The sequence below is a fragment of the Pseudarthrobacter xylosi genome, from assembly GCF_055412765.1.
In genome coordinates this window covers 171690-521932 of record NZ_JBVAYT010000003.1, presented here as the reverse complement: position 1 = coordinate 521932, position 350243 = coordinate 171690, and the positions used below count along the sequence as shown (strand labels likewise).

The 350243-nt window shown below is 64.7% G+C and carries 331 protein-coding genes, 6 tRNA genes, 2 pseudogenes and 1 riboswitch (1 of these 340 only partly in view); of the genes and pseudogenes, 200 read left to right on the top strand and 139 right to left on the bottom strand.

Features of this window, described 5'->3' with window-relative positions; genetic code table 11:
* Positions 1–329: 329 nt before the first annotated feature.
* The 4 genes from ACZY1F_RS10005 to ACZY1F_RS09990 form a co-directional block, all read right to left on the bottom strand.
* On the bottom strand, positions 330–1013 hold the full coding sequence (locus ACZY1F_RS10005) for a hypothetical protein (protein ID WP_463941552.1): 684 nt from the start codon (positions 1011–1013) through the stop codon (positions 330–332).
* Between the two features lie 34 nt (positions 1014–1047).
* Positions 1048–1281: a helix-turn-helix domain-containing protein gene (locus tag ACZY1F_RS10000; RefSeq protein ID WP_463941551.1), complete on the bottom strand. Its 234-nt coding sequence runs from the start codon at positions 1279–1281 to the stop codon at positions 1048–1050.
* A 9-nt stretch (positions 1282–1290) separates the two neighbouring features.
* Positions 1291–2355 carry a phage minor head protein gene (locus ACZY1F_RS09995; RefSeq protein WP_463941550.1) on the bottom strand — a complete coding sequence of 355 codons (1065 nt, stop codon included), beginning with the start codon at positions 2353–2355 and terminating at the stop codon, positions 1291–1293.
* A 420-nt stretch (positions 2356–2775) separates the two neighbouring features.
* A complete protein-coding gene (locus tag ACZY1F_RS09990) occupies positions 2776–3219 on the bottom strand; it encodes a hypothetical protein (protein ID WP_463941549.1) in 444 nt (147 codons plus the stop codon).
* Positions 3220–3509: 290 nt separating this feature from the next.
* Here ACZY1F_RS09990 and ACZY1F_RS09985 point away from each other — a divergent pair, with 290 nt between their 5' ends.
* A complete protein-coding gene (locus ACZY1F_RS09985) occupies positions 3510–3881 on the top strand; it encodes a hypothetical protein (protein WP_463941548.1) in 372 nt (123 codons plus the stop codon).
* 55 nt (positions 3882–3936) lie between these two features.
* Here ACZY1F_RS09985 and ACZY1F_RS09980 read toward each other — a convergent pair whose 3' ends face one another.
* On the bottom strand, positions 3937–4107 hold the full coding sequence (locus ACZY1F_RS09980; protein ID WP_463941547.1) for a hypothetical protein: 171 nt from the start codon (positions 4105–4107) through the stop codon (positions 3937–3939).
* Positions 4108–4925: 818 nt separating this feature from the next.
* Here ACZY1F_RS09980 and ACZY1F_RS09975 point away from each other — a divergent pair.
* The 3 genes from ACZY1F_RS09975 (at position 4926) to ACZY1F_RS09965 (ending at position 6540) form a co-directional block, all read left to right on the top strand.
* Positions 4926–5708 carry a DUF3800 domain-containing protein gene (locus tag ACZY1F_RS09975; protein WP_463941546.1) on the top strand — a complete coding sequence of 261 codons (783 nt, stop codon included), beginning with the start codon at positions 4926–4928 and terminating at the stop codon, positions 5706–5708.
* A 201-nt stretch (positions 5709–5909) separates the two neighbouring features.
* The gene (locus tag ACZY1F_RS09970; protein ID WP_463941545.1) at positions 5910–6038 is read left to right on the top strand and encodes a hypothetical protein; all 129 of its coding nucleotides are present in this window, start codon (positions 5910–5912) and stop codon (positions 6036–6038) included.
* Positions 6039–6336: 298 nt separating this feature from the next.
* Complete coding sequence (locus ACZY1F_RS09965; RefSeq protein ID WP_463941544.1) at positions 6337–6540, top strand: hypothetical protein; 204 nt, start codon at positions 6337–6339, stop codon at positions 6538–6540.
* A 63-nt stretch (positions 6541–6603) separates the two neighbouring features.
* On the opposite strand, the gene ACZY1F_RS09960 is transcribed toward ACZY1F_RS09965, so the two are convergent.
* The 3 genes from ACZY1F_RS09960 to ACZY1F_RS09950 form a co-directional block, all read right to left on the bottom strand.
* Positions 6604–7167 (bottom strand): hypothetical protein, encoded by a 564-nt coding sequence (locus ACZY1F_RS09960; protein WP_463941543.1) that lies wholly within the window; start codon positions 7165–7167, stop codon positions 6604–6606.
* A 503-nt stretch (positions 7168–7670) separates the two neighbouring features.
* Complete coding sequence (locus tag ACZY1F_RS09955) at positions 7671–7907, bottom strand: hypothetical protein (RefSeq protein WP_463941542.1); 237 nt, start codon at positions 7905–7907, stop codon at positions 7671–7673.
* Entirely contained in the window at positions 7870–8391 is a 522-nt protein-coding gene (locus ACZY1F_RS09950; protein ID WP_463941541.1) for a hypothetical protein, read from the bottom strand. Before ACZY1F_RS09950 ends, ACZY1F_RS09955 begins: the two co-directional genes overlap by 38 nt.
* Between ACZY1F_RS09950 and ACZY1F_RS09945 the strand changes: the two genes are divergently transcribed.
* Positions 8374–8553, top strand: a complete 180-nt coding sequence (locus tag ACZY1F_RS09945) for a hypothetical protein (protein ID WP_463941540.1) — start codon at positions 8374–8376, stop codon at positions 8551–8553. The genes ACZY1F_RS09950 and ACZY1F_RS09945 overlap by 18 nt on opposite strands.
* Before the next feature lie 732 nt (positions 8554–9285).
* On the opposite strand, the gene ACZY1F_RS09940 is transcribed toward ACZY1F_RS09945, so the two are convergent.
* Positions 9286–9358, bottom strand: a tRNA-Arg gene (locus ACZY1F_RS09940).
* Positions 9359–9572: 214 nt separating this feature from the next.
* Between ACZY1F_RS09940 and ACZY1F_RS09935 the strand changes: the two genes are divergently transcribed.
* The 3 genes from ACZY1F_RS09935 to ettA all read left to right on the top strand — a co-directional run bounded on the left by ACZY1F_RS09935 (position 9573) and on the right by ettA (position 12573).
* Positions 9573–10154 carry a single-stranded DNA-binding protein gene (locus tag ACZY1F_RS09935; protein WP_463941539.1) on the top strand — a complete coding sequence of 194 codons (582 nt, stop codon included), beginning with the start codon at positions 9573–9575 and terminating at the stop codon, positions 10152–10154.
* 117 nt (positions 10155–10271) lie between these two features.
* Positions 10272–10844 carry a DUF6993 domain-containing protein gene (locus ACZY1F_RS09930; protein ID WP_463941538.1) on the top strand — a complete coding sequence of 191 codons (573 nt, stop codon included), beginning with the start codon at positions 10272–10274 and terminating at the stop codon, positions 10842–10844.
* A gap of 46 nt (positions 10845–10890) precedes the next feature.
* Positions 10891–12573 carry an energy-dependent translational throttle protein EttA gene (gene ettA, locus ACZY1F_RS09925; protein ID WP_058932192.1) on the top strand — a complete coding sequence of 561 codons (1683 nt, stop codon included), beginning with the start codon at positions 10891–10893 and terminating at the stop codon, positions 12571–12573.
* Between the two features lie 158 nt (positions 12574–12731).
* Here ettA and ACZY1F_RS09920 read toward each other — a convergent pair whose 3' ends face one another.
* Positions 12732–13670, bottom strand: coding sequence for an acyl-CoA thioesterase (locus tag ACZY1F_RS09920; protein ID WP_463941537.1), 939 nt, complete (start codon positions 13668–13670; stop codon positions 12732–12734).
* Between the two features lie 63 nt (positions 13671–13733).
* Between ACZY1F_RS09920 and ACZY1F_RS09915 the strand changes: the two genes are divergently transcribed.
* Positions 13734–14390 (top strand): DUF8185 domain-containing protein, encoded by a 657-nt coding sequence (locus tag ACZY1F_RS09915; protein ID WP_463941536.1) that lies wholly within the window; start codon positions 13734–13736, stop codon positions 14388–14390.
* A gap of 57 nt (positions 14391–14447) precedes the next feature.
* On the opposite strand, the gene ACZY1F_RS09910 is transcribed toward ACZY1F_RS09915, so the two are convergent.
* Together ACZY1F_RS09910 and ACZY1F_RS09905 are read right to left on the bottom strand one after the other, a co-directional pair.
* The gene (locus tag ACZY1F_RS09910) at positions 14448–14900 is read right to left on the bottom strand and encodes a globin (RefSeq protein WP_463941535.1); all 453 of its coding nucleotides are present in this window, start codon (positions 14898–14900) and stop codon (positions 14448–14450) included.
* 4 nt (positions 14901–14904) lie between these two features.
* Entirely contained in the window at positions 14905–15606 is a 702-nt protein-coding gene (locus ACZY1F_RS09905) for a mechanosensitive ion channel family protein (protein ID WP_463941534.1), read from the bottom strand.
* Positions 15607–15728: 122 nt separating this feature from the next.
* Between ACZY1F_RS09905 and ACZY1F_RS09900 the strand changes: the two genes are divergently transcribed.
* Positions 15729–16772, top strand: a complete 1044-nt coding sequence (locus ACZY1F_RS09900; protein ID WP_463941533.1) for an NAD-dependent epimerase/dehydratase family protein — start codon at positions 15729–15731, stop codon at positions 16770–16772.
* Here ACZY1F_RS09900 and ACZY1F_RS09895 read toward each other — a convergent pair.
* Positions 16745–17218, bottom strand: a complete 474-nt coding sequence (locus ACZY1F_RS09895; RefSeq protein ID WP_463941532.1) for an OsmC family protein — start codon at positions 17216–17218, stop codon at positions 16745–16747. The genes ACZY1F_RS09900 and ACZY1F_RS09895 overlap by 28 nt on opposite strands.
* Before the next feature lie 9 nt (positions 17219–17227).
* On the bottom strand, positions 17228–19795 hold the full coding sequence (gene pepN / locus ACZY1F_RS09890; protein WP_463941531.1) for an aminopeptidase N: 2568 nt from the start codon (positions 19793–19795) through the stop codon (positions 17228–17230).
* A 110-nt stretch (positions 19796–19905) separates the two neighbouring features.
* Between pepN (ACZY1F_RS09890) and ACZY1F_RS09885 the strand changes: the two genes are divergently transcribed.
* From ACZY1F_RS09885 to ACZY1F_RS09875, 3 genes are all read left to right on the top strand, one after another.
* Entirely contained in the window at positions 19906–20922 is a 1017-nt protein-coding gene (locus ACZY1F_RS09885) for a hypothetical protein (protein ID WP_463941530.1), read from the top strand.
* Between the two features lie 77 nt (positions 20923–20999).
* Positions 21000–21494, top strand: a complete 495-nt coding sequence (locus tag ACZY1F_RS09880; RefSeq protein ID WP_463941529.1) for a ribose-5-phosphate isomerase — start codon at positions 21000–21002, stop codon at positions 21492–21494.
* The gene (locus tag ACZY1F_RS09875) at positions 21494–22447 is read left to right on the top strand and encodes an Fpg/Nei family DNA glycosylase (RefSeq protein WP_463941528.1); all 954 of its coding nucleotides are present in this window, start codon (positions 21494–21496) and stop codon (positions 22445–22447) included. Before ACZY1F_RS09880 ends, ACZY1F_RS09875 begins: the two co-directional genes overlap by 1 nt.
* Positions 22448–22526: 79 nt before the next feature.
* On the opposite strand, the gene ACZY1F_RS09870 is transcribed toward ACZY1F_RS09875, so the two are convergent.
* Positions 22527–22600, bottom strand: a tRNA-Gly gene (locus ACZY1F_RS09870).
* 146 nt (positions 22601–22746) lie between these two features.
* Between ACZY1F_RS09870 and ACZY1F_RS09865 the strand changes: the two genes are divergently transcribed.
* From ACZY1F_RS09865 to ACZY1F_RS09840, 6 genes are all read left to right on the top strand, one after another.
* Positions 22747–22821: transfer RNA gene (locus ACZY1F_RS09865), tRNA-Pro, on the top strand.
* Positions 22822–22907: 86 nt separating this feature from the next.
* Positions 22908–24299 (top strand): trigger factor, encoded by a 1392-nt coding sequence (gene tig / locus ACZY1F_RS09860; RefSeq protein ID WP_463941527.1) that lies wholly within the window; start codon positions 22908–22910, stop codon positions 24297–24299.
* A gap of 224 nt (positions 24300–24523) precedes the next feature.
* Positions 24524–25147, top strand: coding sequence for an ATP-dependent Clp protease proteolytic subunit (locus tag ACZY1F_RS09855; RefSeq protein WP_463916244.1), 624 nt, complete (start codon positions 24524–24526; stop codon positions 25145–25147).
* A gap of 36 nt (positions 25148–25183) precedes the next feature.
* Entirely contained in the window at positions 25184–25843 is a 660-nt protein-coding gene (locus ACZY1F_RS09850) for an ATP-dependent Clp protease proteolytic subunit (protein WP_185260774.1), read from the top strand.
* Positions 25844–26023: 180 nt separating this feature from the next.
* Positions 26024–27304 carry an ATP-dependent Clp protease ATP-binding subunit ClpX gene (gene clpX, locus ACZY1F_RS09845; protein WP_185260773.1) on the top strand — a complete coding sequence of 427 codons (1281 nt, stop codon included), beginning with the start codon at positions 26024–26026 and terminating at the stop codon, positions 27302–27304.
* A 69-nt stretch (positions 27305–27373) separates the two neighbouring features.
* Positions 27374–27988, top strand: a complete 615-nt coding sequence (locus tag ACZY1F_RS09840; RefSeq protein WP_463941526.1) for a mycothiol-dependent nitroreductase Rv2466c family protein — start codon at positions 27374–27376, stop codon at positions 27986–27988.
* A 385-nt stretch (positions 27989–28373) separates the two neighbouring features.
* Here ACZY1F_RS09840 and valS read toward each other — a convergent pair whose 3' ends face one another.
* Positions 28374–30992: a valine--tRNA ligase gene (gene valS, locus ACZY1F_RS09835; RefSeq protein WP_463941525.1), complete on the bottom strand. Its 2619-nt coding sequence runs from the start codon at positions 30990–30992 to the stop codon at positions 28374–28376.
* Between the two features lie 52 nt (positions 30993–31044).
* Here valS and ACZY1F_RS09830 point away from each other — a divergent pair, with 52 nt between their 5' ends.
* Positions 31045–31272, top strand: coding sequence for a DUF488 domain-containing protein (locus ACZY1F_RS09830; protein ID WP_463941524.1), 228 nt, complete (start codon positions 31045–31047; stop codon positions 31270–31272).
* A 9-nt stretch (positions 31273–31281) separates the two neighbouring features.
* Complete coding sequence (locus ACZY1F_RS09825; protein ID WP_463941523.1) at positions 31282–32094, top strand: SDR family oxidoreductase; 813 nt, start codon at positions 31282–31284, stop codon at positions 32092–32094.
* Here ACZY1F_RS09825 and ACZY1F_RS09820 read toward each other — a convergent pair.
* Positions 32091–33101, bottom strand: a complete 1011-nt coding sequence (locus tag ACZY1F_RS09820; protein WP_463941522.1) for an endonuclease/exonuclease/phosphatase family protein — start codon at positions 33099–33101, stop codon at positions 32091–32093. The two genes, ACZY1F_RS09825 and ACZY1F_RS09820, sit on opposite strands and share 4 nt — an antisense overlap.
* Positions 33102–33152: 51 nt before the next feature.
* Entirely contained in the window at positions 33153–34205 is a 1053-nt protein-coding gene (locus ACZY1F_RS09815) for an endonuclease/exonuclease/phosphatase family protein (protein WP_463941521.1), read from the bottom strand.
* Positions 34206–34646: 441 nt separating this feature from the next.
* On the opposite strand from ACZY1F_RS09815, the gene ileS reads away from it, so the two are divergent.
* Genes ileS through ndk form a run of 4 tightly spaced genes read left to right on the top strand, consistent with a single transcriptional unit; the run spans position 34647 to position 40278 of the window.
* Complete coding sequence (ileS, locus tag ACZY1F_RS09810) at positions 34647–38009, top strand: isoleucine--tRNA ligase (RefSeq protein WP_463941520.1); 3363 nt, start codon at positions 34647–34649, stop codon at positions 38007–38009.
* 3 nt (positions 38010–38012) lie between these two features.
* On the top strand, positions 38013–39371 hold the full coding sequence (locus tag ACZY1F_RS09805; protein WP_463941519.1) for a bifunctional folylpolyglutamate synthase/dihydrofolate synthase: 1359 nt from the start codon (positions 38013–38015) through the stop codon (positions 39369–39371).
* Between the two features lie 2 nt (positions 39372–39373).
* Positions 39374–39820, top strand: a complete 447-nt coding sequence (locus ACZY1F_RS09800; RefSeq protein WP_463941518.1) for a DUF4233 domain-containing protein — start codon at positions 39374–39376, stop codon at positions 39818–39820.
* Between the two features lie 38 nt (positions 39821–39858).
* A complete protein-coding gene (gene ndk / locus ACZY1F_RS09795; RefSeq protein WP_463941517.1) occupies positions 39859–40278 on the top strand; it encodes a nucleoside-diphosphate kinase in 420 nt (139 codons plus the stop codon).
* 114 nt (positions 40279–40392) lie between these two features.
* On the opposite strand, the gene ACZY1F_RS09790 is transcribed toward ndk, so the two are convergent.
* On the bottom strand, positions 40393–41067 hold the full coding sequence (locus ACZY1F_RS09790) for a vitamin K epoxide reductase family protein (RefSeq protein WP_463941516.1): 675 nt from the start codon (positions 41065–41067) through the stop codon (positions 40393–40395).
* Positions 41068–41521: 454 nt separating this feature from the next.
* Here ACZY1F_RS09790 and ACZY1F_RS09785 point away from each other — a divergent pair, with 454 nt between their 5' ends.
* From ACZY1F_RS09785 to ACZY1F_RS09725, 13 genes are all read left to right on the top strand, one after another.
* Positions 41522–44809 carry an Rne/Rng family ribonuclease gene (locus tag ACZY1F_RS09785; RefSeq protein ID WP_463941515.1) on the top strand — a complete coding sequence of 1096 codons (3288 nt, stop codon included), beginning with the start codon at positions 41522–41524 and terminating at the stop codon, positions 44807–44809.
* 100 nt (positions 44810–44909) lie between these two features.
* A riboswitch (TPP riboswitch) is annotated at positions 44910–45007 on the top strand.
* Positions 44990–46588, top strand: a complete 1599-nt coding sequence (gene thiD, locus ACZY1F_RS09780) for a bifunctional hydroxymethylpyrimidine kinase/phosphomethylpyrimidine kinase (RefSeq protein ID WP_463941514.1) — start codon at positions 44990–44992, stop codon at positions 46586–46588. Its footprint overlaps the riboswitch before it by 18 nt.
* Before the next feature lie 272 nt (positions 46589–46860).
* The gene (gene rplU, locus ACZY1F_RS09775; RefSeq protein WP_018773353.1) at positions 46861–47169 is read left to right on the top strand and encodes a 50S ribosomal protein L21; all 309 of its coding nucleotides are present in this window, start codon (positions 46861–46863) and stop codon (positions 47167–47169) included.
* A gap of 61 nt (positions 47170–47230) precedes the next feature.
* Positions 47231–47494 (top strand): 50S ribosomal protein L27, encoded by a 264-nt coding sequence (gene rpmA, locus ACZY1F_RS09770; RefSeq protein ID WP_056340543.1) that lies wholly within the window; start codon positions 47231–47233, stop codon positions 47492–47494.
* Positions 47495–47610: 116 nt separating this feature from the next.
* Positions 47611–49200, top strand: a complete 1590-nt coding sequence (gene obgE, locus ACZY1F_RS09765; RefSeq protein WP_354154924.1) for a GTPase ObgE — start codon at positions 47611–47613, stop codon at positions 49198–49200.
* A 10-nt stretch (positions 49201–49210) separates the two neighbouring features.
* Positions 49211–50359 carry a glutamate 5-kinase gene (gene proB / locus ACZY1F_RS09760; protein WP_463941513.1) on the top strand — a complete coding sequence of 383 codons (1149 nt, stop codon included), beginning with the start codon at positions 49211–49213 and terminating at the stop codon, positions 50357–50359.
* A gap of 26 nt (positions 50360–50385) precedes the next feature.
* A complete protein-coding gene (locus tag ACZY1F_RS09755) occupies positions 50386–51738 on the top strand; it encodes a glutamate-5-semialdehyde dehydrogenase (RefSeq protein WP_463941512.1) in 1353 nt (450 codons plus the stop codon).
* A gap of 75 nt (positions 51739–51813) precedes the next feature.
* The gene (locus tag ACZY1F_RS09750; protein ID WP_463941511.1) at positions 51814–52044 is read left to right on the top strand and encodes a hypothetical protein; all 231 of its coding nucleotides are present in this window, start codon (positions 51814–51816) and stop codon (positions 52042–52044) included.
* Position 52045: 1 nt separating this feature from the next.
* Positions 52046–52714 carry a nicotinate-nucleotide adenylyltransferase gene (gene nadD / locus ACZY1F_RS09745; RefSeq protein ID WP_463941575.1) on the top strand — a complete coding sequence of 223 codons (669 nt, stop codon included), beginning with the start codon at positions 52046–52048 and terminating at the stop codon, positions 52712–52714.
* A 7-nt stretch (positions 52715–52721) separates the two neighbouring features.
* On the top strand, positions 52722–54017 hold the full coding sequence (locus ACZY1F_RS09740) for a hypothetical protein (RefSeq protein ID WP_463941510.1): 1296 nt from the start codon (positions 52722–52724) through the stop codon (positions 54015–54017).
* A gap of 47 nt (positions 54018–54064) precedes the next feature.
* On the top strand, positions 54065–54466 hold the full coding sequence (gene rsfS / locus ACZY1F_RS09735; RefSeq protein WP_463941509.1) for a ribosome silencing factor: 402 nt from the start codon (positions 54065–54067) through the stop codon (positions 54464–54466).
* A gap of 100 nt (positions 54467–54566) precedes the next feature.
* Positions 54567–54639: transfer RNA gene (locus tag ACZY1F_RS09730), tRNA-Ala, on the top strand.
* A gap of 143 nt (positions 54640–54782) precedes the next feature.
* Positions 54783–54858 (top strand) — tRNA-Ala (locus ACZY1F_RS09725).
* Positions 54859–54956: 98 nt separating this feature from the next.
* On the opposite strand, the gene ACZY1F_RS09720 is transcribed toward ACZY1F_RS09725, so the two are convergent.
* On the bottom strand, positions 54957–56273 hold the full coding sequence (locus ACZY1F_RS09720) for a class I SAM-dependent methyltransferase (protein WP_463941508.1): 1317 nt from the start codon (positions 56271–56273) through the stop codon (positions 54957–54959).
* Positions 56274–56357: 84 nt separating this feature from the next.
* Between ACZY1F_RS09720 and ACZY1F_RS09715 the strand changes: the two genes are divergently transcribed.
* The 7 genes from ACZY1F_RS09715 (at position 56358) to ACZY1F_RS09685 (ending at position 63636) form a co-directional block, all read left to right on the top strand.
* Complete coding sequence (locus ACZY1F_RS09715; protein WP_463941507.1) at positions 56358–56711, top strand: zinc ribbon domain-containing protein YjdM; 354 nt, start codon at positions 56358–56360, stop codon at positions 56709–56711.
* 17 nt (positions 56712–56728) lie between these two features.
* A complete protein-coding gene (locus ACZY1F_RS09710; RefSeq protein ID WP_463941506.1) occupies positions 56729–57808 on the top strand; it encodes an FAD-dependent oxidoreductase in 1080 nt (359 codons plus the stop codon).
* Between the two features lie 17 nt (positions 57809–57825).
* Positions 57826–58983 (top strand): class I SAM-dependent methyltransferase, encoded by a 1158-nt coding sequence (locus tag ACZY1F_RS09705; protein WP_463941505.1) that lies wholly within the window; start codon positions 57826–57828, stop codon positions 58981–58983.
* A gap of 179 nt (positions 58984–59162) precedes the next feature.
* Complete coding sequence (locus ACZY1F_RS09700) at positions 59163–60365, top strand: ROK family transcriptional regulator (RefSeq protein WP_463941504.1); 1203 nt, start codon at positions 59163–59165, stop codon at positions 60363–60365.
* 119 nt (positions 60366–60484) lie between these two features.
* The gene (locus ACZY1F_RS09695) at positions 60485–61834 is read left to right on the top strand and encodes an extracellular solute-binding protein (protein WP_463941574.1); all 1350 of its coding nucleotides are present in this window, start codon (positions 60485–60487) and stop codon (positions 61832–61834) included.
* A gap of 6 nt (positions 61835–61840) precedes the next feature.
* Positions 61841–62755 (top strand): carbohydrate ABC transporter permease, encoded by a 915-nt coding sequence (locus ACZY1F_RS09690; RefSeq protein ID WP_463941503.1) that lies wholly within the window; start codon positions 61841–61843, stop codon positions 62753–62755.
* Positions 62752–63636 carry a carbohydrate ABC transporter permease gene (locus tag ACZY1F_RS09685; protein WP_463941502.1) on the top strand — a complete coding sequence of 295 codons (885 nt, stop codon included), beginning with the start codon at positions 62752–62754 and terminating at the stop codon, positions 63634–63636. Before ACZY1F_RS09690 ends, ACZY1F_RS09685 begins: the two co-directional genes overlap by 4 nt.
* An 8-nt stretch (positions 63637–63644) precedes the next feature.
* Here ACZY1F_RS09685 and ACZY1F_RS09680 read toward each other — a convergent pair whose 3' ends face one another.
* Positions 63645–63842 carry a hypothetical protein gene (locus ACZY1F_RS09680; RefSeq protein ID WP_463941501.1) on the bottom strand — a complete coding sequence of 66 codons (198 nt, stop codon included), beginning with the start codon at positions 63840–63842 and terminating at the stop codon, positions 63645–63647.
* 153 nt (positions 63843–63995) lie between these two features.
* On the opposite strand from ACZY1F_RS09680, the gene ACZY1F_RS09675 reads away from it, so the two are divergent.
* The 8 genes from ACZY1F_RS09675 to metE all read left to right on the top strand — a co-directional run bounded on the left by ACZY1F_RS09675 (position 63996) and on the right by metE (position 72936).
* Complete coding sequence (locus ACZY1F_RS09675; RefSeq protein ID WP_463941500.1) at positions 63996–65003, top strand: AAA family ATPase; 1008 nt, start codon at positions 63996–63998, stop codon at positions 65001–65003.
* A gap of 7 nt (positions 65004–65010) precedes the next feature.
* The gene (locus tag ACZY1F_RS09670) at positions 65011–65895 is read left to right on the top strand and encodes a DUF58 domain-containing protein (protein ID WP_463941499.1); all 885 of its coding nucleotides are present in this window, start codon (positions 65011–65013) and stop codon (positions 65893–65895) included.
* A complete protein-coding gene (locus ACZY1F_RS09665) occupies positions 65885–66355 on the top strand; it encodes a hypothetical protein (RefSeq protein ID WP_463941498.1) in 471 nt (156 codons plus the stop codon). Before ACZY1F_RS09670 ends, ACZY1F_RS09665 begins: the two co-directional genes overlap by 11 nt.
* Positions 66346–67359: a vWA domain-containing protein gene (locus ACZY1F_RS09660; protein ID WP_463941497.1), complete on the top strand. Its 1014-nt coding sequence runs from the start codon at positions 66346–66348 to the stop codon at positions 67357–67359. The genes ACZY1F_RS09665 and ACZY1F_RS09660 overlap by 10 nt, the downstream gene beginning before the upstream one ends.
* Positions 67356–68381: a VWA domain-containing protein gene (locus tag ACZY1F_RS09655; RefSeq protein WP_463941496.1), complete on the top strand. Its 1026-nt coding sequence runs from the start codon at positions 67356–67358 to the stop codon at positions 68379–68381. The genes ACZY1F_RS09660 and ACZY1F_RS09655 overlap by 4 nt, the downstream gene beginning before the upstream one ends.
* Positions 68378–69178 (top strand): hypothetical protein, encoded by an 801-nt coding sequence (locus ACZY1F_RS09650; protein ID WP_463941495.1) that lies wholly within the window; start codon positions 68378–68380, stop codon positions 69176–69178. Before ACZY1F_RS09655 ends, ACZY1F_RS09650 begins: the two co-directional genes overlap by 4 nt.
* Before the next feature lie 375 nt (positions 69179–69553).
* A complete protein-coding gene (locus ACZY1F_RS09645; protein WP_463941494.1) occupies positions 69554–70537 on the top strand; it encodes a methylenetetrahydrofolate reductase in 984 nt (327 codons plus the stop codon).
* A 56-nt stretch (positions 70538–70593) separates the two neighbouring features.
* On the top strand, positions 70594–72936 hold the full coding sequence (metE, locus tag ACZY1F_RS09640) for a 5-methyltetrahydropteroyltriglutamate--homocysteine S-methyltransferase (RefSeq protein ID WP_463941493.1): 2343 nt from the start codon (positions 70594–70596) through the stop codon (positions 72934–72936).
* 80 nt (positions 72937–73016) lie between these two features.
* Here the strand turns inward: metE and ACZY1F_RS09635 are convergent, their stop codons facing one another.
* Both ACZY1F_RS09635 and ACZY1F_RS09630 read right to left on the bottom strand, forming a co-directional pair.
* A complete protein-coding gene (locus ACZY1F_RS09635) occupies positions 73017–73523 on the bottom strand; it encodes a DUF2004 domain-containing protein (protein WP_463941492.1) in 507 nt (168 codons plus the stop codon).
* 45 nt (positions 73524–73568) lie between these two features.
* On the bottom strand, positions 73569–74486 hold the full coding sequence (locus tag ACZY1F_RS09630; protein WP_463941491.1) for a LysR family transcriptional regulator: 918 nt from the start codon (positions 74484–74486) through the stop codon (positions 73569–73571).
* A gap of 180 nt (positions 74487–74666) precedes the next feature.
* On the opposite strand from ACZY1F_RS09630, the gene ACZY1F_RS09625 reads away from it, so the two are divergent.
* The 7 genes from ACZY1F_RS09625 (at position 74667) to nrdF (ending at position 82530) form a co-directional block, all read left to right on the top strand.
* Positions 74667–76049 (top strand): NAD(P)/FAD-dependent oxidoreductase, encoded by a 1383-nt coding sequence (locus ACZY1F_RS09625; protein WP_463941490.1) that lies wholly within the window; start codon positions 74667–74669, stop codon positions 76047–76049.
* Positions 76046–76777 carry a DUF1365 domain-containing protein gene (locus ACZY1F_RS09620; RefSeq protein ID WP_463941489.1) on the top strand — a complete coding sequence of 244 codons (732 nt, stop codon included), beginning with the start codon at positions 76046–76048 and terminating at the stop codon, positions 76775–76777. Before ACZY1F_RS09625 ends, ACZY1F_RS09620 begins: the two co-directional genes overlap by 4 nt.
* On the top strand, positions 76774–78147 hold the full coding sequence (locus ACZY1F_RS09615) for a class I SAM-dependent methyltransferase (RefSeq protein WP_463941488.1): 1374 nt from the start codon (positions 76774–76776) through the stop codon (positions 78145–78147). Before ACZY1F_RS09620 ends, ACZY1F_RS09615 begins: the two co-directional genes overlap by 4 nt.
* Positions 78148–78501: 354 nt before the next feature.
* Positions 78502–78747, top strand: coding sequence for a glutaredoxin-like protein NrdH (gene nrdH / locus ACZY1F_RS09610; protein WP_013601222.1), 246 nt, complete (start codon positions 78502–78504; stop codon positions 78745–78747).
* Between the two features lie 57 nt (positions 78748–78804).
* Entirely contained in the window at positions 78805–79278 is a 474-nt protein-coding gene (nrdI, locus tag ACZY1F_RS09605) for a class Ib ribonucleoside-diphosphate reductase assembly flavoprotein NrdI (RefSeq protein ID WP_463941487.1), read from the top strand.
* Positions 79279–79343: 65 nt separating this feature from the next.
* Complete coding sequence (gene nrdE, locus ACZY1F_RS09600; RefSeq protein ID WP_463941573.1) at positions 79344–81464, top strand: class 1b ribonucleoside-diphosphate reductase subunit alpha; 2121 nt, start codon at positions 79344–79346, stop codon at positions 81462–81464.
* A gap of 91 nt (positions 81465–81555) precedes the next feature.
* Positions 81556–82530 (top strand): class 1b ribonucleoside-diphosphate reductase subunit beta, encoded by a 975-nt coding sequence (gene nrdF / locus ACZY1F_RS09595; RefSeq protein WP_024368367.1) that lies wholly within the window; start codon positions 81556–81558, stop codon positions 82528–82530.
* A 194-nt stretch (positions 82531–82724) separates the two neighbouring features.
* Here nrdF and ACZY1F_RS09590 read toward each other — a convergent pair whose 3' ends face one another.
* Genes ACZY1F_RS09590 through ACZY1F_RS09580 form a run of 3 tightly spaced genes read right to left on the bottom strand, consistent with a single transcriptional unit; the run spans position 82725 to position 84763 of the window.
* Positions 82725–83492: an SCO1664 family protein gene (locus tag ACZY1F_RS09590; RefSeq protein ID WP_463941486.1), complete on the bottom strand. Its 768-nt coding sequence runs from the start codon at positions 83490–83492 to the stop codon at positions 82725–82727.
* Positions 83492–84046, bottom strand: coding sequence for a DUF3090 domain-containing protein (locus tag ACZY1F_RS09585; protein ID WP_463941485.1), 555 nt, complete (start codon positions 84044–84046; stop codon positions 83492–83494). Before ACZY1F_RS09585 ends, ACZY1F_RS09590 begins: the two co-directional genes overlap by 1 nt.
* Before the next feature lie 24 nt (positions 84047–84070).
* Positions 84071–84763: an MSMEG_4193 family putative phosphomutase gene (locus tag ACZY1F_RS09580; RefSeq protein WP_463941484.1), complete on the bottom strand. Its 693-nt coding sequence runs from the start codon at positions 84761–84763 to the stop codon at positions 84071–84073.
* Between the two features lie 287 nt (positions 84764–85050).
* Here ACZY1F_RS09580 and ACZY1F_RS09575 point away from each other — a divergent pair, with 287 nt between their 5' ends.
* Together ACZY1F_RS09575 and ACZY1F_RS09570 are read left to right on the top strand one after the other, a co-directional pair.
* Positions 85051–85872 (top strand): MBL fold metallo-hydrolase, encoded by an 822-nt coding sequence (locus ACZY1F_RS09575; protein WP_463941483.1) that lies wholly within the window; start codon positions 85051–85053, stop codon positions 85870–85872.
* A gap of 57 nt (positions 85873–85929) precedes the next feature.
* On the top strand, positions 85930–86667 hold the full coding sequence (locus ACZY1F_RS09570) for a VOC family protein (protein WP_463941482.1): 738 nt from the start codon (positions 85930–85932) through the stop codon (positions 86665–86667).
* Between the two features lie 54 nt (positions 86668–86721).
* Here the strand turns inward: ACZY1F_RS09570 and ACZY1F_RS09565 are convergent, their stop codons facing one another.
* Positions 86722–87852 carry a PDDEXK nuclease domain-containing protein gene (locus ACZY1F_RS09565; protein WP_463941481.1) on the bottom strand — a complete coding sequence of 377 codons (1131 nt, stop codon included), beginning with the start codon at positions 87850–87852 and terminating at the stop codon, positions 86722–86724.
* Between the two features lie 198 nt (positions 87853–88050).
* Between ACZY1F_RS09565 and ACZY1F_RS09560 the strand changes: the two genes are divergently transcribed.
* The 3 genes from ACZY1F_RS09560 to ACZY1F_RS09550 all read left to right on the top strand — a co-directional run bounded on the left by ACZY1F_RS09560 (position 88051) and on the right by ACZY1F_RS09550 (position 90604).
* Entirely contained in the window at positions 88051–88869 is an 819-nt protein-coding gene (locus ACZY1F_RS09560) for a CPBP family glutamic-type intramembrane protease (RefSeq protein ID WP_463941480.1), read from the top strand.
* Between the two features lie 80 nt (positions 88870–88949).
* Complete coding sequence (locus ACZY1F_RS09555; protein ID WP_463941479.1) at positions 88950–89999, top strand: saccharopine dehydrogenase family protein; 1050 nt, start codon at positions 88950–88952, stop codon at positions 89997–89999.
* Positions 89996–90604: a TetR/AcrR family transcriptional regulator gene (locus ACZY1F_RS09550; protein WP_463941478.1), complete on the top strand. Its 609-nt coding sequence runs from the start codon at positions 89996–89998 to the stop codon at positions 90602–90604. Before ACZY1F_RS09555 ends, ACZY1F_RS09550 begins: the two co-directional genes overlap by 4 nt.
* 52 nt (positions 90605–90656) lie before the next feature.
* Here the strand turns inward: ACZY1F_RS09550 and ppk2 are convergent, their stop codons facing one another.
* The 4 genes from ppk2 to ACZY1F_RS09530 all read right to left on the bottom strand — a co-directional run bounded on the left by ppk2 (position 90657) and on the right by ACZY1F_RS09530 (position 94639).
* Positions 90657–91574, bottom strand: a complete 918-nt coding sequence (ppk2, locus tag ACZY1F_RS09545; RefSeq protein WP_463941477.1) for a polyphosphate kinase 2 — start codon at positions 91572–91574, stop codon at positions 90657–90659.
* Positions 91575–91686: 112 nt separating this feature from the next.
* Entirely contained in the window at positions 91687–92571 is an 885-nt protein-coding gene (locus ACZY1F_RS09540) for an SDR family NAD(P)-dependent oxidoreductase (RefSeq protein ID WP_463941572.1), read from the bottom strand.
* Between the two features lie 139 nt (positions 92572–92710).
* Positions 92711–93607 (bottom strand): diacylglycerol kinase catalytic domain-containing protein, encoded by an 897-nt coding sequence (locus ACZY1F_RS09535; RefSeq protein WP_463941476.1) that lies wholly within the window; start codon positions 93605–93607, stop codon positions 92711–92713.
* A gap of 9 nt (positions 93608–93616) precedes the next feature.
* A complete protein-coding gene (locus ACZY1F_RS09530; RefSeq protein WP_463941475.1) occupies positions 93617–94639 on the bottom strand; it encodes an SPFH domain-containing protein in 1023 nt (340 codons plus the stop codon).
* A 105-nt stretch (positions 94640–94744) separates the two neighbouring features.
* Between ACZY1F_RS09530 and ACZY1F_RS09525 the strand changes: the two genes are divergently transcribed.
* The gene (locus ACZY1F_RS09525) at positions 94745–95479 is read left to right on the top strand and encodes an NUDIX hydrolase (protein ID WP_463941474.1); all 735 of its coding nucleotides are present in this window, start codon (positions 94745–94747) and stop codon (positions 95477–95479) included.
* Between the two features lie 6 nt (positions 95480–95485).
* Here ACZY1F_RS09525 and ACZY1F_RS09520 read toward each other — a convergent pair whose 3' ends face one another.
* Positions 95486–96550: an FAD-dependent oxidoreductase gene (locus ACZY1F_RS09520; RefSeq protein WP_463941473.1), complete on the bottom strand. Its 1065-nt coding sequence runs from the start codon at positions 96548–96550 to the stop codon at positions 95486–95488.
* Between the two features lie 63 nt (positions 96551–96613).
* The gene (locus tag ACZY1F_RS09515; RefSeq protein ID WP_463941472.1) at positions 96614–97120 is read right to left on the bottom strand and encodes a MarR family winged helix-turn-helix transcriptional regulator; all 507 of its coding nucleotides are present in this window, start codon (positions 97118–97120) and stop codon (positions 96614–96616) included.
* A gap of 128 nt (positions 97121–97248) precedes the next feature.
* Here ACZY1F_RS09515 and ribA point away from each other — a divergent pair, with 128 nt between their 5' ends.
* Together ribA and ACZY1F_RS09505 are read left to right on the top strand one after the other, a co-directional pair.
* The gene (gene ribA, locus ACZY1F_RS09510) at positions 97249–99132 is read left to right on the top strand and encodes a GTP cyclohydrolase II RibA (RefSeq protein WP_463941471.1); all 1884 of its coding nucleotides are present in this window, start codon (positions 97249–97251) and stop codon (positions 99130–99132) included.
* 88 nt (positions 99133–99220) lie between these two features.
* A complete protein-coding gene (locus ACZY1F_RS09505; protein WP_463941470.1) occupies positions 99221–100699 on the top strand; it encodes a protein adenylyltransferase SelO in 1479 nt (492 codons plus the stop codon).
* A 119-nt stretch (positions 100700–100818) separates the two neighbouring features.
* On the opposite strand, the gene ACZY1F_RS09500 is transcribed toward ACZY1F_RS09505, so the two are convergent.
* Positions 100819–101403 carry a helix-turn-helix domain-containing protein gene (locus ACZY1F_RS09500; RefSeq protein ID WP_463941469.1) on the bottom strand — a complete coding sequence of 195 codons (585 nt, stop codon included), beginning with the start codon at positions 101401–101403 and terminating at the stop codon, positions 100819–100821.
* Between the two features lie 123 nt (positions 101404–101526).
* Between ACZY1F_RS09500 and ACZY1F_RS09495 the strand changes: the two genes are divergently transcribed.
* Positions 101527–102561 carry an NAD(P)/FAD-dependent oxidoreductase gene (locus ACZY1F_RS09495; protein WP_463941468.1) on the top strand — a complete coding sequence of 345 codons (1035 nt, stop codon included), beginning with the start codon at positions 101527–101529 and terminating at the stop codon, positions 102559–102561.
* 88 nt (positions 102562–102649) lie between these two features.
* Positions 102650–103948 (top strand): aggregation-promoting factor C-terminal-like domain-containing protein, encoded by a 1299-nt coding sequence (locus ACZY1F_RS09490; protein WP_463941467.1) that lies wholly within the window; start codon positions 102650–102652, stop codon positions 103946–103948.
* 23 nt (positions 103949–103971) lie between these two features.
* On the opposite strand, the gene ACZY1F_RS09485 is transcribed toward ACZY1F_RS09490, so the two are convergent.
* Positions 103972–104352 carry a cupin domain-containing protein gene (locus tag ACZY1F_RS09485; RefSeq protein WP_463914733.1) on the bottom strand — a complete coding sequence of 127 codons (381 nt, stop codon included), beginning with the start codon at positions 104350–104352 and terminating at the stop codon, positions 103972–103974.
* 140 nt (positions 104353–104492) lie between these two features.
* Between ACZY1F_RS09485 and ACZY1F_RS09480 the strand changes: the two genes are divergently transcribed.
* The 7 genes from ACZY1F_RS09480 (at position 104493) to ACZY1F_RS09450 (ending at position 107920) form a co-directional block, all read left to right on the top strand.
* Positions 104493–104855, top strand: a complete 363-nt coding sequence (locus ACZY1F_RS09480) for a TraR/DksA family transcriptional regulator (protein ID WP_463914730.1) — start codon at positions 104493–104495, stop codon at positions 104853–104855.
* A gap of 4 nt (positions 104856–104859) precedes the next feature.
* The gene (locus ACZY1F_RS09475) at positions 104860–105420 is read left to right on the top strand and encodes a DNA alkylation repair protein (RefSeq protein WP_463941466.1); all 561 of its coding nucleotides are present in this window, start codon (positions 104860–104862) and stop codon (positions 105418–105420) included.
* Between the two features lie 53 nt (positions 105421–105473).
* The gene (locus ACZY1F_RS09470; RefSeq protein WP_463941465.1) at positions 105474–105674 is read left to right on the top strand and encodes a DUF1918 domain-containing protein; all 201 of its coding nucleotides are present in this window, start codon (positions 105474–105476) and stop codon (positions 105672–105674) included.
* Positions 105675–105726: 52 nt separating this feature from the next.
* Positions 105727–106263, top strand: coding sequence for an NUDIX domain-containing protein (locus tag ACZY1F_RS09465; protein ID WP_463941464.1), 537 nt, complete (start codon positions 105727–105729; stop codon positions 106261–106263).
* A gap of 132 nt (positions 106264–106395) precedes the next feature.
* Entirely contained in the window at positions 106396–106569 is a 174-nt protein-coding gene (locus tag ACZY1F_RS09460) for a biliverdin-producing heme oxygenase (RefSeq protein WP_463941463.1), read from the top strand.
* 3 nt (positions 106570–106572) lie between these two features.
* The gene (locus tag ACZY1F_RS09455) at positions 106573–107085 is read left to right on the top strand and encodes a DedA family protein (RefSeq protein ID WP_463941462.1); all 513 of its coding nucleotides are present in this window, start codon (positions 106573–106575) and stop codon (positions 107083–107085) included.
* A 31-nt stretch (positions 107086–107116) separates the two neighbouring features.
* Positions 107117–107920, top strand: a complete 804-nt coding sequence (locus tag ACZY1F_RS09450; RefSeq protein ID WP_463941571.1) for a thioesterase family protein — start codon at positions 107117–107119, stop codon at positions 107918–107920.
* Positions 107921–107954: 34 nt separating this feature from the next.
* Here the strand turns inward: ACZY1F_RS09450 and ACZY1F_RS09445 are convergent, their stop codons facing one another.
* From ACZY1F_RS09445 to ACZY1F_RS09435, 3 genes are all read right to left on the bottom strand, one after another.
* Positions 107955–109649 (bottom strand): SulP family inorganic anion transporter, encoded by a 1695-nt coding sequence (locus ACZY1F_RS09445; RefSeq protein WP_463941461.1) that lies wholly within the window; start codon positions 109647–109649, stop codon positions 107955–107957.
* Positions 109650–109671: 22 nt separating this feature from the next.
* A complete protein-coding gene (locus tag ACZY1F_RS09440; RefSeq protein ID WP_463916236.1) occupies positions 109672–110376 on the bottom strand; it encodes an endonuclease/exonuclease/phosphatase family protein in 705 nt (234 codons plus the stop codon).
* A 93-nt stretch (positions 110377–110469) separates the two neighbouring features.
* On the bottom strand, positions 110470–110859 hold the full coding sequence (locus ACZY1F_RS09435) for a DUF2177 family protein (protein WP_463914709.1): 390 nt from the start codon (positions 110857–110859) through the stop codon (positions 110470–110472).
* Between the two features lie 16 nt (positions 110860–110875).
* Here ACZY1F_RS09435 and ACZY1F_RS09430 point away from each other — a divergent pair, with 16 nt between their 5' ends.
* Positions 110876–111643 carry a lipoate--protein ligase family protein gene (locus tag ACZY1F_RS09430; RefSeq protein ID WP_463941570.1) on the top strand — a complete coding sequence of 256 codons (768 nt, stop codon included), beginning with the start codon at positions 110876–110878 and terminating at the stop codon, positions 111641–111643.
* Positions 111644–111673: 30 nt separating this feature from the next.
* Here ACZY1F_RS09430 and ACZY1F_RS09425 read toward each other — a convergent pair whose 3' ends face one another.
* From ACZY1F_RS09425 to ACZY1F_RS09415, 3 genes are all read right to left on the bottom strand, one after another.
* Positions 111674–112315, bottom strand: coding sequence for an MBL fold metallo-hydrolase (locus tag ACZY1F_RS09425; protein WP_463941460.1), 642 nt, complete (start codon positions 112313–112315; stop codon positions 111674–111676).
* Complete coding sequence (locus ACZY1F_RS09420; protein ID WP_463941459.1) at positions 112312–113397, bottom strand: S-(hydroxymethyl)mycothiol dehydrogenase; 1086 nt, start codon at positions 113395–113397, stop codon at positions 112312–112314. Before ACZY1F_RS09420 ends, ACZY1F_RS09425 begins: the two co-directional genes overlap by 4 nt.
* Before the next feature lie 82 nt (positions 113398–113479).
* A complete protein-coding gene (locus ACZY1F_RS09415; protein WP_056340387.1) occupies positions 113480–113737 on the bottom strand; it encodes a mycoredoxin in 258 nt (85 codons plus the stop codon).
* 147 nt (positions 113738–113884) lie between these two features.
* Here ACZY1F_RS09415 and ACZY1F_RS09410 point away from each other — a divergent pair, with 147 nt between their 5' ends.
* Positions 113885–114616 carry an SOS response-associated peptidase gene (locus ACZY1F_RS09410; protein WP_463941569.1) on the top strand — a complete coding sequence of 244 codons (732 nt, stop codon included), beginning with the start codon at positions 113885–113887 and terminating at the stop codon, positions 114614–114616.
* Between the two features lie 23 nt (positions 114617–114639).
* Here ACZY1F_RS09410 and ACZY1F_RS09405 read toward each other — a convergent pair.
* Positions 114640–115063 (bottom strand): annotated as a pseudogene (locus ACZY1F_RS09405) (VOC family protein).
* A 19-nt stretch (positions 115064–115082) separates the two neighbouring features.
* On the opposite strand from ACZY1F_RS09405, the gene ACZY1F_RS09400 reads away from it, so the two are divergent.
* The gene (locus tag ACZY1F_RS09400; protein ID WP_463941458.1) at positions 115083–115403 is read left to right on the top strand and encodes a chorismate mutase; all 321 of its coding nucleotides are present in this window, start codon (positions 115083–115085) and stop codon (positions 115401–115403) included.
* 68 nt (positions 115404–115471) lie between these two features.
* Here ACZY1F_RS09400 and ACZY1F_RS09395 read toward each other — a convergent pair whose 3' ends face one another.
* On the bottom strand, positions 115472–115861 hold the full coding sequence (locus ACZY1F_RS09395) for a hypothetical protein (protein WP_463941457.1): 390 nt from the start codon (positions 115859–115861) through the stop codon (positions 115472–115474).
* Positions 115862–116015: 154 nt separating this feature from the next.
* Between ACZY1F_RS09395 and ACZY1F_RS09390 the strand changes: the two genes are divergently transcribed.
* From ACZY1F_RS09390 to pdxS, 6 genes are all read left to right on the top strand, one after another.
* Positions 116016–116351, top strand: coding sequence for a DUF6504 family protein (locus ACZY1F_RS09390; RefSeq protein ID WP_463941456.1), 336 nt, complete (start codon positions 116016–116018; stop codon positions 116349–116351).
* A complete protein-coding gene (locus ACZY1F_RS09385) occupies positions 116348–119836 on the top strand; it encodes a DNA polymerase III subunit alpha (RefSeq protein ID WP_463941455.1) in 3489 nt (1162 codons plus the stop codon). The genes ACZY1F_RS09390 and ACZY1F_RS09385 overlap by 4 nt, the downstream gene beginning before the upstream one ends.
* A gap of 116 nt (positions 119837–119952) precedes the next feature.
* The gene (gene thrS / locus ACZY1F_RS09380) at positions 119953–121962 is read left to right on the top strand and encodes a threonine--tRNA ligase (RefSeq protein ID WP_463941454.1); all 2010 of its coding nucleotides are present in this window, start codon (positions 119953–119955) and stop codon (positions 121960–121962) included.
* A 20-nt stretch (positions 121963–121982) separates the two neighbouring features.
* Positions 121983–122570, top strand: coding sequence for an HIT family protein (locus ACZY1F_RS09375; RefSeq protein ID WP_463941453.1), 588 nt, complete (start codon positions 121983–121985; stop codon positions 122568–122570).
* Complete coding sequence (gene pgsA, locus ACZY1F_RS09370; protein WP_463941452.1) at positions 122560–123183, top strand: phosphatidylinositol phosphate synthase; 624 nt, start codon at positions 122560–122562, stop codon at positions 123181–123183. Before ACZY1F_RS09375 ends, pgsA begins: the two co-directional genes overlap by 11 nt.
* 141 nt (positions 123184–123324) lie before the next feature.
* Positions 123325–124251: a pyridoxal 5'-phosphate synthase lyase subunit PdxS gene (gene pdxS / locus ACZY1F_RS09365; protein ID WP_463914684.1), complete on the top strand. Its 927-nt coding sequence runs from the start codon at positions 123325–123327 to the stop codon at positions 124249–124251.
* Between the two features lie 87 nt (positions 124252–124338).
* Here the strand turns inward: pdxS and ACZY1F_RS09360 are convergent, their stop codons facing one another.
* Entirely contained in the window at positions 124339–126351 is a 2013-nt protein-coding gene (locus ACZY1F_RS09360; RefSeq protein ID WP_463941451.1) for a M3 family metallopeptidase, read from the bottom strand.
* A gap of 84 nt (positions 126352–126435) precedes the next feature.
* Between ACZY1F_RS09360 and ACZY1F_RS09355 the strand changes: the two genes are divergently transcribed.
* Positions 126436–127707, top strand: a complete 1272-nt coding sequence (locus tag ACZY1F_RS09355; protein ID WP_463941450.1) for a CapA family protein — start codon at positions 126436–126438, stop codon at positions 127705–127707.
* 66 nt (positions 127708–127773) lie between these two features.
* Here the strand turns inward: ACZY1F_RS09355 and ACZY1F_RS09350 are convergent, their stop codons facing one another.
* The gene (locus tag ACZY1F_RS09350; protein WP_463941449.1) at positions 127774–128541 is read right to left on the bottom strand and encodes a type 1 glutamine amidotransferase; all 768 of its coding nucleotides are present in this window, start codon (positions 128539–128541) and stop codon (positions 127774–127776) included.
* A complete protein-coding gene (locus ACZY1F_RS09345; protein WP_463941448.1) occupies positions 128538–129830 on the bottom strand; it encodes a MurT ligase domain-containing protein in 1293 nt (430 codons plus the stop codon). Before ACZY1F_RS09345 ends, ACZY1F_RS09350 begins: the two co-directional genes overlap by 4 nt.
* 91 nt (positions 129831–129921) lie before the next feature.
* Here ACZY1F_RS09345 and pdxT point away from each other — a divergent pair, with 91 nt between their 5' ends.
* From pdxT to ACZY1F_RS09300, 9 genes are all read left to right on the top strand, one after another.
* On the top strand, positions 129922–130632 hold the full coding sequence (gene pdxT, locus ACZY1F_RS09340) for a pyridoxal 5'-phosphate synthase glutaminase subunit PdxT (RefSeq protein ID WP_463941447.1): 711 nt from the start codon (positions 129922–129924) through the stop codon (positions 130630–130632).
* Between the two features lie 3 nt (positions 130633–130635).
* Positions 130636–131391 (top strand): YebC/PmpR family DNA-binding transcriptional regulator, encoded by a 756-nt coding sequence (locus ACZY1F_RS09335; RefSeq protein WP_463941446.1) that lies wholly within the window; start codon positions 130636–130638, stop codon positions 131389–131391.
* 35 nt (positions 131392–131426) lie between these two features.
* Entirely contained in the window at positions 131427–132005 is a 579-nt protein-coding gene (gene ruvC, locus ACZY1F_RS09330; protein ID WP_463941445.1) for a crossover junction endodeoxyribonuclease RuvC, read from the top strand.
* A gap of 90 nt (positions 132006–132095) precedes the next feature.
* Positions 132096–132740: a Holliday junction branch migration protein RuvA gene (gene ruvA / locus ACZY1F_RS09325; RefSeq protein WP_463941444.1), complete on the top strand. Its 645-nt coding sequence runs from the start codon at positions 132096–132098 to the stop codon at positions 132738–132740.
* Entirely contained in the window at positions 132733–133827 is a 1095-nt protein-coding gene (gene ruvB / locus ACZY1F_RS09320; RefSeq protein ID WP_463941443.1) for a Holliday junction branch migration DNA helicase RuvB, read from the top strand. Before ruvA ends, ruvB begins: the two co-directional genes overlap by 8 nt.
* A gap of 181 nt (positions 133828–134008) precedes the next feature.
* Positions 134009–134398 carry a preprotein translocase subunit YajC gene (gene yajC / locus ACZY1F_RS09315; protein ID WP_463941442.1) on the top strand — a complete coding sequence of 130 codons (390 nt, stop codon included), beginning with the start codon at positions 134009–134011 and terminating at the stop codon, positions 134396–134398.
* Between the two features lie 109 nt (positions 134399–134507).
* Entirely contained in the window at positions 134508–136265 is a 1758-nt protein-coding gene (gene secD / locus ACZY1F_RS09310) for a protein translocase subunit SecD (RefSeq protein ID WP_463941441.1), read from the top strand.
* Entirely contained in the window at positions 136265–137287 is a 1023-nt protein-coding gene (gene secF, locus ACZY1F_RS09305; RefSeq protein ID WP_463941440.1) for a protein translocase subunit SecF, read from the top strand. Before secD ends, secF begins: the two co-directional genes overlap by 1 nt.
* Positions 137288–137424: 137 nt before the next feature.
* Complete coding sequence (locus ACZY1F_RS09300) at positions 137425–139818, top strand: RelA/SpoT family protein (RefSeq protein WP_463941439.1); 2394 nt, start codon at positions 137425–137427, stop codon at positions 139816–139818.
* A 108-nt stretch (positions 139819–139926) separates the two neighbouring features.
* On the opposite strand, the pseudogene ACZY1F_RS21255 reads toward ACZY1F_RS09300, so the two are convergent.
* The 3 genes and pseudogenes from ACZY1F_RS21255 to ACZY1F_RS09290 all read right to left on the bottom strand — a co-directional run.
* Positions 139927–140166: pseudogene (locus ACZY1F_RS21255) on the bottom strand (type IV toxin-antitoxin system AbiEi family antitoxin); the annotation flags it as partial.
* A 342-nt stretch (positions 140167–140508) separates the two neighbouring features.
* Entirely contained in the window at positions 140509–142155 is a 1647-nt protein-coding gene (locus tag ACZY1F_RS09295; RefSeq protein WP_463941438.1) for a DUF349 domain-containing protein, read from the bottom strand.
* 66 nt (positions 142156–142221) lie between these two features.
* Complete coding sequence (locus ACZY1F_RS09290) at positions 142222–143022, bottom strand: peptidylprolyl isomerase (protein WP_463941437.1); 801 nt, start codon at positions 143020–143022, stop codon at positions 142222–142224.
* A 235-nt stretch (positions 143023–143257) separates the two neighbouring features.
* On the opposite strand from ACZY1F_RS09290, the gene hisS reads away from it, so the two are divergent.
* The gene (gene hisS, locus ACZY1F_RS09285; protein WP_463941436.1) at positions 143258–144640 is read left to right on the top strand and encodes a histidine--tRNA ligase; all 1383 of its coding nucleotides are present in this window, start codon (positions 143258–143260) and stop codon (positions 144638–144640) included.
* A 21-nt stretch (positions 144641–144661) separates the two neighbouring features.
* Here hisS and ACZY1F_RS09280 read toward each other — a convergent pair whose 3' ends face one another.
* On the bottom strand, positions 144662–145933 hold the full coding sequence (locus tag ACZY1F_RS09280; protein WP_463941435.1) for an APC family permease: 1272 nt from the start codon (positions 145931–145933) through the stop codon (positions 144662–144664).
* A gap of 110 nt (positions 145934–146043) precedes the next feature.
* Between ACZY1F_RS09280 and aspS the strand changes: the two genes are divergently transcribed.
* From aspS to ACZY1F_RS09265, 3 genes are all read left to right on the top strand, one after another.
* Complete coding sequence (gene aspS / locus ACZY1F_RS09275; protein WP_463941434.1) at positions 146044–147831, top strand: aspartate--tRNA ligase; 1788 nt, start codon at positions 146044–146046, stop codon at positions 147829–147831.
* A gap of 69 nt (positions 147832–147900) precedes the next feature.
* Positions 147901–148707, top strand: coding sequence for a GNAT family N-acetyltransferase (locus tag ACZY1F_RS09270; protein WP_463941433.1), 807 nt, complete (start codon positions 147901–147903; stop codon positions 148705–148707).
* A 263-nt stretch (positions 148708–148970) separates the two neighbouring features.
* Positions 148971–149570, top strand: coding sequence for a hypothetical protein (locus tag ACZY1F_RS09265; protein WP_463941432.1), 600 nt, complete (start codon positions 148971–148973; stop codon positions 149568–149570).
* A 43-nt stretch (positions 149571–149613) separates the two neighbouring features.
* On the opposite strand, the gene ACZY1F_RS09260 is transcribed toward ACZY1F_RS09265, so the two are convergent.
* Entirely contained in the window at positions 149614–150285 is a 672-nt protein-coding gene (locus ACZY1F_RS09260; protein ID WP_463941431.1) for an acVLRF1 family peptidyl-tRNA hydrolase, read from the bottom strand.
* A gap of 75 nt (positions 150286–150360) precedes the next feature.
* Between ACZY1F_RS09260 and ACZY1F_RS09255 the strand changes: the two genes are divergently transcribed.
* The 14 genes from ACZY1F_RS09255 (at position 150361) to nusB (ending at position 163879) form a co-directional block, all read left to right on the top strand.
* Positions 150361–151776 carry a replication-associated recombination protein A gene (locus tag ACZY1F_RS09255; protein WP_463941430.1) on the top strand — a complete coding sequence of 472 codons (1416 nt, stop codon included), beginning with the start codon at positions 150361–150363 and terminating at the stop codon, positions 151774–151776.
* 290 nt (positions 151777–152066) lie between these two features.
* Positions 152067–152693 carry a 30S ribosomal protein S4 gene (gene rpsD / locus ACZY1F_RS09250; RefSeq protein ID WP_058932352.1) on the top strand — a complete coding sequence of 209 codons (627 nt, stop codon included), beginning with the start codon at positions 152067–152069 and terminating at the stop codon, positions 152691–152693.
* Between the two features lie 145 nt (positions 152694–152838).
* Positions 152839–153213, top strand: a complete 375-nt coding sequence (locus ACZY1F_RS09245; protein WP_111907697.1) for a DUF948 domain-containing protein — start codon at positions 152839–152841, stop codon at positions 153211–153213.
* Between the two features lie 17 nt (positions 153214–153230).
* Positions 153231–153476: a DUF6167 family protein gene (locus ACZY1F_RS09240; protein WP_463941429.1), complete on the top strand. Its 246-nt coding sequence runs from the start codon at positions 153231–153233 to the stop codon at positions 153474–153476.
* 117 nt (positions 153477–153593) lie between these two features.
* Positions 153594–156272 (top strand): alanine--tRNA ligase, encoded by a 2679-nt coding sequence (gene alaS, locus ACZY1F_RS09235; RefSeq protein WP_463941428.1) that lies wholly within the window; start codon positions 153594–153596, stop codon positions 156270–156272.
* A 7-nt stretch (positions 156273–156279) separates the two neighbouring features.
* On the top strand, positions 156280–156891 hold the full coding sequence (gene ruvX / locus ACZY1F_RS09230) for a Holliday junction resolvase RuvX (RefSeq protein WP_463941427.1): 612 nt from the start codon (positions 156280–156282) through the stop codon (positions 156889–156891).
* On the top strand, positions 156875–158470 hold the full coding sequence (mltG, locus tag ACZY1F_RS09225; protein ID WP_463941426.1) for an endolytic transglycosylase MltG: 1596 nt from the start codon (positions 156875–156877) through the stop codon (positions 158468–158470). Before ruvX ends, mltG begins: the two co-directional genes overlap by 17 nt.
* Complete coding sequence (locus tag ACZY1F_RS09220; protein ID WP_463941425.1) at positions 158467–159327, top strand: shikimate dehydrogenase; 861 nt, start codon at positions 158467–158469, stop codon at positions 159325–159327. The genes mltG and ACZY1F_RS09220 overlap by 4 nt, the downstream gene beginning before the upstream one ends.
* A gap of 26 nt (positions 159328–159353) precedes the next feature.
* Positions 159354–160553, top strand: a complete 1200-nt coding sequence (gene aroC / locus ACZY1F_RS09215) for a chorismate synthase (RefSeq protein ID WP_463941424.1) — start codon at positions 159354–159356, stop codon at positions 160551–160553.
* Between the two features lie 23 nt (positions 160554–160576).
* A complete protein-coding gene (locus tag ACZY1F_RS09210; RefSeq protein ID WP_463941423.1) occupies positions 160577–161122 on the top strand; it encodes a shikimate kinase in 546 nt (181 codons plus the stop codon).
* Entirely contained in the window at positions 161119–162210 is a 1092-nt protein-coding gene (gene aroB / locus ACZY1F_RS09205) for a 3-dehydroquinate synthase (protein WP_463941422.1), read from the top strand. The genes ACZY1F_RS09210 and aroB overlap by 4 nt, the downstream gene beginning before the upstream one ends.
* On the top strand, positions 162210–162728 hold the full coding sequence (locus ACZY1F_RS09200) for a tetratricopeptide repeat protein (RefSeq protein ID WP_463941421.1): 519 nt from the start codon (positions 162210–162212) through the stop codon (positions 162726–162728). The genes aroB and ACZY1F_RS09200 overlap by 1 nt, the downstream gene beginning before the upstream one ends.
* Positions 162729–162905: 177 nt before the next feature.
* Positions 162906–163469 (top strand): elongation factor P, encoded by a 564-nt coding sequence (gene efp / locus ACZY1F_RS09195; RefSeq protein WP_056340266.1) that lies wholly within the window; start codon positions 162906–162908, stop codon positions 163467–163469.
* Positions 163469–163879: a transcription antitermination factor NusB gene (gene nusB, locus ACZY1F_RS09190; protein WP_463941420.1), complete on the top strand. Its 411-nt coding sequence runs from the start codon at positions 163469–163471 to the stop codon at positions 163877–163879. The genes efp and nusB overlap by 1 nt, the downstream gene beginning before the upstream one ends.
* Positions 163880–163957: 78 nt before the next feature.
* Here the strand turns inward: nusB and ACZY1F_RS09185 are convergent, their stop codons facing one another.
* Positions 163958–165220 carry a PrsW family intramembrane metalloprotease gene (locus ACZY1F_RS09185; protein ID WP_463941419.1) on the bottom strand — a complete coding sequence of 421 codons (1263 nt, stop codon included), beginning with the start codon at positions 165218–165220 and terminating at the stop codon, positions 163958–163960.
* 100 nt (positions 165221–165320) lie between these two features.
* On the opposite strand from ACZY1F_RS09185, the gene pyrR reads away from it, so the two are divergent.
* The 13 genes from pyrR to ACZY1F_RS09120 all read left to right on the top strand — a co-directional run bounded on the left by pyrR (position 165321) and on the right by ACZY1F_RS09120 (position 180430).
* On the top strand, positions 165321–165908 hold the full coding sequence (pyrR, locus tag ACZY1F_RS09180) for a bifunctional pyr operon transcriptional regulator/uracil phosphoribosyltransferase PyrR (RefSeq protein WP_056340241.1): 588 nt from the start codon (positions 165321–165323) through the stop codon (positions 165906–165908).
* The gene (locus ACZY1F_RS09175) at positions 165905–166975 is read left to right on the top strand and encodes an aspartate carbamoyltransferase catalytic subunit (protein ID WP_463941418.1); all 1071 of its coding nucleotides are present in this window, start codon (positions 165905–165907) and stop codon (positions 166973–166975) included. The genes pyrR and ACZY1F_RS09175 overlap by 4 nt, the downstream gene beginning before the upstream one ends.
* Positions 166975–168321, top strand: a complete 1347-nt coding sequence (locus ACZY1F_RS09170) for a dihydroorotase (protein WP_463941417.1) — start codon at positions 166975–166977, stop codon at positions 168319–168321. The genes ACZY1F_RS09175 and ACZY1F_RS09170 overlap by 1 nt, the downstream gene beginning before the upstream one ends.
* Positions 168321–168851 carry a PH-like domain-containing protein gene (locus tag ACZY1F_RS09165; RefSeq protein ID WP_463941416.1) on the top strand — a complete coding sequence of 177 codons (531 nt, stop codon included), beginning with the start codon at positions 168321–168323 and terminating at the stop codon, positions 168849–168851. The genes ACZY1F_RS09170 and ACZY1F_RS09165 overlap by 1 nt, the downstream gene beginning before the upstream one ends.
* Positions 168832–170112, top strand: coding sequence for a glutamine-hydrolyzing carbamoyl-phosphate synthase small subunit (gene carA / locus ACZY1F_RS09160; protein WP_463941568.1), 1281 nt, complete (start codon positions 168832–168834; stop codon positions 170110–170112). Before ACZY1F_RS09165 ends, carA begins: the two co-directional genes overlap by 20 nt.
* Entirely contained in the window at positions 170112–173456 is a 3345-nt protein-coding gene (carB, locus tag ACZY1F_RS09155) for a carbamoyl-phosphate synthase large subunit (RefSeq protein WP_463941415.1), read from the top strand. Before carA ends, carB begins: the two co-directional genes overlap by 1 nt.
* Entirely contained in the window at positions 173449–174321 is an 873-nt protein-coding gene (gene pyrF / locus ACZY1F_RS09150) for an orotidine-5'-phosphate decarboxylase (RefSeq protein ID WP_463941414.1), read from the top strand. The genes carB and pyrF overlap by 8 nt, the downstream gene beginning before the upstream one ends.
* A 109-nt stretch (positions 174322–174430) precedes the next feature.
* Positions 174431–174748 (top strand): integration host factor, actinobacterial type, encoded by a 318-nt coding sequence (mihF, locus tag ACZY1F_RS09145; protein ID WP_463941413.1) that lies wholly within the window; start codon positions 174431–174433, stop codon positions 174746–174748.
* Positions 174749–174795: 47 nt separating this feature from the next.
* Positions 174796–175368: a guanylate kinase gene (gmk, locus tag ACZY1F_RS09140; RefSeq protein ID WP_463914563.1), complete on the top strand. Its 573-nt coding sequence runs from the start codon at positions 174796–174798 to the stop codon at positions 175366–175368.
* A gap of 39 nt (positions 175369–175407) precedes the next feature.
* On the top strand, positions 175408–175668 hold the full coding sequence (gene rpoZ, locus ACZY1F_RS09135) for a DNA-directed RNA polymerase subunit omega (RefSeq protein WP_003800778.1): 261 nt from the start codon (positions 175408–175410) through the stop codon (positions 175666–175668).
* Positions 175669–175697: 29 nt separating this feature from the next.
* On the top strand, positions 175698–176948 hold the full coding sequence (gene coaBC, locus ACZY1F_RS09130; protein ID WP_463941412.1) for a bifunctional phosphopantothenoylcysteine decarboxylase/phosphopantothenate--cysteine ligase CoaBC: 1251 nt from the start codon (positions 175698–175700) through the stop codon (positions 176946–176948).
* A 78-nt stretch (positions 176949–177026) separates the two neighbouring features.
* Positions 177027–178262 (top strand): methionine adenosyltransferase, encoded by a 1236-nt coding sequence (gene metK / locus ACZY1F_RS09125; protein ID WP_463914557.1) that lies wholly within the window; start codon positions 177027–177029, stop codon positions 178260–178262.
* 11 nt (positions 178263–178273) lie between these two features.
* Positions 178274–180430 (top strand): primosomal protein N', encoded by a 2157-nt coding sequence (locus tag ACZY1F_RS09120; protein ID WP_463941411.1) that lies wholly within the window; start codon positions 178274–178276, stop codon positions 180428–180430.
* A gap of 13 nt (positions 180431–180443) precedes the next feature.
* Here ACZY1F_RS09120 and ACZY1F_RS09115 read toward each other — a convergent pair whose 3' ends face one another.
* The 4 genes from ACZY1F_RS09115 to ACZY1F_RS09100 are packed head-to-tail and all read right to left on the bottom strand — an operon-like array spanning position 180444 to position 184312.
* A complete protein-coding gene (locus tag ACZY1F_RS09115; RefSeq protein WP_463941410.1) occupies positions 180444–181520 on the bottom strand; it encodes a glycosyltransferase family 4 protein in 1077 nt (358 codons plus the stop codon).
* Positions 181517–182446, bottom strand: coding sequence for an alpha/beta fold hydrolase (locus ACZY1F_RS09110; protein WP_463941409.1), 930 nt, complete (start codon positions 182444–182446; stop codon positions 181517–181519). The genes ACZY1F_RS09115 and ACZY1F_RS09110 overlap by 4 nt, the downstream gene beginning before the upstream one ends.
* An 11-nt stretch (positions 182447–182457) precedes the next feature.
* On the bottom strand, positions 182458–183327 hold the full coding sequence (locus tag ACZY1F_RS09105; RefSeq protein ID WP_463941408.1) for an aldo/keto reductase: 870 nt from the start codon (positions 183325–183327) through the stop codon (positions 182458–182460).
* 10 nt (positions 183328–183337) lie between these two features.
* A complete protein-coding gene (locus tag ACZY1F_RS09100; RefSeq protein WP_160671132.1) occupies positions 183338–184312 on the bottom strand; it encodes a sugar-binding transcriptional regulator in 975 nt (324 codons plus the stop codon).
* 178 nt (positions 184313–184490) lie between these two features.
* Here ACZY1F_RS09100 and ACZY1F_RS09095 point away from each other — a divergent pair, with 178 nt between their 5' ends.
* From ACZY1F_RS09095 to ACZY1F_RS09070, 6 genes are all read left to right on the top strand, one after another.
* On the top strand, positions 184491–186248 hold the full coding sequence (locus tag ACZY1F_RS09095) for a glycerol-3-phosphate dehydrogenase/oxidase (protein ID WP_463941407.1): 1758 nt from the start codon (positions 184491–184493) through the stop codon (positions 186246–186248).
* Between the two features lie 94 nt (positions 186249–186342).
* The gene (locus tag ACZY1F_RS09090) at positions 186343–187095 is read left to right on the top strand and encodes an MIP/aquaporin family protein (protein ID WP_463941406.1); all 753 of its coding nucleotides are present in this window, start codon (positions 186343–186345) and stop codon (positions 187093–187095) included.
* Between the two features lie 46 nt (positions 187096–187141).
* Positions 187142–188656 (top strand): glycerol kinase GlpK, encoded by a 1515-nt coding sequence (gene glpK / locus ACZY1F_RS09085; protein WP_463941405.1) that lies wholly within the window; start codon positions 187142–187144, stop codon positions 188654–188656.
* Between the two features lie 336 nt (positions 188657–188992).
* On the top strand, positions 188993–191524 hold the full coding sequence (leuS, locus tag ACZY1F_RS09080; RefSeq protein WP_463941404.1) for a leucine--tRNA ligase: 2532 nt from the start codon (positions 188993–188995) through the stop codon (positions 191522–191524).
* Between the two features lie 57 nt (positions 191525–191581).
* Positions 191582–192607 (top strand): DegV family protein, encoded by a 1026-nt coding sequence (locus ACZY1F_RS09075; protein ID WP_463941403.1) that lies wholly within the window; start codon positions 191582–191584, stop codon positions 192605–192607.
* A gap of 63 nt (positions 192608–192670) precedes the next feature.
* On the top strand, positions 192671–193570 hold the full coding sequence (locus ACZY1F_RS09070) for a ComEA family DNA-binding protein (RefSeq protein WP_463941402.1): 900 nt from the start codon (positions 192671–192673) through the stop codon (positions 193568–193570).
* A 126-nt stretch (positions 193571–193696) separates the two neighbouring features.
* Here the strand turns inward: ACZY1F_RS09070 and ACZY1F_RS09065 are convergent, their stop codons facing one another.
* Positions 193697–193945 carry a hypothetical protein gene (locus tag ACZY1F_RS09065; protein ID WP_463941401.1) on the bottom strand — a complete coding sequence of 83 codons (249 nt, stop codon included), beginning with the start codon at positions 193943–193945 and terminating at the stop codon, positions 193697–193699.
* 61 nt (positions 193946–194006) lie between these two features.
* On the opposite strand from ACZY1F_RS09065, the gene ACZY1F_RS09060 reads away from it, so the two are divergent.
* Positions 194007–195608, top strand: a complete 1602-nt coding sequence (locus ACZY1F_RS09060; RefSeq protein ID WP_463941400.1) for a ComEC/Rec2 family competence protein — start codon at positions 194007–194009, stop codon at positions 195606–195608.
* Positions 195542–196558 carry a DNA polymerase III subunit delta gene (gene holA, locus ACZY1F_RS09055; RefSeq protein WP_463941399.1) on the top strand — a complete coding sequence of 339 codons (1017 nt, stop codon included), beginning with the start codon at positions 195542–195544 and terminating at the stop codon, positions 196556–196558. The genes ACZY1F_RS09060 and holA overlap by 67 nt, the downstream gene beginning before the upstream one ends.
* A 118-nt stretch (positions 196559–196676) precedes the next feature.
* On the opposite strand, the gene rpsT is transcribed toward holA, so the two are convergent.
* The gene (rpsT, locus tag ACZY1F_RS09050; RefSeq protein ID WP_056340153.1) at positions 196677–196937 is read right to left on the bottom strand and encodes a 30S ribosomal protein S20; all 261 of its coding nucleotides are present in this window, start codon (positions 196935–196937) and stop codon (positions 196677–196679) included.
* A gap of 168 nt (positions 196938–197105) precedes the next feature.
* Complete coding sequence (locus tag ACZY1F_RS09045) at positions 197106–197654, bottom strand: type II toxin-antitoxin system PemK/MazF family toxin (protein WP_463941398.1); 549 nt, start codon at positions 197652–197654, stop codon at positions 197106–197108.
* Between the two features lie 163 nt (positions 197655–197817).
* On the opposite strand from ACZY1F_RS09045, the gene lepA reads away from it, so the two are divergent.
* Positions 197818–199671: a translation elongation factor 4 gene (lepA, locus tag ACZY1F_RS09040; RefSeq protein WP_463914516.1), complete on the top strand. Its 1854-nt coding sequence runs from the start codon at positions 197818–197820 to the stop codon at positions 199669–199671.
* 36 nt (positions 199672–199707) lie between these two features.
* Positions 199708–200937 (top strand): radical SAM family heme chaperone HemW, encoded by a 1230-nt coding sequence (gene hemW, locus ACZY1F_RS09035; RefSeq protein WP_463941397.1) that lies wholly within the window; start codon positions 199708–199710, stop codon positions 200935–200937.
* A 38-nt stretch (positions 200938–200975) separates the two neighbouring features.
* Here hemW and ACZY1F_RS09030 read toward each other — a convergent pair whose 3' ends face one another.
* Positions 200976–201395, bottom strand: a complete 420-nt coding sequence (locus ACZY1F_RS09030) for a DUF4870 domain-containing protein (RefSeq protein ID WP_185260611.1) — start codon at positions 201393–201395, stop codon at positions 200976–200978.
* 127 nt (positions 201396–201522) lie between these two features.
* The gene (locus ACZY1F_RS09025; RefSeq protein WP_463941396.1) at positions 201523–202371 is read right to left on the bottom strand and encodes a DUF3097 domain-containing protein; all 849 of its coding nucleotides are present in this window, start codon (positions 202369–202371) and stop codon (positions 201523–201525) included.
* A gap of 164 nt (positions 202372–202535) precedes the next feature.
* Here ACZY1F_RS09025 and hrcA point away from each other — a divergent pair, with 164 nt between their 5' ends.
* From hrcA to ACZY1F_RS09010, 3 genes are all read left to right on the top strand, one after another.
* Complete coding sequence (gene hrcA, locus ACZY1F_RS09020; protein WP_463941395.1) at positions 202536–203549, top strand: heat-inducible transcriptional repressor HrcA; 1014 nt, start codon at positions 202536–202538, stop codon at positions 203547–203549.
* 77 nt (positions 203550–203626) lie between these two features.
* On the top strand, positions 203627–204754 hold the full coding sequence (gene dnaJ / locus ACZY1F_RS09015) for a molecular chaperone DnaJ (protein WP_463941394.1): 1128 nt from the start codon (positions 203627–203629) through the stop codon (positions 204752–204754).
* A 2-nt stretch (positions 204755–204756) separates the two neighbouring features.
* Positions 204757–205539 carry a 16S rRNA (uracil(1498)-N(3))-methyltransferase gene (locus ACZY1F_RS09010; RefSeq protein WP_463941393.1) on the top strand — a complete coding sequence of 261 codons (783 nt, stop codon included), beginning with the start codon at positions 204757–204759 and terminating at the stop codon, positions 205537–205539.
* 9 nt (positions 205540–205548) lie between these two features.
* On the opposite strand, the gene ACZY1F_RS09005 is transcribed toward ACZY1F_RS09010, so the two are convergent.
* The gene (locus tag ACZY1F_RS09005; protein WP_463941392.1) at positions 205549–206466 is read right to left on the bottom strand and encodes a GerMN domain-containing protein; all 918 of its coding nucleotides are present in this window, start codon (positions 206464–206466) and stop codon (positions 205549–205551) included.
* A gap of 417 nt (positions 206467–206883) precedes the next feature.
* On the opposite strand from ACZY1F_RS09005, the gene ACZY1F_RS09000 reads away from it, so the two are divergent.
* From ACZY1F_RS09000 to ACZY1F_RS08980, 5 genes are all read left to right on the top strand, one after another.
* Positions 206884–207969: a PhoH family protein gene (locus ACZY1F_RS09000; protein ID WP_463941567.1), complete on the top strand. Its 1086-nt coding sequence runs from the start codon at positions 206884–206886 to the stop codon at positions 207967–207969.
* On the top strand, positions 207966–208439 hold the full coding sequence (gene ybeY, locus ACZY1F_RS08995) for an rRNA maturation RNase YbeY (protein WP_463941391.1): 474 nt from the start codon (positions 207966–207968) through the stop codon (positions 208437–208439). Before ACZY1F_RS09000 ends, ybeY begins: the two co-directional genes overlap by 4 nt.
* Positions 208436–209767 (top strand): hemolysin family protein, encoded by a 1332-nt coding sequence (locus tag ACZY1F_RS08990; protein ID WP_463941390.1) that lies wholly within the window; start codon positions 208436–208438, stop codon positions 209765–209767. Before ybeY ends, ACZY1F_RS08990 begins: the two co-directional genes overlap by 4 nt.
* Positions 209751–210725: a GTPase Era gene (gene era, locus ACZY1F_RS08985; RefSeq protein ID WP_463941389.1), complete on the top strand. Its 975-nt coding sequence runs from the start codon at positions 209751–209753 to the stop codon at positions 210723–210725. The genes ACZY1F_RS08990 and era overlap by 17 nt, the downstream gene beginning before the upstream one ends.
* 102 nt (positions 210726–210827) lie before the next feature.
* A complete protein-coding gene (locus ACZY1F_RS08980; RefSeq protein WP_463941388.1) occupies positions 210828–212402 on the top strand; it encodes an LCP family protein in 1575 nt (524 codons plus the stop codon).
* A gap of 71 nt (positions 212403–212473) precedes the next feature.
* Here the strand turns inward: ACZY1F_RS08980 and ACZY1F_RS08975 are convergent, their stop codons facing one another.
* Entirely contained in the window at positions 212474–214426 is a 1953-nt protein-coding gene (locus tag ACZY1F_RS08975) for a M13 family metallopeptidase (RefSeq protein WP_463941387.1), read from the bottom strand.
* Positions 214427–214681: 255 nt separating this feature from the next.
* Here ACZY1F_RS08975 and leuA point away from each other — a divergent pair, with 255 nt between their 5' ends.
* The 3 genes from leuA (at position 214682) to ACZY1F_RS08960 (ending at position 218091) form a co-directional block, all read left to right on the top strand.
* Entirely contained in the window at positions 214682–216421 is a 1740-nt protein-coding gene (gene leuA / locus ACZY1F_RS08970) for a 2-isopropylmalate synthase (protein ID WP_463941386.1), read from the top strand.
* Positions 216422–216505: 84 nt separating this feature from the next.
* Positions 216506–217258, top strand: a complete 753-nt coding sequence (gene recO / locus ACZY1F_RS08965; RefSeq protein WP_463941385.1) for a DNA repair protein RecO — start codon at positions 216506–216508, stop codon at positions 217256–217258.
* 2 nt (positions 217259–217260) lie between these two features.
* Positions 217261–218091, top strand: a complete 831-nt coding sequence (locus tag ACZY1F_RS08960; RefSeq protein WP_463941384.1) for an isoprenyl transferase — start codon at positions 217261–217263, stop codon at positions 218089–218091.
* Here the strand turns inward: ACZY1F_RS08960 and ACZY1F_RS08955 are convergent.
* Positions 218046–219056 (bottom strand): alpha/beta hydrolase, encoded by a 1011-nt coding sequence (locus tag ACZY1F_RS08955; RefSeq protein WP_463941383.1) that lies wholly within the window; start codon positions 219054–219056, stop codon positions 218046–218048. The genes ACZY1F_RS08960 and ACZY1F_RS08955 overlap by 46 nt on opposite strands.
* Before the next feature lie 75 nt (positions 219057–219131).
* Between ACZY1F_RS08955 and ACZY1F_RS08950 the strand changes: the two genes are divergently transcribed.
* Positions 219132–220205: a quinone-dependent dihydroorotate dehydrogenase gene (locus tag ACZY1F_RS08950; protein ID WP_463941382.1), complete on the top strand. Its 1074-nt coding sequence runs from the start codon at positions 219132–219134 to the stop codon at positions 220203–220205.
* An 87-nt stretch (positions 220206–220292) separates the two neighbouring features.
* Here the strand turns inward: ACZY1F_RS08950 and ACZY1F_RS08945 are convergent, their stop codons facing one another.
* Positions 220293–220895, bottom strand: a complete 603-nt coding sequence (locus tag ACZY1F_RS08945) for a DUF3043 domain-containing protein (RefSeq protein ID WP_463941381.1) — start codon at positions 220893–220895, stop codon at positions 220293–220295.
* A 54-nt stretch (positions 220896–220949) separates the two neighbouring features.
* Between ACZY1F_RS08945 and ACZY1F_RS08940 the strand changes: the two genes are divergently transcribed.
* The 5 genes from ACZY1F_RS08940 (at position 220950) to ACZY1F_RS08920 (ending at position 226165) form a co-directional block, all read left to right on the top strand.
* On the top strand, positions 220950–222395 hold the full coding sequence (locus tag ACZY1F_RS08940) for a dipeptidase (RefSeq protein ID WP_463941380.1): 1446 nt from the start codon (positions 220950–220952) through the stop codon (positions 222393–222395).
* A gap of 184 nt (positions 222396–222579) precedes the next feature.
* A complete protein-coding gene (locus ACZY1F_RS08935) occupies positions 222580–222969 on the top strand; it encodes a HesB/IscA family protein (RefSeq protein WP_056340087.1) in 390 nt (129 codons plus the stop codon).
* A 187-nt stretch (positions 222970–223156) separates the two neighbouring features.
* Entirely contained in the window at positions 223157–224029 is an 873-nt protein-coding gene (gene ctaC, locus ACZY1F_RS08930; RefSeq protein WP_463941379.1) for an aa3-type cytochrome oxidase subunit II, read from the top strand.
* Positions 224030–224039: 10 nt separating this feature from the next.
* Complete coding sequence (gene ctaD, locus ACZY1F_RS08925; protein ID WP_463941378.1) at positions 224040–225767, top strand: aa3-type cytochrome oxidase subunit I; 1728 nt, start codon at positions 224040–224042, stop codon at positions 225765–225767.
* Positions 225764–226165, top strand: coding sequence for a cytochrome c oxidase subunit 4 (locus tag ACZY1F_RS08920; RefSeq protein ID WP_463941377.1), 402 nt, complete (start codon positions 225764–225766; stop codon positions 226163–226165). The genes ctaD and ACZY1F_RS08920 overlap by 4 nt, the downstream gene beginning before the upstream one ends.
* 130 nt (positions 226166–226295) lie before the next feature.
* Here ACZY1F_RS08920 and ACZY1F_RS08915 read toward each other — a convergent pair whose 3' ends face one another.
* Positions 226296–226589 carry an HPr family phosphocarrier protein gene (locus ACZY1F_RS08915; protein ID WP_463941376.1) on the bottom strand — a complete coding sequence of 98 codons (294 nt, stop codon included), beginning with the start codon at positions 226587–226589 and terminating at the stop codon, positions 226296–226298.
* Between the two features lie 185 nt (positions 226590–226774).
* Here ACZY1F_RS08915 and ACZY1F_RS08910 point away from each other — a divergent pair, with 185 nt between their 5' ends.
* Positions 226775–227563 carry a GntR family transcriptional regulator gene (locus ACZY1F_RS08910; protein WP_463941375.1) on the top strand — a complete coding sequence of 263 codons (789 nt, stop codon included), beginning with the start codon at positions 226775–226777 and terminating at the stop codon, positions 227561–227563.
* Between the two features lie 92 nt (positions 227564–227655).
* Here the strand turns inward: ACZY1F_RS08910 and qcrB are convergent, their stop codons facing one another.
* The 4 genes from qcrB to ctaE all read right to left on the bottom strand — a co-directional run bounded on the left by qcrB (position 227656) and on the right by ctaE (position 231991).
* Positions 227656–229329: a cytochrome bc1 complex cytochrome b subunit gene (qcrB, locus tag ACZY1F_RS08905; RefSeq protein WP_463914442.1), complete on the bottom strand. Its 1674-nt coding sequence runs from the start codon at positions 229327–229329 to the stop codon at positions 227656–227658.
* Complete coding sequence (gene qcrA, locus ACZY1F_RS08900; RefSeq protein ID WP_282331366.1) at positions 229307–230377, bottom strand: cytochrome bc1 complex Rieske iron-sulfur subunit; 1071 nt, start codon at positions 230375–230377, stop codon at positions 229307–229309. Before qcrA ends, qcrB begins: the two co-directional genes overlap by 23 nt.
* Positions 230378–230476: 99 nt before the next feature.
* On the bottom strand, positions 230477–231265 hold the full coding sequence (gene qcrC, locus ACZY1F_RS08895; protein WP_463914439.1) for a cytochrome bc1 complex diheme cytochrome c subunit: 789 nt from the start codon (positions 231263–231265) through the stop codon (positions 230477–230479).
* An 87-nt stretch (positions 231266–231352) separates the two neighbouring features.
* Positions 231353–231991, bottom strand: coding sequence for an aa3-type cytochrome oxidase subunit III (ctaE, locus tag ACZY1F_RS08890; RefSeq protein ID WP_205630599.1), 639 nt, complete (start codon positions 231989–231991; stop codon positions 231353–231355).
* Between the two features lie 147 nt (positions 231992–232138).
* Here ctaE and trpD point away from each other — a divergent pair, with 147 nt between their 5' ends.
* Positions 232139–233197 carry an anthranilate phosphoribosyltransferase gene (gene trpD / locus ACZY1F_RS08885; RefSeq protein ID WP_463941374.1) on the top strand — a complete coding sequence of 353 codons (1059 nt, stop codon included), beginning with the start codon at positions 232139–232141 and terminating at the stop codon, positions 233195–233197.
* A gap of 64 nt (positions 233198–233261) precedes the next feature.
* On the opposite strand, the gene ACZY1F_RS08880 is transcribed toward trpD, so the two are convergent.
* The gene (locus ACZY1F_RS08880) at positions 233262–233543 is read right to left on the bottom strand and encodes an Lrp/AsnC family transcriptional regulator (protein ID WP_056340053.1); all 282 of its coding nucleotides are present in this window, start codon (positions 233541–233543) and stop codon (positions 233262–233264) included.
* 120 nt (positions 233544–233663) lie between these two features.
* Positions 233664–234059, bottom strand: a complete 396-nt coding sequence (locus ACZY1F_RS08875; protein ID WP_463941373.1) for a DUF3054 domain-containing protein — start codon at positions 234057–234059, stop codon at positions 233664–233666.
* Positions 234060–234170: 111 nt separating this feature from the next.
* On the opposite strand from ACZY1F_RS08875, the gene ACZY1F_RS08870 reads away from it, so the two are divergent.
* Together ACZY1F_RS08870 and ACZY1F_RS08865 are read left to right on the top strand one after the other, a co-directional pair.
* Positions 234171–234566, top strand: coding sequence for a VOC family protein (locus ACZY1F_RS08870; RefSeq protein WP_463941372.1), 396 nt, complete (start codon positions 234171–234173; stop codon positions 234564–234566).
* A 23-nt stretch (positions 234567–234589) separates the two neighbouring features.
* Positions 234590–235060 (top strand): VOC family protein, encoded by a 471-nt coding sequence (locus tag ACZY1F_RS08865; RefSeq protein WP_463941371.1) that lies wholly within the window; start codon positions 234590–234592, stop codon positions 235058–235060.
* Between the two features lie 22 nt (positions 235061–235082).
* Here ACZY1F_RS08865 and ACZY1F_RS08860 read toward each other — a convergent pair whose 3' ends face one another.
* From ACZY1F_RS08860 to ACZY1F_RS08845, 4 genes are all read right to left on the bottom strand, one after another.
* Entirely contained in the window at positions 235083–235679 is a 597-nt protein-coding gene (locus ACZY1F_RS08860) for a hypothetical protein (protein ID WP_463941370.1), read from the bottom strand.
* 60 nt (positions 235680–235739) lie between these two features.
* A complete protein-coding gene (locus ACZY1F_RS08855) occupies positions 235740–236792 on the bottom strand; it encodes a chitinase (RefSeq protein ID WP_463941369.1) in 1053 nt (350 codons plus the stop codon).
* Positions 236793–236903: 111 nt separating this feature from the next.
* Positions 236904–239072: a bifunctional polysaccharide deacetylase/glycosyltransferase family 2 protein gene (locus ACZY1F_RS08850; protein WP_463941368.1), complete on the bottom strand. Its 2169-nt coding sequence runs from the start codon at positions 239070–239072 to the stop codon at positions 236904–236906.
* A 441-nt stretch (positions 239073–239513) separates the two neighbouring features.
* Positions 239514–239738, bottom strand: a complete 225-nt coding sequence (locus tag ACZY1F_RS08845; protein ID WP_463941367.1) for a hypothetical protein — start codon at positions 239736–239738, stop codon at positions 239514–239516.
* Between the two features lie 952 nt (positions 239739–240690).
* Here ACZY1F_RS08845 and ACZY1F_RS08840 point away from each other — a divergent pair.
* From ACZY1F_RS08840 to ACZY1F_RS08825, 4 genes are all read left to right on the top strand, one after another.
* Complete coding sequence (locus ACZY1F_RS08840; RefSeq protein ID WP_463941366.1) at positions 240691–241593, top strand: hypothetical protein; 903 nt, start codon at positions 240691–240693, stop codon at positions 241591–241593.
* A gap of 163 nt (positions 241594–241756) precedes the next feature.
* Positions 241757–242938 carry a type III polyketide synthase gene (locus ACZY1F_RS08835; protein WP_463941365.1) on the top strand — a complete coding sequence of 394 codons (1182 nt, stop codon included), beginning with the start codon at positions 241757–241759 and terminating at the stop codon, positions 242936–242938.
* Between the two features lie 12 nt (positions 242939–242950).
* Complete coding sequence (locus tag ACZY1F_RS08830) at positions 242951–243643, top strand: class I SAM-dependent methyltransferase (RefSeq protein ID WP_463941364.1); 693 nt, start codon at positions 242951–242953, stop codon at positions 243641–243643.
* Positions 243636–244778 carry an FAD-dependent oxidoreductase gene (locus ACZY1F_RS08825; protein ID WP_463941363.1) on the top strand — a complete coding sequence of 381 codons (1143 nt, stop codon included), beginning with the start codon at positions 243636–243638 and terminating at the stop codon, positions 244776–244778. The genes ACZY1F_RS08830 and ACZY1F_RS08825 overlap by 8 nt, the downstream gene beginning before the upstream one ends.
* Positions 244779–244805: 27 nt before the next feature.
* On the opposite strand, the gene ACZY1F_RS08820 is transcribed toward ACZY1F_RS08825, so the two are convergent.
* On the bottom strand, positions 244806–245225 hold the full coding sequence (locus ACZY1F_RS08820) for a nuclear transport factor 2 family protein (RefSeq protein ID WP_463941362.1): 420 nt from the start codon (positions 245223–245225) through the stop codon (positions 244806–244808).
* 59 nt (positions 245226–245284) lie between these two features.
* On the opposite strand from ACZY1F_RS08820, the gene ACZY1F_RS08815 reads away from it, so the two are divergent.
* Positions 245285–245950 carry a peptide deformylase gene (locus ACZY1F_RS08815; RefSeq protein WP_463941361.1) on the top strand — a complete coding sequence of 222 codons (666 nt, stop codon included), beginning with the start codon at positions 245285–245287 and terminating at the stop codon, positions 245948–245950.
* 20 nt (positions 245951–245970) lie between these two features.
* Here ACZY1F_RS08815 and ACZY1F_RS08810 read toward each other — a convergent pair whose 3' ends face one another.
* A complete protein-coding gene (locus ACZY1F_RS08810) occupies positions 245971–247968 on the bottom strand; it encodes a S9 family peptidase (protein ID WP_463941360.1) in 1998 nt (665 codons plus the stop codon).
* Positions 247969–248065: 97 nt separating this feature from the next.
* On the opposite strand from ACZY1F_RS08810, the gene ACZY1F_RS08805 reads away from it, so the two are divergent.
* From ACZY1F_RS08805 to ACZY1F_RS08790, 4 genes are all read left to right on the top strand, one after another.
* Complete coding sequence (locus ACZY1F_RS08805; protein ID WP_463941359.1) at positions 248066–248953, top strand: putative RNA methyltransferase; 888 nt, start codon at positions 248066–248068, stop codon at positions 248951–248953.
* Positions 248954–249055: 102 nt separating this feature from the next.
* Positions 249056–249520 (top strand): NfeD family protein, encoded by a 465-nt coding sequence (locus ACZY1F_RS08800; RefSeq protein WP_463914393.1) that lies wholly within the window; start codon positions 249056–249058, stop codon positions 249518–249520.
* A 32-nt stretch (positions 249521–249552) separates the two neighbouring features.
* Complete coding sequence (locus ACZY1F_RS08795; protein ID WP_463941358.1) at positions 249553–250503, top strand: SPFH domain-containing protein; 951 nt, start codon at positions 249553–249555, stop codon at positions 250501–250503.
* A 247-nt stretch (positions 250504–250750) separates the two neighbouring features.
* Positions 250751–251098, top strand: a complete 348-nt coding sequence (locus ACZY1F_RS08790; protein ID WP_056627246.1) for an RNA polymerase-binding protein RbpA — start codon at positions 250751–250753, stop codon at positions 251096–251098.
* A gap of 126 nt (positions 251099–251224) precedes the next feature.
* On the opposite strand, the gene ACZY1F_RS08785 is transcribed toward ACZY1F_RS08790, so the two are convergent.
* The 18 genes from ACZY1F_RS08785 to ACZY1F_RS08700 all read right to left on the bottom strand — a co-directional run bounded on the left by ACZY1F_RS08785 (position 251225) and on the right by ACZY1F_RS08700 (position 271724).
* Positions 251225–251968 carry a polyprenol monophosphomannose synthase gene (locus ACZY1F_RS08785; RefSeq protein WP_463941357.1) on the bottom strand — a complete coding sequence of 248 codons (744 nt, stop codon included), beginning with the start codon at positions 251966–251968 and terminating at the stop codon, positions 251225–251227.
* Positions 251969–252085: 117 nt separating this feature from the next.
* On the bottom strand, positions 252086–253741 hold the full coding sequence (locus tag ACZY1F_RS08780) for an amidohydrolase (RefSeq protein WP_463941356.1): 1656 nt from the start codon (positions 253739–253741) through the stop codon (positions 252086–252088).
* Positions 253742–253804: 63 nt separating this feature from the next.
* Positions 253805–256714, bottom strand: coding sequence for a DEAD/DEAH box helicase (locus ACZY1F_RS08775; RefSeq protein ID WP_463941355.1), 2910 nt, complete (start codon positions 256712–256714; stop codon positions 253805–253807).
* 24 nt (positions 256715–256738) lie between these two features.
* On the bottom strand, positions 256739–257533 hold the full coding sequence (tatC, locus tag ACZY1F_RS08770; protein WP_463914383.1) for a twin-arginine translocase subunit TatC: 795 nt from the start codon (positions 257531–257533) through the stop codon (positions 256739–256741).
* Between the two features lie 48 nt (positions 257534–257581).
* On the bottom strand, positions 257582–257857 hold the full coding sequence (tatA, locus tag ACZY1F_RS08765) for a Sec-independent protein translocase subunit TatA (protein ID WP_056340008.1): 276 nt from the start codon (positions 257855–257857) through the stop codon (positions 257582–257584).
* A 32-nt stretch (positions 257858–257889) separates the two neighbouring features.
* Positions 257890–258243 carry a hypothetical protein gene (locus ACZY1F_RS08760; RefSeq protein ID WP_463941354.1) on the bottom strand — a complete coding sequence of 118 codons (354 nt, stop codon included), beginning with the start codon at positions 258241–258243 and terminating at the stop codon, positions 257890–257892.
* Positions 258244–258253: 10 nt separating this feature from the next.
* Entirely contained in the window at positions 258254–260239 is a 1986-nt protein-coding gene (locus ACZY1F_RS08755) for a helix-turn-helix transcriptional regulator (RefSeq protein WP_463941353.1), read from the bottom strand.
* A 105-nt stretch (positions 260240–260344) separates the two neighbouring features.
* Positions 260345–260740 carry an FKBP-type peptidyl-prolyl cis-trans isomerase gene (locus ACZY1F_RS08750; protein ID WP_056340002.1) on the bottom strand — a complete coding sequence of 132 codons (396 nt, stop codon included), beginning with the start codon at positions 260738–260740 and terminating at the stop codon, positions 260345–260347.
* Between the two features lie 39 nt (positions 260741–260779).
* A complete protein-coding gene (locus ACZY1F_RS08745) occupies positions 260780–261721 on the bottom strand; it encodes an FKBP-type peptidyl-prolyl cis-trans isomerase (protein ID WP_463941352.1) in 942 nt (313 codons plus the stop codon).
* A 110-nt stretch (positions 261722–261831) separates the two neighbouring features.
* Positions 261832–263196 (bottom strand): Pup--protein ligase, encoded by a 1365-nt coding sequence (gene pafA / locus ACZY1F_RS08740; protein ID WP_463941351.1) that lies wholly within the window; start codon positions 263194–263196, stop codon positions 261832–261834.
* 1 nt (position 263197) lies between these two features.
* Positions 263198–263941: a proteasome subunit alpha gene (prcA, locus tag ACZY1F_RS08735; RefSeq protein WP_463941350.1), complete on the bottom strand. Its 744-nt coding sequence runs from the start codon at positions 263939–263941 to the stop codon at positions 263198–263200.
* 1 nt (position 263942) lies between these two features.
* On the bottom strand, positions 263943–264761 hold the full coding sequence (gene prcB / locus ACZY1F_RS08730; RefSeq protein ID WP_463941349.1) for a proteasome subunit beta: 819 nt from the start codon (positions 264759–264761) through the stop codon (positions 263943–263945).
* Positions 264762–264843: 82 nt separating this feature from the next.
* Positions 264844–265047 carry a ubiquitin-like protein Pup gene (locus ACZY1F_RS08725; RefSeq protein ID WP_056339984.1) on the bottom strand — a complete coding sequence of 68 codons (204 nt, stop codon included), beginning with the start codon at positions 265045–265047 and terminating at the stop codon, positions 264844–264846.
* Positions 265048–265131: 84 nt separating this feature from the next.
* A complete protein-coding gene (gene dop, locus ACZY1F_RS08720; RefSeq protein ID WP_463941348.1) occupies positions 265132–266805 on the bottom strand; it encodes a depupylase/deamidase Dop in 1674 nt (557 codons plus the stop codon).
* Positions 266802–268553 carry a proteasome ATPase gene (gene arc / locus ACZY1F_RS08715; RefSeq protein WP_463941347.1) on the bottom strand — a complete coding sequence of 584 codons (1752 nt, stop codon included), beginning with the start codon at positions 268551–268553 and terminating at the stop codon, positions 266802–266804. The genes dop and arc overlap by 4 nt, the downstream gene beginning before the upstream one ends.
* Before the next feature lie 83 nt (positions 268554–268636).
* A complete protein-coding gene (locus ACZY1F_RS08710) occupies positions 268637–269710 on the bottom strand; it encodes a tRNA (adenine-N1)-methyltransferase (protein WP_463941346.1) in 1074 nt (357 codons plus the stop codon).
* 113 nt (positions 269711–269823) lie between these two features.
* Positions 269824–270990: a site-2 protease family protein gene (locus tag ACZY1F_RS08705; protein WP_463941345.1), complete on the bottom strand. Its 1167-nt coding sequence runs from the start codon at positions 270988–270990 to the stop codon at positions 269824–269826.
* Complete coding sequence (locus ACZY1F_RS08700) at positions 270987–271724, bottom strand: HAD family hydrolase (RefSeq protein WP_463941344.1); 738 nt, start codon at positions 271722–271724, stop codon at positions 270987–270989. Before ACZY1F_RS08700 ends, ACZY1F_RS08705 begins: the two co-directional genes overlap by 4 nt.
* Positions 271725–271874: 150 nt before the next feature.
* Between ACZY1F_RS08700 and ACZY1F_RS08695 the strand changes: the two genes are divergently transcribed.
* A complete protein-coding gene (locus tag ACZY1F_RS08695; protein WP_056339966.1) occupies positions 271875–272780 on the top strand; it encodes a PAC2 family protein in 906 nt (301 codons plus the stop codon).
* Here ACZY1F_RS08695 and mshC read toward each other — a convergent pair.
* Positions 272777–274054, bottom strand: coding sequence for a cysteine--1-D-myo-inosityl 2-amino-2-deoxy-alpha-D-glucopyranoside ligase (gene mshC, locus ACZY1F_RS08690; protein ID WP_463941343.1), 1278 nt, complete (start codon positions 274052–274054; stop codon positions 272777–272779). The two genes, ACZY1F_RS08695 and mshC, sit on opposite strands and share 4 nt — an antisense overlap.
* Before the next feature lie 15 nt (positions 274055–274069).
* On the bottom strand, positions 274070–274903 hold the full coding sequence (locus tag ACZY1F_RS08685; RefSeq protein ID WP_463941342.1) for an undecaprenyl-diphosphate phosphatase: 834 nt from the start codon (positions 274901–274903) through the stop codon (positions 274070–274072).
* 50 nt (positions 274904–274953) lie between these two features.
* Here ACZY1F_RS08685 and ACZY1F_RS08680 point away from each other — a divergent pair, with 50 nt between their 5' ends.
* Positions 274954–275889 (top strand): aldo/keto reductase, encoded by a 936-nt coding sequence (locus tag ACZY1F_RS08680; RefSeq protein WP_463941341.1) that lies wholly within the window; start codon positions 274954–274956, stop codon positions 275887–275889.
* 55 nt (positions 275890–275944) lie between these two features.
* Here ACZY1F_RS08680 and ACZY1F_RS08675 read toward each other — a convergent pair whose 3' ends face one another.
* Positions 275945–276211, bottom strand: coding sequence for a hypothetical protein (locus ACZY1F_RS08675; protein WP_463941340.1), 267 nt, complete (start codon positions 276209–276211; stop codon positions 275945–275947).
* A gap of 39 nt (positions 276212–276250) precedes the next feature.
* Between ACZY1F_RS08675 and ACZY1F_RS08670 the strand changes: the two genes are divergently transcribed.
* Entirely contained in the window at positions 276251–276484 is a 234-nt protein-coding gene (locus ACZY1F_RS08670) for a DUF5703 family protein (protein ID WP_056339951.1), read from the top strand.
* A gap of 38 nt (positions 276485–276522) precedes the next feature.
* Here the strand turns inward: ACZY1F_RS08670 and ACZY1F_RS08665 are convergent, their stop codons facing one another.
* Both ACZY1F_RS08665 and ACZY1F_RS08660 read right to left on the bottom strand, forming a co-directional pair.
* Entirely contained in the window at positions 276523–277683 is a 1161-nt protein-coding gene (locus ACZY1F_RS08665) for an acyl-CoA dehydrogenase family protein (protein WP_463941339.1), read from the bottom strand.
* A 12-nt stretch (positions 277684–277695) separates the two neighbouring features.
* A complete protein-coding gene (locus ACZY1F_RS08660) occupies positions 277696–279000 on the bottom strand; it encodes a M20/M25/M40 family metallo-hydrolase (RefSeq protein ID WP_463914337.1) in 1305 nt (434 codons plus the stop codon).
* 174 nt (positions 279001–279174) lie between these two features.
* Here ACZY1F_RS08660 and ACZY1F_RS08655 point away from each other — a divergent pair.
* Positions 279175–279257, top strand: a tRNA-Leu gene (locus ACZY1F_RS08655).
* Positions 279258–279717: 460 nt separating this feature from the next.
* Positions 279718–280020: a DUF4193 domain-containing protein gene (locus tag ACZY1F_RS08650; protein ID WP_056339942.1), complete on the top strand. Its 303-nt coding sequence runs from the start codon at positions 279718–279720 to the stop codon at positions 280018–280020.
* Between the two features lie 112 nt (positions 280021–280132).
* Here ACZY1F_RS08650 and ACZY1F_RS08645 read toward each other — a convergent pair whose 3' ends face one another.
* The gene (locus ACZY1F_RS08645; RefSeq protein WP_463941338.1) at positions 280133–280597 is read right to left on the bottom strand and encodes a GatB/YqeY domain-containing protein; all 465 of its coding nucleotides are present in this window, start codon (positions 280595–280597) and stop codon (positions 280133–280135) included.
* A gap of 124 nt (positions 280598–280721) precedes the next feature.
* Between ACZY1F_RS08645 and ACZY1F_RS08640 the strand changes: the two genes are divergently transcribed.
* Genes ACZY1F_RS08640 through ACZY1F_RS08625 form a run of 4 tightly spaced genes read left to right on the top strand, consistent with a single transcriptional unit; the run spans position 280722 to position 284870 of the window.
* Positions 280722–281459, top strand: coding sequence for a M50 family metallopeptidase (locus ACZY1F_RS08640; RefSeq protein WP_463941337.1), 738 nt, complete (start codon positions 280722–280724; stop codon positions 281457–281459).
* Positions 281460–281469: 10 nt separating this feature from the next.
* Positions 281470–282597: a glutathione S-transferase family protein gene (locus ACZY1F_RS08635; RefSeq protein WP_463941336.1), complete on the top strand. Its 1128-nt coding sequence runs from the start codon at positions 281470–281472 to the stop codon at positions 282595–282597.
* A gap of 17 nt (positions 282598–282614) precedes the next feature.
* Complete coding sequence (locus tag ACZY1F_RS08630) at positions 282615–283724, top strand: serine hydrolase domain-containing protein (RefSeq protein WP_463941335.1); 1110 nt, start codon at positions 282615–282617, stop codon at positions 283722–283724.
* Between the two features lie 27 nt (positions 283725–283751).
* Complete coding sequence (locus tag ACZY1F_RS08625; RefSeq protein WP_463941334.1) at positions 283752–284870, top strand: FUSC family protein; 1119 nt, start codon at positions 283752–283754, stop codon at positions 284868–284870.
* On the opposite strand, the gene ACZY1F_RS08620 is transcribed toward ACZY1F_RS08625, so the two are convergent.
* Genes ACZY1F_RS08620 through ACZY1F_RS08610 form a run of 3 tightly spaced genes read right to left on the bottom strand, consistent with a single transcriptional unit; the run spans position 284867 to position 288492 of the window.
* Positions 284867–285778 carry a MaoC family dehydratase gene (locus ACZY1F_RS08620; protein WP_463941333.1) on the bottom strand — a complete coding sequence of 304 codons (912 nt, stop codon included), beginning with the start codon at positions 285776–285778 and terminating at the stop codon, positions 284867–284869. The genes ACZY1F_RS08625 and ACZY1F_RS08620 overlap by 4 nt on opposite strands.
* Positions 285775–287115, bottom strand: coding sequence for a 3-oxoacyl-ACP reductase (locus ACZY1F_RS08615; protein WP_463941332.1), 1341 nt, complete (start codon positions 287113–287115; stop codon positions 285775–285777). Before ACZY1F_RS08615 ends, ACZY1F_RS08620 begins: the two co-directional genes overlap by 4 nt.
* Positions 287116–287124: 9 nt before the next feature.
* On the bottom strand, positions 287125–288492 hold the full coding sequence (locus ACZY1F_RS08610; RefSeq protein WP_463941331.1) for an acetyl-CoA C-acetyltransferase: 1368 nt from the start codon (positions 288490–288492) through the stop codon (positions 287125–287127).
* Here ACZY1F_RS08610 and ACZY1F_RS08605 point away from each other — a divergent pair.
* The gene (locus ACZY1F_RS08605; protein WP_463941330.1) at positions 288491–289246 is read left to right on the top strand and encodes a TetR/AcrR family transcriptional regulator; all 756 of its coding nucleotides are present in this window, start codon (positions 288491–288493) and stop codon (positions 289244–289246) included. The genes ACZY1F_RS08610 and ACZY1F_RS08605 overlap by 2 nt on opposite strands.
* A gap of 53 nt (positions 289247–289299) precedes the next feature.
* Positions 289300–291414: an acyl-CoA dehydrogenase family protein gene (locus ACZY1F_RS08600; RefSeq protein WP_463941329.1), complete on the top strand. Its 2115-nt coding sequence runs from the start codon at positions 289300–289302 to the stop codon at positions 291412–291414.
* 96 nt (positions 291415–291510) lie between these two features.
* On the opposite strand, the gene glgA is transcribed toward ACZY1F_RS08600, so the two are convergent.
* The gene (gene glgA, locus ACZY1F_RS08595; protein ID WP_463941328.1) at positions 291511–292719 is read right to left on the bottom strand and encodes a glycogen synthase; all 1209 of its coding nucleotides are present in this window, start codon (positions 292717–292719) and stop codon (positions 291511–291513) included.
* A 101-nt stretch (positions 292720–292820) separates the two neighbouring features.
* Here glgA and glgC point away from each other — a divergent pair, with 101 nt between their 5' ends.
* From glgC to ACZY1F_RS08580, 3 genes are all read left to right on the top strand, one after another.
* Positions 292821–294230, top strand: coding sequence for a glucose-1-phosphate adenylyltransferase (gene glgC, locus ACZY1F_RS08590; RefSeq protein WP_463941327.1), 1410 nt, complete (start codon positions 292821–292823; stop codon positions 294228–294230).
* Between the two features lie 82 nt (positions 294231–294312).
* Positions 294313–295764 carry an SDR family NAD(P)-dependent oxidoreductase gene (locus ACZY1F_RS08585; RefSeq protein ID WP_463941326.1) on the top strand — a complete coding sequence of 484 codons (1452 nt, stop codon included), beginning with the start codon at positions 294313–294315 and terminating at the stop codon, positions 295762–295764.
* Positions 295765–295809: 45 nt separating this feature from the next.
* A complete protein-coding gene (locus ACZY1F_RS08580) occupies positions 295810–296322 on the top strand; it encodes a pyridoxamine 5'-phosphate oxidase family protein (RefSeq protein ID WP_463941325.1) in 513 nt (170 codons plus the stop codon).
* 35 nt (positions 296323–296357) lie between these two features.
* Here the strand turns inward: ACZY1F_RS08580 and ACZY1F_RS08575 are convergent, their stop codons facing one another.
* The 3 genes from ACZY1F_RS08575 to ACZY1F_RS08565 all read right to left on the bottom strand — a co-directional run bounded on the left by ACZY1F_RS08575 (position 296358) and on the right by ACZY1F_RS08565 (position 299764).
* Positions 296358–297209: a transglutaminase family protein gene (locus ACZY1F_RS08575; RefSeq protein ID WP_463941324.1), complete on the bottom strand. Its 852-nt coding sequence runs from the start codon at positions 297207–297209 to the stop codon at positions 296358–296360.
* Positions 297206–298132, bottom strand: coding sequence for an alpha-E domain-containing protein (locus ACZY1F_RS08570; RefSeq protein WP_056339904.1), 927 nt, complete (start codon positions 298130–298132; stop codon positions 297206–297208). Before ACZY1F_RS08570 ends, ACZY1F_RS08575 begins: the two co-directional genes overlap by 4 nt.
* A 75-nt stretch (positions 298133–298207) precedes the next feature.
* Complete coding sequence (locus tag ACZY1F_RS08565; RefSeq protein WP_463941323.1) at positions 298208–299764, bottom strand: circularly permuted type 2 ATP-grasp protein; 1557 nt, start codon at positions 299762–299764, stop codon at positions 298208–298210.
* A 203-nt stretch (positions 299765–299967) separates the two neighbouring features.
* Here ACZY1F_RS08565 and ACZY1F_RS08560 point away from each other — a divergent pair, with 203 nt between their 5' ends.
* Positions 299968–300957 carry a YeiH family protein gene (locus tag ACZY1F_RS08560; protein WP_463941566.1) on the top strand — a complete coding sequence of 330 codons (990 nt, stop codon included), beginning with the start codon at positions 299968–299970 and terminating at the stop codon, positions 300955–300957.
* A 53-nt stretch (positions 300958–301010) separates the two neighbouring features.
* The gene (gene pepN / locus ACZY1F_RS08555; protein WP_463941322.1) at positions 301011–303632 is read left to right on the top strand and encodes an aminopeptidase N; all 2622 of its coding nucleotides are present in this window, start codon (positions 301011–301013) and stop codon (positions 303630–303632) included.
* 11 nt (positions 303633–303643) lie between these two features.
* On the opposite strand, the gene lplAB is transcribed toward pepN (ACZY1F_RS08555), so the two are convergent.
* From lplAB to ACZY1F_RS08530, 5 genes are all read right to left on the bottom strand, one after another.
* Positions 303644–304735 carry a lipoate-protein ligase LplAB gene (lplAB, locus tag ACZY1F_RS08550; RefSeq protein WP_463941321.1) on the bottom strand — a complete coding sequence of 364 codons (1092 nt, stop codon included), beginning with the start codon at positions 304733–304735 and terminating at the stop codon, positions 303644–303646.
* Between the two features lie 115 nt (positions 304736–304850).
* Positions 304851–305108, bottom strand: coding sequence for a type B 50S ribosomal protein L31 (locus ACZY1F_RS08545; RefSeq protein WP_463914288.1), 258 nt, complete (start codon positions 305106–305108; stop codon positions 304851–304853).
* A 122-nt stretch (positions 305109–305230) separates the two neighbouring features.
* Entirely contained in the window at positions 305231–306055 is an 825-nt protein-coding gene (locus ACZY1F_RS08540) for a TrmH family RNA methyltransferase (RefSeq protein WP_463941320.1), read from the bottom strand.
* A 7-nt stretch (positions 306056–306062) separates the two neighbouring features.
* Positions 306063–306848, bottom strand: a complete 786-nt coding sequence (locus ACZY1F_RS08535) for a sulfite exporter TauE/SafE family protein (RefSeq protein WP_463941319.1) — start codon at positions 306846–306848, stop codon at positions 306063–306065.
* 18 nt (positions 306849–306866) lie between these two features.
* Complete coding sequence (locus ACZY1F_RS08530) at positions 306867–307652, bottom strand: ABC transporter ATP-binding protein (RefSeq protein WP_463941318.1); 786 nt, start codon at positions 307650–307652, stop codon at positions 306867–306869.
* A gap of 171 nt (positions 307653–307823) precedes the next feature.
* On the opposite strand from ACZY1F_RS08530, the gene serB reads away from it, so the two are divergent.
* On the top strand, positions 307824–308717 hold the full coding sequence (gene serB / locus ACZY1F_RS08525; protein WP_463941317.1) for a phosphoserine phosphatase SerB: 894 nt from the start codon (positions 307824–307826) through the stop codon (positions 308715–308717).
* A gap of 74 nt (positions 308718–308791) precedes the next feature.
* Here serB and ACZY1F_RS08520 read toward each other — a convergent pair whose 3' ends face one another.
* From ACZY1F_RS08520 to fabG, 3 genes are all read right to left on the bottom strand, one after another.
* Complete coding sequence (locus ACZY1F_RS08520; RefSeq protein WP_463941565.1) at positions 308792–309547, bottom strand: VOC family protein; 756 nt, start codon at positions 309545–309547, stop codon at positions 308792–308794.
* 284 nt (positions 309548–309831) lie between these two features.
* Positions 309832–310584: an SDR family oxidoreductase gene (locus ACZY1F_RS08515; RefSeq protein ID WP_463941316.1), complete on the bottom strand. Its 753-nt coding sequence runs from the start codon at positions 310582–310584 to the stop codon at positions 309832–309834.
* A 381-nt stretch (positions 310585–310965) separates the two neighbouring features.
* Positions 310966–311691: a 3-oxoacyl-ACP reductase FabG gene (fabG, locus tag ACZY1F_RS08510; RefSeq protein WP_463941315.1), complete on the bottom strand. Its 726-nt coding sequence runs from the start codon at positions 311689–311691 to the stop codon at positions 310966–310968.
* A gap of 143 nt (positions 311692–311834) precedes the next feature.
* Between fabG and ACZY1F_RS08505 the strand changes: the two genes are divergently transcribed.
* Genes ACZY1F_RS08505 through ACZY1F_RS08495 form a run of 3 tightly spaced genes read left to right on the top strand, consistent with a single transcriptional unit; the run spans position 311835 to position 313435 of the window.
* Positions 311835–312269: a DUF3099 domain-containing protein gene (locus tag ACZY1F_RS08505; protein ID WP_463941314.1), complete on the top strand. Its 435-nt coding sequence runs from the start codon at positions 311835–311837 to the stop codon at positions 312267–312269.
* The gene (locus ACZY1F_RS08500) at positions 312266–312541 is read left to right on the top strand and encodes a hypothetical protein (protein ID WP_463941313.1); all 276 of its coding nucleotides are present in this window, start codon (positions 312266–312268) and stop codon (positions 312539–312541) included. Before ACZY1F_RS08505 ends, ACZY1F_RS08500 begins: the two co-directional genes overlap by 4 nt.
* Positions 312542–313435 carry an SURF1 family cytochrome oxidase biogenesis protein gene (locus ACZY1F_RS08495; protein ID WP_463941312.1) on the top strand — a complete coding sequence of 298 codons (894 nt, stop codon included), beginning with the start codon at positions 312542–312544 and terminating at the stop codon, positions 313433–313435.
* A gap of 156 nt (positions 313436–313591) precedes the next feature.
* Here ACZY1F_RS08495 and ACZY1F_RS08490 read toward each other — a convergent pair whose 3' ends face one another.
* Positions 313592–315190, bottom strand: coding sequence for an ABC-F family ATP-binding cassette domain-containing protein (locus tag ACZY1F_RS08490; RefSeq protein ID WP_463941311.1), 1599 nt, complete (start codon positions 315188–315190; stop codon positions 313592–313594).
* Between the two features lie 282 nt (positions 315191–315472).
* On the opposite strand from ACZY1F_RS08490, the gene ACZY1F_RS08485 reads away from it, so the two are divergent.
* From ACZY1F_RS08485 to ACZY1F_RS08475, 3 genes are read left to right on the top strand one after another with little or no spacing between them, the layout of a single operon-like run.
* Positions 315473–316102, top strand: coding sequence for a biotin transporter BioY (locus ACZY1F_RS08485; RefSeq protein WP_463941310.1), 630 nt, complete (start codon positions 315473–315475; stop codon positions 316100–316102).
* 7 nt (positions 316103–316109) lie between these two features.
* Entirely contained in the window at positions 316110–316826 is a 717-nt protein-coding gene (locus tag ACZY1F_RS08480) for an energy-coupling factor ABC transporter ATP-binding protein (protein WP_463941309.1), read from the top strand.
* On the top strand, positions 316823–317446 hold the full coding sequence (locus ACZY1F_RS08475) for an energy-coupling factor transporter transmembrane component T family protein (protein WP_463941308.1): 624 nt from the start codon (positions 316823–316825) through the stop codon (positions 317444–317446). The genes ACZY1F_RS08480 and ACZY1F_RS08475 overlap by 4 nt, the downstream gene beginning before the upstream one ends.
* 23 nt (positions 317447–317469) lie before the next feature.
* Here ACZY1F_RS08475 and ACZY1F_RS08470 read toward each other — a convergent pair whose 3' ends face one another.
* Entirely contained in the window at positions 317470–318672 is a 1203-nt protein-coding gene (locus ACZY1F_RS08470) for a thiolase family protein (RefSeq protein WP_463941564.1), read from the bottom strand.
* Between the two features lie 16 nt (positions 318673–318688).
* Positions 318689–320095, bottom strand: a complete 1407-nt coding sequence (locus ACZY1F_RS08465; RefSeq protein WP_463941307.1) for a class I adenylate-forming enzyme family protein — start codon at positions 320093–320095, stop codon at positions 318689–318691.
* Between the two features lie 61 nt (positions 320096–320156).
* On the opposite strand from ACZY1F_RS08465, the gene ypfJ reads away from it, so the two are divergent.
* On the top strand, positions 320157–321038 hold the full coding sequence (gene ypfJ, locus ACZY1F_RS08460) for a KPN_02809 family neutral zinc metallopeptidase (RefSeq protein WP_463941306.1): 882 nt from the start codon (positions 320157–320159) through the stop codon (positions 321036–321038).
* Between the two features lie 92 nt (positions 321039–321130).
* Here ypfJ and ACZY1F_RS08455 read toward each other — a convergent pair whose 3' ends face one another.
* The 6 genes from ACZY1F_RS08455 to ACZY1F_RS08430 all read right to left on the bottom strand — a co-directional run bounded on the left by ACZY1F_RS08455 (position 321131) and on the right by ACZY1F_RS08430 (position 326348).
* Positions 321131–321463: a metal-sulfur cluster assembly factor gene (locus ACZY1F_RS08455; protein WP_111908059.1), complete on the bottom strand. Its 333-nt coding sequence runs from the start codon at positions 321461–321463 to the stop codon at positions 321131–321133.
* 12 nt (positions 321464–321475) lie between these two features.
* Positions 321476–322264 carry a Fe-S cluster assembly ATPase SufC gene (sufC, locus tag ACZY1F_RS08450; RefSeq protein ID WP_463941305.1) on the bottom strand — a complete coding sequence of 263 codons (789 nt, stop codon included), beginning with the start codon at positions 322262–322264 and terminating at the stop codon, positions 321476–321478.
* Positions 322265–322377: 113 nt separating this feature from the next.
* Positions 322378–322737: a non-heme iron oxygenase ferredoxin subunit gene (locus tag ACZY1F_RS08445; protein ID WP_463941304.1), complete on the bottom strand. Its 360-nt coding sequence runs from the start codon at positions 322735–322737 to the stop codon at positions 322378–322380.
* A 16-nt stretch (positions 322738–322753) separates the two neighbouring features.
* A complete protein-coding gene (gene sufD / locus ACZY1F_RS08440) occupies positions 322754–324040 on the bottom strand; it encodes a Fe-S cluster assembly protein SufD (protein ID WP_463941303.1) in 1287 nt (428 codons plus the stop codon).
* Positions 324041–324042: 2 nt separating this feature from the next.
* On the bottom strand, positions 324043–325506 hold the full coding sequence (gene sufB, locus ACZY1F_RS08435; protein ID WP_141140584.1) for a Fe-S cluster assembly protein SufB: 1464 nt from the start codon (positions 325504–325506) through the stop codon (positions 324043–324045).
* Positions 325506–326348, bottom strand: a complete 843-nt coding sequence (locus tag ACZY1F_RS08430) for a helix-turn-helix transcriptional regulator (protein WP_463941302.1) — start codon at positions 326346–326348, stop codon at positions 325506–325508. Before ACZY1F_RS08430 ends, sufB begins: the two co-directional genes overlap by 1 nt.
* Before the next feature lie 106 nt (positions 326349–326454).
* Between ACZY1F_RS08430 and ACZY1F_RS08425 the strand changes: the two genes are divergently transcribed.
* The 3 genes from ACZY1F_RS08425 to ACZY1F_RS08415 are packed head-to-tail and all read left to right on the top strand — an operon-like array spanning position 326455 to position 329142.
* Positions 326455–327423 (top strand): ABC transporter ATP-binding protein, encoded by a 969-nt coding sequence (locus ACZY1F_RS08425; RefSeq protein WP_463941301.1) that lies wholly within the window; start codon positions 326455–326457, stop codon positions 327421–327423.
* Positions 327420–328190: an ABC transporter permease gene (locus ACZY1F_RS08420; RefSeq protein ID WP_463941300.1), complete on the top strand. Its 771-nt coding sequence runs from the start codon at positions 327420–327422 to the stop codon at positions 328188–328190. Before ACZY1F_RS08425 ends, ACZY1F_RS08420 begins: the two co-directional genes overlap by 4 nt.
* Positions 328191–328197: 7 nt before the next feature.
* Entirely contained in the window at positions 328198–329142 is a 945-nt protein-coding gene (locus ACZY1F_RS08415; protein WP_463941299.1) for a COX15/CtaA family protein, read from the top strand.
* 108 nt (positions 329143–329250) lie between these two features.
* On the opposite strand, the gene ACZY1F_RS08410 is transcribed toward ACZY1F_RS08415, so the two are convergent.
* Positions 329251–330213, bottom strand: coding sequence for a heme o synthase (locus tag ACZY1F_RS08410; protein ID WP_463941298.1), 963 nt, complete (start codon positions 330211–330213; stop codon positions 329251–329253).
* A gap of 512 nt (positions 330214–330725) precedes the next feature.
* Between ACZY1F_RS08410 and tkt the strand changes: the two genes are divergently transcribed.
* Genes tkt through pgl form a run of 6 tightly spaced genes read left to right on the top strand, consistent with a single transcriptional unit; the run spans position 330726 to position 338956 of the window.
* Entirely contained in the window at positions 330726–332843 is a 2118-nt protein-coding gene (tkt, locus tag ACZY1F_RS08405; RefSeq protein ID WP_463941563.1) for a transketolase, read from the top strand.
* A 23-nt stretch (positions 332844–332866) separates the two neighbouring features.
* Complete coding sequence (gene tal / locus ACZY1F_RS08400; protein ID WP_463941297.1) at positions 332867–333982, top strand: transaldolase; 1116 nt, start codon at positions 332867–332869, stop codon at positions 333980–333982.
* A 6-nt stretch (positions 333983–333988) separates the two neighbouring features.
* A complete protein-coding gene (locus tag ACZY1F_RS08395; RefSeq protein WP_463941296.1) occupies positions 333989–335623 on the top strand; it encodes a phosphoglucose isomerase-related protein in 1635 nt (544 codons plus the stop codon).
* A 15-nt stretch (positions 335624–335638) separates the two neighbouring features.
* Positions 335639–337210 (top strand): glucose-6-phosphate dehydrogenase, encoded by a 1572-nt coding sequence (gene zwf / locus ACZY1F_RS08390; protein WP_463941295.1) that lies wholly within the window; start codon positions 335639–335641, stop codon positions 337208–337210.
* Positions 337207–338148: a glucose-6-phosphate dehydrogenase assembly protein OpcA gene (locus ACZY1F_RS08385; RefSeq protein ID WP_463914224.1), complete on the top strand. Its 942-nt coding sequence runs from the start codon at positions 337207–337209 to the stop codon at positions 338146–338148. Before zwf ends, ACZY1F_RS08385 begins: the two co-directional genes overlap by 4 nt.
* A gap of 37 nt (positions 338149–338185) precedes the next feature.
* Positions 338186–338956, top strand: a complete 771-nt coding sequence (gene pgl / locus ACZY1F_RS08380; RefSeq protein ID WP_463941562.1) for a 6-phosphogluconolactonase — start codon at positions 338186–338188, stop codon at positions 338954–338956.
* Here the strand turns inward: pgl and ACZY1F_RS08375 are convergent.
* The 12 genes from ACZY1F_RS08375 to ACZY1F_RS08320 form a co-directional block, all read right to left on the bottom strand.
* Positions 338909–339304: an RNA polymerase-binding protein RbpA gene (locus ACZY1F_RS08375; protein ID WP_463941294.1), complete on the bottom strand. Its 396-nt coding sequence runs from the start codon at positions 339302–339304 to the stop codon at positions 338909–338911. The genes pgl and ACZY1F_RS08375 overlap by 48 nt on opposite strands.
* A gap of 111 nt (positions 339305–339415) precedes the next feature.
* Positions 339416–339673 (bottom strand): preprotein translocase subunit SecG, encoded by a 258-nt coding sequence (gene secG / locus ACZY1F_RS08370; protein ID WP_160670806.1) that lies wholly within the window; start codon positions 339671–339673, stop codon positions 339416–339418.
* A gap of 51 nt (positions 339674–339724) precedes the next feature.
* On the bottom strand, positions 339725–340540 hold the full coding sequence (gene tpiA, locus ACZY1F_RS08365) for a triose-phosphate isomerase (RefSeq protein ID WP_463941293.1): 816 nt from the start codon (positions 340538–340540) through the stop codon (positions 339725–339727).
* Positions 340541–340626: 86 nt separating this feature from the next.
* A complete protein-coding gene (locus ACZY1F_RS08360; protein ID WP_463941292.1) occupies positions 340627–341853 on the bottom strand; it encodes a phosphoglycerate kinase in 1227 nt (408 codons plus the stop codon).
* Between the two features lie 10 nt (positions 341854–341863).
* Positions 341864–342874: a type I glyceraldehyde-3-phosphate dehydrogenase gene (gene gap, locus ACZY1F_RS08355; RefSeq protein WP_185263579.1), complete on the bottom strand. Its 1011-nt coding sequence runs from the start codon at positions 342872–342874 to the stop codon at positions 341864–341866.
* 264 nt (positions 342875–343138) lie between these two features.
* Complete coding sequence (locus ACZY1F_RS08350; protein WP_056339769.1) at positions 343139–343765, bottom strand: superoxide dismutase; 627 nt, start codon at positions 343763–343765, stop codon at positions 343139–343141.
* Positions 343766–343876: 111 nt separating this feature from the next.
* Positions 343877–344857 carry a DNA-binding protein WhiA gene (gene whiA / locus ACZY1F_RS08345; RefSeq protein WP_056339766.1) on the bottom strand — a complete coding sequence of 327 codons (981 nt, stop codon included), beginning with the start codon at positions 344855–344857 and terminating at the stop codon, positions 343877–343879.
* A gap of 9 nt (positions 344858–344866) precedes the next feature.
* Positions 344867–345886: a gluconeogenesis factor YvcK family protein gene (locus tag ACZY1F_RS08340; RefSeq protein WP_463941291.1), complete on the bottom strand. Its 1020-nt coding sequence runs from the start codon at positions 345884–345886 to the stop codon at positions 344867–344869.
* The gene (gene rapZ, locus ACZY1F_RS08335; protein ID WP_463941290.1) at positions 345886–346809 is read right to left on the bottom strand and encodes an RNase adapter RapZ; all 924 of its coding nucleotides are present in this window, start codon (positions 346807–346809) and stop codon (positions 345886–345888) included. Before rapZ ends, ACZY1F_RS08340 begins: the two co-directional genes overlap by 1 nt.
* 72 nt (positions 346810–346881) lie before the next feature.
* Positions 346882–348888 (bottom strand): excinuclease ABC subunit UvrC, encoded by a 2007-nt coding sequence (gene uvrC, locus ACZY1F_RS08330; protein ID WP_463941289.1) that lies wholly within the window; start codon positions 348886–348888, stop codon positions 346882–346884.
* A gap of 12 nt (positions 348889–348900) precedes the next feature.
* Entirely contained in the window at positions 348901–349569 is a 669-nt protein-coding gene (locus ACZY1F_RS08325) for a lysophospholipid acyltransferase family protein (RefSeq protein WP_463941288.1), read from the bottom strand.
* On the bottom strand, positions 349556–350243 hold the 3' portion of the coding sequence (locus ACZY1F_RS08320; protein WP_463941287.1) for an HAD hydrolase-like protein. 26 nt of this gene lie beyond the right edge of the window; 688 of the gene's 714 nt are visible here — the last part of the coding sequence; its start codon lies beyond the right edge, outside the window; it ends in the stop codon at positions 349556–349558. The genes ACZY1F_RS08325 and ACZY1F_RS08320 overlap by 14 nt, the downstream gene beginning before the upstream one ends.

Below are 350243 nucleotides of genomic sequence, written 5' to 3'. Positions count from 1 at the left end.
ACCCAGAGAATCCGGACAAAGAAAAACACCCCGGTCCGAAGACCGGGGTGTAACCGATGACTCGACTCATCCGTGAAGGATGTCTCGACTCACCACATTTGTGCCCCAGGAGGGAATCGAACCCCCGACCGGCGGATTAGCGGATGCTGGTTTTCGTCGTTATTCGGTGGTGGTCATCCGTCCCTACATTTCATTAAGAACTGGCCCTTTTGCGCTTTAGTCTTCGCATCCTTTTTCACAACTTTTCGTTGTTTCCGGTGGGTAAACGGTGGGCGACTAGTACGATGCCTTGGCTACCCGGCCGGAAGATACGCATCAGCAACGACCAGTTACGCGGCCTGAACATCTGTTTGAGTCCAAGATGGCACCGCATCTTCGGATTCGATGCCGCGGAGTTCCTCGAACCTGGCAAGCAACTTCGTCCGCTCAGTCGCGGAAGCGTTCTGCCAGAGGATAACTAGGGGCCACACCTCTGCGAGAACCAACGACCGCACGCGACGGGCCTTGGAACGGCTCTCCAAGGTCAGCTCACTGATCTTGTCCAGGAGCTTGATCTCGTCTGCATTCTTGGCAAGCAGGCGCGTCGACGCTATCTGGGCAAGGAGGCGAATGTCTGAAGGATCCCTGGCTAGGTCGTCGGCGGGTATGTACTGGCTCAGATTCTTCGCGTGCTCCAACAGTGCGGCATGTTGTTGCAGATCATTAGCTAGACGCGCCAGTGCCCCGAAGACTTCTATGAACGCAGCGTGCATGCGGCCCTCATACTCCCGGTCGACTCGGTCCGTTTCAGCAGCGACTCGGGATATTTCGGACGCCTCAGCCAGCGTCTTGGCTCGGTTGGCTATGACAACCGAGACCACCGCTACTGCCGTGGAAGCTAGAGCTGCGAAGATTGGCACCACCAGCGTTGCGATTACGGTGAAGGTGGACGGTCCGTCCGAGAATGCTCGAGCAACTTCGAGGATTGCACATGTGACGGAATCACCAGGGGTGCATGAGGGTGGAAGGGCCATCGGAAAAGCATATCCAGTCTGTGGCAGGGCGCTGTCACCGGTTGCTCCTCGTCTCCTGGTAGTGATCAATTGCTTTCGGTGGGATCCGCCACGGGCTCGTCCGGCCGCCGGTCTTGTATGCCCCGCGGAGAGCCTGTGTCTGGCAGTGCGTCCGGATGGTGCTCACTGGTTCGTGGAGCATCTCGGCGACTTCCTCCAGCGTGTATGCCCGGCGCGGTAGGCGAGAGGATGTAAGTGCGTCATTCGAGGGCGAGGATGAAGGTGTCATCTGTGCACGTTAGCCCGCGAGGGCCGCCGCTGCTCTCAAATCCTTGACGGGGGTTACAGTCGTTGAGTCCCGCCATTGGCCGTTCGTGGTCCGTGTGGTCATGTCGGACCACTGGATCTTTCCGTCTTGGAGCAGCGCCAGGCGTTCCTTGCCCATTATCTGCAGCTGGGTCTCTGACGTCAGATTGTCGAACCACTCCCGAGCATCAGGGAGAGCGTCGGCAGGCTCTTTCAGTCCCGGGAATCCGAGTTCGGCCCAGGACTTTGCAAGCGGGATCCGGGCGCAGCGGCCCTGATGGTGATCTATCGAGCCGTCCTCACTGATGGGGTGCACTGTGGCGTGGTTCGCCAAGCAGGACGGGCACGTGCGGGCGTTCAGTGAGGCGCCCCAGCGCCAGCCGGCCACAACGTCCGCGCTGTGCTCCTCCGATACCTTTACGGCGGCCCTGTGGCTGTCCAAGACCTCGTTCCGGACGATCACCATGGCCCGGGTCAATCCGCCATTGAAGCGGGACTCAGTCTGTTTGACGATACGGGCAGCTGTACGCCGCGGGTTGTCGCCCACCGCGAGGCCACGGATCAGCTCACGCTTCATCACGCGCACGACGTCGTCAGCCAGCGGCCGTGAGTCCTTGTGGATTTGCTCCAGCGACCTCTTGACGATGTGGTCCAGCGCTTCCGCCGCGGAGTGATCGGGGGTCGCACTGACCGTGGCTATGGCCGGCGGTAGCTGGGAGCCGATGGCAGCGGCCTGTGAGGCGTACGCCTGTGCCGTCACTTCGGGGAGTTCCGCGCTCACTATTGGCTCGATACCGTCTGCAAGTTCCACAATGCGGTCCCTGGCGAGCTCCAGCGTTGCAGCGAGCCGCCGGTTCTTGGCGGCCGCGGTTCGGGACACGTAGCCGTCCTTAGCGTCGATCATCAGGTCAACGAGTGACGCTTCAAACTCGGGCTTGAGGTCATCCCAGACGGCAACCCATGCCCCGACTAGCTGCCGGGTGTGCTCGTCTGTGATGCGCTGCAGGCCCTGCTTGGCCTCGTTGATGATGCGGAGGGTTTCGGGGGTGATGGCCATCGGCCGCTACATTAACCAAGGCGCGGGCAAGGGAGATTACGTCCTTGAGGGCACCTTCAGTGATGACTGCCTGAGTTACCGCGGGGTTAGAAAGGACGTCAACTCCATCGATACTTCCGATGGTCTGCGCCAGCTTCCGCTGCACTTCCGTCATTCGCATGAACATGATGCTCACCGGCGGCCCGGGCGTGTGCTCCTTGACGGGAATGCCGGCGGCCGATAGAACCTTCAGCAGTTCCAGGTACTCGGGGCTTACGGGCTCCGCGTCTGCGTTGAGGGAGTCAAGGCTTGCGGTTACTTGTTCAAGTACGGACTGGATCTTGTGCAAAGCCTCTTCGGGGTGCTGCCACAGCATCGAATCGGTCTTCACGCGTTCGCCCGGGTGGATCAGGTCAGGGTTTTCCGGGTCTGCGGGTACGGTCAGGGATGGTTCGACGTCTCCCGCCAGCCTCTTGTACATGTGGACGAAAACGTCGCGCTGTAGGGGCGCGCCTTGATGTAGGCATCCCAGTTCGGGTATTTGAGTCCCTCCTGCAGTTCGCGGTACACCATGCCCGTAATGCCGGCGCATTCCTTGCGGCCCTTTAGGTCCGTCGGCTCCTGATAACCCAGCCGCTGAGTCTCTTCCGTGTAGCCTGTCAGGTCCGGCAGGTCGAACATGTGGCACCCAAGGAATCGGCCCTCCTTGGCGACTCCACGCCATACCCACTCAAAGTTGGTTTGGTCGTACCAACCCTGAGGAGACGGGGTGTCCGCCATCTTCTTGGTGAACGGGCACTCGATGCAGGGCTGTTTAGCAGACTTGTACTGGACGCAGCCGTTGGTGACCGGCAGTTCAGCCTCACTCTTGTCAGCCGGGGTCATGGAAATGTGTTAACGCCAACCGAAAATAGGGCCATTAGTGCCAATTGAAAACGGGGCCACGGGGTTGTGGTTTTCAGTTGGCGTTCCTGGCCCTATTTTCGGCTGGCGTTAACAAAATGTCTGCCTGAGTCTGTTGGTCTGTCATGCCCTCAGTTTGCGGCGGTGGCCCAGCTCGGATTTTCCGAATTTCCGGGCGCGGAAACTGGCCCATTCCGCGGTGAATCCCCAAGCCATAGACTCAGGGAAACCGCGACGCCAACACGGCGTCAGTCACTTCTTGGGGGGACAAATTGAAGAAACTACTCACGCCCATCGGAATTGCTGCCGCGCTGCTCATGTCCGGTTGCAGCGGGCCGGCCACGGACGCAGAGTACAAGACCATCAATGACCTGGGTACGGCCTATGAGCAGGCGGTTGGTGACGGCATGACGTGTTCTGAAACGAAGAACGAGATCCACGATCACGACTGGGTGCAGACAGGATGCGGCCCCACCGGGATTCTGATGATGTTCACCTCTGACGCGAAGCGTGAGGAGATCAAGAGGAAGAACCCCCTTGAGTCCGGCCGGCTTTGGATTCAGGGCAAGAACTGGCTGATCGAGGGCGATCAGTACGAGATCGAGAAAGCACACGGCAAACTGGGCGGCGAGCTCATCAAGTAGACCTGAAACGCTAGACCCCGCTTTGGTGCACCTTGGCGGGGCCCAGCATTACTGGCTAATTTTGGTCTGCTGATTCCGCCCGAACGATGCGAACAACGCCAGCCTCCACCGCGAACACCTGCTGGCCGTCTGAGTGGAAGTGGAAGAAACCGTCGCCCAGCGTGTACCCGTCGGCTTCGACGTCCCACTCCGGATTTCCCTTACTTTCGATCTTGTACTTAGCCATTGGCCGATTCCCTTCGTCAGAGTGCCCAGTCGCACTGGTCATGAGCGTGCCACACGGCACCGACATTTCTTGGGAGATCACAGTGACTGTGGACATGGGAAGCTGCGGCCCGCATGTTAGACCTGGCAGCCCTTGGGCAGGAGCGAAAAGCCCGTCTGCTAACAGAGGGTTCGCAGGTCCGGTGGATCCCTACGGCCGGAGTCGCAGGCCTTCTGACACTTCACCGGATGCTGACGTTGGTTATATCCACCGGTTACCCACCTGTAACTGCGACCCCAGATCCACTGCCGGACAGGTTTGGTTGTCATCTAGGCAGTGCAGTGGGAAATACAAGCAGAATCCCTGGATCCCAGCCAGCAGTAGGGCGCGCAGGGACTTGACGATACAAGCTAACAACCTCGGCGGACGTATATCCGTTTACGCGACACGCCCGTGCCTAAGATTTCTTTCGACCCTTTTCCGGCGCAGATGGGGGGAACGCTAGGGAAAGTGCATGAACAACTTGCGTTCCCATATGGCCCACGAAATGTCCGTATGGATACTTTTCTTGCCCATACGGATCATTAAGTTGCCCACATGGACATTCCTTCTTGTGCTCCAAATGTTGGCGGGAAATACCGGCCCCGCCCTTGCTTGGGAATCCTCCAGATCCACTCCCTGGAGCGGTAAGGCAAGATAGTTAGGTGCCTGATTATTTTGGAAGCCCCAGCCCTGCCAGTTCCTTTTGGGTATCTCCCACACCCGCCCCAGGGCTGGCGGCAACGCTGAAATTCCAGACTCCTAATCGAAAGAAGCAACTGCCCAAGCTTCACGTTTTCGTGGACGAGTATGGCGATAGGAACTTCAAGGCCAACCGGGAGTCTGACTGGTTCACAATGACGGCATTCATCGTGGAGCAGGAACACCTGGATCACATGCGAGCTGCAATCTCCGGGATGAGATCGGTCTACAAGATCCCGGAAAGCGGCAAACTTCACTGGGTGGAGCACTTCCGGAAGCGGCAACCAGTTCGGCGTATAACGGCCTTGAACCTTCTGGCCAGTATCCCAAACGTGGAAATTGTGAACGTCCTCCTCCACAAGCCCTCTATCGGCGAAGGGGCGAAACTGCGGCAGGACCATGCGAGGACCTACAACATGGTCACGGGATACCTGTTGGAACGCGTTGCACGGGCGGCCCGGGACTGGCCAGGCGGCGAACGTATAGCCAAACTGTATCTAGGCATCGTGGGCGGCGTGGACCATAGGGAAACAATGTCCTTCATGAATGCCGAAGCGCTCGCTGGTGATTATCGGGTGCCCTACGGAAACCTCTTATGGCCCTTCCGTTGGTGCAATTCTGCGGACTGGGATGGCCTCCAGGCTGCCGATATATTTTCGGGTTTCCTGACATCGGGCGTTGTGGACGGGGACTCGAGCTACTTCCGCCATATCCTGCAGCTCGTCTGCAAGGACCGCTACGGCCATCACTTTGGGGAAGGGATGAAGGTCTTCCCAAATGAAGCGGTGAGTTTGATCAGCGGTGAAGAATGGTGGCGGGTGTCGCCGGGCGCCCGTTGGTGGGCAGATGGAGCCGCGCACGTTAATCCTCAGACGAGCTAAGGCCCGTAGGCGGGGCTCGGGAGGCGTTTCTCGAACTCTGTCGAGTGATCCGGTGTCCCGGCTCCAGCCTTATCCTCGCAGCCCCGTCTACGGGTCTTAGATAACTACAACCTACCGGAGTTTGCTCTAACGGTGCAAGCAAACCTTCGAACTGCCACCCGGAGAAGTTGACGGAGATTTTGGCCCCCTAGGATGGGTGCCATGACATCCGATGATGAGAAGGATCCTCCCGTGCCGGCAGATCTGGAAGGCGCGGCGAAGCGCATCCACCGCGTTCAGGTTGAAAAAGACAAGGAACATGAGCTGCCTGCCGACGAGCCGAACGATTAGGCGGAGCTCCGGCTCCTCCAGCAGATACACGCGCCCAGTAGCGTTCTACTGGGCTGCTAACCGTTGGTTCTGAGGGCTTTCGGGACAGTGGGCGCACGGATCAAGGGCGCCAGTGCGGCGCAGCGTGGTTCCGCTTTGCATATCCACCGCTTACCCACCGCTAAGTCAGGGAGCGGACCACTCCACGGGCCTCGTGAGAAGCAGCGGCCTGGGCGTGTCGCGTAGGCTCCATAACTTTGGTTCGGCCCAACACTGGAACTGTGGCCACATACAGTGGCCCATTTCCAAAGGAGCCACAATGGCACTGCACCCAACCAAGTACAAGCAGGGCGACGAGTTCACATGCCTCGCATGCGGATCGTTCACGATCGACGAAGCGCTTCCCGTCGTCACCAACACCGGGCTGTCGTACACCAACTATGCCGCCAGCCGGTGCAGCAATGAGCGGTGCCAGAACAGATGGCCGGAACATCCGAGGGGCTGGTACGAGGCGGTCAACTGAACGCTGAAGTGCCCCACCCTCAAGGCTGAGGGCGGGGCACTCAGTTAGTGAAGAAAACCGGTCTTATTGGCCCATCGCTTGCTTCATGCCTGGCCCAAGGAGAACACCCCGGGGGCCGCCCGATGACATGAGCCAAATAAGGTGCTGTTCCACCTGATCCGGCACTGGGCAGGCGAGGTTGTATACGTGGCGGAAAGGCCAGAGAGGAGTCACCCCAGCATCTGCAGCAACCTTCTCCATGTCAGCCTGAATCTCTCGGGCGACGTAGCTTCCATCGTGCCTGAGAAGAACGAACGCAACCTTCCCGTAGGCAAGAGTAGAGACCATGACTCTGGTCTTATCCTTGCTCTTCCCGGAGAAGGTCAGCATCCGGTCAAAGACTTTGGTGTAGTCCGGCGTGGCCGCCATCCATAGGAGGGCTACATCGTCGCTAGCGGAATCAGTCCGGATGCCGTTGCGCATCTGCTGAGTGAAGTAAGGAAGGCTCTGCATCTGCAGCTCGTGGCATGCGGCGTATTTGGTTGCCCAGCGTACAAGCTGCCGGCGCTGTTCCACGTCGTATTCACGATCTTGGCCGGCGGCCAGCGCCGCGACGTCCAGCTCAAAGGAAACATCGAGATCGTTCATCCACCCGTTATTGCACGGGGCGCAGATGTTGCTCACTGTCTGCGCAAGGAACGGGGACTTCGCTATCGTCCAGGACCTGAAGCCCTCCGGAGTGCTCTGATTTCGCACCAAAACCGGGTCATGCGGTAGCCGGGGCCCGAGGCTCTTCTTCAAGAAGTGCTCTTTCGTCGGCTTGAAATCAGTGGCGTCACAGAAGTAGCAGGACTTATTCGCGTCANGGGGGGGGCGGAGGCGGCAGTGACGAAGCCACCCGCACTGAGATGGGCTCCGTCACCTGCCTCCAGTTACTAGGCCTCCATCGATTGAGTGTTCTGTCGTCACGACGGAGCAAGGCCGGCCACCGTCGAAGCTTGCTTCCTGCTGGTCCGCTAAGTCGGAATTCTCAGGCCGCCCGGCGTCTAGCCGTTGACGCGCAAGGCTTTCAGCGACCTCCATGGCCGGTTCGCGTGCAGCGTCCACCGGATACCCACCACATACGGTTCCCGCGGGCGTCTTCCTGGAGGTCACGTCGTTACTCCAGAGAAGTTCAGGCCGGCGTCACGGGCGGCGTAGATGGAGGCGGGGAGGTAGTCCTTTTCCTGGATGCTTCGGGCAAAGCCGTTGAACGTCGTGCCGACTACGTCGTTGATCTCATAGAAGTCGTTGGGCGCCTTGCCCTTCGCGAGGAAGTAGCGGATTGCTGCCGCCCGGATGGCGTGCCGCTCATGCTGGAACCGCAAACCCTCCAGAGAGTCCAGCATGATGCCCGTAGGTTTCGCCGGTGACTGCGTCAGTGAGGGGGCCTCTTACCCATGGGCATTCGTCGAGCTTTTCGAGTTCCCCCATCAACGCGGCAACCTTGGCTTCGTGGGCATCGGCCTTCTTGAGGATTGCTGCGGCTACTTTGTCTTCGTCGCGGGCCTCTGCTTCGAGGGCTTCCTTCTGGGCTGCCAGGAGCTTGCTCCGGGCTTCTCCTGCCGCTTGATCGTAGGCGCGGGCCTTGCGCTCCCATGACTGGATGTTCAGGGTGATCCGTTCCGCCGAGGATTCATCTTCCAGGATGGCGGCGCCTGATTCAATGATCTCCTCGACGTCGTGGATGACATGCTCGCCACCGGCGCCCGAATCGGCGAAGCCCTGGCGCTGCGCTGGAAGGACGTTGACCTGACATCGGAGCGGCCGACGCTGACCGTAACCGGAACGGTCATATACGTGCAGGGGCAGGGGATGACCATTCAGGAGCACCCCAAGTCCACAAACTCACGGCAGCGCTACTACCTGCCACCGTTCGCCGTGGAGATGCTCCTGCGGCGCCAAGTGCAGCAGTTGATGGCCAACCCGTGGGACGTAGTCTTCGCGTCGTCCACGGGCACGCTCAGGGATCCTGGCAACTACCGGAAGCAGTGACGCTCCGCTCGGGAGGACATCGGCTTCCAATGGGTCACGCCGCACACGTTCCGCAAGTCTGTGGGGACGCTCCAGGCTAAGGCTAAGGCTAAGGCTGAGGGCATGGCGTCCGCATCCGCCTAGCTAGGCCACTCGAGCGAGCAGATCACCAGCCGGCACTACGTACAGAAGACGCATGAGGCGCCGGACATGTCGGCGCTGCTTCAGGCTTTTGGGGGTCATGAGTCTTGAGCGCGAAGCCGGGATACGTCAGTTCGTGGCCCAGTTCCGTGAGGCTGCACTTCGCCCGGAAATGAAGCGTCACGCCGGCTTCTACTCGTTTCCCCACGGCTCCTGTACATGGGCCTCGTACGCGCTCGGCCACCTCCTTGCCGAACGGGAACCAGACGCTGACTGGCACGTCATCAACGCGGAGGGCCCTTCTTCCCTTCAAGGCCATGACTGGCTGGAGAGTGGGGGATTGGGAGTCGATGTGACCGCGGATCAGTTCCGGGGATTCGCTCCCTACACAGGCGCGATTCCCGTGCCGCTTCCCCCTGAATACAGGCCGAAGCAGCGAATTGAGTTAGCCGAACACCCAGCCCACTCCGACGCGCTGCTGACACTTCGGGAACTCATGTGGCCGAGTGGGAAACAGCAAAGCGGTGGGTAAGCGGTGGATACGCCCTAACCCGGGCAAAATGAAAGAGGCTCTGATTCTGCGTTTCCGCAGGTCAGAGCCTCTTTTTTGTGTGCCCCAGGAGGGAATCGAACCCCCGACCGGCGGATTAGAAGGCCGCTGCTCTATCCCCTGAGCTACTGGGGCACGTGGCGCCAGGACCAGAGATCCGGCGCATCAAAAGTTTACATGGCCCCACGGTGCGGACGCGTCACCTGGGCGCACTGCTGGAACTTCTCCTCAACAGGGCAGTTTCGGAAAGGGTTGTGCACATACGCGAACTTGTCTCTCGCGGCCCGGTGCTGTCCGCGCGAAGCTGGTTCTGCCGCTAAGGCGCCACCTTTCGAGACAGGACAAGATGATGACTGACTACCAAACATTCCGGGGCTTCGTGGCTACGGATATCAAGACCTCCACAACTCCGGGCGGCGTTGGCACAGCCTCGTTCCGCCTCGGTTCAACGGCGCGGCGTTTTGACCGCGCTACCAGTACCTGGGTGGATAGCCACACCAACTGGTTCAACGTCCAGGGCTACCGTCAGCTTGCCGGGAACATGGCCTGCAGCATCAAAAAGGGCCAGTGCGTCATCGTTGTTGGCCGGCTCAAGCTGCGCAGCTGGGAGAAAGACGGCCGGGTCTACCATTCGGCCGAAATTGATGCCGATTCAGTGGGGCACGACCTCAAGCGTGGTTCGGCCAACTACATCAGGACCAGCGACACCGGAGTACACCTTGTCTCAGACAACGGTGCAGCAGGGCAGGATGCCGCAGCGGATGCCAGCGGCATCGGCTCCGCTGATCCTGAGGACGACGGTGGCGACCCGGAGGAAGGGGAGCACGCGGACGACGACGCTGCAGCATTGGGAGTCTTCCACGAGGACGCAGACGGCAACCACATTCCGGTGGACTCTGAAACAGGCGAGCTCGCCGGAGCCGCTGTCTGAAAGTGCGGGCGTTGGACACCGCACGGGACACGGGGCGGAACCGGTGCCGGCAGTCGGCCGGGTGCCGGGTGCCGGGCCGGTTCCGTCCCACGCGTGGCCGCGTGGCAGAATGGCGGCATGAATCGCGCGACAGACACCCGGCAGGCAACCTCTATCACCAGCCGGACCACCTGTTCCCGGCGGGTTGGGTCGCGTGCCGGACGCGCGCCCTTGGCGCTCGCCGGAAGCCTTCTGATGGTCGTGGCACTCGCAGCCTGCACCGGCAGCTCCGTTGTAGGGGCCGGTCCAACAGGGGCCGGTCAGGGCGCTGCCATCCCCAGCGAAGTAGCAACTCCCTCTGCGCCGGCCACCACCGGAACAACACAGCCGGCCGCCGCATCCCCGGCGGAGGATCCGGCCATCGCGGCCATGAAACAGACAGTAACGGATGCGCTGGGCAGGCTGGCGGCGGGGACACCAAAGCCAGCCACAGCCCAGGTGACCGATGCCCTCGCCGGCGCCGGGATTGCCCCCGCGGCCCTTGAAGTGTCGGCCAGCCGGACGCCTACCGGCCTGGAAGCTGATGCTATTGAAGCCGCGGTGTTACAGGGCACCAAATGCGTGGTGGGACAGGTCCGTGACGGCAGCGTCACCGTCATTGTTCTGCCGGTCCTGGCCAGCGGCAGGTGCTTCGTGGGTGCCGCTGCTTGACGCCTCGAATGTGAGTTAAGCCCGCCAACCCACTAGATTTGGAACCATGGCGGAATTTATCTACACAATGACCAATGCCCGCAAGGCAGTTGGCGAAAAACTCATTCTTGACAACGTAAGCATGTCGTTCTTCCCGGGCGCCAAAATCGGTGTTGTTGGCCCGAACGGTGCCGGTAAGTCCACCATCCTGAAGATCATGGCCGGACTGGACATCCCCTCCAACGGTGAGGCCCGGCTCAGCCCCGGCTACACCGTGGGCATCCTGTTGCAGGAACCCCCTCTGAACGAGGAAAAGACTGTCCTGGGCAATGTCCAGGAAGGTGTTGGCGAGATCTACGGCAAGATCCAGCGCTTCAACGAGATCTCCGAGGAAATGGCCAGCCCCGACGCTGACTTCGACGTGCTGCTCGAGGAAATGGGTCAGCTGCAGGAGGCCATTGACGCCGCGGAGGCTTGGGATCTCGATTCCCAGCTTGAGCAGGCCATGGACGCCCTCCGCTGCCCGCCTGCGGACGCGGACGTGACACTGCTCTCCGGCGGCGAGCGTCGCCGTGTGGCGCTCTGCAAGCTCCTGCTGCAGAAGCCTGACCTCCTGCTCCTTGACGAGCCCACCAACCACCTGGACGCCGAGAGCGTGCTTTGGCTGGAACAGCACCTCTCCAGCTACGCCGGAGCAGTCCTGGCCGTCACCCACGACCGGTACTTCCTTGACCACGTCGCCGAATGGATCGCCGAGGTTGACCGCGGCCACCTGTACCCCTATGAAGGCAACTACTCCACGTACCTGGAGAAGAAGCGGGCCCGCCTGGAAGTCCAGGGCAAGAAGGACGCCAAGCAGGCCAAGCGCCTCACCGAGGAACTCGAATGGGTACGCTCCAACGCCAAGGGCCGCCAGACCAAGTCCAAAGCCCGTCTGGCCCGCTACGAGGAGATGGCAGCCGAGGCTGACCGGACCCGCAAGCTTGACTTCGAAGAGATCCAGATTCCGCCGGGCCCGCGCCTGGGCGGGCTGGTCCTGGAGGCAAGGAACCTGCAGAAGGGCTTCGACGACCGCACCCTGATCGACGGCCTGTCCTTCACGCTTCCCCGCAACGGCATCGTCGGCGTCATCGGCCCCAACGGCGTGGGCAAGTCCACGCTGTTCAAAACCATCATTGGCCTGGAACCGCTCGACGGCGGCGAGCTGAAGATCGGCGATTCGGTCAAGATCTCCTACGCGGACCAGAGCCGCGGCGGCATCGACCCGAACAAGACCCTGTGGGAAGTTGTTTCCGACGGCCTCGATTACATCCAGGTGGGCCAGGTTGAAATGCCGTCCCGTGCCTACGTTGCCGCTTTCGGCTTCAAGGGCCCGGACCAGCAGAAGAAGGCCGGGGTGCTCTCCGGTGGTGAGCGCAACCGCCTCAACCTTGCGCTGACCCTCAAGCAGGGCGGTAACCTGCTGCTCCTTGACGAACCCACTAACGACCTCGACGTCGAGACCCTCAGCAGCCTTGAAAACGCGCTGCTGGAGTTCCCCGGCTGCGCCGTGGTGGTATCGCACGACCGCTGGTTCCTGGACCGGGTGGCCACGCATATCCTGGCCTACGAAGGCGACGAGGAAAACCCCGCCAAGTGGTACTGGTTCGAGGGTAACTTCGAATCCTACGAGGAGAACAAGGTAGAGCGGCTCGGACCCGATGCGGCCAAGCCGCACCGCGTGACGCACCGCCGCCTCACCCGCGACTGATCGCAAAGAAAGGCCGGCACCCCGTCAAGGGTGCCGGCCTTTCGGTTGCCCGCCTGCAGCCAGTCAGCCGCCAAACCGGTCAGCACACGGAACCCCGCTCGGAAATATTTCCGGGCGGGGTTTCGTGCATCAGGGGTGCATGCTGAGGGACCGACCAGTCAGGCCTGTGCCGTGTTCCTGCCCTGCAGCCCTTCGGGCACCCGCAGCATGCCTTCCTGCGCCACCGTGGCGACGTGCACGCCGCTGCGGTCGAAGATCTTACCCGTGGCCAGCCCGCGTGCGCCCTGGGCGCTCGGCGATTCCTGCACATACAGCAGCCAGTCATCAACCCTGACGGGACGGTGCCACCACATGGCGTGGTCCAGGCTGGCCACGCTCATGCCCGGCGTCATCCAGGACAGGCCGTGCTTGCGAAGGATGGGCTCCAGCAGGGTGTAGTCGCTGGCGTAGGCCAGTGCCGCCCGGTGCAGATTGGGGTCATCGGGCAGCGGTCCTATGGTCTTCATCCACACGGCGTTCGTGGCCACCTTCTCCTCGGGGGCAGAGACGTACAGGGCGGGGTCGATGTGCCGGACATCGAACGGCCGCTCGGACGACATATGGCGGGCCAGGGGGTGGTCAAAGCGGGCGAGCAGATCGGCCGTGCTGGGCAGCGACTCCGGATCCGGCATACCCGCCGGCATGGTGGACTGATGGTCCAGGCCGTCGTCCCCTAGCTGGAAGGAGGCGATCATTGACAGGATCGGGACTCCGTCCTGGTACGCGTGGACGCGGCGGGCTGAAAATGAGCGGCCGTCGCGCAGCCGCTCCACCCCGAAAGTGATGGGCTTGTTGGCGTCGCCGGCCCGGAGGAAGTAGCCGTGCATCGAATGGGCCACTCGGTCCGCTTCCACGGTCCTCATGCCGGCCATCATTGACTGGGCCAGCACCTGGCCGCCGAAGACACGGTGCCGTGGCTGCCTCTGGGAGGGCCCGAGAAAAATGTCTTCATCCGTCCGGGCGCCGTCAAGGCTGCCCAGATCGAGCAATCCGATCAGGGTATCCATGGGGTCATCGATGGCGGCCTCTTCGTCAAGGCCGATGTACGCGTCAGTCATGGTTTGACTCTAGACGCCGCCCTGCCGCTGCTCAACCAAGCCTCAGCCGGTAGTGTTCTAAATGTGTCTGACCTACTTACGAAGTCCTTCCGGTTCGCCGACCCGCGTGATCTCGCCGATCTGCGCACGTTCACTACCCGTGCCAAGACGGTCGACGACGGCGCCATCCGGCTTCAGGCCGCAGGTTCCGTTCTCGCAGCCTACGTGTGCGTGCTGCGGCCCCGCCTGCTGGGCGAATCCACCCCCACCATCCTGGGCCTGCGCACCATGGCGCTGGCGGAACCGTCAGCGATTGACGTGACGGTGCCGCTCTCAGCCGTCCTGGACCGGCTTGCCAGGGCAGGAGAGGACGACGTCGAGCTGTCGGTTCCGCCGTCCACCGTCACCGAATCGTGGACGGGCGTCGGCGCACCGCGCACCGGCTGGGAGCTGGTGGGTGTGTTGTCGGATGCCGAACTCCGGCGCGCGGCTGAAGCCGGCATCACTGAAGTGGCGGGCATCATGCCCGCCCAGCCGGGGGCGCTGATCGTCAACAACGCACGCGCCGCCGTGTGGGGCCGGGCCCTTGATGACTCCGGCCTCCCGGCAGGAGCCGCCTTCGCCGCCCTCACCCTGGGTTTCCTCGCAGACGGGGACCAGAAGCTGTACCGGGCGGGCCGTTGGTTCCGCCTCAGCGGTCCGCGCGGCCACGTCCTGGCTCGGACCGGCAACGGCCTCTAGTACCCGGCCCGCCGTCGTCGTACGCGCCGGGACTCCAGCCCCGCAGGCGGGGCATGGTCAGGCGTCCGAGGGGCTGTTCACCATGGACAGCGCGGCACGTTCCATGTAGTCCCAGAGCGTTCCCTCGTACAAGGGCGGCAGTTCCAGGGAATCGATGGCCGTCCGCATGTGGAACAGCCAGCGGTCCTTGGCCTCGGGGGTGACCCGGAACGGCATGTGGCGCATCCTTAGGCGCGGGTGTCCGCGCTCCTCACCGTAGGTGGTGGGGCCGCCCCAGTACTGCTCCAGGAACATCAGGAACCGACGCTTGGCCGGCTCAAGGTCCTCTTCCGGGTACATCGGGCGCAACAGCGGGTCCGTGGCGACGCCGTCGTAAAAGACATCAATCAGCTTGGCGAACGTTGTGTGTCCGCCCACGGCATCGTAGAAGTTCTCCGTGTAGCCGGGTTGGCTGAAGGGATCGTTCTGCATGAGCTGGCGTGGCTGCTGCGGCTCGGCGGGTATGGTCATGTCTCTATTCTCCGGCCTTTTGCTCAGTCTTTTTCGCCTCGGTTGCAGGCGCACTCAGGGCGGCGTCCTGCCCAGCGACCGCCAAGTCCGGCACCGGAACGTCCGGCACCGGCACGTAGTTGCCCTGCGAACGGTTGCCAACGCGAAGGATCTCGCCGTTGCGGAGGTACCAGACGGCGCCGTCCTCCGAGCGGACCCGGGTGATGCGCAGCCCCATGGATTCCACCACGCCCACCACTTCACTGGTTTCGATGACGTCGCCGATCCCGTACTGGTCCTCAATGGTGATGAAGATGCCCGCGAGGAAGTCGCGGATCAGCTGCTGGGCGCCAAAACCGATGGCGATACCCAGGATTCCCACGCTGGTCAGCAGCGGGGCGATGTTGATGTCCAGGTTCTGCAGCACATACATGGTGGTGATCACGGCCACCAGGACTCCCACGATGCTGTTGAGCAGGGAACCGATAGTTTCCGCCCGCTGCACGCGGCGCTCATGATCCAGGGCGCGGAGGGCGGGGGCAACCCACTTGAAGTGCGGTTTCTTGAAGAAGTTGGTACCGGACGCCACGCGCTTGCTGATCCGGGAAATTACGAAGGTGGCCACGAGCCATATCGCGATTCCGACGCCAAGGCTGATCACAATGCCCGTGACGCTGACGCCGTTGGGCTGCGACGTGAGGGGTGTAATCGACATCGTGCTGAACATAGAGGCAAAACTCCTTGTGGGGGTCACCGGCGGCGGCCGGGGGATGACGTCGGCCCATGCACAGGTTCGCCCGCGGCATAAGGCCCTATTCTCTTTCAACCCTAGCGCCGTAGCGTGGCCCCATGCGCATCCTCATTCTGGGCGGAACCGCCTTTGTCTCGTCTGAAATCGCCCGGCAGGCCGTTTCCGCAGGTCACGCGGTCACGTGCCTGGCCCGCGGATCCGCGACGGAACCGCCAGACGGTGCCCGGTGGGTAAGAGCGGACCGTTCACTCGGCGCGAACAGCTATGCACAAGTGGCACGGGAGTGGGATGCGGTCATTGACGTGGCCCGGGATCCTGTCCTGGCCAAGGGGGCGCTGGGGGCCCTGGCCCACCGGACCGCCCACTGGACGTTTGTGTCCAGCTGCTCCGTCTACGCAGACCCTTCGACGCCGGGAGCGGCTGAGGACGCTGACCTGCTGGCACCGCTGCCCGCCGGCACGGAATCCACCCCGGCGAATTATGGGGAATCCAAGTCGGCGATTGAACAGGCCACCCTGGAGGCCGCGGGGGACAGGGCCCACCTCTGCCGTGCCGGCCTGATCAGCGGCCCCGGCGATGGAACGGACCGTTACGGCTACTGGCCTGCAAGGTTTGCCCGGGACAACGCCCCGGCTGTGGTCCCGGCCATCGCCGGCCACGCCACGCAAGTGATTGATGTGCGGGACCTCTCAGCCTGGGTCCTCGCTGCTGCCCACCGTGGGGTGACGGGGCCGCTGAACGCGGTAGGGGAGCAGGTGCCCTTTGGCGAGTACCTCGAGGCGGCCAAAAGAATGGCCGGGTACCAAGGCGAGGTCCTGAAGGCCTCGGAAGACTGGCTGCTGGATCATGGGATCGACCACTGGGCAGGACCGGATTCCCTCCCGCTGTGGCTGCCGCCCGGCCACGAAGGGTTCTGCACCCGCAGCAACCACGCCGCCAGGGCCGCCGGCCTGGCAATGAGGCCCTGGCAGGAAACGCTGGCGGCCACACTGGAGGACGAGCGCCGCCGCGGCCTGGACCGCCCCCGCAAGGCAGGGCTCACCCCCGCCACCGAAACCCGGCTGGCCCAGGAACTACTGGCTGGTGGGGGTGCTGACCGGCCGGTGAACTCCTCTCAGGCCACCACAGTCACCGGTGAGTGATGCACGGGGAAGTTGACGCTCCGGGCGATGAAACAGATTGCGTTCGCTTCGCGGTGCAGCTGTTCGGCCAGATCCACATGTGCCGCGTCCACCACGGTGACCCGCGGGTGCAGCATGACTGACTCAAACTGTCCGCTGCCGTCGCGGTTCAGGCGCATTACGCCGGTGGCGTCGTCCTGGTAGTCGGTCACCACCACCCCGTGCTTCACCGCCACGTGCAGGAAGGACAGCATGTGGCACTGCGCCAGCGCCGCCAGGAGCAGTTGCTCCGGGTTGTAGCGGTCACGGTCCCCATGGAACGTCGGATCGGCCGAACCGGGCAGGACCGGCAGACCGGGGATCCGGATGTCGTGGTCCCGTGAGTAGCCACGGTACGACGACGTGCCGTCTCCCAGGTTGCCGGTCCACTGCACCGTTAGGGAATAGTGGTGCTCGCCCAGGCTCATGGCGCCGGCCTAGGCTTCGCCCGGCAGCACGTCCGCCGCGCGTGCCCGCAGGGCCCGGGCTACGCCGTCGCGGTTTTCCAGCATCATGCGGCGCAGGGCGGCGCTGTCTGCGGGAAGGTCGGCGAGGAAAGCATCCGTCCGGTGCACTGTTGCCGGCGTGGTCAGCAGCGCCGGGTAAAGCCCGACGACGATCTGCTGGGCGAGGGCGTGCGTGCGGTTTGCCACGATCCCGGGAACAGCCTTGAAGTACTTCTCTGAGTAGGGTTCAAGCAGCGAACGGTCCAGCACCCGCATGAAGCCGTTGACGGCTGAACCCTGGAGCGCATTGGAAAGTTCTCCCGTGACCACGATCGAGTCCCAGGCGGCGGCCTTGGCTTCGGCGGTGGGGATGGCAGCCGTGGCCAGGGCCGCGGCGTTCTGTCCGCTCGCGGTGTTGTCGCGTTCGAGTTCGGCGCCGATCTCGGCCTGGCCCAGCCGGCCGCCGGCCACCAGCGACGCCAGCAGCTCCCAGCGAAGGTCCTGATCCACGGCCAGCCCGTCCAGGGTCATTGTGCCGTCCAGCAGCCCGGCGACGGTGTCCAGCTGGCCTGAGCTGCGGGCCAGCAGGGCAAACGACTTCACAAACTGCAGCTGGGCATCGGAACCGCCAAGTGCAGCGCAGGCAAGATCCCACAGGGTGTCCACGGCGGTGACAGCAGTGGCCTCGCGGTGTTCCTCGGCGACGTAGAAGTTCAGGGTGGTGGACAGCTGGCGCAGCTGGACCAGGATCACCGACGAATCCGATTCCGCGGCCACGTTGGCCAGGATCAGCTCCACGTACCGGCGCGCCGGGGACTCTCCGTCGCGCGCAGCGTCCCAGGCGGAGTTCCACACCAAGGTGCGTGGCAGGCTCTCGCTGAAGTCCTTCAGGTGCGCCGTTGCCGTGGCGAGGGACTTCTCGTCCAGCCGAACCTTGGCGTAGGCGAGGTCGTCGTCGTTGACCAGGATCAGGTCTGGCTGGGCAAGGCCCGCCAGGGCCGGCACCTCCGTACGCTCGCCGTCGACGTCTAGCTCCTCACGGTGCACGCGCTCCAGCTTTCCAGCGCTGTTCAGGTTGTAGAAGCCGACGGCGAGCCGGTGCGGACGGATGGTGGGCCACTCCTCGACAGCTGACTGCACGATGGTGAAGGATGTCAGCGTCCCGGCTTCATCCACGGCGAGCTCCGGCTTGAGCGTATTGACGCCGGCAGTCTCCAGCCAAAGGCGGCCCCACTGGTCCAGGTCGCGGCCGCTGGCCTTCTCCAGCTCCACCATGAGGTCGCTGAGCTCGGTGTTCTGCCACGCGTGCTTGGCGAAGTACTCCCGGACCCCGGCCATGAACTGCTCCGGCCCCACCCAGGCCACCAGCTGGCGCAGAACAGAGGCGCCCTTGGCGTACGTGATGCCGTCGAAGTTGACCTCCACGTCCTGCAGGTCGCTGATGTCGGCGAAGATCGGGTGCGTGGTGGGCAACTGGTCCTGGCGGTAGGCCCAGGACTTCTCCACCGAGGCGAAAGTGGTCCACGCACTGGTGAAGGACGTGTTTTCCACTGCCGCGAGGTGGGACATGTATTCGGCGAACGATTCGTTGAGCCAGAGGTCATTCCACCAGCGCATGGTCACCAGGTCGCCGAACCACATGTGCGCGAGTTCGTGCAGCACGGTGATGGCCCGGCGCTCGATCTGCGCCCCGGTCACTTTGCTCCGGAAGACGTAGCCTTCGAGGATGGTCACCGCGCCGGCATTCTCCATGGCGCCCGCGTTGAACTCCGGCACGAACAGCTGGTCGTACTTCTCGAATGGGTACGGGAAGCCGAACTGCGCCTCGAAGAATTCGAAGCCCTGGCGGGTCAGGTCAAAGATGTTGTCCGCGTCGAGGTACTGCATCAGGGATTTCCGGGCAAAAACACCCAGCGGGATCACGCGGCCGTCGGAGCTGGTGACCTCGGACCGGACAGCCTGGTACGGGCCGGCGATCAGGGCGGTGACATAGGAAGACAGCCGCGGTGTGGGCGTGAAAGCCCAGACCGAGCGGGCGCCGCCGTCGTCCCCTGGGGTGGCTTCCACGGGGGCCGGGGTGGGGGAGTTGGAGATGACATCCCAGTGCGAGGGCGCCGTGACCGTGAACCTGAACGTGCCCTTGAGGTCGGGCTGCTCAAACACCGCGAACATGCGGCGCGAATCGGGAACCTCGAACTGCGTGTACAGGTACGCCTCGTTGTCCACCGGATCCACGAAGCGGTGCAGGCCTTCGCCGGTGTTCATGTACGGCGCGTCGGCCACCACCGTGAGCTCGTTGGCCGCGGCCAACTCGGGGAGCTGGATCCGGATGCCGTCGGACACTACGGCAGGGTCAAGGGCGCGCCCGTTGAGCGTGACGCTGTGCACGGCGTCGGTGACGGCATCGATGAACGTGGCGGATCCGGGCACTGCCGTGAACTTCACCGTGGTGGTGGTCCCGAAAACTTTCTCGCCCCTGGTCAGGTCCAGAATGATGTCGTAGGAGTCAACGTTGATGACTTCGGCGCGCTCGCGGGCTTCGGCGCGAGTCAAGTTCATGCCTGGCAAGTGGGGCCTCCAGAAGGGGTTGCGGTTGCCGGCGGGCGGTGGCCTGCACCGGCACAGTGAAGTCATTCTGTCACGGCCTCCGGCGGGAGTAGCGTTAATGCATGGGAAAGTTCCGGGATTCGGTGGATACCAAGGCACTGCGCTTCGTGGTGGGCTTTCCCGTGGTCCTGGCCGCGGCTTTTGTCTTCTGCGCGTTTTTGCTGCGGCCCGATCTTCCGGACCCCGTAGCGGTCAGCTGGACGGCCGACGGCGGCGCCGCCTTTGCCCCGTTCGGCGCCTATGCGGCCGGTGGCGCTCTCCTCATCCTCGCCTCAGGCTGGCTGGTGCTGTCCCAGGCGGTACAGCTGTCCCGGCCCGCTGTGATGCGCCGGATCATGATGGGCACGGGACTGTTCCTGAGCCTGTTCATCACCAGCGTCCTGGCGGCCGGGCTGGTGGGCCAGGCCGGCCTCGCCGACGCCCGGGAGTCCCGGGTGGATCTCACGGTCCTCGCCCTCGGGAGCGGGGCGGCGTTGTCGCTGGGCGTCATCATGGGGTTCGTCTTCAAAGCCGACGCGCGGTGGTCGCCCGAGGATGACCGGGCCCTGGAACTGGCTCTCGTCCGCGAACTTGACCCGGAGCTCGCCGGAGACACTTTCCGGATGTGGGTGCACGCCCGCAGCTCCGTGTTTGTGATGATCGCGGTGGCCAGCCTGTTCCCCGCCGCCCTGATCGCCGTGGCACTGCCGTGGCTCGGGGCCCTGATGGCTGCCCTCGCTGTGGTGGCCGCTGCTTTCCTCTGCGCCCGCGTCAAGGCCGACCGCCGCGGCCTGCGCGTCCTGGTGGCCGGCGTACTGCCGGTGATGGCCGTGCCGGCAGCCGCGATCTCCACGGCCAGCGCCGCGGACGTCCGCGCCGCCGACTACGGCGGGTGGGGCTACCGCAACCACAGCGGTACCGCCGCGATGCTGGTCAGCAGCGGCCCCGCCGTCGTCGTACATCAAACAGATGGGCGCAACCTTGCGGTCAGCGGCGGCAGCCCGGCGTCCGCGGCCCGGCTGGCAGAAGTCCTGACCCGGGTGGCTGCCCGGGCACGCGGGGGTACCCCCGGCGAACGTGCCACAGAGTCTGAGTCCTAGTAACCTTGTCCGTGATGATCTGACCCTGGCCTGAACCAGCACTGCTGGCCCCGGCGCCGAAACGAACGGATACTGCTGTGACTCCTTCCCCTGCCTTCCCGCGGGTACACATCGCCACCGACCACGCCGGCATGGAACTCAGCGCCCACCTGGTCAGCCACCTCACGGCCAAGGGCTACGACGTGGTGGACCACGGCCCCAAAGAATACGACGCCCTGGACGACTACCCGTCCTTCTGCATCAACGCAGCGCTCGCCGTGGTTGCTGACCAGCAGGCAGGTATCCATGCCCTGGGCATTGTCCTGGGCGGCTCGGGCAACGGGGAACAGATTGCGGCCAACAAGGTCAAGGGGGTCCGCGCGGCCCTCGCCTGGAACCGTTCCACCGCCACCCTGGCACGTGAACACAACGACGCCAACGTGGTGGCCGTGGGGGGCCGCCAGCACACGGTTGAGGAAGCAACTGAACTGATCGAGGCCTTCCTGGCTGAGCCCTTCAGCAACGACGAACGGCACGTCCGCCGCATCGGCAAGATCGCGGCTTACGAAACCACCGGCGAGGTCATCGAGTAGTGCCCGAAGGGCATTCAGTCCGCCGCCTGGCGCAACAGTTCGGGGACGTATTTACCGGTGAGGCCCTGGCCGTCAGCAGTCCGCAGGGCCGGTTCGTTGCCGGCGCAGCCCTGCTGGACGGCCAAGTCCTGACGGATTCGCGCGCCCACGGCAAGCATCTCTTCCTGCACTTTGACCACGCCGTAGTGCTGCACGTCCACCTGGGGCTCTACGGTGCCTGGGACTTCGGCGGCGACGCGACCTTCAGCGGGGCCTCCAGCATCGGCGCGCCGCGGAAGATCGGGGAGCGCGAGGTCTTCGACGACGCCGAAATTTTCGACGACGCCGGGACCGATGAGTACGCAGGCCCGCCGGAGCCCCGGGGCGCCGTGCGCGTCCGGCTGGTCAGCCGCCATGGCTGGGCAGACCTGCGCGGTGCCACCACCTGCGCGGCCATCACCGAGGCCGAAGCACAGGCCGTCCTGGCTCGGCTGGGGCCGGATCCGCTGCACAACCGTCCCGCGGACAGGACTCGCTTTGTGACGGGCCTTTTGTCCCGCAAGACGCCTATCGCAGCGCAGTTGATGGACCAGAAGGTGATTGCCGGCGTTGGGAATGTCTACCGTGCCGAGGTGCTGTTCCGCCAGCGGCTGGATCCATGGCTGCCGGGCACTGCCCTTTCCAGCAGCGCCGCCGGTCTGTTGTGGGATGACACGGCCGCCGTAATGGCCGACGGCGTACGCGACGGGCGGATCATCACCACACCGCAGGTGTATTGGGAGCACGTGTCTTGGGAGCCGGATCGCCCGGAGCCAGATCACCGGGAGCCAGGGGCGGTCCTGCCCTCGGGCGGCGACGCCCACTTCGTGTACAAGCGCGAAGGGCAGCCCTGCCGGGTCTGTGCCGTGCCGGTGGCCATCACGGAAATGGTGGGCCGCAAGCTGTACTGGTGCCCCCGCTGCCAGCAGCGGTAGCCAACAAACGGCGGCCGACACCTAAGTTAAGTCAGCCAACAAAAATGCAGGGCCCCTCAGCGAGGGGCCCTGCATTATGTGGAGGGGACGACGGGAATCGAACCCGCATCATCAGTTTGGAAGACTGAGGCTTTACCACTAAGCTACGTCCCCGGAAAAACACCTCAGCTACTGAATCAGGCTGTACTGCGTTTCTTCGGGCTGGCTGTTGAAGCCGGATACAACTAAACCTAATTCATGGCCCACGTGTCAAATGTGCAAAGAACGCCCGGATGAACGTAGACTTGCCTGTGCACTTACGGGGTGTAGCTCAGCTTGGCTAGAGCACCTGCTTTGGGAGCAGGAAGTCGCAGGTTCAAATCCTGTCACCCCGACTCTGCGGCTCGGGCCGTGCATACGGTCCGAGCAAGAAAACTGCGTTTGCAGAAACCCATCCCACAAACCCAGGAGTACTTAGACCGTGAAGAGCGCTGTCGAGAACCTCACCCCCACGCGGGTCAAGCTCAATGTTGAGGTCCCTTTTGAGGAATTGAAGCCCAGCATCGACGAGGCATACAAGACTGTTGCTTCGCAGATCCAGGTCCCTGGCTTCCGTAAGGGCAAGGTCCCGTCCAAGCTGATCGATCAGCGCGTTGGCCGCGGCTACGTGCTGGAGACGGCCATCAACGAAGGCCTCAACGGCTGGTACCAGGCTGCAGTCCAGGAATCCGGCATCCGGCCCCTGAGCCGTCCCGAGGTTGAAATCACCGAAGTTCCGGACCCCAGCTCCACGGACGGGGAACTGAAGTTCCACGCCGAGGTTGATATCCGTCCCGAGATCGAACTCCCGGACTACGCCGGCATCAAGGTCGAGGTCGCCGCAGCGGAATCCTCCGACGAAGACGTTGACAAGGCCCTGGATGAACTGCGCGGCCGCTTCGGCACGCTGAAGTCCGTGGACCGCCCGGCCGCCGATGGCGACTTCCTGACCATCGACATCACCGCCACCATTGACGGTGCCGACGTTGATTCCGCGTCCGGCCTGTCCTACCAGGTGGGCACCGAAACCATGCTCGAGGGCCTGGACGAGGCCGTCACCGGCCTCAGCGTTGACGAAGACGCCATCTTCGAAACCACCCTGGTGGGCGGTGACCACGCCGGCGAGTCCGCCCAGGTGAAGGTTGTTGTCAAGGCCGTCAAGGAGCGCGAGCTTCCGGAAGCCAACGACGACTTCGCCCAGCTGGCATCCGAGTTCGACACCCTGGCCGAACTCCGCGAGGACCTGGCCAAGCAGGCCGCCGACTCCAAGGTTGTTGAGCAGGGCGTAGAGGCCCGCGACAAGGTCCTGGATAAGCTCGTTGAACTCGTCCAGGTTCCGGTTCCGGACTCCGTGGTCGAAGAGCAGGTCGAAGCCCACTTCAAGGAGGGCAACGGCCACGGTGAAGGCGAGCACGACACCGAGGAGCACCGCGAAGAGGTCAAGGCCAACACCGCCCGCGCCTTCCAGAACGAAGTCATCCTCGACGCCATCGCCGAAAAGGAAGAAGTCAACGTCAGCCAGGCTGAGCTGATCGACTACATCGTCAGCGCCGCCAGCCAGTACGGCATGGACCCGAACCAGTTCGCCCAGATCATCGATCAGAGCGGCCAGGTTCCCATGATGGTTTCCGAGGTCCGCCGCCGGAAGGCCCTGGCCGTAGTCCTGGGCCAGGCCACGGTAACCGACACGGACGGCAAGTCTGTTGACCTCAGCGACTTCGTCCGCCCCGGCGGCGAAGACGAGGCTCCCGCCGTTGAGGCTGAGGCTGCTGATGACACAGCCGCCGAGACCGAGGCCACCCCGAGTGACGACCCGGCAGCAGTGAAGTTCTAGCACGCCCCTGGCAGTGCGACTGAAGGCAGCCCCCGGACCTGACGGTCCGGGGGCTGCCTTGGTTAACGGGCAGTTGCAGGGATCGTGCGCCGTCAGCGAACAGCGCGATTCCGGCGAACAAATCGGCCACTAAACCGGTTAGTGTCCAAGTAGTGAAGTTCAGTGATGTCACCGTCACCAGCGAGAGGTAAGTACACATGTCACAGCACGCAGAGGCCCCCCGGATGGCGACTGTAGATCCGGCCGGCCAGGACAACTACATCTACAACCGCCTCCTCAAAGAGCGCATCATCTGGCTGGGCTCCGAGGTGCGTGACGACAACGCCAACGCCATCTGCTCGCAGCTGCTGCTCCTGTCCGCCGAGAATCCGGAAAAGGACATCTACCTCTACATCAACTCTCCCGGCGGCTCCGTGACTGCAGGCATGGCCATCTATGACACCATGCAGTTCATCCCGAACGACGTCGTCACCGTCGCCACCGGCCTGGCAGCCTCCATGGGTCAGTTCCTGCTCTCCTCCGGCACTAAGGGCAAGCGCTACGCCACCCCCAACGCCCGCGTCCTGATGCACCAGCCCTCCGGCGGCATCGGCGGCACAGCCTCGGACATCAAGATCCAGGCCGAGCTCATCCTGCACATGAAGAAGGTCATGGCTGAACTGACCGCGGATCAGACCGGACAGTCGGTGGAAACCATCCTCAAGGACAACGACCGCGACAAGTGGTTCACCGCCACAGAAGCCCTCGAATACGGCTTCTTCGACAAGATCGCTGCCCACGCCGGCACCGTGGCCGGCGGCGGCGGAACCGCCAACGGCCCCTCCGGCGAGTCGGCATCCGAGAAGTAACCCGGCACTAGAACCTTTAGATCAGGAGCAACAAAAATGACTTACAACTTCGGATCGACTGCCGGTAACCTTCCGACCAGCCGCTACGTCCTTCCCCAGTTCGAAGAGCGCACGCCTTATGGCTTCAAGCGCCAGGACCCCTACACCAAACTGTTCGAGGACCGCATCATTTTCCTCGGCGTCCAGGTGGATGACGCCTCGGCCGATGACGTCATGGCCCAGCTGCTGGTCCTCGAGTCCACCGACCCGGACCGTGACATCACCCTGTACATCAACTCCCCGGGTGGCTCGTTCACCGCCATGACGGCGATCTACGACACCATGCAGTACATCCGGCCTGAAATCCAGACCGTCTGCCTCGGCCAGGCGGCCAGTGCCGCCGCGGTTCTGCTCGCTGCAGGCACCCCCGGCAAGCGTTTGGCACTGCCCAATGCCCGTGTCCTGATTCACCAGCCGGCACTGTCCGGCGGCCAGGGTGGCCAGGCTTCGGACCTCGAGATCCAGGCCGCGGAAGTTATGCGGATGCGCTCCTGGCTCGAGGACACCCTCGCACACCACTCCGGCCGCACCTCTGAGCAGGTCAACAACGACATCGAGCGCGACAAGATCCTGACCGCGGCCGACGCCCTGGAGTACGGCCTTATCGACCAGGTCCTTGATTCCCGCAAGATCAAGCCACAGGCAATTACCAGGTAGTACGGCTCTTCGGCGGCCGGTGCGGTCCCAGTTATTTGGGCCGCACCGGCCTTCGCTTTCCACCCTTGGGCGCAATTGTGACCTAGAGTGGAAGATGTCACGGCCGGTCCTCCCAGGCCCGCTACGATTCCAGCAACGGTGCACAGCTGCCTGGCAGCAAGATACTAAAGGGGTTCACATATGGCTCGGATTGGCGAGAGCACGGATCTGCTGAAGTGTTCTTTCTGCGGAAAGAGCCAGAAGCAGGTACGCAAGCTCATTGCCGGGCCCGGTGTCTACATCTGCGACGAATGCATTGAACTCTGCAACGAGATCATTGAAGAAGAACTCGCGGAAGTCGCCGATCTGGGCAGCTTTGAACTGCCCAAGCCCCGCGAGATCTTTGACTTCCTGCAGGAATACGTCATCGGCCAGGAACCTGCCAAACGTTCCCTCGCCGTCGCCGTCTACAACCACTACAAACGGATCCAGGCCGGCCACGCCCCTAAGAGCGGCAGCCTCGCCGAGGGCGGGCACCACGACGACGTCGAAATCGCCAAGTCCAACATCCTTCTGATCGGCCCGACCGGCTGCGGCAAAACCTATCTTGCCCAGACACTGGCGCGGCGCCTGAATGTTCCGTTTGCCGTTGCCGACGCCACCGCGCTCACCGAAGCCGGCTATGTGGGTGAGGACGTGGAGAACATTCTCCTCAAGCTCATTCAGTCAGCGGACTACGACGTCAAGAAGGCCGAACAGGGCATCATCTACATTGACGAAATCGACAAGATTTCGCGTAAGAGCGAGAACCCCTCCATCACCCGGGACGTCTCCGGTGAGGGCGTGCAGCAGGCCCTCCTGAAGATCCTCGAAGGAACCGTGGCCTCGGTTCCGCCGCAGGGCGGACGGAAACACCCTCACCAGGAATTCATCCAGATCGACACCACGAATGTGCTCTTCATCGTGGCGGGCGCCTTTGCCGGGCTGGAAGAGATCATCGGTTCGCGCTCCGGGCGCAAGGGCATCGGCTTCGGTGCCCCGCTCAACGACGCCAGCAACAAGGTGGACTCCTACGGCGAAGTGATGCCCGAGGACCTGCTGAAATTCGGCCTCATACCGGAATTCATCGGCCGCCTGCCCGTAATCACCACGGTCTCCAGCCTCGACCGTGACGCCCTCATCCAGATCCTCTCCACGCCGAAGAACGCGCTGGTCAAGCAGTACCAGAAGATGTTCCAGATTGACGGCGTGGAACTCGTCTTTGATGAGGACGCCCTCAACGCCATCGCCGACCAGGCCCTTGAGCGTGGCACCGGTGCCCGCGGCCTCCGCGCCATCATGGAGGAAGTGCTGCTCCCGGTCATGTTCGACCTCCCCAGCCGCGAGGACGTGGCCAGCGTGGTCATCACCGCTGACGTTGTCCTCAGCAAGGCTGAGCCCACCCTGATTCCGCACGTGACCAAGCGACGCAAGTCCGCCTGACGCGTCCGGCACCTCGCCAGCCCCTTCCACCGTCCATCCCCGCACGCCCAGGAACCCGAGGACTCACGCATGACTGAAACAACCATCAACCAGGCCGACTTCTGGTTCGATCCGCTCTGCCCCTTCGCCTGGATCACCTCACGCTGGATCGGCGAAGTTGAGGCCGTCCGCGACATTGAGACCGTGTGGCATGTGATGAGCCTGGCCGTCCTCAACGAGGGGCGCGAACTGGACGCCGGCTACCGCGAGCTCATGGACAAGGCCTGGGGCCCGGTCCGGGTCATCATCGCGGCCCAGGAGCAGCACGGCGACCACGTGGTGAAGCCGCTCTACGACGCCATGGGCACACTGATCCACCTTGGCGGAGAAAAGGACTACGGCGTTGTCATCAGCAAGGCACTGGCCGAGTGCGGACTCCCGGCCGGCCTGGCAGACGTTGCCACGACGGACGCCTTTGACACCCAGCTGAGGGCCAGCCACGAGGAAGGCATTTCGTTGGTGGGACAGGACGTTGGCACGCCGGTTGTTGCCTTCAACGGAACGGCCTTCTTTGGGCCGGTGCTGACCCGCATCCCGCGCGGCGAGCAGGCTGGCCAGTTGTGGGACGCCACCGTCACGCTGGCTTCCTACCCGCACTTCTTCGAGATTAAGCGCAGCCGCAGCGAACGCCCCGAATTCGACTGACGCCAGGCTGACGCAGACAGCAAAGAGCCCCGGACGAATTACTCTGATGTAGTTCGTCCGGGGCTCTTGCGCATCCAAACCGTCGGGACAACAATGGTTCTTACCCACTTCGAAAGAAGTGAGACGCAGGAACCAAAGATTCAGTGATATGTATCCGACGCAGCCATCGGCAAAGTCAGATACAAGCTACCAGTGACGAGGTAGGAAGACCTGAAGATCCAAGGATCCTGCCAGACCATCAAAGACGTCACGAGGATGGCCGAAAAGTCGAAGCCCCACCAACGGCAAAACGCTGATGGGGCTTCCCCTTTGCCCAAAAACAGCCGGCCCAAAAACGGCCGGCCCTAGAACAGGGCTGCTGCCCCGGAACGGGACCTAAATCCGGTCAGGCTTTGGGCTGTTCCTCCGGCGCGGCCAGCACCACGTCGCTGACGGTCAGTTCGCCGTCGCCCGCCACGAGGGTCAGCTCGCGGGCGTTCGAGGCGGCCTTCAAGTCGCCAAGTCCGGCCTTCAGCTGCGTGGTTAGGGATTCCGAGGCCGTGATGGTCGCGGAAAGAACTTCGGTCCGCTGCTTGACCTTGGCTTCGGACTTCGCCTTGCGGACACCGCTCAGGGCCGTGCCAACGGTGGCAAGCAGGGTGGTGTCGCCGTCCACATCCACTGCGGTGGGCCACTGGGCAACGTGTACGGAGCCGTTGCGCCACCAGCCCCAGACCTCTTCTGTGGCGAAGGGCAGGAACGGGGCGAACAGGCGGAGCAGTGTGTCCAAGCTGGTGGCAAGTGCTGCCAGGACGGAGGCCTGCTCAGCCTCGCCGGCGGCACCGTAGGCGCGGTCCTTGATGAGCTCCACGTAATCGTCCGTGAACTGCCAGAAGAAGCTCTCGGTGATCTGCAGGGCGCGGGCGTAGTCGTAGTTCTCGAACGCCTTGGTGGACTGACGCACCACCTCGGCCAGCTGGGCCAGCACCGCGCGGTCCAAGGGATTCGTGAGGACCGAAAGATCGGTGGAGACCACTGAATTCTCCGTGGCGCCCAGGTTCAGGACGAACTTTGACGCGTTCAGCAGCTTGATGGCCAGGCGGCGGCCGATCTTCATCTGCGCGATTTCGTAGGCTGTGTCCGCGCCGAGCTTGGCGGACGTGGCCCAGTATCGGACAGCGTCGGAGCCGAATTCTTCCAGCACATCGGTGGGAACCACCACGTTGCCCTTGGACTTGGACATCTTCTTACGGTCCGGATCCAGGATCCAGCCAGAGATGGCGGCGTGCTTCCACGGCGCGGCGTGCTGCAGCGCATCAGCCTGGACCACCGAGGAGAACAGCCAGGTACGGATGATGTCGTGGCCCTGGGGGCGCAGGTCAAACGGGAACACCTTCGCGAACAGGTCTTCGTCCCGGCTCCAGCCGCCCACAATCTGCGGCGTCAGCGAAGACGTGGCCCACGTATCCAGAATGTCGGCGTCACCGGCGAAGCCACCGGGAACACCGCGCTGGGCTTCGTCGTAACCCGGTGCGGCATCGGCCGCGGGGTCAACGGGCAGCTGTTCATCCTGAGGCACGATCGGAGCGTCGTACTGCGGGTTGCCTTCGGCATCCAGCGGGTACCAGACGGGGATGGGCACACCAAAGAAGCGTTGGCGGGAGACGAGCCAGTCGCCGTTCAGCCCCGAGATCCAGTTCTCGTAGCGGGACCGCATAAAGGCGGGGTGGAAGTCGATCTCGTGGCCGCGCGCGATCAGGCGTGCGCGGCGCTCTTCGTCGCGGCCGCCGTTGCGGTAGTACCACTGGCGTGAGGTGACAACTTCAAGGGGCTTGTCGCCCTTTTCGTAGAAGTTCACGGGGTGCATGATCTTCTTCGGTTCGCCGTCGATCAGATCTTCGGCGGCCAGGAGCTCCACCACGGCTTCCTTGGCGCTGAATACGGTCTTGCCTGCGATGGCTTCGTAGGCGGTGCGGCCTGCGTCGGTGGTGATCCAGTCCGGGGTTTCGCCGATGATCCGTCCGTCCCGGCCAACTATGGCGCGGGTGGGCAGCTGCAGTTCCCGCCACCAGGTGACGTCGGTGAGGTCACCGAAGGTGCACACCATGGCGATGCCGGAGCCTTTGTCCGCCTTGGCTAGCGCATGGGCCTTGACCTCAACCTCAACACCAAAGACCGGGGACGTGACCTTCTTGCCGAACAGCGGCTGGTACCGCTCGTCGTCGGGGTTTGCCACCAGCGCCGCACAGGCTGCCAGCAGTTCGGGACGCGTGGTCTCGACGTAGATCTTTTCGCCGTCTTCGGTGAAGAACGGGTAGCGGTAGTACGCCCCGGCGACTTCGCGGTCTTCGAGTTCCGCCTGGGCCACGGCCGTGCGGAAGGTGATGTCCCACAGGGTTGGCGCCTCGGCCATGTAGGCGTCGCCGGCTGCCAGGTTGGCCAGGAAGGCGCGCTGGGAGACTTCGCGGGAGGCATCGTCGATGGTCCTGTACGTCAGTTGCCAGTCCACGGAGAGGCCAAGCTGCTGGAACAGGCTTTCGAAGACCTTCTCGTCCTCCACAGCCAGCTCTTCACACAGTTCGATGAAGTTCCGGCGGGAAACGACGTCGAAATCTCGCTGGTTCTTGGCTGGCTCGGCCGGAGCGCGGTAGCCGGCGTCGTACGGGATGGCCGGATCGCAGCGCACGCCGTAGTAGTTCTGCACGCGGCGCTCGGTGGGCAGGCCGTTGTCATCCCAACCCATTGGGTAGAACACGTTCTTGCCGATCATGCGCTGGTAGCGGGCCAGCACGTCCGTCTGCGTAAATGAGAACATGTGCCCCACATGCAGGGAGCCGGACGCAGTGGGCGGGGGAGTGTCGATCGAGTAGACCTGCTCCCGGGTGGTGTCCGGGTTGAACTTGTAGGTCCCTTCGGCAAGCCAGCGCTGCGTGAGGGCAGCTTCGAGCCCCTCAAGGGCGGGCTTGTCCGGAACGTTGATAGGGGCGGTGGAGGGCGTGTCTGTACCCTGAGTGTCTTCAGCCATCTGGCAATTGTTTCATGGTCTGTAGATCCCGCGGCACGGAGCCTGCCATGGTATGCGGGAGATGGGCACAACCGCGGAAACTTTTGGGATTAGGCGCGTCTATGACGCACCGGGGGACGACGACGGCTGCCGGGTTCTGGTGGACAGGCTTTGGCCCCGCGGGGTCAGCAAAGTCGATGCCCGGGTGGACCTCCTTTACGGGGCGCGGGATCCTGAGGTGAACCACGGCGGGGTGTTACTCGAGTTCATAGTCAAGCGCCGGTGGCGGAGCTGCCGTTAGGGTGGTGCCATGACTGAGGATTCACGCAACGCGACAGCATCAGGCCAGGCTTCACCAAGCGATTCACTCCAGAACAGGGCGGCCGTTGTTACCGGCGCCAGCACCGGCATCGGCGAGGCCACCGTGCGGGCATTGCGGGCGGAAGGCTGGACTGTGTTCGCTGTGGCGCGCCGCGCCGAACGGCTGGCCGCGCTGGAAGCTGAAACAGGCGCCGTCGGGATTCCTGCTGACATCGCCGAGGACGACGACGTCGCCCGGCTGCTTGCCCGCGTCACTGAGGCGGGCGGTGTGGGGACGCTCATCAACATCGCCGGCGGGGCTCGCGGCGCTGACCTGGTGGGCGCTGCCAACACCGAGGACTGGGAATGGATGTTCCGGGTCAACGTCATCGGCACCATGAAGCTCACCCGGGCGTTCCTGCCGATGCTTCGCGCCAACGGCGAGGGAACTGTCCTGAACCTGACGTCGACCGCCGGACTCGTGGCCTACGAGGGCGGCGGCGGCTACAACGCCGCCAAGTTTGCCCAACACGCGGTGACCGGCGCCCTCCGGCTGGAAGAGGCGGAGCACAACATCCGCGTCATCGAGGTAGCCCCCGGACTGGTTCGCACCGACGAGTTCGCGCTCAACCGGCTGGGCGACAAGGGCGCTGCTGAGAAGATCTACCAAGGCGTGGAGAAGCCCCTGACTGCGGAAGACGTGGCAGACGTGGTGCGCTACGCCGTCAGCGCGCCGCACCACGTCAACCTGGACCAGATTGTAATCCGGCCGGTTGCCCAGGCCGCCACCCACAAGCTGATCCGGAAGGGGACGGTCGCTTAGCCTGCAGGGATGGCGAGCGTGGCCAGGACAGCCGCGTGGTCCGTGCCCGGCACCCGCTGGACCTGGTATCCGGTGCTCCCCACCTGCGGCGTGGTCACCAGGTGGTCGATGGCGATCCCGGGCAGCCGCGGGCCCTCCATCGGCCAGGTGGGCACCAGCCGGGATCCTGACGCCATCCCCACGTCAACCAGTTCCGCACCGTCGGGGGCCGCGGCAAGCAGCGCCCGGAACTCGGCGTGGTCATAGGTGGCGTTGAAGTCGCCGATCAACAGCCTGTTGCCGGGACGTTCCGCCAGCCGACCCACGGCCGCTAGGTCGCTGCGCCACTGGTCAACCCTGACATCAACCGGCGGCAGCGCATGGACGTTCGTGACTTCCAGGACAGCTGCAGATCCGCCGGTGGTGGCTGTAAGCCGCACGGTTGGCATCCGGAACGGCGTGTCCGGGAGGATGCCCACCAGTTCGAGGGGATAACTGGAGTACACCGCGCTGCCGGCACCGTCATCCGTGGGATCACTGATCCGGTGGGGCAGGAGCCTGTCCAGGCCCTCGGTGCTCAGCCGGTCCTCCAAGGCCTGTGAATGCTCCTGCACCGTCAGCAGGCCTACGCGGTTGTCCTTGACCAGTTGCACGATGCGGGCCGCGTCCGCCTCGCCGAACTCCGAGTTGATGTTCATCGCCGTTAGTTCCACCGTGGCTCCAGCGCTGACCGCGGCGCCAGCAGCGGCTGCAGGGCGCGCCGCATCGAACGGGAAGAGCCAGAAGATCTGGCACAGCAGAAGGGCTCCGGCGGACGCCTGTTGCCACCTGCTCCCTCCCATAATGGCCAGGATTGTGGCCAGCGCAGCGGGCACAGCCAGCCACGGGGTGAAGGACAGCAGCTGGACCGCGAGCACCGGCCAGTCGGCCGGAATCGCCCGGAACACGGACAGTACCAGGACAGGCAGGACAGCCAAGAACGCCAGCCAGCGGCAGGCAATGCTGAGAAAGCCGTGGGCAGAGGTCATGGTTCCGAGTCTAGGCACAGCCGTGCCTGTTTGGCGGGAGCTAGGCAGTTATCAGGGAACCGCGAGCTCTGCAACGACGGCGGAGTGGTCGGTGCCGGGAACAGTGATGGTCGCAAAGGCCCTGACCTCGATGTTGGGGGTTACGAGGACATGGTCCAGCGCTACGAACGGCGGGATGCTGGATTCGGACGGCCAAGTTGGTGCCAAGCCCTTTCCGGCCGCTTGGGCTGCATCCTTAAGCCCGGTGGCCAGAAGCTCCCGGAACTCGCGGTGGTCGTGGCCGGCATTGAAATCGCCCAGCAGGATGGCCGGCGAACCGGGCAGCGCCCGCTGGAGATCTCCCAGCTGCCGGAGTTCTTTCCGCCAAAACGGTGTATGCCCCGGCCGGGGCGAGTCTATGTGGACGGCCGTCACGTGGATGCCACCGGATGTCCCGGGAATGGCCGCCTCGGCCCTGCTTTGGTAAAAACTGCTTTCCGGTACCCGTGCGGAGGAGTCCAGCGGAAACCGGGAAAGGATTGCACTGCCTGTGCCTGCCCAGTCGACGTCCAGCGAACGGTACGGGAAGTGTGCGGCCAGCCCAGCAGCCTCGAGGGCTTCCAGCCCTGGCGGGGCAAGCTCCGGCAGGGCCAGGATGTCGATGTTCCTGGCGCGGGCCAGCGAAAGCAGCGCGACGGCATCAACTCCCATTGAGCCCACATTGAGGGCCATCACCGTCACCGTCCGGCCGGTGCCGGGGGAGTCAGCCGGCGCTGTAGCCTGAAGATCCGTCGTTGCTCCTCCGGCTGACATAACGCGCGGCGCGACCACCATCAGCTGCAGCAGCAGTACCGCTGTCACAAGTGCGGCGAGGATAGTCCGGGTGGGCCGGGGATCCAGGCACACGGCAACGATTGCTATCCCACATGCTGTCGCTGTGGGCAGCACGCTGGCGGGAAACAGGGACAGCAGCTGGATCCACGGAGTGCCAACGTCCCACGGGATCCAACGCAGGACTACCAGCGCAGTGCCCGGCAGGCACAGGATTGCCGCAGCAGCCCAGCAGAACCATGCGCTTACGCGCCGGAACCCTTTGTCCTGCCCGCGCATACCGGCCGTCTGCATATGGGTCATTATTCGGGGAAGGCACGCATCGTCCAATGACTTGGCGCCCGAAATCTGCCGCGAGTCCTCAACTTGGTCCCCAAATTGGTTCCGGCGCCGGGGTCGGGCGCGCGTGTGAGGGAATGGCGGTAGACGGGCAGGCGATAGTAGACTCAATATGGCTACGACCCGGCGATCACCGGTGAGCTTCCGGAAGAACGCACTGACCACCAGGGATCTGGCAGCCGGTGTTACTAGAACCGGACGGGTAAGCCCGTCACAGCAGTAATGAGCGGCCGGCGCAACATTAGCTCCCCACGGAGCGTGGTGGGGTGCCGGTAAGTGAGGTGGTACCGCGGTCAGCGTGCAGTCCCAGGACAGCGCACCAGCCGTCCTCGCATCCTGAACGGAACCAGTCAGCAGTGGCTGAATGGTTCACCAGCTCAACCCAGGATGTCGAGAATGACGTATTACCCCAAAGCCTCAGCCTCCCCTTCGGCTGCCGTTTCGAGCGGCGCTGCCACCGGTGTCTCCCACTCCGTGAAGTTCCCGGAGATCGAGGAGCGCATCCTGAAGTACTGGGACCAGGACGGCACCTTCCAGGCCAGCATCGACCAGCGCAGCGCCGACGCCCCCGGCGGGCAGCCCGGCAGCAACGAATTCGTCTTCTATGACGGTCCTCCCTTCGCCAACGGCCTGCCGCACTACGGCCACCTCCTAACCGGGTACGCCAAGGACCTCGTGGGCCGCTACCAGACCCAGCGCGGCCGCCGGGTGGAACGCCGCTTCGGCTGGGACACCCACGGCCTGCCGGCTGAGCTGGAAGCCATGAAGCAGCTGGGCATGACGGACAAGACCCAGATCGAGACCATGGGCATCGACAAGTTCAACGACGCCTGCCGTGCCTCCGTGATGAAGTACGCCGATGAGTGGAAGAGCTACGTCACCCGCCAGGCCCGCTGGGTGGACTTCGATAACGACTACAAGACGCTCAACGTCGAATACATGGAATCGGTCCTGTGGGCGTTCAAGCAGCTGCACGAAAAAGGCCTGACCTACAACGGCTACCGCGTGCTGCCGTACTGCTGGAAGGACGAAACGCCGCTGTCCAACCATGAACTGCGCATGGACGACGACGTCTACAAGAACCGGCAGGACCAGACTGTCACGGTGACGTTCCCCATCACGGCAGGGGAGTCGGAGCTGTCGAAGCAGCTCGCCGGCGTGCAGGCGCTCGCGTGGACCACCACGCCCTGGACACTGCCCACCAACCTGGCGCTCGCCGTCGGGCCCTCCATCACGTACGCTGTGCTCCCCGCCGGACCCAACGGAGTCAAGGCTGCTTCGCCGGACGCCCCGGTTACCGGAAGCTTCCTGCTGGCCGTCGACCTGCTGGCGGCGTACGCCAAGGACCTGGGCTATGAGGATGTGGATTCCGCTGAAGCCGCCGTGACGGCAACCCACACCGGCGCTGAACTTGCCGGCCTGTCCTACGAGCCGCTGTGGAACGACTTCCGCGACGACGAAAAATATGGGACACAGAACGCCTGGCGCTTCCTCGTGGCCGACTACGTCACCACCACCGACGGCACTGGCATCGTCCACCAGGCGCCGGCCTACGGTGAGGACGACCAGAAGGTCTGTGAAGAGGCCGGTATCCCGGTAGTTCTGTCCGTGGATGAAGGTGCCAAGTTCTTGCCGCTGTTCAGCCACGGCGACCTGCACGACATCGTGGGCCTTCAGGTGTTTGAGGCCAACAAACCCATCACCCAGGTGCTGCGCGCGCAGGGCCGGCTGGTCCGCCAGGCCAGCTATGAGCACAGCTATCCGCACTGCTGGCGTTGCCGCAACCCCCTGATCTACCGCGCCGTGTCTTCCTGGTACGTGGAAGTCACCAAGTTCAAGGACCGGATGTCCGAACTGAACCAGGAGATCAACTGGATCCCCGGGAACGTCAAGGACGGCCAGTTCGGCAAATGGTTGGCCAACGCCCGCGACTGGTCCATCAGCCGCAACCGCTACTGGGGCAGCCCCATCCCGGTGTGGCAGTCCAGCGACCCCGAGTACCCGCGCACCGACGTCTACGGCTCCCTGGCCGAAATCGAGGCCGACTTCGGCCGCCTGCCGCTGAACAAGGCCGGCCAGGTTGACCTGCACCGGCCGTTCATCGACGAACTGACCCGCCCCAACCCGGACGACCCCAGGACCCCCGAAGAGGGCCAGTCCGTGATGCGCCGGGTGGAGGACGTCCTGGACGTCTGGTTCGACTCCGGCTCCATGCCGTACGGCCAGGTGCACTACCCGTTCCAGAACGAAGCCTGGTTCGACACACACAACCCGGCGGACTTCATCGTGGAGTACATCGGCCAGACCCGCGGCTGGTTCTACATGCTGCACATCCTGTCCACCGCACTGTTTGACCGGCCGGCCTTCCGGAACGTCATCAGCCACGGCATCGTGCTCGGCTCGGACGGGCAGAAGATGTCCAAGAGCCTCCGCAACTACCCGGACGTCTCCGAAGTCCTGGACCGCGACGGCTCCGACGCCATGCGCTGGTTCCTGATGTCCAGCCCCATCCTGCGCGGCGGCAACCTGGTGGTCACCGAACAGGGAATCCGCGACGGCGTCCGCCAGGTCATTCTGCCGCTGTGGAACGTGTACAGCTTCTTCACGCTGTACACAAACGCTTCCAACGTAGTTGGAGGGCAAGCGAAGGGCTACGACGCGAAGCTCCGCTACGACGGGTACGCCGACACCTTGGACCAGTACCTGCTGGCCAACACCGGCGACCTGGTCCGGAACATGACCGCCCAGCTGGACAGCTACGACATCTCCGGGGCCTGCGACGAACTGCGCAGCTACCTGGACATGCTCACGAACTGGTATGTCCGACGCAGCCGCCAGCGTTTCTTTGATGAAAGCGCTGACGCGTTCGATGCGCTCTACACGGCACTGGAGACCGTGTCCCGCGTGGCCGCCTCGCTGCTGCCGCTGGTCTCCGAGGAGATCTGGCGCGGCCTCACCGGCGGCCGCTCCGTGCACCTGGCCGACTGGCCGGACGCGGACCTGTTCCCGGCCAACGCTTCGCTGGTGGAAGCGATGGACCGTGTGCAGCAGATCTGCTCCACGGGGTCCTCGCTGCGCAAGGCCGCCAACCTGCGCGTCCGGCTGCCGCTGCAGGAACTGACCGTTGTGGCACCCGGCGCGGATGCGCTGGGAGGCTTCGCCGCCGTCGTCGCCGATGAACTGAACCTGCGCTCCGTGCGCCTGCTCGACGCCGAGAGCGCCTCCCCGGAGGAGTTCGGCATCGAGCAGAAGCTCGTGGTCAACGCCCGTGCCGCGGGACCGCGCCTGGGCAAAAACGTCCAGCAGGCCATCAAGGGCTCCAAGTCCGGTGACTGGTCAGTCCAAACAATCGACGGTGTCGACGGAGTCGTTGTTGCGGGCGGGCTGGAGCTGGAGCCGCAGGAGTACACGCTGGAGACGGTGGTGGCCGGGGCAGAGGGCGGTACTGCTGTTGCAAGAAAAGCAGTAGCTGTCCTTCCGGGCGGCGGCTTCGTGGTCCTGAACACCGAGGTCACGCCCGAACTTGAGGCCGAAGGCACTGCACGCGACATGGTCCGCGCGATCCAGCAGGCACGCAAGGACGCCGGACTGAACGTGAGCGACCGGATCCGGACCACCGTTACGGCCGTTCCCACCGTGCTCGATGCCCTGTTGGCCAACGCCGAGCTGGTCAAAACCGAAACGCTGACCCTGGAGCTGGCCACAGTTCCGGCCGAGTCAGGCGAACCACGCATCACCGTCGAAAAAGCAGAGGCCTGAGCCATGACTGACGAATTCTCCGTGGAAAGTGTCTACGCCGAGCTGCTGGGGCGTGCACCGGAAAACAAGATGGAGCCACGTCTCGCACCGCTGTTCCGGGCGATGGATGTACTGGGGGAGCCCAACAAGGCGTTCCCGATCATCCATGTGACCGGCACCAACGGCAAGACCTCCACCGCCCGGATGATTGAGGCCGGGCTGCGCGCCCACGGGCTGAGCACCGGCCGCTACACCAGCCCGCATCTGTCCAAGGTCACCGAACGGATCAGCATCGACGGCCACCCCGTCTCTGACGCAACGTTCGTCCGGATTTGGGACGAGATCCGCCCGTATCTGCAGATCGTCGACGACGAACTTACCGCCGCGGGGGAGCCCCGGCTGACGTACTTCGAGTGCCTGACCATCCTGGGCTTCGCGATCTTCGCGGACCAGCCCGTCAACGTGGCCGTGATCGAGGTGGGTCTGGGCGGCATCACCGATGCCACCAACGTGGGCGACGGCCTGGTTTCGGTGGTCACCCCCATCTCCCTGGACCACACCGACCTGCTGGGCGATACCACCGAGGAGATTGCCTACGAGAAGGCCGGCATCATCAAGCCCGGCGGCTACCTCATCAGCGCCTCGCAGCCCGTGGATGCCGCGCAGGTGCTGCTGGAGAAAGCCAAAGAAGTGGCAGTCCCGTTCCGGTTTGAAGGCGTGGAGTTCGGCGTCGAATCCCGGACGGTTGCCGTGGGTGGCCAGGTGGTGAGCATCCAGGGCATCGCCGGCCGGTACCCGGAACTGCTGCTGCCGCTGCACGGCGCCCATCAGGCCCAGAACGCGGCCGTAGCGGTGGCAGCCCTCGAAGCGTTCTTCGGCGGCGAAAAGGAACTTGACTTCGAGGTGCTCCAGGAAGCCTTCGCATCCGTCACGTCCCCGGGCCGCCTTGAAGTTGTCCGCACGGCGCCCACCATCATCGTGGACGCGGCGCACAACCCGGACGGCATCAGGGTCTCGGCCGAGGCCATCCAGGAGGCCTTCAGCTTCACCCGGCTGGTGCCGGTAGTGGGAGTCCTGAAGGAGAAGGACGCCGAAGAGATCCTGCGCCAGCTCAAGGAATCCTTGGGCGAGATCGCCCAGGAATACTGCTTCACCCAGTCCAACTCGCCGAGGGCAGTGCCCGCGGCCGAACTGGCCGAACTGGCCGTCGAAATGGGCTTCGGAGAAGACAACATCCACGTTGCTGAGAAGCTCGACGACGCCCTCGAATGGGCCGTGGAACGCGCTGAAGCCAACGACGACCTCTCCGGCGGCGTCCTGGTCACGGGTTCCATTACCCTGGTGGCCGAAGCCCGGATCCTGCTCGGAAAGACGGAGGCCTAGCCGTGGCCAAGTTGACCAAGGCGCAGCGCGAATGGCGCCCGGGAATGCCCAAGAAGCGCCGGTCCACCAAGGTGATGTTTGCCTCGACCGTCCTGCTGCTTGAAGCTTTTGTCGTCTTTTTCGCCACGTTGGCCGTCTTTGGCCTGAAGCGCGGCGAGTTTCCGCCAGCGCTGATCCTGGGTGTTGGTATCGCGCTGAGCGCAGTGATGATCTTGGCCTGCGCGGTGCTGTCCAAGCCCTGGGGTGTGGGACTGGGCTGGATCCTGCAGATTGTGCTGATCCTGACGGGCATCGTTGAACCCATGATGTTCCTGGTTGGCGCGCTGTTCGGCCTGGCCTGGTGGTACGGAATCCGCACCGGCATCAGGATCGATTCCGAGGCCGCAAAGCGCGAACGCGAACAGGCCGAGTGGACGGCTTCGCACGGGGACGCCCCGGAAGCCTCGTAGAATTGTCCCGAAACCACCCATTACGCATTGGAGCAGCTATGACCATTGAGCGCACCCTGGTACTGATCAAGCCCGACGGCGTTGCCCGCAACCTCAGCGGCGTCATCCTGGGCCGCATTGAGGCCAAGGGCTATACCCTGGCTGAACTGAAGAAGGTCGACGCCAGCCGGGAACTGTTGGAGCAGCACTACGAAGAGCACGTGGGCAAGCCGTTCTACGAGCCCCTTGTTGAATTTATGCTCAGTGGGCCGGTTGTGGCCGCGATCTTCGAAGGCCACCGCGTCATTGAAGGCTTCCGTTCCCTGGCCGGCACCACCGATCCCACAACTGCGGCTCCGGGCACCATCCGTGGCGACTTCGGCCGCGACTGGGGCCTGAAGGTCCAGCAGAACCTTGTGCACGGCTCCGACTCCGTGGACTCGGCCGAGCGCGAAATCAAGATCTGGTTCCAGGACTAAGTCCCGCACCACCACCCTTATGGCGCGAACGTACAGTTGAGGCCCTGGTTTCCGCGGAAACCAGGGCCTCAACTGTACGTTCGCGCTGTTTGGTGGGTGCGCTGAGGGTCCGCGTTAGAAGCCCGAGGTTCCGGCAAACACCTGGATGAAGGCGAAAAAGATCGTGGCGATGACTGCCACGTACAGCAACGCCGTGATGATCCAGCCTGATTCGCCCAGCACGCGTGCTGCACCTGACGGGACGGGGATGATGCCGTGGACGACGTTGCGGATGGTTACCCAGACGAAGAGCGGGATCATCGCGGCCCAGACGATCATGCAGAACGGGCACAGAATGTGGATGTCGTAAAGGGCCTGGGACCAGAGCCACACCACAAAAGCGAAGCCGAGCGTGACGCCGGCCTGGAGTCCTGCCCAGTACCAGCGGGCGAACGTGGCGCCGGACAACAGGGCCATGCCCACAGTGATGATGATGGCGAACGCCACGATGCCGATGAACATGTTGGGGAACCCGAACGCCGAGCTCTGCCAGGTCTGCATGACCTGGCCGCAGGAGATCCAAGGATTAACGTCGCAGGCCGTGACATGATTCGGGTCCTCGAGGACCGCGAGCTTTTCCAGGACCAGCGTTCCCGAGGCCAGCCAGCCGATGGCGCCGGTGATGACCATCAGCCAGCCGAACGGCCGGTTTCGTACCATCGGCGGGACAGTCCCTGGCGTGGCGGGCAACGGCTCCGCCGCAGTGGAGGCAGCCGGCGTGTCAGTGCCGTGGGAGGAAATGCTGGGCATGGTGTGTGGCGTCCTTTGCTTCGGGTGCTCCTTGCCCCGATTGTAACGCCGGTGGCTGGAAGCAGCACCCAGCCGGGCCCTCACATACTGATCCGTTTGCCCTTGCTTCCGCCGTCTTTGAGCCCGGGTGTGAGAGAATGAACATGGCTGGAGGCCGACCCACATTCGGACTCCGGTCCGGTGGCTTGTTTCAAGACCGCCAATGATGAGCAGGGCAGGCTTCGGATTCTCTGATCCGGCTTCCCGCAATTCCATTGGTCGGCACCTGGTTGTGGCGTGTAGAACAACGGGTTTCAGGACACAGCCGACGGCTCCCACGGGCTGCCGCACCCCTCTGTCGGTGCGAACCTGGGAGTATCCACTTGACTTCTGTCAACGCCCGCGGGTTTTGACAATATGGGCCCCAATGGGTGCCGGATGTGGCGGTACGTCAGGGGCAGGAGTGTTGCCACATATGGAAAACGAACAAGCACCAGCCGTTAATGATGAAGCCGTCGTGGCTGCGGAAGCGCCCAAGAAGGTTACCCGGACTCGTCGGAAGGCAGCGCCAAAGGCTGCGGAGGCCACGCCGCTGAATGACGCCGCCGAGGCTGAGCCTGCGACAGACGCGGCGCCCGAGCCCAAGGCGCCGGTTCGCCGGACCCGCGCACGCAAGAAGGTGGACACCGCCGAGCCGTTACCGGCTTTCGCTGCTGAAGTACAGGAAGCACCTGCCGCTGGCGTTACAGAGACCGTCGTGGAGCCTGCCGTCATCGAACCTGCGGCCGAAGCGGCAGCCCCTGAGGCTGCAGCGGAGACCAAACCTGTCCGACGCCGCCGCGTGGCCACGCGCAAAACCTCGGCCCCCGACGTCGCCCCCGCGGCCGCAGAACAATCAGCTGCTGAGGAGCAGGCAGCCCCCGAAGCTGCAGCAACGCCGGCCCCGGAGGCAGGGGAAGCCGCAGCTGAGGCCACCGCGCCAGCAACGGCCGCCGCCCCCGCCAAGGCTGCTGCCGTCAACGTTGCCGCCACACCGGCTGAAGCGCCGGCCGCTACTGAGCCTGCCAGCCCGTTCAGTTCCCTGTTCCTTGAGCCGACGTCCACCACGTCGGTGCTTTTCCAGGCTCCTGACCTCAGCACAGTGGTCCGCCCCGCACCGGTTGCAGCCGTGGTTGAAGAGCCGGAGGAGGACGACGCCGAAGACGGCGAAGCGGATGACGCCAACGGCCGCCGCAGGCGCCGCAGCCGTGGTCGCCGCGGACGTAGCCGCACCGGCGAAAATGATGCTGACGGCGATAGCGAAGGTGACGACGGCGCAGCCGAAGAAACCGATGACGAATCCGCCGGGCAGGCCGAAGAAGGCGTGACATCCCGTCGTCGTCGCCGTCGCCGCCGTGGCGACCAGGATCTGGAACTGACCGGAGGGGAAGGCGACGACCCGCCCAACACGGTGACCCGCGTCCGCGCACCGCGCGCCGCCGCCGAAGCGCCGGTCAACAACCGCGTCACGTCCGTCAAGGGCTCCACCCGCCTCGAAGCCAAGAAGCAGCGCCGCCGCGAATCCCGCGACACCGGCCGCCGCCGCACTGTCATCACCGAGGCCGAGTTCCTCGCCCGCCGTGAATCAGTTGACCGGCAGATGATCGTCCGCCAGCGCGACGACAGAATCCAGATCGGCGTCCTCGAAGACGGCGTCCTGGCCGAGCACTTTGTCTCCAAGACCCAGCAGGACTCCCTGATCGGCAACGTCTACCTTGGCAAGGTTCAGAACGTCCTGCCGTCCATGGAAGCGGCGTTTGTTGACATCGGACGCGGCCGCAACGCCGTTCTGTACGCCGGTGAAGTGAACTGGGAAGCCGTTAACCTCGAAGGCAAGCAGCGCCGGATCGAAAACGCGCTCAAGTCCGGAGACACCGTCCTGGTCCAGGTCACCAAGGACCCCGTGGGCCACAAGGGTGCACGCCTGACCAGCCAGATCTCGCTGCCCGGCCGCTACCTCGTGTATGTGCCCGGCGGTTCCATGACCGGCATTTCCCGCAAACTGCCCGACGTCGAACGCAACCGCCTCAAGCGCATCCTCAAGGACCGACTCCCCGAGCACGCCGGAGTCATCGTCCGCACCGCTGCCGAAGGCGCCTCGGAAGAGGAGCTCACGCACGACATCAACCGGCTGCGCGCGCAATGGGAGGGCATCGAAAGCCAGTCCACGTCCACCAAGATCCTCGCCCCGGAGCTGCTCTACGGCGAACCTGACCTCACCATCAAGGTGGTCCGTGACGTCTTCAACGAAGACTTCTCCAAGCTGATCGTCTCCGGTGAAGAGGCCTGGGACACCATCGAGGCCTATGTCACCTACGTTGCCCCGGACCTCGTGGGCCGCCTGGAAAAGTGGACCAAGGACACGGACATCTTCGCGGCGTGGCGGATCGACGAGCAGATCCACAAAGCCCTGGAACGCAAGGTCTTCCTGCCCTCGGGCGGCTCGCTGGTCATCGACCGCACCGAAGCCATGACCGTGGTGGACGTCAACACCGGCAAGTTCACCGGCAGCGGCGGCAACCTCGAAGAAACCGTCACGAAGAACAACCTTGAGGCAGCTGAAGAGGTTGTCCGGCAGCTCCGGCTCCGCGACATCGGCGGCATCATCGTCATCGACTTCATCGATATGGTCCTCGAATCCAACCGCGACCTGGTTCTCCGCCGTATGGTGGAATGCTTGGGCCGCGACCGGACGAAGCACCAGGTTGCCGAAGTGACCTCGCTGGGACTCGTGCAGATGACGCGAAAGCGTATGGGCACCGGTCTCCTGGAAGTCTTCGGGGAGCAGTGTGAAACCTGTGCAGGCCGCGGAATCGTCACCCACGACGACCCCGTGGAACACCGCCGCGCCAACATCGTAGCCGCTGAGCACCACGTGCAGCGGGTGGACAGCCGGCAGGAACCCCGCATCAACGATCAGCGCACCGACGGCATGCGCACGGACAGCCAGCGCCCGGACAGCCAGCCGGGTGGCCGCAATGACCGGAAGCGCCGCCGCGGACGTGGCGGCCAGCCGCTGGAAACGGCGCCGGCAGCTCCGGTGCAGATCCACACGGTCCACCCGGAACCCAATGATGCCGAGCGCCATGCGAAGGCTGAGGCCACGCGGGCCGCGCTTGCGAACATTGCGGCCGCAGCCCATGCTGCGCACCTGCACGACGACGAAGTTGCTCACGCATCAGCAGCAGCGGGACAGACTCCCGCTGCGCCGGTGCCGGCTGAGCGGCCCGAGACGGACTCCAACGGCCGCCCGGCCGCTGTGCTGACGTTCGGCGGCGAGCAGGTGGTACTGCCGTTCGTGGCGCATCACGAGGACCAGCCGCACGCACCTGCTTTGACGCTTGACCGCCTCGCGGAGGCCTTCGCCCACCTTGGCGAGCCGGCCCCCGTAGCGGAAAGCACGCCATCGGCGGCCCTGTCAACTGAAAGCCAGCCGGCCGAACCAGTCCGTCAGCAGCAGCCAGCCGTTGCGGAGAAGGATTACTCGGACCACACCGAGGAGCCCCGCGCCCGCCGTCCCCGGCGGAACCGGAGTGCCAGCCGTGCCCAGGGTGCAGCCAACGCGACGTCCGTGGAGCATCACGAAGCCGGTCCGGCGGCTGCCGCCGGACGCACCCATGCCGCCAAGGCCCCGGAGCCCGTCAAGGCTGCTGTGGCCGACAAACCAGCGGCCACGAACGCGCCCATCATCCTGGGTGTAGGGGTTCCGGCCTCGGAGCTCTGACAAACAGCAGGGCAAGCCACCACAACGGCGCCCGGACGCACCCGTGAATTACGGGCTGCGTCCGGGCGTCCGGCGTTAAGTCCTGAGGAACGCTAGGCTGGTGACCGACACGGGGTGCCGCGCAGAGTGCCGGCTGAGATCCACACCCGTTGAACCTGTCCGGTTAGCACCGGCGAAGGGATGTCTCTTTTGGCTTCAACTTCTGTCCTTCCTCCTGCACCACCCGCGGCCGCTCTGTCGAAATTCTCAGCCAACCAGGTTGAGGTCCAGCCGGCGCCAGGCCTGTCTGCCAACGTCCCCGTGCTCCGTGTCGTCCCGCGGGTGCTGTCCATTGCCGGATCAGACCCGTCAGGTGGCGCGGGGATCCAGGCTGATCTGAAGAGCATTGCCGCCCTTGGCGGCTATGGCATGGCGGCCATCACCGCCCTGACAGTCCAAAACACGCAGGGGGTCCGGGCGGTTCACGTCCCCCCGGCATCCTTCCTGGGCCAGCAGCTAGGCGCCATCAGCGACGACATCACCATCGACGCGGTCAAGATCGGCATGCTGGGCGACGCCGCCGTGATTGGCGTGGTCCGTGACTGGCTGGAAAGGGTGCGTCCCGCCGTCGTCGTTCTTGATCCGGTGATGGTGGCCACCAGCGGAGACCGGCTGCTGCAGGAGTCTGCCGAGGCAGCCCTGCGGGAGCTGCTCCCGCTCGCGGACCTGATCACCCCCAACCTGGCCGAATTGGCCATCCTGGTGGGGGAGCCGCAGGCACGGGACTGGCCTGTTGCGCTCGGACAGGGGCAGCGGTTGTCCGCCGCGACCGGTGCCACTGTCCTGGTCAAGGGCGGCCATCTCGACGGCGGTGCCTGCCCGGATGCCTTGGTCAACGCCGTCGGGCTGCTCGGCCACGAGGTAGTGGAAGTGAGCGGGGACAGGATCCCCACGCGCAACAGCCACGGCACCGGCTGCTCGCTGTCGTCGGCCATGGCCACAGTCCAGGCCAGACTGGGAGACTGGGAAGCCACACTCCGGCAAGTGAAGCCTTGGCTGGTCGGGGCGCTGCAGGGGGCTGACCAACTCGAGGTGGGCACGGGCAACGGCCCCATCAACCACTTCCACCACATGCAACAGGTTCCGGCAGCCGGCGAATTCGCACAGACGCTGCGGCGGGCGGCGGAGCCGGAACTTGAGGCTATCTACGGGCTGGATTTCATCCGCGACCTGGCGGCCGGCACGCTGGCTGAGGAACAGTTCGCCTATTACCTCGCCCAGGACGCCATCTACCTCAACGGTTATTCGCGGGTCCTTGCCCGGGCCAGTGCGCTGGCGCCCACGGAAGCCGCCCAGGTGTTCTGGGCAAAATCTGCCCGGCAATGCCTTGAAGTCGAATCCGAACTGCACCGCACATGGCTGAGCACCAGGACAGTGGACTCCGTCCTTGGACCTGTCACCAAGTCCTATGTGGACCACCTGCTGGCTGCCTCAACCTCCGGCAGCTACGCGGTCCTCGTGGCTGCGGTGCTGCCGTGCTTCTGGCTGTACGCCGAGGTGGGACAGTCCCTCCACAAGGAGTTCCTGGCGGCCGGTGCACCAGCGGCGCATCCCTATGCTGACTGGCTACGTGCCTATGCTGACGAGGACTTCGCACATGCCACCCGCGAGGCGATCACCTTGGCCGACGACGCCGGCCGAAGTGCCTCCGACGATGAACGTGCAGCGATGCTCGTGTCATTCAGGCAGTCGTGCCGGTTCGAGGTGGAATTTTTCGACGCGCCGCGAATTCATTCCTGACAGTCTGGGGCCCGCGTGGCCTGTACGATAGTCAGGCACGGTTTTGGATTGTCAGTGCAGTACCTGCTTGTGGGTCCTATCACAGACAACCGACCGTAACCAGCCTCATTTGCGGCCGAAGGCAAAATTAGCGTATTCTAGATCTTCGGTGCTTACGCCAACACTTGGGTTACGACCCCACGGCGTTGAGGCACAGCGAGAACCCAGCCAAATATGGAATCGGGTTCAGCACGCAAATTTAGTAATAAACGTCGAGAGAAGTGAGTTCCCAAGTGGTGTACGCGATTGTCCGCGCAGGCGGCCGCCAAGAGAAGGTTTCCGTTGGAGACTTCGTTACCCTGAACCGCGTCCCCGGTGGAGCCGGCAGCACTTTTGAGTTGCCCGCACTGCTCCTGGTAGACGGTGACAAAGTCACCTCTGCTGCTGCGGACCTGGCCAAGGTAACGGTTACGGCTGAGATCCTCGAAGACCTCCGTGGTCCGAAGATCGTCATCCAGAAGTTCAAGAACAAGACCGGTTACAAGAAGCGCCAGGGTCACCGTCAGGAATTGACCAAGGTCAAGATCACGGGTATCAAGTAACTCTTCGTTACTGTTCAGGTTCTTCAGCAGATTCCCCAGAATTTAAAGGCAGGCATTTCAAATGGCACATAAAAAAGGCGCGAGTTCCACTCGCAACGGTCGTGACTCCAACGCCCAGTACCTCGGCGTCAAGCGCTTCGGCGGCCAGGTAGTTTCCGCAGGCGAGATCATCGTCCGCCAGCGTGGCACCCACTTCCACCCGGGCGCCGGCGTTGGACGTGGCGGCGACGACACACTGTTCGCACTGGCCCCGGGAGCCGTTCAGTTCGGCACCCGCCGCGGTCGCCGCGTTGTCAACATCGTTGCTGCTGCAGCTGCAGAGTAACAAATAGTTCTGAAGCGGTGGAGCGGACCATTTGGTCCGCTCCACTGTTCTTTTAACCGCATTACAATCGTCTTGGCGCCTTTGGGCGTCCAGGAAACAGCACTGAGGAGATCCACGTGGCGAGCTTTGTAGACCGGGTAGTACTGCACGTATCCGGCGGTACCGGCGGCCACGGCTGTGTCTCTGTCCACCGTGAGAAGTTCAAGCCCCTGGGCGGTCCCGACGGCGGCAACGGCGGCGACGGCGGCGACGTCATCCTGCGTGTTGATCACCAGACCACCACGCTGCTTGACTACCACCACGCCCCGCACCGCCACGCCACCAACGGTGGCCCCGGTATGGGTGACTGGCGCGGCGGCAAGAGCGGCGAGACCCTCATCCTGCCGGTGCCGGACGGCACTGTGGTCAAGGCCAAGGACGGCACCGTCCTTGCGGACCTCGTCGGCGAAGGCGCCGAATATGTGGCGGCCGCAGGCGGCCTGGGCGGCCTGGGCAATGCCTCGCTGTCCTCGCAGAAGCGCCGTGCCCCGGGCTTCGCCCTGCTGGGTATCGAGGGTGACGCCCGTGACATTGTGCTGGAACTGAAGTCCATCGCCGATATTGCGCTGGTGGGTTTCCCCTCTGCCGGAAAATCCAGCCTGATCGCAGCCATGTCCGCCGCGCGGCCCAAGATCGCCGATTACCCGTTCACCACGCTGATCCCGAACCTGGGTGTTGTCCAGTCCGGCGATGTCCGCTTCACCATTGCCGACGTGCCGGGCCTCATCGAGGGCGCCAGCGAAGGCAAGGGCCTTGGCCATCACTTCCTGCGCCACGTGGAGCGCTGCGCGGCCCTGGTGCACGTGCTGGACTGCGGCACGCTTGAATCGGACCGCGACCCGTTGGCAGACCTGGCCATCATCGAGGCCGAGCTGGAAAAATACTCTGTAGACATGAGCTTCGCGGGTGCCGACGGCGAAGTGGTTCCGCTGAACCACCGTCCGCGCCTGGTCGCCTTGAACAAGGTAGACCTGCCGGACGGCAAGGACATGGCTGAATTTGTCCGCCCGGAACTCGAGTCACGCGGCTACCGGGTCTTCGAAATCTCGGCTACCAGCCACGAGGGTCTCCGCCAGCTGGGCTTCGCCATGGCGGAAATCGTCCAGGCCGCCCGTGCCGCCCTCGCGGCCGCCCCGCCCAAGGTCCAGCCGCCCATCCTCCGGCCCCGTGCCGTCAACGAATCCGGCTTCAAGATCCGCCGTGAGGAAAAGAACCTCGAGCCGCTCTTCCGCGTATTGGGCGACAAGCCCGTCCGCTGGGTTAAGCAGACCGACTTCACCAACGAGGAAGCCATCGGCTACCTCGCGGACCGTCTGGCCAAGCTCGGCGTCGAAAACGAACTGTTCAAGCAGGGCGCCACTCCGGGCGACACCGTGGTGATCGGTGAGGACGACGGCGTCGTCTTCGACTGGGAACCCACCATGATGGCCGGCGCAGAACTGCTGGCCGCCCCGCGTGGCACCGACGTCCGGTTCGCCGACATCGGCGACCGGCCTACCCGCGGACAGAAGCGGGACGAGCAGGTGGAACGCCGGGAGGCCAAGGCTGCCGCCCGTGCCGAGCTCGAGGCCGAGCGCAAGGCCGGGATCTGGACCGAATCGGTCAGCGGCCGCCGCGCTGCCAAGCCGGTCACTGAAAGTGGACTGGGCGTGGAAGATGACGAGTGAGGCCACTGAAATGACCGAAAGTTCCGCAGTAATCATCGAGGAACCCAAAGACGACCGCAGGGTGCTCGCCCGGGCCCGCCGGATCGTTGTCAAAGTAGGGTCGTCGTCGCTGACCAGCATCAAGGGCGGCATCTCGGAAGAGTCCCTGACCGCCCTCTCAGATGTCCTGGCCGCCAAACATAACGCCGGCACCGAAATTATCCTGGTTTCCTCGGGAGCTATCTCCGCAGGGCTTGCGCCCCTCGGCCTGGTCAAGCGTCCTCGTGACCTCGCGACCCAGCAGGCTGCCGCCAGCGTGGGCCAGGGCCTGCTGATGGCGCGCTACACGCACGCATTCGGCGCCCACGGCGTCACCGTCAGCCAGGTGCTGCTAACGGCAGATGACCTCATGCGTCGCAGCCACCACGCGAACGCGTTCCGTGCACTGAACCGCCTCCTCAACCTCGGCGTGGTGCCGGTGGTCAACGAAAACGACACGGTCGCCACGCACAAGATCCGGTTCGGCGACAACGACAGGCTCTCAGCGCTCGTGGCCCATCTGGTCCGCGCTGACGCCCTGTTGCTGCTGTCCGACGTCGACTCGATATACGACGGCCCGCCAGCCAAGGGCGCCAAGCGCATCTCCCAGGTGGACGGCCCCGAAGATCTTGAGGCAGTGACCATCGGGAAGCCCGGCAAGGCAGGCGTAGGCACCGGCGGAATGCAGACTAAAGTCGAGGCTGCCATCATGGCCGCCGATTCCGGCATTCCGGCGCTGGTCACCTCCACCGCCAACGCCGCAGCCGCCCTGGCCGGCGAGGACGTGGGCACCTGGTTCACCGTCAACAGCGGCCGGAAGTCCGTGCGGATGATGTGGCTGGCCCACCTGGCGCATGTCCAGGGCCGGCTCTTTCTTGACGACGGCGCCGTGCATGCTGTGCGGGACAACCGCTACTCGCTGCTCCCTGCCGGGATTTCATCGGTGGACGGCACCTTCGAAGCCGGCGACGCCGTCGAGATGGTGGCCGGCGACGGTACCGTCATCGCACGCGGCTTGGTTAATTACTCTTCCGAAGAGCTTCCCCAGATGCTGGGGCGCTCCACAGTGGAACTGGGCGAGTCCCTGGGCCGCGGATTCGACCGTGAGGTTGTCCATATCGACGACCTGGTTCTGGTCTGAGCGGTCCGCTCGCTTAGACTTGAAGGATGACTGAGGCACTGATTTCCCAAGCCCCTGGCACTTCCAACGATTCGAATGCGGTTCCGTCCAGGCCGGAACAGGCGAGTACCCCCACTCCGGCGGAGGTTGAGGCAGCCGTCCACGCCATCGCTGACCGCTCACGGCAGGCTGCCCGCCAGATGGCCGGGGCCAACCGCGCCTTGAAGGACAGTGGCCTGCGGGCAATCGGTGCTGCACTGCTGGACCGGAAGGACTTCATCCTGTCCGCCAACGCCAAGGACGTGACGGCCGGCAAAGCCAACGGCACGTCGGCGGCCCTGCTGGACCGCCTCACCCTGACCGAAAGCCGGATCGACGGACTCGTGGCTTCCCTGGAGAACCTGGCCAGCCTGCCGGATCCGGTAGGAAACGTGGTCCGGGGCCAGACGCTACCCAATGGGCTGCGCCTGCGCCAGATCAACGTTCCCATGGGAGTGGTGGCGGCCATTTACGAGGCCCGTCCCAACGTCACGGTGGACATAGCCGGCCTTGGCCTTAAGAGCGGGAACGCCGTCATCCTCCGCGGCGGTACGGCTGCCGCCTTCACCAACGAAGCGCTGGTCCAGATTCTCCGTGAAGCCCTGGACTCCGTCGAGCTGCCGGCGGACGCCGTTCAGACTGTGGACCAGTACGGCCGTGAAGGCGCGAATGCTCTGATGCGGGCGCGCGGTCGCGTCGATGTCCTGATTCCGCGCGGCGGCCGGGACCTGATCCAGTCCGTGGTGCTGAACGCTGCCGTGCCGGTCATCGAGACCGGTGAGGGCAACGTGCATATCTTCATCGACGAATCCGCCAGCGAGGAAATGGCGGTAGAGATCCTGCTCAACGCCAAGACCCAGCGGCCCAGTGTTTGCAACACCGTGGAGACTCTGCTGGTCCACTCGCGGTCCACCGTGCTGCCCGCCGTCGCCGCCGCGCTGCGTGGAGCCGGCGTCACGCTCCATGCCGACGAGCGCATCCGCGCAGCCCTGCCGCCTTCCATCGAGTCCGAACCGGCAACGGATGAGGACTGGGGAACCGAGTACATGGACCTGGACCTGGCCGTGGCCATGGTGGACAGCCTGGATGAGGCCGTCAAGCACATCCGGACCTGGACTACCGGCCACACCGAAGCCATCCTCACCAACAATCTCGCCAACGCGGAGCGGTTTATCGCCGAGATCGATTCGGCGGCGGTCATAGTCAACGCCTCCACGCGGTTTACCGACGGCGGCGAACTGGGCCTGGGTGCCGAAGTCGGCATCTCCACGCAGAAGCTGCACGCCCGCGGTCCCATGGGACTGACTGAGCTCACCACCACTAAATGGATTGTTCAGGGCGAGGGCCAGGTCCGCGTGTAGCAACGCGGTAATATAGACACAAGTCCGGAACGGCGGGACAATCCGCTGCCACATCCTTGAACCTTAGGGGAGAAAATGCTGCTCCAGCAGATTGCCATGACCGTTGCCGAAGGCGGGGAACACGCGCCCGCTCCGATCTGGGCTGAGCCGTGGGTCTTCGGCGTATCCATTTTCTCCATCTTGCTGGTGTTGATGTTTGTCACGCTGTCCTACTCCAACCTGGGCAACCGTCACACGGTCACGGAAGAGCACGCTGATCCGCACCGCCAGCACCCCAACAAGCACGACCACGGCCAAGGCCACTGACATTTCGCGTGTTCTGCACCGTGATGGTGCGCAGGGGCGGCTGCGGCTGGGCGTGATGGGCGGGACGTTTGATCCCATCCACCACGGCCACCTTGTTGCAGCCAGTGAGGTGGCCGCCAAGTTCGGCCTGGATGAAGTGGTCTTTGTCCCCACGGGACAGCCGTGGCAGAAGTCGCACAAGCAGGTCAGCGAGCCTGAGCACCGCTACCTTATGACGGTGATCGCCACGGCATCGAACCCCCGCTTCACCGTCAGTAGAGTGGATGTTGACCGGCCCGGTCCCACGTATACCATTGATACCTTGCGGGATCTCCGGACCCAGCGTCCGGATGCTGATCTGTTCTTCATCACCGGTGCGGATGCGCTGGCACAGATCCTGTCGTGGAAGGACATCGATGAGCTGTGGTCCCTGGCCCATTTTGTCGGAGTGACACGGCCGGGACACGTGCTTGATGGCATGGGCCGCAAAGACGTCAGCCTCCTCGAAGTGCCCGCCATGGCCATCTCGTCCACGGACTGCCGTGTGCGTGTAGCCGGGAACAACCCCGTCTGGTACCTCGTGCCTGACGGAGTGGTCCAATACATTGCCAAATATGGTCTGTACGCCGAGGGAGCAGATCCCCAAGTCGTCCGAACTACCGAACCAGACGAGCCAGCCAGTACTGAATGAGCCCCCAATGAGTCAGGAACAGCCCCCCGTCCGCAGCCGCCGCGAACTGCGGCAGGCCAGAGATGAGAACACGGCTCCCGGGTCTAACAGCCCGGGCCAGGTTTCGCCTGCCTCAAAACAACGGCGCGCGGCTGACGCCCCCGTCGACTCCGTCCCCGAGCAGTCCCAGGCGGAGCGGTCCTCACAGATCCGGGCCCGCGATCGCGCGGCCCTTCGTGCCATCAAGGAACTTGAGGAGAAAGAGGGCCAGCTTTCTGCTGGCGGCCCTCCCACCCGCAGGCAGCTGAGGCTCCAGCAACTGAAGGAACAGGCCGTCACATCGGCCCATCCCATCATTCCCGCTCCGATGGGGCAGCCACTGCCAAGCCAACCGGCGCCGAGCCAACCCAAGCAAGGGCAAGCCAAACCGGGTCAGGCCACGCCAGGGCCACCGAAGCCGGGTCACGGCACTGCTGTATCCGCCGAAAAAGTCGGGCCCGCCGCGCCGACCAAGGGTGCAGGCGTTCCGGCTGGCATGAGCGTGGAGCAGGCCCTCGCGGCCCGCACACTCATCGCCGAGCAGGCCAAGAACCAACTGGCCAAGATGGAACACATCGCCTCGCTGGACCCCGAAGCGGTGGATCCGGACATCCTCGCGGAACAGATCGCCTTGGCCGAGCGTGCGGCGATACTCAACCGCCGGGCGATGGCCAAGCAGAAGCTGGCCGAGCAGGCCGCTCCGGCGCAGCCAGTGTCAGCGCGCGCGCAGGCAGCCTCTACGGTCGAGGCCACCCAATCCGTTCCCCAGACTGGTCCGGCCACCGCCGACAACCTGGCCATGGTGACGCCGCTGGAATTCGTGCAGGTACCCGGCGTCGACCGTCCTGTGATGAAACCCCCGGCGACCTCCTACGTGCCGCTGATGACCCAGCCCGGACCGAAGGTCCGGCCAGGCGGGAAGGGCCGCCGGCCGTCCACGACGTCAAAGGCGGCGGCCGCTGATTCTGCACAGGCAGCCGCTTCGGGCCGTTCAAGGGTGATCGCCCGTGCGGAAGCTGCTGCCAGAGCGGCCGCGGCACCGAAGCGCGTCGTCCCCGTCCAGCCTGTCGAAGCCGATCTGCGAGTGGGGGAGCCGGAAGACCTGTTCGATGACCTGCCGCGCATCCCGGCCCGGTCAGCCCATGGGCTGGAGCCGCTGGATGCGGCAACAGCAGGCCTGGCCCGCGCGAAGCGGCTTAGGCTAATGCAGGTCCTGGTCCTGGCCTTTGGGATTGTGGCCCTTATTTCCGGCGTCATCCTGATCGTCAGCGGCATCTCCAGCTGACCAGGCAACGCCCCTTTACGAAGCTTTAGAAAACTACAAGGAGTCCCATGACTGCAACAGATTCATCCATCGCCATTGCCCGCCAAGCCGCCAGGGCAGCCGCGGACAAGATTGCCCACGACATCGTGGCCCTCGATGTCAGCGAACGCCTGGCACTGGCCGACATCTTCCTCATCGCATCCGCGCCGAGCGAGCGCCAGGTCAACGCCATCGTTGACGGCATCGAAGAAGAACTTTCAAAGCAGGACCTCCGTCCGGTACGCCGCGAAGGCCGCTCCGGCGGGCGCTGGGTACTGCTGGATTACTCGGACATCGTCATCCACGTCCAGCATGAAGAGGACCGCGTTTTCTACGCCCTGGAGCGTCTGTGGAAAGACTGCCCCGTCGTTGACCTGCAGTTGGGCGAAGACACTTCAGCCAAGGCGACGGCGGCATCCGACTCCGAATAGCAGGCCTTGCCGGCCCGAATATGCCCGATTTGGAATTTTCGGAAAAGCTGGTCTAAGATATTTAAGTTGCTCCGGGGAGACCGCGGAGTAACGAAGGTCCGGGGCTGTGGCGCAGCTGGTAGCGCACCTGCATGGCATGCAGGGGGTCAGGGGTTCGAGTCCCCTCAGCTCCACCGGATAATCCGCCGGAATCGAAAGATTCCGGCGGATTTTTTTATGGCAGGAAAACGCACTTCCCGATTGGCGCCGGGCGAAGATTTCTATTAAGCTGATCAGGTTGCTTCGGGCGTTCTGAACCGCGGAGGGACACAAGTTTGGGGCTGTGGCGCAGCTGGTAGCGCACCTGCATGGCATGCAGGGGGTCAGGGGTTCGAGTCCCCTCAGCTCCACCAAACAGGACCTTGGTCCGCAAAAAAGAGCCACCCGGCCGGGTGGCTCTTTTTTGTTTGAGCACGGAGCCCGGTTCGGCGGGCGCTCGAATAGTGTGCGCTCAGATCCACTCCGTCCGACGCAGCGGCGGCCCGTCCCCGCCGGCACGCTGAACCAGTACCTGGTTGACGCCCGTGATGCCGGTTTCAAAGCCAATGGCACTGGAAGCCATATAGAGGCGCCACACCCGCGCCCGGCCCAGGCTCGTGAGCCGGACGGCTTCGTCCCAGTTCTCCTCGAGCCTGCGCACCCACGCCCGCAGGGTCAGCGCATAGTGCTGGCGCAGGGCCTCCACGTCCAGCACTTCGAACCCGCCGTTCTCCAGCGCGCTGACCATCTCGCCGAGGCTGATCATCTCGCCGTCCGGAAAGACGTAGCGCGGAATGAAGGAATCCGGATCCGGCTTGGTGGGGCCGGCATTCCAGGAGATGGCGTGGTTGAGCAGCCGGCCGCCGGGACGGAGCAGGCCGTGCAGCACCTCCACGTAGTGGGGTGTCTGTTCCCGGCCCACATGTTCGGACATGCCGATGGAGCTGATGGCGTCGAACGGCCCGTCGGAGATATCCCGGTAATCCTGTACCCGAATATCGATGTTTTCAGTCAGGCCGGCGTGGGCGGCACGTTTGCGCGCGAGCACAGCCTGCTCCATGGAGAGCGTCACCCCCACCACCGTGACGCCGTAGTGCTGCGCCGCGTGCAACGCGAAGCTGCCCCAGCCGCAGCCCACGTCCAGTACCCTCATCCCCGGCCTAAGCCCCAGCTTCCGGCAGACAAGGTCCAGCTTGGCCTGTTGTGCCTCGTCCAGTCCGGCCGGGAGGCCGCGGCCTCCGGGGACGCCGCCGTCGGCTCCATCCGCCCACACCGCGCAGGAGTAGACCATTGATGGTCCCAGCACGAGGGCGTAAAAGTCGTTGCCGACGTCGTAATGGTGCGAGATGGCCGCGGCGTCGCGCCGCCTGGTGTGGAGCCTACCCTTCCGCGTGACCCGTGATTCTTCAGGAGGCGGTGCAGGGTTGGGACCCAGCGCGCGCAGCCGGACGGCCGTGCTGACCAGCGTGGCCAGTTCACGCGGTGTCAGGGGCCGGAAAGGCCCTGGCTCGGAAAACTTGCCCACGGAGCTGAGCGCCGTGAAGGCAGCAAAGATGTCGCCGGGGGCGTCGATGTCTCCGGCGACGTAGGCGCGGCTGAGCCCGAGCTGCCCCGGTGACCACAGGATCCGGCGCAGGGCGCGGCGTGACCTGAATTCGAGGACGGGGGCGTCGGGCGGCCCCGCCTCGGAACCGTCCCACGCCCGGAGGCGCAAGGGTATTTCCGCCGTGCCCAGGACGATGCCCAGTGCGTTAGCCAGCAGCGACGCTGCCCCTTTTTCTGTTCCCATGGTCCACGCCTTTCGTCTGCCTAGGGCCAACAGTACGACGACGGCGCGCGCCTGTCAGCGCAGCGGCGCGATTATCATGGGGGAGTGAATGAGACGTTGCCGCCATGCCCCGAATGTTCCAGTGCCTACACCTACGAGATGGGTGCGCTCCTGGTCTGCCCGGAATGCGGCCACGAGTGGTCCGCCGAGGCAGCGGAGGCCACGGCGGGGGCCGGGCCACGGGTCATCAAGGATGCGGTGGGCAACATCCTCGCCGACGGCGACACTGTCACGGTGGTCAAGGACCTGAAAATCAAGGGCAGCTCCGGTGTCATCAAGGTAGGCACCAAAGTCCGCGGGATTCGGCTGATGGACGGCGTGGGCGATCACGACATCGACTGCAAAGTGGACGGTGTAGGACCGATGCAGCTCAAATCCTCCGTGGTGAAGAAGGTCTAGCAGAAACCGGCAAGAGCATGGACAACGGAACCACCGACGTTGCGGTCATCGGCGCGGGCCAGGCGGGACTCTCCGCCGCCTACCACCTGCAGCGTCGGGGGATTGACTACAAGGTCCTGGACGCCGAGGAAGGCCCAGGCGGCGCCTGGCGCCACCGCTGGAAGAGCCTGGTCATGGCCACGGTCAACGGCATCAGCGACCTTCCCGGCATCGCGAAGCCTGACGTGGATCCCACGGAACCGAGCTCAGAGTTCCTGAGCCGGTACTTCGCCGGGTACGAGCGCGACCTCGGGATTGAGGTCGCGCGCCCCGTCAAGGTCACCTCGGTCGCCAGGGAAGACGCTGATCCAGCAGGACGCCTGCGGATCAGCACCGACAGTGGCCACTGGTCAGCGAAGGCTCTCATCAACGCAACCGGTACGTGGACCCGGCCGTTCTGGCCCATCTATCCGGGCCGCGCCACGTTCAGGGGCCGGCAACTGCATGTGGCCGATTACGTCTCCGCCGAGGAGTTCCGCGGCCTGCACGTCATCGTGGTGGGTGGCGGAATTTCCGCTGTCGGGCTGCTGGATGAGGTCTCGCAGGTCACCAGCACGAGCTGGTTCACCCGGCGGGAACCGGACTGGCGCGACGCCGCGTTCGATGCCCAGGCCGGCCACAACGCCGTCGCCCTTGTGGAGGAACGCGTGCGGCAGGGTCTGCCGCCGCAAAGCGTGGTGGCCGTGACCGGCCTCATCTGGACGCCGGCTCTGAGGGCGGCAGCACACCGCGGGGCGTTGGACCGCCAGCCTATGTTCACCGCCATAGAGCCCGACGGCGTCCGGCTCACCGATGGGAGCCTGCTCCGTGCCGACGTCATCCTGTGGGCCACCGGGTTCCGTGCCGAGCTCGAACACCTGGCGCCGCTGCACCTCCGGGGACCCGGCGGCGGCATCGCCATGGAAGGGACCCAGGTGGCAATTGAGCCGCGCGTCCACCTGGTGGGTTACGGGCCGTCGTCGTCCACCATCGGCGCCAACAGGGCGGGCCGGGCCGCCGTCACGGCGATCCTCAAACTGCCCGCCCTTGCACCACCCGCATCAACCACCCGCACATGACCAGATGGCAGGAATCTGTGGCACAGAACAATCTCGAGGACATCTTCGGCACGCTCCGGCGCCACCCGGATGTCGAGGCCCCCAACCTCCAGGCCTGGGACGCCACGGACCGGCTGCTGCTGGAAGCCGCCGCTGCGCGCACGGAACCGGGGACGCGGCTGACTGTAATCGGCGACCGTTACGGCGCCCTCACCCTCGGTGCGTTGGCCACTCTGGGGGTCCGGCGGGTCCGTGTGCACGAGGACCTCATCACGGGGGAGCGCGCCCTCCGGCACAACGCCGCGGCCACGGGGCTCGCACCGGCGGATCCCGTAGTTGTTGACGCGGGGTTCGAACAGTTGGCGTTGGGGGAGGAGCTGCTGTCCGACGCGGAGCTGGTGCTGCTCCAACTGCCGCGGACCCTGGCGGAGCTTGAAGAAATCGCCGCCGCCGTGGCGCGTTATGCCGCCCCTGGCGTGGTGCTGCTCGCCGGCGGGCGGATCAAACACATGTCCCTGGGAATGAACGCGGTCCTGGAACGCCACTTCGAGACGCTCCAGCCCCAGTTGGCGCGGCAGAAGTCCCGGATCATCCTGGCCACCGGCGCCCGGCAAACCGATGCGCACGAGTGGAGTCCCGCCGTCGAACGCCTTACCGAGCTGGACCTGGATGTTGCTGCGCACGGTGCCGTCTTTGCTGGAACGAAACTGGACATCGGGACCAGGTTCCTCCTGACGTTCCTGCTGGAAATGCCGCAGGCCGGGCACGCCATTGATCTGGGCTGTGGCACCGGCATCCTCGCTGCCATGTACGCCCGCCAGAACCCCGCGTCAAGGGTCACGGCCACGGACCGGTCCGCAGCCGCCGTCGCCTCCGCCCGGGCCACCGCGCGGGCCAACGGCCTCGAGGACCGGATTACCGCCCTCCAGGATGACGCGATGAGCACCTTCCCTGCCGGAAGCGCCGAGCTGGTCCTGTTGAATCCGCCCTTCCACCTGGGCGCCAGTGTGCATGCCGGTGCGGGCATCAAACTGTTCGAGGCGGCGGCCAGGGTCCTGGCCCCGGGCGGTGAGCTGTGGACGGTCTTCAACCGGCACCTGCAGTACCTCCCGGCGCTGGAGCGGCTGGTAGGTCCCACCACCGTGAGGGGCGGCAACCCAAAGTTTATGGTGGCGGTCAGCACCAGGCGGCCATAGGCGCGTCAGCAGGGCAACTGGCGCCCCGGCCGCGTCACGGCCCAACCTCCGGCTCTGGGCGTTGATCAGGGGGTAACGTACGATTCAGACAATATGAGTACGCGGCCGAAAACCTAGGGGAGACCGTGCCAGAAATTCGCCAGTCCTCGGCGCCACGGCGCGGGACCAATCTTCCGCGCATGGGGGACTTTAACCTCACGGTCATCCTGGATGCCATCCGCCGGTCATCCGGCGGACTGAGCCGCGTGGAGCTCGCCCAGATTGTGGGCCTCTCGCCGCAGACTATCTCCAACATCTCCCGCCGCCTGCTTGACCAGCACCTGATCGTCGAAGCCGGCAAAGAAGGCAGCGGCCCCGGCAAGCCGCGCACCATGCTTCGCCTCAACCCGGGCGGTATGTACGCCATTGGCGTGCACCTGGACCCTGCCGTCACCACGTTCGTGGTCCTCGATCTCGTGGGCGCCGTTGTTCAGCATTCCCGGATCAAAACACCCGGCGGAAATGATCCTGCCGCCGTAATTTCCACTATGGCCACCGAGATTGAACAGCTGGTTGCCGAGTCCGGCGTGGACAAAAGCCGGATCGCCGGCCTGGGCCTGGCCGCTCCGGGACCCATCGACCTGGACAATGGCACCGTGGTGGATCCGCCGCTGCTGCCGGGCTGGGACCGGGTGGAACTCCGGGACGCCCTGGCCAAGGCCACCGGCTACTCCGTCCTGGTGGATAAGGACGTCACCAGTGCCGCCGTCGCCGAAACATGGGCCGGCGGGCCCAGCGGCTCGGGCAGTTTCATCTTTATGTACATGGGCACCGGTATCGGCTGCGGCATCGTCCTGAACGATGAAGTAGTCCGCGGAACATCAGGAAATGCCGGCGAAATCGGCCACATCGTGGTGGATCCCGACGGCCCGCCCTGCGATTGCGGCCTGCGCGGCTGTGTGAAGTCCTCGGCCATCCCGCAGGTACTCGTAGCGGAGGCCGTCGCCGCGGGCATCCTGAACGGCTCCGGAAAGCACACCAGCGGAGCCGAAGTGCAGCAGAGCTTTGCGCAGCTGTGCGATCTCGCCGACGCCGGCGACGACAAGGCCCTGGCCATCATCGACAAGTCGGCCGTGCTCGTGGCCCGGGCCGTCTCCGTGGTCACCAACACGCTGGACGTGGAGCGGGTAGTGTTCGGCGGGCCCTTCTGGAGCAGGATCGCTGACCGCTACCTGGAGAAGATTCCTGCCCTGGTGGACGCCAACAGTGCGGCCCGCCTGATCCACACCATCGAAGTTGTCGGCACGGGAGTCGGTGAGGACGTGGGCGCCATTGGAGCTGCCTGCCTGGTCCTGGAGCATACACTGGCGCCCCGGGCGCAGCGGCTTCTCCTGGAAGTCTGAAACGGACGTCTGACCGGGGCCTCCTTGCCAGTGGCAGGAGCCCCATCTAGCATGTGGATATCGCCGCGGCTGGGGCCCGCAGATACAGGGGACGGCAGCCATTGACTGAATGGAGCACCATGCGCCGGGCCCTCAAAATCACCTCACTCGTCGCTGCTGCGGGATTTGTGCTGGCGGCGTGTTCCCCTGCCGCCCCCGAAGCGGAGACAAAAACGCTGAAGGTGGTCTACCAAAAGACTGATTCCTTCACTGCCCTGGACACGCTCTTCCAGGCGGCCAAACAGGAGTTTGAGGCCGCCAACCAGGGCGTCACGGTTGCCCTTGAACCCATCCAGGCGAACGACGACGACTACGGCACCAAGCTTGCCCTCGCGCTCCGTTCGCCCTCCACCGCCCCGGACGTCTTCTATGAGGACACCTTCAAGGTGCGCTCCGACGTCGACGCCGGGTACCTCCTGAAGCTGGACAGCCACCTTGACGGGTGGGAGGACTGGGATACCTTTGATGACGGCGCCAAGGCGGCCGGCCTGGGGGACGACGGCGGCACGTACGCGGTCCCGCTGGGCACGGACACCCGCGGTATCTGGTACAACAAAAAGGTGCTCACGGCCGCGGGCATCAGCGTCCCGTGGGAGCCCCGCACCTGGCAGGACATCCTGGACACCGCCCGGAAAATCAAGGCAAGTGATCCCAGCGTTATACCGTTCAACCTGTACGCCGGCAAGGCCACCGGTGAAGGCACTGTGATGCAGGGCTTCTACGAACTGCTTTATGGAACCGATTCCGAACTGTACGACGCCGACGCCAAGAAATGGGTGGTGGGTTCCCCGGGGTTCACCGATTCGCTGGGGTTCCTCAAGACCCTCTACGACGAAAAACTGGCAGTTTCCCCGGCGGAGGCCCTCGACGCGAATGTGTGGAAGAAAGTCTTTGGCGAATGGCTGCCGCAGGGCAAGATGGGCGCCACGGTGGAGGGTTCCTACGCGCCGTCGTTCTGGCAGAAGGACGGCAGCTATGAATGGGCAGCGTATGGGCAGGACATGGGCGTCACGGCGTTCCCCACCCAGGATGGCCAGGTGCCCGGCGGCGTCAGCATGTCCGGCGGCTGGACCCTGGCGGTAGGGGCGGAGACCAAAAACCCCGACCTCGCGTTTGAGTTCCTCGCCACGGCCCTGAACCAAAAGAACTCCTTGGCCTTCAACATCGCCAGCTCCCAGATCGCCGTGCGGAAGGACGTCGCCGCAGATGCCGGCTACCAGGCGGCCAATCCATTTGTGAAGGACGTGTCCGAGCTGGTGGCCGTTACACACTACCGCCCCGCAACCGCTGATTACCCGCGGATCTCCGCGGCCGTCCAGGAGGCCACCGAAGCCGTGATCACCGGGGCGAAATCCCCGGAGCAGGCGGCCGCTGACTATGACACGGCGGTGAAAGGCATCGTGGGTGAGGCCAAGACCGTCGCGAAGTAACCTGTGGTGGTTTCCCTAAGGCACCACCGGGCGGGCCACCGGCGGCGTCGCACCGGACTTCGGCGCAACGCGCGGCTGCTCCCGGTTCTCCCGGCCGTGCTCCTGCTGCTCGTGTTTTTGGCCGGCCCAGTGCTGTGGGCCTTCCACGCGTCATTCACCAACGCTGCCCTGACCGGCCGCAACGCCCGCAATCCCGGGTGGATCGGGTTCGACAATTACGCCAGGCTCCTGTCCGATCCGATCCTGCCGCTCTCGCTGGGCCTGACCGTCCTGTTTGTGGGCGGCTCGGCCATCCTGGGCCAGAACCTGCTGGGCCTCACCCTCGCGGTGCTGATGCGGCGGGCCCGCCGCCCGGTGGCTGCCGTCGTCGGTACTGCAGTGGTGGCTGCATGGGTGCTGCCCGAGATCGTGGCCGCCTTCGCCGCTTACGCCTATTTCAGCCGGGACGGGACCCTGAACCAGTTGCTCGGCGGATTAGGGTTTGGACGGACCGACTGGCTGTATTCGTTCCCGATGATTGCGATCCTGCTAGCCAACATCTGGCGGGGCACGGCGTTCTCCATGCTGGTCTACCGGGCCGCCCTCAATGACATCCCCGGCGAGGTCACGGAGGCCGCGCTGATGGACGGTGCCGGTGGCTGGCAGCGGCTGGCCTTCATCACCATCCCCATGATCCGCGGCAGCATCGCCACCAACCTCATGCTCATCACCCTGCAGACACTGGCGGTGTTCACCCTCATTTGGGTCATGACAGCGGGCGGCCCCGCCAACGCCAGCACCACGCTGCCGGTGCTGGCGTACCTGCAGGCCTTCAAGTTCGGCGACATCGGGTACGGTACCGCGGTGGCGTCAGTGCTCATCCTCATTGGCGTGGCGTTCGGTGCCGCCTACGTCCGGCTCCTGCGGGAGAGCAAACCATGAGCACGACGGCGGGGACCTCCGCCCGGGGCCAGCTGCGGTCCGGTACTGGTGCAGTTTCCCGTGCCCAACAGCGTGCCCGGATGCCGGCGGACGTGGCGCTGATCCTGATCGGCGCCTGCTTTGTCCTGCCGCTGCTGTGGCTGGCGTTCGCGTCCCTTGATGCCTCCGCCGGGCATGAGACGCAACTCCCGGCTCAAGTCTCCCTGGACAACTTTGCCGCCATCGTGACGCCGGGGCTGCTGTTCCAGCCGCTCTGGAACAGCATGGTGCTGTCCGCCGGCACGGCCGCCGTGAACCTCGTGGCAGCAGTGCTCGCCGCCTATCCAATGTCCCGCTACCAGTCAAGGTTCAACAGGCCGTTTATGTACACCATCCTGTTTGGAACCTGCCTTCCCATCACGGCCATCATGGTGCCCGTCTACGGGTTGTTTGTGCAGCTTCATCTGCTGGATTCGATGCCCGCCACGATCTTTTTTATGGCAACCACCACGTTGCCCATGGCTATCTGGATGACCAAGAACTTCATGGACGGCGTCCCGGTGTCGCTGGAGGAAGCAGCCTGGGTGGACGGGGCGTCGGGGCTGACGGCGCTGAGGACCATCGTCCTGCCGTTGATGCGTCAGGGGCTGGGCGTGGTGTTCATCTTTGTGTTCATCCAGGCCTGGGGGAATTTCTTTGTCCCGTTTGTCCTCCTGCTGTCCGAGGCCCGGCAGCCGGCGGCAGTGTCGATCTTCAGCTTCTTCGGACAGCACGGCGCAGTGGCGTACGGCCAGCTAGCGGCTTTTTCTATCCTGTATTCAGTCCCGGTGCTGGCCCTGTACGTCATCGTGGCCAAGGGCGCGGGCAGCTCCTTCGCGCTATCGGGTGCGGTGAAGGGCTGACGCCGGCTTCAGTCGATGTCCTCGATGACAATCCCAAATGGGATGGAATCGTCCAGATGTGCCTGATGTCCGTGAGGCAGGTTGAGCACCCGCACACCGTGAGCCTGATCCGCCGCCGACTGCATCAGGATGGGCCGAACGGTGTTGATGAAACTTTCGCTTTTTCCTGCGAGGTACTCCTGATAACTGGCTGGTAGCTGGCTCATTCCACCAGAATAGACCCGCCGACCCGCGATGGGGAGGGGTCCCCATTGCGGCCTGACCTGCAGGTGGCTTGGATAGGATGGCGGGCGGAGTGCAGCCGCCCGGCAGCAAACGGCCTACCAGCCGTCCACCACCATCCATCAGGGGGAAATCCATTGCTTCAGACCAGTGCGCCCGCACGAATTGACCCGGCGGAACTGGCCCGGGCGCAGCAGGTGGTGGCGAACATTTCCCGCAGTTTCGAGGCCAAGGTGGTGGGCCAGGCAAGGCTGCGTGAATCCCTGATGGTGGGCCTGATGACCGGCGGGCACATCCTGCTGGAAAGCGTTCCGGGACTGGCGAAGACCACCGCCGCGCAGACCGTGGCCGAAGCGGTGAGCGCAGAGTTCCGCCGGATCCAGTGCACGCCGGACCTGCTGCCCAGCGACATCGTGGGCACCCAGATCTACGACGCCGCCAAGGGCACCTTCATCACCCAGCTGGGGCCGGTGCACGCCAACATCGTCCTGCTGGACGAGATCAACCGCTCCAGCGCCAAGACCCAGAGCGCCATGCTGGAGGCCATGCAGGAGCGGCAGACCTCCATCGGGGGCGAGGAATACCGGCTGCCTTCCCCGTTTATGGTGCTGGCCACCCAGAACCCCATCGAGCAGGAAGGCACGTACCAGCTGCCGGAGGCGCAGATGGACCGCTTTATGCTCAAGGACGTGCTGGACTACCCCACGCCGGCCGAGGAAACGGAAATCATCCGCCGGATTGACGCCGGGGTCTTCAGTGCGGAGCAGAAGCCGGCGGCCGCCGCCTCGCTGGATGCCGTCATCGGCGTGCAGGAGCTGGTGAAGCGGATCTATATTGACCCGGCCATCATCAACTACATCGTGGGGCTGGTGTTCGTCACCCGGAACGCCGGGCAGTACATCGACCAGCGGCTCGCCGGCTTCATCGAATTCGGCGCCAGCCCGCGCGCCAGCATCGCCTTCAGCCAGGCCGCCCGGGCCGTGGCCCTGCTCAACGGCCGGGACCACGTGATCCCGGAGGACGTGAAATCCCTCGCCCACCGCGTGCTGCGGCACCGCCTCATCCTGGGGTTCGACGCCGTTGCGGAGCAGGTGCCGGTGGAGAGCATCATCGATGCGGTCGTAGCCTCCGTCCAGACTCCCTGAGGCTGCGGTGACCAGCCTGCTGCATCGCGTGAAGTCGAAGATGGCCATCTTCGCCCACCGGAAAGCCCGTGGCATGCTCGACGGCGAATACGGTTCCGTCTTCCGCGGCCGCAGCCTCGACTTTGATGACCTGCGCGCCTATATCCCCGGGGACGACGTCCGCGACATCGACTGGAAGGCTTCCGCCCGGTTCGGCTCGCCGCTCATCAAACGGTACGTCGCCGTGCGGCGCCAGACCGTCCTGCTGATTGCCGATACCGGCCGGGGCATGGCTGCCGAGTCCCGCGACGGCGAAACCAAAAAGGACATCGCGGTGATGGCACTCGGTGTGGTGGGCTACCTGGCGCACCGGCACGGCGACGTGGTGGGCCTGGTCTGCGGGGATCGCAACGGGACACGCTCCGTTCCCGCCAAAGCCGGCGAGCCGCATCTGGAACGGCTCCTGCGCGAGGTTGACTCGTCCACCAGCCTGGACTCCGGCCCCAGCAGGATCGAGGACCAGCTGGAATACGTGGCCCGCAACGTCAAGGGCCGGTTCCTGCTGTTTGTGGTCTCCGACGAACAATCTGCCAATCCCGGCACCGAACAGCTACTCCGCAGGCTCCGTGCCCAGCACGAGATCCTCTGGCTCACCATCAGGGACGCTGACCTGGCCGGGGACGGGCAGTCCGGCCAGGACGCCTTCAGCGTGGCAGACTCCTCGGTGCTGCCAGCACACCTGGCAGCATCCCCGGCCATCGCGGCGGCCTACGCCAAGGCAACCGGGGAGCGGGACGCAGCCAGGCACGCCATGTTCCGCCGCACCGGCATCACCCAAGGCCACGTGGCCGGAAGCAGTGCGGTCATGACGGAACTCTTCGCCCTCCTGGAAAGGCACCGGCGTGCAGGCTGACCCGGGCATTTACGCACCCCTCCAGTACAGCCAGGCGTGGCTGTGGACCGGGCTCGCACTTCTGGCCGTTGTCCTGGGCTGGTACGCGTTCGTTTTCCTGGGCACGCGCAAACCGAAGGTGCCGGAGCAGGCGCCCCGGTTCACGCCGCCGTCGGACCTTCCCGGCCTCAAAGAGGCCTACCTGCAAAGGATCGACGCCGTCACAGCCAACGCCGCCGCCGGGCTGCTGACCGCACGGGAATCGCACCAGGAACTGAGCCTGCTGGTCCGCCGGTTCGCCCGCGATGTCACCGGGATTGACGCGCCCCGGATGACCCTGGCGGAGCTGCACGGGCACCCGCTGCCGCCAGCGGCCGAGGCCGTCCGCAGGATCTACCCGGGCGAGTTCGGCCTGGAGCCGCTGCCGCCGGTGGCTCAATCGGCCGAGATTGCCCGCCAGGCGGTGTGGCAATGGAATTGATCTTCTGGTGGCTGATCCCGGCGGCACTGGTCATGGCGGCCCTAGCTGGCTGGCGCGCCTTCCGCCCGGACCGCCAAGCCAATGTACGACGGCGGCCGGTCGCCAATGCTGACCGCCTCACCGCCCTGCCCGAATACCAGAGGGCCCTCCGCAGGCACCGCCGCTGGCTGGCGGTGGCCGCGCTCGCGGCCATAACCCTGGTGGTCTCTGCGATCGCAGCGGCAGCGCGCCCGGCTGAGCTGACCACCACCGCGCCGGAGCAGCGGAACCGGGACATCATGCTGTGCTTGGACACGTCGGGATCGATGAGCAGCGCCGACGCGGCTGTGGTGAAGGTATTTGCCGAACTGGCCAAGGAGTTCGACGGCGAACGGATCGGACTCACCGTCTTCGACAGCAGCGCCGTCCAGGTCTTCCCACTCACCGACGACTACGCATATGTCCAGGAGCAGCTCACGCTGGCCCAAGACGCGTTCGACGGAAACCCCGGCAGCGCCGGATTCCTGGACGGCACCTGGAACGGTCGCGGATCGTCGCTGATTGGCGACGGCCTGGCGTCGTGCGTCAACGGATTCCCGGACACGGGCGCCGCTGAGGCGAGGGAAGCAGCAGACGGTCAGCGGCGCTCGCGGTCCATTGTCCTGGCAACAGACAACTACCTGTCCGGCGATCCCATCTTCACCCTCGAGCAGTCGGCCGCCCTCGCGAAGGAGCGTGAAGTGCCCGTGTATGCCCTGAACCCCGGCGACTTCGACTATGGGCCTGGCCCCGGCCAGCCCGGAGCCATGCTGCGGACAGCGGCAGAATCCAGCGGCGGAGCATACTTCCGGCTGGACAGCCCGGAAGCCGTGGCGGCCATCGTCCGGTCCGTGCAGGAAACCGAAGCCACGGCCATGAAGGGTGCACCCCAGGCAGTGGTCTCGGACCGGCCCGAGCTGCCCCTGACGCTGGCACTCCTGTCCGGCCTGGTGCTGGCTGGCGCTTCGTGGAGGCTCCGGCCGTGACCCTGCAACCGATCCTGCCCTGGTGGGTTATGGCCCCGCTCATCGCCGCGACCTTTCTGTTTCTGGCTTGGCGTCTCGTCCAGGCGTCGCGGGCGCGCTCTGCCGGTACACGCCGCGACTGGCTGTTCAGGGGCGCCCTGGTGCTGCTGCTCCTGGCTGCGGCACTCCGGCCGGGTGTTCCCGGTGGGAGTTCCCAAGCCGCGACGGCGGATGTCAACGTTTTCTTTGTGGTGGACACCAGCAGCAGCATCGTTGCCGAAGACTACGGCGACAGCTCTCCCCGGCTGGAGGGGGTGCGGCAGGACATTATGGCCATCGCGGCTGAACTGGCCGGAGCCCGGTTTTCGCTCCTGACCTTCGACAGCAATGCCGTGGTCAGGATGCCCCTGACCACCGACACCACCGCCCTGGACACGAGTGTGTCCGTCCTGCAGCCCCAGGTCACCGCATTCTCCAAAGGCAGCAGTGTCACGGCTGCCGGAACCTTGCTGGCGGAGCGGCTGCGCGCCGCGCGGGACAGCCATCCCGAACGGCCACGCCTGGTCTACTACCTGGGCGACGGTGAACAGACCAGCGCCAAGGCACCGGAGCCACTTCGGCTCGACGGTGGCCTGGTGGACGGCGGCGCGGTGCTCGGCTATGGCACGGCGGACGGCGGCCGGATGAAGGAAAACACAGGGCAGGGTTCGGGGCAGGACATAGGTGCCGGCTATATCCAGGACCGGTCGTCCGGAACCGGCAAGGATGCTTTATCGGTTCTCGACGAAGGCCGGCTGCAGGGGATTGCCGGTCAGTTGGGTGTTCCCTATGTCCACCGTTCGTCCGGAGACCCGGTGGCGCCGATGATGCAGGCCGCTGATCCCGGGGAATTGCAGCAGGCACCGGCGGACGGCGACGTTGCCGGCCGGATTGAGCTGTACTGGCTTCTCGCTGCCGGAGCGTTCCTCCTTGCCCTCCGCGAAACTTTCTTGGTGCTGCGACAGTGGCGGCAGCTCCGTCCCGGACAGGGAGCTCGAACATGATGCGGGCAGCACCCACACCGTTACGCCGGGAACCGGTATCTCAGAAACCGGCAGCGCTGGCGACGTTTCAGGACCGTCGGGAGCGCCGCCGTCGGCTGTTGTGGTGGTCTGCACTGCCCGCACTCCTGGTCCTCTGCCTGTCCGCCAAGCTTCTGAGCGTGGGCATTCTCGCTGACACTGCGGCCCGGTCCTTCGCGGCCGCGGACTCCAGGGCCGTGGCGGATGCCGCGGCCGGGCTGCGAATGGCCAACTTCGTCGAACCGCACAAGGCGCCGTTCGCCGAGGGTGACGGGCTGTTCCTCGCCGGGGACTTCGCTGCGGCGCGCCAGCGATTTGAGGAGGCACTGCCCCTGGCGGGCACAGCCGACGAGTGCGTCGTCCGGGTCAACCTCGCCCTCACCATCGAACGCCTCGGTGACGCCCAGGCCAAAGCGGAAGATCCGACGGCGGCGGCCCGGCTCTTTGCCGAAGGCGTTGCCGTGGCGGAGGCTGCTCCGGAAGGCTGCTTCGACGCGGGCGCGGATTCAGGAGCGGAAGCCGGCGCAGGGGAGAAGCTGGAACAGGCGGCGGAACGGCTGCAGCAAAAGGCCGATGCCGCTGCAGCGGACAAGGACAGCCTGCAACCGTCGGAACAGCCTGGGCAGGACGAGGTTCCGGCGGATCCGGGCCAGCAGAGCCAGCTCGAGCAGCTCAAGGACAGTGCCAAGGAGGCCCAAAGCGAGCGGAATTCCGGGCAGGAGCGGGACGAGTACCTCCGGGACGATGACTTCGGGCCCGGCGTGGACCGGCCCTGGTAACGGGCTAATGCAGCCGGACTCCGCAGTACGCCTCGATGATTCCTTTGACCAAAACGGCGAACAAAATTCTGCACCTGCACGAAACACACCGTAAAACTGCGTCTTAATTCGGTGGCTGACTTGAAGGGTGCCCCGCCGGCTCCTAGAGTTCTATACAAGTTACCAAGGTAACGTGTCAGCGATCCTCCGATTGTGGAGGGTGTGGGTGCCCCCATGTGGGCCTGACATTTGCTCACGGACAACTTCATTACAGGCGTAACAGTCGCGGCTGCGTCCCTGTGGAGTTTTCCGTGTTCCCAAACTCAAATTCATTCCCGGCACTACCGTCACATCTGCTGACCGGTATCCGGCAATGGCCCAAAGCCAAGGACGCAAATGTCACCGCCAAGTCTTATCGAAACGCATCCGAATCTCTCCGAGACCGCCCCCGTGGCGCTCTCGTACGAGCTCTTCCCGCCCCGCTCGCCGGCTGCGGCCGAGTCACTCTGGACCACCATCCGGGAACTGGAAACCACTGAGCCGGACTACGTCTCCGTCACGTATGGTGCCAGTGGCTCGAACCGGGACACCGCCGTCGAACTCATCAACCGGCTCCTGCTGGAAACCACGCTCCGGCCGCTGGCCCACCTCACCTGCGTTGGCAACACGCCGGAGGAGCTGGCGGAGATCATCGGCGACCTCCTGGACACCGGGGTCCGGGGCATCCTGGCCCTCCGGGGCGACCAGCCCAAGGGCGGTGCGCCGCTCGCCGCAGGGTCACTGCGGTATGCGCAGGACCTGATCGAACTTATCCGGCGGGTTGAACAGCGGCGGTCGGCCCTGCTGTGTGCGGGCAAGATCGCCGTGGGCGTCGCCGCCTACCCCACCCGGCACCCGGAATCACCCAGTGAAGCCCACGACGTCGAGGTGCTGCTCGCGAAGCAGCGTTCCGGCGCCGACTTTGCCATCACCCAGGTCTTCTTCCATACCGAGCAGTACGCGGACCTCATCAGCCGCGCACGCCGGGCCGGGGTCACCATCCCCATCATCCCGGGCGTTATGCCGCTCACCAGCCTGCGCCGGGTCACACGGCTCGGCGAACTGACAGGCGTTGAGCCGGCACCGGAACTCCTCGCCCGGCTCGCCGCCGCGGACACTGATTCCGAACGCCTCCGGATCGGTGTCCGGGCCACGGTGGACCTGGCCAACGCGGCCCTTCAGGCCGGAGCGCCGGGCATCCACATCTACACGTTCAACGAACACCAGAGCGCTCTGGAGGTGCTGGACAAACTGGCACTTCCGCGCCAGTCCCGTTCAGCTGGCCGCCGCAGCGCCGCTGTCCGTGCCAATGCCTCAGCCCAGCGCCAGCTCGCCAGCTGACCTTCGAACATCCGCCAGACCATTCACACTTTCCACAAACACTCAAGGAATCTCCCATGCCTGAACAGAACACCCCTGCCACTCCGTTTCCGGCCGCATCCCTGCTCGGCTACCCGCGCATCGGCCGCCGCCGCGAGCTCAAGAAGGCCATCGAAGCCTACTGGGCCGGCAAGATCGACGCCGCTGCACTGGACGCTGCCGCCAAGGGCATCCAGCTGACCATCGCCAAGCGCCTGCAGCAACTGGGCCTCACCGAAGCCGCCGCCGTTCCGGGCACCTTCTCCTACTACGACCAGGTCCTGGACGCCACCGCCCACCTCGGCGCTGTCCCGGCCCGCTTCGGCAAGCTCCTCAACGCCGAGGGCCAGCTCGACATCGACGGCTACTTCAGCCTGGCCCGTGGTACCAAGGACCAGCAGCCGCTGGAGATGACCAAGTGGTTCGACACGAACTACCATTACCTCGTTCCGGAGATCGGCCCGGAGACCGGGTTCACCCTCGCCTCCAACCGCATTGTTGAGGAATTCGAGTTCGCCCTAGCCAACGGCATCGAGACCCGCCCGTACATCGTCGGCCCGGTCACCTACCTGCTGCTCTCGAAGGCTTCGGATGAGGCCCCCGCTGGCTTTGCCCCGCTGTCCCGCCTCGAAGACGTCCTGCCGGTCTACGTTCAGCTGCTCGAGAAGCTCGCCGCCGCAGGCGCCAGCTGGATCCAGCTGGACGAGCCCGCACTCGTGGTGGACCAGGACACCCCGGCCGCAGAAATCGAAGCGGCCGTTGCCCGCGCCTACGAGGTCCTCTCCGGTGCAGCCACACGTCCCCAGATCCTCGTCTCCACCCCGTACGGTGCCCTCGACGGCCAGCTGGGCACACTTGCCGCCACCAACATCGACGCCCTGCACATCGACGCCTTCAAGGGTGCGGTCCCGTCCGCAGCAGCACTGGCCGGCCTTGGCAACAAGACCCTGGTTGCCGGCGTCGTTGACGGCCACAACATCTGGCGCAACGACCTCGCCGTCTCCGCTGCCAAGCTGGACGAACTGAAGGCTGCAGCCGGCCGGGTCGCCGTCAGCACTTCAACCTCCACCCAGCACGTCCCGCACGACGTCACAGAAGAAGGCCAGCTCTCCGAAGAGCTGCGCAGCTGGCTCGCGTTCGCAGACCAGAAGGCCGTAGAGGTCAAGACCCTCGCGTCCTACCTGGCCGACCCCGCCTCCGCCAAGGGAGCCATCGACGAAGCATCAGCCATCATCGCAGCCCGGGCCACCGCCGAAGGCGTCCGCCGCGACGACGTCCGTGCCCGCACCGAGGCCCTGACCGCAGCGGACTTCAGCCGTTCTGCCTACGCAGTCCGCGAAGCGGCCCAGGAAGAGGCCCTGCACCTGCCGCCGCTGCCCACCACCACCATCGGCTCCTTCCCGCAGACGTCCGAGATCCGCTCTGCGCGTGCCCGGAACAACAAAGGCGACCTCACCAACGAGCAGTACGAGCAGCTTATGAAGGACGAAATCAAGCGCGTTGTTGAGCTGCAGGAAGAGCTGGGCTACGACGTCCTGGTGCACGGCGAGCCCGAGCGCAACGACATGGTCCAGTACTTCGCCGAGAACCTCGAAGGCTTTGATGTCACGGTCCACGGCTGGGTCCAGTCCTACGGCTCACGCTGCACCCGTCCGTCCATCCTCTGGGGCGACGTCACCCGCAGCGCCCCCATCACGGTGGCCTGGGCCGAGTACGCCCAGTCGCTGACCGAAAAGCCGATGAAGGGCATGCTCACGGGTCCGGTCACCATCCTGGCCTGGTCCTTCGTCCGCGATGACCAGCCCCTGGGCGAGACCGCCAACCAGGTTGGCCTGGCCCTGCGCGACGAAATCGCGGACCTCGAGGCCGCCGGCATCAAGGTCATCCAGGTGGACGAGCCTGCACTGCGCGAACTGCTGCCGCTGCGCAAGGCCGACCACGCTGCCTACCTGCAGTGGTCAGTGGATTCCTTCCGCCTCTCCACCGCCGGTGCAGCCGACGCCACGCAGATCCACACCCACCTCTGCTACTCGGAGTTTGGTGTAATCATCGACGCGATCGACGGCCTCGACGCCGACGTCACCTCCATCGAAGCTGCACGGTCCCGCATGGAGGTTGTCCACGACCTTGAGTCCCACGGCTTCGGCCGCGGCGTGGGTCCGGGCGTCTACGACATCCACTCGCCGCGTGTTCCTGGCGAGGCCGAGGTCACTGAGCTCCTGGCCACCGCCGTCAAGCACGTCCCGTCCCGCCAGCTCTGGGTCAACCCGGACTGCGGCCTGAAGACCCGCGGCTACGCCGAGACCGAAGAGTCCCTGCGCAACCTGGTCAAGGCCACCAAGACGGTCCGCGCCGGCCTGCTGCAGGCAGCACAGCAGTAGCAGCCAAATAACCCACCGCATTGACGCCGTCGGCGGCCGGTCACCTCAGGTGACCGGCCGCCGACGTGCGTTAAGGGCGTTCAGGACTCCCAGAGGATTTCGTCGTCCACCACGCCGTCTTCGTCGGCCGCGACCACCAGCACCTCGTCCGTAAAGTGTGAGCCGAGGGTGAAGTCCATAACAAAGTAGCGCTCTGGCTGGCCGGGGAAGATGCCCACATGGCCAAGTTTGAGGGCTTTCAGGAAGACGTCGTTGGTGAGCTGGCTGCGTTCCTCCACACCGAAGACTTTCTGCAGGTGCTCGTCCTTGAGGGCGCTGCAGTGGAAGTGGAGGTATTCCTGGGGGCTGGTGCCTTCCTGCTCCAGCTCGTCGGCGATCATCTGCCGCACCTCGTCCACGAGTTCGGGGAGGAACCGCAACCGGTAGTCCACCTTGTGCATGGCCGCTTCGTCAAAGTGGTCGTGTGCGTCGATGTTCAGGTCGAGTTCCAGTACCTGGCCACCCAGCTCATGTTGGGCGGCGATGTTGTGATCCCTGCCGTGGTTGAGCTCGATTTCTCCAAAGTGCTGGCTCGCTACCCTGTTCATACCTTCAACATAGACCCCAAGTGCTGCGCTTTTCCAGCATTCCGGCTAATTGCCTGAGGACCCCGCAGCGGCCATGGTTTCGGCGAGCAGGTCCACAAACAGCTGCACCCGGGCAGTCTTCTTCTCATTGATGAGCAGGGCAAACACGTTCCGCGCCAGCCGGATCTCGGGAACGTCAAGCACCACAACGCCGGCCGGCCGGTTCCTCAATGCGAGCTCAGGCACCAGTGCAGCGCCCAGTCCGGCGGCAGCCATTTCGAGGCTTGCATGGAAATCGTCGCTGTGGGCCACCACGCGCGGATACAGGTTGCAGCTGGCAAAGAGCCGTTCGATCACTACGGCGTCAGGGCTCCCGGGATGGTGCATGATCCAGGGCAGTTCGGACAGATGGTCCGCCGCCACCTTGGCGTCAGTGCGGAACCCCCAGCCCGCGGGCAGCACCACGCGGAAGTTGTCGTCGCCGATCCACTGCCGGTTGATTGTGTGCGGCCAGGCAAGCCCGGACTGGCCCACCTGGAAAACGAGCGCCACATCCAACTCTCCGCCCGTACGTAGCCCCTGGATGGTCTGGGCCGGCTCGGCCACGGACACTTTGAGGTCAATGCCCAGGTCTTTCCACGCCGGATCCTTCAGGATGCGCGGGAGGACGTAGGTGGCCAGGCTGGGGAAGATTCCCAGCCGCAGCTCCTGGCTTGTGCTGCTGTGTGTCTTGGAGGCCGCCGCCATCAGGGCTTCGATGTCCGTCAGGACCTTCGCGGCGTGCCTGGTTATCACCACCGCTGCTTCCGTGGGGACCACGCTGCGGGCCGAACGCTGAAACAAGACCACGCCTGTCTCGCGTTCCAGGGCGGACATCTGCTGGGAGACAGCCGACGCTGTGTACCCCAGGCGTGCCGCTGCGGCCGCAAACGAGCCCAGCCGGGTAACTTCAAGGAGAGTCTTCAAATGAACGGGATTTACCAACGCAGTCCTTCGGTCAGGGCCGCCTAAGCACCGCGTTGTGCCGGTTCCGGGGGGCCCGCTTCATTCTGGCACAAAGAATAACTTCAAACTCAGTCATCCACCGGCCCCACGGCGTCGAACTGCCCCTAGAGAGTTTGCACCGAGCAAGCGAACATGCAGTCCGAGCAGGGGAGCAGAACAGTGTCTTTGGCAGGGAACTCGACCTTCAAGCCGCAGGGACGGCGCATCGCCGTTGTGGGCAGCGGAGTGGCCGGCCTGACGGCCGCGTACGTCCTGAACCGGCACGACAACGTCACCCTTTTTGAGGCGGACAGCAGGCTGGGCGGCCACGCCCACACCCACAATGTCGCACAGCCGGACGGGTCAACGCTCGGCATCGACACCGGCTTCATCGTCCACAACGAGCGGACCTATCCCACCCTGCTGCGGCTGTTCGCCGAGCTGGGCGTGGAGACGCAGGACTCCGAAATGAGTATGTCTGTCCGCTGCGATGGCTGCGGCCTGGAGTACGCCGGGGCCCGTGGGGGCGGCCGCGGCATCATCGCCGGCCCGTCCAGCCTGCTGCGCGGACGCTACCTGCTGATGCTGCTGGAGGTCATGCGCTTCTACCGCAAGGCCCGCGCTCTGGTGGAGTCAGCTCCAGCGTCCGGCACCGGCCCTGGTGCGGGCGACGCGGAGCTGACCCTCGGTGACTTCCTGGCCAAGGAACGCTTCAGCAAGTACTTCATCTCCCATTTCATGACTCCGGTGGTCAGTGCGGTCTGGTCGTGCGATCCCACCACGGCACTGTCCTACCCGGCGCGCTACCTCTTCACGTTTTTGGGCCACCACGGCATGCTGGGCGTCAAGGGTTCGCCGCAGTGGCGGACCGTCACCGGCGGTTCGGGGCAGTACGTGGAGAAGTTGGCCGCCACGCTCCCGGACATCAGGCTTAGCAGTCCGGTCACCGCTATTCGGCGCCACGCCCTCGGCGTGGAAGTTGACACCGATCACGGTGTGGAGGATTTCGAGGCCGTGGTCATTGCCACGCACCCGGCCCAGGCCCTGAGCTTCCTCGCGGACGCCACGCCGGCAGAAAAGGAAGCCCTGGGGCAGATGCCGTACTCCGTCAACCACACCGTTTTCCACCGGGACCCGGCCGTCCTGCCCGCCGCGGACAATGCCAGGGCGTCCTGGAACTACCGTCTCCCGGACTGCGAAGCCCGCCCGGACAAGGTCCTGGTCAGCTACGACCTCACCCGGCTGCAGCGACTGGAGCCGGCGGATGGCCAGCCGTACCTGGTGAGCTTGGGGGAGTCCGAGCTCATCGCGGAGGACCGGGTGCTGGAACATTTGGTCTACGAACACCCCCAGTACACCCCCGAATCTTTGCGGGCACAGCAGCGCATTGCGGCCCTGAGTGATGACCGCATCGCATACGCCGGCGCCTACCTGGGCTGGGGGTTCCATGAGGACGGCGCCCTGGCCGGGGTCCGTGCCGCCGCGAGCCTGGGACGAACTTGGGATACGCCCGCGACTCAGGCATCCGAGCCCGAACTGCTCTCTGCCTCGGAGGGCGCATGAGCTCAACGGCAGCCATCTACCGCACGTCCATTTCCCACGTGCGCCAGAGTCCGCTGAAGAACGCGTTCACGTACCGGAGCTACAGCTGGTTTGTGGACGTGGACCGGCTCCCCGTCCTGCCCTGGATCATGCGGCCGCTGGCCGTCTTCCGGGCCGACGACCACCTGGGCGATCCCGGAGCCACCATCCGCAGCAACGTGGAACGGTTCCTGCGGACCCGGGGGATGGAGCCCGACGGCGGGGCCATCCGGATGCTGACCAGCGCCCGGGTCTTCGGGCACGTCTTCAACCCACTCACCCTCTTCTGGTGCTACCGGATGTCCGGCGAGCTGCAGTGCGTGATCGCCGAAGTCCACAACACCTACGGCGAACGCCACTGCTACCTCCTGGAAACGGATCCTTCCGGCCGGGCCAGCGTGCCCAAGGCCTTCTACGTTTCACCGTTCAATGACGTTGACGGGCAGTACCGGATGAAGCTGCCCGCACCGGAGCAGCGGCTGTCCGTCTCCATCGTCCTGGAGCGGGAAGGGCACCGGCCGTTCGCCGCAACCATGGACGGGCACCGGCGCCCGGCCACCGTCAGGAACATCCTGGCAGCCGCCATTGCCGTCCCCGCCGCGCCGCTGCTGGTATCGGCGCTGATCCGCATTCAGGGCATTAAACTCTGGGCAAAACGCCTGCCAGTCATCAAAAAACCACATCACCCCTCACAGGAGGCAGTCCAATGACCATGACCGATGAAAACGGAACAGCTGCAACTGCGGAGGTTTCCGCCGCGAAGTCAGCCGCACGGCACCCGGTGACGGCGCATACTGCGGCCGGGGTACCGGCGTCGCCGGCCACGATCGATCCGGACGTGTGGCCCGGTGTTGCCCACGCGCCGTCGGGCACTAAAGCACTGGTGGCGGGCAAGGCCGCAGGCCTTCTGTTCAAGGCGGCCGTGCGGCGGCTACCAATGCGCGTTGCCTACCCGGACGGTTCGGTCCTGGGCGCCGGCGGCCTGGAGGCGCCGGTGATGACCATGCTCAGGCCGGCAGCGTTCGAAGCGCGCATCGGTGACAACGGCCTGATCGGGCTGGGCGAGTCGTTTATGGCGGGGGACTGGGAAGCGTCAGACCTCGCCGGGGTGCTGGAGGTCTTCGCCGCGTCCGTGGACACGCTGATCCCCGCACCGCTGCAGAAGCTCCGGACCCTGTACCTGCCACGGACGCCCCGGCAGGAGCGCAATGAAGAGCACAACACCCGCAGCAACATCTCGCGGCACTATGACCTGTCCAACGAGCTCTTCTCCAACTTCCTGGACACCACCATGAGTTACTCCTCGGCGCTTTTCCCGCTGAGTGACGGTGCGCTGGACTCGGTCCCGTGGGACGCGTTGGCGGAGGCCCAGCAGGCCAAGATTGACAGGCTGCTGGACAAGGCCGGCGTCGGATCGGGCACGCGGCTGTTGGAGATCGGAACCGGCTGGGGTGAGCTTGCCCTCCGGGCAGCAGCCCGCGGTGCCACGGTCTACAGCGTGACGCTCTCCAGTGAGCAGCGTGCGCTGGCGCAGGAACGGATTGCGGCCGCCGGCTTTGCAGAGCAGGTGACCGTGGCGTTGCAGGACTACCGCGCCGTGGAAGGCGAGTTCGACGCGATTGTGTCAGTGGAAATGATCGAGGCGGTTGGCTATGAGTACTGGCCCATCTACTTCCAGACCATCGACCGCGTGTTGGCCCCGGGCGGGAAGGTGGCCATCCAGGCCATCACCATGCCGCACGGCCGTATGCTGGCCACGCGCAACGCCTACACCTGGGTGCACAAGTACATCTTCCCCGGCGGCTTCCTGCCGTCCGTGCGGGCCATCGAAAGCGTGACCCAGCAGCACACCACACTCCGGGTGCGGGAGCGGATGGGGCTGGGCGATCACTACGCCGCGACCCTCCGCCTCTGGGAGGAGCAGTTCATGGCGCGCTCACAGGAGGTGGGCGAACTGGGGTTCGACGCCGTTTTCCAGCGGATGTGGCTGTTCTACCTCTGCTACTCACGGGCGGGATTCCAGTCCGGCTACCTGGACGTGCAGCAGATTGTCCTGGACCGCCGGGAGGCTCAGCTGTAGCTGGTTAGGTTCATCACGTCGCAGGGGTCCGGAAGGTATCTTCAGGGCCCCTTTTGCGTGCCCGGCACTAGATGTAGTGGTCCGCATACTAAGCGCGACACGCCGCCCAGCACGCGACACGCGGGGGGTTAATTGTGGCTAAGTACTCCACAGGGTGTGGATTTCGTCCGCAAAAACGGCGGGATTCCGGCCATTTTGAGAGGGCTTGCCTGTGGATTAAAAGTGCATTAAATGACATACTTGTAATACATCATCTTGGGGTTCCGAAGAGCCGTCTGCACTACATGTAGTATCGACGTACAGCTTGGGCAGGACTAAGACGAGCGAAGATTTCGATAAAAGGGGACAGGGACAATGACCGTTACGGTTTACACCAAACCTGCGTGTGTACAGTGCAACGCAACCTACCGTGCGCTGGACAAAAAGGGCATCACTTACCAGAGCGTTGACATCTCCCAGGACGCCGAGGCCCTCGAGCGCCTGAAGGCGCTGGGCTACATGCAGGCACCTGTTGTAGTCACGGACCAGGACCACTGGTCAGGCTTCCGCCCGGACAAGATCGAGGAACTGGCACTGTCTGCCGTTTCCTCCGTGGCCTAAGGCCTTACACTTTTCGCCAGCCGGCATCTTTCAATCCGCACACATGAGGTGACTCCCGTGTCAGCACCGGCAGTAGTCAGGGCCCAGGTGGCCCCGTTGCCGCCTGACCCCACACGGAGCCAGCTCATCTACTTTTCCTCCACCTCCGAGAACACCAGCCGATTTGTCGCGAAGCTCGGACGTGAGCTGGCACGGATCCCGCTCCAGGCAAAGGATGCACCCCTTCTCGCCACCCGGCCGTACGTGCTGGTAGTGCCGACCTATGGGGGCACCGGGGGAGAGGGCTCCGTGCCCAAGCAGGTAATCCGCTTTCTGAACGACCCGCAGAACAGGCAACTGATCCGTGGGGTTATCGGTGCAGGCAACACAAACTTCGGGGACAACTTCTGCATGGCAGCGGACATTATTGCAGCCAAGTGCGATGTCCCCCGGCTTTACAGATTTGAACTTATGGGCACGCCAGAAGACGTCGCCCGCGTACACAATGGATTGGACACGTTTTGGACACGACTGTCGCAGACACAGAAGTAACCAGGGCCGCAGGCCAGGGCACCGCCGCTGCCGAAAAGCGGAGTGCCGCCGTCGAAAAGCCCGAGATGCCGGCCGCCTATAAGGGGCTGGGCTATCACGAGCTCAACGCCATGCTGAACCTGTACGGCCCCAACGGAGAGATCCAGTTCGAGGCCGACCGCGAAGCTGCACACCAGTACTTCCTGCAGCACGTGAACAACAACACCGTCTTTTTCCATGACCTGGAAGAGAAGCTCGACTACCTGGTCAAGAACCAGTACTACGAGCGCGAAACCCTCGACCAGTACACGATGAACTTCATCCGCGAGCTCTACAACCGCGCGTACAAGAAGAAGTTCCGCTTCGAAACCTTCCTGGGCGCGTTCAAGTTCTACACGTCCTACACGCTGAAGACGTTCGACGGCAACCGCTTCCTGGAGCGCTATGAGGACCGCGTCTGCATGGTGGCCCTGCACCTGGCCCGCGGCGACGAAAAGCTCGCGCTGCAGATGGTGGACGAGATCATCGAAGGCCGCTTCCAGCCGGCCACCCCCACCTTCCTGAACGCCGGCAAGCGCCAGCGCGGCGAGCTGGTTTCCTGCTTCCTGCTCCGCATCGAAGACAACATGGAGTCGATCGGCCGGTCCATCAACTCTGCGTTGCAGCTGTCCAAGCGCGGCGGCGGTGTGGCGTTCGCGCTGACCAACATCCGTGAAGTCGGCGCCCCGATCAAGCAGATCGAGAACCAGTCCTCCGGCGTTATCCCCGTGATGAAGCTCCTCGAGGACAGCTTCTCCTACGCCAACCAGCTCGGTGCCCGCCAGGGTGCCGGCGCCGTGTACCTGCACGCGCACCACCCGGACATTTACCGCTTCCTGGACACCAAGCGCGAGAACGCGGATGAGAAGATCCGCATCAAGACCCTCTCGCTGGGCGTTGTCATCCCGGACATCACGTTCGAGCTGGCCAAGAAGGACGAGGACATGTACCTGTTCTCCCCGTATGACGTCGAACGCGTCTACGGCATGCCGTTCTCCGATGTCTCGGTCACCGAGAAGTACTACGAGATGGTGGACGATTCCCGGATCAAGAAGACCAAGATCAAGGCGCGCGAGTTCTTCCAGACCCTCGCCGAGATCCAGTTCGAATCCGGCTACCCGTACATCATGTTCGAGGACACCGTGAACCGGGAAAACCCGATCGACGGCAAGATCATCATGTCCAACCTGTGCTCGGAGATCCTCCAGGTTTCCCAGCCCACCACGTACCACGATGACCTGTCCTACGACCAGACCGGCAAGGACATTTCCTGCAACCTGGGTTCGCTGAACATCGCCAAGGCCATGGACAGCCCGGACTTCGGCCTGACCATCGAAACGGCCGTCCGGTCCCTCTCGGCAGTCTCGGACATGTCCAACATCACCTCCGTGCCGTCCATCGCCCGAGGCAACGACCAGTCCCACGCCATCGGCCTGGGCCAGATGAACCTGCACGGCTACCTGGCCCGCGAGCGGGTCCACTACGGCTCCGAAGAGGGCCTGGACTTCACCAACATCTACTTCTACTCGGTGGTGTACCACGCGGTCCGCGCCTCCAATCTGCTGTCCATCCAGACCGGGCAGACCTTCGGCGGCTTCGAGAAGTCCAAGTACGCCTCGGGCGAGTTCTTCGACAAGTACACGGAGCAGGAGTGGGTGCCGCAGACCGAGAAGGTAGCGGAGCTGTTCAAGAACATCCACATCCCCACCCAGGATGACTGGCGCGCGCTGAAGGCTTCGGTCATGGAGCACGGCATCTACAACCAGAACCTGCAGGCTGTCCCGCCGACGGGCTCGATCTCCTACATCAACAACTCCACCTCCTCGATCCACCCGGTGGCGTCCAAGATCGAGATCCGCAAGGAAGGCAAGCTGGGCCGCGTGTACTACCCGGCGCCGTACCTGACGAACGACAACCTGGAGTACTACCAGGACGCGTACGAGCTCGGCTACGAGAAGGTCATCGACACCTACGCCGCCGCCACCCAGCACGTGGACCAGGGCCTGTCCCTGACGCTGTTCTTCAAGGACACCGCCACCACGCGCGACATCAACCGGGCCCAGATCTATGCCTGGAAGAAGGGCATCAAGACCATCTACTACATCCGTCTCCGCCAGCTCGCGCTGGAGGGAACTGAGGTGGACGGCTGCGTCAGCTGCATGCTTTAATCTTCAACTAAATCTGGACGGTACGACGGCGGGCGCCCGCCCGCCGTCGTACGCTTAACTTCAAAGAACAACCCAACTTTTAGGGGATGACATGACCGAGAAGGTCAAGCTGCTTAGCCACGTCGAAGCGATCAACTGGAACCGCATCCAGGACGATAAGGACGTAGACGTCTGGAACCGCCTGGTCAACAACTTCTGGCTGCCGGAGAAGATCCCGCTGTCCAACGACGTTCAGTCGTGGGCCACGCTGACCCCGGACGAGCAGCAGCTCACCATGCGCGTGTTCACCGGCCTGACCCTGCTGGATACCATCCAGGGCACCGTGGGCGCCGTTTCTTTGATTCCCGACGCCATCACCCCGCACGAGGAAGCCGTCTACACGAACATTGCGTTCATGGAGTCCGTGCATGCCAAGAGCTACTCCTCGATCTTCTCCACGCTGGCCTCCACCAAGGAGATCGACGAGGCATTCCGCTGGTCCACCGAGAACGTGAACCTTCAGAAGAAGGCCCAGATCGTCATGGACTATTACCAGGGCGACGATCCCCTAAAGCGCAAGGTTGCTTCCACGCTGCTGGAATCCTTCCTGTTCTACTCGGGCTTCTACCTGCCCATGTACTGGTCCTCACGGGCCAAGCTGACGAACACGGCCGACCTGATCCGCCTGATCATCCGCGACGAAGCCGTGCACGGCTACTACATCGGCTACAAGTTCCAGAAGGGCCTGGAGGGCCTCTCCGAGGAGCGCAAGCAGGAGATCAAGGACTACACGTTCGAGCTGCTGTTCGAACTCTACGAAAACGAAGTCCAGTACACGCACGACCTCTACGACTCCGTTGGCCTGGCCGAGGACGTCAAGAAGTTCCTGCACTACAACGCCAACAAGGCACTGATGAACCTGGGCTACGAGGCCATGTTCCCGGCTTCCGTCACCGACGTAAACCCGGCCATCCTCTCGGCCCTGTCCCCGAATGCTGACGAAAACCACGACTTCTTCTCGGGGTCAGGTTCGTCGTATGTCATCGGCAAGGCTGTCAACACTGAGGACGACGACTGGGATTTCTAGTCACACACACGCGTCGATCGAGACCGCCGAGATCCGGAACTGGGCGATACGGAAACGGCCTCACACGTATTATGTGTGGGGCCGTTTTGCGGTTTGCCAGCTAGCTCGTTCGCGTCCTTGGGCAACGAATCCACGTACGCCCTCGACGGGGTCCGGCCTTGCAGCAGCGTTTTCACGATGAAGTCGCGATTCCCTTAGAACAGTGGCCAGGGCACCGCCGACATCTCACCGCTCGGAGCCGGGAACCGACGCGCCAAGCGCAACCGGGCGCAGCGCGCGGCGACCGACGCAATTTCTTCGGCGCTGAGCAGGTCCGCCAGGTTGCGGCCCAGCTCACCGTCCAGTCCTTCGCTGACACGATCGATGCCCGCAAGTTCCTCGCCGGTCAGAGCGTCTCCCAGCCACCCCCATAGCACCGTGCGCAGCTTGTGGTCACGGTGAAAGGTAAGCCCGTGGTCCACGCCGTGCCGGTGTCCGTCCGTGATGGCAAGGATGTGATCGCCTTTGCGGTCGGCGTTGTTCACGACGACGTCGAACACCGCCATGCGCCTGAGCGCCGGAGAGTCCTCGTGAATGAGGGCGACCATCCGTCCATTCTCATCCTGACCCTCGAGGACGTGTTTCCAGCCGATCTCCGGTACGTCGTCCGACGCAACGAGGTCTACCGCGTTCTGGTCGGGGTCTGTCTCCTGCCACAGCTGCACCATCCCCTCTCCGAACGGACCTTCGCGCAGCCAGGTGCGTGGCACCACGTTCCAGCCGAGGACCTCTGAAACCAGGTAGGCGGCAACCTCCCGGTAGCCAAGGAAGCCGTCGGGAAAATCCCACAGCGGTTTTTCCCCGGCTATCGGCTTATAGACGACTTTCGTGTCCCCGATGCTGCCCAGGAAGGTGGCGTTCGACGCCGTCGTTATGCGCCCAGTCAGCGTCAGCTCGGCCGTAAACAGGTTGGGCGCCGGCATCAGACCTCGGGCCGAGTGCAGACGTGCCCGTCGGCGTCTACGGGATAACCGCAGAGCGGGCACGCGGGACGCCCGGCGCCCACAACCTCACGCGTGCGCTTAGCGAATGCGCGGGCGGTGCCAACCGGCATCCGCACCAGCAGCATTTCGGCCACGTCAGAGTCGTCCTCATCAAGCGATTCACTGTTGTTATCAGCTTCGACATCGGTGATCGGATAGGCCTCTATCACGACCTGCGCCGTCGTTGGGTCCCAACCTAAACTCATGGCGCCGGTCCGAAACTGCTCCTGAACGGCTTCGAGATGGTCATTGTCAACCAATTCAATGGGGGTACTGGTGGGAACGCTGTGGGGGTTGCCCTCGACGGTGAGAAGGTGGTCCAGAATTTCGTCGACTTTATCGGCGAGCAGCGCCGACTGCTGCTTCTCCATGGCGATACTTACGATCTGAGTCCCTGCACGCACCTGCAGGTAGAACGTGCGTGCCCCCGGAAGGCCAGTGGTGCCAACGACGACCCGATCAGGCCAGACAAACTCATGAACACGTGTAGGCATATAAGCATTTTAGGCCTATGAGCTTCATGGTGCCCTATGCCCTGCGCCGCCGCCCACCGGCGCGTCGCCAGAGTAAACGCCGTTCGACAGCCACGAAAGATCCCCCGCGTCGGTGTTGGTCGCGTAGACGCTCGGCCGGCTGGGTCCGTAGCGCACGATCGATACGGAGGCAGGGCCCACGTTAATGCGTTGGAACAGGTCGAGGTGCATGCCAAGAGCGTCAGCGACAATTGATTTGATAACGTCACCGTGACTCACCGCCACCCATACGGCTCCTGGCCCGTACTCGGCTTCGAAGGCTGCATCGTGGCGTCGAATTGCTGCTACCGCCCGCGCCTGCATCGCGGCCATGGATTCCCCGCCGGGAAAGATGACAGCGGACGGCTGCGATTGCACAGCCGACCACAGATCTTCGGTTGCGAGATCACTGAGCGTGCGGCCCTGCCACTGGCCGTAATCGCACTCGGTAAGATCGGTTTCCAACGGCGCGTGCGGAGTGCCAGCCTGGCGATCAAGGATGAGTTGAGCGGTCTGCTGACAACGCTCGAGAGGGCTCGATACCACCGCAACTACGGGCACGGCTGCGAGCCGCTCTCCGGTCAGAGCCGCCTGGTCGCGCCCGATCTGGTCCAGGCTGACACCGGCGGCCCGACCGGCCAGCAGTCCCGTGGCATTGGCTGTGGTGCGGCCGTGCCGCACGAGGATAACTGTCGCCATCCACCCAGCTTAACCATCCGCTCGACGGCTGTGTTTACCCACCAGGCGTCAGTGCGGTTGGTTCTGGGTCCACGGCTACCGGTGGATGCGCTCTCGCCAGCCTGCCGGTACCTTGTCTGCCGGTGCAGGTGCCGGCTGCTCCGGTGGTCTGGACTGCCTTGACCGCTGCGTCCATTGGGGCACCCCGACCGCGGCTCTCCCGCTTCTGCCCATAGTGCTTGCCATGTACTACCGCCTGCTAATACCGTCTCGACGAGGGGTTGCAAACCACAAGCGGAAGGCATCTCATGCTGAAGGAAGTCGCTGAGGAAGTTCTCGTTCACGAGAGCGAGTTCATCCAGAGTAATTCCGTTGTTGTGCAGGGCAGGGCCGGTGTCTTGCTGATCGACCCCGGGATAACGGTCGGCGAGATGTCGGCCCTCGCGGATGACCTTCGCGTGTTGGGCCAGCCCGTAGTGGCCGGTTTCTCGACCCATCCTCACTGGGACCACGTGCTCTGGCACCCGGACTTCGGTGACCCACCCCGGTACGGCACAGCCCGCTGCGCGGCATCCATTCAGGGTGTGCTCTCGCGCTCGAACTGGCGTGACCTCGTCGCCGAGGGGCTGCCGCCCGAGTACGCCGAGGACATCCCGATGGAACTGCTCGGGCTCATTAGTGGCCTGCCCGCCGAAGCTGCGCAGGTCCCTTGGGATGGCCCGGCGGTCCGGATCCTTGCGCACCAGGGCCATGCCCCAGGCCATGCGGGTTTGCTCATCGAGGAGCGCGGCGTCCTGGTTGCCGGAGACATGCTTTCTGACATCCTGATTCCGTTCCTCGACCTTGAGGCCGCGAATCCGATCGAGGACTACCTCGCCGGGTTGCGGCTGTTCGAAAGCGTGGCGGATGACGTCAGTGTCGTCGTCCCAGGGCACGGCTCAATTGGCGGGGCCGATCAGCTGCGAGCACGCATTGAACAGGATCGCGCGTACGTGGAGGACCTGCGGGACGGTCGGGTTAGCGACGATCCGAGGGTCGGTCCAACGGCGCCGTTGGATTGGCTGGCCGACGTGCATCAGTGGCAAGTCCAGCGGCTTGCCGCAAAGGAGCAGAACGAGACGCCCGAATAGTCCCAACAGTACGGGCTCCTCTCATATCGCTGGCTCTTCGGTATAGGGTCGGGTGGTATGGCGCTACGACTTGTTCAGGTGAATTTCAAGGCTCGTGATGACTCAGCTCTCGGCCGGTTCTGGGCGGAGGCGCTCGGCTGGGGTGTCTCCAGTGAAGGACCCGGAGTGACCAATGTTGAACCCGTAGGCTTCGCCTGGCCGGACCCCAGCGCCGTGTGCGTTGATGTCGTCACCGTCCCGGACCCTGAGTCAGTGAAGTACCGCGCGCACCTCGATCTCGCCACCACCTCTACTGCCCATAAGGCGGAGCTGGTCGCGCGCCTGTTGGAGCTCGGTGCGACGCCCGCCGACGTAGGCCAGGGTGATGTGCCGTGGACAGTCCTGGCTGACCCGGAGGGCAACGTGTTCTGTGTTCTGGAGCCGCGACCGATCTACCGGGACACCGGGCCGATCGCCACAGTGGTGGTTAATTGCGCGAATCCAAGGGCAATGGCCCGGTTCTGGGGCGAGGCTACGGACTGGACCCTGCACGAGGTGAACGACGATCATGCGAGGCTGCGTTCGGCCGCGGGTGTCGGGCCGTATCTGGAGTTCCTTGGCAAGTCCGGACCGGAGACCGTGTGGAACCGGGTCCACCTCGACCTGATGCCGTATCCCGGTGAGGATCAAGCGGCAGAGGTGGCCAGGCTGCGGGCCCTCGGCGCCACCGAGGCCGACGTCGGCCAGGGCGATGTGTCCTGGGTGTGCCTCGCCGACCCGGAAGGCAACGAGTTCTGCGTCCTCACCCCGGGCTGACGCAGAGTCTCGGCTAGCTACCCAAGAGCATAGGACAGGCTATTTCACTAGATCTCACTGTGAAAAGTCTTGCGAAAGCTCGGCTTCGATGTCGCTGATGCTGGGCAGAGTGGATGCGAATTCCTCGGGGAGCGACTCCACGATTTCGGTTTTCCACTCGGAGACACCAATGGGCATTTGCGTCGTGCGGAGAGCGTACTCGGCCACGAGATTGTCCTTGGACTTGCACAGCAGGAGACCAATAGTGGGTTTGTCATCGGTGTGGGCCAGTAGGTCATCCACTGCCGCCATGTACATGCCAAGCTGGCCAAGGTATCCGGGTTTGAATTCGGTAGCCTTCAGTTCGATCACCACAAAGCAACGAAGTTTGAAATTGTAGAAAAGCAGGTCCGCAAAGAACTCCTGGGCGTTGATCTGCAGTTTCACCTGCCGGCCCACGAATGCAAATCCTTGGCCGAGTTCCAGCAGGAACTTTTGAATGTGGTCGACCAGCTGATTCTCGAGTTCGCGCTCATTGCGCCTGTCCGTCATGGCGACGAAATCGAAGACGTAAGGATCCTTGAACGACTGCTGCGCCAGGTCGGAATCCTCGCGTGGCAAAATCGCCGTGAAATTCGTGACGGCCTTTCCCGTGCGCTCCATGCGCTTGGACTCAATGTGATGCACCAGGACATTCCTGGACCAGCCATGCTCGACGGCGGCTGCCGCGTACCAGAGGCGGGCTTCGGTATCGCTCCCCTTGTCGAGCAGCACCATCTGGTGGCCCCACGGCAATTGTGCAGCAGGCTGCTGCACAATTTCGTCCTTCGACCAGGCGGCTGCGAACGCCCGCATGTACTTTAGGCTGCGAGGGGAAAACCCTTTCGCTTCAGGAAACTGCTGGCGCAGATCGGCGGACAAACGGTCAATGACCTTGGATCCCCATCCTTCGGACTCCTGGCGATCGAGAATGTCCCTGCCGATGGCCCAATACGTTTGGATGAGTTGCTGGTTCACGGCAGCAAGCGATCGACGCCGGCCCGCTGCGACATGCCCGGAAACCGACGAAAGCAAGGCCGGATACCACTCCGGCATAGTTCTCGTTGCTGGGATCCCTGGGAACGACGCGCCATCGGAATGCTTTCGCGTTCCGGGACCCAGGCCCATCTTGCTTGAACCAGTGTTCTGGTTAGTTGGCGTCGACATGAGTGGCCCCTTCCATAGTCGGTCTACTTGCCTCGAAGCTACCCAGGGGGTCCGACAGTATGGCCCTACGAGCAGGGCGGGCATTTTCCGTTCGCTCAATTTGATGCTCGACTCAGGCCCCACGTGCGACGACTACAAGAAGTACACGTCTTCGGCCGGATAGTTTCGCGCCACGGCCGTCGCTGGCATGCTGATGGGGTGACATCGATATTGACCGAATCAGCCCGCACCGCACTCAGCTGGAAGCTGATGCCTGCGGTGCTGCTCTCGGCGTCCGGGGTGTTCCTCTTCGGCGTCGAGAATGAATACGTCGGCTACGGCATGCTGGCTGTGAGCCTGGTTTTGGCAGCACTGATCGACCGCGAACTCCTGCGGCACCTGGCGCTCATTGCGGCGGGAATGGTGATCATCAGCCTGGTTCCGTTGAACGCTGATTTGAGCATCACGCACATGACGCTCATGGGTAGCGCTCTCGCGTTGGCTGTGCTGGTGCCGTGGCTGGTGTCCCGGTTCATCTACCGCGAGAGGATCATCAGGTTCCCGGTGAACACGGGACGCAAATGGCCGGTGAGCGCAAGGCTGTATCTGATCGCTGTTGTGGCACTCGGTTACCTCATTCTGCCGGTGTACCTGATCCGCACGAACGTGTATCAGAACTGGCCCGACGCGTCGGACCCCACCATTTTCTGGCGCCTTTTTTTCGGCGTGAACGCTGTTGGAATCTGGGACGAGCTGTTCTTCATCTGCACCACGTTCACGCTGCTCCGGCGGCACTTCCCGGACTGGCTCGCCAACATTCTGCAGGCCGTGGTCTTCTCGTCGTTCCTGTGGGAGATCGGCTACATGGCCTGGGGACCGCTGCTGACGTTCCCGTTTGCGCTGCTGCAGGGATACACCTTCAAGCTGACAAAGTCCTTCACCTACGTCGTGACCGTCCACCTGGTCTTTGACTTCGTGCTATTCCTCGCGCTGGTGCACGCGCACAACCGCGACTGGCTGCTGATTTTCTTGTACTGAGCACTGAGCACTGAGCACTGTGAGGACGTTCCAAGTAACCCACGATTAGACTTTTAGGTCATATGACCTAAACTTGCTTTATGACCGATTTACTTGAACACCAACCTGCCGGTCCAGTCCTGATCGTGGGCGGATACGGCACCGTTGGAACGGCCCTTACCGGGCTCGCCGCCCCTCTCTGGCCTCTTGTCCTGACCGGCAGAAATCCTGCGGACGGAGCCGCTCTGGCGGAAGCGCACAACGTGACTGTGCGGAAGTGGGACCTCGACGATCCGGCGCCTTTCGCCGCCCAGGCGCGGGCCGTCATCAGCGTTGTCAACGATCCCGATGACCGTGTTCTGCGCGCCGCCGTCAGCGCAGGAATCCCCTATGTGGACATCACCCGTTGGACGAGCCGCCTCACCAAGGCTGCCACGCAGGCAACGCTGCTCAGCCCGACTGCGCCGGTACTTCTGTCCTCCGGATGGATGGGCGGGGTCATTAGCCTCGTTACAGGAATGTTGGCCGAAGATGCGGGAGGTGCACAACAGGTCGACGTTGCCATCCGCTACGACACCAAAGACCGGGCAGGCGCGGACTCCGTGGACTTTATCGACCGGCTTGGGCACGACTTCGAGGTCCGGAAAGATGGCAAGCCCATGATCATCAGCCCCTTGAGCGACACCCGCTGGGTGGATATTGCCGGACACCGCACAAAAGTTGCGCGGCTGGACACTCCCGAACAGTTCACCCTCCCCATGACCCTCGGAACCGGGACAGCCGCCACCCGCATCGGCTTCAGCTCCAACGCATCGACGGGGGCCCTCCTGGCGGCGAAGACGGTGGGACTCTTCCGCTGGGGTCGGGGGAGTCGTTGGACGTCCGTCCGGCGCTCACTCCTGTACTCGCCGGGCAAGGGCGGCATCGCTCATGTCCGAGTCGATGTGCAGGGACGGAAAGGAATCCGAACCGCCATGATTTCGGACCCACTCGGGCAAGCCCACCTCACCGCGCTGGGCGGGCTGCTCGGCCTCCGCCATGTCCTGCATGAGGACTCACGGCCTGGCATCAGCTTCCCGGAGAGTACTCCCCGCCTGGCCGAAATGGTCGCCGAACTGGAGCTGCGCGGTGTGACAATATTGAGATCATGACCGGAACCAAGGGCGCCCTCAGACAGGCGGCCATCCTTGATGCCGCTGAAGAAGTACTGGTCGCCAAGGGCAACGCCGGTTCCGCGATGAGGGACTTTGCAGCCGCGGCCGGGGTCCGCGTGGGTCACCTGCAGCACTATTTTCCGACCAGGGCAGACCTGATCAGTGCCGTTCTTGATCGCTCGCTCAAGCGCTCACTTCAACGGCTGAAGCAAATGTCCGGGATCGGCGTCGGAGACGGTCCGGGCGAAGGCGAGCTGTTGACGCGGCAGCACTCGGAGAGGTTGTTTGCCGCCCTCCTGGCTGAACACTCGGATCCGGCCGGAGTCGGCATGCACGTCGAGCTCTGGGCCATTGCCGCGGCAGACGAGCAGATTGCCGCGGCGGTCAGGGCCTTCTACGCCCAGTACGCCGAGCATGTAGCTGACCTTGTGGAGCGCGCCAGGCCGGAACTCGGGGAACTACAGCGCAACGCAGTAGCCAGCACCGTCGTTAGTCTCTTCGAAGGTGCGGCCGTGACGCGTTCGGTCATTGGTGGTCTCCGAGCGGAGGGTTCCGATGCCGAACTGATCCGCACAGCACAGTGGCTCGTCCACGGATTGTGAAACCGCTCCGAGGGCCGAAGGGCAGGGAGTTTACCTCTGCCCACCACACTTCTCAGACAGCGTTCCCGCGCAGCTGCGAGAAGCCCTGGGTATTCTCGCCGTCCTCGAAAATGCGCGAGGCGGAGCCGACGATGAGGCTGTCAGGTTCATTGACGAGGTCGGTGTCCTTGTCCTCGTAGTCGAACATGTGCAGGACGTGGCGCATGGCTTCGACCCTGGCCCGCTTCTTGTCGTTGCTCTTGACCACCGTCCACGGCGCCCAGTCCGTGTCAGTTGCCAGGAACATGGACTCCTTGGCTGCGGTGTAGGAGTCCCACTTGTCCAGTGATGCCAGGTCCATGGGGGAGAGCTTCCATTGCCGGACGGGGTCCACTTGACGGATCGCGAACCGGGTCAGCTGTTCGGTGCGGGACACGGAGAACCAGAACTTCACGACGTCGATGCCATCGTTGGTGAGGACCTGTTCGAAGGCAGGGGCTTGGCTGAGGAAGCTGTGGTACTGATCGTCCGTGCAGAATCCCATAACGCGTTCGACGCCGGAGCGGTTGTACCAGGAGCGGTCGTACATGGTGATTTCGCCTGCGGCCGGCAGGTGGGCAACGTAGCGCTGGAAATACCACTGGGACTGTTCACGCTCGCTGGGCTTTTCCAGTGCCACAACGTGTGCTCCGCGCGGATTGAGGTGTTCGGTGAAGCGTTTGATGGTTCCGCCTTTGCCGGCCGCGTCCCGGCCCTCGAAGACCATAACAAGGCGGCGGCCGGTGGATTTAATCCATTTTTGGAGTTTGAGCAGCTCGATCTGCAGCAGCCGCTTCTCCATTTCGTACTGATCCCGGGTCATTCTCTCGGCATAGGGATAACCCTCGCGCCACGTGTCAACCGGAGTGCCGTCGGGAGAGACGAGGACGGGATCGTCGTCGTCAGTATCGAGCACAGTAAAGCCATGGCGGGACAGATCGAGTACGTTCACGACGCCGAGGCTACGTCCCGGGGATGAATGGACGGTTAACAACCCGCTGAGAGGGTTTGGAGGCAGACAATTTCCAGTCCTGCAGTGCCCATCCACACCAACAGGCGCTCCGTCACGGCATCCCGGCCAAGCGCGCGCACTCGTCCCACAGGCGCTTGCGGGCATTGGCATCCGATCCCATTCCAGGCGTAGGAAGCTCCTTTCGCTTGGCCCATAACTTTCCGGAGACTCCCGCTGTTTCGCGTGACGTGGCGAGCCATAGCGGGGTATCCGCCGCCTTCTCTGCCGGTGCTCCAAACGTGTTCGTGATCCAGCGGAATGGGCCCCCGACGTCCTGAAGCAGCGTCGTGTTCTTGACCAGTCCCGGATGGACGGCATTAGCGACCACGCCTGAGCCGCGCAGACGCTCAGCGAACTCCTGCGTGAGCAGAACCCGGGCCAGCATTGTGGGCGGCGTCGAGCGAAGGTAGCTGTACTTGCCGCCTGCAGTTTGGAGGTCGTCGAAGTTCAGCCTGGCATTGCCGTATCTGGACGCAATATTGACAATGCGGGATACCCTCGGCGAAGCGTCAGGACGGTCCGCACTTCCGGCGTTACCTGCTGTCGCGGTCGCTCGCGCGAGCGCGTCCAGCAGAAGGTTGGTGAGCAGGAAGTAGGCCATGACGTTGGTGGCGAAGGTCAGTTCGAGCCCATCGGTGGTTACGTGGCGCTCTTTTCGGAACACGCCCGCCGCGTTGACCAGCACGTCGAGCCTGTCATGGCGGGACCGGAACTCAGCGGCCGCGGCATGGATCGAGGACTGGTCTGACAGGTCACAATCCAACGGCTCGAGTTTGGCGCCCGGCACAAGCCGGCGGATACCCACCATCGCCTCGTTCGCCCGGGTTGTTGAGCGCCCCACCACGACCACCACGGCACCTTCGCGTGCAAGGCCGGAGGCGACAGCACTTCCCAAGCCTCCGGCCGCGCCCGTCACCAGTGCCACGGTTCCGTCCATGGATGCCATCGCCTTGCCTCCTGCCGCGTTGCCAGCGTGTCGTAACGATGAGGCCGCCGTGCAGCCGGGGTTTTCCGGCGCTATTCATCGACTAGTCAAGATCACAACACACGCGAGCCGGATTGACCAGACACCGTGCTTACACCACCAGCCGCAAGGGCCTTTCGCCCAACCGCACCGTGATTTCCTGGCCCCAGGATGCGGTCAGGCGGTCTGATTCCATGCCGTCGCCGAACACCACCAGCTGGTCGGATGCCACGGTGATCCGGAGTAAATCGCCCGCCTCCAGCACTCCCTCCGTCAGGGAGGCTCCGGTGATGGGGGAGGGCCAGGCCTCGCGGACGAACCACGCGAGCTGGGGGTCCGCCGGCGCCGGCAGGGCGCGCCCTCCACGCTCCAGGGCGATGGAAGCGCACCAGCCCGTGGCGCCGGTGCCGGTGGAGACGATCAGCCCGGACGAGGACTGCCGTTCGCTCTGGCCGTCCGGGCTGGTGAGCTGGTACCGGGCCGACTGGTGCGAAGTGTGCCCGATGAAGATTTCGTTAAGCCCCGAGATTTCCTGACCGTCGTCGAGGCGTGCCGTCACCGTGGCCAGCTCCTCGCGTTTCAGCCGATCGGGCCCGGCCACGGCAGCTGCCTGGAGCAGCTTTGCTGCCTCGTTGGCCGTGTGCCGGACCAGGACGCCGGGATTCGCTCCCGGCTCCGGATCGATCCCGATGACCGGCTGGCCGGTGAGGTACTTGGCCGCGTTGGCCACCAGCCCGTCCTGGCCCACAACGGCCACGACGTCCTCCGGCGTCAGCAGAAAACGACTGAGGTCCGTGCGCTCCACCTCGGCGTGGCGCCACTCGGCAGGAACTGCGGCCCGGACCGTTTCCAGGGCGGCGGTGATCCTGTCGTGGTGCTTTTGCACGTCCTGGATGTTGCGTCCGCGTGTGCGGAGGAAGAATTCGGCTTGGCCGCGGGTGGCATGCCGGTCCAGGAGTTCCTGGAGTTCGGTCCGTCGGTGGACGATGACCAGGCAGGGATTTGCCATGCCGGGATCCTACTTCCCGGCGTTGCCGGTGGTGCCGGCAGGTTCCCGGAGCAGCCCGGCGAGGGCCCCGCTCAGCATGTCCGGGGTGATGGTGAGGTTCCCGATGTTCGGCAGCGAGCCGGCTGCCTCGCGGAGGGCCAAGCCAAGAAGCGTGGCCTGGTCCACGTCCTGGTAGACCTCCATGGTGGCGGCCTCGCGTGCCGCAGAAGCCTCTCCCAGCAGCCGGATCTGGTTCGCTTCGGCGTCGGCGCTGATGCCCTGGCGTTCCGCTGAAGCGTGTGCGTCGATCAGTCCCGCGGCCGCCTTTTCCTCGGCCGCGCGCCGCGCGTTGGCGCCTTCCTGGGCCACCAGGTGTTCGCGGCGGGTGGCCAGTTCGATCTGGCTCGCCATTTCGTTCTCGGAAATGGTTCGTTCGCGTTCGACGGCGACGGCCCGGCGTTCGTAGACGGCGCGGTCTGCTTCGGCCTGGAGCTGTTCGCGGACCGGAGTCTGGAGGGCTCTTTCGACGTCCGACTCCGGCCGGACGGCCAGGACCTGCACGCCGAGGATCTCGATGCCGGTGGACAGGAGCCGGGCGTCCGAGCGCAACGCGTCGGTAAGGACTGTGCGGAGCTGGCTGACGGCGCGTTCCAGGGCTTCGGCCAGCGTGGTGGTGGCGATCTGGTCAATGGCGTGGCTTTGGCACAGCTGGCCGATGATCGTAGCAACTTGGTCCCTGCCGGTCGCGGGACCTGCGCCGGCCGGTTGGAGACCGAAGTCGAGGCGACTGGAGACGGCCACAGGGTCGATGAAGCGGTAGGTCACGTTTGCCTGGATGCTTACGTCCTGGTGGTCGCGCGTTATGGCGTGAAAGAGAGTGGGCAGTTCCTGGTCATCAACGGGAACCTCGCTGAGCACGGAGACCGCTGGACGGTACCAGAACGCCTGGCCCACTCCTTCGTGGCGGACCGAACCCTTTTGGAGGTGGACGACGTAGCCGGTGGGGCTGCCCAGGAAGTGGCTGATCCAGGGGTAGTTCTTGATGCTGGCCATGGGATTCTCCTCAACGGTCTTCTTGTCGTCACTTTGACGATAATCAAACCCTAGGCCGCACCGGAACTTATTGTCAAGGTGACGATAAGTTCCTAAGATGGGGACATGCCTGAATCCCACCCGGAGCCCCCGCGCTTCCCGGTGACGGTCGACGTCGTCGCCCTCACCGTGGCCGACGACGCCCTGAACGTCCTGCTTATCAGCCGGCTCATCGAGCCTTTCCGCGGCGCACTGGCCCTGCCGGGCGGTTTTGTGCTTGCCGGTGAGGACCTGGTCACCGCCGCGGCGCGTGAACTCGGTGAGGAGGCCGGCGTCGAGCATGTCCCTGGCTACCTGGAGCAGCTGGGGAGCTATGGCCCGAAGGGGCGCGATCCCCGCGGTGACGTGCTCACCGTGGCTCACTTACTGCTTGCTCCAAACTTCCCGGTGCTGTCCGCCGGGAGCGACGCCGAGCATGCCGGCTGGTATCCGGTCAGCAAAGTCCTGGCGGGTGAACTGCTGCTCGCCTTCGACCATGAGCGGATCCTCGCCGATGCCCTGGAGCGGGCGAAATCAAAGCTCGAATACTCGCCGCTGGCGGCGGCATTCTGTGGTGAGGAATTTACCGTCGCCGAGCTCCGGGCCGTTTACGAGGCCGTCTGGGGCACCCGCCTCGATCCCAGGAACTTCCACCGGAAGGCCACCGGAACCCCTGGTTTTCTGGAGAGCACCGGACGGATGACTGCTGGCGAAGCCGGCCGCCCCGCGGCTCTCTTCAGGCTCGCCGAAACGGCCCGGCCCACAGCAGGCCAGCCAACGCATGCCGTGCTCAATCCGCCGCTTATGCGCCCGCGTGACTGACGCGTCCTAGGGGCGGGGGAGCGTGGGACCCTGCCGCGGCCTGGGCTTCACCAGCCGGCCGGCGGTACCGACCGCAGCGTTGCGGATTCCTGAGCCCGTATCCATCATGGCGAATTGACCCATGAGGCGGGAGGCGAGCACCAGCCGCTGGCTTCGCGCCCGGCGTTCCTTATTGAACACGGCCAGAGCCGCCTCGACACTGGAGGCCTGAGCCACGGACCGCCCCAGCGTGGCTCCGTCAACGATGGCCTCGCAGGCACCACGTCCAAGGAAGGGCGCCATTGCGTGGGCGGCGTCGCCCACCAGCGCCGTGTTCCCGGTGACGAACGACGGCACCTTCGGTGCTTCGAAGAGCCCATGATGCAGGATGGCGCTTTCGTCGATCCTGCCGATCAGCTCCCGCACGCCGGGGTGCCAGGACCCGAAATGGTCCAGCATGTGGGGCAGGTGCGGTCCGTCAAACGTGTGATCGGCGCGGATGCAGGCATACCAGTTGGTCGCATCAGGCCCTGCCGGCGTGATGCCGAACAAGGCCCCGGGGGCCCAGGTCTCGCCGTATTCGGCTACGGGCCCTCTGACGGTGCCCCGCCATGCTACGGCTCCAAGGGAACGGGCGCGGAATCGGTCACCGAATGTCCGCTGCCGGGTGCGGCTGAACGTGCCGTCTGCTCCGACGACCAGCGCGGCATCGCCTATCTGGTCCGGGTCGACGATCTGCGTGTTGAAGCCGACGTCGATGTCCCGGGCAAGCGCGGCGAGCAATGCGGGCCGTGAGACCAGGTTCAGGTCGGCGCCGCCGGGGGCTGTCAGCAACGTCCGCCCGGACGGCGTCCAGAGCCGGGTTCCTGCGCCGGCGGCAATGTGCGCCCAGCCATCGGTGCGGCGGGAGGCGTCAATGCCAATTTCGTCGAGGGCCTTGATCGCGGCCGGCCACATGCCCAGCATGGTGCCTGACGTCGGCAGAGCCGCGGCCTGCTCCAAAACTCTCACTGACCAGCCGTGACGCTGCAAGGCCTGTGCCGCGCTCAGGCCGCCGATTCCCGCGCCGATGATGACCGCTGAATGTCCCACGCCTCAAGGGTACAGACTCCACCCAGCCGGTCATTTCTTGCGTTCGCGTGGCTCTTCCGGGCATCACGTTTCTCTGAGCGGGGGGCTTTCACGCAGGCAGCGGTCCTCCGGGTCGATGACGCCCATGATGCGTTTGCCGATGCTCCCCAGCTGGCGTGCCTGTGCCTTCGTGAGGGGATCGAACACGAGTGCACGCACGGCTTCCACATGCCCGGGGGCGGTTTGGGTGATCTTCGTCCAGCCCTCCTCGGTGAGGGTCGCCAATGTGATGCGTCCGTCGGAAGGATCCGTCGAGCGGTGAACCCAGCCTCGCTTTTCCAGCCGGCTGACCACCTGGGACAGGCGGGGAAGCCCGGACTCGGTAAAGCCAGCCAGGTCACTCATCCGGCGGGTCCGTTCCGGAGCTTCAGACAGGCCGGCCAGGACCATGTACTCAAAGTGGCTTATCCCGGCATCCTGCTGCAGTTGGGAGTCCAGGGCGGCGGGGAGCTTCATCATCACGCCCACGAGGGTCAGCCACACGTCGCGTTCATCGGGGCTCAGCCAGCGCGGCTCCACGGGATTTTCCATAGGGTGAGTCTACGGCATTTACTTCATGAATGAAGTTTTGTGTCCGGCAAATCACTTGCATCGTGAACTAATGGTCAGTATTGTTTACTTCAATATTCAAGTACTTCCAGACTTCCTGAGGAGCCCAGATGACCGTCATGTCCGAGACCGTCGCGCGGCCATTCGAACAACCGGCCGCCGTCCGCAGCCAGGTCACCGTCCCGCTGCGCTTCCCTGATGGCTTCGGGGCCACCGCCGAGATCATGACGTTCCATGGACTGGCCGACGGTAAGGAGCACCTGCTGCTTGCCCTCGGCGCGTGGGAACAGACACTGCTGGACCCGGGCCCGGAAGGTACGGGGCCGCTGGTCCGGCTGCACAGCGAGTGCCTCACGGGCGATGTGTTCGGCAGCGAGCGCTGTGACTGCGGGCCCCAGCTGCGCGAGGCAGTCGAGGAGATTGCCGCCGTCGGGGGCTTCCTGCTGTACCTCCGGCAGGAGGGGCGCGGCATCGGCCTGTACTCCAAGCTCGACGCGTACGCCCTGCAGGACACCGGCCTGGATACCTACGAAGCCAATGTGGCACTGGGCCGCGGCGAGGACGAGCGGGACTATAGTGCGGCTGCCCAGATGCTCGGCGCGCTTGGCGCCGGCCGGATCCGCCTCCTCACCAACAACCCGGACAAAGTAGCGCAGCTGACCGCCCTCGGCGTTAACGTCTCGGAGCAGGTCCCCACCGGGGTGCACCTCTCGGCGGCTAACCACCGGTACCTGGCCGCGAAGCGCACCCATACGGCGCACACCATCGAGCTGCCCGCGGAAGCCCTGCCCGCGGAAGTCAAGACAGCGAAGATCCTTCCGGCCGTGGTCATTCCTTCCCATGGCGAGCTGCTGGCCCGGGTGGATGCCCTCATTCCGCGGCTGCGGGAGCGCGCCGCGGAAGCCGAGGAGATCCGCCGTATCCCGGAAGCCACCATGGCTGAACTGAAGGCCGCAGGCGTGTTCCGGATGCTCGCACCGAAAGCTGTGGGCGGCTTCGGCATGGGCCTGGAAACCTACGTGGAGGTGGTTCGCCGCCTCGCCCAGGGATGTGTCTCCACGGCCTGGACAGTGGGGCACCTGGTGGAGCATGTCTGGATGCTGGCCCGCTGGCCGCAGGAAGCCCAGAATGAAGTCTTCGCCAACGGACCGGCGCCCTTGGCCGCCGCCACCGGCGCCCCTCCAGGAAAGGCGGAGAAGGTTCCCGGCGGCTTCACCATCTCCGGCCGCTGGAGCTTCGCCTCCGGGGTTATGCACTCCGAATGGGCGTTGCTGGCCGTGCAGCTTGGTAAAGTCCGCCTGCAGTGCCTGGTCCCGGTGTCCGATCTCGAACTGCTGGATGTGTGGCACACGGCCGGCCTGCGGGGGACGGGCAGCAACGACCTCCGGGCGGAAAACCTGTTTGTCCCGGCGCACCGCGCCCTCGAGTGGAACCTCCTGTCCGCGGTGCACAATCCCGGCAGCCGCATCCACCCGGATCCGAACATCCACATCCCCATGGCCACGTTCCTGAACATGGTTGCCCCGGCCGCTGCTTTGGGTGCCGCTGAGCATGCCCTTGAGGTGTTCCAGGACCTGATGATGGTGCGCAAGGTCAAGCAGACAACGCAGGCGCGGCAAGCGGATTCACCGCTCGCGCAGGCCCGGTTCTCCCAGGCCTACGGGCAGGTGGCCACTGCGCGGCTGCACTGGCAGGAAGCTGTGCGGGTGGTGGCCGCTTCCTACGAACGGCGGCCTGTCGCCTTCACCGATGAGGAGCGGGCGCGGTACCGGCTTTCCCTCGGCCTCAGTGGCGGCGCGTCGGCCGAGGCTGTCCGCCTGATCCTGACGGGCTCCGGCGGGAGTGTGCACCGGCTGACGCACCCGCTCCAGCGGATCCAGCGCGATGTCAATGTCCTGCTCAACCACGCCTCGCTGACCATGGACCCGATCCTGGAGCAGGCAGGCCGCGGGCTCCTGGACCTCGGATTTTCCATTCCGGCGGAGCAGTTCTAGCCAGGGGTGCGGGACCCACTGCAGGGCGGCCGGCTTCGGCTCTGGTCTGCTGCAGTATGGCCGGGCCCGCCGCGGGTAGTCTTGAATGATGAGCACCGCAATCCCATCAACGCTCACCTTCGACAGGCGGTTCGCCCGCGAACTCGGGGAGCTGGCGGTTCCGTGGCAGGCGGAAGAAGCACCTGATCCGCAGCTGCTGGTCCTGAACGAGGCGTTGGCCAGCGAGCTGGGTCTGGACCCATCCTTGCTGCGGTCGGATGAGGGGACGCTGCTGCTGATCGGCAACCTGGTCCCTGACGGTGCCACGCCGGTGGCCCAGGCCTACGCCGGACACCAATTCGGCGGCTACTCACCCCGGCTCGGCGACGGGAGAGCCCTCCTGCTGGGTGAGGTCACGGACGTCCACGGGCAGCTCCGGGACATCCACCTCAAGGGCTCCGGCCGGACACCGTTCGCCCGCGCAGGTGACGGTCTCGCCGTCGTCGGTCCCATGCTGCGCGAGTACATCGTCAGCGAAGCCATGCACGCCATGGGCATCCCCACCACAAGGTCCCTCGCCGTGGTGGCCACGGGCCGGCCCGTCCGCCGCGAAACGATACTGCCCGGGGCGGTGCTTACCCGGGTGGCGAGCAGCCACCTGCGCGTCGGCAGCTTCCAGTTTGCCCGCGTCAACGGCGACACGGACCTCCTCCGCCGCCTGGCCGATCATGCCATCAGCCGCCACTACCCGGACGCGGCGCTCGCCGACAAGCCCTATCTCGCGTTCTTCGATGCGGTCATAGCGGCCCAGGCGTCCCTGGTGGCGCGATGGATGCTGGTGGGTTTCGTCCATGGCGTGATGAACACCGACAACATGACCATCTCCGGCGAGACCATCGACTACGGTCCGTGTGCATTTATGGACGGCTTCAACCCCGGCGCGGTCTACAGCTCCATTGACGCGGACGGACGCTACGCCTATGGCAACCAGCCGCTCATTGCCGAATGGAACCTCACCCGGCTCGCCGAGGCACTCCTGCCCCTGCTCCATGAAGACCAGGACCAGGCCGTGGCGCTCGCCGTGGAGTCCCTCGGTGCCTTCCGCGCGTTGTACAGTGCGGCCTGGTCAGCCGGCATGAAATCCAAGCTGGGGTTGCGGGCGGACACGCCCGACGACGTCGCGTCGCCGCTCGTGGACGGCCTCCTGGGCCTGCTCCAGGAGGGCCAGGTGGATTACACCTCCTTCTTCCGGAGCCTCAGCTTGGCGGCCCGCGGCACCCCGGAACGCCGTACCACCGAAACTGCCCGGGCCATGTTTGTGGACCCCGATGCCTTCGACGCGTGGGCGGCTCGATGGCTGGCGCTGGCGCCGGATGCGGACCTGATGGACCGCGTCAACCCCGCCTATATCCCCAGGAACCACCTCGTTGAAGAAGCCCTCGACGCTGCTATTGCAGGCGACCTGGACCCCTTCAACCGCCTGATGGCCGTCGTGGCTGAGCCGTACACCCAGCGCCCCGGCCTGGAACGCTACGCTGGCCCCGCCCCTGATGACTTCGGAAACTACCGGACCTTCTGCGGGACCTGAGCGAACGCAAGGGATGGACGACGGCGGTGCGCGGCTGGGTGCCGCCCGCCGCCGTCGGGCATGCTCGGATCACGCGACGCGGGACGCTCCGGCGAGCCAGCTGATGGAGTGGACTTCGGTTATGCGGGCTTGGGGCGTGCCCGTACGTGCATCCGCTCGCCCTGCTGTCCAAACAGGCTGATCAACTCCACGGGTTTGCCGTCGGCGCTGGCGAACCAGTGCGGTGTGTGGGTATCGAATTCTGCGGCTTCCCCGGGGCGAAGTTCGAAGTCCTTGTCGCCCAGCACCAGACGCAGCCGCCCGCTGAGGATGTACAGCCATTCATAGCCTTCGTGAACGCGCGGCTCAGGCTCCGCCCCGCGGGCGTCACCGGCGAGGACCATCTTGAAGGCCTGCAAACCGCCTGGGCGGCGCGTCAGCGGAACGGCGGTCATACCGGCGTGGGTGATGGGCCGCAGGTGGATTCTTGGATCCCCGGTGGGCGGCGCGCCCACCAGATCATCGAGGGGAACACCGTACAACCTCGCGAGAGGCAGCAGGATTTCGAGGTTTGGCCTGCGTTGGCCGGATTCCAGGCGGGACAGGGTGCTGACCGACACGCCGGAGGCGGAGGACACGTCGCCAAGGGTGAAGTTCCGTTCGGTACGGAGTGCACGGAGCCGGGGGCCCACCGCCCCGAGAACGTCATCAAGTTCGTTTGCCATTCCTCGAGTTTGCCATACCGGCAACAAGTCTTGCCAATATTCTTCGAGGCGGTGGAAGCTGAAGTAACCGCCGCAAGGGACGCTTGCGGCGAACTTGCAGGACACGACGAAGGGCAAATCAGCATGGACAGAACACGGCATGACGTTGTGATTGTTGGCGGCGGTGCGGCGGGACTCAGCGCGGCCACAACGCTGGGCCGGGCGCTCCGCTCGGTACTGGTCATCGATTCCGGAACTCCACGCAACGCACCCGCAGCGGGTGTGCACGGGTATCTTTCGAGGGACGGTATGAGCCCCGGAGAACTCCTTTCCATCGGACGCAGCGAAGTGCTCTCCTACGGCGGAACAGTCATTGACGGAGAAGCCGTTGCGGCACGGCGAACCCACGATGGATTCGACGTGATGCTCGGTGATGGCCGCCGGTTCGCCGGCAGGCGCCTCCTTGTCACCACCGGCCTGTCGGATGAACTGCCTGCCATCGATGGGCTGCGGGAGCAATGGGGGAAGGGCGTTGTGCACTGTCCCTATTGCCATGGCTGGGAAATCCGCGGGCAACGGATCGGAGTGCTGGGCACAGGCCCGCTGTCCGTCCACCAGGCCCTGCTGTTCAGGCAGTGGTCCGGGGATATCACCCTTTTCCTCAACGACACCGTGCAGCCCACCGAGGAGGAGTGGGAAAAGCTCGCAGCCCGGTCCGTCAGTGTCGTTGAGGGCGCGGTGGCTTCTGTCGACGCCGTCGAGGGTGTCCTTGCGGGGATCACGCTCCGCCAGGGCCGCTCATTCGACCTGCAGGCTTTGGCTGTCGGAGCCCGGATGGAGGCCAGATCCGCTCTGCTGGAATCCCTCGGGCTAAGTTCCCAGGTGCACCCGTCGGGGGCCGGGCGCTTTATCGAGACCGACGCCATGGGGGCCACGGCCGTCCCGGGCGTGTATGCGGCGGGCAATGTCTCCAACCTGATGGCCCAGGTGATCACCGCTGCGGCCGAGGGTGTCATGGCCGGTGCACGGATTAACGCCGACCTCATCGAGGAGGAAACGCGATGGGCTGTTGAAGGGCATTTCGGCCCCTTCTCCGCCGCCTCGGAAGGAGCGGTTGCCGAGCTGGTGGCGGGTCACCGGCGCCATGGCCTTGATGGTGAGCGCTTATCTGCTCCTTGATCTCGGCGTACCAGGAGCAGTACTGAGACGGTAACGATGTCGCACGGCAACCCCTGTAATCCGGATATGCCCGGTAAGCTCACCAACTATGTCCCGGATTGTTCAAAGAATGCGGCTGCCCGCCCTTGCTGGCATGCTGGCGGTTGCCCTGGTGGGGTCGGCTGCGCTGCTTCCGTCACATGCCGCCGACGACGCGCCGCCGGGCGGCTATCCCTCGTGGCAGGACGTGCAGAACGCCAAGCAAAGTGAGGCCGGCAAGGCGGCAGAGGTTACAAGGATCAACACGCTGCTGGGCGGGCTCCAGACCGAAGCGGAGGCACTGGGCAATGCGGCCGTAACGTCCGCCGCGGAGTACGCGTTGGCCGAAGCGGCGCTTCAGGCCGCCACCTCCACCGTGGACGCGCTGGCCGCCCAGACCGCACGCGCCACAGCCGAACTGGGGCAGTACAAAAAGGAAATCGGTGCCCTGGCGGCCCAGTCGTACAAGACCGGTGGAACCAACATGGGTTTCTTCGTTGCCCTCGATGCCGTGCAGAACAACAGCATCCAAGGGCTGAACATCGTCCAGATCGTCAGTGACAAGACCGCTGCCCTGGTGAATAAATCCGCGGCCGCAGAACGCATTTCCCGCGCCCTGGCCGATCAGGAGCAGGCAGCCAGGACCGAACGCGAGCGCCTGTCCGGGGAGGCCAAAACCAAACTCGACGCCGCCCAGTCAGCCCAGCAGGCCATGTCCCGGCAGATCGCGGAGCAGCAGGAACATGGCCAGGAACTGACCGCGCAGCTGGCATCACTCAAGGGCACCACCGCTGCGGTGGAGGGTGAGTTCCGGCAGGGCCAGGTGGCTTTGGCCGCGTACGAAACGGCCCAGGCCGCCAAGCGTGCCGCAGCGCAGGAACAGGCACGCCAACAGGCGGAGGCGGCAGCCAAAGCGGCTGCCCTGGCCGCTGCGCAGAAACCGGCTCCGGCCCCGCCTGCCGTACCGGGAGTGCCCGCCCCCGCCCCCGCCCCTGTCCCGAGCCCGACGCCGGTCCCGCCGCCCGTCGTCGTCGTGCCTTCCGTGCCGGGCGGCGCCGTGAACGACCCCGCCGGCGCCAAGAGCTATGCGGCCGGGCAGTTGGCAGCGTTCGGGTGGGGCCAGGACCAGTTCCAGTGCCTGGCGTCACTGTGGACCAAGGAGTCCAACTGGCTGACCACTGCGACCAATCCTTACTCGGGCGCATACGGGATCGCCCAGGCGCTGCCGGCCAGTAAGTACGGGACGGCCGGCAGCAACTGGCTCACCAGTTACCGGACCCAGGTCAATTGGGGACTGTCCTACATTGCGGACCGCTACGGGTCACCGTGCGGTGCGTGGAACCATTCCGTGGCCAACAACTGGTACTGACCCTCCGGGAGACAGCAGCCGGGTCACGTCCCCGGGGCTTTGGCGAATTCCGCGGCGCTAAGGAATTCAATGCCGACGAAGGCATCATCGCCATCCACCCAGGCGTCATGCCCGGGTGGAATGGTGTAGGAATCGCCGGCGCTGATGTTAATCCGGTTGCCATCGGTGGTCTCGACGCTGAGGGCCCCGGAAACGCAGTATCCCACGTGGTTATTCTGGCAGGACTCGGTCTGGACTACTGGCTTGATGCAGTCCGACCATCGCCAGCCGGGACTGAACGTCATCCGGCCAACCGCGAAGTCACCCAGGTTGACGACGTCCACCTCGGTCTTGTCCGGACGGCGCTTCTCATCCGGCGTGTTGTGGGACTTGACTGCCAGCTCGGTGACGATGTTTGTAGGCATGGCACGCAGACTTTCTTTGTGGAGTTTGTGTCCATCAGCTGTCTGTCCCTGGCCGCCAGACGGCATCTGAGGCGCTTACGATTGCCAGCATCCTCCCGCCGACGGCGCTTGTCGAGACCCAGAACCACTAGGCTTTTGCCATGCCCGATTTTGACCGGTTCCGGGTCCTGCTGGAGGAAGAGCGCGCCCGGAAACTCGCACTCCTCCCCGCCCTCAGTGCGGATATCTCCTCGGCCAAGGCCGCCCGCCAGGACTCCAACGTGGACGACGAACACGACCCCGAAGGCGCCACCATTGCGTTCGAGCTGTCGCAAGCATCGGTGCTCCTGCAGCAGAGCAGCTCTGGACTTGAGCAGGTGGAGGCGGCGCTGGCGCGGATTGCGGCCGGCACCTACGGGACGTGCGCCGTGTGCGGGGATCCCATCACGGAGGGACGGCTCGAAGCCCGCCCGTCGACGCCGTTTTGCATAGTCCACGCTGCGGCCGGCCGGCAGGGACGGTAGCGCCGTGTACGGGCGCGTGCAGGAGGCAGCCGGCTTCATCGACGCCACCCTGCAGAACGAGGGCGCCTGGTACCGGGCCGAAGACGTGGAGTCCAGGGTGGGCGGGTTGCTGGGGTCCTATGGATCGTCGGTGGGAGCCGTCCGCGGCACTGTCCGCGACGCCGGCACGAAGTTCAAGGACCTTGGCCATGACGAAGTGACCGCTTTGGCATCGCTCCTCTGGGGCCGGACCGGTCCAGGCAGGCTGCCGATCTATGAGCGGCGGCTCGCGGTCGTTGTGTTGCTGCAGTCCCGGGTTTCCCTCCTCCGCCACTCTGACCTGACCCGGCTGGAGGGCTTCATCAGAACCGCGCAGACCGCTGAGCTGGTGGACCCCCTGATTACCGACGTTGTGGTTCCCTTGCTGCAGGGTCTGGGCGGAAGCGACCGCCAACGCGCCGACGTCGTCATCACCCGCTGGCACCTGGACGCCGACGACGCACTCCGCCACGCTGCCGGGCTCATCGCATCCCAGGGAACTGACCTGCCGTCCGCTTCCGGGAGCCACGACCAGGGACGTGGCTGACCCCTGTTGCCCGGTCCCCGTCAGTCGTACTCTGGGCCTTGGAGGTGATTGCCATGGAGGCAGCGCAGGGTGACAGGATCATTGTCCGGGGGAGGACCGTCGGATCGTCGGACCGGCACGGGGTAGTCGTTGAAGTCCGCGGCCAGGAAGGTCATCCGCCCTACTTGGTCCGGTTTGACGACGGACACGAAACGGTTATGTACCCCGGCGGTGATTTCGCCGTCGTACGCGGTCACGGGGGACAAGCAGGCTGACGCGCCGCCGGGCTGCGCGGCAGGGCCAGCGGGCACCTGTCAGACTGGTGGAATGGATCACTCCTTGGCTGCCACGTCCCCTGATGCGAACCTCACGTTTCCGCCGGTCCGGACCGGTCCGCGGGACCCGGGTGACGCCTGGGTGGAGGGCAGTCGCGGCAAGTTCTGGGGCAGGTTCGGGGCCGCCGGCGTCCTGGCCTATGACCCCGACAAGGGAGTCCTGCTGCAGCACCGCGCGCTGTGGAGCCACAACGGCGGTACCTGGGGACTGCCCGGCGGAGCATTGCACGAGGGCGAGGATGCTGTCACCGGGGCCCTCCGCGAGGCGCACGAGGAAGCTGCGGTGCCAGCCGGGGATGTGAGCGTCCTGTTCACGTCCGTGCTGGACTTTAGCTACTGGTCTTACACCACCGTTGTTGTGGTGGTGACCGCGCCTTTTGAGCCCGTGATCAGCGATCCGGAAAGTCTGGAACTCCAGTGGGTTCCGGTGGATGCGGTGGACCTGAAGGAGCTCCATCCCGGTTTCGCAGCGTCGTGGCCAGACCTGCGGACGCGCATGCTGGAGCTTTCTGCCCAGCGGGGCCAGTAGGCCCGATCCGTACGTCTGCGCCTTACCGCATTACTGAATTTTGCCGGCAGACCACCAGTATATTAGGTTAGTCTTACCTAATTTGGTGCGCCATGATGGCGTTCCAGCCCCCTGCTGCGCGTGAGGAAGTACATGACCACCCCGCTCTCCGTGCTGCTCAGACAGTCCACCAGCGCAGCCCATGAAGAGGCGGAGTCGTCCGCGTTTATGCGCGACCTGCTGGAGGGCAGGCTGGACGCAGCTGCCGTTGCTTCCCTCACCACGCAGCTGTACACCCTGTACGGCGCCATGGAGCCGGCAGCCTGACCCATGGACCAGTTCCTGGATCTGCCCTTCGGCGTGGCGGCGGCCAGCCTCTTCGCCATTGTTATGCTGCGCGTCAACGCGACGTACTGGATCGGCCGGGGAGCCGCCGCAGGCGTGGAGCACACGCGGTTCGCGTCCTCCTGGAACGGCCGGCGCGCCAGCCAGGCGAAACAACTCGTCCGCCGCTGGGGTCCGTTCGCCGTGACGCTGTCGTTCCTGACCATCGGCCTGCAGACGGCCGTCAACCTGGCCGCCGGTGCTGCGAAGATGCCGTTGCGGCGCTACCTTCCTGCCGCCGTCGCCGGGTCCATCCTCTGGGCACTGATCTACGCCACCATCGGGCTCGCCGCCGTCGAAGCGTGGCTGGCGTTGGCGGCCGGCTCCCCGTGGGGGATGGTCTGGCTGGCCGCCGCGGCGGCCGGACTTATCGCATGGCTGCTGGTACGACGGCGGCGCAGGTCGCGGGGGAGCGCTGCCGAGCAGGCAGCGGCAGGCAATGCCGATAAGGTGGGCTGAGCCCCACAAGGACAAAGCGAAAGGGTCAATGTTGACTGCTGCACTCCCGGAACTGGCCGATGGCGATTTCTACTACCAGGCGCAGGGCGGCGGCCGATTCCGCTCCACCATCCACGCCCAGGGGGCCTGGAACGAGCACGAACAGCACATGGCGCCGGCCTCAGGCCTGATGGCGGACAGCCTGGAGCGCCACGAACCCCGCGACGACATGCGCATGGCCCGGCTGAGCTACGAGATCCTGGGCCTGATCCCCGGTGGCGGCTTCCACATCGCAACCACCACCCTGCGCCCCGGCCGGACCATCGAGCTCCTGCAGGCCGAACTGGTTGCCAACGGCCGCGTGGCTATCCGTGCCACCGCATGGCGGATGATCACCAGTGACACAGCCGTGGTTGCCGCCGTCGAGGACACCGCCATTCCTGCGCCCGACGAATGCAAGCCGCTCGACGGACCTGCCATCTGGCCTGGCGGCTACATCCGGTCCTTGGAGATGCGCGTGGCAGAGGGCCACCGGCCCGGAGCGGGCATCGTCTGGCTCCGCACCCGGCACCCATTGACGGATAAAGAGGACAGCGGCGACCTGGCCCGCCTGGTGGGCCTCGTTGACACAGCCAACGGGATCGCAGCCAGGGTCCCCCCGGGCAAAGACAGCTATGCCTTCCCCAACCTGGACCTGCAGATCCACATGTACCGTGCGCCCGAGGGCGAATGGCTGGGCCTGGACAACGCTGTCTCCTTCGGAACCGACGGGATTGGCCTCACGTCCACCGTCCTGCACGATCTCCAGGGGCCCTTCGGCCGCGCCGAACAGATCCTGACGCTTCGCCGGACCTGATGGCCTTCGGCCTGTGGCTACTCGACAACTGTGACTATTTGGTGCCGGTGACACTTTTGTAGCTTCGCACCGCATTGCCCAGGGTGGGGAAGAAATGGTCAGCAGTGAACCGTGCGCTCGCCCCGAACCGGATCAGGCGGTCCTTGATGGGTCCCTTCATTTCCGCGAAGACCAAGCTGACGCCCTCCTGCGCCAGTTCATCGTCGAGCTGGACGAGCTCATCCAGCGCCGTTGTATCAAGGCCCGTGATCGGCTCGGCCGCCACAATGACCCACTTCACCGGCCAAGGCGCAGCGTCCACCAGGCTGCGGATGTGCTCGGCGAAAACTTCGCCGTTGGCAAAGAATAGCGGTGCATCGAAACGGGCAATCACCAGTCCCTCCACCCGCCGGCCTTCGGGATGCCGGTCCAGGTCATGGAAGCCCGGAACGTCGGCAAGACTCGCCAGCTCGGTGCGGTACGGATCCCAGGCGCGCCGGACAAACGCCAGAAGAGACAGTCCAATGGCCACGGCGATGCCCGGCAGGACCCCTACAAAAGCGACGCCGAGGAACGTGACCACCAGCAGGACGGTCTCCATCCGGCTCATCCTGACCAGGCGCACCAGCGTACTTACATCAACCAGCGACGACGCCGCCACCATCACCACGGCGGCGAGGGTGGCGGTGGGAAGGAAGGCCGTTACCCCCGGTGCTGCGACCATAAAAAGGACCACGATCAAGGCCGCGACCACACCACTGAGCTGCGTTTTCGCCCCGGCGTCGAGCACTATCGGTGTCCGGGAGGAACTTCCACTCACCGGAAAGCCGCCCAGCACCCCCGTGGCGACGTTGGCGATACCCAATGCCCCCATTTCCTCATTGCCGTTCACCCTCAGTCCACGGCGCGCTGCGAGACTCTTGGACAATGTGGAGGTGTCCGCGAAAGCGATCAGCGCGATGCCGGCCGCCGGCCCCACAAGCGAGAGGACCTCTTCCATGCCGACGCCGCCCAGCCCAAGGGCCGGGAGTCCCTGCGGCAGTGCACCGACCATGGGCAGCTGCCCGGTCAGGCCCAGCGCGGCCACGACGGCGATGGAGCCCGCCACGGCAAACAACACGCTGGGTACCTTCCACGGAAGAAAACGGCCGGCGACAATGACGGCCACGCTGCCTGCACCCACAGCCAGGGCAACGGGATTGATGCCGCCGCTAAAGACGGCTCCGGCCAGGGACGCGAGGCGTTCAAAGAGGCCGTCTGCAGAGACCTCGATCCCCAGCAGCCGCGGAAGCTGGCTGACCGTGACGGCCAACGCGATGCCGTTGAGGTATCCAACGCGAATAGGCCGGGACAGCAATCCCGTCACAAACCCCAGCTTTAAGATCCGGCCCGCGATCAGGAAAAGGCCGATCAGGACGGCCAGCACCCCAGCCATGGGGACCGCCTTCTCCGGATCCTGCCCGGCCAGCGGAAGGATAGCGGCCGCGATCATAGGAGCCAGCGCCGAGTCCGGCCCCACGATGACCACCCGGGATGGTCCGAACACGGCATAGACGATCATCGGAATCACGGAGGCATATAGCCCGTTCACTGCGGGAAGCCCGCTGGCCTCGGCGTACGCCATCCCTGCGGGCACCAGCGCTGCACTCAGGGCTGCCCCGGCCACCAGGTCCGGCTTCAGCCAAGACCGTTTGTAGCCCCGGGCAACACCAACGCCAGGTAGCGCTTTGCTGATCCAGCCGTTCCGCACTCGGGCCTCCAAATAGGTGAAGTCAGGACGCCGGGGGCTCCTGAAGTGGCGTCGAGTCCTGGCCGTATTCGGCGGTCACCAGAATGGGCAGGTGGTCGGAGGCACCTCGGGGCAAGGTTTCCACGTTCTCGATGTTCAGGCCCAGGGACGTGGCGAAGTCGAAGTGGCCCTTGAATACTTTGTAGCGCGTGTAGGTCCGCCGGTCACTGAGGGAGAGCTCGTAGCCGGTGTTCTTCATGTGTTCGTTGAGGTTCTTCGTGAAGAAGGGGTAGTTGAAGTCGCCCACCATCAACGTCATGAGGCCGGTTCCCATACCCAGGAGCTCTGCGTGGGCCGCGTGGATCTGGTTGCGCCGCAGCGAGTTGGTGGCGGTCAGCGGTGCAGCGTGAAAGGAGGCGATGACCAGTTCATGATCGGTCTCGTTGTCCCGCACGCGCGTGCCGATGAGGCGCTCATGGGCAGGCGCCAGGACCATGTCGTGCAGGGACTTCTTGAGCGCGAAGGTCTTGGTGCCGTGGGCCGTGAACCGGTCAGGCCGGTAGTAGATGGCCAGCCCCAGCCGGTTGCCCTGGGTGGAGTCGGCGAGCTTCAGTGGTCCCAGCGTGTCCGGCAGGTCCGAGGTGTCACACTCCTGGAGGCACAGGGCATCGACGCCGAAGTTCTGGGCAAGATCGACCAATTCCCCGCTGGCGTGGTGCTTACGGAGATTGTAGCTAATGACGCGTATCAGTGGATTACCTCTTCTGAGGAGTAGCGGGTGGACCCAGTTCCTGAGTGTAGTCACCCGACGGGGGACGGTGCAGTATTACTCCGCTGGATGTCAGGTGGAGCGGAACACCAGCCAGCCGGCGAGCGTGGACAGGCCCGTCAGGGCGGCTCCCCACAGGATGTCCACGACAATAAGCTGCAGCGGCCACGTCTTGAGCGTGGCGGCATTCGTGAGGTCGTACGTCGCGTAGGCGAAGGCGCCCAAGGCGGCCCCATAGCCGACGGCGGTCAGCCAGCTGCCGCCGTCGAGCGCCGGCCGCAGCGCAAAGAAGAGGATCCCCGCTATGTACATGACATAGAAAGCCACGGCGTAACCTAAGTGTGGCTTGTCTGCGAGCAGCTCACCGATGTGGCTGCGGTAGAACGGGTTCATGAGCTTGAGCCAGACGGCGTCGATGACCGCGAACGCAGCCGCGACGACAAGGAATTGCAATATGACCATAAGGGAGCTTAGCAACATGCAGGACGCCGACGCGGGACTCCGGACGCTCACCGTGGTGCGGCAGGATCGTTCCCTCGGCGCCGCACGTGACCTGGAATTCGGCCTCGAACTGCTGACCCAGGCGAAGACCGGCAGGATCGGCCCCACGCTCCGGCTGTACCGGCCCGCGCCCACTGTTGCCTTCGGCCAGCGGGATACGCGGCTGCCCGGCTTCGACGCGGCCGCCCAGGCGTGCCGGGAACACGAATTTGAACCCCTGGTGCGCAAGGCCGGGGGCCGGGCCGCCGCGTACCACGAGGGCACCCTTGTGGTGGATCATGTGATGCCCCATGCCGATGCCATTGCCGGCTCCAAGGACCGGTTCGGCTTCTTTGGTGAGCTGCTGGCGCAATCATTGCGGAACGTCGGGGTGCAGGCCGCCGTCGGCGAAATTCCAGGGGAGTACTGCCCGGGCGAGTTCAGCGTTCACGGAACCGACCCAGCCGATCCGGCGCGCCGGATCAAACTCGTCGGAACGGCGCAGCGCGTGGTGAGCGGCGGGTGGCTGTTCAGTTCCGTGATCGTGGTGGAAAATTCCGCCCCCATCCGCAGCGTCCTAACGGACAGCTATGCCGCCCTGGGCCTGGACTGGGACCCGGCCACCGCGGGCGCGGCCAACGACCTGGTGCCCGGGCTCACGGTCCAGGATGTCCAGGACGCCGTAATTGCCGCGTACGCAGGCCACGCCTCCCTCCGGCACGCCGACTTCAGCAGCTATGCAGGTTTGGACACTCGGGAGGCGTAGGCCGCGCTTGCGGGCCGGCTGGCCGGGACCTTAGTGGCCCCGGGCGATCCACTCGTCCAGGTGCGCGGCTTCGGCTCCGATGGTGGTGCTGTCGCCGTGCCCGGTCCGGACTACTGTTTCCGCCGGCAGCGGCAGCAGCCACGTCCGGATCGACTCGATGATGGTGGGGAAGTCGCTGTACGACCTTCCCGTGGCGCCGGGGCCACCCTGGAACAAGGTGTCGCCGCTGAAAAGCGAACCCTCGCCGTCGGGTCCGTCAACCAGGTGGAAGGACACGGAGCCCGGCGAGTGACCCGGGGTGTGCAGGGCCGTCAGGCTGGCCCCCGCCACCTCAATCACGTCTCCGTGCTTGATGGCGACGTCCGGTTCCACCTCCGGGTAGACGTTCCGCCACAGCATCCAGTCCTCCTGGTGAAGGTGGATCGGTGCCTGGACGAGGTCCCAGAAGTCAGCCACCGACCGGATGTGGTCGTCGTGGCCGTGGGTCAGCAGGATCGCCTTGAGCTTCCGGCCACCGACGGCGGCGGCTACGGCCTTGGCATCGTGTGCGGGATCGATGACCACGCATTCCTCATCGTTGCCCACAATCCAGACGTTGTTGTCCACATCCCAGGTACCGCCGTCGAGGGAGAACGTTCCGGACGTGACGAGGTGCTCGATCCGGACGCTCACAGTTCCACCACCGAACGCAGCACGGAACCGGAGTGCATCTTCTCGAACGCTTCCTCCACCTGGTCGATGGTGATCCGCTCGGTCACGAAGGCATCCAGGTCCAGCTTGCCCTGCTTGTAGAGGCTGATCAGCATGGGGAAGTCCCGGGACGGCAGGCAGTCGCCGTACCATGAGGACTTCAGCGATCCGCCACGGCCAAAAACGTCCAGGAGCGGCAGCTCCAGGGTCATCTCCGGCGTCGGGACGCCCACCAGCACCACGGTGCCGGCGAGATCGCGAGCGTAGAACGCCTGCTTGTACGTTTCGGGACGGCCGACGGCGTCAATCACCACATCAGCGCCGAAGCCGCCGGTGAGTTCGCGGATTTTCTCCACCGGATCGGAATCCGAGGAATCCACGGTGTGGGTGGCACCGAGTTCCTTGGCACGCTCCAGCTTTTTCGCGTCGATGTCGACGGCGATGACGGTGGTGGCGTCGGCGAGCGCCGCGCCGGCGATGGCAGCCACGCCCACACCGCCGCAGCCGATGACGGCGACGGTGTCACCGCGCTTGACGCCGCCGGTGTTGATTGCGGCGCCCAGCCCGGCCATCACGCCGCAGCCGAGCAGCCCGATGGCGGCAGCATCGGCGTCGGGATCCACCTTGGTGCACTGGCCGGCAGCGACGAGGGTCTTTTCGATGAACGCTCCGATGCCCAGGGCGGCGGACAGTTCTGTGCCGTCCTCGAGCGTCATCTTCTGGGTGGCGTTGTGGGTGTTGAAGCAGTACTGGGCCTGGCCGCGGTTGCACGCACGGCAGTTGCCGCAGACTGCCCGCCAGTTGAGCACCACGCGGTCGCCCGGGGCGACGTTTGTGACGTCCGGGCCTACCGCGCTGACCACTCCGGTTGCTTCGTGGCCCAGAAGAAAGGGGAAGTCATCGCTGATGCCGCCCAGTTTGTAGTGCAGGTCGGTATGGCAGACACCGCTGGTGAGGATGTCCACCAGGGCCTCGCCCGGACCCGGATCCGGAACCAGGATGGTCTCCAGAGTGACCGGGGCGCCCTTGGAGCGGGCTACGACACCTTTGACTTTATGGACCACGAAAGGCTCCCTCATGCAGATAGACAGAACGGGACCAACACGGATATTGGTCCCGTTCTGTCTACCACATGAGCTGGCGCGGTCAGGCTGCGAGGCGGCTCTTTACCTCGGCGGCGGAAGGGTTGGTGGCCGCGGTGCCGTCCGGGAAAAGCACGGTGGGGACGGTGCGGTTGCCGCCGTTGAGCTTCTCCACGAGGTCGGCTGTGCCCTCCACCTCTTCGATGTTGATTTCCGTGTAGCCGATGCCCTGCGCGTCCAGCTGCTTCTTCAGCCGGTTGCAGTAGCCGCACCAGGTGGTGGAAAACATGGTGATGGTGCCGTTCTCGGGGGTAAAGTCCACGGAGCTCTCCTGAAATCGTTGAGGGGGTTCGTTCCCGTCAACGGTAACCCGGTGCGGGCTATTCCCTGAGCCGGCCCGGCGGATGCGGTGCCGGATGACAGTAGATAACGCTGATGGCATGCTGGAGCCATGTGTGGACGCTATGTGATGGCACGGGCCGTGGGCGATTTGCTGGCCGACTTTGATGCCCAGCTGGAAGAGGAAGTGCACCTTCCCCCGTCATGGAACGTGGCGCCAACCGACGCTGTCCCGATCGTCCTGGAACGGCTGATCGATGACGGCCCCGTGCGGCAGCTGCATGTGGCCCGCTGGGGCCTGGTGCCGTCCTGGGCGAAGGATCCGGGAATCGGCCCCAAGATGATCAACGCGCGGAGCGAGACTGTGCTGGAGAAGCCGGCCTTCCGCAAGGCCGTGAAGTCACGGCGCTGCGCTGTCCCGGCGGACGGGTACTACGAATGGAAGCAGGGCACCGGCAAAGCCAAGCAGCCCTACTACGTCCATCCGGGCAAAGGCAACGGGCTGGTGTTCGCGGGCCTCTATGAATGGTGGAAGGATCCGTCCAAGGCAGAGGGCGATCCCGGCCGGTGGATGCTCTCCACATCCATCCTGACGGCAGACACGCCGCCGCCCGGAGCTGAGTCCACAGTTTTCGGCAAGCTCACGGCCCTGCACGACCGGGTGCCGCTGCCCATGGACCGGGCCACGATGGCGTCGTGGCTTGACCCGCAGATCGATGACGCCGCCTTCCTCGTGGACCTCGTCCGTGCCCACGTGAAGGAAGTCGCGGCAGGCTGGCACGTGGATTCCGTCGGCACCGAGGTGGGCAACGTCCGCAACAACTCCCCGGAACTCATCCGGCCGGTGGAGGCGCTGTTCTGAGGCGGCACTCCGGGTGACGTGCCCTAGACGGTGACCTGGCCGCCGTCGTCCACTGTCCAGGTGGGGTTATAGGCAATTTCCCGGCGGAAACCGTCCGGATCGGCGAAATAGCCGCTGTACCCGCCCCAGGGCTGGGTGACGGGCGCGGCGACGATGGTGGCCCCGGCCGATGCCGCCTCCGCCATGACCCGGTCCACCGCCTCGGTGCTGGGCAGGTTGTGGCTGAGCGTGATGCAAGGGGACCGGGCCGGGCGCAGCTACCCCCGCCTCGGCGTGCATCTGCGCGGCGTCCCACAGGGAAAGGATCAGTCCGTGGTTGACCTGGATGAACACCACATCGCCGGGAAACTCCCGGTGGACAGGCCAGCCGAGGCCTTCCGCGTAGAACCGGCGGGAGGCGTCAACACTGCGAACGCCTAGCGAAATGAAGTCGACTCTGGGCTGCATGCTTCGATACTGTCAGAAGATGGCAACAATTCAAGGAAACGATCGGGATGCTTTGGCCGACAAGGAACAGCTCGCAGCCGTTCGGATTGCGGTCGACGAAGTTGATGAGCAGATTGTCACGCTCATTGCGCGGCGTGAACGCCTGATCCGGATCGCCGGAACCCTGAAGGGGGACGACGCTGAAGTCCGCGCCCCCGGCCGGGTGGAACGGGTGATTGAGCATGTCCGGTCCGCCGCGGAAAAGAAGGACATTGATCCGGACATCGTGGAATCAACCTACCGGGCCATGATCTCGGGGTTCATCGAACTCGAAATGAAGGTCCACAAAAAAAGCAGCTGACGCCGCCCCAGGTGCTGCCCGGATAAGGTTCCGGCAGCACCTGCCCCGGTGTTTGCTATTAGCGTCTCCTAGAGCGCTTCGTCGACGGCGACGCCCGACTGGAACTCCCGGCCGTCAGCCTCGCTGAAGGCGGACATAACGTGTCCCTTGCCCAGACCATGGACGGCTGCCACGGGGAAGTTGCCCGTGATGGTGTTGCCCGAGTGCGTCACGCCGGCAAGATCATAGTTTTCCTCGGCGCTCTGGTCATGGCTGAACGAGTAGAAGGCAATGGCCTCCCCGTTCATGAACTCAATGCCCAGGCGTCTTTGTGATGAGTAATCAGGGCTCGCCGCCACCAGTCCCACTACGTACGCACCTGCCCCCGGTATGTTGCCGTCGATATCGAAGGTTGCCACGAGCTTTTCGTCCTGGGCCTTGATGCTTACGTGCTTGAGGAGTGCGTCATTGGTACTCATGCCACAATCCTGCCCTCCTGCTGCCCGTCCGTCCACCCCTGTCTAGGTTTTGTCGGAGCGCCGTCGTAGACTGAATTTATTCGAATATGTGTTCGAATACCGTGCTTTTTGCGTCAGCATTTTGCATCAGATCCGTTCAGTTCGGGAGGCGCCCATGGGTATGTTCAGCGAGTCCGTGGACGTCGTCTGCACCCCTGCGGGCCAGCCGCTGAAACTCCAGTGGGCCGGGCGGCACTACACGGTGTGCGCCGAGCCTGTCCGGTGGTACGAACGCCGGCAGTGGTGGGCCGAGGAACGCCGGGCGCCCCTCGGCAGCGGGCCGGGGCTGGTGGACCATGAAATCTGGCGCGTCCAAGTACAGACGGACCCGCAGAGTGCCGGCCCTCGGGATGCAGGAGAGCCGCTCACCCTGGACTTGAGTAGGCATGTCGGCAGCGGCCGCTGGAGGATCCTGCGGATCCACGACGCACTCCGGCCCCAAACGGCATGAGCTTCTCCCACCTTCACGTTTCCACGGCCTTCAGCGCACACTATGGCGTGGCCTGGCCCGATGAACTGGCCCAGGTTGCCGCCGCGGACGGCGCAACCGCGCTCGCCTGCACGGACCGGGACGGCCTGTACGGCACCGTCAAACACCTCAAAGCCTGCATGGCTGCCGGCATTGACCCCATTGTGGGTGTGGACCTTGCGGTCTTCGACGACGACGGCGACCACCGCACCCAGCTCGCCGGCAGGGTGGTGGTGCTCGCCCGTGGCAACAATAACGGAGCTGGCTACCGCGCCCTGTGCCGGCTGGTGTCCGATGCCCATGCCCGCACCTCCGGCAAAGCCGGGGGAGCGGTGCCGGTGGCGGTCACCCGCGCCGAACTCGCCTCCCGCACGCTCGACCCCAAAACCCTGAAGCCCGTCCTGACGGTACTGATCGGCCCGGATTCCGACGTCGGACGGGCCATGGGCGGCCGGCGCTACCTCCGTCCGCGCACCCTTTTCAAAGGCTGGCTGGACGCCATGCCCCCAAAAACGCTGGTGGCGGAAGTCGTTTCCCAGCTCACTGCCCCCGGGGCGCTCCTGAGCACCGCCCATGCGGTACGTATGCTCAAGCTCGCGGAAGAACACCACGTACCGGCCGTGCTCACCAACGCGGTCCGCTACTGCGCAGAGGACGGAGCCGCCACGGCGGACGTGCTCGACTCCGCCCGGACGCTGAAGTCCCTCCCCGAACTCGCGGCCGAACCGCTGCTCCAGCCCAACGGGCAGGCCTGGCTCAAATCCTCTGCGCAGATGCTTCAGCTCGGCAAGGAAATCATCCGCGCTGCAGGGTATGGTGCAGCGGACCTCAAGCAGCTGATGGCACAGACCGAGGCGCTCGCCGACTTCTGCCGGATTGACCCGGTGACTGACATGGGCTGGAAGCGGCCGGTAGTCCCGGAGGCATCGGTCATAGGCATCAGCCAGGACCCGCACGATGAACTGGTGCAGCGCTGTGAGGCCGGGATCAGCAGGCGGTTCCCCGGAATATCAGGCTCAGCCCACAAGGACATGCGCTCGCGGCTGGAGCACGAGCTGGGGATCATCAGGAACCTCGGGTTTTCCTCCTACTTCCTCACCGTCGCGGAGGTCTCCCGGATGATCCAGGACATGGGGGTCAGGGCAGCGGCCCGCGGTTCCGGGGCTTCCAGCCTGGTCAACTACCTGATTGATGTCAGCCAGGTGGACCCCCTGCAACACGACCTGATCTTCGAACGCTTCCTGTCCCGGGACCGGGCCACGTTGCCGGACATCGACATCGACGTCGAAAGCGCCGAACGGCACAACGTGTACCGGCGGATCTTTGACCGCTTCGGTTCCGAGCGCGTCACGCTGATGAGCATGCAGAACGGGTACCGCGCCCGCGGTGCCGTCCGCGACGCCGGGATGGCCCTGGGCATGGACGGTGACGACGTCGGCGAGATCGCCAAGCAGCTGTGGCGCTTTTCGGCCCGGAAATTCCGTGAGGCACTGGTTGAAAAACCTGAGCTGCGGGAGTTCGCCGGACGTGTGGAACAACGGGACTTCGCCGAAAACCAGCAGCTTGACCTGCTGGTGGACCTCACCGAACGGCTGGACCGGCTGCCCCGCCATATTTCGATGCATCCGTGCGGGGTGATCCTGGGCGATGCCACGCTGCTTGACCGGACCCCGGTGCAGCCCAGCGGGCTGGGGCTGCCCATGAGCCAGTTCGATAAACACGACATGGATCCCATGGGCATGCTCAAGCTTGATGTCCTGGGGGTGAGGATGCAGAGCGCCATGGCGTTTGCCGTCCGGGAAGTCATCCGGATCCATCCTTCCAAGGCGGAAGTGGTGGCCGCAGGGGCCCACCCTGCAGGTCCTGACGGGACCGGGCCGGACTACATCGCCGAGAACGGACACATCGACCTCAACGCTGTGCCGTTGGATGATGAACCAACCTACGAACTGATCCGCAGCACCCACACCTTGGGCTGTTTCCAGATCGAGTCGCCCGGACAGCGGGAGCTGATCGGCAAGCTGGCGCCGCGTGAGTTCAATGACCTCATCATCGACATTTCGCTGTTCCGGCCGGGCCCGATGAAATCGGACATGGTGCGGCCTTTCCTGGAGCACAGGCACGGCTTCGCGCCGGAGGTCTACCCGCACCCTGACCTGAAACCCGTGCTGCAGGAAACGCATGGGGTCACTGTCTTCCATGAACAGATCCTGAAAACCTTTGACGTGATGACCCGCTGCGGCCTGGCGCGTGCGGATGAATTCCGCCGGGCCCTTGGGAACGAGGTTCTCGAGCTGAAGGTAGAAGAGTTCTTCCGCAAGGAAGCCCGGATCAAGGGGTACGCCCCGGAGGTGGTGGACAAGGTCTGGGGGACCCTGAAAGCCTTTGGCAGCTTCGGCTTCTGTAAGGCGCACGGTGCGGCATTTGCTGTTCCCACCTACCAGTCCGCCTGGCTCAAGACACACCATCCCGAGGCTTTCCTCGCCGGGCTGTGGGAACACGATCCCGGGATGTACCCCAAACGGCTGCTGGTGGCCGAGGCCCGCAGGCTGGGCATCCCCATCCTGCCGCTGGACATCAACCGCAGCCAGGCCGAGTACCGGGTGGAACGGGTCCCGGACGGGCCGGATGCCGGGAAGCTGGGGATCAGGCTGAGCCTTAACGGCATATATGGCCTGTCCGGGACCGAGCTTAAACGGATTGTCGCCGGCCAGCCCTACGACTCCCTGGCTGACCTCCGGGCACGGTCCAGGCTGAGCAAGCCAAGCATCAAAAGGCTCGCCCAGCTGGGTGCCTTTGATTCCCTGCACCGGGAGTCGGGCGGCGCAGCCAACCGTGCAGACCTCGTCCAGCACCTGCAAAAGCTCCAGGCCGCGGGCGGGACCAGGAAGGGCGTCGACATCATGGAAGGGCAGCTGTCCCTGCCGCTGGGGGATGTGGAACTGCGGAACGTCAAACCAGGGCTTCCCGCACCCACCCTGGTGGAAAACGTCCGCGCCGAACTGGACCTGATGGCCATAGACGTCAGCGGGCACCTGATGGACAGCCACCGGCCCATGCTGGACCGGCTGGGAGTCACCACTGCAGACAAGCTGTTGAGCCTGCGCAACAACACCGAGGTACTGGTGGCCGGGGTGCGCATCGCCACCCAGACCCCGCCCATGCGTGGCGGCCGGCGGGTGGTGTTCATCAGCATCGATGACGGCACCGGCTGCGTCGACTCCGTGTTCTTCCACGAAGCCCAGGAGCAGGCGGGGCTGTTGCTGTTCGGCACCAGGCTGCTGCTGATCCGGGGCACCACGCGGCGGACAGGTCCCCGCGGAATCAGCCTGAGCGCCAGCATGGCTTGGGACCTGAGCCGGGTGGAATCCCTGCCGTTCGCGGCGGACCGCGTGGAGAGCAGCGATGTGCCGCATCCCCTGGACGGGATCAGCCGAAGCCTTGCGATTACCGGAATGGGCGGCTGAGGGGCCGCGGGTCCCGTTGGTCGGCCTCCCGGGAAACCGATAGCATTGACGATGGCTGGCTGTGGTCCCCGTATGCCACAAGCTATGAAGCCTAAAACTTTGAATAGGAGACACCCGTGTCAGATGCCCAGCAGATCACCCTCATCGTCGATGGCGAAGAGACCAAGGTGACTACCGGGACAACCGGTGCGGAACTCTTCTTTGAGCGCCGCGATGTTGTTGTTGCCCGCGTCAACGGCGAGCTGAAGGACCTGGACCAGGAGCTGCCCGAGGGCGCCGAGATCGAGGCCGTCACCATCGATTCCCCTGACGGCCTGGATGTCCTGCGCCACTCCACTGCCCACGTGATGGCCCAGGCAGTGCAGCAGCTGCGCCCCGACGCCAAGCTGGGCATCGGCCCGTACATCACCGACGGCTTCTACTTCGACTTCGACGTCGCCGAGCCGTTCACCCCCGAGGACCTCAAGACCCTCGAGAAGATGATGCTCAAGATCGTCAACCAGAACCAGAAGTTCGTCCGCCGCGTGGTCAGCGAGGACGAGGCCCGCGAGGCCATGAAGAACGAGCCCTACAAGCTCGAACTCCTGGGCAAGAAGAACAACGCCGCCGAAGCCGGCGAGGGCGTCAACGTCGAGGTAGGCGCCGGCGACATCACCATCTACGACAATGTCGAGCGCAAAGAGGGCACCACTGTCTGGTGCGACCTCTGCCGCGGCCCGCACCTGCCCAACACCAAGCTCATCTCCAACGCCTTCGCCCTGACCCGGTCCTCCTCCGCGTACTGGCTGGGCGACCAGAAGAACCAGCAGCTGCAGCGCATCTACGGCACCGCCTGGCCCACCAAGGACGCGCTGAAGGCATACCAGGAGCGCATCGCGGAAGCTGAGCGGCGCGACCACCGCAAGCTCGGCGTCGAACTTGACCTGTTCTCCTTCCCGGACGAGCTGGGCTCCGGCCTGCCGGTGTTCCACCCCAAGGGCGGCATCATCCGCAAGGAGATGGAGGACTACTCCCGCCAGCGCCACGTCGACGCCGGCTACGAGTTCGTCTACACCCCCCACATCACCAAGGGCCACCTGTACGAAGTTTCGGGCCACCTGGACTGGTACAAGGAAGGCATGTTCCCGCCCATGCGCGTGGATGAGGAACTTAACGCGGACGGTACAGTCCGCAAGCCTGCCCAGGACTACTACCTCAAGCCGATGAACTGCCCCATGCACAACCTGATCTTCCGCTCGCGTGGACGGTCCTACCGCGAATTGCCCCTCCGTCTTTTCGAATTCGGTTCGGTGTACCGCTACGAGAAGTCCGGCGTGGTCCACGGCCTGACCCGGGTCCGTGGCATGACTCAGGACGACGCCCACATCTACTGCACCCGCGAGCAGATGAAGGACGAACTCACCAAGACCCTGAAGTTCGTGCTCGACCTGCTCAAGGACTACGGCCTCAACGACTTCTACCTGGAGCTGTCCACCAAGGACCCGGAGAAGTACGTCGGCGAGGACGCAGCGTGGGAAGAAGCCACCCGGACACTCGCCGAGGTGGCTGAGGAATCCGGCCTGGAACTGGTCGCGGATCCAGGCGGCGCAGCCTTCTACGGCCCGAAGATCTCCGTCCAGGCCAAGGACGCACTGGGCCGCACCTGGCAGATGTCCACCATCCAGCTGGACTTCAACCTCCCGGAACGCTTCGAGCTGGAATTCCAGGCAGCCGACGGCACACGCCAGCGTCCGGTGATGATCCACCGTGCGCTCTTCGGTTCCATCGAGCGGTTCATGGGTGTGCTCACCGAGCACTATGCCGGTGCGTTCCCGGCGTGGCTTTCCCCTGTCCAGGTGGTGGGTATCCCGGTGGCCGAAACATTCAACGAATACATGTTCGACGTCGTTGACCAGCTCAAGGCGGCGGGCATCCGCGCCGAGGTGGATACGTCGTCGGACAGGTTCCCCAAGAAGATCCGCACCGCCAGCAAGGACAAGATCCCGTTTGTCCTGATCGCCGGCGGCGACGACGCCGAGGCCGGCGCGGTGTCCTTCCGCTTCCGTGACGGGAGCCAGGACAACGGCGTGCCGGTGGCAGAGGCCGTCAAGCGGATCACAGAAGCCGTCCGTAACCGGACCAGCTAGCGGAAACGGACAGGAACACCGTGCAGGAGAACACAGGCGCAGGCTATCCAGGGGATGCCGGCGTGACAGATGACTTTGATCTCGCGGGCGTGCCGGATGCTTTCCAGCGCCTGTGGACTCCGCACCGGATGGCCTACATCAAAGGGGGCCAGCACCAGTTCAAGAACGAGAACGACTGCCCCTTCTGCGTGGGGCCGGGCAGGACCGACGAGGAAGCCCTGATCGTCTACCGCGGAAAGACCTGTTACGTGGTCTTGAACCTGTTTCCCTACAATCCTGGCCACCTCCTGGTCTGCCCCTACCGGCATGTCCCGGACTACACCGACCTCACGGCGGAAGAGACCGCAGAATTTGCGGAGATCACCCAGACAGCCATGCGGGTCCTGCGTAAGGTGGCGAACCCGGGCGGGTTCAACCTTGGCATGAACCAGGGCGTGGTGGGCGGGGCAGGAATCGCCGCGCACCTGCACCAGCACATTGTGCCGCGCTGGGGCGGGGACGGTAACTTCTTCCCCATCATTGCCCAGACTAAGGCCATTACGCAGACCCTGGATGAAGTCCGCCAGCAAGTTGCCGAGGCCTGGCCCGGGGAGACGGATGCTGAATAGGCATGCGCGCGGGTTTTTCACCGCGCTGTTCACTCCGCTTGCGCGTTGGCTCCTGAAAATCGGTGTTTCCCCTGATGCCGTGACGGTCATCGGAACCGCCGGCGTGGTGGTCGGGGCGTTGTTCTTCTACCCCCTCGGGCAACTCTGGTGGGGGACCCTGTTCATTACCGCCTTCATCTTTTCGGACGTGCTCGACGGCATTATGGCCCGGCTGCGCGACACCGGCGGCCGCTGGGGAAACTTCCTGGACTCCACCTTGGACAGGATCGCTGACGGCGCACTGTTCGCGGGGGTGGCCATCTGGTTCTTCACCGGGGGCGCCGATTACGCCATCGCCGTCGCAGCCATGCTCTGCCTGGTTTTGGGCATGGTGGTGTCCTATGCGCGGTCCAAGGCCGAATCCCTCGGCTTCACAGCGAATGTGGGCATCGCCGAGCGGGCCGAGAGGCTGGTTTCGGTGCTGGTGGTCACCGGATTCACCGGTTTGGGGCTGCCTCCGGTGGTCCTTCTGGTGACCCTTGGACTCCTGGCCCTGGCCAGCCTCATCACCATCATCCAACGCGTCGCCACGGTCCACCGCCAGGCCTTTGCGGAGTCCGCGGCTTCGGATTAAGGCTGATTAAGCCCGCCGCCTGCCGTGGGACTAGTATTGTGACTGCCCGGTCAATGGATCCGGCAACCCGGTGCGTGTACTTTCGGCTTCTTGCCGCCCTCACGCCCGGCGAAGATCATCTATCTACCCATAGGGGTTTTTGTGTCTACACCAGATGTAAGCAGCGAAGCCGGTTCGTCCGCGAACAGCGTCACGGGCAGCAACCGCGTCAAGCGCGGCATGGCTGAGATGCTCAAAGGCGGCGTCATCATGGACGTCGTCAACGTTGAACAGGCCCGCATCGCCGAAGACGCCGGTGCCGTTGCAGTGATGGCGCTGGAACGCGTTCCGGCCGATATCCGTGCCCAGGGCGGCGTGTCCCGCATGTCCGATCCGGACATGATCGACAAGATCATCGACGCCGTCTCCGTGCCGGTCATGGCCAAGGCCCGGATCGGCCACTTCGTGGAGGCCCAGGTCCTGCAGTCGTTGGGCGTGGACTACATTGACGAGTCCGAGGTCCTGACCCCGGCCGACTACGTCCACCACATCGACAAGTGGAACTTCAAGGTTCCCTTCGTCTGTGGCGCCACCAACCTTGGTGAGGCGCTGCGCCGCATCAACGAAGGCGCGGCGATGATCCGTTCCAAGGGTGAGGCCGGCACCGGTGACGTCTCCAACGCGACCGGGCACATGCGCCAGATCCGCGCCGAGATCGCCAAGCTCGCGGCCCTGGCCGAGGACGAGCTCTACGTCGCGGCCAAGGAACTGCAGGCCCCGTACGAACTGGTCAAGGAAGTTGCCGCCGCCGGCAAGCTCCCCGTGGTGCTGTTCACCGCGGGCGGCATTGCCACCCCGGCCGACGCTGCGATGATGATGCAGCTCGGCGCTGACGGCGTGTTCGTCGGCTCCGGTATCTTCAAGTCCGGCAACCCGGCCCAGCGTGCCGCAGCCGTCGTGAAGGCCACCACGTTCTTCGATGACCCCGACGTGATCGCCAAGGCCTCTCGCGGCCTGGGCGAAGCCATGGTGGGCATCAACGTCGACGAAATCCCGCAGCCGCACCGCCTCTCCGAGCGCGGCTGGTAACAGCTCCAAGCAGTACGACGGCGGCGGGTCACCTTTGGAAGGTGGCCCGCCGCCGTCGTCGGTGGTTGAGCGTGTCGAAACCCGGTGCTACTCGAGGCCCCGGCGTTTCAGTAGGGGCTCTAGCTTGGCTTCGCGGCCGCGGAGTGCGTGGAAGGATTCCAACGGGTCCCTGCTGTTGCCGCGGGACAGCAGCTCCTGGCGGAAGCGTTCGCCATTGGCGCGCGTTATGCCGCCATTCTCGTTGAACCAGTCCACCGTTTCGGCATCCAGCACCTCACTCCAGATGTACGAGTAATAACCGGCCGCATAGCCGGCTCCGGCGAAGATGTGCTGGAAATAGCCGGTGCGGTATCGCGGCGGGATGAGGGCATGAGCGACGCCCGCGGCGGCGAGGGACTTCGCCTCAAACGCCAGGACGTCATCGGGGATTCCGGTTTCGTCCAGCACATGCCAGGCCAGATCCAGCAACGCAGCACCGAGGTATTCCGTGGTCCCGAAGCCTTCGCCCCAGAGCAGTGAATCGTTCAGTTTGTCCACAACCTGCTGCGGAAGCGGTTCGCCGGTGACATGGTGCCGGGCATAATTTGCAACCACCTCCGGCCACAGAATCCACATCTCGTTGACCTGCGATGGGTATTCCACAAAGTCGCGGGGGACAGAGGTCCCGGCGAACCGCGGATACGTCACGTTCGACAACAAGCCGTGGAGCGCGTGTCCGAACTCGTGGAAAGTGGTGCGCAGTTCGTCCAGCGTCAGGAGCGCGGGCTCGCCTGCCGGGGGCTTGGAGATATTGAGGTTGTTGATCACCACTGGCCGGGTGCCGAGCAGGACGGACTGTTCCACCAGCGAATTCATCCAGGCGCCGCCCCTCTTGGATTCGCGGGTGTAGTAGTCGCCCAGGAACAACCCCAGCCCGCTCCCGTCCTGGTCCCGGACTTCCCAGACGCGGACGTCCGGGTGGTAGCCTGCGAGGTCCAGCCGTTCGTGGAAGGTGATGCCGTAGAGGGACGTGGCGGCGAAGAAGACGCCGTCCCGGAGGACGCGGTCCAGCTCAAAATAGGGGCGGAGTGCCTGCTCGTCCACCGCGTACCTATCCCGCCGCACCTTGGCCGAGTAAAACGCCCAGTCCCAGGCCTCCAGCGGATGCCCTGCCGCCTCGGACAGGGCCGCAGCCTCGGCGTCGGCATTGCGTACCGCGGCCGGGGCCAGCCTGTTCAGCATGGACTGGACCGCCTCAAAATCGCTGGCCGTCTGGCGGTCCACCACGAGCTCGGCATAGTTGGCGAAACCCAGGAGGGCTGCCTTTTCAGCGCGCAGGCCGGCTGTTGACCTAGCCAGTTCCAGGACGTCCAGGCCGCCGCCGTCACTGCCCCGGCCGATGGAGGCTTCAAACAGCCGACGGCGGACGTCCCGGTTTTCGAGGGCAGCCAGGGCGGGCTGGTTGCTGGGCTGGATCAGCGTCAGCAGGAATTTTCCGTTGTGGCCAACGGCGCGGGCCGCCTCAGCGGCACTGGCGACATCGTCGGCTGGCAAACCGGCCAACTCTGCTGCCGTGTCCAGCAGCAGTGCGGCCGATTTCATGGATTCCTTGACCCGCTGGCCAAACTCCGTGCCCAGTTTGGACAGCTCCGCGTTGATTTCCTTTAGCCGTTCCTGGCCCGGCTTGTCGAGCTGGATCCCGGACTGGCGGAACTCCTTTACATACTCCTCCACGAGCCGGACGGACTCAGGGTCGAACCCGGAGGTGTCAATCGCCGCGAACCTGTCGAACAGGGCGCGATTGAGGTAGATCTCGTCCTGATGGGCCGAAATGCGGGGTGAGAGTTCGGTCTCCAGGTCACGGATCTCCTCTGTTGCATCGGCTGAGGCAAGGGTGAAAAAGGATGCCGTGGCCCGTTCGAGCAGTTGTCCGGCCCTCTCCATGGCCACGGCCGTGTTCTCGAAGTTCGCCGGCGCCGGGTTGTCCACGACCGCCTGGATTTCCACCAGATGTTCCGCCAGGCCAGCTTCGATAGCCTCGGCGTAATCGGATGGTCTGATCCGGGCAAAAGGCGGCAACCCATAAGGCAGGGTGCTGGCATTAAGGAGGGGATTCGTCATCTCGCTAACCTTTCATACTGCCGCAGGCTTCTCAACGCGCGGCTTTGCGGAATTTGCGCGACGGCCAGACCTACAATGGCGCCTATGGGGAAAAGGTTGGGCGCTGGTTCGGTGCGCGCTGGTGCTGTTCGTTCCGCCGCTGCCGTGTCCGCCGGCATGCTGGCGGTGACGCTGCTGGCTGGCTGTGGCCTGATCGCCGAACAGACCGCTCCTTCCGCCGGTGCCGCCGCGAGTACCGGTGGCGGGACCGCACAGACGAGCCCGACGGCGACCCCCACTCCGGCGCCCACTCCCACCCCTGGTGCGGGGCCGGCGTGTCCCACGCTGCGCTGCACGTCCGTGCTGGTGACCGGCGACATGCTGGTCCATGCCCAGCTCTGGCAACAGGCCCGCGACGATGCTGCGGCAGCAGGCAAAACAGGCATGGACTTCACCCCACTCCTCGAGGGCCAGCGCAAGTACATCCAAGCCAGCGACCTCGCCATCTGCCATCAGGAAACCCCTGTGGCCGGGCCCGACGGACCTTTCTCGGCGTACCCGTCGTTCAACGTCCCGCCCCAGATCATCACGGCATCCAAAACGGTGGGGTACCAGGCGTGCACCACCGCGAGCAACCACACGATCGACCGGAGCACGGACGGAGTTCTGCGCACCTTGGACGCCCTGGATGCGGCGGGGCTGAAGCACACCGGTTCCTATCGCACTGAAACCGAGTCCCAGGGAATCCTGATCCTGCAGACCAAGGCAGCCAAGATTGCCATCATCCAGGGAACCTACGGGCTCAACGGCCAATACCCTGAATACGCGTGGCAGGTGGACATGCTGGATGCGCCCACCATGATCGCCAAAGCCGTCAAAGCACGGGCCCTCGGTGCGGACATTGTGCTCGGTGCCATGCACGCTGGCGACGAGTATGCCAGCGAAGCCAACGCCCAGCAGCAGGAGGTGGCCCATGCGCTGGTGGACAGCGGCCAGTTCACCATGATCTACGGCCACCACACCCACTCGGTGCTGCCCATCGAAAACTACAAGGGCACCTGGATTGTCTACGGGCTGGGCAACGGGGTCACGGAACTGTCGCCCTGGTATGTGGTGAACAACGAGGGCCTGCTGGTGCGGGCGCAATTCAGCCAGGACGCGGCCGGCAAGTGGACGGCGTCGGACCTCGCCTGGGCTCCGTCGGTGATTGTCCGCGATCCGTACCGCTGGTGTTCCGTGGCAGCCGACGCACCGCAGGGTGTCTGTGCAACACCTGAGGCCGACGCAGCGACGAGGTTGAGGACCGTCACTGTGGTGGACTCGATGGGCGCGGCCGCTGCGGGTGCGCACGAACTGCTGATCACCAAGGACCCCTGAGGCACGTCGCCGGGGGAACCGCCAGCACGGGGCCATTCAGTACGGCGCAACCCAGCGCATTACCACTCAGCGCGGACGTCGGGCCGCGTGTTCCCTGGCCAGCACGGCGTAGCGGTCATCAGGGCTGCCGGCAACAAACGCCCCGAACTTGCGTTCGGCGGCGGTCCTGATGAGGAAGTCGGCGATGGCGGGGTTCTTGGGCAGCAGCGAACCGTGCAGGTAGCTGGCCACCACATTCTTGTAGCGCGCCCCCTCGTGGCCGTCGCTGCTGTTGTTGCCGGTGCCCTTGGCCACGGTGCCGAGCGGCCGGACGCCGGCACCCAGGGTGGTCTGCCCGCTGTGGTTCTCGTAGCCCAGGACCTCGCCGAACTCGGGGGTGGCCACCTTGACGTTGCCGATCAGGCGTTCGTCGGTGCCGTGTGTTTCCACGTCCAGGACGCCGATCCCCGGGATGACCGTACCCAAGCGGGTCTTGAAGAAGCGTCCGAACAGCTGATACAGCCCGCAGATCACCAGCATCGGCGCGCCATCCTCCGCCAGCCCGGTCAGGACGCCGGAGCGTGAGTGCAGGTCATCCTGGATGACCAGCTGGCCGCTGTCCTGCCCGCCGCCGCCCACGATGAGGTCCACATCGGCGGGAAATTCGTCGCCGACGTTGTACTCCAGCAGCTCCGGGGTGTAGCCGTGCCAGCTGATCCGCTGCTTGATCACCAGGGCATTGCCCCAGTCCCCGTAAATGTTCATGTCCCGCGGGTAGAGCTGCAGGACGCGGATGGTGCCCTTGGAATTCTGTTCGACGCCGTCCGGCGCAATGCCGGTTGATTCAGCGGTCATGAGACCACCTCCACTGTGGTGATTTTGGACAGCTCGCGGCGGATGGCCAGCATGGCTGTGTAGGTGCAGAAGATCCGCTTCGGTTTGCCCTTGGCCTCACGGATGAACGCGGCCAGTGCGGGCGCGATGTCCGGCTGGACGCCGCCGATCCGGACGTCGTCATATTGCAGCCGCAGCGCCATGTCGTAGGCCCGGGACCCGGTCAGCTGGTCCACGCCGCCGTCGCGGAGCGAATCGAATTCCACGTCCCACAGCCAGGACATGTCCCGGCCGTCGGCGTAGTTGTCATTGATGGCGATCATGGTGGCGTAGCCGACCGCGGGGAAGGACTTCAGTCCCAGCCGGAAACCGCTCGGGTTTTTGACCAGCACGAGGTCCAGCGGCTGGCCGTCCACCGTGAGGCTTTCGCCGCGGCCGAACGCCGGCTCCACCTGGGACAGCGCGGTGAGCAGGGTGGCGTGGTCGGCGGTGGCGGCACCGCTGCCACAGATGCTGCGGGCCAGCGTCAGTGCCGCTGCCGCATTAAAGATGTTGTAGACGCCGCGGAGCTTCATCCCGGTGGTGACCGTGGCGCCGTCGTACTCAAAATCGGCGGTGTCCGGCCCCACTTTGCGGAGAACGACGTCGGCCGCTGGCTTATGGGGGAGCGCTGCGGGGGCGGGGCTGCCGGGCGCTGCCCGCATGTCGTCGTCGTTGGGAAAGGTGCTGAGGAGCGAATCGTCCAGGCCAAAGTACTGGACGTCCTGGCCGGTGAGGGTTTCCGCGATGCGGGCAACCCTCGGATCCTCCCGGTTGAGGACTACTGTTCCGGTGGTTTTGTCGGCGATGTGCTGCAGCAGCTGGGCCGTTTTGTCGATCTCGCCGAACCGGTCCAACTGGTCGCGCAGGACGTTGAGCAGGAGGCTGTACCGGGGCGGAACACGGTTCACAAAATGCACGGCGTGGGCTTCGTCGAGCTCCAGGACGGCGACATCGGCCGTGAGCCTGCCGCGCCAGTCCACCTCGCCCAACAGGGCGGCCGCCACACCGCGGGTGAAATTGCTGCCGGTGCGGTTGGTGAAGACCTTCAGGCCCTGGCTCTCCAGCAGTTCCACCACCATTTTTGTGGTGGTGGTTTTGCCGTTGGTTCCGCTCACCACAGCAACGCCGTGGGGGAGCGTGGCGAGCGTCCGCTGTATAAAGCCGGGATCGATTTTCTCGACCACCAGCCCAGGCAGGGCGGACCCCCCGCCCCTGAGCCGGGAGACCCGGCGGACCAGCTTGCCGAGCGGAACACTGATGTAAAGCATGCTCTGTAATATATCCCAGCAACGGCATAGAACCCTTCCCGGGAAGCGCTTCCGGCGCCGCCTCGGGCGCCGCGCACATTATGCTGATTGGATGACAAACCCCCTTTCGGTTGCTTCTGCACGCGTGGGCTCGGGTCTGCGGATCGGCGTCCTGGCACTTCAGGGCGACTTCCGCGAACACCTCCGGGCAGTGGAAACTGCCGGCGCCATCGGCGTCGGAATCCGCCGGCCTTCCGAACTGGCTGGCCTGGACGGCCTCATCATTCCTGGCGGCGAATCCACGGCGATCGACAAGTTGGCCCGCGCTTTTGACTTGGCCGGACCGTTGAAGGACCGGATCCGAGACGGACTGCCGGTCTACGGTTCCTGCGCCGGCATGATCCTGCTCGCTGAAGAGATCGCCGACCCGGCCACGGACCTGGCCGGCAACCCGCAGCAGACCTTCGGTGGCCTGGACATCACCGTGCGGCGCAACGCCTTCGGCCGCCAGCGAGAGTCGTTCGAAACGGACCTTGACTTCAAGGGCCTGGACTTCAGCGCCACGGAATCCGGCGTTGCCCCCGTGCATGCGGTGTTCATCCGCGGACCTTGGGTGGAACGCGTCGGAGCCGGCGTGGAGATCTTGGCCCAGGTTGAGCCCGCCGACCCGGAGCACGCCTCCCATGCGGCCAGCCTGCCGGGGACAGCTAGAATTGTTGCAGTGCGTTCCGGCCACCTGCTGGCCACCTCCTTCCACCCGGAAGTGACTGGGGAGAAACGCGTACATGAACTTTTTATCCGCATGATCAGAGGAGACGCGTAAAGCATGTCTGGACACTCCAAATGGGCAACAACGAAGCACAAGAAGGCCATTCTTGATAGCCGCCGTGCCAAGTCGTTTGCCAAGCTGATCAAAAAACTCGAAGTTGCCGCCCGCATGGGTGGACCGGACCTCCAAGGCAACCCGGGCCTGGAACTCGCAGTCACCAAGGCCAAGAAGACCTCGGTGCCCGCCGACAACATCGACCGTGCCATCAAGCGTGGCGCCGGCCTCACCGGTGAAGTGGTTGACTACACCGAGATCATGTACGAATGCCGCGGCCCGCAGGGTTCGGCGCTGCTGATCGAGTGCCTGACGGACAACAAGAACCGCGCAGCCTCCGAGGTCCGCCTGGCCATTTCCCGCAACGGCGGCACCATCGCCGATCCGGGTTCGGTCAGCTACCTCTTCAGCCGCAAGGGCGTCGTCTCGCTGCCGAAGAACGGCCTGAGCGAGGACGACGTCCTGATGGCAGTCCTCGACGCCGGAGCCGAGGAAGTCAAGGACAACGGCGACAGCTTCGAGATCCACTCCGAGCCAACCGACCTCCAGGCCATCCGGGATGCCCTCAAGGAAGCCGGGATGGAGTACGAGACCGATGAAGCCGAGTTTGTGCCGTCCATGCAGGTGCCGCTGGACCTCGATGCCGCCAAGAAATTCATGAAGCTCGTGGACGCCCTGGAAGAGCTCGACGACGTCCAGAACGTCTACAGCAATGCCGACCTCAGCGACGAAGTCCAGGCCGCCCTGGAAGCTGAATGACCTTCCGCTTTGTGGCCTAGGGCGGATGTCTCAGGGTGACCCTGCGCGTATTGGGCGTTGACCCGGGCCTCACCCGCTGCGGCATCGGAGTGGTCGACGTCGAACGGAACCGGCGGGCCACCATGGTGGCAGTCGGGGTGGTGGGTACCTCTCCCGAGGAGACCCTGGATCAGCGCCTGCTGGTGATTGCCTTGGCCATCGACGAGTGGCTGGACCGCTACGAACCGCACGTGCTCGCCGTCGAACGCGTATTCTCCCAGCTCAACGTCAGCACGGTGATGGGGGTGGCGCAGGCCTCCGGAGTGGTGATTGCTGCCGCCGCACGGCGCGGGATCCCGGTGGCACTGCATACGCCGTCGGAAGTGAAAGCGGCCGTGACCGGCAGCGGCACGTCCAACAAGGAAGCCGTGACCAAACTCGTCACGAAAATCCTCCGGCTGGACGCGCCACCGCGGCCGGCGGATGCTGCAGACGCCCTGGCACTTGCCATCACGCATGCCTGGCGGGCCGGCAGCGGCGCTGCCGTGGCCACCACCGGCCCCGGCAGCCTGTCGCTGACGCCGGCCCAAAGCGCGTGGGCCGACGCCGAGGCGAAAGCGCGCCGCGGACGCTGAATGTCTGCTGCGCTTGCTAGGGTATTCGTAGATATGTTCGGATAGCCGGTCCTGCTCCCAGGAGCCCGGCAGTACACCAGGAGCCCGGCTTTGATCAGTTTCCTTCGCGGAACCGTTGCGCACGTTGGCCTTTCCACCGCCGTCATCGACCTCAACGGGGCGGGCATGAGCGTCAACGCCACGCCGCAGACCCTCAGCCGCCTCCGCACCGGCGAGGAAGGCAAGCTCTTCACCTCGCTGATCGTGCGCGAGGATTCGCTCACCCTGTTCGGTTTTGCCTCCGACGATGAACGCGAAGTTTTTGACGTCCTGTTGAGTGTCAGCGGCGTAGGCCCGCGGCTCGCATTGGCGGTGCTCGCCGTACACGAGCCTGAAGCGATCCGGGTTGCTGCCCACACAAGTGACAGCAAAACGTTCACAAAGGTACCAGGCATCGGCCCCAAGGTGGCCGGGCGGATAGTGCTGGAACTGGCCGGCAAGCTGGTGCCGCACGGTACGGCAGGTGTCGCCGGCGCGTCCACCCCGGCCGAAGCAGCCTGGAAGCCCCAGGTGGTGGCGGCCATGACCAGCCTCGGCTGGTCGGAAAAGGATGCCGCTGCGAGCATCGAGAAGGCTCTTGCGGACGATCCCGAGGTGGAATTCCGTGGCAATGTGGCCGAAATCCTTCGGACCACGCTGCGCTGGCTGGGCCAGGACGGCGCGAGGGCCGGCAACCGCGTAGGCAGCCGTGGCTGAGCCTTCAGTGGTGGCGGCGGGGGAGGAACCCGAGGAACGGGTGATCGAAGCCGCCCTCCGGCCGAAGAACCTGGATGACTTCGTGGGCCAGCACCGGGTCCGCAGGCAGCTCTCCCTGGTCCTGCAGGCCTCCCGGATGCGGGGACGCAGCGCGGACCACGTACTGTTCTCCGGCCCTCCAGGCTTGGGCAAAACCACCCTTGCCATGATCGTGGCTGCTGAAATGAACGCGCCACTGCGGATCAGCAGCGGTCCGGCCATCCAGCACGCCGGCGACCTCGCCGCGATCCTCTCCTCGCTTTCCGAAGGGGAGGTCCTGTTCCTGGACGAGATCCACCGGATGTCACGGCCGGCAGAGGAAATGCTCTACATGGCCATGGAGGATTTCCGTGTGGACATCGTGGTGGGCAAAGGCGCAGGGGCCACCGCCATCCCGTTGGAGCTTCCGCCCTTCACCCTGGTAGGCGCCACCACACGCGCCGGTCTGCTGCCCGGCCCGCTCAGGGACAGGTTCGGGTTCACCGGGCACCTGGAGTTTTACAGTGTGGCCGAGCTGGAACTGGTGCTCAGGCGCTCCGCCGGCCTGCTGGACCTCAAGGTCAATTCCGCGGGTTTCAGCGAGATTGCCGGCCGGTCCCGGGGTACCCCGCGTATCGCCAACCGCCTGCTCCGCCGCGTCCGCGACTGGGCGCTCGTGCATGGGATTGAGCAGATTGACGCCCGCGCCGCTTCCGCTGCCCTGGACATGTACGAAGTGGACAAGCGCGGCCTTGACCGGCTGGACCGGGCAGTCCTGGAAGCACTCATAACGAAGTTCGGCGGGGGACCCGTAGGACTTTCCACCCTTGCCATTGCGGTGGGGGAAGAGACCGAGACTGTGGAAACGGTGGCGGAGCCGTTCCTGGTGCGCGAAGGCCTGCTGGGCCGGACGCCCCGGGGCCGCATTGCCATGGCTCCGGCCTGGACCCACTTGGGCTTCGCCATACCTGCCGGGGTTTTCGGGCAGGAGCCGCTGGATCTGTTCGAAGCGGACCCGGACCCGGACAGCGCGGAGTCCGCGGCCGAATGGGCGCCGAACGGTCAATAGCACTGTCCTCCCAGCTTTTCCCTTTAGACTGGTATGACACCCGGCACGTTCGGGTCTGTGTTCCCGCCACGGCTCCGAGAAGCCGTGGCCTGCCAGGCATGATTTCTGCAACGGGGAACGACGCGGACGCTGCCGAACACCCGATACGCCAGTACAGAACGGAATCTTCCCTGTGGATCCAATGAACATCGTCTTGTTCGCAATGCTCGGAATCTTTATCTTCATGATGTTCCGCCGCAACAAGAAGACCAAGGAGCAGCAGGCAACGCTGCAGTCCCAGTTCGAGCCCGGTGTTGAGGTCATGACGAGCTTCGGACTCTTTGGCCGGATTGTCTCCATGGACGACGCCGAGAACAAGGTTGTCCTGGAACTCTCGCCCGGAAACCTGGCCACCGTCCACCGGCAGGCCGTGACCAAGATTGTGGAGCCGCCCGTCGAAGCCGAAGCTCCGGCCGTACCGGATGACGCTTCCTCCCTGACCGCTGAAGAAGCGGGCACCCCGGCAGCATCCGCCGAAACCCCGGATGAGACCCTGAAGCGCCTCAACGACGAGGGCAAGAAGGACAACTAGTCCGCCGCACGGCAGCCCGCGTTACAACACCTCTACGGCTGGGGACAACCGCCGGTGGGACTGATAGCTCCCGCCGGTGGTTCCTCCGTAAATAAGAGAAAGATTTACAATGGCACGAACTGGCCCCAACAACTCAGGCCTGAGGGTACTGGTGTGGCTCGGAGTAGTCCTCGCCGTGCTGACCGCCGTCCTGGCCGGCGGCAGCCTTGCCGGACAGGCAAGCTGGGCACCCAAACTGGCACTGGACCTCGAGGGTGGCACCCAGATGATCCTGGCGCCCAAGGTTGAGGGCGGTTCGGACATCAATGAAGAGCAGCTCAACCAGGCCGTAGCGATCATCCGCCAGCGTGTGGATGGTTCAGGTGTTGCCGAAGCGGAGATCAGCACGCAGTCCGGCCGCAACGTAGTGGTCAGCCTTCCGGGAACGCCCACGAAGGAAACCCGCGACCTGATCCAGGCCTCCGCGGACATGAACTTCCGCCCGGTGCTGCTCAACGGAGACGGCGCGCCCGTCCCCACGGAATCCCTCACGCCCGAGGACCAGCTTCCGAAGCCCACGGCAGAACCCGCCAACGGCAGCGACATCAACTGGATCACCGCGGACATCTACCGCCAGTTCGAAACCATGGACTGCAACAATCCTGCGCCGGAGAGCCCCGAAGCCTCCGATCCCGCCAAGCCCCTCGTTACCTGTGAACCGGCAACTGAGACCACGCCTGCCATCAAATACATCCTGGGACCGGTAGAGGTCAAGGGCGGCAACATCGTCACGTCCTCCTTCCAGCTGCAGCAGGGTGCGCAGGGCGCTGTGACCAATGACTGGGCCGTCAACATCCAGTTCGACGACGAAGGTACCGCTAAGTTCAAGACGGTCACCGAGCGCCTGAACCAGTTCTACGTGGCAGCAGGCGGCGAGACCGGCAGCGACCCCAAGGCGCAGTTCGCCATCGTCCTTGACGACCAGGTCATTTCCGCGCCGCGTTCGCAGGCAGTCATCACCGACGGACGTCCGCAGATCACCGGCGGGTTTACCGAGCAGTCAGCGAAGGCACTCTCAGATCAGCTCCGCTTCGGCGCGCTCCCCATCAGCTTCGAGATCCAGAGCGACCAGCAGATCTCCGCAACCCTGGGTGGCGAACAGCTGCGTATGGGCCTCCTCGCGGGCATCATTGGCTTGCTCCTCGTGGTGGTGTACTCACTCTTCCAGTACCGGGCCTTGGGCCTGGTGACCATTGCGTCGCTAGTGGTGGCCGGCGCCCTCACCTATCTGGCCATTGCCCTGTTGGGCTGGACTGAAAACTACCGGCTTTCCCTTGCCGGCGTGGCCGGCCTCATCGTCGCCATCGGCCAGACAGCGGACTCGTTCATCGTTTACTTTGAACGTATCCGCGATGAACTCCGCGAAGGCCGTGGGCTTGTCTCCGCGGTGGAGAACGGCTGGAAGCGGGCCAAGCGCACTGTCCTGGCATCCAAGGCCGTGAACCTGCTGGCGGCCCTGGTGCTCTACTTTGTGGCCGTCGGCAACGTCCGCGGGTTCGCATTCACGCTGGGTCTGACGGCCATTGCCGACCTCATCGTGGTCTTTATGTTCACGCACCCCACCCTGCAGCTCCTGGCGCGAACCAAGTTCTTCGGGGAGGGCCACCGGCTCTCCGGCCTTGACCCCAAGCGGCTCGGTGTTTTGCCGCTCTACCGCGGCGCCGGACGCCTGCGCACGCCTGAGGACAAGCCTTCCGTAGTCCGGGCCAAGAACACCGGAGCGGCCGCCGAGGCTGAACGACGCATGACCATCGCAGAACGCCGCCTCGCGGAAAAGCAGGAGCAGCTCACCAGCTCCTCCAAGAGCGCAGCCAAGGAGAACAAGTAATGTCCAGCAGCTTCGCCAATTTCGGCAACGAGCTCTACACCGGGAAGCGCTCCTACAACTTCGTCAGTGCCAAGAAACTGTGGTTCATCATCGCGGCGGTGGCGGTGGCACTGTCAATCCTCATCCCGGTTGCCAAGGGCGGCTTCAACCTTGGCATCGAATTCCGCGGCGGATCGGAGTTCACCGTTTCCAACGTGCAGAGCACCGACTCGGCCCTTGGTGAAAAGGTTGTTGAAGACGTTGTGGCCGGCAGCGTTCCGCGGGTGGCCAACGTCGCCGGCACCACCATGCGGATCCAGACGGACAAGCTCACGGACGACGAGACCCTCAGGATCAAGGAGGGCCTCACATCGGCCTACGGCGTCACTGACAACGAGGTGACCTCAACTTTTATCGGGCCCACCTGGGGTGCGGATGTCACGAAGCAGGCCCTGATCGGCCTGGTCGTCTTTGTGGCGCTGGCCGCAGTGCTGATGGCGCTGTACTTCCGGACCTGGAAGATGTCGCTGTCCGCGATGGCTGGAATGCTGGTGACGATGTTCATCACAGCGGGCGTGTATGCCCTCAGCGACTTCGAGGTGACGCCGTCTGCCATCATCGGGTTCCTGACGGTGCTCAGCTACTCGCTGTATGACACGGTGGTTGTCTTCGACAAAATCCGTGAAAACACTGCTGATATTGATGGGTCCACCCGCCGCACTTTCGGTGAGGAAGTAAACCTCGCCGTCAACCAGACCCTGGTGCGCTCCATCAACACCATGATGGTGGCCATCCTGCCGGTCGGCGCCATTCTGTTCATCGGTGCCGGCCTTCTGGGGGCGGGCACCTTGCGGGACCTGTCGCTGGCCCTGTTCGTCGGAATCCTGATCGGCACGGCTGCGACCATATTTATCGCCGCCCCGATGTATGCCTGGCTGCGCCAGACCGAACCTGAACTGGTGAAGCAGGCCAAACGCGTGGAACAACGCAGGTCCGCGAACAACGCCAAGACCGAAGAATCGGCTGCGCCCGCAGGAGCCTGACCCATCACACCACAGCGGGCCGGGCGGCGTCGGAATTCCGGCGTCGCCCGGCCCGTTTCGCATTTAGGCGCCGGTTACATAAGTGAACTGGCGGGGGAATAGACTGAGGTAATTAAACAGTCGTGAGGGGTGCTTCATTGGAAGAACGTTCGGCGTCGGTGCCAACGGCAGGCGGGGATAACAGCCCGGGCCACGGAGTTCAGACCGGGCTGACCGCTTCCGCACGTCCGGCGCCGGTTGTTCCAGTAGACAATTCGGGCGCCCGCCCTACATTTCCCGGCCGACGCGAGCGGACGCGCTCCCGGCTGGCGCGGCTGACCGGGCGCGGCACGGCAACCTATTCGCCCATTCTTGAGCCGCTGCTGCGTACCGTCCGCGCGAACAACCCTAAAGAAGACTTTGACCTCATCCAGCGCGCCTTTGAGGTGGCCGAGGAGAGCCACCGCGGGCAGAAGCGCAAGAGCGGTGATCCATACATCACCCACCCAGTGGCAGTAGCCACCATCCTTGCTGAGCTGGGCCTTAGCGGAACCACCTTGGCCGCGGCCCTGCTGCACGACACAGTCGAGGACACTCCCTACACCCTTGCGGACCTCAAAAGAGACTTCGGTCCTGAGGTTGCCATGCTGGTGGATGGCGTCACCAAGCTGGACAAAGTCAGCTTTGGTGAAGCCGCGCAGTCCGAGACCGTCCGCAAGATGGTTGTGGCCATGGCCAAGGACATTCGCGTCCTCATGATCAAGCTCGCGGACAGGCTCCACAACGCCCGGACCTGGCGGTTCGTCTCCGCAGAGTCCTCGGCACGAAAAGCCCGTGAAACCCTGGAAATATTCGCGCCACTGGCCCACCGCCTGGGTATGAATACCATCAAGTGGGAGTTGGAGGACCTGTCCTTCGCGGCCCTCTACCCGAAGGTCTATGAGGAAATCGTCCGGATGGTGGGCGACCGTACCCCGGAACGGGAGAAGAGCCTCGGCGTCATCCGGGACCAGATCACCGACGACCTCCGGACCGCCCGGATCAAAGCCACCATTACGGGCAGGCCGAAACACTACTACTCGATTTACCAGAAGATGATCGTTCGGGACAAGGATTTCGACGACATCAACGACCTCATGGGTGTCCGCGTGCTCGTCGATTCGGTCCGGGACTGCTACGCCGCCCTTGGCACCATGCATTCGCGCTGGAACCCGTTGCCGGGCCGTTTCAAAGACTACATTGCCATGCCCAAGTTCAACATGTACCAGTCACTGCACACCACGGTGATCGGCCCCGGCGGCAAGCCCGTTGAGATCCAGATCAGGACCCACGAAATGCACCGCCGGGCTGAATACGGTGTGGCCGCCCACTGGAAGTACAAGGATCAGCCCAACCGTACCGCAGTGGGGCCGGGCAGCCCCCGCGACGGCGATATGGGTTGGCTGAGGTCCCTGGTTGACTGGCAGCAGGAGACGTCCGACCCGGGGGAGTTCCTGGACTCGCTGCGGTTTGAGATCAACGCCCGCGAAGTCTTCGTCTTTACCCCCAAGGGCGAGGTCATGGCCCTGCCTGCCGGATCGACTCCGGTGGATTTTGCGTACTCGGTCCACACAGAAGTGGGGCACCGTACCATCGGCGCGCGGGTCAACGGCAAGCTCGTTCCCTTGAATAGCGAGCTGAACCACGGCGACTGGGTGGAGATCTTCACCTCTAAGGCCGAAGGCGCCGGTCCCAGCCAGGACTGGCAGCACTTCGTCAAGAGTGCCCGCGCGCGGAACAAGATCCGTCAGTGGTTCAGCAAGGAACGGCGCGAAGAAGCAATCGACCGCGGTAAGGAACTGCTGACCCGGGCCATGCGGAAGCAGAACCTGCCCCTGCAGCGACTGATGACGCACGAGGCGCTTGCGGCGGTGGCCGCGGAGTTCAAGTACCTTGACATCTCCGGCCTCTACGCCGGCGTAGGCGACGGCCATACGTCAGCGCAGTCGGTCATGGAGAAACTCGTTGAAAGCCTGGGCGGCAACGAGAGCACTGACGACGACATCACTGAAGTCAGCATTCCTACGCAGGTGGCCAAAACCAAGTTCTCCGATTCCGGCGTAGTAGTGCGCGGCGTTGGCGATGTCTGGGTGAAGCTCGCGCGCTGTTGCACGCCCGTTCCGCCGGACCCGATTCTGGGCTTTGTCACCCGTGGCTCCGGTGTTTCGGTGCACCGTACGGACTGCACCAACATTTCGGATCTCAGGGACCAGCCCGACAGGATCGTCGAAGTGGACTGGGCACCCACCCAGTCAAGTGTTTTCCTGGTGGAGATCCAGGTTGAGGCGCTGGACCGGAAGTCCCTGCTCTCGGACGTCACCCGCGTCCTGTCCGAGAACCACGTCAACATTCTGGCGGCCAGCGTTAACACCTCCACCGATAGGGTGGCCATCTCCAGGTTCGCCTTCGAGATGGGCGACCCCAAGTACCTCAGCCACGTCCTCAGTGCCGTGCGGCGCATCGACGGCGTGTTTGACGTCTACCGGACCACCGGCAACAAGCGCCGGAGCTAGCAGAGCCAGCTTTTCCAGTGCAGCCCGTTTGTGCGGGACCCTGGGGCTGGCTTCGATGGCCAGGATCAGCAGGCGCAGCCGCACGTCCCGCTCCGGGCGGGCCAGCAACCCCGCCAGCGCCGGCAAGGCCCGGTGGGCGTCGACGTGCAGCGCAATATCCACGGCGGTACGCAGCGGACTGGACACCATCAACCCGCCCATGCTGACCACGTCGAACGGACCCAGCCGGACTTCATGGAGCGTGCACCCTCGGGTGTTGCGGAGGCTCGAAATCCGCCGCTTCGCATCCACAAGTAATGCGAGGCGGTCCGGTTCAGCAGCACAGCCGTAGATCCACGCCGCCGTCATCCGCCCGGCCACCACGCGTTGCCTGACCGCCGCAGGCACCGCACTGGCCACCGTTCTGGCCCGAATCTGGGGTGACGCGGAACTATCCGGCAACGTGAATCCGTGCTGATGGAACTGCGCCAGGACGCCGTCTGCTGCCAGCGACTGGAGTTCCGGCCACGCGAAAGGCTTCCCTGGCGAATACAGGTCCGGGTATTGGGGCGGTGAGGAGGTGGCCATCCTTCCATCCTGCCGCGTCTTCCCTTAACGCCACAGGCCCGGTTCCGGATATGTGGATAACCGGGACCGGGCCTTTGCGTCCTGCGACAGGCGCCTTATGAAAGGCGCCCTATAAACTACTGGCTAGGAAAGCTCGCTGGCCGAGCGCTGGATCTGGTCCAACCAGGCCTGCCTCGCCTCGAGGGCCTCGCGGGCCCCCTTGATCTTGCGCTGGTCGCCGGCTTTCTCGGCCTTGGCAAGATCGTCCTGGAGGCCGGAAATGGCTGCTTCCAACTGAGACAGGGCGCTGTTGGTGCGCGCCTTCGTCTCGGGGTTGGAGCGCTGCCAGTTTTCCTCTTCGGCGTGGCGGACAGCGTCCTCCACCTTGCGGAGGCCGGCTTCGATGCGTCCCATGTCGGCACGGGGGACCTTGCCGGCTTCTTCCCAGCGGTCGCGGACAGACTGAAGCGCCTTCTTGGCAGCGGCCAGGTCCTTGACCGGCAGGATGGTGTTCGCTTCGACGAGGAGCGCTTCCTTTACGGTGAGGTTGGCGGCGTATTCCTGGTCGATCTCCTCGTTGGCTGCCTGCCGGTGTGTGAAGAACACGTCCTGGGCGGCACGGAACCGGGCCCAGAGGGCGTCGTCGTCCTTGCGGCTGGCACGAGGTGAGGCTTTCCAGTCATCCATGAGACGGCGGTATTCGCCCGCGGCGAAGCCCCAGTCGGTGGACGAGGACAGGGCCTCGGCTTCGGAGATGAGCTTTTCCTTGGCCGATTTGGCGGCCGAGTTGGTGCTGTCCAGCTGGGAGAAGTAGGCGCGGCGGTGACGGTCGAAGACGGTGCGGGCGGCGCGGAACCGCTTCCACAAGGCGTCCTCGTTGCTGCGGCCAAGCCTGATGCCGCCCTTCTGGGCCGTCTTCCAGCTTTCAAAAAGATCGTTCATGCGGGCGCTGGAAGTCTTCCACTGGATCTGTGCGGGATCCTGCCCCGAGATCTCTTCGGCTTCGGCCACGATGGCCTCACGGGCCGCGAGCTCTGCGGAGCGGATGGCATCGTGTTCCGCCTTCTCTGCCTTTTCGAGTTCGGCGATCTGCACGGAAACAGCGTCCAGCCGGGCTTCGGTGGAACGGAGGTCTCCCACCATGTTCCGCTCCGCCAACTGCTCTCGCAGGTGCGTGACGGTCTTCTGCATATCAGTGCTGGGCGCCTTGGAGCTGATGCGCTGCTCCAGAAGCAGGACCTGCGCAACAATGTCGTCATGCTTCCGTGCGAAGTAGGCAAGGGCTTCGTCATTGCTGACATCGGGGTACTGGCCCACCGGGTGCTCTTCGCCGTCGATCGTCAGGAATACGTGGCCGTCACCCTCGACACGGCCCCACTTGGCGGCTTCCGCCAGCGAGGTCGCGGAGGCGACGGGTGCAGGTGCCGCCACAGGTGCGGCTGCTGCCGGCTTGGGCCGGGCGGCGAAGGCTGCCGGTGACGGGGCGGGTCGGGCTGCCGGAGCAGGCACCGGTGCCGGTGCCTGGGCTTCCTCAGCCGCAGCCTCAACGGCTGCGCTGTCCTCAACGGCTGCGCTGCCCTCCGCGGGCGCAGGCTCTTCAACGGGGGCCGTGGCGGCCTCGGCATCTTCAACAGGGGCGGCCACGTCCTCTTGTTCCACGTCCGCTGGAGCCTCGGTTTCAACCGTGGCCTGATCGGCGGTTGCCTGGACAGCGTCTGCCTGGTCAGCCACGGGGGCCGTTACCTCGGTCAGGTCTGCTGCTGTTTCGTCGGATTTCTGACTGTCTGTCACCGCTAAAAGTCTTTCGCTTGGAGGGAAATACTCACGTACTGCACCGCGGCCCTAAGGCCTGGCTTCCTACTTCAGAGAAACCGAGTCTATCGTGACTGGTTGCACAGGTGCGCCGTCTGATGCGCTGGAGCCGGGGGTGATGCCCGCGGCGGCAATGGCGTTCACTGCTTCCAGTCCAGAGGTCACCTTGCCCACCACCGTATAGCCCCCGGCCGAGTCGGCGGGAATCACTGTGTCTTTGTAGACCACAAAGAACTGTTTGCCGTTGCCGTAGGCGTTGTCGCCGGACCGGGCTATGGCAATCGTGCCAGCAGGGTAGGTGTTGTCTGCCGGGGTGTTTTCGAGGGGTCCCCAGGTGTACCCGGGATCGGCGGCAGCGGTGGCGCCACCGCACTGCAGGAGTCCGAAGGTTTCACCCGTGGTCAAACGGTGGCACGCGCTGCCGTTGTAGAAGCCCTCGTCCGTCAGTGCTTTGAAGACCGCGGCAGCCTGGGGCGCCTTGGTGCCGTCGATTTCGACGCCGAGCACGTTCCCGTTCAGTGCCATTTCACCAGTGAACACCTTGCCGGCGGCGGTGTCCGCTGCCGGGATGTTGGCCCCGTTCGTGGCCGGTGCGGAAGGCGCGGGGGAGTCCGTTGGGCTGGTCAGGCCGGCCTCCGCGGCGGCGAATTCGTCCTCCGTGGGGTTGCCGGCAAAGGCAGTCAGTTGGAGCACGACGGCGAGCAGGACGGCGGCGGCACCGGCGCCGGCGGCGATGATGTTGTCGCGCTTGCGCCGTTTTTCCTGATTCCGCCGCAGCTCGCGCTTTGCCTCCATCTGCTGGATGCGCCGTTTGGCTTCGCGGGCGCTGCGTGAACTGGCCGCCAATGGTCCTCCTGTATGTCGGGCCGCGTCCGGTCAATACTGAATCCGAAGGCGGGTGTCTGCTGGCAGGCTTCTGCGCTGCCGGCCGCCGTATTAGAGATGCCGGCGGATGACGCATAAACTGACTGCCGCACATAGTTTATGCATGAGTTGCCGGACTGCCGCCGTTCCCCGCCCGTTTCGGGTGGAATGCCGGGCAAAGTCCCAGGCACCCTTCATCAAGAGGAGAACATCCACCATGGCACGCACCGCCTCCCTGTCCGGATTCCCCGAGTGGCTTCCCGAGGAGCGGCTGGTGGAGCTGCACGTGCTGGACACCCTGCGCAAGGTCTTTGAGCTGCACGGCTTTTCGTCCATCGAGACCCGCGCCGTGGAAACCGTCGGCCAGCTCCTGCGCAAGGGTGAGATTGATAAGGAGGTTTATGGCCTCAGCCGCCTTCAGGACGACGACGCCGAGACCTCCGATTCAGGCAAGGCCGGCAAAGCCGACCCCAACGCCCTCGCACTCCACTTCGACCTCACGGTGCCTTTTGCGCGGTACGTCGTAGAGAACGCCGGGTACCTCGCGTTCCCGTTCCGGCGCTACCAGATCCAGAAAGTCTGGCGCGGGGAACGCCCGCAGGAAGGCCGCGCCCGCGAATTCACCCAGGCAGACATCGATGTTGTGGGTGACGGCGAGCTGCCGTTCCGCTATGACGTGGAGATTGCCCTGGTCATCGCCGAAGCCTTGAGCGCCCTGCCGATTCCGGACTTCCGCCTGCGGATCAACAACCGCAAGCTTGCCGAGGGCTTCTACCGCGGCATCGGCCTGGACGACACCGCCGGTGTGCTCCGCAGCATCGACAAGCTCGAAAAGATCGGCGCAATCAAGGTCGCCGAGCTGCTCAAGACCGAACTGGGTGCCTCCGATGAGCAGGCGCAGGCAGCGCTGAAGCTGGCAGGAATCCGCACCGAGGACACCTCGTTTGTGGCCCAGGTCCGCGCGCTCGGCGTGACGAACCACCTCCTCGAGGAGGGTCTGAATGAACTGGAACAGGTGATCGCAGCCGCCGTGCAGCGCGCGCCGGGCAAGGTCATTGCCGACCTCAGCATCGCCCGCGGCCTGGACTACTACACCGGCACGGTGGTGGAGACGGTCCTGGTGGGCCACGAACAGCTCGGTTCCATCTGCTCCGGCGGCCGCTACGACGCGTTGGCGAGCAAGGGCAACCGCAAGTTCCCCGGCGTCGGCCTCTCCATCGGTGTGACCCGGCTGGTGTCGCGCATCCTGAGCCAGGACCTGGCCAAGGCCTCACGGTCGGTCCCCACCGCCGTGCTGGTGGCTCTCACCACTGACGAGAGCTGGGGTGCCGCGCAGGACGTCGCTGCCCAGCTCCGCAGCCGGGGCATCGCCACCGAAGTGGCTGCCAAGGCGGAGAAGTTCGGCAAGCAGATCAAATTCGCGGACCGACGCGGCATCCCGTTTGTCTGGTTCACCGACGACGACGGCAAGCACCAGGTCAAGGACATTCGGACCGGCCAGCAGGCCGACGCCGATCCCGCAACCTGGGCGCCGCCGTCGGAAGACCTCAAGGTCCAGGTCACCACCGTCCAGGTACCAGCGGCAGCCCAGCCGGCCTGAACGGCCCGGTCCGACGCGGCGCTAGCGGCGCAGCCGAAGGACCACGACCCGGCCGGCCGCTCCAGCGGCCAGGACCGCGGCCATCCCCAGCACCGAGGCAGGCGGCAGCGTGAAAGCCAGCACCAGGCAACTGATGAAGCCGGCCACGTTGAGCCACCGCGGGCCGTGGGCCGGGTGCTCGTCCAGGGTGTACGCCGCGGCGTTCGTCACCGCGTAATAGATAAGAACACCGAAGCTGGAGAACCCCACCACCGTCATCACGTCAGTGGTCAGGATCAGGAGAATCACGACGGCGGCCACCGCCAGTTCTGCCGCGAACGGCACCGTGTGACTGCCGCCCACCCGTGCCAGGGGCGCCGGCAGATCGCGTTCCCGAGCCATGGCCAGGGTGGTGCGGCCCACTCCGGTGATGAGCGCCAGCAACGCGCCCAGGCAGGCCGCGGCCGCGCCAGCCTGGACGATTGGCGTGCCGGTGGCCAGTTGCGAAGCAACCACAGCATCCAGCAACGGCGCCGTGGAGGCGGCCAGCCGGCCATCGGCCAAGTGGTTTTGGAGCAGCAGCGCCAGCGCCAGGTAGATGGCGAAGGCGCCGGCGAGGGCAGCCATGATCGCACGCGGAATGATCCTGGCGGGATCCTTGACTTCCTCACCCAGGGTGGCGATGCGCGCATAGCCGGCGAAGGCGAAGAACATCAGGCCGGCGGCCGGCAACACCCCGCCCAGGTCGGCGAGAACACTGCCAGCGGCAGCTCCGCCGTCGGCCGTCCCGCCTGCCGAGAAGCCGGACGGATGCGGCCCCACGATCGCGGCAACGGCAACAAACACCAGCGTGGCCAGGACAACGCACAGCAGGATCCTGGTCAGCAGCGCTGTGCGGGTAATCCCGAACAGGTTCACGGCGGTCAGCGCCACCACCGCAGCGATGGCAACCGGCACTGCGTAGCCGGGGGAGACGTAGTGGCCGAACGTCAGGGCCATAGCGGCGCAGGAGGCCGTCTTGCCGCTGACAAATCCCCAGCCGGCCAGGAAACCAGGCCATTCCCCCAAGCGTTTCCGGCCGTATACGTACGTTCCGCCGCTGGCCGGATACCGAGCGGCCAGCTCTGCGGAGGCCACCGCGTTGCAGTACGCCACGGCCCCCGCGATCAGGACCGAGAGGACAAGGAACTGTCCGGCCAGTCCCGCGGCCGGGGCGAAGACCACAAAAACGCCGGCCCCGAGCATGGAGCCGAGGCCGATGGACGTGGCGTCAAACACGCCCAGCCTCCGTTGCAGCTGCTGGTGTTCGGACATGGGGGAGGCCGGCCTTTCCAGCGGGTAAACTCAGACGGGATTGTTCCCGGAACGATCCTATGCAGTTTTTATCTTTTGTTTTCCTGCTGTCGTCTTCAGAAAGGCGTGCTGTGCTGCGCACACATGACCTCGGATCCCTTCGCTCCGAGCACATTGGACAAACCGTAACCCTGGCCGGCTGGGTGGGCCGCCGTCGTGATCACGGTGGTGTTGCCTTCGTGGATCTGCGCGATGCGTCCGGCGTGGCCCAGGTCGTGGTCCGTGAGGAAGAAGTCTTCCACGGCCTGCGCAACGAGTACGTCCTGCAGATCACCGGCACCGTTTCCAAGCGCCCTGAAGGCAACGAGAACCCCGCCCTGGCCACGGGTGCCATCGAGGTCATGGCTGACAAGGTGGTTATCCTCAACACCTCTGATCCGCTGCCGTTCCAGATCGATGAGCATGTGGAAGTCGGTGAGGAAGCCCGCCTGAAGCACCGCTACCTTGACCTGCGCCGCCCCGGTCCCGCCCGCAACCTCCGGCTGCGCTCCGAAGCCAACCGGATTGCCCGCGAACTGCTCCATCAGGACGGTTATGTTGAGATCGAAACCCCCACGCTGACGCGTTCGACGCCGGAAGGCGCCCGCGACTTCGTGGTCCCCGCCCGCCTCGCGCCGGGTTCCTGGTACGCGCTGCCGCAGTCCCCGCAGCTTTTCAAGCAGCTCCTGCAGGTGGGCGGCTTCGAGAAGTACTACCAGATCGCGCGCTGCTACCGCGACGAGGACTTCCGCGCCGACCGCCAGCCCGAATTCACCCAACTGGACATCGAAGCCAGCTTCGTGGACCAGGACGACATCATTGCCCTGGGCGAAAACATCGTCAAGGCGCTGTGGAAGCTGATCGACGTCGAGATCCCGACGCCCATCCAGCGCATCACCTACGCAGACGCCATGGCGCGCTATGGCTCGGACAAGCCCGATCTCCGTTTCAGTGTGGAGCTGACTGAGCTCACCGAATTCTTCAAGGACACCGGCTTTGGTGTCTTCAAGGCTCCGTATGTGGGCGCAGTAGTGATGCCCGGCGGTGCTTCCCAGCCGCGACGCACCCTGGACGGCTGGCAGGAATTCGCCAAGCAGCGCGGCCACAAGGGCCTGGCGTACGTCCTCTTCAAGGAAGACGGCGAACTGGCCGGCCCGGTAGCCAAGAACCTGAACGAAACCGAGCGTGCAGGCCTCGCCGACGCCGTGGGCGCCAAGCCGGGCGACTGCATCTTCTTCGCCGCCGGTGAGAAGTCCGCGGCCCGCGCTCTCCTGGGTGCTGCCCGCGTGGAGATCGGCCACCGCACCGGCCTGATCGACCCCAGCGCCTGGGCCTTCTGCTGGGTTGTTGACGCTCCCATGTTCGAACCGGCCGCAGCAGCGGTGGCATCCGGCGATGTGGCGGTTGGCGGCGGAAAGTGGACGGCCGTCCACCACGCCTTTACCTCGCCCAAGCCCGAGTTCATGGACACGTTCGACAAGGACCCGGAGTCGGCCCTGTCCTACGCCTACGACATCGTCTGTAACGGCAACGAAATCGGCGGCGGCTCCATCCGTATCCACGAGCGCGACGTTCAGGAACGTGTGTTTGAACTGATGGGCCTGGACCGTGAAGACGCCCAGACCAAGTTCGGGTTCCTGCTGGAGGGCTTCAAGTACGGCGCACCGCCGCACGGCGGCATCGCCTTCGGCTGGGACCGTGTGGTGGCACTGCTGGCGGGCGTTGAGTCCATCCGCGACGTCATTGCCTTCCCGAAGACGGGCAACGGCTACGACCCCCTGACCCAGGCTCCGGCGCCCATCACGGCGCAGCAGCGCAAGGAAGCCGGCGTGGACTTCAAAGCCCAGACGAAATCGGAAGAGCCCAAAAAGGCCGAGTAATCTGAACGCCGCAGTCGAGGGGCTCCCCGGGAAACCGGGGGGCCTTTCGCCTTGGAAGGGTGGTACGCCATGACAGTTTCACGTGCTGCACCGGCCCTTGCCCTGCCCGGGCTGGAGGCGCTGATGGACGCCGCCTGGCCGGCCCCGGACCGCGAGGAATCCGGCGGCTGGGTGCTCCGGGCAGCCGCCGGCGTGACCCAGAGGGCCAACTCCGTGTGGCCCCGGGAACCCGGCGCCGATCCACACGCTCAGCTCGCTGCTCTCCGTGGGGCACGTCTGTGGTACCGGAACCGCCGGCTTCCGCTGATCTGCCAGGTCTTCGATGACCCTCGCTACGCGCAGCTCAATGCCGTACTGGATGAGGAAGGGTTTACCCGGCAGTCTGCAACGCTGGTGATGGTCCGGGACGGGGGCACGGATTCCCCGGGGGCTGACTTCGGCGTCGAAGTTTCAGCTGAGCCCTCCACGGAGTGGCTGCGGCTATGGTGGAGCGTGGACGGCCGCGGCGACGGAACTGCCCTCGCCGTCGCCCGCGGGATCCTTGAGCGCTGCCCCTCGCTGTACGCCCTCGCACGGGACGAGCACGGCCAGCCCGCCGCCGTCGGACGCCTTGCCGTCCCTGCCGGCGAGGCAGGCGGCCCGGGCGGCCTGTACTGCATGGCGACACGCCGGGATGTCCGGCGGCGCGGTCATGCCAACCGGATCCTGCAGACCCTGCTGCGTGCGGGCGGTGACCGGGGCCTCGGCAGCTACTGGCTGCTCGTGATGGCCTCAAATGATGGTGCCCGGGGACTGTACGCCGGTGCCGGGTTCCAGACAGCGGGACGGTACCTCTATCGGCAGGAACGGCCGAAGCGGCACCTGACGGGCTGCTGACGGAACCCCTCAGATGGCCTCGGGGGCCCGCTATTTCCCATCCCTCATTGGCGACACCGTAGACTCTATTTATCCATTTGGTTGATAAAAGGAGTGTTAATGGTGCGCAAGATGAAAGCATTACTGGCACTTCACCTACGTCCTTCGCGGATACATGTGAGGCGGTTTAGCGTATCGCAGTGGCCCGCGGGCCCCCAGGGTAACCAGTCGCGGAAGCCAGTGCGGCGTGCATAGGCGTCGTAATCCAAGCGCGGGGGAAAGAGTTGCAGAATAAGAACTCAGCGGGGCGGACGCCGCGGACGCCGACGCGGCAGGCGGCACCCGCTCACGTCCGTCGCCGCACCGGAACGTACCGGTTCAGCGACAGCTTTATCAGGACGACCACCACTGTCCTCATCACCGTAATGCTGGTATCGATTATCGCCGGGTTCATTCTCGGACCGCTCAGCGACAATGTCGCCGGGGAGGCAGGAGATGTTCTGGGTCTCGCGGCCGCCGTGCTCATTATCGGCGGACTCGCGCTCCCTCTTTTGCTGGCTGCCGTTCTCGGTGGCGAGGCGATCCGGGCCGGCGCCGGTGTCATCGGCTTCTTCCTCATAGTAGGTATGTTCGCCACGGCGGCCGGAACCACTGAGTTGGGCCGGGAACTGCTGGGGCCCGTCTGGACTCCGTGGGCACATTGGGGCGGCATTGCGCTCATGGTCCTCGCCGGCGGGAACTTCTGGATCGTTGGCTGGATCGCGAGGGTGCCGATGTGGATACAGGCTCCGTTCTTCGGCTCGCCGCGCGTGGTTGTGCGCGGATCAAGTGAAAACCCCGTCGACGTTGTGCTTCCAAACGAGCTGGACGAACCGCGCCGGTAAGGCGCGGGCGGCAAACACCCCGGGGACGGATCGGCGGCCGCTCCTACGCTGGCGGATCCGTCACCTGGATCCTGACGGCGCAGACATCCGCGGCGGCCTTCCTCACTACCGAGCCTTTGGGATCGGGCCCATCCAGGAAGTCCAGCCGCGGGACTGAGGCATAGGGCCCCAGCGCCGGGTGGTCAAGGACCAGCCCGGCAAGGGTCCTGTCCCCGCCGGGAGCAACGTATTCGAGTGGCTGGCCGCTGAAAACCGCTGCTGCATGCGCCGCCACCTTTTCCACCAGCTCATCCGCCTGGTTGGCCCGGCGGCGTGCGAACCGCTGCTGGGACTGGCCACCGGCAGCGGTCCGGGACTGCACGTAGCGGGAGCCCGTCTTGGACGCAAGGAGGATGCCTTCCCTGGCCACGGCCGCCGCGTAGCCGCCGCGCCGCACCAGCACCAGTCCGGCCGTCCGTGGCTGGGCGGCGACTGAGGCAAGGCGCTCCAGTGGATCGGCGCCCCGTCCCGGCCGTCCGTCCGGTGGCCACGGCGCCTGAAGCAAGACGGTGGTGCCATCGTCCGCCAGCAGCCGCACGCCGTCGTCGTCATCGCTGATCCGGAAGCCGCCGTGCGCGGCCCCGAAACGCTCCACCCATCCGGCCAGGCGTTCGCCGGACACAAACGCGGTCCTGACGGACCCCGGACGGCCGGCGGGGGTGCTGCGTGCGCTCATGGCGGGATCCCTTGGATGGCGGGCGGGAAATGGAAGGCGGAAGTGGGGCAGTGAACTAATGAGTAGCCTATCTATGTGGATGATCTCTTCGCCCAAGGGCATGGCAATGACGACGATGACAGTGACGAACCGTCGTCGGCCGACCGCGCCGTGGCCAGCCGCAGCGCGGCGCAGCGCAGTCCCTTGGCTGTCCGGATGCGGCCACGCACCCTGGACGACGTGGTGGGCCAGCAGCACCTGCTGGGGCAGGGATCGCCGTTGCGGCAGTTGGCGGCCGGCACCGACGCCCTGGGTCCGGCGGGCCCCAGCTCCCTGATCCTCTGGGGACCTCCCGGGACCGGAAAGACTACGCTCGCCCACGTGATCGCCAAGGGCAAGGGGCGGAAGTTCGTGGAGCTGTCGGCCATCACCGCGGGCGTCAAGGACGTTCGGCGGGTCATGGACGAAGCCCTTACGGCACGGGATCTCTACAAGACCACCACCGTGCTTTTCCTTGACGAGATCCACCGCTTCAACAAGGCGCAGCAGGATGCCCTGCTGCCCGGCGTGGAGAACCGCTGGGTGGTGCTCGTGGCGGCCACCACCGAAAACCCGTCCTTTTCCGTGGTCTCCCCACTGCTGTCCCGTTCCCTCCTGCTCACCCTGAAACCGCTGACAGAGGCGGACATTGAAGGGCTCCTGCAGCGCGCAGTCTCTGACGATCGTGGCTTGAACGGGAAAGTGGAGCTCAGTGCTGAGGCACTGGCCCACCTCGTCAGGCTCGCCGGCGGCGACGCTCGCCGCGCACTGACAGCCCTCGAAGCGGCGGCGGGCGTGGCCTTCGGCGATGCGGACGACGCCGATGCCGACTCGCTGGTCACCGTGGAGCTTAAGCACACCGAACGTGCCCTGGATGTTGCCGCCGTGCGCTATGACCGCGCAGGCGACCAGCACTACGACGTCGTCAGTGCCTTCATCAAATCGGTCCGAGGGTCCGACGTGGACGCCGCACTGCACTACCTCGCCAGAATGCTGGAAGCTGGCGAGGACCCGAAGTTTATTGCCCGGCGGATTGTGATTTCTGCAGCGGAGGACGTGGGAATGGCGGACCCTACTGCGCTGCAGACGGCGGTTGCCGCCGCCCAGGCGGTACAGCTGATCGGCATGCCCGAAGGGCGGATCGTGCTGGCCGAGGCCGTGGTGCATTTGGCCACCGCGCCGAAATCCAATGCCGCGTACATGGGACTCAACAAGGCCGTGGCGGATATCCGTACCGGCCGGGGCAACGGGATCCCGGCGCACCTGCGCGATGCGCACTACCCGGGGTCCAAGCAGCTGGGCCACGGGCTCGGCTACAAATACGCCCACGATGCCCCCCATTCCGTGGCCAGCCAGCAGTACCCGCCGGATGACCTCGTGGGTCGGGACTACTACGAGCCCACCAGCAACGGCGCGGAACGGGACATCGCCGTGCGCCTCGAACGGCTGCGGAAAATCATCCGCGGCAACTGACCGGCGTCGGCGATCGGGTGACCCGGGGAGTGACGCAGGGAAGTGACGCGGGGAAGTGACGCGGGGAAGTGACGCGGGGGAGCGGCGGCCGGAGTGTGGGATTGCAGGCGAATCCTGCTAAGATTGTTCGTTGTCTGGCAAGGCGCGGACGCAATCTCCCCATCCTTCAGTATTTTGTGCTGTTTCGTTGGGGTAGCCCTGTGCCCAGTAGCAAAAGGCAGCGGTTGGCCGATGCTCTCCATTATGGAGGCCAGTAACACTGACACACCGCAGATATTGGAAGGACACAAGTGGCTAACAACACTCGTGCTCGCCGTACAGCACGCCTCTCGCGTGCACTCGGCATTGCTCTGACCCCTAAGGCCGCCAAGTACATGGAGCGCCGTCCGTACGGCCCCGGTGAGCATGGCCGTGCCCGCAAAAAGCAGGACTCCGACTACGCCGTACGTCTGCGCGAAAAGCAGCGTCTGCGCGCCCAGTACGGCATCCGCGAAGCCCAGATGACCCGCGCCTTCGAAGAAGCCCGCCGCACCAAGGGCCTGACCGGTGAAAACCTGATCGAACTGCTCGAAATGCGTCTTGACGCCCTCGTGCTGCGTGCCGGCTTCGCCCGCACCATCGCCCAGGCCCGCCAGCTCGTTGTGCACCGCCACATCATGGTTGACGGCATCCGCGTTGACCGCCCGTCCTTCCGCGTCAGCGAAGGCCAGCTTGTCCACGTCCACACCCGCAGCGAAACCATGGTTCCGCTCCAGGTTGCAGCAGCAGGCGCACACCGCGACGTCCTGCCCCAGGTTCCGGCCTACCTGGACGTCAAGCTTGACGCCCTGCAGGCCCGCCTGGTCCGTCGTCCGAAGCGCTCCGAGGTTCCCGTAACCTGCGAAGAGCAGCTCGTCGTCGAATTCTACGCACGCTAAATCCAAGCAGCGTATCCAAAGAAGCCCGTGGCAAGCGCCACGGGCTTCTTTGTATGTAAGGTACTTGGGGGACATCTGCGGAACGCATCAAGGCAGCGTACGCGGAGGTAAAAAATCCACGTCAGTTTCAAGGAGTTGAACGTCTATGTCTGGTGGCGATATTGCCGGCCTGATCGCGGCCGGGGTGTTCGCACTCCTGGTGCTGCTGCTCGCCGTGCCCATCCTGAAGCTCGGTAGTGTGCTCGAAGAAATACGGACTTCCATCCGATCCCTCAGCGACGGCGCCACGCCCCTGATGGACGAAGTCACGGCGACTGTCTCCACCACCAACCAGCAGCTCAAAAAAGTGGATGGCATCGCCTCCAACGTTTCAGATGCGTCGGCAAACCTTTCGGCGCTTTCATCACTCGTTGCAGCGACCGTCGGTTCGCCGCTGATCAAGGTGGCGGCCTTCAGCTACGGCGTGCGCTCGGCCCTCGCCAACCGCAAGAAGCCCGCACCCGGCCGCCGTAGCCGCTAAGCCACCGGAGAACTGAAATGAAACGATTTGTCTGGATGGGAATCGGCGTGGCTATCGGTGTCATCGCTTTCCGCAAGATCAGCGAAGCCCACTCCAACCTGGGGCCTGAGGGCCTGAACCGCGCCGTGGGCCGGCTGGCCGACGGTGTCTATGACTTCGCGGACGCCGTGCGGGCCGGAATGCATGAGCGCGAGACAGACCTCCGGGCCGCCCTCGGGATCGACTCCCCGGCCGTCCCCTCGCGGGATCTCAGCCACCGCTGAACCCGCGGAAAACGCGCGAGAATTAAACCAGCAGCCGCCGATTGCCGGGACTGCCGTCTGAATCAATAAGTCATGCGTGGCACAACGCGTGAACCGAGAAGGGTATGTAATCAGCTCATGAAGTCGCAGGAGATCACAAAGCGCTGGGTGGACTTTTTTGTCAGCAAGGGGCACACCGCGGTTCCCTCCGCCTCGCTGGTATCCAGCGACCCCTCCCTCCTGTTCACCGTGGCCGGCATGGTCCCGTTCATCCCTTACCTGACTGCCCGTGAAGAGGCCCCTTTCGACCGGGCCACCAGTGTTCAGAAGTGCATCCGCACGGGTGACATCGAAGAGGTGGGCAAAACCGCCCGCCACGGCACCTTCTTCCAGATGTGTGGCAACTTCTCCTTCGGCGATTACTTCAAGGAAGACGCCATCAAGTTCGCCTGGGAGCTGCTCACCAAGAGCGTAGACGACGGCGGCTACGGCCTTCCGCCGGAACTGCTGTGGGTGACGGTCTACGAAGAGGACGACGAAGCCAAGGAGCTGTGGCTGACAAACACCGGCGTTCCGTCCGAGCGCATCCAGCGCATGGGCAAGGCAGACAACTACTGGCACACCGGCCAGCCGGGCCCCGCAGGCCCCTGCTCGGAAATCTACTACGACCGGGGTCCTGCCTACGGCGTCGAGGGCGGTCCCATTGCGGACGAAAACCGCTACGTCGAAATCTGGAACCTGGTGTTTATGCAGTACCAGATCGACAATGTCCGCTCGAAGGACGACTTCGATGTGGTCGGCGAGCTGCCCAAAAAGAACATCGACACCGGCCTCGGCATGGAGCGCCTCGCGATGATCCTGCAGGGCGTCGAGAACATGTACGAAACAGACCAGGTCCGGCCTGTGATCGACAAGGCTGCCGAGCTGTCTGGCCGCGAGTACACCTCGGCCGAAACACCCGAGGATCCGCATCACACGGACGACGTCCGCATGCGCGTTGTGGGTGACCACATCCGTTCGGCCCTTATGCTGATCGCCGACGGCGTGACCCCGTCCAACGAGGGCCGCGGCTACGTCCTGCGCCGCCTGATCCGCCGCGCCGTGCGTTCCATGCGCCTGCTCGGCGTCGAAAAGGCCTGCCTGCCGGACCTGCTCCCCGCCTCACGCGATGCCATGAAGGGCGTGTACCCCATCGTGGCGACCGACTTTGACCGCATCAGCCGGATCGCCTATGCCGAAGAGCGGGCCTTCCTGCGCACCATCGCTTCCGGTACTGCCCGCCTCGAAGATGCCGTGACGGAGTCCAAGGCCGCCGGCACGCCGCTTTCCGGTGCCGATGCCTTCGCCCTGCACGACACGTACGGTTTCCCGATCGACCTCACCCTGGAGATGGCGGAAGAAGCCGGCCTCAACGTCGACGAGCCGGAATTCCGCCGCCTGATGCTGGAGCAGCGCCAGCGTGCCCGGGCTGATGCCAAGGGCAAGAAGGGCGGCCACGCCGATCTCAGCGCCTTCCAGGAGCTGCTGGCGCAGGGCGAGACTGTCTTCACCGGTTACACGGAGCTGGATGGTGAATCCCGGGTCCGGGGCATTCTCAGCCGCGGACAGAACGTGGGACACGCCGCCACCGGCGACGAGATTGAACTCGTCCTGGCGGAGACCCCGTTTTACGCTGAGGCCGGCGGACAGTCGGCTGACACGGGCCTCATCACCGGTGACGGATTCGTCGTCGAGGTCCTGGACGTCCAACGCCCCGTCAAGGGCCTGAGCGTCCACAAGGCAATCGTCCGCGAGGGCGAGATCGGCTCCGACTCGCTGGTACGCGCAGCCGTGGACCGCGAGCGGCGCCACGCCGCCGAGCAGGCCCACACCGGCACGCACATTGTGCACGCCGCCCTGCACCAGATTCTCGGCCCCGAAGCCACCCAGCGCGGTTCCTACAACAAGGCCGGCTACCTGCGGTTCGACTTCGCCTGGGGCGAAGGCCTCAGCACCGCCACGCGTTCGGAAATAGAGGAAGTCTCCAACCTCGCCATCCGCAACAACTTCCGCGTGGACACCAAGGTCATGGGCCTGGCAGAGGCCAAGGCCCTGGGTGCCATGGCGCTCTTCGGCGAAAACTACGGCAGCGAAGTCCGTGTTGTGGAGATCGACGGCGCGTGGTCCCGGGAACTCTGCGGCGGCACGCACGTGGCGAACACGTCCCTGATCGGCAGCCTGTCGCTGCTCGGCGAGCAATCGGTCGGTTCAGGCAACCGCCGGGTGGAGGCTTTCGTGGGCATGGATGCTTTCCGCCATCTGGCCGCCGAGCGCGCCCTGGTGACTGAACTGACGGAGATGCTCAAAGTGCCCTCCGGCCAGCTTGCCGACAGAATCGCCAGCACCCTGAACAAGCTCAAGGCCACGGAGAAGGAACTCGACCGCCTGCGCAAGGAACAGATCGCCGCGGCGGCAGGAAACCTCGTGGGTACAGCCCGGGATGCAGCCGGCGTCCAGGTCATCGCACACGATGCCGGCCAGATCGGCGGCGCAGACGACATCCGCAACCTTGCCCTCGACCTGCGCAACCGCCTCGGTTCGGGAGCATCCACGGTGGCAGTGGCCGGTGTCAGCAATGACCGGCCCATGATTCTCGTGGCCACCAACGAGGCAGCCCGGGAAGCTGGCGTGAAGGCTGGCGCCCTGGTCCGGCTCGCGGCCGGAATCCTCGGCGGCGGCGGCGGTGGCAAGGACGACGTCGCCCAAGGTGGCGGCACGGACGCCGCCAAGGTCGCACCGGCGCTGGCCGCCGTTGTGGACGCCATCACCCGGCGCTAGGGAACCCGTGACAGAATCCGCTGGCGCCGCCGTTTACCCCCAGGGCATCAAACTGGGGGTAGACGTCGGCACCGTCCGCGTGGGCGTCGCCATCTGCGACCGCGACGAAATCCTCGCCACTCCGCACAAGACCCTGGACCGCAACGTCAAGAAAAATTCCGACGTTCGTATCATCGCGTCACTCGCCGGGGAACTGGGCGCCGTCCAGGTCTTCGTAGGCCTGCCACGCACCATGAAGGGCGAGGAACACGCCTCTGCCAGGATGGCTAGCGCCTACGCCGAACTGCTGGTTGCGGAGTTTGTTGCCCGGGAAATGGACGTTCCCGTCAACCTGGTGGACGAGCGCCTGAGCAGTGTTACGGCGCACCGTAACCTGCACGAAGCTGGCATGAGCAGCCGCAACCACCGTAAAGTGGTGGATCAGGTCGCGGCGGCAGGCATCCTCCAGCACGCCATCGACATGCAAAAAGCCAGGGGAACGGACGTTGGCAGCCGCGTGACTGCGCCGCCCCGTACTCGGCCATCCGGAGCAGGTTCGGCAGTTCAGCCCGAGCATGCGGCCCCGGAAGGCACGTCCCGATCTCAGAACACGGAAGGCTACAGTGAGCCCGTCCAATAACGACGACGCCTCAGGCGCCACGAGCAACGATGGCGCCAGGCCGCTGACCCGCAAAGAGCTCCGCGCACTGGAGAAGCACACGGGAAGCAGCGATGTGGTTCCCGAACAGGCCTACGAGACGGGGCAGGATGCGACTGCACCTGCCACGGCTCCTGTTCCCGAAGCTGCGACCGCTCCGGAGCCTGCCCCCGAGCCGGCGGCCCAGCCGGAACCGGTCCACGCCCCCGAGCCCGAGCCGCGGCCGGCTGTTCCTACAGCGCCGGATACGCCGCCTTCCATCCATGACGCCGGTCCGATCGCAGACCATCCCCAAGACGAGCACTTTCATGAAGCGCACGACGCCGGGCACCACTACCCTGACGAGGCGCTCCATGACGCCGGGCACCACTACCCTGGCGAAGAACACCACGATGTAGGCCACAGTGATGATCACCATGTCGATGACCACTATCCAGATGATCACCATGCCGACTCCGGCCTGTTCGCCGGCGCCGCCGCGGGTTCCGTGGTGGCAAAGCCCTCCAAGAAGGTGCGGCGCCGCCGTCGCCTCTTGGCACTGTTCCTGACACTCGTCGTTTTCGTGGCGGCGATCGCCGTGGGCGCGCAGTTCCTGAAACCCCTCCTTGGAAACGATAAAGCGGCCGATTACCCCGGCCCCGGTTCGGGCGAAGTCGTAGTTTCGGTCCAGCCAGGTGAAGGTACGCGCTCCGTGGCCAGCAAACTGGAAAGCGGTAAAGTCGTGGCCAACGCTGACACTTTCCTGCAGGCATTTACTTCTTCCGGCGGAACGCTGGCGCCGGGGGACTACACGTTCAAGATGGAAATGAAGAACGCCGACGCCGTCAGCGTCCTGCTCGGCACCGACAAGAGCAAAGTCATCTACTTCGCATTGAGTGCCGGTCTCAGGGTGGGCGAGTCGCTGCAGGCCATCTCGGAGGGCTCCGGCGTGTCGCTGCAGCAACTGAAGGAGCTCAGCAACGCTCCCGCGCAGTTTGGGCTCCCGGCCAAGGCGAAAAACCTTGAGGGCTTCCTCGCCCCGGGGGAGTACCGCTTCCCGCTCGGCACACCGGCCAAGGACATCCTGCAGTCGCTGGTGAAGGTGACCACGGACGAACTTGTGGCACAGGGCATCACCGATCCGGCGAAGCAGTATGAAGCTGTGATCGTGGCGAGCATTGTCCAGGCCGAAGGCGGACAGGCTGAGTACGGGGACGTTGCCGGGGCCATCTACAACCGCCTCAAGCCGAATGACCAGACGTACGGCTTCCTGCAAGTGGATTCCGCCGTGACGTATGGACTGGGCACCAAGAGCTTCAATTTCACCGATGAAGAGCGCAAGGACAAGTCCAACCTGTACAACACGTACGCCAACCCAGGGCTGCCGCCAGGCCCCATCGGCTCACCGGGCAAAACCGCCATCGATGCGGCGGCCAAGCCCAAAACGAACGACTACCTGTACTGGGTAACCATCAACCTGGACACTAAGGAGACAAAGTTCTCCAAGACACTCGACGAACATAACGTCTACGTCAACCAGTACAACACCTGGTGCCAGGCCAACGTGGGCCGCTGCACATGAGCCTCCGGGCCGCCGTCCTGGGCCATCCGATCAGCCACTCCAAGTCACCGGCCCTGCACCTGGCGGCTTACCGCAAACTCGGGATGGACATCGGCTACACGGCCCTGGACCTGACCGAGCAGGCGCTGCCCGCGTTTATGGAACAGGTCAGGACGCAGCAGGGCTGGCGTGGACTCTCAGTGACCATGCCCCTGAAATCAGGCATGGTTGCCGAAGTGGACGAAGTCCGCGGCGTGGCACTCACACTGGGCGTGGTCAACACAGTCGCCTTCGAGGAAGACCTCGGCTCCGTCAGGCGCATCGGCTACAACACCGACGTCGCCGGCATCGTCAACGCTGTCCGAAACGCCGGAGTGCCGGCCAGCCCCGCCGCGGTCGTCCTGGGCGGTGGCGGTACCGCCGCAGCAGCGGTGGCCGCGCTGAAGGATCTTGGCACGCAGCACGCGCAGGTGTTCGTCCGGGATACGTCCCGGGCCGAGGAAGCACGGGCCGCCGCGGCCGGCGTTGGCCTTTCCCTTGTTGTCCGGCCGCTGACCGAAGCGGCAGTGCCCACGGCAAGTGCCGACGTCGTAATTTCCACGCTCCCGCCGCGCGCTGCGGACGGGCTGGCGGCCGAGATCGCCGCGTTGGGAACCGGGACGCCCGGTGTCCTCCTTGACGTGGCCTACGATCCGTGGCCAAGCCGGATCGCCTCAGTGTGGCAGTCCGGCGGCGGCGCCGTGGTGCCCGGACTCGAAATGTTGTTGTACCAGGCAGTGGAGCAGGTACGCCTGTTCACCGGCTGCGGTGACGACGTTAATGCGTCTGTCATAGATGTGATGTGCGACTCAGTCGGCCTTCCCCGACGGGCGTTCTGACCGCCATACGTGGCAGGATGGAAATTATGTTGCGTTGGTTGACTGCCGGTGAATCCCATGGTCCGGCCCTGATGGGAATTATTGAAGGCGTCCCCGCCGGTGTTGAACTCACCAGCGGGCAGATCGCCGATTCATTGGCACGCCGACGCCTTGGCTACGGCCGGGGCGCACGTATGAAATTTGAACAGGACGTCGTGACCATCCTCGGCGGCGTCCGCCACGGCCTGACCCAGGGCGGTCCGGTGGCCATCCAGGTCGCCAACACCGAATGGCCCAAATGGGAGCAGATCATGGCTGCCGATCCGGTGGATCCGGAAATCCTGGCGGACCAGGCCCGCAACGCGCCCCTGACCCGGCCCCGTCCGGGACACGCCGACTTCACCGGCATGCAGAAGTACGGGTTCTCCGAAGCCCGGCCTGTCCTGGAACGCGCCAGCGCCCGGGAGACGGCCACCCGAGTTGCCATGGGCACCGTCGCGTCCCAGTTCCTCAAGGCGCTCGGCATCGAACTGGTCAGCCACACCGTCTCCATCGCCAGCGTGACCGTGCCCGAGGGCCGTCCGCTGCCCGTTCCGGCCAACGTGATTGCGCTCGACGCCGATCCCTTGCGCTGCTTCGACCGCGAGACGTCCGATGCCATGGTCGCCGAAGTAGACGCAGCCCACAAAGAAGGCGAAACCCTCGGCGGCGTGGTGGAAGTGCTCGCCTACGGCCTCCCGCCGGGACTGGGCAGCTACGTCCACTGGGACCGCAGGCTCGACTCCAGGCTGGCCGCCGCCCTTATGGGCATCCAAGCGATCAAGGGCGTGGAAGTCGGCGACGGTTTCCTGACCGCCGCACGCCGCGGCTCCGCAGCGCACGACGAGATCGTCAAGGACGCCGACGGCAAGATCATCCGTACCAGCAACCGGGCCGGCGGCATTGAAGGCGGCATGAGCATCGGCGACGTCCTGCGCGTGCGTGCAGCAATGAAGCCCATCGCCACGGTTCCCCGCGCCCTGCGGACGGTTGACGTCAGCACGGGTGAGCCTGCGAAGGCGCACCACCAGCGCTCGGACGTCTGTGCCGTGCCCGCCGCCGGTGTTGTGGCCGAGGCGATGGTTGCCCTGGTCCTGGCCGAGGCCGTCACCGAAAAGTTTGGCGGTGACTCCGTGGCGGAGACTGCCCGCAACATCAAGGGTTACCTGGACAACATTCCGGCATCCCTGGACTCGATCGGCCACTAGTGCCAGGGAGCCGTAAGGCCGGTGTGCCTGCCAACCGGCCCATTGTCCTCATCGGACCCATGGCGGTGGGAAAGTCCGCGATCGGTCACGAGCTGGCAAAACTGCTGGACGTGCCGTTTGTCGATACGGACAACCTGATCGTGGACGCCCATGGCAGTATCGCTTCCATCTTCGCCGGCCGCGGTGAGCACGCGTTCCGGGAGATTGAGGCCCGGACTGTGGCCAGCGCGGTGGAACATGCAGAAGGCTCGGCCAGGGTGATTTCTTTGGGTGGCGGCGCTGTGCTGGATTCCGGCACGCAGCAGCTACTGGGCCGCTGCACTGTGGTGTACCTCGAATGTGATGAGGAAACCGTGGCCGTCCGTATTGCCCGGAATTCGGGGCGTCCACTGCTCGCCGGCGATGCCATGGCCCGATGGTCCGCACTCTTTGTTACCAGGAAACCCGTTTACGAACGGCTGGCCGACCTCGTGGTGGATGTCCGCCATGGCTCGGTCAGCGAGCTGGGACACCGGCTCGAAGTTGCGCTGCGTGACTACGCGGCCGCCAAACAGGAAGTTGAAAATTGAGCGTTGATTCAACAGTCATCAAGGTCACCGGCGAATCCGCCGGGCAGAATTACGACGTCGTAGTTGGCCGCGGTCTTCTGGGGAACCTTCCGGCGCTGTTGGGGGAGCGGGTCCGGCGGGTGCTGGTGATCCATCCCCGCGCGCTGCGGCTCACGGGTGACACCGTCCGCGACGAACTCGCTGCAGCTGGTTTCACGTCCCTGACCGCGGAAATCCCGGACGCCGAGGAAGGCAAGCACATCCAGGTCGCCGCTTTCTGTTGGCAGGTCCTGGGCCAGAACGACTTCACGCGCTCCGACGCCATCGTGGCAGTGGGCGGCGGGGCCGTCACCGACCTGGCCGGTTTTGTGGCGGCCACCTGGCTCCGCGGCGTCAAGGTCATCCACATGCCCACCAGCCTGCTGGGCATGGTGGATGCGTCCGTGGGTGGGAAGACCGGCATCAACACCGCTGAGGGCAAGAACCTGGTGGGCTCCTTCCACCCGCCGGCCGGTGTGCTGGTGGACCTGGACACGCTGAACACCTTGCCCCGGAACGAAATCATTTCCGGCTTGGCCGAAGTCATTAAGTGCGGTTTCATCGCAGATCCGGCCATTCTTGACCTGATCGAAAAGGACCCGGCGGCGGCCACCGACCCCGGATCGGACGCCCTGCGCGAACTCATTGAACGCGCCATCGCTGTGAAAGCAAAAGTCGTCTCGGAAGACCTCAAGGAATCCGGATTGCGCGAAATCCTGAACTACGGACACACCCTGGCGCACGCCATTGAACTTGTGGAGCGTTACTCTTGGCGCCACGGCGCGGCGGTATCGGTGGGCATGATGTTTGCCGCTGAACTTGCGCGCAGCGTCGGCCGGCTCAGCGACGCCGATGCCGACCGCCACCGCAGCATCCTGGAAACCCTGGGCCTCCCCGTCACATACAGGCGGGACCGCTGGCAGGGCCTGCTGGACGGCATGCGGCGGGACAAGAAATCACGCGGGGACCTCCTGCGCTTTGTGGTTCTGGACGGCATTGCCAAGCCGGGCATCCTGGATGTCCCGGACACGTCACTGCTCTTCGCCGCCTACCAGGAAATCGCCTCCTGATGCAGGGCGACGTGGCAGGCACCAGCGACTGGCCCGAGGCTGGCTTCCCCGGAATTCGGATCAACCCGGAGTCCCTGCTGCCGGAGATCGTCAACGAGGATGCCTGCCGCGAGGCCCTGGCGGCGTCCATCGACCCCTCAGACCAGATCTTCGTCCTGCTCGTGGAGGGCCATGCTGCGGAGGCGGCCGAACTGCTCGCGGAGGCCCGCTTCAAGGACCCTGAGTCCTTCCGCCTCCGCACGTTCGAGGCTGAGGTGCTGCGCGTCTCGCACCGCACGGACCGTGCCCTTGACCTGTTCCGCCAGCTGCTTGCGGAGTTCCACGGAACTGACCGTGAAGCTTTGGTCCTGCAACACCTGGGGAAGACCCAGTACGCCGCTGGACACACGTCCGCCGCAGTGGAAGCCTTTTCCCGTGCGCTGGACCTTCGGGTCGCGCAATCGGCTGATGCCGCACAGATTTACTCGTCCACAGTGGCGCTACAGCGGGCCCGCGAGGTCCTGGATCTTGCCTGCTGACAGGCCTGTCACGTTCCGAGCCGGGTGGTGCGTAAAGCCTGGACACAAGCCGCCCTGGTTTTACCGGTAGAATAGTTCTTGGATTTTTGATAAACACGCGCTGGCGGGCCGTTCGGCATGCTGGCCGGCATAGAACGTCTGACAACTGACCAGACAGATAGAAACCAGAGGATACCAGTGGCAACCACTAACGACATCAAGAACGGAACGGTCCTTAAGCTCGAGGGCCAGCTCTGGAACATCATTGAATTCCAGCACGTCAAGCCCGGCAAGGGTGGCGCGTTTGTGCGGACCAAGATGCGGAACGTGATGTCCGGCAAAGTTGTAGACAAGACGTTCAACGCCGGCCTTAAGATCGAGACCGCCACGGTTGATCGCCGCGACTACCAGTACCTGTACCAGGACGGCGCCGACTTCGTGTTTATGGACACCTCGGACTTCGACCAGCTCACAGTCTCCGGCGCCACTGTTGGCGACGCCACCAACTTCATGCTGGAGAACCAGATGGTGAACATCGCCATCCACGAAGGCAACCCGCTGTACATCGAGCTTCCGCCCAGCGTTGTCCTGGAAATCACTTACACCGAGCCGGGCCTGCAGGGCGACCGCTCTTCCGCAGGCACCAAGCCCGCCACCCTCGAAACGGGCTATGAGATCCAGGTTCCGCTGTTCGTTGAGAACAACACCAAGGTCAAGGTCGACACCCGCGACGGCAGCTACCTTGGCCGGGTCAGCGAGTAGTGAGCGCACGCGGTAAGGCCCGTAACAGGGCACTGGACGTTCTCTTCGAAGCTGAGCAGCGCTCGGTTTCCGCTTTTGATGTACTCAGGTCCCGGCGCGAACTGACGGACCAGATCGTGAACCCGTACACCCTGGAAATCGTGGAGGGCGTCGTCTCGCAGCAGGCCGCCATCGACGAATTCCTCGAGACCTATTCCCAGGGCTGGACCCTGGAACGTATGCCTTCGGTGGACCGCATCATCCTGCGGATCGGCACCTGGGAACTGCTGTACAACGACGACGTTCCCGACGGCGTCGCGGTCAGTGAGGCAGTGGCACTGTCCAAGACGCTCTCAACGGATGAATCGCCGTCGTTCATTAACGGCCTCCTCGGCCGGCTGCAGCAGCTGAAGCCCTCACTGCTCGCCTGAGCGGCACCCGTCTGAACAGCATTTCGTGACGGAGAGGACCGGCATCACCCATACGGGGTGGTACCGGTCCTTTCTGCGTCAGCCCGCGACGGCGCCGCGCAGGTTCAGAATCCGCTGCAGCTGCTGCTGTTCCTCCATCTGGTGAAGCTGGATGTCGCGTCCACTGAGGATGCGCTGCCTGATAAAGGCGAGCTGGGTGGCAGCGTGCAGGAAAGCCTTCATCTGCGGGCGGCGGTCGTAGCCGGCGGCCCACTGCAGCGCGGTACGCCTGCCGCCGGGTGTGGCCAGTAGTTCCACTTCGGCAGGGCTGAACCAGCCAGCCGCGGAATATTCCATTAGCCGTTGGCGCGTGAGCCGGTTTTCTGCGACGCGGAGCAGGATGATTCCCGCAACGGCCAGCACAAAGATGGGCACCTGGATCAGGATGTACTCCGCCAGGAACCCCGCGCCCATGCTGTTCCACCGATTGTGCAGCAGCATGGCCGGAATCAGTCCGATGACAAAGGCCAACACCGAAGCCCCGGCATGCCAGCGGCGGGCTGCGAAACCCATGATGAGTCCGGTGGTTCCGGTGAAGATGGCATGGGCAAATGGGGACATCACCCCACGGAGCAGGAAGACCTGGGCCAGGTCCGTTCCCGGGTTGGCGGATTCGGCGATCGCCCGGCCAAAGTAGAGGATGTTTTCGGTGAACGCGAAGCCGCCGGCGATGGTGAAGGCAAACACCACACCGTCAACCGGCCCGTCGAAGTGTTTGCGCGCCAGCAGCAGGATCAGCAGCAGGCCCAGGGACTTGGCGAACTCCTCCACCACGGGCGCCTGGACGGTGGCCATAAACGTCCGGAAGTCAGCCACGTCGCTGAACTGGAAGGTCAGGGCGAAGAACGGCTGGATCAGCAGTGTGACGGCGATGGACACGGCTGCGCCCCAGGTGAACGCGAAGAACAGGAGCCGCTTGGGTTCCGGTTCCCACCGGTCGATCAGGTAGACGGCCAGGAGCACTGCGGACAACGGAATCAGTGACAGCACAAACCCCACCAGGAACCCGCCCACGCCGGTGTTGGCCAGCAGGAACGGCACCACCAGGAACATGCTGAGGAAGACGAGCGCGGCGCCTCCCACAGTCAGGGCCAGGAGGCCGCTGGCCCGCCTGCCTGCGAGACTCGCCGGCGGAGGCCCCAAAGGCGGCAGGGGAGCTGCGTTGGTTCCGGGCGCCGGGCGGTAGTACTCCGGTTCCACCCGGCCCATCCAACTGGGGTTGGCCTGCCTGGGGAAGGGATCTTGTGGACCGGCAGGCCCGCCGGCCTGGCCGGAACCCGGCTGATGAGGGTGCATGGACATACTGGAAGCCTATGATGCCGCTGCCGATGTGGTAATTTTGAAACGCAAATGATCCTTTTTTAATTCCGTCCCGTGAGGCGGGGAAAGGGGAGACGAGAGTTTGACTTCTGTCACAAACGCACCGGTTCCAGCCAGGGTTGTCCTCAACCAGGCCGACATTGACCGTGCACTCACTCGAATCGCCCACGAGATCCTTGAGGCCAACAAAGGGTCCAAGGACCTGGTCCTGCTGGGCATCCCGCGCCGCGGCTATCCGCTGGCCGTCCGCCTCGCACACAAGATCGCCGCCGCCGATCCCACCGTGGACGCCACCGCCATTGTCGGGCAGCTGGACGTCACTATGTTCCGCGATGACCTTTCCCACCAGCCCACCAGGCCGCCGTACCCCACCCAGCTCCCGCGCACGGGAATCGATAACAAAGTTGTGGTGCTCATCGATGATGTCCTGTACTCCGGCCGCACCATCCGTGCCGCCCTTGACGCCATCATCGACCTCGGCCGTCCACGGATCGTCCGGCTCGCGGTGCTGATCGACCGCGGGCACCGTGAGCTGCCCATCCGGGCGGACCACGTAGGCAAGAACCTGCCTACCTCGTCCGCAGAGAAGGTCCGGGTCCGCCTGGAGGAAACCGACACCGCCGCCGACGGCTCCGTGGTCAACGAAGTGGTTATCGAGGGTGGCGCGTGAAACACCTCCTCTCCACTGAAGACCTCAGCCTGGCCAACGCCATCCGCATCCTCGACACCGCTGAAGAAATGGCTGCCGTCGGGGACCGCGAGGTCAAGAAGCTCCCGGCCCTCCGTGGCCGCACTGTAGTGAACCTCTTCTTCGAAGACTCAACCCGCACTCGGATCTCCTTCGAAGCGGCCGCCAAGAGGCTTTCCGCCGACGTCATCAACTTCGCCGCGAAAGGCTCCTCGGTCTCCAAAGGCGAATCCCTCAAAGACACAGCCCAAACGCTGGCCGCCATGGGCGCGGACGCCGTCGTTATCCGGCACTGGGCCTCGGGCGCGCCGCACCGTCTCGCCGCGACGGACTGGATCGACGCCGCCGTCATCAACGCCGGTGACGGCACCCACGAACACCCCACGCAGGCCCTCCTGGACGCCTTCACTATGCGCCGGCACTGGTCAAAGCTGGCGGGCTCCGCGTCCGCCGGGGCAGACCTCAAAGGCATGCGCGTCGCCATCGCCGGAGATGTCCTGCACTCCCGAGTGGCCCGTTCCAACGTCTGGCTGCTCCGCACGCTCGGCGCTGACGTCACCCTCGTGGCGCCACCCACCCTGCTGCCCATCGGCGTCGAACACTGGCCTTGCAAGGTCAGCTACAACATGGATGACACCCTGGCGCAGGGTGTGGACGCCGTGATGATGCTGCGCGTGCAGGGCGAGCGGATGAACGCCTCGTTCTTCCCCTCCACCCGCGAATATTCGCGTCGCTGGGGCTTTGATGACAACCGGCTCCGGGCCCTGGACAGCCTGGGACTGAAGGACACCATCATCATGCATCCCGGACCCATGAACCGTGGCCTGGAGATTTCTTCCGCCGCCGCCGACTCGCCCCGTTCCACCGTGCTGGCACAGGTGCGCAATGGCGTCTCGGTCCGGATGGCCACCCTCTATCTGCTGCTCTCCGGGGATACCCGCGAACCAGCCGCCACCGCGGGGGCAGCCACCAGCACAGTCCACGCCAACACAGCCCACACCTATGCAGTGCGTTCAAACGCCGCCCATTCCACCAAGGAGAGCAACTGATGGCAGAGAACAACGGCAACTACCTGATCCGCGGTGCATCGATCCTGGGCGCCGGGGCCGAAGACCTGCTCATCAGTGACGGCGTCATCGCCGCCCGGGGTGCAGCCGCCGCCACCCACAAGGACGCGGACGGCGCCACCGTCATCGAAGCCGCCGGCCTGGTGGCACTGCCCGGCATGGTGGACGTGCACACACACCTGCGCGAACCCGGCCGCGAAGATGCCGAAACCGTAGAGACCGGCACCCGCGCCGCCGCCCTGGGCGGCTTCACCGCGGTCCACGCCATGGCCAACAGCAACCCGGTGGCCGATACCGCCGGTGTGGTGGAACAAGTCCACAGCCTGGGCCGCGCTGCCGGCTGGGTGGACGTCCGTCCCGTCGGCGCCGTGACCGTCGGCCTGGCCGGCGAGCAGCTCGCCGAACTCGGTGCGATGGCAGATTCCCGCGCCCAGGTCCGCGTGTTCTCCGACGACGGCATCTGCGTCCACGATCCCGTGCTGATGCGGCGCGCCCTGGAGTACGTCAAAGCGTTCGACGGCGTGGTGGCCCAGCATGCGCAGGAACCCCGCCTGACCGCCGGGGCCCAGATGAACGAGGGAGCCGTCTCCGCCGTCCTGGGGCTCACCGGCTGGCCGGCGGTCGCCGAGGAGAGCATCATCGCCCGTGACGTCCTGCTGGCGCAGCACGTGGACTCCCGGCTGCACGTTTGCCACGTATCCACCGCCGGCTCCGTGGAGATCATCCGCTGGGCCAAGGAACGCGGCATCAACGTCACGGCCGAAGTCACCCCGCACCACCTGCTGCTCACCGACGACCTGGTCCGCAGCTACAACCCGGTCTACAAGGTCAACCCGCCGCTGCGGACGGATGCAGATGTGCAGGCACTGCGCGCCGGCCTGGCGGACGGGACCATCGACGTGGTGGGCACCGACCACGCCCCGCACCCGAGCGAGCACAAGGAATGCGAGTGGGCGCAGGCAGCGATGGGCATGACCGGGCTGGAAACCGCACTGTCCGTGGTCCAGCACACCATGATCGAAACCGGCCTCATGACCTGGGCCGATTTCGCCCGCGTGACCTCCACCGCGGCGGCGCAGATCGGCCGGGTGACGGACCAGGGCCGTCCTCTGGACGCCGGTGAACCCGCCAACATTGTTTTGGTGGACCCGGCTGCCCGTTGGACCGTTGACCCTGCCAAGATGGCAACCATGGGCCGTAACTCCCCGTTCGCCGGGCTGGAGCTGCCGGGCAAGGTGGTGGCTACCTTCTACAAGGGCCACCCCACCGTCCTGGACGGCAAGATCAACACACCGTACCGGGAACCCTCCGCGGCAGGCGCCTCCTGATGGACACCAAACTGCTCACCGGCCTCATCACAACGGTGCTCATCGCCGTCGTCCTGCTGATGATCTGGGTAGGCTGGCGCAACCGACTCAGGCGTCAGGCCGACGTCGGCCGGTTGCCCGACGTGCCCGAGTCGCCCGGGGTGCCGCTCGCCGGGGCCGATGGCCAGTACGTTGCGTCCACCACCGCCGGAGACTGGCTGGACCGGATCGCGGTGCACAGGCTTGGCATCCGGACCAATGCCGTCCTCAGCGTGTATCCGCACGGCGTCCTGTTCGACAGAACCGGCGCCCCGGCGCTCTACATCCCGGCCGGCAGCCTCAGGGCCGTCCGGCAGGAAAGCGGAATGGCCGGCAAATTCGTGGAAAAGGACGGGCTCCTGGTCCTTACCTGGGACCTCGGAACGCACGAATTCGACACGGGCTTCCGGACCCGCCGGGCCGCCGACAAAGACGCCCTCTATGACTCCCTTCAGCAATTGATCGCCGCCGCCCCCCAGGAACATTCCCAGGATCCCCAGAGTGGAAAGTAAGACAGTGACAGAAACAGCAGCAAAAGCAGAGACTGCGGCACCAGCAGCCCTTTCCACCACGGTTCCCACCACAGTTCCCATACCGGCGGCGCTGGTCCTGGAGGACGGCCGCATGTTCCGCGGCACCAGCTACGGCGCGCAGGGCACTGCCCTGGGCGAGGCAGTGTTCGCCACCGGCATGACCGGCTACCAGGAAACCATCACCGATCCTTCGTACGCCCGCCAGTTGGTGGTGCAGACCGCGCCGCACATCGGCAACACCGGTGTGAACAGCGAGGACGCCGAATCCCGGCGCATCTGGGTGGCCGGCTACATCGTCCGCGACGCCGCCCGCCGCCCCTCCAACTGGCGCTCTGAACGCTCCCTGGACGAGGAACTCATCGCGCAGGGGATCGTGGGCATCCAGGGCGTGGATACCCGCGCAATTACCCGGCATCTGCGCGAGCACAAGACCATGCGCGCCGGTATCTTCTCCGGTGAAGCTGCGAAGGTCACGGACAAGGAACTCCTTGACGCGGTCCTGGCCAGCGCCCCGATGGAAGGCGCGCGGCTGGCTGAGGAAGTCAGCGTCGATACGGCCTACGTGGTGGATCCCAAGGACCACGGCTGGGACGGCGAGGCACGCTTCAGCATTGCCGCGATCGACCTCGGCATCAAGGCCATGACCCCCATCCGCTTCGCCGAGCGTGGCGTCCGGGTGCATGTCCTGCCGGCATCCTCCAGCCTCGAGGACGTCAAGGCCGTCAACCCGGACGGCTTCTTTATGTCCAACGGCCCGGGCGACCCCGCCACGGCAGACGCCCAGGTCAAGCTGCTCCGGTCCGTCCTGGACGAGAAGCTGCCGTACTTCGGCATCTGCTTCGGCAACCAGATCCTGGGACGCGCCCTGGGCTTCGGCACCTACAAGCTCCGCTACGGCCACCGCGGTATCAACCAGCCCGTCCTGGACCGTCGTACCGGCAAGGTGGAGATCACCTCGCAGAACCACGGCTTCGCCGTGGACGCACCGCTCGACGGCGCCACGCATGCTCCCGAGGAGCGCTACGGCCGCGTCGAGGTCAGCCACATCAGCCTCAACGACGACGTCGTCGAAGGCCTCGCGTGCCTGGACATCCCCGCCTTCTCGGTGCAGTACCACCCGGAAGCCGCGGCTGGCCCGCACGACGCCGCCTACCTGTTTGACCGTTTCATCGACCTGATGGCCGTCACCAAAACCGGCTCAGGGAACACCACCGACTCCAAGACTGAGGACAAGAAGTAATGCCCAAGAGAACTGACCTTAAGAGCGTCCTGGTCATCGGTTCCGGCCCGATCGTCATCGGCCAGGCCGCGGAGTTCGACTACTCCGGTACCCAGGCGCTGCGTGTCCTCAAGGAGGAGGGCCTGCGGGTCATCCTGGTGAACTCGAACCCGGCCACCATCATGACGGACCCCGAGTTCGCCGATGCCACCTACATCGAGCCCATCACCCCCGAGGTGGTGGAGAAGATCATCGCCAAGGAGCGCCCGGACGCGATCCTGCCCACCCTCGGCGGCCAGACGGCACTGAACACAGCCATTGCGCTGGACAAAAACGGCGTGCTGGCAAAGTACAACGTGGAGCTCATCGGAGCGAACATCGCGGCCATCGAGCTCGGCGAGGACCGCGAAAAGTTCAAGGGCGTGGTGGAGCGCTGCGGCGCCGAATCCGCCCGCAGCCACATCATCCACACCATTGACGAGGCCCTGACCGCGGCCGAAGACCTGGGCTACCCGATGGTGGTCCGGCCCTCCTTCACCATGGGCGGGCTCGGCTCCGGCCTGGCCTACGACGAAAACGACCTCCGCCGCATCGTGGGCCAGGGCCTGCAGTACAGCCCCACCACCGAGGTGCTGCTCGAAGAGAGCATCCTCGGCTGGAAGGAATACGAGCTTGAGATGATGCGCGACAAGAACGACAACGTCGTTGTGGTCTGCTCCATCGAGAACTTCGACCCCGTGGGCGTCCACACCGGCGACTCCATCACCGTGGCACCGGCGCTGACCCTGACCGACCGCGAATACCAGCGGCTGCGCGACATCTCCATCGCCGTCATCCGTGAGGTGGGCGTGGACACCGGCGGCTGCAACATCCAGTTCGCCATCGAGCCGGACACCGGCCGGGTAGTGGTCATCGAGATGAACCCGCGCGTGTCCCGGTCCTCCGCCCTGGCGTCCAAGGCCACGGGCTTCGCTATCGCCAAGATCGCCACCAAGCTCTCCCTCGGCTACACGCTGGACGAAATCCCGAACGACATCACGCAGAAGACCCCGGCGTCCTTCGAACCCACCCTGGACTACGTGGTGGTCAAGGTTCCGCGCTTCGCCTTCGAGAAGTTCCCGGCCGCTGACGACACCCTCACCACCACCATGAAGTCCGTGGGCGAAGCCATGGCCATGGGCCGTAACTTCACCGAGGCCCTGCAGAAGGCGCTGCGCTCCTTGGAGCAGAAGGGCTCGCAGCTGGACTTCACCTCGGTCCCCGAATGGGAAGTCCCGGAGCTGATCGAGAAGGCCAAGCGGCCCACCACGGAACGCCTGCACCAGGTCCAGCGCGCCCTGCTCGGCGGCGCCACCGTGGAACAGCTGTTCGAAGCCACCAAGATCGACCCCTGGTACCTGGACCAGCTCCAGCTGCTCAACGAGATCTCCCACGAGATCCGCCAGGCCGGAGCTTTGACCGTGGAGATGCTCAAGCGCGCCAAGCGCCACGGCTTCTCGGACGAGCAGATCGGTTCGCTCACGCACAACTCCGAAGCCGTGGTCCGCGGTGTCCGGCAGGCCCTCGGGATCCGCCCGGTCTACAAGACTGTGGATACCTGCGCCGCCGAGTTCGCCGCCTACACCCCGTACCACTACTCGTCCTACGACGAGGAGGACGAGATTGCGCTGCACTCCAAGCCGTCCATCCTGATCCTCGGCTCCGGCCCCAACCGCATCGGCCAGGGCATCGAGTTCGACTACTCCTGCGTCCACGCCTCCATGGCACTGCGCAAGGCCGGCTACGAGACCGTGATGGTCAACTGCAACCCGGAGACGGTCTCCACCGACTACGACGTCTCCACCCGCCTGTACTTCGAGCCGCTGACCCTCGAGGACGTCCTTGAGGTCATCGCCGCCGAGGAACGCACCGGCGGCGTGATGGGTGTCTTTGTGCAGCTTGGTGGCCAGACCCCGCTGAAGCTGGCCCAGCAGCTGGCCGACGCCGGCGTCCCCATCCTGGGCACATCCCCGGAGGCGATCGACCTCGCCGAACACCGCGGCGAGTTCTCCCGCGTGCTCGACAACGCCGGGCTGATCGCCCCGAAGAACGGCACCGCGGTGTCCTTCGACGATGCCAAGAAGATCGCCGACGAGATCGGCTACCCCGTCCTGGTCCGCCCGTCCTACGTGCTCGGCGGCCGCGGCATGGAAATCGTCTACGACGAGCCGAACCTCTCCCGGTACATCGCCAACGCCACGGAAATCACCCCGGACCACCCGGTGCTGATCGACCGGTTCCTGGAGGACGCCGTCGAAATCGACGTCGACGCGCTCTTCGACGGCACCGACATGTACCTGGGCGGCATCATGGAACACATCGAGGAGGCCGGCATCCACTCCGGCGACTCCGCGTGTGTCCTGCCTCCGATCACCCTGGGCAACAACGTGATCGAGCGTGTCCGTACGGCTACCCGCGCCATCGCCGAAGGCGTGGGCGTCCGCGGCCTGATCAACATCCAGTTCGCGCTGGCCTCCGATGTTCTCTACGTGCTCGAAGCGAACCCGCGTGCCTCCCGCACCGTGCCGTTCGTCTCCAAGGCCACGGGCGTCCAGATGGCCAAGGCAGCCGCGCTGATCGGCACCGGTGTCACCATCCACCAGCTCCGGACCGCCTACAAGATGCTGCCGGAAACCGGCGACGGCTCCACGCTGCCGCTCGACGCCCCGGTCTCGGTCAAGGAAGCCGTGCTTCCGTTCAGCCGCTTCCGCACCCCGGAAGGCAAGGTAGTGGACTCGCTGCTCGGGCCGGAAATGCGCTCCACCGGCGAAGTCATGGGCATCGACAAGCACTTCGATACCGCCTTCGCCAAGAGCCAGGCAGCCGCCAACAACGCCCTGCCCACTGAAGGCAAGATCTTCGTCTCCGTGGCCAACCGGGACAAGCGTGCGGTCATCATGGCCGTCAAGCGCCTCTCGGACCTCGGCTTTGAGATCGTCTCCACCGGTGGCACCGCCGACGTCCTGCGCCGCAACGGCATCCAGGCCAGCACGGTCCGCAAGGTCGCCGAGGGCAGCAGTGCCGAAGGAGAGGGCACCATCGCGGACCTCGTCATCGCCGGCGAGATCGACATGGTCTTCAACACCCCGTCCGGCGGCGAAGCCCGCAGCGACGGATACGCCCTGCGTGCTGCCGCGACCTCCATCGGCATCCCCTGCATCACCACGGTGGCCGAGTTCAACGCAGCGGTGCAGGCCATTGAGGCAATGCGCACCTATGAGTGGTCAGTGACCAGCCTGCAGGAGCACGCCGCCGCGCTGGTGGCGTCCCAGAAGGCAGCGGCGGAGAACGCGGCAGCCGAGTCCGAGGTTTCGCAGCATGCCTGAGGCCGGTTCCCCCTCATCCAGCCCTGCCGGCCGGGAGTCCTTCGGCTCCCGGCTCGGGGCGGCCATGGCGTCCCGCGGGCCGCTGTGCGTGGGCATTGACCCGCACCCGGCACTCCTGAAGGACTGGGGACTGGCCGACGACGCCGCAGGGCTGCGGCGGTTTTCACTGACGGTCCTGGAGGCCGTCGGTTCCCTCGCTGCCGCGGTGAAGCCGCAGGTGGCGCTCTACGAGCGCCACGGCTCGGCCGGGATGGCAGTCCTTGAAGAGGTCCTGGCCGCGGCAGCACAGGCACAGGTCCTCACTATTGCCGACGCCAAGCGGGGGGACATCGGCTCCACGATGGCTGCCTACGCGGATGCCTGGCTGCGGGACGGCTCGTCCCTGGCGGCCGACTCCGTGACCCTCAGCCCGTACCTGGGGTTTGAGTCGCTCCGTCCCGCTCTTGACCTGGCGGCCGTCAACGGCCGCGGCGTTTTTGTGCTGGCGCTGACCTCAAATCCGGAGGGGGCATCCGTTCAGCATGTGGGCGGAGCCGACTCCGTTGCCCGGCGGATAGTCGAGGCGGCAGCGGCAGAAAACAGCCGTTATGCCGGCACGATGGGGTCCGTTGGACTCGTCGTCGGGGCAACCGTGGGGTCAGCGTTGACTGACCTGCATCTTGACCTTCCGGCCGTCCGCGGACCGATCCTCGCCCCGGGACTGGGCGCGCAGGGTGCCACCCGTGCGGACCTGCGCCGGACCTTCGGGGCCGCGTACCCGCAGGTCCTGGGGACGTCCAGCCGGGATATCCTTGCCGCCGGTCCGGGGGTCCAGGGCCTCCGCAATGCTGCGTTGCGCACGCTTGTCGGGCTACTCGGCGAATAGGTCCCTCATGGCGGCATCCATTGATTCACCGCCCGCCAAGGGGTAGGTTTCAGGACAAGTCCAATGGCGGTCGCCTTGGGCTCTGCCGATGAATCCGGGGGTGTCCTCCATGAGCCTGCGACCCTTATCCGCTTCGGAACGCGCGGCCGCCCTGACCAAGGCGGCCGCCGCCCGGGCCGCCCGGGCGGCCGCAAAAGATCGCCTCAAGAACGGTAAGACATCGGCCGCGGACCTCCTTGATGCCTCCGCAGCGGACGACGCCCTGGCCCGGATGCGGGTGGTGGAGCTGTTGGAGGCCCTGCCTGGCATTGGAAAAGTCAGGGCTGCCGCCATTATGGAGCAGCTGGGCATTGCCGCGTCCCGCCGGCTCCGGGGCCTGGGCATTCACCAGCGCCAGGCGCTGGTAGATTTTATAGACGAGAAATAGGGCGTTCCTAGAGGCGCCCGACCCCAAACTCCGCCGCAAAGGAATACGTGAGCAAGAAACCGGGACTGACAGTCCTCGCTGGTCCGACGGCTGTTGGCAAAGGCACCGTGTCCACCTACATCCGGGATAACTACCCCGAAGTGTGGCTTTCCGTATCGGCCACCACCCGCGCTCCGCGGCCCGGTGAGCAGGATGGCGTCCACTACTTCTTCAAGTCCAAGGAAGAGTTCGAGTCGCTCGTTGCGGCCGGCGAGTTCCTGGAGTGGGCGGTCGTCCACGGACAGAACACCTACGGCACGCTGAAGAGCACCGTAAACGAGGCAATCGCCGCCGGCCGGTCCGTCCTGCTGGAGATCGATCTGCAGGGTGCGCGCCAGGTCAAGGAAGCCGTTCCGGACGCCCAGTTTGTGTTCCTGGCACCGCCCACCTGGGACGAAATGGTCCGCCGCCTGGTGGGCCGCGGCACGGAAACGGAGCAGGAGCAGCAGCAGCGGCTGGAAACAGCTAAACTGGAACTTGCCGCTGAACCGGAGTTTAACCACACCGTCATCAATGATGACGTTCGCCGGGCAGCGGACGAGCTAGTTTCACTCATGGGGCTGACCCCGCACCCGCACTAGCAGCCCGTACCAGTCAGCCCGTTAGAATTTGGAGAATTCGTGTCCACGAACCTTGAAGGCATCATCAACCCGCCGATCGACTCACTGCTTGAGGCAGCTGATTCCAAGTACGGCCTGGTGATCTTCGGTGCCAAGCGTGCACGTCAGATCAACGCTTACTACGCCCAGCTGCACGAGGGCCTGTTCGAGTACGTCGGCCCCCTTGTCGACACCAAGCTGAACGAGAAGTCGCTGTCCATCGCCCTGCGCGAAATCAACGAAGGTAAGCTCGTTTCCACGCCGATCGAAGCCGCAGAGTAAGTTCAGACTGCCCTGTTGACGGAGGTCACGTGCGCATAGTCCTCGGAGTCGGGGGAGGGATTGCGGCCTACAAGGTCGCTTCGCTCCTCCGGCTTTTTACTGAAGCCGGCCACAATGTCACCGTGATTCCCACAGAGGCAGCCACCCGCTTTGTGGGTGTCGCCACGTGGGAGGCCCTGTCCGGGAACCCGGTCAGTAACAGCGTCTTTGACGACGTGCACCAGGTCAACCACGTCAGGCTCGGCCATGAGGCCGACCTCATTGTGGTGGCACCGGCGACGGCGGATCTGCTGGCGCGCGCTGCCACCGGTCAGGCCAACGATCTCCTTACCAACACGCTGCTGATGGCCAGTGGGCCGGTGCTTTTCGCCCCGGCCATGCACACAGAAATGTGGCAGCACGCCGCCACCCGCGCCAACGTTGAAACGCTGCGAAGCAGGGGAGTGGCGGTCCTGGAGCCGGCCAGCGGCCGGCTCACCGGCACGGACTCCGGTCCCGGCCGCCTGCCTGAGCCCGAAGCCATCTTCGACGCCGCTATGGCTCTTGCCCAGGGTCAGTCCGATTACCAGCTTCCTCTGGCCGGTCGGACTGTCACCGTCAGCGCAGGGGGAACCCGGGAACCGCTGGACCCTGTCCGTTTCCTGGGCAACCGGTCCTCCGGAAAGCAGGGTGTGGCGCTGGCCGTTGCTGCCCGCAATGCCGGAGCCACGGTTCGGCTGGTAGCCGCGCATATGGAGGTCCCGGCGCCGGCCGGAGTCGACGTCGTCACGGTTGAGACTGCCTTGGAATTGCGGGAGGCGATGCTGGCAGCGGCGGTGGATTCCGACGTCGTGATTATGGCGGCGGCCGTGGCGGACTTCCGCCCCGCGGAGATCTCCGGCACCAAGATCAAAAAACGTGATGACACCGCTGACCCCGTCATTTCCCTGGTCCGGAATCCGGACATCCTCCAGGAACTGGTCGAACTCCGTGACCATGCTCCCGAACACCAGGCCACCCGCCGTAGCCAGCTGATTGTCGGCTTCGCGGCCGAAACCGGTGACGGCCAGGGCGATGTCCTCTCCTACGCGGAGGCAAAGCTCAGGCGCAAGGGCTGCGATCTCCTGGTGGTCAATCAGGTGGGAGCGGACAAGGTTTTTGGCCAGGACAGCAACTCGGTAGTCATCCTTGCCCGCTCCGGCGCCGAACCACAACTGGCCGCCGGATCCAAAACAGAGGTTTCGGTGGCCGTCATCACGCGGGCCGGCTATGAGCTGAACCACGTTTTGCCACGCGCCTGACCGAAAGGCACGCACTGTTTCCTTAGCACAGGGACACATGCCGCCGAAGGTCCGATTCCCAACCAGTAAGGTAGTTGAGTGACTTTACCGCTGCACATTCCCCTCACGCACGGGGCTACGCCCTCCGCCCTCCGGCTCTTCACGTCGGAGTCGGTCACTGAAGGGCACCCGGACAAGATCTGCGACCAGATCAGTGACGCCATCCTGGATGCACTGCTCGCCGCCGATCCCGAGTCCCGCGTCGCGGTGGAGACCATGGCCACTACCGGTTTGGTCCATGTTGCCGGTGAGGTCACTACAGACGCCTACGTCGAAATCCCGCAGATCGTCCGGGAGACCATCCTGGGCATCGGCTACGACTCCTCGGCCAATGGCTTTGACGGCGCCCGCTGCGGTGTGTCCGTCTCCATCGGTCAGCAGTCCAACGACATCGCCGGCGGTGTCTTCAATTCCCTCGAGGCACGCGAAGGCCGCCAGGAGGACGACTACGACCTCCAGGGCGCCGGCGACCAAGGCCTCATGTTCGGCTATGCCAGCGACGAGACCCCCTCATACATGCCGGTCCCGATCTGGATCGCGCACCGCCTGTCCGAACGCCTCACCCAGGTGCGAAAGTCCGGCGAGCTCTCCTACCTCCGCCCCGACGGCAAGACCCAGGTCACCATCGGCTACGACAAGGACGTCCCGGTTTCCGTGGAAACCGTCGTCATCTCCAGCCAGCACGCCGAAGGGACCAGCCTGGACCGCCTGCGCGCGGACCTCGCCTCCTTCGTGATTGAGCCCGTGTTGGCTGCAGCCAACCTGGACATTTCCCGGGCTGCCAACATCCTGAACCCGGCCGGCGAGTTCGTCATCGGCGGGCCCGTCGGTGACGCCGGCCTGACCGGACGCAAGATCATTGTGGACACCTACGGCGGCATGGCCCGCCACGGCGGCGGCGCCTTCTCGGGCAAGGACCCGTCCAAGGTGGACCGTTCCGCTGCCTACGCGATGCGCTGGGTTGCGAAGAACGTTGTGGCGGCCGGACTGGCAAAGCGTGCCGAGATCCAGATTGCCTACGCCATCGGACAGGCCCGCCCCGTAGGCACGTACGTGGAAACGTTCGGCACCGAAACAGTGGACCCGGCCCGGATCAGCGCCGCCATCGCGGAGATCTTCGACCTCCGCCCCCGTGCCATCATTGATGCCCTGGATCTCAAGCGGCCCATTTACGCGAAGACCGCTGCACACGGTCACTTCGGCCGCGACGATCCCGATTTCACCTGGGAGCGCCTGGACCGGGTGGAGGACCTGAAGGCCTTCTTCAACGCGTAGGCCAGCCTGCCATGGCCTCTGATGAGTCTGTCCCTCCCGGTGCGGTCCAGTTGTCGCTGCTGCAGGGCTTCCCGGCGAAGGCCAGGCCGTCCGGACCTCCGCTGGCCGCGCATCTTCCGGTGGCCAGGGTCCTTGTGGAGACGCCGCTGCCGCATCTGGACCGGCCCTTCGACTACAGCGTGCCAGCCGAGCTGGACGAGGCCGCACAGGCCGGCGTCCGGGTCAAGGTCAGCTTCAACGGCCAGGACCTGTCCGGCTTCATCATTGAACGGACGGAAGAGTCCGACGCCGGTCACACCCTGGTTCCCCTCCAGAAGGTCGTCTCTCCGGTCGTTGTCCTGACGCCGGCTGTCCGGGATCTGGTGTCCGCTGTTGCGGCCAGGTACGCGGGCACCGCGAGTGACGTCCTGCGCGTTGCGGTGCCTCCGCGCATGGCGAGGGTCGAAAAGGATTTCCTCGCCGCCTCCTCAGAAGAGCCAGCGGCCCCGGGTCCACTAGCTGATGCCGACGTCGCGGCCCTTGCTGGCCCGGACGCCCTTGCCGGGACGGAGACCGACTGGGCCGGATACCGCAACGGCCCGGCATTTGTCCGCCACCTGCGGGACGGCGGATCTCCCCGGGCCGTCTTCAACCCTCTCCAGGGATTCGGTCCGGCAGCATGGCCGCACCTGCTGGCCACCGCCGTGGCAGCAGTCCGTGCCTCCGGCCGCGGCGCCGTGGTGGTAGTGCCGGATTACCGGGACCTGGACCTGCTGGAAAAGGCGCTGCTGGAGGTACTGCCCGCCGACGATATCGCCCGGCTGACGGCCGATGACGGGCCCACCCCCCGCTACCGGAACTTCCTGCGCCTCCTGGCCGGGTCCGCGCGCGTAGCCATCGGCACGCGGTCTGCAGCATTTGCCCCGGTTCGGGATCTTGGCCTTGTTGCCTGCTGGGACGACGGCGATGACCTTCACATCGAACAGCGTGCCCCCTACGCCCATGCCCGTGATGTGCTGTTGCTGCGCGCTGACCAGGAAGCCACCGCCTGCCTGATGGCAGGTCACTCCAGGAGCACGGAACTCCAGCGGTTGGTGGAGGCCGGCTGGGCCATGCCTGTCGAGGCCGATCGGGCTTTCGCACGGCGGACCGTGCCCCGGGTGCTGAACACAGCGGACAGCTTCGAACAGGAACGCGACCCCCTGGCCCTGGTTGCGCGGCTTCCGGGTGCTGCGTGGCGAGCTGCCAAGGACGGGCTGGAACGTGGCCCCGTCCTGGTACAGGTGGCCCGCGCCGGCTATGCGCCGTCGCTCGTCTGTGAGACCTGCCGGGAACCTGCCCGGTGCCAGGCCTGCCAGGGTCCTCTGGCCCTGGCTGGTTCCAGCGGCAGCTCTGCAATCCCGCAGTGCCGCTGGTGCTCCACGCCGGCGCCGGAGTGGCTGTGTGCCCACTGCACGGGGCACAAGCTCCGCAAGGGCGCCACCGGAGTGCTGCGGACAGCTGAAGAGCTGGGCCGGGCATTTCCCGGAAAACCCGTTATTACGTCCTCGGGTGGAAACATCAAAGCTGGAGTTGGCAGCGCCAAAGCCCTGGTGGTGGCCACCGTCGGGGCTGAGCCCGTAGCGGAGGGTGGTTACGCTGCGGCGCTGCTCCTCGACGGTGACTCCCTGCTGCGCCGGGAGAACCTCCGTGCTGGGGAGGACACGGTGCGCCGCTGGTTCAACGCCGCAGCCCTGGTGCGTCCGGCATCCGACGGCGGGCTGGTGGTCATCACCGCAACGGAAAGCGTGGCTGTTGGCGCGTTGCTGCGGTGGGACCCGGCCGGGTACGCCCGTCGCGAGCTCGAACTCCGGATGGAACTCCAGCTGCCGCCGGCGGTCAGGATTGCCTCGATTACCGGCCCCCGGGCCGCCGTCGTACATTTTTCCGGGACCGTGGAGAAGGAACTGGCCACCGCTGGCGTGGCGCTGCGGACCGCAGGTCCGGCCCCGCTGGTGCTGACCGGGCCCGCCACCGGTGGAGCGGAGCGTGCCGCGGGGGCTGGGGAGGACACTCGGACCCTGCTGTTCTTTGCGTACGGGCAGGCAGCCACGGTCACCCGAGTGCTGCGTGCAACAAAGGCTGCGGCCGCCGCCAAGAGGAGCATGGAACCGGTGCAGGTCAGGCTGGACGGCGTGGACGTCCTTTAGCGGACTGGCGGCGTCAGCGGCCGCGGCGCGCCATGATGTCGTGGGCCACGTCCACCAGCTGCTGCGCGGATTCGTCCCAGCTGAACTCCTGGGCACGAACAACGGAACGGCGGGACACCTGCTGCCAGTGGGCGTCGTCGCGTAGTTTCTGCACTGCCGCGGCAAACTCTGCCGGGGACGCTGGATCAACGTAGGTTGCCGCGTCACCGCCCACTTCCCGGAAAATCGGGATGTCGCTGGCGATGACCGGGGTGCCGAGGGCCATGGCCTCCACCAGCGGGAGACCGTATCCTTCGGCGCGGGAGAGGCTCACCAGTGCGGTGGCGCGCTTGAGCAGGAGCGCGTATTCGTCGTCGGTGACCCCGTTGTGGAAGACCACCTTGGCGCCGGGTGGAACCATGATCTCCAGCTCGGCCCGGCGTTCCGCGGTGATTCTGCTCAGCAGGTGAAGGGTGAAATCGGGCAGCTCAGACATTCCGGCCACCATCGTTTCAACGTTTTTGTAGGGCATAAACGAACCCATGTACACGAGCGAATGCTCTGCGCCGGCAGCAGGATCGCGCGGGTCCTGCGCGGGCTGCGGGGCGTTGCTGATGATCCGCACCGGCCTCCGGGTGAGCCGGTACTTGGCCATCAGCGCTTCAGTGGTCCGGCTGATCGTGGCCACGGTGTCCGCCCGGTTGAGGAGGACGCGCTGCGGCCAGAACGCCTTATGGTACAGGCGCCACAGGACACGGACCGGTGCCGGCAGGAATCCCGGGGGAGCGGGGTGCTCGTAGTAAATGAGGTCATGCAGGGTCAGGACCAGGCCGTACTTGCGCCCCCAGCTGCCCATGGTCTGCATAGGGCACACCACAACGTCGGCCCCCAAAGGGTTGATCCTGCGGGCCACGAACAGTTCCAGCGGGGACAGCGGACTGTTGATCAGCGTGTACGGAACATCCGGGAGAAGCGCCAGCTGGCGCATGTCGCTGATGAGCATGGAAACGTCGGCCACCTTCGCGGTGGCCGCGATGAGGCTCGCCCCGTAACGGCTGATGCCGTCGTGGTGGTCGGTCCGGGTGAACCGTGCATCGATGACAATCTTCACGCGGGGTGGTCCTTAAGGAAGCTGCGGATGAAACCGGCGGCCGGGCCCGGCGTTTCGTAATGGATCAGGTGGCCGACGCCGGGAATGACTTTGAGGACACCGTCGGGGAGGAGCGCGGCGAGGCGGTGCTGGTCGGGCAGGGTGGCAATCTCGTCTTTTTCACCGGCGACCAGGAGCACCGGCAGTTCCAGCTTCCCGGCAACTTCGGCCACATGGCCGCTGACCGAGGCTGTGAACGATTGGAGGAGGCTCTCCCGGTTCGCGAACGCACTGAAGTAGGCATGGTGCTGGCCGTGGATGAAGCGGCGCAGCTCTTTGTCAGACGTCTTGGCCATGGCCTCGCTCATGACCCTGACAATCAGCGGACTGCGCAACAGTGCCAGGCCCAGCGGGCGGGGGAGCCGGGCCGCCAGCCGGTAGTAGAGGACGGCCAGCTTGGTCATGATCCCCTTGGGGCCCTCCAGCGCGGGCGCGGCGATGGGATTAATCAGGATCAGCGGTGTGATGGCACCCGGGTGGGTTGCCACAAAATGGGCCGCCACGATCGAGCCGAAGGAGTGCCCCAGGAGCACGGTGTCCGGACCAAGGCCCAGCGCCGCCATGAAGTCCGTCACAAAGGTGCCGTACTGCTCCACCGAATGTTTGCCGGAGGCGAACGCGGCGGAGCTGCCGAACCCTGGCAGGTCCGGCATGATGATGCGCATTTCCGGCAACTGGTCAGCCACCCGGAGAAGGCCGTGGTGATCGCCACGGAAGCCGTGGATGACCAGGACGGTGCGGGTATCAGGTGAGGGCTGGAGGGGTTCGTACGTCCAGTACGCCACGGCGCTGCCGTTGATCACGATGTCTGCGGCACGGGTGCGGGACGCCAGGCCGGCGCTGAAGAAGGAGGTCGCGGGGGATGGCTGTTGATCGGCGGTTTTCATGACCCTCGGTCCTAGTTGACATTGTCGGGGTGGGACCCCGTGCGTTGCCCGCGGTCAAGCTCAACCAAGGCTGCCATGTCGCGGTCTGAAAGTTCAAAGCCGAAGACGTCCAGGTTTTCCCGGATCCGGGCCTCGGTGCTTGCCTTTGGGATGGCGATGTTCCCCAGCTGGATATGCCACCGAAGAATGATCTGGGCTGCTGTCCTGCCGTGTTCGGCGGCCAGGGCCAGGACCACGGGATCCGACAGTACGTGTCCGCGCCCCAGGGGGCTCCAAGCCTCGGTCCGGATGCCCAACCTGTGGTGCTTCTCCCTAAGTTCCGCCTGCTGGAGCCACGGGTGCAGTTCAATCTGGTTCACGGCGGGCACCACCTCGGCGCTCTCGAGCAGATGGTCCAGGTGCACCGGCTGGAAGTTGCAGACACCGATGGCCCGGACCTTCCCTTCGCGGTACAGCGTTTCGAGGGCGCGGTACGTGTCGGTGAACAGGTCCCGCTTGGCACAGGGCCAGTGGATCAGGTACATGTCCACATAGTCCAGGCCGAGGTTGACCATGGACGTATCGAAGGCGCGGAGGGCGGCGTCGTACCCCTGGTCATCGTTCCACACCTTCGTGGTGACAAATACGTCCTCGCGCCGCAGGCCAGGCGAGGACTCCCCGGAGCCGCCGCTTCTGGCTTCGGAATCCATCGCGGGGCCCAGCCCGCGCGCCACGCCGGTTTCGTTGCCGTACATGGCTGCCGTATCAAAGTGGCGGTATCCGGTGCCCAGGGCCGTGGCCACCAGGCCGGAGGCTTCCGCTGCCGGAACTTTGTACAGCCCGAATCCCAACTGGTCGATCAGCACACCGTTGTTAAGGCTGAGCCGGGGTGAGTTTTTCATAGCATTGACTTTACCCATTGGGCCAGGCGACACCGCCAAAGCCCACCAGGCGGCGCGCGGTGGCTTCATCCACGATCAGGTCGGTGGCGAGGCCGGCGGATAGGGCGCCCCGCAGGCCGTTGATCTTCGATGCCCCGGAGACTACGCAGATCCGGCGCCGGACCTGGCGCAGCTGTGAGAGGGCCGGGCCCGTGGAGCGTTCGTTCAGGACGATGCCGTCGGAGGATCCGTCACGCCGGAAAAAGACCGTGGCGACGTCACCCACAACATCAGAATGGGCAAGCACCTTGAGGTCGCTTTCGTCCAGGTAGCCACCCGCGTAGACGTGGCTCGGGTAGTCGGCGTGCACGGATCCAACGCCAAAGATGGCGATGCTCATCCGGGCCTGCAGGTCCAGGATGCGCTGCACGCTGCGCTCATTCCACATGGCGGTTTTGGTGGCCGCATGGTCAAAAAAGGCTGGAACGGGGAACTGCTCTACACGGGCGCCGTATGCACTTCCGAAGCGACGCATGATGTCACTCGCGTAGGTGATGCCGGTGGTGTGCATGTTGCCGGCGCCGTTCAGCTGGACCACCACGGTATCGTGCGTGATCTTGCGGGTGAGGTGCCTGCTGACGGCACTGAGTGTTGATCCCCAGGCGACGCCGATGATCGCATTGGAATCCACCAGGGGGCCGATGGTTCGTGCTGCCTGGATGGCCACTCGGTCCAGGGTTTCCGCCTCGTTCAGGGACTCCACCACCGGAACCACGTGCACGTCCACGCTGTATTCGCGCCTGATCATGCTTTCGAGTTCGGGGCCGGTATCGAGCGGGTTGCGGATCTGGATCTGGACCAAACCCGTGTCCCTGGCGGCCGACAGGAGCCTGGAAACGGTGGACCGGGACGTCCGCAGTTCCCGGGCGATCGCGTCCATGGTCAGGTCCTGGAGGTAATACATCTGTGCAGCCCTGAGCGCATCTGAGTGCCGGGAAGGCGTCATTCGGACTCCATTCTGCACGTTTGTGCATACTGCTTGACTCCATTTTCCATTACTCCAAACAATAGTTGAAGAACGACGGTGCGTCCGGCGGATGCCCGCACGCCAATAAACCCAGGGAGCAGTTTTGGGAATCAGAAATTCATTCAGTCACAGCGGAGCCACGCCCGCCCACAGTCCGGTGCCGCGCACATCGGTGCAGGGTCTGCGGAAGCGTCCGCACGCCAAGGTCTTGATCATCGGCGGTGGCATCAACGGCGTGGGAACTTTCCGGGACCTCGCCCTGCAGGGAGTGGACGTGGCCCTGGTGGAGCGTGGCGACTACTGCCAGGGTGCCAGCGGTGCGTCCTCCCACATGATTCATGGCGGCATCCGTTACCTGGAAAACGGGGAATTCCGCCTCGTCCGGGAATCCGTGGTGGAACGCAACCGCCTCCTGCGGATCGCACCGCACTATGTGAAGCCCCTCCAGACCACCATCCCCATCTTCAGCACCTTTTCCGGCGTCCTGTCCGCACCCTTGCGGTTCCTCACGCACAAGCAGCAGGGCAAGCCCAAGGAGCGCGGCGCGTTCCTGATCAAACTGGGTCTGAGCATGTACGACTCGTTTTCCCGCGACGGCGGTGCCGTGCCGCGCCACCAGTTCCGCGGACGCAAGCGGGCCCTCGCCGAGCTGCCGCAGCTGCACCCCGGCATCAAATACGCTGCCACCTACTTCGACGCCTCTGTTCACAACCCTGAGCGGCTCACGCTTGATGTACTCCAGGACGGCGAAAAGGCAGGCCAAGTCAGCGGCGGGCCGAATGGCTCAACCGCGCGGGCCAGCAACTACCTCGCACTTCATTCTCTCGGCGGGGCCGCCACTCAGTCCGGCACCACGGTCCAGCTCCGCGACGAACTGACGGGCGAACTGTTTGATTTCACCGCGGATGTCATCGTCAACACCACCGGGGCCTGGGTGGACCTGACCAACGAAGCCATGGGGGCGGCGTCGGCCTTTATGGGCGGCACAAAGGGATCACACATTGTGCTCGACCACCCGGTGCTGCTCGAGGCCTGCAAGGGCCGGGAGATCTTCTTTGAACACACGGACGGCCGGATCGTCCTCATTTACCCCATGGGCGACAGGGTCCTGGTGGGAACCACTGACATCAACGCCGACATGGCGCAGGACGCCGTGTGCACGGATGAGGAGATCGAGTACTTCTTCAACCTGATCGGCCACGTCTTCCCGGACATCAGCGTGCAGCGTGACCAGATCGTCTACACGTTCTCCGGCGTCCGCCCGCTGCCACGCCACGACGCCACCCAGCCCGGGTTTGTCTCGCGCGACTACAGCATCGAACGGCGCACGCCGGATGCGGGGGCACCCGGCGCAGGAACCGCCGTCGTCCTCAGCCTGGTGGGCGGCAAGTGGACCACTTTCCGGGCATTGGCCGAGCACATGGCAAATGACGTGCTTGCCGAACTGGGGATGGAACGGAAGGTCTCGACGGCGAAACTCGCCATCGGAGGCGGCGCCGGCTTCCCCGAGGATGAGGCCGGAATCCAAAAATGGATCAAGGCCCACACGGGTAGCAGCCGGGATGCTGCCCGCTCTGCTGTCCTGCTGACGCGCTACGGCACGAGGGCAGACGACGTGATCCGCTACCTTGATGCCGGCCCGGACAGGCTGCTCCGTTCCACCCGTGAACTCAGTGTCCGGGAACTGGAGTTCATGGCCCGGAACGAGCAGATCGGGCACCTCATCGATGTCATGGTCCGGCGTACGTCGCTTGCCTTCCGGGGGCTGGTGACCGGTGAACTCCTCGTCGAGATAGCCGATGTCCTTTCCGGTCCGCTCGGCTGGGACGCGGCCGCCAGGGCAGACGAAATCCAACATGCCCGGGAGGTGCTGGAGCGCCTCCACGGCGTGCAGATCCACAGCCTGGTGGCCTAGGCAGGCCAGGCTGCAGCCGGGGCGTCAAAGCGCTCCGGTTCAACGGTCCTTCAACCCGCGAAGGACCGCAAAATAGAAAATAGAGGAGTCAATGATGTCTCTTGGAATTGTTTTTCTTTCCGAAGTCTTCGGAACGGCGATGCTCACCCTGCTGGGTTGCGGTGTCGTGGCCAACGTTGCCCTGAAGGGCACAAAAGGCAACAGCGGCGGGTTCCTGATGGTGACCTGGGGGTGGGGGATCGCCGTCTTCGCGGGTGTTTTTGTTGCCGCCAAATCCGGCGCCCACCTCAATCCCGCCGTCACGCTGGGCCTGCTGGTTAAGGGCGGCAAGGAGTACGCCCCGGACGTCCCCGTGGACGTCGCGTCCACGTTCACCTACTTCGGTGGCGAATTGCTCGGAGCCTTCCTGGGCGCGGTCCTTTGCTGGGCCGCGTACAAGCAGCACTACGATGCCGAGCCCGTGGCAGCCAACAAGCTTGCGACGTTTTCCACCGGTCCGGCCATCCGGTCCACCACCTGGAACCTCGTCACCGAGATCATCGGCACCTTCGTCCTGGTCTTCGTCATCCTGACCTTTGGCGGAACGCCCTCGGGCCTGGGGCCGCTGGCGGTCGCCCTGCTCGTGGTGGGTATCGGTGTATCACTCGGCGGACCGACAGGCTACGCAATTAACCCGGCCCGTGACCTCGGGCCGCGCATTGCACACGCAATCCTGCCCATCAAGGGCAAGGGTTCAAGTGACTGGGCATACTCCTGGATCCCCATCGTGGGGCCGCTGGTTGGTGGGACGCTTGCCGGTCTGGTGGCCCTCTGGGTACCCATGATCATGCCTGCCATCGCCGGCTAGTAACTGCTTTCATAAACTCACACAAAATACAGACAAGGACGTCACCATGAACCAATACGTAATCGCCATCGACCAGGGCACCACCAGCTCCCGCGCCATCATCTTTGACCACAGCGGCAACATCGTGTCCTCGGGCCAGATGGAGCACGAGCAGATCTTCCCACAGGCGGGCTGGGTAGAGCACAACCCCGCCGAGATCTGGAACAACACCCGCGAGGTGATTGCTTCCGCCCTCTCCAAGGCGAACCTGACCCGGCACGATATCGCCGCCGTCGGAATTACCAATCAGCGCGAGACCGCCGTCGTCTGGGACAAGACCACGGGCGAGGCCGTCTATAACGCGATTGTCTGGCAGGACACCCGGACCCAGGACATCGTGGATGAGCTGGCGAAGGACGGCGGTCCGGAGCGGTTCAAGCAGAAGGTGGGTCTGCCCCTGGCGACCTACTTCTCCGGAACGAAGATCAAGTGGATCCTGGACAACGTCGACGGCGCCCGGGCCAAGGCGGAAGCCGGGGATCTGGTCTTTGGCAACACCGACGCTTGGGTCCTCTGGAACTTGACCGGCGGGGTGGACGGCGGCGTACACGTCACAGACGTCACCAATGCCTCACGCACGCTGTTCATGGACCTCGAAACGCTGAGTTGGGATGAGGAGATCCTGGGTATCTTCGGCGTGCCGCTGAGCATGATGCCGGCCATCAAGTCCTCCTCGGAGGTCTACGGCACCGTGCACACGTCCCAGCTGCTGCGCGAAGTTCCGGTTTCCGGCATTCTGGGTGACCAGCAGGCGGCCACGTTCGGCCAGGCGGCGTTCGAGGCCGGTGAAGCCAAAAACACGTACGGCACCGGCTGCTTCCTGATCTTCAACACCGGCGAGGAGATCGTCCACTCGAAGAACGGACTGCTCACCACAGTCGGGTACAAGCTCGGCGATGCCCCAACGCACTATGCGCTGGAAGGCTCCATCGCGGTCACCGGTTCCCTGATTCAGTGGCTCCGGGACAACCTCGGCATGATCAGCAGCGCGCCGGAAGTGGAAACGCTGGCGGCGGCCGTTAAGGACAACGGCGGCGTTTATATCGTTCCGGCCTTCTCGGGGCTCTTCGCCCCGTACTGGCGTTCGGACGCCCGCGGCGCCATCGTGGGCCTGACCCGGTTCGTCAACAAGAACCACATCGCACGGGCGGCGCTGGAGGCCACGGCTTTCCAGACCCGCGAGGTACTGGATGCAGTCAACGCTGACTCCGGCGTTCCGCTCACCGAGCTGAAGGTCGACGGCGGGATGGTGGCCAACGACGCGCTGATGCAGTTCCAAGCGGACATCCTGGGCGTTCCCGTGATCCGGCCGAAGGTTGTGGAAACCACCGCCCTCGGCGCAGCCTACGCTGCCGGCCTCGCGGTCGGCTTCTGGAAGGACCTCGGCGAACTCTCATCCAACTGGTCCGAGGACAAACGGTGGGAACCGAAGCTGGACCAGGCCGAGCAGGACCGGCAGCTGCGCCTGTGGAAGAAGGCCGTGACGAAGTCCATGGATTGGGTCGACGAGGACGTGAAGTAGCCTGAGCCGTCGTTGACGGAAGCCGCACCTGCCCCGCCCGCTTCGCGGTGCCCACCACACCCGGGCGAGGTGCGGCTTCCGTCAACGTCATCTACTGTGAGCCGCTCGGGGCGACTTACGTTTAAGTGAACGGACAGGTGCGCTAAAGTAGTCCTATGCGTGCGATCCTTCTGCTTAGCTAGCCGCCCGGTGTCCGGAAACAACCGGAATGCCGCGCGGCTGCCCCTCCATGGAGAGGGGCTTTTGTGTGTCCGGGCAAGTTTGACGGGCCGGCAGCAGAAGGGATCAGACCGTTGTGGCAGCACCGATGCCACAACAGAACAGAAGAGGGCAGCAGTGAGCGTTCAGCCGGAGACAGAGACCGGAACAGCAGCAGTGGCGGCGGAAACACCCGAAGAGGGTGCCTACAGCTTCGCGGCGATGGAGGCCAAGTGGCCGCAGGTGTGGGAAGACCTCAAGGTTTTCACCCCCGTGGATGATGGTTCCCGCGAGCGCCGCTACGTGCTGGACATGTTCCCGTACCCCTCAGGTGACCTGCACATGGGCCACGCGGAGGCCTTCGCCATGGGCGATGTTGTGGCCCGGTACCTGCGGCAAAAGGGCTTCGACGTCCTGCACCCGATCGGCTGGGACTCATTCGGCCTGCCAGCGGAAAATGCCGCCATCAAGCGCAATGCCCACCCGAGCGAGTGGACCTACGCCAACATCGACACCCAGGCGGCGTCGTTCAAGCGTTACGCGATCTCCGCGGACTGGTCACGGCGGGTGCACACCTCGGACCCCGAGTACTACCGCTGGACCCAGTGGCTGTTCAAGCGCTTCTACGAGAAGGGCCTGGCATACCGCAAGGACTCCCCGGTCAACTGGTGCCCCAAGGACCAGACCGTCCTGGCCAATGAACAGGTGGTCAACGGTGCCTGCGAACGCTGCGGCACCCCCGTCACCAAGAAGTCCCTGAACCAGTGGTACTTCAAGATCACCGAGTACGCTGACCGGCTGCTCGATGACATGGACGAGCTGCGCGGTCACTGGCCAGAGCGTGTGCTGGCGATGCAGAAGAACTGGATCGGCCGCTCCGAAGGCGCCCACGTCAACTTTGTGGTCGAAGCCGACGGCGGCAAGCCCGCCAAGGACGTCGCCGTGTTCACCACCCGCCCGGACACCCTGTACGGTGCCACGTTCTTTGTTGTGGCCGCCGACGCGCCGATCGCCGTCGAACTGGTCACCGAAGAGCACGCCGCCGCTCTGGACGCCTATCGCGAACAGGTCAAGGCGCTGACCGAAATCGAACGCCAGTCCACCGAACGTGAAAAGACGGGTGTCTTCACCGGTCGCTACGCCGTCAACCCCCTGAACGGCGAAAAGCTGCCGGTCTGGGCTGCTGACTACGTCCTGGCTGACTACGGCACGGGCGCCATCATGGCCGTCCCGGCCCACGACCAGCGCGACCTCGACTTTGCCAAAACGTTCGACCTGCCCGTCCGCGCAGTGCTGGACACCGGCGAAGAGGACCCCGACGTTTCCGGCAAGGCCACCTCCGGCGAGGGCACCCTGATCAACTCAGGCGTCCTCGATGGGCTGCCGAAGGCAGAAGCCATCCCCGCCGCCATCGGCATGCTGGAAAAGCAGGGCACCGGCGAGAAGTTCGTTAACTTCCGCCTGCGTGACTGGCTGCTGAGCCGCCAGCGGTTCTGGGGCACGCCTATCCCGATCATCCACTGCCCTGCCTGCGGCGAGGTTCCGGTTCCCGATGAGCAGCTGCCTGTCCGGCTGCCGGCTGACCTGCGCGGCGAGGACCTGTCCCCGAAGGGCACGTCACCGCTGGCCGCTGCCGAGGCCTGGGTCAATGTTGACTGCCCCAACTGCCACGGGCCGGCCAAGCGCGATACCGACACCATGGACACGTTTGTGGACTCGTCCTGGTACTTCCTGCGGTTCGTCTCGCCGCAGTACACCGAGGGCCCCTTCGACCCCGCGAAGATCAACGAGTGGATGCCGGTAGGCCAGTACGTGGGCGGCGTGGAGCACGCCATCCTGCACCTGCTGTACGCCCGGTTCTTCACCAAGGTCATCCACGACCTCGGCATGATCGACGCCGACGAACCGTTCAGCGCGCTGCTGAACCAGGGCCAGGTCCTTAACGGGGGCAAGGCCATGAGCAAGTCGCTGGGCAACGGCGTGGACCTCAGTGAGCAGCTGGACAAGTACGGCGTGGACGCCGTGCGCCTGACCATGATCTTCGCGTCCCCGCCGGAGGACGACGTCGACTGGGCGGATGTTTCGCCGTCGGGCTCCGCAAAGTTCCTGGCCCGCGCCTGGCGCCTGGCGCAGGACGTCGCCAGTGAGCCGGGTGCCGACGTGACAGCCGGTGACCGTGCCTTGCGTTCCGTCACGCACCGCACAATCGCTGACGCCGCCGCGCTGTTGGACACCAACAAGTTCAACGTGGTGGTGGCCAAGCTGATGGAGCTGGTCAACGCCACCCGCAAAACCATCGATGCAGCCAGCGGCGCCGGCGGGGCGGATCCCTCCGTCCGGGAGGCGGCGGAAGCTGTTGCCGTCATCCTGAGCCTCTTCGCGCCGTACACCGCCGAAGACATGTGGAACGTCCTGGGCCACCCGGCGTCCGTGGCGAACGCCGGCTGGCCGGTGCACGACGAAGCGCTGCTGGTCCAGGAGACTGTCACAGCGGTGGTCCAGGTCCAGGGCAAGGTCCGTGACCGCCTCGAAGTCTCGCCCGGGATCGGCGAAGACGAGCTGCGGGAACTGGCCCTGGCCAGCGAAAACGTCCAGCGCGCGCTTGACGGCCGCGGCATCCGCACGGTGATCGTGCGAGCGCCTAAACTGGTCAACATCGTCCCGGCCTAGCCCGGGGCACCGGCCGCCGGGCCCAACCGGCGGCCGGCCCTAGACCAGGAGGCGCTCTTGCCTGACCGTGACGCCGCCGCATGGCACTGGCTTCGGGAGCGTCTGGCTTCCCTCCGTCCCGCGCCGCGCCAGGGCCCGGAACCGTCGCCAGTCCCGGTGGCGCCCGCCGTCGTCGTCCGTACCGCAGTGGTGACCGATTCTGCCTCCGCGCTGCCGGCCGACTGGGTGCATGCGTGTACCGGTGACGGCCGCCTGACTGTCATCCCGATGCCTGTCATGGTGGGCGCGGAAATCTACGGCGAGGGCGAAGACGACATCACCGAAACCATTGCGCTGGCACTCGCCAGTGGCACCTCGGTCAAAACGTCCCGCCCGTCGCCCGGGCAGTTTGAACAGGCCTTCCTGGCCGCCGAACGCCTGGGTTTCGAAGGCGTGGTCTCCATCCACATTTCCGGCGGCCTGTCCGGAACGGCGGATGCGGCGCGGCTCGCGGCCACCAGGGTGACAATCCCCGTGGAAGTCCTCGACTCCTCCACCGTGGGCATGGCCCTGGGCATGGGTGTGCAGGCCGCGGTAGCGGCAGCCGCCGAAGGCAGCGACATCACAGCCGTAGCCGCCGCGGCGGCTGAGCAGTTCGCGCGAACCAAGGTCTATTTCTACGTGCCCAGCCTTGAACAGCTCCGCCGGGGCGGACGGATCGGCGCTGCCGCGTCGCTGCTGGGGACCATGTTCGCCATCAAACCCATCCTGGCCGTCGACGACGGCAAGATCGTACCGCTGGAAAAGGTCAGGTCAGCAGTCAGAGCCGTCGCCCGCCTCGAGGAGCTGGCCGCCGCGGACGCCGCATCGCGCCCCCTCGGCCAGGCCCGCCTCGCCGTCCACCACTTCGGGAATCCGGCCGAGGCAGAGGCTTTGGCAGCCCGGCTGTCCGCTGCCTTGCCCAGCTGTCCGCCGGCCCAGATCAGCTCGCTGCCCGCCGTCCTGGCAGCCCACGCCGGGCTGGGCGTGCTCGCGGTGATCGTGGGGGAGAGCGGCCTAACTGTGCGGAACCCGGAGCCGGATGTGCCCGCAGTTTCCACCTAGCAGTTTCCACATAGGTGCGGCCGGGACTGTCACCGGCGTCCCTGGTTCCCTAGCGTTGGGTGCATGTCACGCCGGGACTCTGGAGCAGCAGCACGCCAGGGGGCCCGGCATGCCCGGGATCGGCTGCAGTCCACGCTCGGAGCCGGCCCGGGGCTTCTGCTCACCGACGGCGGCGAAAAGGTATTTGAGTACGACGGCGATGCTCACGGTTCCGGTGAGGACGCCGCTTTGGGGGCTGCTGATGAGTCCCCGGCGGGTACAGGCAAGACGGGACCGGCCCTGCGATGGCGGGTGGGCCTGCGGGTCGCCCTGCTCATCGCCGCACTCGCAATGCTGGGCAGCGTCTGGTTCTGGTCACAGGTAGCCGCCGGTCAGCCCGAAGTCAGGCCACTCAGCGACACTTCATCCCAGGCCAGCCTCCCCGCGGGGGAAGGAACCCAGGACCAGGAGCCCCACGGGGCCTCTCCGCCTGAGCTGCCATCGGAAACTTCGTTGGCCGGAACGGTCATCATCCATGTGGCCGGTGCCGTGGCCGTGCCAGGGGTTGTGCAGCTGCCTGTTGGCAGCCGGGTTCACCAGGCAGTTGCCGCAGCCGGCGGCAGTACGCCCACGGCAGATCTGAACCGCCTCAACCTGGCTGCCGTGTTGACCGACGGACAAAAGCTCTTCGTTCCCCAGGCCGGTGAGGAAATCCCCGCCGGTTCGTCCGGTTCCTCCGGCCCACCCGGGGAAGCAGGGGAAGGGACCGGGGGCGGGGCCGCATCAGCAGGAGGGAAAGTCAACCTCAACACAGCAAGCATCGAAGAACTGGACGCCCTGCCGAAGGTGGGGCCGGTACTGGCGCAGCGGATCGTGGACTGGCGCAAGGAGCACGGCCCCTTCAAGTCGGTCGAGGAGCTTGACGCCGTGGACGGTGTGGGTCCCAAGATGCTTGAAACACTCCTTCCCCTGGTGGGCGTCTGAGATGGCCAGGCGCAGCCCGTGGAGCCGCTTTGTTGACTCAGCCGTGCAGGGCCAGCGGGCTCCCGCGGCCCCGGCATCTCGGGCAGTTCCCTTGGCGCCGGGGGCTGGGATACAGAGAGCCGGGTCTCAGAGTTCCGGGCTCCAGAACGCCGCGGTCCAGTCTGCCGGGCTGAAGGCCCGCAGGCTGGGTGTACGCGTCGGCGCGAAGCTTCGGGGCAAGGAGCGATCTACTTCATCAGCGGATGCGCCGCGCCGGCGCACGGACGTGAGGCTGGCACTGCCCGCCTTCCTGGTCTGGAGTGCCGCCGTCGCCGGAGTCTGGCTTAACCCTGTGGCGTTGGTAGGGCTGTGCAGCGGCTTGGTGCTGTTGGCCACTTTGCTGTTGATCCGAGCCTCTCGCGGCAGGGGACTTCTGGCAGGCCGGCGGAGCTTTCTGATGACCACCGCGGTTGCCTTGTTACTGGCTGCGACCGCCGCTGCCCATTCTGCAGTCTCCTCGTCGCAACGCCACGACGGGCCGTTTGCCGAAGCTGTCGCGGCCGGGAGCTCTGTGGTGGCCATCCTGGAAGTCACGGGATCCCCGCGGGCCATGACCGTCCCGGGAATTTCGGGGCCGCCCGAACGGTGGTCGGTAACGGCGCAGACGCAGGAGGTTACGGTCAGGAGCCAGGTCATCCGCACCCGTGCCGCAGTGGTGGTCATGGGCGGCAAGGGCTGGGGAGACCTGGTGCCCGGGCAGGTGGTCCGGACGGCCGGCAAGCTGAAGGCACCGGACGCAGGCCAGCAAGAAAGCGCTGTCCTGTCGGCTTCCCTCCCGCCCCGGGCCGGTTCCGGGACCGTCAGCAGCGCCGCACTCGATGATGCCGACGCCCCGGCCTGGCAGCTGGTTGCGAAGGACCTTCGCGTCCGGTATGTCTCCAGTGCGTCGTTCCTTGCCGCCGATCCAGCCGGTCTCCTCCCGGGCATGGTGACCGGAGATACCAGCGCCCTGGACGACGGGCTCAATGCGGCCATGAAAACGGTGGGCATGACGCACCTGACCGCGGTCAGCGGAGCAAACTGCAGCCTGGTCCTGGGTGCCATGCTGATCGCTGCACGCAGCCTTCGCCTGCCCCGGCTTCCCGCGGCAGGGCTGGCGCTGACCGGTCTGGCTATGTTTGTGGTGTTGGTGGGCCCGGACGCCAGCGTGTTGCGCGCTGCGCTGATGGGTTCAATCGCAGTGGCATCGTTGGCAGGGGGCCGGATGGGCCGCGGGCTCAGTTTCCTCTGCCTCGCTGTCATGGGCCTGCTCCTGATCGATCCCGGCCTCGGTACCAGCTTTGGCTTTCTGTTGTCGGTACTCGCGACCCTGGGCATCATTGTCCTGGGCCGACGGATGATTGACTGGACCCCGGCAGCCATCCCGCGCTGGGCAGCCGCGGCCTGGGCCGTCCCGCTCTCCGCTCAGTTGCTGTGCGGCCCGGTGATTGTGCTCCTGCAGCCCCAGTTCTCGACGTATTCGTTGCTTGCTAACTTGATGGCTGCCCCGCTGGTGGCGCCGGTGACGTTGCTGGGAACGGCAGCTGTCCCGCTGGTGGTTGCCGCACCGTGGCTGGCCACTGTCCTGATCGCCGTGGCCGGGACTTTCAGTGCCGGGGTGGCAGGAACCGCACGGATCACGGCCGGGTTGCCGGGGGCTGCGCTGCCCTGGCCCGAGGGACCGTTCGGCCTCCTGACCATGGTGCTGTTCTCCATGCTGACTCTTGCCGGTGTTTGGCTCGCCGTCAGGCCGCATCAGGCGTTCCGATCGGTCCTGGCACTGCACGCCCGGACAGAACAGATGCTGGGCGTCGTGGAACGGCACCTGTTGGCCACAGTCGGGCGCTCCGGGTCAGGCCGGCGTGGGACCGCGCAGCATAGCGCCGGCTTGGTGGCGGCGGCCCACCGTGGCAGGCTTAGACACTGCACCAGAATTTCCGGGAGGAATCCACCATGGCCGCAGCCCAGACCACACGAACCAGAACTTCGGCGTCCAACTCGGCCACCTGGCGGGACGTGACGCCGGCCGAAATAGTCCTGGTGGGCGGACCGGAGGAATACCTCGGCATCCGTGCCATGGACCATATCCGCGCCCAGGTGCGCACGGCGTTCCCGGACGTGGAAGTCAGCCGCCTCGCGGCCGGCAGTTACGAAGCCGGGACCCTTGCGATGAATGTCAGCCCCTCACTCTTCGGTGAGCGCAAGCTGATCGAAGTCGAAGGCGTTGAGGGTATGAATGACGCCTTCCTGGCCGACGCCCTGGCCTACCTGGCCCGTCCGGAACCGGACGCGGTGCTCGTCTTGCGCCATGCCGGGGGAGTCCGCGGCAAGAAGCTCCTCGATGCCGTCAAAGCGGGCGGATGGCCGGTGGTGGACTGCCAGCCCCTGAAGAAGGATGCAGACAAGGCCTCCTTCGTGTCGACTGAATTCAGGGCAGCCGGACGCAAGATCAGCCCGGACGCCGTGCAGACGCTGGTCAACGCCGTTGGCGCCAACCTTTCGGAACTCGCGGCGGCATGCAGCCAGCTGATCGCGGATGCTACGGGGGCGGTGACCCCGGAGTTGGTGGACCGCTACTACGGCGGCCGGATTGAGGCCACGGCCTTCAAGGTCGCGGATGCTGCCATGGCCGGAAACGGGCCGGTAGCGCTCTCCACCCTTCGCCACGCGCTTGCCACGGGAGCCGATCCGGTTCCGCTGGTGGCGGCGCTGGCGGCCAAGCTGCGGACGGTGGCCAAAGTTGCCGGCGCCCAGGGCTCCCCGGCGCAGATTGCCCGGGACTTGGGTATGCAGCCGTGGCTCGTGGAGCAGGCCCAACGCGATGTACGCCGCTGGACCCCGGAGGGACTGGTCCGCTCCATCCAGGCCACCGCCGAGGCCGATGCCCAGGTCAAGGGCCTTTCGCGTGATCCCGTCTATGCCGTTGAACATGCGGTGACCGTCATTGCAACCTCTGTGCGCGGGCACTGAGTCCAGTGTGACTGCGGCTGCCTAGACATTGCTGATGTCGCGGCCAGCGGCTTAAAGATGTGTGGCCGGCACCCATCGGGTGCCGGCCACAATCATCAGTTCAGGTGAACTGGAAACCTTACAGCGCGTTGACCTTCTTGGAGATGGCCGACTTGCGGTTTGCTGCGTTGTTCTTGTGCAGAACACCCTTGCTGACAGCCTTGTCCAGCTTGCGGCCGGCAACAAGCAGGGCAGCGGCAGCTGCATCCTTGTCGGTGGACTCAACGGCGGTGTTGACGGCGCGGATGGCCGTCTTCAGCTCAGACTTGACTGCGTTGTTGCGCAGGCGGGCCTTCTCGTTGGTAAGGATGCGCTTCTTCTGGGACTTGATATTAGCCACGTGTGAACTCTCTTTTTAATGCGGAAATGGTCTAGAGGGCTTTCAGATTGGCCATTGACTGAGCGGCGTGGGGATACCTATGGCGACCAACCATGAGTGGCCGTCGACCTGCACGGACACACAGCTATATAGAATAGCAGACCCCCCGGAAGCTGGCCATTTGGCGGGCTATTTCCAGCCGTGTCGGCGCCGGATGCCTGCAGCCACGAGATCGAAGCGTTTCCGGTCCAGAACAGCACCTTCGCGCCGGATGGCGTCCGGGCTGATCTGCAGGATCCGTCGAAGGTTCGCCTCGCTGGGCCGCTGCTGACGGTCCCAACTGCCGGTTCCGATGTCCACATAGTCTCCGGATCCGTTGCCGGTGTGGTCGTGGTCCTTGCTGGTGAGCATTATCCCCAGCAGGTACCGCCCGTTCTTGCCCACGAGGAGAACCGGACGGTCTTTGCCCCGGTTGTGGTCCTCTTCATACGGAACCCATGCCCACACAATTTCGCCGGGGTCGGGACTGCCGTCGGGCTGCGGGGCGTACCGGATGGCTGCTGTGCCGTTGAAGTCGCCAGGGTAGACGCCGGGCGGGGCCGGCTTGGCCTGCGGTGCCTGCCGGGCCGGCTTGGGCGTGCCCGTTCCTGCAGATCGCTTTGGGTCGGAACGGAACTTCTGCAGGAACCTGACGGATGTCCGGACGGCGTTGGCCAAGGAGCGGAGGTTGATAGGCATGGGGCAAGACTACCTTCGGGCCCCCCCGGGCCGGTTTGACCTGAATGCAATACGATGCGTCCGGACGTGGGAGACTGGAAGTTCCAAATGTGCGGTCCAGCCGCAGGGTGCCTTCGGTGCGTCCTGGCGGCGGCGGCACGAATGTCAACAGTAAGGACCCTGCGTGTCTCCCATGGCCCGCACCGCCCCGGTGCCCGCCGCGACTGATCCGGCCATCATTCGGAATTTCTGCATCATCGCGCACATTGACCACGGTAAATCCACCCTGGCTGACCGCATGTTGCAGTTCACCGGGGTGGTTAAGTCCCGCGATATGAAGGCCCAGTATCTGGATCGCATGGACATTGAGCGCGAACGCGGCATCACCATTAAGTCCCAGGCGGTCCGCATGCCCTGGGAGCTCGATGGGACCAGCTACGCGCTGAACATGATCGACACCCCCGGTCACGTGGACTTCACCTACGAGGTGTCCCGTTCGCTGGCAGCCTGCGAGGGGGCAGTACTGCTTGTTGACGCGGCGCAGGGCATCGAGGCGCAGACTCTCGCGAACCTGTACCTGGCGATGGAAAACAACCTCACCATCATCCCGGTGCTGAACAAGATCGACCTCCCGGCCGCCCAGCCCGAGAAGTACGCGGCCGAACTGGCCAGCCTGATCGGCGGCGACCCCGACGACGTGCTCCGCGTCTCCGGCAAGACCGGCATGGGTGTCGAGGTACTGCTGGACAAGATCGTCCGCGACCTGCCGGCCCCCGTGGGAGACCCGAACGCCCCCGCGCGCGCCATGATCTTCGACTCCGTCTACGATACGTACCGCGGTGTGGTCACTTACGTCCGTGTGGTTGACGGCATGCTGCACCCCCGTGAACGCATCCAGATGATGTCCACCCGGGCCACCCACGAACTCCTGGAGATCGGGGTGAGCTCCCCGGAGCCCACCCCCTCAAAGGGTCTCGGCGTGGGCGAAGTGGGCTACCTCATCACCGGTGTGAAGGACGTCCGTCTGTCCAAGGTGGGCGACACCGTCACCAACCTTGCCAAGCCCGCCACGCAGTCGCTTCCCGGCTATGCCGATGCCAAACCGATGGTCTTCTCAGGCCTGTATCCGCTGGACGGCACGGACTATCCCGTGCTCCGCGATGCGCTGGAGAAACTGATGCTCAACGATGCCGCGCTGGTCTACGAGCCGGAAACGTCCGCCGCCCTGGGATTCGGCTTCCGGGTGGGCTTCCTCGGCCTGCTCCACCTGGAAATCACCAGGGAGCGGCTCGAGCGCGAATACAACCTGGACCTGATCTCCACTGCCCCCAACGTGGAGTATGAGGTGACGCTGGAGGACAAGAAGGTGGTCCACGTGACCAACCCCAGCGAATACCCCTCCGGCAAGATCGCCGAGGTCCGCGAGCCGATGGTGGCTGCCACTATCCTGGCGCCCAATGAGTTCGTGGGCGCCATTATGGAACTTTGCCAGAGCCGCCGCGGTGTTATCGGCGGCATGGACTACCTGTCGGAGGACAGGGTCGAAATCCGGTATCGGTTGCCGCTCGCTGAGATCGTGTTCGACTTCTTCGACATCCTCAAATCCAAGACCCGGGGCTACGGCTCGCTGGACTGGAAGGCCGACGGCGAGCAGGTGGCCGACCTGGTGAAGGTGGACATCATGCTTCAGGGCGAACAGGTGGATGCCTTCTCGGCCATCACGCACCGTGAGAAGGCTTATGCCTACGGTGTGATGATGACCGGCAAACTGCGCGAGCTTATTCCCCGCCAGCAGTTCGAGGTACCCATCCAGGCTGCCATCGGCTCCCGGATCATCGCCCGGGAAAGCATCCGTGCCATCCGCAAGGACGTTCTGGCCAAGTGCTATGGCGGCGACATCTCCCGTAAGCGCAAGCTGCTGGAGAAGCAGAAGGAAGGCAAGAAGCGCATGAAGATGGTGGGCCGCGTTGAGGTTCCCCAAGAAGCCTTCATCGCTGCGCTGACCACTGACGAGTCCAAGGACAAGGCCAAGAAGTAGTGATGACAGTGGCCGGCAACACCGGGGGCCCCTGCAGTGCCTAGCATTCTTCCGCTCGGCGACCCGGCGCCGTCGGACGGTCTGTTGCCCGCACAGGCAGTGGACGGTGCGGCGGACCGGGCCTTCGGACTCTACGTGCACATCCCGTTCTGTGCCGTGCGCTGCGGATACTGCGACTTCAACACCTACACGGCCACCGAGCTCGGCGGCGGAGCGTCGCAGGACGCCTACGCCAGCACGGCCGTGTCCGAAGTGGACTTTGCCGCCACGGTCCTGCGGGACTCTGGTCTTCCGGACCGGCCCCTGAGCACAGTTTTCTTCGGCGGCGGCACCCCCACGCTGCTCCCCGCGGAGGACCTCGCCCGGATCCTGACTGCCGCCGTCGGGCACTGGGGCCTGGAACCCGGCGCCGAAGTGACCACCGAAGCAAACCCGGACTCGGTCACCCCTGCCTCCCTGCAGGTGCTGGCCGACGCCGGTTTCACCCGGGTTTCCTTTGGCATGCAGTCTGCCGTTCCCCACGTCCTCAAAGTCCTCGACCGCACGCACACGCCCAGCCGCGTGCCGCAGGTGGTGCAGTGGGCGCGCGAGGCCGGACTGGCCGTGAGCCTGGATCTTATCTATGGGACACCGGGGGAGTCCCTGGAGGACTGGCGTTTCTCGCTGGAGACGGCCCTGTCCTACCAGCCCGACCACATCAGTGCCTACGCCCTGATCGTGGAGGACGGCACCAAGCTGGCCGCCCAGATCCGCCGTGGTGAAGTCCCGGGAATCGACGACGACGACCACGCCGACAAGTACGAACTCGCCGACCAGCTGATCGGTGCTGCGGGCCTCAGCTGGTATGAAGTCAGCAACTGGTCCCGGACGCCGGAGCAGGCATGCCGGCACAACCTGGCGTACTGGCGCGGGGACGACTGGTGGGGCATCGGACCAGGTGCACACTCACATGTCGGCGGAGTGCGGTGGTGGAACGTGAAGCACCCCACGGCCTACGCCGGACGGCTCGCGCAGGGCCTGTCACCGGCCGCCGGACGGGAAACGCTCGACGCCGAAACCCGCGACGTGGAGCGCGTGATGCTCGAGGCCCGGCTTGTATCGGGGCTGGCAACGTCAACGCTGGGCGAACATGGCCGGCACGCCGTGGCCGGACTCATCGCCGACGGCCTGGTGGAGCCACCGGCTGCCTTCCAGGGCACGCTGGTTTTGACCCTGAAGGGCCGCCTGCTGGCCGACGCCGTGGTCCGCAGGATCCTGCCCGACTAACGCTTAAAGCCAGCAACGTGACCCCGCGCTGGTGGGGACTACTTGATCCAGCGGAGGTTGTACTGGTAGCGGTGCGGCTGGCCCTTGTTGACATGGATGCCTGCGGCCACCGAGAAGCAGGTCAGGGCGATCCAGATCAGAGTGGCGATGACAGCGAAAATATTTCCCACCACCGGAATGAACACCAGGACATTGGCCACCAGCGCAGCAATGGTGGGCGGCAGGCTGAAGTTCAGTGCTTCCTTGGATTCCTGGGCGGTAAAGGGGCCCCGCTCACGGAAAATCAGGTAGATCAGCAGCGACGGAACACAGCCAAGAATCCCGCCGAAGTGTGCCAGCGTGGCCCACTGGCGGTCCTCGCTGGCCGTCAGCGGCAGCGCATTTGCCGGAACGCCCTGGTACTCGGAACGGCCCTGGCCGCCGTGGTCGTCCCGGTGCTCGCGTGCGTTTTGTGCCACGGTTTTCTTCCTTCGAAAGTGCAATGGTGCTGGGTTGGAGAATGCCGGACTGAAGCAACTGCAGCCTCCGCAGTACCAAGAATACTGGTTCAGCCGCCAAATGCCGCCGCCCGTGCCGGATCCGGCGTTAAGGCACTGTCAGGAAGTCGATGACTTCCTCCACCCGCCCGAGCAGTGCTGCCTCCAGGTCCGCGTAGCTGCGGACAGCGCCCAGCAGCCTTTGCCAACCAAGCCCGATATCTTCCTTCGTGGAGTGCGGCCAGCCGAACGCTGTCAGGATGCCCGTCTTCCAGTCCTGCCCGCGGGGCACCACGGGCCACTGTTCGATGCCCAGGACAGCGGGCCGGATGGCCTGCCACACGTCAACGTAAGGGTGGCCGACGATCAGCACGTTGCCGGCAGCGCCGGGGGAAGCCATTACGGCGGCAGCGATGCGCGACTCCTTCGAATCCGGCACCAAGTGGTCCACCAGGACCCCCAGCCGGCGGCCCGGACCGGGACCGAACGCGGCCACCGCACCCGCGAGGTCATCAATGCCGTGCAAAGGCTCGACGACGATGCCCTCTACGCGGAGATCGTCACCCCAGACTTTCTCCACCAGTTCGGCGTCGTGTTTTCCTTCCACCCAGATTCTGCTCGCTTTGGCCACCTGGGCACGCTGGCCGGCCACGCGGACCGAGCCTGACGCCGTCCGGCCGGCGGCCACGGGGGCAGCCTGCCTGGGCGCCGGGGGAACGAGCCGGATGGGCTGCCCCTCCAGGAGGAACCCGAAGCCGAGCCGGAAGGACCGGGACTTGCCGCGCCGGTCTTCGAGGGCCACTACATGCATGCCGCCAGACTTCTCCACCCGGGTCACCGCTCCCACCCAGCCGGACTGGGCGTCTTCAAGAACCATGCCGCGTTCCACGGGAACCTCAGGAAGTTCGTGTCTGACGGGCGCGGTGATCTCCTGCGGACCCCAGTTCTGGTATTGCATGGATTGATTCCGCCTCGCCGCTAGATCCTGGCCCGGAATTTCGCCCGGAGCGGTACCAATGCTAACAACGGGGTGACTCATATTAGACTGTTAGCACTTAGGCATGTCGAGTGCTAACCCTGCTCGAGTGCTAACCCTGCAGTGACCACGGATGGAGGTGGAGTATGAGCGAGCCGCGCAAACTCGAAGTACTGCGCGCCATCGTGGAGGACTATGTGCACTCCCGCGAGCCGGTAGGTTCCAAAGCGCTCGTGGAACGCCACCACCTCGGCGTGTCCAGTGCCACCATCCGCAACGACATGGCGGCCTTGGAAGACGACGGACTGATCACGGCCCCGCACACCAGTGCCGGGCGGATCCCCACAGACAAAGGCTACCGGCTGTTTGTGGACCAGATTTCAGCGGTAAAGCCGCTTTCCCAGGCGGAAAGGCGGGCAATCCAGGCGCTGCTGGAGGGCGCAGACGATCTTGACGACGTCCTGGACAGGACCGTCAGGATGCTGTCGCAGCTGACCAACCAGGTCGCCGTTGTGCAGTATCCGCATCTGAGCCGCGCTACCATCCGCCACATCGAATTCGTCCTGCTTGCGCCGCGGCAGGTCCTCGTGGTCCTCATCGCCACCACCGGCAAGGTTGAACAGCGCGTGATCGACGTCGGCCAGGACCTCGGCGACGACGCCATCGCGTCGTTGCGGACACACTTCCTCAGTTCTCTCGCGGGCATCTCGCTGAGCCGCCTGACGCCGTCGCTGCCGGGGGTCGTTTCGTCCGTCAGCCCTGGCCAGCGTGCGGCGGCCCAGGCTTTGGCCCACGGGCTGGAAACACTCGCCCACAACAGCCGCGAGGAACGCATGGTCATGGCCGGAACAGCGAACCTCGCCCGCTCCAATGTGGATTTTCCGCTCAGTATCGGACCGGTCCTGGAAGCCCTTGAGGAGCAGGTTGTCCTGCTGCGCCTCCTTAGCGACATGGCGCAGGATCCGAGGGGCGTGACAGTAAGTATTGGGCGTGAAAACCCGTACGACGGGCTCGCGGAAGCGTCCGTGGTGGCCACGGGCTACGGACCAGACAGCACAGCCAAGATCGGTGTGCTGGGCCCCACCCGGATGGACTATCCCACCACCATGGCCGCCGTCAGGGCAGTAGCCCGTTACCTTTCAAGAATTCTGGGTCCGTAACAGCACTACGGTCCAGTCACGAAGAGCAGTGCCGGCAGCCCTGCTGCCGGCAGTACAACAAGGAAGAGATACGAACTTTGAGCAGCCACTACGACGTCCTCGGAGTCTCGCCGGAAGCCACCGGGGAAGAGATCAAGAAGGCCTACCGGAAGCTGGCCCGCACTCTTCACCCGGACGTAAACCCCGGGGACGATGCGTCGGACCGCTTCAAGGCCGTGACCCACGCCTACGAGGTACTTTCGGACCCGCAGAAGCGCCGGATCTATGACACCACCGGCAACGAGAACGGCACCGACAACGGGTCCGGCGGTGGCGGTTACTCCGGCCAGGGCTTCGCGTTCCAGGACATTTTCGACACGTTCTTCGGCGCGGGCGGCTCCTCCGGCCCCGCATCCCGGGTCCGCCGCGGCCAGGACGCGCTGATCAGTGTCCGGATCGAACTGCGCGATGCCGTGTTCGGCGTCAACCGGAAACTCGATGTGGACACCGCGGTCACCTGCCCCACCTGCAGCGGGTCATGCTGCCGCGAAGGCAGCCACCCTGTCCGCTGCGATATCTGCGGCGGCAGTGGCCAGGTCCAGCGCGCGGTGCGCTCCATCCTGGGCCAGGTGATGACGGCGGCCCCGTGCGGAAGCTGCGAAGGCTTCGGGACGGTTATCAAGGACCCCTGCAACGAATGTGCCGGCCAGGGCCGCATCCGCAGCCGGCGGTCGCTCACCATCAAGGTACCGGCCGGTGTTGCCACGGGCACTCGGATCCAGCTCTCCGGGCAGGGCGAAGCAGGCCCGGCCGGAGGACCATCCGGGGACCTCTACGTGGAGCTACGGGTCAACAACGACGCCACCTATGCCCGCGACGGCGACGACCTGCACGCAACGCTGCACATTCCGATGACCGCCGCCGCCCTGGGCACTGAACTGTCACTGGAAACCTTCGACGGGCTGCAGGAGATCGACGTCAAGGCAGGCACCCAGTCAGGGGAGATCATCACGCTCCGTGGACTCGGCGTGACGCACCTGCGCGGTTACGGCCGCGGGGATCTGATGGTCCATCTGCAGGTGGAGACGCCGGCCAAGCTGGATGCCGCGCAGGAGGACCTTCTGCGGCAGCTGGCGAAGCTTCGGGGCGAGCAGTTCACGGAAGGCAAACTGGCGGCCAGCGGCGGCGTCTTTGCCAAGCTGCGGGACCGGTTCGGTAACCTGTAACAGTGAGCAATCCCGTTTTTTTCAGCGGCGCCGGGTCGCTGGACGAGCTGGTGCCCGGTGCCCGTTTTATCCTTCAAGGTCCGGAGGCACGCCACGCCGTGACCGTGAAACGGCTATCTCCTGGTGAGGCCGTGGACATTGCCGACGGCGCCGGAAAACGGCTGACGGGAACTGTTGTCTCGGCGTCGCCTGCAGAGCTTACCGTGGAATGCTCCGCCCTCGCCGTGGAGGACCGGCCCGATATCCGGCTGGTGCTGGTGCAGGCCCTGGCCAAGGGGGACCGCGACGAACTGGCTGTGGAAACGGCAACCGAACTCGGGATCGATGCCGTAGTTCCCTGGCAGTCTGAGCGCTCAATAGTCCGCTGGAAGGGCGAGCGTGCGGCCAAGGCCCACGCAAAATGGCAGTCCGTGGTCACTGCGGCGGCCAAGCAGGCACGCCGCGCCTGGATCCCCGAGGTGCGCGCCGCCGTCGAAACGCCAGGCCTTGCGGCGGCAGTGGCGGCCGCGGACCTTGCCGTAATCCTGCACGAAGACGCGGTCCGGCCGCTCCGGTCTGTCCTGGAATCATGGCAGGGCGCCCAGGCTGACGCCGGACCCCTGGAAGTTCTGCTCATCGTTGGCCCGGAAGGCGGAATCAGTCCCCGCGAAGTCACACGGCTTTGCGATGCCGGCGCCGTGACGGCCCTCCTGGGACACCACGTCCTCAGGTCATCCACGGCCGGACCGGCAGCGGTTGTCCTGGCCAGCGATGTACTGGGACGCTGGACAGCGCCAGTCTCCTGATACGGCCTGTTACCGGACGTTGAAGTTCCGCGTATCCACATTCAGCTCCTGGCTGCTGCCGGCGGCATCCACCTGCGAAACACGGAGCTCATAGTTTCCGGCGGACAAGCTAAGCGCAAGCGTGAACACCCCGGCCTGGGCCGCTTCAGCCGCCGCTGTGGTCTCCCCGGTGAGGTATGGCGCCTTGTTCCCGTTCGCTTCGGCCCTCAGGATCTGCCAGCGGAGCTTACCGCCCGGAACCGTGCTGCGGCCGGTGATCTTGACGCTTCCGCCCACCAGGTCCGTCCCTTCCTGCGGATCGATGATCCAGACGGGCGCCACCATGCCGGCAGCCCGGGACATGGGGTCGCCAAGCTGGACGTGGTCGAAGGCAACGTAGTCTGTGTGGCTATCCACCAGGATCCGGACCTGGATCTGCTGGCCGGAATCGATCAAACCGGAACTCGCGGCCGCTGCCGTAGCGGTAAAGACCAGCTGCTGGATGGCGCGGGCGGCCATGTCAGCGTCGAGATTGCTGTTAAATGCGTCCTCGGAGATGTCGACCGTGATGACGTTCTTGCCTGAGATAGACGAGGCGAGTTTCTCGGGATTCTGCCAGGGCGTGAAAAAATCCGGGTCCAGCGGCTTCTCGGACATCATGGCCCGCAGGGCACGTGTCACAGGATTCTCCTGCTCCGGCACGTCCCGGAACTCCCGGTACAGGAACACGTTGTTGTTGCTTCGGCCGATCCAGTAGACGGGTGCCTTATTAGACGACTGTGTGGTTTCCAGGGGTGCACTGGTGGAGGGCGCCCCGGGTGAGCCGGTGACAGCCTGGCTGGAGTTGGAGTTCAGGTTGGGCTCGGGGCTGGGGTCCGCGATGCAGCCGGTGAGAAGGAGCAATGCCGGCAGTAGACCCAGGAGCCGCTGCGGACGGAAACGTGGCACGGAGCGTCTGGCAGTGAGGGGGGTCGCTGTTTCCGGCACTCTCGTGGCCTGTCCTTTCCCGGCTGTAAAATGGTGAGGCCTGGGCCCCGTCAGCCGGTCCCCGAACGGCTGTGATTTCCAGCATGGCATAGCCTGTTCTGCCAAAAGGACCGAAACCAGCCTGCCGGCCCAACTGCAACGGGAACGATATGAGCCTGATACGAAGTTGATACCTAATGAAGCCAACCATCCCGCAGCAACGCCGGTGGCGGGCACCCTTCCCGGCGACCGCCGGGGCGCTGCCGGGAGGTGCCTCCTGGCGTAAGATAGAAGGACTCCGCTGGCTCCCGCGTGTTCGGCAACAGCCCCGCCCACGCAGCAGCCGGCGGCACTTTAAGTTTCGAAGTGGAGGAGACCACAGGCCTGCGGGCCAGCACCATGACTGAATCAGCGAACGGAAAGCGCCGGCTCAATACTGACCGCGCCGCCGGAGAATTCCCCCATTCACTTCCTGGTGTCCGGACGGAGGTGGTTCTCTTTGACAACTCCGACCAGATGGTCCAATCGCTCGGCAGCCATGACGAGGCCTTGCGTTATATCGAAGAGCAGTTCCCGTCTGTTAATTTCCACGTCCGTGGAAACGAACTCTCCATCAGCGGCCCTGCCACCGAAGTTCCCCGCATTATGCGGCTCCTGCATGAAGTGCGCGGCCTCGTGGCCCGCGGCACCGTCATCAGCCCCGCGGTGCTGCACCAGCTCGTTGCGTTGCTCCGCAGCCAGTCATTGCAGAACCCTGTGGACGTCCTCACCCATGACATCCTCTCCAGCCGGGGGAAGACCATCCGGCCCAAAACCCTGAACCAGAAGAACTACGTGGACGCGATTGACGCGAACACGGTGATTTTCGGGATCGGCCCTGCAGGCACGGGCAAGACGTACCTCGCGATGGCCAAGGCTGTACAGGCGCTGCAGCAGAAGGAAGTCAGCCGCATTATCCTGACCAGGCCCGCAGTCGAGGCCGGCGAACGGCTGGGATTCCTGCCGGGCACACTGAGCGACAAGATCGATCCCTACCTGCGCCCGCTGTACGACGCGCTGCACGACATGATGGACCCCGAGTCCATCCCGCGCCTGATGGCGGCGGGAACGATCGAAGTGGCGCCGCTGGCTTATATGCGGGGGCGCACACTGAATGATGCCTTCATCATTCTGGACGAGGCCCAGAACACCACACCTGAACAGATGAAGATGTTTCTGACGCGCTTGGGCTTTGGGTCCAAAATGGTGGTCACCGGCGACGTCACCCAGGTGGACCTTCCCTTCGGCACCCGCTCAGGCCTGCGGATCGTAGAGGAGATCCTGCAGGGAATCGAGGACGTGAACTTCACCGTCCTGGACTCCACTGACGTGGTCCGCCACCGCCTCGTGGGTGACATCGTGCGTGCCTACAGTCTCTGGGATGACGTCCAGCGGAACAAAGTAAAACACTCGGTGAGCCGGGAAAAGCGGGGGGAAAACGCGTGAGCATTGAGGTTAACAACGAATCCGGCATCCAGGTTGATGAAGCGGAGCTCGTGGCGCTGTCCCGGTACGTTTTCGAGCAGCTGTTTATCCACCCGCAGGCTGAACTCTCCATTCTCCTGGTGGATGAACCAGCCATGGAAAAGCTCCACATCGAACTGATGGACGAGCCCGGGTCCACAGACGTGCTCTCGGTTCCCATGGACGAACTGACTCCCGGTACGCCGGACCGGCCCACACCGCAAGGGATGCTGGGTGACATTGCCGTGTGCCCCCAGGTGGCGCAGGTGCAGGCAGTCAATGCCGGGCACTCCCTGCAGGATGAGATGCTGCTGCTGACCACCCACGGGATCCTCCACCTGCTCGGCTATGACCATGCAGAGCCCGAGGAAAAGGAAGAGATGTTCGGCCTCCAGCGCCAGCTACTTTCCGGCTTCACCGGCAAAGAAGCACCCGCCGAGACCACGCAGTGACGCCCCTGCTACTTGTCGGCATGGCCCTGGCGTTCCTCAGCACCGCAGCACTCTTGACCGCAGCCGAGGCCGCGTTCACGTTTCTTTCCCGTCATGACGCCGAAGACGCCCTGCTGAAAAGCCGCGGAAACGCCATGCAGCGCATCCTGGCCCAGCCGGTGGCCCACATCCGGGCACTGAGGTTCTGGCGGGTCTGGTTCGAGATGGCTTCAGCCGTGGCGGTGGCCGTCCTGCTCCACAGTCTGCTGGATAACGTCTGGCTGGCCGGGCTGGCCGCCACCGGGATTATGGCCCTGCTCGGCTTTGTCATCGTCGGAGTTTCGCCTCGGCAGATTGGCAGGCTCCATTCGGCCGAAGTGGTCCGGTATACGGCATCGCTGATCAGGTTCCTGACGTGGATCCTCGGTCCCATTCCCGGGTGGCTGGTGGCGCTGGGCAGTGCCGCCGCTCCCGGCGCCCCTGCCGGTGATGACGCGTTCTTCAGCGAACAGGAATTCCGCGAACTCGTGGACCGCGCCTCTGAATCGGACATGATCGAAGACACCGAAGCGGAAATGATCCAATCAGTCTTTGACTTCGGCGATACCCTGGTGCGCGCCGTAATGGTGCCCAGGACCGATATCCTCAGCATCGACGCCGGTTCCAGCCTCAGGCGGGCCATGTCGATGTTCCTGCGGTCGGGCTATTCGCGGATCCCCGTGATCCGCGACAACACGGACCAGATCCTCGGAATTGTCTACCTCAAGGACGTGGCCGCGACGCTTCATGAGCTGGGGCCCGACGACCAACCACCCCCGGTCGAAGCGTTGGCCCGCGAAGTCCGGTACGTCCCGGAGTCCAAGCCGGTGAGCGACCTCCTCCGGGAATTGCAGAAGGAGTCAACACACGTTGCCATCGTGATTGACGAATACGGTGGCACGGCCGGCCTTGTCACCCTCGAAGACCTCATCGAGGAAATCGTCGGCGAAATCGTGGACGAGTATGACACGGAAAGCGCCGAGGCCGTGGCCCTGGGCAGTGGTTCGTACCGCGTGAGCGCCCGCATGAGCATCGATGACCTCGGAGAGCTGTTCGACATAGAGCTCGACGACGACGAAGTTGACACCGTGGGCGGGCTGCTGGCCAAGGCCCTGGGCCGCGTTCCCATTGTGGGCAGCCGCGTGGAGGTGGGCGGCATCTCGCTGCTCGCCGAACGGCTCGAAGGCCGCCGCAACCGCGTCAGCCACATCATTGCCGCAGCAGCACCAAAAACAGACAATGACCTTGAAGACCTCCTCAACGAGGCGGAAGCAACCCAGCAGGGAGTTCCACGTGAGCAAGAAAAATAGTCGTCCGGCCAACCCGGATTCAGCCGCAACAGAGTTCGGCGGATACAGGGCGGGCTTTGCGGTCCTCGTGGGGCGGCCGAACGCAGGCAAATCAACCCTGACGAACGCCCTGGTGGGCCAAAAGGTGGCGATCACTTCCGCCAAGCCGCAGACCACGCGGCACACCATCCGGGGAATCGTGCACCGCGATGACGCCCAGTTGATCCTGGTGGATACCCCGGGCCTGCACCGCCCCCGTACCCTGCTGGGAAAGCGCCTGAACGAGCTCGTCGCCGACACCCTCGCCGAGGTCGACGCGATCGGCTTCTGCCTTCCTGCCAACGAGAAGATCGGCCCGGGCGACAAGTACATCGCCGCCCAGCTCGCCGCCATCGGCAACAAGCCGGTCATCGCGATCGTCACCAAGGCGGACACTGTGGACCGGCAGGCGCTCACCGAGCAGTTGCTCGCCGTAGCCGAATTGGGCCGGGATGTCATCGGCGAGGACGGCTGGAAGGACATCGTGCCCGTTTCCGCCACCGACGGGTTTCAGGTCGACACTCTCGCAGACGTCCTGATCAGCCACATGCCGGCGTCGCCGCCCCTGTATCCGGACGGCCACCTGACGGACGAACCCGAGGCTGTGATGATCGCTGAACTCATCCGGGAAGCGGCCCTCGAAGGCGTACGGGACGAACTGCCGCACTCACTGGCGGTCGTTGTTGATGAGATCGTTCCGCGTGAAGGCCGGCCCGAAGACAAGCCCTTCCTCGACGTCCGGGTCAACGTCTATGTGGAACGTCCGTCCCAGAAGGCCATCATCATCGGCAAGGGGGGCGCACGGCTCCGCGAAGTCGGCACCAACGCCCGCAAGGGGATCGAGGCGCTGCTCGGCGCCCGAATCTACCTTGACCTGCATGTGAAGGTGGCAAAGGACTGGCAGCGTGACCCGAAGCAGCTGGTCAAGCTGGGCTTCTGACGCAGTCCCATTCGCCATGCCCCCGGCCGGCCGTCGGGAAGTTCCCAGATTGGGCAACTAAAATAGGCCGGATTCAATTTTTTCGAGGAAGGTACACCACACATGGGGCGAGGCCGCGACAATCGCGAGTACGGAGCTGACGCATCAGCCGGGCCCGGTCCGGTCTCCCGCCACGCTGATGGCACCGCCGTCGGCGCTGCCCGGCATCTCGGCTCCCAAAGCCGGATGCCGGCGTGGCTGAAGGTGACCACTGCAGTGCTCACCATCCTGGTGGTCGGCGGTCTTGGCTTCGCAGGGTACTGGTATTTCCGGTTTCAGTCCAACATCACTACGGCACCGCTGAACGCCGGCGGACCGGCGAACCCGTCGGACGACAAGTCGGACCGGATGCAAATCCTGATCCTCGGCTCGGATACCAGGGACGGCGCAAACGCGGAGTACGGTGCCGTGGATGACTCAACAGGCTACGGCAAGTCCGACGTTATGATGCTCATGGACGTATCGGCCGACAACAAGCGCGTCAGCGTCATCAGCTTCCCCCGGGACCTGCTGGTCGATATTCCGGAGTGCACCGACCAGAAGACCAAGCGGACTTATCCTGCCCGCACCGGTGTCATGATCAACGAGGCCATGAATGAAGCCGGCATCGGCTGCGCCGTGGACACGGTCAACAAACTGACTGGCCTGGAGATCGATCACTTCATGATGGCCGACTTCACGGCCGTGAAGGAACTCTCCAACACGGTGGGCGGCGTTGACGTGTGCATCAGTGACGCCGTCTACGATCCGGACTCCCGGCTGCGCCTGCCGAAGGGAACATCGTCCGTTAAGGGCGAAATGGCCCTTGCCTTCCTGCGGACCAGGCACGCCTTCGCCGACGGCGGCGATCTCGGCCGGATCCGGGCACAGCAGGGATTCCTGTCCTCCCTTACGCGCAAGATCAAGGACGACGGTACACTGTCCGACCCCTCTAAAATGTTGAACATTGCCGATGTTGTGACCAAGAACCTCACCGTGGATGAGGGGCTGGCCTCCGTCCCGTCGCTCGTGGGCATCGGTAGCCGGTTGAAGAACATCGACATCAGCAAAGTGGCGTTTGTAGCCGTGCCCACCGCGCCGGCTGTTACGGACATCAACCGCCTGCAGATTGCGGAACCTGCAGGGTCCCAGCTGTTTGCGGCCCTCCGCGAGGACGTGGACCTCACTGATCCAACAGCGCCTACCACGCCTACCCCGGCGCCGATAGAAACGACAGCCCCGCCGACAGAAACATCCCCGGCTGCGCCACCGTATGACAAGGCGCTGCAGCCAGTCACCGTTGCCAACGGCAGCGGCATCCCGGGACGCGCCCAGGAAATCGTGCAGGCCTTGATCGCCGGCGGTTTCACCCAATCCGGGCCGCTCCAAGCCGCACCTATGGCGCAGAGCGTTGTTTACTACGGTACCGGGTTCGCCGACGTCGCGGCCGATGTCGCTGCGCTGCTCGGAATCCCGGCCGCTCAGGTCCAGCAGGCACCCCGCATCGCCGGTGTCCAGGTCTACCTTGGTACTGACTTCACCACCGGGGCGACCTACGGCGCCGGCGCCGGCGCTGCCCTGCCTGAGGACATCGTCAACCAGACGGCTGGCGATACTGTGTGCCAGCAGGCCAACCCGTTTCTGATCGTCCAGGACTGACGGCAGAACCCAAGAGACACAGGGAGGCGGGCCGGACGGCCCCGCCTCCCTGTGCCTCTACCAGTGGATGACTACCAGATGCTGACGCGGGCTTCTTCCGGCATCCACATGCCGTCCTGCTCAGTCACGCCGAAGGCTTCGTGGAAGGCATCCAGGTTCTTGGCAATGGCGTTAGTCCTGAACTCGTTGGGGGAGTGGGGATCCGTGGCGAGCCTCCGGATGGCCTCTTCAGACCGAATCACCTGCCGCCAGCCGGCCGCCCAGGACGCGAAGAACCTCTGCTGCCCCGTCAGCCCGTCCAGTACCTCGGGTTCCCTGCCATCGAGGCTGAGGAGATAAGCCTTGTAGGCGATGGTGAGGCCGCCAAGATCGCCGATGTTCTCCCCGAGCGTCAACTTGCCGTTGACGTTGTGCCCTGGCGCGGCATACGGCGACAATGCGTCGTACTGTGCCACCAGCTTCGCCGTGAGCTCCTCAAAGGCTGTCCTGTCGTCCTCGGTCCACCAGTTGCGCAGCGACCCGCCGCCGTCGAACTGCGACCCCTGGTCATCAAAACCGTGGCCGATCTCGTGGCCGATCACCGCTCCGATGCCGCCGTAGTTGACGGCGTCGTCCGCATCGGCTGTGAAGAACGGTGGCTGCAGAATGGCGGCCGGGAAGACAATCTCATTGAGCATCGGGTGGTAGTACGCGTTCACCGTCTGTGGCGTCATGAGCCACTTGTTGAGGTCCACGGGTTTGCCCACCTCATCCAGGTGGCGGTCGACGTCGGCGTTGTGGGCCCGCTCAACGTTTCCTAGAAGGTCTACGGGGTCGATGTCCACAGCGGAGTAATCAATCCACTTGTCGGGGTAGCCGATCTTGGCGCGGAAGGCCTCCAGTTTCCGCAACGCCTCGGACTTGGTTTCCTCACCCATCCACGCAAGGCCGGTGATGGACTGCCGGTAAGCCTCGATCAGGTTGGCCACCAAGGTCTGCATGCGGGCCTTGTGGGTTTCGGGGAAATGCTTCGAGACGTAAATCTGCCCCACGGCCTCACCGAGTGCGGCTTCCACAACGGCGACGGCCCGCTTCCAGCGGTCCTTGTTCCGGGGTGTGCCGCTGATGGTTGTTCCATAGAAGGCAAAGTTCGCGTCCACGAACTCGGCTGAAAGGTACGGTGCAGCACTGTTGACGACGCGTAGAGCCAGCCACTCTTGCCACACGGAGAGCGGCTCGGACTCCAGCAGGCCTGCTGCCCCGCTGAAGAAGTCCGGAGTGCTCACAACGATCTCGCTGCGTTTGTCGGCGTCGATCCCGGCAGCTTCGAACCAGGTATTGAGGAGCGGGAACAGCGTGGCTGCTTCTTCGGCGGATTTGAGGTTGTAGGTCTTCTGCGGGTCGCGCAGGGTGACGTTGTCCCAGTGGTGCGAAGCAAGTTTGGTTTCGAGCGCAACGACGCGCGCGGCCGCCGCCTCTGGATCGGCTACCCCTGCCAGGGTGAACATAGTGCGGACATGCTCGCCATAGGCCTTGACCATGGGGGCGAACTTTTCTTCCCGGTAGTAGGACTCGTCCGGCAGTCCGAGGCCGCCCTGGCCGGTATAGAGCAGGATGCGGTCCGGGTTGCCCGCGTCCGGCGCCGGGTAAATGTAGAAGAGCCCGGAAACGTCTGACCGGAACAGGCGCCCGGCCAGGGCCACGAGGTCTGCAACCGTGGTGGTGGCGAAGACGTCGGTAAGGCGACCGCGGATGGGCTCCATGCCCTTCGCCTCCACGGTGGCTTCGTCCATGAAGCTGTTGTAGAGCTCGCCGACCTTCCGTTCTATCCCGCTGGCGGCCTCACCTTTGGCGGCTGCTTCCTCGATGATGTCCCGGACCGCGATCTCCGCTCCGTCGCGCAGTGCGGTGAATGTTCCCTCGAGTGGCCGGTCATCCGGAATTTCCGTGGCCTTGAGCCAGGACCCGTTCACATGCTGGTACAGGTCATCCTGCGGCCTGACGGTGTGGTCAATGTTGGACAGATCGATCCCCGAGATGGGCACAGAAGCTCCTTCGTGTGACGAGCCGCGGCCGGCGCTGGCACCGGCGCGGCGTCTGCATGGTGGACGGTGCTGGAGGTGTTGCTCCTTCATCTTACGCACCCGTGTTACTGTGAAATGGTGCGCGCAGAACTGCTCCTTCTTAGCTGCCGCGGCGAGGCCTCAGACGCGATCTAGCGCAAGGCCCATCCTCGTCGCGGAGTTTGTGTTGCCCGGCCACCCTTTCAGATTTGAACCACAGAAAAGGCCCCGATTGTAATGCGAAACGCACAGAAGTCCTCCGGAATGCCCGTCCACCGCTATACGCCGTTCCAGGATCAGATCACCGTTGAACTGCCTGACCGCACGTGGCCGGACAAGGTCATCACCAAGGCCCCCCGCTGGTGCGCCGTGGACCTGCGTGACGGCAACCAGGCGCTGATCGACCCCATGAGCCCAGCCCGCAAGATGAAGATGTTCGATCTGCTGGTCCGCATGGGTTACAAGGAAATCGAGGTCGGCTTCCCGTCTGCTTCGCAGACCGATTTCGACTTCGTCCGTCAGCTCATCGTCGGAAACCACATCCCGGACGATGTCACCATCCAGGTCCTCACCCAGGCACGCGAGCATCTGATCGAGCGGACCTACGAGTCCTTGGTCGGCGCTAAGCAGGCGATTGTCCACCTGTACAACTCAACGTCCGTCCTGCAGCGCCGTGTGGTGTTCAACCAGGACCAGGACGGCATTCTGGACATCGCTCTCCAGGGCGCCCGGTTGTGCAAGAAGTACGAGGAAACCCTCGTGGACACGCACATCACGTATGAATACTCGCCGGAGTCGTTCACCGGAACCGAACTGGACTACGCGGTGCGGGTCTGCAACGCCATCGCCGACGTCTTCGAAGCATCCGCCGACAGCCAGGTCATCATCAACCTGCCTGCCACGGTGGAAATGGCCACTCCGAATGTTTACGCCGATTCCATTGAGTGGATGAGCCGGAACCTGCACCCGCGGGAAGGCATCATCCTGTCCCTGCACCCGCACAATGACCGGGGCACCGGCGTGGCTGCCGCCGAACTGGGGTACCTGGCCGGCGCGGACCGGATCGAGGGCTGCCTGTTCGGCAACGGCGAGCGGACCGGCAACGTGGACCTCGTCACCTTGGGCCTGAACATGTTCGTCCAGGGCATCGACCCCATGATCGACTTCTCCGACATCGACGAGATCCGGCGCACGGTGGAGTACTGCAATCAGCTCCCCGTCGCCGAGCGTTCCCCCTATGGCGGCGACCTCGTGTTCACAGCATTCTCAGGCTCGCACCAGGACGCCATCAAGAAGGGCTTCGAGGCGCTGGAGAAGGATGCCGCCGCCGCCGGCAAGGACGTCGCGGACTTCACCTGGCAAGTCCCGTACCTGCCTGTTGACCCCAAGGACCTGGGCCGCAGCTACGAGGCCGTCATCCGTGTCAACTCGCAGTCCGGCAAGGGTGGCGTGGCCTACCTGCTCAAGAACGAGCACAGCCTGGACCTGCCGCGCCGCGCCCAGATGGAATTCTCGGGCGTCATCCAGAAGAAGACCGATACCGTGGGCGGCGAAGTCAGCGGCGCCCAGTTGTGGCAGCATTTCCAGGACGAGTACCTGCCCTCCAGCGAAACAGACGGCCAGTGGGGCCGCTACTCGCTCGGTTCCGTCAGCACCGAAACGGATGAGGACGGCGGGATGACCCTGCACGCCTCGCTCACTGTTGACGGTGTCCAGGCCCGACGCACGGGCACCGGAAACGGGCCCATCGCCGCGCTGTTGAGCATCCTGCGCGAGGACGGCGTGGATGTCCGGGTGCTGGACTACAGCGAGCATGCCCTTTCGGAAGGCGGCAGTGCCATGGCCGCAGCCTACGTCGAGTGCGCCGTGGGGGAGCGGGTCCTGTGGGGTGTCGGTATTGATGCCAACACCAGCATGTCCTCGCTCAAGGCCGTTATTTCCGCAGTCAACCGGGCCATCCGGGATTCCCGCGCCTGATTCGGAAGACGTTGCGCGCCGGGATTCCCGGCGCGCAACGCACCGGCATTGCCGGCTTTCCGGAACTCAGTGCGAAGATTAACCGTGGTCCAACAATCGTTTGCTGCCCGGTCCTACCGGGATGACGCCGTGGTGCTCCGTACCCACAAGCTGGGCGAAGCCGACCGCATCATCACCCTGCTGACCAAACACCACGGCCAGATCCGCGCCGTCGCCAAGGGCGTGCGGCGGACCAGCAGCAAGTTTGGGGCGCGGCTGGAGCCTTTTATGGTTGCCGACCTGCAGCTGGTCTCCGGAAAGACACTGGACATCGTCACCCAGGCGGTTGCTAAGGGCGCCTACGGCAGTAACATCGCCGCAGACTATGGCCGCTACACGGTCGCCGCTGCCATGACGGAAACTGCGGAGAAACTGACCGACGTCGACGGCGAAGCCGGCACCGCCCAGTACAACCTGCTGGTAGGTGCGCTGGCATCGCTCAGCCGGGCCGAACACGCGCCCGGACTGATCCTCGATTCCTATCTCCTGCGCGCACTTGCCACCGGCGGCTGGGCGCCGAGTTTTACCGACTGTGCCCGTTGCGTCCGGCCCGGCCCCCATACGGCGTTTTCGGCTCCGCTCGGCGGCATGGTCTGCGCTGACTGCAGGCCACCGGGTTCGCCTGCGCCGGCGGCAGAGACCGTCGCGCTGCTGGGTGCCCTGCTGACAGGGGACTGGACGACGGCGGACGGTTCGCAGGTGCCGCACCGCCGGGAGGCAGCAGGGTTGGTGGCCGTATACCTGCAATGGCACCTTGAACGTGTCCTGAAATCCCTCAAACATGTGGAGCGTGGCTGATAGTGGCCTTGGGTAAAAAGAAGAGTCCTTCGAGGCAACGGACCACCCCTGTGGTGGCACCGTATCCGCACCCTTCAGGCGCGGTTGCCCCGGCGATCCCCGCCGAATTCGTACCCCGCCATGTGGCGATTGTGATGGACGGAAACGGCCGTTGGGCCAACCAGCGGGGCCTGCCTCGGATCGAGGGTCACAAAGCGGGCGAGCCTGCCCTGCTGGATGTCGTGGCGGGCGCCATCGAGCTGGGAATCGAGTTCGTGAGCGTCTATGCATTCTCCACCGAAAACTGGCGCCGCTCACCTGAAGAGGTCCGCTTTTTAATGGGTTTTAACAAGGATGTGCTACGAAGGCAGCGAAACCAGCTGGACGAGTGGGGCGTCCGCGTGCGGTGGTCCGGCCGGCGTCCCAGGCTGTGGGGCTCGGTGATCCGCGAACTTGAAGCGGCCGAGGAATTTACAGCGGGCAACAGCACCTGCACGTTGACCATGTGTGTTAATTACGGCGGCCGGGCGGAAATCACAGACGCAGTATCGGCAATTGCCGCGGAGGTTGCCGCAGGCCGGCTCAAGCCCGGTGCCATCACCGAGAAAACTATCCAGAAGTTCCTGGACGAGCCAGACCTGCCGGACGTTGACCTTTTCCTGCGGAGCTCGGGGGAGCAACGGCTCTCCAATTTCCTGCTGTGGCAGTCGGCGTACGCGGAGTTCGTCTTTATGGACACGCTGTGGCCCGACGTCGACCGGCGGACGCTCTGGGACGCCGTCGAAATCTATGCCCAGCGGGACCGGCGCTACGGCGGGGCCGTCGACGCCGCGCCCGGTTCAGTGGTTCCGTAACCCCGCAGCCAGCGGGCGAGCCGCGCATAGGCGTCGGCCCGCACTTTGGCAGGGGAGAGGAAGACGTCGTGGAGCGCGCCGTCGATCCGTTCGACCGTGACGCTGTGCCCCAGTGTCAGGGCGCGGAGAGCGATGATGTTGACGTCCAGTACAGCGTCGGTACGCCGCATTTCCTCGGACCAGAACGGCCCTGTCGCGCTTCCCCGCGACAGCAGCACCAGGATGGGTATGTCGATGTCCAGCCCCCGCGCCACCTTGGTGTGGCCGGCCAGGATGGCGCTAAGCCAGCCCGCGCGGAGCGGAAATGCCATGGGCGGACGAAACCTGTCGTCAAGCGGCCACTCGCCGTCGGCTGAACTGCTGATGGTCCGCCAGTAGAACCCCCGCTCGGGCAGCCGCAGGACAGCCTCCGGCCGGAACCGGGCCACGGGTCCCACCATCGTCGACGCAGCAAGGCGCACCAGTGAACTGCCGTGCATCTCCAGCCAAGGACTGTTTAACACCAGTTGGGATGCTGCTCCGGGGTGGTTGCTGACCCAGAGGGCAGCCACCAGGCCGCCGGTGGAGTGACCCATCAGCGTTAGGGAAGCCTCGGGTTCCAGTTCCGGAGTGCGCGTGTCTGCCTGAATGATGGCGATGGCCGCTTCGATCTCGGCGTCATAGTCCGCCAGGTTCGCCACGTAGCCGCCCGGCGTTTCCGGGCGCAGGCTGCGGCCGTGGTTGTGCATGTCCAGGGCATAGAATTCGTAGCCCCGACCGGTCCAAAATTGGGCAAGATCCGCGTTGAAGAAGTAGTCGCTCCAACCATGGAGGAACAGCACGGTCCGTCGCCGGCGGGTGGCCGCCGGCTCGTTCGCTGGCCGGAAACGCACCAGCGTGGCGGTGCGCTGGATGCCGTCGTCGCCACCGGCCTCGAAGGTGCAGGCTTCGAAGCCCGCACCGAGAATATCTGGCTGCCACCTCATGGCTTTATGCTAGCCGGGGCCGCGTGTATGGCGGCCCGGTTTGGTCAGGACCGTTCGAGACGGAAAACTAGAGCCATGCGCGTATATCCGACATTCTTCAAGCTGGCCTTTTCGTGGATGGACGCGGAACGCGCCCACAAGATCGGATTCAAGGGAATCAAGTTCGCCCATACTTCCGGCGCAGGACGGCTGCTGCACCGGTTCACGGCGCCCGCGGCCTCCCTGCAGACTTCTGCCTTCGGGCTGACCTTCCCGTCCCCGTTCGGCCTCGCAGCCGGGTTCGACAAGGAGGGATTCGGCATCGAGGCCCTCACCGAACTTGGTTTTGGCCATGTAGAAGTAGGAACCATAACCGGGCAGGCGCAGCCGGGCAACGAGAAGCCGCGCCTTTTCAGGCTCATCGAGGACCGGGCTGTTATTAACCGGATGGGGTTCAATAACGATGGCGCTGCCGCCGTAGAACCGCGCCTCAAAGCGGCACGCGCGGCGCTGCAGCGCCGGCAACCCGCGGTGCGCCCCGTGATCGGGGTGAACATTGGCAAGAGTAAAGTTGTGGAACTCGACGACGCTGTGGCCGATTACCTGATCAGTGCGAGGAGCCTGGCGCCGGCCGCGGACTACCTGGTGGTCAACGTCAGCTCGCCCAACACGCCCGGGCTGCGCCTCCTGCAGGATGTCCAGACGCTGCGCCCGCTGCTCACGGCGGTGGGGGAGGCAGCGGACAAGGCGGCTGGCCGGCACGTCCCGCTGCTGGTCAAGATTGCCCCGGACCTCAGCGATGAGGACATCGACGACGTCGCCAAGCTGGCCTTGGACCTCAAGCTGGACGGCATTATTGCCACAAATACCACCATCGGGCGTGAGGGGCTGGCGTCGCCGGCTGCGAAAGTGGACGAATGTGGTGCCGGCGGCCTGTCCGGGGCACCACTGAAGCAGCGCTCCTTGGAAGTCCTTCGCCGGCTTAAGGAGGCCACCGGGGGTACGATCACGCTGGTGGCCGTCGGCGGCGTCGAGACGGCGGAAGACGTCCAGGACCGGTTGGATGCCGGGGCCACACTGGTCCAGGGCTACACAGCCTTCCTGTACGAAGGGCCGTTCTGGGCGGCACGGATCAACCGCGACCTGGCGAAGGCCCGACGCAACAGCTGATTAAGCAACAAAACCCCGGCAGTCTGGCTGCCGGGGTTTTGTTGTCTAAGAAGAAATGCGCTGCCGGCGCTTGATCCGGCGTGCCGATCAGGACGGGTATTGCCCGCGCTTCACGAGCGGCTTGGGCAGGCGCAGTTTGCGGAACTGCAGGGAGCGCATGGAGCCGTACCAAACGGTGCCACGCTCAACCTCGCCGAACTTCTCGGTCAGCTTCTTGCGGAGTTGCCGGGACAGAATGAACACATCCACAAAGACGGCCAGGAACATCACCCAGAAACCGCCCAGGACATAAACCATCTGCTCACTGGAAGCGGGAACGATCAGGGAAATGATGACAAATACGAGGGCACCGAACATCAGGTATTCGCCCAGACTGAAGCGCGCATCGACGTAGTCGCGGGCATAACGCTTCTGCGGTCCCTTGTCGCGCAAGGGCAGGAACTTCTCATCACCTGTATCGAGCGCCTGGCGCATCTTGGTCCGCTGGTCCTGGATGGCCTGGCGCTCAGCGGCCTTGGACGCCTTGCGGTCCTCCGGCACCAGGGGCCGCTTGCGGGCTGCCTCCTGGGCTTTGCGCTTGGGCGTGGGCGCACCCTTGCCCAACGCGGCATCCTGCCGGGCTGCCGCTTCAGCGGCCTGCTGGTCTATTGATTGCTGCGCCGTTGGCGCTTCCTTTTTACGTCCGAACACGTGAACAGAATACCTTGCGGCCCAACGAGTTTCGGCGCGGGTATTGTGTTCGCCATGACTCCCACTCCAGCAGCCAACCTGTCCGACGCCAACACCCCCGGCTCCGGTCACCCTGCACCGGCCATCGACGCCGACGGACTCAAGCTCTCCGTCGCAGCTTCGTTCGACTCCACCCTCCACCGGCTCAAGGAACTTGTGGCCATTCCCGGCATCGCCTGGCCCAGTTTTGATCCTGCCCCCTTGGAAGCCAGTGCGCAGGCCGTAGCGGAACTGTTGCGCACCGCCGGCGTGGAAGATGTCCAGGTCCTGCGCAGTAACAAGGACGACGGCGCCCCCGGCGGTCCTGCAGTCGTCGCACGCCGCCAGGCGGCAGAAGGGAAGCCGACTATCCTGCTGTACGCCCACCACGACGTCCAGCCGCCCGGTGACCCGGCGCTGTGGGAAACTGAGCCTTTTGCCGCCGTCGAACGGGACGGCAGGCTTTACGGCCGTGGCGCTGCTGACGACAAAGCCGGGATCATGGCCCATGTTGCCGCCTATGCTGCAGCGACCGAAGTTTTGGGCACTCAATTTGGCCTTGGCGTGACGTTCTTTTTCGAAGGGGAGGAGGAAGCAGGTTCTCCGACCTTCCGTTCGTTCCTGGAAACGCACCGGGAACTGCTGAAGGCCGACGTGATCGTGGTGGCCGACTCCAGCAACTGGAAGGTTGGCATTCCGGCCCTGACCACCAGCTTGCGCGGCCTTGTGGACGGAACCATTGAAGTTCAGGTGCTGGAGCATGCTGTCCACTCGGGCATGTTCGGTGGACCCGTTCTGGATGGGCCAACCCTGCTGGCCCGTTTGATTGCCACCCTGCACGACGCAGACGGCAACGTGGCTATCGAAGGCCTCGTATCGAATGACAACGTCGGTGTGGAGCTCACCGAAGCGGAGTACCGTGCCGATTCCTCCGTTCTCGACGGCGTCCGGCTCGCCGGCACGGGCAGCATCGCCGCACGGCTGTGGACTAAGCCCGCCCTGTCCATCATCGGCTTCGACGCGCCCGCCGTGGACGTGGCCTCGAATACGCTCCTGCCGCGGGCGCGTGCCAAGTTCAGCCTGCGCCTGGCGCCTGGCCAGGATCCGGCGGCAGCGATGGAAGCCGTTCAACGCCACGTCCAGGCCAACGCACCCTTTGGGGCAAAGGTGGTGTTCACTCCCGGGGAAAGCGGAAAGTCGTTCCTCGCTGATACATCCTCAAAGGCAGCGAAGTTCGCCATGTGGGCGCTGGGGGAGGCCTGGGGTGTTCCGGCGGTGGAGATGGGGATCGGCGGGTCAATTCCTTTTATCGCGGACCTGATGGACGTTTATCCGGACGTCCAGATCCTCGTGACCGGTGTCGAGGATCCCGATTCCCGTGCCCACAGTGCCAACGAGTCCCTCCACATTGGTGATTTTCAGAACGCCGTGGTGGCCGAGGCGCTGCTGCTCGCCCGGCTGAACGCAGAAGGCCTGGCCTGAATCGCAGGCCCCGTGGATGCCGGCATCCCTCCACCGTTGGGAACAATCAGCGGACAGGGTTGGTTACGTCAGGAGTTAGAGCTACAGGGCTGACCGAAGTAGCATGTAGCTATAGCCCGTACCGTATCCGTAGGGGCAGGCACCGCTCACGCGGGGCCGCCAGGACCGTCCTAAGGTAGGCCAAATGAGCACCGCAACCAACGAGAACATCACCGAGACCACCAGCGCTGCCAGCGATGAACTGGCCGCACACGAGGTCAAACTGACCGACGTCGCAGCAGGCAAGGTGCGCAGCCTCCTGGAGCAGGAAGGCCGGACCGATCTCCGCCTCCGCGTTGCCGTCCAGCCCGGCGGCTGCTCTGGCCTCATTTACCAGTTGTACTTCGACGAGCGCCTCCTCGACGGGGATGCCGTCCGCGACTATGACGGCGTCGAAGTTGTGGTGGACAAGATGAGCGTGCCGTACCTCAGCGGAGCCAGCATCGACTTCGAGGACACCATCTCCAAGCAGGGCTTCACCATCGACAACCCCAACGCCGGTGGCTCCTGCGCCTGTGGCGATTCGTTCCACTGACCCGGTTCTTTCGCCCGATGCCGGCGCCTGCTTTCCGTCTGCCAAAAACGGCACGGAGGCACGGCGCCGACATGTGGGCGAAACGCCCGGCAGAGCGGTAAGCTCTACACCGAGTAGTAAAACTTTTAGTGTGCCCGGCCGGCCCCTTGGGTGGACGGGCAACAGCAACAAGTAGGAAGGGCCGTCTGTGAGTTCGCAGAACCGAACCGGCAGCCGACGCAAAACGATCACTACGATCTCAGGCTTGGCAGTTGCCGGCGCGTTGGTTTTGACTGGATGTTCGCCAGAGGTAGAGAAGGGGTGGCTGCCCACCGAGCGTGGCACCACCAATCACACTGACCGGATCATGGACCTCTGGGTCAACTCATGGATTGCAGCCCTTGTTGTGGGCATCATCACGTGGGGTTTGATCGTTTGGTGCCTTGTCGCCTACCGCCGCCGCAAGGGCACCACGGGTTTCCCGCGGCAGACCAGCTTTAACCTCCCCCTGGAGGTCTTTTACCTGACAATCCCGCTGTTCATGGTCCTGGTGTTCTTCTACTTCACGGACCGCGACCAGCAGGCCATCGATGACCGCTCCAAGCCGGCCGACGTCGTTGTTGACGTCCGCGGCAAGCAGTGGGCCTGGGACTTCAACTACAAGTCCGGGGACGTCGTGACCGAGGATGTCTACGAGGCAGGAGTCCAGGCACACCTGACGGGCAACACCATCAATAAGGAAGCGCTCCCGACGCTCTACCTGCCGGTTGGAAAGTCAGTTGACCTCGAACTGAACTCCCGCGATGTCATTCACTCTTTCTGGGTTCCCGCCTTCCTGCAGAAGCGCGACATGATCCCCGGCAAGACCAACTACATCAGGTTCACCCCCACCAAAGAGGGAACCTACGACGGCAAGTGCGCCGAGCTCTGTGGTGAGTACCACTCCGAAATGCTGTTCCGCGTCAAGGTTGTCTCCGAAGCCGAATTCCAGGCTCACATGGACAAGCTCAAGGCAGATGGCAACACGGGACTTCTCGGCGAAGAGTATGACCGCAACCCGAACCTGAACGAAATTAAGTAAGGGGAGCGACGTGGCTACTTATACCCAGACCGCACCTGCCGGAACCCTTGAGGCTCCCGTAGTTCCTAAGTCCAAGGGACGCATTGTCGTCAACTGGATCACCTCCACCGACCACAAGACCATCGGGTACATGTACCTGATCGCGTCGTTTGTGTTCTTCTGCTTCGGTGGCGTCATGGCCCTGCTCATCCGGGCTGAACTGTTCGAACCGGGCATGCAGATCCTGCAGACCAAAGAGCAGTACAACCAGCTCTTCACGATGCACGGCACCGTTATGCTGCTGATGTTCGCGACGCCGCTGTTCGCCGGCTTCACCAACGTCATCATGCCGCTGCAGATCGGTGCCCCCGACGTCGCGTTCCCGCGGCTGAACGCACTGGCCTTCTGGTTCTTCCTCTTCGGCTCCACCATCGCGGTGTCCGGCTTCATCACCCCCCAGGGTGCGGCGTCGTTCGGCTGGTTCGCTTACGCGCCGCTGTCCAACACGACGTTCAGCCCCGGCATCGGCGGTGACCTGTGGGTCTTCGGCCTGGCGCTGTCCGGCTTCGGCACCATTCTGGGTGCGGTCAACTTCATCACCACCATCATCTGCATGCGCGCTCCGGGCATGACCATGTGGCGGATGCCCATCTTCACCTGGAACGCCCTGGTGACGTCCATCCTCGTGCTGATGGCCTTCCCGCCGCTGGCTGCCGCATTGTTCGCGCTTGGTGCCGACCGCCGCTTCGGGGCCCACATCTTCGATCCGGAAAACGGTGGCGCCGTACTTTGGCAGCACCTGTTCTGGTTCTTCGGCCACCCTGAGGTGTACATCATCGCGTTGCCGTTCTTCGGCATTGTGTCCGAGATCTTCCCGGTCTTCAGCCGCAAGCCGATCTTCGGCTACAAGGGCCTGGTCTACGCGACCATCGCCATTGCGGCCCTGTCCGTGACCGTGTGGGCGCACCACATGTACGTAACCGGTTCGGTGCTGTTGCCGTTCTTCGCCTTCATGACCATGCTGATCGCGGTCCCCACCGGGGTGAAGTTCTTCAACTGGATCGGCACCATGTGGCGGGGATCCATTACATTCGAGACTCCGATGCTGTGGAGCATCGGCTTCCTCATCACGTTCCTCTTCGGTGGCCTGACCGGCATCATCCTGGCGTCGCCGCCGCTGGACTTCCACGTGTCCGATTCCTACTTCGTGGTGGCGCACTTCCACTACGTGGTGTTCGGCACGGTGGTGTTCGCGATGTTCGCGGGCTTCTACTTCTGGTGGCCCAAGTGGACCGGCAAGATGCTGAACGAGCGCCTCGGAAAGATCCACTTCTGGCTCCTGTTCCTCGGCTTCCACGGCACGTTCCTGATCCAGCACTGGCTGGGCGTTGAAGGCATGCCCCGCCGTTACGCGGACTACCTGGTGGAGGACAACTTCACGTGGATGAACCAGTTCTCGACCATCTCCTCGTTTGTGCTGGGTGCATCCCTGATTCCCTTCTTCTGGAACGTCTACATCACCTGGCGCAGCTCCGAGCGCGTCGAAGTGGACGATCCCTGGGGCTTTGGCGCCTCGCTCGAGTGGGCTACGTCCTGCCCGCCGCCGCGCCACAACTTCACCTCGCTGCCCCGGATCCGTTCAGAGCGTCCCGCCCTGGACCTCCACCACCCGGAGCTCTCGCAGGTACACACCGTTGAATCGCCTGCAGCCGCAGCAGCGGTGTTCGGTAACGCCGACCAGAAGGACACTGCCAAGTGAAAATCGAATCATGGATATTTGGAGCCGGAGTCTTCTTCTTTGTGCCGGTTTCCCTGGTCTACGGTTTCCTGACCAACTGGCATGAGTGGGTCGGAACCCTTGGGATCCTCCTGGTGGGCGGACTTTCCGGAATGATCGGCGGCTACCTTGGATTCACCGGCAAGCGGGTCGGGATGCGTCCCGAGGACCGCAATGATGCCGAGATCCACGAAGGTGCCGGCGAGCAGGGACACTTCAGCCCCTGGAGCTGGTGGCCCCTGGTCCTGGGCCTCGCCTGCGCGGGCGGTTTCCTGGGCCTCGCAGTGGGTTGGTGGATCCTGTTCATCGCAGGTGGTCTCGCAGTTGTAGCCCTTGTGGGTTGGGTCTTCGAGTACAGCCGTGGGGACCACGCCCACTAGAAGCCCCCGGGCTTCAGCGGATATTTGCAAAACTACGACGTCGGGCCCCACCTTCTGGTGGGGCCCGACGTCGTTTCTGTTCGTTTGCTTTCGGCGCAGGCAGTCATGGGCCAATGCGTCCTGGGAGCGGCTACCTGGCTCCCTGTGACTCTAGAAGTTCTGCCAGCGCACGGAGTGCCGCCGTGGCGTCGCGGTGACTGACAGGGCCACTGAGGGCGCTGTCGGCGACTGAAAGCTCTACTTCGCAGCCGAACGGGAAGTCGGCAGTCATGACTTCCAGCAGGGAACGGGCGTCGACACCCCGGATACCGGCCTTGCGGATAGTCACAGGCAGTCCCGTTTCGGTCACTGCCCTGACGAACATCGCGGCGGGACGGGCATGCAAGCCGACGGACGCTAACACAACGGCCTTATGCACTGGCAAGGGGTCTCCCATTTCCTGACGGCCCCCATACCGTCATCGCTGAATTTCCTGTCCAATATATCCGGCTGGATGGCCGCGCGACCAAACGGGTGAAGCCGGCCGCTTCGGCGCTGGAAGTGGTCTAGTCCGGCGGTGCTGCTTGCCTTAAGCTTGGATAGTGAAAACTGAAGCAAGGGCTTACCTCCGTGGCTGATGCCCGCGGCGTTGCCGGCGAGATTGACCGCGGCAGCGGGATTGCCATCTACATCCAACTCAGAGAGATCCTGCGGGCCTACATCAGCGATTCCTGCCCGCCCGGATCCGCCCTGCCCTCGGAACGTGACCTTGCCCTGCGGTTCGGCCTGGCCCGGATGACAGTCCGGCAGGCTATCGATGCCTTGGTCGGCGAGGAAGTCCTCGAACGGGTTGTCGGCCTCGGCACATTCGTACGGAAGCCCAAACTCGACCTTCAGGTGAAACTCACCTCGTACAGCGAGGAGATGCAACGCCGCGGCATGATCCCGGCCGCCAAAGTCCTGAGCTTTGAACAGATCGGGGCCAGTGCTTTTCTGGCCCGTGAGCTGCAGGTGGAGGAGGGGACGCCACTGGTCCGTTTCCGTCGGCTGCTGCTGGCGGACGGCGAGCCCATGAGCGTGGACGAGAACTTCATCCCGGCACAGCGGGTCCCGGGACTGTTGGATGGCGAGCCCCCAACATCGCTCTACAACGTGCTGAGTGAGCAGTTCGGCCTCGTGATGGAGTGGGGGGAAGACATGATCGAAGCGACGGCTGCTTCCCCTTCGACGGCACGGTTGCTCAATGTCGACGTCGGCGCCCCCTTGCTCAAAATCCAGAGGCACGCCTTTGTTGCCCGGGCGATGGTTGACTACTCAGTTTCCTACTACCGTGCCGACCGATACAAGCTATGGGTACCGCTCCAGCGGCCAGGTGCGAGGCCTGCCCGTAACCAATCGCTGGGCTACCGGAACCACTAGTAGCGGGCCGGCAGCAGCCAACAGCGGCAGTCGCCGGCAACGGGAAAGGCCCGGTCCAAATGGACCGGGCCTTCCCGTTACTGCTATGAGTGTTAGTGGCTGAGGCTCTTGGTTTCCTCGCCGGCCTCTACCGCAGGGGCGTGGTGGCCATGGGCGGCCTCCAGCTCTGCCGGCGTAGCCGGTGCAACACGGTCCTCGAAGAACCACTTGGACAGGAAAGCACGCTGCTTTTCCTTGCGCGTCACAATGCCGTGGTCGTTGGGCACCGCGGGCAGCGGCGAGGGTGATTCGAAGCCAACGAGCTTGTAGCGCTTGTACTCATCGAGAGGCGCGTGCACTTCGATGAATTCACCGTGCGGGAGACGGACAATACGTCCTGTTTCCCGGCCGTGGAGCGCGATCTCACGGTCCTTGCGCTGGAGTGCGAGGGCTACCCGCTTGGCGACGACAAACGCGATGACCGGGCCGATGAAGAACAAGGCGCGGAGCCAGTACGTCACATCGTTCAGGGACACATGGAAGTGTGTTGCGATGAGGTCCGAACCAGCGGCGGCCCACATCACGCAGTACCAGACGAAGCCGGCGACCCCGATGGCGGTGCGGGTGGGGGCGTTCCGCGGACGGTCCAGGACATGGTGTTCGCGGGTGTCCTTGGTGATCCAGCTTTCGATCCAAGGGTACATAAACATCACCGTGAACAGAATGCCCGCAGGCACCAGGGCAGGCAGCAGTACATTCAGCGTCAGGGTGTATCCGAAGATGACGTACTCGAAGTGGAAATCGCCGATAACACCAGGCATAAGCCTCAGCGCGCCGTCAACAAATCCGATGTACCAGTCAGGCTGTGTACCGGCCGATACAGGGGAGGGGTCGTAGGGGCCGTAGTTCCAGATCGGGTTGATGGTGAAGAATGCCGCCATCAGGGCAATGACACCGAACACGATGAAGAAGAAGCCGCCAGCCTTGGCTGCGTACACGGGACCGAGCGGGTAGCCAACAACATTGCCGTCGTTGCGGCCCGGGCCGGGGTACTGGGTGTGCTTGTGCACAACCACCATAAAGAGGTGCAGAACGATCATCAAGAGGATGAGCGCAGGGACGAGCAGGATGTGCAGCATGTAGAGGCGGCCGATCACAGCCGTTCCCGGGAATTCTCCGCCGAAGAGGAAGAAGGAAATGTAGGTTCCAACAACGGGGATGGACTTGATAACACCGTCAATGATCCTCAGTCCGTTGCCGGAGAGCAGGTCATCGGGAAGGGAGTAGCCGGTGAAGCCGGCTGCCATGGCGAGGATCAGCAGTACGCTGCCGACAACCCAGTTCATTTCACGCGGTTTGCGGAAAGCCCCGGTGAAGAAAACGCGCAGCATGTGCACGCCGATCGACGCGACGAAGAGCAGCGCGGCCCAGTGGTGGACCTGGCGCATAAACAGGCCACCACGGACGTCGAAGGAAATGTCCAGCGAGGAACTGTACGCAACGGACATTTCGACGTTCTTCAACGGCAGGTATGAACCGTCGTAGTGGGTCTCCGCCATGGACGGATCAAAGAAGAAGGTCAGGAAGGTGCCCGAGAGCAACAGGATGACGAAGGAGTAGAGGGCGACTTCACCGAACATGAATGACCAGTGGTCGGGGAACACCTTGCGACCGAATTCACGCAGGATTCCTGATCCGCCAACTCGCGCGTCAACAAAATCAGTGATGCGTCCGGCTTTAGTCTTGGCGACGAAGGCGGGGGCTTCAGCTCTTGATGCTGCGCTCATGCTCATCACGCTCCCAGTAACTCGGTCCTACAGGTTCATTGAAGTCGCTGGTTGCGACCAGGTAGCCCTCGGCGTCCACTGCAATCGGCAGCTGCGGGAGGGGCCGGCTGGCCGGGCCAAAGATCACTTTGCACTCGTTGGTGAGGTCAAAGGTGGACTGGTGGCACGGGCACAGCAGGTGGTGCGTCTGCTGCTCGTACAGAGCAACAGGGCAACCGACATGGGTGCAGATCTTGGAATAGGCAACGATTCCGTTGTAGCTCCAGTCTTCGCGGCCCTCGGAGGGGTTCAGCGAAGCGGGGTCAAGGCGCATCAGCAGGACTACTGCCTTGGCTTTTTCGTTGAGCTTGCCTTCATGCAATTCGTTAAGGCCCTCAGGAATTACGTGGAAGGCCGAACCGATGGTGACGTCAGAGGCCTTAATAGGTGTGCCGTCGGGGTCGCGGGTGAGGCGCTTGAGCTTGCCCTCCTGCGGTGCCCACATCGTGTGGGACAGCGCCCGGTCGGGGCGGGGGCCGAGGTCACCGAAAACCGCTATTGCGGGAAGCGGTGCCAAGGCCATTGCACCGAGCAGCGTGTTGCGGATGAGGGGGCGGCGCTTAATGCCGGTCTCTTCCACGATGTCATCCACGATCCGGACTGCCGCTAGGCGGTCTTCTTCGGTGCGGATGGGATGGCGCTCCTCGGAGACTTCATGGTCCGGCATGAGGGCCTTCGCCCAGTGCACAATACCGGTGCCAATGCCGAGCATGGCAAACGCGGTACCAACGCCAAGCAGGGCGTTCTGCAGCCGGATGGTGGCGATGCTGGTGCCCTCGCCCAAATCGATGGCGAAGTACGCCACCAGGAAGATCAGGGTGCCGACAACTGACGCGCCGAAAAGTACGGCGACCTGCCGTTCTGCACGCTTTGCGGCCTTCGGGTCCGTGTCGGCCAGGCGCAAACGGTGCGGGGGAATTCCAGGATCCTGGAACTTCTCCACCTCATTCTGACCAGCCGTAGCTACGGTGCCCGAGTGGTTCGGACTGCCGTCACTATGGTTGCCCATAATTCGCCTCATCCTTCTCTCGTCCCGGCGTCTGCCGAGTTAGTTTTCAATTTCAAACTGCTGACTGGGCAGCAGAAGTTCTTAAGTTTCCCGTTGCGCCTAAGACGTCCGGGAAGTAAGCCAGATGGTGAACGCGATGATGACGCCCAGGCCAGCAACCCAGACAAAGAGTCCTTCGGCGACCGGGCCCAAGGCGCCGAGGTCAGCGCCGCCGGGGGAGCCGTTGGCTTCGATCTGCTTCAGGAACGTGACGATGTCGCGCTTGCCCTCGGGGGTGACGTTTGCGTCATTGAAGACGGGCATGTTCTGCGGTCCGGTGACCATCGCTTCGTAGATGTGCTTTCCGGACACGTCGGCAAGGGCGGGAGCGAACTTGCCTCGGGTCAGTGCACCGCCGGCTGCTGCTGCGTTGTGGCACATGGCGCAGTTCACACGAAAGAGCTCGCCACCCTTGGCGGCGTCACCCTGCTCATCAAGCAGGTGTTCTTCAGGAATTGCCGGGCCGGCTCCCAGGGAAGCTACGTAGGCTGAAAGCTGGTGAGTCTGCTCATCGTTGAACTGGGCCGGCTTTTTGTAAGCCTGCGGACCGTTCATCTGCATGGGCATCCGGCCGGTTCCGACCTGGAAGTCAACCGCTGCAGCACCGACGCCGACTAGGGAAGGGCCATCCTGGCTGCCGCTAGCACCCATGCCGTGGCAGGTGGCGCAGTTTGCTGCGAAGAGCTTTTCGCCCTCGGCGGTGTCATTGGCGCTGAAACTGGTGGTGGATGCCTTGGCCTGGTTGACGGTAGTGGCAACGGCGTACAGCCCACCAGTGATGAGGAGACCCATCAGTAGCAGCGCGATTACTGCGAGTGGGTGACGCCGCTTTTGCGAGAGAGCCTTCACGTGGTGGTTCCTTTATTCGATCGTGCGCCGGCTCCGTGAGCCGCTTCTTGAAATTCTGCCTCTTGTAGAAAAGGAATCAAAGCTTGACTACTTCAGTACGTAGATGACCAGGAAGAGGCCGATCCAGACAACGTCCACAAAGTGCCAGTAGTAAGACGTGACGATCGCGGAGGTTGCTTCGAAGTGGCCGAACTTCTTTGCTGCGAACGAGCGTCCGATGATGAAGAGGAAGGCTATGAGGCCGCCAATGACGTGCAGGCCGTGGAAGCCGGTGGTCATATAGAACGCTGAGCCGTACGCGTTGGATGAGAGCGAAACGTGTTCTGAAACAAGCATCGCGTATTCAGTGGCCTGGCCGGCGACGAAGAACGCACCCATGATGAAGGTCAGTGTGAACCATTCATTCATGCCCCAGCGGGAGAACTGGAACGGACCGCCTGTTTTGCGGGGCTGCAGCCGTTCGGCGGCGAAGACGCCCATCTGGCAAGTAAAGGAACTGGCCACGAGGACGATCGTGTTGACGAGCGCAAAGGGGAAGTTGAGCTTTGCTGTCTCTTCCGCCCACATCTGTCCGCTCGTGGAGCGCAACGTGAAGTACATGGCGAAGAGACCGGCGAAGAACATCAACTCACTGGACAGCCAGACTACGGTTCCAACAGAAACCATATTGGGGCGGTTCAGCGTGGGGTGCGCCGGGGTACTGGGGGCATGGGTCGCAGATGTCACATAGACATTATGTCTATAAAAGTCTGTACTTCCCAACGCGAACCGCCTTTTCGGGGGACTTTTTCTACAAAGACGCGAAATCACTGCGAAAAGTTCCCGGCGGCGTTCACATTGGTCAGGTCCGGGGTGGCTCGATAGCATCAGAAGGTGACTTCTCAGGCAACCGCGCCCGCGGACAGCAACACTTGGCCGCGGCTCATATCGGCCCTCATCAACGGAACTGACCTCACGGCGGGCAACACCGCGTGGGCGATGGACAGAATCATGTCAGGGGAGGCCACCCCTTCGCAGATTGCCGGATTCCTGGTTGCCCTCAGCGCCAAGGGTGAAACCGTGGAGGAAATCTCGGGCTTAGTGGACGCGATGCTGCGCCACGCAACACCAATCGACATCCCCGGCGAGAAGCTGGACATCGTGGGTACCGGCGGTGACCAGCTAAATACCGTCAACATTTCCACCATGTCCGCCCTCGTCGCCGCGGGCGCTGGAGCGAAAGTGGTCAAACATGGCAACCGGGCAGCGTCCTCGTCGTCCGGATCAGCCGATGTACTCGAAGCACTCGGGGTCAGGCTCGACCTCCCGGTGGCCCAGGTGGCACGCAACGCGGGTGAGGCCGGAATCACTTTCTGTTTCGCCCAGGTATTCCACCCCTCTTTCCGTCACACCGCAGTGCCCCGCCGGGAGCTCGCCATCCCCACCGCTTTTAATTTCCTGGGGCCGCTGACCAACCCGGCGCGGGTGCAGGCGTCCGCCGTGGGCGTGGCGAATGCCCGGATGGCACCGCTGGTTGCGGGCGTCCTGGCGAAGCGGGGCAGCCGCGGCCTGGTTTTCCGTGGCAATGACGGGCTGGACGAACTGACTACAACGGGTCCCTCCACCGTTTGGGAAATCCGTGAGGGCGCGGTCGTTGAACTGAATTTTGAGCCGGCCGCGCTGGGCATCCGTCCCGCGACTGTGGAGGAACTCCGCGGCGGGGACGCCCAAGCGAATGCCGCCGTCGTACGTGATGTCCTTGCCGGCAAAGCCGGCGCGGCGCGGGATGCCGTGCTGCTTAACGCGGCCGCCGGTCTGCTGGCCTTTGATGAATCGGCCGAGGCCCCGTTCCTGGAGCGGATGCGTTCGGCGCTTGCCCGGGCCGAGGAATCCATTGATACCGGTGCCGCGGCGGCGGTCCTCGATAAGTGGGTTGCGCTGACGCGGCCTTGACCCGACTACACAAAAGACGGGGCCAGGCTGTTAAGCCGGGCCCCGTCTTTTCCGGGAATTGGTCCTACTGTTCGAAGCCGAGCGCGAATGCCGCGTCGAGATCGTGCTGGGAATAGGCGCGGAACGCAATGTGTGTGGTGGTGTGAACCACCGCGGGGACCTTTGACAGCTTGTCGGCAATGACGTCAGCCAGGTCCTCATGCCGGGCGACGCGGGCAACGGCGATAAGGTCCCATTCGCCTGTCACGGAATAGACCTCGCTGATGCCTGGGATCGCAGAAATTTCCTCGGCGGTTTCCGGGATGCGGGCGGCGTCGGTCTTGATCAGAACGAATGCGGTGATCACTGTTCAATCCTTCCGGATCTGTTGGCCGTAGCTGTGCCCGGCAAGTCTCTATGGTGATGCCAGCCTATTACATGGCCGGTGTCCATCAGGCCTGTCCCAGGCGCGAGGCCGGCAGCGGTGTCACGACTGTCGAAACCTGCGCACCAGCGCAAGAAGTGCCCGGTAGCCCACCAGGAACAGCCCCAGGCTCAAGAGCGCAACAATCACGAAGGCCACGACTACGGTTTGTCCCGTCAGCGCCCTCAGGATCATGCCGCCGGCCACGGCTCCAAGCCAAACCACGACGCCGGTTGCCATGGACAGCGGACGCCGCCAGGCCCGTCCCGCAAACCAGGCGATGGCGGCCCCAGCAAGGAACGGCCATGCCGTGAGGAAGACTCCGGTGAGGATGTCGCCGCGTTGGTGGGCATCCCTGCCGATCGCCGCGAAGACCAAAATCAGGAAGGCATCTGACAGGGCGGCGGCAATAATGGCCTGCCGGGGGGCTCTGGTGGACTGTTTGGTCTCGGAATTCATGGCTTCGAGCCTAACCCGGCGAGTGGGGTGGCCCGGGCCTGATGCTTGCCGGGGTACGGGGGGATTATGGAAGATGGGAGGGACAGCGGCGCTCATCACGCGGGAGGCACAGTGCGTCTGATCCAGGTGGCCCAGCAGGCACATGACCTCCAGCGGGCCGCTGAGTTCTATTCACAACTGCTGGGGGTGCAACCAGCGGCGATCTACGACCCGCCGGGACTGCTGTTTTTCGATCTGGATGGCGTTCGGCTCTTGCTGGAGCGCGGCGTGCCGTCGTCGGTCCTGTATTTGGAGGTGGAGGACGTCCGGACGAGCATCAGCTCCCTGCAGGGCAGGGGAGTGGAGGTAATTTCACTGCCGCAGGTGATCTTTCACCATGACGACGCTGCCCTGGGTCCGGCAGGAACGGATGAGTGGATGGCCTTCATCCGCGACTCGGAAGGCAACACTGTGGGGCTGGTCAGCCGGCATCCTCCGGCCGTTGTGCGGGGAATGGCCCCGGGCTAGGCTCTAGCCGGAAGGGAACAGCCATGCAAAAGATTTCCACGTGCCTGTGGTTCGAGAACCAGGCCGAAGAAGCCGCCGAGTTCTATGTGTCTGTCTTCGGTGATTCCAGGATTCTGGACGTCTCGCGGTTCGGTGAAGGCGGTCCCGGTCAGGCCGGGCAGGTCATCACCGTTGAGTTCGAGGTTGAGGGCCGGAACTTCATGGCACTCAACGGGGGAGCGCCGGCCAATTTCACTGAAGCCGTCTCGTTTGTAGTCGACTGTTCTGACCAGGTGGAAGTGGACCGCTACTGGTCGGCGTTAACGGTCGGCGGGGCGGAGAGCCAGTGCGGCTGGTTGAGGGACCGCTACGGTGTCTCCTGGCAGATCGTGCCGGACATCCTGGGCTCTCTGATCGGCGGTCCGGACCCGGAGGGTGCCCAGCGCGCGATGCAGGCCATGCTAGGCATGCAGAAGCTTGATATCGCCGCACTCCAGGCGGCTTATGAAGGTTGAGGAGCGCTGCGCGGCCCCGGGCCTATCGGACAACGAGGTCGTTGCCGTAGCCTGAATCACACTTGCCGTCGTGGATCACACCTGCCCCGGGGGCCACGGCGTAGTTCTTTGCAGGTTCGAAGACCACCGCAAACACCCCGGTGACCGTTCGCAGGCAGTTGCGGACTAAGGACGCACTTTCCCCCTTGCCGCCGATCCACATATCAATCCACACGGAATCACCACCGTTTTCGCGGGCGCCGACGTGGCACGGTCCGTTCTCCGGAGCCGGTCCGTCTCCGCAGGAGTCTTCCACGATGAAGTAGCGCCGCACATCGGGCAGGTAGATCCGCGTGCCTGCGGGGATATCAAGGATGTCCTCCCCGGTCGCTTTGGAATGCCCGACGGCGAGGGTAACGGGATCCTCATAGGTTCCAGTTCCGCCGGCCTCGTTATGCACGACGGGGTGGCTAATCGTGGGCGACCCCGCGGGTGTGTTGTCGTACCACGTATAGGCCGTGACGAAGACCTTCGAATCGACTTTTTCACCGGGTGCCCGGGGCGACGACGGGCTGACGCAGGCGGCAGTCGCCAGGACGGCACAGACTAATCCTGCTGCCGAAGGGAATCTTCTGTGCATTCGTTGCCTCCTCGAATTGTTCCCGCCAGCCAGCCAGCTCAGTGCGATCCCGGGCCGTTCCTAAGGCTGACGCGTCAGTGCGTTGGACAATACCTCCGCGAAGATGCCGGGTTTCTGCTCAATGCCGCTGCAGTCACTGGCTACGCTGCTGTGCGGTTGACCTTGGCCCGGGGAATTGCAGGCAGCATCCCTGTTCAGGGACCACATGGACATCCGGCCGATGCCTCGCTCCAACGCGAAGCTGTTCAGTCCCTCAGCATCCGCTAGGGCAAAGACGTTCCCCTCGACATCGTTGACGCCGATCATCGGCGTGAGCCCGATCTTGTTCCACAGGGCAGCAGTGTCGAGGGGTTTGCCTGCCGCTGCGTATATCCCGGCCAGCCTCCGGTGGGTAGCCTCGGCTGCGGCCACCGCAGCATCAAGCATGGTTTCGCCGGGAGCGAGCGGGCCGAAGTTCATGGTCATGATATTCACGCCGGCGAGGTCAACACCGGACTCAATCATGGTTTCCACGGAGATCACGGCTGCGGGGGTGAGCCCTCCCCGCGAGACAGGAAGCGTCAACCAGACCTTGAGAGGTTTATCAAGAGGCCGCTCGGCCTGAAGGCGCGCCGTTGCCGTTGCGCGTCTCTTCACCGCTGCATAGTCGGCAGCACCTGCGCCTTCGATGTCGAGGTCCACGGTGTCCAGTCCGTACCTGCTGATGACTGATGTGTAGGCGCGAACCAAGGCATCACCGTCGGTGCAGGCTGCGGCCAGTTCTGTACCCCGTTGCCCGCCGAAGGAGACTGCGACGTCGTTGCCTGCCGTGCGGAATGCGTCCAGCCGTGAGTCGAGAGCCAGCTTGTCGCTGGCCCGGTCAAGATCATAGAAGCCGCCCCAGACAGGCTCGCATGGCCGGGCGGGATCTGAGCTGATAAAGGAGAGGACCGTCGTTACCCTTCCCTGCGACGGTAGTTCCTGTGGAGGGAGACTTGGGAACAGCGTGACGTCGAGGTAGCCACCGAACCAACCAGGCCTGGTGGCGCTTTGAGTTACCTCCACCTTCCGGCCGGGTCCGTCCGGCGGCGTGGAGCCGCATGCGGCCAGCGTAAGAACTGCCATCAGGATCATGAGGTTCCTTCCCGGCCGTTCGGATGTAGGCATGTGCTGCTGCCGCCTCGCTGCACTTCTGCGTGCGTAGTTCGTGGGGTCGATCAGCATAACGCAAGCAGAATGGTTGGGCTATAGGGAATCCTGCAGGGTACGCGGCGCGGGTGAGGCCGCCAGAACAGGAGCGGGAGCACGTGCAACGATCGGCCCGGGCAAAGCGGGAAGCGTGACACTGTTGGTCCTCTCGGGCCTGTACCAGCCCACGGCGGTGCCGCGTAGGGCCATGATCGCTGAGCCGAACACCACGTAGGCGCGGAGGGGTTCGTAGATAAGCCTGTAAATCGGCACCATGAAGAGATGGAGGACACTCTCGCGGACCATCAGGACGGCCACAATCGAGATGATCATATGGGTTGCGGCGACGAACGCCGAGAAGATTGCGATGGCCTGCCATTCTCCGTGGATCAGGCTGTTAATTGCGACGATGACTGTCAGGGGCATGAAGATTAGCGGCACGAGGACAGAGATCAGCGCATACGGCATGGTGAGCAAGCCAAGGGCCCCGTACTTGGGGTTGAAGAGCATTGAACGGTGCTTGTACAGGGTCTGGAAATTGCCGTAGGTCCAACGGAGCCGCTGTTTGAACAGGCCTTGGACTGTCAGGGGCGCTTCAGTCCACGCGACGGCCTCGTTTTCCTGAACGATGCTGTAGCCAAGGCTTTGAAGTGAAAGCGTGAGGTCAGCATCTTCGGCAAGGGTGTCATGGGAGTAGCCGCCGGCCCTGACCAGGGCCTCACGGCGCCACGCGGCGCACGCACCGGGAACGATGGAAATAGCGCCCATGAGGCCCTCGGCCATGCGGGTGACACAGATACCGGAAAGATACTCCAGGCTCTGCCATGCCGTGATCAGGTTGCGCCGGTTTCCGACTTTGACATGTCCTGCCACAGCCCCGACCTCCTTGCCCTGCCGGGGGGCCAGGAAATGGCGGGCGAACATCTTGATGGTCTGTGGTTCAAACAGTGTGTCACCGTCGAGGGTGACCACAACTTCTCCGCGGGACTGGGCGATTCCGTTGTTGCTGGCCGCTGATTTGCCGCCGTTCGGCTGGTCGATGACGCGAAGATTGGGCCACGTCCTGGCGTAGTCCGTCAGCACGGCAAGGGTACCGTCCGTTGACCCGTCGTTGATCGCGACCACTTCCATGCGGGGGTAGTCGCTGGCTCTTAGGGCATCAAGTGTCCTGGCCACGACGAGTTCTTCGTTGAACACGGGCAGGACCACGCTGACGAAGGGCCAGTCGTCGTCGTCGATGGCGTCCCAGCGGCGTCGTTTCTGCCGGACGTTGTTGATCACGGCAAGCACCACGAACAGGAACGTCAGGATGGTCAAAGACCCAATGCCGAACCAGAACAGCCAGTTGAGGACAATGTTGGGTGTGACCAGGTAAGTTGTGAACGCCGCCAGTGTCATGGTGTCCTCCACGCTGGCGGTGACGCTGTGCCGCGGCACATACTCTGGGGGCAGCAGGGGCTGGAGAGTAGTGAAGGTGTAGCCCTGCGCTTTGGCCTGTGGGATGAGGGCTTCCAGCATTTTGAGCGTTGCGGAGCGGTCCCCGCCTCCGTCGTGCATCAGCACGACGTGCCCTTCGCCGTTCAGTTGCGGTACCTCAACGGGCACTCCCGGCGCGTGGTCCCAGTCCCTCGTATCGAGGTCCATGTTGATGTGGAAGTAGCCCAGCTGCTGAGCTTGTAGAAGCGCCAGGGTGTTGTTTTCGGGGTTTCCTGTCGGGATCCTGAATAGCCTGGAATCATAATTTTCCGTTGCCCGCATGACACGGTCCTCGCCAATGATCTGCTGACGGTTGTACGAGTCCTCGTGGGCCCAGAAATCGATGTGGGACATGGTGTGGTTGCCGACCATGTGCCCTTCGCGGATCATGCGGCGGAAGATTTCAGGGTGTTTGATGATGTTGTCGCCGACGGGGAAGAAGGTCGCCGGCACGCCTTCGCGCGATAGCAGGTCCAGGAGTTGCGTGGTGAAGCGGGGATCGGGCCCGTCATCGAAGGTCAGCATCAGCGTGTGGTCCAGAGCCTGGCCGTAGGCTTCCACAACGTAGGGGCTTTGGCCAATCACCTCTGTCTCGTCTGCGGTTGCTTCCCTCCAAACGGTGTCGCTGAAGGGATCCTTGAGTAGGACCTTCCCATCCTTCGGAACCACGAGCGCGATCCGGTGAAAGATGGCAGTGCCTTCCCTGAAGCCGATCCTCGGGATGTTCTCCAGGTCCTGCTGGCTCAGCAATTGCCTTGGATAGGCGGCGGCCTGGTTCTTTTCTCCAAGCCGCAAAGGAGCAGTCGCCGCAGGGAGGATTGCAACGAGGGACAGGACCATCAACATCACTGCGGCAAGCAGGCATGTCCGAACCCGTTGCCAGCGATGTCCGCTGACGTCGAAAAAGACCGGTGCCGGAGCAGTTGAACGAGGAGGGGCTGGTTTTTTCATATACGCCTCGCGAGGTGGTCGTGAGTGCAGGGCAACCTGACAGAATCAGGCAAGTGACCGCCAAGGAAGAAGCAGAAAGGGATAAATCTGCCCCCAACCTGGTGCCGCAGAGCCAGCCGCTCCGAAGTGTCACCGTACCTAGGAACCTAATAGCGCAAGACACGGGTACACATGCGTAGCAGGTACTCGAGTTTTTTTGAGGTGCTACTTGCTGAAAATGCTCGGGCACGGCGCCCCAGCTCAGGAGCTTTTCTGAACCCGGCGCACCAGCCAGGTGGCTTCCCACCGGACGTTGTACTCCCCGTTGGTGTCCGACTCAACCAACACATGAGTGACCGTGTAGGCGATGGCGTTGCCGATGATGGAGCGTACTTTGACGGGGGCCGGCCTGAGCATAATCACAGGCGTTCCAGGGGCTTGTCCCAGCGCATGCTCGCGTGCCTGGGGGATACGGGAATTCAGCATATGACGTCCTCAGGAGTGCCGGAACTGAACAATGCCGCTTCTCAGCTAGTGGAAGATCGACACTGATCTGCCCGTGGGTGCGTGATAAATAGACGTACCCAGCGTGCCGCCATGCAACCAACCGTAGAAGTCCGGCCTCTGCCGTGCATGCGTACGAAGTACTCGACTTTTCGAGGTTGGCTACCTATTGTCGCGGGAGGCGTCCGGTGACGGCGGGAGGCCGCCGTCGTCCCGCACCGCCGCAAATGACCGCAAAACTGTCCCGGACCTGTGATCGAGCCGGGGGAGCGGTGGGGTACGAATTGATGGTCATGCAGAGTTCGGGTCGGCGTCTGCCGTGCGGCCCTTGGGTGAAGAAGTTCAGCGGGCGGTGAGGAAGTCGTTAGCGGCCAAGTCGATTTGATCTTGATTGTTCGCAACTGAGCGGCTGTGTCTGTGTCCCTTCGGGTGCGCGAAAAAATCCCGGACGCAGTCGCCAACACGGCGCGGGACTCGAAGCGTCCGCTGCACGCAATCGTGAAAACTGGGTCAGACCAGTTCTTAGGCGTTCTTCGATCAGGTGCGGGATAACCAGTTACTTTACATAATGTAGATTATCGGCGTTATCGGAGAGTGGAGAGTGGCCTATGTTACGCCGACGTTATACAGGCGCATCCGGGGGCTTCCTTGGATGTTGATGCAGGTCAGGTCGAACTTGCCGGGTGGACCTCCAGCCATTGATTTTGGCGGCACGCAGGCGACACGCCAGTGATTGGCCTGTTCCACTGACCGCAAGGTAACGTTTAGGTCACCGGTCGGCGCACACGCCGAAAAGATCGCCCGAAATGCTCTTGCGTGTGGTAAGTCCCCAGATGGCAACGTCCCCGCGTTGCCGCAGGCCGTGTCCAACTCCGGGCAGGGCATACCCCTAGGGGAAATGCCCGTTCCGTACTCCCATGAAGAGGCTTTTTCCATGCGCAGAAATGATCTGCTGGCCGCCGGCATGCTCACGGTCCTACTCGCCACCTCGGCGTGTGGCTCCGTCACTGGCGCCCCCAACTCACCCGCTCAGTCTTCGGGCTCGGCCATCGCCGGCGTCGAAGCCAGCTCCAGCACCCAGCCCGACAAATCCGCGGAGATCGGCGCCAGCCAGCGTGCCGCCGCAGAGAAGGCAGAGGTAGCCGCAGCGGCTGCAACGGCCCAGCAAGCTGCGGCAGCGGCCGCGGCAACGGAACAGACAGCCGAAGAGGCGCCGGCCGCGAGCCCGGTTGCGGCGGCTGTTCCCGTACCTGCCGTTGCGCCGGCTGTGGTTGCAGCGGCTCCGAAGCCTGCGCCGGCACCGGCCCCTGTCCAGCCGGCGTCGTCCTCCGAGAACATTGTCAACACTGCGTACACAACGGCATACACCTGGCACGACAACACGCCGGCCGGCTCAGTTGAAATCAGCCACCCGGTATTGCACCAGTCCGCTGGGGGCACCGGCACTTACGATGACCCCATCACCATCGCCGTGGGGCATTCCCTCGCCACCGGCAAGGACGTGCTCGATTTCCCGGCCGGAACGCGGATCTACCTTCCGGACGTGCGCCGCTACTTTATTGTCGAAGACACGTGTGGCGACGGCAACGATCCCCAGGGCGGCCCGTGCCACCAGGGCACAAACGTGGAGGGAAGCAACTCCACCATCTGGATCGACATGTGGATCGGCGGCCAGAGCATGAATGCCAGCGGCGCCGACCAGTGCGCCGGTAAGGTGACTGCCGTTAACACCGCCGTCTTCAACCCGGCGAGCAACTACGTCGTGGCACCGGGCGCCGGTGTCATCCATGACGGCAAGTGCGACGCCGGCTATGGAAACACTCTCGTGAAGCAGTAGTTATCAAGGAATTGGCCCCGTAGCGAACCGGGGCCCAGCGGGGGCCGGCGATAATTCGCCAGCCCCCGCTTTTGTGTCCAGAGCACCAGCCTGAGGCACCGGAACGGCTCCCCCGGCCAGCCCGGCCATTGTCTAATCCGGCGGGCTCGCCAAGAATGAACCAATGACGGTCTACCTGCGTTCACTTGAAACTGCTGTTCCGCCAACTGTGCTGGTCCAGGCCGAAGCCCGTGAAGTCTTTGCGGCCCAGCCCGGCCTGACCAGGTTGGGCTCCCGGCTGGTGAACACCTGCTTTGATTCAGCCGCCATCGACACCCGCCATACCGCCGTTGACGAAATGACCATGGCGTTCCGCTCGGACGATCCGCAGTTCTTTGATCCGGCCACCGGCCTGCTCCTGAACCCCACCACCAAGGTGCGCAACGAGATCTTCGCCCGGGAAGTCACCAAACTCTTCATCGAGTCTGCCCGGGCTGCCGTGGACGCCTGCCCGGATCTATCCTTACTTGACATAACCCATGTCGTGACCGTCTCCTGCACAGGGTTCTTCAACCCTGGTCCTGACTACAAGATCGTCCGCGCGTTGGGATTGGACCCGGCCGTCCAGCGCTATCACCTCGGATTTATGGGCTGCTACGCAGCCTTTCCGGCGCTGCGGGCCGCCAAGTCCTTCTGCGAGGCAGACCCACAGGCCGTTGTCCTGGTGGTCTGTGCCGAGCTGTGCTCGCTGCACGTGCGGACGTCCAACGACCCCGACACCATCATGGGTTCGGCGCTGTTCGCCGACGGCGCGGCGGCTGCCATCATTACGGCCCGCAACAATCCGGATGCACCTGCCCTGATGCAGCTGGACCACTTCGAAACCGTCCTCACACCGGTGGGCGAGGAGTCCATGGCGTGGAACATCGGCGACCACGGCTTTGAGATGGTGCTCGGCAACTACGTCCCCCACATCATCGACGACCACATCATCGGCGCCCTGACACCGCTGCTGGCCCGGGATCCGTCGTTGCGTGGACTCCCCTACCGGGACATCCGCCATTGGGCCATCCATCCCGGCGGCCGGAGCATTCTGGACAAGGTCCAGACGCGCCTTGAACTCACGGACCAGCAACTCGTTCCGGCCCGGGATACCCTGCGGGACTACGGCAACATGAGCAGCGCCACGGTGCTGTTTGTCCTCCGGCACATCCTGGAGCAGCCAGCGGTGGAGGGTGAGGAACGTATCTGCTCCATGGCGTTCGGCCCCGGCCTGACAGTGGAAACAGGACTCTTTACGAAACTCCGCCAGACCGCCACGGGGAAGCGGGCGGTGCAGCCTGAGGCGGCGTCGTCACTGGCCTGACCTGTGTCCCTGATGCGGCAACGGGCTGTGGACGCCGTGGAAATAATGGACCTGCCGGACTGTGACCCCACCAAACTGGCGCGCACATACCGGCAGTTCGGACTGGTGAACCTGCTCTTCTCAGGCTGGCGGCGGCTGTACTGCAATGAGCTTCGCCCTCTGCTCTCCCACGACTCTGCAACGACCGTCCTCGACATAGGGTGCGGCGGAGGTGACTTGGCGCGGCAGCTCGTCCTCTGGTCCGCCCGGGACAAACTGCTGCTCGACGTCACCGGCATTGACCCGGACGCCAGGGCATACAGCTACTCGTCACACCGCCCCCACCATTTCTCAGTCCGGTTCCGCCAGGCCGACAGCACAGAACTGGTCCGCGAAGGCCGCCGTTTCGACGTCGTGATCTCGAACCACGTCATCCACCACCTCCATCCAGCGGACCTGGCGCAGCTCCTGGCGGATTCGCAAACCCTGGCACGCCGGCTTTCCCTGCACAACGACCTGCGAAGGAACATCGGGGCCTATGCACTTTTCTCCGTGGCCGCCCTGCCCTTCATCGGCTCGTTCATCCGTGCGGATGGCCTGACCTCGATCAGGCGCAGCTACACACCGAAGGAACTCACAGCCGCCGCTCCCCCGGGCTGGCAGGTGGCACGCCATTCCCCTTTCCACCAAGTCCTTATCCACCGCCGGGACCATCCAGATGGTTGAGGTGGTAATCGTCGGCGGCGGACCCGTGGGCCTCTATCTCGCGGCCATGCTGCTGCAGGAGGGCGTCGCGGTGAGGGTCCTTGAACAGCGGGTTCACCGGGAATCCCACTCGCGGGCCATCGGCATCCATCCCCCCGCCCTTGCGGCCCTGGACCGAGTTGGCGTGGCCAGCGCCATGGTTGGTGCCGGCGTGCAGATCCGCGGCGGTATTGCGGTCAGCGGCGGAAAGACCGTGGGGTCAATGTCCTTCGCATCGGTCTCGGATCGGTTCCCGTTTGTCCTGTCCCTCCCCCAGTTCACAACGGAATCCTTGCTGGAGCAGCGGGTACACGAACTGGATGGGGCGGCGTTGGTCAGGGGTGCCAGGGTGACGGAAATAGCGGACGACGGCGGACTGGTCACCGTCCACGCTGAGGCCACCAAGGCGGGCGGTGCCGGCAGCCGCAGCACCTCACGCCTTGTGGTCGCCGCCGACGGCTCCCGGTCCCGGATGCGCGGCCTGCTGGGCATCCCGGCCACGTCCCGAAGTTATCCCCACCACTATGTGATGGGTGATTTCGCAGCTGAGGACACCCGCAACCACGAAGCCGTCCTGTACCTCGAGGCCGAAGGGATAGTGGAATCCTTTCCCTTGCCTGGCGGTCTCCGCCGCTGGGTCGTCAGGATTCCCCGGCCCGCACCGGTCCTGGACGTGGTCGAACTGGTGCGGATGGTCCAACAGCGCACGGGGGTCCGGCCGGACCCGGCCAGCAACAGCATGCTCAGCAGCTTCAGCCCCCGGTCCACGGTGGCATGCCGGTCAGTCGCGGGCCGTGCGGTCCTGCTCGGTGATGCGGCCCATGAACTAAGCCCCATCGGCGGCCAAGGCATGAACCTTGGCTGGCTGGACGCGGCGGAACTGGCGCCGATCATCTGTGCTGCCCTGGCGGGGAAACCAGTTGGCCAGCGCCTGCGCGCCTATTCCACCCGGCGTCGGAACGCCGCCTTAGTGGCGCGGTGGCAGTCGGAAGTGAATATGACGCTGGGGCGTCCACTGGCGCCGCCGTTCCTGGCGTTGAGAAACGCCACAGTCCTCGCGGTGTCCTCTATCCCGACGGTCAACAGGCTAGTGGCCCGCCGGTTCACCATGCAGTGACCTCCTTCGCCGGAAGGCGCCGGCGGGTCAGGAGTTCACAAAGTAGCAGTCGTAACTGTCCTGGCTGATGATCAGGCCGTCCCGGACTTCAAAGACCGACGACGTTCGGGCCCGAATGGTCTCACCGGCATCCCAGTACCGCAGGTCCATCAGCGTCCGCGCCGACCAGTCTGCCTCCACCACAACGCGACCGCCTTCGCAGGTGGTGCGGCGGATCTCGAACTTCTGGTCCGCCACTACTTCGCCGCTTTGGTCGAGGCCGGCCATCGCCTGGTCCCGCGTCCGGGTGGAGCCTTCAGCCGCGAGCAGATGCGGCGCCTCGGCCAGCACGAAGTCCGCAGCGAGGAAAGGCCCGATGGCCGCGCCGTCACCGCCGGCTTCCAGGACCCGGATAAAGTCCAGGACAAGTTCCAGTGCGTTGGTTTGGGGCGCAATCAGTTCAGCCATGGCATCGACATTAGCCGACGCGGCCCACGCCGTGCGGTGTCCGCCGCTAGGCTTTCCGCATGACCGCCGTATCACCGCCCACTTCATTCACTCCTGCGCACCTGAGGGAACGGGTACAGGAAATCCTGTCCGCGGGATCGCTGCCGCCCATCGTCCAGGCCGGGAATCCCATACTCCGCCAGCGGGCCGCGGCCTTCGACGGCCAGATCAGCGCCGGCGAGCTGGACCAGTTGATAGCCCTCATGCGAGAAGTAATGCACGACGCCCCTGGCGTGGGGCTGGCCGCCCCGCAACTCGGAATCCCACTGCAGCTGGCAGTCCTTGAGGACCAGTACGACGTCGACCCGGAGGCCGCGGCACTGCGGCACCGTAGCCCGCTGGAGTTCCTCACCATCATCAACCCGCGCTACACGGCCGTAGGAACGGAAACCGCCGCGTTCTTCGAGGGGTGCCTCTCGCTGAGCGGGCTGCAGGCAGTGGTTGTCAGGCCTGAACGGGTGTTGCTCCGGTTCGAATCCCCCGCAGGCCTGGCGTCGGAACGGGAATTCGAGGGGTGGCAGGCGAGAATTGTGCAGCACGAAACCGACCATCTCCGTGGCACCCTGTACGTTGACCGGGCCGAGTTGAGGTCCCTGAGCTCCAACGCGGAGTACGCCGCCAACTGGGCGGAACCGGGGATCGGAAAGGCCCGTGCGGCCTTGGGATTCCTGCCCGGGAATCCCTGAAACGCCCGTGCCTCGCCGCGTCACTCCAGCGGTATGGTTGCCGGATTTGCTTCGGTCGGGAGGAGCCGGCCCCACCAGCGCAGGATGTGCTCGAATCTCTGGCGCCGGTGCTGTGGCCTGCCTGAGCGGGAAAGTTCATGGTCCTCACCCGGGAATATCAGCAGCTGGGCTTCCACACCGCGCCGCTTCAGTGCTGTGAAGTACCGCTGGCCCTGCTCCAGCGGACACCTCAGATCGTTTTCGCTATGGATGACCAGAGTCGGAGTCTGCACGTTGCCGACGTGTTCGAGAGGGCTTTGCGCGGCGACCTCGACGGTTGAGCTGCCGAGATATTCGCTGCCGAAGTACCAGCCAGTGTCGGCCGATCCCTCGAAGCTGACCGGGTCCAGGAATCCGCGCTCCACAATGGCACCCTTGAACCTGTGGTGGTGCGCTATGGTCCAGGCGGTCAGGTATCCGCCGTACGAGCCGCCCATGATGCCCAGCCGGTCGGCGTCCAACGCCGGAAATTTGGCCAGGGCGCCGTCCAGGAACGCAACGACATCCTCCATGTCATCGGTGCCAAAGCGGCCCTTGATGGCCAGCCCGTGTTCCCGGCCGTAGCCTGCAGAGCCGCGTGGGTTGCACATCAACACGGCGTACCCGGCAGCCGCGTAGACCTGGGCTTCGTCGAACAGGGCGACCGTGAACTGGGCGAAGGGCCCACCATGGATGTTCAAGAGAACCGGATGCGGCCCCTTTCCTGAGGGCCCCACCAGCCAGCCATGAACGGGATACCCATCGGACGCTTCAACCGTCACTTCCTGTGGAACCACAATGTCCGTCTGCGTCCGCAGGATGGAAGAAAAGTCTGTCAGCAGCCGTAACTGCCCGTCGTCGAGCACTGCAACATCCCCATGGGTGGACGGATCGCTGAATACAACGAGCAGCGAACCCCCCGCCCAGGCAGCCCCCGTCACCACCTTGTCACCGTGCACCAGCAGGGCATGCCCGCCCGTCGCCCCCAGCTCGAGGAGCTCAACAGTGCCCTGCGCAACGTTCAGTACCAGGGCCCGGTCCGGGCCGCGGAGCTCAATCCGGGCACCCGGGGCTGCCACGTCCATCAGATCAGGGTCAGTCAGCGCAACCGGCACGCCGCCGTCAGCCGCCACACAGAACAACACCGCGTTGCGTGCCACAAAGTCCCGGCCCGAGCTCCCCAGGTCCCGGGCAATATAGAACAGCCATTTGCCGTCCCGGGAATTCCGTACGTCCGTGACGCTCTGAGGTGCGGCTGCTCCCTGATCCACCGGGACAGGGTCGCCGCCGGCGATCGGCACCTTGAAAATCAAGGTGGCCAAGTCGTCGTCGTTCTCCGGCGGTGCCGCCACAAAGTAGACGGCTGATCCGTCCGCACTGAAAACCCCGCAGGTGGCGTCCGTGGCGAGCGACGTCAACTGCCGGGTTTCCGGCAGCGAGGTAGCAGCCGGGGCCGTCTGCGGCTCGCCGCCAAGTTCCGGGACATCCACGATGAACAGCTGCTGTGGCTTGTCGCGCGTGTAGCCCACGCCGTTCAGCCTGTACTGGTACGAGGAGATCAGCCGTGGTTCCTCCGCCTCCGCGGTGAGGGCCTCGCTGCTGCCGTAACGCCCGGCGTCGGGTTCGCGGGAGCTGAAGACTATCCGAAGCGAATCCGGAGACCACGCGAAGGACTCCACTCCGAGCAGCCTGTCGGTTATGACCTGGGGTTCCCCGCCGCCGGCCGCCACCACAACGAGCTGCGCTTTCGACGACGGTCCGCCCCTCCGGAGGAAGGCGAGGACCAGCCCGTCAGGAGAGAAGGCAGGAGCGGTGTCCCGAAAGCCCCGGGTAATTCGCCGCGGCAGCTGTTCCTGGTTCAGCGGGACGTTCCACAGCTGCCCCACGTAGGAATCAGTGTTGAAATCCGGCCTGGTAACCGACACAACAGCACGGCTGCCGTCCGGGTGAACGGCCGGCGCGGAGACGGAATTGAGCAGCGGGAGGTGTTCTGGCTTCACCCACGTGAGCCTAACGTGCAGCTTTCCCCCAGGCGAACACCCACTGAAAGCTGGCGCGGCCGCCACCCTGGACCGCGCCCCGCCTAAGATGGTCCGTATGCCATCAAGCCCCCGCCCTCCGCTGCGCTGCCCGCTGTGCGGCGCAGCACTGAATGCCCAGGACGGTGCTGCTGTCGCAGCCCACAAGGCCCTGGTCTGCGGATCCGGGCACAGCTTCGATGCGGCGAAGCAGGGCTACTTCAACCTGCTGGTGGGTAAGGGGACAGTCTTCGAAGCCGACACCGCCGAGATGGTGGCGGCCCGCTACGCGTTCCTCGACGGCGGGCACTACCGTCCCCTGGCGGACGCCGTCGCCGCCGCCGTCGTGCCCGGGATATCCCCCGGCGAACCATTCACAGTCCTGGACTCGGGCACGGGGACAGGCCACTATCTCAGGGTGGTGCTGGATGAGGTGCAGCGGACTACGGACAGTTGCACCGCCGTCGCGCTCGACATCTCCAAGTTTGCACTTCGGCGCGCCGCGCGCCTCAACCCCGAGGCCATCAGCCTCGCCTGCGATGTGTGGCAGCCGCTTCCGGTGGCCGACGCCGCCGTCGACGCCATTACGGTGATCTTCGCTCCGCGCAATGCCGCCGAATTTGCCAGGGTCCTCCGCCCTGGCGGGCGCCTGGTGGTGGTGACGCCGCGCGCAGGGCACCTGGCCGCTATCGCCGTCCAGGCAGGGATGCTGTCCATCGAGGACGACAAGGACGCGCGGCTGGCAGAATCCCTCTCGCCGCACTTCGTCGCCGAGTCCACCCGGGACCTGGATGTCCGGCTGATGCTGACGCCCAGCGAGCTGGCTGACCTGGCCTTTATGGGTCCGGCCGGGCACCATCTGGACCGCACAGCCATTGCCGCCAAGATCGGCGGTGGCGAGGTGTCCCCGCAGGTGGAGGCACGGTTCCGGATCAGCGTCTTCCGCCTCGCACCGGCGGCACAGTAACGACTTGAACACGTTCAATCGCTGCCCTGCACACAACCTGCCGTCCTGCTTTGCAGCGGACTAGGATAAATAGACAGCTACCGGAAGGTCAAGGGGGACGGAATGTTTGAATGGCTCGGCGAAAACTGGTGGGCCCTGTGGCTCACAGCCTTCCTCGCGTTCGCAGTGATCGAAATGATCACCCTTGACCTGTTCTTCATTATGCTCGGCGGCGGAACACTTGCGGCGCTCGTCGCAGATTTCGCCGGCGCTGACCTGTGGCTGCAGATCGTGGTGTTCTGCGTCGTCTCACTGCTGATGATCGCCTTTGTCCGCCCGGTTGCACTAAGCCACCTGAAAAAGGGACCCGCCGACCAGCGCACCAACATAGACCGGCTCATCGGCGAGCAGGCCCTTGTGATGGAATCAGTCAGCTCCACCGGCGGCCTCGTCAAGATCGGGGGCGATGTCTGGAGTGCCAGGTCCTCCGGCGGCGTCCTGCCTGCCGGCCAGAAAGCAGTGGTCTCCGCCATCGACGGCGCCACAGCAGTTGTCTCCGCACCGCCGGAGCAGTCCACACAGTCCTGAGTACAGCCTAACAATTGGGGAATAGGAGTCGTATGGATAACGCTGGAGGAGCCGCCTTGGCCATTGTGCTGGTGGTCCTGATCGTGTTCGTGATTATTGTCTTGGTCCGCTCAGTGCGGATCATCCCGCAGGCGAGGGCCGGTGTCGTTGAACGGCTCGGCAAATACCAGCGGACCCTCAACCCGGGACTCACCATCCTGATCCCGTTTGTGGACCGGCTCCTGCCGCTCCTGGACCTGAGGGAGCAGGTGGTGTCCTTTCCACCGCAGCCGGTCATCACCGAAGACAACCTGGTGGTGTCCATCGACACCGTGGTGTACTTCCAGGTCACTGACCCGCGCGCCGCCACGTATGAAATTGCCAACTACATCCAGGCCGTCGAACAGCTCACCACTACCACCCTGCGCAACGTCGTGGGCGGCCTGAACCTGGAAGAGGCGCTCACGTCCCGCGACCAGATCAACGGCCAGCTGCGCGGCGTACTGGACGAGGCAACCGGCCGCTGGGGCATCCGCGTCTCGCGCGTGGAACTCAAGGCCATCGACCCGCCCCACTCCATCCAGGACTCGATGGAGAAGCAGATGCGGGCCGAGCGCGACCGCCGCGCTGCGATCCTCACCGCCGAAGGCACCAAGCAGTCCGCCATCCTCACGGCCGAGGGCCAGCGGCAAGCATCGATCCTTGCGGCCGAGGGCGACGCCAAGGCAGCCATCCTCCGTGCAGACGGTGAGGCACAGGCCATCCAGAAGGTCTTCGATGCCATCCACAAGGGCAACCCCGACCAGAAGCTGTTGGCCTACCAGTACCTCCAGACGCTTCCGAAGATCGCCGAAGGCTCATCGAACAAGCTCTGGATCATTCCCAGCGAAATTGGTGAGGCACTCAAGGGCATCGGCCAGGCACTTGGCGGAACCAATCCTGACCCTGGCGCCGGCGGCAGCGGGCTGTTCGACGAGGAACCCGCCAGACAGCCTGGGTCCTGATCCGGACGGCTTCACGCAGGCCGGGAGGGGATCCGCGATTCGTCGCGGGTCCCCTCCCGTTTTGCGGCTTGGCCCCACGCCGGTATAATTGAGTATTTGTCCGGTGGGACCAGATCCGCTGGAACAAGAATGCTTCGCAATGCGTTGAATCATATGATGCAGCACAGTGCACACAGTAGTCCGGGGCGGTTATGCCGCACCGGCTTGCGTGGAGTCCTGCTCCGCGAACCGACCAGAGGGAGAAAACATGAGCGATCGCAGCCTGCGGGGTATGCGCCTTGGCGCGCAGAGCATGGAGACCGAGTCCGGCGTTGAGCCGGCTCCGCGCCAGCGTGTCGAATACCGGTGCGAGGACGGCGAGCAGGTCTTCGTGACGTTCTCTTCAGAGGCTGAAATTCCTCCTGTGTGGGTTTCAAAGACCGGCAAGGAAGCGCTCCTCGTTGACGGCGAACGTCCGGACACCAGCAATGAAAAGGCTGTTCGAACCCACTGGGACATGCTCCTGGAGCGCCGTTCCCTTCCGGAACTGGAGCAGATCCTCGAGGACCGGCTGACCATCCTGCGCGAACGCCGTGGCGAACGGCGCACTGCCTGACCCAGCGGCCCACGGAGGTCACAGCGTCATGTTTGACGCGAGCTGAATGATTGAGAAAGGGCCGGCCCGGCAACGTGATCACGTTGCCGGGCCGGCCCTTATCCTTTGTCCCAAGGGCGGTGCAGGTCAGCCCTGTTCCGGATCCTTCTTACCTGTGAGCTTGTTCCAGCGTGCCTGCAGGCCCCACCTGGTGACGTTGATCATGGCCTCAACAACAATGTTGCCGCTCATCTTTGAGGCTCCGAGCTCGCGCTCCACGAAAGTGATGGGGCGTTCCTCGATCCGGAGGCCCAGCTTGGCTACACGCCACGCCAGGTCAACCTGGAAGCCGTAGCCCACTGAATCGACTAGGTCGAGGTTCAATTTTTTTAGCGTGGTTCGCCGGAAGGCGCGGTAGCCGCCGGTGACGTCCTTGATCGTCAGGCCCAGCATCAGACGGGCGTAGGTGCTGCCAACGCGTGAAATCGCCTGCCGGTACAGCGGCCAATTGACCACGCTGCCACCGGGAACCCAGCGGGATCCCATGGCAAGGTCCGCTCCCTGTTCAACGGCTTCCAGCAGCTGGGGAAGCTGTTCGGGCTGGTGTGAGCCGTCCGCATCCATTTCCACCAGAACGTCGTAGCCGGCCTCAAGCCCCCATTTGAACCCGGCGATGTAGGCGGCTCCCAGGCCTGCCTTGCCTGTGCGGTGCAGGACGTGAACCTGTGAATCCTCGGCGGCAAAGCCGTCCGCAAGCTGCCCGGTGCCGTCCGGGCTGTTGTCGTCCACCACAAGAACGTCGGAGGCCGGTACGGCTGCACGCAGGCGTTGAAGAGTCTTGGGCAGCGATTCCAGCTCGTTGTAAGTAGGAATGATGGTGAGGACGCGCACAAAGGGCCTTCCTGGACGGGAGCGGTCGGAGCGGCTGAACGGCAGCGTAACAGCTGGCGGTCAGGCGCAACTACCTATTATAGGGCGGTTTATTGGGGCCTTGGCCGGAGTGTGCGGTCAGGACCGCAGTGCCGGACTGGAAAACAGCTCCGCGCCGTCCTTCACCGTCTGCAGGCACACCGGGTCCGCGCCGGTGTCCAGGGCAGGGAGAAGAGGCGTGCGGGCCCGCGGATCCGTGCTCCAGGACTGGACACGTCCGTCCGCCACCTGGACCATGAGCTCCTCAACCTCCCAGACGGCGAAACTTGCTGGTGCGCCGGGAACCAGTTGCCCGGCCATAGGATTGTGGTACTTAGCTGCCCGCCACCCCGCCCGGGTGTGACCAAGGAATGCTGCCCGAGCCGAGATCCGTTCAGCGTGGTTGTGGTGTTCCAGGCAGGCCCGGACGCTGGCCCACGGGCGGAGCGGTGTCACCGGGCTGTCGCTGCCGAAGCTGATAGGGACACCGGCAGCGTAGAACGAGGCAAACGGGTTCATGGACCGGCTCCGGCTCCCCAGGCGCTGCGCATACATCCCGCCGTCGCTTCCCCAGGCAGCGTCGAAGCCTGGCTGGGCGCTGACGCTGACGGCGTAGCGGGCAAGCTGTTGTACGGCGTCCGCGTCGGCCAGTTCTACATGCTCGAAGCGGTGGCCGGCGGCACGGACCCGCTGCTCCCCGACTTCGGCGGCCGCGAGTTCCAGCGCCTCCAGCGCGGCGTCAAGTCCCGCGTCGCCGATGACGTGGAAGCCGCCCTGAATGCCCAGCAGCGAGCAGGCCGCCAGGTGGGCGCCGGCCTGCTCGGCCGAGACGTACAGGTTGCCCCGCTCCCCCGCCGAGTCGCTGTAGCCGGCCCTCAGGGCCGCTGTCCTGGAGCCGATGGAACCGTCAATGTTCAGGTCGCCTGCAAGGCCGCGCACAGATACCCCCAGGGAGTCCAGCAGCGTCTGGGCCTGCTCCTCCGAGGTGGCCAGTTCGCCCCAGTACGGCAGGATTTCCGGCATGGCAGCGCCGGAGGCTGTGTTCCATGTGGCGGCCAGGCGGAGGTCGGAAACTCCGCCGATATGCGGTGCGGCCATCTCCGCCAATGCCACGTAACCGTTTTCGGCAGCTTCGGTCAGGGCACGCCGCTGGTACTCCAGGAGGCTGGCCTCCGGGAGCCGTCGTGCTTCCTGGCGGGCCGCCGTGTGGGCGGCCCGCTTCACTTGTGAACCTGTGGTGTAGCCGTCGAGGCCGCCAAGCCCGGCGGCGGCAGCCAGGGAGGATGAGACCAGCGCCGAATGCGCATCCACCCTGGCCAGGAACACTGACCTGCCGCCCGCCGCCCGTTCAATTTCCTCGGCCGCCGGCAGGGCAGGGTCCTCCCACGTGGATTCATCCCAGCCATGACCCAGCAGGGGGCCGTCGCCCTTGGCTGCGGCCACGGCATCGAGTAATTGCCGGGCGGAGCGGATCCCGCCCAGCTGGAGGGAACCCAGTGCGATGCCGGTTTCGGTGAGGTGGACGTGCGAGTCCACAAACCCCGGGGCGACAAGGGCCCCATGGAGGTCGATGATTTCCATGGAGCTGTCGGCAATGGAGGAGGCAGCCTGCTCGGAGCCGACCCAGGCAATGGTGTCGCCGTCAACCAGCATGGCGGTGGCGAAGGGGTCCGCTGCTGTGTAGACCGAGCCGTTGCGGTAGAGGACCACCTTCCGCTCGTGCGGTGCGTGCGTGGTGGAACGTTCAGTGGTCATGCGGGCGAAGCTCCTGGGGCTAGGGGAAAGAAGTCGGGGTGCCGGTGCGTCAGGGCGGGTTCATCAAAGTACGGAGGAGTACGCTACGACGCCGCGGCGGATGAGCGAAATTGCTTCTGCGCAAAGCCTGGACACGCGCGGATCCAGGCCGGGAATCTTGGCGAGCTGGTCCAGGAGGTCGATGACCTGTTTGACCCAGCGGACAAAATCGCCGGCCGCCAGATCGGTGCCGTTGAGCACTTCCTGCAGGTGCCGTCCCTTGGCCCATTTGTACATGGGCCAGACGAGACCCAGCTCGGGTTCAGCAGTCAGCGGCAGCTTGTTGGCCTCTTCCACGTCTTCCAGGGCCGACCATTCCCGGATCACCACATCCACGGACGATTCAAGGGAGACGCTGGGCATCCGCGGGCGGAGGCCTCTGTCCTCGCGTTTTGCCTGGTAGACCAGGACGCTGGCCAGGGTTGCTACTTCGACGGCGTCCAGGTCGTTCAGTGCGCCCAGCCGCAGTGCTTGCGAAATCAGCAGGTCCTTCTCGCCATAGATCCGTCGGAGCCGCTGGCCGTCCGGGCTGATGGCCAGCCGACCGTCAGCTCCCGCTTCCAGGTAGCCGTAGGCGGAAAGGACGTCGCAGACACGATCGAATGTTTTGGCAATGGTGTTGGTCCGGCCCTGGATCTGCCGCACCAGGGCGTCCGTCTCCCGGCGCAGCTTCCACCACCGCTCGGACCAGCGCGCGTGGTCTTCACGCTCACTGCAGCCGTGGCAGGGGTGGGCGCGGAGGGCCCTGCGAAGCTCCGTGATGCGTTTCTCCTGATGGGGCAATACGGATCCCAGGCCAAAGTCGGTGCTGCGGCCGGGTGCCGGCGGGCGGTTCTCCCGCAGCGCATTACGGGCCGACGATGCGAGGTCGCGCCGTGATTTGGGAACCTTTGCGTTGAACGACTTCGGGATCCGGATCCGCGTCAGGGGCGCGATGGGGCCCTCTAGGTCCTCGGTGCCGATTCGCCTGAGCTGGTTGTCAAGCGTGAGGATGGCGGGCCGTGGTTCCCTGCCGCTGTGGTCCGAGCTCAGCACAATCGCTGGCCCGGGAGCCCGCCCTCCCGGCACGTCAACCACGTCGCCGGGCATCAGCCGCGCCAGCGAGTCTTCATTCAGGGACTTGTGGGCCCGGGACTTGCTGCGGGAGGTGACATTCTCGGCGTCGGACAGTTCACGGCGCAACCGGGCATATTCGGCGAAGTCTCCGAGGTGGCAGTTCATGGACTTGGCGTATCCGGCGAGGGACTCCTCGCGGCTGCGCACCTGCTTGGCAAGTCCCACAACGGACCGGTCCGCCTGGAACTGCGCGAAGGAGGATTCAAGGATTTCCCGCGCACGGGCACGGCCAAACTGTGCCAACAAGTTGATGCTCATGTTGTACGTCGGCCGGAAGCTTGAGTTCAGCGGGTAGGTACGCCGCGAGGCCAGGCCGGCAACGGCGGCAGGGTCTGTGCCCGGCTGCCAGAGGACAACCGCATGGCCTTCGACATCGATGCCGCGGCGGCCCGCGCGGCCGGTCAGCTGCGTGTACTCCCCCGCCGTGATGTCCACATGGGCTTCGCCATTGAACTTGTCGAGCTTTTCCAGGACTACGGAGCGGGCGGGCATGTTGACGCCCAGTGCCAGGGTTTCGGTGGCGAACACAGCCTTGACCAGGCCCTCAACGAAAAGCTTCTCCACTACTTCCTTGAAAGTGGGAAGCATGCCGGCATGATGGGCCGCGAAACCACGGAGCAGGCCGTCCCGCCACGTCCAGAATCCGAGGACGTCCAGGTCATCGGACGGGATGTCCTGCCCGGCCTCGTCAACGCGCTGGGCAATAATCTGCTGCTCTTTCTCCGTGGTCAGCCAGAGCCCGGAAGATACACACTGGGCAACGGCGGCGTCGCAGCCTGCCCGCGAGAAAATGAACGTAATGGCAGGAAGGAGGTCCTGCCTGTCCAGGCTCGCGATGACCTGGGGCCGGCTGGCCTTCCGGACAGCGCCGGGCTGGGCGCCCTGCCGGGGGCGCTCCTCTGTTCGTTGCCGGTGCTGCCGGCGCTGGCTCCGGCCGCCGTGGCCAAAGCGGCCGGCAAAACTTTGCTGGCCTTCGGTGCGGGCCATCCTGAGCAGGTCCGGATTGACCTCGAACCCGTGGCCATCGGCGTCTTTGGTGGCTGCGGTGAGCCGTTCCTGGACCGGTATCGGAACTCCGGTTTCAGCGTCCGCGGGCGGGGCGATCTCGTCGAAGGTGGTTTCACCGGCGAACAGGTCCACGATGTCGTGGCCCACCATGACGTGCTGCCAGAGGGGAACCGGCCGGTGTTCGGAAACGATGATGTCGGTGTCGCCGCGCACAGTATCCAGCCAGGCGCCGAATTCTTCTGCGTTGGAGACTGTGGCACTGAGTGAAGCCACCTGGACTTCACTGGGGAGGTGGATGATGACTTCCTCCCACACGGCACCACGGAAGCGGTCCGCGAGGTAGTGGACTTCGTCCATAACCACAAAGCCGAGGTCGTCCAGGGTTTCGGAGTCTGCGTAGAGCATGTTCCGGAGGACTTCCGTGGTCATGACCACCACGGGAGCGTCGCCATTAATGCTCGTGTCCCCGGTCAGGAGGCCGACGTTTTCCGCACCGTACTTTTCGGAAAGCTCGCTGAACTTCTGATTGCTCAGTGCCTTGATCGGCGTGGTGTAGAAAGCCTTAAGGTTTCGTTCCAATGCCAGATAGATGGCAAATTCGCCCACGATGGTTTTGCCGGCGCCGGTGGGTGCCGCGACCAGGACTCCTTTGCCCTCCTGGAGGGAGCGGCAGGCGAGGCGCTGGAATTCGTCAAGTTCAAAATCAAGGGTGCGGACAAACCCGCCGAGGTAGGTGCCCGCTTCGGCGGTGCGTTCCGTGCTGGCCCGGTAGCTTTCAGAGGGCGAGAGTGGCCCGGAGTTAGAGGACATGCCTCAAGCCTAGTGCGCCGCGCGCTACAGGTTCTTCAGTTCGTTGCCGGGCGTCGCGATGTCGGCTGTCGCATCCGTCTCCGCAGCCTGTTTCGCCACGCGCTTGTCACGGCGCTTGTCGTTGAAGATGCAGAGCCCGATCGCCGCGAAAAATAGAATCAACAGCGGCGCAGCAAGCAGGAACATGGACAGCGCGTCCGTGCCTGGTGCGGCAAGGGCGGCCAGTACAAAGACCAGGAAGACGATTATCCGCCAGGCCTTGAGGATGGTCCTGCCCCTGACCACGCCCGCCATATTGATGCCGACCAGGATCACGGGGACCAGGAAGGAGATCCCAAGGATAAGCAACATCTGGGTGGCGAACGTCAGGTAGTCGGTGGCCGAGATGTTGTTGGCGCCGGTCGCGGGTGTGAACTGCAACAGCGCCCTGACTACGGTGGGAAACACGAGCCAGGCGACAAAAACCCCAGCCAGGAACAGTGGCACAGCGGCCGCCATAAATCCGAGCGTGTAGCCGCGTTCCTTCTTGGTCAGCCCCGGCGTGATGAAAGCCCACACCTGATAGATCCAGACAGGACTGGAGATCACCAGCCCTATCTGGATGGCAATCTGGATCTTGAACGCAAAAGGATCTGCGATGGTCGCAAAGTTCAGGACGGCAGTGCGCCCAGTGTCCCGGGCAATGGAAATCAGCGGGTCCGACAGGTTGGTGACAACAGGGTCGTAAAGAAACCAGCCACCCACACCAGCGAGCAGGACAGCTATTGCCGATTTGATCAGCCGGTTCTTGAGCTCCTTGAGGTGGTCCCAAAGAGCCATCCGACCCTCAGGGTTGGACTTACGGCCCCGCGTCAGTGCCACTTCGGGTTAAGCGCGGGTCGACGGCGGAACGTCAGTGCCGTCGGTCGGCTCACCGGGCTTCGCCGGCGGGTGGTTAACGATCTTGCCTTCCACCGGGCCGGAAGCTGTGTCGGTGGAGTCGGTTTTGCCGTCGTTCTTCATCTCCTTGACCTCGGATTTGATGATCCGCATGGACTGGCCAAGGCTGCGCGCCATGGCAGGGAGTTTGGGCGCGGCGAAAAGCAGCAGCGCAACGACGATGATAATAACAATTGGCCACGGGCCATCAAAGAGTCTTCCCACGGGAAATCCTTTCCTCTTGCAACATCCTACGTCTAACTGAGATTGAGATCGCGAAGTGACTGGGGCTGGCCCCGGTCGCGCCTCCGCTGGATGCGCCTCTGGCGGCGGTCCTCCCGGCGGGATGACTTGGACGCGTCGTAATCATGACGCATCTGCGCCGGTGAGGCAAAAACAGCCGCACCAGGCTGAACCGATTCCGCAGTCTGTAAGCCGTCATCTACCGTGGCCGCTTCCGGTGCCAGGCGTGTCACCTTAGCCCCGGCAGCACCCAGGTCCTTCATCACCCTCATGAATTGGCGGTACAGCCGGATGCCCAGAAGGACATAAAAGAGCAAGGAAAGCGCAATAAGCGCAATCCAGATCAGGATCCAGGACCACCAAGGCATGCTGACGAGTCTAGCCGTCGTACCGGGCCAGGGCCGCCTCGATCCAATCCAGCGCCGCCGCCCCAAGCTCGGATGGTTCGAGAATCTTGGCGGCCCCGCCGTGCTGGGCCACGAACATGGGCAGCCAGGCAGTGCTCCCGAACCGTATCTCGGCAACGAGGCCGCCGTCGGGAAGAGGTGCCACACGTTCGGCGTAGTAATCATCCGCCAGGCCGGCGCCCTGCCTGGTGAGCTGCACGAGGACCGTGGTGTCGTCGTCATTGGGGGTGAACAGCTTGGCCGGGAAGCCTTCCCCGGCCCGGACCTGCGTGGACGCTGAATGTCCGTTCGGGTGGACCGTCTGGACCCTGTCCAGCCTGAAGTTCCGCAGCCCCTGGGCCGAATGGCAGTAGGCCTCGAAGTACCAGGTGTTATCCAGGGAATACAGGCGGAGCGGGTCCACGTCACGTTCTGAAACCTGGTCGCGTTGGGCTGAAAGGTATACGAGCCGCAGCTGCGACCGCTCGTGGATGGCCCCGCGGACAACCTCAAGGACGGCCGAATCAGCGGGCCCAACCTCCGGACCGGCAAGCGAACCTGCCCGGAGCCCTTCCTCCCCGGCCGCTGCCATCAGCTTGAGGGTCACGGACTCCAATGCGCCGCCCTCGGCAAGTTCCGGAAGCCCGTTGAGCGTCTCAAGCCCGGTCAGCAGCGCACAGGCCTCGTCCACGGTAAACCGGACAGGCCTTTTGAGATCCAAGTCCTGGGTGATGTAAACGTGGCCCTCTTCCCAGTGGATGTCCAGGAGGTCGTCCGGGTATCCCTCGGGAAGTCCGGAGCAGATGAGGATCCGCAGGTCACTTTCCAGCTCGCCGGGTGTGACATCAAAGCGGGCCGCGACATCCTGGATGTGGAGGCCCTGGTTGTGGACCAGGAACGGAACCAGTGCCAGCATGCGCTTGAGCTGGTCCTCTGAGGTGCGTTTGCGGACGGCGCGGCCCCGCGGTGCATCGGGAAACACATGGGCAGGGCTGGGAGCCGAACAGAAGGCGGCCGCGTTGCGCAGCCGGTGCCGCACAGCTGCAACGAGCTCTTGGGGAGCATGTGCCACAGCGTCAGGGCCATAGGAGGCTAGCTCCTCGGCCAGTACCTCAACGTCCCTGAAGTTGACCGCCAGCCGTCCGTAGCCGGCGTCGGGCGTTCCTTCACTCCCGGCGGGAACCGGTGTGGAGCGCCGGCGCAGGCCAAGGAGGCGGCCCTCCCGGACATCCACGACGGCGGTCCGGAGCGGGAGTTCCGGAAGCCGGTCCAGTTCTGCGCGGACATTGAAGTTCGGCGGGGCCGAGTACGTTTCCTTTTCCAACACCGTGACGGGGCCCGTGAACCGGGAGAGCCGGAAGTGGCGCGGTGCCTGGCGCGAGCGGTCGTAGCCGGTCAGATACCACTGGCCAAAGCGGCTGCCGAGGCCCCACGGCTCCACCATCCGTTGCTCTTCCTTACCGGTGGTGCCTGCCAGGTAAGGGAAGCTGACGGGGTGCTGGGCGTGCATGGCCGCCACCACGTCATCAAAGGCCTGGCCCGCCGGCCGGATCCGCGGCTGCACGCCAACGGGGAGTTCAACGTCGGACAGGGTGCCGGAGGCCTGGAGCTTGCGGAGCGCGTTGGCGGCGGCGGTTCCCAGGGCGGCACGCTCCCACAGCTGCGACGCCAGCAGGAGGACGGTCCACTCCCCCGGGCTGAGCTGCACATCGGGCAGCCGGTTCGATTCCTTGCCGATGCGGTAGCGGGTGGTGGCCGGGTCATCTTCGCTCCAGCCGTGGTCCGTCACGGTTTCCACATCGAAGCCGAACTGACGTAGGTCATTCTTGTCCCGCTCAAACATCCTGCCGAAGGCCACGTCGTTGCCGGACGTGTCGTGGTAGACCTTCGCCCGCAACTCTGCACGGCGCAGGCCGTATTTGGTGTTCAGGAGGGCGATCAGGAGGTTCAACAGGCGTTCAGTACGGGAGACGGACACGCTGGCTACGTTACTAAACTCCTCCGCGGAAAGCAGAAAGCGCGGCAACAACAGGAAAACAGAACCCTGATTGTTACCGCGCCTTCCGGCCCTACAATGCTTCGGTCAGCGGACGCCTACGAGGTCCACCACAAAGATCAGCGCTTCGTTGGGGCCGATGGCTCCGCCGGCGCCGCGGGAGCCGTACGCCAGTTCAGAAGGAATCTCCAGGCGACGGCGGCCGCCCACCTTCATACCCAGCAGGCCCTGGTCCCAGCCCTGGATGACCTGGCCCACGCCCACGCGGAAGTCCAGCGGGGCGCCGCGGCCCCAGGATGCGTCAAACTCTTCGCCGGTGGACCAGGCCACGCCGACGTAGTGGGTGGAGACGGTGTCGCCCTTTTTGGCCTCGGCACCGTCACCCTCGATGAGGTCGGTGATGACCAGTTCGGTGGGGACATCGCCTTGCGGGAAGTCAATTTCCGGCTTCTGGCGGTCGAAATCGCGCTGACCAAATGACATGGTTGCTCCTTTATTATTCGGGTGGGTGATGTGTTGCTGTTACTTGACGCCGAGGATGTCCACAACGAAGACAAGGTCACCCTTGGCTTCGCCCTGGCCGGCATCACCGTAGGCGAGGTCCTTGGGGACCACCAGGAGGACCCGGGAGCCCACCGTCTTTCCCGCCAGTCCCTGGGTCCAGCCCGGAATCACGCCGGTCAACGGGAAGCTGGCCGGCTCGCCGCGGTCAAAGCTTGAATCAAATTTAGTGCCGCCCACGAGGTTCACGCCAACATAGTTGACGGTCAGCGTGTCCGTTTCCTTGACTGCAGCGCCGGTGCCCTTGATCAGGTCCTGGGACACGAGTGCAGCGGGCGCAGCGATTCCGTCAACGGAGATCTCCGGTACGCCCTGGTCGTTATCCTTTACGGTCGGCAGGCCGGCCGGCGGGGTGACAGTCTCGCCTTCGGGCTTTGCGAGCGGAGGAACAGACGGCGCGACATCCTTGGTGGAAAGCACCTTGATCAGGAGAAGCTGCGTTGGCTGGGCGGGTGCGCCTTCGGCGGTTGCGGCCTGGCCGGGGATGGCCAGGGCAAGGCTCGAGCCGACCTTGGAGCCAACAAAAGCGCTGTAGATGACCGGGCTCTGGGTCTTGAGCTCCTCGTTCAGCGGCAGCGGTTCGGGCTCGCTGGGGAAAGTGTCCTCCAGCGTGGATCCGTCAGCACCGCTGAGCGCGAGGATGGAGATATTTGCGACCTGGTTCTCTTTGACCCGGTCGCCCTCACCTTCGGTGACCACCTTGATGGTGGGTTCGGTGACCTCGAGGGGCTTGGAGAACTCGACACCGGGAGCCTTCTTGTCCCCGTTGTCCGTCAGTTTCAGGGAGTCGAACTTGGCAGTGTCACCGGCAGACTGGCTGGTGGGTTCCGGTGCTGCGGGTGAACCGCCACAAGCGGTAAGCAGCAGCAGGCCGGGGATCAGGATTGCTAGGAGTCGGCGCACGTAAGAGAACTTTCGTCGGGGCAGGGTGGACGCGGTGCCGGAATCAGGCGCTCGGCACCGCTTCAAGGCCAAGGAACAGCCCTATCAAGGATAGCCCGTGAACCTGAACGTCAGCCCATAGAGTCCAGAAGGGCGTCCACCCGCTCATCGACGCTCCGGAAGGGATCCTTGCACAGGATGGTCTGGTGCGCCCGGTCGTTGAGTTTCAGGTGCACCCAGTCAACCGTGTAGTCCCTGCCCAGTTCCTGGGCGCGCCGGACGAAATCGCCCCGCAGCTTGGCCCGGGTGGATTGCGGCGGAACGTCCACGGCGTCTTTGATCACGGTGTCGTCCACGACCCGGCGAACCGCACCCCTGGACTGCAGGATGTAGTACAGCCCGCGGCTCCGGGAAATGTCATGGTAGGTGAGATCCAGCTGGGCAATCCTGGGTGCGTCCAGCCCCAGGCCGTGCCGCTGCCGGTAGTTGTCCATCAGCTTTTTCTTGATGGCCCAGTCGATTTCCGTGTCAATGGTGCTGGTGTCACCGCTTTCGATCGCGTTCAAGGTGCGTTGCCAAAGATCAAGGATGAACGGAACGTGTGGATTGTGGGCCCCGTGCTCCTGAACAAAGGCCGTGACCTTGGTGAGGTACTCCTGCTGGATCTCCAGCGCTGTGAGCTGGCGGCCGTTGGCCAGGCGGACCAGTGCCCTTCCACTGAGGTCGTGGGAAATCTCGCGGATGCTGCGGATGGGGTTTTCCATCCTCATGTCGCGCATGATCACTCCCGCCTCGATCATGCGCAGGATGAGGTCCACGGTTCCGACCTTGAGCAAGGCCGTGGTTTCAGACATGTTGGAGTCGCCCACAATGACATGGAGCCGGCGGAAGAACTCGGCGTCGGCGTGCGGTTCGTCACGGGTGTTGATGATGGGCCGTGAGCGGGTGGTGGCGGAGGATACGCCTTCCCAGATGTGGTCCGCCCGTTGGGAGAACGCATACGTGGCCCCGTGCGGAGTCTTCAGGATCTTTCCTGCCCCGGCGATCAGCTGGCGGGTCACCAGGAAGGGGATCAGGATCTCCGCGAGCCGGGAGAATTCGCCGCGGCGCGGGATCAGGTAGTTTTCATGGCTGCCGTAGGAGTTGCCGGCCGAATCGGTGTTGTTCTTGAAAAGGTAGACCGTGCCGTTGAAACCCTCCGCGGCCAGCCGTGCCTGTGCCTCGTCAACCAGGTCGTCCAGGATCAGCTCGCCAGCGCGGTCGTGCGCGATGAGCTGTGCCAGGTCGTCGCATTCGGCCGTGGCGTACTCAGGGTGTGAGCCGACGTCGAGGTACAGCCGGGAACCGTTGGTCAGGAACACGTTGGATGACCTTCCCCAGCTGACCACCTTGCGGAACAGGTAGCGGGCCACCTCTTCCGGGGCCAACGGCCTCGAATCGGGGCTCGAATACGAGATTCCGAACTCGGTCTCGATACCGAAGATTCTCTTGTCCATCTCAGTCCTCCTCAGCAAGCAGCGCCGTGATATCAGCATCGTTGAGCCGCCGGAAGGCCCTGCGGAAACCCCGGGAGGTCTCCGACTGCCTGTCCAGGACGGCAACTTCCACGGCCTTGGCGGGAAGGGTTCCTCCCGCTTCGCCCTGGTCAGCGGCCTGGTCAGCGGTCTGATCGGCGCTGCTGGACAGGCCGCTCGTAGCCAGGCGGACAGCACCAGCGAACCTCAGGGACGGTCGCCAGCCTTCGGCGATGACCGCAGACACACGCTCCGCCTGGCCGCCCATAACGATGAAGCCGTGCTCGTCAGCGATGGACCCGTCGAATGTGAGCCGGTAGAGGTGGTCCAGTTCCGGCGTGGGGCCAACTTCGGCCACCGCGAGTTCCACTTCAAAGGGTTTCTGTTCGGCGGTGAAAACAGCGCCGAGGCTTTGCGCGTAGACGCTGGCGAGCCCCCGCGCCGTGACATCCTCGCGGTCGTACGAGTAACCACGGACATCCGCGTAGCGCACCCCGGCCTGGCGCAGGCTTTCGAATTCGTTGTACTTGCCGACGGCGGCAAAAGCGATTTTGTCGTAAATCTCGCCGATTTTGTGGAGTGAGGGCGAAGGGTTTTCGGCGACCAAGGCGATGCCGTCCTGGCAGCTGATGACCACCACGGACCTGCCGCGGGCGATGCCTTTCCGTGCGAAGTCCGCACGGTCCTTCATCAGTTGTTCAGGCGAGACATAAAACTGCTGCGTCATCTCAGGCCTCCCGCCGCTCGGCCGACCGGGCTTCGATAATCCTGCCCGCCACAGCGGCAAGCTCGGATTCGGGGATACGCCGTGCGCCATCCCTGTTCACGGTGTACACCACCGGCCACAACTGGCGGACGGGGTCCGGACCGCCGGTAGCGGAGTCGTCGTCGGCCGCGTCGTAAAGCGACTCGACCGCCACGGAGACGGCCTCGGCTTCGGCCAGGTTGGGCCGCCAGAGCTTCTTCAGGGCGCCGCGGGCAAACACGGAACCGGAGCCCACAGTGTGATGCTCGCGTTCCTCGTACCGGCCGCCGGTGACGTCATAGGAGAAGAGCCGGCCCACGCCGGCAGTTGTGTCGAAGCCGGCAAACAACGGCACAACGGCGAGTCCCTGCAGGGCCATCGGCAGGTTCCCTCGGATCATTGCCCCAAGGCGGTTGGCTTTGCCGTCGAGGCTCAGCAGGGTGCCCTCGATCTTTTCGTAGTGCTCCAACTCCACTTGGAAGAGCCTCGTCAGGTCAATCGCGATGCCTGCCGTGCCGGCGATCCCCAGCACCGAATACCTGTCGGCCGGGAACACCTTTTCGATATGCCGGCTGGCAATGATGTTGCCCATGGTGGCCCGCCGGTCACCGGCCATCAGGACGCCGCCACCATAACTCATCGCCACGATGGTGGTGGCATGGGGCACCTGCAAAGGAGCCGCCCCAGCTGCAACAGGCATGGCCCGGTTGTACGGAAGCAGGTCCGGCCGGTCGCGCTGTAGATGCTCGGTGAATGAGGATGTCGCGTTGCCGGCTACCTGGTTGGCGGTTGTTTCCTGCACTGATGCACTCCTTGTACGTGGTCCCTCAACGTCGGTACAGATTCCGGCCGGACGCGGCTTCCGCCACCCACCCGGTTCCGGGTTACTGGCCGCCCTTTTGGACGAAGGCGCGCACGAATTCCTCGGCATTGGACTCCAGGACGCCGTCGATCTCATCGAGGAGGTCGTCGACGCCCTGGGTGGCAGCCGATGCCTGGGCTTCCGGGGCCGCCGGAGGAGCCTCGGGGATCTCGTCCTCGACCTGGCTGTCGTGTGATTGTGGCTTCTGCTGCTCCTGGCCTGCCATGGTGATCTCTCCTCTAAAATCCTCGGATCCGGGTGGATCTGCTGATACGCCCATATTGCCACGCCGTCCGTCCGACGGCGTGGTTTACGCCGCAGGCGGAGCGGTGTTTTGCCCCAAAAGTTCGGCGAGGAACGGACCTGCCGTCCGGTGGCGCGCAAACAGCCCTCCCGTGAGGGCCTTCGTGCCGCGCAGGGGTTCCCGGGTTGGCACGCGCTGGAGCCGGCCGTAGCCCGGCACATCGAAGATGACCGAGTCCCAGCTGGCCCCCACCACGTCTTTGCCGAAGCTACTGATGCACCGTCCGCGGAAGAAAGCACGCGTGTCCGACGGCGGTTCGGTCATCGCTGCGGCAATGGCACCGTCGTCGACGATCCGCTGCATGCGGTTCCTGGCAAGAAACCGGTAATACAGCCCCTTCTCTGGCCTGATGTCTGCCCACTGGAGGTCCACAAGGCCAAGCCTTGCGTCGCCCCAGGAAAGGTTGTCGCGGTTCCGGTAGCCGTCCAGGAGGGACAGTTTGGCCAGCCATTCCACGGAGGTGGCCGCCGCGTTCCTGTCGGAATCGAGCTGGGTCAGCGTGGCAGCCCAGCGTTCCAGCACGTCATGCGTATGGCCGTCCCCGTCCACGGCATCGGAAACGCCGGTGTCCTGAGCCAGTTTTGCCGCCGCCTCGTGGTAAATCCACTGCAGGTCCAGGGCCGTCACGCGGCGCCCGTCCAGCAGCCTGAGTTTTGCTGTCAGCGACGTATCGTGGCTGACCGTCTGCAGGGCCGCGACGGGTTCGTGGACCTCCACCTTGGGCGCCAATCCCGCCTCGATCAGGCTCAGGACCATGGCCGTGGTGCCGAACTTGAGATAGTTGGAAGATTGGCTCAGGTTGGCGTCGCCGATGATCACATGCAGGCGCCGGTACTTGTCGGCGGTGGCGTGCGGCTCATCCCGGGTGTTGATGATGGGACGTCGGATGGTGGTTTCCAGGCCTACTTCGGCCTCGAAGAAATCGGCCCGCTGGCTGATCTGGTAACCGGGCGTGGAGCTGTCCTGCCCCAGGCCCACCCGACCCGCGCCGCACATGATCTGGCGTGTGACGAAGAACGGTGTTAGTCCCCGCACGATGTCGCCGAAGGGCACCGAGCGCGGCATGAGGTAGTTCTCGTGGGAACCGTAGGAGACGGACTTGTTGTCCGTGTTGTTTTTGTACAGGTTGACCGGGGGCAGCTCCGGATCGGCGGCCAGCCGACGGACGGCCGCCAGCGCTACGAGGTCCCCGGCCGCATCCCAGATCACTGCATCGCGCGGGTTGGTCACCTCGGCACTGGAATACTCCGGATGGGCATGATCCACGTAGAGGCGGGCTCCGTTGCCCAGGACCATGTTCATCAGAAGGCTGCCGGACTCGTCGTCGCCGTCCAGTTCCAATTCCTCGCGGCCGTAGGCAAGCGCCACGGCTTCCGCGTCGAGGACGGGCGGCTGGTCCGTCAGCTGGCTGGGGTGGGCCGAGGCCCGTTCCAGGGTCCAGCCGCGGGCGTCGTGGAGGGGCTCCTCGTCCGTATAATCCCACCGGGTCTCCGCCCCTCCGGCTGCCCTTTGCCGCGTCACCTGCGCATAAGCCTGGACAACACGGGCGGACATCATGGTGGCGTTTGCGCCCGGCGCCGACGGGGCGTGGATGCCGTATTCCGTTTCCGCCCCCATAACGCGCATGGCCCCGCCGGCCGGGAGCCCTCCCCCGCTGGCGCGGTCCGCGGCAGCCGTCATAGGTACTGTCCCGTGTTCGGCATCGTTTCGATGGACTTGCCGGGCTCCTGGCCTGCCTTACCCTGCACGATGGTGCGGATGTAGGTGATCCGCTCCCCCTTCTTGCCTGAGATCCTCGCCCAGTCGTCCGGGTTCGTGGTGTTGGGCATGTCCTCGTGCTCGCGGAACTCATCCACCACGGCACGCAGCAGGTGCTCGATCCGAAGACCCTTCTGGTGCAGGGTCAGGAGATCCTTGATGGCGTACTTCTTGGCCCGGTCCACGACGTTCTGGACAACAGCACCTGAATTGAAGTCCTTGAAGTAGAGCATTTCCGTATCGCCGTTGGCGTAGGTGACTTCCAGGTACTCGTTGGACTTCTCCGTGGAGTACATGGCTTCAACCGTGCGCTGGACCATGGCGTCCACCGTCGCCTGGACGTCCCCACTGTGTTCGGCGAGGTCGGACTCGTGGAACGGCAGGTCCGTGGTGATGTATTTGTTGAAGATGTCCGCCGCGGCCTCTGCGTCGGGGCGCTGGATCTTCACTTTTACGTCGAGCCGGCCGGGACGGAGGATGGCGGGGTCGATCATGTCTTCGCGGTTGGATGCACCGATCACAATGACGTTGTCCAGCCGCTCCACGCCGTCTATCTCGCTCAACAGTTGCGGGACGATGGTGGTTTCGACGTCAGAGGAGATCCCGGTTCCGCGCGTACGGAACAGCGAATCCATTTCATCAAAGAAAACCACCACTGGGCTGCCGTCCGAGGCCTTCTCGCGGGCCCGGGCGAAGATCAGCCGGATGTGGCGCTCCGTCTCGCCCACGTATTTGTCCAGAAGCTCCGGTCCCTTGATGTTGAGGAAGTAGCTCTTCAGGTCCACATTGCCGGACCGCTCCGCCGCGCGGGCGGCAAGCGAGTTGGCAACAGCCTTCGCGATCAGGGTCTTGCCGCACCCTGGCGGGCCGTACAAGAGAATTCCCTTCGGGGCTTTCAGCCCATGCTCCCGGTAAAGGTCCGGGTGCAGGAAGGGCAGCTCCACAGCATCCCGGATCTGCTCGATCTGCGGACCAAGGCCGCCGATATCCTCGTAGGTGATGTCGGGGACTTCTTCGAGGACCAGGTTTTCCACCTCTGAGCGGGGCACTTTTTCGAGAGCGTAACCGGTACGCGAATCGATGGACAGGGCGTCTCCCACCCTGAGCTTTTCGGCAAGCAGTGCTCCGGACAGCCTGATGACACGCTCTTCATCGGCCCTCCCCACCACCAGCGCGCGGTCCGTTCCGAGCATTTCCTTCAGGGTTGCGAGTTCACCAGCGCGTTCGTAGCCGAGGCCAGCAACAATAAGCAGTGCTTCGTTGAGCAGGACTTCCTGGCCCACCGCCAGCTGGTTGATGTTGACCAGGGGGCTGATGCCCACCCGCATCTTCCGGCCGGCGTTGAAAATATCCACCGATTCTTCGGTGGCAGCCTGTCCGCTGCTGCCCGGCGAGGGCAGCCGCCTGGGGTTGAGCTGGAGCACTGTACCGAAGCTGTAGGGGGGCTGGCCCTCCTGGTCCAGGGCATTTTTCAGCCGCAGGATCTCGGCTTTGGCCGCTTCCAGCATGCTGACCAGCTTGGCGTTGTTCTGCGTGGCGGCGGCCAACTGGCGGTCAATGTGCCTGAGTTTGTCGCGGAGGACATTGGCCTGCCGGTCCGCAGCCGACAGTTCGTTGGCGGCGGACTGCTCCGCCGGTGTACGTCCGGAGTCCTGATTCGGCGTCTCCATGGTGCATCAGCCCCTTCCTGCTCTTCTTCTTTAGACCTTAGCCCCAAGTTGGCAGGTACTGCTGGAGACTCCCGAAATGTGGACTAGTTCGTGATCTCCGGTTCGTCCTTGACGTTGGTTCCGGCGATGGCGTCCCGCGCGGCCCGGCGGAGCTTCTTGTCGGAGACCAGGCGTTCGCCGACTGCACCCGGGGTCCAGGCGTTGACGTCTTCTTCGTTGAACCCGGTCTTCGAGGGGCGGCGCTTGACGGAGATGCCGGTGACGCCGTCGGCAAGCCGGCGCGTGACCAGCAGGAAGCCAGTGTGGGCCACCATGCGGTGGTCCGGACGTACGGCCAGGCCCTCAAGGTGCCAGCCGCGGACCATGGACTCCCAGGCATCGGGTTCGGTGAAGCGGCCGTCAGCCCTGATGGCCTCCGCGGTCCGGGACAGCTGGGTGACCGTGGCCACGTAGTTGATCCAGACGCCGCCTGGCGCGAGAACGGTGGCAACTGCGTCGAGGCATTCCCAGGGTGCCAGCATGTCCAGCACCACACGGTCCACGGACCCGGGCGCCTCGGTGCGGACCACTTCCTCCTGGAAGTCACCGAGGGAAATCTTCCACGCCGGGTGCGGGCCGCCAAAGATCGTTTCCACGTTCCCGCGGGCGATGTCCGCAAATTCCTCACGGCGTTCGAAAGAGTGCAGGTAGCCGTTGTCGCCAACGGCCCGGAGCAGCGAAATGGACAGCGCGCCCGAGCCAACGCCGGCTTCAACAACCCTGGCGCCGGGGAAAATATCGGCCATGGTGACGATCTGGCCGGCGTCCTTCGGGTAGACCACAGCGGCGCCACGCGGCATGGAGAGGACAAAATCCGAGAGGAGCGGGCGCAGAGTCTGGTACTGCTGGCCGACGTTGTTCACAACGACTGAGCCATCAGCATTTCCGATGATCTCGTCGTGGTTCAGGAAGCCCCGGTGCGTGTGGAAGGCGCCGCCACTTTCAAGGGTGATGGTGTTCATGCGGCCGCGCTCGTCGGTCAGCTGGACCCGTTCCCCTTCGCGGAAAGGTCCGCGGCGGCGGGCAGCTCCCACCGGCTGGGTGCCATTGGCAGCCCCTGTGGTGGACGGCGCTGTGGTGGATGGTGCTGCGGCTTCGGCGACAGATTCGCTGCTCATGGATTTTCCTCGCTCCTGTAAAACTGTGGGGCCACGCATCGAAATAAGTCCGCCGGGTGCGGCGCAGGCCTCCGGGCGGCCACGCGGCGGCAATGCACGGCCGGCACGTAACTCTACCGGCTTTGACCCTGCGGATGCCTATTCGGCCGGTCAGCCTTGCCGGTGATCGCGGCCACCACAACGTTCTGCGTCAACAGGCCGGTGACCGTCCCATGATGGTCCACCACTGCGTATTCGTGTCCGTCAAGCTGGGAAAGGTACTGGATAAGTTCCTGCCCCTGCGACGATTCAGGCACGTAGGCTCCAGCGGCGAGGGCATAGGACACGGCGGTGGCAGGAGTGGAACCGGCCGAGTCGTCAGGAACAGCGGCGAGGGCGCCGGTGTCCACAACACCCTGCGGGCGTCCATCCGGGCCGCAGACCACAACTGCCCGGGACCCTTCCTGAGAGAGCCTGCGGATGTCCGCCACGGTTGCGGTGGTTGGAATCCCGACGGCGGGCGCCGCCAGGGCAGCGGCGCTGACCAGGTGCATCCTTCCGCGCAGCGTGCCCTGCTGGATGGACGCGCTGGCACCCATCCACAGGAAGCCGCCGACGAGGACGGTGATCATCAGTAGGCTGAAGTCGGGCGCATCACCGGCCAGCAGCGGCCGGGCTACGAACCAGAAACCCAGCGCCACCACGATGACGCGGCCGGCCCAGCCGGCGGCGACGGTGCCTTTGGCCTGGCTCCCGGTTGCTTTCCACACGGCGGACTCGACGATCCGGCCGCCGTCCAGCGGGAGTCCGGGCAGGACATTGAAGATGCCAATGACGAAGTTGGCCCAGACAAAGATATTCGTGAGGATATCGGCCACGGTGCCCATGCTGGTGGTGGTGAGGACCACCCAGGCGCCGCCGGCGAGGACCAGGTTGGCCGCCGGCCCTGCCAGGGCCACGATCACCGAGCGTGCCGGCGTCGCGGTGAAATTCTCAAACTGGGTGTGGCCGCCCCAAAGATTCAACACGATCTTCTGTGTTTGCCAGCCGTAGATTTTGGCCGTGAGGGCGTGCGCCAGTTCGTGGACCAGGACGGAGATCAGGAGCAGCAGGGCGTAGGCGAACGCCACGTAGTACGCGGAGATGCCCAGTGCCGGATTCTGCTCCAACAGGACCGGCCCGAAGGCAATGACGGTAAAAGCGGCAATCACAAACCACGAGTACGCCAGAATGACCGGGATGCCGGCGATCCGGCCGAGCGGAATTCCTTCGCGGCGGGCGGGCGCGGGCTTGGAAGTCATGACCGGCTCCCCGTCATAGGCACGGCAGATCCGGCCGTCGCGGCGGCCAGGCTGCGCGCTGCAATGGCCTCCAACTCGGAAACGGTTCGTCCGGCCAAGGACTCCCAGATGATGTGCCTGGGATCTTCGGGGATCGGGACAATGTGAGGAATGGCCACGGTGGCGACGCCCGAGGCCACAGCAGCAGCCACTCCTGGTGCTGAATCCTCGAGGGCGACGCAGTGATCTACGGTCAGATCCGGGTCCGCCGCCTGAAGCAGCTCCACGGCCTTCAGGTACGCTTCCGGGTGCGGTTTGCCCTGGGCGACGGTGTCCCCTGTGACCAGGAATTCGAAGTAGGGCTTGGGCAGGCTGTCCACTATTTCGCGGGCCAACGGCTCCTCTGACATGGTCACCAGCGCGCACCGGACCCCCGCGCGGTGCAGGTCATCGAGGAGTTCCCTGGCCCCGGGACGCCAGGGAACAGTGCGCTGGACGCTCCTGATGACCTCGGCGGTCAGCGTGTCGATGATCTCCCGGCGCTCCAGCCGGACGCCGGCCGCCTGCAGGATTCGGGCCGAAAACGTCAGTGACTGTCCCACGAGCTGCATGGCCTGCCCATGCGACCAGGTGCCGCCATGGGCTTCCACAAGGGCGTGCTCGGCGGCAATCCAGTAGCGCTCCGTGTCCACAATGGTGCCGTCCATATCCCAAAGAACGGCTCGGAGCGGGGAAACGGAGGGTACGGATTGCATGGTCCCAGTCTACGGGGCGCACCTGAACGCCAGCCGGTGGATACGCCCTCGGCGAATATCGGCATATCCGTCAGGCGCCCACGCGCCGCGGCGCACTTTTTGGCCCTTCATTCAATGCATCCCGCCGGTTCTTGGACGTAGGGTGATGGGATGAATAGCTTCGACGGAGACACCGCGGAACCGGGTGCCGCACCTGAACCGGAGCAGTTCCTGCTGCCAGTGGCGGACGGGGAGCGCATTACTGTGATGCTGGCCGCATTTGAAGGCTGGAATGATGCCGGGGAAGCCGCGAGTGACTCGCTGCGCTATCTCAACCGGGTCTGGGGCGGCAAGAAGGTCGCGTCCATTGACGCCGACGAATACTACGATTTCCAGTTCACCCGTCCCACGGTCCGCCGGAACGCCTCGGGGGAACGCAAGATCAAGTGGCCATCCACGCGGATCTATAAGGCCAGTGCGCCGGATTCGAATGTGGACGTCATTTTCGTACAGGGCATCGAGCCGTCCTACAAATGGCGGGCGTATACGGCGGAGCTGCTGGTCCACGCAGAAGCGCTGAAGGTGGACTACGTGGTCTTGGTGGGCGCCCTTCTGGCAGACGTTCCGCACAGCAGGCCGATTCCGGTCAGCACATCCTCGGACGACGCCGTGCTGCGGGAGCGCCTCAACCTCGAAGCCTCCCAGTATGAGGGTCCCGTCGGTATCGTCGGAGTCCTGTCCGAAGTTTCGCTGCTGGCCGGCCTTCCCACCGTTTCCCTCTGGGCAGCCGTCCCGCACTACGTGGCGCAGGCCCCCTCACCCAAGGCGCAGCTGGCTCTCCTGCACCGGGTCGAGGAGCTGATCCAGGTCCCGCTGGACACCCACGAACTGGCCGAAGAGGCCGCCGCGTGGGAACGCGGAGTCGATGAGCTGGCAACCGAGGACCCGGAGATCGCCGCTTACGTCCGGCAGCTGGAAGAGGCAAAAGATACCGCCGATCTTCCCGAGGCAAGCGGGGAATCCATCGCGCGCGAGTTTGAGCGCTACCTCAAGCGTCGTGGCCGGGACAAGCCCTAAAGCACGACGCCGAGCAAGGCATCCAGAGCGTCACTAACCAGCGCCTGATCATGCTGGCTGCCCGCTGCCGCGGCGGAATCCGCTGCGGCAGCCCAGCGGTCGATAGCTTCCAGGGCAGCCGGTGCGTTCAGGTCAGCGGCGAGGGCGGACCGCATCTCGGCGATGAGGCCGGACGCCGATCCTTCCGGCGCGGTGGCAAGTGCCAGGCGCCACGCAGCCAGCCGGTCTTTTGCAGCCTCAAAGCCGTCCGCGGTCCAGGACCAGTCTGAACGGTAATGGTGGGCAAGGATGGCCAATCGGATGGCGGCCGGATCTTCTCCTGCGGCCCGAAGTTTGGAGACCAGGACCAGGTTGCCCTTGGACTTGCTCATCTTTTCGCCGTCCAGGCCCACCATGCCCGCATGGGCATAGTGCTGGGCCAGCGGCACTTCGGCGAGGGAATATGCGTGACCGGCACCCATCTCGTGATGGGGGAAGATGAGGTCCGAGCCGCCGCCCTGGACAGTGAAGGGTGCTGGCAGGTAGCGCTGGGCGATGACCGTGCACTCGATATGCCAGCCAGGCCTGCCCTGGCCCAGCTCGCCACCTGGCCAGCTGGGCTCGCCGTCGCGGGCAACGCGCCAGAGCAGGGGGTCCAGCGACTGCCGCTTGCCGGCCCGGCCTGGGTCGCCGCCGCGTTCGGCGAACAGTTCAAGCATTTCGGCTTCACCGAGGCCGGAGATCGAGCCCAGGGTCCAGGCGTCAGGGGCGACCGTCTGCTTGCCGGCAGCTTCGACGTCGTAGTAGACGTCGCCGTCGGGCTCCCCGGCGGTTCCGGGCACGCGGTAGGCCAGCCCAAGTCGGACCAGCCGCTCAATGGCCGGAACAATAATGTCAACTGATTCAACGGCACCCACGTAATGGTCCGGCGAGAGGACGTTCAGGGCTTCCATATCGGTCTGGAACAGTTCAATCTGGCTCGCGGCCAGGTCCTGCCAGTCCACGCCGGTGGCAGTCGCTCGCTCCAGCAGGGGGTCGTCGACGTCGGTGACGTTCTGGACGTAGGAAACCTGTTGGCCGGCGTCACGCCAGGCCCTGTTCAGCAGGTCAAATGCCACGTAGCTGGCCGCATGGCCCATGTGGGTTGCGTCATAGGGAGTGATCCCGCAGACGTACATGGATTGCTCTCCCCCGGCCCGGAGTGTGACTTCACTCCCCTTTGCCGTGTCGAAAAGCCGGATGGCAGGCATGGCGCCGGGCAGCGCAGGGACAGGGCGGGAGGTCCAGGATTTCACAGCCTAAGCCTACGGCTAGGCACTGATGACATTGAAACCGAGCAAAAGATACAAGGCCAGGCCCAGGAAGATCCGGTACCAGACGAAGAGCCGGTAGCTTCGGGTGGAAATGAACTTGAGGAACCATCCGATGATCACGTATCCCACCACCAGGGCGATGACGGTGGCCAGCGCCGTCTCCGGCAGGCCATACGGGCCGGTGATGCCATCCTTGGAGACCACCTTGTACAGCTGGTAAAGGCCGCTGCCGAACACCGCCGGGATCGCCAGGAGGAACGAATACCGCGCTGCGGCTTCGCGCGTGTAGCCCATCAGGAGACCCGCGGTGATGGTGCCGCCGGATCGGGACACGCCGGGAATAAGAGCCAGCGCCTGGGCGAAGCCGTACAAAATACCGTGCTTGTAGGTGAGCTGGGTGAGGTCCCGATCCTGCTTTCCGATGGCGTCGGCCACGGCCAGGAAAAGCCCAAAGACGATCAGCATGGTGGCTACCAGCCACAGGCTCCTCAGCACCGACTCAATCTGGTCCTGGAACAGCAGACCCAGCACGATGATGGGGAGGCTGCCCAAAATCACCAGCCAGCCCATGCGGGCGTCCGGGTCCTGGCGGGAGACCTTTCCGGCCAGCGATCCCGCCCACGCCCGGACGATCCGCACGATGTCACGCCAGAAGTAGATCACCACCGCCGTTTCCGTACCCAGCTGGGTGATGGCGGTAAACGCGGCCCCGGGATCGGATGCGTTGGGCAGGAATTGCCCCACAATCCGCAGGTGCGCGCTCGATGAAATCGGCAGAAATTCGGTCAGTCCCTGCACTAGGCCCAGCAGGGCCGCCTCAAACCAGTTCACGCTAAGACCCTACGTCATTGACCCCGTTGATTCCCCGTAAGCTTGCAGCTATGCAGCAGCGTTACGTCGGCAACAGTGGATTGCGAGTCTCCGCCCTTTCCCTGGGCACCATGTCCTGGTCCCGCGATACCGACGAACAGGACGCCTCGGAGATACTGCGGACGTTTGTCGATGGTGGCGGAAAACTCATAGATACCGCGGCGTCATACGCCGATGGCCGCGCAGAGGCGATGCTGGGATCGCTCCTCGGTGACGTTGTCTCCCGCACCGAAGTCTGCATTTCCACTAAAGCGGGGATGTCGACGTCGGACGGCCGCCGCACGGTGGATACGTCGCGGAACGCTATGCTCTCCGGCCTGGACGCCAGCCTGGCAAGGCTGGGGACTGACTACGTGGATATTTGGTTTGCCCAGGCATGGGACGGCAACGTCCCGCTGGAGGAGACCCTCTCCGCGCTTGAATTCGCGCTCCGTAGCGGACGTGCCCGCTACGCGGGAATCTCCAACTTCAACGGTTGGCAAAGCGCCAAGGCAGCGGCGGTGGCCGGGTTTCCGCTCGTAGCCGCGCAGGCCGAATATTCACTCCTGCAGCGAAAGGCGGAAGCGGAACTGGTTCCCGCCGTCGAAGATGCCGGCCTGGGGCTGATGGCCTGGGCGCCGCTGGGACGCGGCGTCCTGACCGGCAAGTACCGCGGCGCCATCCCCGGGGATTCCCGGGCAGCCAGAACAGACTCAGCACCCTACGTGGAGCCGTATCTGGAAGCGCAGCCGTCCAGCGTTGTGGAAGCAGTGGCCATGGCGGCCACGGGCCTGGGCCGGACGCCGCTGGATGTTTCGCTGAGCTGGCTATTGTCCCAGCATGGTGTGGCCACGGCCATCGTCGGGCCCCGGACTCCCGTGCAGGCCAAAGAAATCATGGCCGCTCAACTGACCCGCCTGCCGCCTGAAATCGCCCGTGCCCTTGAGGACGTTTCCCTGCCCGGCTGACACGCCGGTCAGGGCCGCAGCTGTTGGACATTCCGGCACTGATGGCGCGCAGGTCTCATTCCTGGACGATTTCCAGATCCTCGTCATCGTCGATGCCGGCTTCGTCGTCCTCATCTTCTTCATCATCGAAGACCTGAAGGGGTGTAACTTCGCTGTAAGCCTCGTAGAGTGCGTCTTCATAAACCTCGAACGCATCCGCGACCGCAAAAAAAGCCGCTTCCACTGCGGGATCACCATCGCCACGCCGGTTGGATGCTGCTATAAGGTGTTCTTCCAAGGCGGTTGTCAAGGACTGAAGCGCGACACGCGGATCGATGCTCATGACTTCACGTTAGCCGGAAAAGGACGAAAATGGAGAGCAATGAAGGAACATTTTCTCACCAGCTCGGTCCAGAGGGAACGGGACATTCTGAGGCAGTACGAGTACCTCGTGCTGACGGTCAGTCCTGACGATTCACTACCTGACGCCAGGCGCCGGCTCGTGGAACATTCCGAGTACGGCAAGTGGGAGCTGGAGCGCAGCAAGCTGTACTTGGGCGGCGGCAGGCGCTTCTGGCTCCGCCGCCGGGTGATGCAGGTCCAGCGAACCGTTTAGGTATACACAGGCCAGGGATTCACCGGCCGCCGGCCCGTTCAGGCCTCCAGCGGACCCAGCCACGCATTCGCCACCGTGTTGTGCGCCGACTCATCGTCTGACGGGTGGAACATCCCCGCCAGCACGTCCCGGTAGAGGCGTTCCAGTTCTGACCCGCGAAAGTAGCTGGACCCGCCACTCACCCTGATGGCCAGGTCTACAACGCGGCGGGCCGTTTCCGTTGCATTGACCTTCAGCCCAACAAGTTTGGGAAACCATTGCGGCCCGTGTTCAACGAGGCCATCCACATCGCGGGTGACAGCCAGCAGTTGGGGGTAGAGGATATCCATGGCCATGGCGGCCTCCGCGACCTTCCAGCGGATGTCCGGATCCTGGGCATAGCTTCGGCCGGCGTTCCTGAATGACGTCCGGCGCTTGACAGCCTCGACACCCACGTTCAGGGCACGTTCGCCGATTCCGGTGTACACGGCGGCCAGCAATGACTCGAAGCAGGCGAAGATGGCGAAAATGAGCGGATCGGCGTTGGGCGCCACGGGGAGTTTCCGGAAGATCCGGTTCGGGGGGACCTCGACGCCGTCCAGGACGGTGGTGTTTGACTGGCTGGCCCGCATGCCCAGGGTGTTCCAGTCGTCCAGGATGGTGTAGCCGGCAGCGCCGCGCTCGATGAATCCGTGCACGAGTTCCCCTTCGCCTCCCCTGGCGAGTGTGTCCTTGCCAAAGATACCCAGCCGCGTCCAGGCAGGTGAAAGACTGGTGAAGATCTTGGTACCCGTGAAGCGGTACCCGCCGCCCGGCAAGGGCGCGGCTGCCGTTTTTGAATCAAAGAGGACTGAGTCATTGCCGGCTTCGGAATTGCCGAAAGCATAGATCTCGCCGCGGGCAGTCTCCTGCAGGACGAAGTCAAGGGAATGGTCGCCCCGTGCGGCCAGGACATGGGCGACGCCGGTCCAGACCAGATGCATGTTGATGGCCAAAGCGGTGGCCGGGGCAGCCGTAGCCAGCCGCCGCTGGCACTGCGCTGCCGCCTCGAGCCCAAGCCCCAGGCCGCCGTCGGACGCAGGCACAAAGAGCTTGAGGTAGCCGGCCGCGGTTAGTTCCGCAAGGTCCTCAACGAAAAAGGTGTTGTCCCGGTCATAGCCCGCAGCCCGGCCGCGGACAGCCTCCAGGAGCGGCTCCGGGAGAACTTCCTCGGGCGTCATCTCCTGTCCGGCTCAGTAGTTCGTGAGGAGTGTGTTGAGAACCCGGGCGCCGAACTTCAGCGAATCCACCGGGACCCGCTCGTCCACGCCGTGGAACATCCCGGTGAAATCGAGATCGTCGGGCAGCTGAAGCGGAGCGAAGCCGTAGCCGGTGATACCAAGCCGGCTCAATGATTTGTTATCCGTGCCACCGGAGAGCGTATAGGGAAGCACCTTCGCCCCCGGGTCCTCGGTGTGCAGTGCGTCAATCATGGAATCGACCAGGTTCCCGGCGAAAGGGACCTCGAGAGAGACATCGTTGTGGACGTAGCTGACTTCGACACCGGTCCCTGCGAGCTCCCGCACAATCTCCAGCACGTGGTCCTGCTGGCCCGGGAGCGTCCGGCAGTCCACCAGGGCCTCAGCCGATTCCGGGATGACGTTGTGCTTGTAGCCGCCCTTGAGGAGCGTGGGGTTGGTGGTGTTCTGCAGGGTTGCCCCCACAAAGCGCGCCACAGTGCCGAGCTGGTCCAGCAGGCGGTCAGGATTGTCGGGATCGAATTCCACCCCCGTGAGTTCTGTCACGCCGTCCAGGAACTGCCGCGTGGTGGGCGTCAGCTCAATCGGCCACTTGTACTCGCCGATCCGGGTTACCGCGGCAGCCAGCCGGGTGACGGCGTTGTCCGTGTTGATCTGGGAGCCGTGGCCTGCCCGGCCGTGCGCCACCAGCCGGAGCCAGGAGATGCCCTTTTCAGCCGTCTGGAGCAGGTACGTGCGCTGCCCGCCGATGGTTGCCGAGAACCCCCCTACTTCCGAGATTGCTTCGGTTGCGCCTTCGAAGAGCTCGGGCCGTTTGTCGACGGCGTAGCGGGCACCGTACTCACCGCCGGCTTCCTCGTCGGCGAAGAAGGCAAAGATGATGTCGCGCTTGGGCTTTCGCCCGGATCTGGCCAAATCCCGCATCACGGCAAGGATCATGGCGTCCATGTCCTTCATATCCACGGCTCCGCGGCCCCAGATGAGTCCGTCCTTGAGTTCGGCACCAAAGGGATCCACCGACCACTGTTCACGCAGTGCGGGAACGACGTCAAGGTGCCCATGGACCACCAGCGCGCTGGCGGACGGATCGTCGCCGCTCATCCGGGTGACAACATTTGCCCGGCCAGGCGCCGACTCGAAGATCTCGGCCGAGAGGCCCACTTCTTCGATCAGGCCGGCTGTGTATTCGGCGGCCACCCGCTCCCCCGGCCCGGAGCCGTCCCCGTAGTTCGATGTGTCGATCCGTATGAGTTCCTGGCAGATCCGGACAACTTCATCTTCGGGACGGATTTCAGTCATTGGGCACTCCTCATGAAGGTGACGGCTGCTGGGAACCAAGGGCGGATTCGCTTGCCTTCAGCCTACCCATCCGGGCCGATTTCATGTTCCAGGAAAGTTCATGTAGAGTCTTTCTCGCTGCTTCGGAGAAAAGCGAAACGCTGAAAGGCGGAAACGATCTCCGAATTACCACCTGCGCGGGTGGCGGAATGGCAGACGCGCTAGCTTGAGGTGCTAGTCCTCGAAAGGGGGTGGGGGTTCAAGTCCCCCTCCGCGCACAATGGGAAAACCCCTGAAATCCATGGATTTCAGGGGTTTTTTCTGCTTCCGAGCAGGGGCTCCGGCAGAAGACGGAGGCAGACAGTCGGGCGGAATGGTGGCGCCGAACCCAGTGTGTTCTGGACCGTGCCTTGGATCACGATGAAGGAAGTATGGCCTCGGGGGCTTGCGACCCTAAACGACCTCGCTGGCAGCGAACTGGCCCGGACCAAGGAGCTTGAACTGTTCGACGCGGCGTGGGCGAACGTAGCCAGCGAAGACGACGGTGACAGGACCGTGAGCGCATTCAGGTGGCTGCCGCCAGGGTGCCCAATGTCACTCGACACCGATCCCATCGGGTGTCCGCGCGGAAATATTGGCTTCGCAGAGAAATTTTCCCGCCAAGCTATTGGGGAATACCCGCCGGATGCTGTACGTTGCATACGCGACAGACGAACCAAAGAAAAGAGATACACCTAAGTGGCAACCGATTACGACGAACTTCGCTCCGACGTCAAGGAGTCGCAGGACAACTCACTCGAGGCACTGCAGTCCGCCAATGCACCGGACGCCCGCAGCGTCGTCCTCGAGCTCGATGAGGCCGACGGGCTGGATGGCGCTGGCGTTCCCGGGGGCGAATTCGTTGCCGAGGAACTGGTCGTGCAGGTTATCCCGCAGGCTGAGGACGAGTTCACGTGCTACTCCTGCTTCCTGGTCCGGCACCGCTCCCAGATTGCGCGGCAGAAAGACGGACACAGCTACTGCACTGACTGCGAAGGCTGATTCAAGAACACCCGATATTTTTCCTTGGCGGCAGAGTTCCGCCAACAGGAAGTTAAGGCACGCCCACGCACAGTAGGCGTGCCTTTCCTGTTAACAGGCTCGGGCTGACGGCTCAGGCGAGACGGCCGCGGACGATCTCGCTGACTGCCTTGCCGTCGAAGCGTCCGGCGACTTTGGCCGTGACGGGCTTCATCACGGCGCCCAGCTGTCGCATGCCGGGCTCCACGCCTTCATTCTTCAACCCGGCGATGGTCTCGTCCACAATCGCCTCGACTTCCAAGACTGTCAGGGGCTGGGGCAGGTAGGCCTCAATGATTTCCGCCTCGGCGACCTCAGCTGCCGCCCGTCCGGATTCTCCGGCTTCCGTGTAGATCCTTGCGGTGTCACGACGCTTCGCAGCCTCTTTCTGCAACAACGAGGTCACCTGGGCGTCATCCAGGACAATGGGCGTCTTTCCCGACTTCTCCCGTGTTTCGATCTCGCCCAGGACGTTGCGCACCGTTGTCAGGGCGGTTTTGTGCCGCTCCTTCATATGCACCACAACATCAGCGTGCAGGCGTTCCTTCAAAGTGGTCACGGCATTCCTCGATTCGTTGAGCGCCCCAAACCGGCAGGGCAGCAGGACAGCGGTGAACCATCCCTCTAGTACCGTAGAGGGCTATGGCTGACAATCACCACTCCCGGTCCGGCTGGGAAAGACCTTGATTCCCGAGCAATTGTGGCAACGGATCATTGAAGCCTTCAACCGTGCCGCCATCCCCCAGGTCACTGTCGCTGAACTGGCGGTGGTGCTGGCCCTGGCGACTGCACTCTCCGTTCCCCGTGCCACCTGGAAGTACTTTGGACTGCTGGCCACCGCCACCCACGAACTCGGCCACGCCTTCGCCGCCGTCATGAGCGGCCAACGACTCGGCGGGATCCGGCTCCGGTTGGACCACTCAGGAACAACCACCAGTTACAGCCGAGGCCGGGGCGCCGCCGTCTGGTCAGGGTTCTGGGGCTATCCGGTTCCTGCACTGACCGGCGCTGCCCTGGTAACTTCCGGTTTTGCCGGCTGGGGTCCGGCCGCATTGGCCACCGGAACACTGATCCTCCTGGCTTCGCTGGTGTTCATCAGGAACGTCGCGGGGCTGCTGATCACCGGCCTCGCCGTCGCAGGCGGAGGGGTGCTGGTCCTCGTTGTGCCGCACAATTTCACTGGCCACGTTGCCATCGTTCTGGGCTTGGCCTTGCTGGTGGCCGCCGTCCGGGACCTCGCCAAGCTGACCAATGTGCACCTGCGACGCCGGGACAGGCTGGCCAGCTCCGACGCGTACCTGCTCTTCCGCGCAACGTCCATACCCTCGGGCGTCTGGATCGCGCTCTTTGTGGCCGTTATTGCCGGTTCCTGGCTGGTCGCCTGGCAGCCCATCTCGGCAGTCCTGGTAGCCGGAGCCTAGGCTGGTCCCCATGAGCCAGGAAACTTCGAGCGGGCCAGAGGCCACGAATGCCGCCGACGGCGACAACACGGACAGAGCCGAACACAGCACCCGCGGCGCCTATGTGACCGGCGGTGCCGAGTTCAACCGGGACACCAACTACATTGAGGACCGGATCACCCACGACGGCCGCCCCGGCGTCAATGGCGAGCCCGGATGGCCTGTGGAGGCCGGCCGGTACCGCCTGATTGCTGCCAGGGCGTGCCCGTGGGCGAACCGGACGGTGATCGTGCGCAGGCTCCTCGGGCTGGAGGACGCCCTCTCCCTGGGCCAGCCCGGCCCCACCCACGATGCACGGTCGTGGACCTTTGACCTCGATCCAGGTGGTGTGGACCCGGTCCTTGGCATCGAGCGCATCCAGAGTGCATATTTCCGACGATTCCCGGGCTACCGCCGCGGTATTACGGTGCCGGCCATCGTGGATGTTGCCAGCGGCGCGGTGGTCACCAACAACTTCCCCCAGATCACCTTGGACTTTGCTACCGAATGGACCCGCCTGCACCGGGCCGGAGCGCCGGACCTCTACCCGGAACACCTCCGCGCCGAAATTGACGCCGTCAACAAACGCGTCTTCACCGAGATCAACAACGGTGTCTACCGGTGCGGGTTTGCCGGCACGCAGGAGGCCTACAACTCCGCCTACTCCCGGCTGTGGACCGCCTTGGACTGGCTCGAGGATCACCTCACCGGACGGCGGTACCTCGTGGGTGACACCATCACGGAGGCCGACGTCCGCCTATTCACCACCTTGGCCAGGTTCGATGCCGTGTACCACGGGCATTTCAAGTGCAACCGGCAGAAGCTGACCGAACTGCCCGCCCTGTGGGGCTACGCACGGGATCTTTTCCAGACGCCCGGATTCGGCGACACCATCGACTTTGTCCAGATCAAGCAGCACTATTACATCGTCCATGAGGACATCAACCCCACCGGGATCGTGCCGCATGGCCCCGATCTGTCCGGCTGGCTGGAGCCCCATGGCAGGGAAACGCTGGGCGGCCGGCCGTTCGGCGACGGCACTCCCCCGGGCCCGGTGCGCCCCGGCGAAGAAGTGTCCCCGGGCCACGGAGCGGCTGCACCGCAGGAAAGCGCTTTCTAACCGGCTAGGCTTGGCGCATGCAGAAATCTCATGGCTTTGCAGCGCCCGGCTACGAGGGCGTACTGGATCTGTTTGAGGCACTCCTTGCCGCGGATCCGCAATACAGTGCCCAACTCGCCGCCTACCAGGACGGCGTCAAGAAAGTGGACCTCGTTGGCGGACCACATATCACGGCCAATTCCATCACCGGGGCGTATTCGGTGTCTAAAGGCGTGGCGGCCCTGGTAATTTCCCTGCTCGTCCAGGATGGGCTGCTTGACCTTGACCGGACGGTGGCGCACTACTGGCCCGAGTTCGGTGTCCACGGCAAGGACCGGCTGCTGGTGCGTGAAGCCCTGTCCCACCAGGCCGGCCTGTTGGGCGTCGAAGATGGATTCGCAGTGGACGAATTCACCACTTCCCGAGCCGCGGCAAGGTTGGCAGCGCAGAAGCCGGCATGGCGGCCCGGTACTTGTTTCGGATACCACGCCCTCACCATCGGCATCATCATGGAGGAACTCTGCCGGCGGGTCACGGGAACCAGCCTGCAGAGCCTCTATGACCACCGCATCCGCACGGCCTACGGCATCGACTTCTTCCTGGGACTGCCCGAACAGCTGGAACCGCGCTACCGTGACGTCCTCTACGACGTCGATCCCCTTCAACCATGGCTTGATCCACTGAGCCTGAACGGGCTGAACAGCAACGCGGCAGTCAGCTCAATCATGGAACTTCCCAATCGACGGTCCGTGCGCGCCGCGGGGATGAGTGCTGCCGGCGGTGTGGGTTCGGCGGAGGGCCTCGCCAGGCTCTACGCCGCAGCGACAACCGGTGTGGATGGGCTGGCCCCCTTGCTGACCCCTGAGACTGCCGGTGCCATGTCCCACGAGCAGGTGTGGGGCCTGGACCGGATGTCCGGACTGGACAACGCATTTGCCGTGGTTTTTATGAAGCCGCACGTGTCGCGGAATTTCGGCAGCTACCGAGCCTTCGGCCACGAAGGAGCAAACGCTGCGCTGGGGTTCGCCGATCCCGCTTACGGTCTCGGCTTCGGATACATCCCGCAGCGTGCGGAGGAGGGACGCACCCAGGGTAAAGCGCACCTGCTGGCTGCGGAAGTCCGGCGCGCCGTGTCTGCCTTGTCGTAGCAAGCGACTGCACCTAGTGTGGGGCGGATGGGTGACAATCAAGCGCAGCCGCAGCGCCGGGCCGCCGGTGCACCCAGCCTCCTGAGGAACTCGGTGGCCGGCCTTTCGTCAGCAGTCACGGCTCAGCGCTTGCAGCTGGCGGCGAAGGCAGCTTTAGCCGCCGGCCTCGCTTTTGCTGTTGCTCCCCTGATGCCCGGATCCGCTGCCGAGTATCCGTACTACGCGCCGCTCGGGGCGCTGGTGTCTATGTACCACAATGTGGCCGGATCCTTCCGGCAGGGTCTTCAAGCACTCGTCGGACTCGCCCTGGGTATTGGGCTGGCCTTTGCGCTGGTCAGCGTCGGTGATCCGTCGCCGCTGACTGTGGCGATCGTAATGGGCATCGGTGTGTTGTTGGGCGGCCTCCCCCGCATCGGCTCGGGCAGTGATTGGATTCCGACGGCGGCGCTGCTGGTTCTGCTCGTGGGTGGAAGCAACAAGGACGATTTTTCCTTCGGCTACCTGATTCAGATGGGCGTCGGCGTAGGCGTGGGCATTGCCGTCAACTTCCTGGTCTTTCCCCCCCTGCACTTCGACGCGGCGGCCGCCAGCCTGGGCAAACTCCGGCTGGCCCTCGGGCAACAGTTGACCGACATGGGAACGGCCCTGACTGAAAAATGGCCTCCCGAGCATGAGGACTGGTCCCGACGGTCGACTGAGCTGGCCGAAGCCACCAGCAGGGTCCGGCACCTAATCCAGGAGGCTGACGCGAGCCGCCGGGCCAATCCGCGCAGGCGGTTACATCCCCACGATGTGGATCTCGACTACCGCAACCTTCGTGCTCTGGAGCGGGTGACATTCCACATCCAGGACATGACAGAAGTGCTGTCCGATGTCATCTGGACAGAGGACGCGCCGTACACGGTGCCTTTCGACGACAGTGCACCCCTGGCAGCGGCCATGACCGCCACCGGTGGGCTCCTGGCCTCGCTCGACGGTGAGGATGAAGCAGACCAGCGGCGGCTGTTCGCCGCCGCAAAGTCAGCGGTGGAGGCCGGAATTGTAGCGGTAAAGGAGCGGGCCCAGGAAGATTCGGCCATGACAGCGTCCGAGTCCATCCTCCTGAGCCTGCACCGTATCCTCCGGGCTGCACGGCCGGCGTCCTAGAGCGGTGCCACCGAGCCGCTGAAGTGGCGGCGGCCTGAGCGGGGGTTCCACGCCACAAAGTCGGCCCGCCGCCAGCCCTCGCCAGGCGTCTGCGCCGTGGTGATATCCAGCGCAACGCGGGCCGGCAGGGACACCGGCGCCTCGAACGTGACATCCCACGTGAACGTTTCGCCCTTGGCCGGCCCAACGTCCGCGAGGGCCCTCGAGGCCAGGTACATGCCGTGCGCAATGGAGCGTCGCATGCCCAGGGCCTTGGCAGATAGCACGCTCAGGTGGATTGGGTTAAAGTCGCCTGAAACAGCCGCATACGCCCTTCCCGTATCGACCCCCAAATGCCAAATTGCGGTGGGGTCCGGAGGCGTGAAATTGGCCTTGCCGTTAGGCGGGGTCGGCTTGTCGATGCCAGGGAGGAACACGCCCTTGGCCAGGTAGGAGGAGCGCCCGGTCCACTTGATGTCCGGCGTACCGGCACCTCGGATCTCGGCCACGACGTCCAGTTGTGTGCCTGCCCGGTGACCCTGGAGATTCTCGACCCTGGCCTGGATATCCAGGGCGTCGGTGAAAAGCACCGGTGACCTCTGCTCCACGTGGTTGCTGAGGTGGATCATGCCCAGGAGCGGCAGCGGGAAATCGTCGCGGTTCATCACACTCATGGCCAGCGGGAATGCCAGCGCATGCAGGTACCCGGCCGGCAGGGTGTCCCTTGCCGACAGCCCGATGAGGTGCTGGTAAGCGGTGAGGTTCCCGACGTCGGCCCTTATGCCGCGCACTTCGTGGCCGATGGCCGGAAGAGTTGATCCGTTGTGGGTGCCCAGCACGCGGCGTCGCGCCGCCTGCGCGGCGGCATTGACGTACAGCTTGGACAGGGATGGCATCTCCCCCAGGATGACCGGCTGGACCGTGCTCATGCCCCCACCAGGTTCTGTCCGCAGACGCGCAGCACGTCGCCGTTAATGCCCCCGGCGGCGTCGCTTGCCAGGAAGGCAATTGCCTCCGCGACGTCGGACGGTTGACCTCCCTGTTGCAGCGAATTCAGCCGTCGGCCCACTTCCCGGACGGCAAACGGAATCCGCGCTGTCATGTCTGTTTCGATAAAGCCGGGCGCCACCGCGTTGATGGTCCCGCCGCTCGCCGCCAGAAGATGCGCGGAAGCACGCACCATTCCCATCACGCCGCCCTTGGATGCCGCGTAGTTGGTCTGGCCACGGTTGCCCGCTATCCCGCTGGTGGATGCCACCGAGACAATCCGTGGTGCATTGCGGAAATGCTCCGACGCCAGGAGCGCTTCGTTGATTCTGAGCTGGGCGGCAATGTTGATATTCAGGACAGAGCTCCAGCGGCCGTGGTCCATGTTGGCCAGCAGCTTGTCCCGGGTAATGCCGGCGTTGTGGATGACGATGTCCAGGTGGCCATAACGCTGCACGGCGTGGTCGATGATCCGCTGGCCGGCATCTGCGCCGCTGATATCCAGTTGCAGCGCCGTGCCGCGGACTTCGTTGGCAACGGCAGCCAAATGGTCCCCGGCTGCCGGGATGTCTACTAGGACCAGCGTGGCCCCGTCCCTGTGGAGTGTCCGGGCAATAGCCGCACCGATGCCGCGGGCGGCGCCGGTGACCACGGCAACCTTGCCGGCCAGCGGCTTTTCGAAGTCAGCGGGCAGGTGGCCTTCGCCGGATGAGACAGTCAGGAATTGGCCGTCCACAAATGCCGACCGTCCGGAGAGGAAGAACCGCAGCGCGGCAAGGGTGCTGGGGCTGGTGCTCTGTACTCCCCCGGCGAGGACGATGCCGTTCGCTGTTGCGCCGGTCCGGAGTTCCTTGGCCAGGGAGCGCAGGAAGCCATCCACGCCTTGCCGGGCAGCTGACTGTGCCGGGGACGCACTTTCAGTGGCTGGCCGGGAGACAGTGATGACGCGGGCGCTGGCGCCGAGATCACGCAGTGAGGCCGCAGCGGACAGCACAGGCCTCTCAAGATCCTCCGGCCGGTTCAGCTCATCCAGGACAAGGATGATCGCGCCAAGTTTTTCGCGGGGTACCGCGTGGCGCCGGACGTCCAGGTCCCAGGAAAGTAGCTTGGCGGCCAGTTCGTCGGCTCCGGGGGTGTTGCCCTGGACCAGGACGGGGCCGGTGGCCAGGGGCTGGCCCGGCGTGTAGCGGCGTAGCAGCGCAGGACGGGGCAGGCCCAGCCGTTTGGCGATGTTCTTGCCCACGCCCTGGTTGACCAGGGTGGTGTATTTGTCCGTCATCCGGTGCCCCTAGAGTGCTTCGAGAATTGCGACGACGCCCTGGCCGCCGGCGGCACAGATGGAAATAAGTCCGCGCGCAGGCCTTCCGTCGGCCGTTCCTTTGGCCTCCAGCATCTTGGCCAGCGAGGCCACGATGCGTCCGCCGGTGGCTGCGAACGGGTGGCCCGCGGCCAGTGAGGAGCCGTTGACGTTCAGCTTGGTGCGGTCGATGCTGCCGAAGGCACCCTCGAGTCCCAGCCGGGTGCGGCCGAACTCCTCATCTTCCCAGGCGGCCAGTGTACTCAGGACGGTCCCCGCAAACGCTTCATGGATCTCAAAGAAGTCGAAGTCATCCAGCGTCAGTTCGTTGCGGGCCAGCAGCCTCGGGACAGCGAACGCGGGGGCCATGAGCAGGCCGTCCTTGCCGTGGACGAAGTCCACCGCAGCAGCCTCTCCGTCAACCACGGCGGCGAGCTTCGGCAAGTCGTGGGCATCGGCCCAGTCTTCGGATGCGAGCAGGACCGTGGATGCCCCGTCGGTCAGCGGCGTGGAGTTTCCCGCCGTCATGGTGGCTTCGGCACCCAGGCTCTTCCCGAAGACAGGCTTGAGCGTAGCCAGCTTTTCCAGCGTGGTGTCCGCCCTCAGGTTGGAGTCTTTGGCAAGGCCGCGGTAAGGGGTAAGGAGGTCATCGAAGAAGCCGCGGTCATACGCGGCGGAAAGGTTGCGGTGGCTGTTGAAAGCCAACTCATCCTGCGCCTCGCGCGAAATGTTCCACTGCGCCGTGGTCAGCGCCTGGTGCTCACCCATGGACAGGCCGGTGCGCGGCTCCCCCGTACTCGGAGCGTCGGGGGCCAGGTCCTTGGGCCGCAGCCGGCTGAGCACCTGCAGGCGCTGGGGCAGGGTCTTGGCGCGGTTGAGGTCCAGGAGCACCTCGCGAAGGCCTTCACTGACAGCAATGGGCGCATCCGACGCCGAGTCCACACCGCCGGCGATCGCAGAATCGATCTGGCCCAGCTTGATCTTGTTGGCCAGTCCCAAAACCGTTTCCAGGCCGGTAGCACACGCCTGCTGCAGATCGTAGGCCGGGGTTTCCGCCGACAACGCCGAGCCCAGGACCGCCTCGCGGGTGAGGTTGAAGTCCCTGGAGTGCTTGAGCACGGCACCCGCCGCAACCTCGCCAATCCGCTCATCCTGGAGGCCAAACCTGGCAATAAGACCGTCCAGTGCAGCGGTGAGCATGTCCTGGTTGGACGACTTCGTGTAGGCCCCGCCGGACCTTGCAAACGGGATCCGGTTTCCACCCACAATCACGGCCCGGCGGACTGGGCGCGCCATGCCGGACGGCGTGGGGTTGGTGAATTCCTGGGGTCCTGTGCCGGACTGTCCATTGACGGACATGAGTGACTCCTCTGATCTGCGACGGTTACCGATACCCAGCGTACCTGATACGCTGAGTATCGTGAACAACCTCAACTCAGAAGCCCCGACGCCGGCTGCCGGCGGAAATGCCGACGGCCGCTCGGCCCGCTGGCAGACACACCGGGAGGAACGACGCCGGGAGCTCATCAAGTCCGCACGGCGGGCAGTCCACGCACTGGGCAGCGACGCCTCCATGGAGGAGATTGCAGCAGCCGCCGGAACATCGAAGTCAGTTTTCTACCGCTATTTCGGCGATAAAGCCGGCCTCCAGCACGCTGTTGGGGAAGTTGTCCTAAGCCAGATGCAGCGTAAGATCCGCGAAGCGGCCCAGGGCGCCCAGACCCCTCGGGAGGGGCTGCTGGCCATGATCGCGGCCTATCTCCAGATGGCGGAAACCAGCCCCAACGTCTACAGCTTCGTGACACGCTATGCGCCGGTGGACTCGGACGGCCCGCAGGGATCGGCGGCCATCTCAGGAGCCTTTGGCCACTTCTTCGATTCCATCGCGGAGATGATCGCCGCACCGATGCGGACCCACCTCGGCGATGGCAAGGAGGCCGTGATTGGCTACTGGCCCACGGCGGCCATCGGCCTGGTCCGGAATGCCGGCGAACAATGGCTCAGCACACCGGATTCGGCGGCGAAGCCGGACCAGGGAGCCATGGCCCGCCAGATCACGGCCTGGTTGTGCGTGGGAATCGCCCCCGAGCTTAACCCTGCCAGCGCGACATGATTCCGCCCCTAGAACCTCACACCCTCCTGTCAGAACCAACGAAGGACATTGACATGACCGAAGTAGCGGACCGCACCACCGGCCCGGACACCGCCGCCAGCCCCACCTCCGGCTACGGAACGGCAGCGCAGCCCGCCGTCGACGTTGCCGCCCTCGGCGAGCAGCTCCTGGGCAAATGGGCGGAATCCCGACGTCAATCGCGCGCACTGGCCAGCGACCCTGCGCTGCACAAGATCGAAGGACTGACGCACACCGAACACCGGACACGGGCCTTTGGCCAGTTGAAGTACCTTGTTGACCACAACGCCGTGCAGAGGGCCTTCCCGGCAGCACTGGGCGGTGCCGATGATCACGGCGGCAATGTGGCCAGGTTCGAGGAACTGGTCACCGCCGACCCGTCCCTGCAGATCAAGGCCGGTGTCCAGTGGGGGCTCTTTGGCTCGGCTGTGATGCACCTGGGCACACAGGAGCACCACAACAAATGGCTGCCGGGCATCATGAACCTTGAGATCCCCGGCTGCTTCGCCATGACGGAAACCGGCCACGGTTCCGATGTGGCGAGCATCGCCACTACGGCGACGTACAACGCCGAAACGCAGGAATTTGAGGTCCACACACCGTTCCGTGCCGCTTGGAAGGACTACATCGGCAACGCAGCCATTGACGGCCTCGCAGCTGTTGTGTTCGCCCAACTGGTGACCAAGGGCGTTAATCATGGTGTGCACGCCTTCTATGTTGACCTCAGGGACCCCGAAACAAAGGATTTCCTCCCTGGAATCGGCGGCGAGGACGACGGCGTCAAGGGTGGCCTTAACGGGATTGATAACGGCCGGCTGCATTTCGACAACGTCCGCATCCCCCGCACGAACCTCCTGAACCGCTACGGCGATGTGGCATCCGACGGGACGTACACGTCGTCCATTGCGAGCCCCGGCCGCCGCTTTTTCACCATGCTGGGAACCCTCGTCCAAGGCCGTGTGTCCCTGGACGGCGCCGCTGTTGCGGCGTCGAAGGTCGCCCTGACGGCAGCCATCCGCTACGGAACTGAACGCCGCCAGTTCAACGCGTCGTCACACACTGACGAAGAGGTCCTGTTGGACTACCAGCGCCATCAGCGGCGCCTGTTCACCCGGCTGGCCACCACGTATGCCGCGGGTTTCGCGCACGAGCAGCTCCTCCAGAAGTTCGACGACGTTTTCTCCGGAGCCCACGACACCGATGAGGACCGGCAGGACCTGGAGACCCTCGCCGCGGCCCTGAAGCCGCTGAGCACCTGGCACGCCCTGGACACGCTGCAGGAATGCCGTGAGGCGTGCGGCGGGGCCGGCTTCCTGATCGAAAACCGTTTCGCTTCCCTCCGCGCGGACCTAGACGTCTATGTCACGTTTGAGGGCGACAACACTGTCCTGCTCCAGCTTGTGGCCAAGCGGCTCCTGGCCGACTATGCCAAGGAGTTCAGGAATGTCGATTTTGGTGTGCTGGCGCGCTACGTGGTGGCCCAGGCAACGGGCGTCGCGATCCATCGCACCGGCCTGCGGCAGGTGGCGCAGTTTGTCGCCGATACCGGATCGGTCCAGAAGGCTGCCATTGCCCTAAGGGACGAGGAAGGCCAGCGTGCCCTCCTGACGGACCGCGTCCAGACCATGGTGGCCGACGTTGGGGCGGCCCTGAAGGGCGCCAACAAACTGCCCGTCGAAAAGGGGGCGGCGCTTTTCAACCAGCACCAGAACGAGCTGATCGATGCTGCCCAGGCGCACGCCGAGCTCCTGCAGTGGGAGGCGTTCACAGAGGCGCTGGAGGATGTCACGGACCCCGGCACCAAGCGGGTCCTGACCTGGCTGCGCGACCTGTTCGGCCTGTCGCTGATCGAAAAGAACCTGTCCTGGTACCTCATGAACGGCCGGCTCTCCATGCAGCGGGCACGCACTGTGGGTGACTACATCAACCGGCTCCTGGTCAAGATCAGGCCGCACGCCCTGGACCTTGTGGACGCCTTCGGGTACGGCGACGAGCACGTGCGCGCCGCCATTGCCACCGGTGCCGAGAAGACCCGGCAGGACGAGGCCCGCGCGTACATCAGGGCGCAGCGGGCCAGCGGCAACGCCCCCGTCGACGAAAAGGTGGTGCTGGCGCGCACCTCCGCCGCCGGCCGCACCCAGCGGAACTGACCGCTTCGCGTTCCACTGGCGGGTAACGCACGACGGCGCCGCTCCCCTCGGTGGGGAGCGGCGCCGTCGTGCGCTGTTTGGTCAGTAGTGCTGTTGTTAGTGCTGTCCGCCGGGAAGCACTGAGCGGTAGACCTCAAGGGTGGTCTCCGTGATCGATTCCCAGGAGAAGTGCTCCTCCGCGCGGCGGCGGCCGGCCTGGCCCATGGCACGTGCCCGGTCGGGATCGGACACCACTTCCGTGAGTGCGGCGGCAAATTCCGTCACGAACTTCTCCGGATCCAGCGGTGTGCCGGTGCCGTCGGTGACCTGCTCAAGATCGACCAAGAGGCCCGTCTCGCCGTGCTGGACCACCTCGGGAATGCCACCCGTAGCGCTGGCCACAACGGCGGCACCGCAGGCCATCGCCTCGAGGTTGACGATGCCCAGCGGTTCATAGATGGACGGGCAAGCGAACGCTGTGGCGTGGCTGAGGACCTGGATGAGTTCGTTCCGCGGCAGCATCCGTTCAATCAGGACAACGCCGGTGCGCTGGCTCTGCAGCTCCTCGATCAGGCGTGCAGTGTCTGCTGCGAGCTCGGGAGTATCCGCCGCCCCGAGGCACAGCACGAGCTGCACATCGGCCGGAAGCTTCGCTGCGGCACGCAGCAGGTACGGCACGCCCTTCTGGCGCGTGTTGCGTCCGACAAACACCACGCTCGGTTTGTCCGGGTCAATGCCCAGGGCGCGGACGGCGTCCTGGTTTTCATCACGCTGCCACAGTTCGACGTCGATGCCGTTGTGGACCACCCTGACTTTGGCGGGGTCAACGTTGGGGTAGCTGCGCAAGATGTCCTGGCGCATGCCTTCCGAAACGGCGATGATCGCCGCTGCGGCCTCGTAGGCGGTTTTTTCCACCCAGGAGGACAACGCGTAGCCGCCGCCAAGTTGCTCGGCTTTCCACGGCCTCAACGGCTCCAGGCTGTGGGCGCTCAAGACGTGGGGGATGCCGTGGAGCAGGGACGCCAGGTGGCCGGCCATGTTCGCATACCAGGTGTGCGAATGAACCAGATCGGCCCCTGCGACGTCCGGCACGATGCGCAGGTCCACGCCGAGGGTCTGGACGGCGGCGTTGGCCGAGCCCAGGTCTTCGGGAACGGAATAGGAGGTCACCCCGGCACCGTGGTAATCGGCGTCGCGGGGCGCCCCGAAGGCACGAACCTGCAGGTCAACGTGCTTACTAAGCACCCTGCTCAATTCGGCCACGTGGACTCCGGCGCCTCCGTAGATCTCGGGCGGGAACTCTTTAGTCACAATGTCTATTCGCACGTTACCCAAGGTAGTCGTTCCGCACTATCTGTTCTAGTGTGAAGTAGTCCGGGCATGCCGGACTGTTTGGGGAGTTACGAAGGCGTACAGGAGCGACCACCATGCCGTTGAACAAAAGAGTCCTGGCCATTGTCCTCGCGGGCGGCGAGGGAAACCGGCTGATGCCATTGACGGCAGACCGAGCGAAACCTGCTGTGCCCTTTGCGGGCAGTTATCGGCTGATCGACTTTGCGCTGTCCAACCTGGTGAATTCACGCTACTTGCAGATTGTGGTGCTGACCCAGTACAAATCCCACAGCCTGGACCGCCATATTTCCGAGACCTGGCGGATGTCTACGCAGTTGGGCAACTATGTGGCGTCCGTGCCGGCGCAGCAGCGCGTCGGCAAGAGTTGGTTCCTCGGCAGCGCCAACGCCATTTACCAGTCCCTGAACCTGATCCATGACGCCAACCCCGACATCGTCGTTGTGGTGGGTGCGGACCACGTGTACCGCATGGACTTCGCCCAGATGGTGGAGCAGCATGTGCTCAGCGGAGCCAAGGCCACTGTGGCCGCCGTGCGCCAGCCGCTGAGCATGGCCAACCAGTTCGGTGTGATCGAGGTGGACCAGGAGGACCCGCGGAAGATCGCCGCATTTGTGGAAAAGCCCGCCACAACTCCCGGCCTGGCCGCTGATCCCACCCAGTTCCTGGCGTCCATGGGCAACTACGTCTTTGACGCCGACGCGTTGGTGGATGCCCTCCACGTCGACGCCGAACGGCTCGACACCAAGCACGACATGGGCGGGGACATCATCCCCTACTTCGTCAGCCAGGGTGAGGCCGGAGTTTACGACTTCACCCTCAACGACATCCCCGGCTCCACAGAACGAGACCGGACCTACTGGCGCGACGTCGGCACCATCGACTCGTTCTATGACGCCCACATTGACCTCATCTCCCCGTTGCCGGTGTTCAACCTCTACAACTCTGAATGGCCCATCTACACGCGCCAGAGCATCTCCCCGCCGGCCAAGTTCGTCCGCGGGGAAGGCGATACCGTGGGCACGGCCCTGGACTCCATAGTGTCCAACGGCGTGGTGGTCTCCGGCGGTGTGGTGGAGGGCTCTGTCCTGTCCAACGACGTCTTTGTAGGGAACGGCAGCAGGGTCATCGACTCGGTCCTGATGGACAAGGTGAACATCGGCGAAGGCGCGGTGGTCAACCGCGCGATTTTGGACAAAAACGTGAAGGTCCCGGCCGGCGCCGCGATCGGCCTGGACCATGACCTGGACCGCGCCCGCGGGTTCAAGGTGACCGAATCCGGTATCACCGTGCTCGCCAAGGGTCAGCAGGTGCCCGAGCCCGGTGCCGAAGAACGGGCGCTTGCCGCCAGGAACCTCCACCAGGTACCGGATGCCGTCAAGGCAGCCACGGCCAACTACCCCGAAATCCGCGAATCAGTGGAACAGGCTGCTGCCGTCCACGCCCAATCGGCCTCGCAGGCCGCATCCGGCGGCCGCCAGGGCTAAGCAAGTAGTGGCAGGCCTGGCCGAACTGCGGACCCCGCGGCACGGTCAGGCCAGATCTTCGCCAGGCTGTAAAATCGGTACAATGAGCTCCCCCGATCTGACGCCTGAGGAAATCCAGGCCTGCCTCAAGGTTTTGAACACCATCCACGTCTATGACGAGGAACATCCCGACTATGTCTCGGTGCGCCGTGCCACCGGGAAGATGTTCAAGGCCGTGAAGCGTCACCGCCGCGTGACCAAACGGGATCTGATCTCCGAAGCCGACCGGGCCGTCATCGCCCAGACCGCAACGGCAGCACCGGACCGGATCGACGACGAGACCCGCGGCAACAAGCTGGAGACGTCGGCGACGGGCAAGGTGGCGGGGCACCTGATCCGTTCCCGGCCCTGCTATATCTGCAAGACGCACTACACGCAGGTTGACGCTTTTTATCATCAGCTCTGCCCTGAATGCGCCGCCTTCAGCCACAGCAAGCGGGATGCACACACGGATCTGACCGGCCGGCGTGCGTTGCTCACCGGCGGGCGCGCCAAAATCGGCATGTACATCGCGCTGCGCCTGCTCCGGGACGGCGCCCATACCACCATCACCACGCGGTTCCCCAAAGACGCGGCGCGCCGATTCGCGGCCATGGAAGACAGCGGCGACTGGCTGCACCGGCTCCGGATTGTGGGCATCGACCTGCGCGACCCCTCACAGGTGATGGCCCTGACGGATTCGCTCAATGCAGCGGGCCCCCTGGATATCATCATCAACAATGCCGCCCAGACCGTGCGCCGGTCCGGCAACGCTTACAAGCCTCTTGTGGACGCCGAGGACGAGCCGTTGCCCGCCGCGCTGGAGCCCGCGAACGGCGGCCCGGAACTGGTGACGTTCGGCCACGCCCACGACAAACACCCCCTCGCCCTGGCGAGCAGTGTAACCGATCACCCGGTGCTCGCCGGCGACGCCATCACTTCGCTGGCGCTCTCCACCGGCTCGGCCTCGCTGGAGCGGATCGCTGCAGGTACAGCGATCGACGCCGGCGGGCTCGTCCCGGACCTGGCCGGCATCAACAGCTGGACGCAGGTGGTGGACGAGGTTGACCCCCTGGAAATGCTGGAAGTGCAGCTCTGCAACGTCACGGCCCCGTTCCTGCTGGTCAGCAGGCTCCGGGACGCCATGAAGCGCTCCACGGCGCACCGGAAGTACATTGTCAACGTCTCCGCCATGGAAGGCCAGTTCTCCCGCGCCTACAAGGGCCCGGGGCATCCGCACACCAACATGGCCAAGGCGGCCCTGAACATGATGACCCGGACCAGCGCCCAGGAAATGCTGGACGCCGACGGGATCCTGATGACGGCCGTGGACACCGGCTGGATCACCGACGAACGCCCGCACTTCACCAAGGTCCGGCTCATGGAAGAGGGCTTCCACGCGCCCTTGGACCTGGTGGACGGCGCCGCCCGCGTCTACGATCCGATCGTGATGGGCGAAAACGGCGAGGACCAGTACGGGGTCTTCCTCAAGGACTACAAGCCCAGCCCCTGGTAGGACGGCCGCTGTCCTCTCCGGCGCGTTGGGCGTAGGCTCGGCGGCATGAGCAGCGAAGCAACACCCAGCGACCCAACGTCCGGCCAGTCCAATTCCAGCGAGTCCACGGCCCAGGTCCAAAACCTCGAACACCACGAATGTTGGGCATTGTTGCGGACGGTTTCCGTAGGCAGGCTGGCCGTCCTGGTGGACGGCCAGCCTGATATCTTCCCCATCAACTACACGGTGGATGGCGGAACGTTGGTCTTCCGCACCGGCGCAGGAACGAAGCTGGCCGCCGCCTCGGGAGGTGCCGCTGTGGCGTTGGAGGCCGATGGCGTGGATGCCGTCAGCGGCCTGGCCTGGAGCGTGGTGGTCAAGGGCCCGGCGAAGGCCATCACGGGAACCGAGGGCATCCTGGACTCCGAAGCCCTGTATCTTTTCCCCTGGCAGGCCGGTAAGAAGGACACGTTTGTCCGGGTGAGCCCGGACACTGTGACCGGGCGCCGGTTCAAGGTCACCGCGCCCATGACCTGGTGGACCCAGCTCAGCGGAGCAGCCACGGCAGCTCCGGAGTAGCGCAGGACAAATACACGCCCAGGTGAAGTCCCCGCCTAAGCCAGGCGGGTGATTTCCACGCTCACGCTGAGCGCCGAGCCTCCGCCGCCGGACAGGATGCCCTTCAGCGGCGGCACGTCCCGGTAGTCACGGCCCCTGGCCACGGTGACGTGGTAGTCCCCTGCCGGCTTGTGGTTGGTGGGATCCCAGCTGCGCCACTCGCCGTCCCAGAACTCCAGCCAAGCATGTGACTGGCCGGCGACCGTCTCGCCGATGGCCGCCGTCGACCTCGGGTGCAGGTAACCGGAAACGTACCGGGCGGGAATCCCGCAACTGCGCAGCGCGCCGACGGCGAGGTGCGCGAGGTCCTGGCAGACGCCCTGGCGCTGTCCCCAAGCTTCCTCGGCGTTGGTGGTGACCGCTGTGGAACCGGACATGTATGTCATCTCGCCGCGCATCCATTCGAAGACGGCCATGGCGGCCTCGTACGGGTTCTTGCCCTCCACGACACCTGGAATGATGCCCAGTACCTCGTCACCGGGACCGCTCAGCTGGGATTGCGGCAGCCAGTCACTGAACGCATTCAACGATTCGTTCGAGGCCAGGACGTCCCAGCCGGCGATGTCAGCGTCGGCGGGGATTTTTTCGGCCCGGTGCACTTCGACAGTGATATTGGAAACGACCTCAAGGTGGTCGTGCGGCATCTGCATGTCGAAGGCGGTGACCCGCGTGCCCCAGTAGTCCCGGTAGTTGCTCACGGCCGCCTGCGTCGGCGAGACCTTGAGCACGGATTCAAGGACCACCTGCTGGGGGTCGGTCAGCGGTGTCATGCGGGCCTCGTTGTAAGAGAGCGTGACCCGCTTGTTGTACTTGTAGGCCGTGGTGTGGATGATGCTGAGCCGGGTCATGAAACTTCTCCCACCCAGGCCAGTTCGTCTGCCTGATTGAAGTATTTACGGGAAATGGCGTCCGAGGCCTGCGAGACGGCCTTCTGCACGCGTTCCATGTGCTCGGGCAGTTCGGACATCAGATCGTCCGTCCGGTGGAACTCGAGGAACGTGCGGGCCTGGCCCACGATCCTGCGGGCGTCGTTGATGAAGCCCACGCGCTGTGCCGAAGGGTCCAGCTTTGCGAGGCACTCATCAGCGTCGCGCAGGGCGTAGACGATGGACCGCGGGAACAGCCGGTCAAGCAGGAGGAACTCGGCGGCGTGCTGGTCCCCGAACGCGGCCCGCCGCGTCCGCAGGAACGACTCATAGGCCCCCGCGCACCGCAGCATGTTGACCCAGGACATGCCCGCAGAGAGGACATCCCGGGTGGAGAGCATCCGCGCGGTCATGTCGGCTCGCTCCAGGGACCGGCCCAACACCAGGAACAGCCAGCTTTCGTCATGGCTCACGGTGGTGTCGGCCAGGCCGCTGACCATGGCCGTCCGTTCCAGCGTCCAGTTGCAGAAGCGGTATGTCCCTACCACGTCCTTGCGGTGCTGGCTCAGCCCGTAGTAGGTGGTGTTGAGGCTTTCCCACAGGCCCGAGGACACGGTCTCGCGGGCACGGCGGGCGTTCTCACGCGCGGCTCCCAGCGACCCGGCGATGGACGTCGCGCTGGTTTTGTCGTACGCCAGGGCGTGGAGGAGTTCGGGCAGGCCGAAGTCTTCGCTCTGCGGCCGGGCGCCCATCACTGCAAGCAGTTCCTGGGCCACCCTGCGGCGTTCGTCCATGGGGAGGTGGTTCAGGCGTTCCAGGTGCACGTCCAGGATGCGGGCGGTGCCGTCGGCCCGCTCCACATAGCGTCCGATCCAAAATAGGGACTCAGCAATACGGCTAAGCATTCGCGGTGACCTCCTGCGCGTCCGAAATATGTGGGGATGAACCCGTGAACAATTGTGCCGGTTCGATGGCCCGGCTCACTGCTGCTGCTCCGACTGGCGGTCGCGCCAGTTGCTCTCCACTGGCCAGACGGATACCCGCTCGCGGATGGAAATGGTGGGCCGGGGAACAGTTTCCACCGGCACCTGGGGTGAGTCTGCCAGTACCCAGGTGTCCTTGGAGCCGCCGCCCTGGCTGGAGTTCACAATGAGGGAGCCTTCCTTGAGCGCCACTCTGGTGAGGCCGCCGGGGAGTACCCAGACGTCGTCGCCGTCGTTGACGGCAAAGGGGCGCAGGTCCACGTGCCGGGGTCCGAATTTGTCCCCGCCGAGGGTGGGAACCGTGGAAAGCTGGAGGACCGGCTGGGCGATCCAGCCGCGCGGGTCAGCGACGACCCGCTTGCGCAAGGCCTCGAGTTCGTCATTGGAGGCGTCCGGCCCGATGACCAGGCCTTTGCCGCCAGAGCCGTCCACGGGCTTCACCACAAGCTCAGCGAGGTTGTCCAGGACATACTCCCGGGATTCCTTCTCCTCCAGCCGGAACGTGTCCACGTTCGCGATGACGGGTTCCTCGCTCAGGTAGTAGCGGATGAGGTCCGGAACGTAGCTGTAGACAAGTTTGTCGTCGGCCACGCCGTTTCCCACGGCGTTGGCAATGGTCACGCCGCCGGCCCTGGCAGCGTTGACCAGTCCCGGGCAGCCGAGCATGGAATCCGAGCGGAACTGCAGGGGGTCCAGGAATTCGTCGTCGATGCGTTTGTAGATCACGTCCACGCGCTGCTCACCTGCCGTGGTGCGCATGTAGACCCGGTTGCCGCGGCAGATGAGGTCGCGGCCTTCGACGAGTTCCACGCCCATCAGTCCGGCCAACAGAGTGTGTTCAAAGTAGGCGCTGTTAAAGACACCCGGGGTCAGCACCACCACTGTGGGATCGTCGACGCCGGCGGGCGCCGTTTTCCGCAAGGCGGACAGCAGCCGGCGGGGGTACTCTTCTACGGGCCGGATGAGCTGCTGCCCGAATGCCTCAGGCAGGCCCTTGGCCATGGCCCGGCGGTTTTCCAGGACGTAGCTGACGCCGGACGGCACCCGCACATTGTCTTCCAGGACGCGGAAGGTGCCGGCGGCGTCGCGCACCACATCGATGCCGGAGATATGAACGCGGACGCCGCCGGCCGGTTCGAAGCCTTGCACCTGGCGGTGGAAGTGGGCGCTTGTGGTGACGAGCTGGCGCGGGATGACGCCGTCGGCCACCACGTTCATTTTGTCGTAGACATCGTTGAGGAAGGCTTCCAGCGCCCGGACGCGCTGCGCCACGCCCTTTTCCAGCACCGTCCACTCATCGGCGGGGATAACGCGGGGGACGATGTCGAGCGGGAAGGGCCGCTCCTCCCCCGCGAAGTCAAAAGTCACACCGCGGTCCAGGAAGGTCCGTGCCATGGAGTCCGCCCGGGCGCTGACGTCAGCGAGGGAGAGCTTGCTAAGGGCATCGGCCACCTGGCCGTACGACTCGCGTGCTTCCTGGCCGGGGGCGAACATCTCGTCGTAGGCACCGGTACGTTCGGCGGCCTCGGAGTAATCCTGAAATAGGTCTGACATGTCCTTTAGCCAACCATCTTTTTGTTTCGAATTCATTACTGCCATCCATTGTGGCGTGTTGCCGGGGCAATGCCGGTTCGTTGGATCCGAGTCCTATCCGGCAAGGTTAGTGAGTGCCAGAGACAAGTAATCCCGGGAGCTTCGGAGACACCGGGAACAGCGACCGTCGTAGCGGACTGCGTGCCCGCCTCCGTGGTGTGGGCATGCGCTCACGCAGGCTCCTGCCAGGCCTCCTGACGGCTATCCCTGCCCTGGCGGTTGCCTTCGCCGCTCATGCCGTGGTTCCGGCGCTGCCGGCCATGACCAGTGCCGTTGCGCTGGGCCTGCTCGCCGCAAACCTGCCCGGCACGGCGGTGTGGATCGCTGGCCGGGCGCGCCCGGGCCTGGACTTCGCGGGCAAGCACCTGATGCGCGGTGGCATCGTCCTCCTGGGCCTCAAAGTGAGCATCATGGACATCCTGGGCCTGGGCTGGCTGGCCATGGTCCTCATCACTGGCGTAGTGCTCCTGAGTTTCGGCGGCACGTACCTGCTGGTGCGGCTGTTCCGTCTTCCGCGTGAAACCGCGCTGCTGGTAGCCACCGGCTTTTCGATCTGCGGGGCGTCCGCCATCGGAGCCATGGCGGCCGTGCGCCGGATCCGGCATGCGGAAACCGTCCTGCCGGTGGCGCTGGTGACACTGTGCGGCACCCTGGCGATCGGCATCTTGCCGCTGCTGATGCATCCCCTGCACCTGAGTCCCCTTGCTTTCGGCGCCTGGACGGGTGCGTCGGTGCACGACGTTGGCCAGGTGGTGGCCACGGCGCAGACTGCCGGCACCGCGGCACTGGGCATCGCCGTCGTCGTGAAGCTCACCCGCGTGCTGCTCCTGGCACCGGTGGTCGCCGTGGCGGGTCTGCACCACCGCATGAGCTCATCGGGCCAACACGCGCTGCCGCCGCTGGTGCCCCTGTTCGTGGTGGGGTTTGTGGCCCTGGTGGGGCTCCGGTCCACAGGCTGGCTCTCCGCCGGCTGGCTCGACGCCGGTGCCGGGCTGCAGGACATTCTCCTGGGGGCGGCCCTGTTCGGGCTTGGGTCCGCCGTGCGGATCCGCACGCTGCTGCACACCGGAGCGAAGGCACTGCTCGCAGCGCTGGCGGCATGGCTGCTGATCGCGGTGCTGGGCCTGGCAGCGGCCCTGCTGGTGACCGCCTAGGCCGGCGGCCGGATGGTGAGCCGCGGCCCCGGAACCCGTGATTAGATAGCTGAGTGTCACATGAGAATCTGAAGCGCAATGAAGCCGCCCAACGGTCAGCCCTGATCAGCACCCACAGTTACGACGTCTCCCTGGATGTGCGGCAGGCAGCGGATCCGGACGTGGCGGGCTACACGAGCCGCAGCGTTATCAACTTCTCCGCAGCTGTGCCCGGCCAGGGGCAGGTGGCGGGCACGTTCCTGGATTTCATCGCCGGTGAAGTCCACAGCGTGTTCCTCAACGGCAAAGGACTCCCCGTAGCCGATGTAGTGGAGGGTTCCCGGATCCGCCTGGACAACCTGCAGGCGGAGAACCAGGTCACCGTCACTGGCACCGCCTTGTACAGCCGGTCCGGCGAGGGCATGCACCGCTTTGTGGATCCCGCCGACGGCCTCTGCTACCTCTACACGCAGTACGAACCCGCCGACGCCCGGCGGGTGTTCGCCAACTTTGAACAGCCCGACCTCAAGGCCGAGTACACGTTCCACGTCATGGCACCGTCCGGCTGGGAGGTGGCCTCCAACGGTGTGGAAGCGGCCCGCACGCAGCTGACCAGCGATCCGGACACCAGCCGCTGGGACTTCGCCACCACACGCCCCATGTCCACCTACATCACCACAATCCTTGCCGGGCCCTACTTCAAAGCACAGGACCACTGGAGCGCCACACTCGACGACGGCACCTCGCTGGAGGTGCCCCTGGCGCTGTACTGCCGTGCTTCCATGGCGGAATCCTTCGATGCCGCGGAACTGTTCAGCCTGACCAAAAACGGGCTGGACTTCTTCAACCGGCTGTTCGACTACCCGTACCCCTGGGGGAAATACGATCAGGCCTTCGTCCCCGAATACAACCTGGGCGCGATGGAAAACCCGGGGCTGGTCACTTTCACCGAAAGCTATGTGTTCACGTCCCGCGCCACCGACGCGCAGTACCAGGCACGGGCCAACACGCTGATGCACGAAATGGCGCACATGTGGTTCGGCGACCTCGTCACTATGCAGTGGTGGGACGACCTGTGGCTGAAGGAGTCCTTCGCGGACTACATGGGCACCCTCGGCGTGGACCGTGCCACCGACTGGGATACAGCGTGGGTGAACTTCGCCAACAAACGCAAGGCCTGGGCCTACGTCCAGGACCAGCTGCCCACCAGCCACCCGATCGTGGCTGACATCCCCGACCTCGAGGCTGCCAAACAGAACTTCGACGGCATCACCTATGCCAAGGGCGCGTCCGTGCTTAAGCAGCTGGTGGCGTATGTGGGCTTTGACGCGTTCATCGCCGGCTCACAGCAGTACTTCCGCGACCACGCCTACGGGAACACCACCCTGGCCGACCTCCTGAAGGCCCTCAGCGCTGCTTCCGGCCGGGATCTTGCCGGCTGGGCTGCCGCCTGGCTGCAGACCTCCGGCATCTCCACGCTGTCCGTGGAGACCGGGACGCACGACGGCGAACTAGGCGCCGTGACGATCGTCCAGGAGAGCCAAGACCCCGTCACCGGACGGGAGGAACTGCGGCCGCACAGGCTGCGCGTGGGCTCGTACAACTTCGACGCCGACGGCTCCCTGGTCCGCACCGGGAGCGTCGAAACGGACGTTGCCGGAGCGCGGACGGAGGTCCCGGACCTCGCCGGGCAGCCGCGACCCGCCCTCCTGCTCGTCAACGATGATGACCTCACCTACGCCAAAGTGCGGCTGGACCCGGTATCCGAGGCGACAGTCCTGACGTCGCTGGACCGGATCACCGACCCCATGGCCCGCGCCCTCTGCTGGACCGCACTGTGGAACTCCGCCCGCGACGGGGACAGCCCGGCCTCCCGTTATGTGGAGGCCGTGACGTCGTTCGGACCGTCCGAAACGGGAGTCGGTGTGCTGCTGAACATCCTCGAGAACGCCTCCACCGCCGTCGAACGCTACACCCCCTTGGAACATCGCGACGCTGTGCGTGGCTCCTTCCTGGCGGCAGCCGACGCCCAGCTGGCTAAGGCAGCGCCGGGCTCGGACCACCAGCTGGCCTGGGCGCGGACGCTCGCCGCCGTCAGCCGTCACGACGCCGCCCTCCTCCCCCGGCTCAGGGGCCTAATTGACGGCACTGTGGTGATGGACGGCCTGGCCGTGGACGCAGAGCTGCGCTGGAGCCTCTGGCACGCCCTGGCGGCCAACGGGCAGGCCACCCCCGACGAGCTGGACGCAGAACTCGAACGGGACACCACCGCCTCGGGCCGGGCGGGCCACGCCACCGCGCTGGCCGCCCGTCCGGAGCCTGAAGTGAAGGCCGCCGCCTGGCAGGATGCCGTGGAGGGGACGGAGCTGTCGAACCAGCTTCTCAGCGCCACCATAGTCGGCTTTGCGACGTCTCCGGCTGCGCTCCTGGACCCCTATGTGGAGCCTTACTTTGAGTGCCTCCGCGGTGTTTGGGACCAGCGGAGCATCGAAATCGCCAGCAGGATCGTCCGGGGGCTGTACCCCATGGCGCAGAGTCTGCCGGCGGGGACCCTGCCAGTGGACCACGCCGTGGTGCTCCGCACGGACGCCTGGCTGACGGCCAACACCGACGCGCCCCGGGCGCTGCGCCGGATCATTGTGGAACAGCGGAGCCACCTGCTCCGGGCGCTCACCGCCCAGCTGCAGTCGGTCTAGCCGGAAAAGGCTTACGGGACCCGGTGCAGCCAATCCTGGGCGCCGAACTTGGTGGCCACCCGGTCCCGGGCGGTACTGAGCTCGGCGGCGGTGAGTTCGGACGGGGTGGCGGCGTACCGTTCACTGAACACTTCCATCATGGCCGCGATGATCTCCGTGCGGGCCAGTCCGGTCTGCCGGCGCAGCGGATCAACACGTTTCTTCGCGCTGCGCGTCCCCTTGTCCGAGAGCTTCTCCTTGCCGATGCGCAGCACCTCCACCATCTTGTCGGCGTCGATGTCGTAGCTCATGGTGACGTGGTGCAGCATGCCGCCGTTGGCGAGGCGCTTCTGGGCAGCACCGCCGATTTTGCCCTGGTCCGTGGCGATGTCGTTCAGGGGTACGTAGAACGCTGTCACCCCGATTTTTTCGAGCGCGGCCATCACCCAGGCGTCCAGGAACGCGTAGGAGTCCGCGAAACTGATCCCGTCCACCAGCGTCTGCGGCAAGTACAGGGAGTAGGTGATGCAGTTGCCGGCTTCCATGAACATCGCTCCGCCGCCGCTGATCCGGCGGACCACACTGATGCCATGCCGGGCAACGCCGTCCGGATCCAGCTCGTTCCTGAAGGACTGGAAACTGCCGATCACCACGGACGGTTCCTCCCAGTCCCAGAACCGCAGGGTGGGGTTGCGACGGCCGGCGCCCACCTCTTCGGTCAGCACCTCATCAAGAGCGACATTGATATTCGTCGGCAGGACTGTGGGGGCGATGATGTTCCAGCGGTGGTCTGTCCAGGCCGTTGCCTTCGCCAGGGCGCGGCGGACGGTGACGGCCACGGCGTCCGCCGAAAAGCCGAACAGGACTGCGCCGGGAGGCAGCGAAGCGGTGACTGCCGCGGACAGCTCCGCCGCCGTCGTGCTTTCCGGAAGTCCTGTCAGCGCCCTGTTGATGGCGGGCAGCGCCTCATCAGGTTCGAGGAAAAAGTCGCCGCTGAGGGAGACATCGGCGAGGAGACTGTCCACAACGTCGAAGTCCACCACCACCAGTTTGCCGCCGGGGACTTTGTACTCACCGTGGTGGCTGCGAGGGCGGTCTTCAGGGACAAATGGTGTGGCAGTCATGCCATCCATCCTGCCCCACGATCAGGGCTTCCCGGAACGACAAAAAGCCCAGACGCAAAAAGCCCGCACCGTTGCCGGTGCGGGCTTTCCAAAGAACCTTGGGGGGTGAAGTGAATTACTTCGAGCCGCCGAAGCCCTTGAAGCGAGCGTTGAAGCGCTCGACGCGGCCTGCAGAGTCCATGATGCGCTGCTTGCCCGTGTAGAACGGGTGGGACTCGGAGGAGATTTCGACGTCGATAACCGGGTAGGTGTTTCCGTCTTCCCACTCGATGGTCTTCTTGGAAGACACGGTGGACTTGGTCAGGAAACTGACGCCGGAAGCCAGGTCGTTGAAAACAACAGCTTCGTACTTCGGGTGGATATCAGACTTCATAATGGGGCCTTTGTTCGCACAACTGGATTTTGCCAGCTGCCAGGTATGAATGGGATGGCTGGTGTCTGCTTCACTGCCGCAGGGCAGAAAGCGCAGGACAGCCAGCTGTTAATAATAGCTGATCAACGCGGACCCTGCGAACCACGGGGCCGGAGTTCCCAGAACGCCACGGCGGAGGCCGCCGCCACGTTGAGGGAGTCCACGCCGGTGCGCATAGGGATTTTCACGGCGAGATCGACGGCGGCAAGCGTCTCGGCGCTCATGCCGGCACCTTCGGTGCCGAGCACCAAGGCCAGCCGGTCCGGATTGCGTGCGGCGAGTCCGTCCACATCCACGGCGTCCTTGGTGAGTTCGAGCGCGGCCACCGTGAAGCCGGCTTCCTTGAGCAGCGACAGGTCCTGTGGCCAGGATTCCAGCCGCGCCCACGGCACCTGGAAAACCGTTCCCATGCTGACGCGGACGCTGCGGCGGTAGAGCGGATCGCCGCAGCGCGGCGAAATCAGGACGGCGTCGATCTCCAGTGCCGCGGCCGACCGGAAGATGGCGCCCACGTTGGTGTGGTCCACAATGTCCTCCAGGACTGCGACCCGGCGCGCGCCGGCCAGCAGCTCGCGGAGGGGCACCGGTTCCGGCCGCTGCATGGCTGCCATGGCGCCGCGGTGGAGGTGGAATCCGGTGATCTCTTCGAGCAGGGCGGCGCTGCCGATAAAGGCGGGAACGTCCGGGTAGGCACTGAGGACATCCTGCAGGTCAGCCAGCCATTTCTCCGCCAGGAAGAACGACCTTGGCTGGTGGCCTGCCGCCAACGCCCGGCGGAGGACCCGCGAGGATTCGGCGATGTACATTCCTTCAGCCGGTTCGCGGAGCTTCCGCAGGTGCACGTCCGTCAGCTGCGTGTAGTCGGAGACGCGGGGGTCCCCGGCGGATTCGAGATAGTGGATTGTCACCGGCTGATTATTTCAGCAGGTTGGCGATCATAAAGCCCAGCGCCATCAGGCCGAGCGCAAAGATGATGGTCCGCAGCACGGCCGGGGACAGCCGCCGCCCCACTTTGGAGCCCAGGAGGCCTCCGATCGTGGAGCTCACGGCGATCAGGAGCACCACCAGCCAGTTGATCCGGTCAAAAGCGAAGAGCAGGTATGACACCGCGGCCACGAGGTTCACGCCGAGGACCAGGATGTTCTTCATGGCGTTGGCGTTCTGGATGGTACCGGTGAGGAATACGCCCAGGATGCCCACCAGGAGGATGCCCTGGGCGGCCACGAAGTAACCCCCGTAGACGCCGGCCAGGTACACCAGCACAATCAGGAGGATGCCGTGCCTTTTGTCCCGCACCGCATGCTCGGGGTTCTCCTCGCGATTGCGGACCCAGGCCTGTAGCCGCGGTTGGAACACCACCATCAGCAGGGCAAGCACCAGGAGAACCGGGGCCACGTAGTGGAAGACCTTCTCCGGCAGGTGCAACAACAGCCAGGCCCCGGTGATGCCGCCCAGAAGCGAGGCCGGAAGGAGCTTCAGCAGCTGCAAGCCGCGGCCCTTGAGCTCGCGGCGGTACCCCCACGCCCCCGCTGCGGTACCCGCCACAAGACCCATTGCGTTGCTCATTGAAGCCACCACGGGCGTGACCCCGAGGGCGATCAGGACCGGGAACGTGACCAGGGTGCCGGAGCCTACAACGGCGTTGATGGTGCCCGCCCACAGGCCGGCAAAAAACACAAAGATGCTGCTGAGAAGATCCACGGTTGGCGGCGCCGCGGCCTAGCGGCGGGCGGTGGCGGTGTAGCGGCCAGCGTTGACGGTGACCTCGAGATCCAGGCCGAAGGTCTTGCTGAGGTGCTCTGCCGTCAGTACGCCCTCAAGGGGTCCGGCCGCCACCACGTTGGAGTCGCGGAGCAACATCGCATGGGTGAAGCCGGGCGGTACCTCTTCGAGGTGGTGGGTGACCAACACGATGGCCGGAGCTGCCTCGTCACGGGCCAGTTCGCTGAGGCGGTGCACCAGGTCCTCGCGCCCGCCCAGGTCCAGGCCGGCGGCGGGCTCGTCCAGCAGGAGGAGTTCCGGATCAGTCATCAGGGCGCGGGCAATCTGCACCCGTTTGCGCTCACCTTCGGACAGCGACGCGAACGCCCGGTTCAGGAACGGCCCCATGCCCCAGTCATTCAGCAGCCTGAAGGCCCGGCGTTCGTCAGCCTTCTCGTAGCCCTCACGCCACCGCCCCGTGACACCGTACGCCGCGGTGACAACAACGTTGAGGACCGTTTCGTGCCCGGGAATCTGGTTGGCCAGGGCGGCGGAGGACAGGCCGATGCGGGGACGGAGTTCAAACACGTCCACGTTGCCGAGGATTTCCTCCAGGATGCCGGCCATGCCGCTGGTGGGGTGAAGACGGGCTGCAGCAATTTGCAGGAGCGTGGTCTTGCCTGCGCCGTTGGGTCCGAGGATGACCCAGCGTTCGCCCTCCTTGACCTGCCAGTCCACCTTGTTCAGAAGCGTTTTAGCCCCACGGACAACGCTGACAGCGGCCAATTCAAGAACATCACTCATAGGAGTAGACACTAGGACAAAAAAGGGGCGGACTGATAACTGATACTTGGACAGCGACACGCGTCACACGCACGGTCACCGCCTCGCCCTGCAGGCTGGTCCGCGGGGGTTAGCCAACAACCTGGCGCAATCAATTCGGGGGGTTCTCCCCCGCTGGCTAAGATTGCAGCCATGACTTCGAACGTGACTGCGGTCAGCTATGGCCCAAAACTGACCGCCCCCGGGCTCGACACCGTGCGCGCCGCCCTGACGGGCAGTGGCGCCATGGTCCTATCCGAATCACGGGGCGGGGACAGCCGGTTTGAGGTCCACACCGCCGAGCTCGCCATCGCCGATGGCACGGACGCCGGTATTTCCGCCCTCCGCAGGGCAGTGGCCGAGGTGTCGCAGGATGGACTGGACACCGCCATCGTTCCCGCAGGATTGCGTGCTGCTCCGCGGATGCTGCTGATCATGGACGTTGATTCGACGCTGATCCAGCAGGAAGTCATTGAACTCCTGGCGGCCTATGCTGGCAAGCGGGAGGAAGTAGCGGCAGTCACCGAAGCCGCGATGCGCGGTGAACTGGACTTTGCGCAGAGCCTCCACGCACGGGTGGCCGTGCTCGCAGGACTGCCGGCCGCCGTCGTCGATTCCGTCCGGGCGGAAGTGAAGCTGAGCGAAGGTGCCGCTGAGCTGGTCGCGGCGTTCAAGGCAGCCGGACACGTGGTGGCCGTGGTGTCCGGTGGGTTCAACCAGATCCTGCGTCCCATCGCGGAGAATCTGGGCCTGGACTACTGGCTCGCCAACGAACTTGAAATTGTGGACGGCGCCCTGACCGGCAAGGTGCTCGGCGCCGTTATCGACCGTGCGGCGAAGGAAAAATACCTGCGCGAGTGGGCGGCCGCCGAAGGCATCGCGATGGAACACACCATTGCCGTGGGCGACGGCGCCAACGACCTGGATATGCTCGGGGCCGCAGGGATCGGTGTGGCGTTCAACGCCAAACCTGCGGTCCGGGCCGTCGCGGATTCCGCGATCAACATGCCGTACCTCGATGCGGTGCGCCACATCGCCGGGGTCTGAAGCTCCGCCAACTCCTGCTTCGCCTGGCCTAATCAGCCGGGTCGGATCAGCCGGGTCCGCTCAGCCGGGTCGGATCAGCCCGACGGCGGCGTGAACTGGCTTGCGGTGAAAACGGCTCCGCCGGGATCCCGGATCAGGACGGTGCGGGTCCACTCGGTGTCGTCCTGCCCGAGGACGACGGCGCCGAGTCGCTCCGCTTCCTGGGCCGTACGGTCCCGGTCTGCGACCGTAAACGTCACGTGCCACTGCGGCCGCTCACCGGGCGCCGCGGAAGCAAGCCAGGCAACGGCGTCCTCGAAGCCGCGGGGCACGAGGTCGCCCGACTGGCGGACCCTGATGTTGGGGTCGACGGTTGCCTCGAGGTGATCGCCGTATCCGGGGCGGCGGATCATGATTCCGAAGTCGAGGGTGTCGAACTGCCAGTCGAATGCCTTTGTGTAGAAGGCGGCTGCTGCCTCGGTGTCTGTTGTATGGAGGTCACTGAAGTTCCATCCGCCGGGAAGGTTGACCGCCTGGGCACCAAGTCGCTCGCGGGCCTGCCAGATGCGGAACTCGGCACCTTCGGGATCCGCCAGCACCGCCTGCACGCCTCCTGAGCCCGCATCGGCGGGGGCCGATTTCAGTGTTGCGCCGACGGAGAGCAGGTGCTGCGCGGCAGCATCCGCTTCGTCAACGGAAATGTACGTGTTCCACGCGGCGACACCGGTGCCAAGGCCCGTGATTGCGCCCGTTTCGTGGCCACCAAGGGTGGCTATGACGTACCTGCCGGTGCTGCCGGACGGGGCAACGTCCTCGAACTCCCACCCGAAGATTCCGCCGTAGAAGTGGATGGCGGCCTACACGTCGGGCTGCTCGGTGTCCACCCAACACGGAACACCTGCCGGATAGCTACGGCCCGTCACCTCTCGTTGCTGTGCCATGCATCAAACCCTAGGCGGCGTTGCCCTCATGGACAACGCCCCCGAAGACGCTTTCTCCCGGCATGCCGGGCTTCGCGACAGACAGGCTCGGCTTCACGACAGACAAAAGCTCCGGGCAGGAGTACTGCCCGGAGCCCGTCATGGTGGTGGGTCTTGCCGCGCGGGAAGTGCGGCCGTTGTGGTGATGCGTGTTGCTACTCGGCGCCCTTGCCGAAGTAGTCGGAGCCGCCGGCGTACTCCGTGTGGCCGGATTCGACGTCGGCGGTAGCCATGCTGGCCACAACTTCAGCGAACTCCTCCACGGAGTAGAGCTTTCCGGCCTCGGCGCGGCGGGCTTCGATGGCGCCCGGGTTCGAGCGGTCCAGCAGCGTGGCTGTGACAGTGCCTTCGATCATGTCACCGGACACCACCACCAGCGAGATGCCCTTCTCAGCCAGGTTCGGGAGGAGTTCGCGCAGGGCGTCCTCGCCGGCACGCTTGCTGCGGGCCACAGGCTCGTATTCGGGCATGGTGGGCACGGAGTTGATGAAGTGGGCCTGGTGGCTGGTCACGAAGACCACGCGGGAGCCTTCCTTCATCAGGGGCACGGCGGCGTTGAGCATGTTGACCTGCGCATCGCGGTTCAGCTTCAGGGCGTAGTCGTCCGCCATGCCGGACTCCATGCCGCCGGAAGCGTTGAGCACCAGGACGTCCAGCGAACCGAAGTTCTCCATGGCCGCGCTGGCCAGGGCCTGCACGCCTTCCTGGGTGGTGAGGTCCGCACCGACGGCGGTGGCGCGGCCGCCGGTCGCCTCGATTCCTGCGACCACCTTGTTAGCGCGCGGCGCCTTCTGGCGGTAATTCACTACGACGGCAGCGCCTTCGGCAGCGAGGTTCTTGGCCACTTCGGCGCCGATTCCCCGTGATGATCCGGTCACGATGGCGGTTTTGTTGTCCAGCAGTCCCATATGGGCTCCTTTGTTCGAAACGTCTAAATCGCATGAGGTCTGGAGTCCATCATGCCAGCGCGTCCCCTAGATTCGCTTGTGTGACCCCCCACAAAGAAGGCAGTTCACGATAGTTCCGCGGAGCCTCCCGGCAGTGTTCCGTCCGGCGTATGCTCCCCCTAAGACGGACAGCGCCGGAACCGCATCCACACCGGAGGAAGTCTTCAGGGATTAGCCTGCCGGACTTCAAGTCTTGCGAGGCAGTCCATGACGCCATCATGAGCGCCGTGCCGGCGACCGTGCGCACCACAAGCAGCCAGGTGGCCGGCTGGCTCAGGGAAGCATTCGACGCTGCCGCCTGACGGGCCTTCTGGTCAGTGTCCTGTGGTCAGTCTTCCGTGGTCAGTGGCCCATGCCGAGTCCGCCGTCAACAGGGATAACGGCGCCGGAAATGTAGGCCGCCTCGTCGCTGGAAATCCATCGGACCACGTTGGCCACTTCCGATGCCTCGGCAAACCGGTTGGCAGGAATGCTGGAAAGGTAGCCCTTTTGCGTGGCTTCAGGCAGTTCCGCCGTCATGTCCGTGTTAATGAATCCGGGGGCCACCACGTTTGCTGTGATCCCGCGTGAGCCGAGCTCCCGGGTCAGGGACCGCGCGATACCCACCAGGCCGGCCTTGGATGCGGAGTAGTTGATCTGGCCCGGCGCGCCATAGAGGCCCGAGACCGAGGAAATGAGGACCACGCGCCCCTTGCGCATCCGAATCATGTTCTTGGAGGCGCGCTTGATGACACGGAAAGCGCCGGTGAGGTTGGTATCGATCACCGATGTGAAGTCGTCTTCGCTCATCCGCATCAGGAGCGTGTCCTTGGTGATTCCCGCGTTTGCCACCAAGACCTCAACGGGACCGTGGGCAGCTTCCACCTCGGCGAAGGCCGCATCTACGGAGGCCTCGTCAGTCACATCCGCCTTCACGCCCAGGATCCCGGCCGGCAGCTCCGACGGGCTCCGGTACGTCACGGCCACCTTGTCGCCATTGGCTACAAAAGCCTGCGCGATGGCCAGGCCGATGCCGCGGTTTCCACCGGTGATCAGGACACTGCGGGCCGCTGTGGCTGCTTCAGACATTAAACGCTCCGGGATTCTGCGGCCTGTGCAGCCGCTGGTAGGACGGGGTGTGATTTTGCTGCCTCCGATCTTAGCCCGCGTTTGGGCGGCACTGCCGATGGTGAGAGAATTGAGGCAAGCCTTTGGAGCGTGATCAATCAGCCGTGACCCTTGAAAACCATGCCGGACAGTCCGTGCCCGGAGACCCCGAAAGGTTCTCTGGGGATTCCGGGGTCCACAGCATTACGGACGCGGCGGCGGCCCACTCGGAGGATATACGCCAGCGCATGATCAAGTACGCGCTGGCCATGGGAATCCGCATGGTCTGCCTCATCCTCATTTTTGTGGTGGACGGCTGGTTCAAGCTCGTTATGGTCGCTGGCGCCGTCTTCCTCCCGTGGATTGCGGTGGTGATCGCGAACGGCAGTGACCAGGCGGAGGTTCACAGCGACTCGCTGTTGGACTCGGCCCCGCTTGCCGAGCTGGAAAGCCCGGCCGGGCCGGTGGAACAGGACGGCTCCACGTCCGCCGTTATCCAGGGCGAGCTCATTGATGACGACGACGAACCCACGCAAGGACAGGAACGGCGCGCCTCATGAACATTTTTGACCTGGCTGCAGGGACCGCTGGTCCCCCGCCGGCCATGGCTGCCATGTGCTCCCGCAAGGCCTGCCGCTCGGATGCGTCCTGGCAACTGCTCTGGAACAACCCCAAAATCCATACGCCGGAACGCCGCAAAACCTGGCTTGCCTGCGACGAGCACCGTGACTGGCTCGAAGACTACCTCCAGACCCGCGGGCTCTGGAAGGAAACCCTGATCCTCGAGGCCGGGCAGGACGCCGGCCAGGCGCCGGTAGGGCAGGACGTCTGAATGTACCGCTTCCTCTTCTCCAGCAAGTGGCTGGGTTACCTCCTGCTGGCCGCCATCTTCGCCGCTGCCTGCGTCTTCCTTGGCCGTTGGCAGATGGACCGCCGTGCAGAGACCCTCGCGGAGATCAACCGCGTGGTCACGAATTATTCCGCCACACCCATCTCCTTCGACGAGGCAAAGGACGAGTTCTCCGCGCTGGACCCGTCGAAGGAATGGACCCAGGTGGAACTCCAAGGCACCTACGATCCTGCCGGTCAGCGTATTGTCCGCAACCGTCCGCTGAACGGGCAGCCCGGGTATGAGGTGGTTGTCCCGTTCAAGCTGGAGACCGGCGAAACCGTGGTGATTGACCGCGGCTGGCTGCCCATCGGCAACAAGAACCCGGGCAGCCCCGATTCCATTCCGACGCCTCCCGCCGGCCCAGTGACCGCCGTCGTCCGCCTCAAGCACGGGGAGCCCCAACTGGACCGTGGCGCGCCCGAGGGCCAGCTTGCTTCCATCGATCTCCCCACCTACGCAGGCCAACTGGGATATCCGGTCCTGACTGGCGCCTACGGACAGCTCGCGTCTGAATCTCCCGCCCCGGTTGACATGCCGTTCCCGTTCCCAAAGCCGGCCACCGAAGAAGGCACGCACCTGTCCTATTCCTTGCAGTGGTTCGCGTTCGGCGTGCTGATGTTCGTTGGCTTCGGGTATGCCGCAAGGCAGCAGGCCAGGAACGCCGCGATCGACGCCGAGGACGCCGCAGAGGGCGAAGAAGGTTTGACGGATTCGGGCAGTACGGTGCATTCCGCCGCTGCGGCAGCCCGCCGTCGTCCCCCTGTTGCCCGCAAGCGCAAGAAGGCGACCGCCGAAGAAGAGGAAGACGCCCTCCTGGACGCGCAGGGCTACTGACGCACGTTCTGTCCGTTCATTTGCGTTCTCCTCGTCAGTTGCGTTCGCTGCGCAACGTGGGTGATTTATGTAGCGTGCGTCTAAGCGAGGAACGAGCGAGCACGCGGCAAATCGAGCGCGGTGCTAAGCGGAAGGCGAGCCGGACGCCGAGAAGGGCTAAGCCAGCGTAATCAGGTCCAGGTAGTCTTCGTTCCAGTGGTCCTCGATGCCGTCGGGCAGCAGCACAACCCGCTCGGGGTTCAGTGCTTCGACGGCACCTTCATCGTGGCTGACCAGGACGACGGCGCCGGTGTAGTTGCTTAGTGCCCCGAGGATTTCGGCGCGGCTGGCCGGGTCGAGGTTGTTAGTGGGCTCGTCGAGGAGCAGCACGTTCGCGCTTGAGGCCACGATCGTGGCCAGGGCCAGCCGGGTTTTCTCGCCGCCGGAGAGCACACCGGCGGGTTTGTCGACGTCGTCTCCGGAGAACAGGAACGAGCCCAGGATGTTGCGGACCTCCGCGTCGTTCATGTCCGGGGCCGAGGAACGCATGTTCTGCAGGACGGTGCGGTCCACGTCGAGTGTCTCGTGCTCCTGGGCGTAATAGCCCACCTTCAGGCCGTGGCCCGCCACGACCTCGCCGGTGTCCGGCTTGTCGACGCCGGCGAGCATCCGCAGGAGGGTGGTCTTGCCGGCGCCGTTAAGGCCCAGGATGACCACCTTGGAGCCGCGGTCGATGGCCAGGTCCACGTCGGTGAAGATCTCCAGCGAGCCGTAGGACTTGCTGAGTCCGTCCGCGGTGAGGGGGGTCTTGCCGCAGGGCGACGGATCCGGGAAGCGCAGGGCTGCCACGCGGTCGGTAGCGCGGACGGCTTCGAGGCCGCCCAGCAGGCGTTCGGCACGCTTGGCCATGTTCTGTGCCGCAACGGCCTTGGTGGCCTTGGCCCGCATTTTGTTGGCCTGGTCGATGAGGACCTGGGCCTTCTTTTCCGCGTTGGCGCGCTCACGCTTGCGGGCGCGCTCATCCGTTTCGCGCTGGAGCAGGTAACGCTTCCAGTTCATATTGTAGAAGTCGACCTTGGCGCGGTTGGGATCAAGCAGGAACACTTTGTTGACAGTGGCTTCGAGCAGCTCGGTGTCGTGGCTGATCACGATCAGGCCGCCCTGGTGGTTCTTCAGGAACTCGCGGAGCCAGGTGATGGAATCCGCGTCGAGGTGGTTCGTGGGCTCATCGAGGAGCATCGTTTCGGCGTCCGAGTACAGGATCCGGGCGAGTTCGACACGGCGGCGCTGGCCGCCGGACAAGGTCTTGAGCGGCTGGTTCAGCAGCCGGTCCGGGAGGGCAAGGTTGGAGCAGATCGCCGCGGCCTCGGCCTCGGCCGCGTAGCCGCCGGCGGCCAGGAACTCGGATTCCAGCCGGTCATAGCGGTTCATCGCCTTGCGCTGGATCTCGGCGTCCTCGCTGGCCATGTCCTCATGGGTCTGCTTGAGCTTGTTGACGGCGACGTCGAGGCCGCGGGCGGAGAGGATGCGGTCGCGGGCCAGCTGTTCCATGTCCGGGGTCCGGGGATCCTGCGGCAGGTAGCCGATCTCGCCACTGCGGGTGACCTTGCCGCCGGCGGGCTGGCCTTCGCCCGCCAGCACCCGGGTCAGGGTCGTCTTGCCTGCGCCATTACGGCCTACGAGGCCGATCTTGTCGCCCTTGTCGATGCGGAAGCTCACCTGGTCCATGAGGAGCCGGGCGCCGGCGCGCAGTTCAAGATCCTGGACAGTAATCACAGCAGGTAAGGCCTTTCACAACAGGGAAACGCCGCAGCTCATCGGATGACGTCTGGAAGCAGCCGGGCAGAATGACCGACAGAACGGCCTTTCCAAGTCTACCGGCCCCAGCTTGACCCCATAACCGCCGCACCGCCGTCGTGCGTTGGCTAGCGTTTGTGCCCTGCCGTCAATCCCGGGCATCCCACTTAGTAGGTCCCCTACAAAATAGCGTCCGACGGCGGCCGGTAACGTCAGGATCACCCCCATGCTTTGCTTGCACAACCACGACAGGAACACCCCATGAGTCAGACTGACAGCGCCGTCACCGGCACCGCTTCCCGCCTCCGGAGCCGGTGGAACGCCACCGACCTGGGCCTGATCGCCGTCTTCGCTGCACTCGTTGCCGGCTCCGCCATGGTGCCCGGCATCGCGGCGAACGTGTTCGGCATCCCCATCACGTTCCAGACCCTTGCGGTGATGCTTACCGGCCTGATGCTGGGCCCCGGCCGGGGTTTCGCCGCCGTCGGCCTGTACACCCTCCTGGGCCTGGCCGGCCTGCCGATCTTCAGCCAGGGCCGTAGCGGCCTGGCCATCCTGGCCGGACCGTCGGCCGGTTACATCATTGCTTTCCCCATCGCTGCAGCCGTTGTCGGCTGGCTGGCCACCGTGGTGATCCGGCGGACAACACGGGCGCGGGCACTGTGGTTCTTCGCGTCGGCGATGGTCACCAGCATCGCCTTCGTGCACACGCTCGGAGTTGCCGGGATCGCCCTGAACACCAAAGCCTCACTGGGTGACGCCTTCCTTGCAGACCTGGTCTTCTACCCCGGCGACGTGATTAAGAACATCCTCGCCGCGGTGATCGCCGTGGCGCTGCACCGGGCATTTCCCGACGTCCTGGTCCGCCGGGTGAAGCGGATCAACAACTAGTCCCGCCATGGCAACCATTTCTTTCCGGCAGGCCTCAGTGGCCGTTGCCGTTGACAACCGCCCGGAACCGAAGTCCCTGCTCCAGGACGTCACGCTTGAGCTGACGGAACAGCGCATCGGCGTGATCGGGGCCAACGGGTCCGGCAAGTCCACGTTGCTGCGGCTGATTAACGGCCTGGTCCAGCCAAGTTCCGGCAGCGTGTCCGTGGACGGCGCCGATACTGTCCGGGCGGTGCGGGCAGTCCGCCGGCAGGTGGGGTTCGTCTTCACGGATCCGTTGTCCCAGCTGGTGATGCCCACGGGGCGCGAAGACGTGGAGTTGTCGCTGCGCCGCCCGGTCCGCAACGGTGCGGAGCGGCGCACGCTGGCGGAAGCGGCCCTTGCGCGCCTTGGCCTGCTGCCGCTCGCGGACCAGAGCATCTATGAACTGTCCGGCGGTGAACGCCAACTGATGGCCCTCGCCGCTGTTCTGGCCGTGAGTCCCACTGTCCTGGTGCTGGATGAACCGTCCACCCTCCTGGACCTCCGGAACCGCGAACTCCTGCGCCGCACGCTGTCCGGGCTCGACCAGCAGATCGTGATGTCCACCCACGACCTCGACCTCGCCCTGGAGATGGACCGCGTGCTGGTGGTGGAAGCGGGACGCGTGATGTTTGATGGTGGCCCCGTCGCGGCCGTCGAGGCATACCGGGCGCTGGTCACCAACGGCCTGGCCGCGCCATGAGGGGGCACGGCTTCCTGCTGGCCAACTATGTCCCGGGGAATTCCGTTATCCACCGGACGCCGCTGGCATGCAAGTTCCTGCTGGTGGTGGGCTGCGGCCTGGTGTCCTTTGTGGTGGTCGACTGGCTGGTTTCCGCCGCGGTGCTGGCCGTGCTCGGCGCGCTGTTTCTCCTGACCGGCGCCGGAACCCGGCGGCTCGTGAGTGATGTACGTCCTGTTGCCCTGGTTTTGGTGGTCATCGGCCTGTTCCAGTGGTGGCAGCTGGGCGGACCCACGGCCGCCCGGATTGTCCTGAACATCCTGGTCTGCGTGGTGGCGGCGTCCCTGCTGACGGCCACCACGCCCATGCAGCGGATCCTGGACGGCGTTGTCTCGCTGGCCACACCATTCCGCCGCTTCGGCGCGGACCCCGAGCGTTTTGCGCTGACAATCGCCATCATGCTCCGCAGCATCCCGTATATCGCCGGCGCCTTTGCAGACGTCCGGGATTCCGCCCGGGCCCGCGGGCTTGAGCGCAACCCGCGTGCCCTCGTGCTGCCCGTCTTTATCACCACTGTGGCCTTCGCCCGCCAGACCGGCGAAGCGCTGGCTGCACGCGGGCTGGGTGACGCGGAAGACTGAGCTGCCGTTTCTTCCTGTGCGTCTTAGGGGATCTGTTGCCCGCCGGCCAGCAACTCGTAGCGCAGCAGCGCCGCCGTTCCCATGCCGCCGGCAATACTGATCAGGGCCAATGCCAGGGAGCCGTGGTTCCCGGCACGGCGCGCCTGGGCGAGAAGCCGAGCCACCAGTACCGCACCGGATGCCCCGTAGGCGTGGCCCAATGCCAGCGCCCCGCCGTCAAGGTTGGCCCGCTCCGGATCAATGCCCAGCTGGTCCAGGCAGGCCAGGGTCTGGGACGCGAAGGCTTCGTTGAACTCCACCAGGTCGACGCTGTCAGCGGACAGCCCCCTCGACTGCAGGAGCCGCTGCCCGGCAACCGCTGCACCGATCCCCAACACGTCGGGATCCACGCCGGCAGTGTCCGTGGCCATTACCAGGAGCCCGTCGGCGGCTCCCAGTTCCCGGGCCCGCTGCAGGGAAGTGATGACGACGGCGGACGCGGCGTCTGCGTCGAAGCATGAGTTCCCGGCGGTGACAGTCCCCCCTGGCACAAAGGCGGCGGGGAACCGCTTCAGGACGGCGGCGGACAGGCCGGCGCGGGGGCCGTCGTCGGCACTGATGGGTCCGGCTGCCGTTTCCAGCGTAGTGATTTCGGCGGCGAAATAGCCTGCCTTAGCGGCGGCCAGCGCCCGCTGGTGGCTGCGGAGCGCCGAGGCATCCTGCCGTTCCCGGCTGACCTCGAACCGGGAAGCAACGTTCTCGGCAGCGACTCCCATGTCCGGGTCGCCGAAACTGTGCGGCACAAACTGGGCGCGTGCAAAAAAGGCGGGCTCGCCGTGGTCGTCCCGGTAGGCCCGCAGCGGAGCCGTGCTGATGCTCTCCACTCCCCCGGCGAGATACACAGGGTTTCCGCCGGCGGCCACCAGCTTGGCGGCCAGGACGATGGCATCCAGCCCTGACCCGCACTGGCGGTCGACTGTCAGTCCCGGCACGCTGACCGGCAGCCCTGCCTCAAGAAGGGCCAGGCGGGCCACGTTGCCGCCGCCGCCCACGGCGTTGCCAATCACCACATCCGTGACTTCTTCAGCCGGCAGGTGGGTGTCGGCCAGGAGGTCGAGCAGGACCGGCGCCAGCAGCTGGTGCGCACGCAGTTTCTTCAGTGCACCGTTGGCGCGCCGGACCGCGGTACGCCGCGCCGCGATGATCACCGGCTGCCGGTCCGCGGGCAGCAGGTCGCCGGGCGGCATGCCATGGGGCTGCAGGTCAGCGGTCAAGGTGCCGCGCCCTGGGGTCGTGGGAGCTGATCCAGTCCAGGAGGATGTTCCGGCTGACCTTGCCCCGGTCCGTGGTGGGAAGTTCGGAGAGTGCGAAGTACTGGTGCGGCCGCTTGTCCCGCGGCAGGATGTTTTCGAGTCCGGCCTTGAGCTGCATGGCCGTGACTCCGCCCTGGGACGGAATGACGCCCGCGACCACCCGTTGGCCGCGGAGATCATCGGGCATTCCGGCGGCCACCGCAGCAGCCACTCCTGGTACGGCCGCCAGGGCGAGTTCCACTTCGTGCGGATACACGTTCTTGCCCGAGGTCAGGATCATGTCGGCGCGCCGGCCCAGGATGTGCAGTTCGCCGCCGTCGAGGTAGCCCTGGTCCCCCACCGTGAACCAGCCGTTGAAGGAACGGAGCGCCTGGCCGTCGTCACCCCAGAGGTAGCCGTTGCTGAGCATGCCGCTGCGGACGCAGATGTTGCCGGCGTGGCCGTCCTGCAGTTCGGAACCGTCGTCATCCAGGATTTTGACGTCCACGCCCGGGAACGGGTGTCCGATTCCAGTGCCCCCGGCGTCCAGCAGTTCCCCCGCCGCCAGCCCCGCACCGGAGACAAAGCTCAGTTCGGACGCGCCGTAGTACTCAAAGATGGTGGCGTTCGGCGCCCAGCGCCGTGCTGCCTCAAGGGTGCGTGCGTCCAGCTTCGAGCCGGCGCAGATGATGGTCCGGATGCCGGCGGCATCCACGCAGCCGGTCAGGCCGCGCTCACTCAGCAGCCGCAGCATGGTGGGCACCAGGATGAGCCGGGTCACGCCGTCGTGCGTGATGGCGGCGTGGACAGCACCGACGTCAAAGCTCTCCAGCGTCTGGAATTCCGAGCCCGCGTAGAGGCATTCAGCGAGGGCGTAGAGGTTGAGGCTGGCGGCCAAGGGCCCGGGCGCGAGCGTGACGTCGTCCTGGGCTAGGCCAAAGAACTCAATGGACGCGTCAAAGGACTGGCGCCAGGACTGCCTGGACCGGGTAAATGCCTTCGGCACTGAGGTGGTGCCAGAGGTGAGTCCGATCAGGAACGTCGACTCCGGCGGCCCGTCCGCAAAAATATCTGCTGCGGAAACTTCGCCCGGCGTGGCTGATTCCGCAAGCCGCTGAAGAATTTCCTGATGCAGGGACGCCGGCCAGGTCGGATCCAGGACGGCGCATTGCCGCCTGCCGGATACGGCTGCGGCGAACTTCACGGCGAAGTCTACGGAGTTGGCCTCCGCAAGGACGGAGACGGCCGCTGTCTCTGGAAGGGCGGATGCTGCGGCGTCACGGAGCTCAGCCCAGCGCAGGCGCCGGCCGGCCACCACGACGGCGGTGTCATAGGGGCGTTCTTCGGCCCAGCGCTGGATATTGTCGAGAAATGGCATCGTCCCAACTTTACTGGCCGGACTCCGCTTCGGTGGTGCCGCTAAGGGTTATTGTGACTTCATGAGCTTCAATGACAACGTCCAGCTGGACCCGTCCCAGGTCCAGGACCGGCGCGGCATGGGCCGCGGAGTAAAAGTCGGCGGCGGCATCGGGGGCGGCATCATCCTGCTGATCGCTGCGCTCCTCGGCGTCAACCCCGCCTTGCTCGAAGGCCTGACCGGCGGGGCGGGCACGGCTGAACAGAGCCAGGGCACGGCACCCGCCTGCACTACGGGGGCCGACGCCGACGCGCGGCTGGACTGCCGGATCACCGGCACGGTGAACAGCCTGAACGCGTTCTGGCCGGCCTACCTCCAGGACTACAAAGTGCAGTACCCCCAGCCGGAGACGGTGATCTTCGATCAGGCAGTCAACAGCGGTTGCGGAACGGCTTCCAGTGCTGTGGGCCCCTTCTACTGCCCCACTGACAGCACGGCCTATTTCGATCCGGGTTTCTTCCAGGAACTTGTGGACCGCTTCGGATCCTCGGGAGGTCCCCTGGCGCAGGAGTATGTGGTGGCCCACGAATTCGGCCACCACATCCAGAACGTGCTGGGGTACATAGACCGCGGCCAGCAGGATCCGCAGGGGCCCGAGTCCGGCGCCGTCCGCGTGGAGCTCCAGGCCGACTGCTATGCCGGCCTCTGGGTAAAGCACGCCTCAACCCAGCCCGGACCCGACGGCCAGCCGTTCCTGGAACCGATCACCCAGCAGGACCTCAACGATGCACTGTCCGCAGCTTCAGCGGTGGGCGATGACCGGATCCAGGAAGCCGCCACGGGCCGGGTCTCGCCCGAGGCCTGGACGCACGGCTCCAGCGAACAGCGGCAAAAGTGGTTCTACCAGGGCTACACCACCGGCGACATCAACCAGTGCGACACCTTCTCGGCCCCCACCCTCTGACACCATCGATTGAGGGAACGACGACGGCCGGTCACCTTCGCTGAGAAGGTAACCGGCCGTCGTCGAAGCCAGGCTAGGGAGGCGGTGGGGATCTAGATGTTGAAGCCGAGGGCCCGCATCTGGTCCTTGCCGTCATCTGTGATCCGCTCCGGACCCCAGGGCGGCATCCACACCCAGTTCAGGCGCCAGTCGTCGACGACGCCGTCAAGGGACTTGCCGACCTGCTCCTCGATGACATCGGTGAGCGGGCAGGCGGCCGTGGTGAGCGTCATGTCGATCAGCAGCGCGCCGTCGTCGTCGGAGTACTTCAGGCCGTACAGCAGCCCGAGGTCCACGATGTTCACACCGAGTTCCGGGTCGATGACGTCCTTGAGTGCCTCTTCGACATCCTCGAGGCCCGTGCGGGCCGTATTGATTTCGGTCATGGCAAGTCCTATCTAGGCCTGTGCGGCAGCAGCGATGGTGGCTGCGCCGGCGCCCGTGGCGTAACGGTCGTAGCCTTCGTCTTCGAGGCGGTCTGCCAGCTCCGGGCCGCCCTCTTCGACAACCTGGCCGTCAACGAAAACGTGAACGAAGTCAGGCTTGATGTAGCGCAGGATGCGGGTGTAGTGCGTGATGAGCAGCGTGCCCATGTTGCCCGCCTCGTGTGCACGGTTGACGCCTTCGGAGACAACCTTCAGGGCGTCAACGTCCAGCCCTGAGTCGGTCTCGTCAAGGATGGCGAACTTCGGCTTGAAGAGCTCCAGCTGGAGGATCTCGACGCGCTTCTTCTCGCCGCCGGAGAAGCCTTCGTTGACGTTGCGCTCGGCGAAGTCAGCGTCGATGCGCAGCTGGGCCATGGCCGCCTTGACGTCCTTGGTCCAGGTACGCAGCTTCGGTGCTTCGCCGTCGATGGCGGTCTTGGCGGTGCGCAGGAAGTTGGTCATGCTCACGCCGGGGACCTCCACAGGGTACTGCATGGCCAGGAAGAGGCCGGCGCGGGCCCGCTGGTCAACGGTCATCGCGAGGACATCTTCGCCGTCAAGCGTGATGGTTCCGTTGGTGACCTTGTAGCGCGGGTGCCCGGCAATGGTGGATGCCAGGGTGGACTTGCCCGAACCGTTGGGGCCCATGATGGCGTGGGTCTGACCGGTCTTGATGGTCAGGCTGACGCCCTTCAGGATCTCCTTGGTGCCCTGCTCCGTGTCAATGCTGACGTGCAGGTCCTTGATCTCAAGAGTAGACATAGGTCTTGTTCTCCTCTGCACCGCGCCCTCCGGCGGTGGTGCGGTCTGTATCTGGAAGTTAGGTTCTGTTGCTTGTGTCCGGCTGATTTGTACGGCTGGTGCCGTCGATGCTGCTAGCTGAAGTTCGGGGCTTCCGCTCCGTTGAGCACGTTCGTGAAGTCCACGTAAACCTCGTCGCCGAGGATCTCGACGGCGAACACCGGGACGGGATCGTAGGCCGGCAGCTGGAGCGGCTCGCCGCTCCGCAGATCGAACTGGGAACCGTGGCCCCAGCATTCGATCATGCACCCTTCCACTTCGCCCTCGGACAGTGAGATGTCCGCGTGCGAGCAGGTGTCCCCGATGGCGTGGATGTCTCCCATGGAGTCCTTCACGATGGCTACGGGGTAGTCATCGATCAGGATCCGGAGGGCCTGCTTGAGCTGGATTTCATCCGTCTTGCAGACAAATTCGCCCTTTGGCTGGTCAGTCATCTGTTTTCCGCGCCGTCTAGTTGTTCGTCACGGCGAGTTCGCGCTCAACAGCCTCGGTGAGCCGCTCTTCGAGGGCCGGTACCTTGATCTGCTGGATGATCTCGTGCAGGAAGCCACGGACCACCAGGCGGCGGGCAACATCCTCGGGGATGCCGCGGGCCATGAGGTAGAACAGGTGCTCGTCGTCCAGCCGGCCGGTGGCGCTTGCGTGGCCGGCTCCCTTGATCAGGCCGGTTTCGATCTCGAGGTTCGGCACGGAGTCGGCGCGGGCGCCGTCCGTGAGCAGCAGGTTGCGGTTGGCCTCGTAGCTGTCGGTGCCTTCGGCTTCCTTGCGGATCAGGACGTCGCCTACCCACACAGCGTGGGCGTTGCGGCCCTGCAACGCGCCCTTGTAGAGCACGTTGGAGGTGCAGTTCGCCACTGCGTGGTCAACAAAGAGCCGCTGCTCCAGGTGCTGGCCGGCGTCTGCGAAGTACAGGCCGAACATTTCCGCTTCGCCGCCGGGGGCGGTGAATCGGGCGGACGGCGTGACGCGGACCAGGTCCCCGCCGAGGCTGACCACGACGTGCTTGAACTTGGCGTCGCGGCCGATCTTTGCCTGCTGGGACGAGGCATGGACGGCGTCGTCGTTCCATTCCTGGAGCGAGACAACCGTGAGGTTGGCGCCGTCTTCAACAACGATTTCGATGTTTTCTGACACCACGGCCGAGCCCTGGTGGTTCAGGACCACAACGGCCTTGGAGAACTTCTCTGCCACGATCACCAGGTGCTGGGCGGCTGCCTCCGTGGAGGTGCCTTCGATCACGACGGTGACCTCGGTGTCGGCTTCAAATTCGGCCGGGATGGTGAGGACGGTGGCTTCGCTGAAGTTCTCCCAGGCATTGGCGGACACTCGGTCCTCCGGGATGCCGGCCGAACCGATGCGCTTGTCGCCGCGTGCCACGGACTCAACCGTGACCTGCTCGGGGCCGCTGACGGTAACGGTGGGAGCCGCTCCTGCCAGGACCTCGCTGTGCAGGCCGCGCAGGCGCTTGAGCGGCGTGAAGCGCCAGTCTTCTTCAAGCCCGGTGAGCGGCTTGAAGTCCGCGAGGTTGTACGAGGTCAGCCGGCCTGCACGTGAGCTGTCCGGAATGCCCACGCCGCCGCCGTGCGAGTGGCGCTTAACGGCTTCGCCGGCCAGCGGGGCCTTGGAAGCGTTCGAGTTGATCGGAGACAGGCTTTCGCCCTCTTCCGTGAAACCGTTAATAAACGGTTGGGCCGAGGGCGCGCCGATGCGGGCTTTTTCAGTAGTGATTTCAGTCATCGTTATCCGACGGACCCTTCCATCTGCAGTTCAATCAGGCGGTTCAGCTCAAGTGCGTACTCCATCGGGAGTTCGCGGGCGATGGGCTCGATGAAGCCACGGACGATCATCGCCATGGCCTCGTCTTCGCGCATGCCGCGGGACATCAGGTAGAAGAGCTGCTCTTCGCTGACCCGGGAAACAGTTGCTTCGTGGCCCATCACCACGTCATCCTCGCGGATGTCGATGTACGGGTAGGTGTCCGAACGGCTGATGGTATCCACCAGCAGCGCGTCGCAACGGACGGTGTTCGCCGAGTGCTTGGCACCTTCACGGACCTGGACCAGTCCGCGGTAGGCAGCACGCCCGCCGCCGCGGGCCACGGACTTGGAAATGATGGAGCTCTTGGTGTTCGGCGCGATGTGCACCATCTTCGAGCCAGTGTCCTGGTGCTGTCCGGCGCCGGCGAAGGCAATGGACAATGTCTCGCCCTTGGCGTGCTCGCCGACCAGGTAAACGGCCGGGTACTTCATGGTGACCTTGGAGCCGATGTTTCCGTCAACCCATTCCATGGTGGCGCCTTCTTCGCAGATGGCACGCTTGGTCACCAGGTTGTACACGTTGGTGGACCAGTTCTGGATGGTGGTGTAACGGACGCGGGCGCCCTTCTTCACGATGATTTCCACCACGGCGGAGTGCAGCGAGTCCGAGGTGTAAATCGGCGCGGTGCAGCCTTCGATGTAGTGGACGTAGGAGTCCTCGTCGGCGATGATCAGCGTGCGCTCGAACTGGCCCATGTTTTCCGTGTTGATGCGGAAGTATGCCTGCAGCGGAATGTCCACGTGGACGCCCTTGGGGACATACACGAAGGAACCGCCGGACCAGACGGCCGTGTTCAGCGACGCGAACTTGTTGTCGCCCACGGGAATGATGGTGCCGAAGTACTCCTGGAAGATCTCCGGGTGTTCGCGCAGCGCGGTATCGGTGTCCAGGAAGATGACGCCCTGCTTTTCAAGGTCCTCACGCAGCTGGTGGTAGACAACCTCGGACTCGTACTGGGCGGCGACGCCGGAAACCAGGCGCTGCTTTTCGGCCTCGGGGATGCCGAGCTTGTCGTACGTGTTCTTGATGTCATCGGGCAGGTCCTCCCAGCTGGTGGCCTGCTTCTCGGTGGACCGCACGAAGTACTTGATGTTGTCGAAGTCGATGCCCGAGAGGTCTGCACCCCAGGTGGGCATGGGCTTGCGGTCGAAATACTTCAGGCCCTTGAGCCGGAGATCGAGCATCCATTGGGGCTCGCTCTTTTTGGCCGAGATATCGCGGACGACTTCTTCGTTGATACCGCGGCGGGCGTTGGCACCGGCGTCGTTCTTGTCGGACCAGCCGTACTCGTACGTGCCGATGCCGTGGAGCTCGGGATTCTTTTGCAGAATCTCCGAGATCACAGTGTCTTCGGCTACCGCTTTCTCTGATAGTTGGTCCGTCATCACGGCCTTTCTTGCTGATGGTTGGTTACTTCATCCAGGCTGGCGGGGGCTGCCTGCGGGACCTGGTGTCCCCCTGCAGCCAGCCGGCCTGTGGGTATGTGGGTGGTGCAGACGTGTCCACCGCGAGCCAGCGTGGACAGGCGGCGCACGTCAACGCCGACGAGACGGGAGAACACTTCGGTCTCCACATCGCAGAAGACGGGGAACTGGGCGGCGAGCTGCTGGATGGGGCAATGCCCCTGGCACAGCTGGACGCTGGACAGTGCTGCCGGCAGCGGGGCCTTGGCCTCGATCGAGGCGGCCGACGCTACGAAGCCATCCCGGCTCAGCGCGGTGGACAATGCCTGCGCCCTGGCGCTGATGTCCGGTCCGGCCAGTTCGACCTCCGGTGCGTAGCGGCGTTCCATGTCGGCAAAACGTTCGACGGCGAACGCGCGGACTGCCTGTTCGCCCGCCACTGCCTGGAGCTGCTTGAGCGCAAGGGTGGCGATGTCGAGGTAATCGTTGCCAAGCGTGGACTGGCCCTGCGAGCTCAGGACATAGCGGCGGGCGGGACGTCCCGCGCCGGCGCCGGCCTTGGCCACGCGCTTGACCTCAATAACCCCGCTGCGGGCCAGATGATCAAGGTGCCTCCGGACCGCGGCCGGCGTGAAGCCGAGCATGTCGCCGAGTTCCGCCGCGCTGATGGGGCCATGCTCAAGCACGGCACCAAGAACCCGGTCCCGGGTACGCTCGTCCGAGTCCGCCACCGGCACAGCCGCCACGTGGCCGGGATCAGCGGCGGTACGCGGCGCCCCGTGCCCGGCAAACGGCACAGCAGCAGCATTGGTCATGGAATACACAACACAATCATGTCGTAATTTACTCCCCCGTACTAGTAAGGTCAGGCTGACCTGCGGCCGGTGTCCCCTGCGGCCCCGCCAGTACTACATCGCGTAGAATGCTGGGGTGCGATCCCCCGAATCCCCGGTTCTGTCCATCAGCGGGTTAATTAAGGATGTTGGTCCGCTGGCCAGCCTGGACGGAAAAATGCTCCGGGTGGTCAACGGTGTATCCCTTATGGCCGAACGCGGCCAGGTCACGGCCCTCCTGGGCGCTAACGGAGCCGGAAAGACCACCACCATCGAGTGCGCGCAGGGCCTGCAGAAGCGCAGCGGCGGCAGCATCTCGTTGCTCGGCCACGATCCTGGCCGAGCGGGCGCCGAGCTGCGGTCCCGCGTAGGCGTGATGCTTCAGGATGGCGGCCTCCCGCCGTCGGCCCGTCCCATCCCGCTCCTCCGGCACATCGCCGGAATGTACGCGAAGCCCCGCTCCGTTGACGAACTGGTGGAACGGCTTGGCATTGACACCTTCGCCAGGACCACCGTCCGCAGGCTCTCCGGTGGGCAGAAGCAGCGCCTGGCACTCGCCGCGGCGCTGATCGGCAATCCGGAAGTCCTGTTCCTGGATGAGCCCAGCGCCGGCCTGGATCCCCAGTCCCGGCAGCTGGTCTTCGAGCTGATCTCGGAACTGCGGGCAACCGGAATGGGCATCATTCTGACAACGCACTTAATGGACGACGCCCAGCGGTTGGCGGATTACATCTACATCATTGACGCCGGCAGGAACGTCGCCGAGGGGACAGTTTCCCAGCTGCTGCAGCGGGACCCGGTGGTTGAGGCTGGCACGGACCACATACGCACCCTGGTGTTCGAGGCTCCCCCGGGGCTGGATTTCACCGGCGTGCTGCCGGCTGCCATCGCCGTCTCTGAAACACGGGCCGGAAGCTACGTTGCATCGGGTGCACTGACTCCCAACGATCTCGCGTCGCTGACAGCCTGGTGGGCGGCCCATGATGTTATGCCCGGTTCCATGAGCCTCGCGGCACGAAGCCTGGAAGATGTCTTCCTCGACATCTCGGGAAAGGACATCCGATGACGGCTGCCGCAGCCACTGCCACCCGGGGAGGGCCGGCCACGCTGCTGCGCCGCATCCTGCTGCAGGGAAGGTATGAATCACTGGCCATGCTCAGGAACGGCGAGCAGTTGATCCTCGCCGTGGTCCTGCCGCTGCTTGCGCTGTTAGGGCTCACTGTCACTCCTTTCCTGGACGGCTTTGGAGCCAGCCGCATCAATGTGGCGGTCCCCGGCATCCTGGCTTTGTGCGCGATGTCCACGGCCTTTACCGGCCAGGGCATCGCCACCGGCTTCGACCGGCGCTACGGGGTTCTCCGGTTCCTGTCCACCACACCCCTGGGCCGTGAAGGCCTCATCGCGGGTAAGGTGCTGGCGGTCCTGGCCGTGCTTTGCCTCCAGGTTGCCGTGGTGGCACTGGTGGCGCTTCCATTGGGCTGGCAGCCGCCTGCCTCCGGCTGGCTCCCCGGGCTGTCGATGCTGGCCCTGGGCGCTGTGGCGTTCACCGCATTGGGGCTTCTGGTGGCCGGCACCGTGCGGCCCGAGGCCACCCTCGCCATCACCAACCTGCTGTGGATCCTGCTGGGCGCCCTGGGCGGGATAGTGATTCCCGCGGAACGGCTGCCCGCGTTGGCCCAGGAAGTGGTCCACTACCTGCCTTCCGGCGCACTCGGCGAGGCCATGCGCGAAGCTTTCCTGCACGGCTCGCTGAACGGCGGCGCCGCGCTTATCCTGCTGCTCTGGACTGTTCTTGCCGGTGCAGCAGCCATCCGTTGGTTCAAGTGGAATTGAGATATCCGTGAGTACGGCTTCACGCCTCCCCCAGATCGCCGGCCGCCTCATCGCGAGGCTGCCCCGTACCGTGGACGCCAGCGTCCGCCGCCTCGCGGTGGCGTCCCTGGTTGGCCAGACATTGCTGGTGGTGACCGGCGGCGCGGTGCGGCTGACTGCGTCCGGCCTCGGCTGCCCCACCTGGCCGCGCTGCACGGACACCTCTTTGGTGAACACTGCCGAGATGGGGATCCACGGCTTCATTGAGTTCGGCAACCGGCTCCTGACGTTTGCGCTGGCAGCGGTTGCGCTGGCCATGCTGGTGTACTTGTGGAACCTTCGCAAGGAGCGCCGGGACCTCTTCCTGCTGGCGCTTGGCCTGCTGGCCAGCATTCCGGCACAGGCGGTGATCGGTGGCATCACTGTGCTGACCAACCTCAATCCGTGGGTGGTGGGCCTGCACTTCCTCGTGTCCATGGCCCTCGTGGTGATCGCCACGCTGCTCGTCAACCGGGCCTACGGCAGGACGGGCCGCCACGCCGGCAGCCAGCTCCCCGCATTGCCGGGCGTCATGCGTCCGGTGGCGGCCGCCGTCGGACTTTTCTCCACTCTTGCCGTAATGCTCGGTGTAGTGGTGACCGGCTCCGGCCCCCACGCCGGTGACGCCGAGGCACCCCGCAACGGCCTCGACTGGGACCTGTTCTCCCACATCCATGCCGTTCCGGCATACGTGATCACCGCCGGAACACTGTTCGCAGTGGTGCTGGTCATGGTCCGCCGGATCCAGGGACCGTTCCGCACCGCCGTCCTGCTGCTCCTGGCCGTAACCCTGCTGCAGGCAGTCATCGGCTTCACCCAGTACTACAACGGCATCCCCGCGTTGCTGGTGGGCGCCCACATGCTCGGCGCGGCGCTGCTGATGAGCGCGGCAACAAACACGGCCGATCTCGCCCGCTCAAGCCCGGTCACGTAAACGCGCCGCCCGGCACCTGCCGATTAACCAAACGCGGGGTCACTTACCGCCCATCCGGAGGTCCGGAATGGGCGGTAAGTGACCCCGCGTTGTTTGTTGAGGAGGGGGCTACTGGCCGATGATCGCTGATCCGACGAACGGATCCACGGCCAATGCGATGAACAGCAGCGTCAGGTAGCTGATGGACCCGTGGAAGACCTTCATGGCGCGCTTGTCCGAGATGTCCTCGCGCTGCGCCCGGTTGTACAGGGAGTGCGACTCGTAAAGGAACCAGGCACCCGCCAGGACTGCGGTGGCCGTGTAGACCCACCCCGCGCCACCGGCAGGGACCAAAAGCAGCGAGCAGGCCACCATCGCCCAGGCATAGAGGACCACCTGGACGGAAACCACCTTGGCGCCTGCGATGGCCCCCAGCATGGGCACATTGGCGTTGCGGTAGTCCTCGCCGTAACGCATGGAAAGCGGCCAGTAATGCGGCGGCGTCCAGAGGAAGATGACCATAAACAGGATGACGGCCGGCCACTCGACAGTGTTGGTTACGGCGGCCCAGGCAATCAGTACCGGGAAGCAGCCCGCGGCGCCACCCCACACAATATTCTGTGCGGTGCGGCGCTTGAGGATGATGGTGTAGATGACCACATAGAAGAAGATCGCGCCCAAACCGAGCCACGCTGCCAGCGGGTTGGCCCCAAGCCAGAGAATGACAATTGCGGCCGCGCCGAGCAGCCAGGAGAACACCAGTGCCTCGCGGGGCGTCACCTCGCCGGTGACGAGGGGACGATTCTCGGTCCGGTGCATCAGTTTGTCGATGTCGCGGTCCAGGTAGCAGTTAAAGGCACCGGCGCTGCCGGCAGCAAACGCGCCGCCTACCAAGGTGGCCAGGATCAGCCCGATCGGCGGGAAGCCGCGCTCGGCGTAGATCATGGTGGGCAGGGTGCTGACCAGCAGCAACTCAATGACACGAGGCTTGGTGAGGGCGAAATACGCCTTGGCCTTACGGGCGAACCCGGCTCCCCCTCTGGTGCGGGAAGCATTAAGCGGCGTATCTGTTGTGCTCACGGTGGCAGTCACCCGTTCTGGTTGGCAGTTCTGTCTGGCGGTGCAGCTGTGTCCTACGGCCCTTTCGCCGGGCAGCCCGCCAATGGTCATCAGAAGAAGGTCCCGGCAACGCCATGAGTCTGCCGCCGCCCATATAAGGGCTCGGCTACCGGCGTCGGCCTCCAAATATCATACCGTGCGCATTTGTAACAGATGCCCCGTGATTAGGCCCTGATGATTGCGCGCAGGGTGATTCGAGCAGATTAACTCAACCTCACGAAATGACGATTCACATAAGGCGAAATTGCGTCCAAAAGGTGAGATTTGCGCTGACCGAAGAGTGGAATGGAGCTAAGCTGTCACCAGATCAGCACGCGGCAGAAAAGCGTTGGAAAACGCGTTCCCACAGCCCTGCTGAATGATAGATCAACGTTTCGATGGTGAACGGCTGGTACACACCGCAGCGGGCACCCAGCGTGCCCCGGAACGGATCCCGTGTACCGCCCACCATCAGCACAGAGAGGGGCCCGGTTTTCGTGCCACATTTGGAAGAGCAAGAACTGTCATGGACCAGCTTGGACCAGCGCGCGGTGGACACCATCCGCGTACTGGCTGCAGATGCCGTGGAGAAGGTCGGTAACGGCCACCCGGGCACGGCCATGAGCCTGGCGCCCGCCGCATACCTTCTCTTCCAGAAGCTCATGCGCCACGACCCCCGTAACCCGGACTGGCTGGGACGCGACCGGTTCATCCTGTCCCCCGGCCACACGTCGCTGACCTTGTACATCCAGTTGTTCCTGTCCGGCTACGGCCTGGAACTGAAGGATCTTGAGGCGCTGCGCACCTGGGATTCCCTGACACCGGGCCACCCTGAATACAAGCACACGGCCGGTGTCGAAATCACCACGGGACCGCTGGGCCAGGGCCTGGCCTCCTCGGTAGGGTTCGCCTACTCACAGCGCCGGATGCGCGGCCTGTTCGACGCCGACGCCGCCGTGGGCACGTCCCCGTTCGACCACACCATTTGGGTCATTGCCTCCGACGGCGACCTCCAGGAAGGCGTCACGTCCGAGGCTTCCTCGCTGGCCGGGCACCAGGAACTGGGCAACCTTGTAGTTGTCTATGATGAGAACCACATCTCCATCGAGGACGACACCGACATCTCCTTCACCGAGGATGTCCTCAAGCGCTACGAGGCGTACGGCTGGCACACCCAGCGCGTCGACTGGACCAAGACCGGCGAATACAAGGAGGACGTGCAGGAGCTGTACTCGGCCCTGCTCGCCGCGAAGGCCGAGACGTCCAAGCCCTCCATCATCTCGTTGCGAACCATCATCGGCTACCCGGCGCCCAAGAAGCAGAACACGGGCAAGATCCACGGTTCCGCACTGGGTGCCGAAGAGGTCGCAGGCCTCAAGGAGGTCCTGGGCTTCGATCCCGCCAAGTCCTTCGACGTTGACCAGGATGTCCTGGCCCACGCCCGCTCGGTGGTTGACCGTGGAGCCGCCGCCAAGAAGGAATGGGAAGAGTCCTTCAACGCCTGGCAGGCCGCCAACCCCGAAGGCGCCACGCTCCTGCAGCGCATCGAGGCCCGCGAACTGCCCGACGGCCTGGACGCCGCCCTCCCGGTCTTCCCGGCCGGAAAGGACGTCTCCACCCGCGCGGCTTCCGGCAAGGTCCTGAACGCTATCGGTCCGGTCATGCCGGAACTTTGGGGCGGTTCGGCCGACCTCGCGGAGTCCAACAACACCACGATCGAAGGCTCGCCGTCGTTTGTGCCTGCTTCCAAGCAGACCGATACCTGGTCCGGCAACCCCTACGGCCGGGTCCTACACTTCGGTATCCGTGAGCACGCCGCGGCATCGATCGTGAACGGCATCGCCCTGCACGGCCGGACCCGCGCGTTCTCCGGCACGTTCCTGATCTTCAGCGACTACCAGCGGCCCGCCATCCGCCTCGGCGCCCTGATGGGTGTTCCGTCCCTGTATGTGTGGACGCACGACTCCATCGGGCTCGGCGAGGACGGCCCCACCCACCAGCCGGTGGAACAGCTCGCCACCCTGCGCGCCATCGTGGGCCTGGACGTGGTCCGCCCCGGCGACGCCAACGAGGTCGCGGTGGCTTGGAAGACCATGCTGGAGAACCACGAGAACCCGGCCGGCATTGTGCTGACCCGCCAGAACATCCCCACCTACGCCCGTGGTGAAAGCGAAGCCGACGGCGACACGTTTGGTTCCGTTTCCGGTGTGGCCAAGGGCGGCTACGTCCTGGCCGAGGCATCCAAGGACGGCGCCACCGTGCCCGCCGATGTCATCCTGATCGGCACCGGCTCCGAGGTGCAGCTGGCCGTCCAGGCCCGCGAAGCCCTCCAGGCTGAAGGCATCGCTGCCCGCGTTGTCTCCATGCCCTGCGTTGAGTGGTTCAACAAGCAGGACGCCGCTTACCGCGAGTCCGTGCTCCCCGCTGCCGTCAAGGCCCGCGTCTCCGTCGAGGCCGGACTGGCCCTGGGCTGGAGGGAATTCGTCGGCGACGCCGGCCGTTCCATCTCGCTCGAGCACTATGGCGCTTCCGCTGACTACAAGCGCCTTTTCCAGGAGTTCGGCATCACCGCGGAGGCTGTCGCCGCCGCTGCCAAGGACTCCCTCGCTGGCCTGCAGGCCTGAAACAGATTTTAGGAGATATCACTATGACTACCCCTACGCAGCAGCTTTCCGACGCCGGAGTATCCATCTGGCTCGATGACCTTTCCCGCAGCCGCCTTGAAACAGGCACACTGCGGAAGCTGATCGAGGAGAAGAACGTTGTTGGTGTGACCACCAACCCGTCCATCTTCCACGCCGCCATCACGGCCGGCACGGACTACGACGCCACCATCGCGGCCCAGGCAGCAGCCGGCGCCAGCGTCGAAGAGACCATCTTCGAAATCACCACCACCGACGTCGCCGATGCCTGCGACCTCTTCGCGCCGGTTGCCGCCGCCACCAACGGTGTCGACGGCCGCGTGTCCATCGAAGTTGACCCGCGCCTGGCCTGGGACACCGCCGGCACCATCGCCGAAGCCAAGCACCTGTACAAGAAGGTCAACAAGGACAACGTCCACATCAAGATCCCCGCAACCCTTGAAGGCCTCGAAGCGATCACCGCTACGCTGGCCGAGGGCATCAGCGTCAACGTGACCCTGATCTTCTCGCTCGAGCGCTACCGGGCCGTCATCAACGCTTTCCAGTCCGGCCTGGAGCAGGCCAAGGACAACGGCCACGACCTGTCCAAGATCCACTCGGTCGCGTCGTTCTTCGTTTCCCGCGTTGACTCCGAAATCGACAAGCGCCTCGACGCCATCGGCACCGACGAAGCCAAGGCCCTCAAAGGCAAGGCAGGCGTGGCCAACGCACGCCTGGCCTACCAGGTCTACGAGGAGCTCTTCGCCACCGAACGCTGGGCACTGCTGGCCGAAGCGGGCGCGCTCCCCCAGCGTCCGCTGTGGGCTTCCACCGGCGTCAAGGACCCGGCTTACCCCGACACCCTGTACGTCACCGAGCTGGCCGCCCCCGGCGTCGTGAACACCATGCCGGAGAAGACCCTGGACGCCACGTTCGACCACGGCGTGGTCACCGGTGACACTGTCTCCGGCACCTACACCGAGGCCAACGCCACCCTTGACGCTTTGGACGCGCTGGGCATCTCCTACAACGAGGTTGTCGCACTCCTCGAATCCGAAGGCCTGGACAAGTTCGTGGCCAGCTGGAAGGAACTCCTGGGCGACGTCGAAGGTGCCCTTGTCGCCGCACGGAAGGCTTCTTAACCCACTATGAGCACTCTCAGCTACGACGCCACCGGTGCCGCGCAGCAGGCACTCGAGCAGCACCTGCCCGCCCTCGTGGCGGACCGCATTGCCACCCGGATCTTCGCCAAGGACCACACCCTGTGGGGTCCCGACGCCGAAGCCGAGTCCGCTGTCCGCCTCGGTTGGGTTGAGGCGGCCACCGTCTCACAGGCCCTCGTGGCCGGCATCCTCGAGCTCCGTGATGCCCTCAAGGCTGACGGCGTGACCCGCATCGTGCTTTGCGGCATGGGCGGGTCATCGCTGGCTCCCGAGGTCATCGCCGGCACCGCTGGCGTCGAGCTGACTGTGCTGGACAGCACCGACCCCGACCAGGTCCGCGCCGCCCTCGCAGACCGGCTTGCCGAAACCGCGATTGTGGTTTCGTCCAAGTCCGGTTCAACCCTGGAGACCGACTCCCAGCGCCGGATCTTCGAGCACGCCTTCACCGAAGCCGGCATCGATGCGAAGAGCCGGATCATTATCGTCACCGATCCCGGTTCCCCGCTGGACAAGGCCTCACGTGAGGCCGGCTACCGCGCTGTCTTCAACGCCGATCCAAACGTGGGTGGCCGCTATTCAGCCCTCACCGCATTCGGGCTGGTCCCCTCGGGCCTGGCCGGTGTGGACATCCAGGCTTTCCTGGATGAGGCTGAGGAAGCTGCCGAGATCCTGAACGAGGACGCCGCCGAGAACATCGGGCTGGCCCTCGGAACGGCGCTGGGCGGCACCAACCCGCTGCGCAACAAGATTGTCATCGCCGAGGATGGTTCCGGCTTCGTGGGCTTCGCCGACTGGGCCGAGCAGCTCATCGCCGAATCCACCGGGAAGCTCGGCACCGGCGTGCTGCCGGTAGTGGCCGGACCTGCGTCGCCGGAGGCCACGTCCGGCGCCGCCGACGTCCTGGTGGTGCGGCTGGTGGCCGCGGATGCCGACGTCGAACTCGGTGAGAACGAAGTAGCCATTGCGGGTGGCCTGGCCACCCAGATGATGGTGTGGGAGTTCGCCACCGCGGTGGCCGGACGTCTGCTCGGCATCAACCCGTATGACCAGCCGGACGTGGAGGCTGCCAAGATCGCCGCCCGCGGCCTGCTGGACGCCCAGCCCGAACCGACTCCGGCCGCCTTCGTAGACGGCGTCATTGAAGTCCGCGGCGGAGACTGGCTGGGCGACGCAGCGACTGCACAGGATGCCGTCAATGCATTGCTGGGAACCCTCGCCGAGGACAGCTACCTCAGTGTCCAGGCCTACTTTGACCGGCTGGCTTTCGCGGAGCTCGAAGGCATCCGCGACCCGCTTGCCGGCGTCAGTGGCCGTCCCGTCACGTTCGGCTGGGGCCCGCGGTTCCTGCACTCCACCGGGCAGTTCCACAAGGGCGGACCCGCCATAGGAGTTTTTCTCCAGGTCACGGCCGCTCCTGCCGAAGACCTGGCCATCCCGGACCGTCCGTTCACGTTCGGGGAATTGATTTCCGCCCAGGCCGCGGGCGACGCCCAGGTCCTGGCCGGCCATGGCCGTCCCGTCCTGCGACTGCACCTGACCGACCGCGCCGCCGGCGTTGCACAGCTGCAGGAGATCATTGCAGCAGTTGCCGCCCGGTCAGCTTCCGTCACCGAAAACTAAGGCTCAACAGCAACCATGCCAGAAACTGAAAACGGCGGGAATTCCGCGACGCGCTCGGGACGGCCAGGGCGTAATCCGCTGCGGGATCCGCGCGACCGCCGCCTGAACCGTATTGCCGGTCCGTCCTCGTTGGTCCTCTTTGGAGTGACCGGGGATCTTGCCCGTAAGAAGCTCATGCCGGCCGTGTATGACCTGGCGAACCGGGGGTTGTTGCCGCCCAGCTTCGCGTTGGTGGGCTTCGGCCGCCGACCGTGGTCGGATGCGGAGTTCGCGGCCGAGGTGAAGGCTTCGGTGAAAGCGTCTGCGCGTACGCCTTTTGATGAGGCGGTGTGGAACCAGCTCGCTGAGGGTATCCGCTTCGTGCAGGGCGAGTTCGACGACGATGACGCCTTCGAGCGGCTCGGTGACACGATCGCTGAGCTCGATGAGGTCCGCGGAACGCGGGGTAATCACGCGTTCTACCTCTCGATCCCGCCGAAGGCGTTTGAGCAGGTCTGCCGCCAGCTGTCCAAGCACGGACTGGCGCAGGCTGACGGGGATAAGTGGCGGCGGGTGGTGATCGAGAAGCCGTTCGGGCATGACCTGGAGTCGGCCCGGCAGTTGAACGACATTGTGGAGTCGGTGTTCCCGCCGGACGCTGTGTTCCGGATCGACCATTACCTGGGTAAGGAAACGGTCCAGAACATCCTGGCGTTGCGGTTCGCGAACCAGTTGTTCGAACCGTTGTGGAACGCGAACTACGTGGACCACGTCCAGATCACTATGGCCGAGGACATCGGCACGGGCGGCCGGGCCGGGTATTACGACGGTGTGGGCGCTGCCCGTGACGTGATCCAGAACCACCTGTTGCAGCTGCTGGCTTTGACGGCGATGGAGGAGCCCATTTCCTTTAACGCCGATGACCTGCGTGCGGAGAAGGAAAAGGTCCTGGCCGCGGTCAAGCTCCCGGAGGATTTGTCGACGCATTCGGCGCGTGGGCAGTTCGCCGGTGGCTGGCAGGGCGGGGAGCAGGTCCAGGGCTACCTGGAGGAAGAGGGCATTCCGGCGGATTCGAAGACCGAGACGTTCGCGGCGATCCGGGTGGATATCCATACCCGCCGGTGGGCCGGTGTGCCGTTCTACCTGCGGGCCGGGAAGCGGTTGGGCCGTCGGGTGACCGAGATTGCGGTGGTGTTCAAGCGGGCACCGAACCTGCTCTTCCGTGACCATGGCGAGGATGACTTCGGTCAGAACGCTGTGGTGATCCGGGTCCAGCCTGATGAGGGCGCGACGATCCGGTTCGGGTCCAAGGTCCCGGGTACGCAGATGGAAGTGAGGGACGTGACGATGGACTTCGGCTACGGGCACTCCTTCACCGAGTCCAGCCCGGAAGCGTATGAGCGGCTGATCCTTGATGTGCTTCTGGGCGAGCCGCCGCTGTTCCCGCGGCACGCCGAGGTGGAGCTGTCGTGGAAGATCCTGGACCCCTTTGAAGATTACTGGGCCGGTTTGGCTGAGCAGCCGGAGCCTTACGCCCCGGGGTCCTGGGGCCCTGCCTCGGCCGATGAGCTGCTGGCCCGTGACGGACGAACCTGGAGAAGGCCATGATTGTAGATTTACCGGACACCACTACCTCGAAGATCTCCAAGAAGATCATGTCCCTGCGTGAGCAGGGCGGGGTGATCGCTTTGGGCCGGGTCCTGACCCTGGTGGTCGTGACCCGGTCCGGGCTCGAGGAAGAAGCGATCGAGGCCGCGAACGAGGCCAGCCGCGAGCACCCCTGCCGGATCATCGTCCTCGCCGACGCCGGGGCCAAGGCTCCGAACCGGCTGGACGCGCAGATCCGGGTGGGCGGTGACGCCGGCGCGTCGGAGGTCATCGTGCTGCGCGGCTACGGCGAACTCGCGCACGAAAGCGAATCCCTGGTCGCGGCCCTGCTGCTCCCGGACGCCCCGATCGTGGCCTGGTGGCCGCACGGGGCACCGGAGAACGCCTGCGAAACCTCCGTGGGCCGGATCGCGCACCGCCGGATCACCGACTCCGCCAACGAAACCGACCCGCAGGCGGCACTGGAGAACATCCGGGCCACCTACAAGGCCGGGGACACCGACCTCGCCTGGACCCGGCTGACGAACTGGCGGATCCAGCTCGCGGCAGTCCTGGACCAGGTGGACTCCTCCCCCGTGACCGCCGTGGCCGTGGAAGGTGCCTCCGACTCACCCTCCACGATCCTGCTCGCGGCCTGGCTGACCCTGGCCCTGGACGCGCCCGTGACCATCGTCGCGGACCCCGCAGGCACCGGCATCCGCCGCGTCCGGCTCACCCGCCACAGCGGCGACGTGCAGCTCTTCCGGCCCGGACTCTCCGTCGCGGAACTCACCCAGCCCGGACAGCCCGCCCAACGCATCTCCCTGCCACGGCGCAGCCTCAAAGACTGCCTCGCCGAAGAGCTCCGCCGCCTCGACCCCGACGAAGTCTTCGGCGAAGTGATTACTATTGGACTGCCACGTACCAATCTAAGGAGCGTCCGACCCAGTGAGCGTTGAGCCAAGAGTTAGCATCCATCCTGATTCCTCCGTCCTGATGGCCGCCATCGCGGCCCGCCTGATCACCAAGCTGGTGGATGTGCAGGACAAGCACGGTGAGGCCACGGTGGTGCTGACCGGCGGCACAGTAGGCATCGGAACACTGAAGGCGGTTGCGGATTCTCCGGCGGCGCCCGCCGTCGACTGGTCCAGGGTGAATTTTTGGTGGGGTGACGAGCGCTTTGTTGCTGCGGATGATCCCGACCGGAACACCAGGCAGGCGTTTGATGCACTCCTGTCGGGCATTCCGGTCGATCCTGCAAGGATCAATCAGCCGGCCTCCTCGGATGACTTCGACACGCCCGAGGAAGCCGCCGAAGACTACGCTCGCAGGCTCCGGGAAGCAGCCCAGGCCGAACACGCTGCTGACATGTCCGACGACCGTCCGGACCAGCCGGGGGTACTGCCGCGGCTGGATGTTGTGCTGCTGGGCGTAGGCCCAGACGCACATGTGGCCTCGCTTTTCCCCGAACAGGGCGGAATCCGGGAGAAGGAACTGACGGTAGTAGGCGTCCGGAATTCGCCCAAGCCGCCGCCGCAGCGAATCTCACTCACGCTTCCCGCCATCAACACTGCGGCCGAGGTCTGGATGGTGGTTGCCGGTGAGGACAAGGCCGGCGCGGTTGGTCTGGCCCTGGCGGGCGCCAACCCGGTGCAGGTTCCGGCGGCAGGCCCGCGCGGTACCTCCCGCACCCTGTGGCTTATCGATGAAAACGCGGCGTCACGTGTCCCGCAGCAGCTCGTCCGGAAGGACGCCACCGGCGCGTAGTTTTTCCAGCGCTCCGGCCAGGACAGCTTCGGCGTCCTGGTCGGAGCGCCGTTCTTTAACGTATTCAAGATGGCTCTTGAAGCCTTCGTCCAGCGAGTCGGGCGGGATGGCGTCCTTGCCATCCCGAGATGCCGGCGCCCCGCAACGCCGGCAGTCCCACACTGAGGGAATCTGTTCGTCCGGTAACCGCAGGAAGACAAGCCGGGTCTCATGCCCCTTGGCGCACCAAAAGGAAACCCGCATACGGGGAACCCTTTCGCTCGGGGCAGCTTCTGATTGGTTCTTGGGACCGGCCCCCTCTGTCACACCCACCCGGGTGCCACGGAACGCTGACGCACTATGTACCATCGGGTCTCCTGGCTGCTTAAACAAAAACTGTGGCTGTTGGAAGCCAACAGCCACAGTTTAGTTCGGAGATCTTCATCGCGGCAGTGCCGGGCGACGATCAATTGCAGGGGGCTATGAGTCCCCTGCGCCGCTGAAGCGCATAATCAGGCCGAGGGCAATGATCACGACGCCCCAGGTGACGCCCAGAATCACAGTGAACCTGTTCAGGTTTCGTTCGGCGACGCCGGAGGAGCTGAGGCCGGAACTCATACCGCCGCCGAACATGTCCGACAGCCCGCCACCCCGTCCCTTGTGGAGGAGGATAAGCAGGGTCAGCAGAAGGCTGGTGATGCCCAGGAGAATCTGCAGAATGACATGAAGAACGTCCACGACGGCCTTTCAGAAGATTGGAATTGCGGGAGCCTGGAACTGCGTGGCGTACTAGTCCGTCACCAGGTGACTCTCGAACCTGACAATATTAGCAAACTCTGCGGGATCGAGGCTGGCCCCTCCGACCAACACGCCGTCGACGTCGCGTTCCTTCAGGATCGCGGCAACATTGTTGGCCTTGACCGAGCCGCCGTAGAGCAGCCGGATCTTCGCCGCAACATCGTCGCCGAAGAGGGTGGCCAGTTCCGCGCGAATGGCAGCGCACATTTCCTGGGCGTCCTCCGGCCCGGCCACTTCACCGGTGCCGATGGCCCAGACGGGCTCGTAGGCCACCACAAGCTCTGCCGCCTGCTCGGCCGCTAGTCCGGCGACGTTAGCCCGGAGCTGTGTCAGCGTGTGCTCGACATGGGTGCCTGCCTGACGGATTTCCAGGCCCTCGCCAATGCAAAGGACCGGAGTGACAGTGTGCTTGAACGCTGCCTTGACCTTGGCGTTGAGGACGTCGTCGGATTCTTGGTGGATGGTGCGGCGTTCGCTGTGCCCCACCAGGACGTAGCGGCAGCCCAGCTTGTTCAGGAACTGGCCCGAGGTGTCGCCGGTGTAGGCGCCCGAGTCGAACTGGGAGAGGTCCTGGCCACCGTAGGCAATGTCCAGTTCATCGCCCTGGACGAGGGTCTGCACGCCGCGGAGGTCGGTGAATGGCGGGAAGACTGCAACCTCAACCCGGCTGTAGTCGTGCTTGGCGTCAGACAGGGTCCAGGCCAGCTTCTGCAGGAGGGTGATGCCCTGGACGTGGTCCATGTTCATCTTCCAGTTGCCTGCAATGAGAGGCGTGCGGTCAAAAGCGCCGTTCGTTGACGTAGTCACGTGTTCTCCAAAAGTACTTGATATGTGTGCGGCCGGCAGGGTGCCCGCGGGCACCCTGCCGGCCGGAGGACTTGCAGTCCAGGTTCCTAACGGTCCAGGACGCTGAGTCCCGGGAGTTCCTTGCCTTCGAGATACTCCAGGCTGGCGCCGCCGCCGGTGGAAATGTGCCCGAACTGGTCGTCAGCGAAGCCCAGCGTCCGCACGGCGGCAGCGGAGTCCCCGCCGCCCACCACGGTGAACGCGTCGGCTTCAGTGAGGGCCTTGGCCACGGCGCGGGTTCCGCCCGAGAATGCTTCGAACTCGAAGACTCCCATGGGCCCGTTCCAGAACACCGTTTTGGCGCCTTGGATCCGGTCCGCAAAAGCGGCTGCCGAGTCCGGTCCGATGTCCAGGCCGATGCCCTGGGCGCCGTAGCTGCTGCCTTCGATGCCGTCCGCGGGGACGGTCTCGTGATCTGCGTCGGCCGCGAACTTACTGGCCACGATGACGTCGGTGGGCACGATGAATTCCGTGCCGGCTCCGGCAGCCCGTTTCAGGTAGTCCTGGACGACCGGGATCTGGTCTTCTTCCAGGAGGCTTCCGGCCACGCTGTGGCCCTCTGCCGCCAGGAACGTGAAGAGCATGCCGCCGCCCACCAGGATGGTGTCGGCTTTGCCGATGAGGTTGTCGATGACCGCGAGCTTGTCGGAGACCTTGGAGCCTCCGAGAACCACCACGTAGGGCCGCTGCGTGTCAGCCGTCAGCTTCCGCAGGACCTCTACCTCGGTGTGTACGAGATCGCCCTGGTACGACGGGAGCCGGGTGGCGACGTCGAAGACACTGGCGTGCTTGCGGTGTACGGCGCCAAAGGCGTCGTCAACGTAGGCACCGTTGTCCCCTGTCAGGGCCACCAGTTCGTCCGCGAAGGCGCCGCGTTCGGCATCGTCCTTGCTGGTCTCCCGGGCGTCGAAACGCACGTTCTCCAGGACGACGACTTCGCCGTCCTGAAGCGAGGCAGCGAGTTCCTTCGCGGAGCTGCCTACAGTGTCCTGCGCAAGCGAGACCTTGAAGGCGGCGAGTTCGGCGAGCCGCGTTACGGCAGGCTGGAGGGAGTATTTTTCCTCCGGAGCCCCCTTGGGGCGTCCGAGGTGGGCTGTTACCAGCACGCGGGCACCGGCGTCCGTGAGCTTTCCCAGTACTGGCAGAGAGGCCTTGATCCGGCCGTCGTCAGTCACTGTAGAGCCGTCGAGCGGCACATTCAGGTCACTTCTGACAAGAATGTACCGCCCGCGGACACCTTCAGCGATCAGTTCGTTGAGGGTGTGGAATGTCATGTGTCTAACCCTAGCCCAGCTTGGCTGCGACGAGCTCCGTGAGGTCCACGAGGCGGTTGGAGTAGCCCCATTCGTTGTCATACCAGGAAACAACCTTGACCTGGTTGCCGATGACCTTGGTCAGGCCCGAGTCGAAGATCGACGACGAAGGGTCCCCCACGATGTCCGAGGAAACGATCGGAGCGTCGGTGTAGGTGAGGATGCCCTGGAACTCTTCGGATTCCGAAGCCTTCTTCAGTGCTGCGTTGACTTCCTCTACAGTGGTCTCGCGCGAGACGGTGACCGTGAGGTCAGTGGCCGAGCCGGTGGGGACGGGCACGCGGATGGCGTAGCCGTCCAGCTTGCCCTTGAGCTCCGGCAGGACCAGGCCGATCGCCTTGGCCGCACCCGTGGAGGTGGGGACCATGTTGATGGCAGCGGCGCGGGCGCGGCGCAGATCGTTGTGCGGGCCGTCCTGCAGGTTCTGGTCAGCCGTGTAGGCGTGGATGGTGGTCATCAGGCCACGCTCGATGCCGAAGGTGTCGTTGAGGACCTTGGCCAGCGGGCCCAGGCAGTTGGTGGTGCAGGACGCGTTGGAAATGATGTTGTGCGCTGCGTTGTCGTACAGGCCGTCGTTGACACCCATCACGATGGTGATGTCCTCGTCGGAGGCCGGTGCGGAGATCAGGACTTTCTTGGCGCCTGCATCGATGTGCTTCTGAGCGGCAGCGGCCTTGGTGAAGAAGCCCGTGGACTCGATGACGATGTCTACGCCCAGCTCGCCCCAGGGCAGGTTGGCGGGATCGCGTTCGGCGAGAACCTTGATGACGTTTCCGTCGACGACGATGTTGCCGTCCTTGACTTCAACGGTTTCCTTGAGGCGGCCCCCGACGGAGTCGTACTTGAGCAGGTGGGCCAGCGCCTCGGGGCTGGTGAGGTCGTTGACGGCAACGATCTCCAGGTCTGCGCCCTGGGCGAGGGCTGCGCGGAAGTAGTTGCGGCCGATGCGGCCGAAGCCGTTGATACCAATACGGGTCGTCACTTGTTCAGTCTCCTTGGTGCTTGATTAAGCACAAACTAGTTGAGCGGGCGTTGAAGCCAACTAACAGATCCCGCACGCCATTGGGCAGAGATGATTAACAGATCGGAGGGCGACCAGCCACGTTGCTGAAGGCAGACCGCCTTCCGTGATCCATCTTACGTTTAAGTTGGTCCGCCCCCGCAAGTGCGGGGGCGGACCATCCACATTCCGGCCGAAATCACGCCCAAATGTGAAGTTTGTTACATGTACATGTACTGCAGGTCACTACGGCAGGGTAATGAGGCCCGTAGCGTTGGTGCGTGCAGCATCGAAGCGCTTGGCGACATCTGCCCAGTTAACGATGTTCCAGAATGCCTTGACGTAGTCAGCCTTGACGTTGACGTAGTCCAGGTAGAAGGCGTGCTCCCACATGTCCAGCATCAGCAGCGGCGTGGTGCCGAGTGCTACGTTGCCCTGCTGGTCGTAGAGCTGTTCGATGACCAGGTTGCCACCGATCGGCTCGTAGGCCAGGAAGCCCCAGCCCGATCCCTGCAGACCAAGGGCTGCCGCGGAGAACTGTGCACGGAAGGCGTCAAAGGAACCAAAGGCGTCGTCGATGGCTGCTGCCAGCTCACCCTCGGGCTTGTCGCCGCCGTCCGGGGACAGGTTGTTCCAGAACACCGAGTGGTTGATGTGGCCACCGGTGTGGAACGCGAGGTCCTTGGAAAGGCGGTTGATGTTGGCGAAGTCGCCCTTGTCGCGTGCCTCTGCCAGCTGGGCAAGGGCATTGTTGGCGCCTGCAACATACGCGGCGTGGTGCTTGCTGTGGTGCAGCTCCATAATGCGTGCCGAAATGTGCGGCTCAAGCGCTGCGTAGTCGTAGCTGAGTTCTGGCAGTACGTACTCGGTCACAAAATCCTCCAATGTCGTGGACGGTCTGTCCGGGTTGTAACTCTCGGATTGTGCATCCGGATGACTGGCATCCGGAAGATCAGGGTGAACGCTCTGATTCTAGGGGCGCCGCTACTCGTCCAGCATCTCAGGCGTCACATTGGCATCAGTGCCGGGGATCCCCAGATCGATGGCCCGCTTGTCCGCCATGGCCAGAAGCCGGCGGATGCGGCCGGCGATGGCGTCCTTGGTCATCACCGGATCGGCCAGGCGTCCCAGCTCGTCCAGGCTTGCCTGCTTGTGGGCCACGCGGAGTTCGCCGGCGTATTTGAGGTGGTCCGGGACGTCGTCGCCCAGGATTTCAAGTGCCCGGTCAACCCTGGCCCCGGCGGCCACGGCTGCCTGTGCGGAGCGCCGCAGGTTGGCGTCGTCGAAGTTGGCGAGCCGGTTGGCCGTGGCCCTGACTTCCTTGCGCATCCTGCGTTCTTCCCAGACCATCAGGGCGTCGTGGGCTCCCATGCGGATGAGCAGGGCGGCAATGGTGTCGCCGTCGCGGATCACTACCCGGTCCACTCCCCTGACTTCGCGGGCTTTCGCCTGGATGCCGAGACGGCGGGCTGCGCCAACGAGGGCAAGAGCCGACTCGGGGCCCGGGCAGGTGACCTCCAGCGATGACGAACGGCCCGGCTCGGTGAGGGATCCGTGGGCCAGGAAAGCACCACGCCAGACGGCCTCGGCGTCAGCGGCCGAGCCGTTGACCACAGCTGAGGGGAGGCCCCGCACCGGACGGCCGCGGCCGTCCAGGAGTCCTGTTTGCCGGGCCAGCGACTCGCCGTCGCGGACCACGCGCACCACGTACCGGCTGCCGCGGCGCAGTCCCCCGCCGGACACAACGATGATCTCGCTCTGGTGCCCGTAAACCTCGGCGATGGCTGCCCGGAGCCTGCGGGCCGTGGATGCGAGGTCAACCTCGGCTTCGATCACGATCCGGCCCGAGATGATGTGCAGGCCGCCGGCGAACCGCAGCATAGCCGAAACCTCTGCCTTGCGGACAGACGATTTCTTGATGTCCAGACGGGACAGTTCTTCCTTGACCGATGATGTCAGTGCCATGGCACCTTCCTAACTGTTCCCAAAAATGTCGTGGTACGCCGCTGCCAGACGCAGGGGGTCATGGACGGGTCGGCGGCCCGACGCCCCCACTTTACCCAAGACAACCTCGGCTCCAATCATCCCGGCGGCTTTCTCGAACTCCTGCCGGTCCTGCACCGACGCGGGATCCGCGAGGACGACGTCGACACTGAAGTCCGGCGCGTACCGGTGCAGTGCGTACAGGTGGTCCGCCGCAGACATGCCCGTGGTCTCTTTGGTGTCCGTTGCCAGGTTCATGGTGAGGCAGCGTTTTGCCGCCGTGGCGCTCAGTGCGGCCCGCATTTCGGGGAGCAACAGGTGCGGCAGCACGGACGTGTACCAGGACCCCGGCCCGAGGATGACCCAATCGGCCAGCTCGATGGCCGTCAGGGCTTCAATGCAGGCCGGCGCCTGTTCGGGCAGGAGCCTGACCTGTTCCAGCGAGCCGGCAACCGCGCACCGCGCCTGCCCGCGGATTGTCTGGAGCGCGGACGTGCCGTCAGGTGCAGTGACGCGGATGTCGCCTTCGATGGTCAGCGGCACGGTGGACATGGGCAGCACCTGCCCGCGGGCGCCAAGCAGGGCGCCGGCCCACTTCAGTCCGGCCACAGTGTCGCCCAGAAGCTCCCAAAGGGTGACGATGAGCAGGTTACCCATTGCATGCTCATCCAGCGATCCGCCGCGGCCTTCGCCGGGCCGGAACCGGTGCTGCATCACGTCGCGCCACGTGCGGCCCCAGTCCGTGTCATCGCACAAGGCGGAGAGCGCCATCCGCAGGTCTCCGGGCGGGAGGACGCCGTACTCGTCGCGCAGACGACCGGAAGACCCGCCGTCGTCCGCCACAGTGACAATGGCGGTCAGCTCCGAGGTGAGCAACCGCAGCGCCGAGAGCGAAGCGGACAGGCCATGCCCGCCGCCCAGCGCAACAACGTTGGGGCCCTTGTCCTGCTGGCCGGCCGCCGTTCCGCTGGATATCGGTACCAACGGCAGCGGCCCGGTGAACATCCCCATTACTCGCGGCCCAGATCCCGGTGGGTGGTGGTCACGGTCACGCGGGGGTATTGTGCCAGTTTCTTCGAAAGCTCGACGGCGACCGCCACGGACCGGTGCTTGCCACCCGTGCAGCCGACCGCGATGGTGGCGTAGTGCTTGTTTTCACGCCGGTATCCGTCCAGGACGGGCTCAAGCGCCAGGACATAGCGGTCCACGAAGTTCTTCACGCCTTCCGCTTCGAGGACGTAATCGCTGACGTCCTTGTCCAGGCCCGTGTGCGGGCGCAGCTGCGGGACCCAGTGCGGATTCGGGATAAACCGGACGTCCGCCACGTAGTTTGAATCCACCGGCAGGCCGTACTTGAAGCCGAAGCTCATGACGTTGAGCCGCAGCGCCACCGGGCCGGTCTCGCTGAAGAGTTCCGTGATGGCGGTAGCCAGGGCATGGACGTTGTAGGTGGAGGTATCGAGTACGACGTCGGAGCTGTCGCGCAGTTCCTTGAGCACCTCCCGTTCGGCGGCAATGCCGTCGAGGATCCGGCCGCCTGCCTGGAGGGGGTGGGGCCTGCGGCCCTGCTCGAAGCGGCGGACCAAGACGCCGTCGTTGGCGTCCAGGAAAAGTACGCGGAACGTTACACCGCTCGCGGCGAGGGCACCCAGAGCCGCACGGACGTCGACAAAGAGGCCTTTGCTGCGGACATCCATCACCACGGCCAGCCGCGGAATGGACTGCGGCGCATGGGACACGATCTCGGCCAGGGTGCCCAGCATCTGGGGCGGCAGGTTTTCCACGACATACCAGCCGTGGTCCTCAAGCGCGTCCGCGGCGGTGCTGCGTCCCGCCCCCGACATACCGGTGACCACCAGCAGTTCCGCTTCGACGGGCTTGACCGGCGTCATGCCGTCCTGCCCTGTCCCGGATTCCGCCGTAGAGTCTGCCATTCGTTCCGCCCCGTTTCTGTCCAGATGAACGCAGGCAACCGCAATGGCGGAAACCTGCGTTCCTTACCCTACCTAGGTTTCAATGATTTCGCCGGTGGCCATATTCACGGCCGGAACTGCCTCGCCGGCCGCGTCTTCGCCGCTGAAGTGGGCCACGATAGCGTTGGCGAGGGATGGGCCAATGCCCTTGGCCGACGTGAGCTCGGTTGCGGTGGCGGCTTTGACACCCTTGACGGACCCGAAGTGGGTGAGCAGTGCCTTGCGTTTGGACTCACCGAGGCCTGGAACTCCGTCCAGCGCCGAGACGGTCATGGCCTTGCCGCGCTTCTGCCGGTGGAAGGTGATGGCGAAGCGGTGGGCTTCGTCCCGTATCCGCTGCAGCAGATAGAGTCCCTGCGATGTCCTGGGCAGGATCACAGGGAAGTCGCTGTCCGGCAGCCAGACTTCCTCAAGCCGTTTGGCCAGGCCCACCACGTACACATCATCGATGCCAAGATCTGCCAGCGCCCGGGCTGCCGCGTTGACCTGGGGTTGGCCGCCGTCGACCACCACCAGGTTGGGCGGGTACGCAAACTTCGCCCGCGGCGCCGCAGTAGTGGTGTCCAGGACGGCGGCATCGGCGGCCGCTTCCACTGCGGCTTGGTGCCCCGGCAGGGCGGACGCCTCGACTTGCGCCGACTTATCCTGCAGGTAATACCGGAAGCGCCGCGTCAGGACGTCGTGCATAGCGGCAGTATCATCCGCTGCGGCGGCCCCGGTGACCGAGAATTTCCGGTAATCGGACTTCTTGGGCAGCCCGTCCTCGACCACCACCATGGACGCCACGACGTTGGTGCCCTGGACGTGGGAAACGTCGTAGCATTCGATCCGCAGGAGCGCCACGGGCAGCTCGAGGGCTTCCTGCAGCTCTTGCAGTGCCTGGGAGCGCACGGTGAGATCCCCGGCGCGGCGGGTCTTATGCAGTTTGAGCGCGTGCTCGGCGTTTTCACGGACAGTGGACATCAGCGCAGCCTTGTCGCCGCGCTGCGGCACCCTGATATCAACCTTGGCGCCCCGCAGGCCACCGAGCCATACCGTCAGCTCAGCAGCGTTGCTGGGTTCGACAGGCACCAGGACTTCGCGGGGCAGCCTGCCGTGGCTGTCGCCGTCGTCGCCGTAGACCTGCTGCAGCAGGTGTTCCACGAGATCCGGGGTGGTGGCATCCTCCACTTTTTCCACCACCCAGCCGCGCTGGCCACGGATCCGGCCGCCCCGGACGTGGAAAACCTGGACGGCGGCTTCCAGTTCGTCCTCGTGCAGCGCGAAGACATCGGCGTCGGTATCGTCGGCGAGCACTACCGCATTACGCTCAAAGACCTTCCGCAACGCGGTGATGTCATCACGGAGCCTCGCGGCACGCTCGTAGTCGAGGGTGCCAACAGCCTCGGCCATCTGCTTTTCGAGCTTGGTGATGAAGCGTTTGGCCTCGCCGCCCATAAACGCGCAGAAGTCCTCCGCCAGGACCCGGTGTTCGTCCGGGGTGACCCGGCCAACACAGGGGGCGGAGCATTTATCGATATACCCCAGCAGGCAAGGCCGGCCGCTTGCCTGGGCCCGTTTGAGGACGCCGGCGCTGCAGCTGCGGACGGGAAAGACCCGCAGCAAAGTGTCCATGGTTTCCCTGATGGCGCCGGCCGTATAGGGGCCGAAGTACCGGGTGCCTTTGCGGCGGTCCCCCCGCATAACCTGGACCCTGGGGAGCTTCTCGCTCATGGTGAGGGCCAGGTACGGGTAGGTTTTGTCGTCGCGGAAGACCACGTTGAACCGGGGCTTGAATTCCTTGATCCAGGTGTATTCGAGCTGCAGCGACTCCAGCTCGCTGCCCACCACTGTCCACTCGACGCTGCTGGCCGTGTGGACCATTGCGTGGGTTTTGGGCAGCAGGCCCGCCGGGTTCGCGAAGTAGGAATTCAGGCGCGAACGAAGGCTTTTGGCCTTGCCGACGTAGATGACCCGGCCGTGTGGATCGCGGAACCGGTACACCCCGGGGTTGGTGGGAATTTCACCCGTCTGGGGCCGGTAAGTTGCTGGATCTGCCACTACTTCATTCTACTAATCCGTGCTTTTACTTTGGTTGTAGCTGGTGGAGCGTTCCTGGCCGCTGAGTTCGGCGATTGCATCCATGATGCGGTCCGTCACTTGACGCCGGGCCGGCAGCGAATGATCCGGGCCGGTCTTGTCGAAATACAGGGGCTCCCCCACCTTCATGGTGAAGTGATGCGGCTTGAAGCCCTTCGCGCCGGCCGGCTGCAGGCTCTCGGTGCCGATCAGGCCCACCGGAACCACGGGAGCTCCGGTTGCCAGGGCAAGCCAGCCCACGCCGGTGCGGCCGCGGTAGAGAATACCGTCCCGCGACCGTGTGCCTTCAGGGTAGATGCCAATGCCCTTGCCGGCCTCCAGGATGTCCAGGAGGGTTTTGAGCGCCTGGACGCTTGCTGCCTGCTCGCCGCGCTCCACGGGGATGGAGCCCACGGACTCGAAGAAAGATTTCATGACTTTTCCCTTCACGCCACCCGTGGTGAAGTACTCGGCTTTGGCGAAGAAGGCCACCGGCCGCGGCATCAGCGCCTGGACGATGACACTGTCAAAGAAGGAGAGATGATTCGGGGCCACAATAAAGGGCCCCTCTTTTGGGACGTTTTCAAGGCCGACGACGGTGGGCCGGCAGGTGCCCGCCACGAGCCCGCGAAATGTCCAGCGGACCGCCTCAAACAGCGCCATCGTTGCGCACCTCACTCATGGCGGCAGTGTGGATGGCTTCGAGGCGCCCAATTGCGGCAACCATGCCCGCGGCGGTGTCCACCACGGTGAAGGCACCGGCTTCCGCGAGTTCGCCGTCGGGCGCGAATCCCCAGCCCACGCCGATGCAGTCAAGCCCGTTCGCGATGGCGCCGGCCACATCCTGGGCGCGGTCGCCCACCATCACGGCATGCTGGGTGGACAGGTCAGTCAGGGCCGCGGCGATGATGTCAGCCTTCCCCACCGGACCATCCGTTGACGATTCGTTGTCCGACGAGCCCCTGATGGACTGGAAGAGGCCGGCGATGCCGTGGTGGCCCAACACGATCTGGGCCAGCCCCTCGGGCTTCTGCGTGGCGACGGCCACTGGCCTGCCTTCCGCCGCAAAAGCCTCCAGCACTTCCTTGATCCCGGGGTATAGCCGGCTCTGGGCTATCCCCGTGGCCAGGTAATACTGCCGGTATGTCCGGATGACCTCGTCAAGCATCTCGGCCGGAACCTTGCAGACACTCTGGAGGGCGTCGCTGAGTTTCGGGCCGATCATCGAGTGCAGGACGTCCTGGCCGGGAACCGGCAGACCTGCGGCGGCAAGGGCTGCTGCGATTCCGTCGGTTATTCCGCCGGCCGGATCGACAAGAGTGCCGTCCAGGTCAAAG

Bases quoted from the DNA above. Each gene is read 5' to 3' on its own strand.
- ACZY1F_RS08760 (WP_463941354.1), bottom strand. From the start codon at position 258,243: ATGCCTTGGTGGTCCTGGATCCTGATCTGGATTGCGCTTATTGCGCTT.
- sufD (WP_463941303.1), bottom strand. From the start codon at position 324,040: ATGACTGAAATCACTACTGAAAAAGCCCGCATCGGCGCGCCCTCGGCC.
- ACZY1F_RS08695 (WP_056339966.1), top strand. From the start codon at position 271,875: ATGAATAGCTTCGACGGAGACACCGCGGAACCGGGTGCCGCACCTGAA.
- ACZY1F_RS08860 (WP_463941370.1), bottom strand. From the start codon at position 235,679: ATGCACAGAAGATTCCCTTCGGCAGCAGGATTAGTCTGTGCCGTCCTG.
- ACZY1F_RS09170 (WP_463941417.1), top strand. From the start codon at position 166,975: ATGGCAGAGAACAACGGCAACTACCTGATCCGCGGTGCATCGATCCTG.
- ACZY1F_RS09895 (WP_463941532.1), bottom strand. From the start codon at position 17,218: ATGAGCCTGGGCGAGCACCACTATTCCCTAACGGTGCAGTGGACCGGC.
- ACZY1F_RS09240 (WP_463941429.1), top strand. From the start codon at position 153,231: ATGAAACGATTTGTCTGGATGGGAATCGGCGTGGCTATCGGTGTCATC.
- prcA (WP_463941350.1), bottom strand. From the start codon at position 263,941: ATGACGCAGCAGTTTTATGTCTCGCCTGAACAACTGATGAAGGACCGT.
- ACZY1F_RS09590 (WP_463941486.1), bottom strand. From the start codon at position 83,492: ATGCCGGCGCCCAACCTGTTTACGGCCGAGCTGACGCTGACTGGGCGC.
- ACZY1F_RS08795 (WP_463941358.1), top strand. From the start codon at position 249,553: ATGGATAACGCTGGAGGAGCCGCCTTGGCCATTGTGCTGGTGGTCCTG.
- ACZY1F_RS09580 (WP_463941484.1), bottom strand. From the start codon at position 84,763: ATGGCGACAGTTATCCTCGTGCGGCACGGCCGCACCACAGCCAATGCC.
- ACZY1F_RS08575 (WP_463941324.1), bottom strand. From the start codon at position 297,209: ATGACCCGGCTCAGCATCATCCACACCACGGCCTACAAGTACAACAAG.
- ACZY1F_RS08585 (WP_463941326.1), top strand. From the start codon at position 294,313: ATGAGCTCCCCCGATCTGACGCCTGAGGAAATCCAGGCCTGCCTCAAG.
- ACZY1F_RS09185 (WP_463941419.1), bottom strand. From the start codon at position 165,220: ATGTCCATGCACCCTCATCAGCCGGGTTCCGGCCAGGCCGGCGGGCCT.
- ACZY1F_RS09515 (WP_463941472.1), bottom strand. From the start codon at position 97,120: ATGGAAAATCCCGTGGAGCCGCGCTGGCTGAGCCCCGATGAACGCGAC.
- ACZY1F_RS08545 (WP_463914288.1), bottom strand. From the start codon at position 305,108: ATGAAGTCTGATATCCACCCGAAGTACGAAGCTGTTGTTTTCAACGAC.
- ACZY1F_RS08360 (WP_463941292.1), bottom strand. From the start codon at position 341,853: ATGACATTCCACACCCTCAACGAACTGATCGCTGAAGGTGTCCGCGGG.
- ettA (WP_058932192.1), top strand. From the start codon at position 10,891: ATGGCGGAATTTATCTACACAATGACCAATGCCCGCAAGGCAGTTGGC.
- yajC (WP_463941442.1), top strand. From the start codon at position 134,009: ATGAACATCGTCTTGTTCGCAATGCTCGGAATCTTTATCTTCATGATG.
- ACZY1F_RS09525 (WP_463941474.1), top strand. From the start codon at position 94,745: ATGCCTGAATCCCACCCGGAGCCCCCGCGCTTCCCGGTGACGGTCGAC.
- nrdE (WP_463941573.1), top strand. From the start codon at position 79,344: ATGCCGGCCGCCTATAAGGGGCTGGGCTATCACGAGCTCAACGCCATG.
- ACZY1F_RS09930 (WP_463941538.1), top strand. From the start codon at position 10,272: ATGAATCGCGCGACAGACACCCGGCAGGCAACCTCTATCACCAGCCGG.
- ACZY1F_RS09350 (WP_463941449.1), bottom strand. From the start codon at position 128,541: ATGACCGCTGAATCAACCGGCATTGCGCCGGACGGCGTCGAACAGAAT.
- pdxT (WP_463941447.1), top strand. From the start codon at position 129,922: ATGACAAACCCCCTTTCGGTTGCTTCTGCACGCGTGGGCTCGGGTCTG.
- ACZY1F_RS08530 (WP_463941318.1), bottom strand. From the start codon at position 307,652: ATGAGTGATGTTCTTGAATTGGCCGCTGTCAGCGTTGTCCGTGGGGCT.
- ACZY1F_RS08500 (WP_463941313.1), top strand. From the start codon at position 312,266: ATGAACATTTTTGACCTGGCTGCAGGGACCGCTGGTCCCCCGCCGGCC.
- ACZY1F_RS08565 (WP_463941323.1), bottom strand. From the start codon at position 299,764: ATGTCAGACCTATTTCAGGATTACTCCGAGGCCGCCGAACGTACCGGT.
- ndk (WP_463941517.1), top strand. From the start codon at position 39,859: ATGACCATTGAGCGCACCCTGGTACTGATCAAGCCCGACGGCGTTGCC.
- ACZY1F_RS09105 (WP_463941408.1), bottom strand. From the start codon at position 183,327: ATGAAAAACTCACCCCGGCTCAGCCTTAACAACGGTGTGCTGATCGAC.
- ACZY1F_RS08605 (WP_463941330.1), top strand. From the start codon at position 288,491: ATGAGTGACTCCTCTGATCTGCGACGGTTACCGATACCCAGCGTACCT.
- alaS (WP_463941428.1), top strand. From the start codon at position 153,594: ATGAAGTCGCAGGAGATCACAAAGCGCTGGGTGGACTTTTTTGTCAGC.
- ACZY1F_RS09740 (WP_463941510.1), top strand. From the start codon at position 52,722: ATGAGTCAGGAACAGCCCCCCGTCCGCAGCCGCCGCGAACTGCGGCAG.
- sufC (WP_463941305.1), bottom strand. From the start codon at position 322,264: ATGTCTACTCTTGAGATCAAGGACCTGCACGTCAGCATTGACACGGAG.
- ACZY1F_RS09490 (WP_463941467.1), top strand. From the start codon at position 102,650: ATGTCCCGGATTGTTCAAAGAATGCGGCTGCCCGCCCTTGCTGGCATG.
- tal (WP_463941297.1), top strand. From the start codon at position 332,867: ATGACTACCCCTACGCAGCAGCTTTCCGACGCCGGAGTATCCATCTGG.
- ACZY1F_RS09460 (WP_463941463.1), top strand. From the start codon at position 106,396: ATGACCACCCCGCTCTCCGTGCTGCTCAGACAGTCCACCAGCGCAGCC.
- ACZY1F_RS08455 (WP_111908059.1), bottom strand. From the start codon at position 321,463: ATGACCGAAATCAATACGGCCCGCACGGGCCTCGAGGATGTCGAAGAG.
- ribA (WP_463941471.1), top strand. From the start codon at position 97,249: ATGACCGTCATGTCCGAGACCGTCGCGCGGCCATTCGAACAACCGGCC.
- ACZY1F_RS09390 (WP_463941456.1), top strand. From the start codon at position 116,016: ATGGGTATGTTCAGCGAGTCCGTGGACGTCGTCTGCACCCCTGCGGGC.
- ACZY1F_RS08660 (WP_463914337.1), bottom strand. From the start codon at position 279,000: ATGACTGAAATCCGTCCCGAAGATGAAGTTGTCCGGATCTGCCAGGAA.
- ACZY1F_RS09100 (WP_160671132.1), bottom strand. From the start codon at position 184,312: ATGACGCCTTCCCGGCACTCAGATGCGCTCAGGGCTGCACAGATGTAT.
- ACZY1F_RS09530 (WP_463941475.1), bottom strand. From the start codon at position 94,639: ATGGCCAGCATCAAGAACTACCCCTGGATCAGCCACTTCCTGGGCAGC.
- ypfJ (WP_463941306.1), top strand. From the start codon at position 320,157: ATGAGCTTCAATGACAACGTCCAGCTGGACCCGTCCCAGGTCCAGGAC.
- ACZY1F_RS08395 (WP_463941296.1), top strand. From the start codon at position 333,989: ATGAGCACTCTCAGCTACGACGCCACCGGTGCCGCGCAGCAGGCACTC.
- ACZY1F_RS08675 (WP_463941340.1), bottom strand. From the start codon at position 276,211: ATGAGCATCGATCCGCGTGTCGCGCTTCAGTCCTTGACAACCGCCTTG.
- ACZY1F_RS08815 (WP_463941361.1), top strand. From the start codon at position 245,285: ATGACCGCCGTATCACCGCCCACTTCATTCACTCCTGCGCACCTGAGG.
- ACZY1F_RS08385 (WP_463914224.1), top strand. From the start codon at position 337,207: ATGATTGTAGATTTACCGGACACCACTACCTCGAAGATCTCCAAGAAG.
- ACZY1F_RS09395 (WP_463941457.1), bottom strand. From the start codon at position 115,861: ATGAGTACCAATGACGCACTCCTCAAGCACGTAAGCATCAAGGCCCAG.
- ACZY1F_RS09990 (WP_463941549.1), bottom strand. From the start codon at position 3,219: ATGACCCCGGCTGACAAGAGTGAGGCTGAACTGCCGGTCACCAACGGC.
- tatC (WP_463914383.1), bottom strand. From the start codon at position 257,533: ATGGCTCTTTGGGACCACCTCAAGGAGCTCAAGAACCGGCTGATCAAA.
- ACZY1F_RS08750 (WP_056340002.1), bottom strand. From the start codon at position 260,740: ATGTCATTTGGTCAGCGCGATTTCGACCGCCAGAAGCCGGAAATTGAC.
- ACZY1F_RS09900 (WP_463941533.1), top strand. From the start codon at position 15,729: ATGCGCATCCTCATTCTGGGCGGAACCGCCTTTGTCTCGTCTGAAATC.
- ACZY1F_RS09025 (WP_463941396.1), bottom strand. From the start codon at position 202,371: ATGCAATACCAGAACTGGGGTCCGCAGGAGATCACCGCGCCCGTCAGA.
- ACZY1F_RS08340 (WP_463941291.1), bottom strand. From the start codon at position 345,886: ATGGGGATGTTCACCGGGCCGCTGCCGTTGGTACCGATATCCAGCGGA.
- ACZY1F_RS08950 (WP_463941382.1), top strand. From the start codon at position 219,132: ATGCGCGTATATCCGACATTCTTCAAGCTGGCCTTTTCGTGGATGGAC.
- ACZY1F_RS08955 (WP_463941383.1), bottom strand. From the start codon at position 219,056: ATGAGGTGGCAGCCAGATATTCTCGGTGCGGGCTTCGAAGCCTGCACC.
- ACZY1F_RS09410 (WP_463941569.1), top strand. From the start codon at position 113,885: ATGGCACGGGCCGTGGGCGATTTGCTGGCCGACTTTGATGCCCAGCTG.
- ACZY1F_RS08705 (WP_463941345.1), bottom strand. From the start codon at position 270,990: ATGACTTCCAAGCCCGCGCCCGCCCGCCGCGAAGGAATTCCGCTCGGC.
- ACZY1F_RS09620 (WP_463941489.1), top strand. From the start codon at position 76,046: ATGAGCTCAACGGCAGCCATCTACCGCACGTCCATTTCCCACGTGCGC.
- ACZY1F_RS08475 (WP_463941308.1), top strand. From the start codon at position 316,823: ATGAGGGGGCACGGCTTCCTGCTGGCCAACTATGTCCCGGGGAATTCC.
- ACZY1F_RS09045 (WP_463941398.1), bottom strand. From the start codon at position 197,654: ATGCCTATCAACCTCCGCTCCTTGGCCAACGCCGTCCGGACATCCGTC.
- arc (WP_463941347.1), bottom strand. From the start codon at position 268,553: ATGGAGACGCCGAATCAGGACTCCGGACGTACACCGGCGGAGCAGTCC.
- glpK (WP_463941405.1), top strand. From the start codon at position 187,142: ATGAACCAATACGTAATCGCCATCGACCAGGGCACCACCAGCTCCCGC.
- ACZY1F_RS09570 (WP_463941482.1), top strand. From the start codon at position 85,930: ATGGCGCTACGACTTGTTCAGGTGAATTTCAAGGCTCGTGATGACTCA.
- ACZY1F_RS08325 (WP_463941288.1), bottom strand. From the start codon at position 349,569: ATGGCGCTGTTTGAGGCGGTCCGCTGGACATTTCGCGGGCTCGTGGCG.
- ACZY1F_RS08825 (WP_463941363.1), top strand. From the start codon at position 243,636: ATGGTTGAGGTGGTAATCGTCGGCGGCGGACCCGTGGGCCTCTATCTC.
- ACZY1F_RS09540 (WP_463941572.1), bottom strand. From the start codon at position 92,571: ATGGACGGAACCGTGGCACTGGTGACGGGCGCGGCCGGAGGCTTGGGA.
- ACZY1F_RS08600 (WP_463941329.1), top strand. From the start codon at position 289,300: ATGACCGAAGTAGCGGACCGCACCACCGGCCCGGACACCGCCGCCAGC.
- ACZY1F_RS09750 (WP_463941511.1), top strand. From the start codon at position 51,814: ATGCTGCTCCAGCAGATTGCCATGACCGTTGCCGAAGGCGGGGAACAC.
- ACZY1F_RS09815 (WP_463941521.1), bottom strand. From the start codon at position 34,205: ATGCAGACGGCCGGTATGCGCGGGCAGGACAAAGGGTTCCGGCGCGTA.
- ACZY1F_RS09965 (WP_463941544.1), top strand. From the start codon at position 6,337: ATGGCACTGCACCCAACCAAGTACAAGCAGGGCGACGAGTTCACATGC.
- ACZY1F_RS08480 (WP_463941309.1), top strand. From the start codon at position 316,110: ATGGCAACCATTTCTTTCCGGCAGGCCTCAGTGGCCGTTGCCGTTGAC.
- ACZY1F_RS08710 (WP_463941346.1), bottom strand. From the start codon at position 269,710: ATGAGCAGCGAATCTGTCGCCGAAGCCGCAGCACCATCCACCACAGCG.
- thiD (WP_463941514.1), top strand. From the start codon at position 44,990: ATGTCTCTTTTGGCTTCAACTTCTGTCCTTCCTCCTGCACCACCCGCG.
- ACZY1F_RS08670 (WP_056339951.1), top strand. From the start codon at position 276,251: ATGAAGGAACATTTTCTCACCAGCTCGGTCCAGAGGGAACGGGACATT.
- ACZY1F_RS09485 (WP_463914733.1), bottom strand. From the start codon at position 104,352: ATGCCTACAAACATCGTCACCGAGCTGGCAGTCAAGTCCCACAACACG.
- ACZY1F_RS08845 (WP_463941367.1), bottom strand. From the start codon at position 239,738: ATGCTGAATTCCCGTATCCCCCAGGCACGCGAGCATGCGCTGGGACAA.
- nrdH (WP_013601222.1), top strand. From the start codon at position 78,502: ATGACCGTTACGGTTTACACCAAACCTGCGTGTGTACAGTGCAACGCA.
- ACZY1F_RS09755 (WP_463941512.1), top strand. From the start codon at position 50,386: ATGACTGAGGCACTGATTTCCCAAGCCCCTGGCACTTCCAACGATTCG.
- ACZY1F_RS09995 (WP_463941550.1), bottom strand. From the start codon at position 2,355: ATGGCCATCACCCCCGAAACCCTCCGCATCATCAACGAGGCCAAGCAG.
- ACZY1F_RS08570 (WP_056339904.1), bottom strand. From the start codon at position 298,132: ATGCTTAGCCGTATTGCTGAGTCCCTATTTTGGATCGGACGCTATGTG.
- ACZY1F_RS09635 (WP_463941492.1), bottom strand. From the start codon at position 73,523: ATGAACAGGGTAGCGAGCCAGCACTTTGGAGAAATCGAGCTCAACCAC.
- ACZY1F_RS08940 (WP_463941380.1), top strand. From the start codon at position 220,950: ATGACTCCCACTCCAGCAGCCAACCTGTCCGACGCCAACACCCCCGGC.
- ACZY1F_RS09090 (WP_463941406.1), top strand. From the start codon at position 186,343: ATGTCTCTTGGAATTGTTTTTCTTTCCGAAGTCTTCGGAACGGCGATG.
- zwf (WP_463941295.1), top strand. From the start codon at position 335,639: ATGCCAGAAACTGAAAACGGCGGGAATTCCGCGACGCGCTCGGGACGG.
- ACZY1F_RS09355 (WP_463941450.1), top strand. From the start codon at position 126,436: ATGGGGAAAAGGTTGGGCGCTGGTTCGGTGCGCGCTGGTGCTGTTCGT.
- ACZY1F_RS08855 (WP_463941369.1), bottom strand. From the start codon at position 236,792: ATGATCCTGATGGCAGTTCTTACGCTGGCCGCATGCGGCTCCACGCCG.
- ACZY1F_RS09920 (WP_463941537.1), bottom strand. From the start codon at position 13,670: ATGACTGACGCGTACATCGGCCTTGACGAAGAGGCCGCCATCGATGAC.
- ACZY1F_RS09480 (WP_463914730.1), top strand. From the start codon at position 104,493: ATGCCCGATTTTGACCGGTTCCGGGTCCTGCTGGAGGAAGAGCGCGCC.
- rsfS (WP_463941509.1), top strand. From the start codon at position 54,065: ATGACTGCAACAGATTCATCCATCGCCATTGCCCGCCAAGCCGCCAGG.
- ACZY1F_RS08775 (WP_463941355.1), bottom strand. From the start codon at position 256,714: ATGTCCTCTAACTCCGGGCCACTCTCGCCCTCTGAAAGCTACCGGGCC.
- ACZY1F_RS09270 (WP_463941433.1), top strand. From the start codon at position 147,901: ATGACAGTTTCACGTGCTGCACCGGCCCTTGCCCTGCCCGGGCTGGAG.
- ACZY1F_RS09470 (WP_463941465.1), top strand. From the start codon at position 105,474: ATGGAGGCAGCGCAGGGTGACAGGATCATTGTCCGGGGGAGGACCGTC.
- qcrA (WP_282331366.1), bottom strand. From the start codon at position 230,377: ATGGGCAACCATAGTGACGGCAGTCCGAACCACTCGGGCACCGTAGCT.
- ACZY1F_RS09165 (WP_463941416.1), top strand. From the start codon at position 168,321: ATGGACACCAAACTGCTCACCGGCCTCATCACAACGGTGCTCATCGCC.
- ACZY1F_RS09720 (WP_463941508.1), bottom strand. From the start codon at position 56,273: ATGGGAACAGAAAAAGGGGCAGCGTCGCTGCTGGCTAACGCACTGGGC.
- ACZY1F_RS08865 (WP_463941371.1), top strand. From the start codon at position 234,590: ATGCAAAAGATTTCCACGTGCCTGTGGTTCGAGAACCAGGCCGAAGAA.
- ACZY1F_RS09400 (WP_463941458.1), top strand. From the start codon at position 115,083: ATGGCAACAATTCAAGGAAACGATCGGGATGCTTTGGCCGACAAGGAA.
- proB (WP_463941513.1), top strand. From the start codon at position 49,211: ATGACCGAAAGTTCCGCAGTAATCATCGAGGAACCCAAAGACGACCGC.
- ACZY1F_RS09070 (WP_463941402.1), top strand. From the start codon at position 192,671: ATGTCACGCCGGGACTCTGGAGCAGCAGCACGCCAGGGGGCCCGGCAT.
- ACZY1F_RS09360 (WP_463941451.1), bottom strand. From the start codon at position 126,351: ATGACGAATCCCCTCCTTAATGCCAGCACCCTGCCTTATGGGTTGCCG.
- ACZY1F_RS09660 (WP_463941497.1), top strand. From the start codon at position 66,346: ATGGAATTGATCTTCTGGTGGCTGATCCCGGCGGCACTGGTCATGGCG.
- carB (WP_463941415.1), top strand. From the start codon at position 170,112: ATGCCCAAGAGAACTGACCTTAAGAGCGTCCTGGTCATCGGTTCCGGC.
- ACZY1F_RS08805 (WP_463941359.1), top strand. From the start codon at position 248,066: ATGCCATCAAGCCCCCGCCCTCCGCTGCGCTGCCCGCTGTGCGGCGCA.
- ACZY1F_RS08680 (WP_463941341.1), top strand. From the start codon at position 274,954: ATGCAGCAGCGTTACGTCGGCAACAGTGGATTGCGAGTCTCCGCCCTT.
- clpX (WP_185260773.1), top strand. From the start codon at position 26,024: ATGGCTCGGATTGGCGAGAGCACGGATCTGCTGAAGTGTTCTTTCTGC.
- ACZY1F_RS08580 (WP_463941325.1), top strand. From the start codon at position 295,810: ATGAGCAGCGAAGCAACACCCAGCGACCCAACGTCCGGCCAGTCCAAT.
- ACZY1F_RS08470 (WP_463941564.1), bottom strand. From the start codon at position 318,672: ATGCCGCCCGGCGACCTGCTGCCCGCGGACCGGCAGCCGGTGATCATC.
- ACZY1F_RS09785 (WP_463941515.1), top strand. From the start codon at position 41,522: ATGGAAAACGAACAAGCACCAGCCGTTAATGATGAAGCCGTCGTGGCT.
- ACZY1F_RS09885 (WP_463941530.1), top strand. From the start codon at position 19,906: ATGGGAAAGTTCCGGGATTCGGTGGATACCAAGGCACTGCGCTTCGTG.
- ACZY1F_RS09960 (WP_463941543.1), bottom strand. From the start codon at position 7,167: ATGAACGATCTCGATGTTTCCTTTGAGCTGGACGTCGCGGCGCTGGCC.
- ACZY1F_RS08620 (WP_463941333.1), bottom strand. From the start codon at position 285,778: ATGAGCACGGTCCAGCCGGTCATCCTGGGGGAGATGCCATCCCTGTCC.
- ACZY1F_RS08665 (WP_463941339.1), bottom strand. From the start codon at position 277,683: ATGACGCCCGAGGAAGTTCTCCCGGAGCCGCTCCTGGAGGCTGTCCGC.
- ACZY1F_RS09855 (WP_463916244.1), top strand. From the start codon at position 24,524: ATGGCGACTGTAGATCCGGCCGGCCAGGACAACTACATCTACAACCGC.
- ACZY1F_RS09575 (WP_463941483.1), top strand. From the start codon at position 85,051: ATGCTGAAGGAAGTCGCTGAGGAAGTTCTCGTTCACGAGAGCGAGTTC.
- pgl (WP_463941562.1), top strand. From the start codon at position 338,186: ATGGCCGCCATCGCGGCCCGCCTGATCACCAAGCTGGTGGATGTGCAG.
- ACZY1F_RS09585 (WP_463941485.1), bottom strand. From the start codon at position 84,046: ATGCCTACACGTGTTCATGAGTTTGTCTGGCCTGATCGGGTCGTCGTT.
- pafA (WP_463941351.1), bottom strand. From the start codon at position 263,196: ATGGACAAGAGAATCTTCGGTATCGAGACCGAGTTCGGAATCTCGTAT.
- pepN (WP_463941531.1), bottom strand. From the start codon at position 19,795: ATGAACTTGACTCGCGCCGAAGCCCGCGAGCGCGCCGAAGTCATCAAC.
- qcrB (WP_463914442.1), bottom strand. From the start codon at position 229,329: ATGAGCGCAGCATCAAGAGCTGAAGCCCCCGCCTTCGTCGCCAAGACT.
- ACZY1F_RS09805 (WP_463941519.1), top strand. From the start codon at position 38,013: ATGACTGACGAATTCTCCGTGGAAAGTGTCTACGCCGAGCTGCTGGGG.
- hrcA (WP_463941395.1), top strand. From the start codon at position 202,536: ATGAGCGAGCCGCGCAAACTCGAAGTACTGCGCGCCATCGTGGAGGAC.
- ACZY1F_RS08630 (WP_463941335.1), top strand. From the start codon at position 282,615: ATGCAGAAATCTCATGGCTTTGCAGCGCCCGGCTACGAGGGCGTACTG.
- mihF (WP_463941413.1), top strand. From the start codon at position 174,431: ATGAGCCTGCGACCCTTATCCGCTTCGGAACGCGCGGCCGCCCTGACC.
- ACZY1F_RS08835 (WP_463941365.1), top strand. From the start codon at position 241,757: ATGACGGTCTACCTGCGTTCACTTGAAACTGCTGTTCCGCCAACTGTG.
- ACZY1F_RS09000 (WP_463941567.1), top strand. From the start codon at position 206,884: ATGACTGAATCAGCGAACGGAAAGCGCCGGCTCAATACTGACCGCGCC.
- ACZY1F_RS08615 (WP_463941332.1), bottom strand. From the start codon at position 287,115: ATGACGGACAAATACACCACCCTGGTCAACCAGGGCGTGGGCAAGAAC.
- ACZY1F_RS09535 (WP_463941476.1), bottom strand. From the start codon at position 93,607: ATGGCAAATCCCTGCCTGGTCATCGTCCACCGACGGACCGAACTCCAG.
- ACZY1F_RS09935 (WP_463941539.1), top strand. From the start codon at position 9,573: ATGACTGACTACCAAACATTCCGGGGCTTCGTGGCTACGGATATCAAG.
- rpmA (WP_056340543.1), top strand. From the start codon at position 47,231: ATGGCACATAAAAAAGGCGCGAGTTCCACTCGCAACGGTCGTGACTCC.
- ACZY1F_RS09505 (WP_463941470.1), top strand. From the start codon at position 99,221: ATGAGCACCGCAATCCCATCAACGCTCACCTTCGACAGGCGGTTCGCC.
- ACZY1F_RS09435 (WP_463914709.1), bottom strand. From the start codon at position 110,859: ATGGTCATATTGCAATTCCTTGTCGTCGCGGCTGCGTTCGCGGTCATC.
- ACZY1F_RS09790 (WP_463941516.1), bottom strand. From the start codon at position 41,067: ATGCCCAGCATTTCCTCCCACGGCACTGACACGCCGGCTGCCTCCACT.
- pgsA (WP_463941452.1), top strand. From the start codon at position 122,560: ATGCTGAATAGGCATGCGCGCGGGTTTTTCACCGCGCTGTTCACTCCG.
- whiA (WP_056339766.1), bottom strand. From the start codon at position 344,857: ATGGCACTGACATCATCGGTCAAGGAAGAACTGTCCCGTCTGGACATC.
- ACZY1F_RS09555 (WP_463941479.1), top strand. From the start codon at position 88,950: ATGACCGATTTACTTGAACACCAACCTGCCGGTCCAGTCCTGATCGTG.
- ACZY1F_RS09565 (WP_463941481.1), bottom strand. From the start codon at position 87,852: ATGTCGACGCCAACTAACCAGAACACTGGTTCAAGCAAGATGGGCCTG.
- holA (WP_463941399.1), top strand. From the start codon at position 195,542: ATGGCCGCAGCCCAGACCACACGAACCAGAACTTCGGCGTCCAACTCG.
- ACZY1F_RS09465 (WP_463941464.1), top strand. From the start codon at position 105,727: ATGGATCACTCCTTGGCTGCCACGTCCCCTGATGCGAACCTCACGTTT.
- serB (WP_463941317.1), top strand. From the start codon at position 307,824: ATGACTTCGAACGTGACTGCGGTCAGCTATGGCCCAAAACTGACCGCC.
- ACZY1F_RS08515 (WP_463941316.1), bottom strand. From the start codon at position 310,584: ATGGGACTGCTGGACAACAAAACCGCCATCGTGACCGGATCATCACGG.
- ACZY1F_RS09700 (WP_463941504.1), top strand. From the start codon at position 59,163: ATGGGGGACTTTAACCTCACGGTCATCCTGGATGCCATCCGCCGGTCA.
- ACZY1F_RS10000 (WP_463941551.1), bottom strand. From the start codon at position 1,281: ATGACACCTTCATCCTCGCCCTCGAATGACGCACTTACATCCTCTCGC.
- ACZY1F_RS09260 (WP_463941431.1), bottom strand. From the start codon at position 150,285: ATGAGCGCACGCAGCACCCCCGCCGGCCGTCCGGGGTCCGTCAGGACC.
- ileS (WP_463941520.1), top strand. From the start codon at position 34,647: ATGACGTATTACCCCAAAGCCTCAGCCTCCCCTTCGGCTGCCGTTTCG.
- ACZY1F_RS09495 (WP_463941468.1), top strand. From the start codon at position 101,527: ATGGACAGAACACGGCATGACGTTGTGATTGTTGGCGGCGGTGCGGCG.
- ACZY1F_RS08560 (WP_463941566.1), top strand. From the start codon at position 299,968: ATGCGCTCACGCAGGCTCCTGCCAGGCCTCCTGACGGCTATCCCTGCC.
- ACZY1F_RS08780 (WP_463941356.1), bottom strand. From the start codon at position 253,741: ATGACCACTGAACGTTCCACCACGCACGCACCGCACGAGCGGAAGGTG.
- ACZY1F_RS09245 (WP_111907697.1), top strand. From the start codon at position 152,839: ATGTCTGGTGGCGATATTGCCGGCCTGATCGCGGCCGGGGTGTTCGCA.
- ACZY1F_RS09905 (WP_463941534.1), bottom strand. From the start codon at position 15,606: ATGTTCAGCACGATGTCGATTACACCCCTCACGTCGCAGCCCAACGGC.
- ACZY1F_RS09455 (WP_463941462.1), top strand. From the start codon at position 106,573: ATGGACCAGTTCCTGGATCTGCCCTTCGGCGTGGCGGCGGCCAGCCTC.
- ACZY1F_RS09220 (WP_463941425.1), top strand. From the start codon at position 158,467: ATGAGCCTCCGGGCCGCCGTCCTGGGCCATCCGATCAGCCACTCCAAG.
- ACZY1F_RS09955 (WP_463941542.1), bottom strand. From the start codon at position 7,907: ATGCTGGACTCTCTGGAGGGTTTGCGGTTCCAGCATGAGCGGCACGCC.
- secF (WP_463941440.1), top strand. From the start codon at position 136,265: ATGTCCAGCAGCTTCGCCAATTTCGGCAACGAGCTCTACACCGGGAAG.
- ACZY1F_RS09685 (WP_463941502.1), top strand. From the start codon at position 62,752: ATGAGCACGACGGCGGGGACCTCCGCCCGGGGCCAGCTGCGGTCCGGT.
- ACZY1F_RS08800 (WP_463914393.1), top strand. From the start codon at position 249,056: ATGTTTGAATGGCTCGGCGAAAACTGGTGGGCCCTGTGGCTCACAGCC.
- ACZY1F_RS09840 (WP_463941526.1), top strand. From the start codon at position 27,374: ATGACTGAAACAACCATCAACCAGGCCGACTTCTGGTTCGATCCGCTC.
- ACZY1F_RS09280 (WP_463941435.1), bottom strand. From the start codon at position 145,933: ATGTCCGAACACCAGCAGCTGCAACGGAGGCTGGGCGTGTTTGACGCC.
- ACZY1F_RS09060 (WP_463941400.1), top strand. From the start codon at position 194,007: ATGACCACCGCGGTTGCCTTGTTACTGGCTGCGACCGCCGCTGCCCAT.
- ACZY1F_RS09850 (WP_185260774.1), top strand. From the start codon at position 25,184: ATGACTTACAACTTCGGATCGACTGCCGGTAACCTTCCGACCAGCCGC.
- ACZY1F_RS08485 (WP_463941310.1), top strand. From the start codon at position 315,473: ATGAGTCAGACTGACAGCGCCGTCACCGGCACCGCTTCCCGCCTCCGG.
- ACZY1F_RS09970 (WP_463941545.1), top strand. From the start codon at position 5,910: ATGACATCCGATGATGAGAAGGATCCTCCCGTGCCGGCAGATCTGGAA.
- ACZY1F_RS08935 (WP_056340087.1), top strand. From the start codon at position 222,580: ATGAGCACCGCAACCAACGAGAACATCACCGAGACCACCAGCGCTGCC.
- ACZY1F_RS09110 (WP_463941409.1), bottom strand. From the start codon at position 182,446: ATGAAAACCGCCGATCAACAGCCATCCCCCGCGACCTCCTTCTTCAGC.
- ACZY1F_RS08495 (WP_463941312.1), top strand. From the start codon at position 312,542: ATGTACCGCTTCCTCTTCTCCAGCAAGTGGCTGGGTTACCTCCTGCTG.
- ACZY1F_RS09615 (WP_463941488.1), top strand. From the start codon at position 76,774: ATGACCATGACCGATGAAAACGGAACAGCTGCAACTGCGGAGGTTTCC.
- lplAB (WP_463941321.1), bottom strand. From the start codon at position 304,735: ATGACTGCCACACCATTTGTCCCTGAAGACCGCCCTCGCAGCCACCAC.
- ACZY1F_RS09335 (WP_463941446.1), top strand. From the start codon at position 130,636: ATGTCTGGACACTCCAAATGGGCAACAACGAAGCACAAGAAGGCCATT.
- ACZY1F_RS08840 (WP_463941366.1), top strand. From the start codon at position 240,691: ATGCGCAGAAATGATCTGCTGGCCGCCGGCATGCTCACGGTCCTACTC.
- leuA (WP_463941386.1), top strand. From the start codon at position 214,682: ATGCGAAACGCACAGAAGTCCTCCGGAATGCCCGTCCACCGCTATACG.
- ACZY1F_RS08700 (WP_463941344.1), bottom strand. From the start codon at position 271,724: ATGCAATCCGTACCCTCCGTTTCCCCGCTCCGAGCCGTTCTTTGGGAT.
- ACZY1F_RS09345 (WP_463941448.1), bottom strand. From the start codon at position 129,830: ATGCTTTACATCAGTGTTCCGCTCGGCAAGCTGGTCCGCCGGGTCTCC.
- fabG (WP_463941315.1), bottom strand. From the start codon at position 311,691: ATGTCTGAAGCAGCCACAGCGGCCCGCAGTGTCCTGATCACCGGTGGA.
- ACZY1F_RS09710 (WP_463941506.1), top strand. From the start codon at position 56,729: ATGGACAACGGAACCACCGACGTTGCGGTCATCGGCGCGGGCCAGGCG.
- metE (WP_463941493.1), top strand. From the start codon at position 70,594: ATGCCTGAACAGAACACCCCTGCCACTCCGTTTCCGGCCGCATCCCTG.
- pyrF (WP_463941414.1), top strand. From the start codon at position 173,449: ATGCCTGAGGCCGGTTCCCCCTCATCCAGCCCTGCCGGCCGGGAGTCC.
- ACZY1F_RS08610 (WP_463941331.1), bottom strand. From the start codon at position 288,492: ATGTCCGTCAATGGACAGTCCGGCACAGGACCCCAGGAATTCACCAAC.
- ACZY1F_RS09645 (WP_463941494.1), top strand. From the start codon at position 69,554: ATGTCACCGCCAAGTCTTATCGAAACGCATCCGAATCTCTCCGAGACC.
- ACZY1F_RS08820 (WP_463941362.1), bottom strand. From the start codon at position 245,225: ATGGCTGAACTGATTGCGCCCCAAACCAACGCACTGGAACTTGTCCTG.
- glgC (WP_463941327.1), top strand. From the start codon at position 292,821: ATGCCGTTGAACAAAAGAGTCCTGGCCATTGTCCTCGCGGGCGGCGAG.
- ACZY1F_RS08980 (WP_463941388.1), top strand. From the start codon at position 210,828: ATGGGGCGAGGCCGCGACAATCGCGAGTACGGAGCTGACGCATCAGCC.
- ACZY1F_RS09820 (WP_463941522.1), bottom strand. From the start codon at position 33,101: ATGACCTCTGCCCACGGCTTTCTCAGCATTGCCTGCCGCTGGCTGGCG.
- ACZY1F_RS09500 (WP_463941469.1), bottom strand. From the start codon at position 101,403: ATGGCAAACGAACTTGATGACGTTCTCGGGGCGGTGGGCCCCCGGCTC.
- ACZY1F_RS08790 (WP_056627246.1), top strand. From the start codon at position 250,751: ATGAGCGATCGCAGCCTGCGGGGTATGCGCCTTGGCGCGCAGAGCATG.
- ACZY1F_RS08830 (WP_463941364.1), top strand. From the start codon at position 242,951: ATGCGGCAACGGGCTGTGGACGCCGTGGAAATAATGGACCTGCCGGAC.
- ACZY1F_RS08420 (WP_463941300.1), top strand. From the start codon at position 327,420: ATGACGGCTGCCGCAGCCACTGCCACCCGGGGAGGGCCGGCCACGCTG.
- ACZY1F_RS09200 (WP_463941421.1), top strand. From the start codon at position 162,210: ATGCAGGGCGACGTGGCAGGCACCAGCGACTGGCCCGAGGCTGGCTTC.
- ACZY1F_RS09830 (WP_463941524.1), top strand. From the start codon at position 31,045: ATGCGGGAGATGGGCACAACCGCGGAAACTTTTGGGATTAGGCGCGTC.
- ACZY1F_RS08725 (WP_056339984.1), bottom strand. From the start codon at position 265,047: ATGGCAGGCCAGGAGCAGCAGAAGCCACAATCACACGACAGCCAGGTC.
- valS (WP_463941525.1), bottom strand. From the start codon at position 30,992: ATGGCTGAAGACACTCAGGGTACAGACACGCCCTCCACCGCCCCTATC.
- dop (WP_463941348.1), bottom strand. From the start codon at position 266,805: ATGACGGCTGCCGCGGACCGCGCCAGCGGGGGAGGGCTCCCGGCCGGC.
- ACZY1F_RS08625 (WP_463941334.1), top strand. From the start codon at position 283,752: ATGGGTGACAATCAAGCGCAGCCGCAGCGCCGGGCCGCCGGTGCACCC.
- ACZY1F_RS08465 (WP_463941307.1), bottom strand. From the start codon at position 320,095: ATGCCATTTCTCGACAATATCCAGCGCTGGGCCGAAGAACGCCCCTAT.
- hisS (WP_463941436.1), top strand. From the start codon at position 143,258: ATGGCACGCACCGCCTCCCTGTCCGGATTCCCCGAGTGGCTTCCCGAG.
- ACZY1F_RS09980 (WP_463941547.1), bottom strand. From the start codon at position 4,107: ATGGCTAAGTACAAGATCGAAAGTAAGGGAAATCCGGAGTGGGACGTC.
- ACZY1F_RS09385 (WP_463941455.1), top strand. From the start codon at position 116,348: ATGAGCTTCTCCCACCTTCACGTTTCCACGGCCTTCAGCGCACACTAT.
- ACZY1F_RS08445 (WP_463941304.1), bottom strand. From the start codon at position 322,737: ATGACTGACCAGCCAAAGGGCGAATTTGTCTGCAAGACGGATGAAATC.
- nrdF (WP_024368367.1), top strand. From the start codon at position 81,556: ATGACCGAGAAGGTCAAGCTGCTTAGCCACGTCGAAGCGATCAACTGG.
- ACZY1F_RS09945 (WP_463941540.1), top strand. From the start codon at position 8,374: ATGACCATTCAGGAGCACCCCAAGTCCACAAACTCACGGCAGCGCTAC.
- ACZY1F_RS08875 (WP_463941373.1), bottom strand. From the start codon at position 234,059: ATGAATTCCGAGACCAAACAGTCCACCAGAGCCCCCCGGCAGGCCATT.
- ACZY1F_RS09695 (WP_463941574.1), top strand. From the start codon at position 60,485: ATGCGCCGGGCCCTCAAAATCACCTCACTCGTCGCTGCTGCGGGATTT.
- ACZY1F_RS10005 (WP_463941552.1), bottom strand. From the start codon at position 1,013: ATGGCCCTTCCACCCTCATGCACCCCTGGTGATTCCGTCACATGTGCA.
- secD (WP_463941441.1), top strand. From the start codon at position 134,508: ATGGCACGAACTGGCCCCAACAACTCAGGCCTGAGGGTACTGGTGTGG.
- ACZY1F_RS09910 (WP_463941535.1), bottom strand. From the start codon at position 14,900: ATGACCATACCCGCCGAGCCGCAGCAGCCACGCCAGCTCATGCAGAAC.
- ACZY1F_RS08635 (WP_463941336.1), top strand. From the start codon at position 281,470: ATGAGCCAGGAAACTTCGAGCGGGCCAGAGGCCACGAATGCCGCCGAC.
- sufB (WP_141140584.1), bottom strand. From the start codon at position 325,506: ATGACGGACCAACTATCAGAGAAAGCGGTAGCCGAAGACACTGTGATC.
- ACZY1F_RS09680 (WP_463941501.1), bottom strand. From the start codon at position 63,842: ATGAGCCAGCTACCAGCCAGTTATCAGGAGTACCTCGCAGGAAAAAGC.
- ACZY1F_RS09550 (WP_463941478.1), top strand. From the start codon at position 89,996: ATGACCGGAACCAAGGGCGCCCTCAGACAGGCGGCCATCCTTGATGCC.
- ACZY1F_RS09825 (WP_463941523.1), top strand. From the start codon at position 31,282: ATGACTGAGGATTCACGCAACGCGACAGCATCAGGCCAGGCTTCACCA.
- rapZ (WP_463941290.1), bottom strand. From the start codon at position 346,809: ATGGCAGACTCTACGGCGGAATCCGGGACAGGGCAGGACGGCATGACG.
- ACZY1F_RS09120 (WP_463941411.1), top strand. From the start codon at position 178,274: ATGGCCTCTGATGAGTCTGTCCCTCCCGGTGCGGTCCAGTTGTCGCTG.
- ACZY1F_RS09650 (WP_463941495.1), top strand. From the start codon at position 68,378: ATGATGCGGGCAGCACCCACACCGTTACGCCGGGAACCGGTATCTCAG.
- ACZY1F_RS09430 (WP_463941570.1), top strand. From the start codon at position 110,876: ATGCAGGACGCCGACGCGGGACTCCGGACGCTCACCGTGGTGCGGCAG.
- ACZY1F_RS08375 (WP_463941294.1), bottom strand. From the start codon at position 339,304: ATGGTACATAGTGCGTCAGCGTTCCGTGGCACCCGGGTGGGTGTGACA.
- aroC (WP_463941424.1), top strand. From the start codon at position 159,354: ATGTTGCGTTGGTTGACTGCCGGTGAATCCCATGGTCCGGCCCTGATG.